At 67.9% G+C, this 448,705-nt stretch carries 406 protein-coding genes, 16 pseudogenes and 1 riboswitch (1 of these 423 cut by a window edge); of the genes and pseudogenes, 186 read left to right on the top strand and 236 right to left on the bottom strand.

Annotated features, from left to right (window positions below; all coding sequences use genetic code 11):
• Window positions 1-168 precede the first annotated feature (168 nt).
• Window positions 169-657, bottom strand: a complete 489-nt coding sequence (locus KO481_RS13125; RefSeq protein ID WP_215917308.1) for a WapI family immunity protein — start codon at window positions 655-657, stop codon at window positions 169-171.
• Window positions 658-799: 142 nt separating this feature from the next.
• Between KO481_RS13125 and KO481_RS13120 the strand changes: the two genes are divergently transcribed.
• Window positions 800-1,258: a hypothetical protein gene (locus KO481_RS13120; RefSeq protein WP_215917307.1), complete on the top strand. Its 459-nt coding sequence runs from the start codon at window positions 800-802 to the stop codon at window positions 1,256-1,258.
• Here the strand turns inward: KO481_RS13120 and KO481_RS13115 are convergent.
• The gene (locus tag KO481_RS13115; protein WP_215917306.1) at window positions 1,232-1,609 is read right to left on the bottom strand and encodes a DUF2255 family protein; all 378 of its coding nucleotides are present in this window, start codon (window positions 1,607-1,609) and stop codon (window positions 1,232-1,234) included. The genes KO481_RS13120 and KO481_RS13115 overlap by 27 nt on opposite strands.
• 396 nt (window positions 1,610-2,005) lie before the next feature.
• On the opposite strand from KO481_RS13115, the gene KO481_RS43910 reads away from it, so the two are divergent.
• The 5 genes from KO481_RS43910 (at window position 2,006) to KO481_RS13095 (ending at window position 5,844) form a co-directional block, all read left to right on the top strand.
• Window positions 2,006-2,134, top strand: coding sequence for a hypothetical protein (locus KO481_RS43910; RefSeq protein ID WP_281066062.1), 129 nt, complete (start codon window positions 2,006-2,008; stop codon window positions 2,132-2,134).
• 204 nt (window positions 2,135-2,338) lie between these two features.
• Window positions 2,339-2,899, top strand: a complete 561-nt coding sequence (locus KO481_RS13110) for an alpha/beta hydrolase (RefSeq protein WP_215917305.1) — start codon at window positions 2,339-2,341, stop codon at window positions 2,897-2,899.
• Window positions 2,889-4,574 carry an FAD-dependent oxidoreductase gene (locus KO481_RS13105; protein ID WP_215917304.1) on the top strand — a complete coding sequence of 562 codons (1,686 nt, stop codon included), beginning with the start codon at window positions 2,889-2,891 and terminating at the stop codon, window positions 4,572-4,574. Before KO481_RS13110 ends, KO481_RS13105 begins: the two co-directional genes overlap by 11 nt.
• Window positions 4,575-4,795: 221 nt before the next feature.
• A complete protein-coding gene (locus tag KO481_RS13100) occupies window positions 4,796-5,236 on the top strand; it encodes an ester cyclase (protein ID WP_215917303.1) in 441 nt (146 codons plus the stop codon).
• Entirely contained in the window at window positions 5,200-5,844 is a 645-nt protein-coding gene (locus tag KO481_RS13095) for a DUF302 domain-containing protein (RefSeq protein ID WP_245400766.1), read from the top strand. The genes KO481_RS13100 and KO481_RS13095 overlap by 37 nt, the downstream gene beginning before the upstream one ends.
• A 75-nt stretch (window positions 5,845-5,919) precedes the next feature.
• On the opposite strand, the gene KO481_RS13090 is transcribed toward KO481_RS13095, so the two are convergent.
• From KO481_RS13090 to KO481_RS13070, 5 genes are all read right to left on the bottom strand, one after another.
• Window positions 5,920-6,231: a hypothetical protein gene (locus KO481_RS13090; protein WP_215917302.1), complete on the bottom strand. Its 312-nt coding sequence runs from the start codon at window positions 6,229-6,231 to the stop codon at window positions 5,920-5,922.
• A protein-coding gene (locus tag KO481_RS13085; protein WP_215917301.1) for an IS5 family transposase occupies window positions 6,228-7,099 on the bottom strand; the annotation gives its coding sequence in 2 pieces (ribosomal slippage) (window positions 6,228-6,701 and window positions 6,704-7,099; 870 coding nt in all). Before KO481_RS13085 ends, KO481_RS13090 begins: the two co-directional genes overlap by 4 nt.
• Window positions 7,100-7,180: 81 nt before the next feature.
• Window positions 7,181-7,762, bottom strand: a complete 582-nt coding sequence (locus KO481_RS13080; protein ID WP_215917300.1) for a hypothetical protein — start codon at window positions 7,760-7,762, stop codon at window positions 7,181-7,183.
• A 169-nt stretch (window positions 7,763-7,931) separates the two neighbouring features.
• Window positions 7,932-9,071: a hypothetical protein gene (locus KO481_RS13075; protein ID WP_215917299.1), complete on the bottom strand. Its 1,140-nt coding sequence runs from the start codon at window positions 9,069-9,071 to the stop codon at window positions 7,932-7,934.
• A gap of 244 nt (window positions 9,072-9,315) precedes the next feature.
• On the bottom strand, window positions 9,316-10,326 hold the full coding sequence (locus KO481_RS13070; protein WP_215917298.1) for a hypothetical protein: 1,011 nt from the start codon (window positions 10,324-10,326) through the stop codon (window positions 9,316-9,318).
• Between the two features lie 160 nt (window positions 10,327-10,486).
• On the opposite strand from KO481_RS13070, the gene KO481_RS13065 reads away from it, so the two are divergent.
• Window positions 10,487-11,346 (top strand): IS5 family transposase gene (locus tag KO481_RS13065; protein ID WP_245400764.1). Its coding sequence is split into 2 segments (ribosomal slippage): window positions 10,487-11,126 and window positions 11,126-11,346, totalling 861 coding nucleotides; the frame shifts between segments, so codons are not numbered across the junction.
• A 313-nt stretch (window positions 11,347-11,659) separates the two neighbouring features.
• On the opposite strand, the gene KO481_RS13060 is transcribed toward KO481_RS13065, so the two are convergent.
• From KO481_RS13060 to KO481_RS13050, 3 genes are all read right to left on the bottom strand, one after another.
• On the bottom strand, window positions 11,660-12,331 hold the full coding sequence (locus KO481_RS13060; RefSeq protein ID WP_504740211.1) for a DUF8020 domain-containing protein: 672 nt from the start codon (window positions 12,329-12,331) through the stop codon (window positions 11,660-11,662).
• A 65-nt stretch (window positions 12,332-12,396) separates the two neighbouring features.
• Window positions 12,397-13,221, bottom strand: coding sequence for a DUF8020 domain-containing protein (locus tag KO481_RS13055; RefSeq protein WP_215917295.1), 825 nt, complete (start codon window positions 13,219-13,221; stop codon window positions 12,397-12,399).
• Between the two features lie 245 nt (window positions 13,222-13,466).
• Window positions 13,467-14,069, bottom strand: a complete 603-nt coding sequence (locus KO481_RS13050) for a TetR/AcrR family transcriptional regulator (RefSeq protein ID WP_215917294.1) — start codon at window positions 14,067-14,069, stop codon at window positions 13,467-13,469.
• Between the two features lie 85 nt (window positions 14,070-14,154).
• Here KO481_RS13050 and KO481_RS13045 point away from each other — a divergent pair, with 85 nt between their 5' ends.
• Both KO481_RS13045 and KO481_RS13040 read left to right on the top strand, forming a co-directional pair.
• A complete protein-coding gene (locus KO481_RS13045; protein ID WP_215917293.1) occupies window positions 14,155-15,789 on the top strand; it encodes a family 20 glycosylhydrolase in 1,635 nt (544 codons plus the stop codon).
• A gap of 8 nt (window positions 15,790-15,797) precedes the next feature.
• A complete protein-coding gene (locus KO481_RS13040; protein WP_308166570.1) occupies window positions 15,798-16,562 on the top strand; it encodes an IclR family transcriptional regulator in 765 nt (254 codons plus the stop codon).
• A gap of 122 nt (window positions 16,563-16,684) precedes the next feature.
• Here the strand turns inward: KO481_RS13040 and KO481_RS13035 are convergent, their stop codons facing one another.
• The 7 genes from KO481_RS13035 to KO481_RS13005 all read right to left on the bottom strand — a co-directional run bounded on the left by KO481_RS13035 (window position 16,685) and on the right by KO481_RS13005 (window position 23,453).
• On the bottom strand, window positions 16,685-17,965 hold the full coding sequence (locus KO481_RS13035; protein ID WP_215917291.1) for an MFS transporter: 1,281 nt from the start codon (window positions 17,963-17,965) through the stop codon (window positions 16,685-16,687).
• Window positions 17,966-18,020: 55 nt separating this feature from the next.
• Window positions 18,021-18,761, bottom strand: coding sequence for an SDR family NAD(P)-dependent oxidoreductase (locus KO481_RS13030; RefSeq protein WP_215917290.1), 741 nt, complete (start codon window positions 18,759-18,761; stop codon window positions 18,021-18,023).
• A gap of 10 nt (window positions 18,762-18,771) precedes the next feature.
• Complete coding sequence (locus KO481_RS13025; RefSeq protein ID WP_215917289.1) at window positions 18,772-19,833, bottom strand: acyl-CoA dehydrogenase family protein; 1,062 nt, start codon at window positions 19,831-19,833, stop codon at window positions 18,772-18,774.
• Window positions 19,833-20,993 carry an acyl-CoA dehydrogenase family protein gene (locus KO481_RS13020; protein WP_215917288.1) on the bottom strand — a complete coding sequence of 387 codons (1,161 nt, stop codon included), beginning with the start codon at window positions 20,991-20,993 and terminating at the stop codon, window positions 19,833-19,835. The genes KO481_RS13025 and KO481_RS13020 overlap by 1 nt, the downstream gene beginning before the upstream one ends.
• A 206-nt stretch (window positions 20,994-21,199) precedes the next feature.
• Complete coding sequence (locus KO481_RS13015; protein ID WP_215917287.1) at window positions 21,200-22,048, bottom strand: SDR family oxidoreductase; 849 nt, start codon at window positions 22,046-22,048, stop codon at window positions 21,200-21,202.
• A 50-nt stretch (window positions 22,049-22,098) separates the two neighbouring features.
• Window positions 22,099-22,575: a nuclear transport factor 2 family protein gene (locus KO481_RS13010; protein WP_215917286.1), complete on the bottom strand. Its 477-nt coding sequence runs from the start codon at window positions 22,573-22,575 to the stop codon at window positions 22,099-22,101.
• Window positions 22,572-23,453: an LLM class F420-dependent oxidoreductase gene (locus KO481_RS13005; RefSeq protein WP_215917285.1), complete on the bottom strand. Its 882-nt coding sequence runs from the start codon at window positions 23,451-23,453 to the stop codon at window positions 22,572-22,574. Before KO481_RS13005 ends, KO481_RS13010 begins: the two co-directional genes overlap by 4 nt.
• A 211-nt stretch (window positions 23,454-23,664) precedes the next feature.
• On the opposite strand from KO481_RS13005, the pseudogene KO481_RS44730 reads away from it, so the two are divergent.
• Together KO481_RS44730 and KO481_RS44320 are read left to right on the top strand one after the other, a co-directional pair.
• Window positions 23,665-24,006 (top strand): annotated as a pseudogene (locus KO481_RS44730) (chromosome condensation regulator); the annotation flags it as partial.
• Window positions 24,007-24,027: 21 nt separating this feature from the next.
• The gene (locus tag KO481_RS44320) at window positions 24,028-24,585 is read left to right on the top strand and encodes an RCC1 domain-containing protein (protein WP_308166568.1); all 558 of its coding nucleotides are present in this window, start codon (window positions 24,028-24,030) and stop codon (window positions 24,583-24,585) included.
• 121 nt (window positions 24,586-24,706) lie between these two features.
• Here the strand turns inward: KO481_RS44320 and KO481_RS12995 are convergent, their stop codons facing one another.
• From KO481_RS12995 to KO481_RS42975, 4 genes and pseudogenes are all read right to left on the bottom strand, one after another.
• Complete coding sequence (locus KO481_RS12995; protein ID WP_215917283.1) at window positions 24,707-25,114, bottom strand: putative type II toxin-antitoxin system PemK/MazF family toxin; 408 nt, start codon at window positions 25,112-25,114, stop codon at window positions 24,707-24,709.
• Window positions 25,115-25,922: 808 nt separating this feature from the next.
• Window positions 25,923-27,425 (bottom strand): UbiD family decarboxylase, encoded by a 1,503-nt coding sequence (locus KO481_RS12990; RefSeq protein ID WP_215917282.1) that lies wholly within the window; start codon window positions 27,423-27,425, stop codon window positions 25,923-25,925.
• Window positions 27,425-28,027 (bottom strand): non-oxidative hydroxyarylic acid decarboxylases subunit B, encoded by a 603-nt coding sequence (locus KO481_RS12985; RefSeq protein ID WP_215917392.1) that lies wholly within the window; start codon window positions 28,025-28,027, stop codon window positions 27,425-27,427. Before KO481_RS12985 ends, KO481_RS12990 begins: the two co-directional genes overlap by 1 nt.
• Before the next feature lie 237 nt (window positions 28,028-28,264).
• Window positions 28,265-28,412 (bottom strand): annotated as a pseudogene (locus KO481_RS42975) (IS5/IS1182 family transposase); the annotation flags it as partial.
• A gap of 649 nt (window positions 28,413-29,061) precedes the next feature.
• Here KO481_RS42975 and KO481_RS12980 point away from each other — a divergent pair.
• The gene (locus KO481_RS12980) at window positions 29,062-30,249 is read left to right on the top strand and encodes a LuxR C-terminal-related transcriptional regulator (RefSeq protein ID WP_215917281.1); all 1,188 of its coding nucleotides are present in this window, start codon (window positions 29,062-29,064) and stop codon (window positions 30,247-30,249) included.
• Window positions 30,250-30,297: 48 nt separating this feature from the next.
• Here the strand turns inward: KO481_RS12980 and KO481_RS12975 are convergent, their stop codons facing one another.
• The 3 genes from KO481_RS12975 to KO481_RS12965 all read right to left on the bottom strand — a co-directional run bounded on the left by KO481_RS12975 (window position 30,298) and on the right by KO481_RS12965 (window position 33,212).
• A complete protein-coding gene (locus KO481_RS12975; protein ID WP_215917280.1) occupies window positions 30,298-30,618 on the bottom strand; it encodes a hypothetical protein in 321 nt (106 codons plus the stop codon).
• Window positions 30,619-30,624: 6 nt separating this feature from the next.
• Complete coding sequence (locus tag KO481_RS12970; protein ID WP_215917279.1) at window positions 30,625-32,871, bottom strand: glycoside hydrolase family 65 protein; 2,247 nt, start codon at window positions 32,869-32,871, stop codon at window positions 30,625-30,627.
• 80 nt (window positions 32,872-32,951) lie between these two features.
• Complete coding sequence (locus KO481_RS12965) at window positions 32,952-33,212, bottom strand: hypothetical protein (protein ID WP_215917278.1); 261 nt, start codon at window positions 33,210-33,212, stop codon at window positions 32,952-32,954.
• Window positions 33,213-33,486: 274 nt separating this feature from the next.
• Here KO481_RS12965 and KO481_RS12960 point away from each other — a divergent pair, with 274 nt between their 5' ends.
• The gene (locus KO481_RS12960; RefSeq protein ID WP_215917277.1) at window positions 33,487-34,731 is read left to right on the top strand and encodes a cytochrome P450 family protein; all 1,245 of its coding nucleotides are present in this window, start codon (window positions 33,487-33,489) and stop codon (window positions 34,729-34,731) included.
• A 3-nt stretch (window positions 34,732-34,734) separates the two neighbouring features.
• Here the strand turns inward: KO481_RS12960 and KO481_RS12955 are convergent, their stop codons facing one another.
• Genes KO481_RS12955 through KO481_RS12945 form a run of 3 tightly spaced genes read right to left on the bottom strand, consistent with a single transcriptional unit; the run spans window position 34,735 to window position 37,855 of the window.
• Complete coding sequence (locus KO481_RS12955) at window positions 34,735-35,337, bottom strand: TetR/AcrR family transcriptional regulator (protein WP_308166567.1); 603 nt, start codon at window positions 35,335-35,337, stop codon at window positions 34,735-34,737.
• Entirely contained in the window at window positions 35,334-36,878 is a 1,545-nt protein-coding gene (locus tag KO481_RS12950) for an AMP-binding protein (RefSeq protein ID WP_308166566.1), read from the bottom strand. The genes KO481_RS12955 and KO481_RS12950 overlap by 4 nt, the downstream gene beginning before the upstream one ends.
• A gap of 59 nt (window positions 36,879-36,937) precedes the next feature.
• Window positions 36,938-37,855, bottom strand: a complete 918-nt coding sequence (locus KO481_RS12945; protein ID WP_215917275.1) for a crotonase/enoyl-CoA hydratase family protein — start codon at window positions 37,853-37,855, stop codon at window positions 36,938-36,940.
• A gap of 216 nt (window positions 37,856-38,071) precedes the next feature.
• Here KO481_RS12945 and KO481_RS12940 point away from each other — a divergent pair, with 216 nt between their 5' ends.
• Entirely contained in the window at window positions 38,072-38,770 is a 699-nt protein-coding gene (locus tag KO481_RS12940) for a phosphoribosylanthranilate isomerase (RefSeq protein ID WP_215917274.1), read from the top strand.
• Here the strand turns inward: KO481_RS12940 and KO481_RS12935 are convergent.
• From KO481_RS12935 to KO481_RS12905, 7 genes and pseudogenes are all read right to left on the bottom strand, one after another.
• Window positions 38,709-39,545, bottom strand: coding sequence for a DMT family transporter (locus KO481_RS12935; RefSeq protein WP_215917273.1), 837 nt, complete (start codon window positions 39,543-39,545; stop codon window positions 38,709-38,711). The two genes, KO481_RS12940 and KO481_RS12935, sit on opposite strands and share 62 nt — an antisense overlap.
• Window positions 39,546-39,617: 72 nt before the next feature.
• Window positions 39,618-40,904 (bottom strand): prenyltransferase/squalene oxidase repeat-containing protein, encoded by a 1,287-nt coding sequence (locus KO481_RS12930; RefSeq protein WP_215917272.1) that lies wholly within the window; start codon window positions 40,902-40,904, stop codon window positions 39,618-39,620.
• A gap of 766 nt (window positions 40,905-41,670) precedes the next feature.
• Window positions 41,671-41,811 (bottom strand): hypothetical protein, encoded by a 141-nt coding sequence (locus KO481_RS12925; RefSeq protein WP_215917271.1) that lies wholly within the window; start codon window positions 41,809-41,811, stop codon window positions 41,671-41,673.
• Window positions 41,795-41,860: a hypothetical protein gene (locus KO481_RS12920; RefSeq protein ID WP_372452012.1), complete on the bottom strand. Its 66-nt coding sequence runs from the start codon at window positions 41,858-41,860 to the stop codon at window positions 41,795-41,797. Before KO481_RS12920 ends, KO481_RS12925 begins: the two co-directional genes overlap by 17 nt.
• Window positions 41,861-42,318: 458 nt before the next feature.
• A pseudogene (locus KO481_RS12915) lies at window positions 42,319-42,816 on the bottom strand (hypothetical protein); the annotation flags it as partial.
• Between the two features lie 3 nt (window positions 42,817-42,819).
• Window positions 42,820-44,079: a molybdopterin-dependent oxidoreductase gene (locus KO481_RS12910; protein WP_215917390.1), complete on the bottom strand. Its 1,260-nt coding sequence runs from the start codon at window positions 44,077-44,079 to the stop codon at window positions 42,820-42,822.
• 540 nt (window positions 44,080-44,619) lie between these two features.
• A complete protein-coding gene (locus tag KO481_RS12905; RefSeq protein ID WP_215917270.1) occupies window positions 44,620-45,543 on the bottom strand; it encodes a LysR family transcriptional regulator in 924 nt (307 codons plus the stop codon).
• 70 nt (window positions 45,544-45,613) lie between these two features.
• Between KO481_RS12905 and KO481_RS12900 the strand changes: the two genes are divergently transcribed.
• Together KO481_RS12900 and KO481_RS12895 are read left to right on the top strand one after the other, a co-directional pair.
• The gene (locus KO481_RS12900) at window positions 45,614-45,907 is read left to right on the top strand and encodes a hypothetical protein (protein ID WP_215917269.1); all 294 of its coding nucleotides are present in this window, start codon (window positions 45,614-45,616) and stop codon (window positions 45,905-45,907) included.
• The gene (locus tag KO481_RS12895; RefSeq protein WP_215917268.1) at window positions 45,904-46,800 is read left to right on the top strand and encodes an SDR family NAD(P)-dependent oxidoreductase; all 897 of its coding nucleotides are present in this window, start codon (window positions 45,904-45,906) and stop codon (window positions 46,798-46,800) included. Before KO481_RS12900 ends, KO481_RS12895 begins: the two co-directional genes overlap by 4 nt.
• Here the strand turns inward: KO481_RS12895 and KO481_RS12890 are convergent.
• Both KO481_RS12890 and KO481_RS12885 read right to left on the bottom strand, forming a co-directional pair.
• Window positions 46,788-47,159: a nuclear transport factor 2 family protein gene (locus KO481_RS12890; protein WP_215917267.1), complete on the bottom strand. Its 372-nt coding sequence runs from the start codon at window positions 47,157-47,159 to the stop codon at window positions 46,788-46,790. The genes KO481_RS12895 and KO481_RS12890 overlap by 13 nt on opposite strands.
• A 104-nt stretch (window positions 47,160-47,263) precedes the next feature.
• Entirely contained in the window at window positions 47,264-47,680 is a 417-nt protein-coding gene (locus tag KO481_RS12885) for a DoxX family protein (protein ID WP_215917266.1), read from the bottom strand.
• A gap of 221 nt (window positions 47,681-47,901) precedes the next feature.
• Between KO481_RS12885 and KO481_RS12880 the strand changes: the two genes are divergently transcribed.
• Window positions 47,902-48,390, top strand: coding sequence for a MarR family winged helix-turn-helix transcriptional regulator (locus KO481_RS12880; protein WP_215917265.1), 489 nt, complete (start codon window positions 47,902-47,904; stop codon window positions 48,388-48,390).
• A gap of 110 nt (window positions 48,391-48,500) precedes the next feature.
• Here the strand turns inward: KO481_RS12880 and KO481_RS12875 are convergent, their stop codons facing one another.
• From KO481_RS12875 to KO481_RS12865, 3 genes are all read right to left on the bottom strand, one after another.
• Window positions 48,501-48,971 (bottom strand): ester cyclase, encoded by a 471-nt coding sequence (locus tag KO481_RS12875; RefSeq protein WP_215917264.1) that lies wholly within the window; start codon window positions 48,969-48,971, stop codon window positions 48,501-48,503.
• Window positions 48,972-49,075: 104 nt separating this feature from the next.
• A complete protein-coding gene (locus tag KO481_RS12870) occupies window positions 49,076-49,717 on the bottom strand; it encodes a TetR/AcrR family transcriptional regulator (RefSeq protein WP_215917263.1) in 642 nt (213 codons plus the stop codon).
• 41 nt (window positions 49,718-49,758) lie between these two features.
• Entirely contained in the window at window positions 49,759-50,730 is a 972-nt protein-coding gene (locus tag KO481_RS12865; RefSeq protein ID WP_215917262.1) for an Lrp/AsnC family transcriptional regulator, read from the bottom strand.
• 167 nt (window positions 50,731-50,897) lie between these two features.
• Here KO481_RS12865 and KO481_RS12860 point away from each other — a divergent pair, with 167 nt between their 5' ends.
• Window positions 50,898-52,520 carry an amidohydrolase gene (locus tag KO481_RS12860; protein WP_215917261.1) on the top strand — a complete coding sequence of 541 codons (1,623 nt, stop codon included), beginning with the start codon at window positions 50,898-50,900 and terminating at the stop codon, window positions 52,518-52,520.
• A 248-nt stretch (window positions 52,521-52,768) separates the two neighbouring features.
• On the opposite strand, the gene KO481_RS12855 is transcribed toward KO481_RS12860, so the two are convergent.
• Both KO481_RS12855 and KO481_RS12850 read right to left on the bottom strand, forming a co-directional pair.
• Window positions 52,769-53,428, bottom strand: a complete 660-nt coding sequence (locus KO481_RS12855) for a cytochrome b (protein ID WP_215917260.1) — start codon at window positions 53,426-53,428, stop codon at window positions 52,769-52,771.
• Entirely contained in the window at window positions 53,418-54,554 is a 1,137-nt protein-coding gene (locus KO481_RS12850; protein WP_372452007.1) for a catalase family peroxidase, read from the bottom strand. Before KO481_RS12850 ends, KO481_RS12855 begins: the two co-directional genes overlap by 11 nt.
• A 278-nt stretch (window positions 54,555-54,832) precedes the next feature.
• Here KO481_RS12850 and KO481_RS12845 point away from each other — a divergent pair, with 278 nt between their 5' ends.
• The gene (locus tag KO481_RS12845) at window positions 54,833-56,263 is read left to right on the top strand and encodes an alpha/beta hydrolase (RefSeq protein ID WP_215917259.1); all 1,431 of its coding nucleotides are present in this window, start codon (window positions 54,833-54,835) and stop codon (window positions 56,261-56,263) included.
• A gap of 113 nt (window positions 56,264-56,376) precedes the next feature.
• On the opposite strand, the gene KO481_RS12840 is transcribed toward KO481_RS12845, so the two are convergent.
• Entirely contained in the window at window positions 56,377-57,054 is a 678-nt protein-coding gene (locus KO481_RS12840) for a TetR/AcrR family transcriptional regulator (protein ID WP_215917258.1), read from the bottom strand.
• 78 nt (window positions 57,055-57,132) lie between these two features.
• On the opposite strand from KO481_RS12840, the gene KO481_RS12835 reads away from it, so the two are divergent.
• From KO481_RS12835 to KO481_RS43905, 6 genes are all read left to right on the top strand, one after another.
• Complete coding sequence (locus tag KO481_RS12835) at window positions 57,133-58,341, top strand: FAD-dependent oxidoreductase (protein WP_215917257.1); 1,209 nt, start codon at window positions 57,133-57,135, stop codon at window positions 58,339-58,341.
• A 524-nt stretch (window positions 58,342-58,865) separates the two neighbouring features.
• Window positions 58,866-59,510, top strand: a complete 645-nt coding sequence (locus tag KO481_RS12830) for a DUF2267 domain-containing protein (protein ID WP_245400763.1) — start codon at window positions 58,866-58,868, stop codon at window positions 59,508-59,510.
• Between the two features lie 4 nt (window positions 59,511-59,514).
• A complete protein-coding gene (locus KO481_RS12825) occupies window positions 59,515-60,174 on the top strand; it encodes an SRPBCC family protein (RefSeq protein ID WP_215917255.1) in 660 nt (219 codons plus the stop codon).
• Window positions 60,175-60,389: 215 nt separating this feature from the next.
• Window positions 60,390-61,310: a universal stress protein gene (locus tag KO481_RS12820; RefSeq protein WP_215917254.1), complete on the top strand. Its 921-nt coding sequence runs from the start codon at window positions 60,390-60,392 to the stop codon at window positions 61,308-61,310.
• A gap of 260 nt (window positions 61,311-61,570) precedes the next feature.
• A complete protein-coding gene (locus KO481_RS12815; protein ID WP_308166563.1) occupies window positions 61,571-64,384 on the top strand; it encodes a cation-translocating P-type ATPase in 2,814 nt (937 codons plus the stop codon).
• Window positions 64,385-64,593: 209 nt separating this feature from the next.
• Window positions 64,594-64,719, top strand: coding sequence for a hypothetical protein (locus KO481_RS43905; RefSeq protein WP_281066061.1), 126 nt, complete (start codon window positions 64,594-64,596; stop codon window positions 64,717-64,719).
• An 11-nt stretch (window positions 64,720-64,730) separates the two neighbouring features.
• Here KO481_RS43905 and KO481_RS12810 read toward each other — a convergent pair whose 3' ends face one another.
• Window positions 64,731-67,052 carry a heavy metal translocating P-type ATPase gene (locus KO481_RS12810; RefSeq protein WP_215917252.1) on the bottom strand — a complete coding sequence of 774 codons (2,322 nt, stop codon included), beginning with the start codon at window positions 67,050-67,052 and terminating at the stop codon, window positions 64,731-64,733.
• 680 nt (window positions 67,053-67,732) lie between these two features.
• Here KO481_RS12810 and KO481_RS44725 point away from each other — a divergent pair.
• A pseudogene (locus tag KO481_RS44725) lies at window positions 67,733-68,032 on the top strand (ATP-dependent metallopeptidase FtsH/Yme1/Tma family protein); the annotation flags it as partial.
• On the opposite strand, the gene KO481_RS42970 reads toward KO481_RS44725, so the two are convergent.
• A complete protein-coding gene (locus KO481_RS42970) occupies window positions 68,008-68,148 on the bottom strand; it encodes a hypothetical protein (protein WP_245400762.1) in 141 nt (46 codons plus the stop codon). The pseudogene KO481_RS44725 and the gene KO481_RS42970 sit on opposite strands and share 25 nt — an antisense overlap.
• 248 nt (window positions 68,149-68,396) lie before the next feature.
• Between KO481_RS42970 and KO481_RS12805 the strand changes: the two genes are divergently transcribed.
• Both KO481_RS12805 and KO481_RS12800 read left to right on the top strand, forming a co-directional pair.
• Complete coding sequence (locus tag KO481_RS12805; RefSeq protein WP_245400761.1) at window positions 68,397-69,788, top strand: ATP-dependent metallopeptidase FtsH/Yme1/Tma family protein; 1,392 nt, start codon at window positions 68,397-68,399, stop codon at window positions 69,786-69,788.
• A 135-nt stretch (window positions 69,789-69,923) separates the two neighbouring features.
• Window positions 69,924-70,415 (top strand): hypothetical protein, encoded by a 492-nt coding sequence (locus KO481_RS12800; protein ID WP_215917251.1) that lies wholly within the window; start codon window positions 69,924-69,926, stop codon window positions 70,413-70,415.
• 92 nt (window positions 70,416-70,507) lie between these two features.
• Here the strand turns inward: KO481_RS12800 and KO481_RS12795 are convergent, their stop codons facing one another.
• From KO481_RS12795 to KO481_RS12780, 4 genes are all read right to left on the bottom strand, one after another.
• On the bottom strand, window positions 70,508-71,869 hold the full coding sequence (locus KO481_RS12795) for a wax ester/triacylglycerol synthase family O-acyltransferase (protein ID WP_215917250.1): 1,362 nt from the start codon (window positions 71,867-71,869) through the stop codon (window positions 70,508-70,510).
• Entirely contained in the window at window positions 71,866-72,747 is an 882-nt protein-coding gene (locus KO481_RS12790) for a universal stress protein (protein ID WP_215917249.1), read from the bottom strand. Before KO481_RS12790 ends, KO481_RS12795 begins: the two co-directional genes overlap by 4 nt.
• 327 nt (window positions 72,748-73,074) lie before the next feature.
• Window positions 73,075-73,980, bottom strand: coding sequence for a universal stress protein (locus KO481_RS12785; RefSeq protein WP_215917248.1), 906 nt, complete (start codon window positions 73,978-73,980; stop codon window positions 73,075-73,077).
• Between the two features lie 88 nt (window positions 73,981-74,068).
• A complete protein-coding gene (locus tag KO481_RS12780) occupies window positions 74,069-74,494 on the bottom strand; it encodes an Hsp20/alpha crystallin family protein (RefSeq protein WP_215917247.1) in 426 nt (141 codons plus the stop codon).
• Between the two features lie 219 nt (window positions 74,495-74,713).
• Between KO481_RS12780 and KO481_RS44315 the strand changes: the two genes are divergently transcribed.
• From KO481_RS44315 to KO481_RS44310, 3 genes are all read left to right on the top strand, one after another.
• Window positions 74,714-75,040 carry a hypothetical protein gene (locus KO481_RS44315; RefSeq protein WP_215917246.1) on the top strand — a complete coding sequence of 109 codons (327 nt, stop codon included), beginning with the start codon at window positions 74,714-74,716 and terminating at the stop codon, window positions 75,038-75,040.
• 26 nt (window positions 75,041-75,066) lie between these two features.
• A complete protein-coding gene (locus tag KO481_RS12770) occupies window positions 75,067-75,570 on the top strand; it encodes a GNAT family N-acetyltransferase (RefSeq protein WP_215917245.1) in 504 nt (167 codons plus the stop codon).
• Between the two features lie 191 nt (window positions 75,571-75,761).
• Window positions 75,762-76,382, top strand: a complete 621-nt coding sequence (locus KO481_RS44310; RefSeq protein WP_215917244.1) for a sigma 54 modulation/S30EA ribosomal C-terminal domain-containing protein — start codon at window positions 75,762-75,764, stop codon at window positions 76,380-76,382.
• Window positions 76,383-76,680: 298 nt separating this feature from the next.
• Here the strand turns inward: KO481_RS44310 and KO481_RS12760 are convergent, their stop codons facing one another.
• Window positions 76,681-77,343: a CBS domain-containing protein gene (locus KO481_RS12760; protein WP_215917243.1), complete on the bottom strand. Its 663-nt coding sequence runs from the start codon at window positions 77,341-77,343 to the stop codon at window positions 76,681-76,683.
• A gap of 282 nt (window positions 77,344-77,625) precedes the next feature.
• Window positions 77,626-81,630 carry a trehalose-phosphatase gene (gene otsB, locus KO481_RS12755; protein WP_308166561.1) on the bottom strand — a complete coding sequence of 1,335 codons (4,005 nt, stop codon included), beginning with the start codon at window positions 81,628-81,630 and terminating at the stop codon, window positions 77,626-77,628.
• A gap of 141 nt (window positions 81,631-81,771) precedes the next feature.
• Here otsB and KO481_RS12750 point away from each other — a divergent pair, with 141 nt between their 5' ends.
• The 5 genes from KO481_RS12750 to KO481_RS12730 all read left to right on the top strand — a co-directional run bounded on the left by KO481_RS12750 (window position 81,772) and on the right by KO481_RS12730 (window position 87,781).
• Entirely contained in the window at window positions 81,772-82,743 is a 972-nt protein-coding gene (locus KO481_RS12750; protein ID WP_215917242.1) for an Acg family FMN-binding oxidoreductase, read from the top strand.
• A 193-nt stretch (window positions 82,744-82,936) separates the two neighbouring features.
• The gene (locus KO481_RS12745; protein ID WP_215917241.1) at window positions 82,937-84,649 is read left to right on the top strand and encodes a GAF domain-containing sensor histidine kinase; all 1,713 of its coding nucleotides are present in this window, start codon (window positions 82,937-82,939) and stop codon (window positions 84,647-84,649) included.
• 396 nt (window positions 84,650-85,045) lie between these two features.
• Window positions 85,046-85,915, top strand: coding sequence for a DUF302 domain-containing protein (locus KO481_RS12740; RefSeq protein ID WP_215917240.1), 870 nt, complete (start codon window positions 85,046-85,048; stop codon window positions 85,913-85,915).
• 77 nt (window positions 85,916-85,992) lie between these two features.
• On the top strand, window positions 85,993-86,985 hold the full coding sequence (locus KO481_RS12735) for an Acg family FMN-binding oxidoreductase (protein ID WP_215917239.1): 993 nt from the start codon (window positions 85,993-85,995) through the stop codon (window positions 86,983-86,985).
• Between the two features lie 154 nt (window positions 86,986-87,139).
• A complete protein-coding gene (locus KO481_RS12730) occupies window positions 87,140-87,781 on the top strand; it encodes a response regulator (protein ID WP_215917387.1) in 642 nt (213 codons plus the stop codon).
• Window positions 87,782-87,799: 18 nt separating this feature from the next.
• Here KO481_RS12730 and KO481_RS12725 read toward each other — a convergent pair whose 3' ends face one another.
• The 9 genes from KO481_RS12725 to KO481_RS12685 form a co-directional block, all read right to left on the bottom strand.
• Complete coding sequence (locus KO481_RS12725; RefSeq protein WP_215917238.1) at window positions 87,800-88,711, bottom strand: universal stress protein; 912 nt, start codon at window positions 88,709-88,711, stop codon at window positions 87,800-87,802.
• Window positions 88,712-88,725: 14 nt separating this feature from the next.
• Window positions 88,726-89,325, bottom strand: a complete 600-nt coding sequence (locus tag KO481_RS12720) for an Rv1733c family protein (protein ID WP_215917237.1) — start codon at window positions 89,323-89,325, stop codon at window positions 88,726-88,728.
• 41 nt (window positions 89,326-89,366) lie between these two features.
• Window positions 89,367-90,335, bottom strand: a complete 969-nt coding sequence (locus KO481_RS12715; RefSeq protein WP_215917236.1) for an Acg family FMN-binding oxidoreductase — start codon at window positions 90,333-90,335, stop codon at window positions 89,367-89,369.
• A gap of 140 nt (window positions 90,336-90,475) precedes the next feature.
• Complete coding sequence (locus KO481_RS12710) at window positions 90,476-91,414, bottom strand: universal stress protein (protein ID WP_215917235.1); 939 nt, start codon at window positions 91,412-91,414, stop codon at window positions 90,476-90,478.
• Complete coding sequence (locus tag KO481_RS12705; protein WP_215917234.1) at window positions 91,411-92,475, bottom strand: zinc-dependent alcohol dehydrogenase family protein; 1,065 nt, start codon at window positions 92,473-92,475, stop codon at window positions 91,411-91,413. Before KO481_RS12705 ends, KO481_RS12710 begins: the two co-directional genes overlap by 4 nt.
• A gap of 173 nt (window positions 92,476-92,648) precedes the next feature.
• Window positions 92,649-93,674, bottom strand: coding sequence for a zinc-dependent alcohol dehydrogenase family protein (locus KO481_RS12700; protein WP_372452006.1), 1,026 nt, complete (start codon window positions 93,672-93,674; stop codon window positions 92,649-92,651).
• Complete coding sequence (locus KO481_RS12695; protein ID WP_215917233.1) at window positions 93,671-94,006, bottom strand: universal stress protein; 336 nt, start codon at window positions 94,004-94,006, stop codon at window positions 93,671-93,673. The genes KO481_RS12700 and KO481_RS12695 overlap by 4 nt, the downstream gene beginning before the upstream one ends.
• A 45-nt stretch (window positions 94,007-94,051) precedes the next feature.
• Window positions 94,052-95,047, bottom strand: coding sequence for an Acg family FMN-binding oxidoreductase (locus tag KO481_RS12690; RefSeq protein WP_215917232.1), 996 nt, complete (start codon window positions 95,045-95,047; stop codon window positions 94,052-94,054).
• Window positions 95,034-95,810 carry an SDR family oxidoreductase gene (locus tag KO481_RS12685; protein ID WP_215917231.1) on the bottom strand — a complete coding sequence of 259 codons (777 nt, stop codon included), beginning with the start codon at window positions 95,808-95,810 and terminating at the stop codon, window positions 95,034-95,036. Before KO481_RS12685 ends, KO481_RS12690 begins: the two co-directional genes overlap by 14 nt.
• A gap of 248 nt (window positions 95,811-96,058) precedes the next feature.
• On the opposite strand from KO481_RS12685, the gene KO481_RS12680 reads away from it, so the two are divergent.
• A complete protein-coding gene (locus tag KO481_RS12680) occupies window positions 96,059-96,979 on the top strand; it encodes a universal stress protein (protein ID WP_308166559.1) in 921 nt (306 codons plus the stop codon).
• Between the two features lie 29 nt (window positions 96,980-97,008).
• Window positions 97,009-97,524, top strand: a complete 516-nt coding sequence (locus KO481_RS12675) for an adenosine-specific kinase (RefSeq protein WP_215917230.1) — start codon at window positions 97,009-97,011, stop codon at window positions 97,522-97,524.
• Window positions 97,525-97,614: 90 nt separating this feature from the next.
• Here KO481_RS12675 and KO481_RS12670 read toward each other — a convergent pair whose 3' ends face one another.
• On the bottom strand, window positions 97,615-97,884 hold the full coding sequence (locus tag KO481_RS12670; protein ID WP_215917229.1) for a DUF1918 domain-containing protein: 270 nt from the start codon (window positions 97,882-97,884) through the stop codon (window positions 97,615-97,617).
• Between the two features lie 29 nt (window positions 97,885-97,913).
• Window positions 97,914-98,204 (bottom strand): universal stress protein, encoded by a 291-nt coding sequence (locus tag KO481_RS12665; RefSeq protein WP_215917228.1) that lies wholly within the window; start codon window positions 98,202-98,204, stop codon window positions 97,914-97,916.
• A gap of 241 nt (window positions 98,205-98,445) precedes the next feature.
• Between KO481_RS12665 and KO481_RS42955 the strand changes: the two are divergent.
• Both KO481_RS42955 and KO481_RS12660 read left to right on the top strand, forming a co-directional pair.
• Window positions 98,446-98,628, top strand: a pseudogene (locus KO481_RS42955) (MaoC/PaaZ C-terminal domain-containing protein); the annotation flags it as partial.
• A gap of 54 nt (window positions 98,629-98,682) precedes the next feature.
• Complete coding sequence (locus KO481_RS12660; protein WP_215917227.1) at window positions 98,683-98,997, top strand: NIPSNAP family protein; 315 nt, start codon at window positions 98,683-98,685, stop codon at window positions 98,995-98,997.
• Between the two features lie 57 nt (window positions 98,998-99,054).
• On the opposite strand, the gene KO481_RS12655 is transcribed toward KO481_RS12660, so the two are convergent.
• From KO481_RS12655 to KO481_RS12645, 3 genes are all read right to left on the bottom strand, one after another.
• Entirely contained in the window at window positions 99,055-99,594 is a 540-nt protein-coding gene (locus tag KO481_RS12655; RefSeq protein WP_308166558.1) for a DUF7144 family membrane protein, read from the bottom strand.
• Window positions 99,595-99,852: 258 nt separating this feature from the next.
• A complete protein-coding gene (locus KO481_RS12650; RefSeq protein WP_215917226.1) occupies window positions 99,853-100,650 on the bottom strand; it encodes an HAD family hydrolase in 798 nt (265 codons plus the stop codon).
• Between the two features lie 353 nt (window positions 100,651-101,003).
• Window positions 101,004-101,489: a hypothetical protein gene (locus KO481_RS12645; RefSeq protein ID WP_215917225.1), complete on the bottom strand. Its 486-nt coding sequence runs from the start codon at window positions 101,487-101,489 to the stop codon at window positions 101,004-101,006.
• A gap of 226 nt (window positions 101,490-101,715) precedes the next feature.
• Here KO481_RS12645 and KO481_RS12640 point away from each other — a divergent pair, with 226 nt between their 5' ends.
• Complete coding sequence (locus KO481_RS12640) at window positions 101,716-102,906, top strand: zinc-binding dehydrogenase (protein WP_215917224.1); 1,191 nt, start codon at window positions 101,716-101,718, stop codon at window positions 102,904-102,906.
• A gap of 284 nt (window positions 102,907-103,190) precedes the next feature.
• On the opposite strand, the pseudogene KO481_RS44720 reads toward KO481_RS12640, so the two are convergent.
• Window positions 103,191-103,346, bottom strand: a pseudogene (locus tag KO481_RS44720) (hypothetical protein); the annotation flags it as partial.
• Window positions 103,347-103,542: 196 nt separating this feature from the next.
• On the opposite strand from KO481_RS44720, the gene KO481_RS12630 reads away from it, so the two are divergent.
• The 4 genes from KO481_RS12630 to KO481_RS12615 all read left to right on the top strand — a co-directional run bounded on the left by KO481_RS12630 (window position 103,543) and on the right by KO481_RS12615 (window position 107,836).
• Window positions 103,543-105,030: a UbiD family decarboxylase gene (locus KO481_RS12630; protein ID WP_215917223.1), complete on the top strand. Its 1,488-nt coding sequence runs from the start codon at window positions 103,543-103,545 to the stop codon at window positions 105,028-105,030.
• Between the two features lie 55 nt (window positions 105,031-105,085).
• Window positions 105,086-105,466, top strand: coding sequence for a tautomerase family protein (locus tag KO481_RS12625; RefSeq protein ID WP_215917222.1), 381 nt, complete (start codon window positions 105,086-105,088; stop codon window positions 105,464-105,466).
• A gap of 286 nt (window positions 105,467-105,752) precedes the next feature.
• Window positions 105,753-107,243, top strand: a complete 1,491-nt coding sequence (locus KO481_RS12620; protein ID WP_308166556.1) for an aldehyde dehydrogenase family protein — start codon at window positions 105,753-105,755, stop codon at window positions 107,241-107,243.
• Window positions 107,243-107,836: an NADPH-dependent F420 reductase gene (locus KO481_RS12615; protein ID WP_215917221.1), complete on the top strand. Its 594-nt coding sequence runs from the start codon at window positions 107,243-107,245 to the stop codon at window positions 107,834-107,836. The genes KO481_RS12620 and KO481_RS12615 overlap by 1 nt, the downstream gene beginning before the upstream one ends.
• A gap of 7 nt (window positions 107,837-107,843) precedes the next feature.
• Here KO481_RS12615 and KO481_RS12610 read toward each other — a convergent pair whose 3' ends face one another.
• The 3 genes from KO481_RS12610 to KO481_RS12595 form a co-directional block, all read right to left on the bottom strand.
• Window positions 107,844-108,761 carry a LysR family transcriptional regulator gene (locus KO481_RS12610; protein ID WP_215917220.1) on the bottom strand — a complete coding sequence of 306 codons (918 nt, stop codon included), beginning with the start codon at window positions 108,759-108,761 and terminating at the stop codon, window positions 107,844-107,846.
• 105 nt (window positions 108,762-108,866) lie between these two features.
• Window positions 108,867-110,603, bottom strand: a complete 1,737-nt coding sequence (locus KO481_RS44715) for an AraC family transcriptional regulator ligand-binding domain-containing protein (protein WP_372452003.1) — start codon at window positions 110,601-110,603, stop codon at window positions 108,867-108,869.
• Window positions 110,600-111,082: an Lrp/AsnC family transcriptional regulator gene (locus KO481_RS12595; protein WP_215917382.1), complete on the bottom strand. Its 483-nt coding sequence runs from the start codon at window positions 111,080-111,082 to the stop codon at window positions 110,600-110,602. Before KO481_RS12595 ends, KO481_RS44715 begins: the two co-directional genes overlap by 4 nt.
• A gap of 141 nt (window positions 111,083-111,223) precedes the next feature.
• Here KO481_RS12595 and KO481_RS12590 point away from each other — a divergent pair, with 141 nt between their 5' ends.
• Together KO481_RS12590 and KO481_RS12585 are read left to right on the top strand one after the other, a co-directional pair.
• On the top strand, window positions 111,224-113,557 hold the full coding sequence (locus KO481_RS12590) for a thiamine pyrophosphate-binding protein (protein WP_215917218.1): 2,334 nt from the start codon (window positions 111,224-111,226) through the stop codon (window positions 113,555-113,557).
• A gap of 606 nt (window positions 113,558-114,163) precedes the next feature.
• Entirely contained in the window at window positions 114,164-115,351 is a 1,188-nt protein-coding gene (locus tag KO481_RS12585) for an FG-GAP repeat domain-containing protein (protein WP_215917217.1), read from the top strand.
• A gap of 177 nt (window positions 115,352-115,528) precedes the next feature.
• Here KO481_RS12585 and KO481_RS12580 read toward each other — a convergent pair whose 3' ends face one another.
• The 6 genes from KO481_RS12580 to KO481_RS12555 all read right to left on the bottom strand — a co-directional run bounded on the left by KO481_RS12580 (window position 115,529) and on the right by KO481_RS12555 (window position 120,565).
• Entirely contained in the window at window positions 115,529-116,377 is an 849-nt protein-coding gene (locus KO481_RS12580) for an iron-containing alcohol dehydrogenase (RefSeq protein ID WP_245400758.1), read from the bottom strand.
• The gene (locus KO481_RS12575) at window positions 116,374-117,243 is read right to left on the bottom strand and encodes a dioxygenase family protein (protein ID WP_215917216.1); all 870 of its coding nucleotides are present in this window, start codon (window positions 117,241-117,243) and stop codon (window positions 116,374-116,376) included. Before KO481_RS12575 ends, KO481_RS12580 begins: the two co-directional genes overlap by 4 nt.
• 8 nt (window positions 117,244-117,251) lie before the next feature.
• Entirely contained in the window at window positions 117,252-117,539 is a 288-nt protein-coding gene (locus KO481_RS12570; RefSeq protein WP_215917215.1) for a serine aminopeptidase domain-containing protein, read from the bottom strand.
• A gap of 181 nt (window positions 117,540-117,720) precedes the next feature.
• The gene (locus KO481_RS12565) at window positions 117,721-118,407 is read right to left on the bottom strand and encodes a hypothetical protein (RefSeq protein ID WP_215917214.1); all 687 of its coding nucleotides are present in this window, start codon (window positions 118,405-118,407) and stop codon (window positions 117,721-117,723) included.
• Between the two features lie 73 nt (window positions 118,408-118,480).
• Window positions 118,481-119,479 (bottom strand): prolyl aminopeptidase, encoded by a 999-nt coding sequence (pip, locus tag KO481_RS12560; protein WP_215917213.1) that lies wholly within the window; start codon window positions 119,477-119,479, stop codon window positions 118,481-118,483.
• Between the two features lie 588 nt (window positions 119,480-120,067).
• Window positions 120,068-120,565: an Lrp/AsnC family transcriptional regulator gene (locus KO481_RS12555; protein ID WP_215917212.1), complete on the bottom strand. Its 498-nt coding sequence runs from the start codon at window positions 120,563-120,565 to the stop codon at window positions 120,068-120,070.
• Between the two features lie 99 nt (window positions 120,566-120,664).
• Here KO481_RS12555 and KO481_RS12550 point away from each other — a divergent pair, with 99 nt between their 5' ends.
• The 3 genes from KO481_RS12550 (at window position 120,665) to KO481_RS12540 (ending at window position 123,973) form a co-directional block, all read left to right on the top strand.
• Window positions 120,665-121,921 (top strand): MFS transporter, encoded by a 1,257-nt coding sequence (locus tag KO481_RS12550; RefSeq protein WP_215917211.1) that lies wholly within the window; start codon window positions 120,665-120,667, stop codon window positions 121,919-121,921.
• Window positions 121,922-122,172: 251 nt separating this feature from the next.
• On the top strand, window positions 122,173-123,168 hold the full coding sequence (locus KO481_RS44305) for a helix-turn-helix domain-containing protein (RefSeq protein ID WP_215917210.1): 996 nt from the start codon (window positions 122,173-122,175) through the stop codon (window positions 123,166-123,168).
• Between the two features lie 121 nt (window positions 123,169-123,289).
• Window positions 123,290-123,973, top strand: coding sequence for an alpha/beta fold hydrolase (locus tag KO481_RS12540; protein WP_245400757.1), 684 nt, complete (start codon window positions 123,290-123,292; stop codon window positions 123,971-123,973).
• A gap of 125 nt (window positions 123,974-124,098) precedes the next feature.
• On the opposite strand, the gene KO481_RS12535 is transcribed toward KO481_RS12540, so the two are convergent.
• Window positions 124,099-124,284 carry a hypothetical protein gene (locus tag KO481_RS12535; protein WP_215917208.1) on the bottom strand — a complete coding sequence of 62 codons (186 nt, stop codon included), beginning with the start codon at window positions 124,282-124,284 and terminating at the stop codon, window positions 124,099-124,101.
• A 303-nt stretch (window positions 124,285-124,587) separates the two neighbouring features.
• Here KO481_RS12535 and KO481_RS12530 point away from each other — a divergent pair, with 303 nt between their 5' ends.
• Window positions 124,588-124,875 (top strand): hypothetical protein, encoded by a 288-nt coding sequence (locus KO481_RS12530; RefSeq protein ID WP_040825353.1) that lies wholly within the window; start codon window positions 124,588-124,590, stop codon window positions 124,873-124,875.
• Between the two features lie 129 nt (window positions 124,876-125,004).
• Here the strand turns inward: KO481_RS12530 and KO481_RS12525 are convergent, their stop codons facing one another.
• Complete coding sequence (locus KO481_RS12525) at window positions 125,005-125,313, bottom strand: hypothetical protein (protein WP_215917207.1); 309 nt, start codon at window positions 125,311-125,313, stop codon at window positions 125,005-125,007.
• Window positions 125,314-125,724: 411 nt separating this feature from the next.
• On the opposite strand from KO481_RS12525, the gene KO481_RS12520 reads away from it, so the two are divergent.
• Complete coding sequence (locus tag KO481_RS12520) at window positions 125,725-125,913, top strand: hypothetical protein (RefSeq protein WP_215917206.1); 189 nt, start codon at window positions 125,725-125,727, stop codon at window positions 125,911-125,913.
• Window positions 125,914-125,949: 36 nt separating this feature from the next.
• Here the strand turns inward: KO481_RS12520 and KO481_RS12515 are convergent, their stop codons facing one another.
• Entirely contained in the window at window positions 125,950-126,990 is a 1,041-nt protein-coding gene (locus KO481_RS12515) for a GlxA family transcriptional regulator (protein ID WP_215917205.1), read from the bottom strand.
• A gap of 95 nt (window positions 126,991-127,085) precedes the next feature.
• Between KO481_RS12515 and KO481_RS43890 the strand changes: the two genes are divergently transcribed.
• Both KO481_RS43890 and KO481_RS12505 read left to right on the top strand, forming a co-directional pair.
• On the top strand, window positions 127,086-127,487 hold the full coding sequence (locus tag KO481_RS43890) for a YybH family protein (protein ID WP_215917204.1): 402 nt from the start codon (window positions 127,086-127,088) through the stop codon (window positions 127,485-127,487).
• Window positions 127,488-127,503: 16 nt separating this feature from the next.
• Window positions 127,504-128,181 (top strand): HD domain-containing protein, encoded by a 678-nt coding sequence (locus KO481_RS12505; protein ID WP_215917203.1) that lies wholly within the window; start codon window positions 127,504-127,506, stop codon window positions 128,179-128,181.
• A 107-nt stretch (window positions 128,182-128,288) separates the two neighbouring features.
• Here KO481_RS12505 and KO481_RS12500 read toward each other — a convergent pair whose 3' ends face one another.
• Window positions 128,289-129,212: a LysR family transcriptional regulator gene (locus KO481_RS12500; protein ID WP_215917202.1), complete on the bottom strand. Its 924-nt coding sequence runs from the start codon at window positions 129,210-129,212 to the stop codon at window positions 128,289-128,291.
• 89 nt (window positions 129,213-129,301) lie between these two features.
• Between KO481_RS12500 and KO481_RS12495 the strand changes: the two genes are divergently transcribed.
• Window positions 129,302-130,036: an SDR family oxidoreductase gene (locus KO481_RS12495; protein WP_215917201.1), complete on the top strand. Its 735-nt coding sequence runs from the start codon at window positions 129,302-129,304 to the stop codon at window positions 130,034-130,036.
• Between the two features lie 46 nt (window positions 130,037-130,082).
• On the opposite strand, the gene KO481_RS12490 is transcribed toward KO481_RS12495, so the two are convergent.
• Window positions 130,083-131,045, bottom strand: a complete 963-nt coding sequence (locus tag KO481_RS12490; protein ID WP_215917200.1) for a zinc-dependent alcohol dehydrogenase family protein — start codon at window positions 131,043-131,045, stop codon at window positions 130,083-130,085.
• Window positions 131,046-131,343: 298 nt separating this feature from the next.
• Here KO481_RS12490 and KO481_RS12485 point away from each other — a divergent pair, with 298 nt between their 5' ends.
• A complete protein-coding gene (locus tag KO481_RS12485; protein ID WP_215917199.1) occupies window positions 131,344-132,231 on the top strand; it encodes a LysR family transcriptional regulator in 888 nt (295 codons plus the stop codon).
• 23 nt (window positions 132,232-132,254) lie between these two features.
• Here KO481_RS12485 and KO481_RS12480 read toward each other — a convergent pair whose 3' ends face one another.
• The 4 genes from KO481_RS12480 to KO481_RS12465 form a co-directional block, all read right to left on the bottom strand.
• Entirely contained in the window at window positions 132,255-132,734 is a 480-nt protein-coding gene (locus KO481_RS12480; protein ID WP_215917198.1) for a YybH family protein, read from the bottom strand.
• Window positions 132,735-132,744: 10 nt separating this feature from the next.
• The gene (locus tag KO481_RS12475; RefSeq protein WP_215917197.1) at window positions 132,745-133,317 is read right to left on the bottom strand and encodes an NADPH-dependent FMN reductase; all 573 of its coding nucleotides are present in this window, start codon (window positions 133,315-133,317) and stop codon (window positions 132,745-132,747) included.
• A 45-nt stretch (window positions 133,318-133,362) separates the two neighbouring features.
• Window positions 133,363-134,529 (bottom strand): NAD(P)/FAD-dependent oxidoreductase, encoded by a 1,167-nt coding sequence (locus KO481_RS12470; RefSeq protein WP_215917196.1) that lies wholly within the window; start codon window positions 134,527-134,529, stop codon window positions 133,363-133,365.
• Window positions 134,530-134,794: 265 nt separating this feature from the next.
• On the bottom strand, window positions 134,795-138,223 hold the full coding sequence (locus tag KO481_RS12465; protein ID WP_215917195.1) for a serine/threonine-protein kinase: 3,429 nt from the start codon (window positions 138,221-138,223) through the stop codon (window positions 134,795-134,797).
• A 511-nt stretch (window positions 138,224-138,734) separates the two neighbouring features.
• Between KO481_RS12465 and KO481_RS12460 the strand changes: the two genes are divergently transcribed.
• Window positions 138,735-139,124, top strand: coding sequence for an RICIN domain-containing protein (locus KO481_RS12460; protein ID WP_215917194.1), 390 nt, complete (start codon window positions 138,735-138,737; stop codon window positions 139,122-139,124).
• A gap of 65 nt (window positions 139,125-139,189) precedes the next feature.
• On the opposite strand, the gene KO481_RS12455 is transcribed toward KO481_RS12460, so the two are convergent.
• A complete protein-coding gene (locus tag KO481_RS12455; protein ID WP_245400860.1) occupies window positions 139,190-139,624 on the bottom strand; it encodes a nuclear transport factor 2 family protein in 435 nt (144 codons plus the stop codon).
• Window positions 139,625-139,744: 120 nt separating this feature from the next.
• Here KO481_RS12455 and KO481_RS12450 point away from each other — a divergent pair, with 120 nt between their 5' ends.
• The 3 genes from KO481_RS12450 (at window position 139,745) to KO481_RS12435 (ending at window position 143,651) form a co-directional block, all read left to right on the top strand.
• A complete protein-coding gene (locus tag KO481_RS12450; RefSeq protein WP_215917192.1) occupies window positions 139,745-140,296 on the top strand; it encodes a TetR/AcrR family transcriptional regulator in 552 nt (183 codons plus the stop codon).
• Window positions 140,297-140,559: 263 nt separating this feature from the next.
• Window positions 140,560-142,491, top strand: coding sequence for an IucA/IucC family protein (locus KO481_RS12440; RefSeq protein ID WP_443677993.1), 1,932 nt, complete (start codon window positions 140,560-140,562; stop codon window positions 142,489-142,491).
• A complete protein-coding gene (locus KO481_RS12435; protein ID WP_215917189.1) occupies window positions 142,488-143,651 on the top strand; it encodes an alanine racemase in 1,164 nt (387 codons plus the stop codon). Before KO481_RS12440 ends, KO481_RS12435 begins: the two co-directional genes overlap by 4 nt.
• A 111-nt stretch (window positions 143,652-143,762) precedes the next feature.
• Here KO481_RS12435 and KO481_RS12430 read toward each other — a convergent pair whose 3' ends face one another.
• Window positions 143,763-144,542 carry an alpha/beta fold hydrolase gene (locus KO481_RS12430; protein ID WP_215917188.1) on the bottom strand — a complete coding sequence of 260 codons (780 nt, stop codon included), beginning with the start codon at window positions 144,540-144,542 and terminating at the stop codon, window positions 143,763-143,765.
• A 302-nt stretch (window positions 144,543-144,844) separates the two neighbouring features.
• Between KO481_RS12430 and KO481_RS12425 the strand changes: the two genes are divergently transcribed.
• Window positions 144,845-145,369 carry a hypothetical protein gene (locus KO481_RS12425; protein ID WP_215917187.1) on the top strand — a complete coding sequence of 175 codons (525 nt, stop codon included), beginning with the start codon at window positions 144,845-144,847 and terminating at the stop codon, window positions 145,367-145,369.
• A gap of 147 nt (window positions 145,370-145,516) precedes the next feature.
• Here the strand turns inward: KO481_RS12425 and KO481_RS12420 are convergent, their stop codons facing one another.
• Window positions 145,517-145,888 (bottom strand): hypothetical protein, encoded by a 372-nt coding sequence (locus KO481_RS12420; RefSeq protein WP_215917186.1) that lies wholly within the window; start codon window positions 145,886-145,888, stop codon window positions 145,517-145,519.
• Window positions 145,889-146,046: 158 nt separating this feature from the next.
• Window positions 146,047-150,771: pseudogene (locus KO481_RS12415) on the bottom strand (cation-translocating P-type ATPase); the annotation flags it as partial.
• A 429-nt stretch (window positions 150,772-151,200) separates the two neighbouring features.
• Between KO481_RS12415 and KO481_RS12410 the strand changes: the two are divergent.
• Window positions 151,201-151,665: a cupin domain-containing protein gene (locus KO481_RS12410; RefSeq protein WP_215917184.1), complete on the top strand. Its 465-nt coding sequence runs from the start codon at window positions 151,201-151,203 to the stop codon at window positions 151,663-151,665.
• Between the two features lie 103 nt (window positions 151,666-151,768).
• Here the strand turns inward: KO481_RS12410 and KO481_RS12405 are convergent, their stop codons facing one another.
• Window positions 151,769-152,242, bottom strand: a complete 474-nt coding sequence (locus tag KO481_RS12405; RefSeq protein ID WP_215917183.1) for a hypothetical protein — start codon at window positions 152,240-152,242, stop codon at window positions 151,769-151,771.
• A 157-nt stretch (window positions 152,243-152,399) separates the two neighbouring features.
• Between KO481_RS12405 and KO481_RS12400 the strand changes: the two are divergent.
• Both KO481_RS12400 and KO481_RS12395 read left to right on the top strand, forming a co-directional pair.
• A pseudogene (locus tag KO481_RS12400) lies at window positions 152,400-152,712 on the top strand (ATP-binding protein); the annotation flags it as partial.
• A gap of 148 nt (window positions 152,713-152,860) precedes the next feature.
• The gene (locus KO481_RS12395) at window positions 152,861-153,988 is read left to right on the top strand and encodes a TolB family protein (RefSeq protein ID WP_215917182.1); all 1,128 of its coding nucleotides are present in this window, start codon (window positions 152,861-152,863) and stop codon (window positions 153,986-153,988) included.
• A gap of 289 nt (window positions 153,989-154,277) precedes the next feature.
• On the opposite strand, the pseudogene KO481_RS42940 reads toward KO481_RS12395, so the two are convergent.
• Window positions 154,278-154,472 (bottom strand): annotated as a pseudogene (locus KO481_RS42940) (IS21 family transposase); the annotation flags it as partial.
• A 133-nt stretch (window positions 154,473-154,605) separates the two neighbouring features.
• On the opposite strand from KO481_RS42940, the pseudogene KO481_RS12390 reads away from it, so the two are divergent.
• From KO481_RS12390 to KO481_RS12380, 3 genes and pseudogenes are all read left to right on the top strand, one after another.
• Window positions 154,606-154,854, top strand: a pseudogene (locus tag KO481_RS12390) (ATP-binding protein); the annotation flags it as partial.
• An 89-nt stretch (window positions 154,855-154,943) separates the two neighbouring features.
• Entirely contained in the window at window positions 154,944-155,177 is a 234-nt protein-coding gene (locus KO481_RS12385; protein WP_215917181.1) for a hypothetical protein, read from the top strand.
• 283 nt (window positions 155,178-155,460) lie between these two features.
• Entirely contained in the window at window positions 155,461-156,528 is a 1,068-nt protein-coding gene (locus KO481_RS12380) for a glycoside hydrolase family 113 protein (protein WP_215917180.1), read from the top strand.
• Between the two features lie 518 nt (window positions 156,529-157,046).
• Here KO481_RS12380 and KO481_RS12375 read toward each other — a convergent pair.
• Both KO481_RS12375 and KO481_RS12370 read right to left on the bottom strand, forming a co-directional pair.
• The gene (locus tag KO481_RS12375) at window positions 157,047-157,619 is read right to left on the bottom strand and encodes an NADPH-dependent FMN reductase (RefSeq protein WP_215917179.1); all 573 of its coding nucleotides are present in this window, start codon (window positions 157,617-157,619) and stop codon (window positions 157,047-157,049) included.
• Between the two features lie 52 nt (window positions 157,620-157,671).
• Complete coding sequence (locus tag KO481_RS12370) at window positions 157,672-158,331, bottom strand: DUF899 family protein (RefSeq protein ID WP_215917178.1); 660 nt, start codon at window positions 158,329-158,331, stop codon at window positions 157,672-157,674.
• Window positions 158,332-158,604: 273 nt separating this feature from the next.
• Between KO481_RS12370 and KO481_RS12365 the strand changes: the two genes are divergently transcribed.
• The 3 genes from KO481_RS12365 (at window position 158,605) to KO481_RS12355 (ending at window position 162,674) form a co-directional block, all read left to right on the top strand.
• Window positions 158,605-160,296 carry an alpha-keto acid decarboxylase family protein gene (locus KO481_RS12365; RefSeq protein WP_215917177.1) on the top strand — a complete coding sequence of 564 codons (1,692 nt, stop codon included), beginning with the start codon at window positions 158,605-158,607 and terminating at the stop codon, window positions 160,294-160,296.
• Between the two features lie 61 nt (window positions 160,297-160,357).
• The gene (locus KO481_RS12360; RefSeq protein ID WP_308166580.1) at window positions 160,358-161,071 is read left to right on the top strand and encodes an SDR family NAD(P)-dependent oxidoreductase; all 714 of its coding nucleotides are present in this window, start codon (window positions 160,358-160,360) and stop codon (window positions 161,069-161,071) included.
• Window positions 161,049-162,674: a mercuric reductase gene (locus KO481_RS12355; protein ID WP_245400756.1), complete on the top strand. Its 1,626-nt coding sequence runs from the start codon at window positions 161,049-161,051 to the stop codon at window positions 162,672-162,674. The genes KO481_RS12360 and KO481_RS12355 overlap by 23 nt, the downstream gene beginning before the upstream one ends.
• A gap of 175 nt (window positions 162,675-162,849) precedes the next feature.
• On the opposite strand, the gene KO481_RS12350 is transcribed toward KO481_RS12355, so the two are convergent.
• Window positions 162,850-163,293, bottom strand: coding sequence for a winged helix-turn-helix transcriptional regulator (locus KO481_RS12350; RefSeq protein ID WP_215917175.1), 444 nt, complete (start codon window positions 163,291-163,293; stop codon window positions 162,850-162,852).
• Window positions 163,294-163,378: 85 nt separating this feature from the next.
• Between KO481_RS12350 and KO481_RS12345 the strand changes: the two genes are divergently transcribed.
• Window positions 163,379-163,867 (top strand): SRPBCC family protein, encoded by a 489-nt coding sequence (locus KO481_RS12345; protein ID WP_215917174.1) that lies wholly within the window; start codon window positions 163,379-163,381, stop codon window positions 163,865-163,867.
• Between the two features lie 311 nt (window positions 163,868-164,178).
• On the opposite strand, the gene KO481_RS12340 is transcribed toward KO481_RS12345, so the two are convergent.
• A complete protein-coding gene (locus tag KO481_RS12340) occupies window positions 164,179-164,577 on the bottom strand; it encodes a VOC family protein (RefSeq protein WP_215917173.1) in 399 nt (132 codons plus the stop codon).
• 105 nt (window positions 164,578-164,682) lie between these two features.
• On the opposite strand from KO481_RS12340, the gene KO481_RS12335 reads away from it, so the two are divergent.
• From KO481_RS12335 to KO481_RS12315, 5 genes and pseudogenes are all read left to right on the top strand, one after another.
• Window positions 164,683-165,666, top strand: a complete 984-nt coding sequence (locus KO481_RS12335) for a helix-turn-helix transcriptional regulator (RefSeq protein ID WP_215917172.1) — start codon at window positions 164,683-164,685, stop codon at window positions 165,664-165,666.
• Between the two features lie 217 nt (window positions 165,667-165,883).
• Window positions 165,884-166,252 (top strand): VOC family protein, encoded by a 369-nt coding sequence (locus tag KO481_RS12330; protein WP_215917171.1) that lies wholly within the window; start codon window positions 165,884-165,886, stop codon window positions 166,250-166,252.
• A gap of 70 nt (window positions 166,253-166,322) precedes the next feature.
• A pseudogene (locus tag KO481_RS12325) lies at window positions 166,323-166,568 on the top strand (D-arabinono-1,4-lactone oxidase); the annotation flags it as partial.
• A gap of 2 nt (window positions 166,569-166,570) precedes the next feature.
• Entirely contained in the window at window positions 166,571-167,560 is a 990-nt protein-coding gene (locus KO481_RS12320) for a 1-aminocyclopropane-1-carboxylate deaminase/D-cysteine desulfhydrase (protein WP_215917170.1), read from the top strand.
• A 767-nt stretch (window positions 167,561-168,327) separates the two neighbouring features.
• Window positions 168,328-169,623: a hypothetical protein gene (locus KO481_RS12315; protein ID WP_215917169.1), complete on the top strand. Its 1,296-nt coding sequence runs from the start codon at window positions 168,328-168,330 to the stop codon at window positions 169,621-169,623.
• A gap of 609 nt (window positions 169,624-170,232) precedes the next feature.
• On the opposite strand, the gene KO481_RS12310 is transcribed toward KO481_RS12315, so the two are convergent.
• Window positions 170,233-171,393, bottom strand: coding sequence for a hypothetical protein (locus KO481_RS12310; RefSeq protein ID WP_215917168.1), 1,161 nt, complete (start codon window positions 171,391-171,393; stop codon window positions 170,233-170,235).
• Window positions 171,393-172,331 carry a metal-dependent hydrolase gene (locus tag KO481_RS12305; RefSeq protein WP_215917167.1) on the bottom strand — a complete coding sequence of 313 codons (939 nt, stop codon included), beginning with the start codon at window positions 172,329-172,331 and terminating at the stop codon, window positions 171,393-171,395. The genes KO481_RS12310 and KO481_RS12305 overlap by 1 nt, the downstream gene beginning before the upstream one ends.
• A 247-nt stretch (window positions 172,332-172,578) precedes the next feature.
• Between KO481_RS12305 and KO481_RS12300 the strand changes: the two genes are divergently transcribed.
• Complete coding sequence (locus tag KO481_RS12300) at window positions 172,579-173,217, top strand: TetR/AcrR family transcriptional regulator (protein WP_215917166.1); 639 nt, start codon at window positions 172,579-172,581, stop codon at window positions 173,215-173,217.
• Window positions 173,218-173,475: 258 nt separating this feature from the next.
• On the opposite strand, the gene KO481_RS12295 is transcribed toward KO481_RS12300, so the two are convergent.
• Window positions 173,476-173,931 (bottom strand): MarR family transcriptional regulator, encoded by a 456-nt coding sequence (locus tag KO481_RS12295; RefSeq protein ID WP_215917165.1) that lies wholly within the window; start codon window positions 173,929-173,931, stop codon window positions 173,476-173,478.
• Window positions 173,932-173,992: 61 nt separating this feature from the next.
• On the opposite strand from KO481_RS12295, the gene KO481_RS12290 reads away from it, so the two are divergent.
• Window positions 173,993-174,616, top strand: coding sequence for a non-oxidative hydroxyarylic acid decarboxylases subunit B (locus KO481_RS12290; RefSeq protein WP_215917164.1), 624 nt, complete (start codon window positions 173,993-173,995; stop codon window positions 174,614-174,616).
• The gene (locus KO481_RS12285; RefSeq protein WP_215917163.1) at window positions 174,613-176,091 is read left to right on the top strand and encodes a UbiD family decarboxylase; all 1,479 of its coding nucleotides are present in this window, start codon (window positions 174,613-174,615) and stop codon (window positions 176,089-176,091) included. The genes KO481_RS12290 and KO481_RS12285 overlap by 4 nt, the downstream gene beginning before the upstream one ends.
• A 31-nt stretch (window positions 176,092-176,122) precedes the next feature.
• Here the strand turns inward: KO481_RS12285 and KO481_RS12280 are convergent, their stop codons facing one another.
• Together KO481_RS12280 and KO481_RS12275 are read right to left on the bottom strand one after the other, a co-directional pair.
• Window positions 176,123-176,296, bottom strand: a complete 174-nt coding sequence (locus KO481_RS12280; protein WP_215917162.1) for a hypothetical protein — start codon at window positions 176,294-176,296, stop codon at window positions 176,123-176,125.
• A gap of 7 nt (window positions 176,297-176,303) precedes the next feature.
• Window positions 176,304-176,930 carry an antibiotic biosynthesis monooxygenase gene (locus tag KO481_RS12275; protein WP_215917380.1) on the bottom strand — a complete coding sequence of 209 codons (627 nt, stop codon included), beginning with the start codon at window positions 176,928-176,930 and terminating at the stop codon, window positions 176,304-176,306.
• 742 nt (window positions 176,931-177,672) lie between these two features.
• Here KO481_RS12275 and KO481_RS12270 point away from each other — a divergent pair.
• A complete protein-coding gene (locus tag KO481_RS12270; RefSeq protein ID WP_215917161.1) occupies window positions 177,673-178,227 on the top strand; it encodes a GNAT family N-acetyltransferase in 555 nt (184 codons plus the stop codon).
• A gap of 66 nt (window positions 178,228-178,293) precedes the next feature.
• Here the strand turns inward: KO481_RS12270 and KO481_RS12265 are convergent, their stop codons facing one another.
• Window positions 178,294-179,013 carry an SDR family oxidoreductase gene (locus KO481_RS12265; RefSeq protein ID WP_215917160.1) on the bottom strand — a complete coding sequence of 240 codons (720 nt, stop codon included), beginning with the start codon at window positions 179,011-179,013 and terminating at the stop codon, window positions 178,294-178,296.
• A gap of 103 nt (window positions 179,014-179,116) precedes the next feature.
• On the opposite strand from KO481_RS12265, the gene KO481_RS12260 reads away from it, so the two are divergent.
• Window positions 179,117-180,007: a LysR family transcriptional regulator gene (locus KO481_RS12260; protein WP_215917159.1), complete on the top strand. Its 891-nt coding sequence runs from the start codon at window positions 179,117-179,119 to the stop codon at window positions 180,005-180,007.
• A gap of 97 nt (window positions 180,008-180,104) precedes the next feature.
• Here the strand turns inward: KO481_RS12260 and ggt are convergent, their stop codons facing one another.
• The 3 genes from ggt to KO481_RS12245 all read right to left on the bottom strand — a co-directional run bounded on the left by ggt (window position 180,105) and on the right by KO481_RS12245 (window position 184,704).
• A complete protein-coding gene (gene ggt / locus KO481_RS12255) occupies window positions 180,105-182,045 on the bottom strand; it encodes a gamma-glutamyltransferase (protein ID WP_215917158.1) in 1,941 nt (646 codons plus the stop codon).
• 300 nt (window positions 182,046-182,345) lie between these two features.
• Window positions 182,346-184,010 carry a sulfatase-like hydrolase/transferase gene (locus tag KO481_RS12250; RefSeq protein WP_215917157.1) on the bottom strand — a complete coding sequence of 555 codons (1,665 nt, stop codon included), beginning with the start codon at window positions 184,008-184,010 and terminating at the stop codon, window positions 182,346-182,348.
• A gap of 91 nt (window positions 184,011-184,101) precedes the next feature.
• The gene (locus KO481_RS12245) at window positions 184,102-184,704 is read right to left on the bottom strand and encodes a TetR/AcrR family transcriptional regulator (protein WP_215917156.1); all 603 of its coding nucleotides are present in this window, start codon (window positions 184,702-184,704) and stop codon (window positions 184,102-184,104) included.
• 76 nt (window positions 184,705-184,780) lie between these two features.
• On the opposite strand from KO481_RS12245, the gene KO481_RS42935 reads away from it, so the two are divergent.
• The 3 genes and pseudogenes from KO481_RS42935 to KO481_RS12230 all read left to right on the top strand — a co-directional run.
• Window positions 184,781-185,173: a TetR/AcrR family transcriptional regulator C-terminal domain-containing protein gene (locus KO481_RS42935; protein ID WP_215917155.1), complete on the top strand. Its 393-nt coding sequence runs from the start codon at window positions 184,781-184,783 to the stop codon at window positions 185,171-185,173.
• Between the two features lie 266 nt (window positions 185,174-185,439).
• Window positions 185,440-185,877 (top strand): hypothetical protein, encoded by a 438-nt coding sequence (locus KO481_RS12235; RefSeq protein ID WP_215917154.1) that lies wholly within the window; start codon window positions 185,440-185,442, stop codon window positions 185,875-185,877.
• A pseudogene (locus KO481_RS12230) lies at window positions 185,862-186,044 on the top strand (VOC family protein); the annotation flags it as partial. The gene KO481_RS12235 and the pseudogene KO481_RS12230, both read left to right, overlap by 16 nt.
• Before the next feature lie 59 nt (window positions 186,045-186,103).
• On the opposite strand, the gene KO481_RS12225 reads toward KO481_RS12230, so the two are convergent.
• From KO481_RS12225 to pdhA, 5 genes are read right to left on the bottom strand one after another with little or no spacing between them, the layout of a single operon-like run.
• A complete protein-coding gene (locus KO481_RS12225) occupies window positions 186,104-187,168 on the bottom strand; it encodes a Glu/Leu/Phe/Val dehydrogenase dimerization domain-containing protein (protein ID WP_215917153.1) in 1,065 nt (354 codons plus the stop codon).
• A gap of 49 nt (window positions 187,169-187,217) precedes the next feature.
• Window positions 187,218-188,600: a dihydrolipoyl dehydrogenase gene (gene lpdA / locus KO481_RS12220; RefSeq protein WP_215917152.1), complete on the bottom strand. Its 1,383-nt coding sequence runs from the start codon at window positions 188,598-188,600 to the stop codon at window positions 187,218-187,220.
• Window positions 188,600-189,928 (bottom strand): dihydrolipoamide acetyltransferase family protein, encoded by a 1,329-nt coding sequence (locus KO481_RS12215; RefSeq protein WP_215917151.1) that lies wholly within the window; start codon window positions 189,926-189,928, stop codon window positions 188,600-188,602. Before KO481_RS12215 ends, lpdA begins: the two co-directional genes overlap by 1 nt.
• Window positions 189,925-190,929: an alpha-ketoacid dehydrogenase subunit beta gene (locus KO481_RS12210; RefSeq protein ID WP_215917150.1), complete on the bottom strand. Its 1,005-nt coding sequence runs from the start codon at window positions 190,927-190,929 to the stop codon at window positions 189,925-189,927. The genes KO481_RS12215 and KO481_RS12210 overlap by 4 nt, the downstream gene beginning before the upstream one ends.
• Before the next feature lie 3 nt (window positions 190,930-190,932).
• Window positions 190,933-192,060 carry a pyruvate dehydrogenase (acetyl-transferring) E1 component subunit alpha gene (pdhA, locus tag KO481_RS12205; protein WP_215917379.1) on the bottom strand — a complete coding sequence of 376 codons (1,128 nt, stop codon included), beginning with the start codon at window positions 192,058-192,060 and terminating at the stop codon, window positions 190,933-190,935.
• Between the two features lie 152 nt (window positions 192,061-192,212).
• Here pdhA and KO481_RS12200 point away from each other — a divergent pair, with 152 nt between their 5' ends.
• Window positions 192,213-192,686, top strand: a complete 474-nt coding sequence (locus KO481_RS12200; RefSeq protein WP_215917149.1) for an Lrp/AsnC family transcriptional regulator — start codon at window positions 192,213-192,215, stop codon at window positions 192,684-192,686.
• A 323-nt stretch (window positions 192,687-193,009) separates the two neighbouring features.
• Here the strand turns inward: KO481_RS12200 and paaK are convergent, their stop codons facing one another.
• The 7 genes from paaK to KO481_RS12165 are packed head-to-tail and all read right to left on the bottom strand — an operon-like array spanning window position 193,010 to window position 198,916.
• Window positions 193,010-194,311, bottom strand: coding sequence for a phenylacetate--CoA ligase PaaK (paaK, locus tag KO481_RS12195; protein WP_215917148.1), 1,302 nt, complete (start codon window positions 194,309-194,311; stop codon window positions 193,010-193,012).
• Window positions 194,312-194,326: 15 nt separating this feature from the next.
• The gene (gene paaE / locus KO481_RS12190; protein WP_215917147.1) at window positions 194,327-195,427 is read right to left on the bottom strand and encodes a 1,2-phenylacetyl-CoA epoxidase subunit PaaE; all 1,101 of its coding nucleotides are present in this window, start codon (window positions 195,425-195,427) and stop codon (window positions 194,327-194,329) included.
• A gap of 1 nt (window position 195,428) precedes the next feature.
• Complete coding sequence (gene paaD / locus KO481_RS12185) at window positions 195,429-195,938, bottom strand: 1,2-phenylacetyl-CoA epoxidase subunit PaaD (protein WP_308166546.1); 510 nt, start codon at window positions 195,936-195,938, stop codon at window positions 195,429-195,431.
• Window positions 195,935-196,852, bottom strand: a complete 918-nt coding sequence (gene paaC, locus KO481_RS12180; protein WP_215917145.1) for a 1,2-phenylacetyl-CoA epoxidase subunit PaaC — start codon at window positions 196,850-196,852, stop codon at window positions 195,935-195,937. Before paaC ends, paaD begins: the two co-directional genes overlap by 4 nt.
• An 11-nt stretch (window positions 196,853-196,863) precedes the next feature.
• Window positions 196,864-197,163, bottom strand: a complete 300-nt coding sequence (paaB, locus tag KO481_RS12175) for a 1,2-phenylacetyl-CoA epoxidase subunit PaaB (protein ID WP_215917144.1) — start codon at window positions 197,161-197,163, stop codon at window positions 196,864-196,866.
• On the bottom strand, window positions 197,160-198,116 hold the full coding sequence (paaA, locus tag KO481_RS12170; RefSeq protein ID WP_215917143.1) for a 1,2-phenylacetyl-CoA epoxidase subunit PaaA: 957 nt from the start codon (window positions 198,114-198,116) through the stop codon (window positions 197,160-197,162). Before paaA ends, paaB begins: the two co-directional genes overlap by 4 nt.
• 5 nt (window positions 198,117-198,121) lie before the next feature.
• Window positions 198,122-198,916: an enoyl-CoA hydratase/isomerase family protein gene (locus KO481_RS12165; protein ID WP_215917142.1), complete on the bottom strand. Its 795-nt coding sequence runs from the start codon at window positions 198,914-198,916 to the stop codon at window positions 198,122-198,124.
• 128 nt (window positions 198,917-199,044) lie between these two features.
• Between KO481_RS12165 and KO481_RS12160 the strand changes: the two genes are divergently transcribed.
• The 4 genes from KO481_RS12160 to paaI all read left to right on the top strand — a co-directional run bounded on the left by KO481_RS12160 (window position 199,045) and on the right by paaI (window position 202,560).
• Window positions 199,045-199,671 carry a TetR/AcrR family transcriptional regulator gene (locus KO481_RS12160; RefSeq protein WP_215917141.1) on the top strand — a complete coding sequence of 209 codons (627 nt, stop codon included), beginning with the start codon at window positions 199,045-199,047 and terminating at the stop codon, window positions 199,669-199,671.
• Between the two features lie 78 nt (window positions 199,672-199,749).
• Window positions 199,750-201,795 (top strand): phenylacetic acid degradation bifunctional protein PaaZ, encoded by a 2,046-nt coding sequence (gene paaZ, locus KO481_RS12155; RefSeq protein ID WP_215917140.1) that lies wholly within the window; start codon window positions 199,750-199,752, stop codon window positions 201,793-201,795.
• Window positions 201,792-202,103 carry an EthD family reductase gene (locus KO481_RS12150; RefSeq protein WP_215917139.1) on the top strand — a complete coding sequence of 104 codons (312 nt, stop codon included), beginning with the start codon at window positions 201,792-201,794 and terminating at the stop codon, window positions 202,101-202,103. Before paaZ ends, KO481_RS12150 begins: the two co-directional genes overlap by 4 nt.
• Window positions 202,104-202,146: 43 nt before the next feature.
• On the top strand, window positions 202,147-202,560 hold the full coding sequence (gene paaI, locus KO481_RS12145) for a hydroxyphenylacetyl-CoA thioesterase PaaI (protein WP_215917138.1): 414 nt from the start codon (window positions 202,147-202,149) through the stop codon (window positions 202,558-202,560).
• Window positions 202,561-202,780: 220 nt separating this feature from the next.
• Here paaI and KO481_RS12140 read toward each other — a convergent pair whose 3' ends face one another.
• Window positions 202,781-203,464: a DUF2848 domain-containing protein gene (locus KO481_RS12140; protein WP_215917137.1), complete on the bottom strand. Its 684-nt coding sequence runs from the start codon at window positions 203,462-203,464 to the stop codon at window positions 202,781-202,783.
• Between the two features lie 156 nt (window positions 203,465-203,620).
• On the opposite strand from KO481_RS12140, the gene KO481_RS12135 reads away from it, so the two are divergent.
• Complete coding sequence (locus KO481_RS12135; RefSeq protein WP_215917136.1) at window positions 203,621-204,964, top strand: MFS transporter; 1,344 nt, start codon at window positions 203,621-203,623, stop codon at window positions 204,962-204,964.
• On the opposite strand, the gene KO481_RS12130 is transcribed toward KO481_RS12135, so the two are convergent.
• Window positions 204,936-205,583, bottom strand: coding sequence for a GntR family transcriptional regulator (locus KO481_RS12130; RefSeq protein WP_215917135.1), 648 nt, complete (start codon window positions 205,581-205,583; stop codon window positions 204,936-204,938). The two genes, KO481_RS12135 and KO481_RS12130, sit on opposite strands and share 29 nt — an antisense overlap.
• 31 nt (window positions 205,584-205,614) lie before the next feature.
• Between KO481_RS12130 and KO481_RS12125 the strand changes: the two genes are divergently transcribed.
• On the top strand, window positions 205,615-206,406 hold the full coding sequence (locus KO481_RS12125) for a carbon-nitrogen hydrolase family protein (RefSeq protein ID WP_215917134.1): 792 nt from the start codon (window positions 205,615-205,617) through the stop codon (window positions 206,404-206,406).
• Between the two features lie 70 nt (window positions 206,407-206,476).
• On the opposite strand, the gene KO481_RS12120 is transcribed toward KO481_RS12125, so the two are convergent.
• Window positions 206,477-207,364 (bottom strand): LysR family transcriptional regulator, encoded by an 888-nt coding sequence (locus KO481_RS12120; RefSeq protein WP_215917133.1) that lies wholly within the window; start codon window positions 207,362-207,364, stop codon window positions 206,477-206,479.
• A 145-nt stretch (window positions 207,365-207,509) separates the two neighbouring features.
• Here KO481_RS12120 and KO481_RS12115 point away from each other — a divergent pair, with 145 nt between their 5' ends.
• From KO481_RS12115 to KO481_RS12105, 3 genes are read left to right on the top strand one after another with little or no spacing between them, the layout of a single operon-like run.
• On the top strand, window positions 207,510-208,682 hold the full coding sequence (locus KO481_RS12115) for a glycine C-acetyltransferase (protein WP_215917132.1): 1,173 nt from the start codon (window positions 207,510-207,512) through the stop codon (window positions 208,680-208,682).
• Window positions 208,679-209,545, top strand: coding sequence for a polysaccharide deacetylase family protein (locus tag KO481_RS12110; protein WP_308166544.1), 867 nt, complete (start codon window positions 208,679-208,681; stop codon window positions 209,543-209,545). The genes KO481_RS12115 and KO481_RS12110 overlap by 4 nt, the downstream gene beginning before the upstream one ends.
• A complete protein-coding gene (locus KO481_RS12105; RefSeq protein ID WP_215917131.1) occupies window positions 209,538-210,488 on the top strand; it encodes an NmrA family NAD(P)-binding protein in 951 nt (316 codons plus the stop codon). The genes KO481_RS12110 and KO481_RS12105 overlap by 8 nt, the downstream gene beginning before the upstream one ends.
• Window positions 210,489-210,557: 69 nt before the next feature.
• On the opposite strand, the pseudogene KO481_RS42930 reads toward KO481_RS12105, so the two are convergent.
• The 3 genes and pseudogenes from KO481_RS42930 to KO481_RS12095 all read right to left on the bottom strand — a co-directional run.
• Window positions 210,558-210,698 (bottom strand): annotated as a pseudogene (locus KO481_RS42930) (nuclear transport factor 2 family protein); the annotation flags it as partial.
• On the bottom strand, window positions 210,695-211,237 hold the full coding sequence (locus KO481_RS12100) for an SRPBCC family protein (RefSeq protein ID WP_215917130.1): 543 nt from the start codon (window positions 211,235-211,237) through the stop codon (window positions 210,695-210,697). The pseudogene KO481_RS42930 and the gene KO481_RS12100, both read right to left, overlap by 4 nt.
• 56 nt (window positions 211,238-211,293) lie before the next feature.
• Window positions 211,294-211,863, bottom strand: a complete 570-nt coding sequence (locus KO481_RS12095) for a TIGR03086 family metal-binding protein (protein WP_215917129.1) — start codon at window positions 211,861-211,863, stop codon at window positions 211,294-211,296.
• Window positions 211,864-211,968: 105 nt separating this feature from the next.
• On the opposite strand from KO481_RS12095, the gene KO481_RS12090 reads away from it, so the two are divergent.
• The 5 genes from KO481_RS12090 (at window position 211,969) to KO481_RS12070 (ending at window position 217,188) form a co-directional block, all read left to right on the top strand.
• Window positions 211,969-212,316, top strand: a complete 348-nt coding sequence (locus KO481_RS12090; protein WP_308166543.1) for a helix-turn-helix domain-containing protein — start codon at window positions 211,969-211,971, stop codon at window positions 212,314-212,316.
• Window positions 212,317-212,572: 256 nt separating this feature from the next.
• On the top strand, window positions 212,573-214,594 hold the full coding sequence (locus tag KO481_RS12085) for a hypothetical protein (protein WP_245400753.1): 2,022 nt from the start codon (window positions 212,573-212,575) through the stop codon (window positions 214,592-214,594).
• Window positions 214,595-214,855: 261 nt separating this feature from the next.
• Window positions 214,856-215,713, top strand: a complete 858-nt coding sequence (locus KO481_RS12080; protein WP_245400851.1) for an SDR family NAD(P)-dependent oxidoreductase — start codon at window positions 214,856-214,858, stop codon at window positions 215,711-215,713.
• A gap of 71 nt (window positions 215,714-215,784) precedes the next feature.
• Complete coding sequence (locus KO481_RS12075; RefSeq protein WP_215917127.1) at window positions 215,785-216,306, top strand: nuclear transport factor 2 family protein; 522 nt, start codon at window positions 215,785-215,787, stop codon at window positions 216,304-216,306.
• Window positions 216,307-216,336: 30 nt separating this feature from the next.
• Complete coding sequence (locus KO481_RS12070; RefSeq protein ID WP_215917126.1) at window positions 216,337-217,188, top strand: LLM class F420-dependent oxidoreductase; 852 nt, start codon at window positions 216,337-216,339, stop codon at window positions 217,186-217,188.
• Here the strand turns inward: KO481_RS12070 and KO481_RS12065 are convergent.
• From KO481_RS12065 to KO481_RS12055, 3 genes are all read right to left on the bottom strand, one after another.
• Entirely contained in the window at window positions 217,185-217,325 is a 141-nt protein-coding gene (locus tag KO481_RS12065) for a hypothetical protein (RefSeq protein ID WP_215917125.1), read from the bottom strand. The two genes, KO481_RS12070 and KO481_RS12065, sit on opposite strands and share 4 nt — an antisense overlap.
• A gap of 36 nt (window positions 217,326-217,361) precedes the next feature.
• Window positions 217,362-218,804: a lipase maturation factor family protein gene (locus KO481_RS12060; protein WP_215917124.1), complete on the bottom strand. Its 1,443-nt coding sequence runs from the start codon at window positions 218,802-218,804 to the stop codon at window positions 217,362-217,364.
• A gap of 301 nt (window positions 218,805-219,105) precedes the next feature.
• Complete coding sequence (locus tag KO481_RS12055; protein ID WP_308166541.1) at window positions 219,106-219,552, bottom strand: nitroreductase family deazaflavin-dependent oxidoreductase; 447 nt, start codon at window positions 219,550-219,552, stop codon at window positions 219,106-219,108.
• Window positions 219,553-219,794: 242 nt separating this feature from the next.
• Here KO481_RS12055 and KO481_RS12050 point away from each other — a divergent pair, with 242 nt between their 5' ends.
• The 3 genes from KO481_RS12050 to KO481_RS12040 all read left to right on the top strand — a co-directional run bounded on the left by KO481_RS12050 (window position 219,795) and on the right by KO481_RS12040 (window position 222,669).
• Complete coding sequence (locus tag KO481_RS12050; protein ID WP_308166540.1) at window positions 219,795-221,060, top strand: NADH:flavin oxidoreductase/NADH oxidase family protein; 1,266 nt, start codon at window positions 219,795-219,797, stop codon at window positions 221,058-221,060.
• A gap of 24 nt (window positions 221,061-221,084) precedes the next feature.
• On the top strand, window positions 221,085-221,720 hold the full coding sequence (locus KO481_RS12045; RefSeq protein WP_215917373.1) for an alpha/beta fold hydrolase: 636 nt from the start codon (window positions 221,085-221,087) through the stop codon (window positions 221,718-221,720).
• Between the two features lie 265 nt (window positions 221,721-221,985).
• Window positions 221,986-222,669: a type 1 glutamine amidotransferase domain-containing protein gene (locus KO481_RS12040; RefSeq protein WP_215917123.1), complete on the top strand. Its 684-nt coding sequence runs from the start codon at window positions 221,986-221,988 to the stop codon at window positions 222,667-222,669.
• 144 nt (window positions 222,670-222,813) lie between these two features.
• Here the strand turns inward: KO481_RS12040 and KO481_RS12035 are convergent, their stop codons facing one another.
• The 3 genes from KO481_RS12035 to KO481_RS12025 form a co-directional block, all read right to left on the bottom strand.
• A complete protein-coding gene (locus KO481_RS12035) occupies window positions 222,814-223,806 on the bottom strand; it encodes an NAD(P)H-quinone oxidoreductase (RefSeq protein WP_215917122.1) in 993 nt (330 codons plus the stop codon).
• Window positions 223,807-223,950: 144 nt separating this feature from the next.
• Entirely contained in the window at window positions 223,951-224,541 is a 591-nt protein-coding gene (locus tag KO481_RS12030) for a TetR/AcrR family transcriptional regulator (protein WP_215917121.1), read from the bottom strand.
• Window positions 224,542-224,915: 374 nt separating this feature from the next.
• The gene (locus KO481_RS12025; protein WP_308166539.1) at window positions 224,916-226,448 is read right to left on the bottom strand and encodes an FAD-dependent monooxygenase; all 1,533 of its coding nucleotides are present in this window, start codon (window positions 226,446-226,448) and stop codon (window positions 224,916-224,918) included.
• Between the two features lie 212 nt (window positions 226,449-226,660).
• Between KO481_RS12025 and KO481_RS42925 the strand changes: the two genes are divergently transcribed.
• Window positions 226,661-227,227: a TetR/AcrR family transcriptional regulator gene (locus tag KO481_RS42925; protein ID WP_215917120.1), complete on the top strand. Its 567-nt coding sequence runs from the start codon at window positions 226,661-226,663 to the stop codon at window positions 227,225-227,227.
• Between the two features lie 206 nt (window positions 227,228-227,433).
• Here the strand turns inward: KO481_RS42925 and KO481_RS12015 are convergent, their stop codons facing one another.
• Window positions 227,434-228,189: a (R)-mandelonitrile lyase gene (locus KO481_RS12015; protein ID WP_215917119.1), complete on the bottom strand. Its 756-nt coding sequence runs from the start codon at window positions 228,187-228,189 to the stop codon at window positions 227,434-227,436.
• A 135-nt stretch (window positions 228,190-228,324) separates the two neighbouring features.
• Window positions 228,325-229,095, bottom strand: a complete 771-nt coding sequence (locus KO481_RS12010) for an alpha/beta fold hydrolase (protein WP_215917118.1) — start codon at window positions 229,093-229,095, stop codon at window positions 228,325-228,327.
• A 142-nt stretch (window positions 229,096-229,237) separates the two neighbouring features.
• Here KO481_RS12010 and KO481_RS12005 point away from each other — a divergent pair, with 142 nt between their 5' ends.
• Window positions 229,238-230,083 (top strand): helix-turn-helix transcriptional regulator, encoded by an 846-nt coding sequence (locus KO481_RS12005; RefSeq protein ID WP_245400751.1) that lies wholly within the window; start codon window positions 229,238-229,240, stop codon window positions 230,081-230,083.
• A gap of 175 nt (window positions 230,084-230,258) precedes the next feature.
• Here the strand turns inward: KO481_RS12005 and KO481_RS12000 are convergent, their stop codons facing one another.
• Window positions 230,259-231,698, bottom strand: coding sequence for a DHA2 family efflux MFS transporter permease subunit (locus KO481_RS12000; RefSeq protein WP_215917116.1), 1,440 nt, complete (start codon window positions 231,696-231,698; stop codon window positions 230,259-230,261).
• Between the two features lie 83 nt (window positions 231,699-231,781).
• Window positions 231,782-232,144, bottom strand: coding sequence for a nuclear transport factor 2 family protein (locus KO481_RS11995; protein WP_215917115.1), 363 nt, complete (start codon window positions 232,142-232,144; stop codon window positions 231,782-231,784).
• Window positions 232,145-232,268: 124 nt separating this feature from the next.
• On the opposite strand from KO481_RS11995, the gene KO481_RS11990 reads away from it, so the two are divergent.
• Window positions 232,269-235,034: a helix-turn-helix transcriptional regulator gene (locus tag KO481_RS11990; protein WP_215917114.1), complete on the top strand. Its 2,766-nt coding sequence runs from the start codon at window positions 232,269-232,271 to the stop codon at window positions 235,032-235,034.
• Window positions 235,035-236,150: 1,116 nt separating this feature from the next.
• Here the strand turns inward: KO481_RS11990 and KO481_RS11985 are convergent.
• Window positions 236,151-236,798, bottom strand: a complete 648-nt coding sequence (locus KO481_RS11985) for a TetR/AcrR family transcriptional regulator (RefSeq protein ID WP_215917113.1) — start codon at window positions 236,796-236,798, stop codon at window positions 236,151-236,153.
• Window positions 236,799-236,874: 76 nt separating this feature from the next.
• Between KO481_RS11985 and KO481_RS11980 the strand changes: the two genes are divergently transcribed.
• The gene (locus KO481_RS11980) at window positions 236,875-237,741 is read left to right on the top strand and encodes an oxidoreductase (protein ID WP_215917112.1); all 867 of its coding nucleotides are present in this window, start codon (window positions 236,875-236,877) and stop codon (window positions 237,739-237,741) included.
• A 481-nt stretch (window positions 237,742-238,222) separates the two neighbouring features.
• The gene (locus KO481_RS11970) at window positions 238,223-238,720 is read left to right on the top strand and encodes an LURP-one-related/scramblase family protein (RefSeq protein WP_215917111.1); all 498 of its coding nucleotides are present in this window, start codon (window positions 238,223-238,225) and stop codon (window positions 238,718-238,720) included.
• Between the two features lie 135 nt (window positions 238,721-238,855).
• On the opposite strand, the gene KO481_RS11965 is transcribed toward KO481_RS11970, so the two are convergent.
• The 4 genes from KO481_RS11965 to KO481_RS11950 form a co-directional block, all read right to left on the bottom strand.
• Entirely contained in the window at window positions 238,856-239,494 is a 639-nt protein-coding gene (locus tag KO481_RS11965) for an HD domain-containing protein (RefSeq protein ID WP_215917110.1), read from the bottom strand.
• A 106-nt stretch (window positions 239,495-239,600) separates the two neighbouring features.
• A complete protein-coding gene (locus KO481_RS11960; RefSeq protein WP_215917109.1) occupies window positions 239,601-240,578 on the bottom strand; it encodes a GlxA family transcriptional regulator in 978 nt (325 codons plus the stop codon).
• A gap of 365 nt (window positions 240,579-240,943) precedes the next feature.
• Window positions 240,944-241,201: a type 2 periplasmic-binding domain-containing protein gene (locus KO481_RS11955; protein ID WP_215917108.1), complete on the bottom strand. Its 258-nt coding sequence runs from the start codon at window positions 241,199-241,201 to the stop codon at window positions 240,944-240,946.
• Window positions 241,179-241,913, bottom strand: coding sequence for an SDR family NAD(P)-dependent oxidoreductase (locus KO481_RS11950; RefSeq protein ID WP_215917107.1), 735 nt, complete (start codon window positions 241,911-241,913; stop codon window positions 241,179-241,181). The genes KO481_RS11955 and KO481_RS11950 overlap by 23 nt, the downstream gene beginning before the upstream one ends.
• 144 nt (window positions 241,914-242,057) lie before the next feature.
• Here KO481_RS11950 and KO481_RS11945 point away from each other — a divergent pair, with 144 nt between their 5' ends.
• The gene (locus KO481_RS11945; protein WP_308166537.1) at window positions 242,058-242,669 is read left to right on the top strand and encodes a TetR/AcrR family transcriptional regulator; all 612 of its coding nucleotides are present in this window, start codon (window positions 242,058-242,060) and stop codon (window positions 242,667-242,669) included.
• 394 nt (window positions 242,670-243,063) lie between these two features.
• Window positions 243,064-243,786 (top strand): hypothetical protein, encoded by a 723-nt coding sequence (locus KO481_RS11940; protein ID WP_215917106.1) that lies wholly within the window; start codon window positions 243,064-243,066, stop codon window positions 243,784-243,786.
• A gap of 23 nt (window positions 243,787-243,809) precedes the next feature.
• Here KO481_RS11940 and KO481_RS11935 read toward each other — a convergent pair whose 3' ends face one another.
• A complete protein-coding gene (locus KO481_RS11935) occupies window positions 243,810-244,631 on the bottom strand; it encodes a COG4705 family protein (protein ID WP_215917105.1) in 822 nt (273 codons plus the stop codon).
• Window positions 244,632-244,833: 202 nt separating this feature from the next.
• Between KO481_RS11935 and KO481_RS11930 the strand changes: the two genes are divergently transcribed.
• Window positions 244,834-245,679, top strand: a complete 846-nt coding sequence (locus KO481_RS11930; protein ID WP_215917104.1) for an AraC-like ligand-binding domain-containing protein — start codon at window positions 244,834-244,836, stop codon at window positions 245,677-245,679.
• A 168-nt stretch (window positions 245,680-245,847) separates the two neighbouring features.
• On the top strand, window positions 245,848-246,432 hold the full coding sequence (locus KO481_RS11925; RefSeq protein ID WP_308166536.1) for a hypothetical protein: 585 nt from the start codon (window positions 245,848-245,850) through the stop codon (window positions 246,430-246,432).
• 79 nt (window positions 246,433-246,511) lie between these two features.
• Here KO481_RS11925 and KO481_RS11920 read toward each other — a convergent pair whose 3' ends face one another.
• Complete coding sequence (locus KO481_RS11920) at window positions 246,512-247,717, bottom strand: FAD-dependent oxidoreductase (protein WP_215917103.1); 1,206 nt, start codon at window positions 247,715-247,717, stop codon at window positions 246,512-246,514.
• Window positions 247,718-247,810: 93 nt separating this feature from the next.
• Here KO481_RS11920 and KO481_RS11915 point away from each other — a divergent pair, with 93 nt between their 5' ends.
• Window positions 247,811-248,443 (top strand): hypothetical protein, encoded by a 633-nt coding sequence (locus KO481_RS11915; protein WP_215917102.1) that lies wholly within the window; start codon window positions 247,811-247,813, stop codon window positions 248,441-248,443.
• Window positions 248,444-248,445: 2 nt separating this feature from the next.
• Window positions 248,446-250,035 (top strand): pyruvate, phosphate dikinase, encoded by a 1,590-nt coding sequence (locus KO481_RS11910; protein ID WP_215917101.1) that lies wholly within the window; start codon window positions 248,446-248,448, stop codon window positions 250,033-250,035.
• Between the two features lie 65 nt (window positions 250,036-250,100).
• Here KO481_RS11910 and KO481_RS11905 read toward each other — a convergent pair whose 3' ends face one another.
• From KO481_RS11905 to KO481_RS44300, 6 genes are all read right to left on the bottom strand, one after another.
• Complete coding sequence (locus KO481_RS11905) at window positions 250,101-252,254, bottom strand: acyl-CoA dehydrogenase family protein (protein WP_215917100.1); 2,154 nt, start codon at window positions 252,252-252,254, stop codon at window positions 250,101-250,103.
• 317 nt (window positions 252,255-252,571) lie between these two features.
• Window positions 252,572-253,000 (bottom strand): VOC family protein, encoded by a 429-nt coding sequence (locus KO481_RS11900; protein ID WP_215917099.1) that lies wholly within the window; start codon window positions 252,998-253,000, stop codon window positions 252,572-252,574.
• Window positions 253,001-253,098: 98 nt separating this feature from the next.
• Window positions 253,099-254,127, bottom strand: a complete 1,029-nt coding sequence (locus tag KO481_RS11895) for a glycoside hydrolase family 18 protein (RefSeq protein ID WP_308166534.1) — start codon at window positions 254,125-254,127, stop codon at window positions 253,099-253,101.
• A gap of 155 nt (window positions 254,128-254,282) precedes the next feature.
• The gene (locus KO481_RS11890; protein WP_308166533.1) at window positions 254,283-254,579 is read right to left on the bottom strand and encodes an MmcQ/YjbR family DNA-binding protein; all 297 of its coding nucleotides are present in this window, start codon (window positions 254,577-254,579) and stop codon (window positions 254,283-254,285) included.
• A gap of 147 nt (window positions 254,580-254,726) precedes the next feature.
• Window positions 254,727-255,668, bottom strand: a complete 942-nt coding sequence (locus KO481_RS11885; RefSeq protein ID WP_215917097.1) for a patatin-like phospholipase family protein — start codon at window positions 255,666-255,668, stop codon at window positions 254,727-254,729.
• 263 nt (window positions 255,669-255,931) lie between these two features.
• The gene (locus KO481_RS44300; RefSeq protein WP_215917096.1) at window positions 255,932-256,798 is read right to left on the bottom strand and encodes a pentapeptide repeat-containing protein; all 867 of its coding nucleotides are present in this window, start codon (window positions 256,796-256,798) and stop codon (window positions 255,932-255,934) included.
• 338 nt (window positions 256,799-257,136) lie between these two features.
• Here KO481_RS44300 and KO481_RS11875 point away from each other — a divergent pair, with 338 nt between their 5' ends.
• The 6 genes from KO481_RS11875 to KO481_RS11850 all read left to right on the top strand — a co-directional run bounded on the left by KO481_RS11875 (window position 257,137) and on the right by KO481_RS11850 (window position 261,576).
• On the top strand, window positions 257,137-258,378 hold the full coding sequence (locus KO481_RS11875; protein ID WP_245400750.1) for a serine hydrolase domain-containing protein: 1,242 nt from the start codon (window positions 257,137-257,139) through the stop codon (window positions 258,376-258,378).
• Between the two features lie 28 nt (window positions 258,379-258,406).
• Window positions 258,407-259,291, top strand: coding sequence for a transcriptional regulator CynR (cynR, locus tag KO481_RS11870; protein ID WP_215917094.1), 885 nt, complete (start codon window positions 258,407-258,409; stop codon window positions 259,289-259,291).
• A gap of 116 nt (window positions 259,292-259,407) precedes the next feature.
• Entirely contained in the window at window positions 259,408-259,983 is a 576-nt protein-coding gene (locus tag KO481_RS11865; RefSeq protein WP_215917093.1) for a carbonic anhydrase, read from the top strand.
• A gap of 64 nt (window positions 259,984-260,047) precedes the next feature.
• The gene (gene cynS / locus KO481_RS11860) at window positions 260,048-260,518 is read left to right on the top strand and encodes a cyanase (protein WP_215917092.1); all 471 of its coding nucleotides are present in this window, start codon (window positions 260,048-260,050) and stop codon (window positions 260,516-260,518) included.
• A 27-nt stretch (window positions 260,519-260,545) separates the two neighbouring features.
• Window positions 260,546-261,046, top strand: coding sequence for a nucleoside deaminase (locus KO481_RS11855; protein WP_215917091.1), 501 nt, complete (start codon window positions 260,546-260,548; stop codon window positions 261,044-261,046).
• Window positions 261,047-261,063: 17 nt separating this feature from the next.
• Window positions 261,064-261,576 carry a DUF4822 domain-containing protein gene (locus KO481_RS11850; protein ID WP_215917090.1) on the top strand — a complete coding sequence of 171 codons (513 nt, stop codon included), beginning with the start codon at window positions 261,064-261,066 and terminating at the stop codon, window positions 261,574-261,576.
• A 43-nt stretch (window positions 261,577-261,619) separates the two neighbouring features.
• Here the strand turns inward: KO481_RS11850 and KO481_RS11845 are convergent, their stop codons facing one another.
• A complete protein-coding gene (locus tag KO481_RS11845) occupies window positions 261,620-262,642 on the bottom strand; it encodes a 4,5-dihydroxyphthalate decarboxylase (RefSeq protein ID WP_215917089.1) in 1,023 nt (340 codons plus the stop codon).
• Window positions 262,643-262,677: 35 nt separating this feature from the next.
• Between KO481_RS11845 and KO481_RS11840 the strand changes: the two genes are divergently transcribed.
• Together KO481_RS11840 and KO481_RS11835 are read left to right on the top strand one after the other, a co-directional pair.
• On the top strand, window positions 262,678-263,214 hold the full coding sequence (locus KO481_RS11840) for a TetR family transcriptional regulator (RefSeq protein ID WP_215917088.1): 537 nt from the start codon (window positions 262,678-262,680) through the stop codon (window positions 263,212-263,214).
• Window positions 263,215-263,289: 75 nt separating this feature from the next.
• Window positions 263,290-264,198: an NAD-dependent epimerase/dehydratase family protein gene (locus KO481_RS11835; protein WP_215917087.1), complete on the top strand. Its 909-nt coding sequence runs from the start codon at window positions 263,290-263,292 to the stop codon at window positions 264,196-264,198.
• On the opposite strand, the gene hutC is transcribed toward KO481_RS11835, so the two are convergent.
• Together hutC and KO481_RS11825 are read right to left on the bottom strand one after the other, a co-directional pair.
• Window positions 264,188-264,943 carry a histidine utilization transcriptional repressor HutC gene (gene hutC, locus KO481_RS11830; protein WP_215917086.1) on the bottom strand — a complete coding sequence of 252 codons (756 nt, stop codon included), beginning with the start codon at window positions 264,941-264,943 and terminating at the stop codon, window positions 264,188-264,190. The two genes, KO481_RS11835 and hutC, sit on opposite strands and share 11 nt — an antisense overlap.
• 71 nt (window positions 264,944-265,014) lie before the next feature.
• Window positions 265,015-268,485 carry an NAD-glutamate dehydrogenase domain-containing protein gene (locus tag KO481_RS11825; protein WP_215917085.1) on the bottom strand — a complete coding sequence of 1,157 codons (3,471 nt, stop codon included), beginning with the start codon at window positions 268,483-268,485 and terminating at the stop codon, window positions 265,015-265,017.
• A gap of 260 nt (window positions 268,486-268,745) precedes the next feature.
• On the opposite strand from KO481_RS11825, the gene hutU reads away from it, so the two are divergent.
• The 3 genes from hutU to hutG are packed head-to-tail and all read left to right on the top strand — an operon-like array spanning window position 268,746 to window position 272,637.
• A complete protein-coding gene (gene hutU / locus KO481_RS11820) occupies window positions 268,746-270,419 on the top strand; it encodes a urocanate hydratase (protein ID WP_215917084.1) in 1,674 nt (557 codons plus the stop codon).
• 1 nt (window position 270,420) lies between these two features.
• Window positions 270,421-271,632 (top strand): imidazolonepropionase, encoded by a 1,212-nt coding sequence (gene hutI / locus KO481_RS11815; protein WP_308166530.1) that lies wholly within the window; start codon window positions 270,421-270,423, stop codon window positions 271,630-271,632.
• A 42-nt stretch (window positions 271,633-271,674) separates the two neighbouring features.
• Window positions 271,675-272,637, top strand: coding sequence for a formimidoylglutamase (hutG, locus tag KO481_RS11810; protein WP_215917083.1), 963 nt, complete (start codon window positions 271,675-271,677; stop codon window positions 272,635-272,637).
• Between the two features lie 133 nt (window positions 272,638-272,770).
• Here the strand turns inward: hutG and KO481_RS11805 are convergent, their stop codons facing one another.
• From KO481_RS11805 to KO481_RS11785, 5 genes are all read right to left on the bottom strand, one after another.
• Window positions 272,771-273,169, bottom strand: coding sequence for a PPOX class F420-dependent oxidoreductase (locus KO481_RS11805; RefSeq protein WP_215917082.1), 399 nt, complete (start codon window positions 273,167-273,169; stop codon window positions 272,771-272,773).
• A 168-nt stretch (window positions 273,170-273,337) separates the two neighbouring features.
• Window positions 273,338-274,921 (bottom strand): histidine ammonia-lyase, encoded by a 1,584-nt coding sequence (gene hutH / locus KO481_RS11800; protein ID WP_215917081.1) that lies wholly within the window; start codon window positions 274,919-274,921, stop codon window positions 273,338-273,340.
• A 40-nt stretch (window positions 274,922-274,961) separates the two neighbouring features.
• Window positions 274,962-276,386, bottom strand: a complete 1,425-nt coding sequence (locus KO481_RS11795) for an amino acid permease (RefSeq protein WP_372451999.1) — start codon at window positions 276,384-276,386, stop codon at window positions 274,962-274,964.
• Window positions 276,387-276,765: 379 nt separating this feature from the next.
• Window positions 276,766-277,731 carry a glycoside hydrolase family 43 protein gene (locus tag KO481_RS11790; RefSeq protein ID WP_215917080.1) on the bottom strand — a complete coding sequence of 322 codons (966 nt, stop codon included), beginning with the start codon at window positions 277,729-277,731 and terminating at the stop codon, window positions 276,766-276,768.
• A 215-nt stretch (window positions 277,732-277,946) separates the two neighbouring features.
• On the bottom strand, window positions 277,947-279,548 hold the full coding sequence (locus tag KO481_RS11785) for a GMC family oxidoreductase (RefSeq protein ID WP_215917079.1): 1,602 nt from the start codon (window positions 279,546-279,548) through the stop codon (window positions 277,947-277,949).
• Between the two features lie 248 nt (window positions 279,549-279,796).
• Between KO481_RS11785 and KO481_RS11780 the strand changes: the two genes are divergently transcribed.
• Window positions 279,797-280,708: a cutinase family protein gene (locus tag KO481_RS11780; protein WP_215917078.1), complete on the top strand. Its 912-nt coding sequence runs from the start codon at window positions 279,797-279,799 to the stop codon at window positions 280,706-280,708.
• Between the two features lie 27 nt (window positions 280,709-280,735).
• Here the strand turns inward: KO481_RS11780 and KO481_RS11775 are convergent, their stop codons facing one another.
• Window positions 280,736-281,437, bottom strand: coding sequence for a cutinase family protein (locus KO481_RS11775; protein WP_215917077.1), 702 nt, complete (start codon window positions 281,435-281,437; stop codon window positions 280,736-280,738).
• Window positions 281,438-281,525: 88 nt separating this feature from the next.
• A pseudogene (locus tag KO481_RS11770) lies at window positions 281,526-282,043 on the bottom strand (cytosine permease); the annotation flags it as partial.
• 1,265 nt (window positions 282,044-283,308) lie between these two features.
• Here KO481_RS11770 and KO481_RS11765 point away from each other — a divergent pair.
• Together KO481_RS11765 and KO481_RS11760 are read left to right on the top strand one after the other, a co-directional pair.
• A complete protein-coding gene (locus KO481_RS11765) occupies window positions 283,309-288,525 on the top strand; it encodes a midas domain-containing protein (RefSeq protein WP_215917076.1) in 5,217 nt (1,738 codons plus the stop codon).
• A gap of 113 nt (window positions 288,526-288,638) precedes the next feature.
• A complete protein-coding gene (locus tag KO481_RS11760; protein ID WP_215917075.1) occupies window positions 288,639-288,947 on the top strand; it encodes a hypothetical protein in 309 nt (102 codons plus the stop codon).
• A gap of 34 nt (window positions 288,948-288,981) precedes the next feature.
• On the opposite strand, the gene KO481_RS11755 is transcribed toward KO481_RS11760, so the two are convergent.
• From KO481_RS11755 to KO481_RS11740, 4 genes are all read right to left on the bottom strand, one after another.
• Window positions 288,982-289,536, bottom strand: a complete 555-nt coding sequence (locus tag KO481_RS11755) for a dihydrofolate reductase family protein (protein WP_215917074.1) — start codon at window positions 289,534-289,536, stop codon at window positions 288,982-288,984.
• A 53-nt stretch (window positions 289,537-289,589) separates the two neighbouring features.
• Window positions 289,590-289,970: a hypothetical protein gene (locus KO481_RS11750; protein ID WP_215917073.1), complete on the bottom strand. Its 381-nt coding sequence runs from the start codon at window positions 289,968-289,970 to the stop codon at window positions 289,590-289,592.
• 235 nt (window positions 289,971-290,205) lie between these two features.
• Window positions 290,206-290,796 (bottom strand): TIGR03086 family metal-binding protein, encoded by a 591-nt coding sequence (locus KO481_RS11745; RefSeq protein WP_215917072.1) that lies wholly within the window; start codon window positions 290,794-290,796, stop codon window positions 290,206-290,208.
• A gap of 243 nt (window positions 290,797-291,039) precedes the next feature.
• Window positions 291,040-291,441 carry a nuclear transport factor 2 family protein gene (locus tag KO481_RS11740; protein ID WP_215917071.1) on the bottom strand — a complete coding sequence of 134 codons (402 nt, stop codon included), beginning with the start codon at window positions 291,439-291,441 and terminating at the stop codon, window positions 291,040-291,042.
• Between the two features lie 62 nt (window positions 291,442-291,503).
• On the opposite strand from KO481_RS11740, the gene KO481_RS11735 reads away from it, so the two are divergent.
• Window positions 291,504-292,076, top strand: a complete 573-nt coding sequence (locus tag KO481_RS11735) for a TetR/AcrR family transcriptional regulator (protein ID WP_215917070.1) — start codon at window positions 291,504-291,506, stop codon at window positions 292,074-292,076.
• Window positions 292,077-292,294: 218 nt separating this feature from the next.
• Here the strand turns inward: KO481_RS11735 and KO481_RS11730 are convergent, their stop codons facing one another.
• The 5 genes from KO481_RS11730 to KO481_RS11710 are packed head-to-tail and all read right to left on the bottom strand — an operon-like array spanning window position 292,295 to window position 301,494.
• Window positions 292,295-293,164 carry a phytanoyl-CoA dioxygenase family protein gene (locus KO481_RS11730; RefSeq protein WP_215917069.1) on the bottom strand — a complete coding sequence of 290 codons (870 nt, stop codon included), beginning with the start codon at window positions 293,162-293,164 and terminating at the stop codon, window positions 292,295-292,297.
• 49 nt (window positions 293,165-293,213) lie between these two features.
• Window positions 293,214-294,125: a phytanoyl-CoA dioxygenase family protein gene (locus tag KO481_RS11725; RefSeq protein ID WP_245400749.1), complete on the bottom strand. Its 912-nt coding sequence runs from the start codon at window positions 294,123-294,125 to the stop codon at window positions 293,214-293,216.
• On the bottom strand, window positions 294,122-295,264 hold the full coding sequence (locus KO481_RS11720; protein WP_215917067.1) for a nucleotide disphospho-sugar-binding domain-containing protein: 1,143 nt from the start codon (window positions 295,262-295,264) through the stop codon (window positions 294,122-294,124). The genes KO481_RS11725 and KO481_RS11720 overlap by 4 nt, the downstream gene beginning before the upstream one ends.
• Window positions 295,252-296,277, bottom strand: coding sequence for a ketoacyl-ACP synthase III family protein (locus KO481_RS11715; RefSeq protein WP_215917066.1), 1,026 nt, complete (start codon window positions 296,275-296,277; stop codon window positions 295,252-295,254). The genes KO481_RS11720 and KO481_RS11715 overlap by 13 nt, the downstream gene beginning before the upstream one ends.
• A 33-nt stretch (window positions 296,278-296,310) precedes the next feature.
• Window positions 296,311-301,494 (bottom strand): type I polyketide synthase, encoded by a 5,184-nt coding sequence (locus KO481_RS11710; RefSeq protein WP_215917065.1) that lies wholly within the window; start codon window positions 301,492-301,494, stop codon window positions 296,311-296,313.
• A gap of 241 nt (window positions 301,495-301,735) precedes the next feature.
• Here KO481_RS11710 and KO481_RS11705 point away from each other — a divergent pair, with 241 nt between their 5' ends.
• A complete protein-coding gene (locus KO481_RS11705; RefSeq protein WP_245400840.1) occupies window positions 301,736-302,677 on the top strand; it encodes an alpha/beta fold hydrolase in 942 nt (313 codons plus the stop codon).
• Between the two features lie 49 nt (window positions 302,678-302,726).
• Here KO481_RS11705 and KO481_RS11700 read toward each other — a convergent pair whose 3' ends face one another.
• From KO481_RS11700 to KO481_RS11680, 5 genes are read right to left on the bottom strand one after another with little or no spacing between them, the layout of a single operon-like run.
• On the bottom strand, window positions 302,727-303,236 hold the full coding sequence (locus KO481_RS11700; RefSeq protein ID WP_215917063.1) for a carboxymuconolactone decarboxylase family protein: 510 nt from the start codon (window positions 303,234-303,236) through the stop codon (window positions 302,727-302,729).
• Between the two features lie 20 nt (window positions 303,237-303,256).
• Window positions 303,257-303,793, bottom strand: coding sequence for a VOC family protein (locus tag KO481_RS11695; protein ID WP_215917062.1), 537 nt, complete (start codon window positions 303,791-303,793; stop codon window positions 303,257-303,259).
• Between the two features lie 48 nt (window positions 303,794-303,841).
• Entirely contained in the window at window positions 303,842-304,648 is an 807-nt protein-coding gene (locus KO481_RS11690; protein WP_215917061.1) for an MBL fold metallo-hydrolase, read from the bottom strand.
• Window positions 304,645-305,643, bottom strand: a complete 999-nt coding sequence (locus KO481_RS11685; RefSeq protein WP_215917060.1) for a quinone oxidoreductase family protein — start codon at window positions 305,641-305,643, stop codon at window positions 304,645-304,647. Before KO481_RS11685 ends, KO481_RS11690 begins: the two co-directional genes overlap by 4 nt.
• Window positions 305,644-305,674: 31 nt before the next feature.
• Window positions 305,675-306,790 carry an MBL fold metallo-hydrolase gene (locus KO481_RS11680; RefSeq protein WP_215917059.1) on the bottom strand — a complete coding sequence of 372 codons (1,116 nt, stop codon included), beginning with the start codon at window positions 306,788-306,790 and terminating at the stop codon, window positions 305,675-305,677.
• A gap of 93 nt (window positions 306,791-306,883) precedes the next feature.
• On the opposite strand from KO481_RS11680, the gene KO481_RS11675 reads away from it, so the two are divergent.
• Complete coding sequence (locus KO481_RS11675) at window positions 306,884-307,567, top strand: TetR/AcrR family transcriptional regulator (RefSeq protein ID WP_215917058.1); 684 nt, start codon at window positions 306,884-306,886, stop codon at window positions 307,565-307,567.
• Window positions 307,568-307,577: 10 nt separating this feature from the next.
• Here the strand turns inward: KO481_RS11675 and KO481_RS11670 are convergent, their stop codons facing one another.
• From KO481_RS11670 to KO481_RS11650, 5 genes are all read right to left on the bottom strand, one after another.
• Window positions 307,578-309,074: an ABC transporter permease gene (locus KO481_RS11670; RefSeq protein ID WP_245400748.1), complete on the bottom strand. Its 1,497-nt coding sequence runs from the start codon at window positions 309,072-309,074 to the stop codon at window positions 307,578-307,580.
• Window positions 309,074-310,204 (bottom strand): ABC transporter permease, encoded by a 1,131-nt coding sequence (locus KO481_RS11665; RefSeq protein ID WP_215917057.1) that lies wholly within the window; start codon window positions 310,202-310,204, stop codon window positions 309,074-309,076. The genes KO481_RS11670 and KO481_RS11665 overlap by 1 nt, the downstream gene beginning before the upstream one ends.
• 97 nt (window positions 310,205-310,301) lie before the next feature.
• A complete protein-coding gene (locus tag KO481_RS11660) occupies window positions 310,302-311,801 on the bottom strand; it encodes an ABC transporter ATP-binding protein (protein WP_245400747.1) in 1,500 nt (499 codons plus the stop codon).
• A 25-nt stretch (window positions 311,802-311,826) separates the two neighbouring features.
• Entirely contained in the window at window positions 311,827-312,918 is a 1,092-nt protein-coding gene (locus tag KO481_RS11655; RefSeq protein ID WP_215917055.1) for a BMP family lipoprotein, read from the bottom strand.
• A gap of 109 nt (window positions 312,919-313,027) precedes the next feature.
• A complete protein-coding gene (locus KO481_RS11650; protein WP_215917054.1) occupies window positions 313,028-314,125 on the bottom strand; it encodes an alpha/beta hydrolase in 1,098 nt (365 codons plus the stop codon).
• 108 nt (window positions 314,126-314,233) lie between these two features.
• Between KO481_RS11650 and KO481_RS11645 the strand changes: the two genes are divergently transcribed.
• The 3 genes from KO481_RS11645 to KO481_RS11635 all read left to right on the top strand — a co-directional run bounded on the left by KO481_RS11645 (window position 314,234) and on the right by KO481_RS11635 (window position 316,752).
• Complete coding sequence (locus KO481_RS11645) at window positions 314,234-315,097, top strand: tryptophan 2,3-dioxygenase (protein WP_215917365.1); 864 nt, start codon at window positions 314,234-314,236, stop codon at window positions 315,095-315,097.
• Window positions 315,098-315,108: 11 nt separating this feature from the next.
• The gene (locus KO481_RS11640; protein WP_308166526.1) at window positions 315,109-315,951 is read left to right on the top strand and encodes a PaaX family transcriptional regulator; all 843 of its coding nucleotides are present in this window, start codon (window positions 315,109-315,111) and stop codon (window positions 315,949-315,951) included.
• Between the two features lie 165 nt (window positions 315,952-316,116).
• A complete protein-coding gene (locus KO481_RS11635) occupies window positions 316,117-316,752 on the top strand; it encodes a TetR/AcrR family transcriptional regulator (RefSeq protein ID WP_215917052.1) in 636 nt (211 codons plus the stop codon).
• A gap of 212 nt (window positions 316,753-316,964) precedes the next feature.
• On the opposite strand, the gene KO481_RS11630 is transcribed toward KO481_RS11635, so the two are convergent.
• Window positions 316,965-317,927, bottom strand: coding sequence for a GlxA family transcriptional regulator (locus KO481_RS11630; protein ID WP_245400745.1), 963 nt, complete (start codon window positions 317,925-317,927; stop codon window positions 316,965-316,967).
• A gap of 52 nt (window positions 317,928-317,979) precedes the next feature.
• Between KO481_RS11630 and KO481_RS11625 the strand changes: the two genes are divergently transcribed.
• Together KO481_RS11625 and KO481_RS11620 are read left to right on the top strand one after the other, a co-directional pair.
• The gene (locus tag KO481_RS11625; protein ID WP_308166524.1) at window positions 317,980-319,308 is read left to right on the top strand and encodes an APC family permease; all 1,329 of its coding nucleotides are present in this window, start codon (window positions 317,980-317,982) and stop codon (window positions 319,306-319,308) included.
• A gap of 229 nt (window positions 319,309-319,537) precedes the next feature.
• Window positions 319,538-320,017 (top strand): GtrA family protein, encoded by a 480-nt coding sequence (locus KO481_RS11620; protein ID WP_215917050.1) that lies wholly within the window; start codon window positions 319,538-319,540, stop codon window positions 320,015-320,017.
• 133 nt (window positions 320,018-320,150) lie between these two features.
• Here the strand turns inward: KO481_RS11620 and KO481_RS11615 are convergent, their stop codons facing one another.
• The 5 genes from KO481_RS11615 to KO481_RS11595 form a co-directional block, all read right to left on the bottom strand.
• Window positions 320,151-320,843, bottom strand: a complete 693-nt coding sequence (locus KO481_RS11615) for a hypothetical protein (RefSeq protein WP_215917049.1) — start codon at window positions 320,841-320,843, stop codon at window positions 320,151-320,153.
• A 191-nt stretch (window positions 320,844-321,034) separates the two neighbouring features.
• Window positions 321,035-321,496 (bottom strand): hypothetical protein, encoded by a 462-nt coding sequence (locus tag KO481_RS11610; RefSeq protein WP_215917048.1) that lies wholly within the window; start codon window positions 321,494-321,496, stop codon window positions 321,035-321,037.
• A gap of 94 nt (window positions 321,497-321,590) precedes the next feature.
• Window positions 321,591-322,553, bottom strand: a complete 963-nt coding sequence (locus KO481_RS11605) for a DNA polymerase domain-containing protein (protein WP_215917047.1) — start codon at window positions 322,551-322,553, stop codon at window positions 321,591-321,593.
• 251 nt (window positions 322,554-322,804) lie between these two features.
• Window positions 322,805-323,260, bottom strand: a complete 456-nt coding sequence (locus tag KO481_RS11600) for a hypothetical protein (RefSeq protein WP_215917046.1) — start codon at window positions 323,258-323,260, stop codon at window positions 322,805-322,807.
• A gap of 244 nt (window positions 323,261-323,504) precedes the next feature.
• Entirely contained in the window at window positions 323,505-324,545 is a 1,041-nt protein-coding gene (locus KO481_RS11595) for a Gfo/Idh/MocA family protein (protein ID WP_215917045.1), read from the bottom strand.
• 222 nt (window positions 324,546-324,767) lie between these two features.
• Here KO481_RS11595 and KO481_RS11590 point away from each other — a divergent pair, with 222 nt between their 5' ends.
• The 4 genes from KO481_RS11590 to KO481_RS11575 all read left to right on the top strand — a co-directional run bounded on the left by KO481_RS11590 (window position 324,768) and on the right by KO481_RS11575 (window position 329,018).
• Window positions 324,768-325,631, top strand: coding sequence for an alkaline phosphatase family protein (locus tag KO481_RS11590; RefSeq protein WP_215917044.1), 864 nt, complete (start codon window positions 324,768-324,770; stop codon window positions 325,629-325,631).
• 414 nt (window positions 325,632-326,045) lie between these two features.
• Entirely contained in the window at window positions 326,046-326,726 is a 681-nt protein-coding gene (locus tag KO481_RS11585) for a PE-PPE domain-containing protein (protein WP_245400744.1), read from the top strand.
• A gap of 217 nt (window positions 326,727-326,943) precedes the next feature.
• Complete coding sequence (gene hmgA, locus KO481_RS11580) at window positions 326,944-328,266, top strand: homogentisate 1,2-dioxygenase (protein ID WP_215917042.1); 1,323 nt, start codon at window positions 326,944-326,946, stop codon at window positions 328,264-328,266.
• Entirely contained in the window at window positions 328,263-329,018 is a 756-nt protein-coding gene (locus KO481_RS11575) for a GntR family transcriptional regulator (protein ID WP_215917041.1), read from the top strand. The genes hmgA and KO481_RS11575 overlap by 4 nt, the downstream gene beginning before the upstream one ends.
• Window positions 329,019-329,035: 17 nt before the next feature.
• Here the strand turns inward: KO481_RS11575 and fahA are convergent, their stop codons facing one another.
• From fahA to KO481_RS11520, 12 genes and pseudogenes are all read right to left on the bottom strand, one after another.
• Window positions 329,036-330,229, bottom strand: a complete 1,194-nt coding sequence (fahA, locus tag KO481_RS11570) for a fumarylacetoacetase (protein WP_215917040.1) — start codon at window positions 330,227-330,229, stop codon at window positions 329,036-329,038.
• A gap of 10 nt (window positions 330,230-330,239) precedes the next feature.
• On the bottom strand, window positions 330,240-331,109 hold the full coding sequence (locus tag KO481_RS11565; protein WP_215917039.1) for a hypothetical protein: 870 nt from the start codon (window positions 331,107-331,109) through the stop codon (window positions 330,240-330,242).
• A gap of 57 nt (window positions 331,110-331,166) precedes the next feature.
• A complete protein-coding gene (locus KO481_RS11560) occupies window positions 331,167-331,388 on the bottom strand; it encodes a hypothetical protein (RefSeq protein ID WP_215917363.1) in 222 nt (73 codons plus the stop codon).
• 92 nt (window positions 331,389-331,480) lie between these two features.
• Window positions 331,481-332,080 (bottom strand): TetR/AcrR family transcriptional regulator, encoded by a 600-nt coding sequence (locus KO481_RS11555; RefSeq protein WP_215917038.1) that lies wholly within the window; start codon window positions 332,078-332,080, stop codon window positions 331,481-331,483.
• 93 nt (window positions 332,081-332,173) lie between these two features.
• A complete protein-coding gene (locus KO481_RS11550; RefSeq protein ID WP_215917037.1) occupies window positions 332,174-333,403 on the bottom strand; it encodes an MFS transporter in 1,230 nt (409 codons plus the stop codon).
• Between the two features lie 89 nt (window positions 333,404-333,492).
• Window positions 333,493-334,848 carry an MFS transporter gene (locus KO481_RS11545; protein WP_308166520.1) on the bottom strand — a complete coding sequence of 452 codons (1,356 nt, stop codon included), beginning with the start codon at window positions 334,846-334,848 and terminating at the stop codon, window positions 333,493-333,495.
• A gap of 55 nt (window positions 334,849-334,903) precedes the next feature.
• Window positions 334,904-335,341: a MarR family winged helix-turn-helix transcriptional regulator gene (locus tag KO481_RS11540; protein WP_215917036.1), complete on the bottom strand. Its 438-nt coding sequence runs from the start codon at window positions 335,339-335,341 to the stop codon at window positions 334,904-334,906.
• Between the two features lie 216 nt (window positions 335,342-335,557).
• Window positions 335,558-335,983: a molybdopterin dinucleotide binding domain-containing protein gene (locus KO481_RS44295; protein ID WP_215917035.1), complete on the bottom strand. Its 426-nt coding sequence runs from the start codon at window positions 335,981-335,983 to the stop codon at window positions 335,558-335,560.
• Between the two features lie 112 nt (window positions 335,984-336,095).
• Window positions 336,096-336,842, bottom strand: a complete 747-nt coding sequence (locus KO481_RS44290) for a molybdopterin-dependent oxidoreductase (protein ID WP_308166518.1) — start codon at window positions 336,840-336,842, stop codon at window positions 336,096-336,098.
• A 19-nt stretch (window positions 336,843-336,861) separates the two neighbouring features.
• Window positions 336,862-338,325: pseudogene (locus KO481_RS42910) on the bottom strand (MFS transporter); the annotation flags it as partial.
• 446 nt (window positions 338,326-338,771) lie between these two features.
• Window positions 338,772-339,470: a tyrosine-type recombinase/integrase gene (locus KO481_RS11525; RefSeq protein ID WP_245400743.1), complete on the bottom strand. Its 699-nt coding sequence runs from the start codon at window positions 339,468-339,470 to the stop codon at window positions 338,772-338,774.
• 478 nt (window positions 339,471-339,948) lie between these two features.
• Window positions 339,949-340,140: pseudogene (locus tag KO481_RS11520) on the bottom strand (molybdopterin-dependent oxidoreductase); the annotation flags it as partial.
• 98 nt (window positions 340,141-340,238) lie between these two features.
• Between KO481_RS11520 and KO481_RS11515 the strand changes: the two are divergent.
• The 5 genes from KO481_RS11515 (at window position 340,239) to KO481_RS11495 (ending at window position 344,420) form a co-directional block, all read left to right on the top strand.
• The gene (locus KO481_RS11515; RefSeq protein ID WP_245400742.1) at window positions 340,239-341,912 is read left to right on the top strand and encodes a glycoside hydrolase family 183 protein; all 1,674 of its coding nucleotides are present in this window, start codon (window positions 340,239-340,241) and stop codon (window positions 341,910-341,912) included.
• 81 nt (window positions 341,913-341,993) lie between these two features.
• Window positions 341,994-342,581, top strand: a complete 588-nt coding sequence (locus KO481_RS11510; RefSeq protein ID WP_215917033.1) for a P-loop NTPase family protein — start codon at window positions 341,994-341,996, stop codon at window positions 342,579-342,581.
• A riboswitch (cobalamin riboswitch) is annotated at window positions 342,574-342,716 on the top strand. (Overlaps the previous gene by 8 nt.)
• 105 nt (window positions 342,717-342,821) lie before the next feature.
• Entirely contained in the window at window positions 342,822-342,974 is a 153-nt protein-coding gene (locus KO481_RS42905; protein WP_245400835.1) for a CbtB domain-containing protein, read from the top strand.
• A gap of 19 nt (window positions 342,975-342,993) precedes the next feature.
• On the top strand, window positions 342,994-343,851 hold the full coding sequence (locus KO481_RS11500; protein WP_215917031.1) for a CbtA family protein: 858 nt from the start codon (window positions 342,994-342,996) through the stop codon (window positions 343,849-343,851).
• On the top strand, window positions 343,848-344,420 hold the full coding sequence (locus KO481_RS11495; RefSeq protein WP_215917030.1) for a histidine phosphatase family protein: 573 nt from the start codon (window positions 343,848-343,850) through the stop codon (window positions 344,418-344,420). The genes KO481_RS11500 and KO481_RS11495 overlap by 4 nt, the downstream gene beginning before the upstream one ends.
• 37 nt (window positions 344,421-344,457) lie before the next feature.
• Here the strand turns inward: KO481_RS11495 and KO481_RS11490 are convergent, their stop codons facing one another.
• The gene (locus KO481_RS11490; protein ID WP_215917029.1) at window positions 344,458-345,912 is read right to left on the bottom strand and encodes an APC family permease; all 1,455 of its coding nucleotides are present in this window, start codon (window positions 345,910-345,912) and stop codon (window positions 344,458-344,460) included.
• Window positions 345,913-346,010: 98 nt separating this feature from the next.
• Between KO481_RS11490 and KO481_RS11485 the strand changes: the two genes are divergently transcribed.
• From KO481_RS11485 to KO481_RS11465, 5 genes are all read left to right on the top strand, one after another.
• On the top strand, window positions 346,011-347,225 hold the full coding sequence (locus tag KO481_RS11485) for an ROK family transcriptional regulator (RefSeq protein WP_215917028.1): 1,215 nt from the start codon (window positions 346,011-346,013) through the stop codon (window positions 347,223-347,225).
• A 160-nt stretch (window positions 347,226-347,385) separates the two neighbouring features.
• On the top strand, window positions 347,386-348,600 hold the full coding sequence (locus KO481_RS11480; RefSeq protein WP_215917027.1) for a cytochrome P450: 1,215 nt from the start codon (window positions 347,386-347,388) through the stop codon (window positions 348,598-348,600).
• Window positions 348,601-348,603: 3 nt separating this feature from the next.
• Window positions 348,604-348,834, top strand: a complete 231-nt coding sequence (locus KO481_RS11475) for a ferredoxin (RefSeq protein WP_215917026.1) — start codon at window positions 348,604-348,606, stop codon at window positions 348,832-348,834.
• 1,500 nt (window positions 348,835-350,334) lie between these two features.
• Entirely contained in the window at window positions 350,335-351,534 is a 1,200-nt protein-coding gene (locus tag KO481_RS11470) for a L,D-transpeptidase (protein WP_443677994.1), read from the top strand.
• Window positions 351,535-351,868: 334 nt separating this feature from the next.
• On the top strand, window positions 351,869-353,977 hold the full coding sequence (locus KO481_RS11465) for an acyltransferase family protein (protein ID WP_215917025.1): 2,109 nt from the start codon (window positions 351,869-351,871) through the stop codon (window positions 353,975-353,977).
• 27 nt (window positions 353,978-354,004) lie between these two features.
• On the opposite strand, the gene KO481_RS11460 is transcribed toward KO481_RS11465, so the two are convergent.
• The 3 genes from KO481_RS11460 to KO481_RS11450 all read right to left on the bottom strand — a co-directional run bounded on the left by KO481_RS11460 (window position 354,005) and on the right by KO481_RS11450 (window position 358,699).
• A complete protein-coding gene (locus KO481_RS11460) occupies window positions 354,005-356,263 on the bottom strand; it encodes a sensor histidine kinase (RefSeq protein WP_215917024.1) in 2,259 nt (752 codons plus the stop codon).
• Window positions 356,264-356,534: 271 nt separating this feature from the next.
• Window positions 356,535-357,284, bottom strand: coding sequence for a 3-hydroxybutyrate dehydrogenase (locus tag KO481_RS11455; RefSeq protein ID WP_215917358.1), 750 nt, complete (start codon window positions 357,282-357,284; stop codon window positions 356,535-356,537).
• Window positions 357,285-357,328: 44 nt separating this feature from the next.
• Window positions 357,329-358,699, bottom strand: coding sequence for an MFS transporter (locus tag KO481_RS11450; protein WP_281066056.1), 1,371 nt, complete (start codon window positions 358,697-358,699; stop codon window positions 357,329-357,331).
• Window positions 358,700-358,835: 136 nt separating this feature from the next.
• Here KO481_RS11450 and KO481_RS11445 point away from each other — a divergent pair, with 136 nt between their 5' ends.
• The 4 genes from KO481_RS11445 (at window position 358,836) to KO481_RS11430 (ending at window position 363,935) form a co-directional block, all read left to right on the top strand.
• Window positions 358,836-359,801, top strand: a complete 966-nt coding sequence (locus tag KO481_RS11445) for a LysR family transcriptional regulator (RefSeq protein WP_245400741.1) — start codon at window positions 358,836-358,838, stop codon at window positions 359,799-359,801.
• 419 nt (window positions 359,802-360,220) lie between these two features.
• Window positions 360,221-361,909, top strand: a complete 1,689-nt coding sequence (locus tag KO481_RS11440) for an enoyl-CoA hydratase-related protein (RefSeq protein WP_308166515.1) — start codon at window positions 360,221-360,223, stop codon at window positions 361,907-361,909.
• Between the two features lie 74 nt (window positions 361,910-361,983).
• Window positions 361,984-362,841: an MHYT domain-containing protein gene (locus KO481_RS11435; RefSeq protein ID WP_308166514.1), complete on the top strand. Its 858-nt coding sequence runs from the start codon at window positions 361,984-361,986 to the stop codon at window positions 362,839-362,841.
• 113 nt (window positions 362,842-362,954) lie between these two features.
• Window positions 362,955-363,935 carry an LLM class F420-dependent oxidoreductase gene (locus tag KO481_RS11430; protein WP_215917023.1) on the top strand — a complete coding sequence of 327 codons (981 nt, stop codon included), beginning with the start codon at window positions 362,955-362,957 and terminating at the stop codon, window positions 363,933-363,935.
• Between the two features lie 196 nt (window positions 363,936-364,131).
• Here KO481_RS11430 and KO481_RS11425 read toward each other — a convergent pair whose 3' ends face one another.
• Window positions 364,132-365,016 carry a hypothetical protein gene (locus tag KO481_RS11425; protein ID WP_215917022.1) on the bottom strand — a complete coding sequence of 295 codons (885 nt, stop codon included), beginning with the start codon at window positions 365,014-365,016 and terminating at the stop codon, window positions 364,132-364,134.
• A 310-nt stretch (window positions 365,017-365,326) separates the two neighbouring features.
• Window positions 365,327-366,130 carry an alpha/beta fold hydrolase gene (locus tag KO481_RS11420; protein ID WP_215917021.1) on the bottom strand — a complete coding sequence of 268 codons (804 nt, stop codon included), beginning with the start codon at window positions 366,128-366,130 and terminating at the stop codon, window positions 365,327-365,329.
• A 102-nt stretch (window positions 366,131-366,232) separates the two neighbouring features.
• Here KO481_RS11420 and KO481_RS11415 point away from each other — a divergent pair, with 102 nt between their 5' ends.
• A complete protein-coding gene (locus tag KO481_RS11415) occupies window positions 366,233-366,430 on the top strand; it encodes a hypothetical protein (protein WP_215917020.1) in 198 nt (65 codons plus the stop codon).
• Between the two features lie 13 nt (window positions 366,431-366,443).
• Here KO481_RS11415 and KO481_RS11410 read toward each other — a convergent pair whose 3' ends face one another.
• The 9 genes from KO481_RS11410 to KO481_RS11370 form a co-directional block, all read right to left on the bottom strand.
• The gene (locus KO481_RS11410; RefSeq protein ID WP_215917019.1) at window positions 366,444-367,184 is read right to left on the bottom strand and encodes an SCO6745 family protein; all 741 of its coding nucleotides are present in this window, start codon (window positions 367,182-367,184) and stop codon (window positions 366,444-366,446) included.
• A gap of 358 nt (window positions 367,185-367,542) precedes the next feature.
• Window positions 367,543-368,430: an NmrA family NAD(P)-binding protein gene (locus tag KO481_RS11405; RefSeq protein ID WP_215917018.1), complete on the bottom strand. Its 888-nt coding sequence runs from the start codon at window positions 368,428-368,430 to the stop codon at window positions 367,543-367,545.
• A gap of 142 nt (window positions 368,431-368,572) precedes the next feature.
• Window positions 368,573-368,803, bottom strand: coding sequence for a hypothetical protein (locus KO481_RS11400; protein WP_215917017.1), 231 nt, complete (start codon window positions 368,801-368,803; stop codon window positions 368,573-368,575).
• A gap of 12 nt (window positions 368,804-368,815) precedes the next feature.
• Window positions 368,816-369,778 (bottom strand): sigma-70 family RNA polymerase sigma factor, encoded by a 963-nt coding sequence (locus KO481_RS11395; RefSeq protein WP_215917016.1) that lies wholly within the window; start codon window positions 369,776-369,778, stop codon window positions 368,816-368,818.
• A gap of 65 nt (window positions 369,779-369,843) precedes the next feature.
• On the bottom strand, window positions 369,844-370,281 hold the full coding sequence (locus KO481_RS11390; protein WP_215917015.1) for an SRPBCC family protein: 438 nt from the start codon (window positions 370,279-370,281) through the stop codon (window positions 369,844-369,846).
• 11 nt (window positions 370,282-370,292) lie between these two features.
• Complete coding sequence (locus KO481_RS11385; RefSeq protein WP_215917014.1) at window positions 370,293-371,003, bottom strand: DUF899 domain-containing protein; 711 nt, start codon at window positions 371,001-371,003, stop codon at window positions 370,293-370,295.
• Window positions 371,004-371,033: 30 nt separating this feature from the next.
• On the bottom strand, window positions 371,034-371,741 hold the full coding sequence (locus tag KO481_RS11380; protein WP_215917013.1) for a hypothetical protein: 708 nt from the start codon (window positions 371,739-371,741) through the stop codon (window positions 371,034-371,036).
• Window positions 371,742-371,801: 60 nt separating this feature from the next.
• The gene (locus KO481_RS11375; protein ID WP_245400740.1) at window positions 371,802-372,641 is read right to left on the bottom strand and encodes an SDR family NAD(P)-dependent oxidoreductase; all 840 of its coding nucleotides are present in this window, start codon (window positions 372,639-372,641) and stop codon (window positions 371,802-371,804) included.
• Complete coding sequence (locus KO481_RS11370) at window positions 372,613-373,371, bottom strand: SDR family oxidoreductase (protein WP_215917012.1); 759 nt, start codon at window positions 373,369-373,371, stop codon at window positions 372,613-372,615. The genes KO481_RS11375 and KO481_RS11370 overlap by 29 nt, the downstream gene beginning before the upstream one ends.
• 291 nt (window positions 373,372-373,662) lie before the next feature.
• On the opposite strand from KO481_RS11370, the gene KO481_RS11365 reads away from it, so the two are divergent.
• Window positions 373,663-373,914: a hypothetical protein gene (locus tag KO481_RS11365; protein ID WP_215917011.1), complete on the top strand. Its 252-nt coding sequence runs from the start codon at window positions 373,663-373,665 to the stop codon at window positions 373,912-373,914.
• A gap of 185 nt (window positions 373,915-374,099) precedes the next feature.
• Window positions 374,100-374,810, top strand: a complete 711-nt coding sequence (locus tag KO481_RS11360; RefSeq protein ID WP_215917010.1) for a metal-dependent hydrolase — start codon at window positions 374,100-374,102, stop codon at window positions 374,808-374,810.
• Here KO481_RS11360 and KO481_RS11355 read toward each other — a convergent pair.
• Window positions 374,748-375,656, bottom strand: coding sequence for a helix-turn-helix transcriptional regulator (locus KO481_RS11355; RefSeq protein ID WP_215917009.1), 909 nt, complete (start codon window positions 375,654-375,656; stop codon window positions 374,748-374,750). The genes KO481_RS11360 and KO481_RS11355 overlap by 63 nt on opposite strands.
• Window positions 375,657-375,807: 151 nt before the next feature.
• Between KO481_RS11355 and KO481_RS11350 the strand changes: the two genes are divergently transcribed.
• Window positions 375,808-376,533 (top strand): SDR family oxidoreductase, encoded by a 726-nt coding sequence (locus KO481_RS11350; protein ID WP_215917008.1) that lies wholly within the window; start codon window positions 375,808-375,810, stop codon window positions 376,531-376,533.
• Window positions 376,534-376,926: 393 nt separating this feature from the next.
• Window positions 376,927-377,421: a phosphoribosyltransferase gene (locus KO481_RS11345; RefSeq protein WP_215917007.1), complete on the top strand. Its 495-nt coding sequence runs from the start codon at window positions 376,927-376,929 to the stop codon at window positions 377,419-377,421.
• Window positions 377,422-377,504: 83 nt separating this feature from the next.
• Here the strand turns inward: KO481_RS11345 and KO481_RS11340 are convergent, their stop codons facing one another.
• On the bottom strand, window positions 377,505-377,996 hold the full coding sequence (locus KO481_RS11340) for a peptidylprolyl isomerase (RefSeq protein ID WP_215917006.1): 492 nt from the start codon (window positions 377,994-377,996) through the stop codon (window positions 377,505-377,507).
• A 37-nt stretch (window positions 377,997-378,033) separates the two neighbouring features.
• Entirely contained in the window at window positions 378,034-378,420 is a 387-nt protein-coding gene (gloA2, locus tag KO481_RS11335) for an SMU1112c/YaeR family gloxylase I-like metalloprotein (protein WP_215917005.1), read from the bottom strand.
• Window positions 378,421-378,548: 128 nt separating this feature from the next.
• Between gloA2 and KO481_RS11330 the strand changes: the two genes are divergently transcribed.
• From KO481_RS11330 to KO481_RS11310, 5 genes are all read left to right on the top strand, one after another.
• Window positions 378,549-378,998, top strand: coding sequence for a helix-turn-helix transcriptional regulator (locus KO481_RS11330; protein ID WP_215917004.1), 450 nt, complete (start codon window positions 378,549-378,551; stop codon window positions 378,996-378,998).
• 5 nt (window positions 378,999-379,003) lie between these two features.
• On the top strand, window positions 379,004-379,414 hold the full coding sequence (locus tag KO481_RS11325) for a VOC family protein (protein ID WP_215917003.1): 411 nt from the start codon (window positions 379,004-379,006) through the stop codon (window positions 379,412-379,414).
• Between the two features lie 4 nt (window positions 379,415-379,418).
• Complete coding sequence (locus KO481_RS11320; protein WP_215917002.1) at window positions 379,419-379,877, top strand: nitroreductase/quinone reductase family protein; 459 nt, start codon at window positions 379,419-379,421, stop codon at window positions 379,875-379,877.
• A 100-nt stretch (window positions 379,878-379,977) separates the two neighbouring features.
• Window positions 379,978-382,368 carry an ATP-binding cassette domain-containing protein gene (locus KO481_RS11315; protein ID WP_215917001.1) on the top strand — a complete coding sequence of 797 codons (2,391 nt, stop codon included), beginning with the start codon at window positions 379,978-379,980 and terminating at the stop codon, window positions 382,366-382,368.
• Window positions 382,369-382,453: 85 nt separating this feature from the next.
• Window positions 382,454-382,963: a GtrA family protein gene (locus KO481_RS11310; protein ID WP_308166511.1), complete on the top strand. Its 510-nt coding sequence runs from the start codon at window positions 382,454-382,456 to the stop codon at window positions 382,961-382,963.
• Here the strand turns inward: KO481_RS11310 and KO481_RS11305 are convergent.
• A complete protein-coding gene (locus tag KO481_RS11305) occupies window positions 382,960-383,112 on the bottom strand; it encodes a hypothetical protein (protein WP_215917000.1) in 153 nt (50 codons plus the stop codon). The genes KO481_RS11310 and KO481_RS11305 overlap by 4 nt on opposite strands.
• A 73-nt stretch (window positions 383,113-383,185) precedes the next feature.
• Here KO481_RS11305 and KO481_RS11300 point away from each other — a divergent pair, with 73 nt between their 5' ends.
• Window positions 383,186-384,028, top strand: coding sequence for an SGNH/GDSL hydrolase family protein (locus KO481_RS11300; RefSeq protein ID WP_215916999.1), 843 nt, complete (start codon window positions 383,186-383,188; stop codon window positions 384,026-384,028).
• Between the two features lie 4 nt (window positions 384,029-384,032).
• Here the strand turns inward: KO481_RS11300 and KO481_RS11295 are convergent, their stop codons facing one another.
• Together KO481_RS11295 and KO481_RS11290 are read right to left on the bottom strand one after the other, a co-directional pair.
• Window positions 384,033-384,692 (bottom strand): hypothetical protein, encoded by a 660-nt coding sequence (locus KO481_RS11295; protein ID WP_215916998.1) that lies wholly within the window; start codon window positions 384,690-384,692, stop codon window positions 384,033-384,035.
• Between the two features lie 157 nt (window positions 384,693-384,849).
• A complete protein-coding gene (locus KO481_RS11290; protein ID WP_215916997.1) occupies window positions 384,850-385,200 on the bottom strand; it encodes a hypothetical protein in 351 nt (116 codons plus the stop codon).
• Window positions 385,201-385,708: 508 nt separating this feature from the next.
• On the opposite strand from KO481_RS11290, the gene KO481_RS11285 reads away from it, so the two are divergent.
• Entirely contained in the window at window positions 385,709-385,933 is a 225-nt protein-coding gene (locus KO481_RS11285) for a hypothetical protein (protein ID WP_215916996.1), read from the top strand.
• A gap of 14 nt (window positions 385,934-385,947) precedes the next feature.
• On the opposite strand, the gene KO481_RS11280 is transcribed toward KO481_RS11285, so the two are convergent.
• Complete coding sequence (locus tag KO481_RS11280) at window positions 385,948-386,361, bottom strand: VOC family protein (RefSeq protein WP_215916995.1); 414 nt, start codon at window positions 386,359-386,361, stop codon at window positions 385,948-385,950.
• A gap of 220 nt (window positions 386,362-386,581) precedes the next feature.
• Between KO481_RS11280 and KO481_RS11275 the strand changes: the two genes are divergently transcribed.
• On the top strand, window positions 386,582-387,568 hold the full coding sequence (locus tag KO481_RS11275; RefSeq protein ID WP_215916994.1) for a glycosyltransferase family 9 protein: 987 nt from the start codon (window positions 386,582-386,584) through the stop codon (window positions 387,566-387,568).
• Window positions 387,569-387,717: 149 nt separating this feature from the next.
• Window positions 387,718-388,749, top strand: coding sequence for a hypothetical protein (locus KO481_RS11270; protein ID WP_245400738.1), 1,032 nt, complete (start codon window positions 387,718-387,720; stop codon window positions 388,747-388,749).
• Between the two features lie 72 nt (window positions 388,750-388,821).
• Here the strand turns inward: KO481_RS11270 and KO481_RS11265 are convergent, their stop codons facing one another.
• Window positions 388,822-389,148, bottom strand: a complete 327-nt coding sequence (locus KO481_RS11265; RefSeq protein ID WP_215916993.1) for a hypothetical protein — start codon at window positions 389,146-389,148, stop codon at window positions 388,822-388,824.
• 262 nt (window positions 389,149-389,410) lie between these two features.
• On the opposite strand from KO481_RS11265, the gene KO481_RS11260 reads away from it, so the two are divergent.
• Complete coding sequence (locus KO481_RS11260; RefSeq protein WP_215916992.1) at window positions 389,411-389,746, top strand: RNA polymerase-binding protein RbpA; 336 nt, start codon at window positions 389,411-389,413, stop codon at window positions 389,744-389,746.
• 133 nt (window positions 389,747-389,879) lie between these two features.
• Here KO481_RS11260 and KO481_RS11255 read toward each other — a convergent pair whose 3' ends face one another.
• The 7 genes from KO481_RS11255 to KO481_RS11225 all read right to left on the bottom strand — a co-directional run bounded on the left by KO481_RS11255 (window position 389,880) and on the right by KO481_RS11225 (window position 411,992).
• Window positions 389,880-390,662: an ABC transporter permease gene (locus tag KO481_RS11255; RefSeq protein ID WP_215917351.1), complete on the bottom strand. Its 783-nt coding sequence runs from the start codon at window positions 390,660-390,662 to the stop codon at window positions 389,880-389,882.
• 110 nt (window positions 390,663-390,772) lie between these two features.
• Complete coding sequence (locus KO481_RS11250; RefSeq protein WP_215916991.1) at window positions 390,773-391,765, bottom strand: ATP-binding cassette domain-containing protein; 993 nt, start codon at window positions 391,763-391,765, stop codon at window positions 390,773-390,775.
• Window positions 391,762-405,450, bottom strand: coding sequence for a non-ribosomal peptide synthetase (locus tag KO481_RS11245; protein WP_215916990.1), 13,689 nt, complete (start codon window positions 405,448-405,450; stop codon window positions 391,762-391,764). Before KO481_RS11245 ends, KO481_RS11250 begins: the two co-directional genes overlap by 4 nt.
• A gap of 371 nt (window positions 405,451-405,821) precedes the next feature.
• Complete coding sequence (gene lnt / locus KO481_RS11240) at window positions 405,822-407,480, bottom strand: apolipoprotein N-acyltransferase (protein WP_308166577.1); 1,659 nt, start codon at window positions 407,478-407,480, stop codon at window positions 405,822-405,824.
• Window positions 407,481-408,135: 655 nt separating this feature from the next.
• Window positions 408,136-409,734, bottom strand: coding sequence for an amidohydrolase (locus KO481_RS11235; RefSeq protein ID WP_215916988.1), 1,599 nt, complete (start codon window positions 409,732-409,734; stop codon window positions 408,136-408,138).
• A gap of 145 nt (window positions 409,735-409,879) precedes the next feature.
• The gene (locus tag KO481_RS11230) at window positions 409,880-410,740 is read right to left on the bottom strand and encodes an alpha/beta fold hydrolase (protein WP_215916987.1); all 861 of its coding nucleotides are present in this window, start codon (window positions 410,738-410,740) and stop codon (window positions 409,880-409,882) included.
• An 82-nt stretch (window positions 410,741-410,822) separates the two neighbouring features.
• Window positions 410,823-411,992 carry an alpha/beta hydrolase family protein gene (locus KO481_RS11225; protein ID WP_215916986.1) on the bottom strand — a complete coding sequence of 390 codons (1,170 nt, stop codon included), beginning with the start codon at window positions 411,990-411,992 and terminating at the stop codon, window positions 410,823-410,825.
• Between the two features lie 110 nt (window positions 411,993-412,102).
• On the opposite strand from KO481_RS11225, the gene KO481_RS11220 reads away from it, so the two are divergent.
• A complete protein-coding gene (locus KO481_RS11220) occupies window positions 412,103-412,705 on the top strand; it encodes a TetR/AcrR family transcriptional regulator (RefSeq protein ID WP_215916985.1) in 603 nt (200 codons plus the stop codon).
• A gap of 21 nt (window positions 412,706-412,726) precedes the next feature.
• Here KO481_RS11220 and KO481_RS11215 read toward each other — a convergent pair whose 3' ends face one another.
• From KO481_RS11215 to KO481_RS11200, 4 genes are all read right to left on the bottom strand, one after another.
• On the bottom strand, window positions 412,727-413,209 hold the full coding sequence (locus KO481_RS11215; protein ID WP_215917350.1) for an FxsA family protein: 483 nt from the start codon (window positions 413,207-413,209) through the stop codon (window positions 412,727-412,729).
• An 85-nt stretch (window positions 413,210-413,294) separates the two neighbouring features.
• Window positions 413,295-413,954 (bottom strand): response regulator, encoded by a 660-nt coding sequence (locus tag KO481_RS11210; RefSeq protein ID WP_215916984.1) that lies wholly within the window; start codon window positions 413,952-413,954, stop codon window positions 413,295-413,297.
• Between the two features lie 54 nt (window positions 413,955-414,008).
• Window positions 414,009-415,235 (bottom strand): sensor histidine kinase, encoded by a 1,227-nt coding sequence (locus KO481_RS11205; RefSeq protein WP_215916983.1) that lies wholly within the window; start codon window positions 415,233-415,235, stop codon window positions 414,009-414,011.
• 158 nt (window positions 415,236-415,393) lie between these two features.
• Window positions 415,394-416,071, bottom strand: coding sequence for a TetR/AcrR family transcriptional regulator (locus KO481_RS11200; RefSeq protein WP_308166508.1), 678 nt, complete (start codon window positions 416,069-416,071; stop codon window positions 415,394-415,396).
• A gap of 267 nt (window positions 416,072-416,338) precedes the next feature.
• On the opposite strand from KO481_RS11200, the gene KO481_RS11195 reads away from it, so the two are divergent.
• The 5 genes from KO481_RS11195 to KO481_RS11175 all read left to right on the top strand — a co-directional run bounded on the left by KO481_RS11195 (window position 416,339) and on the right by KO481_RS11175 (window position 423,323).
• A complete protein-coding gene (locus tag KO481_RS11195) occupies window positions 416,339-417,865 on the top strand; it encodes a TldD/PmbA family protein (protein ID WP_308166507.1) in 1,527 nt (508 codons plus the stop codon).
• Entirely contained in the window at window positions 417,862-419,256 is a 1,395-nt protein-coding gene (locus KO481_RS11190) for a metallopeptidase TldD-related protein (protein ID WP_215916982.1), read from the top strand. The genes KO481_RS11195 and KO481_RS11190 overlap by 4 nt, the downstream gene beginning before the upstream one ends.
• Window positions 419,257-419,440: 184 nt before the next feature.
• The gene (locus KO481_RS11185; RefSeq protein WP_215916981.1) at window positions 419,441-419,866 is read left to right on the top strand and encodes a hypothetical protein; all 426 of its coding nucleotides are present in this window, start codon (window positions 419,441-419,443) and stop codon (window positions 419,864-419,866) included.
• Window positions 419,863-422,541, top strand: coding sequence for a hypothetical protein (locus tag KO481_RS11180; protein ID WP_215916980.1), 2,679 nt, complete (start codon window positions 419,863-419,865; stop codon window positions 422,539-422,541). The genes KO481_RS11185 and KO481_RS11180 overlap by 4 nt, the downstream gene beginning before the upstream one ends.
• Window positions 422,541-423,323 (top strand): ESX secretion-associated protein EspG, encoded by a 783-nt coding sequence (locus KO481_RS11175; RefSeq protein WP_215916979.1) that lies wholly within the window; start codon window positions 422,541-422,543, stop codon window positions 423,321-423,323. The genes KO481_RS11180 and KO481_RS11175 overlap by 1 nt, the downstream gene beginning before the upstream one ends.
• Window positions 423,324-423,524: 201 nt before the next feature.
• On the opposite strand, the gene KO481_RS11170 is transcribed toward KO481_RS11175, so the two are convergent.
• A complete protein-coding gene (locus KO481_RS11170) occupies window positions 423,525-424,286 on the bottom strand; it encodes an SDR family NAD(P)-dependent oxidoreductase (RefSeq protein WP_215916978.1) in 762 nt (253 codons plus the stop codon).
• A 462-nt stretch (window positions 424,287-424,748) separates the two neighbouring features.
• On the opposite strand from KO481_RS11170, the gene KO481_RS11165 reads away from it, so the two are divergent.
• Window positions 424,749-425,708 (top strand): S1C family serine protease, encoded by a 960-nt coding sequence (locus KO481_RS11165; RefSeq protein ID WP_308166506.1) that lies wholly within the window; start codon window positions 424,749-424,751, stop codon window positions 425,706-425,708.
• 102 nt (window positions 425,709-425,810) lie between these two features.
• Here the strand turns inward: KO481_RS11165 and KO481_RS11160 are convergent, their stop codons facing one another.
• Window positions 425,811-426,074: a helix-turn-helix transcriptional regulator gene (locus KO481_RS11160; protein WP_215916977.1), complete on the bottom strand. Its 264-nt coding sequence runs from the start codon at window positions 426,072-426,074 to the stop codon at window positions 425,811-425,813.
• Between the two features lie 98 nt (window positions 426,075-426,172).
• Here KO481_RS11160 and map point away from each other — a divergent pair, with 98 nt between their 5' ends.
• The gene (gene map / locus KO481_RS11155; protein ID WP_215916976.1) at window positions 426,173-426,940 is read left to right on the top strand and encodes a type I methionyl aminopeptidase; all 768 of its coding nucleotides are present in this window, start codon (window positions 426,173-426,175) and stop codon (window positions 426,938-426,940) included.
• 236 nt (window positions 426,941-427,176) lie between these two features.
• Entirely contained in the window at window positions 427,177-427,560 is a 384-nt protein-coding gene (locus tag KO481_RS11150) for a PPOX class F420-dependent oxidoreductase (RefSeq protein WP_215916975.1), read from the top strand.
• Window positions 427,561-427,618: 58 nt separating this feature from the next.
• Here the strand turns inward: KO481_RS11150 and KO481_RS11145 are convergent, their stop codons facing one another.
• Both KO481_RS11145 and cobN read right to left on the bottom strand, forming a co-directional pair.
• Complete coding sequence (locus KO481_RS11145) at window positions 427,619-428,008, bottom strand: PPOX class F420-dependent oxidoreductase (protein WP_215916974.1); 390 nt, start codon at window positions 428,006-428,008, stop codon at window positions 427,619-427,621.
• A gap of 144 nt (window positions 428,009-428,152) precedes the next feature.
• The gene (gene cobN / locus KO481_RS11140) at window positions 428,153-431,791 is read right to left on the bottom strand and encodes a cobaltochelatase subunit CobN (RefSeq protein ID WP_215917346.1); all 3,639 of its coding nucleotides are present in this window, start codon (window positions 431,789-431,791) and stop codon (window positions 428,153-428,155) included.
• Between the two features lie 283 nt (window positions 431,792-432,074).
• Between cobN and KO481_RS11135 the strand changes: the two genes are divergently transcribed.
• From KO481_RS11135 to cobG, 3 genes are all read left to right on the top strand, one after another.
• Window positions 432,075-432,329, top strand: coding sequence for a hypothetical protein (locus tag KO481_RS11135; RefSeq protein WP_215916973.1), 255 nt, complete (start codon window positions 432,075-432,077; stop codon window positions 432,327-432,329).
• Window positions 432,330-432,339: 10 nt separating this feature from the next.
• Complete coding sequence (locus tag KO481_RS11130) at window positions 432,340-432,669, top strand: hypothetical protein (RefSeq protein ID WP_215916972.1); 330 nt, start codon at window positions 432,340-432,342, stop codon at window positions 432,667-432,669.
• Window positions 432,670-432,740: 71 nt separating this feature from the next.
• Window positions 432,741-433,991 carry a precorrin-3B synthase gene (cobG, locus tag KO481_RS11125; protein WP_215916971.1) on the top strand — a complete coding sequence of 417 codons (1,251 nt, stop codon included), beginning with the start codon at window positions 432,741-432,743 and terminating at the stop codon, window positions 433,989-433,991.
• A 91-nt stretch (window positions 433,992-434,082) separates the two neighbouring features.
• Here cobG and ddaH read toward each other — a convergent pair whose 3' ends face one another.
• Entirely contained in the window at window positions 434,083-434,955 is an 873-nt protein-coding gene (gene ddaH, locus KO481_RS11120) for a dimethylargininase (protein ID WP_245400737.1), read from the bottom strand.
• A gap of 139 nt (window positions 434,956-435,094) precedes the next feature.
• Here ddaH and KO481_RS11115 point away from each other — a divergent pair, with 139 nt between their 5' ends.
• The 4 genes from KO481_RS11115 to KO481_RS11100 all read left to right on the top strand — a co-directional run bounded on the left by KO481_RS11115 (window position 435,095) and on the right by KO481_RS11100 (window position 438,500).
• Window positions 435,095-435,532, top strand: a complete 438-nt coding sequence (locus KO481_RS11115) for an Lrp/AsnC family transcriptional regulator (protein WP_215916970.1) — start codon at window positions 435,095-435,097, stop codon at window positions 435,530-435,532.
• A 103-nt stretch (window positions 435,533-435,635) separates the two neighbouring features.
• Window positions 435,636-436,274, top strand: coding sequence for a precorrin-8X methylmutase (locus KO481_RS11110; protein ID WP_215916969.1), 639 nt, complete (start codon window positions 435,636-435,638; stop codon window positions 436,272-436,274).
• Window positions 436,271-437,896 (top strand): precorrin-3B C(17)-methyltransferase, encoded by a 1,626-nt coding sequence (gene cobJ / locus KO481_RS11105; protein WP_215916968.1) that lies wholly within the window; start codon window positions 436,271-436,273, stop codon window positions 437,894-437,896. Before KO481_RS11110 ends, cobJ begins: the two co-directional genes overlap by 4 nt.
• Before the next feature lie 58 nt (window positions 437,897-437,954).
• A complete protein-coding gene (locus tag KO481_RS11100) occupies window positions 437,955-438,500 on the top strand; it encodes a PadR family transcriptional regulator (protein WP_215916967.1) in 546 nt (181 codons plus the stop codon).
• 92 nt (window positions 438,501-438,592) lie between these two features.
• Here KO481_RS11100 and KO481_RS11095 read toward each other — a convergent pair whose 3' ends face one another.
• The 3 genes from KO481_RS11095 to dprE2 are packed head-to-tail and all read right to left on the bottom strand — an operon-like array spanning window position 438,593 to window position 441,379.
• The gene (locus KO481_RS11095; protein ID WP_215916966.1) at window positions 438,593-439,330 is read right to left on the bottom strand and encodes a cobalt-precorrin-6A reductase; all 738 of its coding nucleotides are present in this window, start codon (window positions 439,328-439,330) and stop codon (window positions 438,593-438,595) included.
• Window positions 439,327-440,586 (bottom strand): precorrin-6y C5,15-methyltransferase (decarboxylating) subunit CbiE, encoded by a 1,260-nt coding sequence (gene cbiE, locus KO481_RS11090; RefSeq protein ID WP_215917344.1) that lies wholly within the window; start codon window positions 440,584-440,586, stop codon window positions 439,327-439,329. The genes KO481_RS11095 and cbiE overlap by 4 nt, the downstream gene beginning before the upstream one ends.
• A gap of 40 nt (window positions 440,587-440,626) precedes the next feature.
• On the bottom strand, window positions 440,627-441,379 hold the full coding sequence (gene dprE2 / locus KO481_RS11085) for a decaprenylphospho-beta-D-erythro-pentofuranosid-2-ulose 2-reductase (RefSeq protein ID WP_215916965.1): 753 nt from the start codon (window positions 441,377-441,379) through the stop codon (window positions 440,627-440,629).
• Between the two features lie 256 nt (window positions 441,380-441,635).
• On the opposite strand from dprE2, the gene KO481_RS11080 reads away from it, so the two are divergent.
• Window positions 441,636-442,046, top strand: coding sequence for a PPOX class F420-dependent oxidoreductase (locus KO481_RS11080; protein WP_215916964.1), 411 nt, complete (start codon window positions 441,636-441,638; stop codon window positions 442,044-442,046).
• Window positions 442,047-442,298: 252 nt separating this feature from the next.
• Here the strand turns inward: KO481_RS11080 and KO481_RS11075 are convergent, their stop codons facing one another.
• Window positions 442,299-443,426, bottom strand: coding sequence for a M24 family metallopeptidase (locus KO481_RS11075; protein ID WP_215916963.1), 1,128 nt, complete (start codon window positions 443,424-443,426; stop codon window positions 442,299-442,301).
• Between the two features lie 121 nt (window positions 443,427-443,547).
• Here KO481_RS11075 and KO481_RS11070 point away from each other — a divergent pair, with 121 nt between their 5' ends.
• Window positions 443,548-444,513 carry a 5'-3' exonuclease gene (locus tag KO481_RS11070; RefSeq protein ID WP_215916962.1) on the top strand — a complete coding sequence of 322 codons (966 nt, stop codon included), beginning with the start codon at window positions 443,548-443,550 and terminating at the stop codon, window positions 444,511-444,513.
• A 258-nt stretch (window positions 444,514-444,771) separates the two neighbouring features.
• Here the strand turns inward: KO481_RS11070 and KO481_RS11065 are convergent, their stop codons facing one another.
• From KO481_RS11065 to KO481_RS11055, 3 genes are all read right to left on the bottom strand, one after another.
• Entirely contained in the window at window positions 444,772-444,924 is a 153-nt protein-coding gene (locus KO481_RS11065; RefSeq protein ID WP_215916961.1) for a hypothetical protein, read from the bottom strand.
• Between the two features lie 313 nt (window positions 444,925-445,237).
• Window positions 445,238-445,909, bottom strand: coding sequence for a DUF4333 domain-containing protein (locus KO481_RS11060; RefSeq protein WP_215916960.1), 672 nt, complete (start codon window positions 445,907-445,909; stop codon window positions 445,238-445,240).
• A 170-nt stretch (window positions 445,910-446,079) separates the two neighbouring features.
• Window positions 446,080-448,705, bottom strand: partial view of a DEAD/DEAH box helicase gene (locus KO481_RS11055; protein ID WP_215916959.1) — the 3' portion only. The gene runs 71 nt beyond the window's last position; 2,626 of the gene's 2,697 nt are visible here — the last part of the coding sequence; the start codon falls outside the window, past its right edge; the stop codon is at window positions 446,080-446,082.

Here is a 448,705-nt window from a genome sequence, read left to right as displayed (position 1 = left end):
ACGAACACATCCGGTTTACGAGCCACCGGCACCACCTCCACCGGCAGCATCGCCGGTCACCGGCCGATGATCAACCCGCCACCCCGACTGCGGGTTTCAGCATCAACCTTTCAGGACACGGCACTAGCTTCCGGCGCCGCGCATCTGGACCTTCTCTGCACCAACCGGTCAGGCGGTATCGATCCACGGTCGAGCTGGCAGGGCGTTGAGCTGCCGGGTCAATTCGTCAGCAGCGGCGACGAGTTGGCCTCTGGTTACCGGCAGATCGAGGGTGAACTTCTCACCCGGGGTAGTGCTATGCGACCACGGTGGTGCCCCTTCGGCGGCGAAGTGGACGCGGATTACCGGTTTGGCTGGCTGGGATTCGGCGATAGAGAATCCGAGTAACGGTTCGAGGAACCACAGGTCCGATTCCGCTGGGTCAGCGACGTTGTGCGGGCTGCGGCTACCGTCGGCGGCGATGCGCAGCCAGCTGGCGAGCTCGCGGGCCTCGTTTATCAGTAGGCAAGGATCGGTGAAGCCCCAGTTGTTGTCGCCCAAGTCGATATGCACGGAGATGACGAGCCATCGATCATCCCATTCACCAGTGTTGGCCGGAAACTGCCAGCGCAGTGGGTCCAGATCGATCGTGACGCCACTGTGGCCTGTGATGCGCATCTGGGGATGGTAGACGCTCAGGAGCGCCACCAGCGCCTGAATTTCCCTGCCCTGCTGACTTGTGGAGTTGCCGCATGAGTACCGCGCCGTAGATCGAGTGGACCGAGGTTCTCTGCACTACGCGGAAGTCGGCGGTGGCCTGATGGGTCTGAGATCTTTTGGCGCGCAGGAAGTTCAGGGTGAGTTCGAGTCCTTCGACTTCACCGCGCCATCCCTCCTCGTTCGCGCGGCGCCGGCGGGCGAGGAGGTCTTCTTCGAGTTCGTCGAGCCGGGGCAGCATTTTCGGGTCGACCGACAGCATCGGGCAACGGACGCATGCGAATTCATGAGCGCACCCGGTGCCGTAGGGGCGTCCGCACGAGCCCAGCTCGACGCGGCGCTTGTCGAAATGCTCTTGGAATTCCAACCATTCGTCATCGGTGGGCTTGCGATACTCGTCGGCGGGCCGCTGGGCTCGGCGGCGCTCGACGAACTGCTGGTAGTGGGCGATGACGTCGTCGTCGAAGACCGCGACGTAGCCGCGCGATCACCCGGTATCCGGTGTTCGTCAGGCCCGCCGATCGAGGCAGCGCAATCATGCTGTGGCTGCCTCGAGACGTAGTGTCGACTCGGTGGCCGGCGTGCGGAGAAACCGCTCCAGCCAACGGATCCGGCTGCCGTACTTGGCCGGATATGCGGCATCGATCCGGGAGTTGAGACCGCGATCCCGGACCGGCTCGAGCGTCACATCCGCGGACAATCCATCGGCACGAATATGTGCGAAGTGATGCTCGATGGCATGCCAGTACCATCGCGCATTGAGGCCGTCTGCTGCCCGAATGTACAGGTCGCGGTCGACTCGGACGACCCAGATGGGCGTCAATTTCCGGAGCGATCCATCGGGGCGCGTGGTGCTGATCCGGATTTCTTCGGATTTGGCGATTCGTTCCAGCTGGGCGCCGCGCCACGCCATGTCGTCCTCCTGTCCGTGGTTGGATTCGACGGTGTGTGAGCGAGCGTGGCTGTGACATCACGCGAACAGGTGAGGGAAAAGCTCGGCACGGTGTTCGAGACTGAACTCGATGTCATCACGAGCACTCGGCGCGGCGCCGGGTGAATGGACAGCGAGAATTCGATCGAGGAGGAGCCGCCATGCCCATGATCGATGTGTACGCGGTCGAAAACGCCGGTGCGCTGGACCGGGACGAGGAGTTGGTCGCGGCGGCGCGCGCCCAACTCGCGGAGATCGCAGCCGGCCGGGCCTGACGCCCGACATTACCGCGGCGGCAGCGGACGAGCGGGGCTCCTTGTCCGAAAGTCCCTGCGCTGCAATATGAATCAATTGCGCGAACCCTTTCAGGAGTCAGGCATGGATGCAGTCATCATCGACGCTGTCCGCACACCGATCGGCAGAGGAAAATCCAACGGTGCAGGTCAGTTCTTGCCGGCAGCGGCACGGAGGGGTTCGCCGCCGGAATTCCGTGCGATGGTGATCTGAAGGCAGCAGCGCGGGGTAAAGCCGGCGGTGCCGTGAGTCCAGGAGGAGGTGGCCGTGAACGCCAGGTTCGAGACCAGACCGTCACACCGCAGCCGCGAGTCGGGTGCCGGGTCGTGGCATGTGATTGTGCTACCGGGTGGCGGATACAGCATGCACGCCGCACATGAGGCCGAGCCGATCGTCGACTGGCTCGCTACCTTCGGTGTGTCGGCAAGCGCCTTCCGTTACCCGCTCAACACACGGCATCCAGGGCCCTTACTGGCGCTGCAAGACGAGATCCAGCGCCGCCGCGCTGCGGGCGCGAGTCGGATCGGTGTCATCGGTTTCTCGGCCGGCGGGCATCTTGCCGGGCTCGCCGCGCTCACTCCGACCACCGACATCCGCCAGTCGGTAGAATTCGCTGTTCTCGGTTACCCAATCACCTCGATGGAAACCGAGACCTACAAACCTTCACAGCTCATACTGCTCGGCGAGAATCCGTCACCGGAGCTGCGTCGCGCGACTTCACTCGACAAAATGGTCACGGCATCCGCCCCGCCCTTCTTCCTCTGGCACACCGCGGAGGACGCCTATGTTCCACCCGAGCACACCTACCGCCTGGCCGCCGCGCTGGCCGCGCACCAGGTGCCGCACACAGCCCATGTATTCGCACATGGGCCCCACAGCCTCGGCCTTGCCGAGGGTGCTGGCGACACTGCCGCCTGGACGGCTCTGGCAGCCTCGTGGATCACCGAGCAGATCGGTGTACCCGCCCATGTTCGGTGACCGCTTTCAATTTGGGCGCCAGGGAAACCCGGCGTGGACCGCCGCCACCCCGCTTGCCGACGACCAGCTCGCGAAGCTGGCGGCGCTGGGCGCGGAGCAGACGATCACCGCTGGTGAAGTGTTGTTCGAGGCCGGAGACGACTCCTACGACCTCTTCGTTGTCCTCGAGGGTTCCGCGAGCATCGTGGAGCGACGCGGCGAATCGGAAGAGCACGTCGTCGCAACCTACGGCCCCTCGGAGTTCCTCGGCGAGATCGGCATGTTGACCGGGGAACGGTCACGCTTCGCCGGGGTTTCGACGACAGCGGGCCGAGTCATCCGGGTGCCGCTTCCCCAGGTCCGAGAACTCATAGCGCAAGACCCTCAGCTCAGCGAGATCATTTTGCACACGTTCCTCGAGAGACGGGCGAATCTCCAGCGCAAGGGAGCGGGGCTGACCCTGATCGGCTCTCGTTACGACGAACGGCTCCGTGCGCTGCTCCAGCGGTTTTCACTCAGCCGCGTCGCGGTCCACTGGATCGATCTCGAGGAAGATCCCGATGCCGAGACGGTGTTGCGCGAACTGCAAGTCCCCGTGGCGGACCTGCCCATCGTCCTGATCCCCGGCCGACCGCTGCTGCGCAATCCCCAGCCGGCGGATCTCACCGCCGAGTTCGGTGAACCAGCCGCCGAAGTGGCCGACGAAGACAGTGAAGCCTGCGATCTGCTGGTAGTGGGCGGAGGGCCGGGCGGTTTGGCTGCCGCGGTGTACGGCGCGTCCGAAGGACTCCGGACCGTCCTGCTCGACGCCGCGGCGTTCGGCGGCCAGGCCGGTACATCGTCGAGGATCGAGAACTATCTCGGATTCCCGGCCGGTCTTTCCGGTGCGGAGCTGGCCGCGCGGGGAGCCCTGCAGGCCGACAAGTTCGGCGTGCGACTGCATCGCAACGCTCGAGTCGCAGCTTTCTCCAGTAGCGCCGGAAAGTATTGTGTGACTTGCGATGACGGACGCATGTTCAAGGCTCGCGACGTTATTGTCGCCACTGGCGTCGAATATCGTCGCCTGCGCGTACCGGGTATCGAAGCGTGGGAGGGCAACGGTGTCCACTACGCCGCGACCGTCACCGAGGCTCAGCACTACCTCGGGCGGCCGGTGGCCGTCATCGGCGGCGCGAATTCCGCCGGACAGGCAGCGATGTTCCTCTCGCGAACCTCGGCTGCCGTTCATCTCCTGGTGCGTGGAGAAGACCTGGACCATTCGATGTCGCGCTATCTGATAGACGCGATCACCGCCAACCCCAAAGTTCACGTGCGGACCAGGACCGAGGCCACGGCCCTGCACGCCGACTCGGCCATCACCGGACTCGGCCTGATAGACCGCCGATCGGGCAACCGCTCGACCCTCGACGTCAGTGCCGCCTTCGTGTTCATCGGCGCGACACCGTGCACATCCTGGCTCGATGGTCAGCTGGCGACCGACCGTGACGGCTTCATTCTCACGGGATACGACCTGAAAGCGGCGTGGACGCAGGATCGAGAACCGCTGCCGTTCGAATCAAGCGAGCCGGGTGTGTTCTGCATCGGAGACGTGCGCAGTGGGAGCGTCAAACGTGTGGCGTCCGCCGTCGGCGAGGGCTCTGCGGCGGTGCGGCTGGTCTTCGAGCGACGCCGCATTTCCGGTGCCGATGTTTTCTGACCGCTGCGCAAGGTCACCGCCCGAACGTGACGAGTGCCGTCGAGCTGCAGGTAAGCGCGGGCAACGGCGGGAATGTTTGCGGCACAGCCGGTTTGATTCGGACGAGTGCCGCTGCATCACCCGAACGGGTGATGCACATGCTGTCGCGGACCGGGCAGGCTGATATTTGTCCGGGGCCGTGAGTCCCGAATCAGAAGTTGTTTACGACAAGGAGCTGTTCGATGGTCAAGAGTGATGAATCGGTCATGACGGTCGACCAGGCGCGGCAGATTTCCGCCCCGCTCTATTCGGCTCTGAACAGGCCCTCGGAAAAGGACGTTTCCGCGCTGCTGGCCGCAGCGTGCAACGACGACTACCGGTCCTACCACACGAACCAGGATTTTCTGACTCGTGACCAGTTGGCCGATGTGTTCAAGAGCATGGGCGAGGCCGTTCCCGATCTGGCCTGGGAGGTGGTCGACATACATGTGGTCGACAACATGATGATCGTGCGTGGCGAGGCGACAGGCACGCCGGTGGCGCAGTTCTGGGGTATGGAGCCGACCGGAAAGTCCTTCCGCACAATGGCAATCGACCTGTTCACGGTCCGTGACGGAAAGCTCGCGACCGGCTACCACGTCGAGAATTGGACAACGGCGCTCGAACAGCTGCGCGCCTCCTAGCTCTGCTCCCAGCGCAACTGTTCGGCGCCGAGTCTTCGGATTCAACGCCGCTCAATTCCGTACAGATCACAGAAAGTTCAGACATGGGCACCTCATCTACGACCGAACACCAAACCCGCAGGCTGCTGGTGGCGTTGCCCCAGCCTTACCTCGATACGCTGGAAATATTCGAAAAGCTGGTTCCTCCAGTGGATTCCGCCGCGTACGAAAAGGCGGGATCCTGGGACGAAGTCCTCGAGATCGCGGCGCTCGCCGCTCCCCACGGATTTATGCGCTACTACCGAGGCGATGTCGATTCCGCCATGGCGGGCTCGCCGTCCAAATGGCGGGCCACGCAGTATCTGATGGGAAATCACACGATCGCCGAACGCATGTTCCGGCACGATCCAGCGGTCATGCTGCACGCGCCCCTGCGGATCCTGGTGTTCGTCGGTCCCGACGGCGGAACGACATTGGCTGTCGATCAGCCCAGCCTGTTATTCGCCAGCTTCGACGATCCCGTCATCGATTCGGTTGGTCGTGAACTCGACGGCCTCTTGGCCACCCTCATTCAATTGCTCGGCGGCGAGGCGCCGCCGGAGCTCCTGGCAGCCACTGCGTCGCAGTAGAACGTTCGGTAGGGGTCCTCCGTGACATAGCCGGTAGTCGCCGTTCCCGGCGGGCACCATCGGATCCCTTGGCCCTCAGCCGTCGACGACTTCGATGTCGCTGAGGGACATGCCGATCAGGACTGGCTCGGCGGCACTACCATCGGCGAGGCGCGGCACGATTTCCCGTCGCGTCGGGAAGGGGACGCCGTCGACGGTCTTGTAACCGGACAGCACGTGGGCGAACGCCTTTGGCCGCTCGCCGACCATACGTTTCTCCGGCGCGGTGAATACGTAGAATCCCAGCGGAACGGGCTCGAGCTGACTCGACATGGCTGGTGGTGTCCTTCCGGTGAGTATCGGATCGGCGTCACCACGGGAGGTGATTCCGCTAAGACCGTGTCTCATGTCGTTGATTTCGCCTTCGCCAGCTTCTTGTAGCAGGTGAGTGCGACAGCGAGGGTCAGGAAGGCGCAGAAGTGGATACCTTTGCGCTCGAACCGCAGGTTAAGCCTGTGGTATCCGGTGAGCCACGAAATGGTTCTTTCTATGACCCAGCGGTGGGCTCCGAGGCGCTGGGAGGATTCGACGCCCTTCCGGGCGATCCGGACTGCGATACCGCGGTCTCGGACCCATCGGCGCAGCTCGGCATGGTCGTAAGCCTTGTCCGCGTGCAGCTTTGCGGGCCTGCGGCGACGAGGACCACGGCGGGAACGGGCTGGCGGGATCGCTTTGACCAGCGGCTTGAGGGCTTCGGCGTCATTGGTGTTGGCCGCCGAAACACCCACAGCCACAGGGACTCCTGCACGGTCGGACAGCACATTCAGTTTCGAACCGGATTTGCCGCGATCGACCGGATTCGGTCCGGTCAGATCGCCCCCTTTTTCGCTCGTACCGACGCCGCGTCGATCACTGCTCGCGACCAGTCAATCAAACCTTGATTACCAAGTTCGTCAAGCACGGCCCGGTGTAGTCGCCGCCATACTCCGGCCTGTGTCCAAACGGTGAGTCGGTGGTGGGCAGTCGCCACACTCACGCCGAACGACGGTGGCAGCATCCGCCACGCACACCCGCTGATCAGCACGTACACGACCGCGGTGAACACCGCGCGTCGATCCACCGGCGCACGGCCGCCGCCCTGCCGATGGAACACCGCGCGTTGATCCACCGGCGCACGGCCGCCGCCCTGCCGACGAGGGGTGAACACCGGCAACAGCGGCTCCGTCAGCTCCCACAAACCATCCGGTACAAGATATTTCGACAACTCTCGCGGCACGGCCGCCAATCATCCTGGCCTTCAGCGGGTACGGGCGACGCCGCACCTCCCAGCATCGGCGAGAGCTTGGGATCGCCCTGGTTATCCGTCGTTCAACGACAAGAACGTGACGATGATGCCGGCACCTACACCCATCAAGGCCATGCTCGCGGTGTGTCTGGTCAGCGGATCGTGGGGCCACGCATCAGGCCAGCCGTTCTCCCAGCTCTCGGCGAGGGCGAAGTTGCAGTTGCTCCACCACGACACCCGTGGCCCCAGTAGGTCGATCGCCTGTTCAAGTGCTGCTCCTACGTCCGCCGCACTCCACGTGCCGGCAGGATGGAAGAACTCCATATCGGAAGTGCACATCGCGACGAGCAGTCCCAGCAACCGATCGGAGTCGAGAGCAGCTGGCTTCAGTACCGATGCAAGACCTTCGACGGTATCGGGCCGGGGAGGATCCGGATCATGCCGCGGCGGCAATACTGGAGACCGGGCCGAATCAGCCCGAAGGATCAGCCGATACAACGGCCCGGCGAATGGCTCACCGAAATCGTCATCGACCGACACCAGTGCGACGCCATCTCGACCATCGGCGTCGATCACAGGGCTCAGCAACTCGTTGATCTCAGCAGCACCGACCACCGGCCAGACGATAATCCGGCTATCGTGCTCGCGGGTCATCGCGCTCGCCACCGCTGAGGAGCTCAGTGAACACCGCGAATGCACGAGTCACTCAACGAATCGCAACCATGTGAGACACAGCCTAAGTCATCGACACGAGAACCCGATATTCCCGAAGACCACAAATCTGGGCATGACAATCGGACCCGCACAGATCTTGCTCCAAGAGCTACTCAGATACCCAAGGACTTTCCGAATCGGAACTGTAACGAAACCATGCAATATCGCCAATACTTGGTTTCTCAGCGGGTGGGGTAATCGATATCCCCTGAAGTGCCCTGTGGATCATATAATTAGGATCTTTCATCGATTCAGACAAATCATCTGGCATTGGCCGCAACGAGGGCCAGACATCCTCCCCCCTACCAGTACACAACCCTTTTCCGGAAACTATTTCATCAAAGTGATCAACCATACGCTCCGCCAATGGGTTCATTGAATCCATAAGGATGGAAAGATATTCGTTCAGAAAGCTTTCATGTACGACATCGAAGTACCTTACATCGGTTGAAAATGCTTCACCCTCGTCACCCACTGGCTCCAAGTGAGTGACCCTGAACCAAGGAAAAGATAGGAGATGGGGAACTTCTTCATGTACCGTCACGCCAATCAATGGAGCACGGATTACCGCGAGGCAACAATTTATTTCAAAGCCAGAACGTTTATAACTTCCCCCTTGAGCGATGGACTCCAAGTAGTCCACAGCCTTCAAGAGCGGGAGTGTGATTGCCCGATAAGACTCCTCGCCAGAGAGCTCAAGCTTTGGCTTTCTCATCATTTTCGAAATCGAGATTGCCCATGGCATATCCGCATCAAAGAATGGATAATCGAATACAGAAAAAACATCATGAAGCGGCATACTATATGGGACCGCTTGCCCCTCTTTCTCGTCGACATGCATTAGACTCATGAGCGAATTCTTTGAACACGACATGCGCATCAATCGCAGATTCTGAGGCGGGTCCTCCCTAAGGAAAAACACGTAAGGGAGTTCACTCTGCTTGCACTCAACGACGAGATTCAATCTTGGATATCGCCCGTGTCTATCGTCCCGATCTCCAAGAGGAATCCGCGCTAAGATATCGATTGATCTGGCTTGCCCCGTGTCCGCATCGATGTACGACCACTCTTCTTGAATGGACGGATGATGCGCCTTTTCGGACAGCTTCGAACGTAGACGATCCGCAACTACCGCTTGGAACGGATACCCAGATCGCGAGACCGCACTATGGAGATCTTCCCCCGTTACTCCCGCCCCCAGCAGCGCATAGGGAGGCGTATCATCACCAGCTGACACCATGTTGCTCACCACACCATAATGGCATGCGTAGGGAAAAACCGCATCTTATTTAACCCATACAGCCCACGTCAGATAACCAGGTCTCCCACACCCGCTGGTTGCAGAACTTCAGAGACTCATCAGCAAACACTAAACCTAAGACCATCTCCGGTTGCATAGCGATGCGCGACTCCATGATTCCGGCCTGAAGGCAAGTTGCTTACATTCGTGCGATCAGCGTGCCGATTGGGAGACGATCCACCAGATAGCGCAATTAGGGAACAAATCGAGCATGCGGGAACTTTGCAGCAAGATAGTTTCGCAGGGCTTCCCATTTCGCGGCCCCATGTACCACCAATTGCTTACGCATTAGACAGCCCTCCAACTCCTCCGGAAATCTTCTGGAGTCACTCATTGCGAAGTATCGCGGAAGATATATATGCACTTCACTACAGGTCTCAAAGACCTCACTCGACCGAAGGTTTCCCCAATGAGCACTACATGGAAAGTATTGACTGTCATCCCTGGTAAAATCAACAATATTCCACGTATTTAGGCCACGATCCCAGTGGTGAACCACTTCAAGCCTGCCCGCTTCTTCGTTACGAAATGCTTCCAAGGCTGCCGTACCACCACCATGACACTCGGAGGCTAATAGGTCCGAGATACCGAACCTAGCACCACGAAAACTCAGCTGGATACCGAAGTCTTGCGATTTCAGTTCAACTTTGCGCGCACGCCCGTGTTCAAAAGCATTTATCGTCAACTCATACAGAAGATAGTGAATCTTTTCATCGGTCGCCGGACTCCATGCCCGGGCAATTCCCGTGTCTTCTCGAAATTCCTCGATCTTTTCGTGCAGGGAATCGTAATCACCGTCAAATTGAACCAACAGTGATTTCGGCGGCAGAGCCATCGGGGGCTCGTAACTGTCAGGCACTCCGTGTTCCGATCGAGCACGCGCTTCGGCAAGCGTCTTCCAGCCACGCAACAGGTCAGTCGGGAAACGCTGTAGATCGTCGTCAATCTGTTTGGCGTGAATTTGGCACAACCAGATCCCGTTAGCCAGCGATTTTCGTTCCTTTACAGTGAGCGACGCGTCGTAGCGAGGCCCACCTTCAGCTGCCGCAGTGATGTGCGAAGCTACTCCCAGGTTGCTGGATCCGTCCGGATCAACAGTAGGGCCCGCCGTCGCGGCGCGGCAACTCGGCGCAGAGCACCTATACCCGACGCGACGAGCCATCCGCTCTTTGTCGCCAGGGGAGAAGTCATCCCGTTTGTTCACCACTAGCAGTTTGTACCATCGGTGCAGACTCGTAACCAGTACGCCAACAACGACACCCGCTCGGTCCGTGAGTCCATGGCCAGCGGGATGCTTCAACATCACCAACACATTAGATCGAGCACTTAGACCGCGTCTTACGTGGGTGTGATTCATTTGCGGCATGTCGGGATCGGTTGTGCCGCATGATGTTCAACTTGTGGTTGATGAGTTATCCAAACGCCTTGTCCCGGACGAGTTGTGGGCTCTGGCCGAGCCGCTGCTGCCGGAGTTCACCCCGCGCCCGCAGGGTGGTGGTACCGCACCGGTCGATGTGCGGGCGGTGTTCACCGCGGTGGTGTTCGTGCTGACCAGTGGTTGCGCGTGGCGGATGCTGCCGCCGTCGTTCGGTGTCACCGTGCCTACGGCGCATCGTCGATTCAGTGTGTGGACCGCGGCCGGTCTCTGGCGGCGATTACACCGCGCGGTGCTGGATGAGCTGGGAAGCCAGGGCTTGATCGACTGGTGGTGTGCGGTGATCGACGCGGCGTCGGTGCGAGCGAAAAAAGGGGGATCTATGACCGGGCCGAGCCCGGTCGACCGCGGAAAGTCCGGTTCGAAGATCCACGTGCTGTCCGATCGTGCGGGAATCCCCCTGGCCGTAAGGGTTTCGGCAGCAAATACCAACGATGCCCAAGCGCTGAAACCGCTCGTGCAGGCGATCCCGGCGGTGCGGTCGCGACGCGGGCCGCGTCGCCGCAGACCGGGCAAGCTGCACGCGGAGAAGGCATACGATGCCGCTGAGCTGCGCCGATGGTTCGCGTCCGGGGAATCGGTGTCCGCATTGCCCGCAAGGGCATCGAGTCCGGCGAACGCCTCGGCCGGCACCGATGGGTGATCGACCGGACAATCTCCTGGCTGACCGGATACCACCGGCTCAACATCCGATACGACCGAAAAGCAACACACTTCCTGGCCTTCCTCACACTTGCCGCCACACTCACCTGCTACAAGAAGCTCGTAAAGGCGAAATCGGCGACATGAGACACGGTCTAAGGAAGTGTCGTGCGAATCGTTCAGCCTCGCATTACCCCTCCATCGCAAGCAGTTTCCGCCGGTAGAGCGCGTGGGCGTAGTGGTCGTGTCCCCCTCCGGACACGGTAAGAACCGAACGCCGTTGCACTGCAACGAGTTTCGGTGCTTCCGTGAACTGAGCAACACCGCAGATCTCGCTGCGGTATGACTTTCCGGGACCGAACCCTGACATTCAGCGGGAATGGTTATGCACCAGGCGAACTCGTCCTTCAATCGGACAAATCGCGTGCCGCCGACTCTCATCGGCTGCGACCTGACTCCGCTACTTACTGCTACCTGACGAGGAACCGCTGGGCAGCCACGGGAACCGCAATGGGGAGTCGGGGATTCCGGCGCCGTCGGTGCCCGCGCCGTCCTTGGCGTAACTACTCTGGCCCGGTGGGGCGGTCAGGGTATTGAGGTAATCCCATCCGCTGTACCCGCCTCCGGCCAGTCCGGCCAGGATCGTGCCCACGAGTCCGCCGGCACCGGCGAATACCCCGATAATCGGCAATCCGGTCACCAGGCAGCCCACCGCAAGAACCGCGCACGTCGCCACCGCAAGAACCGCACCGACGATAGCTCCGGCGGCCGCGCCCGCGAGCGGCCCCAGCGCCAGCGCCATGCCGAACTCACCCAGACTGTCGTTGGCAGCGAGCTGATTCTCCAGCGGAGACGCGATCGGCTGCGCGCTCGCCAGATCGGGGGCGAGGTGCAGAGTTCGACCTCCGGCGGAGATGTTGTGCCGGATGTCGTATCGGATTCCGTTGAGGGCAAAGGCAAGTGGCACCTGGCCGACGACCTGCCCGTCATCATCGGAAACGACGATGGATCCGCCATCGGCAGCCGGCATAAAGATGCCCGCGTCGATCGTAGTGATTACCTGCCCTCCGGACACCTCGCTTCGGTACCCGACGACAGCTGGTTTCGCCGAATCGGCCAACGCTGGTTGCATGGCCGCTGTCGATGCCGACAGCAACGAGCCGGCCATCACAGTGACAATGGCAGCCTTACGGATCATCACTGTCCGGCCCCCTGATGCTCGGGGGCTGGCTTCAACCCCGGTAGCTGAGACGCGTACTTGCTCTGCCCGGGAGCGGCCTGCATCGTGGTGTAGTAGTTCCACACGCCCTGCAACAGTCCGGGAGCGCCGCCCAACGCCAGACCGATGACTCCGCCCGCCGCGCCCATCATCGTCATCAGCGGCGCCACCGTCAGCACGCAGCCGATGCTGAGAACCAGGCACGATGCCCCGGCAACAGCGAGTCCGGCACCGACACCGACCACAGCGCCGACGATCGTCCCGACCAATGTGCCGGTGGACAATCCGAAGCCAACCGAGTTGATCAGGTCGTTCATCGCCAGCTGGTTTTCCAGGGGCGAGGCGACCGAGCGCACCGCCGGCCCGCCAGTATTCGCCGGCAGCTGCGGAGTCAGCCGCAACGTGTGGCCATCGTCCGAGATCTGCGTGGCAATCGGATAGCGCTGTCCGTCGAGAACATAGGCCGTGGGCGTCGAGTCCATCGTTACCCCCGACGAGTTGTGCAGCGAGACGGTCTCGGTGTCCGCGTCCCACACGAATTCCCCGTTCCTGACGGTCGCGACAACACTGTCGCCGACGATCGCCCCCTGGTACTGCATCGAATCCGCAGGGGCAGCAGACCCCGGCGACGCGGTGGCGTTACCGGACACGGCGATTGCGGCCGTTGCCATCGCGGCGGCAATCACCACAGGGCTCATTCGCCTGTAGAGCTTCATCTTGATCCTCATCATTCCGATTTGATTAGGCGGTTGATAAAATGGCGCGACTGCAGACAGAAGAAACTGGTCATGCGCAGCGCCCAATCAGCTGCACCTTCAGAGTCGTGCCGATGACCTAGATTACATAGCGGTCGGCGGATCGGGGATTCTAATTCGGCCACAAACACGAATAAGTGCCGACTGACACGCATCTGCCGGCCGACACCAACGGTTGAAAAGTAATGATTATAGGAAGAGCTATTTACCTCCCAGGATCGATGACGCCAGACCGGCAATCGATCCGATGTTGAACAAGATAATTCGTTCTGCGCTCACGCCAGCGCGTCGAATCATGGCGAATCGTGCTCGCCATGTCGGCTGGATCGCGAGGCTGTGTCACCGAGGTGCGCCAAGAGCACCCTGCGCACCGCGTGCCAGTCCGCGAGTCGTTCTTCGAGCGAGATACCGCGAAGAGCTTGGGCCCGAGATCCTTCGAGGATCAGCCGGACGACCCTGAACAAGTCGTCGGGATCGCCGGGCTCATTCGCTGCATACGGTCGAACAGTTTCCACCATTCGGTCGAATCGGGCGGCGAAATATGCGTGCGCGGGGTGAAAGGGATCCTGGGCTTCCGCCTCGAGTGCATCGAAGTTGTTCGACTCCTGAGCGCGCGAGCTGTAGTAGTCGACTCCCGCGTCGAGCAATCCGAGCAACCCCTTGCCGCCGGCTTGGTCGAACACAGCGGCCGAATCCGTCCTGTCGCGCTCATCGAGTACTGCGACCAGCAACGCCTGCATGTCGGGGAAGTAGTGCATCAGTCCGGGTGCGGACATGCCACAGCGGCGCGCGAGCTCGCGGATCGACAAGGCCCGAATCCCCTGTTCGGCGATGGTCTGACGGGCAACAGCCAGAATTTCCAGACGCCGAGCTTCCGGCGTCATACGTCTGGCCACCAGCGCCCTCCTCGTTGCGATCCGGGCCTCGTCGCCCTTATGCTCACACTATCTTACATGTGTTAGATAGCGAAATGGAGCGGCTTTGATCATTCCGAAGACATACGAACACCGGCCGGGCACTGGCCGGTTCGTGTTGGAGGACGGCATGACCGTGGCGGTGGATTCGTCCGAACTCCGCGATGTCGCCGAGGGATTCGCGAACGAGCTTCGGGCCGATACCGGTATCCGGCTGCGCGTAACGAGGGATCCTTCACTCCCAGCGGCGCTGCGTGTGCGGCTCGGCGACCTCGGACTCGACGAACTGCCCCGGTCACGGGGACGCCGCGCCGACAGCTTGGCCTCGGCGGACGAAAGGCACGGACTTCGAGTCGACGATGACGGCGTGGTGGTCTGGGGCCCGGGCCCAGAAGCTGTCTACCGGGGGTTGACATCACTTCGCCAACTGGTGGCAGCAACATTCACCGAAGGGGCGGCCCGCATCCCGACGCTGTCGATCCGCGATGTGCCCGACTACTCGTGGAGGGGACTGGCTCTCGACGTGGCTCGGACGTTCCATGATGTGGACACGGTGAAACGGGTCATCGACATGCTGGCGCTGTACAAGTTCAATGTGCTGCACCTGCACTTGACCGACGACCAGGGTTGGAGGCTCGACATTCCCGGGTGGCCACGACTGCTCACGGTCGGCGCCGTTGGAGCTGCCGATGGCCGTACCGGAGGTTTCTACACGCGAGCTGATATTGCCGAGCTGGTCGAATACGCCGCGGACCGCTTCGTGACCGTGGTGCCGGAGGTCGATATGCCGGGTCACAGCGCAGCCGCAATTCGTTCGTATCCCGAGTTGGGGCCGGCACCGGAAGGTCATAGCGGCGCGGTCTACCTCGACCCGGCGGCTGACCGAACGTGGTCGTTCGTCGAGGACGTGGTGGCGGTGCTGGCCGACCAATTCAAGACCTCGGCCTTCGTGCACATCGGCGGAGACGAAGCGTTCGGCATGCGGGCCGAGGATCACATCGCGTTTCTCGAGCGGGCTGCGGCGATTGTCAGAGAGCGGAGAAAGGATGTCATCGGATGGCAGGAGATGGCTCGCGCCACAATCTCCTCCGGAGAAACCGTGCAATATTGGATGAGCCTGACCGAAGTGGACGAGATGCTGGGGTCGCAACGGCTGGAAGCACTCATTCCCCCGGAATTCGTCGATGTGGTGCGAGAAAACTTGGAGCGCGGCCGGACAGATCTTCAGCGAGCACTCGCGTCGGGCGCAAATATCATTGCATCGCCGACGTCCCGTTTCTACCTGGACCGCCCGTTCGCGGACTCGGCGCTCGACCCGAGCCACGAAGACGCTCGAAGCCGCCTCGGGATGCCCGCGTATACGCCGACCTCAGTCGAGGATGGGGTGAATTGGGAGATCGAAGACGAGCTTCCCGGTGTCGATCCGGACGCCCAGCTGGTTGGATTCGAGGGCGCTGTATGGTGCGAAACAGTCACTGGGCGTGATGATTTGGAGCTCCTTCTCCTTCCACGACTGGCCGGCGTGGGTGAACGATCCTGGCGCGCCCTCGACAGAGCGGACTGGCCCGATTACAGGCAGCGTCTCGCCACTCATTCGAGAGTGTGGAATGCCCGGGGATGGAACTGGTTCACGGCGTCATCGATACCCTGGATCGACGCACCAGGCGGGCCACATCAAGACCTCACACCTGAGAAGAGATGAATCAGCCCGTGACTGCCTCGGTCCTCGAGAACTCGCAGCTCCCGCCCTCGATGATCGAGCGGATGAGCCTGATCCTCGACACGTTTCCCTACCGCACCAGCCGCCTGACACTCGACGACGTCACCCGAGCTACCCGGCTGCCCCGCTCCACCGCCCACCGGATCATCGAACAGATGATCAGGGTCCGGTGGCTCGATCGCACCAGCTTGGGCTACAGCCTGGGACCACGGGCACTGCGGGTCGGCAGCAACGACGACTCCAACGCCCTCAGATCAGCAGCCGCGCCGCTGCTGCACGCATTGATGCTACGCACGGGTATGACAGTGCACCTGGCAACCCTCGACAAAGGGCAGGTGCATTTCCTCGACAAGATGGGTGGCCACTTCGCCACAAGCGTGCCGTCACGTGTCGGTGCAACAGCACCCGCGCACGCGACGGCGCTGGGGAAAGCAATGTTGGCCTGCCTCACGCCGGAAGACGTGGACCGACACGTTGCCGACACGATGACCCGGTCGACTGCGAAAACTATCACCGATATCAACCTGCTCCACAAGCAACTCAGCGCCATACGCGACCGAAACGGCATCGCGTACGCGCACGGAGAATGCTTCGATGACATCTCCTGCACCGCTGTCGCGATCCGCACCCCCCTCGACAGCACGCTCGGTGCAATCTCGTTGACCGGTAAAGACGACGCGCAGCTCGAGCGAGTCGGGCCACTGGTGCTCGACGCTGCCCGGCAGGTGACCGCCGCGATTTTTCACCAACCTTGATTCGCACGCCTTCCGAACTGCGGGAGTAAGTCGATCCCCCGGCTCCGCCCGGCGAAGGACGCTGGGGACCGGGCTATTCGAGGGCGTATTGTAATGCGTTCTGCAACAAGCGTTTACGTGCTCTATCGGGTTTTGACTGGCAGGATAGCGAGGGCACCGAGTCCAGCGACGAATGCCACAGCCGGGTACAGCGCGCCGTATCCGTGGGACGCTGTGACGATCGCTGCGGCCGCCATTGGTGCGAAGGTGCTCGGCAGGGTGGATGCGATATTGATGATGCCGAGATCCTTGGCGGCGCTGTCGGCGTCGGGAAGTACTTGGGTGACCAATGCTTGATCGACGGCGAGGAAGGTGCCGAATCCGATCGTCAGCACCACGGTGGATCCGATCAACCCGCCCACGGTCGGAGCCCATATCGGGAGCAGCGCCGAGACCGCGATGATGATGCCACCGGCGAGAACGATGGGTTTGCGCCGTCCGATTCTGTCCGACAGCGGTCCCGCAATGCCGAGGGCCAGCAGGAATCCAGGCAAGCTCACCAGACTCAATATCGGGGTGAGGTGCGTGGCTTTTTCGAGGGTCAGACCTACGTAGTCCTGGGCGATATACAGCTGGTAGGTCAGCACCATGTAGTAGCCGCCGCAGATCAGAAAGCGGCCGAGAAATACCCAGAAGAAGTCGGGATGGCGTCTGGGGTCGACCCAGAACATCTGCACCACAGTGGTGAACGAAAGCGGGGGTCGGCTGCTGTGCCGGTTGTCGGCGTCGGGGTTCGCTATCAGGAATCCGAGCGAGAAGATGAGGACCATGGTGGCGACGACGGTGTATCCCACGGGGATTCGGGTGGCGAAGGTCGCCCCGATTACCGGAGCGATAGTCGCCGCCATCACGGTTCCTAGACCGGCCAGGGTGGAATAGCGGCCGCGGCGATCCACCGGCACCCGGTCCGGCTGGATTGCGGCGAGGGGGCCACCGAATATGTTGAGGCCCAGATAGGCGATGCTCGCGGTCATCAGCAACATCGCCACCGACGTGGACAATCCGGCCGCGATCAGGCCCGCGAATCCGAGCACCGCGCCGACCAACATCCACGGCGTGCGGGCTCCGAACCGGGTCCGCGTGCGGTCGGACAAGACGCCTACGGCCGGTTGAGTGAGCACCGAGACGGTCGCGACGACGGCGTTGACCAGGGCCAGCTGCTGCACCTTGTGGGCGGCGTCCATCGATTGGACCTGCAGCGCAGCGAAGTACGCGACGGACCCGAAGCACAATTGCGGGCAGACGTGCGCGAACGGTGCGCTGAGGAACAGGCGTCGCTGGGCTCGGTCTGCGATCGGGCGCCCGGCGGCCGAGGGGACCCGGGACGGCGGTGGGCCGGCGGCTTTCGAGGTGGTTGGGGCCATCGGGTGTCCTTGGGGCGCAGGGCGATTCGGGCGGGCGGTTGCGGCGATGCGGCCGCTACGCCATGAAGGCGGCGCCGCCGTCCACACTGAGGGTGGTCCCGGTGACGTAGCTCCCGTCCGGTCCGGCGAGATAGACCACGGCACGGCCGATGTCGTTCTCGGCATGGCCGACGCGGGGGATCGACAGGTTGGTGAGGATGTTGTCGAGCTGTCCCGGGTGTTTCTCGAATTCGGCTGCTGCGGCGTCGGACAGGACGAACGGGCAGATGGCGTTCACGGTGATGCCGGATCGGCCCCATTCGCGCGCGGCGGCGCGAGTGATGCCCGCGATCGCGGATTTGGCCGCGATGTAGGTGACGAAGTTGGGAATCGCGGTCACTTCGGAGCCGGATCGGAGGTTGATGATTCTGCCTCCGTCGACGAGGTGAGGATAGCAGGAGCGCATGAAGTACAGGGTGGCCATCGGGCCGGTACTCATCGCCAATTCGATGTCCTTGTCGCTGGTTTCGATCAGCGGTAGCAGTGCGGATGCCATGGCGTTGTTGACGAGAATGTCGACGGTCCCGAACCTGGCGACGACCTCGTCGACGAAGGCGTTGACCTGGGAACTGTCGCGGATATCGCAGATCTTGGCGAATGCGGTGTCGTCGCCGAGCTGGGCAATGAGGTCGTCGGCCGACTTGATATCGGGAATCGCCACTCGGGCACCGGCATTCGCGAGAGCCAGGGCGATACCGCGACCCACTCCCCCGGCCGCGCCGGTGACGATTGCGACTTTGTCCTTCAGTGTTTGCATAGCTGTCTTCTCATTCCTTGTTGACGTGTGAGTTCTCGGCGACGAGCAGTTCGCCGAGTTCCTGCAGGACGGCTTCGGGTCCACCGAAAGTGGCGGCGAGTTGTTTGCCCCAGAGGAAGTGGCGGTGGACGGGGTAGTCGGTGTCGACTCCGATGCCGCCGTGGACATGCTGGACGCGGTGCGCGACATCGAGTCCGGCCTGCCCGCACCACCAGGCGGCGACCAATGCCGCTCTGTCCGAATGCTTTCCGTCGGTGTCGAAGGTGAGGGCCTGCCACAGGGTCAGGCGCATGGCGTCGACGTCGGTCCAGCAGTCGGCCAGCTGGTGCTGCACCGATTGAAACGAACCGATGGAGCGGCCGAACTGGCGACGGTCGCGGACATAGTCTGCGGCCAGACGCAGCGCGCCGTCGGCGACTCCCACCTGCAGTGCCGCTACCGCCAGCCGCGACCAGCGCACTGCCTCGGTCAACGTCTGCCGACCACCGACCCGCAGCGCCGGTGTCGACTCGAGCACCAGATCCTGCGCGCGGTCGAGATCGGTTGTCGGCGCGGGTTCCCAGGCCAGCTCGTGGTTCTTCACCAGGTACAGGCCCGGCCCGTCGTCGGCGACGGCGGAGACGAGCACGAAGTCGACGCCCTCGGGTGTCGGGACCGCAGCCTTGACACCCGACAGTCGCCATGTGTCACCGCGGTTTTCGGTGGGGGTGGCTCGGCAGGCCGGTGCGGCCGCGGCGGCGCTGCTGTATTCCTCGAGCGCCACCGTCAGTCGGCGTGCGCCGGCGGCCACGCCGGTGAGCACGTCGCCGAATCCGTTGCGGGCCAGCGCCAAGGCGGCGACGATGTGTGGCCAGACCGGAGCGGCCGAAACGGTCCGGCCCTGCTCTTCGAGCAGTTCGCAGGCAGCGTCCATGCCCAATCCGGCTCCGCCGTGCTCCTCGGGAAGAGCCAGCCCGAGCAGTCCGGTACGGCCGAGTTCGGTCCAGATGGTGTCGGAATCGCCGAGCACCGAGAACATGCGTGCGGCCAGCGCTCGGATCTCGAGCAGCTCATCGGTGAGTCGGAAGTCCATCAGCGCGCACCTCGGGGCAGCCCCAGTGCACCGGTGGCGACCATGTCGCGCAGTACATCGTTGACCCCGCCTCCGAAGGTGTTGACGATACCCTGTCGGGACAGCTGCTCGACCTGTCCGTGCAACGCCGCCCGGACCGCCCCGGGGCGGAGCCGGCCGCCGGCGCCGAGCACGAAGCTCATCGACCGCTGCAGGTCGATATGGGTTTCGGTGCCGTATACCTTTGCTGCGGCGGCCTTCTCGGGGCTCAGGGTTCGGTCACCGACCTCGGCGGCGAGTCGGTGGTTCATCAGCCGCATCGCTTCCAGGCGCGCGTGTGTGCGAGCGAATTCGCGCCGCACCCAAGGTTGTTCGGTGGCGCCGGAGTCCTCGGCCCAGGCCAGCGTCTCCTCCCACAGCTGGATCATCCGGCCGCCGAGGGCGGCCAGCGCGACCCGTTCGTGATTGAGCTGGGTGGTGATCAACCGCCAGCCGCCGTTGACCGCACCGACGACGTCGGTCGCGGGGACACGGATGCCGGAGTAATAGGTGGCGGTCACGGTCATGCCACCGACGGTGGTGATCGGGGTCCAGGAGTAGCCGGGGTCATCGCAGGGCACGATCAGGATCGAAATGCCTTGGTGCTTGGGGGCTTCAGGGTCGGTGCGGCAGGCGAGCCACACGTAGTCGGCGGTATTGCCGCCGGTGGTGAAGATCTTGCTGCCGTCGACGACGAACCCGTCACCGTCGGCGACGGCGCGAGTCCGCAGGGACGCGAGGTCTGTTCCTGCCTCGGGTTCGGTGTAGCCGATCGCGAACACGATCTCGCCGCTGAGCATGCCCGGAAGGAACCTGGCCTTTTGTTCCTCGGTGCCGTACTGCATGAGCGCCGGGCCCACGGTATTGATGGTGACCAGGGGGAACGGCACTCCCGCCCGTTGAATTTCGTCGTAGAAGATGAACTGCTCCTCGGCGGTCAACCCGCGGCCTCCGTACTCCGTCGGCCACCCGACGCCGAGCCATCCGTCCCGGCCGAGCATGCGGGTCACCTCGCGGAATCGCGGCCCGCCCGCGCCCGCCTCGGCCACTTCTCGACGTTGCGCCGGGGGCAGGAGCCGTGCGAAGTACTCGCGCAGCTCACTGCGTAGGGCCCGTTGCCGGCTCGTCTCTCGCAGATCCATGGGTCGTGATTCTGCTGTCGGGGCGAAAACGTGCAACCGGCCCTTCTACTCACCGGGACAAGCCTTTTGGGGCCGGTACTCAGGTGGTCAGAGCCGTCGACGGGCGTTCGTGGACCATCGGCGAACAGCAGATGGGGCGGCGTCGTCGATGGGCGATCGATGACGCCGCCCTGGGCGGTCTATGGAGGAATTCGTTGGCGGGGAACCTACTTCGGCGTGTGCGTTGCCATGGATCTGGCGACGCGGGGTGCATTGATCAGAGTTCCCAGCAACGGGTCGGTTTCGGTGTGCGGCGCCGAGGCCAGCCATGCGATCACTCGACCTGACGCGTCCGAGGGCGCCCCGGTGAAGCCACCGGCCGTGATGTCGTCGGTGCCTCCACGGGCGGCGCCCGATTCGGTGATGACGAACCCAGGCTCGATATTGAACGCGCGAATCCCGTCGCCGCGGTGCTCGGCATTGATGGCGCCGGCCAGCCGCCCGAAAGCTGCCTTCGCCGCCGAATAGCCCAGTCCCCAGCCTCCTTCGCCGGGCGGAGCCGGGGGATCGACGACGGCTGAGCCCGAACACAGGTTGACGATCGTGCCGCCGCCGGAGTCGATCATCGCCGGCAGCAGATCCTGGGTCAGGCGGATCTGCTCGATGAGATTGGCTTCCAGCGATTCTCGCAGGTCATCGAGATCCAGTTCGAGGAATCGGGCGTGTGGCTTGTGCCGGATGGCGTTGTTGACCAACAGGTTCGGGGCTCCCCAGCGGTCAAGCAACTCCGCTGCTGCCGTGGTCACCGAGGCCGGATCTGCCAGGTCCATCCGCAGCGGTAACGCACGCGTTCCCAGTCTTTCGATCTCAGCGCGGGTGGTGGCCAGACTGCCCGGTACTCCGAAGCTGATTTCCCCTTCCCGCGTAGTGCGCGCCGGCACGGTCCCTTCGCCTTCCACCACGGTGCGCGCGGTGAATGCGACGTCGAATCCGGAGCCCGCCAGCACCAGCGCTGTGGCGCGGCCGATGCCTCGGCTGGCGCCGGTCACGAGTGCTGTGGGACGAGACGAAGACATGGGTGTGAAGCTCCTCGAAAAGTTCTGCCGCGGCACAGGTTCGGCGACGCCTACCCCGTCGGGCCCGGCGCTCGCATCGCCGCCACCGGCCGGGACTCGATGAATGCCACATGCAGGCTGCGTCGTTCGAGCAACCAGCCTGCCGGGCTGCTGCGGTAGCGGTCGCGATAGATGATGTGCCAGACCAGGTCGGCGTCGTGGTCTTGGCGTCGGGTGAGGTGATGGGCGGTGCACGAGACCCTCCCGATGGCCGTTGCCGCGGTGGGCCCGGGATCGAAGACGGCGCCCACGATCGCATGGAATGTCACCGGCACGGCGGCCACGGCGGCCAGTGCCGCGGTCACCGCGTCGATCCCGTTGTGGGAGACGACGGGGTCGAGAGTGGCCGGCGGATTCGGCAGCTCCAGAATCCCGTCATCGGTGAAAAGTGCTGCGGCCCTGGGAAAATCGCGCTCGTCGACCGCTGCAGCGTAGCGGTGGACGAGGTCCTGCAGGGCGATTCGGTCGTGAATGGTCAGCCCGGTCATGACAGGCCCAGCCGTTGCGCGCAGGCCGACAGCTCGTCCATCGCCTGTTGCAGATCGGCTGTCGGGGTCGGGGCCAGCAAGAGCCGATCGGCGCCCTGTTGGGCAAGGCGGCCGGAGCGGTCGAGGTCGATACGGGAGACCAGGTGGCCCAGCGACAGCTCCAGCTCCGCAGGGTCACGGCCTGCCTGTGCTGCTTCTTCGCGCATCAGTCCGACCAGCGCGGCCAAGTCGTCACCAGTGACTCCCAGTGGTTGCAGCCCCGCGCCGTATCGTCCCGCGCGGCGCGCCGCGGCCTTGGTGTGGCCGCCTACGTGAATCGGCACACCGCCGGCCCGGGCCGGCTTCGGGTAGCACATCGCCGACTGGAAGCTGAAGAATTCACCCTTGTGGTCGACACCTGTCGCACCTGTATCAGCCCACAATTTGGCGAGCACTTCCAGTTGCTCGTCGGCCCGTCGCCCGCGGACCTCGAAGGGGGCTCCGCAGGCCTCGATCTCTTCCTTCATCCATCCCATGCCGATGCCGACCCGCAGCCGGCCGTTCGACAACCGATCGAGGGTGGCCAGCCGCTTGGCCAGCACCACGGGATGGTGATTGGGCAGCACGAGTACGCCCGTCGCCAAGCCGAGCCGCGTGGTCTGCCCCGCCAGAAAAGCCAGAAGTTCGAGGGGATCGGGAATATCACAGTTGTCCGGGAGCTCCATTTTTCCCGACGACGCATAGGGATAGACGCTGGCGTAGCGGCTCATCACGACGGCGTGCTCGACGGCGACCAGAGACTCGAAGCCGCACGCTTCCACGTGCCTGGCGAAGCCGGATATCCAAGCAGGATCGGCGCTGGTGCCCGCGGCAGCGGGAGCGATGATCGCGTATTTCATGGACGGCGATGCTACGGAGCTGCGCAGCACCGCAGGTGGGCGGTTTTGGTGAGTGGGACATCGCCGGCAGACGCGAGGTGCCGCCGACGATGCGCGGTATTGCCGAATACCGGACGTTCGTCCGTTGTAATCCTCTGCCGCACATAGCCATTCGTTCAGGGAAGGCCGAGAGGCTGATCGTCCACTACCCTGAGTTCGTCAGGAGGTCAGGATGCAAGCGCGCACGTCGGCACTGGGGGCCGGAAGGCGACACTCTGTAGCTTGCCGCCGGGACGGGACAGTTGTCGCCGCGGGCGCCAATGCCGCTGGCGAATGCCGCGTCGAATTGTGGAAAGACGTCATAGCCGTTGCTGCGGGCAATGTTCACACGGCGAACAACACGGGCAGGTCTCACACCGTCGGACTTCGATCCGATGGCACCTTGCTGGCGAGCGGATGGAATGGCGACGGCCAATGCGACGTAGCTGCGTGGCGAGAGGTCGTAGCAGTCGCAGCAGGCTGGCGTCGCACGCTCGGAGTCCTTACCGATGGCACCGTGCTCGCAGCCGGCAGGACCTCCGAAGGAGCGTGCGACGTGCAGCGCTGGCGCGAGGTAGTCGCTGTCTCGTGCGGCGACTGGCATTCAGTCGGTGTGAGGTCGGATGGCACGGCTCTGGCAGCGGGGAACAGTCGACGAGGGCAGTGTTCGGTCGGCGGTTGGCGTGACCTGTGCGACATCGCAGCCGGATATCTCCACACCGTCGGCCTCCGGGCCGACGGGCGGGTCATCGCAACCGGAGATCGAACTACCGGAGCGTGCGACGTCGAGCAGTGGGAAGACGTTGTCGCGCTGAGCGCAGGCAGTTATCACACCGTCGGTGTCACGGAGTTCGGCCTGGTCCTTGCGGTCGGAGACAACAGCTTCGGGCAGTGCGAGGTCAGCGCCTGGCGCGACATCGTCGCCGTGGCGGGCGGCTCGACGCACACGCTTGGGCTGCGCGCCGACGGCACGGTCCTCAGCACCGGGAACAACGCCGACGGTCAGTGCGATGTCGACACCTGGTCGGAAGTCCAGGCTTTGCATCCTCCTTTCGCGCCGGCGTCCGGTGATCAACCGGGGCCCGACCGACAAGCTCGAGTCGCGAACCCGTAGCTGGACAGTCGTCGATGTCGACCTCGATGGCGCCGAGCCGAACGCGCCCTATTGCCGAAGATCGGGCCTGCCGTCGGCACTCGGCCGGCAACGTGCGCGCCATGGCCGACAAGAACGCAAATCAGTTCTGAAACTCGCCCCGCCGCAGCGCATCCCTGATCTCGTTGAGCCTGGCCGTCGCCTCAGGGGTCGATTCCTGCGGCTGGGCAGTCAGCCGCAGGGCCTCATCGATCTCGTCGAGCTTGGCCGACGTCAAGACCATCGCCCGTTCACGGAGCGATTCCGCGGTGACGGTGGTCAGCCAGGTACAGAAGGCGAATTCCGGATTCGGGAACCCAAGCCGTAATACACCCTGGTACGGCAGCCCCTCGATGGCACCTATCTGTACCTCGATGCCCAACCCGCTGATGTCGATACCCGACGGCGGCACGATCTGCAACACCTGGAAGCCGGACGACTCGTCGCCGCCGAGCAAAACCACAGGGCGCCGTTCATCGAACTCGGCCCACCAGACTTCTCCGCGTCGCATGCAGTCCCCTTCGAGATCCCGGCTCCAACCCTAACCACCTCCCCGAAGTCATCCAACTGCTCCCCGGGGCATGGACGAAGGGGGCCGGTGGGTCGAAGACGATGGCCGCCTATGGGCGCCATATGGCCCTCCATGGGGAGGGTGCCACGATCGCGGCAGGCGCTTCGCTTGTCCGCCGCTCCCCCGGCACCCCGAATCGCTGTAATCCGTCCATCACCACTACATGGAGCAAGCTGCCGGGCATGCTCGTGATCATTCGAGCGCTGGGGCGTGGGCGACTCCAATAGAGACCTGGTGCGTTGTCGCATTGCAGCGGAGTGTGTTTCGCGGTCGCTTCGGCCGAGCGCAGCCTCGCCAAGCCCCCGATCCGGCACGACTCTGCGTGACTGCTGTGGCGATGGCATCGAAATCCTGTGATACCAGTATTTTTCGTGTGCATTGGTGTCAAAATGCCTCTGGGTCAACAGGTGTAGATACAGCTACCGCCGTCAGGAGCTGGTTGTGTCACGTGAGAGTGACTCTGGTGTGTTTCCGCATCCGTCGACGGATGCGGGCCGTGCCCGTGCGGTTCCCGGGCGCGTGCAGGTTCGTCAAGAATCCTCCGGACGTCGTGGTAGATCTGCTCAGTCGGCTAGGACGAAACAGGACGAGGTCCCGGGAGCGATCGCTCCCGGGACCTCGTCGGTTACCCTGGTGAGCCCGGCTCGGTGTATCGGTGCCGTCTGCGGACGAACACAGGGGGCTCAGCCATCCTCGACATCGGAGATGAGTTTGGTGGACAGGTCGCGAACAAATTGCTGTGGCACACTCACGGGCCTGGGCGATCATAGTTCGGGCGAAGAGCGTTGGACTCGGCCGCGATGATGCGTTCACGGATTTCGGGCGGGTAGAGGTTGTCGAACGTCGCCGCGTACGCTCGTCCGTCTTCTACTGAGGCAAGCAAACCGTCGTGCACGACGATCGGCCCTCGGCCGCTGTGGCGTTCCTCTTCTGTGTAGCACTGATACCACGGCAGGATTGGGACCTCCCAGTGCTGTTGTCGGAGGCTGGGATGGATGCGGGTACCGAGCGCCCACAACACATCGCAGGTGTTGGATGGGTCGATGTCGTCGTCGAGTACATAGGTCACCGGGCACATGTGGCCAACCCGGTTGGTGCTCATCAACTCCCCGATCCGATGCACGAACTTGGTGCTGCTGGTCTCCGCGAGCGCATCGCGCCAATGTTGCGGGACCGTGATTAGCATCCAGTGGCAGGCTGTCTCCACTTGCAGCCACGCGGTGGTGATGGGCAGGCCGGCGTTGCGCAGCAGCGCCAGCACCTCGGCCGATACCCCCACCGCCGGGGCGATCTGGGCGTCATCGGGCGGGCGGCCGGTGGAGGTGACTGGCCAGATCGGGTTGTCGCGGTAGGTGATCGCCTCGATCGTGTATATCGGCTCCGGCGAGGTCTCTGGAAGCGCGTAGCCGTGAAACTCGGCATAAGGGCCTTCGGTGGCGTCACGCGTGATCGAGACGTGTCCTTCGATCACGACTTCCGCAGTCGCGGGCACGTCAAGATCGACCGTCTCACACTTGACGACCTCGAGGGGTTCGCCGTAAAGCGTACCCAGGAACGTTCCTTCATCCATCTCGGCTGGAATGGGCATCCCGCCGATCATCGGCACTCCGGGATCACCACCCTGTACGACGGCGAACGGCATCGGTTTGCCGATCTTTGCCCATTCAGCCCAGATCATCCCGATGTGTTGCTGAGGTAAGAACAAGCCGGTCATGTGGTGGCTATCGAGCACCATGATGCGCGAGATCGACCAGTTCGTCCACCGCCCGTCTGGTGTCTTCGCGACAATGATGCCCCAGGTGTTGAGGTAGGGGCCGCCGTCATCTTGATGCACCTGCGGAATCGGAAACCGATCCAGCGTCGCGTCGGCGCCGAGCAGAATGTTCTGCTTGCACGGGGCCGAATCTGCTGAGATCAGGGTCGGCGGGATGGGATCCTTTCCATGCACTTCCACCAGGTGCTCCACCAATTCCTCGGCGGTCACGTCGTGCGGCAAACCCAGCGAGACCGCCACTCGCGCCATTGGATGGTTTACATCGCTGGACAGCGCACCGGCAGCACCCAGCATCCGGAATCCCGGTGCTACCCCTTCGATCTTGTCGAACAACGGCGCCGGCCGGCGCTGCTCGGTTGAGCGTCGCGTAATCGCCGCGGCCTCGAGCATCGCACTAACAGGGCGTTCGATGTGCTCGACATCGCCCAGCGAGTCCAGCACACGCAAATACTCTCGAAGGTCCTTAATTCTGGCCATCACACATTCACCGCCTTAAGGTTCAACGACTTCTGGGCTGACATACCATTCCACCGTTTCGCGGTAGGTGATTCGATGCCGAACTGGTCCAGAATTCGGGTCACGATGTGACGAACGATGTCGTCGATGGATTTTGGATGCGTGTAGAACGCCGGCATAGGCGGGACGATACTGACGCCCATGCGAGCCAGTGCCAGCATATTCTCTAGATGAACTTCACTCAGCGGACTCTCACGCGGCACCAGCACCAGCCGCCGCCGTTCCTTCAGCGTCACGTCCGCTGCGCGGCCAATCAACCCGTCGGCATAGCCCGTCCGGATCCCTGCCAGCGTCTTCATGCTGCACGGCACGATCACCATGCCCTCCATCTGGTACGAACCCGATGAGATTGCCGCTGCCTGATCATCCCATGAATAGACAACATCGGCTAAGTCAGCAACGTCGCGCGCGGACAATCCTGTCTCCAAATGAATGGTTGCTCGCGCCCACCGCGATAGCACCAAGTGTGTGTGCACATCGCTATATTGCTGCAGTTGACGAAGCAACTCGACGCCAAAGATCGCGCCGGTCGCCCCGGTCATGCCTACTATGATATTTCTCATTCCACAGTCACTCCACTGTTGCATGCGTGCTTGATATGCCCTCGATGTCCGCGCCTAGAAATCACTTTTCGGACGGAGGTGCATCTATCTGGTAGACCCGCCGGAGGAGCGTCCTCCTCCTCGGGTTGCAACCCACGCATCTCATGCAATCACCGCGAGTCAACCTGGGGTAGACCAAAAAGAGGGATCTTCGTCCCTCGAAAGGGGTGATCCGGCCCGCGCTCAGTCGCCCACGCGGGTCCACAGCGGCCATCTGTCGGGTGCGGTGATGACCTGGATGCTGCCGCTGCCATGACGATGCTTGCCCGATCGAGGGTGCCGTCACCGAAACATGCTCGTGCCCAGTAGTTTTCGCTGCCAGCAACGCCGTATTTAGGCCCGGTGCCTGCGAAATCTCGAAATGGGCTGTGCACGAAGCGTTTCGCCGAGTGAAGACGAACAAGGATGCTGCCGGTGGACGGGGCTCTGCCGCTGACGGTGTTCGAGTCTGAGAGGAATAACCTTCACAAGATCGCATTCCTCCACCGCGACCAGGGTCGCACAATCAATCCCGGCCGTACCTCTGTTGCCGACGCCCCCCAGGATGTCACCCCTGTGGATAGGGTCGTACTGGGCGTGGAAACGCCGACGCTCGGACTGCTGGGCCGCAGCCCATAGCGTGCGTTGCAGTCGTCGCACTTTCACCAACTACGCCCAGTGGTTCGTCGCCGGCCACAACGGGCAACTGCCCGCCGGGGTTGTTGGAACGCGTCACCCCCTGGTCCAGCATTCAGGACGCAAGACGATGGCTACCATAATATGCGTGGAGATCGAAGCGTGGTTGGCGCCGATCGGCGTGGTACCGAAGCGCGGTCCCGGCGAGCTTGCGCAGCGGCTGGTATCGACGATTCGGGCCAACGCTGATTCCCCTCGTCCCGCCCCCCTTGTGGTCGCCAGGGGGCGGCGCGTCACACCAGTAGCTAGTCGTCGGATGGGTTGCCCCCGTGCGAAGCGGCCGCTGGCAAGGCCGGTGGCGCTAGCATTGAGGCGCAGCGATGCCGGTTGAATTCTCCTCGGCATCCGACCGGAAGCAGGTACGCGACACCTGGCAGTCCACGTCGGCAGGACTTGTGCGCAGTTACCAACGCGCGTTCGCCAACGCGGCCGACATGCTGCCGGTTCGACGACTCGCCCGCGTCGACGTCGACAAGGACCGATTCCTGACCGAGCTGGGCGCTCGCGCGGACGAACTCCACGACGAACTGCTTCGCGCGATGTGTGACCGTGCCATCACCAGGGACCCGCGAGAACTCGCCGAACTGTGTGAAATCACCCTCGAGCTTCAGGACATCCGGTCCAACCATCGGCAGGCCGTCCGTGAGGAGCGGCTGCGTATGCTCACCGTCGGGCAACAGGTGAGCGCGCGGTTGTCCCCGTTAGTGGGTGTCAAGACCCTTTTTGAACGCGCGGCCACGACGATGTGCGACCTTCCCGGGATCGAGCGGTCGATGGTTTTCCACCATGAGGGCGACCTATTGCGCGCCGTCGCCACCGTTTTCGTCGATCACGACGAGTGGGCGCGGGACTGCCAGGCCCTTTCGGCCAGTACCAGATACGATCTGGTGCCACAACGCCCCGAGGCGCTGATGATTCGGCGCCGCTCCCCGGCGATCGTCACCGATGCACTGAACGACCCCAACGCGTTTCAGCCGATCGTGCAAAAGATGCAAGCCTCAAACTATGTCGGTGCGCCGGTGATCGCTGATGGAGATGTCGTCGCGACGATACACGGCGATGCGTATTTCAGCGATCGGCCGGTAGATGAGGTCGACCGTGACGTCATCGCCTCCTTCGCCGCCTCGCTGGGACAGATCGTGGAGCGAGCGATCCTGATCGAGCAATTGCAGTTTCAGCAAAGGGGCGCCGAACAGCTCGCACGCTCGGCAGGCCGTGTACTGGGCAACCTGGCCGGTGGCATTCCGCTGTTGGGATCCGACGAACCAGCCCCGATAGTGCCGTGGCAAAGTCGCAGCGAAGTCGTCTCCGATCTGACCCGACGGGAGTACGAGGTCCTGCGGCTGATGACCACCGGGGCCACCAACCGGGAGATCGCGACATCGTTTTCCTTGTCCGAGGAGACCGTTAAGTCGCATGTGAAACGCATTCTGCAAAAACTTGGTGTGACCAACCGCGGCCATGCAGTCGCGACGTATTTGGAAAGCCTGGAGCCTGTGTCGAAGTGAGTTGAGGGGTGGCAGCTGCGGTGCCACCCCTCGGTTCGGTACGTGACCCTAGCCGGTGCGGCGGCGTGCGACCTCCTTGAGTGCGGGGCCGAGCTTGTTGCCGATGAGTGCAGTCACGTCGGCGTGTGGCTGATGCCGACACACGGACGATTTCCGCAGTACACGGGAGGTGTTGACCGACTGGTCGGCGACCTCGGTCACGTCCAGCCCGGCCGAGATGCCCTCGGTACCAAGGTGTTTGCGCAAGCGGTGCGGTGTGACCCCTTCGGGCAGTCCGAGCGCGGCGGCCAGCGGTCGCCAGCGTCGGCCCATGCTCTCGAGGTTGCGGGGCCCGCCGTCGTCCAGATCGAAGAACAACAGGGCTTGCAACTGTGGCTAGCAGGCTGATCGGGTGGGTATCCGTAGCGGTCGTGTCGAGGTGACGGTTTTCGGGCCCGCGGGGGTGTCGAAGGTGATCGGGTCACCGGAGGTGAGGGTGAGCGTCGTTGTGTCCGGGGCGATGCGGACGGTGATGGTGCTCGCGCCCACCGAGAGCCCGCGGATGGTCATGCCGTGTGGGAATCCGTTGGGCAGCATGGGGTTCAGTCGCGGACTCGCATCGGTCCAGCGCAGACCGGTCGGGGCGTAGAGCAGTCCCTGCAGGAAACCCGCCGCGCCGGTAACGAAGATCCAGGCCGCCTGGCCGATTGTGTTGGCGCCGGAACGCTCACCGCGGGCCTCGGACTGGAAGCTGTAGGGACCGCGCACGTATGGCTGCACCGACTGGTCCAGGTAGTACTGGGTACGGCAGGGGTCGTATTCGGCGCTGAGGATCGCGCCGACGGCGTTACTCATGTTCGGGCCGCCGGGGTCGGTCCGGTCGAAGTAGTAGTGCAGGGTGTCGACCGGCGAATACCCGGGTGCGGCGTAGGAGAACGGATAGCTGAGCAGGACGGTATCCGCCTGCTTGATCGGCGCGCCCGCGTACCCGAGGTATTCGGCGGGTACGCCAGGGGCGATGTCGGGTGGCATGGCCATGTTGGCAGCGATGTCGGCCCAGCGCGGGTCGACCGGCAGCCCGGCCAACCCGGCGGCGTGGGCGGCGATACGCATCGTGTTCATCACGCCGCCGTTGGTGAGGGCATTGTCGACCGATAGGGGGACGTACTCGTCGGCACCGGCCGCGGGCACGTAATGGTATTTGCCGTCGGGCATTTTCGGGCCGATCCGAGCGGTGAGGTAGTCGGCGATCGCGGTGATCACCGGGGCACCCCTGGTATGCAACCAGTGCCGATCGCCGGTAGCGGTGTAGTACTGCCACTGGGCCAGGGCGATTTCGTTGTGCAGATGCTCCTCGGTAAGCCCGCAGACCGTCGGTGAGGCACACCGCTGGGCGGGGCCGTCGTTCCACGGATACAACGCACCCGGCAGCCCGTAACCGCGAGCGTTGGCCCGCGCGGTGGCCAGGGCGGCGCCACGGAAGTCGACTATCGTGCGCGCCAGGTCCGGATACAGCGCCAGCAGTGTCGGGAAGATCCAGGTGTCGGCATCCCAGAACGTCATGCCGCCGTAGTCGTCGGACGACAGTCCCGCGGGCTGCACTGCCCACCGTTCGCCTGCGCGGACACTGGCCAGCACCGAATACAGGGCCGCGTGGACCCACCGGGTGTAGTCGTCGCGGCCGGGGGTATCGATCCCTTTCTGCCACAGCTGGTCCCACGCGGCGGTATGCGTGCTGTATTCGGCGTCGTAACCCTCCGCACGGCCGGACTCGGCCGCGGTGGTGGCGGCGGCCTGCGGATCGGGACCGTAGTCGGTGGACGAGATCCCCACGTACTTGGTGAAGATGTAACTGCCACTCTCGGTCACCGGCGTGGTGTAGCGGATCCCGCTGGTGCCGGGCAGCGCTGCGGTCGCGGTGCGCTGCGGCGTATCGACGGCCGAAACCACGAACGCGGTGTCCGCCGAGCCGTCCGCGCGCACCCCGGCGACGCTCTGCTTGCGGGCCGGATCGGCGAAGGCGGTCACCGGGGACACCCGTCGCGCGGCGGCGGTGTCGATCAGATCGGTGACTTCGAGATCTCCCGAGAAGTCTGGGGTGAGGGTCAACCGCTGCACTGCCAGATCGGGTCGCGAGCGGGACACGAACGTGTCGTAACGGAGCCGTACCCGATGCTCGCGATCCGGTGCCCAGGTGACTTGCGTTGTCGCCGTGGCGGTCCGGTAATCCAGCGTCTGCCTGTAGCCGTGCACGGCCGCCGGATCCACGTCGGCGTAATATTGATGGCCGGTGACCCCGACGGTGAACCCCGACCAGGCCGGTAACGCCGCGATCACCTGTGTGTACTGAGGTGACGGAGCCGCCTGCGCATAGAAACCCGCCAAGTACGTGCCGGTATACCGAGGCTGCTGCAACGGATACGCCGTGCGTGCGGTGTCACCGTAATCGTGATACCCACCGCCGCTGGGTGGCAGCATCGTGCCGATCCGCCCGTTACCCAGATACGGGGCGGCTCGAAAATCGTTCGGAGCGAACATATCCGAAGTGGCCGACCACTCCGCATCCGCGCCGTGGTTCGCGCCTGCGATACCGGGCACCAGCGTCACCGGGACTACCACACTGGCCTGTACGACCAACGCCATCCACAGCCACCCACCCCGCGCCCGCACTATGCTCCCGATCCAGGTCACGCCGCCCATCCTCAGAGTCGGACGGGCGTCGGTCAATACGACACGCACAGTAGGCGCGAAGCAAACTCGACACCCGCCACGACCTCGATTTCGGTGTGGTCGGTGAGGGTGACCGCCTGGCCGTCGCGGACGCGGATCGATCCGTAGACCCAGATCTTGCCCGGGCCTCGCGAGATATTCCGGCGGCGCCTCGATCCGGTGCCCATCGACCGACCACCCGGTGCGGGTCCGAAGGTGCGGGGTGAGACCAGGCCCAGCTCGTCGGCGCAGACGGCCGTGGCGGAACCGGCCACACCACCACTGAGATCCACAGCCGACACGGATCGGTGAAAGCCATGACGGCGCCAGGCATTCGGACCGTTCGAATATCCGACCTCGCCATCGACGGCGCCCGCCGCCGCGCGCGCCGGACACCTCGGTACTCCAGCATCACTTCACGATCTTGTTGGGCGGCATAGAGTTTCGTGATGAGTCCGGCCGGTCGAGAGCTGTTCCGCCTGCTACGCAACCTGGGCACATCGTTCGCATCTCGGCCGATAACTCCGGTCTACCGCCTAGGATTCGTTCGTGACGACTTCCAGCCATCGATCGGGCCGGCCTCTGCACGGTTCACCGATCGATATCGACGGACCGCGAATTTCCCTGTATGCAAAGGATTTCGCAAAGGACCCGCACAGCGCCTATCAAGCGATGCGTGAACAGTACGGGTCTCTGGTTCCGGTGGAATTGGCGCCTGGCGTGCCTGCCACACTGGTGATCGGGTACTACACGGCGTTGCAGATCTTCAACGATCCGGAGCGGTTTCCGGCCGATCCGCGTGCCTGGCAACAGAACATCGCGACGGATTGCCCGGTGCTTCCGCTCATGCAGTGGCGACCGAACGCGCGGCGTAACGACGGCGCCGTTCACGCCCGGTATCGGCAGGCCATCGTCGCGGGCCTCGCGGATGTCAATCCGTACCGCGTGCACGACACGGTCGAACGGGTCGCTGTCCAGTTGATCAACTCGTTCTGCGAGGACGGATCCGCGGACCTGATCCAGCAGTATGCTTTTCCGCTCACGTTCGGCGTGCTGAATGTTCTGATGGGGTCCCCGACCGAGATCGCGCAGCGCGCCGCTGCCGGGATGGCGGCGATGTTCGAGGGCGTCGATGCCGAGCGCGGAGGCAGGGTTCTCATCGAGTCGTTGCTGGAGTTGATCGATCTCAAGCGCGCCGAGCCCGGCGACGACGTGACGACCCGGATAATTCGGTACTCGACCGACCTGAGCGACTCCGAGATCGTGAACCAGGTGGCCACGCTCTACGGGGCAGGCATCGAACCGCTGCAGAACTTGATAGCCAATGCGCTGCGCGTCATCCTCACCGACGAACAGTTCGGGGGCAGCGTCGTGGGCGGAAGCCTGTCGACCCGTGACGCGCTCGATGAAGTCCTGTTCAACGATCCGCCGATGGCCAACTTCTGTTTCGTTTTCCCGCGGCAGCCGATCCTCATTGATGACTTCTGGTTGCCTGCCAACCAGCCCGTGGTCATCAGTTTGGCGGGCTGCAACACAGATCCGGTGATCGGCACGGACCAGCACATCGGCAATCGTGCTCACCTGGCCTTCGGCGGCGGGCCGCATCGGTGTCCGGCCAATTCGCTGGCCTACCTGATCGCTCAGGACGCCATCGACCAGTTGCTCGACGGCTTGCCCGAGCTGCGTCTCGGAGTGCCGGCCGCCGAGCTGACTTGGCGGACAGGCGCTTTCCATCGTGCACTGACTACGCTACCCGTCCATTTCCCCGCGTCGCCTCCGCTCACGCCGGTGTAGCCGTCATTCTCGGCGCAGCCGGGCGACGTTGCTGAGCCAGTCCTCGATGATCTGGTCGGCCAGGGACTGATCGGTTCGTATGATGCGGGTCAGTTCGAGCCCTCGGATAAGGGCCATCAGCGACTCGAATGCGATACGCGCTGCGCCGGGATCGGGGATGCCCGCGTGGCGGTGGAAAAGCGTGCGAAGGGCGCAGCCCAGTCTCGTCTCCGCGGGCAGCAGCGCGGCGCGCAACTCCCGGTCGGTGCGGGCGGCGGCCCACAGTTCGATAGCGGCCTGAAAGGGAGGGCCCGCCATCGCCGATCGGATCGCGTGCACCAGCTGCTCCAGGGCCTCGGGTCCGTCGCCGAGATCGGTAACGAGTTCACCGACGTGGTGCAGGCGGATATCGGCGATGTGGTGGATCGCAGCGACGAGCAACTCCGATTTCGAGCCGAAATGATGCAGCAGCGCACCCCTCGAGACCCCGGCCGCGTCCTGGATCCGTTGTGTTGTCGTGCCCGCGTAACCATGGTCGACCAGACATCTGATCGTGGCGTCCAGAAGGACCTGACGCGTTCTCGCGTGCTGTTCTCTACGCGTCAGGCCTCCCGGTTTCCGGTTCACAACGGCCTGAGTTCACCGTTGGCGATCTGATCGCGAAGCCGGAATTTCTGGACCTTGCCCAGGGCAGTCACCGGCCAGCTCTCGCCAATGAACCAGGACTTCGGGGTTTTATGCGGCGCGAGGCGTTCTCGCAGGTAGTCGTGCAGTTCGCCCGAGGCGGGAGACTGCTGCGCCGGGTCGAGCCGGACGACGGCTGCCACACTTTCGCCCCACGCAGGGTCGGGCAGACCGAGCACGACCGCGTCGGTGATCGCGGGGTGCGCGGCCAAGACCTCCTCGATCTCGCGCGGATAGATGTTCTCCCCGCCACGAATGATCATGTCCTTCAGCCGTCCCGTGACCCGCACATATCCGCGTTCGTCCATCGTTCCGAGGTCGCCGGTGTGCAGCCGGCCGTCGGCATCGATCGTCTGGGCGGTCTCGGTCGGCATATCGAGATAGCCGATCATCTGCTGGTATCCGCGCGCGCAGATTTCGCCCTCGACCCCGGTGGCCCGCACCGCGCCGGTAACGGGATCGCGGATGGATACTTCGACCTGGGGAAGCGGCTGCCCCGCCGTGAAGAGATTGTCCTCGCGGCTGTCCGTCGGGCGCGTCTGGCAGACGATCGGACCGAGTTCGGTCTGGCCGTAGACCGCGCTGGTCACAGCACCGCAGGCCGTCGCCCAACCATCGACCAGGGCAGGCGGGACCGCATCGCCTCCGGACATCACGACCTTCAGCGAACCGAGATCGAAACTGGCCAGCGCCGGATGCGCGAGCATGGCGTGCAGCATGGCGGGCACGCCACCGAAGATCTCAGCTCGGTAATTCTGTATAGCCGCAAGCATCGTCGCCGGATCGAAGATCTCGCCGAGGACCAGTGTTCCCCGCTGATACACCGATCCCATCCCGGCCAGACCGCAACCCGCGGTGTGGAACAGGGGCAGGGCGGTGGCGAACGTCGCCGCCCGCGCCTCGGTGCAGCGGTCGCGGACGAAGGCAGCATTGGTGACCATCGCCCGGTGCGAGAGCACCGCTGGTTTCGCGCCACCGGTGGTGCCGGAGGTGAACTGGATCTGGGTGGCGGACCGGGGGTCGACAACCGGCAGCTCCGCTCGCTTGGCGGTACTACGCACCTCTCCGAGCCAACCCTCCAAGGCGATTGCCTCGCGCACCGCGGGCACCGCGGGAAGTACGGCTCGGACAAGTGCGGCCATATCGGAACCACGAAAGCTGTCGACGAAGAAGATGCCGACCGCATGCGACCTGTCCAGGGCGTACTCGAGTTCGAGTCCGCGCAGTGCGGGATTGGTGGTCACGAGCACCAGTCCGCTGAGCGCGGCACCGTACTGGAGCACAATCCATTCCGGGACGTTCGGGGCCCATACCGCGACATGTTCGCCCGGCCGGAAACGGTCGAGCAGCCAGGCGGCCGCCCGCTCGGCATCGTCGCACAACTCTGCGTAGGTCCAGGTGCGAGCTTCGCGTTCCGGAGCAACCGATACCAGAGCGAGCCTATCGGGCACCTCGGCTGCGGCCTGCTCCAACAGTTCGCCCACGGAGATATCGAGGACAGGCCGGCTGGTATCCGCCGGCCAGGCGGATTCGGTGAGCGCCCTCATCGGCTCGCCTGTGCCGCGGCCTTCTCGTCGAGTTCTCGCTTCATTCGGGCGATTTCGTCCTCGGTGGGGATGTCACCTCCGCCGTCGGGAATCAAGCGGCCGCTGTCGCGCCACTGGACCGCGGTGCCGAAGCCGTGTTCCTGGGCGAAGTCGACAAACCAGCGACCTTCTGGAGAATGCCGTGTTATGCCGTCGAACAACACGGCGAGATTCTGGGTTGTCTGCAGGCCCATGTTGTCATAGGCCTGGTTGATCATCATCTTCTGCATGACCAGCTGATTGATCGGGATACCTGCCATACGATCGACGAGCTTTTCGACCGCGGCGTCGAGTTCGGCTGCGGGAACAGCGTCGATGACCAGCCCCCACTCCCGGGCCCGGACACCGTCGATGGTGTCGCCGGTGAGCAGCATGCGCTTGGCACGTTCGGCGCCGAGACGATAGACCCACATCGCGGTCGTCGGGCACCCCCACACCCGTGCAGGCATATATCCGATCTGGGCGTCCTCGGCCATCACCACCAGATCGCACGAAAGAGCGATATCGCTGCCACCCGCAACGGCATACCCGTGAACCTTGGCGACAGTCGGCTTCGCCGATCGCCAGAGCGAGAAGAAGTGGTCGGTGTTGCCCTTCATCATCCGGAAGTCCTTGATCGGATCCCACACCGTGCCTTGGTGTTCCACGCCGCCCTCGGCATAGACCTTCAGGTCGTAGCCTGCGCAGAACGCACGCCCCGCTCCCTGGACCACGATGACGCGCACCGAATCGTCGGCATTCGCCTGGGCAACCGCGTCCTCGATCTCTCGGGCCATGTCGGCGGTGATCGCGTTGAGCCTGTCGGGGCGATTCAACGTGAGGTAAGCGCGACGTTCACGCACTTCGTAGTCGACGGTGTCTCCGATGAAAGTCATGTCGGCGTCCCAAACCTCGGCAGCGATGGTGTCGAAACGTTTTCACAGTCCATTTGGACTGTCAATGGATCTGTCCCGGTAGCAATCGGATTCGTGCGGTAGGCCCGGCGTCGGTTCGCACTCGAGCGATCCGGCCCGCGCCGGGGTGATCGGTCAGCTCCGGTGCGCCTCCAACAACCAGGCGGGTAGGCACAGTCTGGGCAGTATCGTGTGTCGATGATCAACGTCCGAGCGAAAATCTGCGGCATCCGGACCGAGTCCGATCTCCGGGCCGTTGTCGCGGCCAATGCCGATGCGGCCGGGTTCATTTCGGGCACGACGCATTTCAGTGAGGATGAACTCGACGTCGAGCGGGCCCTGCGACTGTCGCGACTGGTGCCGTCGTCGATGGAGCGCGTGCTGGTCACCCATCTCACCGATGCGGGCGCCGTACTGCGCCTCGCCGACCGGATCGGCGTGGACTGCATCCAGTTACACGGGCTGATCTCGCTCGACACCGTGCGCGCGGTCCGGCGGGACGCGGCCGGGCGGCGGGTGATCCGCGCGGTCCACGTGACCGGGCCGGACGCGGTCGACGCAGCCATGCGAGCGGCACCGAATTGCGATGGGATAGTGCTCGATTCGCGGTCCGCACACCGGCTCGGCGGAACCGGGCGCACGCACGACTGGTCGATCAGCGCACGCATCGTCGACCTGCTCGCCGAATCGGAATTCCCGGTCATGCTGGCCGGGGGCCTCAACCCGCGCAACCTCACCGCGGCCATCGATGCGGTGAGGCCGTCCTGGGTCGATGTCAACTCCGGCGTCGACGACTCGCGCGGCGACAAGGATCCATCGGATTGCAGCGACTTCGTCAGGGCGGCACACGCCGTCGTGGCGCCGAACGCTGCTCTAGCCCGACCGCGATCAGAATGAGCACGCCCGCTGCGGCAGTCGCGGAGCCGGGCAGACTTCGGGTGCACACCGCCCCCACCAGTGTGGCCACCACCGCCTCGTTGAGCCCGATGACGCTGGCCGTCGCCGCGTCCAGCCACCGCAGCGCCTGCCAATACAGGGCGAATCCGGGCCCGAGGAGCAGGGCGCCGACCGCGGCCAGCTCGGCCGCAACCGGCGCCGACGGTGGATCGAGCGCGAGCAGTGGGCTGCTCGCGGCCCCACCCAGCAACAGTTGCAGTCCCGCGGAGGTGGTCGTGTGGTTCGGCCCCGGCTGCCGCGCTATCACACTGACCAGCATCGCCACGCAAGCCGCGCTGCCGAGTGCCAGTCCACATCCGGCCACGACCGACCCCACCGCCGTACCGCCTGGGTGGCGTCCGCTGACCAGCCAGATCGCCGCCGCGACCAGGAGCAGTTCGAGCAGTACCGGAAGCGTCGGCGCCCGTCGTCCGCGCAGCAGCGCCACGGCGATGATCAATACCGGCGCCGTCAGGTGCAGGGCGACCACCACCGGCAGCGGGCCGACCCGCAGCGCCGCGATGTACAGCGCCAGATTCGCGGCTTCCAGCACGCCCAGCTGGACGTACAGCGCCGGGTGGGCGATGAGCGTTGCCCACGGGTGCTGTCCGCGCAACCGCGCCGACACCAGCAGCGGCACCGCCCCGCCGAGGGCGACCAGACCCGCCGTGGTCGGGGCCGCCAGTGCCGCCAGCAGTGCGCTGGAGGTACCCCACAGGCAGGTCACGGCGATCATGAGAGCAATCGGAGCGGCCGTACCCCGGGCAGTTGGAGTAACCATAGGCAGACCAATCAGAGTAGCCATAGGCTAGGCCAGCAGGTAAGTGACCACAGGCAGCACGAGCGCTGTGAACGCGGCGAACACCGCGCTCGCCACCCGCCCTTTCGGTAGTCGCGGAAAGTACGTGGCCAGCCCGCAGTAGGTGCCGAAGGCGATGAGCACCGTGCCCCACACCACCAGGGCCCGACTGCCGATCGTGCCGTATACGGTGTCGAAGCCCACCGCCAGCGCGAATACCGTGGCACCGGCCGCCGTACCGATCAGCAACAACGCCGCTCCCGCAGTGGAATTCATCAGCATGCGGTGGCCGCGCATCGCGGCGATCGCCTGCGGATCCGTGCGATGGGTGCCGTCGGCCCGGCAGATCTCGTCGTACACCCTCCCCGGGTTCACTCGCTCGTTGATCGCCGGCCGCACCTGCAGCAGGGCTTCCAGCGCCTGAGTGGTGGCGTAGGAGGTGACCGGTCCCTCGTCGGAGATGCGGAAGCCGCCCCGATAGATGGCCAGCGCATCCATCTCCTGCATGTCGAGCAGCACGACGATCGCCGCACGCACCGCGGGATCGAAAATGGTGCGGCTGTCGGCGGAAATCACCGCACCGACCGCCAGATGCAGGGTGAGATGGCGCCAGGTGTCCACGAGATCGTCACGCCGAAAGATCTCGGTCTCGATCTCGCATTCGCCTCGGCGCAGCCCGGTCAGCAGCCGTTTGACCGCCATCGCGCACGCCCGCTCCGCACGCTTGTCACCGATTCGGACGATCTCGGGGCGAGCGAGCACGGCGGCGATGTGCGCCGCCGCGTAGATCGGCAGTGAACGTGGGTCCTGATAGATCGCCGAGACCAGATATCCGATGCCACGCGAGATGGCTTGGTGCCGTTCACCGTCGAAGCCGCTGTCACCGATGAGCGCCTCGACGGCGGCGGAGGTCGCGGTGATCGATACCGGGCCGAGGAAACCCGATATCCGCCAGCCACCGGTTTCGGAGTCCTGTTGATCCAGTAGGGATCGCACAGCTCCGGCCAGATCGGGATCGGACTCCTCGATCTTCAGGCAGCGCAGCGCGCGGATGCGCCACGCGACATCGATCGGGGTACGGAAGTACCATTCGTCGCCATTCGGCCGTTGCACGACCGTTGCCCGCACCAACATGGCGACCTTTGCGGCACGCGGGATTTCGCAACCGGCGCGATGCAGAACGCAGACCACCTCGGCGGTGTTCTGCGGATTGGGTGGCACATCAGGTATCCAGCCCCAGCCCGCACCCCCGCTGATATGCGGTATCTGGCTGCCGCGCAGCCATTCCACAGCCATCCGGATACGCTCGTCGATGTTCGACACGACCCTCCGCCCCCTTAGTACGTTGCCCCAGAGACTTTCGATAGGGCGCTGATAACTGCCAAGTTACCCGGATGGTCCGACAATCCGCCCGTCTCGAAAGCGTCTGAATCGATTGGTAGCAAACGTGTTTCGGGTCCATATCGGGGCTTCGGCCGCGTCCGTCGCCGTGGGAATTGCAAAATCTGCAGGCAGCGAACCGGATTCGCCGACGCCACGCACCCTGGGCCACGCATCTCCGACCGAGGGTTTATCGCGAGGCTATCATGGCGTAACTGGAACTGTTCCGGTCCGAGTTCGAATTGCAACCCATACCCCGGCGGATCCGGCCGCAATCGCCCGCGTCTCGAGCAAATCCCATGACATACCTCAAATTCCAAGACAGTGGACCAGCACCGCGGTACGAGAGTCGACCACAGCCGGGACACGGGACGCCGAATCGAAGCCGCCGGCTACCGCGCCGATCTACCTGAGCGCACAACGTGGTCTGCCTGCGGAGGGCGCCGCCGCCTTCCAGGAGCGGTACCGCGCCCACCGGAGAATCACGACCGGCCGCATTCCTCGCCGGAGCCAGGACACGCTGGCCGGCGCGGGCGGCGACGCCGTCGATGCTGCGTCCGCCGCGTAGCTCGAGGTCACGTTGGCCTTTCCGCCGCCGAATGTCACGCGGTCATCGTTACGGGCATCTAAGCGCCACAGCGTGATTGAGCGTGCACTCCCGTGCACGCTGCCGCCAAGTCGGTCAGAGCACGCGGCGCAGCATGGCGGACTGTCCGACACGCTGTTCCCTACCGTCGAAACTCATCCACTTATCAACTGCAACAACACGTTCGGTCTTCGTGGCGTGTACGTGGCGGTAATAATGCTCATGCTTGTCCGGCATGTCCTACGATCTTCTGAAGCACGTGCAGAGGCACACCGGCATCCGCCATCCATGTCGGTCTCGTGTGCCGCAGATCGTGCCGGCGGAGGTGCCCGGGGGCTGCCGCATGCCGCTCGCGCGGCTACCACTGCCCACTTGTTCAGACTCCTCGGACGCAATTCCGTTACACCCCATTGAAGTTCGAGCCGACGACCAGTTCGAGGCGGGTTCATTTCAGCATTGGGTGCGTTGGACTGGCGCAGTGATCCTTGGGGCTTCCGCGGACGGCCTGGGACTGCTACTCCGGGCTGAGCCGAGCAGGGCCATGCGATCCGCCACCGGTCCGGCCGCGATCTGTCAACGGGGTCGAAAGGCTCGCTGCATCCGTCGCCGCGCGGCCCATGCCAGGTTGCGTGTACCGGCCCGCCAGCGCCGCGCGCTGGTCATGGCCCGGAAGCGTTTCGTCCTGGGCTGGACTGGCCGTCGGCGGCCGCGATGTCTTGCCCACGTTGTTGCATGCGGTTGCTCACGGGATCGCCCTCGCCCGCGGCGCCGCTTGGACGCGATGAATGAGGCGATGGCGTAGGCCAATGCGCTCAGGGCGTACAGGACGGCGGTGATGACGAGCCATCGGGAAAGGAACGGTTGTTGAGTCAGGCCTGTCGCATTGTGGTAGGTGGTCGCGCCTTGTTCGATGATGCCCGGAAAAAAGAGCAGCAACAGCAGTCCGGCAGCGAGGGTGGGGATGCGCAGGTAGTTCGTCGCAGGTATCCGATGGCCGCGGGTCGGTGTGGGCACGAGGCGGTCGGCAAGCGTGTACAGCGGAAAGAGAATCAGGTCGTGGCCGATGATCGCAACGGCAAACCAGACGATGATCGATTGCCACCACACGTTCGGGTTGAACAGCTGGCGCAGGCCGAGGGTGTATACGGCGTACGCACCGAGCGCGAGGGAGGCGAGTAGGACGAGCAGGTGCAGTGGGTGCGCGCCGTAGACGGACTTGCTGAACGCGATCAGGCGTCGCATCAGTCAGCTCCGGAATTCGATTGAGCGCACCCATTTGGTGCAGTGCACGCCGGGCAGCGCGGGGACGATGATTCGGGCCGGATAACCGTGATCGAGGGACAGCTCGGCCCCGTTGACACGAAAAGCGAGCAGTGCATCGGGGTTGAGCACCTGGTTGCGGTGCAGCGCCGCACGACCGAAAGGGCCCCCCTGTTCCAGCGACGACACGATTGCGGAACCGGGTGTGGGGACGCCTGCGTGCTGAGCCAGGTCGGCGAGGCGGATGCCGGTCCAGGTTTGCACGGTCGACCATCCTTCGACGCACGCGATCGGCAGGTCGACAGTGTGCTGGGGCATCGCGGCGAGTGCGGATTTGTCGAGATCGAGTGGGACCGGACCACCGCGCAGTTCCAGGCGCCAGGCGGGGCCGGTGGCCGCCGGGTCGATTCTCGCGACGGCGGCGGTGCGGTTGACCTGAAAGTCGTTGGGCCCATTGCCGTAGGTGCGGCCGCGCGGCACCAGGAGCGCGGCCCGGCGGGTGATGCCGCCCAGGGTCTGTCCGGCGGTGAGGACCGCGACCAGCGCAGAGCCACCCGCGACGAGGGCAAGTGCGCCGCGCCGGCTCAGGGTGGCAGGTATCGGATCCACAGCGACGAGACCGTCGATGTCGCGGGGTTCGGGCTCGGTGTCGGCGCGGGAGGTGGACAGCACGCTGCGCAGGGTGCGCGATCGCAGACTGGAAATCATCTTCGGCAATTTGATCGCGACGTGGGCGACGAACCCGGCGATGAACACCCAGGCCCCGAAGTAGTGTGCGGTGTAGAAGCTGAATCCGAAGATATAGTCGTACTGGATATTTAGTACGCCGGTGACGATTTCGAACAGAATCCCACCGACGAGCATCAGCAGTGAGACTCGTTCGATGACCTGGGCGATCGAGCGCGCGGGCGGCCAGGCGAACAACCGGGGGATCACCGACCACAATTTGGCCAGCACCACCGGGATGATCACCAATCCCAGCCCCACATGCAGACCCTGGGCCAACCTGTACAGCCACGACGGCCGCGATGGCCAGTCGAAGGTGGGAAGTGTCAACCAGCCGACGTGGCCCGGGATGGCCTGTCCCAATCCTGGGCCGTAGGCGATGTAGGACAACAAACCGGTGATAGCGATGACCGGCAGCACCACCAACAACACCAGGCCGAACACCGAGGTCAACCATGGACCGCGCAGCGGGCTGCGCCACCGGATCCGGTCGAATCCCGGCGGCGGATTCTTCGCCATGAACCGCCACGCCGCAGACGGGAATCCGTACGACCCAGACTCCGTTTCCGTAGCCGTGTCCTCGGCCACGGGACCGGTCTCACGCTGAGGTTGTGCCGGTGGCGGGTCGGAGGAGGTCGTCACGGGAAAACACCCCTTCTGCTGGTATGGGCGACCGTTGTCGAAGTCGAGTGTTCCCGGGTACAGCAGCGCGGTCGAGGCCAACTGACGGCAATTCACAAATCCGTGATCACTCGGCCGGCCGGCTGTGTCGATTCCCGGCGGCGCGGCCGATGAGCTGTCCGAACATGATTGTCTGTATGCGGCGTGGGGTGAGGTACTTGCCGATGAAGTCGCTGATTTTGTTCATGCTGCCGGGGATGACCAGGGGTTTGCGTCCCAGGCTGTGCAGGGCGTTGGTGACGACCTTGCCGACGTGGACGGTCCGCTGCCGCTCCGCGGTGGCCGGACCGGTATCCGGGCCGCGCCACCGTGAGAGACACTCATGCCTCGGCCGAAGGCAGCATCACGAACGTGAAACACCCTGGCGGGCAGCTGGATTCAGCCGTCCGAGGGACCGGCGGGGTCGACCGCGACGGCGCGCAGGGTTTCGGCCAGGCGGGCGACCGGCTCCGGTAGCGGGCCGGGCAGCCGGGCCAGCAACATCCGGCGTTGTTCGGCGGGACCGCCGTGGACGGGCAGGATCCGGACCCCGGGCGGCGCGACCGGCACGAGACCGGCCGGCACAGTGGTGATTCCGCAGCCCGCCGCGACGAGGTTCAGTTTCGCGAGCCAGTCACCAACGGTGTGCACGACGGTGGGCCGCTCGTCGAGACCCGGCCAGGTACCCATCCCGCCGTCGCTGCGGGGTCCCGCGATCCACGACTGGCCGCGGAGGTCGGCGGCATCGATGTGGTCGCCCCGGGCGAGCGGGTGCTCGGCCGGGACGGCGATGCGCAGGCCGCGTTCGGTGAGGACCTGCACCTGCAGCGCGGGAGTCTCGGCGTCGAGCGGACGATACGGCGGCGCCGAGGACACCACCGCGAGATCCACGGTGCCCGCGCGTAAGGCGCGGATCAGCGCGGGGGTGCCGCCTTCCCGGCCCAGCACCGTGATACCGGGATGGGTGTGCCGCAGGCGGGCCAGCGCGGTCGGCACCAGGCCGGCCCCGGCGCTGGCGAACCAGCCCAGCCGCACCGTCGCCCGCTCGTCGGGTAGCCCGGCCAATTCTCTTGCCGTGGCGTCGATCTGGTCGACCACGACCGCGGCGCGGCGGGCCACGATCCGGCCGGCAGGGGTCAGGCGGACCCCGTCGTGCCGGCGCTGCACGAGCGGTACACCCGCCGCGCGTTCGAGGGCGGCGATCTGCCGCGACACCGCGGACTGGGTGTAGCCGAGCGCCGCGGCGGCCGCGGTGAGCGTGCCCCGCTCGGCCACCTCCCGGAACACCCGCAACGCGGTCAACGACGCCGCCGTGAAGGTCATGATATTTACGCATACCACAGATGCGTATTTCTCGCTTTCGACATGGCCAGTGGGCTTCTAGCGTCGAGGTATGACCTTGATACGCACACCCTTCGGGTTCGAGTCCACCGCCGCCGACGTCACCGCCGGCCTGGACCTGAGTGGCCGCCGTGCGGTGGTGACGGGCGCCACCTCGGTCCTGCTGGCCACCGCACCGCAGCTGGCCGGTGTCGGCGGTCGGTACTTCGCCGACTGCAATGAGAGCGAGACCGTCGACCGGCGCACCGGCACCCTGCACGGTGTCGCGCGCTACGCGCTGGATCCCGATGGCGCGCAACACTTGTGGGAGCTGTCGGAGAAGACGGTCACCGAGGGGGCGAAATGAGCAGGGTCGCACTGGTCACCGGCGCCACCCAGGGTCTCGGACTCGCGCTCGTCGAACTGCTGGCCCAGCGGATGGCTCCCGCCGACACCATCTACCTCACCGGCCGCGATCACGACCGGGTGGCCGCCGCTGTGGCCGCCATGCCCGTGGGCGGCGCCCAGGTGCGCGGGGAGATCCTCGACGTCACCGATCCGGGTGGCGCCGAACGCCTCGCGGACCTGCTGGTCGCACGGCACGGCGGCGTCGACATCGTGTTCGGCAATGCCGTCATGCGGGTGGGCCCCGACGACGACCCGCGCACGATCGTGCGGGAGTACGCCGAGGTCAACAACTTCGGCACCACCCGGCTGCTGCGCGCCTTCGCGCCGATCCTGCGCGACGACGGCCGGTTGATCGTGGTGGCCAGCTCACTCGGCACACTGCACCAGCTCGCGCCGGTCCTGCACGGCCGGTTCGACGGTGCGGCCACCCTCGACGAGGTCGACATCCAGGTCGGGCGGTGGGTCGAGGCGGTGGCCGACGGGAGCGCGCGGGCGGGAGCGTGGCCCGGCTTCGTCAATATCCCGTCCAAGATCGGTCAGGTCGCGGCCGTCCGCGCGCTCGCCGCGCAGCGCCGCGAAACCGACCGTGCCCGAGGCATTCTGATCGCCGCCGTGTGCCCCGGCATGATCAACACCCCCACCTCCGCCCTGTGGTGGGACGTGTCCGGCGCACCCACCCCCGCCCAGGCCGCGGTCGCACTCGTCGACCTGGCCCTCGAACCGGTGGATCCCGCCCAGTACGGCGAGCTGGTCCGGTACGGCTCGGTGCTCCCGTGGTCACCGTCAGCGGAACGCCGGCCGCTCGATGGCAACGCCCGGCATTCGTTCGCTGCGGTGACCTACGACGGCTGATCGATCTCGGTGACGATGGTGTACAGCTCGATGATCACACCGTTCGCGGTGCGAGCGATGTCCATGCCGCTCACCACCGGCGGCGCGCCGTCCGGCCCGTATCGGAAGGCCAGCTGGCCGATGTCGTCGAGTTCCACCGCGGGACCGGCGGCCCGGAACACCCAGTCCGGGTTCTCGGCGCGCAGTTCCGTGGCACGTCGTTCGAACTCCTTGCGCCCGAGGACCTTCCGGTCGGGCTCGTGCCACACCACATCGTCGGCATAGCTGTCGGCGATCACCGCGGCCCGGCGCCCCGGGTCCGGCTCGTTGAAGACGTCGAGCAGATTGCGCCGCATGAGCTCGGCCGGTGAAGGGGTCACAGCAGATCCTTTCGATCACAGGGAAAACGCTGGTAGCCAGGCGAGCGGATCGGGTGGTGAAGGAATGAAACCAGTGCCACCGCCCGCCGCGACCGGCCTGCGGCTCAGATGTGGAAGAGCGGTCCGGTGAGGGTAAGTCCGAGGTCACCACCGACATGCGAGAAGAACGCGAACAGCATCAGGGCCGCGCCGGCCAGCCCGATGTCCTTGTTGAAGTGGATCATCTCCTGCTGCTTGACCTGCGCATCGGTCTCCGTCCAGAACGGGTGCATGAGCAGAGCGGTCGGGACCAGGAACGCGATCAGCAGCAGCGATCCCAGATCGGCCCAGACGCCCAGCAGCACACTCAGTCCGCCCGCGAGCAGCAGCACGCCGGAGCCGAGCACCGACAATCCCGGAAGCGGAACGCCCTTGTAGCCGGCATACTCGGCCATCTGCTTGCGCTGGGCGAAGTGCCCGAACGCGGAGCCGAGGAAGAGCAGGGCGAACAGGATCCGTCCGACGAGTACCACGACATTCATGATTGTGCTCCTTGATGAGGTTCCGGCTGGTCGGTGAAAACGGTTGTGGCTCAGGTGCCGGCGACTCGGACCGTTGCCTGTCCTAGACAGCAATTGCGGTATGCGAGTTATTCCGGGGATTTCGATCGATTTCGGCCCGACCGTTCACACCGGGCGCACAGCGGCTCCCACCCCGGGCCGACAGCGACTTCGACTGCCTGAACTGGGTTATCGTGGATTCCATGGCCGGTAGCAGAGCAGTACAGCGAGAGGTGGCGGCGTCGACTGCCGCATCAGGTGGCCCGGTCAGCAATGCACTGATCCGGGCGACCCGGCTGCACATGACGCGAGCACGGCAACTGTTCCAGAGCGTTGGCCTGCACCCGGGACACGAGCTGCTGCTGATGTACCTGTGGGACAGCGGGCCCTGCCGGCAGGCCGAACTGGCCGCCGCGTTCGACACCGACTCCGCGTCGATGACCCGCACGGTGCAGCGGCTCGAGCGGTCCGGGTTCGTGCGGCGGCGCCCGGATCCCGACGACCGGCGAGCCACGCTGGTCGAATCCACCCCGGCCGGGAAGGCGCTGCGCAGCCGCGTGGAGCAGTTGTGGACCGAGTTGGAGACCGACACCGTCGGCGGGATGAGCACGGCCGAACAGCGGCGATTACTGGCCGGCCTCGAACGGCTCGGGGCCAATCTGACGGCCGGCCCCGACGACACGCGGCGCTGAGGTCGGCCGCCGGCTCATTCCTGCCTACGACAGCGATCGTCCTGGTGAACCAGTGCCCCTTCCAGGACCCAGGTCGGTCGGGCACCCGCCGCGTGATCAGGGTCGCGGGATCAGCCGACCGTGGTGGCCGATGCGGCTACGGCGGAGGCGAAGTCGGGCTGCACGCCGAGTTGGGCGAGCATGACGCTGACGCCGACGTAGCAGTTGAATTCCTTGATCTTGCCGCCCTCGAGGTACCAGAAGTCGGCGGTCGGAATGTCGAGCTTGGCGCCGGTCGGCTCGATGACCCCCGCGGGGGTCTGGAACGGGCCGGTGAAGGTGCCCTGGATGGACAACTCGACGGCGACGAGGTTGTCGCTCAGGACATGGAAGCGGTGCAGCTCGCGGTGGATGTCGGGCGCCAACTGTCCCATGACGGTGACCAGGTCGCCCAGGTGTTCTCCCCGGTAGACCTCGCCGGCGACAACGTTGTTGAATACGCCGTCCGCGGTGAACAGGTCGGCGAAGCCCTGAACGTCGAGGACGGTGCCCTCGGCCGCGTGGTACGCCGCCCGGACCACTTCTTCTGCGCTGATAGCCATGGTCTTGCTCTCCTCAAGAAACAAATCGAATGCTTGATTGAATTGTTCACCGACACAGGTAAAGATGTCAAGCAATCATTTGAATTGTTGCGCGACAGGCTATATCAGACCTGGTCGGACTGCCTCGAACCGCCGAGAAACGCCCCCGCCACCACCGGGACCAACCAGCGCTCGATCCGCCGCTGCGGCAACGCCGCCAGCTCCGCGCCGATCGGCGCCACCGCGAGCCAGTTCAATAGGCCCGCGGCACACCGCGTCCGGAACACCATCTCCGGCTCGTCGACCTCGGGCAGCCGCACCGACAGCACCCGAAGCACGTCCCGGCGCGACTGTTCGAACTTCGCATTCAGCCGTTCCCATCCCTCGGGAGGATCGATCCCGATCCGCGCCACCGTCCGCAGCACCGCCAGATCCCGGCCGCCCGCGGCGAGCGCCCGAACCATCGGCTGAGCGAACGCCGCAGACAATTCCTCGACGGTCGCCGTGACATCCAGCGACCCGACCGCCTCGATCTGCGCGTCCAGATATCGTTCCAGCGCGTGCTCGATCGCCGCATCGCACAGGCCCCGCAGCGACCCGAAGTGATAACTGACCGCCGACACGTTCGCCTCCGCGGTGTCGGTGATCTCCCTCAGGGTCACCCCCTCCGCCCCACGCTGTGCCAGCAGCTCGAGCGCCGCGGCCAGGAGTCTGTCGCGGGTGCGCCGGCCGGCCTCCCGACGCAGGTCCGTCCGTTCGGTCCCCATACGAGAACTCAAACAGTTGTTTGAGTTCTCTGTCAAGCTCATCAGCTGAGCACCGTGGACCAGGGCCGCGCGAGACCGGTGCGCTTGGCGGTCGCAAGGATCGGGGTGGTGTCGGTGGCGGTGATCGCGCCCAATGCACCGATCGTGGTGACGAGGAAGTCGTAGAGCGCGGCCAGATCGGTGACGGCGACCGCCGCCAGGAGATTCGCCGGACCGGTGGTCGCGGCGACGAACCGGACGTGCGGATTGCCGGACAGCGCCGCCGCGGTCTCCCCCAGCGCGCGGGGCTGCACATCGAGCCACAGCAGCGCTTCACTGTGCGCGCCCAGCAGTGCGGGATCGATCTCGGTGGCCAGGCGAACGACGTTGCCGCGCACCAGCGTATCGAGGCGGCGACGGGCGGCGAGCGCGGTGGTTCCGGCCCGGGCGGCGAGGTCGGTGTAGGTCATTCGGCAGTCCTCGGCGAGGGCCGCGATCAGCGTGCCGTCGATTGCGGCCGGTGCGGGCGCCGCCTGCACCGGTTCCGGGGCCAGCCGCGCGGCCTCCTCGGGGGTGAGCAGGCCCGCGTTCCAGCGCAGGGTCTCGGGGAACACCCGCAGCAGGGTGTGCGCGGTCCAGGAGTCCACGGCATCGGTCGCCGGCAAGTCCTGCAACAGCAGCGAGTTCCGGCGTTGCGGGCTGTCGAGGAAGAACACCGCGGATACCTCGTCACCGCCACCGAGAATGTCGACCCAGATCGTGTCCCGACGGCGGGCGAGTGCGGTCGCTACCTGACGAATTCTGTTGGGACGACACCGGATACGCAGTGCCATCGGAACCGCACCGGGCACCGTTGCCGGATTGCGGACGACGGTGCCCCGCAGCGTCCGGTCGGCGTAGAGCGGAACCGCGCGCCGCACGACGGTTCGCTCGGACAGGCCCAGGCACTCGGCGACGACGCGCCACGAGGCTCGTGGCGAGGCAACCAGCGCGGCCGCGATTCGACGATCGGTCTCATCGAGCTCGTGTCGCATATTACGCACTATAGCGCTCTCTACTGTCGGTAAATCTTGCTATATCGTCGCTTTATGGCGGTCGATTCGCATATCAGGCGTATCACTGTGTCGTGGCGCCGGGGACACCGCACCGAGCGGATGCCGGTCCGCTGGTTACCGATGATCGAGTCGACTTGGGAGACATCATGATTGATCACAGAGCAGATCTGCTGATCCGGGCCGCGGCGGTACACACGCTGGTGCCGGGCCGCCCGCCGCAGCGTGCGGTCGCGGTTCGCGGCGACCGGATCGTCGCGGTGTCCGACGACCCGAAGGGGCTCGACGACCTGGCCGGAACCGGCACCGAGATCCTGGATCTCCCCGGGTCCACGGTCCTGCCCTCGTTCGACGACACCCACACCCACCTGATCTTCGCCGCCCATGGCGCACACGATGTTCCGGTGCACGAAGCCCGCACGATCGCCGAATTCCTGGACCTGATCCGGCAGCGGGCCGCGGTGACGCCCGCGGGCCGGTGGATCCGGACCACGACCAACTGGCAGGAGCTCAACCTCGCGGAACGGCGGATGCCGACCGCCGACGAGCTCGACGGCGCCACCGACCGGCATCCGGTCCTGGTCAAGCGCGGCGGCCACAACGATGTGGTCAACAACGTGGCATTGCGGCTGGCCGGCATCACCACCGACACCCCGGTCCCGCCGGGCGGTGTGATCGGCCGAGAGTCCAACGGCCGCTTGAACGGCCGCCTGATCGACAGCGCGATGCGGCTGGTGGAACAGTTCGTTCCCGAGGAAGACGGCACTCAGCGCATCGACGGGCTACGTCTGGCCAGCCACGCGTACGCCGCGACCGGAATCGGCACCGTCCGCGATTGTGCGGTGTCGTTCGCCGACTACGACCTGCTCCGGGCCACCCGCGACCAGGCCATGCTCGGCACCCGCGTCCGCGCGTTGATCGCGGGTTTCGGACTGACCACGGCGACGTTGCTGGACGAAGCACTCGACCGGATGGAGGAGCTGCGCTACTCCGCGGATCCGTGGCTTCAGGTGTGGGGCATGAAGTTCGGTATCGACGGCGGCCTCGAAGCCGGCGCGACCGAGGAGCCGTACGCTTGCGACCACAGCTACTCCGGCGCTCTGCTGTGGGAACCGGACGGCCTGGTCGACGCGGTGAACACCGTGGTCCGCCGCGGGTGGCGAGTCGGCACTCACGCCTACGGCGATCGTGCGGTACGCATCCTGCTGGACGTGTACGAGCTTGTGCTGCAAGACAATCCGGGCTTGGCCCCGCACAGCCTCGTGATCGAACACGGCGGGCTGGCCGGACCCGAACAACGGGCACGAGCGGTGGCCCTGGGTATCCCGGTGACGATCCAGCAGCCGCTGCTGCACGACACCGCCGAGGTCGAACGCGAGTACTGGGGCCCGGAACGAGTGGCCGACCTGTTTCCGGCCCGCGGCTGGCTCGACCAGGGCGCCCTGGTCACCGGCGGCTCCGACTTCCCGGTCGGACAGTTCGGCGCCATGCGCTCGGTGTGGGGCATGATGACCCGCGAAACGGTCATCGGCGTCCAAGGCCCACACCACTCGATCACCTACGACGAGGCGGTCGCCCTGCACACCACGAACGCCGCGCGGCTGATGCGGGAGGAAAACCTCCGTGGCACAGTGAGTCCCGGCCGCCTCGCCGACCTCACGGTCTGGGACCGCGACCCCGCCGCCGGCCCGGCCGAATCCCTGCGCGACCTCCAACCCAGCCACACCATCCTCGGCGGACACCTGGTGCACAGCCCCGATCGCAACAGCTGACCGGCACGATCTCGCAGATCGGTAGCGTTCGGCAGCAGGCTCCGGATCGGCTGCCGGCCGGTCAGGTGCTCGGGCAAATTCGGCGCGAGGCAGCGGTAACTCAGCTGCGGTCGATCCGGCATCCGATCCCCCAGGCAGTGTGATATCAAGCAATAGGCTACGCCCGCAGCGGCTTCCACGCTGCAGCGATTGCCGCTTTCCGCCGACCAACACCTCCGAGGGCCCGTCGCACTGCCGTGGTGGCTCGATCAGCTGCCATGCTGGTCGGAGGTGATCTTCAGTTGCGGTTGAGGCCGTGCTTGCTCGTGCGGAGCACCCGCTCGAGATGCGCCTCGGCTCGGTCTCCCTCGGAGGTTGGTGTGCACCCGCCCGAACGTCATCCGGGACAGCATTCGGTCACGGACGACGAGGGTGTGCCACAGCACTGCGGCCAGGTGTGCGGCGAAGGTGACGTACAGCAGGTAGGCCGCGACGATGTGCGCGCGCAACAGGACAGCGAACACCGTGGCGTTCCCGGGGGCGATGGACGGCAGGTACCACGATCCGAACAACACGATCGGCTGTCCCGACGCCGACACCATCGCCCACCCGAACAGAGGCTGAAGTATGAACAGCGCGTACATCAATCGCTCGGAGTACTTCGCGACCACTCGTTCGGGCCGCGACATCCCCGCCGGCCACGGCGGCGGGGTATGTCCCAGTCGCCAGCCGATCCGGACCAGCGCGAGTATCAGGATCGCGAAGCCCAGTGGTTCGTGAATGGTGACCAGCAGGTGGAATTCGCTGATCGACCCGACCATGAACACGCCGATGAACAGCATCGCGATGACGGCCGCAGCCATGATCCAGTGCAGGCCGCGGGCGACTGCGGTGAACTTCGTGCCGGTGGTTTCCGCGTCACCGGGCATTGCGGACCTCCGGCACCTCGACCGCGCTGGGCGTATGCGGTTCCCGGGTGCGCCGCTGGTAGGACCTCGCGTAGACCGACGAGCGTGCCTCGAGCAGCGGATCGTCCGAAGGCGCGATCCCGGTCGGCAGCACCGTCGGGTCGAAGTTGACATCGCGCGCATTGCCCGGCGCCTCGGTCGCCAGCGCGTCGATGGTAAGCGTGCCGACCTCGACCTGCCGCCGAGTCGCGGGCCACGCCCGCGTCGCGTCGTTCGTCGGATCGCCGGGCTCGGCGACCGTGACCACCATCCGCCAGCGCACCGGTCCGTGCCCGAGACGTTCGATCAGCGCGTCGAACAGGTAGTCCCGTCCCGCCGCATGCGTACCCGCCACGAACGGATCCTCCGGGAGCAGGCTCCACCGCACCGGCACTGTCGTGCCGGCGGCATTGGTGAACCGAAATGCGTTGAGCCCGTGGAACGGACTGTTGGCGAACCCGTTCGACGGCGTCGTGCGCGCCACGACGGCCATCGCGCGCTCGGACTCGGGATATTTCGCGAGGAACGCCGCGACCTTCACAGGATCGGGCCGGCCGGTCGCGCCCACGGGTTGCGTGGCGAGCATCCGATCGTAGAAACCCCGCGGCACCCGGTCGAGGAACACCGGAATGTTCACCATGGCGGTGCGCCACTGCTCGCGACCATCCAGGTGAAACAGCACCGCGAGCCCGCGCACGGTCCCGTTCTGGTCGCCGGCCAGCGGCATACCGCCCGACAGCGAGAAGCGAGCCGTCACCGGCGTTGTCCCCGCCCGGAACACCGACGCCGTCGACAACGCGGTCCCGGCGCCGTTGCCGACGAACGTCCCCGATGCGCTGACCCCCTTGGCGTGGTTGCGCCGAAATCCGTTGTGCCGGCCGTAAACCCGCTCGAACCGGTCGACGAATGTCCCCGAACGCAGGCTGTCCGGCGTGAACCACCCTGCGGCCCAGGCGAATGCACCGACATTGACCGCCGAGATCCCGCCCACCGCCGCGATACCCGCCAGCGCACCACGGCGGGACAGCCCCGCGCCCGGCGGCTGCGCGTGCTCGGGCGGCGAAGACTCGGGCGGTGGAACCGGATCGGATGGTACGTGTTCGTCCACACTCGCCTCTTCGTGATAGTCGTGTCGAAACCGATACTGTCGCACCGACGTTACGTCGCCCATGCGCTGCGGCGGCCGCGCAAGTGGTGACGAAACAATGACGTACCGGCCCGATGCAGAACTTCGCTGACAGGCGGGAGGGCTACCGTCTGCCGCATGAACACCCGCAGCCATGCTGCGGGACGGAGAAGTGGGACGGTGTCCCGGCAGGCGGGTGAGCGCCACGATCCTCAGCCCATCTTCAGTCCGGTGGACGATACTTTCGCAACAATCGGGGGATGCTCGGCCTACCCTCGATCACCCAGCTGACCCTGACTCCACCGCCGCCGCCCCCGCCCAGTTTCAGCCGGACCGTCGGTAGCTCGCAGCATGCAATCTCGTTGCTGCACGGGTGGTTACCGCCAACGGTAGAAATCGTGGCGCTGGTGCTGGCGGTGCTGACGATCGGATGGCGCACGCGCCGGTGGCGGCTCGTGTGGCTGCCGATATCGGTAGCCGCCGGTGTACTCGGAGCGTTCGGCGCGCATGCGCTGGTCTACAACCAGGGCTGGGCCACCGGGCCCGACAGGGCGCCGTCGCTGCTGTGGGTGTGCGCGGGCGGCGCCGTGGGCGCGGTATGCGTCGCGGTGCTCGGCTGGACCAGCGCAACCTGGTGGCGGCGCGGACTCTCGGCGCTGACCGTCGTGGCGGTCGTATCGAGCCTGGGCATCGTGCTCGACCAGTGGGTCGGCTACTTCCCGACGGTCCAGGTCGCGTGGAATGCGGTCACCGAGGCGCCCCTGCCGCACGAGACGCCGCTGAATTCGCTGCCATCCATGCGCGGACAACCGATCTCCACCGGGCGGATCGTACCGATCCAGACGCCCGATACGGCCAGCGGCATGCACCATCGCACCGAATACGTCTACCTGCCGCCGGCCTGGTTCGCCAGGACCACACCGCCGCGGCTGCCGGTGGTGATGATGATCGGCGGCGAATTCGCCACCCCGGACGACTGGATCCGGATCGGCAACGTGCTGCCCGCGCTCGACCGGTACGCGACCCAGCACGGCGGCTGGGCGCCGATCTTCGTCTTCGTCGATACCGGGGGCACCTTCACCAACGACACCGAATGCGTCGACGGCCCACGCGATCACGCCGCGACCCACCTCACCGCGGACGTACCACCCTATGTCGAAAAGACCTTTGGCACGGCCACATCCGCGAGCGAATGGGCGGTGGCGGGGTGGTCGATGGGTGGCACCTGCGCGATCGATCTGACCGTCATGCACCCGTCACAGTTCGGCACCTTCGTCGACATCGCCGGCGATATCGGCCCCAACGCCGGCAACAAGCAGCAGACCATCGCGCGGCTCTACGGCGGCAGCGCCCAGCAGTGGGCAGCCTTCGATCCGCGCACCGTAATGGCAGCGCACCGGAAATACACCGGAATGACCGGCCTGCTCTACGCCTTCACCCCGACCGGGCCCTTCGGGCGCTGGACCGGCGGGCAACAGCCGGGCACGAGCACCGACGAGCGCACCTTCCTCAGCGGAAAGTCCAGCAACACCATCAAACTCGAATCCGCCGCCGCGCTCTACACCGCCGCGACCAGGGCCGGCATCGACGCCACCCTGTACAGAACCCGGGGAAACCACACCTGGCAGGCCGCCACCGGCGCGTTCGACTCGGCCCTGCCATGGCTGTCCGATCACCTTCGGCCACAGTAGTTTCGCCAGCCCCAACACCTGCGACACCTCCCGCGCCGATCAGCGGCGGTCGCGGGATGTCGCTTCCGCCTGAACCGTGCCACCTGAGTGACGGTTTGTTCGAACCCGGTCGGCTAGCGCAGGGATTCGATACCGGCCAGGATGAGATCGATTCCGGCGCGGAACTGTTCGCGGTCGTCGTGAGCGGACAGTTGTGCGGCGACGCGGTGCACGAATGGGTATCGCGCGGGGTCGTGCTCGGCCCATCGGGCGGCGACCCCCGCGAGGAATTCGGCGCGGTCGGTTTCGCGTGTGAGCCGTGCGCCCGCCGCATACTGGCCCGCGAGACCGAGGATGTAGTTCACCAGCGCGGAAGCGGAATCGAACTGGGCGCGCTCGGGGACGCCGAGCGCCGCGAGTCGCCCGCCGACGCCTTCGAAGATCCGCATGGTCGCGCAACCCCAGGGCGCACTGGAGAGTTGAGCGCCCACCCACGGGTGGGCGTCGATGGCGTCGAATACGCCGAGAGCGACCGCCCGGACCGACTCACGAGGTTCCCCGCCGGGGTTCACCCCGGTCATGACCCGGGCGATGATGTCGTCGGCGGCGGCGGCCAGTAGCTCATCCTTGTTCGCGACGTGCCAGTAGATCGCGCCGCTGCCGGTGGCCAGACGGGCCGCGAGGGCGCGGAAGGTCAGCGCCTTCTCGCCCTCGGTGTCGAGGATCTCGATCGCGATACCGACGATCCGCGCCCTGGAGAGCGAGTTCGGGCGGCGTTCGGGCCGTTGTTTCTCGGTCGTCACGCTGTCCATCTTGACATTTCTGGAACGTTGTTCCAACCTGAAATGTCTGGAACGTCGTTCCAGACTTCTCGCGAAGGGAGCAGCAACATGACGGCATCGGTCACCATCATCGGTGCGGGACTCGGCGGTCTGACCTTGGCCCGCGTCTTGCATGTACACGGCATCGCCGCGACGGTCTACGAGGCCGATGCCTCGCCGGCGGCGCGCACCCAAGGCGGTCAGCTCGACATTCATCAGGACGACGGGCAATTCGCGCTCGCGGCAGCGGGGCTCACCGAGGAATTCCATGCGATCATCCACGCCGGCGCGGAGGCGGCGCGGGTAGTCGACAGGCACGGCACGATATTGCTCGATCTCCCCGACGACGGACTGTCGGGGCGCCCGGAGGTATTGCGCGGAGAGCTGCGGCAAATCCTGCTCGACGCACTGCCCGGCGGGACGATTCGCTGGGGGCACAAGGTCACCGCGGTGCGCCCGCTCGGCGACGGCCGCCACGAGCTCACCTTCGCCCACGGTTCGACCGTGACCACCGACCTGCTCATCGGCGCGGACGGCGCGTGGTCCAAGATCCGGCCGCTGCTCTCCCACGCCCGGCCCGAGTACATCGGGACGACCTTCATCGAGACCTATCTCCACGACGCCGAGGAGCGTCACGCGGCGACTGCCGCGATGGTCGGCGAAGGCGCGATGTATGCGGTGGCACCTGGCAAAGGAATTACCGCGCACCGCGAATCCGGCGGCGTCCTGCACACCTATGTACAGCTGAACCGCTCCGCTGAATGGATCGCGGCCATCGATTTCACCGATGCCGCCGCCGCGACCGCTCGTGTCGCAGCCGAATTCGACGACTGGGCACCCGAACTCACCGCACTCATCACCGATCGCGAATCCGCGCCGGTGCCGCGCATGATCCACACCCTGCCCGACGGACATCGCTGGGACCGCGTGCCCGGGGTGACGCTGCTCGGCGATGCCGCGCACCTGATGCCGCCCTCGGGCGACGGCGCGAACCTGGCGATGCTGGACGGCGCCGAACTCGCCCTCGCGATCGCCGCGCACCCGGGCGATATCGAGGCGGCGCTGACCGCCTACGAGACCGCGATGTTCGCGCGCGGCGCCGCGTTCTACGCCGACGCGTGGGATGTGCTCGACCTCTGCCTCGGTGACCGCGCACCGTTCGGGCTCGTCGAGCTGTTCAGCGGCGTACCGCAGGGCGAACCCGAAGTCGCTCCTGATCTACCGGGCCGCAACAAGATCGAGCCGCCGCCGCTTCTCAGCGATTGTCGTCGAGCATGACGATGGTGAGGGCGCGCGGGCAGTAGCCGCGTGGCGACGGAGCCGAGCTCGGCTGTCACGCTCGTCGCCGGTTTGCCTGTCGCTCATGGCGTGAGCCAGGAGCGCATACCTCGGCTTCGTCGGCCGAATGGGAGTGCGACGACCCCACCGAGCGTCATTGCTCGATCTCGGTCACACCTCGTTGTGCATCCGCAGGGGTTGCATCTGTCAACGGGCACTGCACTCGGCGGTGACATCTTCGGAGCGAGATGCTGTCCGCCGACATCTTCGAGTCTCCTTGGCTGAGCAATCGGCAAGCATCTGTAAAAATACGGGACCACCTACCCGCTTTTCCCCATCGCAGCGACGGGCACCGCACGATGGGTACAGCATGATCACACCCGCCGATCACCCGGTTTCAATGGTTGGACCAGCAGGTTCCATATCCAAGTTCTGGAGGACACGGATCGTGAAGGGCTTGTCACGTCAAGGCCCGGGACCTGTGGCTCTAGGTGGGGACCCGCCTGCGGCCGACGATGGCAGGCATGCCTCACCACAACGACCCCTTCGCACCCGCCCTACATACCGCTCATCAGTGGCTCAACACCGTCGCCGAGAGCATCGGCACCGACGACCGCCGGTTCGCGTATCGCGTGCTGCGTGCCTGGCTGCACGCGGTCCGGGACCGGATCGGCGTGATCGATTCCGCCCATCTCACCGCACAGTTGCCCGAATTTCTGCGGGGCATCTACTACGAGAACTGGTCGCCTGCTCACGTACCCGCCGGTCACCGCACCGCCACGTTCGTCGCACAGTTCGCCCACGACGCCGACGTCGGGCAGGACCAGGTCACAGCGCTGGCAAGCGCCGTCACGGACGCGCTGAACACCCTGTTCTCCCCGGGACAGCTCGACCACGTCTTCACCGTGCTACCCGTTCACCTGCGAGATCTGCTGCGTGGCGACGCCGAATACGTCCCGGAGACGGCGCCACCCATCGAGCCCGCCGACTCGCTGGACCACAAGCTGCGGACACTCGGCGACGCGGTGGCCGCGCTGGCCCGGGGACTCGAGGAGGTTCCGGCCTTCAACACCGCGGCGAACAGGCCAGCGATTGCCGCGCAGTACGCGCACCGCATCCTCCTGGCCGAGGGACTGACGACCTCGCCCGACACCACACCCGCGGGGTGAAGCCATGCGCTCCGAAGCGACGAAGACCCTCGCCGCCGCGGCCGCGGGCACCGCGATACTCCTGGGCGGCCTCGCGGCCGGCTATCGGTGGCTCGGCCGGACGAAATGCCTCACCTGGGGCGCCAGCGGCGAGGAGATCGCCCGGATCATGCCCGGCGACGTTCTCCTGCCGGACCCGGACATCGTCGCCACCCGCTCCGTCACCATCTCCGCCGGGCCCGGCGCAGTCTGGCCGTGGCTGGTGCAGATGGGTCCGGGGCGTGGGGGCGCAACCATCGGAATGGGATCCACCGGACCGCGATTGCGGGTGGCGATCCTCGAACCCGAACGCGCGATGGCACTGGCCTCCGAGGACGGCCAGTGGGTCTGGTCGTTCGGCCTCTACCCCACCACCGGCGGCACCCGGCTGGTCAGCCGCAACCGCATCGCCATGTCGCGCACCGCATGGCCGATGCGGCTGTTCAACCATGTCGTCATGGAGCCCGGCAGCCTGCTCATGGAACGAAAGATGTTGCTGGGCATCAAGCAACGGGCCGAGCGCGGCGCCTGTGTGCCCTCCTCGGGCACCGTCGGTGAACCGGCTCGAGCCACCCAGGACCGGGCCGGCGGAACCCTACGGGACGCGACGAGCTCGGTGCGGTCCTCGCCCAACAGGATTCGCTGATACAGCGCATGTAGTCGCCCACCATCCGCTGCGGCGAGAACGGGTGGCCGCGAGGCAGTCGTCCAGCCGGTGACGCCACTGCGCCGCCGGGAACTCGATGGCACTTCTGCCTTCCGGCCCGTGACGATCGGCAGCATCGCGGCTCGTGCGCAGTGCCTACCGTGGCTTTCGCCGGCCCGTTATCCCGCTGTCCGGTCCACACTTCGGAGGTCACGATGACATCGCAGGACCACGACAAAGATCCGCACCACGTGGCGTCGGCGGCGGTGGTCGTCGGCGTCGACGGCTCGCGCGGCTCGGACATCGCGCTGCACTGGGCCGCCGACTACGCCGCCCACCGCGGCCGCGAACTCCAGATCGTGCACGGGATGGGGCTGGTCGGCACCAGCGGTGTCGCCGGGTATGCGATGACCTTGGAGGCCATCGCCGAAGCGGCCCGCGCCGAAGGCCGGGAGGTGGTCGAGCGCGCCGAAGAGGTCGCGCGCCTCGCCGCACCCGAGCTCCGGGTATCCGGAAAGGTGGGCGCCGACAACCCGGCAAACCTGCTCATCGACCGCAGTGCGACGGCATTCGCAGTCGTCCTGGGTTCGACCGGTTCGGCCGGCACCCTCGCCCATCTGGGCTCGACGCTGCTGGCGGTGACCGCGCACGCGTACGGCGCGGTGATCGTCGTTCCCGACGAACACGCCGTCGCCGACCGCACCGGCGGGCCGGTGGTCGTCGGTATCGACGGGAGCCCGATCAGCGAGCCCGCCATCGCCGCGGCCTTCGCCGAGGCGGCCGAACGCCGCACCGACCTCGTGGCCGTACACGTCTGTTCCGATTGGGATTTCGGTCGCTTCGCCGGTACGAGCACCCTGATTCCCGACGCGGACGCCGAAGTGGCCGAGTCGGCAATTCTCGCCGAACGTCTCGCGGGCTGGCAGGAGAAATACCCCGACGTCCCGGTGACGCGGCAGACATACCTGTCCGCGCCCGCCGCCAAGCTGCAGGAATACTCGAAGACGGCGCAACTGATCGTCGTCGGCAGCCACGGCCGCGGCGGAGTTCGCGGCCTGCTTCTCGGGTCGACATCCAATTACCTTGTGCAGCACGCATATTGCCCCGTGATGGTCGTCCATCAGGAACGAAAGTAATCCACACCGCACCGACCATCCCGATGGATCTGGTTACCGAAGCTGTCGGCGAGTGAGTGCGCGGCGGAACAGATACAGGGCGGCGCCGAGGGCAACGACCGCGGCCCCGGCGACGGCCGAGGCATGGGGCAGGGTGAATGCCAATGCGAGACAACCGATCAGACCGATGGCAGGTATTGCCCCGGTAAGGCATTTGGTCCACCGGTGCAGGTTCGGTTGGTCCCTGTCGCACGACAGGCCGGGACCCGACCATGGAAGTCGTGCGGAGTCAACATGCGGAAAGGGTGCGGCCCACCGGGCTGGATCCCGAGGAGGCAGCCGATCGATTGCTGCGCGATCTGCACAGCGGCCGCTCCGGGCTGACCAGCACCGAAGCCGGGCGGCGCCTGCTGCAGTACGGACCGAATGCGCTGCGCAAGCGGGGCGGCCGACAGTGGCCCGCCGAGCTCGGGCGGCAGTTCACGCATCCGCTGGCGTTGCTGTTGTGGCTGGCCGCCGGTCTGTTGCTGGTCGTGGGTTCGCATGTGGTAGCAGCGGCGGTGTTGCTGATCATCGTCCTGAACGCCGCGTTCTCCTTTGTGCAGGAGGTGCAGGCCGGACGCGCGGTGGAGGCGCTGGCGAAGTATCTGCCGCAGCGGGCGAAGGTGGACCGGGACGGGATCGTCCGCGAGATCGATGCGACGGAGCTGGTGCCCGGCGACATCGTGCTGATCGAGGAGGGCGATCGGATCGCGGCGGACATCCGGCTGCTCGCGGGCGCGATCGAGGTCGACTTGTCGGCCCTGACCGGGGAGTCGGTGCCGGCGCTGCGGTCCGCGGCGATGGCCGATGTGAACGTGCCGCTGCTGAGCGCGCACGATCTGGTGTTCAGCGGCACGAGCTGCACCGGCGGACAGGCGCGCGGCGTCGTCTTCGCCACGGGCATGATGACCGAGATCGGCCGGATCGCGGCGCTGTCCGAGCGGGTGAAACCCGAGCCCAGCCCGCTGGAACGTCAGGTGCGTCGCGTCGCGTGGCTGATCGCCGCGGTGTCGGTGCTGCTGGCGCTGTCGTTCATACCGGTCGCGACCCTGGCCGCGCACCTGACCTTGATCGACTCCCTGGTGTTCGCCGCCGGCCTGCTGGCCGGGATGGTGCCCGAGGGGCTGCTCCCTGTCATCACGCTCGCGCTGGCCGTCGCGGTGCGCAGCCTGGCGGGCCGAGGCGCACTGGTCAAACGCCTGTCCGCGGTCGAGACCCTGGGCTCCACCGATGTGATTTGCACCGACAAGACCGGTACGCTGACCCAGAACCGCATGACGCCCACGGCGGTGTGGACGATCCTCGGGCGGGTCGACATCGACGTCGACGACGCGAGGACAAGACTGAGTTCGTCACCGCTGTACGATTCCCTCGCCCGAATCGCGGCCCGCTGCAACAACTCCCGCCTGGATCAGGAGTCCGGCCCTGTCGGCGACCCAACGGAGGTCGCGGTACTCACAGCCGCGCGGATGTTCGGCGCCGACACCGATATCGCGCACCGAGAAGCGCACCGCCGCTGGCAGTTTCATTTCGATCCCGAGCTCGAGCTGATGTCGACCGTCGACGACCGCGACGACGGGCCCCTGATACTGCACACCAAGGGCGCGCCGGAGGCGGTGCTGCCCCGCTGCACGACGATACTCGACGCGCACGGCCGCCCGGCGCCGCTCGACGGCGAGCAACGCACCCGCACCGAGGACGCGGTGAATGCCTTTGCCGCCGAAGGGCTTCGCGTGCTCGCCCTCGCCCAACGGGAACTATCCGGGCCGCCGCCGCACCGCCGGGACGATGCCGAACGCGATCTGTGCCTCACCGGCCTGATCGCGATGCTCGCCCCGCCCCGGCCCGGCGTCGCCGACGCGGTCGCGCGCTGCCGGGCCGCAGGCATCCGCATCATCGTCATCACCGGCGATCATCCCCTGACCGCGGCCGCGATCGCCGAAAGCGTCGGCATCACCGGGCCGCACCCGGCGGTCGTCACCGGTGAACAGTTCGACCGGCTCGGCGAGAACGAGCTGGCCGCGCTGATGCGCGCGCAGCCGGAGATCATCTTCGCCCGCGCGACCCCCGAGGCCAAGCTGCACATCGCCGAGGCACTGCACCGGGACGGCCACGTAGTCGCCATGACCGGCGACGGAGTGAACGACGCGCCGGCGTTGCATCGCGCCGATATCGGTGTGGCCATGGGGCTTTCGGGCACCGACGTCGCCCGCGAGGCCGCCACCATGGTGCTCACCGACGACGACTTCAGCTCCATCGTCGCAGCCGTGCAGGCCGGCCGGCGCATCTACGACAACGTCCGCAAATTCATCGTCTACATCTTCGCCCACGCCACCCCCGAGACCGTGCCGTTCCTGGTGTTCGCGCTCAGCGGCGGCGCGATCCCGCTCCCGCTGACCATCCTGCAGCTGCTGGCCTTCGACGTGGGCAGCGAGACCCTGCCCGCGCTGGCGCTGAGCCGCGAACCCGCCGAACCTGGCATCATGACCCGCCGTCCCCGCCCTCGCGACGAGGGCGTCATCCGGCGGCCGATGCTGTTGCGCGCCTGGTTGTTCCTCGGGCTGATCGTCACCGTCCTGCAGCTGGCCGGGTTCTTCTACGTCCTGCATGCCGCGGGCTGGCAGCCAGGCCTGCCGACCGGCCCCGGCACACCGCTGCATCACGCGTATCAGCAGGCGACAACGATGACCTTCCTCGGCATGATCGCCGGACAGATCGGCACGGTGTTCGCCGTCCGTACCCAGCACGCCTCACTCCGCGAGGTCGGCGTCTTCAGCAATCGCTACCTGATCGGCGCGATCGCCGCCGAGATCGCGCTCGCGGCCGTATTCGTCTATACGCCCGCGCTCCACACGCTGCTGGGCACCGCGGCCCCGTCGCCGGGTCAGCTGGCTCTGCTGCTGCCCTATCCGATCATCGTCTGGGGCGCCGACGAACTGCGGCGCTACCTCGTGCGACGCCGAGATCATCGAGGCACGGCCGTTCACGCCGGCGAGAGCCCGAGCGGCGCATCGCAATCCGTGGGTGTGACGAGTGTGAGACCGGCCTCGTAGCGGTGGAGCAAAGGAACGGCAATCCGTGTTCGCACACTCGCGCCACCGCGCGGGCTTCCGTCAGCACCGGCGCGGGGCGGGGACCGGCTGCCGCATTCGTGCCGGACGTGCGACCTCCGGGCCTCGCACAGGGTCATCCGCCCCTGTCCGGTCCACCGTGTCCCGGATGAAGCTCGGTAGGGAGATATCGAAACGAGGAGCTGGACGCCATGACCATGCAGTCGCCGATGATGCAGACCATGCACGCGATCATGATGTGGTTGCATCAGATGGGAATCTACCCGCCGATGCCCATGCCCATGCCCATGCCCATGCCCATGCCCATGACGATGTGACCTCACGAGCCTCATCCGGCGAGGGTGAAGTAGTTCTCCTCCTCCTGCAGAAAGTGCAGGCGCAGTAGGGCATACAACCCGTACAGACAGGCCAGCAGGTCCTCAACCTGGTCGGGGCCGATGCGGCCGGCGGAATGCGCGAGGTCGAGGTGCGCGCCGATGCGGGTGGACAGCCGCCGGATCTCGGCATGGGTGCGGCTCATGGCCGCCGTCGCCTCCGTGCTGCCCAGCGGCGTGGCCAGTGCCGGGTACAGGATATTCTCCTCGGCCTGCTCGTGCGGAAGCAGCTCGCTCACCAGGAACCGGTGTGCGTCCTCGACGGCGGCCAGCGCCCCGTCATCGGGCCGTGCGGCGAGCCGATCGGCGGCGGTGCGTAGCAGGCTCAACGTATCGCGCAGGGCATCGTGCTCGCCGGCGAAGCGGTGCAGTAGATCCGCTGTCGCGGTGGGTAATTCGACGCATGCGGCGGGATTGCCGCGCAGTGCCCGCAGGGCGTTCAGAATAACGGCCACGTCGATGCCCTCCTGCAACAGCGCACCGGCGGCGGGCGGCAGCCAGCCGAGGGCGGCGACGATCATGGCCACCAGCGACAGAGCCATTCCGGCCACTGCGCTCTGCACCGCGATGCGACGGGACCAGCGAGCGGTGTCCATCGCGTCGGCGAGGCGATCGAGGCGATCTGTGGTCAGCACGATGTCGGAGGCCTCCGACGATGCCGCCGATCCGCGGGCGCCCATCGCGACGCCGACGGTGGCCGCGGCCAGCGCCGGGGCGTCGTTGACGCCGTCGCCGACCATGACCGTCACGGCGCCCTCGCACTCCCGCCGCACGGCCTCGACCTTGTCCGCCGGACTCTGCCGCGCCATCACCTCGTCCAATCCGAGCACGGTCGCGACCTCGCGGGCGGCTTCGGGCCGATCGCCGGTGAGCATCACCAATCGAGTCAGTCCCGCCCGGCGCAGTCGCCGGACGGTGCGAGGAGCGTCGCGCCGCAACGGATCTCGCAGCAGCACCGCGCCGCCGAGTTCGCCGTCGACCACGATCCACGCGATCGCCGCCGAATCCAGGCTCGCGCGATTGACCACCGCGCGCGCCCAACCGGCGCCGAGGAGAAACTCGGACACCCGGCCGACGCCCACCCGATGATTCCCGACCGTGCCGGTGACCCCGTGGCCCGGCCGTTCGACGACCTCCGTGGGCGGGGTCAGGTCGATGCCGCGGGAGATCGCCTCGGTCACGATCGCCTCGGCCAGCACATGCGCCGAGACCTGGTCCACCGAGGCGGCCAGCCGCAGCATCTCGCCGACGTCCCGACCCGGCGCGACGATCGTCTCCACCACCCGCGGGCGTCCGGCGGTGAGGGTACCGGTCTTGTCCATGACGAGAGTCGTTGCGCGCCCGAGGCTCTCCAGCGCGCCACCGCCGCGGACGACGACGCCCAGCCGCGACGCGCGGGACAGCCCGGACACGATCGCCACCGGCGCGGCGAGCAGCAGCGGGCACGGCGTGGCGACCACCAGCACCGCGACCGCCCGCACCGGCGACCCGCTCAGCTCATATGCGGCGGCCGCGACCAGCAGGGCCAGCGGCAGGAACCAGGCCGCGTAGCGATCGGCGAGGCGCACGACCGGCGCGTTCTCGGCGTTCGCCTGTTCGGCAAGCCGCACGATTCCGGCATAGGTGCTGTCGGCTTCGGTCGCGGTGGCACGCAGCTCGAACACGTCGCCGGCGTTGACGACCCCGCTGCGCACCGGATCGCCGGGCGCCCGCTCCACCTGCAGCGGCTCGCCGGTCAGCACGGATTCGTCCAGCACCGCAACGGTATTCAGGATTCGCCCGTCGACCGGTACGGCCTCACCGGCGGCAACCACGAGTACGTCCCCGACGCGGATCTCGCCGAGGGCAACGACGTTCACCTCGTCACCGGTCCGACGGCGCGCCGAACGCGGTGCGTGCTCGAGCAGCGCACGCAGATCATGGGAGGCTCGGCGCTCAGCGGCGGCGTCGAGCGCGCGCCCGCCTGTCAGCATGACCGCGATCAAGGCGCCGGCCACGTATTCGCCGACCAGCATCGTGCCCGCGAGCGACAGGACCGCGATCAGATCGACCCCCGCGCGTCCCTTCGCCAGGGTCATGATCATCCAGACCACAGCCGGGACGATCGCCACCGCCGTCGTGGCGATCCACGCGGTGTCGGATGCGGACCGTAGCCCGAGCAACCACAGGATCCCGCCGGTCGCCAGCCCCGTCACCGTGAGCAGGACCAGCGCCGGCTCGACGCCCGCCGCCACGCGCTTCGCCCACTGCGGCGCAACCATCCTCGTCCCGGTCATGCTGACGCTCCCTCCGGTCACCGATGCGTGTCGTCCAGCGTCAGTCCATCGAATCGGCGGCTACCCGGGCAGTGCCGTTATCCCTTACCCGCACTGTCGTCGGACACCGAATGCGGACATCGAGAATCAGCGCGCCACGCCGAGGCCGTGCTGACCGGCGCGATCGGCAGGATCCGCTGGTAGGGCATCACATCTGGTCTATGCGATTATCGGACCGGTTGTGGCGCTGCGCTGACGCAGCCGCGCCGACGCGAGAGTCCGGCCGATTGCCATCTCGGCCGGACTCCTTTGTTGCGCCGCACCACCTTTCGGAGATCCGCGCGGCCCTTCCGATGGCCCCGCCGGTGACTCCGGTCACCGCCGCGACCCCCGCGATGAGCTGCCCACCCGGCGCCCATATCGCAGCGTCCGGCACGTAGCGGGCGCCTCCCCGCAGCCCTGGTGACCGGAGGTCAATGCGTCCAGACCCGGAAACCCGCGAACAACGAGTGTCGGCCGTGCTCGAATTCCGGTGACAGGGCACCAAGTCGATGCGAAACGGGTCCTATGGCCGCGCTCACGAGGCCGAAGACCGTTCCGCCCGGGCATGTCCGGCGCCGAGACTCGGGAGTTGACAGGCCCGGGCACACCCGCGCGCCCATACGGAGGAGAAGCGCAATGAGGACGATGGCCGGGTAACCATGAGCAGACAGGCCAGTTCCCCGCCGCCGGGCGATCGCCCGGCAGCGACACCGGAGCCGGATCGTCCAGGCTGGTGGTTCCGGATACTTCCGTTCGCCGCGATCATCGCGGCGCTGGTCGTGTCGGTCTGGTTGTCCGGGGTCCACACCCCGGGTCCGCCCGCGGCCGACCTCGCCTACAGCGCGTTCCTGTCCGACGTCGATTCGCATCAGATCAAGACCATCACGATCCAATCCTCCGGCCGGGCATCCGGGGCCCTGACCAACGGGCACGACTACACCACGGTCATTCCCGCACAAGCCGGTTCGGCGCTGCTGGACCGGCTGGAGAAGGCCGGTGTGTCCGTGACGGCACAGGCGCCGCCCGCCAACACCACCTCGATCTGGTCGCAGGTGCTGACGTGGGCGCTGCTCATCGGGCCGATCGTCTTCCTGTTCTGGTGGCTACGGCGCCTCGGCCGCGGCACCACGGGCCAGCTGCAGGGTGCGATGGGGGTGGGAAAGTCCAAGGCAAAGGTGTTCGACAGCGAACGCCCGACCACCACCTTCGGCGATGTGGCCGGCTACTCCGGCGCCAAGGCCGAGATCACCGAGGTCGTCGACTTCCTGCGCGCCCCGGAGCGATATCGCCGCGCCGGGGCGGTCGCCCCCCCGCGGGGTGCTGATGATCGGCCCGCCCGGCACCGGCAAGACCCTGCTCGCGCGTGCGGTCGCCGGCGAGGCCGACGTGCCGTTCCTGTCGGTGGCCGGGTCCAGCTTCGTGGAGATGTTCGTCGGCGTCGGCGCCGCCCGCGTGCGAGACCTGTTCGGCGAGGCGCGCAAACGGGCCCCGGCGATCGTCTTCGTCGACGAGATCGACGCGATCGGGTCGCGCCGCGGTGGCCGGTCGGCCATGGTGGCCAACGACGAACGCGAGCAGACGCTCAACCAGCTCCTGTCGGAGATGGACGGATTCGATCCCGCCGTGGGCATCGTCGTCCTGGCGGCCACCAACCGACCCGAAGTCCTCGACCCCGCGCTCCTGCGACCGGGGCGGTTCGACCGGCAGGTCACCATCCCGCTGCCGACCCTCGCCGAACGTGCGGCGATCCTGGCGGTGCACTGCCGCGGCAAGCGGCTTGCCCCGGACGTCGACATGGGGGTCATCGCCCGCGGCACGCCCGGTTTCTCCGGCGCGGATCTGGCCAACCTCGCCAACGAGGCCGCGATCTGCGCGGTCCGCGACGACCGCGAGGTGATCCGGGCCGCCGACTTCGATTCCGCCCGCGACCGAATCCTGCTGGGCCGGCGCGAGGGATCCAATGTGCTGCTCCCCGGGGAGAAGTTCGCCGTGGCCGTCCACGAGAGCGGGCATGCCCTGGTGGCCGCGTTGTCCACCCATGCCGATCCGGTCGCCAAGGTCACGATTCTGCCCGCGGGCCAGACCCTCGGCACCACCGAACAGCTGCCGCTCGTCGAGCGTCACCTCTACCGCGAGGACTACCTCACCGACACCCTGGCCGTGCGCCTCGGCGGCCGGGCTGCCGAACTCGTCGTGCTCGGCCAGGGCTCCACCGGGGCGGCCAACGACCTGTCCCAGGCCACCGAACTGGCCACCCGAATGGTCCGCGAATACGGTCTGTCCGGCAGGCTGGGCCCGGTCGGCTACCCGGCGGGCGGGTCGGTATTCCTCGGCGGCGACGGCCCCGAAATGTCCAGCCGCCCGTTCGCCGAGGCCACTCAGGCGCTGATCGACGCGGAGGTTTCCCGCCTGCTGCGCGAGGCCGAGCAGCGCGCACTGGACCTGATCCGATCCCATCGCGACGCGCTGGACCGGCTCGTCGACCTCCTGCTCGAGCACGAAACCGTCGACGGCGCCGGGGTTTACGCACTCGTGGGCATGGCCCTTCCGGACGGCGAGACCGGGACCGCTCCGGCCGCCACGGTCGCGCCCCATCGCTCCGCCCGCACTGCGGCGGCGCGCGCGGCAAACGGCCGAGAGGGCCATCCGCTTCGCGACCGAGACTCGGCAATCGCCGAGGACCCCACGCCCACAGGTCATCACCGGTCGCCGTGAACGCCGATATTGCCGAGTCCGAAACACTGACCGCCGGGAGCAATCGCCGAGCAATACACAGGAAATCGAACCGCAACGAACAGCTGGTTGTCTCTTCTACCAATGGCCGCCACAGCAGGTCTCGGGAGGAATCCGATGTTCGAATCCTGTTACACCCCAACCGATGTCGCGCATCTGATGCGATTCCGATACCACCTGCCCGCGATCCTGGCGGCAGGCCGTCCCGCCGTGCAATGCGATGTCCGGATCGGCGCGGTGGACATGCCCGTGCACCTCGGTGCCCGGGTACTCGGCCTACTCGGCGGGCGGCACAGCATTCCGGTCGTCACCAATCCGCGCGACACAGTGTGGACCTTCCTGGTGGCCTCGCACCCGGACCGCGCCCTCGACGCTCAGCGGGCACACCGCCTCTCCGACTACGGCGTCACCGTGCGGCGCCCCGGACAACGCGTCCTACTGCCGATGTCGGACAACGGATTCGGCGGGCGCTGGGCCTCGAAACCCACCCCGGGCCGCCTCCCCCTCCCGCCCCGCTCGACGGTCCTCGACGCCATCGGCGCCCTCCTGGACGAGGCGGCAGCGGATTCGATGCCGCAGGGCCAAGGGTGCGCCGCCACCGGCTCCTGACGATGCGCCGCCATCATCGTGCGCCGGGAGCGTGCCGTTGGCCCAGATCCACGCCGGCGCCCCGGGCTGCCGGGCGCAGCCATCGGCCCGGCTCAGCCCGGTGTCTCACCCGGGACGCGCCGTCCCCGCGCGTGAGCCAGCAGCACGTCGATCTCCTTCGCGATGCCGGACGCCAGCTCCTCGATGTCCGGGACGCTGTCGTAGTCGCCGGTGATGCCGAACGCCAGCTGTCCGGTATAGCTGAGGATCGCGATCGTGGTGCGCAGGCGCATGGCGATCGGCATGCACGGCCAGATCTCGAGCACCCTCCGGCCGTTCATGGTCAGGGCGTGCGCGGGCCCGGGCACGTTGGTTGCCAACGCGCTGACCGCGCGCTGCGGGAGTGCCGACGCCAGACGGAACACCCACGCCACCACCCCGGACGGCAGCCTGTCGGCGAACGCCAGCAAAGATTCCTCGGCTTCGGCCTCGCCGCGCGCCCGGTGCCGGCCGATCCTGTCGTGCACGGCGCGCAGTCGCTGGACGGGATCGTCGATTTCGACCGGCAAGCGCGGGATCATCGCCGAGACGCGGTTGTCCAGAACGTATTTCGCATCAGCGGCACGCATCGCCACCGGCACCAGGATCCGCAGCCCGTGCGATGCGGGATCCTCGCCGCGGGTCAGCAGCAACCGCCGGTAGGCGGCGGCAACGGCCGCGACCACCACGTCGTTGACCGTGACCTCGTAGGCCGCGCGGATCTCCCGCACCTGCGCCAGCTCGGCCCGCGCGACGGCGTACCGCCGCTGCCGCCCGATCGGACCGTTCAGCGACGTCTGTGCGGCCGGTGCCACGGCCGCATACACCACCGGAGCCAGGGTGCGCGCCGTCGCGGCGGCCCATCCGGGCAGCGCGAACGGCAGCCGCAGCACCTGCGCCAGGACGCCGAAAAGGTCACGACCAGAAGCATTCCCAGGTTGTACGCGGCGGGTTTCCGCCTCGCTGTCGGGTAGATCGCAGAAGCCCTCGAACAGTGTGATGCCAGAGATTCCGTCGACCATGCTGTGGTGCGCCCTGACGATCAACGCCCAGCGACCGCCGTCGAGGCGCTCGACGACGACGATCTCCCAGAGCGGATGATCGCGGTCCAGGCGCCTGGCCAGCTCGGTGGCCACCAGTTCCCGCAACGCCGCCTCGTCCGCGGGCGCGGCCAATGCGACCCACCGAATATGATGTGCCAGATCGAAATTCGGATCGTCCTCCCACGCCGGCGCGACGATGTCCAGCGGCGCCCTGCGCATGCGCTGCCGCAGCCGCGGCTGCCGCGACAGCCCCGCCGCCACCCCCGCACGAAACTCGTCCCGGCCGGGCGCGGTCCCGTCGATGATCGCCACCGCACCGATCGCCAGACTGACGTGCCGATCGGCGTCCTCGATCTCCAGGAATCCCGTATCCAGCGGTCCCAGTTCGGTCATTGCGGATCCCCTCTGCCAGGGGTGCGGTGTGCCGCCGACCGTCCGTCGCGGCAGACCAGCACCGGGCACGAGGAACGGTGCAGGAGCTCCCGGCTCACCGACCCCAGTAGGACCGCGGCGGCACTGCCCCGCGACCTGCTGCCCACGACCAGTAATTGGGCCTCGGCGCTCATCCGCGCCAGGACGGGTACGGTGGCTCCCGCGACGACTCGCTCGGCCACCGGCACGCCGGGGTGCCGCTGCCTCGGACCCGCCAGCGCCGCCGACAGCAACGCTCGCGACTCGGCGTCACTATCCACATGCCGGCCGATGGGCGCGATGCCCGGCGGCCGCACGTGTACAGCGGTCACCGGCACCCCGAACGCCGCCGCCAGCTCGAACGCACAGTCCACCGCCGACTCGCTCACCGGCGTACCGTCCACGGCCACCACAATCGGGAGCCGTCGCGGTATCGGGTGACCGGCCGCTCCACGCCACACCAGGACCGGACAGTGCGCCCGGGTCACCACGTGCATCGTGGTGCGCCCGATCAGACCGGATCCCACCTCGGGATGCATCCCGATGACCATGTACCGCGCCCGGCCGCTCCGCTCGATGAGCGCTGAATCGACTGCGCCACCACCATTTTCATAGTTCAAATCGAGATCACCGACGGCGGTGCGCACCAGGCCGACGGCCTGCTCCGCGACCCCGGACGGATCGACCGGCGTGGTCCGGTCGCCATGCCGCGGCAACGGGTTCTCACCGTCGTGCCGCGGGTCCAAATGCACGACCGACAACGGCACATGCAGTGCGTGAGCGAGATGCGCGGCCCAGCGGGCGGCGTTGAGGGAGCCCGTCGTCCCGTCGACCCCGACCACGACCGACTGCCGATTCATATCCTTCGTCGCCGGCGATTTCATGGCGGAAACGCCACCCCGTCGTTGTGGCGGCCCTCGGCAGCCATTCGCGTCATGATTCGATGATCGACCGGCTGAGAGCTGGATCACAGGATCGAAGGTCGCACTCTCCGCGTCCATCCGCCCTGTCGATGCGGGCCGTTCGCTCCACAGCGGTCCCGCGCCGACGATGACACTCGGCCGCGTGGAAGGGACCTTCGGTGGACATACACGAATTCCGGCCCGAGCATCCGGGCCGTCGCACCGGATGCCAGACCCCGACACCACCCGGCCGGGGAGGTCGGTCCTGACGCATCGGGCAGGTTCCTATCGGCTCGGGGGCGCGGCACCGGGCTCGCGGGCGACGAGGATCGGGCATTCGACCGACTGCACCAGCGCCCGGCTGGTCGATCCGAGCGGCATCTCGGCGAATCCGCCGCGGCCGCGGCCGCCCACCACGACCAGTTGCGCGTTGTCCGATTCGGCCAGCAGGGCGTGCGCGGGCCGGTCGCGCCGGACGAGGCTGCGCACCGGGACATCCGGCCAGCGCTCGCGGTGGACCGCGAGATCCTCCTCCAGCAGCGCCAGCTCCTTGTCCCGCGCCTGTTCCCATGCACCGGCAAGCAGTTCACCGTCGCTCGAATCGCTCCAGCACCGCAGCGCCGTCAGCCCGACGCCCCGCAGTGCCGCCTCCTCGAACGCGATCACGACAGCCGGCGCGTTGCTCTGGCTCCCGTCGACACCGACGAGAACCGGTTCGCGCATCGAGACCGGATCATTGCCGGCCGCGACGCTCACCACAACGACGGGGCAGTGCGCGTGGTGAATCATCGCCCAGCTCACCGAGCCGAGCAGCGCACGCTGCACCGCGCCCCGGCCCCGGCTGCCGACCACCAGCGCCCGTGCGGTGCGCGAGCGCTCGATCAGGACGCCGATGATCGGATTGAAGGTCACCTCCTGGCGGACCTCGACGGGGCTCGAGCCCGTGACAGCCGCCGCGATGCGCGCCGCCTCGGCAACGATCTCCTCACCGCTGTGCTGCAGCTGCTCGACCACCTCCGCGGTCACGTACGGCGCCGGACCGTAAGGCCCTTCGAACGCCATCGACGCGATCACCTCGAGCGGGCAGCCGTGCAGCGCCGCGTCCGCGGCCGCCCACGCCACCGCCCGATACGACCCGGCCGAGCCATCGGTCGCCGTGACGATCGCGACCCCGTGGTCTTGCTGCGTCATGAGCTGCTCCTTTCACCCGATCGGCTGCCATCCAGACGGCGACCGGCTGCGGCGTCCGGACGCCGCAGCCCCGGCCGAGAATCCACCGCTAATCGCCGGACTTCACGTCGACCTTGGTGACCTTCTCCTTGGGCTTGCCCAGGGGAACTCTGACGGTGAGGATCCCCTTGGCGTAGCTGGCATCGATACCCTCGTCCTTCGCGCCCCCGGGCAGCGATACGGTGCGCTCGAACGCACCGTAACTGAATTCCGAACGTCCCTTCTCCTCGGCGGTCTCGCTGCGCTCGGCCTTGATCGTGAGCAGCCCGCTGTGCACGGACACCTCCAGGTCCTTGGCCGGATCTATGCCGGGGATTTCGGCGCGGACCACGTAATGGCCCTCGTCGATGGACTCCTCCACCCGCAGCATGTGACTGCCGAACATGGGCGCCAGGCCCGGCGTGAGCGCACTCCACAGGTCGGTGAAATCGGGTAGTAATGAGCCCGGGCGATGATGGGCAGGAAGCAGGTTCATGGTCACTCCTCAGCTGTGTGGGTACCGGTTCCTACCCCGTCGATTTCATCGTTCCCGCGTTTGAACTCCTAGGGCATCGCGCCTTCACACCGAGGTGACGGAAGTCCCCCGGCACCGGCCGGGCTGCCCCGGCGCGACCGGCCTGCCGGGTCACAAGCCCAGTGGTCAGGGGACTTTCGGCCATCACGGAACGGGCGATGATCGGCCAAGCTGTTGGCCATGGAGTCCACCACCCCCTTCGCGACACTCGCCGAAACCCATTCGGCGGTGGTCGCGCTGTTCGGGGAACTGAACCGCCGCTTCGCACCCGATGTCCATCTCGGCGTCGCGCACCTGAGCGACCCGGCCGGCGGCGCGGACGAGCCGGTGCTGGTCATGCGCCCGCCGCTGCCCGATACCGCGCGCCTGTCGCACCGGCTGGACGACCCTGCCGTCGCTCACGGCGCGCTGTCCGGACTGGTCCGGCAGGTGGCGACCTGGCCCGCTGCGGCCGTGCTGGACACCACCGCGCCACCGGACACCGCCGCCACCGCACTGCGGATCTAGCGGCGAACAACACCGAAAGGATCACCATGACCGCGAATACAGCCATCGACCTGACGGAGGTGACGTATCGCACGCTGATGCCGAGCGATACGGCGACGGTCCGTGATCTACACGCGGGGCTCGGCGAACGCGACCGCTACTACCGGTTTTTCGGACCGCGCCCGAAGAATCTCGACCACGTCGCCACGCAGATCGCCGCGCACGATCCGAAGCATTTCGCGGTGGGCGCCTTCCTGGGCCGCTGGCTTATCGGCGTCGCCAACTACGTCGTGCTCGAGGATCCCCGCTGCGCCGAGGTCACGATGATCGTGGCGCACGAGGACCAGCGCTCGGGCATCGGCACCACGCTGCTCGCCGGTCTCGCGCAGGAGGCCCGCCGGTACGATATCCAGCGCTTCGTGGCCGAGATCCTGTCCACCAACTCGACGACGATGCAGTTGCTGATGGATGCCGACATGCCGATCAACGCGAAGTGCGACAACGGCGTCGTCAGCGTCGTACTGGAACTCGGCCCTGTACAGCGACGGTAACCATGACCAGCGCTCCCGAGGCCGACCCACGGCCGTTCCCGCGCGGAGGCATCCGCGCCGCCGGCCGTCCAGCCGCGCCGGTCGTCGACGTTCGTCTCGATGCTCGAATTCCGCGCATGTTCGGCGATTACGCGCGGCAACGTATCCGCAGAGCAGTCGAGCGCCACCCCTCGCCTATTACGTCGGTACGCGTGCGTGTGACGGACCACCACGACACGGCGGCGGCCGATCCCTTTGTCGCCCAGGTGGACATCGCCACCTCGCGGGCGATCCGCGTGCAGGTGACCGGCGCGAGCGTCCCCGGGGTGGTGGACGCACTGCAGGCGCGCACGCGAACACGACTGCAGGCCCTGGCCCGCTCCGGGCCGATTGCGTGGGAACGCTGTGGACCACAGGCGCCGACGCTGCTCTTCGTGCGGCCCGCGCATCAGCGAACCATAATGCGGACCAAGGCCTTTCGTCTCCACGATCACATGGCGGCCGATGCCGCGGTCTACATAACACTGATGGACTACCCGTTCGAGATGTTCCATGAACCGGGCGCCGAGGCCGAGAGTCTGCTGTACCGGACCGCGCACGGCGACTACCGCCTCACCCGGCTCGATCCGCCGCCACGGGCCGTCATCCCCGGTAATCTGCGGATCACCGTCGACAACGCTCCGGCCCCGGAATTGAACCGGCGGCAAGCACTCCACCGGCTGTCGTTGAGCGGATCACCGTTCCTGTTCTACCGCGACCCAGCACTGGACCGCGGCTGCGTGTTGTATCACCGTTACGACGGGCACTACGGATTGATCGTCTCGCGCCGGTGATTGCGAAACCGGACCCCAAAGCGTAGATCTCGATCTCCTGGGAGTTGCCGACCGACCCGGCCGTACGGCTGGGCGCAGCTTTACGCACCGCCACACTGATCTCCGGACCGTATTCGTCCAGCAGCCGCCGATACCCGTCCAGGGCCTGGCAGAGACCAAAGTCGTTGGCGCGGTACCACAGTGCCCCGCCGACGCGCGCCCGCCAGCGTCGTGCACCGCCAAACCTCCGCCACTGCACGCGGTTTCCGATGTCGCCGGAAAAGACCACGGGCACGGCGCAATCCGTGCTCTCCGGCCGCTACCCGCGCGTCTCCTCCGCCTTGCGTTGCAGCCACTCCGAGAGCGGCGCGGGCGCACCGCCGGAGGAAACCGGCGCTTCGGGCAGGGTCTCCGCCTTGTCGACGCCCGGGACCGTCATGGCCAGACCCGACACCGTGCGCTGCTCGATCGCGTCGGCGAACCGCCCGCGGATGGTCGCGTGACCCTCTGCCACCGTGATGGTCCACTGGCGGCGGCTGCCGGCGTAATTGTCCAGCCGCGCACGGATTTTCGATTCGGTCGCGGCGTCGTCGCGGATCAGGGCGCGCAGCAGGTCGCGGCGAGCGACGATGCCCACGAGCACCCCGGCCTCCACGACCGGCATCGACCGCACGTGCAGCGCCAGCATCCGGGCGGCGATGGCGCCGGTGTCGGCGCCCGGGTCGACGACCTCCGCCGGCACTGCCATCACCGCATCGACGGTGGTCGCGAGCTGCGCAGCGTCGTCGTCGTCGGCGGCGGCGGCGGCGGCGGCGGCGGCGAGGGCATCGGACTCCGACAGCATCCCGATGACGTGATCTGCATCGTCGACCACCGGGAGGGCGGCGAAACCGTGCTCGGTCAGCAGGGCCGCGGCCTCCCGCAGCGGTGTCCGCGGATGCACCGTCACCACTGGGCGACTGAAGATATCGCGGGCGTACATGGCGATCGCCTCCTGTTGTGTGTGATCTGTCGTCCCCTCCGAGCCAACCGGAGGACCGGAAGGCGGCCCCAGGGCCGCAAGTCACCTATCCCGGCGACCTCGGGAACACGGGCGGAAGACAATCAGTCTCACGGTGTTTCGCGCTGCTGCACACGCTGTCGCCCCGGATCCTGACGCCCGTGAGCGTGACCACCCCGTCCTGGACCTCGACCTCCACCTCGGCGGGCGGGACGCACATGGAACGACTTGGCGATGATCACCGTGTCCGCCCGATACCGCCGCCTACTCGGCGCTCTCGGGCGGCGCCGCAATTGTGTCGCCCGCCAGGGCCACTCGAACCACACCGCCCGCCGCGAGCCGATACCGGAGCCCGCCGCATTCGATGTCCACGCCCGGCGCCCGGTCCGGCTCGGAGGCGACCTCCAGGGTCCGTGCGTCGATGCGGACGGTGAGGCGGTGGCCTCGATAGACCATGGGGAAGCTCAGCCGGCCCAGTTCCGGCGGCCAGCACGGGTTGAATATCAGCCTGCCGCCGCGAATTTCGAGCCCGGTGAAGCAGCGCTGCAACAGATCCACGCTTCCGGCCATGGCGGCCATGTGGATTCCCTCGGCCGTGGTGCCGCCCTGAATGTCGTGGACATCTGACTCGAGGACGCTTCGGAAGAACGCTACGGTTTGGTCGCGGTTGGAGCGGGCCAGGACCCAGGCGTGCACGACGGCGCTGAGCGTCGAGCCGTGCGTGGTGCGGGCCACGTAGTAGTCGACGGTGCGCGTGATCATCTCGGGCGGGAGCCGATATCCCATGCGGCCCAGCAGGTCTCGGAGCTCATCCGCGGACAGTAGGTAGAACAGCATGAGGATGTCGGCCTGCTTCGCCACGCGGTAGCGATCGACGGTGTCGCCCTCGGCCTCGAGAATGCGGTCCAGCCTGGCGATGTCGCCATATCGCTCGCGGTAGGCGGGCCAATCGAGTTCGGACAGTTCCTCGTAACGGGCGAACTGGCTGATCACCCCGTCGTGGAACGGGACGTACAAGCGGTCGGCCACCGCGGTCCAGCGTTCGGGGTCCCCCGGCGGAATCCGCAGGGATTCCAGGAGTTCCGCGCGGACCCGTGGGGCGAGCCGGTGCAGCGCATCATGCGCGCGCCGGATCGCCCAGGCGGCCATGATGTTGGTGTACGCGTTGTCATCGATGCCCTGGCCCGGGGCGTCCGGATAGCCGGCGTGGAATTCGTCGGGCCCGATGACCCCGCGAATATGGAATCGGTCGTCGCCCGGATCATGGACGGCGCGGTCGGCCCAGAAGCGGGCGATCTCGATCAGTAATTCCGCGCCGGTCTCCGAGAGGAATTCGCGGTCCCGGGTCGCCTCGTAGTAGTGCCATACGGTGTAGGCCACGGCGATTCCGGCATGATGAGCGCGCGGACTCGGATCGAGGGTCCAACGTCCCGATCGCGGGTTGAGGTGCATGCGCTGGCTCTCCTCCCGGCCGTCGCTGCCGGACTGCCACGGGAACAGCGCACCGGCACAGCCGATGTCGCGGGCCAGGCGGCGCGCCTCGGGCAGGCGGCGATGCCGGTATCCCAGGAGGGATTTCGTGAGCGCCGGGAATCGGAGGGTCAGGACGGGCAGGACGAACAGCTCGTCCCAGAAGATGTGGCCGCGGTACGCCTCCCCAGCCAGGCCGCGCGCCGGGACCCCGGCGTCGACGGCGACGGTGTGCGGCGACAGGGTCTGCATCAGATGCAGCAGGTGCAGCCGCACGGTGCGAAGGGCGACTCCATCTCCGTCGAGGTCGATCCGCAGCCGCGCCCACAGGTGTTCCCATGCGACGATATGCGGCCCGAGCAGGGTATCGATGTCGTCGATCCCCGCGAGTTCCCGCCATGCCTGGTCGCCGGGGCTGGATATCGCGGGGTCGCGGCCGGTGTACAGGGCGCCGATCTTGTCGACCGTGACCGACTCCCGCTCGGCCAGCTCGACCTCGGTGTCGTGTCCGGCCAGTCCTGGCTCACCGAACGGTGAACTGGGGCCGATGTACCGTATCCGGTTCTTACGCATCGTGGTTCGGATCGCGGTGGCGATGGGGATGCGGGACTGAACGGTCGATGTCAGGGCGACCACGCCGTCTTCCCCGGGGCGGATCACCTCCGCCGCGGCGAGATGCTGCCCGGACAGCGCCCGGTAGCGATCGACCAGATCGTTGCGGACGGCGGTGTCGATCGCGGACCGAATCGTCAGGCGGCCGTGCCAGTTCTCGGCGGTGAGGGTCGTGCACAGCGCGCACAGGTGCGGTGCGTGCATCGACACGAACCTGCGCTGGGTGACCGCGGTGATCCTGCCGTCCGGGTCGCGGTACCGCCACCGCCGGGTCAGCACCGCGTACCGGAGATCGAATTCGGTACGGTAGGAGAGCAATTCGACCGCATCCGGATCGAACCAGTCGCCGTCGCCGACGCGCCAGGTCAGCGGCAGCCAGTTCGGCAGATTGACCAGGCTTTCGTTGTCCACCGTGCGCCCGGCGATCTCGTCGTCCAGGCGGTTATAGATACCGGCGACGTAGGTGCCCGGGTAGTGGTGCGTACCGGCCCTCGATTCCGGCGCGGCGGCACGGACGCCGAGATATCCGTTGCCGCCGGCGCACAGCGCCTCCCGCAGCTTCTCGGTGGGCGGGTCGTAGCCGTCGAAGTCCAGCAACCAGTCCCGCGGGACCGCCGAGATGCCCTCGGCGGCAATCAGGTTCGTCAATCGGTCGAGCAGATCGGCCACGCGGGCGGGGTTTTCGACCGTGAACTGGGCCGCGGTGCGGCGGTCACCGTCCTCGCGGTGGCGCACGCAGATCGCGATGCCGTCGGCGGTGACGGCGTCGAACGCGTCCTCGTCGGTGAGGTCGTCGCCGATGTACACCGGGACCGCCGGCGCACCGAACCGCCTGAGCAGCCACTTGACGGCAGAACCCTTGTCCCAGTGCAGATCCGGATGCAGTTCGGTGACCCTGCGACCAGCCGCGACACGCAGCCCGCCCTCGTGCCCGACGCGGTGCACGGCGGCCACCACCTCGGCGACCCGCGCCGGCGCCACGGCGCGGTGGTGCACCGCCACCGCGAATCGCTTGTGCTCCACCACAACCCCGGCAATCCCCCGCAGCTCCCGATCGAGCCGCCGTGCCGCGTCGGCGATGGCCGCCTCGGCCGCCACGCCCGCCGCGTGCGCGTGCGGGATCCCGTCCGGCGCCAGCAGTTCGAAGCCGTGACAGCCCGCGTACCACAGGCCCGGGATGTCGATCCGCTTGCGCAGATCGTCGAGCTCGCGACCGCTGACCACCGCCACCAGGCACCGCTCGGCCAGCCGCGCCAGTGCCCCGGCGATACCCTCGTGCAGGACCGCCGCGGCCGGATCGGGCACGATATCGGACAGCGTGCCGTCGAAATCCAGCAGCACCGCGGGCCTGCCGGCCGCCAGCCGGTCGATGATGCGGGGGTAATAGTCCAGCGCGTCCGGAATCTCCGACATCCGCGGGAATCCGCTTCGCAGCTGCGCCTGCGCCAGATCGGCAACGATCTCGTCGGCCCCGGCCGCCCGCAGCCGATCCGCATGCCCCACCCGGTCCACTCCGATAACCAGACCGAACCCACCGCGACGACCCGCCGCGACGCCGGCCTCAGCGTCCTCCACGACGACCGTGCGCTCCGGCCGCGCACCGAGCCGGCGCGCGGCCTCGAGCAACATCGCCGGATCCGGCTTGCCGGGCAGGCTCAGCTCGTAAGCCACGACGCCGTCGATCCGTACCGCGAACAGGTCCCCGACCCGGGCCGCCGCCAGCACCTCCGCGGCATTGCGGCTGGCCGAGAACACCGCGGTCCCCAGCCCCGCGGCCCGCAGTCCGCGCACCAGCGCCACGGTGGATTCGAACGCCGGCACCCCGTCCCGCGCGACCCGCCGCAGGAACAGCCGATCCTTTCGATTGCTCAGACCGCAGACCGTGACCGCGTCGGCCGGGTCGGACAGCTCTCCGTGCGGCAGCGAGATCCCCCGCGCCGCAAGGAAATCCGCGACGCCGTCGGATCGCGCCTTGCCGTCCACGAAACGCTCGTAGTCCGTCTCGGTGAAGGGCGACAGGTCCTCGCCGCGGCCCGGGGCCCGAGTGGCCAGGAAGGTGTCGAACAGTTCGGTCCAGGCCGCCGCGTGGATCGAGGCGCTGTCGGTGACCACCCCGTCCATATCGAAGATCACCGCGTCGAACGCGCGGGAATCGATGATCGGGCCCTTGACATCTTGGTCGTGCACACTCCGAGCCTCGTCCTGACGCGGCGCCGGGTATAGGGCCGCAGGTCGACGATCGACACACTCGTCCGGGGGGCGCCGGACCGCCGTTCCGGGGACATTCGTCCCTGCCCGAATCGCCTGTGCCGCAATAGCGTGAACACCATGGACCAGATCCCCGTCGATACCGTCCAGGCGGCTGTCCAGACTGCGGGACGCGCGCCGTCCCTGCACAACTCGCAGCCCTGGCGGTGGGTTTTCGGCGGTGACCGGCTGGACCTGTTCGCGGTGCCCGACCGCATGCTGCCCGATACCGATCCCACCGGACGTCAGATGTTCCTGAGCTGCGGCATCGCGCTCGGGCATCTCCGCACCGCCCTGGACGCCGAGGGCTGGCACACCGTCCTGGAGCACTGCCCGGACCCGAATCGGTACACGCATGCCGCCACCGTCCGTTTCGTACCGCATCCGGCGGTCACCGCCGCCGAACGCGAACGCGCCGAGGCCATTCGCCTCCGGCGCACCGATCGGCTGCCCTTGCTGCCGCCGGCCGAGTGGGACGATGTCGAAACGGTGCTGCGCTCGATGTTCGATCCCGCCGACACGATGCTGGACGTGCTGCCCGAGGCCGCGCAACCCGTGCTGGCGCACGCCAGCCGACTCACAGGCGCGCTGCGCCACCGCGATGTCGAGTACCAGGCCGAGCTCGGATGGTGGACAGGAGTATCCGGTCCGGATGTGGGCATCCCCCGCTCAGCACTGGTGACCTCGGCCGAGCGCGCACGGGTACCGATCGGCCGCGATTTTCCGGTCACCCACGAGCAGGCACGCCGGGACACTGTGATCGATCGAGCGACCCTGCTGGTGCTGTCGACCGATTCCGACGATCGCCGCGACGTCCTGCGCTGCGGCGACGCGATGTCGACCATCCTGCTCGAGTGCACCGTCGACCGATTGGCCACCTGCGTCCTGACCCACCTGACCGAATACCCGCGCAGCCGGGCCATCGTCGCTGAACTGATCGGGCGCCGAGGGTGCCCGCAAGCGCTGATCCGGGTCGGCATCGCACCCGAGGGACCCGAGCCGGTCCGCACCCCCAGGCTGCCTTTGCGGGAAATCCTGCGGATCGTGCGTTGACGCAGCGCTCGTCGTGACGGCACGGCGCCCTCCGAATCGAACGCAAACCAGGCCGATCGTGTTGAATACCCAACAATCCACGGTTCAAACGTTCGCGTACCAGCAAGTTCGCGCTACGGATAAACTGGTTTCGTCCGCCCGAGTCCGCCGACACGGCTCAGCGACTACGGGAGCCATGGAGGGAGGCGCAGCAATGGTTCAGCCGTCCGACGCGAGCCAGTATTCGGTCCGCGACACCCTCTCGCAGCTGCGGTTGCGGGAACTCCTGGACGAGGTGCGCGACCGCATCGACCAGATCCGCGACTCCCGGGACCGCATCGACGGGCTGGTCGAGGCCATGCTGACGGTCACCGCCGGGCTCGAACTCGACCAGACGCTGCGCACCATCGTGCACACCGCGATCACCCTCGCCGGCGCCCGTTACGGGGCGCTCGGCGTGCGCGGGCACGACCACGAACTGGTGCAGTTCATCTACGAGGGCATCGACGACGACCAGCGGGCCCTCATCGGCGATCTCCCACAGGGACGCGGCGTGCTGGGCATCCTGATCGACGAACCGAAGACGATCCGCCTGGACCGCATCTCCGATCATCCCGCCTCGGTCGGATTCCCGCCCAACCATCCGCCCATGCGCACCTTCCTGGGCGTGCCGATCCGGATCCGCACCAAGGTGTTCGGCAACCTCTATCTGACCGACAAGGACAACGAGCAGCCGTTCACCGAGGACGACGAGGTGGTCGTGCAGGCCCTCGCCGCCGCGGCCGGCATCGCGATCGACAACGCTCACCTCTACGAGTCCTCCCGCGCCCGCAACGCGTGGATCGCTGCCACCCGCGACTTCACCACCGAATTCCTCGCCGGCGCCGGATCGCACGAGGTACTCGAGCACCTGGTCGAGCACGTCCGGAAGCTGACCGCCTCCGAGCAGGCACTCGTGGCGATCTGTGAGGACCCCGACGTCCCGGCCGAGAACGTCGAATTCCTCGATGTCGCCGCGGCCGTGCCTTCGGCCTCTGCGCCTCGACAGCTTCCGACGACCGATACCGATATCGGCGAGGTGTTCCGGACCGGGACCGCGCGGCGGTTCGCGGCCGGGCACGGCAGCGAATGGGTCGGCGAGGGACCGGTCCTGATGCTTCCCGTCCGCACCGCGGAGGCAGCCCTCGGTGTACTGGTCACCGCGCGGCCAAAGGGCGCACCGCAGTACGCCGACGAAATTCTCGAGTTGGCCACCGCCTTCGCCACGCAGGCGGCGGTGGCCATGCAGCTGGCCGCGAGCCGCGAGCAGGTGCAGCGGTTGAGCGTGCTGGCCGACCGCGATCGCATCGCCCGCGACCTGCACGATCATGTCATTCAGCGGCTCTTCGCGGTGGGGCTCAACCTGCAGGGCACAGTGCCGCGCAGCAACCGGCCCGATGTGCAGGAGCGGATCACCACGTCAGTGGCGGAGTTGCAGGAGGTGGTGCAGGAGATCCGCACCACCATCTTCGACCTGCACGGCGACCATCCCGTACTGAGCGGGCTGCGCCAGCGGCTCGACGAGGTGATCCGCCAGCACACCACCGACGCGCCGATCGCCACTACGGTCCGTATCACCGGCCCGCTCTCGAAGCTGGGGATCACCCTCGCCGACAACGTCGAAGCCGTGGTCCGTGAGGCGATAAGCAATGCGGTGCGGCATTCGGGCGCCGATCACCTCAGCGTGGACGTGCATGTCGGGGACGAGATCACGGTCGTGGTCGAGGACGACGGGCGAGGCATGCCGCTGGATCCGGCCTCGAGCGGCCTGGTGAACCTGGCGGACCGGGCTGAGGAATGCGGTGGCAGCTTCGAGATCCTCCCGGCCGCAACGCCCGGCGCGACCGGCCCCGGCACCCGGCTTCGCTGGACCGCGCCGCTGCCCTGAGGACACGGAGGAGTACCTCCACGATCCGTCCGGGCCACGGTGGGCCAATACATCTCACCTGGACGGTACCGAATCACTGTATCGCACAGCGGTTTCCAACGTTCGATCGACCGATCCCGGAACCATGCACGGCTCACGCCGAGCGATCCATCGGCACGGGACGCCACGCGCGTAGCCGACCCGTGCGCTGTCCCGGCCTTGGGGACTTTTGTCCCTCATGCGATGCCGGTCCTGATCGCGGTGGCTGCCGATCATGGACCGAAGATCCCGGCGAAATCGACGAAAAGCCCTGTGTCGCGGGCGGCATCCGCGCGTTGAATTCCGAGTGAACGGACGTCCGTGCCGCGCTGGTGTGTCCTCGGCGGCGGCGATACACACGCGGAAGAGAGGGTTGCGATGGAGTACCGGGTAGACGTGTGCGAATCGACGCCACTGTCCGTGCTGCGGCTGTGGTGGGAGGTCCGGCCGGATCGGCTCGGCGCCGACATCGCCGCCGGGATGCGGGAATTGACCGCGACGACCGGACGCGCCGGTTTGACCGCTTGCGGCGCGCCGGCCATCACGTATGCGGACGAAGCGGCTCCGGGAGGGGCGCTGAAGATCGAGTTCGAGGTTCCGGTGGATCTCGGCACCTCCCTGGGGCCGGGCTCGGACGCCGAGGTGGTCGTGCGGCCCGGCGGCTTGGTTGCGCGCACCTGTCATCGCGGCGGATACGACCGGCTCGGTTCGGCATACGCGGCCATGCACGAGTGGCTGCGCGCATCGGACTACCGGCAGGTCGGACCGCCGGCCGAGGTCTACCTCATCGGGCCCGACGAAGTGAGCAATCCGAACCTGCTGGTCACTGAGATTCGCATCCCGGTGATACCGGCGCCTGCGATGACCGCGCGGGTGCACGCCCCCTTCGCCGACGTCGTCCGGCACACTCTGCGGGAACTTGCTCAGCGCGAATTCGAGCTGATCTCCGAGGCCGATATGCGGTCGCTGCTCCACACCGTTCCCGCGGGACATCTCGGCGAGTATCTGCTGATCATCGCCTGCCATCCCCGGCTCACCGGCCAGGCCGTCGCGGCGGACCCCCAGGCGGGCTGGCTGGCATCGTCCACGGTGACGGTGCACGGGATCGATTCCGCGGTCACGATCGCGGCGACGGACCCGATGACGCTCGCGCAGTCCTGCGTTCCGGAGGTGCAGGACCGCGCCCGAGAGCTTCGCGAGCTGCTCGCCGACGTGCTCGCCGCGGTGCGCGCCGGGTCCGCCGCGTGACCGGAGAGGACCATCGGCACAGCGCCGAGCCCGAAAGGCCGTTTGCGCGACCGGCTCCGGCGGGCACGCTCGGGTGCATGACAACACACGAGCCCCTGACGACAGTTCCCGACCACCGGACCATTCTGGAGGTCATGCGCCGGGCGAGCCGCGCGCCGTCGGTGCACAACACCCAGCCCTGGCACTGGATCTTCGACGGCGTCCGGCTGTCCCTGCACACCGATCCGGACCGACAGCTGCTCGCCGCGGATCCGCACGGTCGCCAGCGAATCATCAGTTGCGGCGCGGCCCTGCATCACGCGCGCACGATGTTCGCCGCCCACGGCTGGCACACCGATACCGAACATATTCCCGATCCGCACCAGCCGGATCTTCTGGCCGTCATCGACTTCCGGCTCTGGCCGGACCCACCCGAGGGCATCGGGCACCGCGCCGCCGCCATCGACGCGCGCCGCACCGACCGGCTGCCCATGCTGCCACCCGACGGCTGGGAGGAGATGCTGTCCCGGCTGCGGCGGTTGACCGCACCGCACGATGTCACACTCGACGCCGTCGGCGACGAGATCCGGCCGCGACTGGCCGCGGTCTCGGACCAGGCCGACGCGAACCGCCGGGACGACATGTACTATCAGAACGAATTACAGTGGTGGGCAGGGCATTCCGAGATGCCCGAGGGGATCCCCCCGGCGGCGCTGGCCTCCGATGCGGAATTCGCCCGCGTCGATATCGGCCGGTCCTTCCCGCGGCCGCCGCATTCGGATCGCCGGGCCGAACTGCGCGATCGCTCGGCGCTCGTGGTGCTGGGCACCGACGGTGAATCCGCCCTGCAGTGGCTGTATGCGGGCGAGGCCCTATCCGTGGTCCTGCTGGAATGCACGGCGGCCGGTCTGGCCACCTGCCCACTGACCCACATCACCGAGCTGCCCGCAGGCCGCCGGGCCGTCGCCTCGCTGCTGCCGGAACGCACGCTTCCCCAGGTGATCATCCGCATCGGCACCGCCCCCGGCATCGAACAGCCAGACCCGACCCCCCGTAGGCCGCTGACCGAAACGCTCGAGTTCCGGGACTGATCGCGGGCGTACGCTGGGTTGTAGGACACGGCGACCAACGTCGAACCCCGGGGCGCCACCCAGCCCCGTCGCCCGATGACTTTGGGCCCATTCCGGCGTCGGAGTCGCCGGAATATCGTGATCTCACGATCTACTGTGCGGATTGGACACCATCATGACCACGGTCTTCCTGGTCGACGACCACGAAATCGTGCGTCGCGGTCTGGCCGACCTACTCGAGTCGGACCCTGACCTGACCATCGTCGGCGAGGCCTCCGACACCACCCACGCCCTGGCCCGGATCCCCGCCCTGCGCCCGGACGTCGCTGTGCTCGACGTGCGCCTGCCCGACGGCAACGGCATCGAGCTGTGCCGCGAGCTGCTCTCACGCGTCGAGGGCCTGCACTGCCTCATCCTGACCTCCTTCACCGATCAGCAGGCCATGCTCGACGCGATACTCGCCGGGGCCAGCGGCTACTTCGTCAAGGACATCAAGGGCAAGGAGCTCGCCGAGGCCGTCAAAGCGGTCGGGGAGGGCCAGTCCCTGCTGGACAGCCGGGCCACGGCCGCCCTGATGGATCGGCTGCGCCGCAGCACCGAGCCCAACGGCCCGCTGGCCGATCTCACCGCACAGGAGCGCACGCTGCTCGACCTGCTCGGCGAGGGCCTGACCAACCGGCAGATCGCCCAGCGCATGTTCCTGGCCGAGAAGACCGTCAAGAACTACGTCTCCCGGTTGCTGGCCAAGCTCGGGATGGAGCGGCGCACCCAGGCCGCGGTCTTCGTCTCGAAAATCCAAGCGGGCCAGACCAGTTAGACACTGGTAACCCGAGACTCAGTGGCCTGTCCCGTGGCGTACCACCAGAATCGGGCACTCCACCGTATGGACCAGCGCATTGCTGGTGGCGCCGAGCAGCATGCCGGTGAATCCGCCACGGCCGTGGCTGCCCACGACCACCAGCTGCGCACCATGGGCCTCCTCGAGCAGCGCACGAACAGGCCGGTCCCGCACCACTACTCGGCGCACCGGCACCTCCGGGTACCGTTCGGACCAGCCGGCCATGCTCTCGGCCAGCACCATGTCCTCGTTCTCGCGCATCGCGTTCTCCCAGTCCATAGACAGGTAGGAAACTGCCGTATCGGCCCACGCGTGTACCGCGGTGAGCCCGACCTTGCGCAGGGAGGCCTCCTCGAACGCGGCGACCAGCGCGGGCACGCTGTTGGGGCTGCCGTCCACGCCGACGACGACCGGTTGTATCACCTCCATCGGATCGGCGGCCTGCTCGTAGTGGATCACCGCCACCGGACAGTGCGCGTGCCGGACCATTGCGCTGGTCACCGAGCCGACCAGTCCCCGGCGCAGTGCGCCGGCCCCCGAGCTGCCCAGGGCCAGCGTCCGCACCCGCCGGGATCGTTCGATCAGATCCGGGATGTCCGGCGACCAGCTGACCTCGGTGGTGACCGGCGGTTCCGCGCCAGGCATGGCGGCCCGCACGATCCGCGTGGCCTCGGTGACGATCCGCTCTCCCTCGACCTGCAGCCAGTCGGTGTCGGTGCCGGTGAGCATCGCCCCGGGGCCGTACCCGGCAGGCACCGACACCGAGGTGACCAGGTGCAGACCACAGCCGTGCAGCGCGGCGTCGGTGGCCGCCCAGGTCGCGGCCTTATACGAGGCGGCCGAGCCGTCCACGGCCGCGAGTATCGGCGGATTCGGCTCGCGCCGAGTCGAATCGAGGTGTTCGGTCATGATCGTGCTCCTTCTCAACGGTGGTCTCGGCCCATGGGACGCGCCACCAGCAGCCATTCCCTGGCCCAGGCGGCGCTGTGGCATCGGTTCAGCGTCCAGTGCAGGGCGACGAGGACTCCGGCGACGACCGCCCAGATCGCCGCCAGCAGGGTGAATCCGGCGCCGAAGCCGACGAATCCGGCGGTTTGGGAGGGCGTCGGTGCGGGCGTGGGCCGCCCGTCCGGTCCGAGCCAGATCCCGATCGCGCCGCCCCGCACCGCGCTCTCGGGAACCTCGACCGTCGCCTGTGCGGCGCGGCCGTTCCGGACCCAGCGCACCGGCGCCTGCGCCGTCGTGGTGGCACGGCCGCTGTCGGCGGCCGCGCTCGGCGTCTGCGAGCCGGTGACGACCGGGTCGGCCACAAGCGTCGCCTGAACCGCCACCTTGGTCGAGTTTTCCGAGCGGATGTGGTCCGCGGCCGCGGTATAGGACGCGGTTCCCGTCGCGGCCGCGACCGGCACCGCGACCAGCAGCAGCACCACCGCGAGTACCCGGACAACGGCTTCGATCCGGTCGGAGCCCCGCATGAGCGGGCTGCGGCTCCACGGCAGGATCCGCAGCCATCGCACCGGCATCGATGGATAGCGGGTAATTCTGTTCCCGGAGTGACCGATCATTACGGCTTCACCACCTCGTCCAGCGGTCGCCGGGACGTGGCGGGCACCGGATCGGCGCTCGGCGCGGCCCAGCCGAGCCGGATGATCATCTGCGGAAATCCGCTGTCTCCCAGCACATCCGTGCGAATCGCCGCGCGCGCGTCCGCGACCTCCAGCGGCTCGGACAGCGCGCAGGTGGCCAGGCCCATCTCGGTCGCGGTGAGCAGCACCGCGCTCATAGCCTCCCCGGTCCGCAGCCGTGAGGTCCGATCGTCGCCGGAGGTGCTCAACACCAGCATCCGCTCGGCCACGTCGATGTCGCGGACCACCGCCTCCGGCAGACCGGGATTGGAGAACGGGCGCACGGTGTCGTCCATCGACGCGACGGCGCTGCGCGCGGAAACCTCCGCGGGCGCGGCGTGCCGGCCGCTCCACTGGGACAGCTCCACGCCGTAACCGAAGTCGGCCGCGTGCTCGCGGGCCGCCCACTCGAACGCGTGCAGCAGTTCGGTTCGCTCGCCGCCGTGTTCGATGTCGTGCACCTGCACGCCGTACGCACGCCCGACCGCGGTGAGCTTGTCCAGCTGGGTCGGGTGAACCTCGCACGAGGTGAAGCGACGGCCGTCGGTGCGGCGCCGCGTGATAGCCCGCGCCAGTCCCGGCTCCTGCGTATCCGGCGTCGCCGCCCGGAATTCGACGGCCGCCAGGTGCTCGGGGTCGGCCGGGTTCGGCAACCGGTGCACCGTGGTCTCCCAGCCCAGCGCCCGCGCCGCGACGCACAGATGATGCAGTGCCGCACCACAGCTGATCAGCAGGTCGCGCTGGTCGGGGTCGGTGTGCGAGAGCCACCGCGTCGTGTCGGCGTACAGGTGCACGGCGCTGCCCCCGACGCGCCACAGCCACGGCTGTGTGTTGTGCACCGAGGGCGCGCGAATCGCCAGTTCCAGCGCCGCCCGCACGGTCCCGATGTCGGGGTGAATAGTCGACATTGCTCGTCTCCGATCAGGATTCGCCTGGAATCACCAGGAAGAGATTTGTCCCGCCGCCAGATAGTTCGCCGCCCGCCACCACGCGTCCACGTCCGCGATCAGTTCCCCGGTCCCGGCCGGTACCGTGACCGGCGCGCCGGTCACGACTCGCTCCGCTCGTCGGGGTGCACGACCATCACCGGGCAATTCGCGTGCTGGACAAGAGCATTCGATGTCGACCCGAGCAGGGCACCGCGGATCCAGCCGTGGCCGCGGCTGCCCACGACCACCAGCTGCGCGGACCCCGACCACGCCAGCAGCGTCCGCACGGGGTCCGAGGGATACACCCGGCGATTCACCAGCACGTCGGGGTACTTCTCCTGCCACCCCGCCAGCCGCTCGGCCAGCAACGCCTGCTCGGTCACCTCGATCTCGGGCGTGGGGAACACCAGATAGGGGTTGCCGGCGTAGTGCCCGAACTTCGCGTCGTCCCACACGTGCACCGCCACCAGCTCCGCGCACCGCTCGGTCGCCTCCTCGAATGCCGCACCGATGGCGGCCTCGCTCACCGGCCCGCCGTCCACGCCGACCACGACCGGCCCCTCGCGCCGCACCCGCCGGCCGGGGTCGGAGTGCGGTCGCACGACCACCACCACGCCCTCGGCGCGGCAGCTGACCGACAGTACTGTCGAGCCCAGGTGTGCGGCCAGGCCACCGGCGCCCGAGGCGCCCAGCACCATCAGATAGGCCGTCGACCCATACCGCAGCAGCAGTCGCACCGCATCCGCGGCCGATACCTCCGTCTGCACGCGCACTCCGGGCGCCGCCGCGAGCGCCCGCTGCGCGGCCCGCTCCACCAGGGCACCGGCCCGGGCCCGCACCGCCTCGAGTACCGGCGGCTCCAGCAGGTCGTATGGCTCGAGCGTCCGCGTCATGCCCGCGAGGTTCATCCCGTGCACGATGCACAGGGTCCTGCCGCGGCGCTCCGCCGTCTCGGCGGCCCAGGCCACGGCAGCGTCCGCGGCCGCGGACCCGTCCACGCCGACCACGATCGGCGCGGATGCCAGATGACGCACATCGTCGCTGTGGTGGGTGCTCATGATTCGCTCCCGGTCTCCTCGTTCCGGAACAGCACGACCTTCAACGCGCCCGAGTCGCCGGGATGCTCGAAAACCTCGTAGGCGAGTGGGAATTCGCTCATGCCGAAGCGGTGGGTGACCAGCCCCGACGAGTCCAGCCGGCCACTGCGGATCAGCTCGATCAGCATCGGGATCGAATTGGTGTCGACGAGCCCGGTGCTGATCGTGAGATCGCGGATCCAGATCCGCTCCAGGTGCAGCGTCGCGGGCGCGCCGTGTACGCCGATATTGGCCACGTGCCCGCCCGGACGCACCAGATCCACGGCCAGTTCGAAGGTTTCGGGAACGCCGACCGCCTCCATCGTGACATCGGCCCCCAATCCGCCGGTGAGAGCGGCTATTTCGGCGGCGACATCGTCCCGGCCATTGTTGAGCGTCACGTCCGCGCCGAGCTTGCGCGCTGCCTCGAGCCGGCCGTCGACCTTGTCGACGACGACGATGCGGCCCGGCGAGTACAACTGGGCGGTTATCACCGCGGCCAGCCCGATCGGCCCGGCCCCGATGATCACCACCACGTCGCCGGGCCGCACCCGCCCGTTGCGCACCCCCACCTCATGGCTGGTCGGCAGGATGTCGGCCAGCATCAGCATCTGCTCGTCGGACACCCCGGCCGGGATCGGGTACAGCGACAGGTCAGCGAACGGCACCCGCACCCGCTCGGCCTGCGTGCCGTCGATCAGATGCCCGAGAATCCACCCCCCACCGCCCAGGCACCGCCCGTAGCGGCCCTCCCGGCAGAACCGGCAGACGCCGCACGCGCTGACACACGAGATCAGCACGTGCTCCCCGACCCGGCGGGCATGCACTCCACCGCCGGCCTCGACAATCATGCCGACCGCCTCGTGACCGAGGATCCGTCCCGGATTCACCTCCGGCACATCACCTTTGAGGATATGCAGGTCGGTGCCGCAGATCGTCACCGCGTCCACCCGCACGATCGCATCGGTGTCCGCCTGGATCACCGGGTCGGGCACTTGCTCCCACGCCGAGCTGCCGGGCCCGTGATAAACCATCGCATGCATAGTTGCTCCCGAGGAACCGTCACCATCCCACGCACCGGATGACGCTTACGTCCCAGCCTTGTTCGGCCGTTCCCGGCCCCACAGTGCCGAAAGGCCCACCGGCGCGAGCACAGCAGCCGGACCTCGGGAAGGCTTCGGCCCTTTCCGCACCTACCGCGGGCGAGTCGCCGGCCTCACACCGCCCGGTCGTTCACGAGCACGGCGGCGCCGTTGACCCGGTCGCCGGCCAGGTCGGCGAGCGCCTCGTTCGCACGGTCCATCGGATACGGCGTCGCGGAGACTCGTACCGGAATACGAGCGGCGAGCTCCATGAACTCGATCCCGTCCTGCCTGGTGTTCGCGGTCACGCTCCGGACGGTCCGCTCCTGGAAGAGGTGACGCTCGTAGTTGATCGCGGGAATGTCGGTGAGATGGATGCCGGCAATCGCGAGACAGCCCCCGCGATCGAGAGCCTCCAGGGCAGGCGGCACCAAGGTACCGACCGGCGCGAACATGATGGCCGCGTCGAGTCGTTCGGGAGGAGGATCAGCCGCACCACCGACACTGGCCACACCGAGCGTGAGAGCGAGGTCCCGGGCCTCCTGCGAACGGGTGAGAACGTGGACCTCGGCGCCCTCGGCGATAGCGACCTGGGCGGTGATATGGGCGGATCCGCCGAACCCGTAGATCCCGAGCCTGCCCCCCGGCGGAAGCTGTGCACGACGCAGCGCACGGTAGCCGATTATTCCGGCGCACAACAGCGGGGCGGCCTCGTTGTCACAGAAGGCGTCCGGTATCGCGTAACCGAACGCCTCGTCGACGACCACGTACTCGGCGTATCCCCCGTCCAGGTCCCACCCCCGGAACAGCGGGGCGAGACAGAGATTCTCCCTCCCGGCGATACAGAACCGGCAGCGACCGCACGTCCGGGCGAGCCACGGCACCCCGATCCGGTCACCCTCGCCGAACCGGAAGCACCCCTCCCCGACACGATCAACGATGCCCACCACCTCGTGACCAGGAACGACGAGATGGCGCCTGGGCTCGAGGTCCCCTTCCGCGAGGTGAAGATCGGTCCGGCACACCCCGCACACTCGCACGTGCACCCGCACCTGTCCGGGGCCGGGCTGCGGAATCGCCCGCTCGACCCGGATCAGCGGATTCGACCCGATGGGCCCCGGCCGGTCCACGGCCCACGCCCGCAGCATCGCGCCGGTCACGATCGGATCCTCTCGTTCGACTGGACCGCCGACACCGGATCGGTGACCGACCGGTGCACCACGGCAACGGGGCACTGCGCGTGATGGGTGACCGCCTCGCTCACCGAGCCGAGCAGTCCGCGCCGCAGGGCACCCGGCCCGCGGCTGCCGACCACGACCATCCGGGCGGGACGCGACCACGCGATGAGATACGGAATGGCGGGCTCGGGGGTCCATCCATGCCAGATGGCCTCGGCAGCGGCCCAGGCGGCCACGTGGTAGGCCACGATCGAGCCGTCGACCGCGGCGACGATCGGCGCCTTCCGCTCATTCGGTGCGGATTCTTCCGTCATGAGACTCGCCCGCAGCGCCCTCGACGGCGGCGCGCTCACCATCGCTCAGACCTCCTCGCCCTGCTCGTCGGGCAACGGCAGCAGGACCTCCGAGACCGGGCGTCGCGGGGTCGGCAACAGCGGTCCGGCACTCATTGCGGCCCAACCGATCCGGATGATCAATTGCGGAGAACCACTGTCCTGCAACACATCGCGGCGGATCCGCACTCGAGTCTCGGGAACCTCGAGCGGCTCGCTCAGCGGGCAGCCGGCCAGTCCGAGCACCGTCGCCGTCAGTAGCACCGCGCTGGCGCCCTCACCGGCGCGCAACCGCGACAACAGGTCGTCCCCCGTGGTCGTCAGCACCACCAGCCGCTCCGCGGCATCGGTATCGTGCAGCACCTCCTGCGGCAGACCGGGATCGGCGAAGGGCCGCGTGGTCACGTCGGTGGCCACGACCGCGCTGCGGGATGGAACGCCCTGCGGCGCGGCATGGTGCCCGCTCCACCGCGCCAGCTCGGCGCCGTAGGACGAATCGCGCGCGTGAACTCGCGCGGCGTCCTCGAAGGCGCGCATCAACTGCGTTCGGGCGTAACCGGATTCGACGGCGCTCACGAACACCCCGTGTGCTCCCGCCGCGGCCGCGAGGGTCTCCAGATATGCCTGCGGAACCTCCCACGAGGTGAACCGGCGGCGGTCGCTGCACCGCCGGGACATCGCCCGCGCCAGCCGCGCCGCCTCGACCGTCGGTGTGCCGGGGGCGAATTCGATCGCGGCCAGGTGATCGGGATCGCCCGGATTCGGCAGCCGGTGCACCACGGTCTCCCAGCCGGACGCCCGCATCGCGACGCGCAGATGATGCAGGGCCGCACCGCAACTCACGATCAGATCGCGCCCATCGGGATCGGTGTGCGGCAGCTGCCGGCTCCGGTCGGCGTACAGGTGTAGGGTCTCATCGCCCAGGCGCCACAGCCAGGGCTGGGTGTTGTGCACCGAGGGCGCCCGCACGGCCAGCGCCAGGGCGGCGCGGACGGTATCGTGATCGGGCTCATGGCTCGGCATCGCCGGAACTCCCCTCATTCCCGCCGGGCAGGACGAGGAATTGGCCCGCGGTGGCGCCGCCGTCCAGGACGAACTCCGAACCGGTGGAGAACGTCGCCTCGGTGACGATGAACCGCACCATGGCCGCCACCTCCTCCGGTTCGCCGAATCGCGGCAGCGGTTGTGCGGCGGTGACGGATTCGTCCATCTCCGCGGTCATCGCGGTGTGGATGGGCCCGGGATGCACCGAGCACACCCGCACGTTCGCCGCACCCAGCTCGAGCGCCGCGGCCTTGGTCAGCCCGCGCAGCCCCCACTTGGCGGCGACATATCCGCTGATCCCGGCGTAGCCGGTCAGCCCGGCGGTCGAGGAGACATTGACGATCACCCCGCCGCCCGCGACCCGCATGCGGGGCACGGCGTTGTGCATCCCCAGCCATGCGCCGTACAGGTCGACGTCGATCACATGCCGGAACAGTCCGGGCCGTTCGGATTCGATAGTGCCGAAGTCCACGATTCCGGCGTTGTTGACCAGGACCGCCAGCGGCCCGAACTCCGCCTCAGCGGCGTCGATCACCCGCTGCCACTCGTGTTCGTCGGTCACATCCAGATGACGGAAGGCGGCGCGGGGGCCCAGGGCCGCGGCGACCGCCGTCCCGTCGGGCTCGAGCAGGTCCGCGATCATCACGCCCAGCTGTTCCTTGGCCAGCGCGGCCGCCACCGCGGCACCGATGCCTCGCGCGCCTCCGGTGACGATCGCGCTTCTGCCCGCGAATTCACTCACGACACATACCCTTTCGGTGCTCTCGGATGCTCGTGTTCAGAATTGCGCGCCGGGGCACGCAGGCGAGACGGCCGAATGTCACCGGGAACCGGGTCGTCGGGAACCATCGAGTCATCTACCGGCCCGATGGCCGTATTGCCCTGCCCCCCGTGACGATCGGCAGCATCGCAATGCCCGCGGCGGTGCCTACCGTGGCAACCACCGACCGTGCAATCCCTGCGGCCGGGACCACATCTTGGGAGGTCGTGGTGACATCGCAGGACGACGAGACCGATCCCCGCCAATCGGTATCGGCGCAGGTGATCGTAGGCGTCGACGGCTCACGAGGTTCGGACACCGCGGTGCGCTGGGCGGCCGGCTACGCCGCGGGCCACGGCCGTGAACTGCTGATCGTGCACGGAATGGGGCTGGTCGGCGATTCCGCGCTGACCGGTCCGTACGCGGTATGGCAGCAGGACGTCATCGACGCCGCCCGCACCCGCGGCGCCGCCGTCGTCGAGCAGGCCGAGCAGCTGGCCCGTCGCACCGCGCCCGACGTGCGGGTAGCGACCCTGACGGCCGGCGAGAGTCCGGCCACTCTGCTCGTCTACCACAGCGCCGGGGCGTACGCGGTCGTGCTGGGCTCGACCGGCTCCGCCGGCACCCTGGAACATCTGGGCTCGACGCTGCTGGCGGTGACCGCGCACTCGCATGGCGCGGTGATCGTCGTCCCCGACGGCTACTCCGAGGCCGATCGCGCCGGCGGCCCGGTGGTCGTCGGCATCGACGGCAGCCCCGTCAGCGAGCCCGCGATCGCCGCCGCATTCGCCGAGGCGGCCGAACGCGACACCGAGCTCGTGGCCGTCCATGCGTACTCCGACTGGGATTTCGGCCAGTTCGCCGGGATGGTCGCGCCGCTGCCCGACGCCGCCACTGAGGCCGAGACGGCGATACTCGCCGAACGACTGGCGGGCTGGCAGGAGAAATACCCCGACGTCCCGATCGTGCGCCAGACATATCTGTCTGCGCCCGGGCAACGCCTGCGGGAATGGTCGAACACGGCCCAACTGCTGGTCGTCGGCAGTCGTGGTCGCGGCGGCTTCCGCGGACTGCTGTTCGGATCGACCTCGAATTATCTTGTGCAGCACGCTTATTGCCCGGTGATGGTCGTTCACGAGGCCGAGAAATAGGCGGAAGAGTCCAACGCGAGGAGGAGCGAATGAACTCGGCGGAACCAACGGCACGGCCCGATGTCGAACTGACAGCGGTGCGCATCGACAAGGATGACGACCTCAACGTGATCATCGGCCAGGCCCACTTCATCAAGACCATCGAGGACCTGCACGAGGCGCTTGCCGGGGCCGGACCACACCTCCGGTTCGGCGTGGCATTCTGTGAAGCGTCGGGTCCACGACTGGTCCGGCACTCCGGCAACGATGCCGACTTGGTTGCGCTCGCGACGCGAAACGCCATGGCGATCGCGGCAGGCCACGCGTTCGTCGTGTTCCTGCGCGAGGGTTATCCGGTGAACGTGCTCAACGCGATCCGGCACGTGCCCGAGGTCTGCGGGATCTTCTGTGCCACCTCGAATACGGTTCAGGTGCTCATCGCCCAGACTGATTGCGGCCGCGGCATCATCGGGGTGATCGACGGACAGCCACCGCTCGGTGCGGAGACTCTCGAGGACCAGGACGACCGCAAGCGGCTGTTACGCGTTATCGGCTACAAACTCTGAACGATGCACCGAGACTACCCGGCGCCTCGGTTCCGCCGGCCTACCGCGATATCAGCCCGGCGACCGGCGTGACCGCCGGACGACCGGGAATTACTCCGCCGGACCATGCGGCTCCGGGGTGTGCTGCATCGACGAAAACCGTGCCGTCGCAACCTCTTCCTGAGCGCGGAGTGCGTCGGCGGACAAGACATAGCTGTCCGGGCCGGGGAAGGTCAGCGCCCGATGCCCGGTATCGCTCCAATGCACCAGATACGGCGGTGCGCCATCCTGACCGTGGACTTCCTCGATCAGGCCGCGCCGTACGCCCTGGCCGATGGATCGCCCCTCCACCACGAGCCAGTCTCCGGATTCGGCATGCATCATTACCTCCTTCTCGTGCCGGGTGCCGATCACATATAGTCGCCGCGCCGCTCTTCGGCCAGTAGGGCCGCGTGTCGGCCACGTTCGGGTCCTCGGGCCCCGGCCAACGACTGCGATCCGCTGTTATCGTGCACGACCATCACCGGGCACCGGGCATGCTGCAGATCCATACCGTGCACGATCCGCAGCTCCCGGCCGCGGTGCGCCGCGGTTTCCGCCGCCCACGCCACGGCGGCCGCGGCGGGCTCGGAGCCGTCGACACCGACCATGACGGGCGCGGTCGCCAGATGACGTGCATCATCGCGGAATTGGGCACTCATTACCGATACCTCGATCAATTCTTCACCATCCGGCCCACCGGACGATGTCCGTGCTCCCAGCCTCACCCCGGCCCCGCCGCATCCACAGGGCCGAATGACCCGACGCTCCGGGCACACCAGCCCGCGTCGTAGCGGCCGCCCCCCGGTCGCGTCCCCGACCGGCCGTGCTGCTGAGCGATTCTGTTCGCACTCACTCGCCATACAGCGCCGCCGCCTCGGCGGCTCCGGGCAGGCGCCGGCGCCTACTCGCGCCGAGGCGGGCCCGTTCGGCGGCACCATCGCCCACGGCTACCTGACCCTGTCGCTGCTCATTCCACTCTGATCGCAGCTACTCATCATCGAAAACCGCGGCATGGCAGTCAATTACGGCCTGAAGAAGGTCCGCTTCCCGGCCCCCGTCCCCGCTGGATCGAAGGTCCGGCTGTAGCGGCAGACTCAGCGACCTCGGCTGTATTTCCTAGACCCCGGAAGAGTTCACATGATTACCTGCGTCGTCGACTACACCATCGACCCCGGCAAGATCGAAGCGTTCGAGGAGTTCGCTGCGGAATGGATTCGCCTGGTCAACAAACACGGCGGTCGTCACCACGGATACTTCATGCCTTCGGAAGGGGCGAGCGATAAGGCGCTGGCACTGTTCAGCTTTCCCAGCTTCGCAGCGTATGAGCAGTACCGGCAGCTTTTCGGCGTCGACCCCGAATTCATAGCCGCCGACCGCATTCGCGACGAGAGTGGGTGCGTGCTGCGGTACGAGCGCTCGTTCATGCGCCCATTCCTCGAGTCGGATGGATAGAGGGCGGCGCCCGTACGGCCACGGGCACCCCGCGGGCCGGCCGGGGCGCGCCGCTCATCACGGGGTGTGCGCCGCGGCGCCGGGGCCAGGCTGGTGCCAGGTCGCCACGGCCCAGATCAGGAATGCGTCGAGCGCGATGATCAGGACCGACCACCACGGATTGTGGGGCAGCCACAGGAAGTTCGCCACGATCGAGAACGCGGCGAGCACGATCGCGGTGGCCCGGGCCCAGGTCCGTCCGGTGAATAAGGCGGCGGCAACGAGTACGAGCAGAGCCCCGATCACGATGTGGATCACCCCCCAGCCGGTGGCGTTCCACTGATACGTGTACTGGGGGCCGACCACGACGATGGCGTCGGCCTCGACCGCCGAGATGCCCTCCAGGATCTGCACGGCCCCGGCGGCGATCAGCAGCACCGCGGCCGCGATCGTGCCCATTGCCGCAACCTGCTCGCGAGCGGGCCGCGCACCTGCATGACGGCCGCGGGGAGCGGTTTCGGTCTCGGGCGTGGCGTTGCGCGCGGCGTCGGTGTCCGATGCGATATTCGGACCGGCCGGCGGCACCGGACCCGAGGTCCCGGCTGTCGGGTCGGACATGGTTCCTCCTACGGTTCGATGATTCGTCCAGGTGTTCGTTCTCGCACTACCCCGCACGGTCGTTCCGACACAAGAGGCGATCGGCCCACTCCACCGAGACACCAGGCGAAATAGTAGGTCCGCCAGGCCGGGCCTCGAGTGCGACGCGCTCACGCGATCCGGAAATCGCGTTCCAGTTCCGTGCGCAGCACGGCCGCACGGGCTCCACCGGAACGCCCGCACCATCGAACCGAATCTGATCGCCGTATCGAAACCCCGTCATGGCCAACGTAGTTCGGCCAGATCGGAGGTGACTCGGTCGGCGCCGGCCCGCCGCAATTCCGCCGAGCGGACCTCGCTCCGCATGCGATCGACCCCGATGACGAGAGCGAATCCGCCGCCACGACCGGCCGCTATCCCCCCAACGGCGTTCGCGAAAACCGCGCACCGGGAAGGAGCGACGCCCACCGCATCCGCACCCGCCAGATACGCGTCCGGTGCGGGTTCACCGCGCAGTCGGCGCGATTGGACCTCGATCGCATCAATGCAGGCGTCGAGGCAGCCGTCCAGACCGGCGGCGCTCAGTATCGCGCGCGCGGTCGTCGACGGTGCGACCGCCACAACCGCCGATCCGGCCGCCCGGGCCCTTGCCACCAGGCCGGCCGCGTCCGGATAGGCGCGAACACCCTCGCGCTCGATGATCGACAGCAGCAGACGATCCTTGCTCTCGCTGAGCCCGTGCACGGTCGACCGCGTCGCATGGTCCCCGAGCTCGCCCTCGGGTAGCTCGATACCGCGGGAATCCATGAATCCCCGCACCGCGTCCCCCCCGGAACGGCCCTCGACATACCGGCGGAAGTCCGCCTCGGTGAACGCCGCCCCCCGCGGCCCCCCCACGCAGTCGAGATATACATCGAAGACCGCGGCCCATGCCCGGCGGTGCGCGTCGCGCGTATCGGTCAGGACGCCGTCGACTTCGAACAGGCCCGCCGCCACCGCCCCAGAACCCGCCCCGCCCGCCCGTGCCGCATGCGCGCCGGCACCGGCGGAAATCGCGCCATCGTCGAGATGCGTCATCGGTGTCCCCGGCTCTCGGCTACCCCCACTCGTCTTCTCGATCGAACCGCTTCACTACCGTCCTACCACCGCAAACAGCGGGCGAACAGCGGAACGGGCGCCCGGTTTTTCCGGGTTCCGCGGCGGGTACGGCGAGCCCGTGCAGGCACACCCAGCCGCAATCGTCCACCGGCGGCACCTCGACCGCCGCGAACGCCGGGAACTGGCCGTGCACGGGCACGCCCACGCCGTCACCGTATGCGGACGGACACCGGGCGGCGGGCGGGTGCGCGGTTCGACCACCTAGGAGTGCGCGCTCAGAGCTGACGAGCGCGCCCGGCAGAACAGCCGAGCACGCTCGTACGAGTCGTCGGTCAGAGGCCCAGCTGACTCAGCAGCGGGCCGATGATCGGCAGGGAATCGGCGCTGCCGGTGCCACCGCCCGTGGACGGGGTGCAGCTCTGCCCGGCGGGCGCCTGGTCGACCACATTGACCTTCTGGGGGCCGATGACACCGCCCCCACCGGGCTGAATGCCGCGCCACCACAGGGTGTGGGTGCCGCTGGTGGTGGGCGTCCACGATGCCGTGGCGTCCTGGCCGTGCTGGATGGGCTGCTGGCTCCCGATCATGGTCGCGCTGTTGAGGTTCGGGCCGTCCAGGAAGTAGTAAGACGAGATACCGGTCTGAATCTTCGATGCCGACACGGTGAGCGTGTAGGTCTGGTTGACGCACTGCACAGTGCCCGAAACCTGGATCCAGTCGTCAGCTGCGGCCGTGGCTGCCATGGAGACCGTGGTCGCGGCAAGTACCGCGAAGCCTGCGGCATAGGAGCCCAGACGGGTCAGGCGTTGATGCTTCACATCGCACTCCTTGTTCGGGACGTCACACGTAACGTCTTGTTGCACTGGGAGTATCGACCCGCCCTCGACGGTGTTACGGTCCGCGCCGAACAGGAGTCGCGCGGTCACGCTGCGACCGATGAATGCGCGCCGCTTCGCCCAGAGTGCACTCCCTGCGGCCGTATGGCCGTTCGGGCCCAAGAGATTCGGGCAAGCAGGGGGATGCGGAGGCGGTACATTCGGTCGGATGAGCGCAGCGATCTCCGTCGTCGTCATGCCCGGACCCGAAGCGCCCCTGCAGGTGCGCAGCACGCCGCTACCGGAGGTCGAGCCGGGCGGGGTGCTGTTGCGGACGCTGGGCAGCGAGGTGTGCGGCACCGATGTGCACCTGTGGCACGGCCAGTTGTCCGGTGTGCCGTATCCGATCACACCCGGACATGTCAGTGTCGGACAGGTCGCCGCGCTCGGGCCGGGCGAGGCGCCGCGTGATGTGGACGGCATGCCGGTTCGACTGGGTCAGGTCGTTACCTTCTTGGATGTGTACGGCACCTGCGGTCGCTGCTGGTACTGCACCGTCGCGCACGCCAGCACGCGGTGCCCGCAACGCCAGGTGTATGGGGTGACGATGTGCGCCGACGACGGATTGTTCGGTGGCTGGGGCGAATACATCTACCTCGCGCCGGGGGTGCATATCGTGCCGCTGCCGGAGGAACTGGACTGGCGCGCGTTCCTCGCCGGCGGCTGCGGCATGCCCACCGCCCTGCATGCAGTCACCCTCGGCGAGATCGGTTTCGGGGACACCGTCGTGGTGCAGGGCGCGGGGCCGGTCGGGTTGTGCGCGGCGGTGCTGGCGCAACTACGCGGCGCAGGCCGAGTGATCGTCATCGGCGGCCCGCAGGTGCGCCTGGCCGCGGCGCGCCGGTTCGGCGCGGACACCGTCATCGATATCGGCGAGAGCACCGCCGAGGAACGGATCGAGCGGGTCCGTGCACTGACCGGTGGCAGAGGAGCGGATGTGACCATCGAGGCGACCGGCGTACCCGGCGCGGTGCCCGAGGGGATGCGACTGACCCGGGACGCGGGCCGATACATCGTGGTGGGCCAGTACACCGACGCCGGTGACACCTCGCTCAATCCGCACCTGGATCTGAACCGCAAGCACCTGTGCGTGCGGGGGTGCTGGGGCAGCGATGCCGGGCACGTGTGGCGATCGGTCCGGGTGATGGCACGATACGCCGGCCTGTTTCCGTGGACCGAGCTGATCAGCCGGGAGTACTCCCTGGACCAGGCGCAATCCGCGCTCGAAGCCGTCGCCCGGCAAGAAGTCGTCAAGGCGCTCATCGTGCCTGGACGCTCACCGGACGAGAAGCCTTCGCGCCGCCGCGTACCGTGGAACAGACTGTCCGGCGGGCAATTTCGGTCCACGTACGCCCGGTGAAAGGGGTCCGCGCCGACGGCCCATCGCCGAACGCCGGAACCGCCTAGCTGGCCTCCAACGGTTCTCTGGCAGTCCATGGGCACGGCGACCGGACTCGCTATCGCCACGTTCATCGTCTTGGCCCTCGCCGCGCCGCCTGGCAAGCGGGTGGGCGTATACAGCCCAGAAGACTGGGTGCAACCAGACGAAATGGCATCAGCGGTATCCGTACTTCTGCCAGAGACGTCGAGATGGGATCGGGTCGCAAACGCCCAAACCACCTCGTCGAGATTGGTGATGTCGACATCGTCCTCGACGACCAGGGTCTTGGGTGCGTGGACACTAGGCTTGCCATGGAAGATGATCTCGGCGACATGACCACTCTGCAGGCGGCATTCGCCAGCGAGATAGGCGTGCGGACCGCCGCCGACGGTGTCGTACTGCGCGGCTGGTCGACACAACGCAGCATGGCGATCGAACTGGATGTCGTCTGACCGGTTCGTGCCGGCGTGCGACCACGGACCGCAGCCTGTCCGCTGCCATGCAGTCCGAAGACCGGCGTGAATAGTCCCCCGGCGGGCACGAACGGTCCTCTTGTCATCGTCTGCTGCTGGGCCATTCTGATGCAGTGATATCAGTCAACCGAGGTACGGTGTTGTGAAACATCTTCGCAGCTTGCGTGAGTTCATCGTGGAGCTGGACAAGATCGGTGAAGTACAGTCCATCGAGAAGAAGGTGGACTGGAACCTGGAGATCGGGGCGGTATCCCGGCGCTCCTACGAATTGCGCGCGCCCGCACCGCTGTTCAGCTCGATCACTGGGATCGATAAGGGGTTGCGAGTGTTGGCGGCACCGGGCGGCCTGTCCGCGCAACCGGGGCTGACGTTCAGCCGAATCGCGTTGGCGCTCGGCCTTCCCGCCACCGCGCGTGGTGCCGACATCGTGACCGCGCTAGCCGATGCGCGGACCAGGCAGCCGATTCCACCGAAGATCGTCGAGACGGGGCCGTGCAAGGACAACGTCATGCTGGGCGCCGACGTGGACTTGCTGAAGTTTCCCACCCCGCTCATCCATGATGGCGATGGCGGTCGCTATATCCAGACCTGGGGAATGAATATTGCCCGCACACCCGATGGGTCCTGGACGAATTGGTCGATCAATCGAATGATGCTGGTCGACAGGAACCGTTTGGCGTGCCTCATTCCTCCGCTGCAGCACCTGGGGATCATCAAGGCTCGGTGGGAGCAGGCGGGTACGCCCATGCCGATCGCGGTCGCGCTCGGCGTCGAGCCCGGCCTGCCCTACGTGGGCGGTATGCCGCTGCCCGAGGGCGCGGACGAATCCCATTTTCTCGGCGCGTACTTCGGCGAACCTCTGGAGTTGGTGCGTGCCGAGACGGTCGACTTGCTTGTCCCAGCCACGGCCGAGATTGTCATCGAAGGGTATGTGTCACATACGGATACCTTCGAGGAAGGCCCCATGGGTGAGTACCCTGGCTACCTCGATCGCGCCAGTTCCGCACCCCAGCCGGTACTGCACGTCACCGCAGTGACGTATCGCGACGACGCCATTCTTCCGGTGGCGGTGGCCGGGGCGCCGGTGGAGGAGGATCACACCGGGTGGGGTTTGCCGCACGCTGCGGAGATGTTGCACGTGTTGCGCTCGGCCGAGCTTCCGGTCGCAGCCTGCTGGGGTGTATTGGAGTCGGCATGCCACTTGTGGGTCGTCGCGGTCGATCGCGACTGGCATGCGCGCACCGGCCTGTCTTCCAGGGAATTCGCACAGCGGATCGGTGAGGTGGTCTTCGGCGCAGGCAAGTTGGCCTTCGGCGTTCCCAAATTGCTGGTGGTGGAAAACGATATCGACATCTCGGACCCGCTCCAGGTTATCTGGGCCTTTACCAGCAGAGCCCATCCCGAGCACAGTGAGATCCACTTCGACAACGAGCCGCAGAATATCCTTCCAATCTATCTCGAAGCCTACGAACGGCTGAGCTACCACTCGACCAAAGTTGTGTACAACTGCCTGCTCGCCGACCGGTTCGCTGCGGATGAGCAGCCGGTTCCGGCAGACTTCGCCCATAACTGGACACCACAGATGCAGCAACACGTGCTCGACAACTGGCGCGCCTACGGCTACCGCTGACATCTGCCGCCGCACTCTTCCGGCGAATCACTTTCCCACACAAAGGAGTATTGCTATGCCTATCTACACCGTCCAAGTTCCGGCCGGCACCCTCGACACCGCTCAGAAACGTGAGGTGGCCCAGGCAATTACGAGCATCCACGTCAATGTGACCGCCGCGCCACCGCGTTTGGTGAACGTCGTGTTCGAGGAAATTCAGGCGGAGAATCACTATCTTGCCGGTGAGCCCTCGGACAATATCGTCATCACCGGCAGGGTCCGCGAGGGGCGATCCGATCAGGACAAGCAGCGCATCCTGCGCGAGGTTGCCGAAGCCACTGCGAAGATCATCGGTCGTGACGTTGCCGAGGTCGGCACGATCATCCGTGATGTGCCGTCGAAGTACATTTTCGAAGGCGGTCAAATACTGCCCGAGCCCGGGCACGAAACGGACTGAACCGCGTTCGGCACTCGCGTCGCCCGGCAGACACACTGCTCGGGCGACTGAGTTTGCCACGAGATCGGCACGGGTGTAGGAGGTCCTGCTGTCGAGCTCGGCCTGCGTTGTCCGTTTCAAAACGTCGGAGTCAATGCCGAATCGGCATGGCTGGGGGCGATGTGGCTGTAGCAGCACCGAAGTCGATGGCCGCTGAGGCAGCTACCCTCGATAGATAAGCCCCTGTAATGGATTCCGGCTGAAGTGTCCATTGATCAGATACGACCGGGCAGGGACCGTCATTCCCGTGACTGCTCAATCCGATCGTCCTGAGGCGATCGCCATCGAACCGGGCCGCCTGTTCATCGGCGGCCAGTGGCGCGACAGCCTCAGCGGCGCCACCCTGCCCACGGTCAATCCGGCCACCGAGGAGGTGATCACCACCGTCGCCAGCGCGGGCGTCGAGGACGTCCACGCCGCGGTCGACGCCGCGCGCCGGGCCTTCGAGGAGTCCGGCTGGGCGAGCATGCGCGGCTCCGAACGAGCCAAGGTCCTGTTGCGTATCGCGGATCTGATCGACGCCAACGCGCACGAGCTGGCTTATCGCGAATCGGTGGACATGGGCATGCTCTACACCGACGCGCGCTATGTCGCGGTGGCGCACATCGCCAACATGTTTCGCTACTTCAGTGGCTGGACAACCAAATTCGATGGCGCGGTCAGGCCCGCCGAACCGGTTCCCGGACAGCCCGGCGAACTGCTGGCCTATACTCGCCGCGAGCCGCTGGGTGTGATCGCGGCGATCACGCCGTTCAACTTCCCCCTGGTGTTGTCGGTCAGCAAGATCGCCCCCGCGCTGGCCGCAGGCAATTGTGTGATCCACAAGCCGGCATCCGACACCCCGCTGTCGGCACTGACTCTCGCGCGGATCATGCAGGAGGCCGGGGTCCCGGACGGGGTGTACAACACGATCTGCGGTCCCGGCGCAGTGGTCGGTGACGCGCTGGTCCGGTCGCCCGGGATCGACAAAGTGGCTTTCACCGGCTCGACTGCGGTCGGTCGTGGCCTGGCGCAGGGTGCGGCGGAGACATTCAAGCACGTCACACTGGAACTCGGCGGCAAATCCCCGAATATCGTATTCGCCGATGCGGATCTCGATGCGGCGGCACAGACCGCGTTCTTCGCCTGCATGTGGAACAAGGGCGAGGTGTGCGTCGCGGGCACCCGGCTGCTGGTGCAGCGCGACATCCTGGACGACATGCTCGACCAGCTGCGCAAACTGTGCGCCGCAACGGTGCTCGGCGATCCGTTGGATCCGGCAACCACGATGGGTCCCTTGGCTTCCCGCGCCGAATACAACAAGGTGCTCGACTACATCGAGAGCGGCAAGCAGGCAGGGATTCCGCTGGTCGCCAGTGAGGCCAAGGTCCCCGATCGCGGGTTCTTCGTCCCGCCCGCGATTTTCGGGCCCGGCGACAACAGCACACGCATCGCGCGGGAGGAAATCTTCGGCCCGGTGTTGACGGTGATCCCGTTCACCGACTTCGACGAGGCGATCCGGATCGCCAACGACACTCCCTACGGGCTCGCGTCGGGGGTACAGACCACTAACGCCCGCACCGCGATCCGCGCGGCCCACCGGCTGCAAGCGGGCACGGTGTGGGTCAACACCTGGCACCATTACGACCCGTCCGCGCCGTTCGGCGGGTACAAGACGTCCGGGTACGGACGGGAGAACGGCCCCGAGTCGCTCGACGCCTACACCCAGCTCAAGACGATATGGATGGATCTAGCCTGATGACTACCCTTGGTTTTCTCGGCGCAGGCCGCCTCGCCCGCGCCCTCGGCGGCCGACTCGAAAAGGCCGGGCACGCAGTCTCGTATGCCGACCAAGACGGCGGGCACGATCGCGTAGTCGCCGATGCGGACGTGATCGTGCTGGCCGTGCCCTACAGTGCGGTCGGCGCGGCGCTTGCCATGGCGCCGTCGCTGGCGGGCCGGGTGGTGTGGTCGTGCGTGAATGCCCTCACCGACGATCTGTCCGGGCTGGCAGTCGGCTTCGACAGCTCGGCGGCCGAACAGATCGCCGCCCTGATGCCGCAGGCCCGGTTGGTGGCGGCAGTGCCGCCATTCGCCGCGGCGATCGCCCGGACCGGCTTCGACTTCGACGAAGATGTGCCGCCGTCGTCGTTCGTCTGTGGAGACGACGCGGAGGCCAAGGTGATCGTCTCGGGGCTGCTCGCCGATATCGGGGTGCACGCCGTCGATGCCGGTCCGCTGGCCCGGTCCCGCTACGTCGAGCCTGCGATGATGCTGATGGTGCAGCTTGCCTACAGCTCCAGCGCACCTCGGGATCTCGCGCTACGGCTGCTCGAGCGCACAACTAGGTAGCGGCGCCTCAGGCGACGGCGCTGGCCGAGCGGCATGCCCGCTCGGCCAGCGCCGCGAACTCCAGCACCTTCGTGCATGAGTTCCGCTTGTGCCACACCAAAACTGCCTGCACCGGCGGCATGCCGGTGAATGAGACGTAGGCCACTCCGGGATGGGTGAAGTGCGCTGCCATCGCACTCGAGGTCACGTGTACCGCGTCTCCGCGGGCGACCGCACCCAGCGTCTCCGCTTCGGTGTGTACCGAGCCCGCAGCGCGAATCGCGCGACCCGACGGCGTGCGATCCGGCGGCCAATTGGCTTGCACGGTGTGCTGGGGAATGTTGGCCGGTGGCGGCATTACCGCGAGGTCGCCGAGGTCCTCGAGGGTAAGCACCGGGCGCGCGGCGAGTGGATGGTCGCGGGCAATGGCCAGCATCCGGGGATATTCGCCAACGATGGGACCAGTCGTCAGGTCACCCTCGGCAACCGGCCACAGGTACACCTGCATATCGATCTCGCCGCGGCGCAGTGCGTCGAATGCGCCACCCCAGGGCAACTGGACCAGGCGCACGGGAAACTCGGGCTGTTGCCCGCGAAATATCGCGATCGCCCTATCGAGTGTGCTGGCGAATGGCCCGAGAAATCCAATCCGCAAGCTGCGTGCCGAATTCCGGGTCGCCGCCACCACCCGGTCGATCTCGCGCAACGCTGGAGCCGCCCCAAGCAGCAGCTCTCGGCCGAGCGGAGTGAGCTGGACCCGTCGACTGGTCCGGGTAAACAGCGAGCCGTCGATCTGTCGCTCCAGCGACCGAACGACCTGGCTTACGCGTGGCTGTGACATCGAAAGTCGCGCGGCGGTCCGGCCGAAATGCAGCTCTTCGGCCAGGACCACAAACACCCGCAACGCGCCGGGATCGATCGCCGACTCGTTCCACCCAATCTGCACCGGACCAGATCTACCGGTTCGGTCCCGTCTCCAACAGGACCGCATATGCCGATCACGGGACCGAATGCGTCGCGCACTTTATTTTTCGACCGCAGGGCAATTGCGTCAGTTCACTACCGACGGTGCTGGGGCCTGTGCTTGCCAGCGTCGGGTGGCACGGCGAAGGGCCCGAGTGTCGGAGTAGCCCAGGCGTCTGGCCAAGATGGAGCGGTTGTGATGGTCGTGGATCACACGTTCGGCTAGTGCCTGCCGGGCGCGGTCGATCTCGCCTCGCCATGTTGTGTCTGCCTCGGCGAGGCGGCGTTGCAGGGTGCGGGGGCTGACGGCCAGCCGGTGGGCCACCGCCGCTAATGTGATGTCATCGGCGCCCAGCGAATCGACGATAATTTCGTGCACCAGCTCCGGCCAGGCTGGTGAATCCAGTCGGATCCGGGGCAACGAGGCGGCGTGCTCTCGTAGGATGCGAGCGAGCGCCGGGTCGGCGGTGCGCAGGGGACGCGCCAGGTCCGCGCGGCGCAGCGTGATGCTGTCGATCGGGGCGCCGAATTCGAGCCGCTGAGTGCCGAAGGCCTCGACGAACCGGCCATGATGTCGAGGTTGCTTCTGTCGCAACGTGATTCGAGTCGGTGCGAGATCATGACCGGTGGCGTGCCTGATGCGACCGAGCATGCCGCCGACGGCCGCCTGTATCGCCAGTTCGGCGCCACGGCCTTCACCGTGTATCAATTCCAGTGCCATTGTCCGAGTTTCGTCGCAATCATCGTGCGGGTTGGGGCCGAGCCGCTGATTGGTGGTGGCCCCTCCGGCCTGCAGCGCCACGAACCCATCGGCCACAGTTTCGGCGGTGCTGAACAGATAATCAAAAATCCCGAGCATACCGAGCCGGTAGGCAGTGCTGCCTCGCAGGCCCACATCGGGGGCATCGAGCAGGAATTCGGCGTGTTCCCACAGCCGCAGATATCCGTGGGCGGAGACGGTGCCGTGGCAGCCGGTGGCAACGATGTCGGGAAGACCGCTGCTGCGTAACAGCTTTAGGCCATTCGCGCCATCGTCGGCGATCGTCAGCACGCCTTTGGCGAGTGCCACGCTGTAGCTGGGAACTGAATCGAACACTTGATCATGATAGGAACGGCGGCTCGAGGCGTTCGGTTCGCGTGCTCGCATGCTAGTCCATGTGTCATAAGCGGTGAGGGTGGGCAGTCGCCCGCCCTCACCCGTGTCGTAGCCATTGGTTGATGGCTGCGATGTGGATGGTGGCCTGGTAGCGGACGGCGAGTCGTATCGGGTTGCCACGGCCCGGTTTTCCTTCAACTGGCCGATACCGCATTCCACGGCGTGACGCAGCTTGTAATCGTCGGCGTCGAAGGCAGGTGGCCGTCCGCCGGCGGAGCCCTTCTTCTTACGATTGGCGGCTTGGTCGGCCTTGATCGGGGTGGTGGCCTTGATCCCGCGTTCACGCAGGTGCGCGCGGTTGGCGTGTGAGCTGTAGGCCTTGTCGGCACGCACCCTCTCCGGCCGGGTCCGCGCACGACCCTTCCCGGGCCGGGGCACTGCGATACCGTCGAGCACAGCCGTGAACTGCGGGCTGTCGCCACGCTGACCAGCGGTGATCACGATCGAAAGCACCTTGCGGCCCTGCTCGCACGCCAGATGCGTCTTGGTGGTCCAGCCACCGCGGGAACGTCCGAGTCCGTGATCGGCAGGTTCGGTATCGATCCCGCCGGGAGGTTCGGCCTGTGTGTGGCCGTCGTGGCGGGCACCGGCGGCATGGCGGTGCGCGCGGGCGATGGCGGCTCGCCGAACGGTTCGCCTGAAGGACCAGCGGCGGCCGATCGCCGTCATTCCGTGCTTGCGAGCCGCCGCACGAGCGGCCTTACCCGGTACTCCATGAGCTGGCGCATAACGAGCGCGGTGGTGGTCTGTTCGACGCCGTCGATGTCGAGAATGCGGCCCGCGATGCGATAGAGATCGTCGGCGTCGCGGGCCACCACATGCACCAGCAGGTCCGTCACGCCGCTGAGGCCCTGCACCTCGGTCACCTCAGGGATGTCCTCGAGCGCCACGGCGATCGCCGACAGCGCACGCTGGACGACCCGGGTCATGATCACCGCATCGAGCGGATAGCCCAGCGCCGCCGGATCGATGCGCCGTTCGAATGTGCGCAGCACACCCTGCTTGTCGAACTTGGCGAGGCGCGCCTGCACTGTATTGCGGGACAGACCCGTCGACTCGGCGAGCGCGAGCACCGTCGCACGGGGGTCCACGCTCAGCGCGTCGAGAATCCGGGCGTCGAGCGCGTCGACGGTGGATGTCGTGGGCATAATGCCAACCTTCCGAAGCGAGCAATCGCCGTGCGCGTGCATATTGCTGAAATTTCCATCAACAGATTGTCACTATTGTGCGTCTATGGTCAACTCGCTGATCGATATGCACAAATATCGCGGACGGCAAGGACAGAGACGATGAACGACACGGTGACCTTCGACCGCATTCCCGCCGCCACCGACGCGACCGGTGCACTCGTCGAGATCGAGCAACGGGTGCTGTGGCTGTCGACCGCGATGATCCACCACGCCAACAGGATTCGGCCGAACCCCTCGGGCCTCAAGGTCGGCGGCCATCAGGCATCGTGTGCGTCGATGGTGTCGATCATGACGTCGCTGTGGTTCGAGCAACTCCGGCCCGGCGACCGGGTCTCGGTCAAACCCCATGCGTCGCCGGTGCTGCACGCGATCAACTATCTGCTCGGCGAACTGGATCGCGAGTACCTGACGACGCTGCGCGAGTTCGGTGGGCTGCAGTCCTATCCCAGTCGCACCAAGGACCCCGACCCCGTGGACTATTCGACCGGATCGGTGGGTATCGGGGCGACCGCGCCGATCTGGGGCGCCATCGCGCGCCGCTATGTCAACACGCACGCCGGCGGCCGCGCGGGCACCGGCCGGCAGTACTCCCTGGTCGGTGATGCGGAACTCGACGAGGGCGCGGTGTGGGAGGCGGTGCTGGACCCGTCGGTCGGCGAGATCGGCGAGATCGTGTGGATCGTCGATCTCAATCGCCAATCCCTCGACCGCATCGTTCCCCATATCGCCGCGGCCCGGCTCGAATCGATGTTCACCGCGGCGGGTTGGCAGGTGATCACGGTACGGTTCGGCCACCAGCTCGAATCGCTGTTCCAGCTCGACCGCGGCCCCGCCCTGCGCAGCCGGATCCTGGGCATGTCCAATCCGGAATATCAACGCCTGCTGCGGTGCTCGGCCGCCGAGGTCCGCGACCGGCTGCCGGGGACCGGCACCGAAGCCGCGGCGATCACCGCGCTGATCCGCGAGCTCGACGATGCCACGCTACTGCGCGCGATCCGCAACCTGGGTGGACACGATCTCGACGCGCTGCGCGCCGCCTACGCCGAGATCGACGACAACCGGCCGACCGCGATCATCGCCTACACGATCAAGGGCTGGGGCCTGCCGACCCAGGGCCATCCACAGAACCATTCGTCCCTGCTGACCGCCGAGCAGTACCAGCAGCTCGCGACCGAACTCGGCGCCGACCCCGGCGATCCCTGGGCACCGTTCCCCGAGAACAGCACCGCGGCCACGCTCTGCCGCGCGGTGGCGGGGCGGCTCACCCGGCCTCGCACGGAATACGGTGCCCCACCGACGGTTCCGGACGATTTCGGCCGCACACCGTCGGGCCGGGCCACCACCCAGGCCGCCCTGGGCCGGGTGCTGCTCGACATCAGCCGGGCCGCGCCCGATGCCGCCGAGCGCATCGTCACCGTCAGTCCCGACGTGAGTTCCACGACGAATCTGGCGGGATGGCTGAACAAGGTCGGAGTGTGGTCACCACACGAACGCCACGATTGGTTCGCCGACGATGCCGAGACGATCATGCACTGGCGGGAGAAGCCCACCGGGCAGCATATGGAACTCGGGATCGCGGAGACCAATCTGGTCGGGCTGATCGGGGAGCTCGGCGCAACCTGGAGCCGCTGGGGCCACCCGTTGTTCCCCATCGGGGTGCTCTACGATCCGTTCGTCGAGCGTGCGCTGGAACCGTGGTCCTACGGTATCTACGCCGGTGGCCAGTCGATCCTGGTCGGCACTCCGTCCGGGGTCACGCTGGCCGCCGAAGGCGGTGCGCACCAGTCGATCACGACGCCCTCGGTGGGGCTCGAACAGCCGGGATGCGTGAGCTACGAACCGGCCTTCGCCATCGACGTGGAGTGGGCGTTGCTGGCCTGCATCGGACTGCTCGGACGCGAGGACGGCAAGTCCTCGTACCTGCGGCTGTCGACCCGCCCGGTCGACCAGGCGCTGGCCGCGATCCCCGCCGATGCCGCCGCCCGCGAGCGGCGCCGCCGCCAGGTCGTGGCGGGCGCCTATCCACTGCGGCACGCCGAGGCGCCCGAGGTCACCCTGGTCGGGATGGGCGCGATGATGACCGAAATCCTGTGCGCGGCAGATCGTCTCGCCGACCAGGGCATCGCGTCCGACGTCGTCTGTGTGACCTCGCCGGGACTGTTGTTCGAGGCGTTACAGGCGCGCCGTGGACTCGGCGCCGGGCCCTCCTGGATTCTCGACCAGGCGTTTCCGGCGCACCGCGCGGCGCCGATGATCACGGTCCTGGACGGCCATCCGCACACCCTGGCCTTCCTGGCCACCATCAACAGCGTCCGGGCATCCGCCCTGGGCGTCACGACATTCGGTCAGGTCGGCGCCCTCGAGGACGTCTACCGATATCACGGAATCGACGCCGACAGCATCGTGCGCGCCGCCCTCGATCTCGTCGACTGAGTCCGACCCGACACCACAGAAGCCGAATCCATGTGCCCTCAACAGAGCGCACGCGGCCCGCTACCTCACCGCGGTACGCGCCCGACTCGAAGCGGGATTCGAGCCGGCGCAGCTGCGGTGAAACTTTCCTCGTGCGGGACAACGGGTTCCGTGCGTCGCGCAGGTGGGGCCGAGGCGGTCATCGGACCGTGGCGATCGCCTCCAGGCGCGCCACCATGGTGGCCTCGTTGCAGCTTCTTCAGCCGCGGGCGGGCGATGTGCCTTTCCCTACTCGCCCCGGAGACCACGCCACGCCCGGGTCAGCAGGTGCCGCAGTTCTCGTGGCGTGACCGAGATGGGCGCCGAGTACGCGCCACCGCCCTCGTGGACCTGTCCGCGTACGAGCTCGGCGCGCAGCGGCCCGAGGCCCTATGACCGCGCGCTCCCATGGTCAAATATTCACCCTTCCCACCATTGGGCAGCAGCTACGCTAACTGTCGGCTACCGCCAACTCACCTGCGCCCCAGGTGAACACGACATGGTCACGCGGTCGCCGCATTCTTCCAGCCTGCTCAACAGCGGCACCGGTCGTGAAGTCCGGCTGGAGGACGAACCTGAGGAGAAAGAATGTTTCGCTCCAGGCTCGCCGCCATCGCGGCAGCTTCCCTCGCTTTCGTCAGCGTGGCTTTGTGTGGTGGGCCGGCATCGGCCGACGTTCCACCCAAGCTGGTCGATCCGTCAGTGATCAAGCTCGCCGGCAACCTTCCGCCGTTGGCCGCGGTTCCAGCCGTGCTGTCGGTCGCGGATCTGCGGCACATCGGTCGCTCCGATGTCATCGTCGCCGATTATGGTGCCACCGCGACGATCTCGGTGTTCCTGAACAACGCCGACGGCACCTTCGCCCCGGCCAAGCGGTACACCACCGGCATCCAGGCCGACTACGTCGGCGTGGGCGACTTCAACCACGACGGCATCCTCGACCTGGCCGTGACCAATATGACGTCGAGCACCGTGTCCGTCCTGATGGGCAAGGGGGACGGCACCTTCAAGCCGGCGGTCGACTACCCCACCGGCATCGGGCCCGGCGCTTTGGCACTCGGGGACTTCCGGCACACCGGCAACCTCGACATGGTCATTTCCAACCAGGAGCCGACCCTGTCCGTGCTTCGCGGCAACCCCGATGGCACCTTCCAGCCCGCCCAGTCGGTATCGGCCGAAGGAGGCCTGGGTTCCGGGTCGGCCGACGCGGCCGATGTGTACGGGGACGGCAACCTCAGCTTCCTGCGCGGCAACTATGTCAACGACACGGTCCAGGTGTACCGCGGCAACCGAGACGGCAGCTTCCGGCCTCCGGTGTACTACTCGACCGGCGCGCTCACCCCGTGGTACGGCCGGTTCCAGGACCTGCGGCACAACGGCAAGCAGGACATCATCTTCTCCAGCCTCGGTTCCAGCGCGATCTCCGTTCTGCTGAACAACGGCGACGGCACATACGGCCAGCCACGGACCTATCCAACCGGCCTGCTCCCGCAGTGCTTCGAGTTCGCCGATCTGCGGCACATCGGCCGGACCGACATCGTCCAGGCCAACCTCGGCTCGAACACCATCACCGTGTACCTCGGCAACGGGGACGGCACGTTCACCCGTGGTGTCGATGTTCCGGTGGGTGCGTTGCCGTTCTCGGTCGGACTGGCCGACTTCTTCCACGACGGCAAGATCAGCGCCGTGGTCGCGAACGGCGGTGACGGCACGATTTCGGTGCTGCACGGCAATGGCGACGGTACATTCACACCGGTGACCACCCATCCGGCCTGATATCGCCGTCCGCATCATCGGCGGCGCTTCACACCGGCTCGCCCTGAACGCCCTCTCCGGACACTGAACGACGAAAGCCATCGCATTGCGATGGCTTTCATCATTTCTGGCATCTCGTCGTCATCGCCCGCTTGTGCAGGTTCCGCTGCGGTGGGCGGGCGATGTGCCGTACTCGGTCTACTCGACTCGGAGACCGCGCCATGCCCGGGTCAGCAGGTCCCGTAGTTCTCGTGGCGTGGCCGGGATGGGCGCCGAGTACGCGTCGCCGATCGTCTGCTCGACGACGTCGTTCAGGTCGGACTCGCGCAGTCCCAGTGCGGCAAGGGATCCGGGTGCGCCGGACAGTTCGGCGAGGTGTGCGAACGCGCGGGCGGGCGAATCGGTGTTCAGGGCGCGGCGCAGGATCTCGCACGCCCGGGGTGCGCGCGGCAGGGTGAAGGCCGCAACGTACGGGAGCAGGACCGCGTGGGTCTGGGCGTGTGGGAGGTCGAACGTGCGGCGGCGAGGGCGCGCGCGCCCTGCTCGGCCATCACCGACGGTATCGGGGAGGCGTCCGGGGCGTACAGTGCCTCCATCGCGTGTGCCATGGCGTTGAGGGCGCTGGTGCCCGAAATCGCCAGGGGCAGACCGGCGGACAGTTCGGGATCGTAGATTACGCTGCGCGGCAACACGATCGGGTCGCGGCCGGTGCGCTTGCGGCCCGCTTCGGTGAGCCCCCAGATCGGTGTCATCTCCGAGCCGGAATAGGTGGGCCACGCAGCCATCGGCGCCAGCGGCCTGTGCGGCGGCCGCAGCAGCGCGAGCCGTCTCCACGGGAACGTGCATCCGGGCCTGCCCGAAGACGCCGGCCGCCAGATCGCCGAGTTGTTCGGCGGCCCGCTGGGCCAGGGCGTCCTGACTGGGCGTGGACAGCACCAGCGCCCGGCGTAACCGGAGCTGTTCGGCCTCGGCCCGGAGCCGGTCGATGCTGCCCGCGCCGAAGACGACTCGCATCGGAGCTGCCTGGTAGGTGAAGCCGTCCGTCATCGTGTGCCGTCGCTCTCGGCGAGCACGATATCGAACTCGACGTGCCGGAAAGGCGCTGTGGTCCCGAGACTTTCGGCCCGTACGGCGTCATCGGACTCGGCGAATACTCGAATCAGGCTGTCGCGTACCGCGAATACGGTGTCGCCGTCGATGTAGGGACTGTCCGCGACGAAGACGTGCGTGGTGACCGGCCGATGTCCGGGCGCCTCGGCGATGAAGTGAATGTGCGCCGGGCGGTACGGATGCCGGGCGGTGGCGTGCAGCAGCTGCCCGACCGGACCGTCATCGGGGACCGGGTAGTGACTGGGCACCACGGTCCGGAACCAGTAGCGGCCGTCGGCGGCGGTGTGGAAAAGGCCGCGGCCGTTACCCGCGGGCTGGCGATCCGGCTGTTGCACATCGTAGAAGCCGTTCTTGTCGCACTGCCACACGTCGATGACGGCGGCGCCCAGCGGGGTGCCGTCGACGCCGAGCACCCGGCCGGTCACCACGCACGGGGTGCCTTCGCCGAGCATGTCGATGGTGTCGCCCAGTGCCCGCGGCGGGGACACCGTCGCATGGAACGGCCCGAGCACGGTGTTCTCCGTCGCGCCGGCCTCGTCACCGTTGATCGTCTCCACCAGTGCCGATACGCCGAGCACATCCGACAGCAGCACGAACTCCTGCCGGGTGTCGGTGCAGGTGTGCCCGACCTCGGTGAGGAATTCGATCGCCTGTTCCCATTCCTCGTGGGTCGGGCGGACGTCGCGGACGAACGCGTGCAGATGCGCGGTCAGTGCGGTCATGACGGTGCGCAGCCGGTCGTCCGGCGTGGCGGCGAAGCTGGCCTGAACCGCGGCGGTGGTGGTGTGTTCGGTGAGTTCCATCGGGCGCCTCACTTTCTGACGGAGAACCGGGCGGCGAACCAGTCGGCGACGACGGCGGTGCGCTCGGCGGAATGGTTGTAGATAGTGTGCTCGCCGTCGTCCCACACCTGCAGCGTGGCATCGCCGGTGTCGGCGGCGTCGACGAACGGCCGCTGGTCGGCGAGCTCGACGATGGGATCGCGACCACCGTGCAGGACCAGCAGCGGGCAGCGCAGCCGTCCCGTAGGTGTCGAGCAGGCGGTCGTCGGCGAGCAGAATTCGGCTGCGCCGCCACAACTATCGGCTGCCTGATTCATACAAACGAAACCCACTCTTCCGGGGACGGCGATGAGCGGAGCCAGGCCGCCACGCCAGTTGCACAGCCCGCGGGTGGACGTAGGCGGAGTGCTCGACGCTGGCGATGCGCGGTATTGCCGAATGGCGCTTATTGGCTTCGGCCGGCTATCGACAACAACCGCGACGATGAGCCTCCGCAGCTCAGCTCAGCTCTCGGGTCGGCGCCGCCACCTTGTGCTGCTGCACGCCGGCGTCACCAACGAGACCGCACTCCGGGCCCCCGCCGACCGAGCCGAGAGCCTCCACCCGCGCTTGACGCAGCCTGTCCAGCCGACCGTCCAGATCAGCGAGAGAGCCCGCGGTCCCGAGATCTTCACGCAGCACCTCTCGCAACAACCAGATCGCCTCGGAACCGGGTCCGTCCAGCCATCGGTGCGACACCTCCATCCGTCGATCGGTGCCGGCGTCGACCACATTGGTCAATGTCCGGAAACAGTTCCCCAGGCCAAGATCTATTTCAGAAACAACGATCAGCACTCGTTCCGGCACGATCATCTGGGCCCGCGCATACATCTCGCGATAGCGCGCTCGCGCATCATCCACGCGTTTCAGCCGAACAGAATGTCCACGGCCGGGCTCCAATACGCAGTCGTGCAAGGCCATCCGGTAGTCCCGCACCGCCGCGTTGAGATCGGAATACACCGACCGCTTCTCGTCCAGCTCGTTCTTACGGGCAGACTCCGCTCGATCCTCTGCCTGCCGAATCCGCGTGTTCTCGGCATCGAACCGTCTACCCCGCAGCGCCGCAATCTGCGTAACGACCGTCGCACCGAGAGTGCCCGCGACCCCGACCGCTGCGACTGCGAAGGTGGCGAAATCCGAACCCACACAACACATTATCGACTAGAACCATTCCAGCTCGGTAACGATCACCCCCGAACTCGCCATCGCCACCATCGCCCTACGGCTCAGATGATTTACAAGACCGAACCTCGCCGATCCGACAGTCATCAGGCTGCGCGAAGCGGGCGATGGCACGGGCAAGTGCCTCGCCCATAGCGGGACTGCCGGTGTGGCCGGAGTCGTCGATGACGTGCAAGCGGGCGTCGGGCCAGACATTTGCGAGTTCCCAGGCGGTTTCGAGAGGTGCGCTGAGATCGAGGCGGCCGTGGATCAGTTCGCCGGGGATCCCGGCCAGCCGTCCAGCCTCGCGCAGCAGCACGCCTTCGTCGAGCCACGCCGCGTGCGCGAAGTAGTGCGTGCAGATTCGGACGAAGGCGAGCATGGCGGTGTCCGGCTTGGCGCTGTACTGCCCTGGGCTGCCCAGGGATTCGTGCGCGATCACCGCGTCCTCCCAGCGACACCACTCGATCGCGGCGCTGCGGCGCACCACCGCGTCTGGGTGTTCCAGCTGCTGCCGATAGCCCTCGACCAGGTCACCGCCGCTGGGAAGCGCGGCCCGGAACCGCTCCCACTCGGCGGGTAGCAGCCGTGCGACGCCCCGGTACAGCCAGTCGATCTCGCGCCGCCGGGTGGTGGTGACGCCGACCAGCACAATCCCGGTGACCCGCTCTGGGTACCGCTCGGCATAGGCGAGGACGAGCGTCGAACCCCAGGACCCGCCGTACAGCAGCCAGCGGTCGATGCCGAGGTGGGCACGCAGCCGCTCCATATCCGCGATCAGGTGCTCAGTGGTGTTCACCGCCATGTCGGTGCCCGGGTCGGCGGCGCTCGGAATGCTCCGCCCACAACCGCGCTGATCGAACTGCACGATCCGGAAGACATTCGGATCGAACAACTTCCGCGGCCCCGGACTGCTCCCGCTGCCAGGCCCCCCGTGCACCACCAGAGCCGGTCGGCCCGCAGGGTTGCCGCTGGTACACCAGTACACCTGGTTCTCCTCGCCGACATCGAGCAGACCGTCGGCGTACGGGTCTATCGGGGGAAGTGACGTCGGCACGGTTGCCGAGGTTAGCGGAGGAGGCACGCGGCGTCGACGACGGCGCGAGCGTGCCCCGGCCGCGCTGCACCACGACAACACCCTGTTACGCGAAGAACTGGACCACGCAGGGATCGTGGTCGCACTCGACTCTCGATGCACCGGGCCTTCGCGTGTGCACCTGTCAGAGTGAGGGTGGGCCGGCGCGGAGTGAAGCGCTGCCTGATGGCGCCCGCCGGGGACACTGTGAACACGGGAACGGATTCCCCCGGAAGATCAATGGGTGGAACGACTCACGGCTGCCGGGCAACGCTCGCTGATCGCGATCGGACGCTCGGCGTTGGCCGCTTTGGGCACAGCTCACCGATCGACGTCTGGTCTCGACGTCCGCCGAAGCAGCTCGAGCAGTGCCTACTCACGACACCGCCGAACCCTCGTTGCGCCGCGCTGAGTAGCCCATCCGCGCTGAGTAGCCCATCTCGGAAGCATGGTGCAGCGCAGGATGTTCGAGTCGCCAGACTCGGGAATCACAGTGCTGCGGCTCGCCGTCTCGATTGCGGTCGCGTAATCGGCTGGGCGCGGGCAATGTTGCGGCGCATGCTATCTCGGTTACGGGCGCGTCCAACCGGCCGGGCTGGTGACGGGGCGGTCGGCGGCCGTCTGGACGATCGAGCGGGCCTCGTACTGCGTGGACAGGACGATGTGGGTCTCGATCGGGCCATGTTCGCCGATGCGTTCGCATAGGCCCTCGAAATGGTGCAGGGATGCCGCGCGGACCTTGAGCAGGGTGCAGTGGCTGCCGCTGAGTTTGTGTACCTCGACGACTTCCGGATAGTTCTCGGCCGCACTGGTTTTCAGCAGGCAGCGGCCCATCGCGCACTGCAGCTGGATGAACGCCAGGATCGGTAGGCCGGTGCGGGCCGGGTCGACGCGGGCCTGGTAGCCGGTGATCACGCCTGCACCCTCGAGTCGCCGCACCCGTTCGGCGACGGCGGGCGAGGACAGGTGGACCCGCCGGGCGAGCTCGTTGTAGGACAGGCGCCCGTCCGCCTGGAGCTCGGCGAGGATCTGCCAATCGGTGTCATCGAGGGGTTTGTTCGACTGCAAAGCGATACCTCCCGAATGCGTTTCGATCGGCAGCCGTTGCGACCGAATCTCCATGCATAGCTTATTCTTTGCAGCTCAGCAGGTAAATAGCGTTGTCGCATGACCGTAATCGAGACCGCACCGATGCTGCGGAACCGCCGATGGCTGGCCGCGCTGTTCACCGGCGCGGCGGCGATGAGCCTGGCGATGGTGAGCGCCAGCACGATGGGCACGCTGACCGCCGCCGACGAGCTCGGTCCGAGCTGGGCCGGGTTGCCGAGTGCCGCCGGTGTGGTGGGCACGGCGGCCGGTGCCGCGGCGCTGACCGCCCTCATGGCACGGCGGGGACGGCGCACGGGACTGGTAGCCGGGTACACCGTCGGCATGGCCGGGGGCGTCCTGGCGGTCGCGTCGGCCACGTCGGTGTGGCTGCTGATCGCGGGCATGGTGCTACTCGGCGTGGGCAATTCGGCCGCACAGCTGTCCCGCTACGTCGCCACCGACCTGCGCCCGGAGCGGCCCGGCGGCGCCCTGGCGATCGTGGTGTGGGCGGGAACCCTTGGGGCCGTGGGCGGTCCGCTGCTGCTGGCGCCGGTATCGACGGCCCTGCGGATCGGCCACTCGGGGGCCACGGGTGTGTTCCTGCTCAGCGCGATCGCGGTGACGACCGCCGCGCTCGCCGCGACCACACTGCCGCGCGGCCTACGCGTCGTCGAGGGACCGCGGACCTCGCCGCGCCTACCACCGATGCGGCTGTCGCTGACCACGATGCTGGCCGCGCAGATCGTGATGACGACGATCATGACCGCGGCCCCGGTCGCCATCCATCAGCACAGCCACAGCGTATCGATGGTCGGTGCAATGATTTCCGCGCACACCTTCGGGATGTTCGCCCTGGCGCCGCTGTCGGGCCTGCTGTGTGACCGCTTCGGCGGACGCGCCCTGATCGCCATCGGCCTTGCGCTGCTGGCGATCTCGTCGGTCTCGGCCGTAACCTCTTCCGGTGGCATGACCTTCGCGATCGTGCTGTTCCTGCTCGGCTACGGCTGGAATCTCGCCTACATCGGCGCGAGCAGTCTGATCGCGGGCAACCTGCCCGCGGTGGATCGAATGCGGTTGCAGGGCGCGGTGGAATCGCGGGTGTGGGGCGGATCGGCCGTGGCCACAGCGGCTTCCACCGCGGGCTTTGCGGCTGGTGGTTACGGTCTGCTCGCCGTGCTGTCGCTGGCCTTACTGGCCGTACCCGCCATGCTCCTGCTCCGCACGTCGGGTAGCCGAGGCGACCCCCAGTCTGGGCTGCGACCTGCCGGTGATTTGGACCGAACCCCGCCGTCATCACCGCCGCCGCCGAAACCAACACGACGGCAAAGTGATTGATTCGCACGGCGGCCCCGATGGCCGATTCGTACAGGCGAAACCCATTCCGCTATAGGTCACTGTATTGGATTCGGCTACTCGAGCTCGACGGCCTGAGTGTCAGCATCCCCCGAGGAGCCATGGCGTGGTAATGCCGATTCCAGGGCGCGAAATGGATCGAGTCGTTGATGGCGAGTGCCCGTCGAGGGCGTCATGGATTCGTCACTTCCAAACCCGACATCATCGCGCAGCGGTGAGGAAGATGGGGAGCTGTGCCCGATATTGTTGCATCGACCGATGAGGTCAATCCTCCTGAGCGGGAGGACTATTGGCATCATGTGTTAGGCGACACCTTCGCACCGGTGAATCTGGAGGGCTGGGATCGTTCCCCCGATCCGGTGGCGCGGCTGGAAGGAACGGTCCGCGGGCGATTGCTGTTCGCCGAGCTGACCGCGAGCTCGCACATACATCGGCGGACTCCGCGCTGCATCCAGCAGTCGGATGCGGCGTTCTTCCAGATCGCGGTCCTCACCGACGGTTCGGCGTCACTGGAGCAGGACAGTCGGATCGCCGAGCTCACGCCGGGCGACTTCGTCGTCTACGAGAACTCACGGCCGTTCACCTGGACGTTCACCCGCCCGTGGTCGGTATCGGTGCTCTCGGTGCCCTCGGATGCGGTGCCGCTCAGCGATAGAGAGCGCCGCACCGTCAGCGGGCGCGTGTTGTCGGGACAGCACGGACTATCCGGAGTCGTCGGCAGATTCGTACTCGACCTGATTCGTCATGGTGCCGATGTGGCGGAGTCCCAGTCCGAGGAGATACTGGCTCGCACCACCGATCTGGCAGTGTGCTTGCTCGCCGAACCCGACGAGGTCAGGCATGCCGATGCCGCGCAGCGGAGCCTGATGACGCGCATCAAAGCCTACATCGAGCAGCACCTTCAGGATTCGGCGTTGACTCCGACCGAAATCGCTGCGGCAGCCAACATTTCGACCCGCTATCTGCACAAGCTGTTCCAGGCGGAGAACGAGTCGGTCGCGCTCTATATCCGCCGTCGTCGTTTGGCGCGTGTCCGCGAGGAACTACTCGATCGCCGACTTGCCCATCTGAACATCACAACGCTGGCGCACCGCAGCGGATTCGGCGACATCAGCGGTTTCAACCGGGCCTTCCGCGCTACCTACGGAATCAGCCCCGGCGAGATGCGGCGAGGCCACTCCGAGCCCGGCTCAACCCCGGGCGTACCCACGCCGCCGACGAGACAGTGATGCGCTCTCGTCCGCATCAAGTGCACGGTCGTCCGCGTCAGAACGATCCTCGGTCACCGACGATGTGACCGGCAGTTCCGGGGTGTGCGATCGCGCCACCCCGCCAATGAGGGAGGTTGCCATGAGCAAACCGACAATCGTGCTGGTCCACGGCGGATTCGTCGACGGAGCCGGATGGCGCAACGTCTATAACGAACTCACCCGCGACGGCTTCATCGTGCGCGTGGTCCAGAACGCGACCAAATCCCTGGCCGATGACGCTGCGGCGACCCGCCAGATCCTCGACGGCGTCGACGGCGACGCGGTCCTGGTCGGACATTCCTACGGCGGCGCGGTCATCACCGAGGCCGGCACCCACGACAAGGTGACCGGCTTGGTCTACATCACCGCATTCGCCCCCGACAAGGACGAATCGGTGAACAGCCTCATCACCAGCTTCCCGCAGGACGGCCCGCAGCCACCGATCCTGCCGCCGGTCGACAACTACCTGTTCCTGGACCGGGCCAAGTTCCATGACTCCTTCGCCGGAGATCTCCCCGCGCAGGATGCCGCGTTCCTGGCCGACTCCCAGGTCCCCTGGGGGCTGGACGCTCTCGGCGGAGCGATCAGCGAACCCGCCTGGCGCAGCAAGCCCAGCTGGTACCTGCACGTCACCGAAGACAAGATGATCCCGCCCGCCGCACAGCTGTCGATGGCGGAACGGATCGGCGCCACCGTCGCCGACACTCCCGGCAGCCATGCCATCTACGTCTCCCGACCGGAAGTCGTCGCAAACCTCATCCGCACCGCCGCCGACGCGGTCTAGCCGCACACCGCACAGGTGGCCTGCCCGTCGGCAGGCCACCTGCCGATTCGACAGGCAAGTCACCGGTTCGCGATACCCCGAATGCAACGCACGGTATTGCCGCTTGTCAAGCGGTTTTCCGCCGTTCACAGCCTGCGCGAGAATTCGGCCGGACGGTTGACCACCTCGCCACAGGCGACCGGGTCGACGACCCCGGTGTCGCTTGTCCCGATCGGATCGGAGGCCGATTTCGCGAGGATCTCGGCGGGGGCCAGCCCACAGACATCGCAGTACTGATCCCCGAATGACGCCGGGGCAATCCGGCTGTACACAGCGTGTCCTAGCCGCCCATCGAAACCCGTTCCACTTTATGGAGCCAGTGTGGAACTCACCCCCACCCGGTTACGCACGTCTGCCAGCACAAGCCGTAACAAGCTGCAGGGATTTGCCCGCCGTTCGACGCGCAGGGAAGGCGTCGGATCGGGCGTGTCTGTCCGCGCAGTGGGCGGCAAATGCGGTTCAATAGCAGCGATCGACGAGTTCTACCTGCATGTTCCCGCCGGTTCTGAGTGTCATTCGGGCCGGTGATCGCGCCGACATCACCTCAGCATCCCGAGAGGACAACGAACGTGAGCATGGTTCTCGCCGCACACGAGATGTACACGACTGTGCTTGCCCAGATCGGCAACCCTACCCCGGAGACCCCGCCGGTGGCGGACAAGCTGCTCAAGATGGTCCATTACTTCACCTGGTTCACTCTGCTGTCCGGGGTCAGCGCCGTCACCTACGGCGGCGGCCGGTTCGCCTGGGAGAAGTGGAACGGCGGCAGCCTCGAGTCGCCGAAGATGGTGGCGGGCGCGATGATCGGCGGCGCCACCGTCACCAGCGCCGGAACCATCATGAACTCCGTCATCGGCAGCTGAGCCGATCCGCTCGTGCTCGGTTGATCGAGCACGAGCGGGGACGAGGCCGCGGAGCTTCCCGGTGGTTCGTTGTGGACCGGTGCCGGTCTGTGGCCAGGCATCTGCCGTGCTGCTGGTGGCCAGGGTGGGTCAGGGGATGGAGACGGTGATCGCGCTGTGGATGACGGTGACGATGAGATCCGGCATATGCCGAGCGATCATCGCGGCGATCGGCTGAATATGGCGGTCACGGCTGGCCACGACCGCGACCGTGCGCACATCGATGACGTGGATGGAAGCCATGTCGCCCACGGTGGCGGCGCGGACGGTGTCCCCCGGGGGGAGCGGGGCAGGCAGTGCGCGCACCGCATCCTGCACCCGAGCGATCACACCGACCTCGCGCGGTTGGGTCCCGGCGGACCGATGGATGGCGGGCGGGCGGAGAGTAGCTGTGGTCATCGCATTCCTAGCAATCACTGAAGAGAACTTCGAAAATCGCCCTGAAGGCGACTTCGAAACCTGGCAGATGTCTCAACTGACACCCAAAATGCGGAGCCTCACCGGGACACCGATTCAGCTACCACACATAGCGTGTCCGGCGGCATACGCGCAGGCCAGGGCAATCCGGCCCACATCGCAGGGGACCTATGTCAGCCCAAATCCAAGCCCCGCATAGATCCGATCCAGGGAGGAACCGCCCACCGGGTCGACTACCTTGGGATGTGAGGAGGGGGTGCGACCTGCCGGGCTGAATCCCGGTGCGCGCTTTTCCGCGGTTCATTCCTGAAGGAGCGGGGCCGGTCAACTGCCTAAGACCGTGTCTCGCATGAATGTAATTCGTGCAGTATGCGCTGAATGTGGTTGTGTTGCATGACGTTCGGTCGTGGTGGATGCGTTGTCGCAGCGGGCCAATTCGATCCGCAGGACATGATCGACAAGATGATCGAGGTCATCGGCGCGGACAAGGGCAACTATCGCAACGTGTGGCCCCCGGCGACCGAGGAGCTCATCAAGCAGGTCCAGCAGGACGCGTGGACTCGCCAGGTCATCTCGGAGTAACGAGAACGGACAGATTGCCCAGGGCCGCAACGCATGTCATCGCTTTCCCGGGGGGCTGGCTCGCCGAGTCCAGGTAGGTTCCGCGGTGATCGGGGGTTCCGGTGCTGACGTCGGAGCGGGCGGATGCGCGGCCCGAAAACTTGCTCGATAGCTCAGCGGTGGCACGCCGGTCTGGCGTACGAAATGGGGGCGCATGGCGGTGGCATTGGCGAATCCCGCATGGCGAGCGACGATTTCGACGGTCGTATCCGTGGTTTCCAGCAGCTCGCGGGCATAGCGCACGCGCGCGTTGAGCAGCCACTGCAGTGGGGTGGTCCCGCAGTGGGATCGAAAGTGCCGGTTGAGGCTTCGCACGCTGAGTGACGCGTGGTCGGCGATGTCGGCGAGGGTCAGGGGACGGTGCAGGTTGGCGTTCATCCATTGCAGCGTGTCGCCGAGCAGAATGTCGGTGTCGGCCGGGGCGGGGTGGGCGATGAACTGCGCCTGCCCGCCTTGGCGCTGCGGTGGCATCACGGTGTGGCGTGCGGTATCGGTGGCGGCCGCGGCACCGAGATCGCGGCGTACCAGCTGCAGGCACAGGTCGAGTCCGGCGGCCACGCCCGCGGATGTACACACCGTGCCGTCTTCGACATAGAGCACCGCGGGATCGACATCGACCTGGGGATATCGCTGCGCCAAGGTGTCGGCGTGTTCCCAATGTGTGGTTGCACGGCGGCCGTCGAGCAAACCGGCGGCGGCCAAGATGAATGCGCCGGTACACACCGACGCGATGCGTGCGCCGCGCGCGTGCGCAGCGCGCAGCGCGTCGAGCACCCTCAGCGGCGGATCGGCGTGTGTGGGCGCGCGGCCGGGAACGACGATGGTGTGTGCCTCGGTGAGCGCGTCCAAGTCCCAGTCCGTGCGCAAATCGACTGCGCCGAAAAGGGAATCGGTGCGTGCCCGGCGTCCGGGAGCGACGATGCGGACTTCGTAGGTGGGTACTGCGGCGAGGAGATTGGCGGCGCCGAACACCTGGCCGGGGACAGCGAGCTCGAAGCCGACCACCTCGTCGAGCGCGAGAACCGCCACGATCTTCATGGCCAGATTATAGCGATATCCGTCTTTCTGGCCACTGTCGAGACACGGTCGATCCCACCAGAATCGAGGGTGCCGAACAGAAAAGGAGTCTTCACGTGACAGGTCAACACACCGCGAACAGTGCACCGACCGCGAAGTTCGCCGAAACGCCGCAACAGCTCGCGGAACTTTTCGTCGAACGTCTGGCCGCCGGTGACCTCGACGGATTGATCGAGCTCTACGAAGCGGGGGCACTGTTCGCGCCGAACCCGGCGACCGAGGTCAGCGGCAGCGCCGCGATCCGTGAGCAGCTGGCCGGCTACGTCGGTGCCGGTGCTCGGATCACCCTCGACCTGCGCAGGATCGCGGTGATCGAGGACATCGCGCTGATGTCGAGCAATGCCACGGTGGTCGGTTTCGGTGACCAGCCGCTGGTCACGACGACCACGGAGGTCGCACGCCGCCAGCCCGACGGTCGATGGCTCTACGCGGTCGACCACCCGTTCTTCAACCACTGACATCGGAGGAAAAATCATGACCATCGACGCTGACGCGCGATCGGAATTCAGCGTGCCGACAACGGAATTGGCAGTCGCCGCCGACGAACTGGCCCGATCGGTGTCACCGGAGTTCATCTACAACCACGCGATGCGCGGCTACTTGTTCGGGCGCGAGATCGCGGCCGCGCTGGGAATGCGGGCCGGTACCGACTACGACGACGAACTCGTCTTCCTCGCCTCCATCCTGCACGACCTGGGCGCGACCGAGCATGCCAACGGCGACCAGCGCTTCGAAGTGGACGGCGCCGACGCCGCCGCGGAGTTCCTCACCAGCCGAGGACTGGACCCAAACCGTGTGAAGCCCGTGTGGAATGCCATCGCGCTGCACACCAGCGACGGTCTATGCCACCGCTTCGGGCCCACCGAAGCAGTGACCCAGATTGGTATCGGAGCCGACATCATCGGCCGCTTCCGCGACAAGCTCTCACCGGAATACGCCGATCGTGTGCACGCGGCATATCCCCGCTACAACCTGGGATACGCCCTCTCCGAGACGATCGCCGACCAGATCCACGCGAACCCCGCGAAGATGGCCTCCCCGATGAGCTTCCCCGCGCACGTGTACCAGCTGCAATACCCCGACCACTCCCCCAAGCTCACCTGGCACGACATACTGGACGCCTCAGGGTGGGCCGACAAACCGAGGACATGAACGAAGAAAGACTTCGAGGTTCGGGTCGCGCGTACAGCGCCTTCGGGCAACTACTCGAGCTCACTCTTGTTGAAAGCTGTTCGGCACCAACCTGTTCGGTCCCGCACCTAGCGGGTGCGCACCCTGCTCGATGACGCCGGGGACGGGGCGTCGGATGGCCAGGCGTTGCGGAGGTCGTCGATGAGAGGATTGGCATCGGTCGCGCGAGTTGCCAGGACGACGCGGACCGAGTCGATGCCCTCGATGGGCACGGTGGTCAAGCCGGGGCGCAGTTGGGGGCGCCGGTCGCCTGCGGCCAGAATCAATACCATCCGTTCCTCGGCGACGAGGTCGAGCTTGTCCTCGAACGATTCGTAGTCGATCGGTGCGCTGCGAGCCGGAACGCCATCCGGGCGCGGCTCCAGGCGGGCGAACTCGCTCCACTGCGGGACCGCGCTCGGGCATTGCGGGAGAACTTCGTCGCCGAGGTCGTCGACGGTCACCGACTCCTTCCCTGCCAGGCGGTGAGTCGTCGGGACGACAAGGACCCGTGGCTCGGCCCACAGCTCGGTGAGGTGCAAGCGATCGACGGGGAAAGGCAGTGGCGCGCGGGCAACCAGGGCGTCCACGCGGCGATCGGGGAGCGCGTGGGCGTCGTTCCAGGCCAGATGGCGGGTGCGAATGCGGGCCGTGGGGTGCCGGTGGCGCAGTTGGCGTACGGCATGAGTGATCACCAAGTCCTCGACGTACCCGATGGTGAACTCGCGTGGGGTTGCGGCGTCGCGGGCGGTGAGCTCGGCCTGATGGGCGGCGTCGAGCAGCGCCTGAGCCTGCGGCAGAAAGGCGTGACCGGCTTGCGTAAGCCTGCTGCCCTGTGGTGTGCGGTCGAACAGGCGCACGCCCAGATGCTGCTCGAGGCGCTGGATCTGCCGGCTCAGGGATGGCTGCGCGACATGCAGTACCGCGGCGGCGCGGCCGAAATTGGCGTGCTGCGCAACGACCGTGAAATAGCCGACAAGCCGGAGATCGAGGTTCGAGCCGGGAACGCGCACGTTTCGAGCGTACCGGCATGCAGTGCGTGCATGACGGGTTGCCGATCAGGTCTTGGACGCCGTCCACTGTCCGGGATTTGAATCGAGACATGGGAAAATACGACGGAAAGCGCGCCCTGGTCACCGGCGGCAGCAATGGAATCGGCCTGGCGATCGCACGCCTGCTGGCCGCGCAGGGCACTCAGGTGATGGTCACCGGGCGCACGGAAGCCGCGCTCGAATCGGCGAGCAAGCAGGGACTGATCGCAGTTCGCAGCGACGCCACCGCACAAGCAGACATCGACGCCCTGGCGGACAAGGTCGAGCAGACGTTCGGTCACCTGGACGCGGTATTCCTGAATGCGGGCATCACCGAAATGGAGCCGTTCGCGGCGATGACCGAGCAGCTGTACGACGCCATTTTCGCGGCCAACACTAAAGGGCCCTACTTCACCATGCAGCGGCTGCTTCCGCTGCTTGCCGAGGGTAGCGGCGTGGTGCTGACCACCTCGGTCTCGAACGTGCTGGGGCAGCTGAACCACAGCGTCTACCCGGCGAGCAAAGCGGCCCTGCGGTCGATGACACGAACCTGGGCCCGCGAACTACTGCCGCGCGGCGTCCGGGTCAATGCGGTCAGCCCGGGGCCGATAGACACGGGCATTCTCCACAAGAAACTTCCCGCCGAGGTGGCTGACGACATGGTAGCGGGTTTCGCCGCCCGGATTCCGATGCAGCGCATAGGAACCCCGGAGGAGGTCGCGCGCGCCGCCGTTTTCCTCGCCTTCGAGGCGACCTACACCACCGGCGCCGAGCTCGCGGTGGACGGCGGCGGCACCCAGTTGTGACGCCGAAACCTACAGGCGAACCCATTCCGCTGTAGGTCGTTGTACATCACCCCGCCACTTTCAGCAGGATCTTGCCGCCGCGGAGGAGATGTTGCACCGCGTCCTGGATATGCTCGAGGGGGTACACGCCCGCCACGGGGACAACAAGGGAGCCGTCGGCCACCAGCGGTGCCGCCTCACGAATGACAGGCACCACCTTGTCGCGGTAGTCGAAGTCGCCGACAAAGAATCCGCGGACGGTGAGGTGCTTGCCGACCAGTGTCGAGGTGTCGACCCACATGGGCTCGTCCCTGGCCCAGGAATAGCTGACCAACCATCCACCGTCGGACAGCAATTCGAGCAGCCGCGCCACCACCGGACCACCCACGGAGTCCACTGCCAGCGCCACTCGCGCGTCACCGATCACTGCTCGAACATCGCCGACCGCATCGGGGTCATCGCCGTGGACCACGTCGGCCCCGACCTCTGTGAGCTCGGCGAACGTTGCGTCGTCACGGGCCAGGTTGATCGTCTTCAGTCCACGAAGTTTGGCTAGTGCGATCAATGACCGCCCCACACCGGAGTTCGCGGCGTTCTGAACCACCCAGTCACCGGGCTGCAGGGGGGTGCATTCACTGAGCATCAACCCTGCCGTCGGGGGGTTGCTGCCCAGCATCGAGTACTGCTCGATGTCGCCGGCGGGGAGTGCGAACAGGCCCTCGGCGGCCACGACGAGCCGCTCACGCCACGCACCGGCATACAGGGGTAGCACGACCAGATCGCCGACCTGAAGTCCATCAACCTCGGGGCCAGTGGCAAGCACGCGGGCGACCCCCTCTGCGCCTGGTATGTGGGGCAGGGATGGTTGCGTCAGCACACCCCTGACAACCAGCAGGTCGTGTTTGTTCAACGGCGAGACCTCAACGCTCACCAAAACCTCATGCGGACCCGGTGGCGGCGGCTCCTCGATGTCGACGACGCGGAGCACCTGTGCGGGGTCGCCGAACTGTTCAATCTGGATGGCGCGCATATCAGTACCTCTCCCTCGAAGGTGAGGCCGTTGTGAGAGCGGCTGCCTACCGAGCCTAATGATCAGCGGCTCCTACCTCTAGTTGCATGGCTGCCCACGCAACGAACCGTCGAAACCGCGTTCCCGAGGCCACGATGGGCGCTGGCCGGTTGGCCGAGCTGGCCGCGTCAGCGATATCGACCACGCATCCCACTCGAGCCCCGATCGCCTTGTCCCCGTTGGCGGATTCAGCGTCGCGGCAGACCGGCGACGAAACACGGTAAGCTTCGCGCACCTATCAATAACGCTGGAGTTATCAGTGGAGCTGCGGGACATCGAGATCTTTCTGACCCTGGCCGAGGAGCTGCATTTCGGCCGCACGGCCGAGCGGCTGCATGTGTCCCAGGCTCGGGTCAGCCAGGCCATCAGCAAGCAGGAACGGCGAATCGGCACGGCCTTGTTCGAGCGCACCAGTCGCCGTGTGCGCCTGACCCCGGTGGGTCGCCGGCTCTGCGAGGACCTGAAGCAGGTTCGCGACCTGCTCGAGCAGTCCCTCGCCCGGGCCGAGGGAGCCGGGCTCGGGTCGGGAAGAACGTTGAAGGTGGGCGTTTTCGGTCATGCGGGACACGAACTACGGTCCTTGGTCGAGGCTTTCCGCACACGCTATCCGGGTAATGACGTCCAGTTCGGCGAGATCACGAGCGATGCCTTCACATCGCTGCGCTCGGGCGACTTCGACGTCAACGTGCTCTGGTTGCCGGTCAACGAACCCGATTTCATCGTCGGTCCCACCGTGCTCACCGGGCGTCGCGTGCTGGCCGTGTCCGCGGAGCATCCCCTGGTCGAGCAAGGCTTCGCCGGCCTGGAGGATCTTGCCGACAATCAGGTGGTCGATCCCGGCCTGGACGCGCCCGAATACTGGTTCTCCGCCATGATCCCGACCCGGACGCCGACTGGGCGCCGAGTCCCCCGCGGACCGGCCGCGCGTACCTTCCACGAGCTGTTGGCTCTGGTGGCCTCCGGACAGTGCGTCCATCCGCTCGGTGAGATCGCCGCCCGCTATCACAATCCGCCCGGCATCGTCTTTCTTCCCATGCCCGACGCGCCAGTGCTGCACTGGGCCTTGACCTGGCGCAGCACTGCGGACAGTCCGGCCATCCGGGCGCTGGCCCGCACGGCCGCCGACCTCGGCGCCATCCAGCTGTAGCGGCGGCCGGCGCGCACGGCGCGCTAGGTTCTCGCGGCCGGTGCGAGGTCGACCACTCCTGTGCCGCTGTGGACGTCCAGCGGCACCGACACCTGGTCATGCGTGATCAGCCAGACGCCGTCGATCTTTCGCAGGCCGTATGTGACCCGCACCCACATGCCGCCGATCTCCGCTCCGGTCTCTTGTGTGCCGCTCAGCCGACCGAAGGCATGCCCGAACGCTACGTCGTCACCGATGGTGAGCGTCAGGTCGCGAACCTCGTAGGTCACTGTCTGGAAGAACTGGAATACGGCGGCCCAGTTCTGGATTTTCGCCGCTATCCCGACGTGCTGGAGCGGCGGATCGATATCGAACGACACGACATCGGTCGCATACACCTGCCGCAGGGCATCGAGGTCCTTGGCACGCAGTCCTTCGATGATCTTGTCGATCTGGCGGCGAATCTCGGCATCGTCCGCCTCGAGGCGGACGGTGGGTGAGCGGAAATCGTTGGGTGTGAACATGATCGGCTCCTCAAGAATTGACGGGGATGGTCCGCAACGGCGCAAGCGCAGTGCTCCAGGCGGTGACCTGATCCAGGGTCTTGTTCAGGGCGGCAACATGGCTCTCGCGGGGGGTGAAGATGGTGTGGTTCTCGAAATCGGAAAGGAGTGAGATCGCAACCGAATAGCTCACGTCGGCCATGCCCAACGTGCCGCAGACCGTGCGCAGCTGCACGACTGCTCGCGTGCCTCCGCCCGCGCCGTACGAGACGAATCCGACTGCCTTGTCGACCCATTGTGCGAACAGGTGGTCGATGGCGTTCTTCAACACTCCGGGAACGCCGCCGTTGTATTCCGGGGTCACGATGATGAAGCCGTCGAACGCGGCGATCCGTTCCGCCCAGGCCCGTGTGTGTGGATGCGCCGACGGGCCGAACATCGGCGGTACGGGCTCGTCCAGATGCGGGAGCGGGTGATCGCAGAGGTCGATGAGTTCGTACTCGGCATCGCCACGCTGCGATGCCGTGTCCACCACCCATCGCGCGACCTGCGGGCCCTTACGATTGGGGCGAGTACTGCCGAGGATGACGCCGATTCTGTTCATTTCCGAAACTCCTGATTTGCTGTAGTTCTCACGCGGGCGGTGCCGTTACCGGGATTCGATGAGGGTCAGAGCTGGATCGGGTGCCTGCCCGCGCTTCCAGCTGAACGATCCGGGTTTGGCTGCCTCGCTTGCGAGTTGGCTGACGGTGTGCGAGCAGACGAATTCCTTGACCTTCGCGCCGATTCCGCCGCGCAGGTGCAGTCGCTTGGCGCTGTCGTCGGGGTTCGCGAACTGGAACACTCCCGCGTGTCGTCCCAGGCTCAGGCACAATCCGTTGAAGCCCAGGCTCATCGGCTCGGCCGGGGTACCTGCGATCCGGTGCAGGACGGTGTCGGCGGCGTGCGCGCCGAGCGGACCCGCGGCCTGGCAACTCATGCGCAGGTTCAGGCCGATCGGCGCCGCCGCGTCGCCGGCGGCGAGGATGCGGTCGTCGTCGAGGCTGGTCAATGTGGCGTCGGTGATCAACCGGCCCGCGGTGTCGGTGCGCAGGCCGCTGCGTGCGGCCAGGCCCGCCGCATCGAAGCCCGCCGTCCAGACGGTGACTGTGGTGGGCAGGACACGATCGTCGCGCAGCCGCACGGTGTCTCGGGTCACCTCGGTCACGGCGGCGTCCGGGCCGATGAGCATCGTGACACCCAAGCGGGCGAGTCGGCGCGTCACCGTGCGGCGGCCGCTCGGGTGCAGGTACGGGCCGAGGGTTCGCCCACAGACCAGGGTCACGGTGTGGCCGGCCTCTGCCAGTTCGGCAGCGGTCTCGATTCCGGTCGCGCCTCCGCCAACCACGGTGACTGTGGTTGCGGGTGTTTCGGTCAGGGCGGCGCGCAGTCGTTGCGCGTCGGCCAAACTGGCGAGGGGATAAGCGAATTCATTCGCACCTGGTACATCCGGGGTACCGCTGACGCTGCCGGCCGCGTAGATCAGGTAGTCGTAGTCGAGTTCGCCGCCGCGGGCGGTCAGCACGGTGCGGCCACTCGCGTCGATTCGGGTGGCGTCATCAGTCACCAACCGGACACGCTCGTTGAGGACTTCGCGGTAGTCGCGGACCGCGTCGTGGGTGCCTGCGGCCAGTTGGTGCAGCCGGATACGCTCCACGAATTCGGGCTGGGAGTTGACGAGGGTGACCGACACGCCGGGGTGTTGGGTGAGGCGGTTGGCCGCCATGACTCCCGCGTAGCCCCCGCCGATGACGACAACCTGAGTGTGCTTGTTCATGCTGGTACTGCTTTCGTCATTGCTTGTGGATCTTGGTGATGGATTCAGCATCGCTGCAGGTCGGCGCCGAAACAACGCGAAGTTTGCACAGTAATTGATAACCCTGGGGTTATCTCTGGAGCTACGCGCCGCCCGCGCGGATCGACTCGATGAAACTGGCTGTCGACGACAGTCGACTTCATCCACACTGCGGCAATATCCATGCTGCTGCACTCCCACCCGCATCACACCGAAGCAACGACTACAACGTCATGACCCGCAACATCTAGTCGCCGAGCTCAGCTATTTCGTTCATGACCTGCCGTAGGAAGGGGCGGGGTGGCCGCTCGAGATCCTCCGGGGCATCGAACAGGGTCTCCACGACCGGCCCGATCGCCAGGCAGCTGTCCACGGCCATTCGGACGAGCCCGAGTTCGGCGCACCGAGACAGTGCCGGAGCCAGGCACGCGATCGCCTCATCGGCTCGTCCGGCGGCGCGAAGGCAACTGCCGTACAGCAATTGAGCCTGCAATAAAGCGCGGGGGCGAGGTTGTGCATGGATTTCGGCGACGATCCGTTCGGCATCAGCGGCGGCCTGCTCGGCAGCGTCCGGTGACCCTTGCGACAGCAGTAGGCGAATGGCCGAGTCGTGGGTGAGTTCGGCTGTGACCGCGAGTGACTGGTTCGGTTGCCGGTGATACGCGGGCAGGTGCTCGAGCATGTGCCGGTCTTCATCGGTGATCGGGAGCGCCAGTCGTACCTGCTCGTTCACAATGCGAGCGGTCAGCCGTGGCAGGCCGATGTGCTGGGCCACCGTCATCCCCTCGTCCAACCGTTGTCGTGCGGCCTCGAGGTCGCCGCGCACTGCCGTCAGCCTGGCACCGGTCCCGTAGGTGGCGATCAGGAATTCCACGGCGCCTGACGCGACGCCGGGACCCGGCGCAAGCAGCTCGATGGCTTCGGTGTATTGACCTTTCTGGTAGAGCAATTCGCCGAGCAGGCCGCTGGCCAGCCACGTCGCGTGGGATTGACTGCCGGAATTCCGGGCGAGGGTGAGTGCGGAGCGGAAGAGCGCCTCGGCTCCGGCAATGTCGAGTTGTTCGGCGGCGGCTTGGCCTGCAATGCTGGCGCCGTAAACCACGCCGGCCGCGCCGTTGATGCAGGTCCGGTAGGGCTCGGCCCACGCATGCCAGCGGCGGGCCCCGGCGAAGTCGAAACGATAGAACGCGGCCGCGGCCGCGGTGGTGGCCGCGACGCTGGCGAAGAACGGTCGAACCGGCTGCTGCAGCCATGCCTCGGCGGCATCCGGGAAATCCTTGAACCGGTCCGTCACAAGGTATTCCGCGGCTCGCGTGATATCAGCCTGGATGCGCAGGTCTGCGGTCACGGGATCGTCCGGTGCTGCGGTGGTCAGTGCCGCGTCCGCGCGATCCAGCGCGGTCCGGGTGGCGGCGGGGCGCTGCAGCGAAATGTTGGCCCAGGCCACCGACAGTTGCAGCCGTGGATCGGCAACCGTGATCTCGGCGGGCAGCTTCTTCACCAGACCGAGGAAGGTTGCCATACGGGAATCTTCGATCAGCGCGTCGGCGTGTTCTTGAACCAGTTGTTTTGCCCGATCAGCGGCGCCGGCCGCGAGTGCATGATCCACGGCTTCGGTGAGCATTCCGTGCTCGGCAAACCAGGTCGACGCGGTCAGATGAAGTTGTTCGAGCAACCCGGGATGCTGCAGGATCAGTCTGCGGCGTAGGAAGTCCGCGAAGAGCGCGTGATACCGGAACCACTGTAGCTCGTCATCGAGGCTGCGCAGGAACAGGTCTCGGCGCCGCACCTCCTCGAGGTGTTCCTGCCCCGACTGCACTCCGGTCAGTGCCTGGGCGAGATCTCCGCAGACCGTGTCGGTGACCGCGGTCCGAATGACGAAGTCGAGCATCGTGGGCTCGAGAGCGCCGACAACGTTTTCCATCAGGTATTCGCCGATGGCGTAGTGCTGCCCCGAGATCTGATCGAGGTAGTCCCCGGGATTCTCCTTGCCGCGCAGCGACAGTGAGGCGAGCTGCAGCGCCGCCACCCAGCCCTCCGTGGACTCTCGTAGCCGGTCGATATCGCCGCCGGAAAGGTGCAGTTTGTTGACACCGACCAGGAAATCCGCCGCTTCCCCGGAATCGAAGCGCAGTGCGCTCTCGTCGATTTCCACCAACTCGTCCTGAACACTTATGCGCCCCAACGGAAGACCGGTGCGGGTGCGACTGGTGACGATCAATCGGAGGTGATGACACCCGTTGTCGAGCAGGAACTCCATCGCAGCGAGGGTCGCCGGACTGGTCACATGGTGCCAGTCGTCGATCACGACAGCGACGGTTTCCCCGCTGTCGTGGATCTCGTTGATCAGGGTCGTCATCACCTGCACCGCCGCGGCGCTGGAACGCTCCTCGAGAATCTGCGTCAGTTCGATCGCCAGTGCCGGACGAGCCTGCCGAATCGCCTCCACCAAGTGGCTCAAGAACCACACGACATTGTTGTCGTCCTCGGCGGTCACCAGCCAGGCGACGCGGATACCATCCGTCTCGAGGGCGTGCGCCCACTGTGCAGCCAGGGTGCTCTTGCCGAAACCGGCCGGGCCGTGAATGAGGACCAGCCGCCTGGATCGTCCGTCCCGCAAGGTCTCCAGCAATCGCGGGCGATCGACCAGGCGGCGCAGCATCGTCGGTGGACGGTATCGGGTCGACGGCGTCGACGGCGGGCGCAGCACGGCCACAGTCGATGTACCCGCGGGGCTCGGCTGGCCGTCGGACACCGTATCGACAGATCCGTCAGGCGCCGGGGCGGCCATCACATCCACGGGCAGCCCGCAGGAGAACTGCACGATGCGCAACCGCCCGCCGAAATCCCGGGCAGTGGCCGGCCGGTCAGCGGGGTCGGTGGCCATCGCGGCCTCGAGGACGGTGCACACCGTAGGCGGTACACCGGCCGATCGCAGATCCGGGACAGGTTCTGTCGTCATGCGCGCGAACTGCTCCACCATGGATTCACCAGCGCGGCGCTCGAACGCGGCGTGACCGGCGAGAGCAGCGAAAAGCGTCGCCCCCAACCCGTAGATATCCGAGGAAGCCGTCGGAGGCCGCCCACGCAGCACCTCAGGAGCGATATAGGCCGGGGTCCCCGCAATGAGGCCGGTCGCTGTCTCGAATACACCACCGAAGCACGCGATACCGAAGTCCGCCAGCTGCGGTTCACCATAGTCGGTGATCAGGACGTTGGCCGGATTTACGTCGCGGTGGATGACGCCGCAGGCGTGCGCGGTGGCCATCGCTCCCGCCAGCTTCACGCCCACCGACAGCACCTCCTGCCAGGGCAGTGGTCCGTCGGTGCGAATCCGTGCGGCAAGCGAGCCCCGCGCGTGGAGCGGCATCACCAGAAACGGCCGTCCCGTCGCGGTGATGTCGGTCGTCAGCACCTGCACGATGTTCGGATGAGTCGAGAACTTCCCGAGCGCACGTTGTTCGCGCAGGAATCTGGCTCGGTCCTGATCGTCGACCGCGGGGCCGAGAACCTTGACCGCAACGGCACGATCGAGTGCAGATTCGATACACCGATACACGATGCCGAAGGCACCTCGGCCAATCTCCTGAGCGTCGTTATACCCGACCGCAGCCAGCTCCGCCGCGATGCCTAACGTCAGGTCGCGTTGCGTCCCTTCGTCATTTCCCTCGGACACCGATCGCCAGTTTAATCACCGGCGCAGAGCACTTCGCGTCAGTGTCTCGGTCGGTGTGACTGCAATGACCAGCCACTGCACGGCGAGCCGCTACCCCCGTCCGACGAATTCGAGCATGAGCGCACCGAATCGGACGCTGAGATTGCGAATTTTCTCGACTACGGTGCGTCTACCGGTGAAGGCGCCAGGAAAACATCAGGTGCTGGCCGCGGTCACGGCAATGGAGCGCAAACTCCTCGCCGGCCGGCGCCGAACTGGCTGCTTCGAGGGCGGCTGAGCCACGCGCTCACCGAGGCCGGGCCGGCGCGGCCCGACTCCGACGAAGAAGAACCGGGGACGGACTGCCCCGCGCGGCGCGTGAGATGGCTATCGGATTGTCCAGCCACGTAAAGCGATCCGTCGTACAGCCCCTGGTGATCATGGTTTACTCGATTACGGGAGATCAGCTCTGCTGTCGTTCGACCGAGCGCTTGGAGGTGGGGAAGTGCCAGCGTCAGATTGGGTCTTGTCGGTGAGTTCCGGTGGTTTCGTTCATATCAGGCAGTACGACGGCACCCAGGATCAGAGCTTCGACATCGTCGCGCAGGCAGACGGATCCAAGGGCATCCGCCACAAGTACTACGGTGTCGCGCTGAGCGCTACCGCCGCAGGCGGGGTGAGTGTCAGGCCGTATAGCGGCCTGGCGGATCAGAGTTTTTCCTTCAATACCGCGCGCGACGGCCGGTTCATCCGCCTCTTCTACGACACGAGACACGGAGTGATGAAAGGCGGGATGCAATACACGCCGCCTCCTGTGCATCGCACGGTCGAGATCGTGCCGACACAGAGCATCATGGCTGAGGCCTGGGTCTTCGTCGATCAGGCTGATGGATCGACGGGCCTGCGCGTGTGGGAGTCCTAGCGGCAAAAGCGACGCGCACCGATTGTCACAGCTATCGGCACGTGCTCAGCGTGATTTTCCGCTGATCATGCGTCTGTCAGCTGCGCACAGAGGGCGTCGACGGTGTTGGTGGCACGGGCGAGCCCGAGATGATCGATATAGTCCCGCGACTCGACGATCAGCCCATCGCGGATCCGGAAGACGATGATGCCCGGCGCGGCCCAGCCGGCATCGCCGCGGTAAGTGAACTCGCCGACGACCACCTCGGGGTCGGCAGTCTGGTGGACGCGTACGTCCTCGACCCGGAAGCCCGCCAGGCCAGCCGACCCTGCCGTGGCGAAGTGCTGCCGGAGCGCTTCGCGGCTGAGCAACGGGGTGTCGCCGAGCGGGGCTAGCGGGTGTCGTACGTCGGTTTCTTCGGCGTAGAACTCGGCCAGCTTGTCGACCTGGCTGCGGTCACCGTTCTGCAGCCGGCAGGCGCCGTCGAGCATGGCGCGGAACGTCTCTTCGGGGGTTCGCATGGTGGTCACCCTTCTAATCGGAGTCTTCACTCCGGAGAATATACGGAGTCAATACTCCGGTTGCAAGAGTGGGTCACAGGTCCCACCGGAGCCAGGGATCCGGAAAGAGACAATGGCTGGATGCGAAGCGACGCGCAGGCGAATCGGGACCGGGTGCTGGCCGCAGCCGAAGAGGTCTTCGGCGAGTCCGGCAAAGCCGGTTCGACCGAGGAGGTCGCTCGCAGGGCCGGCGTCGGGATCGGCACCGTGTTCCGGCACTTCCCAACCAAGCAACTGCTGATCGAGGCCACGATTGTGCGGCACCTCATCCTGCTCACCGACACAGCGCGGGCGCGAGGCGAGGACAGTGACGCAGGGGCTGCTTTCCGGACGACGTTCCGGGAGATGGTCTCAGGCGCACCGGCGAAGCTCGCACTCATCGCGCTGCTGGAGGAGTCCGCTGATCCGGCGAGCGCCACTGATGAGGTGGAAGCTGCAGCCTCTGCGTTGCAGGACGCCGTCGAGGTGCTGCTGTCCCGGGGCCAGAAAGCCGGCGAGGTGCGCGCGGACGCAACGGCGGACGAGATCTACGTACTGATCAGGGCGCTGGCCAGCGCCCGGGGCGACCGGGCTGTCGTAGACAGGGCGGTCGACATGGTGCTGGACGGACTGTCGTCGCGGCGTTGCGTGTAGCCACCCTCTGCGGAGATGATCGCCCTACCGGCCTACCTTGACTGCCCCGGCAGTCCCTCGGAAGTGCCTACTGCCGGTGAGCGCCTCGACGAGGGACGGGACGCAGCGGGGTCGGCTCATGTTGGAGACGTCGGAACAGCGCGGGGTCGACGACGCCGAACTCCCCCGCGCGGCTGGCGCGCACGATACCGACCAGGAACCGGGCCTACTCCTCGGGTACGCCGTAGGAACCCATCATCACGACCTACTCCTCGCCGCCGACCGTGACCGCTCGTCCCCTACTCGCGGAACCTCTAAGTGCGGCCGCTGCCGTGGCCGCACTGTTGAACAATCGCCATGATGTGCAGGACCCGGTTGATTTTGCGGTTCCCGGTGCGAGAGAGCCGGTGCCGCTTGTGATCTCCCGAGGACACGTCCAAGGGCGCGGCGCCGTTCCGCGAGGCGAACCGATCGGGGGTGGCGCGCAGGCCTCCTCCGCGTCACGGCACTTCGAGGTTCGTCATTTTCGGGTGGCCGTGCACGGGTTGTGGGAACCTAGCCTGATGAACGTGCCGACGGATGCGTCCCAACAATCCGTGGCATCGAATTCCGTTGCACCGGTGGAGATCCAGGTGACCGAATCGGAGGTTCGAGGCGCTGAGGCCGCCGTCTTGGCGCGTTTGTGGGGTGCTGTGACCCGTGAGCCCATTCCAGGGATCGGCCGCCGTCACCAGGTTGGCGGGATGACCCGGGTGCGACTCGACGACGGACGGTGGCTTCATGGGCCGGCGGGGGCCGCCGCACCGCATGCGAAGGGGATCGCGGGTCTCGCGGTGTTCGTGGGGGAAGAACGTCTCGACCGCGCCGCTGACCTGCTGCGAGAGTTGCGATTACCGGTTCCGTTGGACCGAATCACGCGGTTGGCGTCCGAATTGGAGAACAGTGCGGCCAACCTGGCGTCCGCGCGGGCTGTTTCGAGGACGTCACCGCATCGCGGGGGCGCGCTGTCGTGGGTGTCTGCACGGTGCGCTGCCGATCCCGGGTTCGACGGTTCCGCCTATCTGGAACAGACTGTGGTGGAGGGCCATCCGACTCACCCGTGCTGTCGTAGCCGGAGCGGATTTTCTGCCTCCGACGTACGTGCCTACGCCCCGGAGCACCGTCCGATCGTCGATCTGGTCGTGGTCGAAGTCCCCGCGCCGCGTTGGCATACGGTGGGTGAGTGGCCCCGCCACCTCCGTGCAGGCGATCGGATTCTGGTGCCCATGCACCCGTGGCAGGTCGCCCGGCTCGATCTCACCGATTACGGGCTGCGTGCTCGTGCCGTCGGCATGCCCGCACGGCCGCTGATGTCGGTGCGCACGCTCGCGCCGATTGGCGGCGAGCTCCACGTCAAGACGGCGCTCACCGCCCAATTGACCAGTGCCATAAGGAATATCACGGCCGAGAACGTCCACAACGGGCCGCCCCTGAGCCGGTGGTTGTCGTGCCTGGATCTGCCCGGGATGACAGTGCTCTCCGAGCCCGCCGCGGGCGCACTGCGATCGGATACCGGACTCAGTGCGGATATCGCTGTGCTGTTGCGACGGCCGCCGCGCACCGGGCCGGGTGAGCTGGCTATCCCGGTCGGCGCGCTCGCGGCGGTCGATCCGCGCACCGGTATGCCCGTGCTGGCCGAAGCGCTTACCCTCGGATACGCCGACGACCCCACCGCGGCAGCACAATTTGTCACTACGGTGGCAGCCCTGGCCGCTCGTTGCCTGGGGGCGATGCTCGCCCGCTACGGCATCGCGCTGGAAGCACACGGCCAGAACCTGCTGGTCGTACTTCGGGACGGACGGCCCGTGCGCCTTATCTACCGCGATCTCGGCGGCATCCGGGTCGATACAGCAGTGGCCGCCCGCAACGGCGTACCCCGAACGCAGGGGTCCGTGCGATCTTCCGATCCGGATGAAACGCGTGCGACGTTGCTGTCGGCGTTCGTCGGCGGCACACTGGCCACGCTCATCACAGCCTGCGAGGACTGCGGGTTCGCATCGGATCGGCTGTGGGCCGCGGCAGCCGAGGTGCTGCGCAACACCTGGCCCGCAGGCCCAGAACACCAGGCGCTTTTCGCCGACAGGCTCCCGATGAAGGCGACCACGGCCATGCGACTGGCGGCGGATCCGGACGAATTCCTGTGGTGCAGCGTACGAAACCCGCTCGCGGATATATGAACGCTCTTCCCTCCCACGTCGTGCGGGCACTGCAATCACTTGACCACCCGGTGTGTGCGTATGTCTATGACACCGCACGGCTGCGGCAGCGGGTCGCCGAGATCCGTGCCGCCCTGCCCGCCGGTGCCGAGCTGTACTACGCCGTCAAGGCCAACAGTCACCCGGCCGTGCTCCAGACGCTGGCGCCGGTGACCGACGGCATGGACATCGCTTCCGGGGGTGAGATTCGCAAGGCCGCTGCAGCCGGGGCCCATCGGCTGGTGTTCTCCGGTCCCGGGAAGACCGATGCCGAACTCGCCGCCGCGGTCGCGGCCGGGGCGATGATAAACGTCGAGAGCCGACTCGAACTGCTGCGCCTCGCCGAACGAACGAACCCGAACACCGGGGACCCGGTACCGATCACGCTGCGCGTCAATCGCGCCGGCCCGCCACCACCGGGTACTCATCACATGACCGGTGCCCCTACGGCTTTCGGGATCGACGAGGAGTTGCTGCCACAGGTGGTTGCCACCGTGCGGCAACTGCCCGGCATCCGACTCGTCGGATTCCATCTGCATGCGGTCAGCAACAACCTCGACGCCGCAGCGCACGCGGAATTCGTCGCCACGGCGCTGGATTGGTCGAACGCCACTGCCACCCGCCTCGGGATCGATCTGGGGGTGGTGAACGTCGGCGGCGGCATGGGTATCGACTATCACGGCGGCGCCGACCTGGACCTGTCCGAGTTCGCCGCCCGGGTGCCACCGTTGCCCCCCGGTATCCGTGTGCTGTTCGAACTCGGACGCATGATCGCCGCCGATGCGGGCTGGTATGCCGCCGAGGTACTCGACCTCAAACGCACCCGCGGTCACTGGTACGCGATACTGCGCGGCGGAACACACCATTTCCGGCTCCCCGCAGCCTGGGGATACAGCCATCCGTTCACTGTGCTTCCGGTCCAGGAGTGGCCATACCTGTTCGCCAGGCCGGGCGTCATCGACGACATCATCACCGTCGCGGGCGAATTATGCACGCCTAGAGACATTCTGGCTCGCGACGCCTACGTTCGCCGACTGCGAGTGGGTGACATTCTCGTCTTCCCACGCGCAGGCGCATATGCCTGGGAGATCTCGCATCACGACTTCCTCAGCCATGATCAGCCGGACATGATCGTGTTCTAGGATCACGAAGTCGTTGGGAGTCGTTGCAGAGTTGGCCAGCCAATGGCTCGGAAACTCATGGATCAGCCTGGAGTCTCGTTCATGGCCGGGCAGAACCGCTCATGCATGGTGTCAGCTGAAAAATTCGGACAATGCCGCAGCCAGGGGTACAGGATCATCCGGATGGTGCCCCTGTCCGGCCAGCGTCACCAGGTGGGCATTCGGAAGCGTCGCGTGCAGCAGGTCGACGCTTTTCCTGCCATAGGAGTCGGTGTTTTCGCCGACGAGTAGCAGGGTTTGGGTATCGAGGCTCGACCAGCGACTCATATCGGGCTCCATCGCCGTTATGCATTCGAGGTCTGCGACCAGACCGGTGGCGCGGTAAGCGAGCATAGCGGCGATCGGTTCGAGTGTGCCGGGCTGAGGAGCCGAATCGCTGATCGCGCTGAAGAATTCGATGATCGCTTCCTCCGGCCGATTGCTGATCATCAGGTCTTGGATCTTGGCCAGTGGCGGTGCCAACACCGGCCCGGCAAGGGCCACAGGGGGTTCATAGAGCGCCAAACGTCGTACAACCGAAGAAGTTTCGCGCATCGCGTGCAATGCGACAAGACCGCCAATCGAGTGCCCGAAGATGAAAGCCGGCTCATCCAACACGGTGAGCACTGCGGCGAGGTCTGCTGCCTGCCTGGAGAATCCGGCCGGACGTGGGCCGGTTCCGCTAGGACCGTAATCCCGGCGTTCGACCAATACGACTCGGTACCGCGAGGCCAGCATATCGGCCAGGTCCTGATACATGTCCGTGGTGACCAGGGTGCCGTGGAGAACCACGAGTGGCGGCCCGTCCCCCTGCAGGTGAAAGACGATGCGGGTGCCATCCGCCGACTCGACGCTGTCCGTGGCTCTCAACATGCTATGACCATGTCAGAGCCCGCTTGCGCGCCTCTTGCACGCGTCGAGCAGTGTGGACACCACGCACCGTGCGGCACAACCGGGACCACGAGGAATCCACCTCTACCTGATCTGCGCTGTGGGCCTGTGATCACCGGCAGGTGCCGGGTGTTCCGCAGCGTTGTGCAGGGCGCACCAGTACCAACGACCAGGACTTTCGGCCCTCACGGTGCACCTGCACACGGAACGACACTAGAGGCCTCCTGCCGACGCAAGGCAGCACACGAGGCAACCAGCTCGCCACCAGAATCCGGGTGAAGATCATGAACGACCCGATGCTCACCTACTCCCTCGTCGCCTCCCCCCTTACGGGCTCCGGAACCGGCGGGCCGAAGAAGCTGGCCCTGACCGTCGAACCCGGCAAATCCAGCGCTGAGCAGCAGATCGCCTGCGAGGCAATCATGATCGCCGTTCCCATCGGGACCAGTGAACACGACCTCACCGATCACCCCGAAACCATAAAGATGAACCAGGCGGGTGGACTCGAGCCCCGGCATGGCGGCGGTTGGCTGCCCCAGGCACAGATGAACGACGCAAGCACCTACATGATCTATACCTGGAAGCCTCAGTTTCAGACAGGTCTGCTCGACGCCACCTGGAACCTCCGCCTCGAACTGAATCACATTCAAGTCAACGTCACCAGCACCGCTGTCGAGATCTTCATCGCGGAAGAAACCACTGCGAAATCATCCGGCGATGAGGCGACCTACAAGGTCACCCGAGGCGACCTGCAAACCGGCACCTTCCATCCGTCCGACATGCTATCGGTCTTCCAACCGTTGCCGTGACACTCGCCTCGATCCGCAATCCCCCGCAATCCGTCGCCGGGCGCGGTCAAGCGCGACTGTGTCGCACATTTTGGCAGCGGACTCGAATACCTTGGCCGGGTGCGTCCGGATGCAGTTGATGCGGCGCGGCGGACAGCAGCTGCTGTTCTATCGGTGGGATGGCTTCTTCTGCGCTCCGACTCGGGCGGTGTCGGGCGGTTCGGCGGCGGCGGGTTTGCGTATGCGGCTGATGATGAGCCCTGTCGCGGCGAGTGCACCGGTGATAGGCCAATCGACGGCACCGGCGATCGTGAGTGCGCCCAATCCGCCGTAGTAGAGGTAGCGGGTGGGGATGGCAAGGTTGACCGGGCCTGCCTTGACCCGGATGCCAGGGCCGGGAATCGCTACCTCGGCGCTGAGGTACGGCAGGTTGATCGTCGCGGCGGGCGCGGCGGGACGATCGGCCGATGCAGGAACGGATTCGGGTTCAGGCGCCGAGGCGGGCCGGTCGTTGCTGGTCGTTCTACTGCGGGAAGGCATGGTCGTGGTCCTGTCCGTGAGAACTACCGGATCATGTCACCACCGGTATGAACCGGATCCGGTGGTGCGAAACGAGTGGTTTGTTCATGGTCGCGCACGGGTGAGATGGCCGGCAAGCGTTCGGCTCGTTCGATCAACGCGTCGGTTCGTCGAGTGAACCAGGACGGTGCGAAGACCACTACAGCGGTGGTGGCGGTGACGGAGGCGAGCACTCCGCCCCAGGCCAATGGTCCCAGCGGGGTGCAGCCGAAGAAATGGCTGACTCCGGGAGTCTCGACGATCGCCACGAGCACCGCGGCGCTGCCGACGGCGGTGGCCATCACGAGCGGGTTTTCCTGTCGCAAGACCAGGGTCTGGGCAAGTTGAGCGCCGACCAGTGCGGTCAATCCCATTGTGGCAGAGCGCCGCCGAGTGCCCGGGGTCCACTGCCCGATCGCCCAGGCTGCGGTGGCCGCGGCCGCGGTGGCGGCTCCTCGACGGGCGATGGCCTGGATCAGTGGTCGTTCGAGTGAGGGAGCCGGGGCAGACAGCACCGACACCGCAGCAGTGGAGGCGCAGTCGGCTGCGGTCGGGTTCGAGTCATCGGCGCGCCCTGGTGGCGAGACCGCGATGGCGAGCGCGGGGAACATGTCGGTGAGCAGGTTGACCAGCAGGAGTTGGCGGGTGCTGATCGGAGCACCACCGCGACCGAGTGCGGTGCCGACAATGGTGAACGCGACCTCGCCCGCATTCCCGCCGAGCAGCAGTGTGAGGGCATCACGGACGCTGGCCCACATGTTCCGGCCTTCGACGAGGGCATCCAACAGGACAGTGAGGTTTTCGCCGGTCACCACGAGATCGGCGGCCTCCCGTGCGGGCGAGGACCCGCGCCCGGTCACTCCGACCCCGACATCGGCCATGCGGATGGCCGCAGCATCGTTGGCTCCGTCGCCGACCATGGCGACGACGCGGCCGGACCGTTGCAGCGCCGAGACCACCTGCACCTTCTGTTCAGGGCTGACCCGAGCGAAAACCTGGGCCGAGCCGGCGAGTGTCGAGCGTGCCTCCTCGTCGGCATCCGCGAGTTCGGCGCCGGTGACCACGCGCGCGTCGGCGGGAAAGCCGAGCTGGCGAGCGATTGCCCGAGCGGTGACCGGATGGTCGCCGGTGATCAGCGCAGTGGCGCGGCGCGCGGCCACCAGCTGTTCCAGGAGAGGGCGCGCCGAATCGCGGATGGTGTCGGCAAGTCCGACATAGCCGACAAGGGTCAGGTCGGTAGCCAGTGCATCGATCAGATCCGGATCGTCCACCTCCTCGTCGTGAACAACATCGGTCGTGCGCTGTGCGACAGCGAGCACTCGCAGGCCCTGATCGGCCAAGTGATGCACAAGGTCTTCGGCTGCGGCACGGTCGGGGCCGCCGATGTCGAACTTGCAGCGCGGCAACACCACCTCGGGCGCGCCTTTGAGGACCAGCTGCGCATGCGAAGCCGACTCGGTGCCGGCAGAAGCGATGATCGAGGCGGAGTAACCGCGGCTGGATTCGAAGGGAACCTCCGCGACGGTGATCGGTTCGGGACCTTCTTCGCCGACGCGTGCGGCGGCAGTGAGGATCGCCTCGTCAGTGGCATGGGCGTGCCCCTCACCGTGCTCCGGACGCGGACACGCCCGTGCCGCACAGCGCACCACCGCGGCGGCTCGCGGGTCGGTGATCTCCAGGTAGGGGCGATCAGCGGTGAAGCCGGGTGAGACCGCGGTCACGACCGCGAGCCGATTCAGTGTCAATGTTCCGGTCTTGTCGAAGCAGACCGTGTCGACTCGTCCGACGGCTTCGAGTGTGCGTGGGGTGCGGACGAGCACACCGAGGCGGGACAGGCGACGGGCGGCGGCCAGCTGCGCGAGGGTGGCCACCAGCGGCAGCCCCTCCGGGACCGCCGCCACCGCGATCGCGACCCCGTCGGCCACTGCCTGACGCAGCGTCCCCCGACGCGCGAGCGACAAACCACTCACCGCGGCACCCCCCGCCAAAGTCAGCGGCAGGACCTTGGCGGTGAGCTCGCGCAGCCGGTTCTGCACCCCCACGGCCACGGCCGCATCGGAGACCGCGGAGATGGCGCGGTGCGCGGCGGTGGCCGGCCCGGTAGCCACGACAATGGCGCGAGCGTGCCCGGCAATGATCGTGCTGCCTTCGAAAAGCATGCTCGCTCGGTCGGTAGCGTCGTTGGCCACCGCTTCGACCTGTTTGATCACCGGAACCGACTCCCCGGTCAGCGACGACTCGTCGACCTCCAGATCGTCGGCGACCAGCAACCGAGCATCGGCCGGGATCACTTCCGGTGCACGCAGATCGAGGACGTCGCCGGGGTGCAATCGGGTAGCCGGAACCACCGCGACACGACCCGAGTTACGCGCCGCGTGCAGCCGACGTGCCGCGGTCGCCACCGTGGGGACCACCACCCGCCGCACGGCCTGTTCTTGTTCGGCGAACAGCGCCTCGGTGGCCTTCTCGGCGCGCAGACGCTGGAGGCCCCCCACCGTCGCGTTCACGCTCATCACCCCGGCAACCAGCACCGCATCGATATTGCTGCCCAAGATCGCGGCCGCCGCCGCACCGACAGCCAGGATCGGAGTCAACGGATCGCTCAATTCACGACGGGTGGCATCGGCCAGCCTGACCAACAGTGCGGCAGGATGTCGAAGAGACTCTCCGGCACCGGTTTTCGACAGTTCGGACAGCACCCGGTACCACTGCGAGCTCACCGACGGCCGCGACGAGGGCATGGCGCCGGAAACTCGCGAATACACGATCTCGGGGTCGAGGGCATGCCACGCGGTCAGTGGTTGGGGTGGCGGGTCCGGCAGCCTCATGACCCGGTGAGCGGCCCACACGCCGGAAATCCAGGCGCTCGCGCCCGCAGCGTTGACCGGGCTGAGCCATTGCCCCAGACCGAGCCGACCGCGTCGACCGGTTTCTCCCGTGACCAGCAGTAATCCCGCCAGGGTGCTACCCGCCTTGGCCAACCGCACCGCGGATTCGGTGGCTCGGTGCGCAGCCGACAGAGCCGTGAGTACCCGCACCGCCGCGACCAGATCGATGCCGGCGATGATGTCGGCGGTCCAGGGCGTCGCCGCCGCGGGATCGTCCAACGCCAGCCCGATATCGGCGACAGCGAGCGCGGCCAGCGTGTCGATGGATATGAAGTCCGGGTGCAGCGCGGAGATCAACATGACCGGGCCGCGGTCGTCTCGCAAATCCCGCACGATGTCCAGCAGAGGAGTGCCCGGCTCGTATGCGGCCGCTACCGATGCGGCCAATTCTTCGGTGCCGCCTACGTGCCGCAACACCACTCGCGCGCCGCTGCGACGAGCCGTCTCCACCAACGGAATCGAATAGGGGTCCGGTTCCCAGCCGACCGCGAGGGTGGCCACCACCTGCCCGTCGACCAGCAGGTCGGCATGCTCGACTCCCGGAGCCGGTGTCGTGATGTCCGGTGGCTGATGCCAGTTCAAACTGGCACCCTCGGCGGGCAACTCGTCAGGGTCCGGCGGTGGAGCCTTCTCACCGTGCAGCAGCGCATCGGCAACCTCGTAGACCCGCTCGGCGTCCCACCCCGGTACGCGAACCTGGACATCGAGCACCGTGCGGGTGTCGCCACGCAACGCGGCACCATCGATGACGACCACCCGAACACGGTCGAGGCGCCGTAATGCGCCCGGGTCGAGGACCAGGAGCCCCGCCTTGGCCAGCCCCCGGCCCAGGGCCGCCGCGAACGCTTCCCTGCCCATATACGCCGCCTTGGGAACCCCGGCCAGCACCGCATCAGCGATATCGTCGACCGTGCCACCCGCCAGGAGAGCCCCCGCAGCCGCCACGAGCGAACCGTTGGCGGACTGGTCGGCGTAGTCCTCGACGACGCCGACCACTGCCGAGGCGGCGGCATCGACCGACACGTCAACGGTCGAGTCGACGACCACATGCGAGGCCTCTCCGGCCGCAGCGACCGCCCAACTGTGTCGCGGGCCGTCAGAGTCCTGCGCCGCCGAGATCACCGCCATCGCCGGGCACTGCGGCCGCTCGGCATTGGCAAGGCCCGGCTCACGCGTTCGCCAGGTCTGCCGATGAGCCAGCGCCTCGGAAATCTGCCCTGTGCGCTGCATCAGATCCAACAATGGGCTGCCCGGTGCCTGAGCGAGCCCATGAGTTGCCGCCGAGATCGCGTTCAACAGCAGATCGGTACCCACGCGCCCGAGCCGAGCCTCCAGCACAGCAACCACCCGGGGCTGATGCTTGATCACCGCCGCAGCGGCCTGCGCGGCACGCGGCGCACGAGGAAGTCTGCCCAGCCATCCGGCAACCGCCCCCGTCACCGCCATCACGTCCATCAGCGCCGCCACCGCCGGAACGATCAACGCCAGCGGATCCCCTGGATCAGCCGCCGGCACCACCGCCCTCATCGGCCGATTGCCCGCGCTCGCAACGGTCTCGGGTACGGCCGCGGCGACACGGAGGATCGCCCGGTGGATCTCATCGATGCCGGTGGTCTCCTCCCGCTCGATCACCAACCGACCGAGAACCCCTTCCACATGGGCCGAGACCACCCCCGGAACAGCCTCGACCGCACGCTCCAACTCCGCGGACCACTGCACCCACGCCGGAAACGGCAATACCGGATCGAGATCGATGTGCAGCCTACGTCCCGCCACCCACGCCACCAACGAGCCCGCCTCGGCCTCCCCGCCACCTGGCGAACCGCCGAAGACGATGCGCGCCGCCGTACGAATCGGACCGGACACCGGACCCACCAGCGCCTGCGCAGCCACCGCCGTCTCGGCTCCCGTGCGCGCAACCCGCGACACTACCGATACAGCGTGTCCAGCAAACTCACCGAAACCAATGCTCCGCATGCCTCGGGCTTCCCGGGTAATCGGTCGATGGATTTGCCTCAGTCTAGGCGGGCGACGAAAAAAGTCGCTCAGGCACCCATCATTGCGCGCGCCCCGCAACGACCACGCCGATCCGGAATGCACCATCCGAACAGCCCCGCACCGCACGCATTCACCAAGCTCAACACCGGAAAACATGCAGGCAGACTGCATTTTTTCGCAACTGGGCCACACTGTGGCCCTCGCCGTCCACACAACTCCCGTAACGGGATGAATGCGCACATAATGATGTGACAACCACCGAGAGGGCACACGAGCGAAGGGAGACGAACAGCGGTGACCGAAGCTTCGCATGCACGGCCCACTTGGCCGTGAGCACACCCGCTGCGAAGGTTGCGGGCACGTTGCCGTACCGCATGGTGACCACGTTGACTCGGCCACACGAGGTAGATGAAAGACCGGGCGGGGCAGGAAAGGATTGTAATGAGCGGTGATTTTGTGCCTCAAACGGACAATTCTCGGCAGATCTTCGATGTATTCGCTGAGATCGGCAAGCTGCCCGAGACGTCCGAGTCGATGCTGACCGACGTTTATTTCAGCGACTTTCCCGAGGCCAGCAGCCGGATCTTCCGGATCTACCGCACCCTTCCGTTGCATTACCACAACGACTGCGATGAACACCTGTACGTGGTCAGCGGCGAAGGGATATTTCATCTCGCCGGTACGGAAAGCCGCGCCGGTCCCGGGATGTTTCTTCGCTTCGCACGCACGCAGATCCACGGATTCCCGAGAATCACCACACATCCCTTCGTCGTGTTGTCCGTCGACGTGCCTCGGCGTCGCCCCGACGACATCGTGTTCGCCGATCCCGAATCCGGTGACGCCCGGAGTTTCATGGCGCGAAACAACGTGTAGGACAGAAGAAGACGCCGCCGGATCCGTGCAAATTCCGGTGCGGTGGAGCGGCCACCAGGACGTACTGAGCGACCTGCATGACGTGCCGCTCTCACACCTGGGCCTACGACCTCGCGCCAACGCCAACTGTCCAAACACGCACAACCACGTGCTCTGGCTGTGTCACATCAGCGCTTTGTTCTACCGGTTCCAAGTCTTCCCACAGAACGAGTCCCGGACTTACGTCCTTCAGGAACTCTTCCACGATCACCGCCAGCGACACAGCAGCTTCCACTGGTGCTCGGAATGGCAGCTGATCCGGTGGCAACGACGTGGTCGAACACCGCAGCTGCCCAGCCTGAGCGTCGTGCCACACATAGAACGTCGCTGGCCCCTCATATCCAAGAGAGCGGATCCGCTCACGCAGGACCGACGCACACTCCTCGAATGCGGCGACAACGTCGTGAACCGACAACGAGCCGCGTTCGTCGACCGAAGTCGACAACGACCACGTGTTCTCCCGAACTTCCGCGTCGCCGGCGGTCGGGTCGATGAGCAACGGCTCGTCTGCGACCTCGCGGATCCATGTCAGCAGCACGACGTCAGCATGTCAGAGCAGACCGTGCGAAGCGCACACCGTTTACCGGCACTCCCGAACGATCGTGACCAGTGAAGGCATTCCGACAGTTCAAATATCCGACGTCACCATCCCAGTTGTTGCGTCACCCTTACCCACCCAGGGAAGAGACCAGTTCATGACTACTCCCAGTGCGCCGCGGCGGCGCGGCATGACCGAGCAGGCCGCGACCGCGTCCATCGATCAGGCGTGTCGGATGTTGCGGCTGCCCACGATTCGTCAGCAGTTCGGCGAGATCGCCGGTACCGCCGAACGCGAGCCAGATGTCGTATCGGGCGTTCGTCGCCGAGCTGCTGCTGGCCGAGTGCGACGATCGTGCCCGCCGCCGATCCGAGCGCCGGATCCGCGCGGCCGGGTTCCCGCGCGATAAGTCGTTGCGCGCGTTCGATTTCGACGCCAACCCCAGCATCGACGCCGCGCTCATCCACACCTATGGCCCTCGACAGGCGTGGCGCTGGCTGTGTCAACCTGATTTGGCTCCGGGTGACGGCTTGTGTTGGCCCCGCTTTCGAGAAGTTCAGTCGCTGGATCCCCAGTATTGGTAAGGCTTGCGGGGCGAGTCCGGGGACGATGCTGGACATGTCGAGCATCCTCACTCCCACGCGCTGGGCTGGCATCGTCGGCCGGACGGGCATGTTGATCGGTCGCACGGTGAAGACGGGCGGAAATGGGCAGGACCGGGAAGAACATGGGTCTCCGTCCACACATGCGCATGGTGCGGGTCGGGTGGGCGATCTGGTCGGGACAAGAGGCCGATTGGTGCAGGCCTTCGCCATCAGCATTGCGCTGTCGGGGCTGATCGTCGGCTGCGGGGCGGATGCTGACCGGTCGCCGCGTCCGGCGCAGATCGTGTTCGCTGGCGACGGGTACTCGATCTTCGTGATGAATCCCGACGGCACCGGGGTCACCCGGATCGGCGACGGCGCCTGTCCGAGCTTTGCCCGTGACGGCTCGAAAATCGTCGTCGGTGGGTACACGGTCACGGCCATGGATCCCGACGGCAGCAACGTCAGGAAACTCAACGACGGGGGGTACACGTGGTACACCTACCCGACGTTCTCTCCCGACGGCACCAAGATCGCGTTCACGCGTGGTCGTGCCGTCTCCGTGATGAACGCCGATGGCAGCGAGCTGAAGCAACTCGGCGTGATCCCCGATCCCGTCCCGACTGACCTCCCCGTCATCGTCCTTCCCGGCGTTAGCGTCCCTGTTCCGTCCGGTCGCGTCGAGGACCCTGACAGCGAGGGCTCGACGGATCGTCCCGCATTCTCACCGGACGGTTCGAAGATCCTGGTCGCCAGATCCGGAGCTATCTGGGTGATGGCATCGGATGGAACCGGTGCGAGGCAACTGCTGCCGGGCGATCCGAATGACAATTCCGATCCGGTCTTCACCCCGGACGGAGCCGGGATCGTCTTCGCCAGCGACCGCGCTCACAATGGCCGGTCCGGGATCTACGTGATGGATATCGATGGTCACAACATCCGGCTGCTCAACGACGACGGCTGGGGCCCGTCGTTCTCGCCGGGAGGCACGAAGATCCTCTACACCCGCGCCGCCCGCGATCCGGAGTCCACACAAGGAGTCGAGTTCCGGGAGCTCTGGGTGATGAACAGCGACGGCAGCAACCCACACCGTCTCACCGATCCGAAACAATCTGTGCAGCGGGCTGGTTGCGGCAGTTGGGGCAAAGGACCCGATGTGTGATCGAGGGACCGAAATCCACCGACCGGTGGTTACAGACCGACATCGCAACCGGGCCACCGAAGCCGTGGTGGCGAGGACGTTTTCGGCGTTCGTCGGTTCCGATGGTTATTCGCTCGAGGGTTTGCGTGCTGATTTGGATCGGTTCGTGGGGGTGTTGGGGGTCGGTGCCGGTGGTCGTGGGGAGGGGGTTGTGGTCGAGGAGTTTTGACTCGGTCGCGTTTTGGCGTGTTGTGTTTTGGAGTGGGCGAGTCGGTAGCTGTCGGTGTCGGTTTGGATGATGGTTCTCCTCGATCGCCGGTTTGAACGCATCCAGCTTCGGAGCCTGCCGCACCGGCACCTTCCGCGCTGGAGGTTCCGCTGTCGCCAACGCTTGGCGCACCGTGCGCCGATGCACCTGATGTCGGCGAGCCAGCTCACGAATAGAAAGACCCTCGACACGCGCATCACGCCGAGTGGCAGCAAACAGCTCCACCCGAGGCTCCATCCCGGACCCCTTCCACCAGCTCGAAAACGACCATGTCGAAAACGAGCTTGGGGTGGGGCCAAATCAAACCGTCACAACCCACCCGGCGCTCCGCAAAAGGGGCCACATCAGGCCGTCACAGTCATGGCGCCGAGAGCTGCTGTTCCAGGTTCTGACCGAGAGGGAGGAAAAGAGCAGCGTCGCCATCGCATCCAACGAGTCGTTCGGCGGCTGGACGAAAACCTTCACCGACCCGCTGTCGTGCTCGGCCATTGTCGATCGATTGACCTTCGGCGGGCAGATCATCGAGACCGGCACCCAAAGCTACCGCCTGATCCGCACCGCGCAAGTCACCGGGCACACCAAACCAGCGAAGGGCACCGCGCAGCAGCCGACGCACTAACCCAAGCCCTGATCACCCGCCACGATGTCCAGGTGACGCCAATATTCGTCTGGACTTACCTGCTCACACCATGATTCGGGGTCATCCGGATGTCCCAGGACAGCAGCATCCGAATCGGTGATGCCACCGAACTCGCCGAACTGCTCCCGTTCATCAACGAGCGGCTCGCCACCGACCAAGACGCCCGCATCTGCCTGGACCGCTTCGCCGGGCGCGTCTACGCCGCGCAATCCCTGCGCGCTGACCTCTACCGCTTCACGGCCGTCATGCTCACCAATGCCACCGAAACCGGCCGGGAACCCTACTCTGGCGTCGAGTACTGACCGGCACCGCCCCCGGCGGGCCGACAGGTCAGCTATCCAGTCTCGCTGATTCCTCTCACATGCTCGAGGCATCGTCGTTACTAGTTGCCGCACAAGCTGATTAATCCCGCACGGCAACGACGCCTCGAAATCAACGAGATTGACCGCCCTGACCGTCTCACAACGTTGAGGCACCGCAGCTCACTTCCCAGCGCTGCCTCATGATCAACGAGGACAGCAAGCTCAGCACCTTCATTGTCAATTCATGTTGACATCGACTGGATGTCAACATAAATTGACATGTGTGCTCGATGCGAAGGAGATAGTCATGAAGTGGCGGGGTGTCAACTACGACGTCGGTATCGAGTTCGGAGATCGCTACCACTCACGGCCGGTGTTCGATCCCGATATCGCCCGACGAGAGCTGGAGATCATCCACAACGACCTGCACTGCAATGCCGTCCGTATCTCGGGCACCGACCCCGACCGATTGACGGTGGCGGCCCAACATGCCCTCGATTTGGGGCTGGAGGTCTGGCTGTCGCCTCATCTGATCGATCGCCCCCCGCAGCAGACTCTGGACTACATCGTGCGGTGCGCCCGCGTCGCCCAGAGCTTGCGACAACGCCGCGACGCTGTGGTGTTCGTTCTCGCTTGCGAGCTGACGCTATTCATGAAGGGGATCATCAAGGGCAGCACCGTGATGGATCGGACCCGCAACCCGGTCACGCTGGGCTTGAGGCTCAAGATCCTCAAAACGCACAACAAGCCGCTCAATGCGTTCCTCACCCGGACGTGCGCGGCGGTCCGGGAAGTCTTCGACGGCCCGATCACCTACGCGGCGATCCCCATCGAGGCAGTCGACTGGACTCTGTTCGACATCATCGGCGTCGACTATTACCGGGCCAAACGCAATCGAGCGACCTACGGCGAGTCGCTCACCCCCTTGTTCTCCTACGACAAGCCGGTCGTGATCACCGAGGTCGGTCTCTGCGCCTACCGGGGAGCCGAGGACAAAGGCCCGCACGGTTTCATGATTGTCGAAGACACGCCGAGCCCGCCAGGGCTACAACTGAACGGCGACTATGTCCGCGACGAATCGCTGCAAGCACGCGAACTGACCGACATGCTGGCCATCCTCGACAAAGCCGGAGCCCATGGCACGTTCGTGTTCACCTTCGTCACACCCGCCCTGCCGCACAGCCTCCAACCGCGCGGGGACCTCGACCTGGCCGGCTACGGCCTCGTGACAAGCTACTCCGACCACAACGGTGACAGCTATCCCGGCCTCCCCTGGGAACCGAAGGAATCGTTCCACGCCGTCGCAGACTTCTACCGAACGCTCGACGACGAAGCACCCGGGAATCACTGACCGGGCTCGGGAGTCGAATAAACCGGGCCTGACCCGCGCGAGCAAGATCCACTGTCATAAAGCAAGATTCGCTCTGCACAAATCGCCACCCGGGACGCCGAATGACGCCCAAATTCACCTGGAATCGCTGCCGGAATTCACCCGCCTAGCCACTCGTCACGACAAGTTCCCCTGCCGGGCTCATGCGAAGCAACTTGCCCGGACCGAATCATCCACGGACGCAAGGGACTCGAGCGCCGTGCCGCAGAGTTACGTGCCGAGAAGCCGGACTGGGTCTTCCGGCCCGCAGGCACAGCGTCGGAGCTCGATGACATCGGTCACCTCGGATTCGGGTACGGCCCTGCCGGCCAACCACCGGTCATCAGTGGCATGGATATCGCCCGGACCAGGGACGGCGTCATCATCGAGCTCTACACCATCGTCACCGAGATCCGTCAGTTGTCCTAGCCTGTACACCGGGCAGGTGTACAGGCTGACCGACCGGCGGCCGGACCGGCCAGGTGCGAGCAGAGGGCCGGTCAGCCGGGCGAGGGGACCGTGCTGTGGACGCGGGCGATGAAGGTGGCGAAATCGGCCATGAACCCGGTGAGGAACCGCTTCGTCGAGTCGTCGAGGACATCGCCGTCCGGAGTGAAGACGTCGGGGTGGAACTGGATGTAGGCCTCCGGGGAGGTCATCTGCGGGGAGTTGCAGTAACCGAGGACGCTGCGCAGACTGAGCTGAGCAATCGCGGTGCCGAGCTTGCCCGGAGAGGCTCCGATGACCGCGGACGGCTTGAGCGTGAACGAGTTGTCGCCCCACGGGCGGCTGCCCCAGTCGATGGCGTTCTTGAGCACCCCCGGGATCGAGCGGTTGGATTCCGGCGTCACGAAGAGCACGGCGTCGACGGCGGTGATGGCCGCCTTGAGTGCCCGGCCCTGCGGCGGGTAGTCGACATCGTAGTCTCGGTTGTACAGCGGCAGATCCTTGATCGGAATCTCGGTGAACGTCAATTGCGGTGGCGCCAGCCGGATCAGGGCCTTGGACAGGGTCCGGTTGATGGATTCCTTGGACAGACTGCCGACGATGTAGCCGACCGTGTAGGTTCTCACGCGTTGCCTCCTCACCAGAGGTTTCCTGTGCTGTACGGGCCGCTTGGCGTCGTCACCAGTTCGCCGGCAGGTGTCCGATCCGCCATCGCCGGAACCGCGGCATTGTGGCCAAATCGAACAGTGTCCAGAGCGGCTCGGCTATGTCGAGGTGCCCCCAGTCCTGCCCCGGAGCATCCGTTGGCGCGAAAAGAAGTTCGCTTGCCCAGTGCAGCCGTATCGGGCCATCGGGCGAGCGTTTGAAGACGGTCAGCAACGGCACAGGCTGGCCGTCGGCGCCGTCGCCGCCGATGGCCAAATTGCCACCCGAACCGTCGAAATGGGGTGTCGTCGCGTCCCACATGTCGATCAGCGCAGTGCACGATGGACACGGACCTTCGTCGGCGGGTAATTCCGAGAAGATACCCACTGTCGGTTTCGGCCGATCATCCCTCGGATGGCGCGGGAACATGTAGTGATAAAGCATCAATGTGTCGCTGTCGCCGAACAGTTCGGACATACGCACCGTCGTGGCATTGCCGTCGTCGCCGATTCGATCGAACACATAATCTTCGGGGACCTCGCCGCCGGGCGGTAGTGTTGTCCGTTGCGCCGCGACGGCCTCCATCAGCCGCTGCAGATCGAACTCCCGTTGCAGCAGCACGTCACGCGCTTCGCGATACTCCAACGACTCGTTCGGAAAAGCTGTCGACATACGGACCTCCTCGATCGGCATGTCATCGACCTCACCCTGTGTTGGATATTACTCGGTCGTGCCGGGTGGCATTTTCGAAGCGCACACGGTCGGCCACTGGGCGGTAGGCGTCGCGTCCGTCGCCGAGGCTGCCAAGTCGAGTTTGCCCCGGATCGACGGCTCCCAGCCACTGCGGCATTGCATCAGCTGCGAACAGTTGGTTGCCTTGTTGTTGCTGGCGGGTGATCCTAGTAGGTGGCAATTGCCACATTCGCCATTGTCGGTCGTGGAGGAGTACCCAACCGAGGAGAGCATATGGCAGCACAGACACGATCTCACTCCGCACAGACGCCCACGGTCGCCGAATACGTGGTCCGCCGACTCGCGGCCCTTGGGATCGAGCACGCGTTCGGGGTGCCAGGCGACTACGCATTCTCCTTCGACGACGCGATCGAGGCCAGCCCCGACGTCAGGTGGATCGGCAACGCAAACGAACTCAACGCCGCCTATGCCGCGGACGGCTACGCGCGGGTGCGCGGCGCGGCTATCTTGTCCACCACCTACGCGGTCGGCGAGCTGAGCGCCCTCAACGGGGTGATGGGCTCCAAGGCCGAACGAGTGCCGGTTTTCCATCTCGTCGGCCTGCCCAGCACCAAACTCCAACGCGCCGGCGCGATCACCCATCACACCTTCGGCGACGGCGTATTCGGTCAGTTCGAACAGCTGTCGGCGTTCGCTGCATGCGCCTCGACAAACCTGACTCCGCAGAACGCCGTCGCAGAGATGGAGCGCGTCATCGATGCGGCCCTCGCACAGCGCAGGCCCGCCTACATCTGCCTCGCCCAGGACCTCGGCCTACTTCCGGTGAGCGGCGCCCCGGTGGCCGGGTTGCCGCTGGCGCAGGTGCCGCAGCCGGCCAGCGACCCGAGTGTGCTCGACGCGGCGATGAACGCGATCCTCAAGCGTTTCTCCGCTGCGGGCTCGCAGGTTGTGCTGCCCGCATACACGATCGCCCGATACGGCCTGCAAGCCCGATTGTCGGCGATGCTGGCCGAGACGGGACTGCGGTATGCCACCACCGTGATGGACAAGGCTGTCATCTCCGAGTCGACGCCCGGATTCCTCGGTATCTACAGTGGCGTCACCTCCGGGCCCGGAGTACGCGAGGCCGTCGAAGGCGCCGACCTCGTGCTCGACCTCGGCGGAACTGTCTTGTCCGACTTCAACACCGGAGGGTGGACCGACGAACTCGACCCGGCAAAGGTTGTCATCGTCGACACCGACCACGTCCGGATTGGCACTCAAACCTACGGCCCGGTCAGCCTGGCCGACGTCATCACCCGACTCACCACGGCCCTCCCGCACCGGGACCTCGGTCCCGTCCCCCCGCCACGCCCTGTCGAGGTGCGCGGCGCCGTCTCCGACCACATCTCGTCCGAGACGCTGTACCCACGCCTGCAACAGTTCCTGCGCGAAGACGACATCGTGATCGCCGAAACAGGCCTATGCGTCCCCGGCGTCGCCGCGCTGCGCTTCCCCGACGGCGCCGTCTACCACAACCAGACGCTGTGGGGGTCGATCGGCTGGGCTACACCCGCCGCGTTCGGCGCCGCCCTCGCTGCCCCCGACCGCCGAACCATCCTCATCACCGGCGACGGCTCCCACCAGCTCACCGCCAACGATATTGGATCAATGGGCCGCTACGGCGCCCAACCCATCATCATCGTGCTGAACAACACCAAGTTCGGCGTCGAGGAAGTCCTCTCCGCCCAACCCGGCCACGAATTCAACGATCTTGCCGCGTGGAACTACCACCAACTCCCCGCCGCGTTCGGCTGTGACACGTGGTACACCGCCCGAGTCGCCACGGTCGGCGACCTGGACAACGCCCTGAAAAGGGCTGCAGCACACAACGATGCCAGCTACATCGAGGTGGCCCTGGGTGCAGGCGACATCCCGCCACCAGTGCCCGCCGAAGAGCTCACACGGCTCTATCACATGCACTAGACGCGCATTCGCGACAGGGAGGCGAGGAATGGCGAGTGAATTGTCCGGTGTCTCTGCGTTGGTGACCGGCGGCACAAGTGGGATCGGTCGGGCAGCAGCGATGGAACTGGCTCGGCTCGGCGCGCGTGTGGCCGTGTCCGGCCGTGATCAGCAACGCGGCAACGACGTGGTCGAGGCGATCGGCGCCGCGGGCGGGAGCGCGGAGTTCATCGGTGCGGACCTGCGCGATGCGGCGTCAGCGCGCACGCTCGCCGGACGCGCCGTCGAACAGCTCGGCCGGGTCGACGTCCTGGTCAACAACGCCGGGATCTTCCCCTACGGCCCTACCGAGCAGACCACGGAAGCAGATTTCGACACGGTGTTCGGGCTCAATGTCAAGGTGCCGTACTTCTTGGTCGCCGAGCTGGCGCCGAGAATGGCCGAACGCGGCGGTGGCGCGATCATCAATATCACCACGATGGTCGCCGAACTCGGGACCGTCGACGAAGGCCTCTATGGTGCCAGCAAGGCGGCCCTGGTGTTGCTGACCAAGTCCTGGGCAGCCGAATACGGTCCGCGTGGGGTGCGGGTCAACGCCGTCAGCCCTGGACCGACCCGCACCGAGGGCACCGCAGAATGGGGCGAGGCCCTCGACCAACTGGCCGCACAGGGGCCGGCGGGACGTACCGGAACCCCTGAAGAGATCGCCGAAGCCATCGCTTTTCTGGCAGGCGACCGCGCCGGCTTCATACACGGCGCCGTACTACCAGTGGATGGCGGGCGAACCGCCGTGTGAGCACCGGGCGGATCCCGAACCCACCGCCTTGGGTATCGAGATGCGGCTCAGCTGTCCCTTTAGCCCCAGACCGACGAAACCGATTGTCGCCATACGCATTTCCTTTCCTTACCGGATTTCGGTGCGATCCACCGCGTCCCAGGTGATCGCCCGGTCGCAGCCAGGTGAATCCGACTGCCGGTGCCACATGCCGAAGACGGAACGAGGAGAAAACGCAATGGCCGACGAGGAATACGACGCGATCGTGATCGGAACTAGCCAGGGCGGCCGGTTCCTTCCCCTCGAGCTGGCCGCGGCGAACCGGAAAGTGGCGCTCGTCGAGCGCGGTCACTTCGGCGGCGTCTGCGTCAATTCCGGGTGCACCCCGACCAAGACGATGGTCGCCAGCGCGCGCGTGGCCTACCAGGCTCGGCGCGCCGGCGAGTACGGCGTGCACATCGACGCGGTGTCGGTGGATATGGCCGCGGTGCGCGAACGCAAACGAGCCATGGTCGCCGGCGCGCGGCAGAACTATGCGAGCCGCCTGACACCGCAAGGACCCGAGGTGATCACGGGCGAGGCGCATTTCACCGGACCCGGGACAATCGAGATCGCCTTGTCCGACGGCGGAATACGGCAACTCCGCGCGCCGGTCGTCGTGGTGGACACCGGAACCCGGCCCCGACCGCTCACGATCCCCGGCGCGAACGAGGCGCCCGTGCTCGACTCCACATCGATCATGGAGCTGGACGAGCTCCCGGAACATCTGATCATCCTCGGCGGAGGCTATATCGGACTGGAATTCGGGCAGATGTTCCGGCGATTCGGCAGCGAGGTCACCATCGTCCAGCGGGCGGATCGACTGCTGACGATCGAGGACGAGGACGTCTCCGACGAAGTCGCCGCAATCCTGCGTGAGGACGGCATCACCGTCTCGACCTCCTCGACACCGGTACAGGTCGAGCAGACCTCCCGGGGCGTTCGGCTGACCGTTCGCACAGCGGACGGTGAACGACAGATCGACGGCTCACACCTGCTAGCGGCAATCGGCCGAATACCGAACACCGAAGCGCTCGCCCCTGAAGCAGCCGGCATCCGGCTCGACGATCGCGGCTTCATCGAGGTGGACGAGTACCTGCAGACCAGTGCTCCCGGCATCTACGCCATGGGCGATGTCACCGGCCCCCCGGCCTTCACCCACTCGTCCTACGACGACTACCGCATCCTGCACGCCAACCTCATCGAGAACGAAAAGGCAAGCACGCGAGACCGTCTCGTCCCGTACACGGTGTTCATCGACCCCCAGCTCGGCCGCGTCGGCATGACCGAACGCGAAGCCAGAACACACGGGCGCGCGATCCGCGTCGCGAAACTCCCGATGAACGCCGTCATCCGAGCCATCGAGACCGGAGAGACCCGCGGCTTCATGAAGGTCCTCGTCGACGCGGACGACGGACAGATCCTGGGCTGCGCAATCCTCGGCAGCGAGGGGGGCGAGGTCATGACCGCGATCCAGGTCGCCATGCTGGGCAAACTCACGCACACCGCCATGGCCCACGCGATCTTCACCCACCCTCTCCTGGCCGAAGGCCTCAACACCCTCTTCGCGACATTCGACACCTGACGTGCGGCGCGGAGCAAACGATCGGACGCGATGTTTCGAACGAAAGGATGAAACGCCATGGCCCCAAGGGAAGTCCATGTGACATGAACCAGTGATGGGACGCTTCGACCGCTTCATGGCATGACCTCACCTGCAAGATCGTGGTGCTGCATGACCCGAAACTTCGCAGGGTGACTCAGGCTTTCCGCACCGGGCTGTCGTGGGACTGCGCCTGCTTCTGGTCGTAACGCTGCCGTGCGGCCGCGACCTGTGGCGAGAATTCGATGATCGTGGACAACAACTCGCCGAGTGAGTCGAGGACCGCCACGCCTGTCGGGGTGAGGCTGTATTCGACGTGGGATGGGATGGAACGCACCAGGTTCCGATCCACCACCCCGTCACGCTCGAGCATCTTCAGTGTCTGCGACAACCTGCGCTCGCTGACCCCGCCCACGGTGCGTTTGAGTTCGTTGTAGCGCAGCGTGCCATCGCGCAGCGCGATCAGGATCAGCAGCGACCAGGTGTTGGCGATGGTGTCGAATGCCTCCCGCACCACGCCCGCCCGCTCGAGCACCTCGGTAACCGACACTCGATGCCCCGGCCGTACCTGGTCACTCGTGACTTCCCGCACTTCTCCCATCAATTAACCATACATCTTGCTTGTACGTTCATAACGTGTGTACTCTCGCCTTGAGAGCGCAATTCCCTTCCGAGGAGGTTCCGACATGACAACCGAGTTCAACGACTGGACCGAGGGCGACAGCAACACCGTCACCTTCAACGCCCCCGCCGGCTTCGTCTTCGATCTCGTCACCCAGGCCCGCTTCTGGCCCGAATGGCACGTCGCCAGCCACGGCGTGGGCGGCGTCACCGAACGTCCCTACCGCGTCGGCGACGTGATCTACGAATACGGCCGCCTCGAGGACGGCAGCGAACAGCACCTCTACTGGCGCGTCGTCGACCAGGAGTACGCCAAGTCCTCCCTCATCGTCGACCGCAACCTCGGCGCTGGCCTGCAGTACCTGCTCACCGAGGACGGCGAGGGCACCACCACCTTCACCCGCCGCACCCTCTACAGCCCCGACTCCCCCTTCACCCCCGCCCAGCGCGCCATCGTCGCCGAAGCCAGCGCCGAAAGCGTCCGCGGCCTGCACCGCCACATCAGCGCCCTACTGGACAAAGAACACAGCAGCATCCCGCCGGTCTCCGCGTAGAACGAAACTCCACAGGACGGCCGGCGGACTGTCCACAGCCACCGCGTCCGTCCGCTGGCCGACGGCGCTTCCGCCACGTCTTCCGGACGCACTGCAATGCCGCCTATCGAGCGGTTTTCGGCCGTTCACAGCCTTCGCAGCAGATTCCAGCCAGGGCTTCTGAGACCGTCAGTCAGCGTTCCCCAGGGAAATCGCTGACCAGCACAGGCCCCATCCCAATAGCGCCCCGGCGGGGGGCACTGTGAACACGGGAACGGATTCCCAGGGTCACTGTGTAACTATTGGCTGACCGTGCCGGGTGGGCGGTGGCGTCAAACGGCGAATTTTGCGACGGCTTGCGCGGTGACCGGGGTGAAGAGGTTGATCAGGTTGCCGTCCGGATCACGGAACAGCAACGACCGGTTCCCCCACGGCATCGTCGTGGGCTCGTTGACGAAATCGGTGACCGTATCCCGCAAGCGCCGGTAATCGGCGTCGACGTCGGGGACCAGGAATTCGATGATCGCGGTGTGGTTGTCGGCCGGGCGTGCGCTGCCCGCCGCGAACAGCGCCACGGTGCGGGTGCTGCCGATCGCCAGGGTGCCGGCAGGTGTGACGATTTCGGCGAAATCCGGTGTAGCCCAGGTTGCTTCGATGCCGGTCACGTGCTGATAGAAACCGGCCAGCCGTTGAATGTCGTCGGTGATCAGACGGATCGAGACGAGTTTCATAGCGTGCTCCTTCTTCTCGGATGAGGCGGAGGTTCCGCCGACGCATGCCACGGTAGAGTTGATACCGGACAGTTTCCGCCCGGTATAGATGCGAGAATTTCCGAGATGACGCGCCCCACTGCCCGAGTGCTGGCCCTGCTCGAGCTGTTGCAGGCCGGCGGCACCCATACCGTCGGCGAACTCGCCCGGCGGCTCGGCGTCGATGAACGCACCGTCAGGCGATACGTCACCCACCTCACCGACCTGGATATCCCGATCCGATCGGTGCGGGGCCGCTACGGCGGCTACCGGCTCGCCCCCGGATACCGCATGCCACCGCTGATGCTGACCGACGACGAAGCGGTGGCCGTATTGCTCGGACTCCTCACCAGCCGGTCGATAACTGCCACCTTCACGGCCGACAGCGCGACGGCCAAACTCCGCCGCGTCCTGCCCGCACGTCTGACCGCCCGCCTGGACGCACTGATCAACACCGCCGAATTCACCGCCGACGCCCGCCCGGACGTCGCTGTCGAGAGCTCCGTCCTGCTCCTGCTCGCCGAAGCGACCCGCGAACACCGACCGGTCGCAATCGATTACACCGACCGCAACGGGCGGCCCAGTGAGCGCATCGTGCACCCGTACGGGCTCGTCGAGCACTCCGGCCGCTGGTACCTGACGGGACAGGACAGCAGCAGTGACGAACTACGCCAGTTCCGGCTCGACCGCATCACCGCGGTGACCACACGGCCCGGAACATTCACTCCGCCCGCCGGATTCGAGCCGGCCGCACATCTGCTGTCCGCACTTGCCACGGCACCCTATCGGCACGATGTGTCGGTCCGAGTTCAGGGAACGCTCACCGAGATCCGCCCGCTGCTGCCCGCCGCGATCGCGACCGTGCACGAGATCGACCCGTCGCACGCTGACACCAGTCCATGGGTCCGCGTCCGAATCCGGGCCGTACAACTCGACTGGATTCCGCCCCTTCTCGCCGGCCTGAACCGCCCGTTCGTCATCGAGCACCCCGACATCCTCAACGACGGCGTCCGCGCCCTGGCTCGCCGACTTACCGCGGCCGCCGACGGCCGATACCCAACGCGCGGGTAGAAGCGCAGCGAAAACGTCCGGTAGCCGATCAGCGAGTATCTGTGTTCACGGCGCGAGGCGAGGCCGGGCGGGTCGGGCTCTACCCGGCTGCATCGGCGAACCGCTTGCGGCCGCCGCCGATCTCGGGCGCGGGCCGATGTCGCGTTTTTGCAATCGCGTGCGGCGTCGGTGTTGCAGGCTGGGCCGACAGTAATTTTGTTTGCGGAGAGGAAATCCCATGGCAGTTGCCACGTTGAAGATGCTCACTCTGGACAGTGCCGACGCGCGGCGAGACGCGGAGTTCTGGGCGGCGGCGCTCGGTTGGAAGATCGCACACGCGCAGGACGAGTACGCCATGCTCACCGGTCCGGATCACGCACTCGGGTTCGGCACGATCCCGGACTATCAGGCGCCGGCCTGGCCGAACGAGAATGGCACCAAGCAGTTCCATCTGGATTTGGCGGTCGAAGACCTCGAGATGGCCAGTGAGCAACTGGTCGAACTGGGCGCTACGGTGCCGGAGTTTCAGCCCGGTGAGAGCTGGCGGGTGCTGCTCGATCCGAGCGGCCACCCGTTCTGCCTCACCCTCGCTGCCAACTGGAGCTAACTGGCTACATCGGCACGCTGATCACCCTGGAACGGATGAACCGGGTCCTCGCCATCGACCGCTCGGAGACCGGGCCAGCTGCTATATCGCAGTGCATCAGTTCGAGCGGATGGCTTGGGAGCCGTATTTCCGTGCCGTGGAACAGATCCTGCGCGGGGTCGGCGGGCGGCCGCACTGGGGCGAACGGCACTTCCGCTCCGCCGCCGACCTGGCCCCGGAGTACCCTGACTGGGATCGGTTCGCCGCGGTCCGGGACCGACTGGATCCGGGCCGCCGCTTCACCAACGCCTACGTCGCGCGTGTATTGAGGGATTGAGCATGCCTCTGCTGTACGACCGTTTCCCCGAGCTCCGCGATACCGTGCCGCACCTGTCGCTGGGCGCGGCACCGACCCCTCTGCGCCGGCTGCCACCGTTTCCCGGCACCGAGACCGAGATCTGGCTCGCGGACGAGGGCGCCTTCGGTGACGGTGGCTGGGGTGGCAACAAGGTCCGCAAACTGGAGTGGTTACTGCCCGACGTCGTCCGCCGAGGCCGGCGCACCATCCTCACGGTCGGCGGACTGGGTACCAACTGGGGGCTGGCCACCGCGCTCTACGCGCGCGAGCAGGGGCTCGCCACCGTGCTGGCCCTGGTCGACCAACCGGTGGACGAGCATGTGCGCGCCCAGCTCGAGCGCATCCGGAACTCCGGCGCCACCGTGTACTTCACGCACACCGTGGCGCGCACCGCACTCACCGTGCCGTGGCTGCTGGCCCGGCACCGCACCGGGTCGATCCCGCCGTATCTGCTGCCTGCCGGTGGGTCGTCGCCGCTGGGCCTGCTCGGCTACGTCGAGGTCGGGCTGGAACTCGCGGCCCAGGTAGCAGCCGGTGTCATGCCCGAACCGACACATGTCGTCACCGCCGTCGGCTCCGGCGGCACGGCCGCCGGGCTGGCGCTGGGGCTCACCCTCGCCGGACTGCGCACCCGGGTGGTGGGCGTCGTGGTCAACGACAAGCTCCGGCTCAACCTGCACGGCCTGCTGCGTGCGGCCGGGCGTACCGAACGGCTGCTGCGGGCCCGCGGCGCGCATCTACCGAACGTGACACTGACGGCAGATCGGCTGTTGCTGGTGCGTGACCAGCTCGGTCCCGGCTACGGCCATGCGACCGACTCCGGCCGAGCCGCACAGATATCAGCCCGCGAGAACGCCGGACTACAACTCGAACCCGTCTACACCGCCAAAGCGATGGCCGCGATCCTGGACCCGCGGCGGGGATTCGATGCCGGACCCATCGTCTATCTGCACACCGACGGCACTCGGTGATCACACGGGACCGCGGCTCGAAACGAGCGTAAAAGGGCCGCCGCGATCAGCCGAGATCATCGAGGACTCGGCCGCCAGGATGAGAGGGCAGCTCGCCAAGGCCGCACGAGAGTACCTATCCCCTGGCTCTCAGCCGCCCAGCTGAGCACTAAACTTTTGCGCCGGTAAAAAACGAGGAGCCGTCAAGTGCCCGTGCACATCTCGGCACGAGATCGCATAGTTCGTGCCAGATCCAGTATTCAGCCGGATGCGACACCGTCTCGATGAACTGGACTGTCGACGACAGTCGACTTCATCCACACTGCGGCAATATCCAGGCACTGAACGCATTCCTACCGCTCGCGCCCGTTATACCCGCACGCACCGCCGAACCACCGCACCATCACCTCCGGCTGTGAAAGGGTTGACCGAGGTTCATGTCCGAACACCCGGCGGCTGATCACTCGCCACGAGCAGCGAAGCGCCAATCACGTTGCACCACACCATCAACCACGCAACACCGCCTGACCAGCGGTGACGCGAACGTCGACACTCTCTGCACTGGAACTGTGCCGGTCGGGCGAGGGATGGTGTTGGCGAATCGCCCTGTTTCCCGGGGTCGGATGGCTCACAATAATGGGGTGTTCTGGTGGGGGGCAAGCGGTTTCGGATGCGTTGCCGAGGTCGCCGCTTGTCCTGTGCAGCCCCGCTGCCGTCGTCGTCACGGAGGCTATCTATCGGGCGTGGGCTCTCGGCCTGCGCAGGCTCAACCTGAAGGATTCGTGGCCATGACCATGTTGACCTATACCGTGCTCACCGACCCCACGGCGTTGGAGGCCTCACGAACCGGGCAGCCCAGTTCCTTCGGGACGGTGTACCTGGTGGTCACCAACACCGGCAGCGCCGCGGCGTACTGGTTCAAGAATCAGGTGAGGGTGCCCGTCGGCAACGGCGCGGAGCACCTGACGCCGGATATCAGCACGGTCACGGCCATCGGCGAGTTCCACGGCCTGCAGTCGGGTGTGCAGACTTTGGACGTGCAGACCCAGGTCGCCGCGAACTCCTTCGCGGTCTCCGACCCGTCCGGCGGCAAAGTCCGTTTCGCTCCCGGCGACTACCTGGTACTGAAACTCGAGGACGTTCGGGTCGCCGAAACTGCCGGACTGGCTGTGCTGAGCGTGTCCGAGTCCGCCAGCCGAACACCGAATGCGAAGCCGAGCAGCAGCCTCGCGGCAGTCCCGCTGGTGAAGACCGCCGCAAAACAGGTCGCGCCCAGCAACTTCCGTCCCGAACAGGCCATGATCGACGACGGCGACACCCTCGTGCTGCGCTGGGACGGGCCCGGCGATCTGGCCTACACGATCGGGTTGCCGGACGGCACCCTGGCGTCGGTCACCACCCCGGGCCAGTGGACACCGGACCCCGCGACCGGCCCGAAACGCGACGTCACCTACACCCTCATCGCCACCGACCCCAACACCGCCCAGCAATACTTCCTCACCACCACCGTCCAACTCGGCACCCCGGTCTTCGAGACCGGCATCCGCGCCGCCCGGGTCCAGGGGACCGCAGCCACCAGCGGGAGCCTCGGCTTCACTGCCGACGGGGTGGAGGTCTCGAACAGCTCCGGTGGTCAGGGAACGCTGCGGGCCGAGAAGGTCACCACCAGGCGGGTTGCGGGGACCGACGCCAACGCTACGGGCTTCGACTTCAGCGGCACCGAGGTACGGGTCACCAACAACAACGGTAGCGAGATGGCCATCGTGGCGGACAGGATCGCGGTCAGATTGGTGAACGCCTACCGGGTCCAGGGGCGCAGCGAGAAAGACGGGTCGATCGTCTTTCCCGAGCTGGGCATCCAGGTATGCAATGGCAGGTTCGACAACACCCCGAAATACGGTTACGTGTTCGCCGATTCGGGCATCTACCAGAACCCATCCTTCTACGGCAGGGGCGTGGAGAACCGGGGGATCGATCTGAAGGATGCCGACGAGGTATCGGTGAAACACCTGCACGCGGACGGGACGACGACCTACGGGACCCTGAATGTGTCCAGGGTGAACACCAATCCCCACCGCTGGTGAACCGATGATCGGCAGCCCGCCGCAGCACAGGCAGCGTGACCCTGCGCCCGGGGGGGACACCCAGGATGCAGCCCACAAGGACCGATCGGCCGCCACCGTCACGGTTTATGGCCGTAACACCGAGGTCCACATCTTGTACCCGACAGACGTGCGCGCGCTGACGACCCGAACCGAAAGTGAAACACCTTGCCCGCCACATGTTTTGCGCCGCAGACGTAACGAGCGCCGCATCTGTCGATCGCCACCACGCTGGCAAGCGGCAGCATCTCCCGTCGCTCGCGCCCGGCGGAACGTTCGAGAACATGTCTGCCGTATTGGCTCGCCGCGCGGATCCAAGGTTCGCGGCGCGCGGATCCGTGCCGAGGTCCCTCAGGCTCTTTCCGCTCTTCCGGAACCAGCCGCACCGCCAGAACCCGCAGTGGCACAGCAGGATCCGCCATCAGCGACCGCGGACGCACCCGCCGCAGCATCGACTTCGGGTGGACGAGGGTTGTGCCACACTCGCGGTTATCCGTGACGGATGAGGGATGACCTCCTGTGTTTCAGCCTGGGTTCCAGAGAGGGGTCTGCCAACAGCGACTCAGCCAAGCGCCGTTCGAGCCAGGTCGGCTATGCCGGGTCGGCTGCTATGTGTTCAACGGCGGCAGGACTGTTGCTCTCCTCGACTTTTCTGTGCGGCACAGTGAATGTGGCGATCATGCAGAGTATTGCGACAGTGAAGCAGGCAAGGGTGTACCAGAGATTCCCCACGGGGTCTCCCTTGTGTGTCACACCGTGGACGGCGCCGAAGAAGTCGGGCAACGCAGTGACCCAGAGCAACGCCATAACGCACAGGTACACCACGCTGTAGGAGCGGATGGGGCCGTTGGTGTACCGGGGAACATCGGATGCTTCCCGGCGCAGCCGCGACCATTGCCGGACCAGAATCGCAATCGCGACAAGCGTGAGGACGACCAGTTCCGCCGCGTAGAGGAATCCCCTGACCGTGGTGCTTTCCATACCGAAAACTGTGGCCGGGAGCGGGAGGATGAACGTGCCCAGCGATGCCAGGACACCGATCACCATTGTGCGCCACACCAATTGGAGACCGGAGAAGTGCCGGCCTCCGTCGGCAGCGCGACCTACGAACCACTGGACGCAGAATGCCAGCGACATCGGCCACAACGCGGCGAATACGACCACGCTCGGCAGCGGAACCGAATCGAACATGGGTTGGTTGAGTGGGTTCGCGGTCGACCACTCCCACCATCGCAACTGTGGTCCGAGTTGGTCGAAGATCTCGTATAAGGCGTGGTGAACGAAGCCGACGCAGACAGCGCCCACGAGGATGCCGTATTGGCGGAAAACACCGAGCATTCTGACGATTTCGTATGCCAGTGTGGCCATGAACGGATAGATCGCGACGATGTACAGCGGAAGCCGGCCCCACAGGAAGTCCACCGTGAACACGTTGTGCGCGAACATCGTGTCGACGTGTTTTCCGATACCGAAGGCTGCCGGAAAATACAGCGGCGGTTCGATGATGAACAGGTACGCGGTGGCGCCGAACCACAGCACCAGGTTCGTGGGATCGCCGTGTCGGCGCAGGCGAACGATTGCGAGCACCAGGGCGAGCACCGCGCCCAGAACAACGGTCAACTCGAGCACCGGCAGGGTCCAGTTCTCCAACGCCAGCGGGTTACGGACCTCGACGAGTCCACCGGCGCGCTGACATGAGAACCCCAGCGCCGTCGCCAAATGGTCGAAGGTGGGTGGGCAATGATCGGTCATCAGTTCACCTCCGGCGATGCGACAGTCTCAGCGGTGTACCAGTGCGAGACGTCGTAGCCGGCGTCGTAGCGCTCGAACCACACATCGGCGAGTGCGGGAAGTTTCTCGTGGGCCGGGTTGTGCTTAGGCAATTGGCTACGCACAATGCCCCGCAACGCGGTGAGTTGTTCGCCGAGCGGTAGATGATCGAACGCGCGCGTCATCGGCCCGTTGTTCTGTGCGCTGAGTCGTGGTAGCCACTTTCGCAGGTGCTGCTGGTAGCGGTAGGAGGCGAACATCGCCATCGCATCGGTCTTGCGGTCCGCTACCGGGACATGCTCGTTGAAACCTTCGCAAGCCAACCTGACGACTTTCATCACGTGCCGGAAGATCGACGGTGCCATCCGCATCCGGTAGATGTCGCTACCCACCACGGAATCGAAGATGATGAGAGCCGAACTTCGATGCTCGACTTCCTCGACGAAGTGCCAGATGAACAGTGACGCGACCCGGTCGTCTCCGGACCGGAACAGGGTCGAGTCGTTGTCGAGCATCAGCTTGAACACCGAGGTGAAGGTCGCTTCCAGGTCGGCGGTGTAGGCCAGCCGGTAGTTCAGCGAGGTCTCCGCGGTGAGCCGGTCGAATGCCCCGACCACGTCGTCGAAAGTCTGCTGAAGTCCCGGGTACCGCCTGATCAGGGCCTTGACATGTTGGCGATGAGCGGCCGAGTGCTGGCCTTCCTGACGCATGAACGCGTCGGCCTCCTCCGCGACTGCGGGATCGGTGATCAGCGGCTTGGTCTGCAGAATCATCTTCACGATCATCTTTTCGAAGCCGATCGCCAGGAACGAGACGGCGTTGGCCATGCTCGAGAAGGCTGGATTTTCTTCGTTCCACAGGAAGGGAACGTCGTAGTCCTCGAACGCGAAACTCATCCTTCGCACATGCAGATCCGTCATTTTGGCGATACCTCGTCTTTCGGGAGTGGCTGCTCCGGTGACCTCGCACGGATGCTCCGAAGCCACAGTGAACATACACCAACTCGTCCGTGTGTATGATAGGTATCGGCGCTGCCGTTCCGGATCCCACCGACGGGGCGACCGGGCGTCACTGTGGTAGCCTCGGCCGTTAATCCGGATAGTCGGTCGACTTTGGACGCGGGAGTTTCGTGCGCGACCGACATGGTTCGAGCCGAGGTGACAGGCAGTGGCACGCAGGCGCGGGTGGGGTGGGAGTCCGCCGGGCAGCGATGAAGAGGCGTCCAGCCGGATTGTCTCTGCCGCAGTCGATCTGATCGGACGAACGGGGTCGGAGATCAGCATCGCCGACGTCGCGGAGTCGCTGGGTGTCATCCGCCAAACGGTGTACCGATACTTCCCCAGTGCGGATGCTCTGATGAGGGCTGCGGCGATCGCCTCGGTTGACGGATTTCTCGATCGACTGACACAGCAGGTAAGCGGCATCGAAGACCCGGTCGAGGCGATGACCGAGGGGGTGGTGTACACGCTGGCCGAGGTACGCCGAATTCCGCACCTCGGCATTCTGCTCACCGCCACCTACTCGAACGTCGACCACGAGGCACTCACATCCCACGAGGCACGCGCCTTCGGAATGACGATGATCAAACGCTTCGACGTTGATTGGGAGCGCTACGGGTACGACGAAGCATCTCTCCACGAGCTCGTCGAATATCTCCTGCGAACGATGCAGTCGTTCTTCGTTTCCCCCGGCAATCCACCACGCAGCGACGATGACCTCCGGCGATATCTGCGACGCTGGATGGGAGCTGCCATCATTGCCCAAATGGAACCTGGCCGTGACGTGAAAGCCGGCCACTCCAGCTAGAGAACGGGATGAAACCGCGGTCGTCTGTAGGTGCGGCGGATCGTGTCATCGATATCCAGATACGCCAGCCGATCAGCGCCGGGCAGCAGCGGCGCATGAGAAGTCAACGCCGGCAACATTTTCCGACACACTGACCCCAGCTGCTGCACGTGCCCGTGGGTGAACGCCCGCCCATCGCCCCGGCTGAGGCGAACGGCTACCCGGCCTGGTCGCAACGAAGGCCCGCAGAAGCTTCTGCGGGCCTTTCGCGTGTGCCGGTCAGGAGTCGAGCCGCAGCGAAGGCACGTCTCCGAGCCTCCGCAGGAGGAGCACGAGACGGCGCATGTCGTCCGGGCCGAACAGCTGCTCGAGGTCTTCGATGAGCTGAGCCATCTTGGGGGTCGCCTCGTTCAGGCGTACCCGCCCGGCGTCGGTCAGCGTGACGATACGGCGCCGGCGGTTGGTCGACTCGATGGCCTTGGTGACGAGTTTCTGGCTCTCCAGCCGGTCGAGCAGCGTACTCAGGGTCGAGCGGTCCATGGCGGCGAGGGCGCCGAGCGCGGACTGGTCGAGCGAGCCGTGTCCGTCGAGCAGGGCCAGCACCGCGTACTGCGGCGTGGTCAGGTCTTGGAACTGCTGCTGCCACATCGCGGCCCACGCCTGCATGCCCCGCCGCAGCTGATGCGGTAGGGCGTCGGTCACTTTCATCCTGTTCGGGGTTGTCTCCATAGCCATGGATTGATTATATTCAGTACACAGACGTTCAGTACACTGAAGGTTGCGGAAGGAGACTATTATGCGGCTTATCGTCGGGATGACAGGGGCGACGGGCGCCGTGTTGGGCGTGCGACTGCTCGAGGAGTTGCGCCACCAGGCCCATGTGGAGACGCACCTGGTGCTGTCTCGTTGGGCACGGGCCACCATCGAGCTGGAGACGGGCTCGAGCGCCCGCGACGTGGCGGAACTGGCCGACGTCGTTCACGGCCCGGACGACCAGGGGGCGTCCATCTCGTCCGGCTCGTTCCGCACGGACGGGATGGTGATCGTCCCGTGCAGCATGAAGACGCTCGCCGGGATCCGCACCGGATACGCGGACGGCCTGGTCGCCCGCGCCGCGGACGTCACGCTCAAGGAACGCCGCAAGCTCGTCCTCGTACCCCGTGAGACCCCCCTCAGCGAGATCCACCTGGACAACATGCTCGCGCTCGCCCGCATGGGCGCCTCGATCGTGCCGCCCATGCCCGCCTTCTACAACCACCCCGCCACCGTGGACGACATCGTCGACCACATCGTCGCGCGCATCTGCGATCAATTCGGAATCGAAGCTTCCCGAGCCCGCCGCTGGGAGGGCATGCGCTCGGCAGCCACCCACCGGCCCACCACGCCCGGGAAAACCGTCAGAAAGGAAGTTTTACTGTGAACCGCCACAAGGATCTCCGCGAGTACATCGCGGCACTCGAAGCCATCGGGGACCTCACGCGCGTGCGACGTGAGGTCAGCTGGGACCTGGAGGCCGCCGCCATCACCCGCCTGGGATGCGAGCGCACCGCCCCCGCCCCGCTCTTCGAGAACGTCACCGGCGTCGAGCCGGGCTTCCGCCTGATGGGCGCGCCCGCGGCGCTCAGCTCCGTCCCCGGAAAGCCGCTGGCACGAGTCGCCCTCTCCCTGGGCCTGTCCCCGGAGCTGAGCCCCGCACAGCTGGTGGACCACCTCGTCGAGACCCGCGACCGGCCGCCGGTACCGCCGAAGCTGGTCTCGCGCGACGAGGCCCTATGCAAGCAGAACGTCCTGACCGGCGACGACGCCACGCTGGATCGCTTCCCCGTGCCCCGCGTGCACGAGCAGGACGGCGGCCGCTACACCAATACCTGGGGCGTCATCGTCGCGCGCACTCCCGACGGCACGTGGACCAATTGGTCCATCGCCCGCGTCATGATGATCGACGGCAAGCGCATGACCGGCATGATCACGGTGCCCCAGCACATCGCCCTCGTCTGGCAGCAATGGGTCGAGATCGGCAAGCCCATGCCGTACGCGCTCGTCCAGGGCGGCGACCCGGCGGTCCCCTTCGTGGGTGGCATCTCGATCCCGGAAGGCATCGACGAAGCCGGCTACATCGGCGCCCTCTACGGCGAGCCCCTCGAAGTCGTCAAGTGCGAGCTGTCCGACCTGGAGGTCCCCGCCAGCGCGGAAATCGTCATCGAGGGCCACCTGTCCGTCGAACGGACCGCCGTCGAGGGCCCCTTCGGGGAGTTCGCCGGCTACATCCCCCTGGAAACCTCCCTCCAGCCCGTCTACACCGTGGAGTGCATCACCCACCGCGACGACCCCATCTGGCCGATCGTCCCCGAGGGCCGCCCGGTCGACGAGTTCCACACCGTCACCGGCACCGGCATCGCCGCCGAGGTCCTCCACGACCTGCGCGGCGCCGGCCTTCCGATCACCACCGCCTGGTCCCCGCTGCGCGCGGCAACCCACTGGCTCGTCGTCACCGTCCCCGAAAACTGGCGAGAGCTGCTCCCCGGCGTCGACTCCCAGGAGTTCGCCCACCGCATCGGTAAGGTCATCAACGAGGAGGCACGCACCGGAAGACTCAGCTCGCGGGTATTCGTCCTCGACGACGACATCGACCCTGCCGACGACGCCGACCTGCTGTGGGCCCTGGCCACCCGCATCCACCCCACCCAGCGAGCCGAGACCTGGAACGGCTTCATCTTCCCCCTGCTGCACTGCTACCTCGACAGCGAACGAGAGTCCGCGACCGGCCCCGTCGTCGTCCACGACGGACTCGAACCCGCCCCCGGACAAGGACGCATGCCGCAAAGCTCCTTCGCCCAGGCATACCCCACCCACATCCGCCAGCGCGTCCTCGATCACTGGGACGCCAACAAGTAGGGGAAGACTGGTAGGACCGCGTATTCAACTGTCACGGATTGTCGACGTTTTCCAGCCAGCGGATGACCGGAGTCGCGGTGACGTAGCGGCTCCGGGTCGCCGCGGCCTCGGAGGCGAGCTCGGCCGTGGTGACGAAGATTCCAGCCAGGGCTGCTGAGACACGGCTGCCCGCCGAACGACGGGCAGCCGTTGGTCGCGGCGCCATCCGCCTCTCAGACCAGTTCGGGGACGCGCAGATGGGCGAGCGCGATCTCGAAATCGCCGACTTCGAGCACGTTGACACCAGTTTGGCGGGTATCTTCGCGGCGTAGGGCCTCGAGTTGTTTGCGGTTGCGTTTGATCGCGTCGGAGCTGTCGAACGTCTCGCATGCGACGCCGCGTCCGGTTGCACGGTCGATCAGCAGGCTCGTACTGCAGAACCCCGGCATCTGTTCCAGCTGCGACGCCACCATGGACTTGTAGGTCTCGACCGCTGCGTCGAACCGGCCCAGATCGTCGGCCTTGGCCCAAGTGACCTGGGCACATGCACCCTCGCGTATGCGATGGTCGCGGTGCATGGCCCCGACCTCCCACTGCTCGACCCGCGCCGAATCGGCACCGAACAGCTGGACGGCGCGGTCACGGAGCGGGTGCACCTGATCGGCGCTCTTGCGCATCGCCTCTTCGGACTCCCACGATGTCGTCGCGATGCAGCGACCGGACGCCCGGTCGACCAGCAACGACATCCCGATACAGCCGGATATGTCCTCCAGGGCCGGCATCACCTTGTCGCGCATATGCGCGATCCCGGCGTCTAACGCGGAGGGCTTCGCTTGAATTGTCGTAGAACGCGCGTACACGACCACTCCCTCTGTGCTCGGGACAGCGCCCCGGTGGCGCCACCGATGCTCCCCACACTGCTCCGGTGCCACGGCCCAAGCAATAGCTTTGAAATAACCGATATCGATCCCGCCAAAAGCGCCCCCTAATGCGCCTGAGGGCCTCTCCAGCCGACCGACTTCCGGCACAACAAGTCTCGATAGATCCCGCTCGACATCCTCATCACGCACGGCACGGAAAGCTCTCAGAAAATTGCGTTGACCTGCAACGATGCAGCAGTAAGTTCAGTTAAATACCAGCGGTCGCCAGCAATATTGATCGTATCGGGAGTTGCGGTAGTAATCCTGCGAGAAACAACAAAGTTGCCTTGAACAGCGGTGCTGGCGGGTGTCAGTAATTAGCGCACCCCTACACCGACTACCTGAATACCGGCTCCTGCCAGTCCAACCCCCTCCTTGGACGAGCGCCGCCCCTGGAAGACACTGGGGCGCTGCCTATTCGGACGGGAACGGGGTCCCGGGCCGGTGGCCCTGCTTCAGGTGATGGGCGGCCACGTCACTCTCAGCCAGCCGGAGGGTCGGCTGCCACGAACCGAGCCATCCGCACCCACAGATCGCCCGCGCCGCACTGTCCGGGACCAGCCTCCCGGAACCGCCGGAAGATTCGGATCTGAGCTCCTGGCCGGGATCAGCCACGGAAATGTCGATTTCCGTGCATTGGGAACGACTCGCGGATGGTCTCGGTCATCGATAATGGATGCCCGTGACGATCGTGTTGGCCGTGCCGCAGACCACCTCTGCCGCCGCGTTGCGGTTGCGGCCGTGGCGGTCCCAGGATCTACTGTCCTTGCTTGCGGCGCATCGTGACCCGAGTTTGCGACGATGGCTGACCACTCCGCTGGTCGAGGACGCCGATGCCCGTGACTGGCTGGACGCACAGGCCGCCGGCTGGGCGGCCGGCACCCGATTCAGCTTCGCGATCGTCGCCGACGACGGGGCTGGTGCGCTGCTCGGCCATGTGATGGTCAGGATCCTCGACGCGGGCGTGGGCACGGTCGGCTATTGGACCGTGGCCCACGCGCGAGGTCGAGGCATCGCTGCCCGGGCCTTGGCGACGCTGTCGTGGTGGGCCCTGGAGGACCAGGACATGACCGATCTGACCAGGCTGGATCTGGTACACGCCGAGGACAACCATGCCTCGTGCCGCGTGGCCGAGAAGTGCGGCTTCGCCCTGCGCGAGTTGCTGCCCGCCGCACCGCCGGCCCACCCCGGCGCCGCACATCGCCATATCCGCACCGGCGCCGAGGGATACCGATAGGCAGAGGGTTTGCGGAGGCGTCAGCGCCATATCCGATCACGATGCGCCCGACGAGATGCCTGTTGTTCAGGTGAGTATTGCGCCGCCGTCGAGGGTCAGCACACTGCCGGTGGCGTGGGCCTGGGTGAGCAGGAACAGGTACGCCTCAGAGATGTCGTCGACCTCGCCGACGCGGTGCAGCGGGGTGGTGGCGGCGGTGCCGTCGTAGAGCTGCCGGCGTGCCTCGGCAGGAAGGGAATCCCACAGGGGTGAGCGGACGACGCCGGGCATGACCGCGTTGACCCTGATCGGTGCGAGCTCGATGGCCAGGGCCCGTGTCAGCGCCTCGATGGCGCCGCAGACACTGGAGGCGATCGCGGATCCCGGCATGGGGCGCGGACCCGCAGTGCCAGTGGTCAGGGTGATGGAGCCGCCCGACCGCAACCGGGGCGCGGCGGCCTGGACCGCGGTGAGCGCGCCGAAGTAGCGGAGTTCGAAGAACTTTCGCGCATCCGCAGGGTTCAGCTCGGCCAGCGGGGACAGTAACAGTGCGTCACCGGCGGTGTAGATCACATGGTCGAGGACGGCGATCTCATCGAACAGTTCATGTACTCGGTTGCTGTCGGCGAGGTCGGCGACGAGGCCGGTGGTACCAGCGGGCAGGGTGGCTAGCGCCTGATCGACGCTGCTGCGCCGGCTGGACACGACGGTGACGGTTGCTCCCCGCTTCGCCGCGGCCGTGGCGACGGCCAACCCGATACCCGAAGTGCCACCCAGTACGGCGACGTGTTGTCCGGACAATCCCATCGGTTCTTTCCTCCTTGTTCGGGAATCTGCCCTTCCACCTTCGGTTCCGGTGACCGTTGCCGTCCAAGACCTATCGCCGCCGCTGTAATACCCTGAAGGCATCATGTCCGATGTCGATCTCCGCAAGCTGCGCTACTTCGTCGCCGTGGCCGAAGAACTGCATTACGGCCGGGCCGCGCAGCGGCTGTATATCGCGCAGCCGGTGCTGTCGCGGCAGATCCGAGCGTTGGAAGACGAACTCGGCGCGCAACTGTTCATGCGCAACCGGCGCTCGACGGCACTCACACCCGCCGGCGAACAGCTACTGGCCGATGCCCGCCCACTGCTCTCCGGCGCACAAGCGTTGCGCCGACGGGTGGTTCGCGCGGCGCACGGCACCGATGCGTTCACCGTCGGTTTCATGCCCGGCCTGATCGTGACCGCCCCGGTCCGCGCCCTGGCCGAGCGGTACCCGGAACTCACCCTCGAGTTGGTGCGCACCACCTGGGACGACCAGACAGCAGTCGTGCGCGACGGCCGGGTCGATGTCAGCTTCGTCCGCCTCCCCGTCGACCCGCACGGCCTGCACCTGCAGCACCTGTACACCGAACCGCGGGTCGTGGTGCTGGCCACCAACCACCCTCTCGCGGAAAAACATTCGGTGTTCGTCGCCGACCTCGCCGACGAACACCTGCTACAGGATCCCGACCTCGCCCCTGAGTGGCGCGACATCGCCACCGAGCTGCGCGCCACACGTCCCCCGATCCCGGCCTTCCGCAGCGTCGAGGAAAAACTCGAACACGTCGCCGCCGGTCGCGGCATCATCTTCTTGCCACTGTCGGTGGCGACCTTCTACACCCGCCCGGACATCACCTACCTCGAGGTGCCCGGCATCGCACCCAACCATGTGAGTCTCGCCTGGGCCGCGGAGCGAACCAGCCCGCTGATCGACGAATTCACCGAACTCGCCACAACACTCAGCACCGAACATGTTAACGGCAGCCTCACGTCGTGAAGTCGACACATGCAGTGGTCTGAACCCGGTTCGCCCGCGCGACGCTGTAGTACGGATTTCCCTGCCCACCCGGTTGGGGGTGAGCAGGGAAATCGTGTCAGTAGGTGTCGCCCATGACCACACCTTCGCGGCGCGGGTCCGCACCGCCGATCCAGCCGCCGGGTTCGCGCTTCAGCGCGCTGAGCCCGCTGGACTGCTGCACGACCGAGACCTGGTGTCCCATCGCGCGCAGCTGCTGGACGAGGGCGTTGTGATCACCGTTGTCGGCGGTGTCGATGTCCGGGTCCTCGCCTCCGATGCCGGTGACCGGCGTGTTCTGGGCGCCGAAGTCGGCCAGTGAGACCGCCTGCTGCGGGTCCAGGTTCCAGTCCAGCAGCGCGACAAGGGTTTTGACGACGAACTCGGGGATCATCCCACCGCCCGGAGAGCCGGTGACGTAGGCGAGCGGGCCGCGGGTGCCGTCGGGGTTGTGGTCGAAGACCAGGGTCGGGCTCATCGAGCTACGCGGACGTTTGCCGGCCTGGACCCGGTTGGCGACCGGGGTACCGTCGGGCGCGGTCGGGCTGGCGCTGAAGTCGGTGAGCTGGTTGTTCAGGATGAATCCGTCGACCATGTGGAACGAGCCGAACGACGATTCGACGGTCGTGGTCATGGTGGCGGCGTTGCCGTACTTGTCGACGACGGAGATGTGGCTGGTGCCGTGCTCGGGCTGCTGGGGTCCGGCGGCGACGGGCACCGCGCCGAAGTCACCGGGCTGAGCGGTGCCCATGGTGTGTGCCGGATTGATCAGGGCCGCACGCTGTTTCAGGTAGGGCTTGTTCAGCAGCGTGTCCGGGGTGCCGCCGGGCAGCGGGACGAAGTCCGGGTCGGCGACGTACTTGTCGCGGTCCGCGTAGGCGAGTCGTTCGGCCTCGGAGATCAGGTGCACCGCTTGGGCTTTGGGCACGCCGCCGTTGCGATCGAGACGGTCGGGCCCCAGCTGCGACAGGTCGAAGTTCTCCAGGATGCCGAGGGCCGAGGCGACGGTGATGCCGCCCGAGGACGGCCCGGGCATGCCGCAGATGGTGTGGGTGCGATAGTCGGTGCAGACCGCGGTGCGCTTCTTGGCCTGGTAGGCGGCCAGGTCCGCGAGGGTGATCTGGCTGGCGGTGCGCCCATTGGAGGTAGTGCCCGCGGCGTCGACGATGTCGTGGGCGAGGGGGCCGGTGTAGAAGGCGTTCGCGCCGCCGGCCGCGATGGTGCTCAGGGCCTTGCCGAACGCCGGGTCGGTGATCGTGGTGCCGATGGGCTTGGGTGAGCCGTCGGGATGCAGAAAATAGGCCTTGGCATTGTCGTCGCCCGCGAGATCTTTTGCCGTTGCGGCGATTTCGGCACCCATGCGGGGACTGATCGCGAATCCGTTGTCGGCCATGTCGATCGCCGGGGTGAACAGGTCGTGCCATGGCTGCTTGCCGTGATCATTGTGCGCGGCCTCGAGCAGGCGCAGCACGCCGGGCACGCCGATGGAGCGGCCGCTGGCGCGGGTGCTCGGGTGCGGGGTGGTCTGATCGGTGTCGCTGACCCAGCGCAGGTAGTTCTCGGTTGCCGAGGCCGGTGCGGTCTCGCGCCCGTCGTACGCGTCGATGGTCTTGTTCGCGGCGTTGTAGTACAGCATGAACGCGCCGCCGCCGATGCCCGTGGCCTGCGGTTCGACCAGCCCGAGCACCATCTGCGCAGCGACCAGCGCATCGGCGGCGGTCCCACCGGACGCGAGCACCCGGCAGGCCGCCTGGGTGGACAGCGGATTGGCGGTCGACACCGCGTAGGTGTGGGTGCGCACCGAGGTCATGTCGGTGCGGTACCCGGTGCCGATCTCGGGATTATTCGCGATATCGCCCGAGGCAGGCGGCGCGGCCACGCTGACGTGCGTGCCGTTCGGCGTGATCGGACAGCCGCCGTTGGACGCGTCGGAATGGCTGGAGGAGCATCCCGCCAGCAGTCCTGAGACCAACAGCAGCGCCGACGCGGCCCCTGTATAGAGAGGTCTATATCGCTTCATGGGAGAGCACTGTAGCTGTAATCCCGGTCACCGGGATAGTTCTGATGTTCCCTCTTCTGCCGAGAGTTCGATAGTCGCGCTGTTGCCAGTGGCGGGGACGCGGGTCGGTCTCGCTGAGCGGCGCGAGAGTGCGCGCCGATGCGAGCGTCGACGACCACCTCATCGCCCTGACCCAAAACCGCGCTGCGCACAGGATCAGCGACCCTCCACGTCGGAGAGCCCGTGCTGACGGAGTGCCCTCGCAGGCGCGCCGACACCGCGACCGGCCGTGGACAGCGTCGCGGCACAACCGATGACCAGCTAGCGGATCCCGAGGCCGTCGTGGAGGAAGTCGCCGAGTTGTTCTCCGAACGGCTTGGCGGTCTCGGCGTTGTAGTTGGCCCAGCCTTGTTCCTGCGCCGCGTGCAGGTACCGGGGCAGAGGCTGGTGCAGTTCGGTCGTGACGACGTGGTTGAGCAACCGGCTCATCGACTCCCGCAGCCGCCCGCCGCCTTTGGCGGTGTTGTCCAGTTCCAGCCGTCCGGCAGGGGTGGAGTAGTCGTAGAGTTCGTACTCTTGGTCCTGGGTGGTGTCGATCTGGGGGCGTCCGGGATACCAATGCGAGTAGGTGGCGAATTTGGCGTCGGCGGTGCGCACGGCCGTGACGTGGCCCGGCGCGTCGTGGTTGAAGTTCACGGCGGCTTCCTCGAGGGAGTGTTCGTCGGTGGCGTAGGCGATCCACGGCCGCCCCGGCGCGCTCGGGTCGCGGCTGATGGCCGCGATGTCGTGGCGCCCGGCCAGATGCGCATAGCGGCCGTCGCTGCGCCAAGCGTTTCCGCCGGTCCCGATGGTCAGCACGAGCGGGGCCAAATCGGCGTGGGAGGTCAACTGCTGCCGGATCCCACCGCCACCACCGGCGGGGCTGAAATAGCCGCGCGGATCATGGACATACAAGGGGATGCGGATGGCTTCGTCGTAGGCGGCGGCGCCCTTGCCGTGCAGGCCGTGCGAGCCGGCGTAGTCGCCATGGTCGGAGGTGAACACGATCACGGTGTTGTCAGCGACCTCGGGGCGGGTGGCCAATTCGTCGAGCACCCGGCCGATCTGGATGTCGACCTGCTGCTGGAACCAGATGTAGAGGTTGCGCATGTCGATCCACTGCTGATCGGCATCGGGGGTGCGGTAAGGGGCCAGCCCGAACACCGCGGCCGAAACCTGGACCAGCGCCGTCTGCAGGCGGGGCTTGTTGGCAAGTTGGTCGAGGGTTTCGTGGTTGCCGGGCAGGTCGTTGACCCAACGGGGAATGTTGTTCTGCGCCTGGGTGCGTCGCGTCCAACGCGGCCACCACTGGGTGTCGTGCGGGTTGACCAGCGACACCGTGGTACACCACGGGCCCTTGCCCGCGTCGGTGTGATACCAGTTCAGGAACTGGTCGACGATGCGGCTGTCCATCTGCAGCCCCTGCTCGGGCGCCCCATTCGGTGAGGGGTAGGTGCCGCCGTCGAACCCATACACCGACAACCCGCCCGGCGTGTTGTCGGGAGTATGACCCAGATGCCACTTGCCCCACCACGACGTCTGATACCCGTTCTCGCGCAGCATCGACCCCCACGTCGGGAATCCCGGCGCGAGTTCGGACTGTGAGGTGGCCAGGCACCCGGTCTGATGCGAATACAGCCCGGTCAACATCACCCCGCGCGAGGGCGTGCAGTCGTTGGAGGCGGTGTAGTGCTGCTCGAAGGACACCGATTTGCGGCGCAGCCGAGCGATATTCGGCAGGATCGTATCCAGGATCGACTGGTGCGGGAACCACATCGGGCTGCGCATCTCGTCGACGATCACGACCAGAATGTTCGGCTTGTCCGGATCGGCATCCCGGCGCGTGCCGGCGGTGCGGGCCGACGCCGACCCGGTCGAGGCCACCGCTGTCGCCGCGGTGGCCGCCACCGCGCCCGTCCCGAGAAAACCACGCCTACTCAACGACATAACGACTCATCCTTCTCCCGGCGAGCGAACGCCGGCTAGCAAACAGCGAATTCCGAACCAACGACCACCGCGACCTGCGCGACATACCCATTCACCTCTCCCGCGCCCCACCGCCGGCGCCCGGCGGCGCCGACGGTGCCACTGCGAGTAGCGATTTCAGCGCCGCGACAACAGCGGCAACCGCCGCGTCCACGGACAGTCCCTGATCCCGGCGCAGGACCTGCCAGGTCTCCCACGAGGCGGCCGCACATGCCGCTTCCCGCGACGGCGGCTCCAGCCCACCCAACTCCGGCACGATCATCGACAGGTGTGCGCGCAACGCGGCGCGGCTTCGGGTCAACCGCTCGGCAAACACCGGCGACTCGTGTTCCAGCAGCAGTGCCGCGCGACGGGTTCCGCCGATCCGCTCGAACAACCGCGCCCGCAACGCCACCACCTGCTCCACCCGTTCGGCCAGCTCTCCGGTCACCGGCTGCGTCAACAGGCTCCAATGCCGTTGCGCCTGGGTCTCGGCAGCGTCGGTGTGCAGCGTCTCGACATCGGCGAAGTAATGGAACACCGACCGGATGGCCACACCCGCGCGTTCGGCCACCGCCTGCGCGGTCGGTCGCAGCACCCCCTCTTCCATCAGCGCCAACGTGGCATCGATCACCGCCTGCCGGTTGCGGGCCGCCCGCGCCGTACGTCCATCCACGACGGCCAGCCTAAACAAGTTGCATGGAGTATGCAAGATGTTTGGGTAACGAGCGCCCCGCACACTCCCGCCGCTCGTGGAATACCGAGATGCCCTCACGGTGGCACCGACCCAGCCCGCGCGCCAAGTGCTCTTCGCGCTGGCCCGCGGGCTCTACATCCGATTGACCGAGCGCATCGACCTGCTGCGGGTGGTGTTCACCCGAGCACAAACCCATCCCGAGATGCGCGCGCGGCTCGACGAGCTGACCACCGAAGCCCAAACACTGATCACCGGATACCTGCGTGCCCGAATCGACGCAGGAGAACTGCGCGAGGCGCCGGTCGACGCCGCCGCGCGCACCCTGCTGTTCACAGTCGTCATGTCCCGGCTGACCGACACCCCCCTCTCCGAACTCGACCAATCCGTGGACCTGCTGCTGCACGGACTGCTCAACCCGAACACCCAACCGGAATCAGGGCACCCATGACATCACCACAATCGGCACCCGCAACCCATGCGCGCCGCACCAAGCCGCTCGTGGTCGCCGCGACAGTGGCCACCGGACTGTTCGGACCCATTTAGCCCGGACGCACGGGCGCCGGACGGACCTTGTAGCCGCTGTTGATGACGCAGAACCGTCCGCGGTGTCCATCCCCCGGTGGGAACCCGGAATCCCCGGAGTGGACCGCATCCGATACTCTCCGGCATAGTCGTACGGCAACGAATGTCGTTACGCGGGAAGGATATCGACTGATGACGGCGCGGCGCATGGCAGCGATGGTTGCGACAGCGGCGGGAATCGCCGCGGCAGTATGTAGCACGGAACCGGCCCAGGCCGCTCCGCTGCCGCAGGTGACGCCGTTCGGCACCACGCTGTTCACCTTCGGTGACGCGAATTTCTGTGGCGGAGCGATCAGTGTCGGGCTGGAGGCCGCACCGCACGCGCCCGGCCACGTGCTCGCACACGTGACGCCGACCGGATATCTGCACGGCCCCTGTGGAAATCACGTGGCGCTCGGCTGGCTCGGTTCGCAGGGGCTGCGTTCCACGGACGTGTACGTCCACTCCGATACAAGGCCTGGCCACACCGTCACCACGGATCTGTGGGTAGGCAGCGGCGTCGCCAAGGTCATGGCCGACAGCTGGCCGATTCAGGGTTCCTTCGCGGAGTGGTATCTGTACGTGCCGTAGGGAACGAACTGGGGCTGCGGAACGTCGCCTTCGAGGTGCGGGACCTGCGGGCCGCGGTCGACCATGCCGGGGGCGAAGGTTGCGGGCTGGTCGGGGGTATCGGCGAGTACGAGGGCGTGTGGCGGATGGCCTGTGTCCGCGGGCCCGTGACCGACTCCGAGAGTTGACTTTCCGGCTATCCGGTCAGCATTCGGCGCCGGACCCGGGCCGGTCGGGTGCCCGAATCTCAGCTGCTCATGGCGGGAACGGCTTCGAGGTTGCGGTGGGCCAGCAGTTTGGCGGCTGCGTCGGGGGTGATGTTTTCCGTCCGGCTGATCGCGAAGACCTCGCCCAGGGTGTCGCCGATGCCGCGGGTGTGTTCGGTGACCGCGTCCGAGCTCCAGCCGAGTACCTCGTGTCCGATCAGGTGGAAGGCGCCGCCGGCGTTGGCCACGAAGTCGGGTGCGTAGAGGATTCCGCGTTGCTGCAGGACCGCGCCGGCCTCGTCGTCGGCGAGGATGTTGTTGGCGGCGCCTGCCACGGCCCGGGTGTTCAGTTGCCGTGCGACCCGGGCGTCGATGATTCCGCCCATCGCACAGGGCGCGAAGAGGTCCGAGGCGGTCAACAGGACCGCGTCGGTCTCGACGATCGTGTATCCCTGGGCCCGGGCCCTGTCGAGGCGATCCGGATCGGTGTCGGCGACGAGTACGTGCGCGCCCGCCTGCCGGGCGTGGGCGGCGACGCCGGATCCCACGGCCCCGATGCCCTGCACGAGCACCGCGCGCCCGGACAGCTCGCCCAGCCCTGCGTGCCGGGCCGTGGCCTTCATCGCCTCGAAGACGCCCAGCGCGGTGTTGTCGGCGCTGGAGCCGGCGCCACCGCGTTCGACGGAGCGGCCGAAGGCGAATTTCGTTGTGTCGCTGAGGATGTCCATATCGGCGGAGTTGGTGTTCATATCGGGGCCGGTCCAGTAGTTGCCGTCCAGCTTCTGGATGTTCTCCGCGTGCAGGCGCAGGATCCGCTGCCAGGTCGCGTCGTCGAGATCCCGGCGCGGTGCGGGCAACGCGATCACCGACTTCCCGCCGCCCATCGGCAGGCCGCTGACCGCCATCTTGAGCGTCATCGCACCGGCGAGCCGGCCGACGTCGGCGAAGGCGTCGGCCAGGTCCGCGTACTGCACGGCCCGGGTGCCGCCCGTCGCGGGTCCCAGGCGGGTCGAGTCGAGCCGGATGATGAAGAACGCGCCGGTTTCCGCGTCGTGCCGGGTGAGCGTGAGTTCGCCGTCCCACCGCAGGGCGTTGTGGAGATCCATCGTTCGAACCTTTCGATGTGTGTGGACCGGTCCGCACCGGACCGGGGAGTCACCAATGGGCGTGCAACGGTTTGCCGGCCAGCGCGAGCATTGCCTCGCCGAGGGCCTCGTGCTGGCTGGGGTGGGCATGCAGGAAGGGGGCGACGTCGGATGCCAGCGCTTCCCAGCCGACGGTGAGCTGGGCCTCGCCGATGAGTTCGCCGACGCGGTCGCCGACCATGTGGACCCCCACGACCGGACCGTCCTGATCCGGGCCGCCGGCGCGGACCACCTTGATTGCGCCGGTGGTCTTCAGGATCTGACTCTTGGCGTTGCCGGCCAGGTCGTAGGTGACTGTTGTTGCGGCACCGTACCGTTCGTGTGCGGCGGCCTCGGTCAGGCCCACCGAAGCGACCTCCGGATGCGAATATGTCACCCGGGGGACGAGGTGATCGGCCGTGGGGGTGGGAGTCAGGCCCGCGATTGTTTCGGCGGCGACGATGCCGTGCTGAAAACCCCGGTGCGCCAGCTGCGGTCCGGGCACGATATCCCCGACCGCGTACACGCCGTCGACCGATGTCCGCTGGTGCGGATCGGTGACGACGAAGCCGCGATCGAGCTCGATGCCGTTGTCTTCCAGTCCGATTCCGTCGGTGCGCGGGGCGCGGCCGACGGCCACCAGCAGCAGATCGGCGGCGATGCTCCGGCCGTCGGCGAGGTCCACCGTCACACCGGTATCGGTGGGTTTGGCCTCGGCGAGTTCGGCGGCGGTCAGTATGGTGATGCCGCGGCGGCGGAAAGCCCGCGTGAGTTGTTCGGAGCACCAGGGGTCTTCCGTGGCCAGGATGTGTGGGAGTGCCTCGACCACAGTGACCTGAGCGCCCATCGAGGCCCAGGCGCTGGCGAATTCGATGCCGATGACGCCGCCGCCGAGGACAACGGCCGTGCCGGGTACGAAGTCGAGGTTCAATGCTTCGTCGCTGGTAATGATTCTGGACCCCAAGGGAATTCCCGGGATCGATCGCGCGCGGGATCCGGTTGCCAGCACCACCGCTGTGCCTGTCAGATGAGTACCGGCGACTTCGATAGTGTGCGCGTCGACCAGACGTCCGTGTCCGGAGACGACCTCGATGCCGTGGCCGCCGACCAGGCCGGTCAGCCCCGTATACAGGCGGTCGATCACGGAGTTCTTGTACTCGTGCAATGCGGCGACATCGACGCCGGAGAACTGTGAGAGAACACCGAATGCCGCACCGGCGCGGACATTTTCGACTATCTCCGCGGTGTGCAGGATCGCCTTGGCCGGCACGCAGCCCCGGTGCAGGCAGGTGCCGCCGAGCTTCTCGGCCTCCACGATCGTGACCGACAGGCCCAGTTGCGCCGCGCGCAGCGCGCACGCGTACCCGCCGGGCCCGCCGCCCAGAATCAGCACGTCGCTGTGCGAGCCCGGCATCACAGCCTCCCCAGCGCGGCGATCGGGTGCTCGAGATAGTCCGCGAACAGGCGCAGGAATCCGCCGGCACTGCCGCCGTCGCACACCCGGTGATCGAAACTCAGCGACACCTGGCCGACCGTGCGGATCGCGAGCTGCCCGTCCACGACCCAGGGTTTGTCGATGAAACGTCCGACGCCCAGGATCGCGGCCTCGGGGTAGTTGATGATCGGTGTCGACCCGTCCACCCCGAAGACGCCGTAGTTGTTGAGGGTGAACGTACTTCCGCTCAGCCGGGCGGGGGGTAGTTTGCCCTCGCGCGCCAGCGTGGTCGTCTCGGCGAGCTGCCGCGCGAGTTCGGCCGTGGAGAGGCGGTCGGCGTACTCGATCACCGGCACCACCAGGCCCCTGGGGGTTTGCGCCGCGATGCCTAGGTGGACGTGCCCGAAGCGGACGATCTCTTCGCGCCCGAGGTCCACGGTCGCGTTCAGCTCGGGGAATTGCGCGAGGGCGGCCAGGGCCAGCCGCGCGAGGAGCGCGAACACGCTCACCTGCTCGTCGGCGGGAAGCGCCGCGTTGATCGCGCGGCGGGCGGTGAAGAATTCGGTGGCGTCCACGTCCACCCAGGTGGTGGCGTCCGGGATTTCGCGGCGGCTGGCCGTGAGTTTGTCGGCGACCGTCTTGCGCAGTCCCCGCAACGGAATCCGGGCGTCCTCGCGGTGGTCGCCGCTCGGTCGCGGCGGCACGGTATCTCGTTGTGAGATGGCCGCATCGATGTCGGCGCGAGTGATCACCCCGCCCGGGCCGGAACCGTGCAGGCGGGCGACCTCGATCCCGTTGCACCTGGCCAGATTGCGCACGATGGGTGAAACAACCCGTGGCGCAGTGTCATTCGATGCGATCCGGGTGGGTGTCGGTGCGGGCAGCGATGTGGGCGACGAAGCGGACGGTGCGCCGGATCCACCCCCCGCTACGGCCGGTGTCACGCGCCGGCGGCGTCGAGGACTGTGGCCGGTCCCATATCCGATGAGCACGTTTCCCGACCCGGCCTGCTCCTCGACGCGATGCCGTTCGTGCGTCATGTCGTCCCCTCCGTCCAGGCCCGCGGTCGTGTCCTCGACGGTGATCAGCGGCGTGCCCACCTGCCGGACTTCCCCTGGCGCTCCGTGCAATTCGACGACGACACCACCGATCGGGCAGGGCACCTCCACCGCGGCCTTGGCGGTCTCGACCTCGACGATCGCCTGATCGACCGCGACGGTGTCGCCGACTTTCACCTTCCACTCCAGGATCTCGGCCTCCTGGAGTCCCTCACCGAGGTCGGGAAGCCGGAATATGCGGCCGCTCATGCGCTCACCGCCCACCGGGTATCGATGTCGCCCCGCCACTGCAGGCGATCGATCGCGTCCAGGATGCGGTCGACATCGGGCAGATGCAGATGTTCCAGCTTCGGCGCCGGGTACGGAATGTCGAAGCCGCTGACCCGCAACACCGGCGCGTGCAGCGAATGGAAGCAGCGCTCCTGCACGCGGGCGGCGATCTCGGCCCCGACCCCCGCGAAACCCTGCGCCTCCTGAACCACCAGGCAGCGGCCCGTCTTTCGCACCGACGCCGCGACCGTCGCGTCGTCGAACGGCACGATCGACCGCAGGTCGATCACCTCGACCTCACACCCCTCCCCCGCGGCGGCCTCGGCCGCCTCCAGCGCGACCGCGACCGAGGGGCCGTAGGCGACGACCGTCACGTCACTACCGGTGCGCCGCACCGCGGCCTCGCCGAGGGGCCGTCCCGTCGACAGGTCGACCTCCGCTCGGGAGAAGTACAGGCGCTTGGGCTCCAGGAAGATCACCGGGTCCGGATCGTCGATCGCGTGCCGCAGCAGGGTGTAGGCGTCGCCGACGGTGGCCGGAGTCACCACCTTCAGTCCGGGAGTGTGGGCGTAGTAGCCCTCGCTCGAATCACAGTGGTGCTCAACGCCTCCGATGCCGCCGGCGAACGGGACGCGGATCACCATCGGCGCGGACAACGTCCCGCGGGTTCGGTTGCGGATCTTGGCGACGTGCGAGACGACCTGTTCGAACGCCGGATAGGCGAAGGCGTCGAACTGCATCTCCACCACCGGCCGGAACCCGGACATCGCCATGCCCAGGGCGAATCCGACGATGCCGGACTCGGCCAACGGTGTGTCGTAGCACCGATTCTCGCCGAATTCCCGGGTCAGTCCGTCCGTGACGCGGAAGACGCCGCCCAGGGCGCCGACGTCCTCGCCGAAGACGACCACGCGGTCGTCGGCGGCCAGCGCATCCCGCAGCGCGGCGTTCAGCGCCTGAGCCATGCTGATCTGGGGCATCGGTCAGTCCTCCGGGGTTTGCGCGGCCTGTTCAGCCCGCATCTGGGTGAGCTGCTCGCGCAGTTGTGGAGTCGGTTCGGCGAATACGTGCCGGAACAGCTCGTCGGGGTCGGCGGGCCGGTCCACGTTCATCCGCCGCCGCAACGTGGCGGCCTCGTCCTCCGCCGTGGCGGCCACCGCGCTGACGAAGTCGTCATCGATCGCACCGAGCTCGCGCAGGTAGGTTTCCAACCGCGACAACGGATCCCGGGCCAGCCACTCCCGCACCTCGTCCTCGGCGCGGTATCGCGTCGCGTCATCGGCGTTGGTGTGCGCGTCGATCCGATAGGTGTGGGCCTCGATCAGATACGGCCCGCGGCCCGCGCGCGCGTACCGGACCGCCTCGTCCAGCACCGCCAGCATCGCAATCGGATCATTGCCGTCGACCTGCTCGCCGGCGATGCCGTATCCGATCCCCTTGTGCGCCAACGACGGCGCGACCGACTGCCGGGCGAGCGGAACACTGATGGCAAACCCGTTGTTCTGCACCAGAAACACCACCGGAGCGCCGAAGACCGCCGCGAAATTCAGCGCCTCGTGGAAATCGCCCTCGCTGGTGGCGCCGTCACCACACAGCGCCAGCGCGACGGTGTCCCGGCCCTGCCGCGCCTCCCCGTAAGCCAGGCCCGCCGCGTGCAGTAACTGGGTGGCCAGCGGCGTGCACTGCGGCGCACACCGGGTGGCGACCGGATCGTAACCGCAGTGCCAGTCCCCGGCCAGCAATGTCAGCACCTCCACCGGATCGACACCACGAGCGGTGAGCGCGACGGCATCGCGATACGTCGGGAACAACCAATCCGACGACCGCAGGCACAGCGCCGCCGCGATCTGGCACGCCTCCTGACCGCGGGAGGACGGATACACCGCCAACCGGCCCTGCTTGGTCAGCGCGGTCGCCTGCCGATCGAACCTTCTGCCCAGCACCATCCCGCGATACATGTCGACGAGCCGGTCCCTGTCCGGCAGCGAATATCGGTCCGCGCCATCGCAACTCTCGCTTGGCTTGCCGTCCGGTTCCAGAAATCGCACCGGACGCTCGCCGGGCAGCAACCGCTCATATCGCCGGATATTCGGCGGATCGACGACCGTCACCTCTACCTCCACATCAATTTGTATAGATGTTCGCGACTGCGGCGGCGATGTGCCAAGCGATTGATTGAAGGAGCAGACGATTTGCCATACAATCACTCTCGTCTGAACACAATGACCACGAATGGTCGCATCGGTACTCTCTGGATGGTCACATGGCACACGAACCGGAAGCCGGTCATGACCTCGACGTCATCGATCGGCGCATCATCCACGAGTTGGTGAACGACGGTCGGATTTCGGTTCGAGAGCTGGCCGAGCGCGTGCATATATCGCGGGCACACGCCTATACGAGGCTGGACCGGCTACAGCACGAGGGGATCCTGGGCGGGTTCACCATCCGGATCGCGCACGAGCGGGCGGGGCTGGGCGCGTCGGCCTACGTCGGGCTGTCGATCGATCAGGGCGCCTGGAAGCGCATCTCGGCGCGGCTGCGCACGCTGCCCTTCGTCGAGCATTTCTCGCTGCTGGGCGGCGATTTCGACGTTCTGGTGCTGGTGCGCGCCCCGAACAACCATATCCTGCGAGACCTGGTGCTGGACACGCTGCACACACTGGAGGGCGTGCGGTCGACGAAGACCTGGCTGATCTACGAGGAGGACAACGGGCCCGGCCCGGCGTGGGTGTGAACAGTGCGGCGACCACATTCGCCGTGCTCGTCCGAGACACCGTGTCACCGGCAACGACGGCGGACTCCCTCCGCCTCGAATATCCCGCTGCCCGTGATTCGCGTCGGAGATTAATAGCAAATACGCACAAGTAATACCGCCCGCATCGGGCGAACCGGGCGGTTGCCGGAGCACACGAAAGACCGACCGAGCGCACGGCGGCGCACCATTCGAACGGCGCGCCGGAAGGTCCGGACGCGGGCTCCGGAAATGTATTCAATTGGCGGGAAGAATTATGGGTGTCCCACAGCTCCCGGCATTGAGCGAATGGGCGAGCGGGCTCTTCAGGCGCCGCGGTGGTCGATCAGGCGGCGCGCCTTTCCCGTCGACCTTTCCAGCGCACCGGGTTCGACCAGGTCGATCTCGACAGTGACGCCGATGCGGGCCTTGATCTGCCGGGCCAGATCGGTTGCGGCGGCGGCACGTTGGTCCGGGTGGACGCCGTAGGCCGCCTCGACTCTGACCGTCAGCGCGTCCATGCGCTCGCGGCGGTGTAGGACGCATTCGAACTGCGGGGCCAGGGCGGGGACGGTCAGGATGATCTCCTCGATCTGGGTGGGAAAGAGGTTGACCCCGCGCAGGATGATCATGTCGTCGCTGCGGCCGGTGATCTTCTTCATCCGGCGCATGGTGCGCGCGGTGCCGGGCAGCAGTCCGGTCAGATCCCTGGTGCGATAACGGATCACCGGCATCGCCTCCTTGGTCAGCGAGGTGAAGACCAGCTCGCCGTCCGCGCCGTCGGGCAGCACCTCGCCGGTGGCCGGATCGATGATCTCGGGATAGAAGTGGTCCTCCCAGACGTGCAGGCCGTCTTTGGTTTCCACGCATTCCATCGCCACTCCGGGACCGATGACCTCGGACAGGCCGTAGATGTCCACGGCGTCGATATTCAGCCGGTTTTCGAGCTCGGTGCGCATCTGCTCGGTCCACGGCTCGGCCCCGAACACCCCGACGCGCAGCGAGGTGGCCCGCGGGTCGATGCCCTGCGCGGTCATCGCGTCGAGGATGGTGAGCATGTAGGACGGTGTCACCATGATGGCGTCGGGCCGGAAGTCCTCGATGAGCCGAACCTGGCGTTCGGTCATGCCGCCGGACATCGGAATCACGGTGCAGCCCAGTCGTTCCGCCCCGTAGTGGGCGCCGAGGCCGCCGGTGAACAGGCCGTAGCCGTAGGCGATGTGCACGGTGTCGGTGGGCCGTACGCCGCCCGCGCGCAGGCTGCGGGCGATCAGGTCCGCCCAGTTGCTCAGGTCGTTCGCGGTGTAGCCGACCACGGTCGGCTGCCCGGTCGTGCCCGAGGAGGCGTGGATGCGCGAAACCTGGTGGCGGGGAACGGCGAACATGCCGAACGGATAGTTCGCGCGCAGGTCGGCCTTGGTGGTGAAGGGGAACTTCGCCAGATCCGGCAGGTCCCTCAGGTCGGTGGGATGCACGCCCGCGGCGTCGAACGCCGCGCGATAGTGCGGGACATTGTCGTAGGCGTGGCGCAGCGACCATCGCAATCGTTCCAGCTGCAGCGTCGAAATGCGGTCGCGAGAGGCGAATTCGATGCCCGATTCGGACGAGGAAGCAAGGGTGCTGGTCATGATATGGCTCCGGGGTCAGGCATCGAAGTCGACGGTGATCGACTCGCCGACGGGATAGGTCTGGCAGGTCAGGACGAATCCGGCCGCCACCTCGTCGTCCTCGAGGGCGTAGTTGCGGCGCAGGTCCACCTCGCCCGCGGTGACCCGGGCGCGGCAGGTGCCGCAGACCCCGCCCTTACAGGCGAAGGGCAGATCGGAGCGGATCCGCTCGGCCGCGTCCAGGATGGTAGCGTCGCGGGGCAGCTGCCCGGTGGTGCTGCGGCCGTCCAGCACGAGCGTCACCGTGCTGACGGGGCCCGCGGCGCCGGTCTCGCGGTGTTCGTGCTGCGGGGGCGGCGCGTCCTCGACGTAGAACAGTTCGCTGTGCACGCGATCGCGGCCGATCTCGAACTCGGCCAGCACATCCCGGGCGTCGGTGACCATCCCGTGCGGCCCGCACAGCCACACGTGGTCGATATCGGCGATCGGCACGACGGCGTTCACGATGGCGCGCAGCCGGTCGGCATCCAGTCGGCCGCTGAACAATTCGACATCCCGCGGCTCGCGCGACAGCACGTGCACGACCTCGAACCGGGCGTGGTGACGATCCTTGAGGTCGGCGATCTCCTCGGCGAACATGACCGAGCCCACGCGCCGATTGCCGTACAGGAGAGTGACTTCGGTGTCCGGATTCTCCAGCATCGAGCTCGCGATCGACAGCATCGGGGTGATGCCCGATCCGGCGGCGATCAGCAGGTGGCGCCCGCCCGCGGCGGGATCGGCGGCGAAGGCGCCACCGGGCGGCTGCACGTCGATGCGGTCGCCGGCCGCGACCTCGCGCACCAGCCAGGTCGAGAACAATCCGCCCGGCACCTCCCGGACCCCGACCCGCGGCGCCGCACCGACCGGCGCGCAGATCGAATACGAGCGGCGGTGTTCGACGCCGTCCACGGTGCGGCGCAGGGTCAGCGACTGCCCCGCGCGAAAGCTGAACTCCCGGGCCAGTTTCGGGGGAATGTCGAAGGTGACCGCCACCGCGTCGTCGCACAGCCGTTCCACATCGGCGACGCGCAACGAGTGAAACCTCCGGTCGCGGGCAGGGCCCGGGGACGGCGTGAGGCGGGCTGGTGCGGTCATCTCAGATTTCCTTGATGTGATCGAAGGGCTCCCCGCAGGCCCGGCAGCGATAGTGGGCCTTGCACAGGGTGGACCCGAATTCGGAGACCAGGTGGGTGTCCCGGGCGCCGCACTGCGGGCAGACCAGCTCTCGCGGCGGGGAGGTCAGGGTCAGCGGCACGGGGCCCGAACCGCGGCGCGGCGCGGGTCCCGGCGCGGAGTAGCCGTACTCGCGGAGTTTGCGCCGCCCGTCGGCGGTGATCCAGTCGCTGCTCCAGGCCGGAGACAGCGCCGTGTCGACGCGGACGTCGCCGAAACCGTTGCGGCGCAGCGCCGCGGCGATATCCGCACGCATCGCGGCGATCGCCGGGCAGCCCGAATACGTGGGCGTGATCGTCACGAGAACCGCTCCCCCGCCGGCGATCTCGACGCCGCGCACGATCCCCAGATCGGCGAGGGTCAGCATCGGCATCTCCGGATCGAGGACCGATTCGACCAGCTCGCGAGCCCTGGCCGCGGCGGCGATGCTCACCACCTCCCGTCGGGATGCGCCCGTGCCACACATTGCATCTCGGCCAGCAGCGGACCCAGCGCCTCGGTGTGCACCCCGTCCCGGCCCGCCCGGCCGGCCAGGGTCCCGGCGGCCGCGCCTTCGGGGGCATCGAGTTCGGCCGCGTGCAGGACCTGCCGCAGGATATCGTCGAATTCGGTGCGGACCGCGCTCGGATCGACCGCGATGCCGGCGGCGGCGAGGGTCCGCTCGACGGCGGCCGGGACGAACAACTCGGACACGTAGGGCCAGACGAATTCGAGCGCCTCGCGCATGCGTCGCCGCGATTCGGTTGTCCCGCAACCGAGGGTCACCGTCCACCGGGCCGCGTGGTCACGGTGATACGTGAGCTCCTTCGCGCCCTTGTCCGCGACGGCGGCAAGCACCGGGTCGCGCGAATCACGCAGGCGCTCCAGGACGGCCAGCCGCCAGGTCGAGAAGATCAGCGACCGGACGATGGTGCGGGCGAAATCGCCGTTGCCGATCTCCACCAGCCGCACGCACCGGAATTCGCGCTCGGCGCGGAAGAAGGCCAGCGCGTCCTCGGCGGGCACGGGCGAGGACGCGGGAAGCGCCGGGACGCATCCGGGGTCGGCGGCGGCCGCGCGGGCCAGCAGCAGGCGGGCCTGACCGAGCAGGTCGAGCCCGATGTTCAGCAGGGCCACCTCCTGCTCCAATTCCGGTGCGCGCGCGGCCCACTGGGCGAATCGCTGCGCCGCGATCAGGGCGTCGTCGCCGAGCATCAGGCAGTACCGTGCCAGGGCCACCGGGTCGGCATCGGCGGGGACGGTGGTGTCCACACCGGCCAGGGGGTCCTCGAAGTCGGTCCCGAACGCCCAGCGGCCGTGCTCGTCGGCGTCGACGAGGCCGCCGTAGGCGTTGTCGTGGTCGATCATGCTGGCGCCCTTCACATGTGGGGGACGTGGTCGGGAATGTCGTAGAAGGTCGGGTGCCGGTAGACCTTGTCGCCGCTGGGCGCGAAGTACGGATCCTTCTCCGACGGGCTGGTGGCCACGATCGAATTCGACGGCACCACCCAGATGCTCACGCCCTCGTTGCGGCGGGTGTAGACGTCGCGGGCGTGCCGCAGCGCCATCTCGTCGTCCGCGGCGTGCAGCGAGCCCACGTGCACGTGGTTCAGGCCGCGCTTGCCGCGCACGAACACCTCGTACAGCGGCCACCGCGCCTCGACGGGGTGCTCGGTCATTGTGTGGGTTCCTTTCGCTCCCGCGCCGCGAAGGCCACGGCAGCCTCCCGCACCCAGGCGCCCTCCTCATGGGCGGTGCGGCGGTTGGTGATTCGTTCCACGTTGCAGGGACCGTTGCCCTTCAGCACGGCCCCGAATTCGGCCCAGTCCGGCACACCGAAGTCGTAGGCCTCGCGTTCGGCGTTCCAGGCCAGGTCCGGGTCGGGCAGTGTGACGCCCAGCGCCTGCGCCTGCGGCACGGTCATGTCGACGAATCGCTGGCGCAGTTCGTCATTGGTGTTGCGCTTGACGCGCCAGGCCATGGATCGCGCGGTGTTGGGCGAGTCGGCATCGGGTGGGCCGAACATCATCAGCGACGGCCACCACCAGCGGTCCACCGACTCCTGCACCATCGCCCGCTGCTCGTCGGTGCCGCGCATCATCGTCATCAGCAGCTCGTAGCCCTGGCGCTGATGGAACGACTCCTCCTTGCAGATCCGGATCATGGCCCGCGCGTACGGCCCGAAACTGCTGCGGCACAACGGAACCTGATTACAGATCGCGGCGCCGTCGACGAGCCAGCCGATCACGCCGACATCAGCGTAGGTCAGGGTCGGGTAGTTGAAGATCGAGGAGTACTTCTGGGTGCCCGCGATCAGCCGCCGGGTCAGCTCCGCCCGATCCGCGCCGAGGGTCTCCGCCGCCGAATACAGGTAGAGTCCGTGCCCGGCCTCGTCCTGCACCTTGGCCATCAGAATGGCCTTGCGCCGCAACGAGGGTGCGCGGGTGAGCCAGTTGCCCTCCGGCTGCATGCCGATGATCTCCGAGTGGGCGTGCTGGGCGATCTGGCGGATCAGCGTCGCACGGTAGCCCTCGGGCATCCAGTCGCGCGGTTCGATGCGCTGCTCGCGGGCGATCGTGGCGTCGAACTCGTGTTCCAGGTCGGTCTCGGAACAGGCGGGGGCTGCTGACATCCTGCTCACCGGCCTTCGAAGACCGGTCGCGTCTTGGACAGGAACGCCTCGACTGCCGCGGCGTGATCGCGGGTGGCCCCCAGCGCCTCCTGCGCCAGGCGTTCGCGTTCCAGCGCCTCGTCCAGGCCCGGCGCGGCGGCCCGCACCAGCCGCTTCACCTGCCGGTATGCCGCGGTGGGGCCGGTGGCCAGGGTGCTCGCGAGCTGCTCGGCGGCGGTCTCGACCTCGGTGTCGTCGACCACGCGGTGGACCAGACCCCACGCCGCCGCCTCGGCGGCGGTGAACCGGTCGCCGAGCAGCATCAGCCCGGTGGCGCGGCTGACGCCCAGCGCCTGGACCAGCGCGTGACTGAGCCCGGAGTCGCTGGCCAGGCCGATCCCGGTGAAGGCGGTGGCGAACTTCGCTCCGGCGCCGGCGACCCGGATATCCCCGGCCAGCGCCAGGCCGAGTCCCGCGCCGACGCAGGCGCCGCGGATGGCCACCACGACCGGGACGGTGAGCGCACTCAGCGCCGCGATCACCGGGTTGTAGTGCTCGCCCACGGTGCGCATGGCCGTGGCGGGGTCCGCCCGCAGCCCCTCGACGTGCTCGGCCAGGTCCTGGCCGACGCAGAAGTTCCGGCCCGCCGCGGTGAGCAGCACGGCCCGTACATCCTCGTCCGCGGCCACGTCCCGCAGGGCCGCCAGCAGCGCCTGCTTGGCCGGGACATCCAGGGCGTTCGATGCCTCGGCGCGGGCGAGGGTGATCCTGGCCAGTCCGCTGTCGATGTGCAGCCCGATGGTGCCGGTATTCGACGTCACCGCGGTCCTCCTAACGATGGGTCCGGGCCGATCGCCCGCTCCGCGTACTCTCGAATTATTAACCGAACATTCGGTCAGTATCAAGCCCAATGCACATCGATCGCACGCCGATGGGTCAAGATAGACCCATGACAACGGAGCGCGCGGTCAACCGCACTGGACGTCCCGGCCGGCCCGGATACGACCTGGACTCCCTGCTGTCGGTGGCCGTGAAGGTGTTCAACGACAAGGGCTACGACGCCACCAGCATGGAGACGCTCGCCGGGCGCCTGGGCATCGCCAAATCCGCGATCTACCACCATGTTTCGGGTAAGGCGGAGCTGCTGGAGCTGGCGCTGTCGCGGGCGCTGAACGGCCTGTTCGCGGCCACGGTCGAGGAGCGCGCGGTCACCGGCCGCTCCATCGACCGGCTGGAGTACGTGGTGCGGCGCAGCGTGGAAATCCTGGTCGCCGAACTGCCCTACGTCACGCTGCTGCTGCGAGTGCGGGGCAATACCGCGGTCGAGAAGCGGGCGCTGGCCCGCCGCCGGGAGTTCGACACCTTCGTCGCGGGCCTGGTCGAGGCCGCCGCCGCGGAGGGCGATCTGGCGCAGGACCTCGATCCCGCCCTGGTCAGCCGGCTCGTCTGGGGCATGATCAATTCCCTGGTCGAGTGGTATCGCCCCCGCGGCGACAACTCCGCGGACGAAATCGCCGACGCCATCGTGACAATGGTGTTCCACGGCCTGCGGCGCCCCGCGACCGGCGCCTGCTGATTCCCGCCGCCCTTGACAGGGGAAGGCCTCCTCACCGATCGTAATTACCGACCGAATGTTCAGTTGATCGGAGATGTGATGACCCCATTGCTGCACAGCTACGCGGCCGGCCGCTGGTACACCGCGCCCGACGAGGGCACGCCGCTGCACAGCGCCGTGGACGGCAGCGTCGTGGCCCGCATCTCCGCCACCGGCCTGGATGTCGCGGGCATGGTCGAGCACGCGCGCGCCGTCGGCGGTCCGGCGCTGGCCGCGCTGACCTTCCACGGGCGGGCCGCGGCGCTCAAGGCCCTGGCCCTGCGGCTGCTGGAGCACAAAGACGAGTTCTACGCGCTGTCCACCGCGACCGGCGCGACGTCGCGCGATTCGGCCGTCGACATCGACGGCGGCATCGGCACCCTGCTCAGCTACGCGAGCAAGGCGCGCCGCGAGCTGCCCAACGACACCGTCTACCTGGACGGCCCGGCCGAGCAGCTGGGTAAGCGGGGAACCTTTGCCGGACAGCACATCTACACCTCGCGGCGCGGAGTCGCGGTGCAGATCAACGCGTTCAACTTCCCGGTGTGGGGGTTTCTCGAGAAGCTGGCCCCGGCGTTCATCGCCGGGGTGCCCTCGATCGTCAAGCCCGCCAGCCAGACCGCGTATCTCACCGAGCTCGTCGTCCGGCGGATCATCGAATCCGGCCTGCTGCCCGAGGGTTCCCTGCAGCTGGTGTGCGGCGGCACCGGGGACCTGCTGGACCACCTGGGCGGCCAGGACTCGGTCGCGTTCACCGGCTCCGCCGACACCGCCGCCCTGCTGCGCGCCCACCCCGCGGTACTGCACAACGGGGTGTCCTTCAACGCCGAGGCCGACTCGCTCAACGCCTCGATTCTGGGCGCCGACGTGACCCCCGAGAGCCCCGAATTCGCCTTGTTCGTCAAGCAACTCGTGACCGAGATGACCGTCAAGGCCGGTCAGAAGTGCACCGCCATCCGCCGCGCCCTGGTCCCCGAGGCGCTCGTCGACGCCGTCATCGCGGCCGCCTCCGAGCGGCTCGCCAAGGTGGTCGTCGGCGCACCCGACGCCGACGGCGTGACGATGGGCGCGCTGGCGAGCCTCGACCAGCGCGAGGAGGTCCGCAAGTCCGTGCGCGCCCTGGCCAAGACCTCGCAGATCGTCTTCGGCGACCCGGATGCCGTGGCGGTCACCGGCGCCGACCAGAACACCGGCGCGTTCATCTCGCCGATCCTGTTGCGCTGCACCGACCACGACGCGATCGAACCCCACGAGGTCGAGGCGTTCGGCCCCGTCAGCACGATCATCGGCTACCGCGACACCGCCGACGTCATCGAGCTGGCCGCCCGCGGCAAGGGCAGCCTCGTCGCATCGATCGTCACCGCCGACACCGGCATGGCCCGCGAGATCGTCCTCGGGCTCGCGCCCTACCATGGCCGAATCCTGGTGCTGGACACCGAGGATGCCAAGGAGTCCACCGGGCACGGCTCGCCGCTGCCGGTGCTCGTGCACGGCGGACCGGGCCGCGCCGGAGGCGGGGAGGAACTCGGCGGCATCCGGGGCGTGCTGCATCACATGCAGCGCACCGCGATCCAGGGCACCCCCGCCGTGCTCACCGCGGTCGGCCGCCGCTGGGTCACCGGCGCCGAGCGGGTGTCGGGCCAGGTGCATCCGTTCCGCAAGAACCTGGCCGAACTGCGCCTGGGCGACACCATCGTCAACGGGCCCCGCCCGGTCACCCTGGCCGATATCGAACACTTCGCCGAATTCACCGGCGACACCTTCTACGCACACACGGATCCCGTTGCCGCGGCGGCCAATCCGCTCTTCGGCGGCATCGTCGCACACGGCTACCTCGTCGTCTCCCTGGCCGCGGGGCTGTTCGTCGACCCCGCGCCCGGTCCCGTGCTGGCCAACTTCGGCGTCGACAACCTGCGCTTCCTGACTCCCGTCAAGGCCGAGGACGCGCTCACGGTCACCCTGACCGCCAAGCAGATCACCCCGCGCGCGGGCGCGAACTACGGCGAGGTGCGCTGGGACGCCACCGTCACCAACCAGCACGACCAGCCCGTGGCCACCTATGACGTCCTCACCCTCGTCGCCAAGCCCGAAGGAGATGCCCAGTGACATACCAGATTTCGGTCTGCTACGGACACCCCGACGATCCCGCCGCATTCGAGGAGCACTACCGCTCGACCCATCTCCCCCTGCTGGCGAAGGTGCCCGCGGTCGCCGCGGCCACCTACGGCCGCTGCCGATCCCTGGACGGCTCGGCCACCGAGTTCTACGCCGTCGCCCACATCGTCTTCGACACCGAGGAGGACCTGCAGCGGGCGCTCGCCTCGCCGGAGATGCGGGCCACCGGCAAGGATGTCCGCAACTTCGCCACCGGCGGAGCCACCATGTATCTGCAGGAACTGGAGACCACCCGATGATGCCCCGCAGGGGCACGCGGGCGAACGCGGCCCGGGGGGCACGATGACGACGGTGGACGATCCGGCCTGCGAGCATGCCCGGCGAATGTTCGCCGCCGACAACGCATCCCGGGCACTGGGGATCGAGATCACCGAAATGCGCCCGGGCTACGCCGCCACCACCATGACCGTCACGGACCACATGGTCAACGGCTACGCAATCACCCACGGCGGCTACGTATTCCTACTCGCGGACACCACCTTCGCCCTGGCCTGCAACAGCTTCGGGCAGACCGCGGTCGCCGCCCACGCCGACATCCGATTCCTGCGCCCCACCCGCGCCGGCGACACCCTCACCGCCGTCGCGAACATGCGCAACCGGCACGGCCGCAACGGAATCTACGACGTGACGGTCACCGGCCCGGACGGCGCCATCGCCGAATTCCGCGGCGACAGCAGAGTAGTACGGGCCGGCTGACCACGGGCCGCCGTCACAACCTGCGGGATGCTTTCGCTGGCTAGGGCGGGGTTATGGCGCTGGCGCTGATGGATGGCGGGCCAGATCGATTTCTACGATGATCCCGTCTGATCGAATCGGCAGCGGACGCGGCAGCCACCCTATTCAACGCTGCGGCGCCGGGGCGCAATGCGTATGGCTCCGCCGGCTGAACGCGAGACCCGCAGTGCACCAACGAGTTCTACTCGACCGGAGGCGGCATCGGCACGGTGCGGTAGCCGCAGGTGAGTACTTCGGAGGTGATGGGATCGGCCAATTCGACGCGCCAGGAGTCACCGAACTGGTCGACTCCGGGCAGCATCGAGATGGTGCCCGAAATCAGCACCGTGCCAGGGGTGTTCGCGCCGCGGTCGGCCAGAAACGACAGCCAGTGAGTGGGTGAGAGCAGGTCGGCGAGGGTGCCGGTCTGGATCAGCTCCTCGGTGTCGCCGCGGCCGACCCAGGCCCGCAGCGTCAGCTCGTCGAGATGGTCCGCGACCTCCGAAAGGCGCCAAGCGCGGGCGCCGAGCACGTCGGGCGCGGCGTTCTTGCTCCAGGCCACGCCGTGGGCCTCCAGGGCGCGGTCGGTATGGTCGCAGGCGACGGTGAGCAGGGTGTCGCGCTCGGTGACGACAAGCGCCCATTCGGCCTCGCCGGAGGTGCGGCCGTGCTGCACGAACACCTCGCCGGTCTGCTGCGCCAGGTAGGGGGCGATCGGATAGAGCGTCGGGGTGGTCTGCGGCGCCGGGACGCCTAGTTCGGCCAGTTCCGCGATGTGCGCGGCGACCTCATCCTGCCGGCGGCCGGCGTATCCCGCGTTGTAGAGCGAGGTGACCGTGACGTGGTCGGTGGTGCCGTCGGGCAGGGCGAAGGCGAGCTGGGACATTCGGGCGGTGCTCCTTCCGGGGTGCGGCGCGAGCCCTCGAGCAGCGAGTTTCGACTAGGGGCTTGCGCATATGTCTTGTATACAGCAAGTATATTCTGCGTACAACGGCCGTGACCCGGGGCACACCCGGCGCGGTGCACATCCGTAAGGAGCGTCATGACGGCAGATTCACCCGCGGCGGCGGACCGGATACCCGCTGCGCCCGGGCCCAGCGCACTCGCGCGCGCGTTCGCGGCCAGCCTGACGGGCACCGCGCTGGAGTGGTACGACTTCGCGATCTACTCCGCCGCCTCGGCGCTGGTGTTTCCGCAGGTGTTCTTTCCGAGCGAGGATCCGCTCACCGGCACGCTGCTGGCCTTCTCCACCTATGCGGTCGGCTATCTGGCGCGACCGGTCGGCGGGTTCGTCTTCGGGCGCCTGGGCGACACGCTGGGCCGCAAGCAGCTGCTGGTGATCACACTGCTGCTGATCGGCGTCACCACGTGCGCCATCGGCCTGGTTCCCGGCTACGCCACACTGGGCATCACGGCGGGAATCGTGCTGGTGCTGCTGCGATTCGCGCAGGGCGTCGCGGTCGGCGGCGAATGGGGTGGGGCGGTGCTGCTGTCGAGCGAATACGGCGATCCGCGCCATCGTGGGTTCTGGGCCTCGGCCGCCCAGATCGGGCCGCCCGCAGGCAATCTGCTCGCCAACGGCGTCCTCGCGCTGCTCACCGCAGCCCTGAGCAAATCCCAATTCGACAGCTGGGGTTGGCGTCTGGCCTTCCTGGCCTCGGCGATCCTGGTCGGGTTCGGGTTGTGGATCCGGCTGCGGCTCGAGGACACCCCGGTGTTCCAGGCGATGCAGGAGTCGGGCGAGCGCGCCGCCGCGCCGATCACCGAGGTGCTGCGCACCCAGCCCCGCCGCCTGCTGGCGGCGATCCTGTCCCGGTTGGCGCCCGATGTGGTCTATTCGCTGTTCACGGTCTTCACCATCACCTATTGCACGCAGCGGCTGCACGTCGCGCGCGGCGCGGTGCTCGTGGCCATCCTGATCGGATCGGCGCTGCAGCTGGCGACGATCCCGCTGGCCGGGGCGGTCTCCGACCGGATCAATCGCCGCCTGGTCTATGCCGTCGCCGCGGCCGGCGGACTGGTGTGGACCGTGGTGTTCTTTCCGCTCATCGACGGCGGCGGCAGGCTGTGGCTGATCGCCGGCGTAGCGATCGGGCTGGGATTCCACTCGTTCATGTACGGCCCGCAGGCGGCCTTCATCACCGATCAGTTTCCCGTGCACCTGCGTTCGACGGGCTGCTCGCTGGCCTACACCATCGCCGGCGTCTTCGGCGGAGCCCTGGCGCCGCTGCTGTTCACCACCCTGCTGAGCCGGTTCGGCAGCTGGATCCCGCTGGCGCTCTACATCGCCGTCGTCACCGCGCTCACTCTGCTGGGGCTGGCGCTCGGCCGCGACCCCGACCCGGCCGACGAAACACTCACGCCCGCAACAGAATCCCTAGTGTGATCTCGAGATGCTCGTCGATCTTGCGATGTGCCTGCGCCTCGTCGCCGCGCTCGAGCGCCTCGACGATGGCCAGGTGCTCCCCGCACACGTGCCGCTGCCTATCGGTGGTCGCGAACAGCGCCGCCAGGCCCACCCGCAGCTGGCGCGCCCGCAGGCCCGAATAGGTGCGCGAGAGCAGCTCGCTGCCGGCCGCGTCGATCAGGATCTGATGAAATCGGCTGTCCCAGTCGATGAATTCGCGCGCCCGCTCCGGATCGGTGGCATCGGCGAGCCGCTCCTGCTCGGCCAGCGCCTCCCGCATCGCGGCCAGCGGCACGGCGCCGGCGGCCACCGTGCGCGAGGCCGCGTGCTTCTCCAGGACGCCGCGCAGGTCCATGAGCTCGGCAATCTGGCGCCCGCTCAGTGCCGGCACGTGGGCGCCGCGCTTGGGGACCATCTCGACCAGCCCCTCGGCCTGCAACATCAGCAGCGCCTCCCGCACCGGGGTGCGCGACACCCCGATCCGGGTCGCCAGCTCCTGCTCGTTGAGGAACACGCCAGTCGCCGGCAGCGAGGTGAGCACCTGCTCCTTGACGTACCGGTAGGCGCGGTCCCGACCCGATATGGCCCCGTTCTGCATACACAATGTATACACCAGGAGGAATCCGATCATGCCCATCAGAATCGCGTTGGCTCAGGTGAACAGCACCACAGACCTCGGCGAGAACCTCGCGATCATCGACACCCTGACCGCCCGCGCCGCGGCGGCCGGCGCGCGACTCGTCGCGTTCCCCGAGGCGACGATGCACCCCTTCGGCGCGCCGCTGCACCCGATCGCCCAGCCGCTGGACGGACCGTGGGCCCGGGGCGTTCGTGAAATCGCCGAACGGGCCGGAATCACCGTGGTCGCCGGGATGTTCACCCCGTGCGACGACGGTCGCGTCCACAACACCCTACTGGTCGCGGGCGAGATCACCGCGCACTACGACAAGATTCACCTCTACGACGCATTCGGCTACGCCGAGTCCGCGACCGTGGCCCCCGGCGAGAAGCCGCTGACGGCCGAGATCGCGGGCACCACAATAGGTTTCGCCACTTGCTACGACCTGCGCTTCCCCGGCCTGTTCCAGACCATGGCCGCCGCGGGCGCCACCTGCGTGGTCGTCGCGGCATCGTGGGGCGACGGCCCCGGCAAGGTCGAGCAGTGGCAGCTGCTCACCCGCGCCCGCGCCCTGGACGCCACCAGCTACATCGCCGCCTGCGGCCAGGCGCGCCCGGCCGACCGCGCCGGCGAAAACAGCACGGCCCCACTGGGAGTGGGCCACAGCTGTGTCGTCGCCCCCGACGGCAAGGTACTCGCCGCCCTCGGCCCCGACCCGGACCTGCTCATCACCGACATCGACCCGGAGACCGTCGCCCCACTACGGCAGACTCTCCCCGTCCTGGTGAACCGTCGATACTGAGCCCGCCCCGGCGACGGTGCACAACTCACCGGCCCGTGTGACGCCGCCGGAGGTAATCGTCACGGGCCGCTCAGGCCGTGAGATGTGCTCTGGCACACCGCCGGAAGTCCGCGACGAGGGCGGAATCCTCGGCCCGCGTTGCCAGGACGACCCGGCTCGGCGCGACACCGCGCAGCGGGATCAGCGCCAGGTCCGTTCGGGTGGCGTTGACGTGGCTGCGCGTGGCGACCGCGAGTGTGTCGCCGGAGGCCACGAACTCCCAGGTGTCGTCCAGCGTGTTCATGACGGGGCCGGTGGGTGCGGGACGGCCGTCGGGCCTCGGTTCCAGGCGCCAGAAGGCATTGCAATCGGGATCGAGACCTGGAACCCACTGCAGGGGTTCGTCGGCAATGTCCGCGAGGTGGGCGAATGGCCGCCCGGCCAGGCGATGATTGCGGGGGACGATGACGACGCGCTCTTCCTCGTAGAGCCGGGTGACGCGCAGCCCATCGGCTGGAAATGGCAGGCGGGCGACGACCGCGTCCACCTGGTGGTCCAGTAGCGCCTCGGCGGGTCGACGCCACCCCAGATACATCGTCCGCACGGTGGCGTCCCGATGTCGGCGGCGTAGTTCCCGGGTCGCCCCGGTGACCGTCAAGCCTGCGGTGTATCCGATCGAAATGCCGTCGGGACCGGCGGTTTTCCGCGCCGCGGCGGCGGCCTCCGCCGCGGCGCGCAGCAATATCCTGGCCTTGGGCGCGAAGGCCTCCCCCGCTTCGCTCAGACGGGCGCCCTGGGGTGTCCGATGGAACAGCCGCACCCCCAATTGCCGTTCCAGGCCGCGGATCTGACGACTGAGCGACGGCTGTCCCACGTGCACAGCGGCCGCGGCCCGGCCGAAATTCGCATGGTCCGCGACGGCCAGGAAATAGCGGACCACCCGCAGGTCCAGATCCAGCGGCGGCACGGCATCGGTCATGGCTCCACGGTAGCCGCACCGTCGGACGATGCCTACCGGGCATGTCCGATTCCGGCCTGGGCATTGGACGCCCGCGCGGATCGGTCACAGGCTGAAAACATCGCCGCGACGGCGACGACGGGATCGAGTGAAGGAGTCCACCGAAGTGTTCACGATCCGCGACGAACTCCGCACCGTGCTGCGGGATGTCGCCCCCGAGCGGCCGATCGAAACGCCGCAGTCGACACGGATTTCGGTGGCCGGACACGAGCTGCTGAACTTCTGCGCCAACGACTATCTCGGGCTGGCCAACCACCCGCGGGTGCTCGCGGCGGCGAAGTCGGCGCTGGACACCCACGGATTCGACATGGCCAGTGTGCGTTTCGTCTGCGGGACCCAGCCGCTGCACATCGAACTCGAGCGCGCGATCTCCGGTCTGCTGCGCACCGAGGCGGCCCTGCTGCAGGGTTCGTGTTTCGACGCCAACGGCGGGATTTTCCAGGCACTGCTCGACAATCGGGACGCGGTGATCAGCGATGCGCTCAATCACGCCTCCATCATCGACGGCATCCGTCTCTGCCAGGCGGCCCGGTTTCGGTATCGCACAAGGGATATCGATGACCTCGAGGCGCAGCTGCGACAGGCCGCCGGATACCGCCGCCGCCTCGTCGTCACCGACGGGGTGTTCTCCATGGACGGCTCCCGGGCACCCCTGGCCGCGATCTGCGATCTCGCCGAGCGTCACGACGCGATGGTGATGGTCGACGACTCGCACGGCGTGGGAGTCCTGGGCGTCACGGGGGCAGGCACCGCCGAGGCGGCCGGAGTGCAGGATCGAGTCGACATCGTCACCGGCACGCTCGGGAAGGCCCTGGGCGGTGCGTCCGGCGGATTTGTCGCCGGCAGGTCGGAAATCGTCGAATTGCTCCGCCGCCACTCCCGACCGTACGTCTTCTCCAATGCGGTGCCACCGGTCGTTGCGGCCGGGTCACTCGCCGCGATCGAATTGGTGAAAACCGGTGCGGCCGACCGGCATCGGCTCCGGGAGAATACGGAGTCGTTCCGCCGCTCGATGATCGAGGCCGGTTTCGAGCTGTTGCCCGGCGATCATCCGATCGTCCCGGTCATGTTCGGCGATTCCGCCCTCGCCGATCGGATGTCCGCGGCCCTGTCCGCGCATGGCGTCCACGCGGTCGCCTTCGCCCACCCGGTCGTGGCGCGGGGTGCGGCGCGCATCAGGGTCCAGTTGTCGGCCGCGCACACGGATGCGGAGATCGCCTACTGTGTCGACGCTTTCGTCCGGGCCCGGAACGACGTGGCGGCCGGCGGCAACGCGTGAACGAGGATGCGTTCGAGATGCCCGATGCGCCGATGCGGTGGCCGGGCGGTAAGAAGGCCGCGGTCATGATCACTGTGGCCGTGGAGCTGTGGTCACCGGGCCACTGGCCGGTCTATGCCCCGATGGCCCGGGCGTGGCCGCTGCCGGGAGTGCCCGATACGCACAGCGTCTCCTGGTCCGAATACGGCGCCACCACCGGGGTGTGGCGGTTGCTCGATATCCTGCGATCTCACGGCCTGCCCGCCACCTTCGGCATCAACGGCCTTGTCGCCGAACGATTTCCGCAGGCGGTGCGCGCTGTACACGATGCCGGGCACGAGATCGCGGCGCACTCCTACGCGCAGGATGTCATTCCGGCGCTGCTGGACCCCGGCGCGGAACGCGAGAACATCCGCCGATGCACCGCGCTCCTCGAGAATCTCACCGGCGTGCGGCCGATCGGGTGGATGAGTCCCCGGGCCTCGGGCACGGCGCACACCCCCGAACTGCTGACCGAGGCCGGTTACCGGTGGTCGGGTGATTACAACGACTACGAGCTGCCCCGGGTGCTGGCGACCCCGGCGGGTCCGCTCGTCGCGATCATGCACAGCGAACTGTCCGATATCCGCGGCGCCGCCGGGCCTCGGGAGTATCTGGACAGTCATCTCGACCTGCTCGGGCAGGTGCTCGACGCACCGGGGCCGGGGGTATTCAACCTGACCGTGCACGCGCACGTCGGCGCCAGGCCGCTGCTGTCCGGCATGTTCGACCGGATCCTCGAGCGCATCGAGGCGGTGCGCGCCGACGTGTGGATCGCCACGCATCGGCAGGTCACCGAACACGTTCTTACCCACCAGTATTCGCAAGGGAGTTCGCATGGTTGAGACGCTCGTCATCGGTGGCACGGGCGCGATGGGCAGCAGAGTCGTCCACCGCCTGCTTCGGTCGGCCGACGCCGCCGTCACGGTACTCACCCGGAATCCCCACTCGGACAAGGCCGCCGAGCTGCTGGCGCGCGGCGGTGGCCGGGTTCGCGTTCGCCAGGGCGATCTGGACAATCCCGAGAGTATCCGCGCGGCCGTCGCCAATTCCGAACAGGTGTTCTGCAATACCGACTTCTGGTCCGGCGCAAGCGTTCTCGGTGAGTACCGCAAGGGGATCACCGCACTGGAGGCGGCCCGATCGGCACGGGTCGAACGATTCGTCTGGTCCAGTCTCGACAGCGCCGTGACCCTCACCAGCGGATCCATCCCGGTACCGCACTTCGACGCGAAGGCCGCGGTCGCGGCGCACATCAACATGCTCCGATCCGACGAGACGATGCGCGAGGCCGACGACGGCTGGTACAGCACGCACGTGTCGATCCTGACGACCTCGCCCTACTTCGAGAACCTGCGAGAACGGCTCGCGCCCCGGCGCGGCCCGCTCCCCGACGGACGCTCCGGGCTGACGTTCTCCCTTCCACTGGGAACGGGCAGATATCCGCTGATCGGCCTGGACGACATCGCCTGGTTCGCCGATTTCATGTTCCGGAACTGGCAGAGTTGGGGCGCCCGCGATCTCGCCGTCACCGCCGACAGCCTGACCGGCGACGAGATAGCCGCCACGGTCGAGCGGGTCACGGGGACACCGTGCCGATACCACGCGATGCCCCCGGACACGTTGCGGACGACGATGCCGGGCGTCGGCCACGACTACGCGGCAATGTTCCGGTTCTTCCAGGCACGCGACATCCTCACCCTCGACCGGAACCTCGCGCACCTGCGCGCGCTCCATCCCGAGATGATGACCTTCGAGGACTGGCTGCGCGCCGAGAAAACCGCCTGAGGTCAGGCGGGTCTCATGGTGCGCATGGTCCGCCCGGTCTTCCAGAAGGCGCGCAGGGCCACTATCTCGCCGGCCGCGGTGCCCCGCGCCCTCCGGATCGAAAGCCGAAGGGCCGACCGGGTCTTCGACGATGGCGTCCACGGCGAACCGATCCAGCCAGGCAGCTTTGTCGTCGATCTCCCGCAGCCGGATTCTCGCAGGCCCGCTCAGGCTGTGGCGCGGCGGCGGACGGTGCGCTCGAGGATGCCGAGGGTCGCCTTGAGCGCGGACTCGGGGACGACCGGGAAGGTGAGCCGCTCCTTCCAGGTCTCGTCGAGCTCGGACCAGTCGTAGTAGGAGGTGACACGGGTACCGTCCGCGGCCGGCTCGAGCCGATAACCGTAGATGTGCCGGACGGGCGGGCGGATCTGCCCCTCGACCGTCCACGCGATCTCCCGGCCGGGCACCAGCTTGGTGATGACGACCTCGACGTCGTACTTGCCCAGCGGAAAATCGCCGAGGGCCTCCCGATCCATATGAACCACGAAGCGATCACCGGCCTGCTCGACCGGCTTCCCCTCGGCATCCATGAGCATGCCCGACGCGTCGATGTCCACGTGGCCCTGCGGGTCGGTCAGCACCGCGAAGATGGCCTCGGCGGACGCCGGGACGAGTCGCGAAACCTCAATTCGCTCAATGTCTTCGCCGCCGCTGGGCGTTCCCGCGCTCACGGCGGCCGAGTCGGGCCGCTGGGGTTCGTTCGTGCTCATCGCGTCATGCCTTTCACGCCGTGCCGGATCCAGTACTCGTCCGTCCACGTCGGAGACTACGCCCAGGCGGGATCACGGCCGGTCCGGCCGAGGATGCGGGCCAAGGTGGGTGCATCGGCCGGCACCGCGATCTCCGGTCCGTACATGCCCATCTGCCGCCCCTGCTCGACGCCGGCGAACACCCTGTCGTGCAGATGCGCCAGCAGGTCGGCGGGCAGTTCCAGCCGCTGCCCGGTCGCGACCGCCAGATCCCAGCCGTGCACGGCCAGTTCGCCGATGATCATGTCGCCCATGACGGGCGCGGGCAGCATTTGGGGCGTGCCCATGGTCGTCTCGCCCTCCCAGGCGCTCGGCGGCGCCCATGACGACGTGATGTCGTCCAGCAGGGCGAGCAGTCGGCTGCGCCAGTCGGAGGCCGCCAGGTCCACATCGGACTCGGAGCCCGCGGGCTGCGGAACGAATTCCTTGCGGCCGGCGCCGGCGAGCGAGGGGCCCCAGAACAGGAGGTGGTTAACCAGTGCCCGCACGTCGTACTCCGTGCACGAAGTCTTGTTGGCGAGCTGGTCGTCGGTGATGTTGCGGGCGACCGCGGCCATGGCCTCGGCCGCGTTGGACAGGTGTGACATGGCAGTGACGCTAGGCGGCGCGGACCAGGTATCAGCGCCACGCGTTCCACCGCCCGTCGCCGGTGCTCGCGCCATGGGTGGCGCAGTACTGGGAGGCTCGCGTTCGTGCTCGACCACCTGCCGGACGACGACCCCCGGGTGCGCCAGGCGGTGGCCGCGGTCGAGCTGATCGCCGAGGACACGGCCGTGACCAGAGTCGAACATCTCTCCGGCGAGCTGGGGCTGAGCATGCGGGGGCTGCAACGGCTGTTCGCGGAGTACGTCGGCATCGGGCCCAAGTGGGTGATCCGCCGCTACCGGCTGCACGAGGTGACCGACCGCATGGCCACCGGCGGGGCGATCGACTGGGCCGCGCTGGCGGCGGATCTCGGCTACGCCGACCAGGCCCACTTCATCCGCGACTTCAAGAGCATGTTCGGCGAGCCGCCGACCTGGTATGCGCAGCGGTATTAGGCCGTGGCGCGCTGCGGATCGCCACCTATCAGCTCGCGACCGCCGTGCGGTCGGCACAGTACCGACCGGCGCTACCCGCCCAGCCGCCCGGGCCCCTGCCGCGACCGGCTCGCCAGTGCTCCCGGCCGCGACGGCACTGTAGGACGCCGGGTGCGCGCGGATGCCGGGCGGTCCGGGCCGGAGGATAGGACCGCGGCCCGCGACGCGCGGCCGGAGATGTCCGGGAAACGAGGTGCCGTCCGGCCAGGATGGGACCATGACGAACCTCCGCACGGGTGTGCTGGCCGCGGGGATCGCACTGGTGCTGGCGATCACGGCGGGATGCGCACGGGAATCAGGGACCGTGGGGCTGCGGTTCGCGGTTGCCGAGGGGTTGAACACCAACGACTTTGTGCAGCAGGGGCCGGTGGCGGCGCATCTGGTGCTGCGCTCGGGCCACGAACCGCGGCTGGTGGTGGCATTCCCGGCCGGCGACAGCGGCGTCGGAGTGTGGTTCGCGCCGCTGTCCGCCCCGGCCGCCTGGACCGTCACCGATACTCCGCAGCCCCACCGGGAGAACGATTCTCGCGGGCGGCCGCAGTACGGCATCGCGTTCGATGCCACGATCGCGACGCCGGAGCTGGTACCGCGGCAGGCGATCCTGTCCAGCGTCCGGGTCCTGCGCGATTTCGATCAGAACAGCACTGTTCCGCCGGAAGTCCTTGTCGCGCCTACTGTTTCGGGCTCCACGCTCAGCTGGGCGCGGGACCGTCTCGACGGTGCGCCCGGCTACCACCTCACCATCACCGTGACCGACGGCAGCGTGCGACCGGACGGCGCGGCCCTCGCGGCGGGCGCCGACGGGCGCATCGGCCTGCGAATCACCTCCTCGACCGGTGACACACCGCTGACGCCCTTGTCGGGGAACGATCTGCTCAACGGCACACAGCGCCGTCTCGGCCCGGCGGAGAACACGCTCGCCTACCTGAGCTACCGGGAGAAATTCCTCGCCGGCTCATGGCATTTCGACACCTACTTCGGACGGGACACGCTCATCTCGCTGATGCTGCTCATGCCCGCGCTCGCACCTGCCGCGGTGGACGCCGGACTGGACTCTGTCCTGACCCGGCTGAGCCCGGACGGCCGGGTCGCCCACGAGGAGTCGATAGCGGAATACGCCGTCCTCGAGCATCGGCGCCAGGACGGAACCTCCAGCTCCGCACCGATCTACGACTACACGATGATCGACGAGACCTATCTGCTGGCGCCGGTGATCGCCGCCTACCTGCTCGACGACCGTGCCGGTTCGACGCATGCGCGCGACTACTTCCGAGCCGATCCCCGTCGCGCGAGCGAGCTGGTCTCGAACCTGCGACGCGTCGTGGCCACGGCGAACGCGTTCGCGCGGGATCCGCTATACACCAATCTGATCGGGCTGCCTCCCGGCCAGGCGGCCGGACAGTGGCGCGACAGCCCCTACGGTCTCGCTGGCGGGCGGTACCCGTACGACGTGAACTGCGTACTGGTACCGGCCGCGCTCGAGGCCGCCGCACGGTTGACCGCGAGCGGGCTGCTCGATCCCGCGCTCGGAGCCGCGGACCGAGTGGCATTGGCCCCGGCCGCCGCCGACGCGACCATCTGGCGCGCCGCGGCCGCCAGCCTGTTCTCGGTGACCGTGAGCAACGCTGCAGCCGCTCGCGCCATCCCGGCCTACGCCGCCGAGATCGGCGTCCGGCCCGGCGACGCACTGCGAGCACTCGGCTCGAATCCCTTCTCCTTCAACGCCATCGCCCTGGACGCCGACGGCCACGCGATACCCGTCGTCCATACGGACGAGGTCTTCGACCTGCTGTTCGGCTCCCCCACCCCCGAGGCGCTCGCCCGCGACGTCACGATCCTGGCCACGCCGTTTCCGCTGGGACTGACGACCGGCGCGGGCCTGCTCGTAGCGAACCCTGCCTTCGCCGATCCTACTGTGCGGCAAGGTATCACGACACACGACTACCACGGGACCGTCGCCTGGTCCTGGGTGCAGGCCGCCTTCGCCACGGGCCTGAACCGCCAGCTCGCCCGCACCGACCTGCCCGCCACGGTCCGCGATCAGCTGATCACCGCACGAAAAGCCCTGTGGCACACCATCGATGCCGTAGCACCCATGCGGAATTCCGAACTGTGGAGCTGGGCCTACCGCGACGGCGCCTACCATCCGGTGGCCTTCGGCGCGGCGACCGCCGACGCGACCGAATCCGACGCCGCCCAGCTGTGGAGCACGGCCTACCTCGCCATCACCCCACCATGAGCCACCGCCCGTGCCATTGGACTGTACGAGAACACCCATTCGGTTGCCCGACGACCGCCCCCACGAAAGTACCGATGGCCCTGGCATGATCGGCGCGGCGAGCAAGCTTCCCGATCCCACCGGAAACCGGGCACGCGAGCTGATTGGTTCTCTCCCACTCAGCGGAATTCGTAGCGGCGGTTCCCCGGCCGACACAGTCCAATCAGACGTGGGTCACAGCCGACGCGGGTCGGCGGATGACGAACGGAGTGTGCGGTGGGTCTGAGCTCGGATCGGGTCGTGGTGGTTACCGGCGCGAGTCGCGGTGCGGGGAAGGGAATCGCCCTGGCACTGGGGGCGACGGGGGCGAAGGTGTACGTCACCGGGAGAACGAAATCCGAGGGTGATTCGCCACTGCCCGGAACGGTGTTCGCGACAGCCGAGGAGATCACCCGGCGCGGCGGCGTCGGCATGCCCGTGGTGGTCGACCACGGCGACGACGCGCAGGTGCGGGCGTTGTTCGAGCAGGTGCGCGCGGAGAACGGCCGCCTCGACATCCTGGTCAACAATGCGCTGGTGGTCCCGGACGCGCTGACCATGAAGGGCCCGTTCTGGGACAAGCCGCTGTCACTGCTGGACCTGTTCGACGTCGGCATGCGGTCCAGCTATGTCTCCACCTACTACGCCGCGCCGCTCCTGGTCGCGAATGGTGCTGGCCTGGTGGTGAATACGTCGTCGTTCGGCGGCGCCTGCTATATGCACGGCCCGGCGTACGGTGCGGGTAAAGCCGCGGTCGACAAGATGGCCCACGATATGGCCGTCGACTTCCGGCCGTTCGGGGTCGCGGTCGTCTCGATCTGGATGGGCCTGCTCAAAACCGAACGCACACTTGCGGCTTTCGCGGCGAACCCGGGCGCATACGAGGGGCTGGCGGCCACGGCCGAGTCCCCGGAGTTCACCGGACGCGTGATCGACGCTCTGGCCCGCGACCCGGAAATGATGCAGCGCAGCGGCCGCGTGCTGATCGGCGCCGAGATCGGGGCGGAGCTCGGGGTCCGCGATATCGACGATCGGCAGCCGCCGTCACATCGCCCGTTCCTCGGGAATCCGCCGGACTTCGCCGACGCCGTCGTCGACTGATCCGCCGACCCGGAAAACCTTGTCCGGCAGTCACTTTGCCCCACACATCCCAACACAGACGGGACGAGCCCATGGATCTCGCGCAACGCATCGACGCCCTGGAACAGATCGAGGCGATCAAGCACCTCAAATACCGGTACTGGCGGGCCTGTGACGGCAAGGACCCCAAGACCTTCCGCGACTGTTTCATTCGCAAGGGCGCGAGCATCGACTACGGCCGGCTCGGCGCCTTCGAGGACGCCGACCCGATGACCGAGATCTTCACCTGGGTGGCGCTGCACACCGTCGACGGTAAGCACGTCATCTACGACATGCATCACGGCATGCACCCGGAGATCACGCTGACGGGCGAGCTGACCGCGGTCGGGAAATGGACGCTGCGGTTCCGCCAGATCAACCTGCTCGACCGCACCGAAACCCTGTCCACCGGCGAGTACGACGACGCGTACCTGCTCGAGGACGGCGAGTGGCGGATGTCCAAGTGCCACTTCACCGAGACCTGGTCGATCACCCGCCCGCTGCCCGACGGCGCGGTGGTGAACGAGGGGACCTTCGCGGGCCCGGCGACGTCCTCGGCGCCTGCCGGGTCCTGAGCATCTCATCGTGAAATCTGTAGGAGCATAGTGAAATTCGGTCTTTCCCTCTTCACCAGCGACCGCGGAATCGGTCCCGCCGACGCGGCGCGCGCCGCCGAGGACAGCGGGTTCGACACCTTCTACGTCCCCGAGCACACCCATATTCCGGTGGCGCGGACCTCCGATCACCCGGCCACGGGCGATGAAACACTGCCGGACGATCGCTACATGCGCACCCTGGACCCGTGGGTGGCGCTCGGTGCGGCCGCCGCGGTCACCACGCGAATCGGGCTCGGCACCTCGGTCGCCCTCCCCCTCGAGCACGACCCCATCACCCTCGCCAAGACCATCGCCACCCTCGACCACATGTCCGGCGGGCGGGTCGTATTCGGCGTCGGATACGGCTGGAACCTCGAAGAGCTCGCCGATCACGGTGTGCCGCCGGCCAAGCGCCGCACCGTGCTGCGCGAGTACCTCGAGGCCATGGGTGCACTGTGGACCCAGGACGAGGCCGCCTACGAGGGCGAATACGTCCGATTCGCGGCGAGCTGGGCGTGGCCCAAGCCGGTGCAGCGCCCGCGCCCGCCGATCCTGGTCGGCGCGGGCGGCTCGGAGAAGACCTTCGCCTGGATCGTGCGCTCGGCCGACGGCTGGATCACCACACCGATCGAGCAGCAGATCGACTCCGGAGTCCAACTGCTCCAGAAGATGTGGACCGACGCCGGACGCACCGGCAGCCCGCACGTCAGCGTGCTCGCCGCCGAACCCGACCCCGACGCCCTGCGGCACTGGCGCGACACCGGGGTGGCCGAGGTGGTGTTCTCCATCCCGGACACGACCGCCGACGAGGCACGCGCCTACATCACTCGACTCGCCGAGCAGCTGAAAGGGCAGCGCTAGACCCACACAGCCGTTATATCCCTGCCGCGGGCGAACCCACGCAATACCGTCGCGATCGCATGCGAGGTGGCGGCCTCGCGTTCGGCCGCCTCGACCTCGGCCAGCGGGCCGTCGACGACCCGCTCCGGTGTACCCACGTCGGGTGCGCCGGAGCCCTCGTCCCGGCGCAGCGGTCACGACGCGGACCGAAGATCCTCGAGTGTGATGGGCGGAAGATACTCCCCCACGAGGGTGCGGTGCCACCACGCTCGCTCGCGCACCAGTTCGCCCGGAGTAGTGAAGCGATAGAGGTAGAGCTGTACTCGTAGACACCCCGGCCGGGAATCGGGGAACGGATTGTGGCGCAGCAATCGCAACGTCGCCCGATCGTTCCGCAACAGCCGAATCAGCAAGGGCCCCAACCACGGCCGCGCATAGTCCGGCGAGAGAGCCGCGAACCACAGGAGCCAATCCAGGCGCAGATGGTACGGCGCCCACTGTCTCGGCAACCGGCGCGGATCGCCGGGCTTGCCCTTGAACCCGTATTCCTTCCAGACCGTCTCGTCCGTGATGGGCGGCCCGTCGGCGCCCTCGATGACGAGCTCGAAGCGGGTGCGTCCGATGCGGCCGAAGGCCCCGTAGGTATTGACCAGGCGATACGGATTGAACGACATGTTCATGCGCTGCCGGTGGGACAGCAGATTGCGCGCCGGCCAATAGCTCAGCACCGCCACCAGCGCGGTGAACGCGATAACCAGGGCCACGAACCACGGCGGGGCCGCCGGTAGCGCCGGTGCGTGCGGGATCGGCAGCACCGTGCCCGCGCCGGAGTCGGTGATCGCGCTGGCGGCCAGCACGATGGTCAGCCAATTCAGCCAGGCGAAATTACCCGACAGCACCAACCACAGCTGGGTCGCGACGACGATCGCGCCGGCGACCTCGGCGACCGGCTGCGGTGCGAACAATCCGAACGGAACGACCAGCTGCGCAACGTGATTCGCCGCCACCTCGACGCGATGCAACGGTTTGGGCAGGTGATGGAAGAACCAGCTCAGCGGCCCCGGCATCGGCTGGGTTTCGTGGTGGTAGTACAGGCAGGTCAGATCGCGCCAGCAGGGATCGCCGCGCAGCTTGATGAGTCCGGCGCCGAACTCGACCCGGAACAGCAGCCACCGCGCCAGCCACAGCACCAGCACCGGCGGCGCCACCCGATCGTTGCCCAGGAAGATCGCCAGAAAGCCGGTCTCGAGCAGCAAGGTCTCCCACCCGAACGAGTACCACACCTGTCCGACATTGACGATCGACAAATACAGCACCCACAGCGCCAACCAGATCGCCATCGCCGCCCCCAACGGCAGCAGATCGGCGAGGCCGCCGCACACCGCCGCCGCCAGCGCCGCCCCGCACCAGGCCACGACGGCGAAGAACCGGTCCGAATAGTGCAGCTGAAAAATGCTCGGAACCTGCCCGAACGAGCGCCGAGCCACGAATCGCGGCACCGGCAGCATCCCCTCTGAGCCGATCAGCGCCCGGAACTGTCTGGCGGCCGCCACGAAGGCAAGCACGTAGACGGCCGCGGTACCCCGCTCGAGTACCTGCCGGCCCAACCAGTATTCGGGTGCGTCGAACCATCCCATGCCCGCGACTCCTCGCACGCCGGACGTTCGATCCCATTGTCGCACCCGCGCCATAGCTAGGGCCCTGCTACTCGCGGCCGCCGCGCTCCCGGGCTACGCTGCTCGCGCCCGCCCCACTGCCCAGCTTCCGGGACCAGCCGACACAGCAGCTCGGCCCTAGATCAACAGAGCGGCTCGCGCTGCGCCATGGCGGACAGCTGCCGCACTCTCTTCCGCATCCCACCAGGTGACAATTCGGTCGATCCTGCAGACCCAGCCTATGCGCTCGTTGCTCGCTTACTCTCAGGATGCGGCTGCGCGCTCACCGCTGGGGATTCAGGTCGCAGATCACCACCGGGATCTCGCGGGTGGTTCGCGTTTGATAGTTCGCGTAGCCCTGGTAGGCCTTGGTGATCTGCGGCCACAGCCGCGCACGCTCCTGCGGACTCGCGGTGCGGGCGTGCGCCTGTCGCCGGCGGCCGGCGATCACCAGTTCGACGTCGGGATGCGCCTGAACGTTGCGGTACCAGTCGGGATGGCGGTCGTCACCGCCCTTCGACGCGACCAGCACGACCCGATCCGCGTCGTGAACCGGAGAGGTCAGGTAGCAGGATCGCGGCTGCCCCGACTTGCGTCCGGTGGTGTGCAGTTCGACCACCGGCATGCCGAACGGGTTGGCCAGCAATCGGTTTCCGCTCACCGTGAGGACCAGCCGGTGGGCGAGGTTCATGAGTTTGGCCCCGCCGTCTTTCACCGTGTTCTTGTTCACCGCGCACCCCTTGTCCGGATCTTCTTCGCCGCGTCGTGATCGGTCGGCCGACCGCCATCGCAAGTCAACGGCGCACACATTAGCAGAAATGTGATCGGCGTCAACATATGATCGCCGGCGCCCCAGCGACGCCTTGGATGCCCAACCCTCACAAGTGTTGACGCCGCTTACATCCTTCATTAATGTTAGCGGCGCACACGCAATGTGTACACCAATAACATTACGAGGGAAGGGAGGCTTCCGTGCCCAGCGCCTCAACACGAGACACGTTGTTTTCACCGGTCGAACTGCGGTCCGGGCAGGTACTGCGCAATCGCATCGCGAAGGCCGCCATGGAGGAGGGGATGGCCGGCCAGGCCCAGCTGCCCGACGAGCGGCTGATCGCGCTGTACCGGCGGTGGGGCGCCGGCGGTGCGGGACTGCTGATCACCGGCAATGTGATGGTGCACGCCGAGGCACTCACCGGGCCCGGTGGCATCGTGCTGAACTCCGAGTCCCCGCTCGAACAGTTCGTGGCCTGGGCGCAAGCTGGAAAGGCCGCCGGGGCGGCGATGTGGATGCAGATCAGTCACCCCGGACGCCAGATGCAGGCGAATATGCCCGGAGTCGTGTGGGGTCCCTCCGACATCGCCGTCGACCTGGGCCGCCACTCCAAGCGATTCGGCCGGCCCGCCGCGATGACCGGCGAACAGATCCGCGACACCATCACGCGCTTCGCCACCACCGCCGCGCGAGCCGAACTCGCCGGCTTCGACGGCGTGGAAATCCATGCGGCACACGGCTATCTGCTGTCTCAGTTCCTGTCCCCGCTGGTGAACAACCGCACCGACGAATGGGGCGGATCCCTCGAGAACCGCGCGCGGATCCTGCTGAAGATCGTGCGGGCCACGCGTGCGGCGGTGTCCCCGGAATTCGCCGTCGCGGTGAAGCTGAACTCCGCCGACTTCCAGCGCGGCGGCTTCGACGCCGACGACGCGCATAAGGTCATCGGCATGCTCGCCGTTCTGGGCGTGGATCTCGTCGAAGTGTCGGGCGGCAGCTATGAGAGTCCCGCCATGTCGGGCCGGCCCACCGACGGACGCACCGCCGCGCGCGAGGCCTACTTCCTGGAGCTGGCCGCGGACCTGGCCAGGACCAGCCCGATCCCGCTCATGCTGACCGGCGGCATCACCCGCAGCGAGACCGCCGAGGCCGTGCTCGCCGAGAATGTCGCGGTCATCGGCATGGGCACCGCCCTTGCGGTCACCCCCGATCTGCCCAACCGGTGGCGCGAAGGGCTCGGCGCCGCAGGCGCTTTGCGGCCGGTGACCTGGTCGGACAAACCCCTCGCCTCGCTGGCCCAGATGGCACAGGTGCGTTACCAGATGCGCCGGATGGCGGTCGGGAAGGAACCCGCCCTCGGCATCCGGCCCGCACTCGCCCTCGTCGCCGACCAACGCGCCAAGAGCCGCGCACTGCGCCGATACTCCCGATGGCTGGCGTCGGCCCGGCGGGCACGAACCGCATAGACCGGGCCCGATGTCGCAAAACACCTGTGCCCCTGCTCATCTCGACGAGCCCGGCTCGTCGCCGACACCTCGAACGACGCCGCCGACACCCTGCGCACGATCGACTCCCCCGCGATCGTGGTGGACCACTCGCGCGGCGCGCTGGTCGCGACCGCCCTCGCCGAGCGCCGCCCCGACCTCGTCACGGCGTTGGTCATACTCTGCCCGCCCTGGTCCCTGGCGAGCCGCGCGACCGCCCGCGGGCCGATCGAGCGCGCCCTCACCCAGCCCGGCCTCGGAGATCTGTTGTGGGCCTTGGCTTCCGGGGAACGCCAGCGGGCCGCACAACGCAGCGCCTTCGCCCCGGGCACCCCGGTGCCGGACCAGTTCGTCGCTGACCTGCGCACCCGCGGGCGCCGCAACTTCGCCGCCGGCACCCGCGCCATCGACACCTACCTCGCCGTCCGCGCCCTCCCCGACCGGCTGGCCCGGCTGACACGACCGATCGCACTGGCCTTCGGCGAACTCGACGCGCGAGTGCGTTCCCCCACAGTGGAATTCGCCACCCTGCCCAACGCCACGACAACGACGCTGCGCGGCGTCGGGCACACCCCAGCGCGGGAGGCCCCGCAGGCGGTCGCGGATCTGATCACCCAAGCAATGCCGGCCACGTCGCCGTAACGGTGACGCGCCGCGCCGCCTTCCTCGAGATCACCGACATCGCGATCACCGCGCGCTACTATGCGCGCAATACCGGCTACTGAAATACACCGAGCCCCAGACCATCGTGCAGCAGCGATCGCAGGGCTTCACCCCGGAGCGCGGCTCGGCCACGACCAGTGGTCCCGGATCCTCACCGTCGCGCTCGAGACGCTGCGCCGAGTGGGCGCCCATTGAGCCGCACCCACGACCCGCGAATCATCGCACACAGTAAGGAGTTTCAGACATGACCAAGCGAATCCTGAACGTCGTCACCAACGTCGGCCATTACGACGACCCGTCGCATCCCACCGGCCTGTGGTTGTCCGAGCTCACCCACACCTGGAAGGTGTTCCAGGACCACGGATTCGAGCAGACCCTCGTCAGCCCCGCGGGCGGTCCATCGCCGCTCGAGCCGAGATCGCTGAAGTTCCCCAACTACGACAAGACCGCCAAGGAGTGGCGGGCCGACCCGGCACGCATGGACCTGCTCGAGAAGACGGCCAGTCCCGATGACATCGACTCGGCGGACTACGACGCGATCTATTTCACCGGCGGCCACGCGGTGATGTACGACTTCCCGGACAGCGCCGGCCTGCAGCGCATCACACGGGAGATCTTCGAGCGCGGCGGCATCGTCGCGTCGGTCTGCCACGGGTACTGCGGCCTGCTGAACACGAAGCTGTCCGACGGCTCCTACCTGGTCGCCGGCCGCAAGCTCACCGGGTTCGCCTGGCAGGAGGAAGTACTTGCCGGCGCGTCCAAGCTCGTGCCCTACAACGCCGAAGCCGAGGTGAAGAACCGCGGCGCGCGCTACGAGAAGGCGCTGCTGCCGTTCGTCTCCTACGCGGTCGTCGACGGCAACCTCGTCACCGGGCAGAACCCCGGATCGGCCAAGGAGACCGCGAAGAAGGTTGCCGCCCTTCTGTAATCCCGCGTCACTGCTGCTGATGCGTGGTCGCGGGTTGGTTGATCTCAGCCTTGGTCACCAAACCGTGTCTCCCGCAACGCCGCCGGACTCCGTCCACGCGCGCCGAGTATGGCACGGCCGACTACTGCCCCCACTCACCGCTGCTCACGGTTCACGAACAGTGAGCAGCACTTTGCCGACCGTCTCGGCCGAATCGAGCAACAGGTGCGCCTCGGCGACGTCGGTGATCGGCACCTGCGCGGAAACGACGGGACGCACGGCACCGGCGGCGATCATCGGCCACAGTTCCCGGCGCAGTGCGGCGACGATCTCGGCCTTGGAACCGGGCCCCTGCTCCGGCCGGCGGCGCAGGTTCGTCGCGTGAATCGAGCCGCGCTTGCCCAGCAGCACACCGAGATTCACCTCCGCGACGGCGCCGTCCTGCATTCCGATGATCGTCAGGTTGCCGCCCTCGGCCAGCGCATCCACATTGCGGCCGAGATATCCGGCGCCCATGATGTCCAGAATCACGTCGGCGCCACCGTATTCCGCGGTCACGACCGATACGAAATCCTGCTCTCGATAGTTGATCAGCGTGTCCGCCCCGAGGTCGCGGCAGCGATCGAGCTTGAACTGCGATCCGGCGGTCACCGCGACGCGTGCGTTGAGCGCGCGGCCCACCTGGATGGCGTGCGTGCCGATGCCGCTGCCGCCCCCATGCACCAGCAGCGTCTGCCCCGCGCGCAGCCCACCGGCCATCACCACATTCGACCAGACCGTCGCGGCGGCCTCGGGCAGTGCCGCGGCGGCGGTCAGGCTCACCCCGTCAGGCACCGGCAGCACGCGGGTGACCGGCACACTCACCCGCTCGGCATAGCCGCCGCCGGGCAGCAGCGCGCAGACCGCGTCGCCGGGCTGCCACTCCTGCACGCCTGCGCCGACCTCGGCGATCACACCGGAAACCTCGAGCCCCAGGATTTCACTGGCGCCCGGCGGCGGCGGGTAGACGCCCCACCGCTGTGCGATGTCGGCGCGATTGACACCGGCCGCGACCACGTCCACCGCCACTTCCCCGGGACCGGGCGCCGGCAGGTCGTCGACCTTCTCCCACTTCATGACCTCGGGTCCTCCGAAGCCGTCGAGCGTCACCGCGAACATGTCATCTCCTCGTCGATCGACAGTATGTACACAGCGCTAACATTACTCCGAATCAGGGCCGCTGACATTCCGATGTCGATCGCGTTCGGTGAACCCGATCACCGCATGGTCCGCACCACACGGCGCCACCCGTCCGGCTCGGCCTCAGCGCCCGCCGGACCTCGAGACGGCGAGGATAGCCGAAATCGCCGCGCGCACCTGATCGGCGACGACCTTGTCGGAGGAGGCGTCGAGCTTTCCGTCCAGGTGCAGGAAGGCCAGACCGTGCACCAGCGCCCACATCGCCGTCGCGGTCGGCTCCGGGTCCGCGGCCGGAAAGGCCTCCCGCACCAGGGATTCCAGATACTCGTGGATCGCCTCCACCGCCGCAACCCGCTCCGTGCTGCTCGTGTCGCAGGACTCGGTGAACATCACCCGGAACATGCCGGGCCGCCGCAGCGCGAACCGCACGTATTCGATCGCGACATCGGCGAGCCCCGCGGGCGTCACCGGCTGGGGGTGCACCGCGGCCAGCTGCTGCGCCAAATCGCGGTACCCCACCGCAGCGACGGCGGACAGCAACGCATCGCGATCCGCGAAATGCCGGTAGGGCGCCGCGGTGGACACCCCGGCGCGCCGGGCCGCCCCACGCAGCGACAACTCCGCCGCGCCGCCCTCCTCGAGCAGCTCGACAGCCGCCCGCACCAGCGCATTGGGCAGATCACCATGGTGATACGGCGTCGCCGACGTTGCCATAAGAATTGACCCCAACAAGTTCTCTCACCGATTACATCGTCCTGCCACGTTACCGCCACCCACCGCACAGCCCGCGGACACCAATGCTTACGACCGGTTCGTGTCGAACTGTGTTGGTTCTCATCCGTTCTGTCGTGTGTCGCGCCGTCTGAACTGGGATTCTCCACTGCCCGCGGGCCTTGATGGTTGTACCTGTAATGCAGTGCCCCACACACAGCCTCGCGTAGCGTCCCATATCGTGGAATATGTCTTCCTGGCGATACCGTTGCCGCCGGAGGGCACTGGTCAGGCTCAACGACATTGAAACCGACCTTGAACAACGTCGCCAACGGGCACACGACGAAGGGTGGCTCGGTGCGAGTCGTTGCTCCAGATCAGTGAGGCTGCGGTGAAGAATCTCGACGAGTCGGCCCACCGAACCACCGGTGCAGGGCGACCGACAGGGCGGACATATCCGGGTTCTCGTCGGCGGCCCAAGCGACGTACCCGTCGGGCCGGACGAGCAGCGCGGACCACGCCACCTGCTGCGCGGGTTTGATCGACACCACCCGTACCCGAGCTGCCCAGCCATCGACTGCATCCCGCACTGTCGCGTTATCGGCCAGATCCACTAGCAGCGCACGTCCGTCCGCGCAATGGTCGCCAACCCGTGTGCCGTCGGCCAACTCGATGTCCGGGGCGGGCGCTCCGACCAGGTCGTGGTCCCCGGACTCGTACCGGTGCAGTACGCCGGATAGCTTGGTCAGCACATAGGTCGCGCCGTCGGGCGTGGAGATAAGGTCGCTGAGCACGTTGCGCAGTGCCAGGCTGCGCGCATCGGTTCGCATGGCGGCGACTTGTGCGCGCGTCCACTCCAACACCCACTTGCCGACCGGATGCCGCTCGGCGGTGTAGGTGTCGAGCAAATCCTCTGGCGCCGTACCCTTCACAACGGCGGCGAGTTTCCAACCCAGGTTCACCGCGTCACCGATGCCGAGGTTCTGCCCTTGCCCGCCCAATGGCGAATGCACGTGTGCCGCATCGCCGGCCAGCAGCACCCGACCCAGTCGATACGTGTTCGCCTGTCGCGTGTGGTCGGTGAAGCGAGTAGCCGAGTGGATCGCGGTGACTTCGACGTCGACACCTGCCACCTTCCGTAGCGTCGCCTCCAACTCCGCCGGCGTGATGGGTGCTTCACGATCTTCCGGTGGACCGTCGAACTCGACGGTGACCACCCGCCCCGGGTATGGCCCGTGCAGATAAACGCCGCCATCGGTGCGATTCCACCCCGCTCGCAGTTTCTCGTGACCGATCATGTCGACAACGAACTGGCGCGCCGTGACTTCCGGGTCTACACCGGGGAATTCGAATCCGGCGAGCTTGCGCACGACACTGCGCCCGCCGTCGGCGCCCACCAGCCATTCGCCTCGAACCGTGCGCCCGTCGCCCAATCCGACTGTGACACCGTCACCGTCGGCGGTGAATCCGGTGACTTCGGCGCCGCGCAACACCGTGACGCCGAGGTCGGCCGCACGCTCATTCAGCAGCGCCTCGATCTCCTGCTGCGACACCAGGATCACGCCCGCCGCCGGTCCGGCATGCGTGAACATCGGACCAGTGAAATCAACCAGACTGGTGTCGAGCACAATACCCGCGAAGTGAGCTCCTACCGGACCGCCGCCGACAGCGTTCTCGATTCCCTTGGACGCCAGAAACTTCTGCGTCCGCTCCACTGCGGCGTCGTGCCGCTCCTGCAGTTGCGGCAACATGCCACGCCGGTAAAAGGCTTGAGCCGTCGCTAAGTTCACGTACCCGGCTTTCATCGTCGGGTCGATACTCGTGAGCCGCTCGATCACCAGCACGTCGATGCCGGCCAACCCCAGCTCGCATGCCAACATCAGGCCCACTGGGCCACCTCCGGCAATCACCACGGAGTAGTCGGCGGCCCCGCTTGATCGACTACCTACGGACTCTTCCGATGGAGCCAAAGGGAATTCCTCTCAATCGTTGGTTGCGCTGGCCAAGGCTGACGCGGATAGCGTTTCCGCCCTGGCGCGCTAAAGCAGTCTTTGACTGCGTTAGAGGACTGTAAAGGTGTTGCCGCACAAACGCAAGTACCAACTGCGTTAAGGTGTGTGGCGTGAACGAGCGACAGCCAGTCCGACGGCCCGGCGGGCGCGCCGCCCGCGTCGGCGCGGCGGTCCACCGGGCCGTCACCGACCTGATCAGCGAACGCGGCTACGGCAACTTCACCGTCGGCGAGGTCGCAGCCCGCGCGGGCATAGCCGACAGCAGCATCTACCGCCGGTGGGGCAATCTGGAAAGCCTGCTCACCGAGGTGGCGCTCACCCGCCTCAACGCGGTGTCACCGATGCCTGACACCGGGAGCCTGGACGGCGACCTGCGCACTTACGCGGCCCAAGTGGCCCGTGAGATCACCGGACCCGACGGCCCGGCGGTGCTACACCTGGCCGTCGCCCTGTCGAGCAACGGTCAGCAGGGCATGCGGGCCGGTGACAACCTCCGCGCCGAACGCATGCGGCAACTGCAGTCCATGCTCGATCGCGCACACGACCGCGGCGAGCACGCACCCGACGCGTTCGACGTGCTGGATCACATCCTGGCCCCGATGTACATCCGCGTCTTATTCAACATGGGCCCGCTCACCGCGGACTACATCGACAGGCTCGTCGACCGATTGCTGTGATCCCCGGTTCCCGCGATCACCCCTCGGACGTGGCGCCGGGCCCGGTGAGGTGCTCGGCCGACACGCGGCCAGCTCGAGCATCCAACCCTTCGCTGGCTCACACGGCCCCGGCTGAATCCACCGGTGGGCGGGCCATCGACGCGGATCGATCGGCCCACATCTGGCCTCCCGACTCCCCACTCACGACAAGCACCTCGCGGAGTGGGCTATCGGACTTCGGGGAAGACCAGTTCGGCGTTCACGCCATCGGCGAGCGGGAAGTACCCGAGGAACGTGACGCCATCCGCTTGGGCGTCGAAGCGTGCGATGCGCATACCCTCGGGCTCGTAGAACACGTCGCCGGCCTCGAGCCTGGTCTCGGGCTCACCCTCGATCTGGTAGATCGCCGAACCCGACTCGATGTTGCCGAAGACCGGCCCGTTGTGGATATGCAGCCCTGCTGCGTGCCCGGGAGCGATAGTGATCCGCCGAATCTCGACGCGCTCGGTGGCCAAGACCGCGGGCAGCTTCTGATCCATGACGATCACACGGCTCGTTCGGGGTGTCGGTTCGGCCTGTTCTGCACCTTCATCGCCGTATTCGGCGTCCGTCACGACCTGAGCGAACTCCGCCGTCCGCCCATCCGCCGGCAGCTCTTCTACGGCCACATGGGTCATCGCGCTGTCGGGTGTTGCACCGTGCCAATGCCACTCGCCGGGCTCGATCCGTACGGTGTCACCGGCGCAGATGGTCTCGACCTGTCCTCCGCGGCGCTGCACGAGCCCCGTGCCGTCGGTCACTACGAGCACCTGCCCGACCGGGTGACGGTGCCAGCGTGTGCGGGCACCCGGCGCGAAGTGAACGCTGTCGACCTGCGTCCGTGACGGCGCGGCGGGGGCGGCGAGTTCTTCGATGCGGGCGTCACCAGTGATCCACTCGGATGATGCAGACACGCTGGTGTGCGGTGCGCGGTATATACGCATGCTTTCGGGCTTCCTTCGCAATTTCTGTGTTGTTCGATGTTCAGCGGACGGTATGGCTGTCGAGCAGCGCGAGCTGTGAACTCGGTCAAGACACTCGAGAGGCCGACCCGCGGAAGGACCTACGGACAGCAACGCTCAGTCGATGAAGTCGCGCAGGAGCTTCGCGAACTCGGTCGGCCGCTCGGCCATCACGATGTGCCCGCCGTCGATTTCCGCATATGTAGCACCCGGGATAACGGCCGTCAGCTCGCGGGAATACTCCGCGGAGACCAGTACGTCGCGACGGCACCCGATCACCAGTGCTGGTGCCTGGATCTGCGGCAGCAGGTCGCGGACGTCCAGCTGCAGGGCGAGATCGATCTGCCGGAGCCTGCCGGGCTCGGGCCGGTAGGACGTTGCGAGCTCTGCCACGGCCGCCGGGTCGAGCGATTCCAGATACGCACGACTGAAGGCGATCAGCATCGTGTATCGGGCGAAAGCCGCCGCGTCATCGGCGAGATCGCGCCAGAGGGACAACGCCTGGCGGATGTATTCGTCACCCTGCCCGGTCCATCCCGAGACCAGCACCAGGCGGCGGACCAAGTCGGGCCGGACTGCAGCGAGCCTGGCGACCACCGCGCCGCCCATGGAATGCCCGACCACGTCGGCGGGCCCCTGCCCGAGATCGGAAATCACGGCGGCGACCTGCTCGGCGAGCAACTCGACGGTCAGTGCGCCCCCGTCGTCGCGCGCCGCATCGCTGCCCGAAAGATCCGGCAGCACTATCGTTCTGGTTTCCGTGAACGTCTCGGCCACGCGATCCCAGCCCTGCGAGCCTCGGCTGCCCCCATGTACCAGGACCAGCGGTCGGCCCGCGCCCAGCACGCGGTACGGCACCCGCGCGGCACCCACTGTGATCTCCCGCATGACTGTCTCCCTTCGTAGAACTGATAGTCACAGACGTTGCCAGGATCCGATGGCGATGAGCAGAGGAGCGGATTCCCTAGGATCGGCACTCTCAGTCGACGCGCCGCGAACCGCCCGGTGCGCTGTAGATGGAGGAATGACAATGGACAGGGCCAAACTGGCGGACTTCCTCCGCCGTTCCCGCGAGCGGCTCCAGCCTGAGCAGGTCGGCCTCGCCGCCGGGCCGCGGCGCCGCACACCGGGCCTGCGCCGCGAGGAGCTGGCCCAGCTGGCCGGAGTATCGGCGGACTACGTGATCCGGCTCGAGCAGGCGCGTAGCTCCCAGCCCTCGACCCAGCTCCTGGCCGCGCTCGCGCGAGCGCTGCGGTTGACCGAGGACGAACGAGATCACCTTTACCTGCTGGCAGGCCACCGCCCGCCTGAAGGACCGCGCGCCGGATATCAAGTCCGCCCCGCGCTGCTCTACCTGCTCGACCGGCTGGGCAATACCCCGGCCCAGATCATCACCGACCTCGGTGATCTGCTCGCACAGAACGCCCTTGCAGAGGCGCTGTTCGGGTGCGTCTGCAACATCGACGAGCAGGACCGCAATATCGTGTGGCGCTGGTTCACCGACCCACACGTACGCGAGGCGTACCCCGCACAGGACCACGACCACCTGAGCCGCGTGCGTGTCGCGGACCTGCGTGCCGCCGCGACACATCGCGGCTACGATCGCCCCGCGACCGCGCTGATCGAGCGGCTCGAGGCGGCCAGCGAGGAGTTCACCGCCATCTGGCACCAGCATGAGGTTGCCAGGCGCCGCAACCACCACGTGCGCGTCGTGCATCCTGCCGTCGGGACCGTCGAATTCGACTTCGAGATGCTGCAGACGCAAGCCACCGACCAGCGCCTTCGCCTCTTCACACCGCCGCCCGGATCCACCTCCGTCGAAGCTCTCGAACTCCTGCGTGTCGTCGGCCCGGAGACCGCCCACCGCAGTCACTGATCGGGAGCCCCGCACGGCCCACAGCACTCGCTGCGGGTCGGCGAAGACCGACAGCCGCCCCCCTCCACTGCGCCTGCCACCTCGACGCCGCACCATGCCGGCGAAGTACGACGAAGCGACCGAGCCGAGACTGTCCGGCTGGTCGCTTCGCGAAGTTCCCGATCTGGGGACTCTGTCATTCGGCGGTTCTCGGTAGCAGCTGGACCAGGGCGACGACCAGGACTCCGAGGCCGATCAGCAGCTCGAGGCCGAGGCCGAAGGCGTGCGGAAAACCACCTGCGGCCCGGTGGGCGTCGAGGGCGTTGTAGAAGACGACTCCGATGATCGCGACACCGATCGCACCGCCCGCCTGCTGCGAGGTGGACAGCACCCCGGAGGCCGCGGCCGCCGCCTCTGGCTCCACGCCGGCCAGCACGATCGCGGGCAGCGGGGCCATCACGAAGCCCATACCCGCGCCGGAGATCAGCAGACCAGGGATCAGCCAGCCGACGCTGCCGTGGGCGCCGATCTCGTCTGCGGTCACCGCGAGCAGGGCGTAGCCGAGGGCGACAACCGCGGCGCCGAGAGCGAGCACCTGACGTCCCAGCAGTTGAGCGACCTTGCCCGACGTGGCCGAAGCGACGAAGTAGCCGATGCCCAGCGGCAGAAAGATGAGGCCGGAGTTCAGCGCTGTCAGTCCGCGACCATTCTGCAGATACAGGGCGAGGACCAGGAAGAACGAGGCCATCATCATCGAGTAGACCAGGCTGGTGGCCATCCCCGCGCTGAATGCCCGCTGACGGAACAGGCTCAGCTGGATCAGCGGCGAGCCGCCGCGGACACCGAGCCGGTGCTGGGAGTAGATGAATCCGCCGAGCAGTGGCACGGCCGCGGCCAGGCAGAGCCAGGTCCACTCGGGCCAACCCTGCTGTCTCCCCTGCACCAGCGGCAGCACGATCGCGACCAGGCCCAATGCCACCAGCACGGTGCCCACCAGGTCGAGCCGGGCGCCGGCCGCGGCCTTCGACTCCGGGATCAGACGCGGCGTCAGCAGCACCGCGACCGCGCCGACCGGCACGTTGATCAAGAAGATGGATCGCCAACCCATCCCGGCGATGTCGGCGTCGATCAGCACACCGCCGATCAGCTGCCCGAACACGCCACCGAACCCGATCGCCAGCCCGAAGGCATTGAAGGCCTTGGCCTGTAGCTCGCCGGTGTACACAGTGTTGATGATGGCGAGCACCTGCGGCATCAGCAGTGCCGCCGCGAGCCCCTGCACAACTCGGGCGCCGACCAGGATTCCGGCGTTGGGCGCAATGCCACAGGCCAGCGACGCGAGGGTGAACAACGCCATTCCGGCGCCGAACAGTCGGCGACGGCCGTAGAGGTCGCCGAGTCGTCCCGCCGTGATCAGTCCGGCGGCCAGCGCCAATCCGTATCCGGCCACGATGAATTGGATCTGCGACGAGCTGGCGTGCAGGTCGGCCTGGGTGGCGGGCAGCGCGACGTTGACGATGAAGAAGTCGAGGGTGGTGATGAAGATCCCGGCGAGCAGGACGGCCAAGGCAGCCCACGACGGGCGGCCGACCTCCCGCTCCTGCGGCCCCGCGGTGGGGGCGACGGTGGTGCTCATGTCTGCTGTGTTCCTCTCGTGCTGAATGAGATCGGACCGCCGCCCCGGCCGTAACGGCCGGGGCCGGTCCATGGGGTCGACCGTCAGGCGGGGACCTTGTCGAGGAAGCCGTGCACCTTGCTGATCTGGCCGTGCTCGTCCAGCACCGCTACGTCGAAGCCGACGACCAGGGCCTCGCCGCCCGCCGGGCCGAGGTTCCAGGTGAAGCGGACGATGTTGTGGTGGGCATCGACCGGACCACCGAGGCTGAACTCCAGCCCGGCGAACTGGCCCTGCACCGCGGCGATGGTCGCGTCGATCGCGTCGCGGCCCTCGGCGACCCCGATCGGGTCGGTGTAGGTGCAGTCCGCCGCCCACAGCTCGTCGATCGCGGCGCGGCGGACAACAGCGTCCGTCTCGTTCCAGGTCTGCAGGTACTCGGTGACGAGGTTGTCGTGCTCGGTCATGTCGTTCTCCTTGTTCGGTGCGTTCTTGCTGATCAGAACGCTACGGAGACTGCGAGATCCGGGAATCGGGCATGCTTAGGTATTTGGTTCGATCGGAATCGAAGGACATAGGTAACGTTCGTTGGTGCTACAAGGACGCGAGACGGAACTGTCGGTCGTAACGGGATTGATCGAGCGAGCCCGCAACGGCGCCAGCGGCACACTGGTGTTGCGGGGCGAACCGGGGATCGGCAAGACCGCCCTGCTGGCCGAGGCGGTGGCCAGAGCGGACGGCTTTCGCGTCATCCGGGTGACCGGCGTCGAGACCGAGGCCGAGCTGACGTTCGCGGGCCTGCACCTGCTGCTGCGATCCGGACTCGACCGCCTCGACGCGCTACCGCAGGTCCAGGCCGACGCGTTGGGCAGTGCCCTGGGCCTGACCGCCTCAGCGGTGCCACCGGACCGCTTCCTGATCGGACTGGCCGTGCTGTCGTTGCTGTCCGAGCTGGCGTCCGAACAGCCGCTGCTCTGCGTGGTCGACGATGCCCAATGGCTGGACAAGAGTTCGGCCGACGCGCTGCTGTTCGCGGCCCGCAGACTCGACTCCGAGGCCATCGTCGCGCTGTTCGCCACCAGGACCGAGGGCGACTTCCGAGCCGACGGGCTCGCGGAACTGCCGCTGACCGGGCTGACAACGTCCGCTGCGGTGAGCCTGCTCGACGACTGCGACCTGCCCCAGCAGGTGCGCTACCGCATTCTCGCCGAGGCGGCGGGAAATCCACTCGCGCTGCTGGAACTGCCCCGCGCCGTCGCAGCCGACGCCGCCGGTCTGCGCGGCGTCGACGCGGATCCGCTGCCGCTGACCGAACGACTCCGCCGCGCCTTCGAAGGACGGCTCACCGTCCTGCCCGCAAGCGCTCGCACCGCGCTGCTGATCGCGGCGGTGGAGGGCGCGGGCGACCTGGAGGTGATTCTGCGGGCCGCGGCCGGGTGCGGCGCGTCGAGCGACGACCTCGACGCCGCCCGCGAAGCCGGACTCGTCGAACTTTCCGGCGGCACACTGACATTCCGGCATCCCCTCGTGCGGGCCGCCGTCCATCGCGCCGCCGCGCTGTCCGCGCGTCGTGCCGCGCATCGTGCGGTAGCCGCCGCCCTCGACGGCCCCGAGGTCGCCGATCGTCGCGCCTGGCACCTCGCCGCCGCCACCGAAGGCCAGTCCGAAGAGGTAGCAGCCGAGCTGGAACGGACCGCGGCGCGCGCGCAAGAGCGCAACGGTGCCGCGGGCGTCTGGTACGCGCGCGCCGCCGACCTGTCCGCCGACCCCACCGGCCGGGCCCGGCGTCTGACCCTCGCCGCCGAGGCCATGGCCCAGTCCGGCGAGCCGGATCAGGCCGTCGAGCTGGCCGAACGCGCCCTCCTCCTGCTCGATGGCACCGAATCCGCCTTCGCCGATCCGGCCGAGGCGGACACGCTCGCCACCAGGCTCGCCCACGTGCGGGCGACCACCGATTTCCTGAGCGGCGATCCCGCGTCCGCTCATCGACGCATGACCGACGCCGCTGCCCGGGTCGCCGCGACGGATCCGGCGCTGGCTGCCACACTGCTGATCGAGGCGATACACGCCGCCTGGTACACCGGCCCCGACGAACTCGCCGACGCAGTCGCACGGCTGGAAGAGCTACCGTTGGACCCCGACCAGCGCCCCGCGGCACTGGCCAAGCTGTTGATCCGGGCCGTGTCCCCGGTCATCGGCAGACCTGCCGGCGAGGCGGCCGAGACCGATCGGGCCCTTGCGGCCGCGGTGGCCGCCGCGCAGGATGACGCCGCCGACCTCAGCCCGGTGGTGATCGCGGGTGTGGCGCTGCTCCTGGGACGGGACCGGATCGCCCAGCGCCTCGCGGTCGACCTCGCCGCGCGGCTCCGTCGCCGCGGACTCATCGGATCCCTGCCCGGCACACTGTTCTACGCGGCGACCGCACAGCTCTACGGCGGGCGGGTCACCGAGGCCCGCCAGACCGTCGCAGAGGCCGTGGACCTCGCCTCGGCAACCGGCCAGCAGCACTGGCTGGCGCAGTTCGCCGAGGCGCAAGCCATGCTGGCGGCCATAGAAGGCGACGAGACGAGGGTGGCGGATCTGATCGCCACAACCAGAGCGCACCGCAGCGATATGGCGTGGCGGGCGCCATGGGCCATCTGGGCGGCCGGGCTGGTCGACCTGGGATCGGGGCGCGCCGAATCGGCACTGAACCGGCTGGTCGAGCTGGACGGCGGGCGGCGCGGTTTCCATATTCCGGCCACACGCTCAACCCCCGATCTCATGGAGGCCGCAGTTCGAGTGGGCCACACCGAGCATGCGGCGGAAGGACTGGCGCTGCTCGAGAAGTGGGCCACCCACACCGGACAGCCCTGGACGGCGGCCTTGGTGCATCGCGGCCGGGCCCTGCTGTCCACCGACGACAAGGCCGAGTACCACTTCCGGACGGCCCTGACACTGAGCGCCCCGGAAGACCGGCCATTCGAGCACGCCAGAACCCAGCTACTGTTCGGCGAGTGGCTCCGCCGTGCAAAACGCAAGGCCGAGGCCCGAATTCACCTGACCGCCGCGCGGGAAACCTTCGACCGACTGGGCGCGGTGCCGTGGGCGAGGCGCGCGGACAACGAACTCACCGCCACCGGAACCTCGGCCACCCGGTCCGGCCCCGCCGACGATCGCGCCGTCAGTCCCGCCGCCGCCGTCCTGACCCCGCAGGAACTGCAGATCGTGCGCCTAGCCGCGCAAGGCCTGTCCAACAAGGACATCGCCGCCCAACTGTTCCTGAGCCCCCGCACCATCGGCGCACACCTCTACAAGGCCTACCCCAAGCTCGGCATCCTCTCCCGCACCGAACTCCCCCAAATCCCCCTCCACTGAACCCAGGCCCGGGCGACCCCGAGTCGTGTCCTCGGCGAAGCGCTGGAACGCTTCGGGTGAGCGGTCGACGAGTAGTCGGAACAGATCTGTCGACCCATCTGGGTCGGCATCGTCCAGGGGGAACTCGATCGTGCCGTGGTGCCACTGATCATCCGACGTCTCCCGCCACATGCAGGCGGTGACGGCAGGCACGCCGTCGTGGGTGAACGCCGGCTTCTCCAGGCAACTCGTGGCGATCCTTCGCCAGCACCGAAAGCGGCAGTTGGAGGAGAAGTTCAAGGCCGGAAAGGACTGGAAGAAAACGGATCTGGTATTCACGACCGAACTGGGTCGCCCGATCGAACCCCGGAGCATGAATCGGATATTCGCCGCATTGTGCAAGAAGGCTGGGGTGCTGGCGGTTCGAGAGGATCGGTCGCTGCAAGTTGCGTTGCGTCGGTTCGTGTTGCCGGTTCCAGGGCCCAGCCGGAGGACCGCCGAGCGGTTCGTCACAGCTGCGCAATGCGGAAGTGCAAGGCGACCACCCCGTCCGCCGGTCGATGACGCTTCTTCGTGGAGCAACCACCGAAGACCTTACTCAGTTCGTTGACGATCTCGGTCTTCTAGTCGGCCGCGCGCTTCACCTCGTGCTGAGCGACTGTCGCGCCCGCAGCGGCAGCCGACGTAGTCCGATGACGGTGCAGCCGCGGGATTGCCAGGTGCCGCAGGCCCGGCGCAGTCCGAGTTTCTGATCCACTTCTGCGGGCGGCCGAGTTCTGCAGCTATGACGGAATGAGCGAATGGTCTGCGCCGCAGTCGTTCTCGCTGCGCGAATGCGCGACATGCGACAGATGCGGGCATTCGACAGGCAGAATGGCCCCCATGAGCACACACGCAGGCCTGCTCCTGGCGATCGCGATCCCCGCCGGCGGCAACGACTTCTCCAGCCCCGCCATGTGAGACCCCGAGCGGCCCCGGAATCCTGAAGCTCGGCCCGAACCAAGTACCCACCTTCTGACCGGCGAAAATATGCCAAGTCCTTGACGCAAGACAATCACAGCTTGCGCACACTCATCGGCAGAAGCGGACGTTCGCCGACCGACCGTCCAGCGGCATGACAGTGCGTTTGCGGAGGCGTCATGCTGAGCGAGGTGGCGTGGTCGGCTGGGGGTCCGGTGTCACGTTCAGGGTGTTGATCCACAGATGTGTGAGGGTTGCTGCGGTGTCGTCGAGCGAGGTTCCGGTCTTCGAGGCCTGATAGAACGCGCGCTCGGTCATCCATACCAGTGCGGTCGTCACGGCGCGCGCGCCGGTCGGGCCGTCGTCATCGGAAAGCCCGGCGCGTCCGGCGATGGCCCGGGTGATGTCGCGGATGGCGGTGACGGCTGAATGCCAGCTCTCACCGATCGCCGCGACGGTAGGGGCGAGCTCGACGGCGGCGCGCATGACGCTGCCGTGGTCACGCCACATGTCGCGGGTCCGGTCGATGCTGCGGCGCAGGACGAGCGCTGGTTCTCCGGAGGCGTCGGCGGCCTCGATTTCCGTGCGCAGCGTGGCCACGGTTCGTTCGACCAGCGCGGCCAGGGCAGCGTTCTTGGACGCGAAATAGAAGTAGAACGCTCCCCGGGTGATGCCCACCGCCGTGGCGATCGTCTCGATCGTCATCTGGTCGAATCCGATCGTGTCCAGCTGTTCTTCGGCGGCGTCGAGGATGGCTCGCTCGCGCTGGTCGCCTTTGGTGGGCGTGGTGCGGCGGCGTCCGCGGGTGGTTCCGGTCTCGGGCACGGATCTCACCCTACCCGGAGATGATTAATTTCTACGCTATGTCGATTATTGCCGACTTAGTGTAGATTTTGTCCGCATGACCGATCGAACCACCGGCAAGACCCTCTTCATCACCGGCGTGAGCTCCGGTTTCGGACTGGCAATCGCGCGCAAGGCGATTCATGACGGCCACCTCGTGGTGGGCACGGTGCGGCGCGACGCCGACGCCGAGCAGTTCCGAGCACTGCATCCCCGCCGCGCCGTCGCGCGCATTCTCGATGTCACCGACGACGAGGCGGTCCTGGCCACGGTGAACGACATCGAATCGACCGTCGCCTCGATCGATGTCGTCATCGCCAACGCCGGGTACGGCCACGAAGGAGTGTTCGAGGAATCGCCACTGGCCGAACTACGAAACCAGTTCGCGGTCAACGTCTTCGGTGCGGTGGCTACCATCCAGGCGGTGCTACCGCACCTGCGGGCCCGGCGATCGGGCCACATCCTGGGCATCACCTCCATGGGCGGGCTCATGACGGTGCCCGGCCTGGCGTACTACCACGGCAGCAAGTACGCCCTGGAAGGAATCCTCGAGACCCTCGGCAAGGAGGTTGCCGGGTTCGGCATCCACGTCACGGCCGTCGCACCCGGCTCGTTCCGCACCGACTGGGCCGGGCGATCCATGATCCGCACCGAACGCTCGATCCCGGACTACGACGCGCTGATGGACCCGGTACGCGCACACCGCCGCGCCGCCGACGGCAATCAGCTTGGAAATCCCGAAAAGGCCGCAGCCGCAATACTTTCGGTAACCGAGGCCGCCGACCCCCCGGCACACCTGCTGCTCGGCTCCGACGCCCTGCGACTGGTACGAGCCGGCCGGGAGGCCGTCGACGCCGAGATCGAGAAATGGGCCGACCTCTCATGCACCACGGACTTCGCCGAAGGAGCCCAACTGCCGGGCTGACCCGCCAGACAGCCGAACCAGCGCGGTTCCGGCGCCGTAGCGGGCAACGCCAGTCGATCCTGACCGATATCCGCTATACGGCTACTTGAGAGTGCGTTGCTAACCGCGCCGAGCTGGCGCTGCGTGCGGCTGTGGGCGCTGCGGCCGATTCGGTGGAGCTGCAAATGCCCGCGTGCCTTGATCGCTCGCCGGTAGCGAGCGTTCAAGGACTCGATCGCAGCAGTCGCACGGATGGTCCGCAGTTGCCGCGTCGCAGGTGCGGGTAGGGCTGGACAGCAACTGCCACGCGCCAGGTGTTGATTCCATCCCTGACGACGATGACAGCGATGGTCAGGGCGGCGAAGGGGCGCACATGGAATCTCATTGCGGCAGAAGGGAATTAGATCCAATTCCCGATGTCGAAAGCCGCCCCCACCGGACCGCCATGGTGTCGAACGGTATTGATAGTCCACCTGTTTCGAGCTTCGGGCAGACTGAGGCTGTGCGATATGTGATGCGGCAGCGCGTACTGAGCCTGGGCCAGGACTACTGGGTGACCGACGAATCCGGGAACCGGGCCTTCCTCATCGACGGCCGGGTGCTGGCGTTGCGCCGGACCTTCGATCTGAAGGGGCCGGGCGGCGAGGTCTACGCCGTCGCCCGCAAAAAGGCTCTGGCCCTTCGCGATACCATGACCGTCCGGATCGGTGGCTCGCATGCGGCCACCGTACGCAAGAAGCTGTTCAGCCCCCTGCGACACAGCTTCACGATCGCACTCGCCTCCGGCGAGCACTGGACCGCACGCGGCGACCTCATCGAAAAGAACTACACCCTCGAGGGCCCCCGGGGCGTTGTCGCTCAGACCTCACGCAAATGGTTCCGGATCCGCGACACCTACGGCGTGGAGGTCTACCACCCCGACGTCCCGCTGACCCTGGCCATCGTGGTGTGCATCGACGAGCTCGTCGCCGCCGAAAGGAAACAGCGCCGCGACGCGTAACCGCTTCGAACCCCGCACCCGCTCGGTGCGGCCAGCGCCGGGGGCGCCACCGATCTCCCGCCCGAACCGCTCGATTCCGCCACCATGTTCGCCCCGGTCGGCACACTGGTAGCGCCCCCGCCCGTCTGCCCCTCGCTACTCCGGCCAGGCGCTGTGGCGGATGATGTCGACGAAGTCCCGGCGGACGAAGGCCGGATCGAAGTGCGCCAGCACGTCGTCGTTCATGGTGCCGAAGGTCGTGTCGGGGCGATCGGCCATGCCTTCGTTGAAGGCCCGCAGAATCCTGTTCTTGAAGTCCGGTCGCGGATGGGCCGCCAAGACTTCGGCGCGCTGCGCGGCGGTGATCTCGTCGAGATCGAGTCCGAGAACATCGGTTTCGACCCCCAGCGTTACCACGGCCACCTCGGGCGGAAGGTGGTGCGGCACTTCGGGTGTGGTGTGCAGCGCGATGGCCAGCCAGACATCGCGGGCCTCGCGCTCCGAACGGCCGTGGCGCAGTAGGAAACTCCGCGCCGCCTCCGCGCCGTCGAGCTCGAATCGGCGGGTCTTGTCGGCGTAAGCGCGCACCAGTCCGAGGTCGTGGAAAAGTCCTCCCACATACGCCAATTCGGGATCGACATCGAGTCCGCGCGCCGCGGCCTTCAGCGAACCCCACAGATACACCCGGCGCGAATGATGGTAGAGCGTCTCGTCGGCGGCCTGCCGGACGATCTCGGTGGCCTCGTGAACGAGGTCGGTATCGGGGACAACCACCCCGGCGATGAGTTCTGGCATCGGCAACTCCTGGTTATCGGTCGTATTGACAGCTCCCATTGTTGCCGCCGTATTCGCCGGTGGACACCGCGCGGAGCGACCGGTACCCCACAGATCCGGACGTGGGTCAGTCGGCGTCGCGGCGACGCCCGCCGGCGGCCGTGCCGAACCGCGCCCGGTACTGGCTGGGTGAAATTCCGAAGCGCGCCACGAAGATTCGGCGCATCGTCTCCGAGCTACCGAATCCTGCCGAGCGGGCGGCCGCGGCCACGGTGTGCCCGGCATCGAGCAGCACCTTGGCATGGTCGAGGCGCACCTGCTCGACATACCTCGCCGGGGTGGTGTCCAGCTCCCCGGCGAACAGTCGCGCCAGGTGCCGGGGCCCGACGCCCACCCGGTCGGCCAGCGAATTGACGCTGTGGTCGAGCGCCGGCTGCGCGGAGATCAGATCGACCACGGTCCGCAGCGCCGGCGTCCGCGGCGGCCGCACCCGCAGCGGCGCGGAGAACTGGGACTGCCCGCCGGGCCGCTGCATGAACATGACCAGGCCGCGCGCGACCTCCCGCGCGAGGTCGACGCCGTGATCGCGTTCGACCAGCGCGAGCGCGAGATCCATCCCAGCGGTGACGCCGGCCGAGGTGAACACGCCGTCGTCCTCGACGAACAGCGCATCGGGCTGCACCCGGACATCCGGGTAGCTGCGCGCCAGCAGCTCCGCGTGCCGCCAGTGCGTGGTCGCCCGGCGACCCGACAGCACGCCCGCCGCGGCCAGCGCGAACGACCCGGTACAGATCGACACCATGCGACGGGTGCGGGGCCGCAGCTGCTCGATCGCGGCGATCAGTCCGGCGGGAACGGGACGGCCGACTAGACAGTCGCCGCCGGCGATCACCACGCTGTCGGCCTCCCCACAGTCGGCGACCTCGGCGGCGGCGAGCTCCATCCCGTTCGACGCGACCACCGGACCGCCCGAGACGGACACATAGGCCAGGCCGTAGGCGCCGCCGAGCAGATTCGCCTCCGCGAAGACCTCCGCTGGCCCGGTCACATCCAGCATCTTCATGCCGTCGAACATCACGAACACCACCCGCCGACCACCCACCATGAATCCACCTCCGCCTCGTCCTCGGACTCTCTCGCGAGCATAGGTCCGCACCCGAACCTCGTCCGGGCGGTACGCAGCCCGTCCGGATCGATCACCAACCCGCAGCAAGCCGATGCGCAGGGCATTCTCGTCGCGTCGATCGCCATCTTTCAGCCCGGACCACACGGCTGGCCGGTAGGAAACCTCCGAGCCGCCGGTGACGAGGAAAGAACACGGTTTTCCGGGTGGGCCCCTCTCGATCGAAGACCCCCGGTCAAGGTGAAATATACTGGCGTACAGCTGGATTCAGGATCGAAGCCGGCCGACGGAGTCGGTAGCGACGATGCGCCGAGTTTCGGCCCGGCGGGCAAGTGGAACAGCCCGATTCAGGCCTCCGGCCGAGCCGCGAAGTCGACGGCGGCCGCGCGCAGGGTTTCGGCCAGGCGGGCGACGGGTTCGGGGAGCGGGCCCGGCATCCTGGCCAGCAGTATGCGACGTTGCTCGGCGGGCCCGCCGTGGACCGGCAGCATCCGCATGCCGGGCGGCTCGACCGGTGCGAGACCGGCTGGGACGGTGGTGATTCCGCAACCCGCGGCGACGAGGTGGAGTTTCGCGAGCCAATCAGATCGCGGAGGTGCCGCCATCGACGGCCAGTTCCATACCGTTGACGAAGGACGAGTCGTTCGAGGCGAGGAACAGTGCGACCGTGGCGATCTCCTCGGGCCGGCCCATCTTCCCCCGCGGGATCAAGGCTTCGAACTGCGCCTTGGTCTCCGCGTCGAACAACTGCTCCTGAATCGGCGTCGCGATCTGGCCCGGGCTCAGCACATTGACCCGGATCCGCCGCTCCCTCAGCTCGTACAACCACACGCGGGCCAATGCGTGCAGCGCGGCCTTGCTCGCCGCGTAGACGCTGTAATCCGGCCAACCCTTGACCGAGGCGATCGACCCGGTCATGAAGATCGACCCACCGTTGTTGAACAAACGCAGCGCTTTCTGCACGGTGAATAACGTGCCGCGGGTGTTCAGCCCGAAAGTATTGTCGAATTGCGTTTCGGTAATGTCGCCGAGTTTGGCCGCCTCGGCCGTCCCGGCACTCGCGAACAGCACGTCGATAGCGCCGTGCTCCCGTTCGACCGTCTCGAACAGCCGGTCCAAGTCGGCCAGGTCGGAAGCATCACCCTGCACGCCGGTCACATTGCGCCCGATAAGCTCGACGGCCTCGTCCAGCGCCGCTTTCCGCCGACCAGTGATGTAGACGTACGCACCCTCCTGGACAAACAGTTCGGCGCTCGCCAGCGCCATACCGCTGGATCCGCCCGTGATTACCGCGACCTTGCCATCGAGCTTTCCCATGATCACTCCCTCTTTCGTCACTTAATCGGCTCCCACCTGCACGAATCGCGTTATGTGAACGATTCGGTGTACTTAAGCTAACAGCCGGCAGGACGACGCGCAAGCTAAGTACACCTACCGTTACCCGCGCGGTAGCATGACACCGTGACCGAGTTGGAGAAGGGCCCCCGGGGTCAACGTCGCGGCAGGGGCGCGCGCGAACGGATCCTCGAGGCGTCACGGCAGCTGTTCGGTGAGCAGGGCATCAGCAATACCGGCATGGACCAGCTCTGCGCGGTGGCCCAGGTGTCGAAGCGCACCGCATACCAGCACTTCAGCGGCAAAGACGAGCTCGTAGCCGAGTATCTGCGCCGGCACGATCCCGACACCATGCCCGAAGTATTCGACCGCACCGATCTCACCCCCCGGCAGAAGCTGCTCGCCGCCTTCGACAAGCCACAGTCGGTACCACCGCAGGAGGTGACACCGCTGTGCCCCTTTATCGCGGCCGCTGTCGAGATCACCGACCCCCACCACCCAGCCCGCCGCCGCGCACACGACTACAAGGCCTCCGTCGCCACCCGCTTCACCGAAACTGCCCGCCAGGCCGGCGCCACCGACCCCCAGCAGCTCGGCGAACAACTGGCCCTGCTCCTCGACGGCGCCTCGGCCCGCACCCGAGCACTCGGCATCGAGACCCTCCCGACCGCCGCCGCCATCGCCGCGATACTCATCAACAGCGCCCTCCCCGCCGCGCCGGGAGCGGCCGAGAACTGAGCACGACGCCGTCCCGAACCGCGGCGCGCTACCGTTCGACCGTTCCCAGCCGAAAAATCCGGCCTACCCGCTCGGCCAGCTCGTTTTCCGATATGGCGGCGCGGGTCACCCACCTGACTACACCGTCCGGGAGCGGTAACGACCCGAGTTCGCCTCCTTCGCGAGAGGTGGGTAGCTGCGCCCGGAGCCGTAACCTCGGGCCCAATCGAGACTTGCCTGGACTGGGAATACGTATTGCGACGTAGTCCGGCGTTCGCGCGTCGGCGGATGTGGTGGTGATCGGAATTCGGCCACACTGAGTGTGCCGTGCGGTTGCCCCGTGTTATCGAAACGTCCTGTGGCTGAACCATTCCGAGCCGCACAGCGCAATCCCCTTCGACGATAAGGAATTCTCATGTCCGGTGCCGAGTTCACGCTCGACCCACGACGTCAGCGCATCGGCGCGATGGCCGCCATCTGCTATGTGGTGTTCTTCGTCGTCTCCTTGGTTCTACCCGGCCGGCTGAACGGCAATGCGCCGATTTTCACGCCCTATTCGCCCGATGAGACCGTATCGCGGTACCTGGCGGAGACCACCCGTGGCGCCATTGCCTACGGTGCCTTCTTCCAGGCATTGAGCGCACTGGCGCTGCTGGTATTCGTCCCGTACGCAACCGATTACGCGCGACGGCTCGCACCCGAGGGCGGATATGCCGGTGTGATTCGCGCCGGTGGCACGGTATCGGCGGCATTGCTACTGGTCTCCTCCTCTGTGCAGTGGGTGTCGAACCGGCCCAGTACCGGTGGCGATCTGCGTGTGTTCCGAGCAATATCGGACATCACCTTCGTCACCGGAGCCGCGCCGCATGTCGCGACGCTCGGTCTGCTGGTCGGAGCGGTCGCGGGTGTCGGCCTGAAGACCCGGGCGCTGCCGCGGTGGTTGTGCTGGTTCGGATTCGTCATCGCCGCGGCGTCACTGCTGTCGATGTTGTCACTGCTTTTCGAGGCCGCCACCATTTTCATCCCGGCGGGACGCTATATCGGAATGGTCTGGTTCCTCGCCCTCGCGGTGGTCCTGCTTGTCCGGCGCACGACCGGCGCGCCCTCGATACAGACCGGCCCGGGCGTCGGCCGGTAGCCCGATCGCGGCGGCAGGACCGGCTATCCGGCGCTGCCCAGTTTCACGGCGGTCTTCTCCGGGACAGCCGCCTTGTTGCGGACCCTGTTGTGGCCGTAGGTGATTCCGGCGACCAGGAGGGCGAGCAGGGCCGCGGAGGTACCCCAGGTGCCGAGCGCAAGGCCGCCGGAGTGGTGGGGTTTGGACAGCAGATCGCCAACCGTGGCGCCGAGCGGGCGGGTGAGAATGAATGCCAGCCAGAACAACAGCACGCCGGACACGCGGGTCAGGTAATGGGCGGCCAGCAGGACCGCCATCGCCGCGCCGATGAGCGCGGCGCTGCCCCCATAGCCGAGACCGGAGCTGTCGGACAGATAGTCGCCGAGGGAGGTGCCGAGCGTATTGGACAGCAGAATGGCTGTCCAATAGAGGATTTCGGCGCGACGGTTGGTGATGTTGGTGACGTCGTAGGTCTGGCCGCTGAGTTTCCAGATCACGAACACGACGGCCAGTCCGGTGACGAGGATGGCGGCGCCGGTCCCGTACCCCAGCCCGCCGGCGGTGGAGGTGCCCGAGCCGGGCCCGCGGTTGAGGAAGTCGGAAATGGTGGTACCGGCGGTGCTGGTGGCGGCGATGACGGTCCAGTAGAGCGCGGGGTGGAAGCCGCGAACCCCGAGCTGAGCGAACAGGCTGACCGCGAAGATCGCCAGGAACAGGAGCGAGGCGGTGGCGTAGCCGAGGTGCAGGGTTTGCGCCAGCAGGTCGCCGCCTGTCTCACCGAGCGTCGTCGCGGCGATTTTCAGAACCCAGAACAGGACGGTGACCTGGGGGAGCTTGTAGTCGGTGCGGATGCGCGCCGAGTCCATGCTGGAGACTTCCCTTCTCGATCGAGGTGTCGGAGTGGATCGTAGTGGAGTTTGCCAGCCCGCCGCTGAGAGAACACTGAGATCATTCTCAGACCGTGGACCATCCGTGAATTCGCGGAGAGGGGCGCGCTATAGCGAATTTCGAGTTATCCTATTCGCGGAGAATTCTTTTCGCGAAGAACCTGATGCTGCGGAGTGCTTGATGAAACAACAAGCGATTTTACGGACGCGGCGGGTCACGCGGGGGCCCGTTCGGGTGGAGCTGACATCCTCGGTGACCGGGATGCACGTGCACACGCCGGACGAGCACGGATATCTGGTCGAAATCCCCATCCACAACCTGATGCGGGTGGTCGATCGCCTGCACGAGGTGGAGGTGACGCCCGGTCGCGCGGTGGTCGTCGGGCCGTCGGTGGACGCCTACGTGGACACACCGGAACGCGGGCAGGTGGTAGCCGTCGATGTCGGTCAACGAGCATTGACCGACATGCTCGAGGCGCTGCTGGGCCACCCGGTCCGGCATCCCGTCCGCCCCGCCGAGGCGCCCCAGGTACCGGATCGGGCGTGGCTGTCGACTGTGCGGCGGGTCGCCGGCGATGGTCCCGAGGTTACTCCGATCGGACGGCCCGCTCTCGAGCAGAAGCTACTCGCACAACTGCTCTTGTCGCTGGACCATCCGGACCGAGAGGCGCTGGATGCCGCGGTGCCGAGCTGGGGTCCGCACGTGATCCGCCGGTGCATGGATTTTCTCGAGGCCTACCCCGGCGAGCCGCTGACCGTCACCCGGCTGGCGGCCGAGGCCGGGTTGAGTGTGCGTGCGTTGGAGGAGTGCTGGATCCGGCACCGTGAGATGCCCCTGATCGCGGACGTCGTCCGGGTGCGATTGGCCGGGGCGCATGCCGATCTCGAGTTCTACCGCCCGGAGGAAACCACCATCGAGGCGGTGGCCAGCGCGTGGGGATTCCTGCCGCGCCTCTTCCCCGTTGTCTACGAACTCCACTACGGCCGGCCACCCGAGCAAACGCTGCGCGGCCCCGCATTCGCATAGGGTTCCCGTTCTGGGGCGCGATCCTGCGCGCGACTCGGCGAGTTCCGCAGCGCTAGCGCCGGTTTCTGAGAGCGGTGAGCGCAAATCTTTGCGGCACAGGTGGATTGCCGATCGGTTGCCAGGGTACGCTACGGCCGGAATTGATCGGCTCGAAAGTTGGAGTGTGGCGTGACTCGTCTTATGCGGATACTGGTTCTGTTGATGATTCCGGTAATAGTGCTGGTCGGCGGCTGTAAGAGCTCGTCGACGACCGCGAGCAGCGGTGCGGATCAGTCGATTCCGGCGGATCCGACCGGGACCGCCGCCGATGCGCAGGCGGAGGACACCAGCTGCCCGACCACGAACACCACCTCGTTCGCGAAGACGAAGTTCGTTGCGCACACGGGTCTGGCGTTCGGCACCTTCCATCGGTGGCTGTACAAGCCGATGCAGGCCGGCACCTTCAAGAAGGGAGCGAAGGGCCGGATCACGGCATTCGTGAAGGGCGGCCTGGCCGCGTTGTTCATCAAGCGTGAGGTTCGCCTCGCGCTGGCCGACGCGAAGGCGAATCCCACACTGTGCAAGACGATCTCGGCTCCGCTGGGCAAACTCGGCGACACCGTGCAATCGGCCTTCGACAAGCTCAAGGGTGGTGATGATTCCGGGATCACCGGGCTGAACACCCTGATCGGCCAGACCGAGACCAGCTCCAAGGGCCAGGGCGTGGATATCACCGAGAACGAGAACGGCGATCTGACCAAGTCGCCGAGCTAGGTTCGGTCTCGAAACGGTGAGGGCGGTTCCGAGGACCGCCCTCACCGTTGTTCTCGAGCAGCGGGATCCGTTGCGGCGCCTAATTGTTCGCGCGTTGGATGGCGCGTTGCACGAGGTGGCGAATGCCGGGCAGCTGGATGGCGCGGAGCATGAGTTCACCGGCCACGACGTGCACGCGCGACGGCGGGGCGAAGCGGCTGATTCCCTTGCGGGCCAAGGCTTGTCGCTTGCGAACCTCCGGGCGCAGCGATGCCTCCCAGACCTCCAGGGCCGCGGGAATATCACACTCTTCCGCGAGGGCGGCGCCGAGCCTGTCCGCGCCGTCGAGGGCGAGCGCGGCGCCGTAGCCGGCGAATACCGTGACGCACCACGCCGCGTCGCCGAGCAGGACCACGCGGCCGCGGCTCCAGCGGTCCATGACGATCTGGCCGACGGTGTCGAAATACGCCGCGGCGGGGTCGGCCGCAAGTTGGTCCAGGGCGTCGGCGACGCCTCCCCCGAGATCGCCGAACGCCCGGGCGAGCGCGGGCGCGGCGCCGAGAGTCAGTTCGGCGCCGGGATCGACGCAGCGATAGGTGAAGAACGCCGAGGACCGATCCGCACCCAGATTCATCACCGCCGCCGTGCGCCGGGGACCGAGGAAGGTGGTGCCGGCCCCTTCCGGAACGTGCTCGGGCGCCTTCCCGAGCGGAAAGGCTCCCACCATGTGTCCCAGGTCCACCAGATGGTCCGCCTCGGGACCGAAGACAAGTTCGCGGATTCGCGAGTGCACGCCGTCGGCGCCGATGAGCAGCTCGGCCTGAAGGTGGGCGCCGTCGCTGAGGGTGACGCCGACATCACCGTCGTTGCGGGTGACCGCCTGCACGGTGGTACCGAAATGGATATCGGCAATGTCGGCGACCGCGTCGTACAGCGCCGATTCCAGGTCACCCCGGAACAGACTCAGCGCCCGGTTCCCGACCGCCGCCTGCGCGACGGCGGCGGGGATCGCGAACTTCTCGCGGCCGTCGGCGTGGACCAGGATCGAGGTGAAGAATCCGATGTCCTTCGGGGCCAGCGTGGGCAGCAGCCCGAGCCGTTCGGCTGCGTCGTAGCCGGGGCCGTGCAGGTTGACCAGGTAACCTTCGCTGCGCCGGGCCGGAGCGCGCTCGATGACGACGACGTCCCAGCCCGCCTGATGCATCCGCAGCGCGGCGGCCAGCCCGGCGATACCGGCGCCCACCACGATCACCCGTTTCCGTTGTGCCCCGCTGCCATGATGCGACGTATTCCCGGTAGCCGTCATTGCACTCTCCTGTCGTCCACGAAGCGGGTCAGCCCCGCCACTATCGTCAACCAATAGTTGACGTTGATGACTACGTCAACCTAAGATTGACGAATGGATGAAGTGCCTTCGCGAAGCCCGGTCGGCACCGGTTCGCTTGTGCTGCATACCCTTCGCTGCATCGGATACGTCGATACGGCTCGAATGGCGGCGGCGGCCGGGATGCCCGAGGCTGTGGTCGAGTCCGATCTGATCGACCTGGCAGCGAGCGGGTATGTCACGTATACGCGCGGCGATTTCGGCGGGTGGGGCCTCACCGACGCCGGGCGGGTGCTGGATTCGGCGCAGATCGCGGCTGAGCTGGAGATGGCGGGCGCCGGGGCGGCAATTGCCCAGGCGTACCAGCGTTTCCTGACGCTCAACCCGGAGATGCTCGACCTGTGCACGGCGTGGCAGATACGATCCGCCCACGGGGTCATGGCCCCGAACGACCACACCGATCCGGGTTACGACGCCCGGATTCTCGATCGGATCGCGAACCTGGATGCTCGCGTTCAGCCCATCTGCACGCAGCTGTCGGAGGCCCTGCCGAGATTCCAGCGATACGGCCTGCGCCTCGCCGACGCGCTCACGCGGGCCCGGGCCGGCGAGTTGGAGTACGTGGCAACCAGCACCTCGTCGTATCACACGGTCTGGTTCCAGCTGCACGAAGATCTCCTGGTCACGCTCGGCATCCCGAGATTCTGACGATGCGATACATTCAGCCGCTGTCGGCGGTGACCGAACCGGCGCCGGAAGTACTGGGCGCCAAGGCATCCGGGCTCATCGAGCTGTGCCGCCTCGGTCTTCCCGTGCCCGCCGGGTTCGTCATCGGTACCGAGGTCTGCCGCGCCTTCCTGCGTGACGGTCGATTTCCCGACGGCTTTGTCCCCCAGCTGCTTTCCGCCGTCGGCGACCTCGAGGTCGTGACACACCGCAGCTTCGGCGGCGCCGAGAAGCCGCTGACGGTGTCCGTTCGCTCCGGGGCGGCGGTGTCGATGCCCGGCATGATGGACACGGTTCTCAATCTCGGGCTCACCCCCTCGACCGCACGGGGATTGGCGGCCGAGACGGGCAGCCCGCAATTCGCCCTGGCCACTCGGATGCGTTTCCTGTCGAGTTTCTCGGCTGCTGTGGTCGATCCCGGTGAAGTCGACAATCTCGATGCGCCGGAGGACATTCACCGCGCGATCCGAGCTACCGAGGACCTCATCTCACGGCAGGCCGGGCCGCAAGTTCTGAATGCCCCTTTCCAGCAGTTGGAGCTCGCGATCACCGCGATCTGCTCGTCCTGGGATACACCGCGTGCGCGCACGTTTCGCGCAATTCACGATATCCCGCCCGACCTCGGGACGGCCGTGACCGTGCAGGCGATGGTCTACGGGCATCGCGACGACCACAGCGGCACCGGGGTCGCCTTCAGCCGCAACCCCAACACCGGCGAACCGGTCCCCTTCGGCGACATACTGTTCGGCGGTCAGGGCGACGATGTCGTGTCCGGTAGATCGCGCACGCTGCCGCTGCACGATCTGGCCGCTCGGGAGCCGGTCGTGTGGGACGGCCTGGTCGCGGCCCTGGCCCGGATCGAAGCGCACTATCGCGACTCGTGCTGCGTCGAGTTCACTTTCGAGGCGGGCGAGCTCTGGATCCTGCAGGTTCACCGCGGCAAAATGGCCCCCTCCGCCGCGGTCCGTGTCGCCGTCGACCTCGCCGACGAGGGCATGATCGAGCCCCGAGAAGCGCTGTTGCGCATCACATCACAGCACCTCGAGCGGGCCCGCACACCGCGCATGGCGCTCGATGGCCCGCACGACCTGCTCGCGCGAGGGCAGGGCGCCTGCCCCGGCGTCGCGGTCGGCGCAATCGCGACCACCTCCGATTCGGCGGTCCGCATGGCCGCGTCCGGTCCGGTCATCCTGGTGCGGCCGGATACCTCGCCGCTCGACATGCACGGTCTCGCCGCCGCCGCCGGAGTTCTCACCGCCCACGGCGGGCCGACCTGCCACGCCGCCGTTGTCGCGCGAGCGCTCGGCAAACCCGCGGTAGTGGGGGTCGCCGATCTCACCGTCGACGCCGCCTCGATCCGTACTCCGTTGGGCGCGTTCCCCGCAGGCACCCTCATCGCCATCGACGGAACCACCGGGGAGGTCGCTTTGGGAAGCCCCTCCGTCCGGACCCCTGCCACCGATCCCCACACGAACCGACTACTCGAATGGGCCGATCAGGTGTCCGGCGATCACACCCAGCGCGGTGACGCAGATCGCTTGACCGCCGCACACTCCGCGCTCGCCGGGCGCTGAGAGCCGTTGGCGCATAACCGTTCCCAACCCAGGCCCGGACCGCCGACCGCGCGACTGCCGTCCCACTATCGCAGCAGCGGGTCCCGGGGCAGGCCGAGAATGCGCTCGCCGATCTGATTGCGTTTGATCTCCGAGGTGCCCCCGGCGATCGACATGCCGCGATGCATCAGCACCATCAGGTTGCCCGTGGCCGCAAATCCGTCCATGAACAATGCGTCCTCGCCGAGGAGTTCGCCGACGACGGCGGCCGATTCGTGGCCCAGCTCCGACACGATGAGCTTGGCCATCGCGCCCTCGGGACCGGGCCCGGCGCCCGCGACGGCGCGCCCGGCCGCCCGCAGATTGAGGAGTTCGACTGCCTGCTGATCGGCGATGTAGCGACCGATGCGCGGCGCGCCGCCGGCGAGACGTTCGGGGGCCGCGGCGAACAGCGGAACCAGCGCGGCGCCCGGAAAAGTCAGCACCCCGGCGCCGCCGCTGCCGATGCTCACGCTCTCGTTGCCGAGCGTGGCGCGCGCGACCGCCCAGCCGCCGTCGACCGGGCCCACGACGTCCTCATCGGGCACGAAGACGTCGGTGAGGAACACCTCGTTGAATTCCGAATCCCCCGTGGTCATTCGGAGCGGGCGCACCTCGACTCCCTTGGCGTGCATATCGATCGCCATCATCGTGATGCCCTGGTGCTTGGGCACATCGGGATCGGTGCGCACGGTGGCGAAGCCCATCCCGGCCACGTGGGCACCGGAGGTCCACACCTTCTGGCCGTTCACCAACCAGCCGCCGTCGACGCGCGTCGCGCGGGTCTTGATGCCCGCGGCGTCCGACCCCGCCTCGGGCTCGCTGAACAGCTGGCACCACACGACCTCCTGGTCGAGCGCGGGCCGCACCCAGCGCTCGAGCTGGTCCGGGTTGCCGTGCTGGATGATGGTGAGCACATTCCACGCGGTGATGCCGTAGGACGGGCGCGCCACCCCGGCCGCCTCGAACTCCTGCTCGATCACCAACTGCTCGATTGCCCCCGCGCCGCGGCCGAAGGGCTCGGGCCAGTGCGGCATCACGTATCCGGACTCGATCAGCCTGGTGCGCTGTTCGGCGACGGGGAGATCGGCTGTCTCACGGGCGAATTCCCGCACCTGCGCACGGACGGCCGCGGCCTCGGGCGGCAGCTCGATCGCCTTGGCGCGCGAAATCCCCTGGCGGGTCAGGTCGACCAGATCCGCGGCCGCGCGGTCCGGCGCGAGGAGATGCCGCAGCGCCGTCGCGCGCCGCATGAACAGGTGCGCGTCGTGCTCCCAGGTGATGGCGATGCCGCCGTGCACCTGGGTCATGTGATTGGCACAGAAGTCCGCCGCGGGACCGGCGATCGAGGCGGCCACGGCCGCGGCGTAGGACAGCTGATCGCCGCCCGTACGGGCGGCCCGCGCGGCATCCCAGACCGCCGAAGCGCCCATCTCGGTGACCACGGCCATGTTGGCACAATGATGCTTCACCGCCTGGTACATGCCGATCGGACGACCGAATTGGATACGGCTCCCGGCATATTCGGCGGCCAGCCGCGTGGCCTCGGCGGCGACACCGGCAGCCTCGGCCGACAGGATCACCCGCTGCAGATCCAGCAGCGTGCGCGCCGCGCCCGGCACCACGATCGCCGGCACGGCGTCGAGCGTGATGCGAGCGGCGCGCCGGGTCGGATCGAGGTTCTTCGGCATCGTGATCCGCACGCCGTCACCGGGTTCGACGATGGCAACATCGTCTCCGGCGGTCAGCACCAGCAGCCGGGCCAGCCCGCCCCCGAGCACCACGACCGAACCGCTCACCCTGTCGCCGTCGAGGCTCAGCCCCGGCGTCGTGGCCACGGCCGCCGCGGTCGAGCCGTCGGCCAGGCCCGGCAGCAGCTTCTCCCGCGTAACCTGTTCGCCCGCAACGGCGATGAACGCGCTCGCGATCACCGTCGGCACGAACGGCCCCGGGGCGACCGCGCTCCCCCACTCCGCCACGACGAGCACGAGTTCCTCGAGCGTGTACCCCGACCCGCCGAACTCCTCCGGGAGATGTAGTCCCAGCCAGCCCAGCCCGGCGATCTCGTCCCAGAACGGCGGTGGCGTCTCGGCCTCCGCCTCCAGCAACGCCCGCCCCGCCCCGCGCGCATCGCGCCTACGCAACAGTTGGGCGGCCGTATCAGCAAGCGCCACATGGTCTTCGGTGATAGCGATCGACATCGAGCTGCTCCCTCCCGGGTTCGACACACCTGCCGCCCCCGGACTGTCTCCGGTGAACCATCGGCCCCGACCCGCACCCGGCCGATACCGTGCCGCCCGCCGAGGAACAACCCACTGCGGGAGACAAGCACCATCATGCCCGTACGCGGCTAACGGGCTTGTAGTTCCGCTCGATCGGACGCCGCCTTCGATGCCCGGTACCCGAGCTCGGTAATGGCCGGGAACGAGCCCTAACTCGAGTGTTAACTAGCCGATGTGCGGATGCGGGTCGATCCGGCGTCAGGGCCGGGGCTGGGCGCTCGTGCCGGTTAGGAGGCTCAGTAGGTCGGCCAGTTGCCCGGTGTCATGAGTTCGAGGAGGTGCTCGTCGGGATCCCGGAAGTAGATGCTGCGGCCGCCACGTGCCCAGTTGGTCCTGCCTTCGATCGGGATGTCGTGTGCGTTCAGGTGAGCCTCCCACTCGACCAGCTCGACCTCGGATACGGCGAAGCACACATGGAGTCGGCCGCTGCCGTCGTGGGGTGGGATCACGCCGTTCGGCAGACCCGGTCCGGGCAGTACCTTCGGTTCGAGCGATCCGCCGCGGCGGAACAGCAGCAACACGTTGTTTCTCCCGATGTCGAACGCGCACAACGGATCCGCGTCGAGAATCGGATTCAATTGCAGCACATCAGTGTAGAACTCGCGGGCACGACCCAGGTCGTCGACATACAACGCGGACTCGATGATCCGGTCGAGTTTCGGCATAATTCGCTTCTCCCTCTCGATTACGGTGTCGAAATGATCCTGCAACCTCGAGCCCACTCGAGGTCTAGGGTTGCGTGCCGCACAAATCGACGAGGAGTTCAACTGCGCGCGACGCGCGACCAGCCGGATCGGTATGCCGCCCAGTCCGCAGGTGTGGCGGTGTAGTCGACGAACAGCGCCATCCCGAAATCGGCCCGCCCCGGATCCGTCCGGCCCAACCCCAGCCGAATCCCGCGCACAGCCGCGCCGACTGTCTCCGCCGAGCTGTGATGGGCGATATTCTCGATCCGGTAGGCAGGCAGCCCCATCATCAGGTCGACGCGTGGCGGCGTGACTTGCAGGGCGAGCGTGGTCTGCTGGGCGACGTACCCGCCGTACATGAACTGGTACGGCATCGACGTGTCGTAGGACATCACCGCGATCTGGTCCACCCGGCGCGCCGCCTCTGCGAAATACGCCTGCGACCACCATTTTTCGTGCCCGGCCAGCGCAAGGTAGAACGTGTGCAATCCCGGCAGCGGGTCGATCTGCGGAGCCGCGATCGACAATAGCGCCCGACGGCCCGTCGTCACGGCATGCGCTTGATCCAGCAGCTGTAGAAAACCGGCCGAACCGGAGCGGACTGGTTCGAAATCGAAATGCACGCCGTCGAACCCGAGATCGAGCAGCTCTCCGGTCGAGGCGATTATGCGGTTGCGCACGGCGGAGTCGTCCAGGTGCAACTCGTGCGGGTACTCCGGCGCGACGAAATTTCCCAACCAGGCCTGCACCCGGACGCCGGGAAGCTCGCGATGGACTGCGTCGACGAACCACCGGGCGTTCGGATGCCGCGCGGCGGGCAGGCTTCCATCCGCGACGAGCGGACCGGAGAAAACGTAGAGATCCTTGATGCCGGTGTCGGCCAACTGCCTCTTCAACCCGGCGACGTCGACCTCATTCTTGCGACCGTCGATCCACGGGTGCCCGAGCCAGAGCGCGTCCCGACCCCTGGTGTGCGCCGCCGCCGACGGTGTCCCCGCGTATTCCAGCCGCAGCGCGGCCGTCGCCCCGCCGACCAAGGCTATGACAAGCCCAAGCACCGCCAGCCCGGCGATCCAGATCCGTCGCCACCACAACGACCACCGCACGTGCCCCCCATTCGTTACCGAACACCCAGGATACTGTGCGGGCGAACCGGAACCTCCCTCGGGCACATGACATATCAACCGCACACTACTGTGCCTATTACCGCGCTTTCAGCCCGGCATTGCCCAATCCGTGGCGTCGGGATGCGGCAGCGGTGTCATTCGGCACCATCGAATAGATGCCGGGGTGCGGCCTGCCGCCACGAGTCACGAACGATGGTTTCCAGTTCGTCTCGGTCGTCGATGGCGGCGAGGCGCACTCGAACCCAAGCATTGTTCGCCTCGTGCGCGGCGATCCAGAATTTCTCCGGCTCGGCGGCCACCAGTTCGTCGCGCTCGATGATCGGGCAGCGGACCGCCGCCGATGTTTCGGACTCCGGGAGGGTGAGGAATAGTTTGCCGGCCACCCGGAACGTTGGCATACCCCACGTGAACTGCTCAGACGTCTCGGGCAACGACAAAGCAAAAGCGCGGACGTCGTCCCCAGCGGCACTCATACGCCAAATCTTTCCAGATCGGACACAGGCCCGCGGGCGCGTGCGCCGGTAACAGCCCTGCGCTGCTCCTGATCGAGCGGGCGCAGGGCTGCGTAGCGCTGAACGCTAACGCCAGAATTCGGCGAGCGTCTCGGCGAGGGCTCGGCCCTGGTCGTATCCTCCACGCGCGGCCTGCAGACGGGTCGAGGGATCCAATGCGTTGGCGTCGAACACCTTTCCCGCACCGCTGTCGGGAAAGACGGTCTCGACCCTGCTGCCCGCGGCGCGCAGCTCGTCGACCTGGGTGGCGAGGTCCATGCCCCACTCCCGCGGCGTCCGCGACTCGCCGCTGAACGGTGACATCACCACGATCCGCCCGTATCCGGCTGCCAGGTCGGCGTTTTCGCTGCGTCGGTAGCCGCCGTTGAGGTATCGGCGCTCGCCGATGCGATAGGGCGGGAAGGGACCGAAGCCGTTGCTCGTGCTGGCGGCCACCGCGTCGACCAGATCGACACCGCTGTGGCGGTCGAACGCGACCGGTTCCCCGGTGTGCGCGTCGACGGCCGCGATGCGGACGTCCTGCCATTGCGGCCAGTCCCGGGTGGGGAGGCGGGACGCGACGATGTCGCGCCAGCGCGTCTGGCCGGAGCCGTCGGAGGTGTCCATCTCCAGCGCCGCGGCGCCCATCCGGCGGCGCATGTCGGACGCGTCGGTCGCGGCGGCGATGATGCCGCCCGACCATTCCATGTAGGTCTGCCCCGAGAATGCCGGAGCGCGTCCGCCCCGGTCCGATCCGGCGTATGGGGCCCGCGGCTGGGGCCCTGCCTCGAGGATGGCGGCATACAGTTCGGCGGGACGTGTCCCGCTGGTGATCTGCACGGCCGCCGTCGATCCGCCCGAGGTCCCGATGACGAGGTCGGCCTCGGTGAGATCGACCCCGGCCTCGGCCAGGCCCGCGATGAGACCGAGTTCCCAGGCATTGCCTGCCGCTCCGGCCCCGCCGAGCACCAGGGCTCGCTTATTCGAGTTGTCCGCTTGTTTCGTGGCATCGACCTGTTGGTCGGCCATCGGCCAATTCCCGTACCGCGGCGCGACAGCGCCGTCAGAAGTGGCGGGAATCGAAGAAGGTGTTGTGTTCATGGGAGTCGCCTTTCGCGATGTGCGTTTCGGGCGCTCCCAGTGCGACTACCTCAGTCGTGTGACCGTGACGGGAGGGGAGCCCCCACTACGAATGCTGCGTACATGGGTCTCACCTCCTACTGTCGGATCACGATCGCGGAGATCATCGCATACCGGCAACGCGATACGCAACCGGTGTGAATGTGTCCGGCCTACTTCCTGGGACGACCGGGCGGCGGCGCGAAGCCGTTGGGCCATTTGGTCGTGCTGTCGTAATACGGCGACGATGCCCGAGTACCGCGCCCCGCCGGAGTCCAGCGCGGTACGTCCCAATCGACGTTCGACAGATCAGAGTCCGTGAAGTCGGCGCCCGTGAGGTTCGAGTTAGCCAATGAAACATTTATCATCTTCGAATACTCGAAGTTCGAGTTCGAGACATCCGCGTCTTCCAGGTATACCCCGGTAAGATCCGCATCAGTGAACTGGGCGTTTTCACAGTTAAAGTTCCCGAGAAGTCCTCCGACTAGGTCTGCACCTGCGAAGCTCGGATTGTCACCATGCGCCTCGGTCAGCCACGCATAGGAGAGATTCGCGCGCTCGAAATTCACGTGATGGAGATCGGCCCGAAACAGGTCCGCACCCGACAAACAGGTCCGCGACAGATCGATGTTATCATTCCGTCCGAGTTTCCCCTCGTCGCGACGCCCGATAACATTGAGCGCCGTTTGTATATCCGCGGGAACGACATTATCCATCGAATCCTTGGCGGGACACGATGACATCGGAGCATGCGTCCGAACAAAGGCAGCCAATACGGCATAAACCGTATTGGCGATCGACTCGTCCGATTCCGGATCGGACGGCGAGTCCCTCACCAGCCGCTCGAGGAGATAGATTCCCCCGATTCGGACATCAATCTTGTCCGAGCTGTCGAGCTCCTCCACCGCCTTGGCGTACCGGTCGGTGATGGCGCTCTGCTGCGAGAGCTTGTACTCCTCGTTGGTGGCGCGCAGATTCTGACTGGTGAACCACAGTGCGGAGATAGCGGTGATCGCCGTGGCAAAGCTCGCAAGCTTCACCCATCCGGACCACCCGAAGAAACTCCCCAAGGCTCGAGCTATCCGTCCGCGGTGAGGCGGCTCGACTCTCCGCCCGGCGGGCATCGTGCGACGGCGTAGCGATGTCGTCGGCAGGCGCGGCCGCCGCCTTCCCCCAGTAGTCATGATGCCAATCATGCAGCCTGGCAACCGATCACGCACATCGCGCAGGTGAGGTACGTTTGCCGTTGATTCGGGACCTTTGGCCGTCGCGTAACCGGCTCGGGGCGGCGATATTCTGGCAAACGCCCAGATAGCCACATGCCAGTGCATCCGGACGGTTTGCCATGAAATGCAGGCGGAAAATCGGGGCGGTCGTCATGGCCGTGGGGCTGGGGTTCGCGGTGGGGTGCGGCTCCTCGCACGGATCGGGCGGGCCGAGCGAACCCGCGTACGCCGCGACGTTGCGCCCGATCATCACAAAGTTGATGAAGGACAACGTCATTCCAGGCGCGGTCGTCGAGGTCCAATCGCCGAAGCAGGGGAATTGGACCGCGACATTCGGCACCGGGACGATCGGCGAGAACGTCGCGCTCTCGGTGGACGACCATTTCCGGATCGGCAGCAATACCAAGACGATGACGGTCACGGTCATCATGCAACTCGCGCAGGAGGGCAAGCTCTCCCTCGACGATCCGATCGCCAAGTACGAGCCGGGCGTGCCGAACGGTGACCGGATCACCCTCGCGCAACTGGCGGAGATGCGCAGCGGGCTCTACAGCTACTCGTTCGATCCGCAGTTCAGCGCCGCTATCGACAACGATCCGCAGCAGGTCTGGACGCCCCAGCAGCTGCTGGCCATCGCGTTCGCACACCCCGTGAATTTCCAGCCCGGTGCGAAATTCGAATACTGCAATACCAACACCATATTGCTCGGTCTGGTCATCGAGAAGGTCACGAATATGCCGGTGGCCGAGAACTTCCAGCGGCGCATCTTCACTCCGCTCGGGCTGTCGCACACCTCCTTCCCCGCGGCATCGGACTCCTCGATGCCGAATCCGCATCCGCAGGGCTATGCCTTCGGCACCATGATCTCCACGACCGATACCTTCGCGCTGCCGCCCGATCAGGAGGCGCAAGCCCTCGCCGGAGCCTTGAAACCGGAGAATCATACGACCTCGAGCCCGTCCTGGACCTGGACCGCCGGCGCGGCGATCTCGACGGTCGGCGACATGACGACCTATGTGAAGGCACTCGTTTCCGGCAATCTGCTCGACCCGAAATGGCAGCGGATCCGAATGAACAGCATCATGCCGACCGATCCGGCAAACCCCGAGCTGGCCTACGGCCTCGGCATTGTGCGCTTCGGCGCGCACATGTTCGGCCACGACGGTCTGCTCCCGGGATTCATGACGTTCATGGGCCACGACCCGGACTCGGGCCTCACGATCACGGTCGGCACGAATCTGGCGACGGTCCCCTCGGGCGAGAGGTCGGCGCTGGTCCTTGTGAAGGGAATGCTGCCGGTCTTCTATGGCCCCGACGCCGTCACGGGCGTCGACCCGGCCGCGAACAGCACGCCCGCACCCACCGGCCCGCCGACGGCAACGACACCGAGGTGACACGGGCGCTCGAGCATATGGTTGTCCGATGGAACTGCGCCACATCCGATATCTGCTCGCCGTGGCCGACCACCGCAACTTCACCCGGGCGGCCGAATCGCTGCACATTTCGCAGCCGACGCTCTCGCAGCAGATCAAACAGCTCGAGCGGGCGCTCGGGGTGGCGCTGCTGGACCGGTCGGGCCGCATGGTCCGGCTGACCGACGCGGGCGAGGTGTACGCGCAGCACGCGCGCCTGGCGCTGCGGGATCTGGACGCCGGTGAGCGCGCGGTGCACGATGTGCAGGACCTGACCCGCGGGCACCTGCGGGTGGCCATGACCCCGACGTTCACCGCCTATTTCATCGGGCCGCTGGTGCACCGGTTCCGCTCCGAGTATCCGGGCATCACGGTCGCCGTCCGGGAGACGACCCAGGATCGGATCGAGGCGGAGCTCATCGCCAACCGCCTCGACCTGGGCATCGCGTTCACCGGCACGCACGCCGCGGGCATCGAGGCCACCGCGCTGTTCGTCGAAACGCTCAGCCTGGTCGTCGGCCCGGACCATCCGCTCGCCGCGACCGCCGGTCCGCTGCCGGCCGACCGCCTCGCCCGCGAGCCGCTGGGCCTGCTCAGCGCCGACTTCGCGACGCGGGCGCACATCGACCGCTATTTCGCCGAGTGTGGGGTCGACCCGCAGATCGCGGTCGAGGCGAACTCGATCGCCGCGCTGCTCGAGTTCGTCCGGCGCGGTTCCCTGGCCACCGTGCTGCCCGACGCGATCACGCACGTCCACGCCGACCTGCATCCGGTGCCGCTGACCCCGCCCCTGCCCAGCCGGACCGTGAGCCTGTTGCGGCGGAGTTCGGCGTACCACTCGGCCGCGGCCCGCGCGTTCGCGGCGATCGTCTACGAAAGCGTGCCCGACGCCTGATCATTGATGCCATCTATCGCTATGATGGAATACAAGTATTGGACGCTATAGCACCAGGTGGGCCACTCTAGATGGGTCAGGGCCGTCAGGCCGGCACACACCGACGGGAGCGTTCCATGCTCGACCTCGCCACCGGAGTCACCACCTTCCGCGACACCGTGTTCCCCGCCAAGGCGGGACTGTTCACTCGCCTGGCTAGCACCCATGCCCCGCACACGCTGTTCGTCGGCTGCTCCGACGCGCGAGTGGTGCCCGAGCTGATCACCAGTAGCGAACCGGGCGAGCTGTTCGTCATCCGCACCGCGGGCAACCTCGTTCCCGCCTATCGCGCTGACGGCGACGGCGTCACCGCCAGTGTCGAATACGCGGTCGAGGTGCTGGGGGTGCGCCGCATCGTCGTGTGCGGGCATTCGAGCTGCGGTGCGATGACCGCGCTCGCCGAACGCCGGGACCTGACCGCGACGCCGACGGTGGCGGGATGGCTGCGCCACGCCGATGCCGCGGTGGTCCGCTGCACCGGCCCCGACGCCGTGGCCGCGATGGTGCGGGCGAATGTCCGTGCGCAGCTTGCCAATCTGACCACGCACCCCGCCGTCGCCCGCGCCCTGGCCGACGACCGCGTCGCCCTCGAGGGCTGGGTGTTCGACATCGGCTCCGGCTCGATCGCGTCCGTCGATTCCTCCGGCGACTGAAATCCCCTCTCCCCCATCGGATGCCGCCGAACGGTACGGCGGTGCAACGAAAGGAATGCACACCATGGTGCACGCACAGTTCGATCCCGCGGCGCGGCAGGCCCTGGCCGTGACCGCCGTCGAGGCCAAGATCGCCAAGGACCTGACCTGGGAGCAGATCGCCGACGCCGCAGGCTATTCGACGGCGTTCGTCACCGCCGCGGTGCTCGGCCAGCACCCGCTGCCGGAATCGGCGGCCGTGGCCGTGGCCGAGCTGCTCGGTCTCGGCGACGACGCCGCGAGCCTGTTGCAGACCATCCCGAGCCGCGGCTCGATTCCCGGCGGAATCCCCACCGACCCAACCATTTACCGCTTCTACGAGATGCTGCAGGTCTACGGCACCACGCTCAAGGCCCTGGTGCACGAGCAGTTCGGCGACGGCATCATCAGCGCCATCAATTTCAAGCTCGACGTGCGCAAGGTGGCCGACCCCGAGGGCGGTGAGCGCGCCGTGATCACCCTGGACGGCAAGTACCTGCCCACCAAGCCCTTCTGACCGAACCATCGAATCATAAGGATCACAATGGATTTCGCACAGCACACCATCGATATCGCGCGCCGGAACGTCGAGGAGGGCGGGCGACCTTTCGCCACCGTCATCGTCAAGGACGGCGAGATTCTCGCCGAGAGCCCGAACCGGGTCGCCCAGACCAGCGATCCGACCGCGCACGCGGAGATCCTCGCCATCCGCGAGGCCTGCACCAAGCTGGGGACCGAGCATCTGACCGGCGCCACCATCTACATCCTGGCCCTGCCCTGCCCGATGTGCCTGGGCGCGCTCTACTACTGCTCGCCCGACGAGGTCGTATTCCTGACCACCCGTGACGCGTACGAGCCGCACTACGTCGACGACCGGAAGTACTTCGAGTTCGACACCTTCTACGGCGAGTTCGCCAAGCCGTGGGACGAGCGCCGCCTGCCCATGCGCCACGAGTCCCGCGACGATGCGGTCGAGGTCTACCGCCGCTGGCAGGAGCGCAACAACGGCGAACGGCGCGTGGCCGGCGTCCCCACCGCGTCCTGATCGAAAGGAAGAATCCCATGAAGAAACTCGTCTCCGCGCTCGTCGCCCTCGCCGCGGTCGGCGCACTCGCCGCCTGCAGCAGCAACAGCACCTCCACCGCCGCCCCGAGTTCCGCGGCCGCCGCGACGTCGGTTGCGGTAGCGCCGGGTTCGCCGTCGGCGGTGCTGGCCTCCACCCCGTGGGAGACCACCTCCGCGCAGGACTCGCACGGCGGGTCCGTCGCACTGACCGACAGCAACGTCAAGAACTACGTCGGCTTCGCCTACTTCGAGCCCAACGGCACCTTCACGATGTTCAATCTCGACAACTCGCCCAAGATGCACGGCGACTGGACGGTCTCCCCCGACGGCAAGACTCGCACGATCGTCTCGAAAAATGCTGCGGGACAGGAACAATCCCGCCGCGTGGTCGACATCGTCACGCTCACCGACAAGCAGTTCACCTACCGCGTGTACCCCAACGCCGGCGACAAGTCCGTCTACTTCGACATCATCCACACCCCGACGAACCACCCGGAGCCGGGCGCGTAGATCCGTACCGGACCCGGACACCCGAGTGCCGGGAACGGCGCGCTCAGGTGTCCAGGAATGCGGGGACGACGATGTCCTCGCTGGTGAGCAGGTGCCCGGACAGGCCCTGTTCGTAGTGGTAGCGCAGGAACGTGTCGAGCGCCGCGCGATTCGCACGCAGCCCGTAGGGCCACCAGTCGTGGCCGAGCAGCGCCTCGTTCTCGTCGAAGTGACTGCTGAACCACGGGGTGAGCAGGCTCATGTGCTGCTTGCCGGCGTCGTGGCGATACGCCTCCTGGACGAGTTCCTTGGCCTCGACGAACGCGCGGTACACCGATCTCAGCATCTCGGTGTGCTCCACCAGTTCCCGGCGGACCGCGACAATGTGCATCGGCGGGAAGATCCCGGTGCGCTGGTAGTACTCGCGCTCGACGCGCTCGTAGTCCGGGAAGAGCCGAGCGATCGTCGTCGAGCCGTCGCGCAGGGCCCGGGGGACGTCGACCGAGACGAGCGCGTCGATCTCGCCGGACTCCAGCATCGCACCCAGGGTCTGTCCCGCCGCCGCGTGCCGCACCTGCACCCCGTCCGGCACGGGCTGGGCCACCCAATCGAACGCCGGAATCGGATGGTCGGTCCCGCCGATGACCCACCGGCTGCGATCGGGGGTCAGGCCGTACTCGTCGGCGAGAATGCCCTTGATCCACACCCCCACGTCGTGGCCGAACAGCGCGAACTCACCGATCGTCCGGCCCGCCAGGTCCCGCGGCGTCGCGATCCCCGCCGCGGTGTTCACGAAGATCGCCGAGTGCCGGAAGTTGCGGTTCGGGAAGATCGGCAGCGCCAGGAACGGCGCGGTCGCGGGGTCGAAATCCGGGCGATCGGGATTCGTCGGGTCCACGCACCGCAGGAAGTAGGTCAGGCCGAACTCCGCCACGTCGTAGCGGCCCTCGACCATGCCGCGGAAGATGTCCGAGACCAGCGGCGCGGTGTCCAGGACGGCGTCCACACCGTCGATCCCGACGCGGCCGTCGAACAATGCTGCGGTGTGCTCGTAGGTGTAGGTGGCGATACGCAGTCTCGCGTTCATCGCGAATCCTTCGCTTCCGTGAATGACCTTTCACTATGCCCGACATCGCGGCCGCGGCCGGCGTCTCGGCCGGGGCGCCCTACCGCTACTTCGCAAGCAAAGAGGAAATCATCCTGACGATCGCCGGCGACGCGTTCCGGCTGATCTTCGAACCGGTCCAGCGGCTGGCCGCCGGCGCCGCCGCCGCGTCGGTCGCCGATCTGGTGGCGGCGGCGCTCGAGGCATTACATGCCGACACCGTTACCGATACCGCGGGACGTCCGGTGCCGGTCGAGGAACTGCTGCGCTGCGCCGTGCAGACCTGGTCGGAGTTGCTGCGCGACGATGCCGTGCGCGCCGGCGCTGTCGCGGGCTTCGAGTCCGTGCGGCGCGACATCGCCGACGCGCTGCGCCGCGGCCAGGCCGCGGGCACGGTTGCCCCCGCTGTCGAGCCGGAGCACGGCGCGCGGGTGGTGATGGGCCTGCTGCATGGATTCCTGCTGCAGCGGGTGGCCTTCGGTCTGACGGACACCGCGGCGTTCGCCCGCGATGTCCAGGCACTGTTCGCGGGCACGGACCCGGGTCGGCCCTAGGCCCGGTGTCTCGGCCACCGGCACAGGATGCGCAAATATGGTTGGGGCCGACCGGCATTCGCCTACCATCGGCGCATGCATGGCTCCAAGATCTTGATCACCGGTCCGACCGGACAGGTCGCTGCTCCCATAGCCCGCGCGCTCGCGGCCGACAACGAAGTCTGGGGCATCGCCCGATTCAGCAACCCCGCGGCCCGTACGGCACTCGAGGGTGCCGGTGTGCGGTGCGAGACCGTCGACCTCGCCGCCGGAGACTTCACCGCGCTTCCGTCCGATTTCGACTACGTACTGAACCTGGCCGTGGCCAAGAGCGGGAACTGGGACAAGGATCTGGGCGCGAACGCGGAGTCCGTCGGCCTGCTGATGGCCCACTGCCGCACCGCGAAGGCGTTTCTGCACTGTTCGTCGGCGGCCGTGTACGACCCGCCGGGCGACGAACCCCGCACCGAGCACGCCGCCCTCGGCGACAACCACAAGCCCCTGTTCCCGACCTATTCCATCTCCAAGATCGCCGGCGAGGTCGTCGCCCGCACGATGGCGCGCACCCTGGACCTGCCCACCATCATCGCCCGGCTCAATGTCCCGTACGGCAACAACGGCGGGTGGCCGTTCTACCACATGGAGATGATCCTGGCCAGCATCCCGATCCCGGTCCCGGCCGGCGGACCGGCCCGCTACAACCCGATCCACGAGGACGACATCGTCGCCTCGATCCCGAGGCTGCTGGCCGCGGCCTCGACACCGGCGACGACGGTCAACTGGTGCGGTGGGGAGATCGTCAGCCTGCAGGAGTGGTGCGGCTACCTCGGCTCGCTGATCGGCAAGGAACCGGTCTTCGAGGACAGCGCCGAGGCCCTGCGCGGCAATCCGACCGACTCGACGCGGATGCGCGAACTCATCGGAGGCACCACGGTCGACTGGCGCGAGGGGCTGCGGCGGATGGTGGCCACGTTCCATCCGGAGCTGGTCGCACTCAGCGAGTGAACGCGCCCTCGAGGCGGCTGCGCGAGCCCGGATGGATGAGCCGCGCGGTGCTCACCAGTCCGCGTTCGGACCATGTCCGGCGCCGGATGAGCAGGCACGGTTCGCCGCGGTCGATGCGCAGCAGGCGGCACTCCTGCGCGCCGGCCAGCACCGCCTCGACCACGTGCTCGCCCCGGGTGAGGGGTGCGACGCGGCTCAGGTAGTCGTTCGGGGTGAGCTTCGTGAAGTCCTGCGCGAGGTAGTCGGGCGCCTCGGCGGGGTTCACGAAGCGGTCCTCCACCTGGATCGGCGTGTCGTCCTCGAAGTGCACCAGCACCGAGTGGAACACGGTGGCACCGAAGGTCTCGGGCAGGAACGCGTGCTCCTCGTCCGCCTGCTCCTCGCGTACGGTGATCACCTCGGTGCGATGCCGGTGCCCGCGCTGCTGGATCTCATCGGCGATGTTCTTCACCTCGAACAGCGGCGAGGCCGCCTTCGTCCGGGCGACGAAGGTGCCCACGCCCATCATCCGGACGATCAGCCCGTCGCTGGTCAGCTCGCGCAGTGCGCGGTTGATCGTCATCCGGGACAGGCCCAGCGCGTTGACGAACTGGCTCTCGGACGGCAACCGGTCGCCCTCGGACCAGCGGCTCGCGCGAATCTGCTCGGCCACAAGCTGTTTCACCCGCTCGTAGGCCGGCACGGACTCGTCCCCCGTGTCGGCGAACAACACGGCGAGTTCCGCATCCACGTCCGTCACCGCCATCGGCTGCCCCTGTCCTCGAGAGTGTCCGCCGCGACGTTCGCCGAGTCGGCCCATGAAGTCTACCGATCGGTTCATCCGGCCAGCCGCCGCAGCTGGCGCGAGGCCACCGACAGGGCGGCCAGGTCGTCGCGGCCGGACTTGGAGATCTCGGCCAAGGTAGCGCGCGCCCGCGCCAGCCGAGACTCGTTGCGCCGCTCCCATTCCGCGATCATCCGGTCGGTGTCCTCGCCGGCAACCGCATGCGCCAGCACGTCCAGTGTCAGCGCACGCACGCTGTCGTACAGCTCGTCACGCAACGACAGCCGCGCCAGCGCGTCCCACCGGGTCTCCTTGCCCAGCGCCGAGACCGCGTTCAGCAGCCGGACCAGCCCGAGCCGCTCGCACAGGCGGAAGTACAGCTCACCGGCCACCGTCGTCTCGCATTCGGCCAGGTCCGCGATCTCGATGACGTCGAGCAGGGCGAATCGGTCCAGGACCAGTTCGACCTCGCGCACCAGCTCCTCCGGCGCGCCGCGCTGGGCCACCGCACGAGTGCGCTCGCTGAGGTTGGTCCGGTCGGCGCCGACGAGCCATTCGTCCAGCCGCGCCGAGGCCCCCGCGATCCGGTCCCGGAAGCGCGCGATCTCGGCCCCGACCGCCAGCGGCTGCGGGCGCCGGTGCAGCATCCAGCGCGAGGCCCGGTCGAGCAGCCGGCGGGTCAGGATGATCAGTTCGTCGGCGACCGCGCTGGGTACCGGGGCCGCGGCGATCCGCGACCACAGCGCGGGCAGCCCGAACACCTCGGTGACGACGGCGAACGCCCGGACCGCGTCGTCCGGGGTCGCGCCCACCTCCTCCCCCAGCCGGAACACATAGCTGATGCCGCCGCCGTCGACGACGCGGTTGGTCAGCGCCGTGGCCACGATCTCGCGGCGCAGCGGGTGCCGATCGATGGCGTCGGCGTGCGCGTCGCGCAGCGCCGGGGGGAAGTAGGCGCGCAGGGTCGGCAGGAACACATCGTTGTCGACGAGGTCTCCGGCCAGCAGCACACGCTGCAGCTCCAGTTTGACGTGCGCCATGAGGGTGGCCAGCTCGGGAGCCGAGAGCCCCTCGCCCGCGCGGCGCCGGGTGGCGATCTCCTTCGCGTCGGGCAGCACCTCGAGCGCGCGATCCAGGGCGCCGGCCCCCTCGAGCGCCGTGATCTGGCGCCCGTGCGCGACGAGCATCGCGGGCCCGTCGGCCAGGGCCGCGCCGACCGCGTCGGTCTGGGATCCGTTGTCCGCCAGCACGAGTGCGGCCACATCGTCGGTCATCTCGGCCAGCAGCCGGGTGCGCCCCGGGCCGTCCAGGGCGCCCGCGCCGACCAGGTCGTCGAGCAGGATCTTGATGTTGACCTCGTGGTCGGAGCAGTCCACCCCGGCCGAGTTGTCCAGGGCGTCGGTGCCGACTCGCCCACCGGCACGGGCGAATTCGATGCGCGCCTGCTGGGTCAGGCCGAGGTTGCCGCCCTCGCCGATCACTCGGGCCCGGACCTCGCTCGCGTCCACGCGCACACCGTCGTTGGCCTTGTCGCCGGCGTCGGCATGCGATTGCGCGGCGGCCTTGACGTAGGTTCCGATGCCGCCGTTCCACAGCAGGTCGACCGGCGCGCGCAGGATCGCCCGGATCAGTTCCGGCGGAGTGAGTTCGGTGACGGTGCCGGGCAAGCCGAGGGCGCGGCGGACCGCGTCACCGATCGGCACGCTCTTGGCGGTGCGGTCCCACACGCCGCCGCCGGCGCTGATCGCGGATCGGTCGTAGTCGGCCCACGAGGAGCGCGGCAGCGCGAACAACCGCTCGCGCTCGGCGTAGGACCGGGCGTCGGGCTCGGGATCGAGGAACACGTGCCGGTGGTCGAAGGCTGCCACCAGGCGAATGTGCTTGCTGCACAACATCCCGTTGCCGAAGACGTCGCCGCTCATGTCGCCGATCCCGGCGACGGTGATGTCCTCGCGCTGGCAGTCGACGCCGAGTTCGGCGAACCGACGCCGCACGCTGACCCACGCTCCGCGCGCGGTGATGCCGATCGCCTTGTGGTCGTAACCCACCGAGCCGCCCGAGGCGAACGCGTCACCGAGCCAGAAATCGTATTCTGCCGCAACGCCGTTCGCGATATCGGAGAAGGTCGCCGTGCCCTTGTCCGCGGCCACCACCAGATAGGTGTCGTCGGCGTCGTAGCGGACGCCGGGCGCGGGGAGCACCGACCCGGTGCCGCGCTCGATGTTGTCCGTCAGATCGAGCAGGCTGCGAATGAACGTGCGGTAACCCGCGACGCCCGCCTCCCACAGCGCCGCCCGATCGCGGTCGGCGTCGCCCGTCGGGGCCGGGGGCCGGCGCAGCACGAAACCGCCCTTCGCACCGACCGGCACGATGACCGCGTTCTTGACCGCCTGGGCCTTCACCAGACCCAGCACCTCGGTGCGGAAGTCCTCGCGGCGATCCGACCAGCGCAGCCCGCCCCGCGCCACCGCCCCGAAGCGCATGTGCACGCCCGCGACACTCGGTGAGTAGACGAAGATTTCGTGGCGCGGCCGGGGCTCGGGGAGCTCACCGATGGCGCGCGGGTCGAGCTTGATCGCCAGCGCCGCCCGCTCGGTCGCCGCGAAGTGGTTGGTGCGCAAGGTGTTCCGGACGACTCCCAGCAGCGCGCGGAAGATCCGGTCCTCGTCGAGCCCGACCACCCGCTCGATCAGCTCCGACACTCGCGCTGCGGCCGCGGCGCCCCCGTCGGACTCCGGCGCCGCGGGATCGAAACGCGCGGTGAAGCATTCGACCAGGCCTGCGGCGATCTCGGGGTAGCGGCACAGCGCATCGGCGACATACGCACTGCTGTAAGGAAATCCGGCCTGGCGCAGGTACTCGGCATAGCCGCGCAGCACGGTGACCGCCCGCCAGTGCAGTCCAGCCCGCCCGATCAACTCGTTGAGCCGGTCGGACTCGGCGGCGCCGCGCCACAGCGCCGCGACGGCCGCGCCGAAGCGGGCGGCGAACTCGTCGAAGCCGTCGACGGGCGCGATCGGATACCGGACGGTGAACGCGTAGATCCAGCACGGCATCCCCGTCGGGGACACCAGCGCGTACGGCCGCTCGTCGAGGACCTCGACGCCGAGGCTCTGCAGCAGCGGCATGAGATCCCCGAGCGAGGCCGGGCGCCCGCCGACATACAGCGAGAGCCGGTGGGTGCCGCGCGCGGACAGGCCGGGCGCCGGGGCCTCCGCTCCGCCGCGCCGGGCCGGGGTCCCAGCGGCATCCGCTCCCGCTTCCGCCACCGGTTCCAGGCGCACATCGATGGCCTCGTCGGCGAGTCCGGAGAGGATGTCGAGATCGATCCGCGCCCGCTCCGGGCCGATATCCTGCTTGTATCCCGAGGGCAGCCCCGAGGCGAACTCGGCGAGGTGGTCACGAGTGCGGGAGTCGGCGTCGGCGAGCAGCTGCTCCTCCCACCGTCGGAAGACTCCGGCGAGCGCGTCGTCGATCATGGTGGAGTTCGGCGTCGGATCGGTCTGGGTCGGGACGGTATTCATCGCGGGCCTTCCGTCGGTCTCGAGCTGCCCTCGGCCGGTCGTCGCGTCCGGATGAGGGCGGACGATCAGCCCCGCTTCCGGGTGGTGCGGGAGGCACAGCTTGACAGCAACTTGTATATACAGGACTATACAACTCATACTTACAGAATGTGAGCCCACGCACAACAGCTGCGGGACCGGACGCGGACGACAACCCGCTCGCGCCGCTTTCCGGATGACGCAGCAGTGCTCCCCCACCGTCCGATCACGAGGAGAACAAGATGGACATCACTTCCCCCGGCCATGAGGCCCGCCCGGTCAGCGCCCCGCGCGGCACCGAGCTGAACACCCTCGGGTGGCAGCAGGAGGGTGCGCTGCGGATGCTGATGAACAATCTCGATCCCGAGGTCGCCGAGCACCCCGACAACCTGGTCGTCTACGGCGGCACCGGCCGCGCCGCCCGCAGCTGGGCCGCGTTCGACGCCATCGTCGATACCCTCAAGACCCTCGCGAACGACGAGACCCTGCTGGTGCAGTCCGGCAAGCCGGTCGGCGTGTTCCGGACCAGCGAATGGGCGCCGCGCGTGCTGCTGGCCAACTCCAACCTCGTCGGCGACTGGGCGAACTGGGAGCAGTTCCGCAAGCTCGAGGCCGAGGGCCTGATGATGTACGGCCAGATGACGGCCGGTTCCTGGATCTACATCGGCACCCAGGGCATCCTGCAGGGCACCTACGAGACCTTCGGCGCGGTGGCCCGCAAGCGCTTCAACGGCACCCTCGCCGGCACCATCACCCTGACCGCGGGCCTGGGCGGCATGGGCGGCGCGCAGCCGCTCGCGGTCACCATGAACGACGGCGTCGCGATCTGTGTCGACTGCGACGTCACCCGCATCGACCGCCGCATCGCGCACAAGTACCTCGACGTCAAGGCCGACAACCTCGAGCACGCCCTGCAGCTGGCGGTCGAGGCGCGAGATGCCAAGCGCCCGTTGTCGATCGGCGTCGAGGGCAATGCCGCGGAGATCTTCCCGACACTGCTGGAGATGGACGCCCCGATCGACATCGTCACCGACCAGACCTCGGCGCACGACCCGCTGTCCTACCTGCCGCTGGGCATCGCGTTTGCCGACATGAAGGCGGCCGCGGACAAGGATCCGGCCCACTTCACCGAGCAGTCCCGCCTCTCGATGGCCAAGCACGTGGAGGCCATGGTCGGGTTCATGGACAAGGGCGCCGAGGTCTTCGACTACGGCAACTCCATCCGCGACGAGGCCCGCAAGGCCGGCTACACAAGGGCCTTCGAGTTCCCCGGCTTCGTCCCGGCCTACATCCGCCCGCTGTTCGAGGAGGGCCTGGGCCCGTTCCGCTGGGCCGCGCTCTCGGGTGACCCGAAGGACATCGAGGCCACCGACCGCGCCATCCTCGAGCTGTTCCCCGAGAACGAGCACCTCGCGCGCTGGATCAAGATGGCCGGGGAGAAGGTCGCCTTCGAGGGCCTGCCCGCGCGCATCTGCTGGCTCGGCTACGGCGAGCGTCACCGCGCCGGGCTGAAGTTCAACGAAATGGTCGCCAGCGGTGAGCTTTCCGCGCCCGTGGCCATCGGCCGCGACCACCTGGACTCGGGCTCGGTCGCCTCGCCGTACCGCGAGACCGAGGCGATGGCGGACGGCTCGGATGCCATCGCCGACTGGCCGCTGCTCAACGCCCTGGTCAACACCTCCTCGGGCGCGTCGTGGGTGTCGATCCACCACGGCGGCGGCGTCGGCATGGGCCGCTCCATCCACGCCGGCCAGGTGTGCATCGCCGACGGCACCGAGCTGGCCGCGCAGAAGCTCGAGCGCGTGCTGACCAACGACCCCGGCATGGGCGTCATCCGGCACGTCGACGCCGGCTACCAGCACGCCGCCGACGTCGCGCGCGAGCGTGGCGTGCGGATCCCCATGTGGGAGAAGTGAAGTGAGCTCGCCGGCCGATGACGGCTCGGTCCTGATCGACGGCATCGGCACGCTGGTCACCAACGACCCGACCGTGGGCGAGGGCCCGCTCGGGCTGTTGCGCGATGCCGCACTCGTCCTTCGTGAGGGGAAGGTCGCGTGGGCCGGGCCGTCGTCCCGGGTGCCCGAGGGCGCCGCGCACCGGCGGGTCGACGTCGCGGGCCGGTCCGTGCTGCCCGGCTTCGTCGACAGCCACGCCCACCTGGTGTTCGGCGGCGACCGCGCCGCCGACTTCGAGGCCCGGATGACCGGCCGGCCGTATTCGGCCGGCGGGATCCGGACCACCATCGCCGCCACCCGCGGCGCGACGGACGACGACCTGGCCGCCAACATGGGCAGGCTCGTGGCCGAGGCATTGCGATCGGGCACCACCACGATCGAGTGCAAGTCCGGATACGGCCAGACCGTGGACCACGAGTCCCGCAGCCTGGCCGTCGCCGGGCGGTTCACCGCCGAGACCACGCTGCTGGCCGCACACGTGACGCCGCCCGAATTCGCCGGGCGCACCGACGATTACGTGGATCTGGTGCTCTCACGGATGATCCCGGAGTGCGCGTCGTCGGCGAAGTGGATCGATGTGTTCTGCGAGGAGGGCGCCTTCGATCGCGACCAGTCCAAGGCCGTGCTCGAGGCGGGCATGGCCGCGGGGCTGACGCCCCGGGTGCACGGCAACCAGCTCACCTACGGGGATGGTGTGCGCCTGGCGGTCGAGCTGGGCGCGGCCTCGGTCGACCACGTCACCTACACCACCGACGCCGATATCGAGGCGCTGGCCGGTGGCACGACCGTCGCCACGGTGCTGCCGGGCGCCGACTTCAGCACGCGCAACAGGTATCCCGAGGCGCGCCGCATGATCGATGCGGGCGTGACCGTGGCGCTGGCCGCGGACTGCAACCCGGGCACCAGCTACACCACAAGCATCCCGTGGTGCATCGCGGTCGCGGTGCGGGACATGCACATGAGCCCGGACGAGGCGGTGTGGGCGGCCACGGCCGGCGGCGCGGCGGCGTTGCGGCGCAACGATATCGGCCGTCTCGCGGTCGGCTCCCGGGCCGATGCGATCGTGCTCGACGCGCCCTCGCACATCCATCTCGCCTACCGGCCCGGCGTGCAGCTGGTGAGCCAGGTGTGGCGGGACGGCCGCCCGGCCTACCGGGCCGACTGGGCGAGCTGATCGCGTCCCGGCCCTCCACCAGCTACGACAAGTGAGGAAAACATGTCGACGACCGAACTCGTGGACTCCACACCCGAATCGTGGACGGGCCGGGACGACGGGCCCGGGCCGCAGCACCTGCGCTGGCATCACGTGGTGCGGCCGCTGACCGCGGACGCCGAGCCCGGCGCCTGCGCGTTCCTCGGGTTCCGCAGCGACGAGGGCGTGCGACGCAACAAGGGCCGCCGGGGCGCCGCGGAGGGCCCCGGTGCGCTGCGAAAGGCGTTGGCGCCCATGGCACTCGCGGCGCCGCTCAGCGCGTACGACGCCGGGGATGTGGCCGTCGTGGACGAGGCGCTCGAGGCCGGGCAGGAGCGTCTCGGGCGCGCGGTGAGCGAGTTGCTCGACCGTCGGCACTTCCCGGTCGTGCTCGGTGGCGGGCACGAGATCGCCTTCGGAAGCTATCTCGGCCTTGCCCATTCGCGGGCCGCGCGGGACGGCGCCCGGCTGGGTGTGCTGAACCTGGACGCGCATTTCGATCTGCGGCCGGACCCGGTCCCCAGCTCGGGCACTCCGTTCCGTCAGATCGCCGAGTCCGAACGCGCCCGCGGCGCCGAATTCCGTTATGCGGTAATCGGAATCAGCCAGCCCAGCAACACCAGTGTGCTGTTCGACACCGCGGATTCGCTCGGCGTGCGCTACCTGCTCGACGACGACTGCGGGGTGACGAACGCCGCGGCGGTGGATGCCTTTGTCGAGAGCTTCCTCGCCGAGGTGGACATGCTCTACCTGACCATCGATCTCGACGTGCTGCCCGCGGCGGTGGCGCCCGGGGTCAGCGCCCCCGCCGCCTATGGCGTGCCGGTGGAGACGATTCAGCGAGTCGCCGAAAAGGTCGCGCGCAGCGGCAAACTCGCCCTGGTCGACGTCGCGGAACTGAATCCGTCCCTCGATGTCGACAACCGCACGGCCCGCACGGCGGCGCGCCTGATCCACCGAATCGTCACCGGACGTCCCCACAACTGACAAACGACAACAGGTCCGGCGATCACCACTCGAACGAGTTGGTGATCGCCGGACCTGTTTCACAGTCGTTCCCGCCCGACGACTACACCCAGTCGGTCCCCGACCGCCGGAACCCGGCTGGTCGGCGACCGCCTCAGCTGGGCTTACGGCTGGTGAACTCGAACGACCCGCCGTCGATACCCCACGAGATGATCCGCTCGGGATGAATCCGGATGATGGAGCGCTCCTGCGGCGGGAACGGCGGATCCTGGTCCTCCAGCGCCTCGGCCGTACCCCGCACCTCGATCCCGCGAATAACGTAGGGATCCACCGAAACCTGCTGGTCGACGACGAACGAGACCCGGCCACCCGCCTCGACATTCTTATACTTGCGACTGCTCTGCATCCGCATCCCACCGATATCGATGGTGCCGTCGGCATTCACCCGGTAGCTGGTCGGGTTGTTCTGCACAACCCCGTCGGGCGAGACCGTAGCCAGCCGGCCGATCCCGGCCTCGGCAAGAAACTGCTGCTCATTTGGAGTGAAAGTCACCAGCGAAGCGTAGCTGGATTCCCACCACACCGGCTGCCTCGGCCCGTCAGCCATTGCTCCCGCACCCTCCCACTGGCGAACAACGTTGCAGCCCAACCGCTCTCACGCACAACGCAGCGCGCCCCGCCGCGGATGATTCCCGGGCGGGGCGAGCTGAGAGTGGAACGATCAGCCGAGCGGCCCGACGACGGCCTCCGCGGCCTCGGCGAGACGACCGGTCGCGGCCAGTTCGACGACGGCCTCGATCTCGGGGGCGAGCCAGCGGTCGGTGCCGGGGCCCTCGACGCGGGTGCGGATCGTCTCGCGCACCGCGGCGGTGGCCGGGGCCGGCTGCAGCGGGGCGCGCAGGTCCAGGCCGCGAGCCGCGGTGAGGGCCTCGATGGCCAGCACGCGGGTGAGGCCGTCGATGGCGCGGCGCAGCTTGCGGGCCGCGGACCACCCCATCGACACGTGGTCCTCCTGCATCGCCGAGGACGGGATCGAGTCGACGCTGGCCGGGGCCGCGAGCCGCTTGAGCTCGGACACGATCGCCGCCTGGGTGTACTGGGCGATCATGTGGCCGCTGTCGACGCCCGGGTCGTCGGCCAGGAACGGCGGCAGGCCGTGGTTGCGGGCCACGTCCAGGAAGCGGTCGGTGCGCCGCTCGCTCATCGAGGCCACGTCGGCCACGACGATCGCCAGGAAGTCCAGCACGTAGGCCACCGGGGCGCCGTGGAAGTTGCCGTTCGACTCGACGCGGCCGTCCAGCGTCACCACCGGATTGTCCACGGCCGCAGCGAGTTCCCACGCCGCGACCTGCTCGGCGTGCGCCACGGTATCGCGGGCGCCGCCGGCCACCGTGGGCGCGCAGCGCAGCGAGTACGCATCCTGCACGATCGGGCAGGTCGGGTCGTTGTGGCTGGCCACGATGGGCGAATCGGCCAGCAGGCGAGTCATGTTCGCCGCGGCGGCCGCCTGGCCCGGGTGCGGCCGCAGCGCCTGCAGATCGGCGGCGAAGACCCGGTCGGTACCAAGCAGCGCCTCGACGCTCATCGCGGCGGTGACATCGGCCAGCCGCAGCAGCTTGCGCAGGTCGTGGATCGCCAGCACCAGCTGCCCCAGCATGCCGTCGGTGCCGTTGATCAGCGCCAGGCCCTCCTTCTCCTCCAGCACCACCGGGGTGATGCCGGCGGCGGCGAGCGCCTCGGCGGTGGTCCGCAGCTCACCGGCGGCGTCGCGCACGGCGCCCTCGCCCATCACGGCCAGCGCGCAGTGCGCCAGCGGGGCCAGATCACCCGAGCAGCCCAGGCTGCCGTACTCGTACACCACCGGGGTGATGCCCGCATTGAGCAGTGCCGCATAGGTTTCCACGACCACGGGCCGCACGCCGGTGCGACCGGTCGCCAGCGTGGACAGGCGCAGCAGCATCAGCGCCCGCACGACCTCCCGCTCGACCTCGGGCCCGGATCCCGCGGCGTGCGAGCGGACCAGGCTGCGTTGCAGCTGGGCGCGCAGCTCCTGCGGAATGTGGCGGGTGGCCAGCGCGCCGAAGCCCGTCGACACCCCGTACACCGGTTTCGGATCGGCGGCCAGCGCCTCGATCCGCGTGCGGGTCGTGGCGACCGCGGCCAGCGCGTCGTCCGAGATCCGGACGGCGGCGCCGTCACGGGCGACCGCGACGACCTCATCGAAGCCGACCGCACCGATACCGACGACGACGTCGGCGGGGGCGGTGGACTCGGATGCTGCGGTGGTCGATGCGGGGGATGTCATGAACTCTCCAATCAGGGTTGAACGGGTGGAAGGGTGGCGCCTAGGCCGAGACCGACACCGGTTCGGCGGCCGGGGCGAGCTGCGGACGCACCCAGATGCGGTATCCGACCGCGAGCAGCGCCAGCCAGGCGACGCCGACGACGATGGCGACGCGGGTATCGGGGAACCAGGCCAGCACGCCGAAGATGAAGACCATGAACACGATCGCCGCGATCGGGCCGTAGGGCCACAGCGGGACCGGGAACTTCAGCGCCGCCTGCTGTTCGGCGGTCATCTTCCGGCGGGAGGCGACCTGGGCGACCAGGATCATCAGCCACACCCAGATCGTGGCGAAGGTGGCGATGGCGGCGATGATCTCGAAGATCCGGTCGGGGATCAGGTAGTTGAGCAGCACGCCCACCAGCAGCGCGGCGGTGATGACCGCGACGGTGACCCACGGGACGCCGTTGCGGGTGGTCTTGAGCATCGAGGCCGGGGCCTGGCGCTGCTCGGCCATTCCGAACAGCATCCGGCCGGCGCCGAAGATGTCGCTGTTGATCGCGGACAGCGCCGCGGTGATCAGCACCAGGTTGAGAATCGTTGCCGCGAAATGCAATCCGAGCTTCTGGAAGATCTCCACGAACGGGCTGGAGTTCGAGTCGATGGTGGTCCAGGGATTGATGGCCATGATCACCGCGAGGGTCAGGACGTAGAACAGGATCACGCGGACCGGCACGGTGTTGACCGCGCGCGGGATGGTCTTGGCCGGGTCCTCGGCCTCACCGGCGGTGACGCCGATGATCTCGGTGCCGCCGTAGGCGAACATCACCACGGCCAGGGAGGCGACGACGCCGCCCATGCCGTGCGGGGCGAAGCCGTGGTTCCACAGGTTGCTGACACCGGTGCTCGCGTTGTGCGCACCGAAACCGAAGATCAGGATGGCCACGCCGCCGACGATCATCGCGATGATCGCGACGACCTTGACCAGCGAGAACCAGAACTCGAGTTCGCCGTAGACCTTCACGCTGATCAGGTTCACCGCGCCCACGACGAGCACCACCGACAGCACCCAGATCCAGCGCGGTACACCGGGGAACCACAGCCCCATGTACACGCCGAACGCGGTCACGTCGGCCAGGCAGACGATCACCATCTCGAAGACGTAGGTCCAGCCGGTCGTGAAGCCTGCCAGCGGCCCGAGGTGCTCGCGGGCGTACTCGCCGAACGACCCGGCCACCGGGTTGCTCACCGCCATCTCCCCCAGCGCGCGCAGCACGAGGAATACCGCGGCGCCACCGATCATGTAGGCGATCAGCACCGCGGGGCCGGCGGCCTGGATCGAGTCGGAGGACCCGTAGAAGAGTCCGGTGCCGATGGCTGAGCCGAGTGCGATGAAGCGGATGTGCCGGGGCGAAAGCCCGCGGCGCAGCGCGCCACCTTTCGACGCCCTGGTCGTTCCTGATGCGCTGGGAACGGCATCGTTCACGGGCGCTACCTCCTGGACTTGCCGGTTCTCGGGGAACCGATCGATGGTGATTCTCGCGTCGGTCCCCGCTACCGCGGTGACGCGCCTCACAAGTTGTCTATGCCTGTATATACAACCATGTCCTCGACAGTCAAACCGGCCGGGCGGCTGCTGGCCGGTGGGTCGCGACGATTCCGTCGACTTGCTGCGGGTGAACCGCACGATCACGGCGTGCGAGACGTGTCAACGGGGGTATCGTCGAGTCCCGCGCGGAGACTCCGACATGCGCGCGCACGCGACGGATTTGCCGGCGCGGCTCGCCGACGCCATCGGCGTCGGCGGTAACATCCTACACCTGCGGTTTTAGGTGATATGCCCGGCGTACGCCGAAGCGCGCTGCTCAGGCCCGATCGGCGGTGGCGGTGGCGCCCTTCGGGTCACCCGAGGGCAGGGCGATGGCGGTGTCCAGGGACAGCGGGCGGCCGAAATCGGGGGTGCCGTCGGCGTTCCAGGTGAACTTCTGCGCCCGCGTGGTGCGGCCTTCGTACGTGTACGCGCTGGTGGTCTTGCCGTGGTAGACGATCCAGTCCTCGGTGCCGTCGGGGCTCCGGAAGAATCCGTTCGAGCCGGGACCGAAGACGTCGGCCGGGTCGTTGCGGGTGAACACGGCGCTGGGGTACTGGGCCCAGTTGCCCGGGACCAGCGGGTCCGCACCGGACGGGAGCGTGTGCATCCACAGCTGATAGTCCGGCTTGCCGGTGTCGCAGGTGGAGTACACCAGGTACGTGACGCCGTTGCGCTGGATCGTCGCGGGAGCCTCGCGCACCTCCGGGCATCCGCCCGCCGAGGGCAGGTACACCGCGTCGCCGGACATCGTCACCGGGTCGCTCATCGGGGCGATCTGCAACAGGTTGTTCGGGCCGCTCCAGATCAGGTAGTACTTGCCGTCGAGCTGCAACAGCTCCGGGTCGATCGCCCAGGTGTCCGCGGCCCCCAGCTGACCGGCGAACGTGTAGGGGCCCAGCGGATCGGTGCCCGCGGACTTCAGTACATAGATGCGATGACCGTCGTTGCTGCCGTCACTGGCGGTGTAGTAGAAGTACCAATTCCCTTCCAGCAGACGGAAACACGGCGCCCACATGTCCTGATTGCGGGACGGGGTGGTGTCGGTCCACACCGTATTCGGTTGCGCGGCCGCCAGATCGCCGAGCGAGGCGGCCTTCCAGATCTGCAGGGAGCCGCCCTGGCTGGTGGACAGATAGTAGTTCCCGTCGTAGTACGTCAGGAACGGATCCGGCCCCTGGTTCAGCGGATTGCGAAACGTGCCAGCGGATCCCGCGCCATCGGCGGCTGCATTGTCGGCCATCGCGTTGCCCATCGTCGCGGATCATGTTGTCGGCTCCCGCGCTGGACTCTAGGGCATCGCGCCGCACGGCGACCATCGAAAACGCGAATCCGATGCCCGCCGAGTGTGTCGGCGGAACCCGCCCTGCCCGATGGCAACCCGCGCCCGCCGAATGGGCGGCGTCGGCGAAGCCGTCGATAGTCCGCGCATGGCCGGAGCGAATGCGGAGGTACGCCTTAGCCCAGGAGCATCGCGGCGGCGTGCTCGCCGATCATCATCGTCGTGGCGTTGGTGTTGCCGCCGACGATGCTCGGCATGATCGACGCGTCCGCCACCCGGAGCCCCTCGACGCCGCGCACGCGCAGCGTCGGGTCCACGACAGCCCGCTCGTCCACGCCCATGCGGCAGGTGCCGACGGGGTGATACACGGTGGTGGCGCGGTTGGGCACCTCTTTTGCCAGGTCGGCGCGGGTTCGATGCTGCGCACCCGGCTGCACCTCGGTGTCCACGGCGCCCGCGATGGGGCCGGCGGCCATGATCTCCCGGATCAGTTCCATGCCCTCGACGAGGGTGTCCACATCGACCTGCTCGTCCAGGTAGTTGGGGTCGATCGCGGGGGCGGCGGCCGGGTCGGCCGAGAGCAGGCGCACGGTGCCGCGGCTGCGCGGGTAGATCAGGGTGGACATGACCGTCAGCGCGCACCGCGGGTCCGGGACATGGCGGATCGGCGCGTCCTGATTCGGTCCGGGATAGCTCCACGGCAGCACGTGCAACTGGAGATCCGGGATGTCCTTCGCCTGGGACGTGCGCAGGAACGAAACGACCTCGAACACGCTGCGCGCGAGCCAGGTGCTGTTGTTGCGCAACGTCTCCCGGACCAGCGCGCTCGCGAAGTGTCCCGGCGAGGACCGATGCAGCGCGGTCGGCATAGCGAAGCTCATCGGCACGAACAGATGGTCGTGCAGGTTGTCCCCGACCGGCAGATCCGCCACGACGTCGATATCGAACGCGCGCAGGTGATCCGCCGGACCGATGCCCGAAAGCTGCAGCAGCTGAGGCGAACCGAACGCCCCCGCGCTGACGATCACCTCCCGCGCCGCGCGCAGCACCTCCCGGCCCCGCACGGTCAGGATCTCCACCCCGACGGCCCGGCCGTTCTCGATCACGACCCGCGCGACCTGGGTCTTGGGCAGGACGGTCAGGTTGGCGGGCCGGTCGTCGAGGTATCCGACCGCGGTACTCGACCGCAGCCCATTGCTGTTGCTCTGCTGGAAGATCGAGACCCCCTCCTGCTCGGCGCCGTTGTAGTCCGGGTTGCGCCGCGCCCCCGTGGCCTGCACCAGCGCCTCGATGAACGACTCCGATGCGGGGGTGAGATCGCGGGCACGGATGACCTTGATCGGGCCGTCGCCGCCGCGCCATTCGTTGCCGCCGTCCTCGAACGACTCGAACTTCTTGAAGCTGGGCAGGACGTCCTCGTACGACCAGCCGGTGTTGCCCTCGGCGGCCCAGTCGTCGAAATTCTTGCGGTTGCCGCGCACGAACACCATGCCGTTGATCGAGCTGGAGCCGCCGACGACCTTGCCGTGCGTCATCGGAACCTTGCGCGCGAGCGCATGCTTCTGCTCGACGGTGTAATGACCCCAGTCCACTATCTGCTTCAACTGCGGCACACTGTGCAACGGGCCGATCATTCCCGGCTTGCGGACCAGGCGGGTGTTGTCCCGCCGCCCCGCCTCGAGCAGCGTCACCGCGGCACCGGCATCGGCCAGCCGGCGGGCGATGATGGCCCCGGCGCTGCCGGAGCCGACGACGATGTAGTCCGCGACCTCAGTCATGACCATCCTCGAGGGTTACACATGAAGTAGAACGTGTTATAAACCATTTCGTGGCACGCCGGGCGGGATTCCGCGATAGTGGTCCGGAATCGACTCCGGCTCCGGGATCACGAGCACCGCGGTGGCGATGAGCTGCGGAGTTATCGGCTAACACTGCGCTACTCCGGCGCGCCATTTACACTCCGTAGACTCGCACCGTAGCTGCACGCGGGCCGGGCGACCCTCGGCCGTGAACACCCGGAGTACCCATGCTTTTTCGATGGAGGACCACCGTCGCCAGTGCGGCGGCCGTAGTGATGGCCGCACTGCCGGTCGGCGTCAGATCCGCCGCACACGCCGCCCCACCCGAGTGCCCCAGCCTGGATGTCATTGCGATTCCAGGCACCTGGGAGACCTCGGACAAGGATCCGGGCAAGGGAATGCTCGGCAGCATCACCAACAATCTGCCGGGCAACGTGCGGACGGACTACGTCGCCTACGCGGCCACCGCGTTCCCGTGGGAGGGTGACGTCTACGGGCGCTCCAAGCAGGAGGCCGTCGACCACGCCCGCGGCATCATCGGCGCAATGGCTCAGCGTTGCGGCGCAACGCGATTCGCGCTGCTGGGTTACAGCCAGGGCGCGGACGCCGCCGGTGATGTGGCATCCTCCATCGGCACCGGCCTCGGCGTCGTCCCCGCGAATCGCGTGGCGCTGGTCGGCCTGATCGCCGATCCCCGCCGCTCCCCCACCGATCAGCTGATCGGCCCGCCGGTGGCGGGCGCCGGAGCCAGCGGTCCGCGCGTGGGTGGTTTCGGCTGGGTCGGCCCCCGGACCTACACCTTCTGCGCCATCGGAGATCTGTACTGCTCGATGCCCAACGGCGACTTCGCCGGCCGCATCGGCGGGCTGCTCGTCCAGCTCTCGAATCCCGACCCGGCCAAGCTCGGCATCTACCAGCAGGAGGTGGGCACGCTGGTCAACGACGCGCTCGCCGCGGGCGGTGTCGGCCTGCTGGACAACCAGATCACCTCCCAGGAGTACAACCAGCGCAAGAAGCAGGTCGACGACTTCCTGAAGTCGGGTATCCACCAGAGCTACCCGCGCTACGCGGTCGACCCCGGCGGCAACACCGCTCTGACCTGGCTGCACCAGCGGCTGATCGACGAGGCGCACGGCTGAGCTGCCACGCCCGGCCGCCGCGGGTGGTCAGAGGTGGCGGATCGCGAATCCTGCTCCGTCGACGGTCATTCCGTTGACGGCGTAGAGGCTGTGCAGGGCGTTGGGCCCACCGAGGGGTGCGCCGTCGCAGATCGTGTCGCCGGGAATGCAGTAGTTGACTGTCTTCCCGGCGTACAGCGGTCCGATGGTGATGGGCGGCGCGCCCGCGTCGCGCATCCATCGATCCGAGGGCTTGCCGAACAGGACCACCGCCGCGACGTGAGCGGCCACCCAGGGCGGCATCGGCGCGGGCACACCCGCTGCATACGCCGGGGGCACACCGGCCGGGGCGCCATCCAGGGTCGCGAAGCCCGCGACCACCGCACCCTGCGAATATCCACCGAGCACGATCCGGGTGCCCGGGCAGCTCGCCGCCACCGCCTCGATGTGCGCCTGGGTATCCCGGATGCCGTCGACGACCGTCCGCAGCACCAGCACACGATTGTTGAAATCACTGCTCGCGGCGTAGTGCACCGCATACATTCCGACCGATCTGGTACCGGCCTGTAGGCGCAACGCCGCGAGGAACGACATTCCGGTGACACCGAACCCCGGCGGCTCCGCCGTACCGCGGGCGAAGACCACCTCCACGTCCGAGCACTGGGGCGCGGCCCACGCGGGCGTACCGACCGGGAGTGCGGACACCACGGCCGCAACACATACCAGACGCGCCAGGTAGCGTGCGATCATCGTGTCAATACTATAGCCGGACCGCATGGTCGGCGGCAGTCGCAGCTCGGGGCGGGCGCGGATCCATTCTCGACCGCGCCCGGATCAGTCAGTGAACGCTCTCGACCGCGATCGATTCGCCCGAAACGTCTACGAACGTCGCGCCGCGATCCGCCAGTGCGTAATGGATGATCGCTCCCAGGCCGGCGCCGATGAACCACGCGAACGCGGACACATCGCGCAGCGCCGGCAGGAACGCGAACAACAGGGAGAGCGCGGCGGCCGGGACGAACGCCGCTATGGCGCGCGGGTTCACTCCGTGGCGATAGTGGTAGGCGGCGTCGGTATACAGCTTTAGATCACCACGCCGATGACAGCACTGACCAGACCCGCGCGGGCGAAGTTCAGCCTTTCAGGAAAGAGGTTGGTCAGCGCGTAGATCGGGGCGACGAAGTTGGCCATCAGATTCACCGCGATGGTCAGGATCAGCAATGCCAGCGACGCGGCGACCAGCAGTGCGGTATTCGGGATGGCGTGCACGATATCGGCGGGGCTGCTCACGATCTTGCCGTTGATTTTGAACTGACCGCCGGCCATGACGACCACGATGGCACCGAAAAAGAGCACACGGTCCGCTGCGTGGCCGTGGCTGGGTCGTCGTCGGGGCCATCGGCCGTCGGCCCGAGAGGACCATCCCGGAGTCATGTCGACATCCGCGCGCACATTCCCGGATCCCTCGAAGCGTAGCAATGCGTCATCGACGCTCCTCTCGGCTAGGACGATCAACGAAGTCGGCGGGCTCGGCAGCCGAGCACCCCTCATCGAATTTCACGCCGCGGGCGCGCACCCGGCTATATGAATCCGAGTTCCGCGATTCGGATCGCGCTCGGCGGAACGAATCGAACGAAGCTCGGCGGAACGAATCGGGTGGAGTTCGACCGGACGAGCTGACGGCTGTCGCGGGATCGGCCGGGACCCGCCGCCCGAAATCCGATCGACCGGCGATGCGCCCTGCGATCCAGAGATCCCGCTGTGGACGATGCCGAAATTCCGGGCACCGTGTACGAGCCCGGAGTGATATGAGCGTGATGATCGAAATAGCCGATGGCACAACGGAATTAGATTTAACGTCGTGATCCGCCCGTGATTGGCACCATGAAGCGCCTCGCCTCGCGCCGGCGGTGCGCCGGTCGTCCCGCGCGCCGATTTCGGGGAGCGAGGCATGGTGGGCGTCCCGTCCGTACGCGCTTCGACCGAGCCTCGGATCGGCCCTTGTCACCCGCCCTAAAGGCATTGCAGTCCAGGACCTTTCCTGAGATGAGCGCAGTTTGGTTGCTGGCCGGATGGTCGAGAGGCCCCACGCCGCCCATGCCGACCTCGGCCACGATCGTCGAGAATTCCGGCGCCGTGACACCGGGGACACCGACTCCGGCGTGCCGGACCGGAAACGAGGTACCCGCCACAGTTGTTGGGCACCAGTCCATTTCACCGCGCAGCCGTGCTGTCAGTTGGTCGTCGGAGCTATCGTCGTCGGCGCTGCCGGAGTGGGCACGGTCCGCCGAATCACGTGCGCCGGAGGCCGGATCTACCCACCCACGGGCCTCGTGCAAGTGTCACCAATAACGAATTCAGTGACGTGCAGCAAACTTTCAGCGTAGCCGGAACCCGCAGGCGGCCCACACGTCCGGTCCGCACCGGACACGACTCGCTCGAGGCGCGAGCCCCGACGTCATCAAGGCCATTGATCACAGAATGGTCTCCCTCGGGCGAGTCCGCTCAATTGCGTACCAGCACCGCCTGATTCGCGCGCAGCAACCTCGATCTCGTGCGAGGCTGTAGGCCTCCGGACCTCGAGCCGGAGATTCAGCACGCTTTCGAGAGGGTGGAAAGATATGACAACTCCCGACGACCGGACGATGACCAACGACGACACGGCCGCCGCCGAGGAGACAACGACAGCTACCGAGGGCGAGGAGGCGGTGGCCGCAACCGAGACGGCCGCCACCGCCACCCCCGCCGCGGCGAACGGAGCGGCGCCCACCGAGGGTGAACCGAAAGTCGAGGGTGAGGCTGGGGTTGCTGAAGATGCAGGGGCACAGGAGGTTACAGAAGAGTTGACGAAAGATGACGCGGCGGTGGTCGAGGTGGAACCCGCCGCGGATGATGCCGCCACCGAGGGCGCGGAAGCCGAGGCCGAAGGATCGACCGAAGCTCCAGCACAGGCGGCTGCCGATACGACGCCGGAACCGTCGGCCGAAGATGAAGCGCCGCAAGGCAGCCCGGAAACCGAGACGGCGGACGCCGCCGAGGAATCGGAGCCGGTAGCGACCGACGACGAGGCGACCGCCACCGACGAGGCGCCCGCCGAGAACGAGCCGGAAGCAGCCACCGCGGTCACGCCCGAGCCGGAGACGATCACCGAAGACGAAGCACCGCAGAACGACCCGGCAACCACCACCGAGGCTGCGAGCACCCCCGAGAACTCGAAGGCCGCTGAGAACGAAGCCACCGCGACCGAGGAAGTCACCGACCACGAGCCCAGCGCCGAGAACCAGCCACCCGCCGAACCGGAGCCCGCTACCGATAAGGAAGCGCCGGAACCCGATTCCCCGGAACATACCCCGGACACATCCACGGCAGCCGACGAGGAAGTAGCCGAAGCCGCCACGGCAGAGGCAGCTGAGTCGACAGAGGCCGCCACCACTGAATCGCCTGAACCGGCCGACGCCGGGGTGGAGATCGGCGGGGAGGCGGTCGCCGAGGCGTCGGCAGATGCCGAAGAGGCGACGACCGATGGGGACGCGCCCGCCGACAGCGACCAGGTCGACGAGGCCGAAGTAGAGGCAGCGGAGCGGGAAGGGGAGGAAGTCGCTTCCTCGGCGGATTCGCCCGGTGAGTCGGAGGCCGAGGCTGAGTCCCCTGCGGCCGAGGACATCGTAGAGGCCGAGCCGGTAGTTGAGGACGGACAAGCTGAGACGGCGGAGTCGGCCACCGAGACAGTCACGGACAGTGTGGAAGTGACGGAATCGGAAGCGACCGTAACAGAGGCCGACAACTCCGAGACGGACGAGCCGGCCGGAACCGAGCCCGCGACTGAGGATGTCGCGGTGGCGGAGTCGGCGGACAGTGTCGAGGCCGAACCGGTCGCTGAGGTCGTGGCTGTCGCAGACGAGGCGGTCGCTCAGGATGGAGCCGAGGCCGGTGTAGTCGAGGCCGGAGTAGTGGACGCCGAGGTACCCGAGCAGGAGGGTGAACCGGAATCGCCTGCTGCTGAGGAGAACACTGCCGCCGAAGCCGCGTCGGCAATCGACGGCGAGGAAGAAGAGACCGCCGAGGCGTCTGCGAACGCGGAGGCAGCCGCAGACGCCGAAGCAGCCGCAGACGCCGAGGCAACCGCAGACGGCGAGGCAACCGCAGACGGCGAGGAAGTGGCCGTCGCCGAACCGGAGTCGACGGAGGACAGTGGCATCTCCGAAGTTGAGGATTCGGCAGAAGCTGAGGCCGAGGCGGAATCCGGAGCGGAGTCCGGGGCGGTGGCCGGCGCTGCGACCGCTACCGAATCGGAGGGCGACGCGACAGCGGATGCTCAGCCCGAGCCGGAGGCCGAACTGCAGCCGGAGCCCGAAGCCGCGGCCGGACCGGACGCAGATACTCCGGTGGAACCCGTGTCGGAGCCCGAGTCCGTGGCACTCGACGAATCGGCACAGCCGGAGGCGGTGACCCCCGAGAGCGAGGAAGCGGTCGACGCCGAGCTCGCCGAGGAAGCGGTTGAGACCGAGGATGATACGCCCGAGGAGATCGCCGAGACCAACGCCGTCGCACCGGACCAGCCCGAGTCGAACACCGAAGACGAAGCAGAGGTGGAAGCCACCGCCGAGGACAACCCGGAGCCGGTCACTTCAGCGGAGCCGACGACCGAAGCCGCGGCCGCCGGAACTACACCTGAGGTCGAGGAACAAGCTTCCGGTGAGGGTGATTCGGTAGCCGAAGCGACCGCGGAGGACTCGTCCGAAGCGGATCCCGAGCCGGACGACACGGGCGCGGTCCAGGAAACGGCCGAGCCCGAGGTCGATTCGACCGAGGAGGTCGCGGAGGCCCGGACCGTCGCCGAGGGGAGCTCCGAATCGGACGCCGAAGCAGAGCCCATAGCCGAGGTAGGAGCTGCAGAGACAGCGCACACGGTCGCGGAAATGGTTGAGGGTGACGGTGATTCGGTAGCGGACACTACGTCAGATACCGAGGTCGAGGACACCGAAGCGCAACCGCAGCCGGACGCCGAGGTTGCGGCTGAGTCCGAACCTACGGATGCACAGGAGGAACAGGGATTGGTGGCAGAGGCCGATGCCGAGCCCGTCGCGAATGAGGAGTCTACCGCCGCGGAGGCGGAAGTCACCAATGGCGAGGAAACGGGAGACACCGAGCCGGGTGCGGAAGACGCCCCCGAAATCCTCGTGGAGCCGGTCACCGACGACGATTCCGCCGAAACTGTCGAGGAAACAGCTGGGGCCGTGGACGGTTCGATCGAGGTACCCGGACAAGCCGAAGTCATCGCGGAGGCACAGCCCCCCGCAGAGGACCGACCGGAGACCGACACCGAAGCGGACGCAGATGTAGAAGCCGCCGCCGCCGAAACCGTGGCCGAGGACGAGGCAGTGGCCGAGCCCGCCGACACCGCCGAGGAAGCCGTTGACACCGAGGGCGATTCGTCCGAGGCGATCGTCGAGCCCCACGCCGTCGACGAGGACCAGCCGAAGTCGGAGTCCTCGGCAGATGCGAACGCGGTAACCGTCGCGGAGGATGCGGTTGCCGAGCCCACTGCCGACACAGAGCCGGGCGTGGAAGACGCCCCCGAAATCCTCGTGCAGGAGGTCACCGACGACAACTCCACCGTCGCACCGGACGCGGAGGTCGAACCCGAGGCGCCCGTCGAGGCGGAAGCCGACGACAACTCGGCCGAAACGATCGGCGAAGCTGTTGAAACCGAGGCCGACTCGACCGAGCAAATCGACGACACGCAGGCCGTCACCGCGGACGAGCCGGACTCGGAGGCGGATACGGAAGCCGAACCCGCCGCCGAGGCTGCGACCGAGACCGGACCCGATGCCGAGGCGGAAGCAGAACTCGGAACCGCCCCCGAGCCGGCTACTGCGGCCGATCCCGAGGCTGCAGACGCGACCGACGCAGACCCTGCAGAGACGGCCGACGCAGTGGGAGTGCCCGCGCAGAAGACAGCACCGGATGCGAAGGTAGAAGCCGCCGAGCCCATTGCCGAGGCTACCCTCGAGAACAAGCCGGTTACCGAAGCCGAGCCCGAACTCGTCGTCGACGAGGTCACCGACGGCGACCGCGTTGAGGTTGTCGCGGAAGCGGTTGCGACCGAGGATGATTCGGTCGAAGCGTCCACGGAAGCCGAAGCCACTGCGCAGCCCGAACCGGTTACCGATCCAGAACCGGCAACCGAGCAGGATGCCGAGGCCGGAACCGAGTCGGACACCAACGCTGAGCCGCCGGCCGACGCTGACGAGTCAGCAGTCACCGCCGAGGAAACCGCTGCAGCCAAGGACGATTCGGCCGAGGCATCCACGGAAGCCGAAGCCACCGCGCAGCCCGAACCGGTTACCGATCCAGAACCGGCAGCCCAGCAGGACGCCGAGACCGGAACAGAGTCGGACACCAACGCTGAGCCGCCGGCCGACGCTGACGAGTCAGCAGTCACCGCCGCGGAAACCGTTGCAGCCAAGGAAGACTCCACCGAAGCACCCACGGAAACCGCCGCCATCGCGGAGGCTCAGCCGGTAACCGATCCAGGACCGGTGGCCGAGCAGGACGTTGAGGCCGGGGCGGACTCGGGTACTGACGCCGAGCCCTCGGCCGTGGCGCCTGCCGCCGGGACTGCGGACAACGCTGCGGAAGCGGTGGAAGGTGAGAGTAATTCGGTAGGCGAGACAACGGAGACCCAGGCCGAAGCCGAGGTCGCGCCGGACTCGGAGGTCGACCCCGCGCCTCTCGCCGAGGAGGTCACCGACGACAACTCCGCCGAAACCGTCAGCGAAGCTGTTGAGACGGATGCTGATTCGACCGAGCGGGCCGAGGAGGCGCAGGCCGACATCGCGGACGAGCCGGACTCGGAAGCGGAAACGGAAGGCAAGGTCGCGCCGGACTCGGCGCTCGTCGAGGCGGACGCCGACGACAACTCCGCCCAGACGATCAGCGAAGTTGCTGAGACCGAGGCTGATTCGATCGAACAGGTCGAAGAGGTGCAAGCCGTCACCGCGGACGAGCCGGACTCGGAGGCGGATACGGAAGCCGAACCCGCCGCCGAGGCTGTGACCGAAGCGGGGCCCGATGCCGAAGTGGAAGCAGAGCTCGAAACCGCGCCGGAGCCGGTCGCTGCGGCCGATCCGGAGCCTGCAGAAGCGGCCGTGGCGGTAGGAGCGCCCGCACCGGACTCCGAAGCCGATCATCCCGTTCACGAGGTGACCGCCAACGGGTCCGGCGGTTTGGTCGCGCCGGGCGTTGGGGCTGGGGTGGCTGCGGCCGCTGTGGCAGTGGTTGTGGGCGAGGTGGAAGCCACGCCCGTTGCGGTGGTCGAGCCCGAATCAGAGGTCGGCGCGGAAACCGTGCACGTGACCGAGGCGGAGACCGTGCATACGGCCGACGCGGAAGTCGTGCACACCGCCGAAGCGGAGACCGAAGTGCCGCAGGCGGATCGGAGTTCGTCCGGCGAGCATGAGGTCGCTGCGGTGGCGGAGTCCACGGGTGCTGCGGACGTCGAGCACGAGGCGGAACTCGAACCCGAGGCCGATGTCGAGCACGTGGCGGACGCTGCGGCCGTGGCGGTCGGGACGCGGGATCTGGTGGCCTACTCGAGTTCGGTGGTGCTGGCCGAGAAGCCGGCGGCGGCGAGCGACGGCGCCGGGGCGATCATCAGTGAGCAGGCGGCCACGATCAGTGATCAGGCCAGGATGATCGCGAAGCTGGAGCGTCGGGTGCAGGCCCTGGAGACCATTATCAAGGCCCAGGAGGCACAATCCAGTTCGATGGCCGGGCTCGTGGCGGCCTATCGGAATGAATTGACCAGTCTCACCACCGATCTCATGGATCTGTAAACCACGCCCGAACACTGGGAGGCGCCGTGTGCGCATGGCGCCTCCCAGCTCGACACGGCTCGTACCAGCGCCCCGGAATCGGCGAGGGGCGGCACTATCATGATCACCGACCGATGGACGTCTTCGTCGCGAAGGAGCACGCCATGGACCGGCGCATCAGTATCGAGCCCGTCATCGACCACGAGTACCTGGTCCGCGTGGAGAACGGCGCCGACGCTGCCGAATCCCAATTCGTGGTCGCCCCGGACGTTCTCGCCGAGCTCGGATTCGGCGCCGCGGACGAGCGGCGCGTCGTCGAGCAGACCGCCGCGTTCCTCCTCGAGCACCAACCGGTCATCGACTTCCCCCAGCTGGTCTACCTCGACGAGGTCTCGGCCGCCTACGACGCCTACGCCACCGAACTACGGCGTCGACTGAGCTGATCAGGAATGGCCGGACCGCATCCGGGTCGAGGGGTCATCGGCGAGCCGAATCCTCCCGAACAATCTCGAAACGCAGATCGGTGATCTGACCGGAATCATCGCCTCGCACCTTCCGAAGCCGCACCGGCCCAACGCCGTCGAACAGCCGAACCCCGCCGCCGAGCAGGATCGGCACCAGATGCACGACAATCTCGTCCAGCAGACCGAGCTCGATACATTGGCGAGCCAGATCCGCGCCGAAGATTCCGACCGCACCGGCGCCGGCCGCGGCCTGCGCAGTGGCGACCGCATCGGCAACGCCACCGGACAGAAAGCGAACGCGCGGATCCTCCGGCACCTCGCCAGGCCGGTGGGTCAGCACGAACATCGGGCCGCTCCACATTCCGCCGTAGAGTTTCCGGTTCCCCTCACCCAGCCGGTTCCCGAGGTCGTAACCGCGCCGGCCCGACAGCACCGCCCCGGTACGTTCAACTGTCTCCATCCCGAGCGGCCCCGCCGAACCATGGCCGAACATCCACTCGACGGAGTCGTCCGCCGGTGCGATGAAGCCGTCTAGCGACATGGTGATGTGCCAAAGAACTTTCGTCATAGGGAGGCAGACGGACCACACCGCGCAGAATCATCGGTCCGCCGGCAGCAACGCTAGTACTCCAGCCGGACTCCGTGATCACGGTGTGAATCGGATCGGCGCTGGTAGTGGCTGGTGCGGGCGCGGTGTTGGTGTCGGCGACGCCAGGTGGACCACCGCAGTCGGTGTCTGATCGTGTGGGCTGGCTGGATCAACACGGCATAGCGGTGCCGAATCTCGTTGCGGGTGAACGCGATCAACCCGTCGGTGGATGTTTCCAGCTCGCGTTGACCGGCGGCGAGGATGGACAGGAAGGCGTGGGCGAGCAGGAAATTCTCTTCGGTCGACCAGAGGTCTACGACAACGCTCCGCACGGACTGCACCTGCCCCACGGCGACCGGCTCACCGCGGACCTGCTCGCCGTTGACCGTCGAAGTTACTCCAATGCCTCCCATCCCGTCCACGGTCCCTCGCTGAGTGTCTGCACCCCGACATGTCAGGGGCGGACCGCAGCCTGCAACAGCAACTGAACGCCGCTCGGGACCAGATACGTTGTTGACCCGACGAGGCCCGGTCCTAGTCACTCTGTGTCCGGCTGCTGTCCGACCTCGCGTACCCATAGCCACTCGGTGAGGTGTGCGACCGTGCAGGCAGCCCACCTGACCGGTGTCACTCATCCAAGCCGGAACCTTAGTTGGGTGACTTCCAGTCCGGTTCGCGACCGAACCAGCCGGCGAGGCGGTCGTAGGCGGGGGCATCCGGGGTGACAGCGACCTCGAGTCCGAAAGCTTTGTCCGGACCGCGAAATTCGGAACGCAGCAGCCGCCGCGACCAGGTCAGGCTGTACTCGGCGAGTTCCGGGTCCAAGGTGGTGCGCTGGTCGGTGGCACGGGTGAGATCCCAAGCGTGCACGGCCAGTTCAGCGATCTGCTGGTCCAGCCGACCGCGCAGAGGAGCTTCGCCGTCGCCGGCCGGGACCAGCTGGTCGAGGTCGGCACCGCGCCATATCTCGAGCAATGCGGCGGCGCCGGTGCGGAACTGCCCAGCCCAATCGCTGTGGAGCTCGTCGGCCGGTGCCTGCCAGTCCACCATCTCGCCGCGGGCCGACACCGCGAAGTCTCGGAGATTCTGGCCGACGATGTGCCGAACCAGGGCGTGGACGTCCCAGCCTTCGCATGGGGTCGGTAGCCCCGATCGACCGGCCCCGATCGTCGCGATAGCCTCGGCCATCTGCGTCAACGCCCGCTCCAGGCGCTCAACGGTCGCGTCATAGTCGTTCATGGGTGTCGATTCTCCTCAGCTGATCGCCCAGGTCTTGGAAAAACCCGTCACGCCGGGACCGGATGACCCGAATGTTCCAGTGCCGCGCCGGTCAGGTCCGGGGAAACGGAGCAGGAGCAGTCCCACCTCTGCGTTCCGGGTCCACTCAGCGATTCGCCGAGCGGAGTCACCTGTCCCTATCGTTCCTGGACCGGTGCGAGCCGGGGATGCCCCCGGCTCGGCCTGGACCGGGTGGGTGAGTTGTCATGCGCCGGTGAGTGCTTCGTGCCAGCGGGCGGTGTCGGTGTATTGATGCAGCCAGCGGATACGGCCGTCGGTCACCCGCCACAGATGGGCGAACTCGGCTTCGTAGTGGCGGCCGGTCGCCCGCGCGGTGCCGCGGTAGTGGCCGGTGACCACGATGGTTGCGGTGCCGGATTCATGCCACTCCTCGTCGTAGGGCGCGGTGTCGAAGTCCCGGAAGACCGCACCCCAGATCCGGGTCAGCGCCTGCTGCGGACCGTGAAAGCTGCCCCCGGCCGCACACGGCATGCCCGGTGCGACGTGGGCCTCGAAGTCGGGATGGAGCACGGCGAGGATCGCGGCGGCGTCGTGCTGTTGTGCCGCACGGTAGAACGCCTTGACCACATCGGTGGAGTTGGGCATCTACACTCCTTTTTAGAATTTATGTTCTAGAATGAAGGCACTATAACCGACGAGGAGATGAGATGGGAAGACCCGCGAAGTTCACCCGAGACCGGATCCTCGACGCGGCGGCGGCGCTGGCCGCTGAGGGCGGTGCGGCCTCGATCACCATCGCGTCGATCGCAGCGCGGCTCGGGGGACCGGTGGGCTCGGTGTATCACCGGTTCGCGTCGCGGGATCTGCTGCTGTCGGCGTTGTGGCTGCGAACGGTGGAGCGGTTCCAGGAGGGCCTGATAGCAGCGTTGGCGGCCGACGATCTCGAGCGGGCCGCCCTGCACACCCCGCGCTGGTGCCGCGAAAATCCCGTTGATGCAACACTTCTGGTGCTGCACCGACCGGAGGATCTGGTACCTCACTGGCCCGACGAGCTGGCCGGCGCACGAGCCGAGGTGAACACACGCCTGATCGATGCGCTGCGAGCCTTCGTCGAGCGCAACCGTGGAATAGATGACACGAGTGTGTTGTTCGCGGTCGTCGATGTCCCGTACGGCGCGGTACGGCGGCATCTGCTCGGCCGCGAAACGATTCCCGCACGGCTCGACGAACTCGTCATCACCACCTGCCGCGCCGTGACGGGCACCCAGCAGATTCGTTGAGCGTGGCTTGCAGGGCTGGATTGGTACTCGACGAACATGATCGCGTTCACCCGCAACGAGATTCGGCACCGCTATGCCGTGTTGATCCAGCCAGCCCACACGATCAGACACCGACTACGGTGGTCCACCTGGCGTCGCCGACACCAACACCGCGCCCGCACCAGCCACCACCAGCGCCGATCCGATTCACACCGTGATCACGAAGTCCGGCCGGAGTACTAGGCTTCTCCGGCAGCTTCGTGCAGCCCGGCATTCACATACCTCGACGCCGACCGGTCGACCTCGAGCAAGTTGTCCGACCTCATCCCGCGGGCCCAGCCGTACATCGGAGAAGCTTGATACCCGAGCAGACGCTGGGCTTTTTCCGGCAATTTTCGTGCCGCTTCGGGTGGAATCGTGATCAGCTGATTTTCTTGCTGGACCAGCCAGTCGACTCCCAGGGCGCAGATGAATCCGGTTCTGGGACTCCGGGTTTTATTGGCTGCGCCGGCGTGCAACGTCGTGCCCAACCACATCGCTACCGACCCACTGGGCATCTCCGCACGGACGATTTCGTGTTCCTGCGCCGACCGTTGTTCATCCCATAGATGACTTCCGGGTACCATCCGCGTCGCGCCGTTCTCGAGCGTGAAGTCGGTACCTGCCCACATTGCGAACAATACATACTCCGCCTGCACCGTGTCGTACGGCAGGAACGGCCGGTAGATGTCCATTTCCCGGTGGAGAAACTGGTTCACACCCCCGGCCGGTATACGCATGCCGGTACTCACCTGGACTCGATAATTGTGGCAGCGTGGAGCGAGTATGCGATCCGCGACACCCAAGAACATCGAATTGAGTAGAAGCGTCTCGGCATAAATCGGATCGATGCCCAGCAATCCGGGGACCGCCTGGACCGTATACTTCTCGCCGCCATCCGAGGGACCGGAATCGTCGGCGCTGAATTCCGGCTCTATCGTATTCATAAGTTTCGACACCGTGTCGCTGTCCAACACGTTGGCCACAATCGCCAGCCCGTGCATCTTCAGAGCCGACGCAATATCGTCGACTCCAGCGTCGTCGACAGGGTACGAAAATCGATAATTCATAGCGGATACCTCACGGCTCGACGGGGTCGTTGTGGGCGCTCTGGGGCACCTACCGGGCTGTCGTCCTGTCCTCGAGCCGGGAGACCATGTGGAGGGCCGCCTCGACCGGATCCTCGCTCGGAGGCTCATTCGAGCCGGCGCCACTCGCCTCGTTGAGAGCGTTGATCTTCTGATTCCAGTCGTCCCAACCGGCGAATTCGATGGTCTTATCGGGGCGATACTCGGGAATTGGTCGGTACGTGTTTATATTCGATGCGCCACTGCCGCGAGCCAGCAGTGGGTTCAGATACAGACCGTCGCTGGCGAGACGGGTATTCGCGGGCATGTAGCCGATGTCGAGGCCGCAACGCCGCTTGTCGGATGTATTCGCCGCCGAGGAGTGCAGAATGTTGGGATGGTGGATCGAGACATCCCCCGGCTGGAGTTCGATATCGACGATGCCGTGGCGATCGATCATTTCCTCCACCACGCGTTGGTCGCACGAGGAGAACAACAGGTTGGGCACGTCACGTCGCTCCGAGATATCCTGCAGAGGCAGGGTGTGCGTGCCCGGAATGATGCGGAGACAGCCGTTCTCGACTGTGCTGGCATCCACCGCGAGCCATACTGTCAGCGCCTGCATCGGATCGAGATTCCAATACGCACCGTCCTGATGCCACAGCACGGCGTGACCGTCGACAGGGGGTTTGCACACGTAGTGCGCCGTAAAGCAAGCAATATTCGGCCCCAACACCGCTTCGGCTATGTCGAGCAATGCAGGCTCGAGGATCATCCTGCACCAGAATGCGTCATCGCGAATCAATGGGTGATGGAGATGCTCGGGCCGCAGCTCGGGATACTTCGCCACGAGCCAATCGACATGTTCCCGTACCTCGCCGATCAGGTCGGGAGGAACCACGTTCCGCAGGATGGCGTATCCGTCGGTCTCGTACGCCAGGGCGGCCTGTTCTACCTTGTTCATCGGTTCGCTCCGTCAAGAGAAGCCAGCAGCTCGGGCAGTTCGGCGGCGACCTGCGCGGGGCTGGGACGCGTTGTGTTGTGTTCCGCCAGGTTCTCGGCCGCGGCCTGCCAGCGCGGTTCGGTGAGCAGTTCGTGCACTTGCGCGGTGACGGTCTCGAGATCTGCGATCGCTCCCCCGCCGGCCGCGGCGAGTCGTGTGGCGTTGAACCGCTGATCGACCACGGCCGGCAGGATCAACTGGGGCACCCCGGCGGCGAGTGCGGTCATGGTCGTTCCCGCGCCCCCTTGATGCACGACGGCCCGGCAGCTCGGCAGCACCACGTGCAGCGCGAGCGCATCCGCGAACCGCGCGTTATCCGGCAGCGAACCGAATCGCGGACGGGACCGGGGATCAACGGCGATCACGACCTCGACGTCCAGCTCGGCCAGCGCCTCGACCACCCCCGGCGCGAGAAACAGGTCCTCGCGATCTACTTCGGACATCAGGGTTCCCCACGTGACGCACACCCGTGGCCGGGCAGGCGGATACCGTAGCCACAGTGGGTGTTCCGCGACGCCGTTGTAGGGCACGAACCGGATGGGCCGGCGTGGCGAGCGGCCCGGCGGCAGCTGCATCGCGGGCGGGCACGGGTCCAGCACCAGGTCCGAGTCCTCGCGGAGCCGGTCGATTCCGAACCGCCGGACCAGATCTCCGGTCGCGACCGCATCCTGGACCGGAGTCATTTCGGTGAAGTCGGCTCCCCACAGGTGCTTGACCACGGGGACAGCCAATACCTGCGCGGCCACTGCCGCGGCCAGGTTGAACGGGTCGTGCACCACCAGGTCCGGCCGCCAGAACCGGCCGAATGCCACGAGATCATTCACCGCTTCCTCGGCGTAGCGCGCGACCACGCCGTCCGAAGTGATCGCTTCACTGCCTTCCGCGTGGTCGCCGCCGATTGCGCTGGCGGAAAACAACTCTGCGAAATCGAGGTCGGGGCCGACGGCGACCGCGGGCACTCCGGAGCCGGTGATGGCCGGTAACAGATTCGGCTGGCCCGCGACCCGCACCTCGTGCCCGGCGGCCAGCAAGCCCCACGCCAAGGGAACCATCGGATAATAATGGGAGCGCCATCCCCACGTGCTGATCAGTACTCGCATGTCAGCACCTCGACCACCGCAGCCGACAGCACCACTCCCGGTGCCTGCGCGAGCAACAGCACATGATCTCCCGGCCCCACCTCGCCGCTGGCGATCAGGTGTTCGAGGGCCAGGAACTGGTCGCTGGCGCCGCAGTGCCCGATGCGCCTGCCGAAGTCCCATGTCGACTTCCCCATGTCCAAGCCGAGCGAGGCCATGATCCGATGTTCGATCACCTCACCGGAGTGGGCTTCATGGGCGACCTTGGCCAGATCCTCGATCCCGATGCCGGCCTCCGAAACCGCCTTCTCCACCAATTCGCGCATGAGAACCGGCAGCTGCGTCAGTGGATGGATACCGTCCGCCCCGTTGGCGCGGGTATACCTCAAACGCGCGGTGAAGTCCTGCGCGAGACCGAGGGTGACGGTGGGCGGGAACATCGGTTCCCCGCGGCGATGTATCTCCTCGCCCTCGGGCACACCGAGCGTGCACACCGAAAGTACCCGCGCGATACCACGTTCGGTCGACAGTGCGACGGCGACGGCGGCATCTCCGGCGATCACGCCCGGGTTGATCCGCCACCGGTCGATCAGCGGCGTGCCGTAGTTGTCGGCTGCCACCAGCAGGGCGCTGTGCCGTGCCGGCTCGGCGCGCAGGTAGCAGCAGGCCAGTTCGAGCGCGTCGAACATGCCGGCGCACCCTTGATGGACCGCCATAGCGGGCACTGCGCCGCCGACGAGATGTCGTCGCAGATACGACTGGGGCAGCCAGCCGTCCGGCCCCTGGTGCCACGTATTGGTGTAGAGCAGAAGGGCGAGTTCGGTCGGCTCCAGGTCGGCACGCTTCACAGCCGCCTGAGCCGCTTCCAGTGCCATATCCGGCGCAGGGCGGTCACCCGCGATCGCCACGCCCAGGTACCCGTGCGCCTCGGCTTCCACAGCGGGATAGAGGCCGTCCGCGACTGCGCGTTCCACCGTCATGGTGGGCGGAACGACCGAGCCGACTCCCGCGATGTAGACGTCCGCGATTCGCATAACAATTCTCCAATTCTCGAAAGGGTCCCGGACCTAGACGGCCGGCACGACCGCATCGGATCGCGGATTCGCCTCGCGCGCAGACGAAGACAACAGCTCTGCCACATGCTCCGCGATGGCGACCACGGTCGGCGTGTGCCAGAGCAACGTGGCCGGAAGCCGGCACTCGAACCGCTTCTCCAAGCGCCGGCGCACCATGACGGTCAGAATCGAATCCAGCCCCTGCTCCGCGAGCGACCGTGTGGGAGAAAGGTCGGCGGGGGCCAGCCGCATCTCCTTGGCGATATGTGCCCGAACCTCCGCGGTGAGCTTGTCCAGCAACTCCTTCGGATCGAGTGTGGCCAGCTCGTCCGCCTCTTCCGCGGAGTCGGCCGGATCCTCTTGCAAGGCAACAAGTTCGGTCAGCACTGACAGCCCGCGTTCCAGCAATTCCGGACTGGCGCTCCGGAACACCAGGCAGGCGCCGAGCCCTCGTCCATCGGCAGCATCCCAGGCCGCTACCGCGTCAGCCGGGCCGATTTCCTGGTCGGCCAGGACGCCCACGCTCAACGCACGCTCGCCCTGCCCGGCGCGGTGCACCGCGAGAGCGTCGACCAGGGCGCATGCGGCGCCGTCCGCCGGTAGCGCGGGCACACCGAGCGCTTGCTCACCCGACGTGAAGAAGGTGAGAAAGTCCAGGGTCTCAACGGGGAAAAGCTCATGGAGCAACCACGGGCCGTAGGCGCGCGACCGCAAGGCCGGCACCTCCTGCGCATCGCGGTCGGTGATCGGCGGTTCGCCGGCGGGCGCTGTGACACAGACGATTCCACGGATGGCCGGCAACCCGTACCAGTCAGGATCTGCGAGCTCGGCAACCTGGGCCGGATCGGCGATGTCCAGATCGACGACACGGACCGTGACACCCCGGGCTTCCAGTGCGCGCACACCGTCGACCTGGCTTCGCACCCGTTCATCGACAGCGGACTCCCACTGCGCACGCGCGGGGAACTGCTCGGGCATCGCGAACAGAATTCGCCTCGCGCCCAACTCGACCAGTCGATCGGCCGCTGCCAGGCCGAGCGGAGTCGGCCCGCCGACGACCAGGTAGGTGGCCTCGGGACGACACCGCGCGGGCGGGTCGGCGGGCTGAGCAACCACGCCCGCCACCCTGGGCACGTGCGGCTGTCCCTGCCGCACCGCGACCACGGCCTCGTCGAGCGCCGAACCGATCAGGTCGAGCACGATTCTCGCGGTGCCCGACGGCTCGGCGGCAGCGAGTCCGTCCAGGTCGATCAAGCCTCCCCGCAACCCCCGGCCCGTGCCCGTAACCGTCCGGCTGAACCCGGCTGCCACCGCACCCGCCGGAGCGAACTCGGGCTCGGCAACTCCTCCCGTCCGCACGGCGCCGGTGGTGAGACACCACAGCCGAGCCGAGGAGGTCTCGGCCAGCCGCTGAGTGGCACCGACGAGCGAACTGAGCTGTGCCTCGGCGGCATCCCAGGTCGCCGCCACCGGAAGTATCAGCAGAACGTCCGTTTCGGCGAGGTCGCCCGCCTGGTCGAGGTCGGCGACCAGACGAGCGGTCCGCCCCACCGCGTCCGCCCGCGCGATCACGTGGTCGGTCATCGTGTCTCGACGGCCCACGAGGAGCAGCGGTCGGTCCGAGCGCGAACCATCCGCGTGATCCCATGGGCGCCATACGAGTTCGTGCACGAGCGCCCGCTTGTCGGAGACGCCGGCGTGCTCGGCGCCGATGACCGCGTACCGCAGGCCGGTGATCCTGGCCGACACCGTGTCATCGGGCCCGATGACGGTGACGTCCACCGCATCCGGGCGGTCCGCCCGTACCGCGATGTCGATCACGGCGGACTTCGGTGGCTCGCCCAGCACGGCGATCTCGTCCGCCTCGACGACCATGCGAAGCACCGGCGCACCCGGGTAGGCGACGGGCGCCAGGCTCATCACCGCATCCAGCAGGGGCGCCCAGGTGGACAGATCTTCCCGTTCGAAGGTCACCGTGCCGCGCAACGCACCACGGCCGCGCAGGAGTTCCACGACCGTCCAGTCGAAACCGGTCGATGGGACACCGACCGCACTGAGCCGATCGTGCACCATGGTGACCGGAACCTTTTCCAGCGAGACGGCAGGCAGCGGCCCGCTCGACAGCTCACCGGATGGTGCTGCGGCCGTCGCCTCGACATGCGTCACCCAGCCATGCCGCGGGTCGGCATTCTCGGCGCGGGAGGCCAACCGGACGGAGTCTCCGTCCAGCACCACCTGAATATGCCTGTGCTCGGCGGTCATCAGTGGGCTGTGCATCGCGATCCCCCGCAGTGCGGGTGGGGGCGAGTCCGGCGCGGCAGCCTCGAAGAAGGAGCTGAGAAACACCGCGGCGGGCACGATCTCGACACCGTTGATGCTGTGGCTTCCGGGGTACGGGCGGGTGCTGTCGTCGAGGCTGCTCTGCCACACCCGGATCGGACTGCCCACGACGGTCGTCTCCGCGCCCAGCAGAGTGCGGCTGTCCGGGTCGTGCTGCGCGGCCGTGCCGACGCTGAGCTGCGGGCGCCACCACAGGGACCGGTGTCGCCACGGGTTCACCGGGGCCTCTATCAGGGTGCCGGTCGGATACAACCGGGACCAGTCGATCGGGAAACCGTGGCAGTGCAGCGCGCCCAGGGTGGAAAGCAGTCGCTGCCGTTCGGACCGGTCGCGTCGCAGCGTGCCATCGACGAAAGCGCATTCGGTCCCGAGCTCGGACAACGTTTCACTGATCGAATGCGTCACCACCGGGTGCGGCGAGATTTCCAGGAACGCGCGGTACCCGTCGCCGGCCGCCGCGGTCACCGCGTCGACAAGTCGCACCGGATTCCGCAGGTTGGCGGCCCAGTACGCACCGTCGAAGAGCGGGACGCTTCGTGAATCGGGTAATGCGGTGGTATAGAACGGTATTCGCGGCGACGCGGGACGTAACTCGGATACCGCCTCGGCCAGTTCGGCCGCAAGTGGGTCCATCCGCGGGCTGTGAAACGCCACGTCCGAGGCCACCCGCCGGATCACCACGCCCTGCGCCCGCCACTCCTCCAGCACGACATCGAGCGCGTCCGGGTCACCCGAGACCACAGTGGAGGTGGGCGAGGAGTGGATCGCGGCGCACAGCCCCGGGCGGTCGGTCAGACGGCTCTCGACCTCGGCGAAGGGCAGGCCGACCATGGCCATCGAGCCCGACCCCGCCTCCCGGCGCAAGAGCGTGGAGCGACGGCAACTCAACCGGGCTCCGGCCGTCAGGTCGAGCGCACCTGCGGCCACCGCGGCGGCGATCTCACCGACCGAATGCCCGATCACCGCGGCCGGGGTGACCCCGTAACTTCGCAATACCTCGGCCAGGCCGACCTGCATCGCGAAGATCATCGCTTGAATCCGGCTCACGTCATCGAGGTCGCCGCTCGCCAGGGCCTCCCGCGGTGTGAAACCGATCTCCTCGGCGAACACCGGCGCCAATTCGTCCAGCACCGCCGCGAAGGCGGGCTCGGTGGCCAGCAGCTCTCGGCCCATTCCGGCCCACTGCGAGCCGTGTCCCGAAAACACCCACACCAGACCGTCGTCGCGGCCCGGAAGAGGCACGCCGGTCGCCGCGTCGTCCACCGGCTCGTCCTTGGCGAGGGCGCCCAGCTTCTCGATCAAATCCGCCTCGCCCGAGGCGATTACGGCCGCGCGATGCTCGAGGTGGGATCGCCGAATCGCCAGGGTGTGTGCGAGCGAGTCGAGCGGGATCTCCCCCGGCCGCATCGACAACCAGCCCGCTAGATCGTCGGCTCGACGGCGCAACGCCTCCTCGGAGGCGGCGGACAGGACGAACATCCGGCGGCCCGGGGACTCGGATGATCGCGGCGGCAACGACTCGGTCGGGGCCTGTTCGAGGACGATGTGCGCGATGGTGCCGCCGTAACCGAATCCGGACACGCTCGCCCGACGCGGCTGCGCGGCCTCCGGCCACGCCATGTGTGCTGTCGCAATCCGTAAACCGTTGTCCTGCCATGGAATTGCGGGGTTCGGCACGGAAACCAATGGGCTGGCGGGGATTTCGGCATGCCAGAGGGCGAGCACGGCCTTGATGACGCTGGCCACGCCCGCGGCCCCCTCCAGGTGGCCGATGTTGGTCTTCACCGAGCCGATGAAGCAGCCGTCGTCGGCACGGTCGACGCCGTACACGGCGCTGAGTGCGGCCGCCTCCTGCGGGTCGCCCAGCAGAGTTCCGGTTCCGTGCGCCTCGACGAACCCGACGGTCCGCGGATCGACACCGGCGTTCCGGCACGCCAGTGCCATCACGTCTTCCTGCGCGGCGCGGTTGGGCGCCATGATGCCGTTGGTGTATCCGTCCTGGCTCACCGCGCTACCACGGACGACCGCCAGCACTCGGTCGCCGTCGCGCTGGGCGTCGGCCAGCAATTTGAGCACGACCACCCCGCAGCCTTCGCCGCGCCCATAGCCGTCGGCAGTGGCGTCGAACGCCTTGGAGCGTCCGTCGGAGGCGAGCGCGCCGGCGAGATCCAGGGTGATGGTTTCTCCCGGGGAGAGCAGCAGATTCACCCCCGCCACGAGCGCGAGACCGCTTTCCGACGAGCGCAGACTCTGGCACGCCAGATGCAGTGCGACCAGGGACGCCGAGCACGCCGTGTCGACAGCGAGGCTCGGCCCACGCAGGTCCAGCGCGTGCGATATCCGGTTGGCCACCGCACACCGAGCCGCACCGATGCCGGTCCAGGCGTCCATGTGGACCACATCCTCCAGCAACCGGCGGCGGTAGTCGTCGGTACACGCACCGACGAACACGCTGGTGTCGCTGCCGGCGAGGGAACGTGGCGGAATACCGGCGTGTTCCAACGCCTCCCAGGCCACCTCGAGCAGAATTCGCTGCTGCGGGTCCATCAGCTCGGCCTCGCGCGGCGACACCCCGAAGAAGTCCGCGTCGAATCCGTCGATCCCACTCAGGAAACTGCCCCGGCGCACGGTGCTCCGCAGTACCGAGGCGTGCCGCGCGCCGAGCTCCGCATAAGAGCGCCAGCGATCCTCCGGAATGTCGGACGTGGTGTTGCCGCCACTACGCAGCAACTCCCAAAAAGCGACCGGATTATCGGCATCCCCCGGCAGTCGACAGCCGATCCCGACCACAGCAATCGGCACCGCGCTCGATTCGGTAGCAGTGAACGATCCGTGCATATTCAGCCCTTCCGACATCGGCGGCAGAAAATCTCATCGGTCCATCCGACCGGCAACTCGGCAGACGGATTACATAACTCGATGGGCCATAACTCCATGGCACATACCATGTGTTGATGTAATATATCTTCCCAGAGGTGGCCGGTCAAGGCTTAGCGGCCAATCATGTTGGGGGTTAGCGGATTTCGGCTGAGCGGCGCGAGAGACGTTCGCAGTCCGGGGAATCCGCCAGCCGCAGGAAGGATCTGGAGTGGCTGACATGCTGGGAAGATCGAGTGGCGTTGCGGCGCGGGAGCCCGACGACCGGTACACCCTGGACGTACCCGGAGCGCGCCTGAGCTACCACGTGCGCGGCAGCGGCCCCCTACTGCTGCTGATCCCGGGCGGGCCGGCGGGCACGTCGGTCTACGACGACATCGCGCCGGTGCTCGCCGAGCACTACACGGTGCTCACCTACGACCCGCGCGGCCTGTCCGCGTCCACTGTCGAGGATCCGCGGCGGGACATCACGGTCGAGACGCAGGCCGACGACGCACACCGGCTGTTACGCGCGCTGACCGGCGAGCCCGCGTACGTGTTCGCCAGCAGCGGAGGGTCCAACACCGGCCTGGCACTGGCGGCGACGCACCCCGAGCAGGTGCACACACTGATCGTGCACGAGCCGCCGATCACCGAACTGCTGCCCGACCCCGAGGCGCAGCGCGCGCACAACGCCGACATCTACCGGACCGCGCACACCATCGGCATCAGTGCGGCAGTGCGAAAGTTCCTGCCGGACGCCGGTTTCAACGTCCCCGACGATCCGGACCCGGCGGCGTCGGTCGCGATCGCCGCGATGCGGGAGCACTTCGAGGCCTTCTTCGGCTCGGCAAACCTGGAGGTCTTCTTCGGCCCGATGTGGCACTCGCTCGCCGGATACACACCGGATCTCGACGCGCTGCGCGCCATACCGGCGCGGGTCGTGATCGGGATCGGCACCACGTCGGAAGGCCAGTTCGCCTACCGGACGGCGGTACTGCTCGCCGAGCGACTGGGCCTGCGGCCCGTGGTGTTCCCCGGTGATCACGGCGGAATGTTCGGCGCGCCATGGGAATTCACTGAACGGTTGCTGGACGTGCTCGCCGGGCAGACGGACGAGCACCGCGAGCCGCGGCGGTCCACAGATGTCCGGCTCGTGGGCCGCGAATCACGGGCCGGGTAGCCGCTGGATCAATTCGATCATCGGGGCCGGCAGGCGTCGGGCAGCAGCGCTAGGCTTCTCCGGCAGTGTCGATCTCGAAGGTGTTGAGGAAGTTGCAGACGAGTTGGTAGAAGCCGACGGTGAGAACGAAATCGGCGAACCCGGTCACCGACAACATCTCCACGGCGTGATCGCGGTCGGCGCCGTCGAGCGTGTGTTCCGCGAGCAGCCGGTCCGTCCAACGGATCACGGCCACCTCCCGCTCCGACAGCCCGCAGGTGACGCCGGTGCCCGCGGCCTCGATCGCGGTGTCCCCCAGTCCGACCGCACGCGCGAAACGCTCGTGGTGGTGCAGTTCGTAACGGGATCCGTAGGCGTGCCCGACGCGCAGGATGGCCAACTCCCGCAGCGCCATCGGCATCGAATTCGTCTGCAGCATCGCATCGGCCATCGAAAGGAAGCTCACGGCCATTCCCCTCGAATGCGCGACCATTCGATACACGTTGGCCTGGTGGGTGGCCAGGGCCTTGCGCAGATCCTCGGGCAGGGTGGCGGTGTCGGGGTATTCGAGGGCGGGCATCGTTGTCGTTCCCTTCGTGCTCAGCGGAGTTTGTCGACTTCGCCGCGGATGGGGTCGCTGCCGTCCCAGTCGGCCGCGACCTCTCGGATGTATTGGAAGAAAAGGCCTTTGGGGCCGCTGATGTCGGATATTTCGATGACGTGCCCGAAAGTCTGCTCGGTGTCGAGGTAGGCGAAGCGACCGAGCTCGCCTCCGATGGATCCCTCGTGGCCGACCTCGTATCCGAGGCCGATCGCCCTGTCGTACAAGGCCTGGTAGTCCTCGGTCCAATACGCGATGTGCTGCAGGCCTTCCCGGCCGGAGTCGAGGAATTCCTTGTACAGCGACGGGGCGTCGTCGCGGGGCTGGATCAACTCGATCTGCATGTCGCCCGAATTAGCAAGGGCCACACCGAACTTCGCGGGCGAGTCGACACCTCGATATCGAAAGAAGTCGGTCTGTACCTCGTGAACATAGAACCACGGGCCGATGCCCTGATTTATCCACCGGCTCATTTCGGTGTCGATATCGCGGACGACATAGCCCATTTGGGCGATCTTCCCGAAGATGCGGCTCATCGATTCGATTCCTTCTCTGTGCGAATGATTCCCGGCGAACCCGGTGATTCACCGATCGGTGCGGACGCCCAGCTGAGCACGGCGCAGCAGCTCCGGGTCGTGGGCGTTGACCAGCAGTAGCTCCGATGCCTGCGCCGCCTGCAGTTCGGCGAGACGTTCGTGATTGGCTCGGACCCGCGGCATGTCGTGGGCGACAAGCCTCTCCATCGCGGTCAGGGTGCGGGGCACATGCCCGGTCCCGTCGATCTGACCGTGGTGATAGAAGGCATCGCCCGCGTGCACGATCCACCGCTCGCCGGTGTCGACGGCGACAGCGGCGTGTCCACGACTGTGACCCGGCAGCGAGATCATGACCACGCCCGGTGCGATTCCGGAGAGCTCCTCGGCCGCGGCGAAGCCGCGCCAGGCCTCTCCGGCGCCTGGCGTGTGCCGCACGTACACCGGGCCGTGGTCTCGCTGCGAGGCCAGGTAGCGGTTCCTCTCCACCAGACTCCGCGGATGCAGTGCCGCATCTGCCTCGTCGTCCGTGAGATGGATTCTGGCCCAGGGAAAGTCCGCCAGGCCGCCGACATGGTCCGCATCGAAGTGAGTAAGCACGATATCGCGCACATCGCGCGGGTCGAACCCCAGGCGCTCGACCTGCCGGACGGCGGCCTCGTTCTCATCGAATCGCGGGCGGACGTAGAAGCGAGCGGGCCCGAACCGGGCTCCGGGGTCGGCGGCGTCGCGCAGACCCAGCCCGCTGTCGACGAGAGCCAGGCCGCGGCCCGTTTCGAGCAGCAGGACGTGGCAGACCAGGCCTCCGGGGGTGCGCGGTGGGCGCATGGTGCCGCAGTTGAGGTGGTGGACCTTCATCGGATCGCACCGGCGTGGGCGTCGGCGAAGGACAGGACCAGCTTGCCGGTGGCCGCGTTCTCGCGCAGACGGCGGGCGGCGTCGCCGGCGTCCCACACCGGGTGGACACTGTCCAGCCGCGGCGAGATCGTTCCCTCGGCCACGGCGGGCAGGACGCGATCGGCAAGGGCCGCAACGACATCGCCCAGCTCGTCGGGTGTGCGGACGCTGAAGGTGGTGCCGAGCAGTCGTTGCCGCCGAAATGCGATGGCGTCGAGATCGAGTTCTGTTGTCGCACCGGCAAGTCGGCCGATGCTGAGGATCGTGCCCCCGACGGCGGTGGCGGCGGGCAGCCGGGCGAAGAGTTCTCCGCCGATGTGATCGAGGGTGATGCGGGCGCCCTTGCCGTCGGTGGCGGCGAGCACGGCCGCCGGAACATCCTCGCGGGAGGTGTCGATCGCGACGTCGGCTCCCGCCTCCCACAGGGCCCGGCGCTTGCTGTCATTGGTGGTCGTGGCGATGACCGTGCCGGCGCCCAGGGCCTTCGCGAGCTGAATGCCGATCAGACCGATCGAACTGGTGCCGCCGACGATGAGAACCGCATCACCGGAATCGAATCCGGCCTGGGTGACCAACGCGTCGTGCTCGGTGATCAGCCCGACAGGCAGGGTGGCAGCGGCCTCGAAATCCATGCCCTCGGGAATCGGAACGACCAGGCGCGGATGGCACAGCGCGTAGTCGGCGAAGGCGCCGATGGTGATCCCCATGACCCGGGTACCGACCGGCAGATGGGGCGCGAGCGGGCTGGGCTGATCGACCACGCCCGCCAATTCCATGCCGGCGACGAAGGGGCCCGTTCCCTGCGAGTTCGCGGTGTAGCTGCCCTCCAGGGCGTAGAGGTCGGCGCGATTGAGACCGGCCGCCATGACCCGAACGCGCAGGGCGCCGGGCTGTTCGGGAACCTCGCGGTCTTCGAGGATCCAGTCGGCTCCCTTCCCACCGATGAGTGCACGCATGTGTTCCTCCTGAAATTCGTCGTATCGAGGGTCAGTCGCCGGACGCGGATCCGTGGGTGATGTGGCCGTGACTGAACGTCGGGTGCGTACCCGGGTTGGTCCACATGCCGGTGAGCTCGCTGGACGGGAAGAACTGCAGAAATCGCGAGTCGGCCTGGCTGCGGTCGGCAAGAGTCTTCTCGAGGACGATCGAGTTGTACTGATCGGCTGTGGTCTCGATCGTGTTGGCGTTGAGGACGACCTCCTGGTCCCACTGCCGGGCCCAGCGCGCCAGCCCCGGCAGCCGGGAGTGCTCTGGTGTCAACGCCTCCGCCGCGATCACGTTCTCACTGCTCACCCAGATTCCCGTCGAGGTGTTCAGCACCAGGCTCTGATTGCCGAACACGTGGCCCGGCGTCTTCACCACGGCGACACCGGGGCCCAGCAGCACCGAGCCCTCGATGGGCGCGAATGCCTCGGCGGGCACATCGTGGTAGGTCGCGGGTTGATACCACGGCTTCTGCAGGGGATGCAGCTCTGCCATTCCCGCCAATTCATCCTGCTGCACAATCACTTTCGCGTTGGGAAAGATCGCGGACGGCGTGGCGTCGAGGTCGTCCTGATGCGCGGTGGCGCCGATCCAGCGGCGCAGGTCCTGGGTGTGGAGGTGGTCGAACATCAGGTAGTCGACCTCCTCCCGCCCGATTCCCAAGCGCGCCAGATGGTTCAGGACCGTGCCGTGCTCGCGGACCATGCGCCGTTCGATCAGGTCCGGGGTGTGCCGGGAGAGATTGTCGAAATACGGTGTGTAGCGGCCGAGTTCGACATCGGAGGGCTCGAACAGCAGGGTGCGGCGGCGGCCGCCAGAGTCGCGCCAGCGGATCACGAGCATCCGGTTGGTGATCGACAGGAAGGGCGCGATCGCCCTCGACGCCCGGAACAGGCCGAACCGCGTCGGATACGGCAGCGTCACCAGATCGCAGGTGACGACGCTGTCCGGCGTGCCCGTGGCGGGGAATTCACGGCGAAACGCGAGCGCCTGTTCGCGTACGACGCGCAGGCGGGCGCCGGGGCCGCCCTCGCCCCGAGCCGGATCGGTGAGGGCGTCGATGTGGTCTCCGACGGTCGGCAGATCTGCGACGTCGGATGTGCCCCAGGGGAAACGCATGTCGGACTCCAATATCCACAGCGTGGGTTTCTTGTTCGCCCTCACTATACCCACAGTGTGGATTTAATCAAGGGGGTAGTGCAGAATGGCCGCATGCCAACTCACGCTTCCCCGACTCGTCGCGGACGACCGCCGAAAGGCGCTGGTCAGCTTTCCCGGGCGACGATCGTGGCGGCGACCCTCGAGGTCATCGACCGCGAGGGCGTCGACGCCGTGGGCATGCGGGCGGTCGCCCGGGTGCTAGGGGTCGATGCCAAGAGCCTGTACAACCACGTCGAGGGCAAGGACGGGCTGCTCGACGCGGTCGCCGAACACATCCTGGGCTCCATCGAGTTCCCTTCGCGCCGCGGCGATCTCCGCGGCGACCTGCGCGCCATCGCCGATGCGTTCCGCGCTCGCGCCCTGGAGCATCCCGCGGCGTCGGCATTGATCCTCACGCGGCAACTGGCATCGGTGGAGGGTCTGGCGCCGATCCAGTCCGTCCTCGAGATTCTGCGCGCCGCCGGTTGTCCCGCCGAACAGGCGGTTCATCTCTTGCGAACGCTGCTGGCCGCCCTCATCGGCACCCTTCTCCGCGAGGTCAACGCGGGCCCCACCTATGGCACCAGAGACATCGCCGGCATCGCCGCGCGCCGCGCGGCACTCGAACAGTCGGGGCTGCCCGCCGTCGTCGAGGCCGCCGCGCACCTCGCCAGGTTCGACAGCCAGGCGGAATTCGACTTCACAATGGACTTCGCGATCGATGCGGTCCTCGCCCGTATCGGCCAGGTCGAATAGTCCGTCGGCGCTACTCCGGCACGTACGGCTCGCCATCCGCGCGGGGCGGGCGGACCTGGCCGACGGCGCCCGCCACGGCGATGACCGTCAGCAGGTAGGGAGTCATCTGCAGGACCTCGGTGGGTATGGGTGTCGCCAGTACCTGGAGCTGGCCCTGAAGGGCCTTGGTGAATCCGAAAAACAATGCGGCGCAGGTTGATCCGATGGGGTGCCAGCGGCCCATGATTACCGCGGCCAGGGCGATGAACCCGTTTCCGGCGGCCATTTCCTTGGTGAATCCACCGGTCGAGCCGATGGTGAAGTAGGCGCCGCCCAGGCCCGCCACCGCCCCGCCGAGCAGTACCGCCTGGTAGCGGATTCGAACGACGCCGATCCCGACGGTGGCCGCCGCGCGGGGATGTTCGCCGACCGCCCGCACGCGCAGGCCCCACCGGGTGCGGTAGAGCGCGACGGTGATCACCGCGACGAGCACCACCATCGCGTACACCAGCGCGGTCTGATCGAAGATCGTCGGGCCCAGCACGGGAATCGACGAGAGCACCGGCACCGCGATCGGCTGCAGCGTGCCGGGATTGTTGAACCGCGCCGAGCCGTTGGCCAGGGCCGTCAGCTGATCGAACAGGTATCCGGTGATGCCGGTGGCGAAGACGACCAGCACCACGCCGAGCACGATCTGGTTGACCAGATAGCGAATCGAGAACACCGCCAGCAGCCACGCGATGAACACACCGGCGACGATCGCCGCCAGCGCACCGACGACGAAACTGCCACTGACCGTGGCGACGACGGCCGCGGCAAGGGCGCCGGAAAGCAGTTGCCCCTCGATGGCGATATTGATGACGCCCGCGCGTTCGCACAGCACGCCCGCGAGCGCACCCAGAATCAGCGGCGTCGACAGTGCCAGGGTGCCCTGAATCTGATTGGTGAGCGGGAAGGTCTTCCCCGCCGCGGCCCAGCAGATGAACGTCACCACGAACGCGATGCCGAATACGGCGAATAGCGCCCCCGCCCACCGGCCCAGACCGCGCCAGAGGTGGACGGCGGCGATGAACAGTGCGACCACCGCCAGCACCCACGCGGTCGGGGCCGCGGGCAGCCGGATCGGCGACGGGCCCGACGACCCGGGCGTGGCCAATCCGAAGGCGACGTCACCGGATCCGGTGATCGCCGCGAGCACGACCGCTATCACCGCGAGCACCGCCAGTAGCACGCCCAGCCGTATTCTGCGGCGGCGCAATTCCGGGGATTCCAGCCCCCGCGCGGTCCCGCCAGCCCCTCCGCCCGGGCCGATCTCGGTGCTCGTGTACGCGCTGGCCGTCGTCCCTGTACTCAAACCTGTTGCGCTCGCGGCAGTCCCCGCACGTTCGTCCTGCGCGATCGCAGCCGTCCCCGCACGTTCGTCCTCCTCGGGTGAGGCGGCCCCCGCGCCCACCGTCGGCCGATTCTCCCCCTCATTCGCACCCTTCGGTCGCCGGGCGCCTTCCCCGCCGCCGATATCCGCCGCCATCAGCTCCACCCCTTCGCGAGTACGGCCTCGGCGCCCTCGGCGCGAATCCGGAAGACGGTGCGCACCAACGCCGGTGCCGCGACCAGCACGACTATCACCGCTTGCAGCACGGTCACCAGTGTCAGGGGCGTGCCGGTCGCGGCCTGCATCTCGTTGCCGCCCGCATCGAGCGCACCGAAAAGCAATGCCGCACAGACGGTTCCGATCGGGCTGCCGCGCCCGAGCAGCGCCACGGTGATACCGTCGAAGCCGAACGAGCCCGCGATCCCGTTGGTCAGTGGCAGATCGGTGCCCAGCACCTGCTGGGCGCCCGCCAGACCGGCCAGCGCGCCCGCGAGCAGCATCGCCAGTATGTAGGCGCGGCCGACGCCGATTCCCGCGGTGCGCGCGGCGTCCGGATTCGCGCCGACCGCCCGGAGCCGGAAGCCCAGCGTCGAGCGGGAAAGCAACCACCACACCAGGATTGCCGCCAGTATCGCGACGGCCAGACCCAGGTGCAGCCGAGTGCCGCCGAATCGGGGCAGTTGCGCGCTCGGGTCGACCACCGGGCTGATCGGCTCGTTGCGGCCCGGGCGCTGCAATGGTTTCGTGGTCAGCAGCCAGGTGAGGGCGTACAGGGCAACATAATTGCCCATGATGGTGGAGATGACCTCGTGAGCTCCGGTGCGAGCCTTGAGAATTCCGGCGAGCCCGCCCCACACCGCGCCACCGGCCAGCCCCGCCGCGATGGCGACCACCACGTGGATCACCGGCGGCAGATGCACCGCGAATCCCACCCAGCCCGCGGCCAGCGCACCCGCGATGAGCTGGCCCTGCGCGCCGATATTGAACAGCCCGGTGCGGAAAGCCAGCGTCACCGACAGACCCGTGCAGATCAGCGGCGTCGCCGCGACCAGTGTTTCGGCGAGCTGCTGCCAGCCGCCGAAGGCGCCCAGGAACAGCGCCTTGTAGGTGTCGCGCACCGCCGCCCAAGCCGCGGTCACCGAATCCAGCGGGCGGGCAGCGAAATACCCGAGGTCCGCGGTCACGGTCGGACTGCTGACAATGATAAGCACCGCGCCCACGACGAGGGCCAGCACCACCGCCAGCGCGCTGACCGCCAACTCCCGCAGCCATTTCCGGTTCAGCATCGCCTGCCTCCGCTCGGCATCGTATGCTCGGCCACGACCGTGCATCGCCCGATCCCCGGTCCAACCGGGCGCCTACCCCCGCACATCGCACACCCCGTCATCGCACACTTCCAGATGGGCCCGAATCCGCGCCTGCCATCATCAACCCCAGCCGATCGCGCGGGGTCTGCGGCCCCACGACGCCGACGATGCGCCCGCGGAACATGACGATGATCCGGTCCGACAGCGCGTAGATCTCGTCCAGTTCGGACGAGACGATCAGCACGGCGGTGCCTCGATCCCTTTCGCGCACAATGCGGTTGTGCACGAACTCGATCGAGCCGACGTCGAGTCCGCGGGTCGGCTGACCGGCGATGAGCACCTCGAGCGGCCGCGACAGCTCGCGCGCCAGCACCACCTTCTGCTGGTTGCCTCCCGAGAGGGAATCCACCGGATCCGAGGCCGAGCGGACACGGATATCGAACTCCTCGATGCGCCGGGCGGCGTTGCGCTGCACGGCATTCGGCGATATCACCCCGCGGCGGGAGAATTCGGGCCGGTCGACGAGATCCAGGATCAGATTCTCCGAGACGCTGAAGGACCCCACGAATCCATCGTGGTGCCGATCCTCGGGCACGTAGCCGATTCCCGCGTCGAGATGCTCGCGCGGCGTGCGGCCCGCCAGTTCCCGGCCGCCCGCGGTGATCGATCCCCGGACCGGAATCGCCAGTCCGAGCAGCGCATTGATCAGCTCCGACTGCCCGTTCCCGACGACGCCCGCGATACCGACGATCTCACCAGCCTCGACCTGGAAGGACACGTCGTCGACGACCGTCGCGCCCGCCGCGTCGACGACGGTGAGGCCGTCCACGACCAGTTTCGGCCCGCTCGGCCGCGCCTCGGACTTGGTGACCACGAGCTCCACGGACCGGCCGACCATCAGCTCGGCGAGTTCCGCCTCGGGAGTGGTGGGTGCGGCGGTGGCGACGACCGCGCCACGGCGGATCACCGTGATGCGGTCCGCGAGCCGAATGACCTCCTTGAGCTTGTGCGAGATGAAGATGATCGAGGTGCCACCCGCGGCGATCGCGCGCAGCACCTCGATCAGCTCGCCGATCTCCTGCGGGGTGAGCACGGCGGTCGGCTCGTCCAGAATCAGCACCTCGACGTCGTTGGCCAGCGCCTTGAGGATCTCCACGCGCTGCTGCTCGCCCACCGACAGGTCCGACACCCGCGCGTCGGCGTGCACGGCCAGCCCGTACCGCCGCGACAACTCCGCCACGCGCCGCCGGGCCGCGGAGCGGTCGAGCAGGCCGAGGCGGTCGGCCGGCTCGCGACCGAGCATGATGTTCTCGGCGACGGTGAATACCGGAACGAGCATGAAATGCTGGTGCACCATGCCGATTCCGGCGGCGATCGAATCCCGGGGCGATCGACACTCCCACGGTTCGCCGTCGAGCAGGATCTGCCCCTCGTCCGGCTGGAGCAGCCCGTAGAGCATATTCATCAGGGTGCTCTTGCCGGCGCCGTTTTCGCCCAGCAGGCAGTGGATCTCGCCCGGCTCCACGGTCAGGTCGATATGATCGTTCGCCACCAGGGTGCCGAATCGTTTTGTCAAACCCCGCAATTCGAGCCGCATGACATCAGCTCGTCGGCTGGGCCTTGGATTTGATCGTCACCTTCCCGCTGGCAATATCCGCTGCCAGCGCGGTGATTTCGGACTTCAGGTCGGCCGGGATGGTGGCATCGAACGTGTGATACGGGGCCAGGCTCACCCCCTTGTTCGCGAGCGTCCCCACGTAGGCGGTATTGCTGAACTGCTTGTGGTACGCGTCGGTCACCGTCTTGGTGACCGCGACGTCCATGGCCTTCTCCACGCTGCTGAGCAACACCGGACAGTACTCCGCCGCGCTCACGCAACCGTCGGTGTCGACCCAGACCCCGGTTACCTTGCCGCCCGAGGACTTCGCGGCCTCGAGCGCGCCGAGCCCGGCCGGGCCGGCGACGGGCATCAGCACGTCGGCGCCCTGGCTGATCAGATCGTCGGCCTTGGTCTTCGCGGTGTTCTTGTCCGAGAAGTCGTTCGTGATCACGCCCTGCTGCGTGGCCTCGTCCCAGCCCAGCAGCTGTACCTGCTTGCCCTTCTGCTGGTTGTAATAGGCGACGCCCTCGGAGAATCCGTCCATGAAGATCGCCACGGTCGGAATGTTGATGCCGCCGAAGGTGCCCACCTTGCCGGTCTTGGACATGCCCGCGGCCAGATAGCCCGCCAGGAACGCGGGCTGGGCGGAATTGAAGGTCAGGCCCTGCAGATTCGGCAGCGGCGGATTCTTCACCGTATCGGTGTACGCGTTGTCGACGATGGCGAAGTCGATATTCGGATTCGCCTTGGCCGCGGCGTATGTCGCATCGCCCAGCTTGAAGCCCACCGTCACGATGATGTTGCACTTCTGCCGGACCATGGTGTCGATATTGCTCGGATAGTCGTTGTCGGACTTGGATTCCAGCTGCGATTTCGAAATGCCCAGCGCGGTCACGGCGTCGTTGAGGCCCTTGAACGAGGTTTGGTTGAACGACTTGTCGTCGAACCCACCGGAATCGGAGACCATGCACGCCTTGAAGTTCTTGGCGCCCGGATCGGCGGCGGTGTTCTGCTGGGCCGGTGGGCTGCCGCACGCCCCGACGGTCAGCGCGAGAATTCCCGCGGTGGTGACAGTGCGCAGCCAGCTACCCATGAGAGCCTCCTGAAAAGGGGTATCCGGCAACATAACTCACCGACGCCGACCTCGCACCGAAATCGCGGGCACTGGCGGTCTCGTCCGGGCAATACGGGTTCGCGCCCGGTCACCGCCGGTGCAACGACGCCGTCATCGCCTCGATTGTGCGACGCCATGATTCGCTGCGAGGGTCGATGACAGCGAAGTGGTCTCCCGGGGGCTGCACGAGTTCGACCCGGTCCCCCGCCGCCGTGGCCCGGCGGGCGTAATGGCGGGTGATCTCGCGCAGATCCGGGACATCCGCGTCACCACAGACCGCCACCTGCGGTATTCCGATCGGGACTCGCTCCAGCGGCGAGGAGCTCCGGTACACCTCCGAGGCGGGGTGGTATCGGTGGCCGAGCGCGGCCTGCACCGCGCCGTCGCCGAGCCCGCGCTCGTCGGCGGTGCGCAGATCCAGCACCCCCGCCAGGCTCACCAGCAGCGCGGGCCGGACGGGGGCTCCGGACGCAACCGCGTCCGCACCCGCCCGCAGGGCCAGCTGCCCGCCCGCCGAATGCCCGAGAACGACCACACGATCCCGATCGAAAGACGCGGGCGCCGAGTCGATCGCGGCCAGGGCGGCGGCCGCGTCCGCGGTGGTCGCGTCCCAGCCGTGCGCGCCCGGGCGGCGATATTCGATGTTCCACGTCGCGAATCCGCGCGCGGTCAGGTCGACGGCGGCGGCATCCATCAGGTCCCGGTCCCACCACGGTTTCCAGTAGCCGCCGTGGATCAGCACGGCAACGGGGTGCGGCCCCGGACCCACCGGGGTACGCACGTCGACGACCTGCTCCGCCCGCTCGCCGTACGAGACGAGGGTCGCGGGCCGCAGCCTGTGAAAGTACCAGGCGTCCACGGCATAACGAAGCCCGTCGAGTCCGCGGCCGCGAATGTATGTGCGCACTCCCCCGGCATCGATGCGATCACGGGCAACGAGGTCGACGTGAACGAACTCGGCGCCGGGGATCTCGGCGAGCCGCGCGACACCGGGAACAACCACGGAATCCGGTGCGGCACTGCGAATCAACAAGTCGAATCCATGCGCATCCCCGGCGAATCGCACGTCGCCGGCCAGCCCGCGCTGCGCGAACGCGGACCCGAGCACCTCGCGCGCGGTGTCCGGATCGGTGACGGCGTCCGGACCGAAGATCACCGTGGGGCCGGGCTCTGGGACTGTGCTCATATTACGCAATCCTAGCGCTCGACACGATTAAGTAATATGGTCGTTGCCGACGACGCGCCGGCCTGGCCGTGCGGGTTGTCACCCACGAGGATCTACGAGGGAATCACCATGACGGTCGAAGGCAATGTCCGCGCGATCGAGGAGCGGATCGTCACCGACTTCCGCGCGGAGATGAGTTACGGGGCCTACCTGGACCTGGACACGCTGCTCAGTGCGCAGCACCCCGTCAGCCGGCCCGAGCACCACGACGAGTTGCTCTTCATCATCCAGCATCAAACCACCGAACTGTGGCTGAAGCTGATCCTGCACGAAACACGCGCCGCCCGTGCGGCATTCGACAACGACGACATCGGCGTCGCGCTCAAGTGCATCGCCCGGGTCAAACACATCCAGAAGACGCTCACCGAGCAGTGGTCCACGCTGGCGACCCTCACCCCCACCGAGTACGCGCAGTTCCGCGACTTCCTCGGCCATTCCTCGGGCTTCCAATCCCATCAGTACCGGGCCGTGGAGTTCATCCTCGGCAACAAGAACGCGGGCATGCTCGCGGTGTTCGAGTCCGACCCCGCCGCGCATCGCGAGCTCGAGACGCTGCTGTACGAGCCGAGCCTGTACGACGCGTTCTGGCACCATCTGGCCCGCAGCGGACTCGACGTGCCGCGCTCGACCCTCGATCGGGATGTCAGCCGGGCCTACGTCTTCGACCCGAACCTGATGCCGCTGGTCAAGTCCGTGTACGAGCACGCGGACGAGCATTGGTCGGTCTACGAGGCATTCGAGGAGCTCGTCGACCTCGAGGAGAACTTCCAGCTGTGGCGGTTCCGGCACCTGCGCACCGTGCTGCGGACCATCGGCATGAAATCCGGCACCGGCGGTTCCAGCGGGGTCGGCTTCCTGCAGCGCGCCCTCGATCTCACCTTCTTTCCCGAATTATTCGCCGTGCGAACCGAAATAGGGCGTTCCACGACGTGATGCCGGGCACCGTGCCACATTCCTCCGCCATCCTCGACGACCTGGATGCACGGCCCGGCAGCGTCACCTCACTGGCCCGCACCGTGCTCGGGGCGTACGCCCGCCACCTCGGCGGCTGGATCGCGATCGCCGACCTCGCCGAGCTGATGTCGGTACTCGGCGTGCCGCCGCAGAGCACCCGCACGGCCGTCGCCCGCCTGAAGAGCAAGGGCATCCTCGACGCCGAAATCCGTGGCGGCCGTAGCGGATACGCGGTCACCGCCGCCGCGGAGGGCATGTTCGCGCGCGGCGACGCACGGATCTTCGGATTCCGCCGGATGCGGCCGGGAGATCCGTGGCGGCTCATATCGTTCGGCATCCCCGAGTCCGAACGCGCTGCGCGGCACCAGCTTCGGCGCCGACTGTCCTCGATCGGCTGCGGCACCGTCTCGGCCGGGCTGTGGATCTGCCCCGACTACCTGTCGGCCGAGGTCACCGCGATCGTGACCGCCCTGAACCTGAGCGAGTACGTGACCTCGTTCCGGGTCACCGATCTGGACACGCCCGGCACCGCCCCCGCCACCGCCGCGCGCTGGTGGGACCTCGACGAGCTCGCGCGCCGGCACCGCGAATTCCTCACGCACACAGAGGAACCCGGGCAACCCGACGACACCACCGGCCGCGCCGCATTCGGCCGCTTCGTCCCGATCCTGGACCGATGGCGCACCATTCCCTATCTCGACCCCGGCCTCCCCGAGGACATGCTGCCCCCGGACTGGCCCGGCCCGGCCAGCGTGGACCGGTTCGCCGCCGCATATCAGCGCTACCTCGACAGCAGCAGACGATGGGCGGCCTCCATCGCCGCGCATCCGTAAACTGCAGGAGCACCAAGTCGCCCAGAAACCCGCCGACATGGGCGTGGTGAGCACGGCCGTATACGACGACACCTGCGGCAACCTGATCCAGATTCAGTCCGTCAACGGCCGGTGAAACCCGCCGGTCCGAACGCGATGAAGCAACAGGATTGGTATCTTTGATACATGGCCGCAGCACGGGACGACATGGAAGAACGGCTCCTCGACGCCACCCTGCAGCGCGTGCTCCAGGTCGGCATCCGCCGCGCCAGCCTCGACGATATCGCCCGTCGCGCGGGGGTCAACCGCGTCACGATCTATCGCCGCTTCTCCACCAAGGAGAACCTGATCGAGGCGATGCTGACCCGGGAGATCCAGCGGACGCTGGCCGAGGTCACCGCGATCGCCACCGCCACCGCGGGCACCGATCACCAAATCGAGGAAACCGTCGTCCACGTGCTGCGCCAGACGCACGCCCATCCGCTGGTCACCAAGCTGCTGGATGTCGCTCCCGAGGAGATCCTGGACTTCTTCACCGTGCGCGGCCAGCAGGGCGTGGCGCTGGGCATCGGCTATATCGTCCAGATCCTGCAAAGCTCCCAGCAGTCCGGCGTCATCGATACCTACGACCCGCATCCGGTCGCGGAACTCCTTGCCCGCCTGGCCCATTCGGTGCTACTGACCCCGACCGGCGGCCTGGACTTCCGCGACGACGCCCAGGTTCGTGCCTTCGTCGCCGCCGGCATCGTGCCCCTGGTCCAGCACGGACTGCCGACGCGCTCGGAAACCACTTCGCGACAACAGGATCGGGCGCGGTTGTAATCAGGCGTGCGTTCAGACTGTAATCGGCGGTACGCCGGGCGCCCGCGGCGTTCCGGCCGCTTGGGGGCTTGCCGATCTATTGCGACCTGGGCAGCCGCGTCGATGAGGTCGAGCAGGCGATACCAAAGCACGGTCTTCCTGCGCCCGGTACATGCCGGGTGCACACAGTGCCGAGCCCGCACCGGGCATGCGCGTGCCGCGGCGCGCAGTTCTCATGCGGTGCGCCAGGTGTTGCGGTAGTCGCTGGGGGCGGTGTGGAGGTGCTTGGCGAAGGCCGCGCGCAGACCCGCGGCGGTTCCGAAACCGCTGCGGCCGGCGATGGTCTCGATCGTGAGGTCGGTCTGCTCGAGGAGTTCCTGGGCGCGGCGCAGTCGTTCGCGAACGAGCCAGTCGCCGGGCGTGCGGCCGAACGCCTCGAGGAAGCGGCGGGTGAGTTGGCGCTCGCTGAGGTGCGCGCGGGCGGCGAGGTCGCGGAGGCGGACCGGTCGGTCGAGGTGGGCGATCGCCCAGGCGGTGATCTCGGCCAGCGGTGGGGTGTTCGTCGCGGGGAGTGGGGCGAGGATGTATTGCGCCTGGTCCCCGTCGCGGTGGGGTGGGGTGACCATGCGCCGGGCGAGGCCGTTCGCGACGGCGGTGCCGTGGTCCTGGCGGACCAGTTCGATGCACAGGTCGATCCCGGCGGCGGTGCCCGCCGAGGTGTGGATCGGGCCGTCCTGCGCATAGATCACCGTCTCGTCGACCTCGATTCGCGGGAAGCGGCGGCGCAGTTCGTCGGCGTGCATCCAGTGTGTGGTGACGCGGCGCCCGTCCAGTAGCCCGGTCCGGGCGAGAACGAATGCGCCGGAACAGATTGCGGCGATCCGCGCCCCGCGTTCGTGCGCTTCGACAAGGGACGCAACGAGATCGGCTGGTTGGTCGGAGTTAACGTTCGCGCAGGCGGGCACGATGACGGTGTCGGCTCCGGCGAGATCGTCGAGCCCGAACGGGGTCGTGGCGACGAACCCACCGGCGATCGCGGCGCCGGGTTCGGTTGCGCAGAGCTGGAATTCGTACCAGGGGTCGACGAGTTCGGGACGAGGTATGCCGAACACCTCGCACGGCACGGCCAGTTCGAAGATGGGCGCCCCCGGCAGCACCGCGACCGCCACGCGATGGGTGTCTGATTTTTTGCGCATGACGTCGATCATGACACTCGCCCGGCAGGGCGAGAACCGCTGAGATCGAGGGGTGAGCACTCGTACCCGCGCGGCGGCCCCGGCCCAGACGATCGGGCTGAGACAGGGCATCGCCCTCTACATCTGCGCGATCCTTGGGGCCGGGGTGCTGGTGCTGCCCGGCCAGGCCGCCTCGCTGGCCGGTCCCGCCGCGCTGATCGCGTGGGGCTTCAGCGCCCTGCTCGGCCTGCCGCTGGCCTTCACGTTCGCGGCGCTGGCCACCCGGTTCCCGGACGCGGGCGGCGTCGCCACCTTCGCCGCGCGGGCGTTCGGGCCCTCGGTGGGCGGGATCGCCGGATGGTGGTACTTCATCGCCGGGTCTATCGGGCAGACCATCGTCCCGCTGACCGCCGGCTACTACGTCGCCGCTGCGCTCGGGCTCGGACAGAAGTGGGCGCCGGCGGTCGCGGCGATCGTGCTGGCCAGCGCGGTCCTGGCCAATCTGGCCGGTCTGCGACTGGGAGCCCGCGTGCAGATCGGCCTGGCCGCCGGCGTCGCAGCGATTCTGCTCACCGTCGTCCTGGTCGCGCTTGCGCAGGTTCGCCTCGACCACCTCGCCCCGTTCGCGCCGCACGGCATCGCCGGTATCGGCAGGACGGTCGTGGTCCTGTTCTTCGCCTTCGCCGGATGGGAGGCAATCGCACACCTGTCCGCGGAGTTCCGCGACGTCGGACGCACCCTGCCCCGCGCCACGCTGCTGACGATCCTGATCGTCACCGTGCTCTACCTGGGCGTCGCGTTCGCCGTCGTCGGCACCGGGTCCTACGGTGACCGCGCCCTGGACCGGATCTCGCTCGGCGTGATCATCCAGCGCGGGCTCGGGCTGTCGGCCGTCGGCGTCGTCGCCGTCGCCGCCGTCGTAATATGCCTCGGCACGGCCAATGCCTTCGTCGCCTCGGTGTCCCGCCTGGGCTACGCGCTCGCCCGCGACGGCTGGGCGCCCGGGTTTCTTACCCGCACGAATCGGCAAGGGGCTCCGCACTTTTCGATCCTGGCCGTAGCCGGAATCGGTGGCGCCGGCCTGCTCGCCGCGGCGGTGTTCGGGTGGGGCACCGATGACATCGTGTTCATTCCCTCGGTGCTGGTGCTGGCCACGTATCTGCTCGGCACGGCCGCGGCGGCGCGACTGTTCGACCGCGGCCGCCGCGTCCTGGCGCTCACCGCCGTCGCACTGTTGCTGACGACCGTGCCTTTCGCGGGCTGGCATCTGCTGATCCCGCCCGCGATCGCCGCCGTCGCGGTGCCGGCGCGCTTGCTGGCCGATCGTTCACGCACGAGGCTCAGCGAACACCGAAGAACCGGTCCCACCACGTCGGGTCCGCGGAACCGGAGAAGGGCATGAGGGTGGGGCCGTCATAGCGGTGCGCGAGATAGCCGCCCGGCCATTCCGGTGCCTCGGGATCGTCCAAACCGCGCAGAATTTCCATCAGCTTCGCATCGTTCTCCATGCACCCTCCCATCACCGGATACGCAAGCTCCCGCGGTCGGCCCCCCGAGTGTAGGGGGCGTCGTTCGGGCGCCGTTCGGAGAATGATCACCTGGGCATAACCTCGCGCTGGCACCTTGGCGGCGTGCACGATGTGGCGAGGACCGGAGCGGCACGACCTGCCGAGCGATTCCACCGAGCCTGCGAGGCGGTGGTCGCGCGGCTGCCGTTCGGGTTGAATACCGTTGTCGCACCGACCTTTCTGGGCTTCGCGGTGATCAACAGCGGCACCTTCGGTGTCGACCTGCTGCTGCTGACCCTGCTGCACGGCGGGCTTCGATGGCCGGTGCCGATTGCGGTGACTCTGGCGTATGTGTGCGCCTTCGCACTGAGCTATGTGCTGAACCGGACGCTGAACTTTCGGTCCCACTCGGCGGTGGGGCCGCAGATCGCGGTGTATGTCGGCGTCGTGGTGGTGAACTACCTGGCATTCATCCTCGGGGTTTCCGCGGTGCTGGCCGCGCTCGGTGTGGAATACCACCTGGCCCGCCTCGCCGCGGGCGCCTGCGAGGCGGTGTACATGTACTGCGCGATGCGGTGGGTGGTGTTCCGCCGCGCAGGCTGAGGTCCGCCATCCCGTGCGTCCCGATGTCAGCCACTTTTGAGCCGGCCGAGGCTGTGCCCAGCCTCGGCTGCAGCGTGGGCTCGTTCAGCGGCTGTGCAAACCTTCAGATGTGCAGCCGCGGCGCCCGATCGCCCTACTCTCCTTCCGGGAAGTCGTACCGCGACGGTACGGCCGCCGCACCGTTCGCGGATCCATAGGTGACGGCGATCTCGTCATGGGCTCCGAGAGCAATATCGGCCGGGTTCCCTTCTCGCGGAACACCGTTGACATACACGCGCACGGTCTTGCCGTTTCCGGCGTGCAGCGCGCCGACATTATTGGACGACAGGCTCACGCCCCACTCCCTGAAAAACTCACCCAGGGTGAATGTGTGCTGTGTGGGCGACTCGATATGAATCACGCCGCTGGTGTCGTGGGTGTGCACCGGGCTGATCGTGCCGCGGTTCAGGTCGATGCCGACCAGTGCGGGCACCGGGACCGGCTTGCCGTCGACGACCACATCCAGATGCGAGTGGATATGCAGCACGGTGCCCTCGGCATCGAGCATCGGCAGTCCAGCGGCCCGGACCGCCGCCGTCGCGTCGGCGGGCGCGGGCCATGGCGGCGGCGTATCGGCCCCGACCGCGACGGTGGCGGGGACATCGCCGCGCGCTGCCGGGCCGGCGCCGCCGTGCTGCCTGACCAGGGCGAAGGCGATCACGGCCGCGAGCGCGATGACGACAACCGCGGCGGCCACGGCCAGGAGACCGCCGGTCCGCCGCCCGCGGGCGCGTGCCACCGCATTGCCCGCAGAGGTGCTGGGACGAGAGATTTTCTTGTGTACCACGGGTTTTCCATTCTCAATCGGTCTGTCGGGATCGGGTGCGGGCGCCGTCCGGGCATCAGTTCCGACGGCCCTGCTGCACGCGGGGCCGGTTCCGACACACACATCGGACGCCACGGCAACGACGGGCGCCGGGCAGGGAAGAAGCCCGAACCAAGGCATCGTCGTCGGCGCGGGAGCGCGGATCGCGCGATCTATGTCCGCAGCACGCAGAGTTGCGAAAGGGTGAGCGCGCGTGGCAACACGCAGGTCGGCCGACGGACGTTCACCGGTCCGCAGGGACGAACCCGCGGCATCGACCGGATCGGGGACAGCATCGCCACAGCGGTCAGCAAGGCCAGGAATACCGCCAGGCAGGCCATCGTGACCTGGCCCGCCGGATGGGTCCGATCGCCACCGCCGTGCGAAACCATCGCCACGGCAGCGACGTTCCCCTCGCCGGGCGCGGGCACGGGTGTCGCATCGTCCCCGATATGCGACATCGCGACACAGTCACCGTCGCTGTTGATCAGGATCCGGACTGCCGGAACGGTCGGACCGCCACCATCGGCTGCGCAGTGCGCGTTCTGCAGCAGGAACATGCCCAGCAGCACGGCCGCGACGACGAGCAGCCGGCCCGCGCCGACGCGCCGCAGGGCAGACCGCACAACCGTCACGCCCGCCGATCCTACCGGCCCGGCGTTGCCTTCATCGGGCCTCGGGGTCGAGCGCCAGCACCGAACGGCCGCCGTCGACCGGCACGGTGGGGGATTACGATTCGCGGCGGGCGCGGGCGCGGCGCTTGCCCTCGTGCATCGCCTGCACGCGCGCCACCGGGATGGTGTGTCCCTCCGCGACGAGATCGGCAGGCAGCGGCTGCGGGGCGGGCATGTACTCGGTCCAGGGGTCGCGATCGCCGAGTTCGGTTGCGACGGTGCGGATCGTGAAGTCGCGCGGGTCGACGTCGGGCAGGTCGGCCCAGCTGACCGGGAAGGACACGGTCGTCCCGGGCCGCACCCGCGGACTGTATGCCGCCACGACCGTCGCGCCGCCCGCGCGGGTGGAGTCGAGAAAAACCTTGCCGCCCCGATCCTCTCGGATGAAGGCCGTGGTCGCGAGGGCGGGGTCCAGGCGTTCGGCGCGCGCGGCGACAGCGCGGGTGGCGGCCGCGGCGTCCTCGATACTCACCCCGGGCGCGATCGGGACGAAGATGTGCACGCCCTTGGAGCCGCTGGTTTTCACCGCTCCGGCGAGCCCGTCGGCTTCCAGTGCCCGGCGGATCAGTTCGGCGGCATCCACCACCTGCCGGAACGGACTGCCGGGTGCGGGATCGATATCGAGCACGAGATGCGTTGGGCTGCCGGAATAGTCGGCCAGGCCCGCCGCGGCCAGCAGCGTCACGTGGTACTCGACGGCACGCTGATTGCCGAACCACAGCAGCGTCCGGACGTCGTCGCATAACGCGTACGACACTTCGCGTTTCGAGCTCTCCGCCCACACCGTCACCCGGTGCACCCAGTCGGGTGTGTATTTCGGCAGATTCTTCTGCATGAACTGCTCCTGCCCCGGCCGCACCCGCACCACCGACAGCGGCCGCTCCCGCAGCCGCCGGACCAGCCGCTCCCCGACGGCCTCCAGGTAGTCCAGGAGATCCCCCTTGGTCGCGTCGCTGCCGTCGAACAGCGGACTGTCGAGACTGGTCAGCTTCAATCCCTCACGGGCACCCTGACTCATGGCCGGATTCCACCTCCGCACTCGATCCGCCGAGACCGCCCGGCCCGTCGACGCGACTGGGCCCCGCACTCGGCATGGTGCGGCCGGCCGACGCTGTCATGCACCGGACCGATCGTTCGCTCGTAGGCTGGCACCGGCCTACCTTGCGCCCGATCGACGGGCACGTCAATCACCGTCGAGGCCCGCATTCGTCCGGGGCGGGCAGGCAGAGCGAGAACCGGCCCGGCCCCCGGCTCGCGAACCGCGCGGCATCAGCCCTCAGGAACATCCACTCCCGCCGAGCCGCACACCGCGCGCCACGCGGACTCCAGCCGGGGCCCCTCGACCCGTGACGGACGCCGGAATCCGTAGACGGTCAGGGCCAATGCCGCACTGTTCCGACCGACGAACACGGTCACTCCGGATGCCAGCCACATCGCCATCAGAAATGCGGCGAGCTGCCAGTCGAGCAGCAGTCCCGGCGCCCCGACGAGCGCACCGCCGATGGCCATCGTAGGCAGTGAGACACACAGCGCCGCAGGCGGATACACATATCGCTCGAGACGCTCGCGCCACCGCGCGCCACCGAGCAGCCGCTGCCCTCGAGACTCCGGCGCCTCCCAGTAGGCGCTGTACGCCGTGTCCCAGGACGGTCGCGTGAGGGCGGGCTGCCGCGTGCGTGACCAGCCGCGGCGCGTGCGGCGGCCCTTCGGTTGGCATACGGACATCGCGCCCTCCCCTTTCCGCGCGGAGATGGGCGCCCGGCAGTCTGGCACCCGGCCTTTCCCACGGTACCTCATGTGTCCAGCGAAGAACCCTGCCCGACAATCGATTACGCGGCCTGCTGCCCGCCCCTGTCCGTGCCTCGATCGTGGCGCATCACAGCCCCTCGACCAGCAGATTCATAGCCGCCCGGACGACGCGTCATCGCCCTCGCGGTGTGGAGTGGGCACACGTCGACGAACGTTTCGATCAGGCGCGGCGGCCCGCGGACTCGGCCGCTTTTTCCAGGACCAGCAGGGTCCCGAGGGCGTCCCGGGGATCGACGGGGACCGGTGTGCCGTCGAGGAGCGCGTCGGCCATGCCGCGATAGAACGCGGGATAGTCGCCGGGCTCGGTCGGGATCCGGCGCGTATCCCCGTCCGTCCCGAGCCGACCCCAGCTCTCGGGATCAACTGCGCCCCAGGGCTTTCCATCGCCCGGACGGCGACCCTCGCGCAGGTCCGCCTCCTGGGGATCGAGACCGTCCACGACGTAGGCGCTTTCGGATCCCAGGACGCGAAATCGCGGGCCCGCCTGGCCGGTGACGGCGCTCATCCACAGATGCGACCGGACGCCGGACGCGTGGGTGAGGGCTACGAAGGCGTCGTCGTCGGCCAGCACTCCGGCCCGGCGGCGATCCAGTTCGCAGTACACGTCGCTGACCGGGCCGAACAGCGTCAGCGCCTGGTCCACCAGATGGCTGCCGAGGTCGTACAGGTACCCGGCGCCCTCGGCGGCCCCGCCCACCTCGCGCCACCCGCCCTTGACCGCCGGCCGCCACCGCTCGAACCGGGATTCGAACCGATGCACCTCGCCCAGACGACCACCGTCGACCAGACCGCGGACGGTGCGAAAATCGCTGTCCCAGCGCCGATTCTGGAAGACCGACACCATCACCCCGCGCCGGTCGGCCGCGGCGATCACCTCCCTGGCCTCGGCGGAGGTCACGGTGAACGGCTTGTCCACCACGACCGGAATCCCGGCCTCGATCGACCGCAACGCGATCGAGGCGTGACTGCGATTGGGCGTGGCGACCACGATCAGATCGATTCCGGACGGATCTGCGAACAGCTCGTCCACGCCTGCGAGCACCCGAACGCCCGGATGTTCCCCGCGGGCCTGCTCGGCCCGCTCGGGCGAGGACGTCACCACGACGGCCACCCGCATCCGGGGCTCCGCGGCGATCAGCGGCGCGTGGAACACCGCCCCGGCCAGCCCATAACCCACCACTGCGACGCGCAGCTGCGACATCTCAACCCTCTCCTCGAACGACCGTTGCCGGCCGAGCGGCCCGTCTCGGAACCCATACCGCCGCCCCGTCGATCCCCACCGGCAGCCCCGGCCTGGTGAGTACATACGATCGGACCGCCCCACGGCAAGCACATCGGTCGTGCGGACCGGGCGGCCACCCGGGTGCGCTATGGTTCCGATGTCTCGTCGTGACCGCCGGAACAACCGTCCTCAGGAGTGCCCATGCCCGGGATCTCCGGAATTGCCCGCGTCCTCGGCGTCCTGACCGGGGTCGCCGCCCTGGCCCTGGCCGCCGTGTCGGCGCCGCCCGCAGCGTCCGCCGCGCCGATTCCCCGGTTCGCTCACATCGTGCTGGTGATGTTCGAGAACCGCGGGTACGACAGCATCATCGGCGGGTCCCAGGCTCCCTACTTCAACCAGCTCGCCGCCACGGGCGCACTGTTCACCGACTCACATGCCCTCACCCACCCCAGCCAGCCGAACTACATCGGGCTGTTCTCCGGAAATACGCAGGGCGTCACGAACGACAGCTGTCCGCACACCTTCAACGGAGTGGACAACCTTGGCGCCCAGCTGAATTCGTCCGGCCACTCCTTCATCGGATACGCCGAATCGATGCCCGGCCCCGGGTACACCGGGTGCACGGGCAGCAACGGCCGATACGCCCGAAAACACAACGGCTGGGTGAATTTCGGCACCGTCCCCCCGGGTGCCAATCAGCCCTTCTCGGCCTTTCCGGCGGATTACTCACGACTTCCGACGGTCGCATTCGTCAGCCCCGACATGTGCAACGACATGCACGACTGCCCAGTACCCACCGGCGATACGTGGTTGCGAAACGCCATGGGCCGCTATGCCGATTGGGCGCGGGCGAACAACAGCCTGCTGGTGGTGACCTTCGACGAGGACGAGGGCACCGGTGCCAATCACATCCCGACCATCGTCGCCGGCGCCGGTGTCATCCCCGGCCGGTACGCCGAACACATCGACCACTACTCGGTACTGCGCACCATCGAGGATGCCTACGGCCTGCCGCCGCTCGGCGGGGCGGCACGCGCGACCCCGATCACGGACATCTGGCGTTAGCCCGGGGCGAGCGCCGGGCTGAACCACGTACAGCGCAACAACTTTCAGCGCCCCGTGACCGGGTATCGCAGGTGCAGCGCGCGCCGCCCCTGGACGACCACCGATCGCCGAGGAGCTGCTGGGACTTCAGGTTCGCGAAGTACGGGATCCCCTCGGCGAACAGTACCGGTACCAGGCTCACGCAACCGCCCGGCGGCGTTCTCCGTCCGGGAGCCCCGAATTCATCGCCTGACCGGGAAACGGTCACGAAATCGAGACCCGGCGGTGCAATCGCCGTCGCCGACCGGCGAATACAATGTGCTGTACAGTAGCCCCTCTCTCATTGGTGAGACATATGCGCTTCGATGAGCCGGTGACAGCGTGATCACCGTACTGACCTGTCGCGGAGCGGCCGAACCGCTCGCAAGTCCCAACATGCTCACGAACGTCACCGATCAGTTGGACACCTCGTTGTACGTTGTCGGGCAGGACATTCCATACCCGGCATCGGTGGGCCCCTTCAATGCCGACCACAACCCGGCGGGACCGTCCGAGGAGCAATCGATCGCCACGGGGCTACCGCTGGTGGCCGCGGCGATCCGCGCGACCCCGAATCTGGTCGGGCTGCTGGGCTACAGCCTGGGCGCGGAACTGGTCAGCCGGTTCCTCGAGCTGAAAGCGCAAGGGCAGTACCAGGATTGCGAGCTCGCCTGGGCCGCGGTGGTGGCGAATCCGAACCGCGCTCCGGGCGAATCGATCGACGCGGATTCCACCGGCGAGGGCATCAACGGCCCACATGCCGCCTGGCCCACGGGCATTCCCGTCTTCACCGCGGCCAACCCCATGGACGGCATCACCAGTTGCCCCCCGAGGTCTCCCCTGCGCGATCTGGCTACGGGCGTCTCGCCCTTCACCTTCGCGACCCTGGACTGGACCCCCGAGCTGGCGGCGAGCCTGCTCGAAGGCGAGTGGCCCACGGCCGATTACTCCCCCGGACAGCTGATCGAGGCCGGAAGACTGGTCTACGGCTACCTTTTCGGCGGGCAACACACCACCGCCTACATCGACGGCGGCTACCTCGACCGGCTTGCCACCATACTCAACCAGCAAGCCTGAAAGACCGAGGCGGCCGCCCGGCAGATCGACATGATCGACGCGGGGTCGTGCCGGTGCGGGGCGACGTCGCCGACTCGACGCCGGTTCAGCCCCGAGTGCGGTCATCACTTCCCCTCGATTGTCCGGCGTCGCCGAAAACGCCTGGTGGATCCTGTTGACCCAGCACGGCCCCATTCCTATTATATTCAATAGGAATGGGAGCTGGCAGGAGGCCGATATGACCGGCACGATCGAGACGCACACCCCCGCCGTCACCGAATTCGCCTACTCGGCCGGTTTCGGCAACGAGCACAGCACCGAAGCGGTGCCCGGCGCCCTGCCGGTGGGCCGCAACTCGCCGCAGCGCGCCCCGCTGGGGCTCTACGCGGAGCAGCACTCCGCGACGGCCTTCACCGAACCCCGCGCGCACAACCGCCGCAGCTGGGTCTACCGGATCCGCCCGTCCGCGGCGCATCCGCCATTCGTACCGATCGACTCCGGCTCGCTGCGCAGCGCGCCGTTGCGCGACGCGGTGGCCGACCCGAACCGGTTGCGGTGGGGCCCGCTGCCGCTGCCGCAGGCGCCGACCGACTTCATCGACGGTCTCTACACCATGGGCGCCAACGGAAATGTGCTCGAGCGCACCGGGATCGGCATTCACCTGTACGCAGCCTCGAAGTCCATGACCGACCGCTACTTCGTCGACGCGGACGGCGAGCTGCTGCTCGTCCCCGAAATCGGCGCACTGGTCCTGCATACGGAATACGGTCGGCTGCACGTGATTCCGGGCGAGATCGCGGTGATCGGCCGGGGCGTGCGATTCCGGGTGGAGCTGCTCGACGAGGTGGCACGCGGCTACGTGTGCGAGAACTACGGCCACCACTTCGTCCTGCCCGAGCTCGGCCCGATCGGAGCGAACGGCCTGGCCAACGCGCGCGACTTCCTGTATCCCATTGCGGCGTACGAGGATCGGGAGGAGACCGTGCAGGTGGTGCAGAAGTTCGGCGGGCGCCTGTGGGCCGCCGACTACGACCACTCCCCCCTGGACGTCGTCGCCTGGCACGGCAATCACGCTGTCTACAAGTACAATACGGCCCGGTTCAACGTCATGGGCACGGTCACCTACGACCATCCCGATCCCTCCATCTACACCGTGCTCACCTCCCCCTCGGACACCCCGGGGCAGGCCAACGCCGACTTCGTGATCTTCGCGCCGCGCTGGCTGGTCGGCGAGGACACCTTCCGGCCACCGTGGTACCACCGCAACGTGATGTCCGAATTCATGGGCCTGGTCCACGGCGTGTACGACGCCAAGGCCGAGGGCTTCCTGCCGGGCGGGGCGAGCCTGCACAACATGTGGTCCGCGCACGGCCCCGACGCGGACACGTACGCCAAGGCCAGCACCCAGGAGCTGACACCCCAGAGGATCACCGACACACTGGCTTTCATGTTCGAGACCCGCTGGCCCGTGGTCGTCACCGATTTCGCCCGCACCGCAACGCATCTGCAGCCCGGCTACGACGCGGTCTGGCAGGGCGTGCGCCGGGGCTTCATCGAATGACCGGTCCCACCCTCACGCCCGCCGCCGCGAGTCTCGATCGGGAGCTGCCGCTGTGGTATCAGGTCGCCCAGCACCTGCGCACCACGATCTTCGGCCGCGGGCCCGGCGATCCCGACCGCCTGCCCACCGAGGACGAGCTCGCGGCGCACTACGGCGTCAGCGTGGTGACCGTGCGCCGGGCGCTCAAGGCGCTCGACGAGGAGGGCATCATCGAGCGCCGGCGCCGCCACGGGACCTTCGTCACGGACCGGGCCCGCTCACCCCGGCCGCCGCTCACCGTGCTCGGCACCGTGGATACCGTTGTGGCGCAGCAGGTCTCACTGGAGGTGGAAGTGGTCACGCGGGAGGAAGTGGCGGTGCCGCCCGAGCTGGCCGCCCACTTCCCGGGGGCCGATCGGCTGGTGCACTTCCGGCGGTTACGGAGCGAACACGGCGAACCGATCAGCTGCGCGGACAACTGGATCCTGCCCGAGCACGCGGCCCCGATCACCGACGAGGACCTGCGCGCAGTCCCGATGACGCAGGCGCTGCGCGAGCGGGCGGGGGTGCGGATCGAGCGGATCGAGAACGACGTCGAGGCCCGCCTTGCCACCCCGGAGCTGGCCGGGCTGCTCGGTGTCGCGCTGCTGAGCCCGATCCTGTTGTGCGCCTGCGTCGTTCATGATGAGAACGGCCGGGTGGTGGACACCGCCCGCATCCATTATCGCGGCGATCGGTTCAAATATTCGGTCATCATCCGGGCCGACCACTGAATTCCGGAACGAATGACCTACAGCGGGATTGTTCCCAGAATGCGTCCCGCGACCTCGCCGAACCCGATCCTGGAGTCCCCCGGCCCCGGCGCCGTCGCGGTGATGACGACCTCGTCGCCGTCCTCGAGGAAGGTGCGAATCGTCCCGTCGGACAGGGTGATCGGCTCCTTGCCGCCCCACGACAGCTCCAGCAGCGAGCCGCGCTGCTCCCGCTCCGGACCACTCACGGTGCCCGAGGCATAGAAGTCACCGGTGCGCACCGACGCGCCGTTGATCGTCATGTGGGCGAGCATCTGCGCCGGGGTCCAGTACATGCTCGAAAAGGGTGGCCGCGATACCGATTCCCCGTTGAGCCGCACCTCCAGGCTCAGGTCCAGGCCCCAATTCTCCGAATCCTGTAGGTACGGGAGCAATTCGCGGTCCCGGGGCGGCGGCGCGACCCGGGCATGTTCGAGGGCCTCGAGGGGGACGATCCACGGGGAGACCGACGTGGCAAAGGATTTCGCCAGGAACGGACCCAGCGGGACATACTCCCAGGCCTGCAGATCGCGCGCGGACCAGTCGCTCACCAGGCACACCCCGAAGACGTGCTCGGCGAAATCCCGCTGTGCCACCGGAGTTCCCCACCGTGAGGGGGTGCCGACCACGAAGCCCACCTCGGCCTCGATGTCCAGGCGCTGGGACGGACCGAAGACAGGTTCCGGATCGGCGGGCGTCTTGCGCTGCCCCTGTGGCCGCGCGATCGGCGTCTGCGACACCACGATAGTGCCGGAGCGGCCGTGGTAGCCGATCGGAAGATGCTTCCAGTTCGGGGTCAGCGGCTCGGTGTCCGGGCGGAAGATCCTCCCGACATTGGACGCATGGTGTTCGCTGGCATAGAAATCGACGTAGTCGCCCACGGCGATGGGCAGCAGCAACCGCACGTCGGCCAGGCGATGCAGCGCGGGCCGCACGACGCCGGCGTGCCGCACATCGGTGAGCAGTTCGACGATCCGGGAGCGCACCTCGTGCCAGCGGGTGCGTCCCTGCGCGAGAAACGCGTTCAGGGTCGGTTCGGCAAACACCTTGTCGCCCAGGACCGTGGCGAGGTCCACGACCGCATCGCCGATCCGCACGCCTGCGCGGGGTTCTCCCCCGGCCGGAGCAAACACACCGTAGGGCAGGTTGGCGACGCCGAACGGTGAGTCGCTCGGCACGTCCAGCCAGGTCATTCAGCCTCCTTCACAGCGGCCGCGCGGAGCTCGCCCGCGGCGCCGGTTCGTCATCCCCGTGGGGCCTGTCGATCAATCCGAGCTCGACCAGGTCGGCGACCGGATCGGCGATACTGCATGTTCCGAACGATACGAACGACGAGCGCGCGGCCAGGAGCCGTTGTTCACCGGCCTCGCGCAGCCACCGCACCAGCGCATCGCCCGAGCGCTCGCCGAGAATGCCGGTGAGCTCATCGATGTCCCCGCCGGAGCGAGCGGCGTCGGTGGCCAGCAGCACATTGACGAAGCCGTGCTGTTCCAGCTCCCCGTCGCGATGCCGGACGGCATGATGCAGCCCGGCGGTGCATTTGAAGGGCACCCGGCGTCGCACCGCGCCGTGAATCGCCTCGGCCAGTTCGCGTTCGCTCGGATGCGCCTCCGGAACGACACCTCCGGTTCGGAATTTGGCGCGGAATCCGCTACCCGGCAAGGCATTCAGGATGGCCTCCCGGCGCTCGTCGCGGGGGACCTCGAGGTATCGCGCGACCTGCGACCCCAGTCCCGCTGCGGCCGTGGCGAGTTCGGCGAACGTGCACCCCTGCGGCAGTGCGACCTCGACGGATTCCAGTCCGATACCGGGTAATTCGGAGAGCGCCGCGATGGCCGGTTCCAGCCCCGCGGGCCCCTGCGGCAGGGTCAGGCTGATGGCCAGCCGCTCGTGGGGCACTCCGGGCAGCCCGCCGATATGGGCGGCCGAGAGTACGAACGAGCCCACCAGCGCCGAGTACCACGCGCGGTGGTGTGTGGGATGCGCGGCGAGCGCTTCGGCCAGGGGCAGGTTGCCGGGTGGGAAGATCGCGGCATCGTCGCATATCGAGTCGAAGACTGCCTCGCACGGCATCTGTCCACCTCCTTACTCACGTGCGGAGATTTCACACCGGAACGCTTCCCGGTCACCTTACTGGCTCGGCTGCGGCAGATTCTTGGGATGCGGCAGGGTGCAGTTGGACATCTTGGGATCGACGCCGGTGTAGTTGAGCGGACCGGCAATCACGTTCAACGCGATGGTGCCGAAATCGGCGCAGTTCTCGGTCATGTGGGTGAAGTATCCGCGCTGCCCCGCCGCGAACGTACCGATGATCAGCCAGGCGAAGACCAGCAGGGAGAACAATCGAGAGATCACAACGGCTCCTGTTCCGCATTGTAGAAGCAGTCGGTCACCTCTGAATCATACGTGGCGCCAGGCCGATACGGCGGTACGCGCCGAAATGCTCAGCGGCCCTCGCCAGCGGCGAGGGCCGCATCGAGCAGGGCCCGCGCCGCGTCCTGGGCGTCGGCGCAGCAGGCGCCGTCGGCGTCGATCTGGGCGATCATCGTCGCGCCCTCGACCAGCAGCAGCAACTGCCGGGCCAAGGGGGCGGGCGCCGGCGCGCCCGCCTCGGCGAGCAGCCGCTCGAGCAGGTCCCGATATCGCTGCAGATGCCCCCGGGTGACCTCGCGCGCGGAGTGGCCGCCCCGGCTGTCCACGGCGTAATTGCCCACCGGGCACCCACCGTAGCGCTGGGTGGCAAACGACCGCGTCAGCAGATCGAACAGCGCGAAGACGCGCGCCCGCCCGGCCGGAATCGCCGCCAGCTCCTGCTCGAGCCACGCGTGCGTGCGATCGCTGCGCTCGCGCACGACCGCCGCGGCCAGGCCCTCCTTGGACTCGAAATGCCGGTAGATCGTGAGCTGCGAGGCGTTCGCGGCCGTCGCGATCTCGCGCATGCCGACCGCGGCGACGCTGCGCTCGTAGAACAGCCGCGAGGCCACCTCGAGGACGCGGGCGCGGGTGGCCTCGGGATCGATGGTTTCCCCGGCACGGACCGGCATGATGTCACCTCACTTCCACGGGGCCCGTTCGAGACTACGGGCTGCCCCATAGTTGAACGATAGCGTCCGGCGGCGACAGCATGCTCGAACCGCTCAGCGTGCGGCCGTCGCCTCGCCGATTTCGGAGGCGGTCCGCTCCCGCCGGTCTTCGCCCGGCCTGCCGGTCCACCAGGCCAGCAGGCACGCCGTGAGCGCCAGGGCCGCGGCGATCGGCAGCACGTATACCGCACCGGCGGCGGCGATGACGATCGCGCCGAGCACGCTGGCGGCGAAGTTGCCGAGGTAGGCCACGGACCCGTTGAGCGAGATCACCAGCGGCGCACCACCCTTCGGTGCATGGGCGATGATGCGATGCGCCTGCGGCCCGATCACCGAGTAACTTACCACCCCGCTCAGCGCGTGCATGATCGCCACTGCCACAAAGCTTTCCCGCACGACCAGCATCACCAGGAAGACGACCGCGATGCCGAGGGTGGCGCCGATGACGACGAGCCGCGGGTCGTACCGGTCCGCCAGCCGCCCGGCGGTGAGATTGCCTGCGGTGGCGGCGATTCCGAAGATCATCAGCAACAGCGCGAGCCTGCCCTGGTCGCCGCCGGTCGCGTGCGCGAAGACCGCGCTCATATAGGTGAAGGGCAGGAAGATGCCAACGAATGCCAGCAGCGTGACGACGAGGATCTTCAGCACCCGCCGATCGGTCAGCGGCGTCAGCCGCTCGCGCAGCGTCGCACTCTGTTCGAGCCGGATGACCGGCAGCAACGCGCCGATCGCGATCGCGATGACCCCCGCGACGGCGGTGATGAACCAGATCGCCGCATGCCACCCCCAGGCCCTGCCCACGAGCGTGCCCAGCGGCGCACCCAGCACCAGCGAGAGCGTCGACCCGGCGGTCACCATCGCGATGGCGCTCCCGCGACGCTGCTCGGGCGCCAGGTGCGCGGCCGTCGCCACCGCACTCGCGGCGAACATCGCCGCTCCCGCGGCCGCCACCACCCGCGACGCGAGCACCAGCCCGTACTCCCCCGCCAACGCCGTCACCGCGTTACCGGCGCCGAGCAGCACCAACCCCGTAACGAGCACCCGCCGCCGCGGCCACCGCCCGGTGACGGTGGCCAGCATCGGCGAGGACACCGCATACACCAGCGCGAACACACTCACCAGCTGCCCGGCCGCCGACACCCCCACATGCAACGTCCGCCCTATCTCCGGCAACAGCCCCACAATGACGAACCCGTCGGTCCCGACCGCAAACGCCCCCAGCGTCAGCAACGCCGTCCGCGCCCGCCACCCCTGCCCCGGGGCCCCGATCTCCCTGTTGTCCATTCAGCTTCCGTCCGTAGAGCTCACGAACCGGCCCTCGCGGCCGGGCAGATCAGATGGTATCGACCGTTACCATCTAGGTCAATCGCGAGCTATACGGCCACGGCCACCTGCTCACGCGGGATGAACGCAACTCCCCGACGCGAAATTCGTATGCGTAATCCACTGGAGCGGGCCAGAATTCGGGCGACCACCAGTGCGGCCAGCGCCGATACCGCGCCGCAGGCGAACAAACCCGTTCGGGGGCCGTATCTTTCGGTGACCCAGCCGACTATCGGGCCGCCGATGGGGGTGCCGCCGGTGAAGACCATCATGTAGAGAGACATCACGCGGCCACGCATCATCGGCTCGGTGGCCAGCTGGACCATCGAATTACTCGAGGTGTTGAAGGTGAGGCCGAGCAGGCCGACGATGGTGAGCATCGCGGCGAACAGCCAGTACTCGGAGGCGAAGGCGGTCACCGCCTCGAGTACGCCGAAGGCGACCGCGGCGAGTACCAGCATCCGCAGGCGCACCCGGCTGCGGCGCGAGGCCAGTAGCGCGCCCACCAGCGAGCCCGCGGCCAGTGCGGTGTTCAGCAGTCCGTATCGCCCGGCGTCGACACGGAAGACGTGGTAGGCGAATCCCGACAGCACCGTGGCGAAGTTGAATCCGAAGGTACCGATGAAGCCGACGAGCACGATCGGCCAGATCAGTTGCGGGCGTTCGCTCACGTAGCGCAGTCCCTCGCGCAGCTGCCCTTTCTCCCTGGGCACGCGCGGCAGCGGCTTCAGCTCCGCGGGGCGCATCGCCAGCAGCCCGCCGATCACGGCCACGAAGGAGAGGGCGTTGATCGCGAACGCCCAGCCCGAACCGACCGCGGCGATCACCGCACCGGCCACCGCGGGCCCGATCAGCCGGGCGGTCTGGAAGCTCGCCGAGTTCAGGCTGACCGCGTTGCGCAGCTGCGCGTGGCCCACCACCTCCGCGACGAACGTCTGCCGGGTCGGATTGTCCACCACCGTAACCATTCCCAGCAGCAGGGCCAGCAGGCATACCTGCCACACCTGGGCGTGCCCGGTGAGCGCGAGCACCGCGAGCACGGCGGCGAGCACACCCATCGTCGCCTGGGTGATGATCAGCAGCTGCCGCTTGGGGAATCGATCCGCGATGAGCCCGCCGTACAGGCCGAACAGCAGCATCGGCAGGAACTGCATGGCGGTGGTGATGCCGACCGCGAAGGCGCTACCGGTGAGGGTCAGTACCAGCCAGTCCTGGGCGATGCGCTGCATCCAGGTGCCGGTATTGGAAATCACTTGGCCCGCAAAGTAATAGCGATAGTTGCGGACGCGGAGCGAGGCGAACATGGCGATCCGGTCGGAGGACGGCGGCACTCGCTCGGTGCTGGTTTCGGTCAGATCGTGGTCGTCGGTCAGGTCCTTCTCGTCGTGGGTTGTCGTCACCGTCACTGCGTGCCTCTCCGGACACGGCGTGCTCCACGTGCGGCGCGGAAGACTCGTCAGCTCATAGCCGTGCAAGCCTTTCCAGCACCGGCGCGGCGGAACGTAGCCGCGCCCACTCCTCCTCGGTCAGCCCCCGGGCCAGGTCCGCCAGCCAGGCGTCCCGCAGCCGCCGGCTCTCCGCCAGAATCCGCGCCGCCGGTTCGGTGGCCGTAACGATCACCTGCCGGCGGTCCTGTGGGTGTGGTTCGCGCCGGACCAGGCCCTTCTCCTCCAGCAGCACGATGATCCTGGTCATCGACGGCGGCTGGACCTGCTCCTTACGGGCCAGCTCCCCGGGGGTAGCCGGACCGGTGCGCGCGAGTATCCCGAGTACCTGCATCTCCGCCGAACTCAGCGACCGCTCCACCTGCTGATGCCGCAGGCGGCGTGCGAGCCGCATGACCGCCCCGCGAAGCGCGGTCACGGCGGCGAGATCGTCCTCGGAGGTCAACTCAACCACGATTGTTTAGTTTACCTTATTATGCTGGCTAAGTAAATTTCGGGCAGGACCGCGCCGCGACTGCCGAAGGGCCGATGACCGGCCGATCTACGCGGTCGGCGTCGATGCGCGGGTGGCCGCCGGTTCCACCACGCCGGCCGACGCCCGGTTCTCGATGCCCCCAGCCGTGCGGCACGGCCACCACCCCGGGGCGGATATCGGCGCTCACCTCGAGGGTCACCACGATCGCCCGGTCCGCGAGGCCACCGTCACCTGTTCGCCGTCGGCGAGGCCCCGCCGGGCCGCGTCGTCGGGATGCATGAGCGCGGTGCAGCGGTCCCGGCCCTTCACCATGGCCGGGACGTTGTGCAGCCAGGAGTTGATGCTGCGCAGGTGACGTCGACCGATAAGGTGCAGGTCGTACTCGCCCGAACCCGCGTCGGCAGCCTCTCGCGGCAGTGCGCGAACCGCGTCGAGGAATTCGGGCGGCGCGAGATGCACTGTGCGGTCCCGTGTTCCGATCAGCTGCGCAAGCCTGGGCTGCAGGGGTCCGAGGTCCGCGCCCCCGCGCATCGCACGAACCTTGCGGACCGTCAACCCCTTCCGAACCCGCATCAGCATGCCGTAGGGTCCCGCGGCCAGGCTCAGCGCAGTCAGTCGCATCGGGCTCAGCTGCGCGAATACTGCATCGAGAACACGTGCGGTGAAATTCCGTGCGGGCAGCGGCAGTACCTGGGTGATCAGCCGGGCCAGGATCTGCCAGTCCTCCAGTCCGTCAGCCCGGAGGATCGAAAACCCTTGCGTCGTACCGCAGGTTGTTGCGCACGCTGAACACCGGGAACAGGATGTTGAGGTCCTCGCGCTCGAGCTGGGACACCGGCGGCAGGATGATATCCGCGTGCCGGGAGGTTTCGGTGACGTACATGTCCACGGCCACAAAGAAATCCAGCGAATCCAGTGCCGCGTCGAGGCGCCCGCGCTGCGGCGTCGACAGCACCGGATTCCCGGAGTAGGTGATCATCGCGCGCATTCGCCCGGCGCCCTCGGTGAGCATCTCCTGGGCCAGCGCCGCCACCGGCAGCTCCGAGCGAAACGACCGGTACCGGCCCGAGCTGTCGGTCCACGCCTCGTGACCCATCGGCAGGTATTTCACGAACCGCGCCGCATCCACCGGCGGGGTGGCGAACATCTGCCCGCCCGCGCGATCCAGATTCCCCGTGACCGCATTGACGGTGTTCACCAGCCAGTGCGTCAGCGTGCCGGTGACCTGCTGGCAGACGCCGATCCGCGCATACAGCACCGCCGCCCTCGCGGCCGCGTGCTCGCGCGCCAGCGTGCGGATCGTGTCCGCGTCGACGCCCGCGTACGAGGCCGCCAGCTCGGGGGTGAATTCGGCTGCGAGGGAGGATAATTCGTCCCAGCCCGAGCAGCGTGCGCGAATCGCGTGGACGTTGCAGAGGTTTTCGCCGATCAGCACGTGCAGCATCGCTAGCAGCAGATACACATCGCCGCCGGCAGTCACCGCGACGTGTTCGTCGGACGGCGTCTTGTGCTGCTTGTCCTTCGGCGACGTCTTGCGGGGTGAACCGCATCATCAGCACGATGACCCCGGCGGCGACCGCGATCGCGGCGCAGCAGGTGAACGCCAGTCCGTACCCGCTGGCCAACGCGTGGGTCTGGGGCTCGGACATGTTCGGGATTGCTGTTGTCGGGCCGCCCATCGACAGGGCCCGGGAGCTGGCTACCGCGCCGACGATGACCAATCCTGCGGCGCCGCCGAGGTTCTGGGCAACCTGCGCGAGCGCGGTGAGCGGGCCGATCTCGGAGGTGGTCGCGCCCGCGATCACCGAAAGGGTCAAGGGGATGACCGCGAGCCCGACACCGAACCCGACCATGGTCACGGCTGCGGCGATCGCCGGAAAATAGGCTGGCTGTTCAGTGGCGACAGCAGATGCGTAGAGGCAGCCGATGAGGATGATCGTCCCGCCGAGGATCACGAGCCATCGTGGTTGCCAGTGCAGGGCGAGTTTGGATGCGATCGCTGCGGCGACACCGAGTCCGGCCGCGAACGGGGCAACAGCCAACCCGCTCTCGAGAGGTGAATACCGCAGGATCCCTTGCAGGTACAGGGAAATGAACACGGCCAGGCACATGACGATCGCACCGGCCAGCACGATCGCCCCCAAGGCCGCTACCCGGCTGGGGTTGGCGAACACCGTGAACGGCAGGATCGGGTTGGCGGCTCGCTGTTCCACGATCACGAACGCCACCAGCAGTACCGCCGCGGCGACGGCCGGGATGATGACGATCGGGCGGCCCCAGCCGCTTGGGCCCTCGTTGACGGCGAACACTGCCGCGGTGACCCCGAATGTGGCCAGCATCGCGCCGGGCACATCCAGTCCCGACCGTGGCCCGTCCGATTCTCGCAGGCACACCACCGCGCCGACTGCGACCAGCATCCCGATCGGCACGTTGATCAGAAAGACCAGCCGCCACGACAGTTCGGTGAGCACACCGCCGGCGACGAGCCCGGCCACCGACCCCACTCCGCTGAGGGCGGCGTAGATGGCGAATGCCTGGCTGCGGGGCTTGCCGGGGGCGTACGTGGTGGCGATCAACGCCATCGCGGTCGGCGCGGCGGCCGCCGCCGACATTCCCTGCAGAGTACGCCCCACGATCAGGCTGGTCTGGTCCCACGCCAGCCCGCACAGCAACGAGGTAAGCGTGAATACCGTTACCCCGGTGGCGAATACCCGTTTGCGGCCGAAGCTGTCGCCCAGCCGCCCGCCCAGCAACATCAGACCACCGAATGCCAGCACATACGCGGTGATGATCCAGTTGCCCGCCGACTCGGTCAGTCCGAGTGCGTCACGAATCTTCGGCAGTGCCAGCGCGACCACCGTGCCGTCCAGCACGACCAGCAGCTGCAACCCACCGAGCACGAAGATCGGCACACCCCACACCCGACGATGTCCACCGCCGGTGCCCGCGCCCCAGGAAGTCATGCCCAGCGACGCTACCGGGCACCGGGCGCGAAGCTACCGCTGCCGTGCGGTCGCCGAGCTCATCTCGATCGATCGGGTTGCCTTGTTCCCTAGTCCGACAAGGCGGTCCGGGCGTCGTCCTCGCCGAACAGCACAAGCTGGCGCGGATGGGTGAGGGGTGCTCCGATTCGACGTAAGCATCGGGCACAGGTGATTTCTGCTCGTGTGGGCGCTAAGGCTGATGGAAGCCATCCGGCCACGCCAGTCCTACAGAGGAGCTCCGGAACGAATTCCTCGCCGACCCACTGTCCGAGCGCGACTGCGTGTACCGCGCGCCCGGCCCGGACGACGGCGTGAACGCCCGGATCGCCGAAGGCTGCCCGCGTCGAGGCGGCGAGCGGGGCGATATCGGTCATGTGATGACGATACGACTGGGCACCGACAAGGACCGGACATTGCGGACGTGGTCAGGACGAGGGGTGTCTCTGGACGACAGGCAAACCGAGGTTGGTCCGGTCCGCGGTCACGGTCGATCGCTGGTGCGTCCGATCGAGGCTGGCGAGCTTTGCGGCCGCAGCGTTCAGGCTGACCGTGAGGCTGTCGACTTCGCCTGCCCAGCCGTTGATTCGGGCCTCGGTGATGCGGTCGCGGAGATTGGCGATGATCTCTACCAGGCGGCTGCGGGCCGCGATGTCGAGCCGCAGGCTCGGGCATCGCAGGCACGCGAATTCATGGTTGCATCGGCTGCCGTACGGGCGTCCGCAGGTGCCCAGCTCCAGCTTGCGTTTCTCGAAGTGTTCCTGGAAGTCCTCCCATTCCTGTTCGGTCGGCTCGCGATACTCCGCTTCCGGTCGCAGTGAGCGGCGGGAGTCGAGGAAGCGTCTGTAGGAGCGGATCAGGTGCTCGTCGAACACCGCCGCATAGACCTGCGTCGTGCTCAACTGCTTGTGCCCCAAGATCTTCGCCGCGATATGAACCGGTAGCCCGTTGCTGACCGCGTCCGTGGCCCACAAACGGCGAAAGTCGTGGGGCGTGTAGCGCACCGGTTTGCCTGTGGGGTCGGTTATTGCGGCACGGTCCGATGCGCCGCGGATGAGCCTGTCGATGTAGGTGGTGCCGATCGGCTGCCACTTCCAGCCGATTCGATACTGGAACAGGTGCGGCAACGCCGGCCCGGTAACCCGCTCATACGTGTTGACCGTCCCCGCGGTCTCCCGTGACGCCGTACGTGGCGAATTCCGTGGCTTCACATGCCATCCCAGCCACAACACCAGGTCCCGGCCCTCGGCCGAGGTTGCCCTGTCCCACTCCACGCCCACCGCGCGCAGCCACCGCCACCACCGCAGCAGTGCGTAGGCGTAACTGCGTACCGACCGTGGACTGTTGCCCTGTGCAACGAAATCGATCAGGAAACGACGGATCGGCACCACCGGAACACCGGAATCGTCAACGACGACCCAGCCGACTGGTTCATCAACACATTGGACCCGTCCCCACCGCGGCAGCCGGATCACCCGGACATCACGGTCATCGTCGAACACCTTCATGCCATCCTCTCCAGTCGTTCCAGAGAGGACTACCGGTCACCGAGACGGCATCGACTCAACTACCCCAGCGTGTTGTCCGTTAGTCCGGTCAATAGGAATACATCCCGATCGCGCTGGGGCCGTGCTCGCGCCGGATCCGCCGCAGTCGCCGCCCGATCTCGGCCAACGCCTCGTCCCACCCGATCAGCTCGAACGTGTCACCGACCCGCCGCACCGGCGTCCGCAGCCGATCCGGATCATGGTGCAGCCCACCCATTGCCGTGACCTTGGGGCAGAGGATGACGATGATGCTACCGCCGGGCCGTCGCGCGGCCCAGGTTCGTGGCGCGAGGCCCCGCATCGAATGCGTCTGCGTTCGCGTGTCGTTGGCTGTCGGATAAGGTCTGGTTGTCAATTCGCACGGATGCCGAGGAGCGCGAGCGGGTGCTGCGACAGGTTGCGGTAGGTGCCGCGGTGGCCATGGTCGCGGTGGCCACGGCGCAGACGGGCCGGGCCGATGTCCTGCCGTGGGAGCCGGCCCCGGTGAACGCGTGCGGCGAGGCGGGCTTCGACCCGCTGATGCGGATGCCGAATCCGAAGGCCCCGGTCCCCCCGCCGGCCCCGGCGCAGCCGCCGACGGTGCAGGTGCAGGTGTTACAGCCGAAGATCACCCCGTTCAAGGTCCCCAAGCAGATCAACCGCACCCGGATCCCATCGGCCGCGCTCCCGGCGGATCAGTGCGCCAATCCGTGCCCGCAGCTGACGGGCGGGAATCCGCGCACGGCGCTTCCGATTCCACCGGGCACCCCCACCTGGCCGGAGGGTCCGCCGAAGCCGGCCCCGGCATCGACCACCACGACCACCACCCCCGCGCCGCCGACCTCGACGGCGACGGTCGTCCAGCCGACCCCGTGGCAGCTGCCGAAGCTGCAGTTCGTACCGGACCCCGAGACGATCCCGCTGCCTATCATGGTGCTCGGCCCGGACGTGACGGGCCCACGCCCGCAAGCGATTCCGCCGGTCGAACATCCGCCGCTGCAGCCCGCGCCCGTCACCCGGCCGGTCCCCCCGCCCCGGGTGCACGACGTGTACCCGATCAGCCAGCTGACGGGTCCGGGATCGCAGAACCGCACCGATGCGCGCTGGCAGGTCGACGACACCGACCTCGGGCTCATGTGGGAGTCGGCGCCGGGCCGCATCGCGATCGCCTTCGGCGACACCTTCGGCACGGGATTCCACGACGGCGGTCCCAGCGGCGGCGACTGGCGCAGCAACGTGCTCGGATTCAGCTCCGATCACGATCTCGCGCACGGCATGTCGATCGACAGCATGGTCTCCGACCGGCCCTGTCACGCCACCGAGCTGCTGGGCAGCTACAAAGTGAACAACTTCGAGATCACCGTGATCCCGACATCGGGTTTCGCGCTCGGCAATCGGCAGTACCTCAGCTATATGTCGGTGGCGCGCTGGTCGAAACGGCCGAGCCGCTGGTGGACCAACTACGGCGGGCTGGCCTACTCGGACGACGGCGGGCAGAACTGGGTCGACGACGAGAATGCGCGCTGGGACAACATCTTCGGGCAGGGCCAGTTCCAGGTGGTGGCGATGACGCCGCACGAGGGCTACGTCTACATGTTCGGCACACCCAACGGGCGCTTCGGCACGATCGCGCTGGCGCGGGTCCCGCAGGACCAGGTGCTGAACAAGACCGCCTACCAGTATTGGGTCGACGGTTTCTGGCGGCCGACCCTCGAGGCCCCGACGCCGGGCGGCAACGGCGCCGAATTGTCCGCCACCCCCATCATGTCCAGCGTCGCCGGGGAACTCTCGGTACGCTACGACACCGGCGCGCACCGGTGGGAGATGACCTACCTGGACGCGGTGCACAACGTCATCGTGCTGCGCAGATCCGCTACGCCGCAGGGCCTTTGGTCCGCGCCGGCCACACTTCTGAGCACCCAGGACTACCCCTCGGGCTACGGCGGCTTCATCCATCCGTGGTCCACCGCGCACGAGCTGTATTTCACGCTGTCGGAATATCGCCACTACAACGTGTATCTCATGCACGCGTCCCTGGACTGAACGTGTCCCGCCCGCGCCCTGTTGACGACGCGAACCCGCGAAAGGTGACAGGCGGCCACACCGGCCCGTAAGAATGGTGGTGTGAGGACCATGCGGCGCATCTCGGTGGTGGGTACCTCGGGATCGGGGAAGACGACGCTGGCGCAGGGGGTTTCGCGGCGACTGGGCGTCCCGCACGTCGAACTGGACGCCATCCACCACCTGCCCGGGTGGACGCCGATCGGCGACGAGGAATTCCGGGCGGTCGTGGCCGAGCGCATCGCCCGTGAGACCTGGGTGATCGACGGCAACTACCGCGGCAAACTCGGCGATCTGGTGTGGAGCCGGGCGGACACCGTGCTGTGGCTGGACCTGCCGCGGCCGCTGATCATGGCGCAGCTGATCCGGCGCACCGCGGCCCGTGTGCTGACCGGGCGCGAGCTGTGGAACGGCAATCGGGAGCACTGGCGCAACATGGTGTCCCGGGATCCGCAGCGCTCGATCATCGTCTTCGCCTGGCAGTCGCACCCCCGGAACCGCGCCCGATATCTCGCGGCGCAGTCCGACCCCGCCTACCGGGACATCACGTTCATCCGATTGCGCACCCACCGTGATATCGCCGCGTTTCTGGCCCGGCTCGGCGGGGCGGACGGCCGCGGGGGAAGAACCGGGCGCCGACGCACCATTTGACCGTTTCGGCGGTCGTTTCGTATCGTCATGTGATCGGCGATTCGAGGAATCCGGTGTAACTCCGGGACGGTCGCGCCACTGTGAGCATCGGTCACCCGATGCGAGTCAGACCCCGGACGCCGAGACATGTATCGGCCGAGGGGACGCGAGATCCCCTCCCGCACAAGGAGAGTCACCGTGGCTACGTCCTACGCTCCCCGTTCCGGCCTCGGCGCCGTCCCGCTGTCCGTCCCCACCACCATGCTCTGGCTGGCAGGCACCACCGTGCTGGCGCTGCTGGCGTACTACTTCATCGGCATCGATCAGGGCGCCGTCTCGATCTTCGGCAGCGACATGCACGTGCACGAGTTCGTGCACGATGCGCGCCATTTCCTCGGTTTCCCCTGCCACTGATCGCAGGAGACGACCCACAATGGAAAAGCGGATCATCGGCCGGGGCGTGCTCGTGGGCGCCCTGGCCGGTTTACTGGCATTCATCTTCGCCCGGCTGCTGGCCGAGCCGGTCATCGGGCGCGCCATCGACTACGAGAGCGGGCGTGACGATGCGCGCGCGGCGCTGGACAAGGCCGCCGGGCTCCCGATGCCCGATATGGGCCCGGACATTTTCAGCCGGACGGTGCAGTCGAACATCGGCATCGGATTCGGCATGATCGTGTTCGGCATGGCCATGGGCGCGCTGTTCGCGGTCGTGTACTGCCTCTGCGTGGGCCGCGTCGGCTCGATCACGCCACGGAATCTGGCGTTGCTGGTGGCCGGGGGCATGTTCCTGGCGACGTACGGGGTGCCCTTCCTGAAGTATCCGGCCAATCCGCCCTCGATCGGCCACCCGGAGACGCTCGAGGAACGCACCTTCCTGTTCGTGACGATGATCGTCCTGTCCACGGTGGCGCTGATCGGCGCGATCTGGCTGGGCCGCAGGCTCCAGGCCCGCCTGGGCAACTGGAATACCGTGCTGATCTCGGCGCTGGCATTCATCGTGGTGATGACCGTGGTGATCCTGCTGCTGCCCTCGCTCGGGCACCTGTCGGAGAACCACGCGTACGGCAACTTCGCGACCGAGACGCCGCAGCCGCTCACCGATCCCGCGGGCCACATCGTGTACCCGGGCTTCCCCGCCGACACACTGTGGCAGTTCCGGCTGTATTCCTTTGCCGCACAGGTGATCCTGTGGATGGTGATCGGAGTCGGATTCGGCACCCTGGCGCCGCGGCTGTTCGGCCGTGCGAGCACCGCAACGCCGGACGCCCCGGCCGTCGCGCCGATCGTATGAGTCCGGTCACCCGGCTCACACTGGTGACGCACGCGCTCACCGATGCGGTGCAGGCCGCCCGCTTTCCCGCCGACGAGCCGCTCAACGCCCTGGGCGAGCGGTCGGTCGAGAAGGCGGGCGGCCTGCCCGGACCGGAGCCGTCGGCGGTTTATCACGCACCGGAGCTGCGGGCCGCACAGACCACACGGTCGCTGAGCCTGGACGGAACTCCCGAACCGGCGCTGCGCGAGTTGGAATCCGGCGAATGGTCCGGGCGGCCGATGGACTCCCTGGCGCCCGAACGGCTGATGGGCTGGCTGACCGATCCCGAATTCCGTGGGCACGGCGGCGAGTCCATCACCGATCTGATCGAACGCGTGCGCGCCTGGCTCGGCGATATCGCCGGCCGCGGCGAGCGGATCGTCGCGGTCACCCACCCCGCCGTCGTCCGCGCAGCGATCCTGTGCACCCTGTCGGCTCCCCCGGAATCGTTCTGGCGCATCGACATTCTCCCACTCAGCGCCACCACCCTGCATTACCGCGCGCCCGCGTGGACGCTGCGCGCGACCGCGCACGAACTCGCCGACTGACCCGGCCGTCTCAGCGCCCGGGTCCGGCCGAGCCCGCTCAGCCGATCGCCGCCGCATCCTGCTGGGACAGATACCGCTCCTGAATCTCCCTGGGCCCGAACGGCCATACCCGTTCCACGCGCGCCCAGACCAGGAAGGCGATGAGCCCCAGCACGACCCACGCCAGCGACAGCTCGATGGGATGCACGCCGGGGTTGGCCTTGTCTGCGTAGCCGTAGATGACCAGCCACCCAATCGCGGCCACGATGCTCGGTAGCGGATACAGCAGCATCTTGTACGGCCGCAGCAGGCCGGGCTGGCGGCGCCGCAGCACGGTGACCGCGGCGATCTGGGCGAAGGACTGCACGATCACCATCACGGTGGTCAGCAGCGCGATGAGCGTGGCGAGCGGCGGATGCGCCGCGCTGGCGCCCACGTGCCGGGCCAGCAGGAATCCTGCGGCGGTGATCACACCCATCGCGGCCAGCCCCAGCATCGGGAACTGGTGCCGCGCATGCAGTCTGGCGAAGGACCGGAAGAAGACCCGGTCGTGCGCGGCGTCGAAGGGCACCCGCGAGCCGCCGAGCAGCCCGGTGAACACCGAGGCGAACGCGGTGATCAGGATCAGCACGGTGACCACGTCCGCGGCGCCCTTGCCCATGGTGTGCTCCAGCACCGCCGAGGCAACAGATTGGGAGGCAACGTTTTTCGGGTCCAGCATATCGGGCCAGTGGATCACGCCCAGCACCCCGATCTGCAGCAGCAGATAGACCACCATCACCGCGACGATCGCGTAGATGATCGAGCGCGGCAGCACCCGCCCCGGATTCTTGATCTCCGCGCCGAGATACGCGGTGGTGTTGTAGCCCAGGTAGTCGTAGATGCCGATGGTCAGGCCCGAGGCGAAGCCCAGCCAGAAGCTGCCGTGGGTCAGCGCGATCGCGTGCGCGGGCCAGGTGAACGCCAGCGCGGGATGGAAATGGGTGAAGGCCGCGAGAATCACCGCGAGCACCGACACGATCATCACCGACCACAGCACCACCGACAGGCGCCCGATGCTCTCCACCCGCCGCCACAGCAGCACCAGCACGAGCGCGACCACCGCGACGCCGACCAGATCGCCCTGCCCGGTGGTCATGGACGGCCAGAGGTAGGCCAGATACTGCACCAGCCCCTGCACCCCGGTGGACATGATCAGCGGAATGAAAAGCATTGCGGTCCAGACGAACAGGAACGGCATCAAGCGACCGGTGCGGTACTGGAACGCCTCACGCAGATAGATGTAGGTGCCCCCGGCGCCGGGCTGCGCGGCGCCGAGTTCCGCCCAGACCAGGCCGTCCGCCAGGGCCAGTACGGCGCCGGCGATCCAGCCGATCACCGCCTGCGGACCACCGAACGCGCCGACCATCAGCGGGATCGTGACGAAGGGCCCGATGCCCACCATCTGGCTCATATTGATGGCGGTGGCCTGCAGCAGGCCGATCTTGCGGGGAAGGTGACGAGCGTCCGGCATGACGGGCCTCCGGAGTGGGAGCTGATTTCAAATAAAGTTAAATTCCTTTACTATTGCCGTCAAGAGTTCGTGAGGATTCGACGACTTACTGTGGGTTCGTGGACGGGACACCAGCACCGATGGCGACGGACGAGCAGCCGTGGAACCGGCAACGCCTGCGCAGCAACAACGAACGGCTGCTGCTCGAACAGTTGCGCACCGCCGGATCCTCCACCCGCGCCCAACTCGCCCGCGACACCGGCCTGTCCAAGCCGACCGTGTCCAGTGCCCTTGCGGCACTGCAGGCACACGGACTGGTCCGGGTGGTCGGCACCCTCGCGCCGGATCGCGGCCGCACCGCGGTGCTGTACGAGCCCGACCCCACCGCCGGATACGTACTGGGCATCGATATCGGCCGGGCGCGGCTGCGCGCCGCGGTCGCCGACCTGGCCGGAACGGTGCTGTCCCGCGCCGACATTCCCAATCGGGCACGCACCGCCACCGCCGTCGCCGAGCTGGCCGGCCGGGCCGCCGAGCAGGTGCTGGCCAGGGCGGGGGTGAGCATGGCGGAGGTGGTGCACACCAGCCTCGGGAGCCCTGGCGTCTTCGACGCCCAGGACGAGCGGGTGCATTTCGCGGCCAATCTGCCGGGCTGGGGCCGCGCGGGCCTGCTGGAGGGCCTGCGCGAGCGCTTGGGCGCCTCCGAGCTCTCGATGCACAACGACGCCAATCTCGCGGCCCTGGGCGAATATTCGTTCGGTGTCGGGCGCGGCAGCCGGCTGTTCGTCTACGTCCTGATCGGCACCGGCCTCGGCGTCGGCATCGTCTCGCACGGTGAGCTGTTCACCGGCGCACACGGGGCGGCGGGTGAAATCGGTTACCTCCCGGCCGCCTTCGGGGCCGCCACCGCACCCGCGGCACGGCGCGGGGCACTGGAGACGGCCGTCTCCGCGGATGCGGTCGTGCGCGCGGCCCGCGCCCGCGGCATGCCCGGACGCCTGAGCGCCAAGGCTGTCTTCGCCGCCGCCCGTGCCGGGGATCCGATTGCGGCACAGGTGGTACGCGAGGAGGGCGAGCGCCTGGCGCTGGTGGTCGCCGCGGTGACCGCGGTGCTCGATCCGGATCTGATCGTGCTCGGCGGCGGTCTGGGCCACAGCGCCGATCTGCTGCTGGATCAGATCCGCTCCACCCTGGCACATTCCACGCCGCTGCGCCCAACGGTCGCCCCAAGCACCCTGGGCGACGACGCTGTCCTGCTCGGCGCCATCGCCACCGCGCTGCGCATCGCCCGGCCCCAGGTCTTCGACCGCCGCACCGATCCACGGCCCGCGTGAGGCGGCCGACGCCGCAATTCATGGATGTGAATCCCGCACCCGCGTAATGGGATTCGTCCATTGACGGCGTATAGCAGCGTCCCTACGATGGGGCTTTGTAAGCAATCGATAACATCGCTGACACCCCGTCACGAGCGGGGAGGGGGAATAGGGAGATGTCATGACGATCGACTCCGAGGTGCGCCGCTACCCCTTCAATCCGCCGTTCCGGCTCGATATCGATCCGGCACTCGTGGCACTGCGCCGCGAGGAACCCATCGTCCGCGTCCGGATGCCCTACGGCGGCGACGGGTGGCTCGTAACCCGGTACGAGGATGTCAAATTCGTGCTGGCCGATCCGCGCTTCAGCCGCGCGGCCACCGTCGACCGCGAGGACATCCCCCGGGTGCTGGCCCAGCCGAGCCGCCCCAACACGCTCCTGAGCATGGACCCGCCGGATCACACCCGGCTGCGCCGGCTCGTCGCCAAGGCGTTCACCGGGCGTCGCGTCGAGCAGCTGCGCCCGCGCGCCCAGCAGATCGTCGACGAGCGCCTGGACGCGCTCGAAAAGCACGGCGCTCCCGCGGATCTCGTGGCCGAGCTGGCACTTCCACTGCCGGTCACCATCATCTGCGAGATGCTCGGCGTGCCCCCGAGCGATCAGCACCGGTTCCGGGACTTCTCCGACGCCGCACTGTCCACCACCGCCTACACCGCCGACGAGATCGCCGCCGCCCGAGCCGGATTGGAGGCGTATCTGGCCGAGGTGGTCGCCGCGCGCCGCGCCGATCCCACCGGCGGCGGCGACGATCTGCTGGGTGCGCTGGTCACCGCCCGCGACGAGGACGACCGCCTCACCGAGGCCGAGCTGGTCCAGCTCGGCATCACCCTGCTCATCGCCGGGCACGAGACCACCGCCAGCCAGATCGCCAACTTCGCCTACACCCTGCTCACCATGCCCGGACAGTGGGAGCGGCTGCGCCGGGAACCCGAACTGATGCCCGGCGCGATCGAGGAACTGCTGCGCTATGTGCAGCTGGGGTCGGGCGGCGCCGCCTTCGGCCGGGTGGCCACCGAGGATCTCGAGCTGCGCGGTGTCACCGTGCGGGCCGGTGAGACGGTGTTCGTGAACACCCAGTCCGCCAACCGCGACGAATCCGTCTTCGACGCGGCCGCCGAGCTCGACCTCGCCCGCAGCCACAATCCCCACATCGCCTTCGGGCACGGCGTGCACCACTGCCTCGGCGCCCAGCTCGCGCGCGTCGAGCTGCAGGTCACCTTCGAATCATTGCTACGCCGTTTCCCGGGCCTCACCCTCGCGGTGGCCCCGGAGGAGGTGCCGTTCAAGACGGGCCTGCTGGTGCGGGGCCCCAAGGCACTGCCGGTGAGCTGGTAGGCCATGACCGAACAGCAATGGCGCGTCACCGTCGACAAGGGCACCTGCATCGGCTCGGGAGTCTGCACCGGGACCGCCGCGGGGCGCTTCTCGCTCGTCGGCGAACGGTCGCAGCCGGCCGCCGAACTCATCGATCCGGACGAGGCGGTGCTGGACGCCGCCGAGTCCTGCCCGGTCGAGGCGATCCTCGTCCGGGCGGCCGAGACCGGTGAAGTGCTGGCCCCGGAGCCGTAAGACTCACCCGAAGCGGGTCTGTGCGCGGACGGCTGTGGCCGGTAACCGCTAGGGGGAACGTGAAATTCGTCATGTCCCAGTCGTCAGCGCGACACCAGGAACGCCCCGAGCCGAGCTGCCCGCTGCTGGCCTCGCACCGCTCCACCTGAACGGAACCTGGTCGACCCGGGCGATGCGGCCGGGTCCGTCCGGGGCTTTTCGCGAGGGATTTCTTTCCGATTGCGAAGATCGCGCCCGCCGACCGTTTCGGCGATCCCCGGCGGCATCGGTGTATACAGGAATGCGGTAGCGACCTGGCCGCCGCCCGGAGGGCCGGGGCGCGTGGACGCAGGGGCCCACCGCCGGACATGGAATACTGACCGGTGTGGGGGAATGATGAGCCAGACGAATGAACCCGATGATCTCGGTGCCGCGCGCGCCGGGAAGAACCAGGCGAGCATCGATATATCGGTCGGCGCTAACGCCCCGACCGGTAAGGACGAACAGAACACCGTGACCGCACCGACCTCCGGCGACCCCCGCGACACCGGCAACTCCGCCCCGCCGTCCGGCAGCCCCGCCCCGCAGTCCGGCAACACCCCGCCGCAGCCCCGCGGCAACGTTCCTCCGCAGCCCCGCGGCAACATTCCTCCGCAGCCCCGCGGCAACATTCCTCCGCAGCCTGGCGGCAACATTCCTCCGCAGCCTGGCGGCAACGTTCCTCCGCAGCCTGGCGGCAACGTCCCTCGCCCCGGCAACACGCCTCCACAGTCCGGTAGTGGCGCTCCGCGACCCGCCAATGCCTCCCCGCAGCCCGGCAGCACGCCCCCGCGACCGGGCGGCGTTCCCCCGCGCCCCGGCAACGCGGTACCGCAGGGCAACGTGCCACCTCAGATCAGCACCCCAGCCCCCGGCGTCGGCAATATGCCGCCGCGACCGGGCAATTCGTCGCCCGCGCCCGGCAATGTCGGACCGCGCCCCGGCAACCCCACGGGCCGGCCAGATCCTTCCGCCGCTGCCACGCAAGCCATTCCCGTTGGGCCGCAGTCGAATACCGGTAAGGCGGCCAATCCGGGCGCTCCCGTCGCTCCGGGTGGCGGCAAGCCGCCCGCCCCGCGGACCGTGGCGCCGTCCGGTGCGCCCCAGCCTCCGGCCGTCACCGAGGACGCCACGAAACCGTTTTCCGCACAGTCGAATACGGCCGACAAGACGGTCTTCATCGAGCAGCGCGCGGCGTCCGGTCGCCCGGGCGAGGAGTCGCGGGCGCAGCCGCCGTCGGACAAGACCGTCGTGATCGACAAGGCGGCCGCGGGCATGGCCGCCGGCATCGAGTCCCGACCCGGCCCGCAGGGCACTCCCCCGGGTTCCGCGGCGCCCGAGTCCGGTTCCCCCGACCAGACCACCAAGGTCATCCCTGCCCCTGCTCCCGCCGCCGCGGTCCCGCCGCCGACGCGCATCCCGCCGGCCACCCCCGAGACCGGCGGCCCCGGCGGATCCGAGCCCCGCCGCAGCCGCCGCGGGCTGTGGATCGCCCTGGCCGCCGCGGTGGTCGTGATCATCGCCGTCGCCGCGGTCGTGCTCGGTACCTCCGGCCACGGCCCCGGCAGCCTGGTCGCGGGCCCGACCACCTCGCCCGCGCCGCCCCCGGCGATGATCAGCGTGCCGGCCTCCGCAGGCGCTCCGATCAACCCGAGCGCCCCGATCGCGGTGTCGGTCACCGGTGGTCACCTGGCCTCGGTCAACGCCACGTTCACCGCCTCGGACGGCAGCACCAAGCCGGTCGCGGGCACGATTGCACCCGATCAGCTCAGCTGGGCCAATACCGACTCGCTGGCCTTCGGCACCGCGTACACCGTCGTCGTCGACGCGGTGAACAAGGAGGGCACGCACAACCAGAAGACCTTCACGGTGCACACCATGGCCGCCGGGCGCACCGCCTACGCCAACGTCGTGCCCGCGCCGGATGTGGTCGCCAACACCGGAATCGGTGTCGGCCAGCCGATGGTGTTCCAGTTCACCAAGCCGGTCTCCAACAAGGCCGAGGTGCAGAAGCATCTGCACGTCACGGTCACCCCGGCGCAGCCCGGCGCCTGGTACTGGGTCGACGACAAGGACGTGCACTATCGCGGCCCGAGCTACTGGCAGCCGGGCACCAAGATCCACATCGAGGCCGACGTCGTCGGCGTCGACCTGGGCAACGGGGTGCTGGGCGCGGAGAACAACAGCGCCGACTACACCGTGCACGACTCCATGGTCGCCAAGGCCGACGGCAGCACCGATCAGCTCACCATCTTCCAGAACGGCAAGCAGATCAACCAGCTGCCGATGAGCCTGGGCTCACCCGGATTCCCCTCGCACGAGGGACCGCACGTCATCTCCGACAAGCAGCCCTCGATCGTGATGGACTCCTGCACCTACGGCACCTGCCAGGGCCAGCCCGGGTACTACAAGGAAACCGTGGCGCTGGACGAACGCATCTCCAACGACGGTGAATTCGTCCATTCGGCGCCCTGGTCGGTCGGCCAGCAGGGCAGCAGCAACGTCTCGCACGGCTGCGTGAACCTCTCCCCCGCCAACGCCCAGTGGTTCTTCGACCACTTCGGCATCGGCGACGTCGTCGAGATCACCAACTCCGGCGGCCCGGCGCTGCCGGTCTGGGACACCTACGGCGACTGGGAAGTCCCGTGGTCCACATGGCAGGCGGGCAACGCCAACAGCTGACGCGCTGTGCGCGGCGGGGCGGGTCTGTGGACCTGCCCCGCCGCGCACCCGCACGACGAACCCAGACGATCGGCCATGGCGGTGGGTCCTGCGCCGATACCGCACTGCCGCCGGATCATTCGAAGTAATCGACCGGGCATGCTCTGGTAGCTGGGAATGTGCGGCGTGTCTCAGCGCCGCGTGTGGCGCTTTGGATCAGCGGCCATTTGCGTGATAAGAGAATTGCCGTGCCGGTTCCCCCAATGATGTGCGCCGTCCTGCTCCGCCGACCGTCCGCCCTGGCGGCGGTACCGTCACACCCGCTCTGCCAGCGGCGATCAGGCGTTCGAGGTCGATGAACGGGTCTGGTAGGGCGGATGCCGCGGCTCGCGACGGCGGGAGTGCCGCACCTGCCTACCGGCTGGATCTGGACGGTTTGCGGGGTGTTGCCATCGCGCTGGTCGTGGCATTCCATGTCTGGTTCGGGCGCGTGTCCGGCGGCGTGGATGTCTTCCTGGTGCTGTCGGGATTCTTCTTCACCGGGCTGCTGTTGCGCCAGGCCGAATCCGGTGGCCGGGTGCGGGTCGCACACACGGTGCGCCGCACGCTGCGGCGGCTGCTGCCCGCGCTCATGGTCGTGCTCGCGGCCGTGGTCGTTGCCGCGGTGGTGTTGCGGCCGATCACTCAGTGGTCCGATATCGCCGACCAGACCGTGGCCTCGGCGTTCTACTACCAGAACTGGCATCTGGCGCTGGCCTCGGCGGACTACCTGGCCGCCGATCCGTCGGTGAGCCCGCTGCAGCACCTGTGGTCGATGTCGGTGCAGGGCCAGTTCTATCTGGCGATCACCGCGCTGCTGGCTCTCCTCGCGTGGGCCTGCCGCAGGGCGGGGCGCCCGGGTGTGCTGCGCCCGGTACTGCTGGTGCTGCTCGGCGTGCTCGCCGGGGCGTCGTTCGTGTACGCGATGCACGGGACCCGAGCGCATCAGGGGTGGAACTACTACGACTCGTTCGCGCGGGCCTGGGAGCTGCTCGCCGGAGCGCTGCTGGCGCTCGCCGCACCGTGGCTCTCCCCGCCGCGCCGGCTGCGGGCCGCGCTGGCCGTGGCCGGGCTGGCGATCGTCGCGGTGTGCGGCAAGCTCGTCTACGGCGCGGCGGTCTTTCCCGGACCCGCCGCGCTCATCCCGGTCGGGGCGGCGGCCGCACTCGTCCTGGCGGGCAACAACCTCGAGCCGTCCGCGCGTCCGTGGCTGCTGCGGTGTCTCGCGACCCGCCCCGTCGTCGAGCTGGGCGCGCTGGCCTACGCGCTGTACCTGTGGCACTGGCCGATCCTGATCTACTACCTGGCCGAGCGGCACGAGCCGGACGCCGGACCGGTCGCGGGCCTCACCGTCATCGCGGTCTCGCTACTGCTGGCCTACGCGACCCGCCACCTGGTCGAGGAACCGCTGCGGTTGCGCCGCCGCACCGCCGCGCCGCATCCCGCGATCGGCGCGCAGACCCGCACCCCCGCCCACTACCGCCGCCGGATCGGCGTGGCCGTGTCGGTCCTCGGCGCGATCGCGATCGGCCTGAGCACGAGCTGGCACGTCGCGATGGGTGCGAGTGCCCCGCGGCCCCCGGCCGCCCTCGACCCGCACCTGTATCCCGGTGCGGAGGCTTTGGCCTCGGGTGCGACGGTGCCGCATGTGCGGATGCGCCCGACCGTTCTCGAGGCGCCCTCGGACGCACCCCAATCCACCGCCGATGGCTGCATCTCCGACTTCTCGACCACCACGCTCATCACCTGCGACTACGGCGACGTGGACGCGAAGCGCACCATCGCGGTGGTTGGCAGCTCCCATGCCGAGCACTGGCTCCCGGCCCTGCAGATTCTCGCGCGGGAGCACGGTTTCCGGATTCGGGTGATGCTGAAGATGGGGTGCCCGCTGACGGTCTCGGACGATGTGTCCTACAAGGGCGAGGCGATTCCGGACTGCCGCAACTGGTCCCGGCAGGTGATCGACCGGCTCGGCCGGGAGCGCCCGGAGTGGGTGTTCACCACCGGGACCCGCCCCCGCGCCGGCGCGGGCGACGAGACCCCGCAGGACTATCTGGACGTGTGGTCGCAGCTCACGGGCCGGGGACTGAATGTGCTGGCCATGCGCGACACTCCGTGGCTGCGCCACAACGGGGTGCGCTACCGCGCGACCGACTGCCTCGCGAGCGGCGGCACCAGCAGGTCCTGCGGCCTGCCCCGCGACTTCGCCCTGGACCCGGTCAACCCCGAGGCCGCGCCGGCGGCTCGATTCCCCACGGTATTCCCGATCGACCTCACCAACGCGGTCTGCGCGGCCGACGTCTGCCCGGTATCGGCGGGCAACATCCTGATCTATCACGACGAGCATCACCTGACCGCGGCCTATTCGCGGTCGCTGGCACCCGCGCTGAGCCGCGCCCTGCAGCCGATCCTGGGCTGGTGGTAAGCGCAACGCCCACAAGTAGACCGGGCCTCAGCCCGCGGCGGCCGGTTCCGAGATCGCCGAGGGCACACCCGCGGCATCGATCTCGATGCGGCGGTAGGTATCCGGCTCGACCGAGACGATGGTGGCGATGCTGCCGCGACCGGGCGGCAGCACTCGCACCGTCACTCGCCCCTCGGTGACCGAATCCAGTTCGGCCACGGCGGTTTTCACGATGGTCTCGCGCACTCGCGGTGCGACCGAGCCCATTCCGCCGTCGTCGAGCAGGGTCAGCGCCACGCCCCGGGCCCGCGCCTCGCGCGCCGCGCGCACCAGCGCCGGAACGGCCAGGCCCGGCGCCCGCAGCCGATCACGTATCTCGGCCTCGAGTAAACGGCATTCGCGCACCTGATCGGCCGTGGGCGCGCCGCCCGCGGCGAGGAATTCGAGCACGGGACGGGCGGTGCGGTCCAGATAGGCCAGCTGACTACGCCTTTCGAGGCTGCGGGCCGCCGCGCGGGCCTCCACCCCTGCGTGGCGGGCGATCTCGGCCCGGGCGCTGTGGTACGAGCGCAGCAGCGGGCGCATGGACGCGGTGAACGCGATACCCCCGAACGCCGCCGCGGCGGCGACCACCGTGCCGTCGATCGCGGGATCGAGGGACCCGTTGGCGAGGGTGAACGTGATCCCGGCACCCGCGAGGCCGGCCAGCGTGGCCGCGACCCGGCCCCGAACGGCCAGCAACGCAAGCACATACGAGTAGGCGACCACCACCCACACCGCATGGTGCGCCCGGTGCGGGCCGAGATTGATGATCGCCGCGGACAGCGGCCCCGCCAGCACCACCGCCCACGTCCGGGCCATGGGCAGCGGATCGTCGCGAGGTATCAGCACCACGGCACCGGCGACTATCACCGTCCCGAAGGCGGCGATGCCCGCGGGCAGACTGCCATTGCCCTTGGTGTAGCCCATCATCAGCATCCCCGCGGACAGCACGATCAGCGCCATCATCACGATGCCCGACAGTCCCCGCACCCCGATCAGCGCCGGTTGGCTCGGCGCGCCGCCGGATTCGGCATGGGTCCACCGCAGGGTCACCGTCGTGCCGCGCCCGGGCGCGGACTCCACGCTCGCATCGCCGCCACGCGTGCACCGCATCCGCCACAGGATGCTCTGGCGCACGCCCAGCCGCTCGACGCTCACGGCGGTGAGATCGAATCCGGCGCCGTCGTCGACGATCTGCACGATCACGCCGCCCTCGTCGACCGCCAGCCGCACCGCCCGTGTCACCGTGCGCCCGCCGGATCCCGCATGCCGCAGGCTGTTTCGCGCCGCCTCACCCAGCGCGCCCGCCACCGCGATCATCACCTCGCGGGGTATGCGCGGCACGGCGTGCTCGCCGACGTGCGCCTCGAAGGGCACGCCGTATTCGGCGGCCTCGGTGCGGCACATCTCGATCGCCTCGGGCGTCGGCGCGTCGTCGTCGGCGGTGTAGTCGTGCGGGCTGAGGTCCAGCTGCCGCAGGGTTCGTGCCGAGGCGCGGCGCAGCGGCTCCCCCGTCCCCCCGCGGGCGACGTCGAGCAGCGTGGCGAGCACGTTGTCGTGGATCAGACCGGCGAACCGGGTGCGTTCACGCTCGGTGGCCTCGGCGCCCGCGGCCACACTGGCGTGCCGCACCGCGTTGGCGGTCATCATGTCCAGCTCGATCGCCGCGTGCAGCAGCCGCGACGAGGTCCAGGCCAGGAATCCCGCAACAACCCAGGTGCGCACGAGATCCTCGGCGACGGAATGGATTCCGGTGCCGCCGGAGGTGTAGGCGTCCACTCCCGCGGCGAGCGCACCGCAGATCAGCAGATTCACCGGCCACCAGCGCCGCCACACCAGCACCCCCGCGACCGCCGCGGCCGAGGACAGCGGAGGAATCCAGGTGCCGTTGATGCCGAAACAGTTGTAGTCCCCGGCCAGCGGGAGGGTCCCCAGCCCCGCCAGCAGCATCGCGGCCAGCCACCCGGCGGCCGCGCCCACCCCGCTACCGCTGCCCTTCGCCGATGCGGCCAGGAGGCGGATGCCACACACCAGCAGCCCCGCGACGACGACCGGGGTCCACCAGGCCTGCACGTCGTGATCCTGATCGATGATCAACGGCAGGTGCGCCAGCACCCAGAGCACCGTCCCGGTCCCCACCGCGAATCCCAGCGAGCGCCGCGCCCGCGCCTGCGCCCGCCCGATCGGCGCGTCCCCACGGACGTCGCGCCCGCGAGCCGCACCCGTCCTCCCGTGAGTCCAGCGCACGTTCTCATCATCGCGCATCGCGCGGGAAACCGCGCAATCCCGTCCGATGGTGGGAGCCGCGCGATCCCAGTGTGATTCGGATCGACAACACCCGATTCCTACCGGCACCACCGACTTCGGAGCTGCTCGATCCATTCCTGTTGGGCACCAGAAGATCTCGCCCGCTCACATCCGAACTCGCCGGAACTCGCGCGACTCCCGTCCGACCGCGGCCCGACTCGCCGGAGCCGCCCATGCCGACGGCGTGATCCCGACCGATGCCGCCGTGCCGCGGACGATACGCCCACCCTCAGCGGGCGCTCCACCCGCCGTCCATCACATACGACGCTCCGGTCACCATGCCCGCGGTATCGGAGGAGAGCCAGGCGACCAGCGAGGCCACCTCGGCGGGCTCGATGAGTCGTTTGATCGCGCTCTCGGTGAGCAGTACCTTCTCGAGTACCTCCTGCTCGCCAATGCCGTGCGCGGCCGCCTGGTCGGCGATCTGCTTGTCCACCAACGCGGTTCGCACGTAGCCGGGATTGACGCAGTTGCTGGTCACCCCGTGCGGGCCGCCCTCGAGCGCGGTCACCTTGGACAGGCCCTCGAGCGCATGCTTGGCGGTGACGTACGCGGACTTGTACGGCGAGGCCCGGATCCCGTGTACCGACGAAATATTCACGATCCGCCCGAAGCCCCGCTCGTACATGCCCGGCAGCGCCGCGCGCACCAGCAGGAACGGCGCCTCCACCATCAGCGCGAGCATCCGGCGGAACCGGGCGGGCGCGAAATCCTCGATGGGACTAATGGTTTGGACTCCGGCATTGTTGACCAGGATGTCGGTCTCGAGCCGCAGCTCCTCGAGCGCGCCGACCTCGAGCAGGTCGACCACCCACGCCGCGCCGCCGATCTCGTCGGCCAGGGCGCCCGCCGCGTCGCCGTCGACATCGGCGACGGTCACGAATGCACCCCGGGTGGCGAGCTCGCGCGCGCACGCGGCCCCGATTCCCGCGCCGCCACCGGTCACCAGGGCCGTCCGGCCGGAGAGCTCGCCCCTCATCGACGATCCGTCCGCACCCTCGGCCGCGCCGTTCGATCGCTCCGTCACGCGGCAACCCTATCGGTCCGCGCGGCGTCGGCCCGGTCCACGGCCTCGAGGTCGATGCCGTGTGTCTCGCGTGTGAACAGCACCGCGACCACGGTGATCGCCGCCGAACCGGCCAGGTACCACGCGATCGGCACCGAGCTGCCGAACGACTTCAACAGCCGCACCGCGATGATCGGTGCGAGCGATCCGGCCACGATCGAGGTCACCTGATAGCCCAGGGACACACCGGAATACCGCATCCGGGTCGGGAACATCTCGGCCATGATCGCGGGCTGCCCGGCATACATCAACGCGTGGAAGACCAGCCCGAGGATGAGCGCGGCCATGATGACCGCGTTGTGCCTACTGTCCATCATCGGGAAGGCGAAGAAGCCCCACGTGGCCGTGGCCAGCGCGCCCACCAGATACACCGGCCGCCGCCCGATCCGGTCGCCGAGGCGCCCGACGGCCGGGATCACGAAGAAGTGCACGGCGTGTCCGGCCAGCAGCCACCACAGGATGACCTGCGTTTTCATGTGCAGATGCACCGAGAGGTAGGTGATGCTGAAGGTGACCACCAGGTAATACATCACGTTCTCACCGAAGCGCAGGCCCATCGCGGTGAACACTCCGCGCGGATACCGCCGCAGCACCTCGAACACGCCCTCGGAGCGTGCCCTGCTCTCCTCCAGCTCCCGTTGCGCGGCAACGAAAATCGGCGCGTCACTGACCTTCGTGCGCACGTAGTATCCGATGAACACGATCACCGCCGACAGCCAGAACGCCACGCGCCAGCCCCAGCTCAGGAATGCCGCGTCCGACAGCGTGTTGGTCAGGATCAGCAGCACGACGGTCGCGATCATGTTTCCGGCGGGCACCCCGGACTGCGGCCAGCTCGCCCAAAAGCCGCGGGTGCGACTGGGCGCGTGCTCGGCCACCAGCAGCACCGCCCCGCCCCATTCGCCGCCGACCGCGAAGCCCTGCAGGAATCGCAGTAGCACCAGCAGCACCGGGGCCCAGTAGCCGACCTGATGGAAGGTGGGCAGGCAGCCCATCAGGAAGGTCGAGGCGCCGACCAGCAGCAGACTGAACTGCAGCAACGTCTTGCGCCCGTACCGGTCGCCGAAATAGCCGAAGACGATCCCGCCGAGCGGCCGCGCGGCGAATCCGACCGCGTACGTGAGGAATGCGTCCAGGACGCCGTCCAATTCGTTGCCGCCCTTGGCAAAGAACACCTTGCTGAACACCAGCGTGGCCGCGGTGCCGTAGAGGAAGAATTCGTACCATTCCACGACCGTGCCGGCCATCGAGGCCAGCACCACTCGCCGCAATCCGGCCAGCATTCCGCCCGAATCTCCGCCCGGCCGTGTCGGATTGGACACTCTCATCGCATTTCTCCTTCGTGACTGCGACCACATTCACCAGCAGGATGTGATGGCCGACACATCAATGGTCCGAGTATTGGTGCAGATATCCGCGCCCGCAATGCCCAGATCCGCACCTGGTATCTGCAAAACTGCAGATATGAAGGCGATGACCCCAGAACCGCTCCGCCGCCCCAGCGCGGACGATCTACTGGTGCTGCTCGCGGTCGGCCGGACGGGCCGATTCGTGTCGGCCGCAGACGAACTCGGCATCGATCACACCACCGTCTCGCGGCGCATCGCCGCACTCGAGCGCGCGCTGGGCGGGCGGGTGCTGGCCCGCGCCAGCGGCGGCTGGGAGCTCACCGATCTGGGCCGCGGGGCGCTGGCCGCGGCCGAGGCGGTGGAGGCCGCCGTCCGCTCCCTGGGCGCCGACGGCGGCCGGACCCTCGAGGGGGTGGTGCGGATCTCGGCGACCGACGGGTTCAGTGCCTACGTCGCCGCCCCCGCCGCGGTCCGGGTGCAGCGGCGGCACCCCCGGATAGCGGTCGAACTGGTGGCCGCCACCCGCCGGGCCTCGACACAGCGCTCGGGCCTGGACCTCGAGGTGGTGGTCGGGCGGCCACGGGTGCTGCGCGCGCAGGCGCGCCGCCTCGGCGACTACTGCCTGGGCCTGTATGCCTCGCGCGGCTATCTGGCCGAGCACGGCGCCCCGGACACCGTCGGGGAACTCCACCGCCATCCGCTGGTCTACTTCATCGAGGCGATGCTGCAGGTCGACGATCTGGATCTGGCCTCGAGTTTCGCGCCCGCGATGCGCGAATCAGTCTCCTCCACCAACGTTTTCGTGCACGTGGAGGCCACCCGCGCGGCGGCCGGACTGGGGCTGCTGCCGTGCTTCATGGCCGATCGGCACCCCGACCTCGTCCGGGTTCTGCCCGACAAGGTGGCCGTGCGGCTGAGCTATTGGCTCGTGGCCCGCGCGGAGACCCTGCGCCGCCCGGAGGTGAGCGCCGTGGTCGACGCGATCGATGAACTGGTCACCGAACAGCGGCACGCCATGCTCGGCGCCACGGCCGAATTTCCCTATCGCACGGCCGAATTTCCCGATTCCCCAACGGAATAACGCGCATACGACAATGACGTATATGTGACATGACATCAACACGCTACGGGGGGCATTCGAACACCCGGAGCATCCACGAAAACGCCCGCCGCAAATGGCCATTCAAGTGCCGCACCCCGGGTCGAGTCCCTCATGTGACGAGGTCACAGACGCGCAAGAGTCTTGCCTACTCACATATCCGATGCCCATGCCGCCCCATTGCCGATTGCCGCGCGGTAGCCTGCCCTTCGAGTGCATGCCCCGGCCAGCTCGGAAATCTTGTCGGCCAATCGAACTCACCGCCCCGACCGGGCCTTGTGCGGACGCCATATCGCGTTCGCAAAGATGCGTCCGAGCCCTCATTTGGCTAGCTTTTTCGACTGAACCAGCACCCGGCACCGAGTGCGCGTTTCCGAACACCTGCCTGATGGAGGAACACCGTGCGCATCCTGCTGGTCGCCAGCGCGTTCAACAGCCTTACCCAACGCGTCCACACCGAGCTGCGCGACCAGCACGACATCGGCGTGGAACTGGCCCTGGGCGGGGATCTGCTACGTGCGCGGGTGGAGACCTTCGATCCCGATCTGATCGTGGCGCCCATGCTGACCACCGCGATCCCCGAGGACGTCTGGAGCCGGATCCCGGTGCTGATCGTGCATCCCGGGCCGATGGGTGACCGCGGGCCGTCCTCCCTGGACTGGGCGATCTCCGAGGGCGCCACCGAATGGGGCGTCACCGTGCTGCAGGCCGTCGCCGAGATGGACGCGGGTCCCATCTGGGCCACCGAGACCTTCGCGGTCCCGGAGTGCGGGAAGAGCGAGCTGTACCGCAACGAGGTCGCCGACGCCGCCGTGCGCGCCGTGCTGCTGGCGGTGGACCGGTTCGCCGCCGGCACCTACGTCCCCGAACCCCTGGACTACACGCGCCCCGACGTACGTGGCCGGCTGCGGCCCTACCACGCCCAGGAGTTCCGCCACATCGACTGGTCGATCGACACCACCGCCACGGTGCTGCGCAAGCTCCGCGCCGCCGACTCCCAGCCCGGCGTGCTGGATGTGCTGTTCGGGCGCGAATACTTCGTTCCCGGAGCACATTACGAGGATCGGCTGCACGGCATCCCGGGCACCGTCATCGCCACCCGCGACGGGGCCATCTGTCGCGCCACCGTCGACGGGGCGGTGTGGATCCCGCAGCTACGCCCGCGCCGGACCCCCGGCGGGCCTGCCACATTCAAGCGCCCCGCCACCGATGTGCTGGGAGCCGCCCTCGACGGCGTCCCCGTGGAGCCGCTCACCCCAGCCGCGGCCGCCGGGCGCGATACCTGGTCCGAGCTGCGCTATCGGGAGCAGGGCACGGTTGGCTATCTGGAATTCGCCTTCCCCGGCGGCGCGATGGACACCCGCCGGTGCCGCCGCCTGCTCGAGGCGTACCGGGACGCGTGCCGCCGCCCGATCGACGTGCTCGTGCTGGGCCCGGCGCGCGACTTCTTCTCCAACGGTATCCATCTCAACGTCATCGAGGCCGCGGCCGATCCGGCGCAGGAGTCCTGGCAGAACATCAATGCCATGGACGATCTGGTCGAGGCGATCCTGACCACCACGGACAAGCTCGTGATCTCCGCGCTGGCGGGCAACGCCGCCGCCGGTGGGGTGATGCTGGCCCTGGCCGCCGACGAGGTCTGGTGCCGCGAATCGGTCGTGCTCAACCCGCACTACACCCTGATGGGCCTCTACGGGTCGGAGTACTGGACCTACACCCTGCCCCGGCGCGTCGGCGCGGCCGAGGCACAGCGCCTCACCGGCACCCCCCTTCCGGTGGGCGCCCGCGAGGGCGCGATCATGGGCCTGGTCGACCGCGTCGCCGCGGGCAGCGCCGCGGAATTCTGGGCCTGGGCGCGCGGCGAGGCCGCGGCCCTGGCCTCCTCCCCCCAACTGGGCGAGCGCCTGCTGGGCAAGAAGCGGCGCCGCGTGGCCGACGAGGCCGCCAAACCCCTTGCCGCATATCGGGAAGAAGAATTGGCGCATATGCGCCGCAACTTCTTCGAGCCCGACGAGCCATACCACGAATTGCGCCGGGATTTCGTCTACGGCACCAAGCCGAAGGTCACCCCGGCATACCTACTCCGGTAAACGATCAGCTTCACATACCCGGCGAATTCGACTATGGTCCCGGCATCGCTTTTTCCGGAACAACGGAGTATCACGTGTTAGAAATCGATCACTTCAGCTACGGCTGGGTGACACCCGTTCTGGCCTACATCATGTCCGTCATCGGCTCCGTGCTCGGACTGCGGTGCGCATTCCACGCCCGGACCGCGAAATGGCCGGGCGGCTGGCTCGCGGCCGCCGCGATCGCCCTCGGCGGCGCCGGTATCTGGGTCATGCATTTCACCGCCATGCTCGGTTTCTCCATCCACGGCGCCAACATTCGCTACGACGTGCCGCTCACCCTCGCCAGCGCCGTGGTCGCGATTGTGGTGGTGTGGGCCGGGCTCTCGATCGTGGTGCGGTGGCGGCGCGAGATCCTCGCGCTGCCGATCGGCGGGCTCATTACGGGCCTCGGCGTCGCGGCGATGCACTACATGGGCATGTTCGCGATGAGGTCCGATGCCGACATGCACTACGGCGCGGGGACCGTGGCGCTGTCGGTGCTCATCGCGGTCGTCGCCGCGACCGCGGCCTTCTGGTTCATGCTGCACGTCAAGGGATTTCCCGCCACCATCGGCGCCGCCCTGATCATGGGTATCGCGGTGACCGGCATGCACTACACCGGCATGGCCTCGATGTCGGTGGCCAAGCACTCCGGTTCGGACATGACCATGTCCTCCGGCGGTGTGGACCCGGTGCAGTTGCTCACCCCGCTGATCATGTCCGTCACCCTGGTGACGATGATGCTGATCGTCCTGGTCGGCGTCGCCGAGCTCGACGAGCGCGGCACCGCCGAGGCCACGGCGGCGGTGGCCGATCCGATACCGAGCAGGTCCCGGGTGCTGACCACCGATCCCTCCGCACTGCCCAGCAGCGGGCGGGCCTGGCCGCGGGCGATGCCCAGCGACGACTGAGCGGCATGCGTCAGCGCGTGGAGTTGCTGCCCCGGTAGCGATCCGCAAGAGTGGACCGGGTGCCGCGGCGCGATCCGCCGCGGGCCACTCGTCTACGCGAAGGAGTTGTCCCGGTGCGCTTCGGCATCTTCATTCCCCAGGGTTGGCGCCTGGATCTGGTCGGCATCGATCCGGCCGAGCAGTGGGCGGTGATGCGGGAGCTGGCCCGGCGCGCCGACGCGAATCCGGACTGGGAGTCGCTGTGGGTGTTCGACCACTTCCACACCGTGCCGGTCCCCACCGACGAGGCCACCCACGAGGCCTGGACGCTGATGTCGGCGTTCGCCGCCAGCACCGACCGCATCCGGCTGGGCCAGATGTGCACCGCGATGAGCTATCGCAATCCGGCGTATCTGGCGAAGGTCGCGGCCACGGTGGACCTGATCTCCGGCGGCCGCGTCGAGATGGGCATCGGCGGCGGCTGGTACGAACACGAGTGGCGCGCCTACGGATACGGATTCCCTTCCGCCGGTGAGCGTCTGGGCCGCCTGGACGAGGGCGTGCAGATCTTCCGGCAGGCCTGGACCACCGGCCGGGCCACGCTGGAGGGCAAGCACTATCAGGTGAACGACGCGATCGTGCGCCCGCTTCCGTTGCAGGACGGCGGAATTCCGCTCTGGATCGCGGGCGGCGGGGAGAAGGTCACGCTGCGGATCGCCGCGCGGTACGCCCAGTACACCAACTTCAGCCCCGTGCCCGAGGAGTTCGCCCGCAAGTCCGAACTGCTGCGCGAGCACTGCGTAAGCGTGGGAACCGATTTCGACGCGATCGTGCGCAGCGGCAACTTCACGGTGGTGGTCGGTGCGACCGAGGCCGAGGTCGCCGACCGGCTGGCCGCCGTCGCGGATCGGGTCGCCCCGGTCCTCGGCGCGGAGGAGGCCACGGCCCGGGTCTCGCAGACTGTGGTCGGCGGCACCCCCGAGCAGCTGATCGAGCGCATCGCCCGCATGCGCGACCTGGGGCTGGGCTACGCGATCCTGAACTTCCCCGAGGCGGCGTACGACACCTCGGGGATCGAACTCTTCGAGCGTGAGGTCATCCCGGCCCTGCGCTGAGCGCGAGGTCAACCCGGCGCGGCGCTGAGCGCGAGGTCAACCCGGCCATGCGCTGAGCGCGAGTTCATCCGTGTCCGGCGCTGAGCGGACGCGAATCCCCCACGCGCACAACGGCCCCGACCGCGCGCCGGTGTGAGGCCGGCCCGCGGACCGCGCGGTTCCTGGTCCATCGGCACCGTTCTCGGCGTTCGGGCCGTCAGCTGCCCAGGCTTCGCAGCAGGTCGATGGCGACCTGGGGCCGGGCCTGTCCGCACCGCGGGCAGGCTGTGCCCGCGGCGGGGATGTTGAGCCAGTAGCCGTCGACGAGGGTGTGCGTCGCGGTGATCGCGGCCTTCAACTGGTCGGCGGTCACCTGGCTTCCGCTCGGGTTGGTGCTCAGCCCGGCCAGCACCGTGACGTGCGGATTCGCCTGCCGAGCCTGGGCGGCGGCCTGGCGGACGAAGTCGGTGAAGGTGGCGGTGTCGGCCTCCGCGCCCTGGGACTGGATGTCGATGACGTCGGCGACCTTGGCCGCCGCGGCGGCGATGCCGAGCGACAGATAGGCCGGGTACCCGCGCTGCCCGGGCGCGAGCACGCGCGTGAGGGTGGTCGCCGGAGTCGCGATCAGCAGCAGGTGGTGGGCGTGTGCGAGGTCCGCGGCCTGGGCCTCGGCGGCGGCCGGATCGCGCTGCTCGGCGGGCGGTGTCAGGGACCAGTCCTCGTTGTCGTAGACGATCGCCCGGACCTGCGGGCCGACGCGACCGGCATCGAGGGCTTGGCGCAGGGCCGCCACACTGGTGAACGTCTGCGCCCGCATCGCGTGCGCGAGCCCTGTGACCGCCTCGCCGGTATCGCCGGTCAGATACGTGCCGGGGTTATCGAATGCCGCCGCCTCGTCCGCGGCGCTCATGCCCGCGCCCCTGAGGCGCTGTATCGCCGTCGCGGTGATCAGCCAGTGCCCGACCTCCGATGCAGGGCGGGCGGCCGTCGCGGGGGCGGATGGCTGGGTTGTCGCCACGGCGGAATGCGTCCCGCAGCCCGCCGCGAACAGCAGCGCCGTGGCCAGCATCGCCACCGCCGCAGTACGCGGGCCGCGCGTCACCGCGCGCCACGGCGCGAGGGCGGCCCGGGTGAGTTCGAATACCGCAGCACGCCATCGACTCCCGGTCGCACCAACTCTGCAGTCCCGCCGCACCGGCACCTCCCATCGTTCGGCACTGTCACCACGATTCAATCGCCGGATCGCACCCTAGGACAGCGTGGCGGCCGATTCGTCAGCCGATCCTCAGCACCGGGCCGGCCAGGGCCAGGGTCAGGGGCGCGTCGGCGTCGGCGTCGGCCGAGTTAGCCTGCCTCCGAAGCAGATACGCGAACGCCCGGCCCGCACAGGGGCCGGGCGACTCGCAATGCGCTCAGGCGGTGAGGAATTCGCGCAGCGTCGGCACGAAGAGCTTCGCCTTGACCATGTGCGTCTGCCCCGGCAGCACCGTCAGGCTTGCGCCCGGGATCGACTCCGCGAGTGCGGCATTGGCGTTGCGCATCCAGGCCGGGCTCTTGCTGCCCGCGTAGACGGCGGTCGGCACGCCCACCCAGTCGTAGCGCCCGGCCGGGATCGGATTGCCGTCCAGCGCATCGCCCATGAAGTGCATATCGTAGGCCAGGGTGTGGCCGACCTGCTTCAGCTTCGACCAGTCCGGCATGATCGGGAACAGCGCGACCAGCGCAGCAGGCAGCCGCACGCCGCGGCGCATGAAGTACTTCACCGCGTCGCCGGGCTTGCCGGCATCGATCATCTCGTTGATCGTGCGCTGGTACTTCGGCGGCGCCGGCGGCCGCGAATCGTCGACGACCATCGGGAATTCGTACAGCGCAAGCCTTTTCACGGCCAGGCCCGCCTTCACCGCGGCCAGGGTGAGCGGCACGCCGGAGGAGAATGCGCAGATCGTCACCGGCTCACCGGCTTCGGCCACGATCGCCTCCAGATCCTCGATCTCCCGCTCGGGCGCGTAGGGTGCGGTGTCGCCGCTCTCACCGCGCCCGCGGCGATCGTAGAAGTAGACGGTGTGGTCGGACGAAAGTTCCTGCGCCACGGCGCGGCACGGGCCCAGTTCGCGATTGGCCATCGCGCCGTCGACCAGGACCACCGCGGGTCCGCTGCCGATACGCTCGTAGGCGATCGTGGTGCCGTCCTTGGACACGACGGTGGCTGTACTCATGATGTCTTCCTCGATGATGGGGTGGGAGAGGCGATGTCATAGGTAAGACGGGCCTCGGACACCACAATCATCGGTACCGACACGGCGAGAAGGAGGGATTTCGTGCCAGACGATCCCGTGGATGTGTTGCGGCGCTGGGCCGATTCCGGCGGCATCTGGCGTGTCGCGGGTCGGCGCGCCGGGAGCATCGCCGTGAGCCTGTACGAGTGCACCGGCGGGGCGGAGGCGGACCGGATCACCTGCCCCGCCACCCCCGCCCTGCTGGACTATCTCGCCGGCCGGACCAGCAGCGAGGACTGAGCGCGCGCCCGGGTCAGCGCGGCCAGACGACCGCGTCCGCGGCGGTCAGCAGCTCGGTGAGCTCCCGGCCCTGCTGCTCGTCCAGCACCGCGAACGCCGGGGCGATCAGCTCGTCGGTCAGCGCCTCCGCGGCCTCCCAACGCCGCCGCAGCTCGGGGGTGGTCTCCTCGTACGGCTCGGGCCAGCCGAATTCCTGCGCCTGATGGGTGCCGTCGTGCCGCCACGAGCCGCCGGTCAGGACCGATTCGCGCGGGGTCAGCCCGCTCGCCCGCGTGGCCAGCAGATGCAGGCCGCCCCGCAGTTCGCGCAGCACCTGAATCAGCTGCAGTGCCCGCGCCGGATCGTCGGCGGCCAGCGGCAGCGCCCGCCAGCCCGCGAACAGCGCGACACCGGCCGGATCAGCCGCCGCGGCGACCGGGGCCAGCAGCTCGGCGATCCGGCCCGCCCCCGCGAACTCGCCGAGCTTGCGCCGGCCGAAATCCTGGCACACACCCAGGTAGCCCGCGGCCGCCTTCTCCGCGGGCATCTGCACCGATTCCCACGCGGCGCGGATCGTTTCGGCGGGGAAGAACCCGAAGGCCGAGGTCACCACGTCCGCATCCACCTCGCCCAGCACGCCGCCGCGACCGCGGGTGTAGGGACCGAGGAAGCCCGGGACGCCGGTGGTGGCGCCGAACGCCTTGGCCTCCCGGGAGAACATGAAACCGGCGCCGATCTTCTGAATCGGCAGTTTGACTGCGGCGGCTAGCGACACATCCGGGCCTTTCCCTCGTCGAGTACTCGCCCGAACCCTATCTCAGGATCAAACCCACACCGCAGCAATACAGTTGACCGTCCCAGTGTGCCTGCGGCTGGAGGAGATCGTGTCTCCTTGTCCGACCTGGCTTGTGGGGGGACCGCGCCATCGCAGCCCCAATGGCCCTGCGGGACGGGGTGGGCAGCTTCTCCTGTGGCACGATCACGTCGATCTGCCAGAAGGCGGTCGGGTCTCCGATCGTGATCGGCGCGTACCAGTTCTCGCGGTTCAGTTCGATGTACTGCACCCATGAGGTTTGTTGGTGGCGTTCGGAGTTCACGTGGTTCCGGCGATTGCGGCGATGAGCCGGCAAGGCTCACGGCGTGAAGACCGCGCGGTGGGCGGCAATAAACTCCTCGATGGTTGTCGGAATTGTCTTGCCCACGCTGCGGACGACATCGTTGGTACCCGAAAATATTCCGTTCCGGTAGTCGATCGAGACACTGCTCAGATGCTGGACGAGGTGCGCGGAATATCCTGCCCCAGTGAGGAACTGGGCGAAGCGGTCGATATCGATGGGCTCGTAGGCGATGGTTCTGCCCAGAACTTTGGAGAACGATTCGGCGATTTCGTCATGGTTCATTTCGACCGGACCGTGCAGCGGGTAGGTCTTACCAGCGTGGGGCTCAGGGTCCGCCATGACGGCGGCGATGACGTGAGCCTGGTCTTCGGCAACGATGGGCGCGTGCCGGCCGTCGCCGAACGGGTAGCGGAATACGCCTTCCTGCGCGATGGAACGGCTGGAGAAGAGGAAATTGTCGGCGAAGAACGTTGGGCGTAAATGGGTTACGGCGAACGGTGCTCGATCCAACAACCGTTCGCCGATCCAGTGCTGTTGGGCGGCATTGCTCGCAGCTTCTCGGCGCGCCGAGATTTGCGACATGTTCACCACTGCCCGGACCCCGGTGTCCGCGCCGGCCTGCGCGAAGACCGCGGTGGCCTCCAACAGGCCCGGGGCGATCGGGTACACGAAATATGCCGAGCACACGCCTTCCAACGCCCGGCTGAGGTCGTCGAGCCGGAACATGTCGCCCACGACGACCTCTGCTCCCGCGTCCGCGAGTGCCCGTGCGCGGTCATCGTCGACTCGCACGAACGCCCGCACCGCGTACCCGCGCTCGAGCAGCAGTCGCGTGGCCCGTCGTCCGGTCGACCCAGCCGCTCCGGTTACCAGAAACGTCGGCCGATCTGTCGTGGGTTGCATGTGTCACGTCCTTGGTTGATCGTTTCGGAGCTCATCGCCGTGAGCGCACGGAATTTCGGCTGTCCCGCAATCCGGCAACTCTGCGTCGAGACCGAACCGCGGAAGCAGCGGCGCTGGTAACGCTATGTACGTAGCGCTCTTGTCAGTGCGATGAACAATTGCGGACCCCGCAAAGGTCGGCGGCGATGCTGAACAGTCGGAGACGTTCTGATCGTTGATCCTGTTGGTCGTCTTGATGATCGAGTGCGTGACGGTAGATCCGTCGCATCATGCGGTCGGTGGCGTCGGCCGAGCCGAGCATGAGATAGCAAAACAGCCGCAGCTGCCTGTCGAGTGCCGCACTGCCTGCGGCCGTCCCTTCCCGCTCGGACATCGCGTTGCTGTGTCAGAGTCCGAACAGCGGAAACAACCCTGTGCCGTGGTACGCGACGATCCGGCCGACGCCCTCGCTCGTCAGCGTCAGGACGTGCAGCGCGTGAGGGTGATATTCACCGTCTCGGCCGCGCGCGTAGACCGCGAAGGCAGGCTGTCCGTTGGCGGAGGTGGCGACCAGCCGGGTCGGCCCGATCATTCGCATCTGTTTGGCGAGGAAGGCGAGTACGGTATCGCGGCCTGCGAACCAGGTCGCGATCGGCGGCATTTCCCATCTGGCGTCCTCGGTCAATACCGCGATGAGTTGGTCGACATCCGCGGTCTCGAAGGCGCTGACGTAGCGGTCGAGCAGGGCCCGCTGCTGTGGCTCGGCGGGTTCGGTCAGGTCGTCTGGGCTGATCGGGGCCAGGGTTCGGGCGCGTTGGATTGCGCTGTTGACGGCTGCCGTGGTCATTTCCAGAAGTTGCGCGACCTCGGCGGTCCGCCATTGCAGCACGTCGCGGAGAATCAGCACCGCTCGCTGTCGGGGTGGCAGTTGTTGGAGCGCTCCCACCAGTGCGAGCCGCATTGTCTGTCGTTCCACCACGACCGCCGCCGGGTCGGCCGGTGCGGTGGTGAATAGGAAGTCGGGTATCGGTTGCAGCCAAGGTATTTCCGGGGATCTCTCGACCCGGCTGATGTCCAGGTTTGTCTCGGGGCCATGGAGATCAGCGGGCAGTGGCCTGCGTCTACTTTTCTCCAGTGCTTTGAAGCACGCCCTGGTCGCGATGCGGTACAGCCAGGTCCGCAACGACGATCGGCCCTCGAACCGGTCGTATGCACGCCAGGCGTCGAGATAGACGTCTTGAACCACTTCCTCGGCGTCATCGACCGAGCCGAGCATGCGGTAGCAGTAGGCGAGCAGCTCGCGTCGGAACGGTTCACTCAACCGTCCGAAGTCCTCGTTACCGGCCTTGGTCTCGGTCACAGTGTGCATGATCCGCCGATCCTGTTGTGGGTGTCGCGTCGGGTCGCCGGAAGCCGGCAATCGAGGCTTTCGAGTCAATTGTTTCGTGCGAGGTATTGGTTGAGATTGTCGAGAACCATCCGCCACAACTTCTCCGACTCGGCGGCCTCGCCCTCGCTGCGGTTGCGGCTCTGCCGAATGGTCAGCGTGGTGCCATCCGCGGTGGGCTCCACGGCATAAGTGACGGTGTGATAGTTCTCTGGCAAATCGGGCAAACCTGTGAGCGGGCTGTAATGTGTCACGCTGAAGCGCTGCAATGGCTCGAATTCGAGCACCTTCCCGTGGTCCTCGAAGGACTTGCCCTGCCATTCTCCGCGCCAGACGATCGGTTGGCCGATCTGCCAGTCGGTGACGACTTCAGTGCCGAAGAAGTACTGCTTGATATCAGCGGGGTCGGTGATCGCCGCCCAAACCCTGGCGGGGGCGTGGGAAATGGTGAGTGTCGCAACCGCATCTGGGAAGCCGCTGTTCATCGGGGTACCGCCTATCTGTCGACAGTGCTGGGCCGGCCTGCGGGCTCGGTCGGGCCGTATTCGTCATGTCGCTTCAGCCACGAGAATCGCGGCACCCGGGGGTAGCCTTCGGGTAAGTCCTCCCAGTCCTCTTGGCGTCCGAGTGCGGTGAAGTCGAGGGAACTCAACGTTGCGCCCATCGGCTCATGCTCACGGTCGTTGATGAAATAGGTGCGGTAGACAGTGTCGCCGTCGCGAATGAAGGCGTTCGTGCCGTACCAGTCGGCCACGCCGAAGTCGGCGTCGAAACCGTCGGTGATCGTGTACCAGGGCATGGACCAGCCCGTGCGCGCTTTCACCCGCTCGATGTCGGGTTGCGATGCACGGGAGGCGAAGGCGAGTGTGGTGTCGCGGGCATGGAGATGCGCTTGATGGGCGATCTGGTCGGCCATCAGGGAGCAGCCGACGCACGCGTGGTCGGGCCAGCCGTCCACCCCCGGCTCGAAGAAGGCTCGGTAGAGCAGCAGTTGGCGGCGGCCCTCGAACAGGTCGGGCAAGCGCACGGTTCCACTGGGCCCGTCGAAGACATATTCCTGGTCGATCTTCAACCACGGCATCCGCCTGCGGTCCGCGGCCAGGGCGTCGCGAGCGCAAGTCAGCTCTTTCTCCTTCGCCAGCAGCCGCACACGCGCGGCCTCCCATTCCGCCTGCGTGACGACCGGGGCTCGGTGGGTGTTGCTCATCGTGATGTCCTCGTCTCGGGAGATTTGGGATCAACGGATGGTGATGTCGGCCATGTCGATGGCGACGAAGACGATCTGGTCGTCGCCCATCGGGGCGTAGGCCCGGCGGGTGGCCGGGATGATGATGCCGTCGATATCGCGGTAGTCGGCGGCATAGAGGTGTGATTCGGTGGTCGGGTCGACGATGTCGATGGTGAAGTCGTGGCGGCGCAGCAGCCCGTCCGGGCCGAAGCAGAACACCTGCTTGCGGGTGTGGCTCTTGACGTGATCGGGGAAGGCCACACTCAAACGCCGCCACGTTTCACCATCGACCTCGACGGGCGCGATCTCTTCGCAAACGAACCCAGGCCAGGTCAACAGAAACGGCCCATTCAAGTACGTCCATAGTGCTTCTCCGGTGAAGTATGCGAGATGCAGGTCGTCCCACGGGCTTTGGAACTCGTGGCCGTCGAACGAGCGTTCCGGGTCCTCGCGCGTGTCGACGACTGTGCCGTCGGGTCGTTGCAGGACGACGCGGTCGGGTTGGAACACCGAGCGTCGGTCCTGAGTGAGGTAGTCCATGGTCAGCTGTTGCCGTGTGGTGTCCACCTCGAAGCGGACGTTGCTCATCGCATCTGCTTTTTCCTTCATCTGCCAGAAGGCCCCGCTGATAGCGGCGTCGACTCGGATCGTCTTGATCCGGTTCCACCGGTCCAGACCGCCGTGCGCGGCGACCGCGGTCGCAAGTAGATCGTTCATTGCTTTGCTCCTTGAATTGACGGTGCCCCGGCCACCGGCACGATGGTCGGGGCACCGTGGTCAGTCGACGATGAGTCCGCCGGTCAAGTTGGCGACAGTGCCGGTCATCGCCGATGCCCGGTCGGAGGCGAGCAACACTGCCGCCTGCGCCAGTTCATCCAGTGCGGTCAACCGCTTGCGGTGGGTCATCGCACCCTCCATCTCGAGCAATTGATCCTTCGCCATACCGATCGCATCCGCGTGTAGCCCGAACACGGTGTGGATGGTCGGTGTCTCCGCCATGCCGGTGGTGCGCAGGCAAATCGTGCGGACGCCGTGCTGTGCCCATTCGGTCGACAGCGCCCGGTTGAGACCTTCCATGGCCGCCCAGCCGACGCTCATGCCGCCCACCAGAGGCATCGGCAGGCGGGCCGGTTCGGGTGTGTTCATCATGATCACCCCCGACCGCTGGGCGATCATGTGTCGTGCAGCAGATTTCGCGGTGACGAAATGAGCCTGGGTGTAGGTCGTGATCGGGCGCATGAAATTCTCGACCGGCAATTCGGTGAACGGGATTCCCTGCAGTCCTCGCGGTGAGATTCCGATCGCGTTGAACGACACGTCGATGCTGCCCGCGTCGGCGACGACCGCAGCTAGATGGTCGGTCACCGCTTTCTCGTCGCCGGCATCGACCACGGCGCTTTCGGCCGCGCCGCCCGCCGCCGTGATCTCCTTCGCGACAGTCTCCACTGTGTCCAGATTGCGGCCCGTCAGAAATACCTTGGCGCCTTCGTGCGCGAATGCGCGGGCCACCGCACTACCAATCGCGCCTGCTGCGCCGTAGACAACGACGTTCTTGCTTTCAAGCAACATAACCTTCTCTTTCTGTTGTTCACGCCAGCGCGTGAAGACCGCGGCCATTGAGCTGATACACGCGGTGTTCGTCCGGGGTGTCCGTGTCCTGACAGAGACGCGCGATCTCGGATCCGACCAGATCAGGGGTGAGCAGCGGTTCGAAAGCCGCCGCGAAGGTGACGGTGTCGACTCCCTGACGGTCTGCGTACGCGGCTACCCCGGCAGCGCCGAGCGCGGTGGCGGGGGTCAGTTGTGGCAGCACGGTGGCAAAGCCGATGCCGAGTCCGGCGCGACGGGATTCCTCGGCGGCGTACCCGGCGAGAAATCGGATCATCGCCTTCGCGCCGGAGTATCCGCCGCTGAGCGGTGAGCCGCCCACGGCGGCGCCGCTGGAGATCGCCACCACCAGGCTTCCCGGTGGCAGGGGGTGCCGCAGAGCAGCGCCGATCCAGTGGAAGGCGTGCTGCGTGTCGACCTGCCAGTTGCGGCTGAACGATTCCCACGTTTGTTCGTGCACCGGGCCGATACCGGGACTCGCGCCCGCGTTGAGCACCAGCAGCGTCGGCTGGTATTCCTCGATCAGCGACGCGGCGGTCTCCGCAACGGTCGCGTCAGCGACTATCGGGACAAATTCCGAACCCAGCTCCCGCTGCACATCCGCCAGGTCGTCGGCGGTACGCGCCACACCGACGACCCTGTGCCCTTGCCCGATCAGCGCAGCCGCGATCCCAGCTCCGAAGCCCCGGCCGGCACCGGTGACCACTGCGGTGGTGCCTGGTCGGTCCGCCGGGCTCATTCCGGCTCTCCCGCGAGAAGCCGCTCACGCCTCTGGTAATGGCTGCGTGCTTGATACTGAATCACGACCGTTGCGGTCATGCCGATCACCTCCTACACATACAGAGGCGAGCTCACCGCGAAAGTCATCGGTCCCGATTCGGGCACACCTCGAGCCCGCTGTGGCGCGTCTCAATGTCCGAGACACCGCACGGAGCCCTCGGCTGGACGCGAATCGGTGATGCCCTGGCATGCCGTTCGGGGTTAGCCGCTCGCATCAACCCGATCACGTGACCGGGCGACGGCGGTTGCGGTGGTGTACACCTACTTTCCGGTCACCTTCTTCGTATTGCGCTGGTCTACCCGAGTCTGGTCGCCGCCGGCCACCCGACCCGCGCCGACCCGCGCCGACGCGCACCGCCTGCACCGGCTCGTTCACCGCGGCCGGACCTACCTGGGCCTTGCCGCGTCGGCACCGCTGATCGGCGTGCCCGCAGGGCTGATCTTCCTGGTTCCGGCGCGGCAGCTGCTCGTCATCGGCCCGAACTCCCACCGCCACACCTGAACTCGGACACGGCATCGGCGGCACCACCCATGCACACACCGCTTCGGCAGCAGCCCTGCGTAATTCCCGTTCGCTATCACCGCGTCCATGCCGATCCGCCCGCGGCGCAACGTTGCTCACACTCCGGGGCGACTCAGCGCTCGAGTGTTCGAACGGTATGTCCGGTATCGGCTAGTGTCGACGCGGTGCTAGGACATTCACACGCGACCAGCGGCGCGCTCGCCTGGGCGGGAGCCGCTGCGGCGCTACCCCTTTCGATACTCACCTTCCCGGTCGTCACCGCGGGTCACATCAGCACCGTCGACCTCGTCATGGGCACCTTCCTGACCGCGGGCGCGGCGCTGCTGCCCGACGCCGACCACCCCAACGGCACGATCGCCCATGTGCTGGGCCCGGTCTCGCACGCCGCGTGCAAGGTGATCTCACAGGTATCGGGCGGGCACCGGCACGCCACCCACTCGTTCGCGTTCGTCGCGCTCGTCACGATCGGCACCTGGGCCGGTGAGCACTGGCTACACCGTTGGTTCACCCTCGGCCTGGTCTTCTTCCTGCTCGCGCTCGCCGTGCGCGCGCTCAATCTGTGCCCGCCCGGACACGGAATATCCGCCTACGGCACCGTCGTCGTCCTCGCCGCCGCGGGGACCTTCGCGATGGATCAGTGGATCTCCGACAAGCCCACCTGGCTGCCGTTCTCGGTGGGCCTGGGCGCCCTGGCCCACCTGGCCGGGGACTGTCTCACCGACCGCGGGTGCCGCCTGTTCTGGCCGTTCCAGCTGCGCACCTGCGTGCCGGTCATCGAACGCACCGGCAACAAGGTCGAAACCTGGGTGCTGTCACCGCTTTTCGTGCTCGGCACCCTCGCCCTGCTCTGGTACACCCTCGTCCACCACCCGTGACGGGCGCTGCGGCACACCGCCACCCACCATCCCCAACAACGTCAGCGCATCATGGTCCGGGGTGCCCGGGGCGGCCTGGAACGCGACAAAGCGCTGGCCGTCCGGGGCGGTGAGGATTTCCGAGGTGAGCGTGAAGCGGCCGACCGCGGGATGGTGCAGCTTGCGCATCGCACCGCGTTTGGTCTTCACATCGTAGTGGGCCCACAGGTCCGCGAATTCCGGGCTCTCCCGGCACAATTGCGACACCACCGCGGCCAGGGCGGGGGAATCGGGTTCGCGGCCCTGCACCGTCCGCAGGTGCGCCACGCAGTCCCGGGTGACCCCCTCCCAATCCACCCACGTCGAGCGCGCCGCCGGATGGGTGAACACGTAACGCACCAGATTCCGTTCCGGCGCAGGATAATCCGCCATGCCGTCGAACAGGCGCAACGCCTCCGTATTCGCGGCCAGCACGTTGCTGGGCTGGTCCAGGATCAACGCGGGCGTGGGCCGCACCGATTCCAGTAGAAGCAGCAGCCCCGGCCGCGGCTCCTGCCGCACACTCGCCGGGGCCGGGCGGCGAGACATCACCGCGCGCGCCAGGTCGTACAGGTGCGCGCGCTCGTCCTCGTCGAGCCGCAGCGCCGACGCCAGCGCATCCAGTACCGCCAGGCTGGGATTGGTGTCTCGCCCCTGTTCGAGCCGGATGTAGTAGTCCACACTCAGGCCCGCCAGCGTAGCCACCTCCTCACGGCGCAGCCCCGGCGTCTGCCGCCGCCCGGCGCCTCGTGGCAACCCGAGGTGCTCGGGGTTCAACCGCGCCCGGCGTGCACGCAGAAAATCCCCCAGAACGCGACGATCACTCACGACAGCACCTCATCACTCGACTCCTCCGCTGTGCGACACGTGGCAACACTCCCGCCAGTCTCCCTGTTCCCCGCGCCGACGGGGTGGCCCTGCCGGGACCAGGCCCGGCACGGTCTCCCCGCGACCCGCATCGGCGGCCACAGTGGTTCCCATGACCGATATCTCGCACACCCTCATCATCGGCGGCAGCTCCGGGATGGGCCTGGCCCTGGCCCGTGACCTCCTGCGCGACGGCCACGAGGTCACCATCGCCGGCCGGTCCCGCGACCGGCTCGACGCCGCCGCCGCCGATCTCGCCTCCGACCGCCTCCACACCGTCCGGGCCGACATCACCGACGAGGAATCGGTGCGAACCCTGTTCGGCGACACACTGTCCGGGCCGATCGAGCACATCATCGTCACCGCCGCGGACATGGCCGCCGGCTACGGACCGCTCGCGGAACTCCCCCTCGCCGACGCCCGGTCGATCATCGACGCCAAGGTGCTCGGACCGTGGCTGGTGGCCAAGTACGCGGCGCCGCTGCTGACCGGATCGCTCACCGTGACCTCCGGCATCGCCGCCTACCGTCCGGCCGCCGTCGGCAGCACCGTCGTCGCCACCGCCAACGCCGCCCTCGAGGGGCTGGTGCGAGCGCTGGCACTGGAACTGGCGCCGGTCCGGGTCAACGCCGTATCCCCTGGCTGGGTCGACACCCCGATCTGGAACGCCTTCGCCGGCGACAGCAAGGACGAGCGGCTGGCCGCCATGGCCGCGCGCCTGCCGGTCGAGCGGATCGGCCGCCCCGAGGACATCGCCGCCGCCTTCCGGGCCGTCATCGACAACGGCTTCATGACCGGCACGGTCCTGCACGTCGAGGGCGGACATCTGCTCGTCTAGCCCGATCGCCGGTCGTGGCCGGGGAGGGGTACGGAGCGTGAATCGCATCCACCGATCGGCCGAAAGCGCATTCTCCGGGCCATACCGGTGGCGTCGTCTCGATTCATCGCCGAATCATGGGGACGAACAATTCCGATCTCTCTCGGATGCGATCATCCTGCTGTTCAGAAGAATGATCGAGCGGATTCGAAATGCCGAACTGTTCGACGATCGCATTCACTATTCCAGGGGATGAGCGCGACGATCGGATCCGGGATTCACCACCGGTTCGGCAACGCCGCGGTGATCTTCGGATCCGCCGCCGGCTATCGGGCGGTACTCGTCGAGGACCGGATCCGAGTTCGATACTCTACCTGCAGGAACGCCTCGGGCCGCCGCGAAGATGGAGTGTTGATGAGCGATCGCGAAGAACTCAGCTGGGAATTGTTCGGCTCGGCGAGCCGGGACCTGGCCGAGCAGGTGGCCGACGACGACTTCGAGCCCGACCTGATTCTCTCGATCGCCCGTGGCGGGCTGTTCGTCGCCGGAGCCCTCGGCTACGCGCTGGATGTGAAGAATCTGCACGTGATGAACGTGGAGTTCTACACCGGCGTGGATCAGCGCCTGGATCTGCCGGTCATGCTGCCGCCGGTGCCGTCCGCGGTGGATCTGGCCGGAGCCCGGGTGCTGGTGGCCGACGACGTCGCCGATACCGGGGCCACCCTCAAACTCGTGCGGGACTTCTGCGCCGACAAGGTCGCCGAGGTCCGCTGCGCGGTGATCTATCAGAAGCCGCGCTCCGAGGTGGACTGCGAATACGTCTGGCGGCACACCGACCGGTGGATCAACTTCCCGTGGTCCGTGCTCCCGCCGGTGGTCACGCGCGAGCCGCGCGTGGTCGACGCTTAGCCGCACCTCATCGCGGCCGGTGCCGCGCCGTCGTCATGCCATGAGCGGCGACGGCGCGGCATCCGCCGCGGATGGACTGTGGCTCAGACCAGTTCGGCGGAAACGATGGTGATCGGTTCCACCGGCACGTCCTGATGCCCGGACTTGGAACCCGTGCGCACACCCTCGATCTTGTCCACCACATCGGTACCGGCGGTGACCTTGCCGAATACCGCGTACCCGAAGCCATCCTGGCCGGGGTAGTTCAGGAAGCCGTTGTTGGAGGTGTTGATGAAGAACTGCGCGCTGGCCGAATGCGGATCCGAGGTGCGGGCCATCGCGACGGTGTACTTATCGTTCTTGAGGCCGTTGCTGGCCTCGTTCTCCACCTTGTTCGGGGTGGGCTTCTGCTGCATGTCGGCGGTCAGCCCGCCGCCCTGCACCATGAACCCGGGAATCACCCGATGGAAGATGGTGCCGGAAAAATGGCCCGCCTTGACGTAGTCCACAAAGTTCGCGACCGTCTTGGGCGCCTTGGTCTCGTCGAGTTCCAGGGTGATATCCCCTGCTGAGGTATTCAACAGCACTGTGGTCATCGGGCTATCGTATGGCAGCGGCCACACCGCGCTGCGATCACACCTGATACAGCTCGATCGGCAGCCCGTCGGGGTCGGCGAAAAACGCGAAACGCTTCCCCGTGTACTCGTCCACCCGGATCTCCTCGGTCGCCACTCCCCGCCCGCGCAACTCACGAATCGCGTCCTGGATATCCGGCACCGCGAACGCCAGATGCCGCAGCCCACACGCCTCCGGCCGCGACGGCCGTGCCGGCGGATCCGGAAACGAGAACAGCTCGAGCTGAGCACCGTCCGGCAGCGCCAAATCCAGCTTGTACGACTCGCGCTCGGCCCGATAGTTCTCCGCCACCACGCGCAGTCCCAGCACCTGTGTATAGAAGGCCTTCGACGCCGCATAGTCCGAGGCGATGATCGCCACGTGGTGGATTCGCTGGAGTTCCATGCCCCGACGCTAGACTCTCGCGCTTAAATTCGTAGATGCGCATATTTCCATGAAGGTATTTTTCACACCGAGACTCTCCGCCGTCCGTTCGCGCTGACGTGTCATCCCCACGACGTACGATTTGCCCTATGCCCAGCAGACCCGCCACGGAGCAGTACCTTCGCGATCTTGCGCGCCTGCGCCGCGTCCGCGATCGGATCGACCGGGAGTATGCGCAGCCGCTGGATGTCGAGGCCCTGGCCCGCGACGCGCACATGTCCGCGGGGCATCTGTCCCGCCAATTCCGTGCCGCATACGGGGAATCGCCCTACGCCTACCTCATGACCAGGCGCATCGAGCGCGCGATGGCGCTGCTGCGCCGGGGCGATCTCAGCGTTACCGAAGTCTGCTTCACGGTCGGCTGCTCCTCACTGGGCACCTTCAGTACGCGCTTCACCGAACTGGTCGGCGTGCCGCCCAGCGTCTACCGGCGCGAACATGCCGACGCGACCGAGGGAATGCCGTCCTGCGTCGCCCGGGAGGTCACCAGACCGGTCAGGAATCGAGAAGCGCCGGTAACCGAGCCGCAACTAGCGTGAACCTCATGGACATCAACATTTTCTCGAGCTTCCTGCCTCACACGGATCGAGACGCCGCGGTCGCCTTCTACCGCGACGCGCTCGGCTTCGAACTCCGAAAGGATGTCGGCTACAACGGAATGCACTGGCTGACGGTCGGCCCGCCCGACCAGCCGGATACCGCCATCGTGCTGTACCCACCCGAGGCCACCCAGGGCATGACCGACGATGAGCGCCGCACCGTCTCGGAGATGATGGCCAAGGGCACCTACGCCAGCATCGTGCTGGCATCCAAGGACGTCGACGGCGCCTTCGAGAAGCTGCAGGCCACCGACGCCGAGGTCGTCCAGGAGCCCACCGATCAGCCGTACGGCGTGCGCGACTGCGCATTCCGCGACCCCTCCGGCAACATGGTCCGGATCCAGCAGGTGAACTGAAGTCATGGCACAGAGCACCGACAAGACCCGCAGCGGCGGGCCGAGCCCACTGTCCCGGTGGATGCAGCTGAAGATGAACGCTCGCGCGATCCGACGCTTCCGCCGCACGGGCCGCCAGTTCATGGGCATGGATCTGCTGATCCTGCACACCGTGGGCAAGAGCAGCGGCACGCCGCGGCAGTCGCCGCTGGCCTGGTTCGCCGATGGCGACGACTCCTGGCTGATCGTCGCCTCGGGCGGCGGCAAGCGCAACCCGGACTGGTACGCCAACATGGTGGCCCATCCCGAAGGCACCTCCGTCGAACTGCACGGCGGCGATCCCGTGCCGGTCACCCCGCACACGCTCGACGGGGAGGCGCGCGCCGAGGCCTGGAAGCGCATCACCGCCGACCAGCCCCGGTACGGGAAGTACCAGAAGAAGTCCGAGCGGCAGTACCCGGTGGTCCGGCTCACCCGCCGCTGATCGCGGGCGCCCGCGATCACCCCGATCGCGGGCCGCCGCGCCCAATTTCGCAGGAACCCCCACAGACCGCGCCCGCGGTCCGCACCACTATGGAGAGACGATGACCAAGGCCACGCGCAAGGACACGCGGGCGGCTGCACCGCTGGGTGCGGACAGCCACGAGCTGATCCGCGTGCAGGGCGCGCGCGAGAACAACCTGAAGGACATCGACATCGAGCTGCCCAAGCGCCGCCTGACGGTGTTCACCGGTGTCTCCGGTTCGGGCAAGAGCTCGCTGGTCTTCGACACGATCGCGGCCGAATCCCAGCGCCTCATCAACGAGACCTACAGCGCCTTCGTCCAGGGCTTCATGCCGACGCTCGCCCGTCCCGACGTCGATGTGCTCGAGGGGCTCACCACCGCGATCATCGTCGATCAGCAGCGCATGGGCGGCGATCCGCGCTCGACGGTCGGCACCGCGACCGACGCCAACGCGATGCTGCGGATCCTGTTCAGCCGCCTCGGCAAGCCGTACATCGGCTCGCCGAAGGCGTTCTCCTTCAACGTCGCCTCGATCAGCGGAGCGGGCGCGGTGACGATCGAGAAGGGCGGCAAGGCCGTCCGGGAGCGCCGCAGTTTCTCCATCATCGGCGGCATGTGCCCGCGCTGCGAGGGCCGCGGCTCGGTCAACGACATCGACCTGTCCCAGCTGTACGACGACACCAAATCCCTGCGCGAGGGCCCCTTCACCATCCCCGGCTACAGCATGGACGGCTGGTTCGGCCGGATCTTCATGGGCAGCGGCTTCTTCGATCCGGACAAGCCCCTCGAGAAGTACACCAAGCGTGAGCTGAACGATCTGCTCTACAAGGAGCCGACCAAGATCAAGGTCGAGGGCATCAACCTGACCTACGAGGGCCTGATCCCGAAGATCCAGAAGTCGATGCTGTCCAAGGATGTCGACTCCATGCAGCCGCACATCCGCGCCTTCGTCGAGCGCGCGGTCACCTTCCAGACCTGTCCCGAGTGCGAGGGCACCCGGCTGAGCGAGCTGGCCCGCTCCAGCAAGATCAAGGGCATCAGCATCGCCGACGCCTGTGCGATGCAGATCAGCGATCTGGCCGAATGGGTCCGCGGCCTGACCGAGCCCTCGGTGGCGCCGCTGCTGGGCTCGCTGCGGCACGCGCTGGACGGATTCGTGGAGATCGGCCTGGGATACCTGTCACTGAACCGGCAATCGGGCACGCTGTCCGGCGGTGAGGCGCAGCGCGTCAAGATGATTCGCCATCTCGGATCCGCGCTCACCGATGTCACCTACGTCTTCGACGAGCCGACCGCCGGCCTGCATCCGCACGACATCCAGCGCATGAACGAACTGCTGCTCCGGTTGCGCGACAAGGGAAATACCGTGCTCGTGGTCGAGCACAAGCCGGAGACGATCGCGATCGCCGATCACGTGGTCGATCTGGGGCCGGGCGCGGGATCCGGCGGCGGCACAGTCTGTTTCGAGGGCACCCTGGACGGGCTGCGGACCAGCGGCACCATCACCGGACGTCACTTCGACGACCGCGCCACACTGAAGAAGTCCGAGCGCAAACCCACCGGCGCCCTGCAGATCCGCGGCGCGACCGCCAACAACCTGCGCAATGTGGACGTCGACATCCCCCTCGGGGTGCTGGTCGCCGTCACCGGCGTCGCGGGCTCGGGCAAGAGTTCGCTGGTGCACGGCTCGATCTCGGCCGACGAAGGCGTGGTGTCCGTCGACCAGGGCGCGATCAAGGGCTCGCGGCGCAGCAACCCCGCCACCTACACCGGCCTGCTCGAGCCGATCCGCAAGGCGTTCGCCAAGGCCAACGGCGTCAAACCGGCCCTGTTCAGCGCGAATTCCGAGGGTGCCTGCCCCGGCTGCAACGGCGCCGGTGTCATCTACACCGACCTGGCCATGATGGCGGGCGTCGCCACCACCTGCGAGGAGTGCGACGGCAAGCGGTATCAGGCCTCGGTGCTGGAGTATCACCTCGGCGGCCGCGATATCAGCGAGGTGCTCGCGATGCCGGTGGCCGAGGCACTGGAGTTCTTCGGATCCGGCGAGGCGAAAATTCCGGCCGCGCACAAGATCCTGGGACATCTGGCCGATGTCGGCCTCGGCTATCTGAGCCTGGGCCAGCCCCTGACCACGCTGTCCGGCGGCGAGCGGCAGCGGCTCAAGCTGGCCACCCACATGTCCGACAAGGGTGGCATCTACGTGCTGGACGAGCCGACCACCGGACTGCACCTCGCGGATGTCGAGCAGTTGCTCGGGCTGCTGGACCGGCTCGTCGACGCGGGCAAGTCGGTGATCGTCATCGAGCATCATCAGGCGGTCATGGCGCACGCCGACTGGATCATCGACCTGGGTCCCGGCGCGGGCCACGACGGCGGCGCCATCGTCTTCGAGGGCACCCCTGCCGATCTCGTCGCCGCCCGCTCCACCCTTACCGGAGAGCACCTGGCGGCCTACGTCGGCGCCTGAGCCGTAGCCCGGGGCCGGGCACGGGGAACACGCGGTGTGGCGTGCGCCACGCGCCCGATGCCGACTTGACCGCTAAGGTTGCAGCGTGTCGCTGCTGAATGCCGCTCTCGATCGGGTCCCGGACCGATACCTCGCCCCCCTTCATCGCTATCAGGAGCTGATGAAGTTCGCGGTGGTCGGCGCCATCACCTGGTTCATCGACACCGGCGTCGTCTATTCGCTGAAATTGACGGTGCTGCAGGACAAACCGCTCACCGCGCGCCTCATCGGTGTACTCATCGCCACGATCGCCTCCTACGTCCTCAATCGCGAGTGGTCGTTCAGCACCCGCGGCGGGCGGCAGCGCGCTCACGAGGCGGCGCTGTTCTTCGGGGTCAGCGCGCTGGCCGTGGTCGTCACGCTGATCCCGCAGGCGGTCGCGCTGTACGTCTTCGGTATCCATGTCCCGAACGTCAGCTCGACGACGCAGGCCCTGTCGAACTTCCTCACCGGTCAGATCCTGGGCGTCCTGCTGGCGATGGCATTCCGCTACTGGGCCCTGCGGCGCTTCGTGTTCCCCGAGGATCTGAGCCAGGCCGAGCTGGAGAGGCTCTAGACCCCGATTCCGGCAAAGCTCGCGGCGACGCTGCCGGGATTCTCGAGCACCGCTTGAAACTCTCCCGACACTAGGTCAAGATGCCTCGCGAAGAGGGTGCGGGTCTGCAGGTGCGACGTGAAGGCGACGCTGCCGGGATTCTCGAGCACCGCTTGAAACTCTCCCGACACTAGGTCAAGATGCCTTGCGAAGGGGGTGCGGGTTTGCAGGTGTGACGTGGAGGTGAGCGGGATTCTCGAGCACAACCAGTCCGCGGGCGAGTCGGCATCGGCTCGGTGGCGGGGCAAAACGTATGTGGCACTCGGTAGTTCGTTCGCATCGGGGCCCGGTATCGCGCCCCGGGTGCGGTCGGCGCCGCGCCTGGCGGGCCGCTCGCACAACAACTATCCCCACCTGGTCGCGGCGCGGGCGGGACTGCGCCTGACCGATGTCACCAGCAGCGGGGCGACCTGCGATCACATCCTGCGCCAGGCCCAGTACGGCCAGCCACCGCAGGTGCACGCGGTCGGCGCGGGCACGGATCTGGTGACGCTCACCGTCGGCGGCAACGATGTCGGCCTCATCCAATACCGGCTCGCGCGCCGATTACCCCTGCCGGCGCGGTTGCTGCCGCCCATCGCCCGCCTCGGCGACGAGACCGGAGTCAACCACCGGCTGCACACGATCGAACAACGGCTGATCGAGGTGCTGGAGGCGATCGCCGATCGCGCGCCCAGGGCCAAGGTGCTGGTGGTGAACTACCCGTCGATCGTCGGGCCCGGCTCCCCCGCCGACACCCCCGTCGACCGCAACTTCCGGCATTTCTCCGAAGCCCTTGCCGCGCACACCGCCTCGGCCGCCGCCCGGGCGGGCGCGGACCTCATCGACGCGCGCACGCCCAGCCTCGACCATCCCGCCGGGAGCCCGTCGGCCTGGACGGTCGACGCCTACGTGCCGCTGCCGGGCCGCCCGCATCCGGCCTTCCCCTGTCACCCCACCGCGGCGGGAATGGCCGCGGTCGCCGAACTCGTCCTGGCCCGGCTGGCAACGACGCCGCCACCAGGCGAATCCGCGGACGAGGCCTAGCGCACTACTCCCCCAGACCCGCGGTGCGATAAACGGCGGGGTGAGTCACCATCGCCTGCGCGGCGGCCGTCGCTGCGGACAACGCCCAGCGCCGCAACGAATTCACCAGCGGCCCAGACAATTTTGCGGATTCGACCAGATCCTCGCGGGTGGCTGCCAGGTGCCGGACCCCGGTCAGTAGCCGCAGCGCCGACGTCGGCGGCCGGCCCGCTTCCCGCGCCCGTAATGCCGTGTACTCCTCCAGCAACGGCCGCATCCGGCGGTGCGCTCGCCCCGCGGGCAGCCAGCTCGCCAGACGCGCCGCCAGCCGGACCCACACCGGAATCCGGTACGGCCGCAGGCCCGTCGCGACGATCAGGCGGGCGAACAGCACGGAATTGGCGTCCGCCTCGGTGACCGATACCAGCGTGGCGCGCGTGAGATCGTCGACCTCCGAACCCGACTCGATCACCTCGCACAGCCACAGCAGCGACAGTATCGACTGCGCGCACATGCCCATGCCGAGCAGGAGCAGGAGTTCGCGGCGGCTGAGTCCGCGCCGCTGGGCAGGATCCAGACGGCGCCACAACCAGCACCCGTACGGCCATATGCGCTGCCGCGCAAGACGATCCAGGCCCAGCACGGCCTGAGAGTACCGATCGAAATCGTAGTCGCCGCCGGACATCGTTGTCCCTCACGAGCTTTGGCCGAACTGTGGGCCGATACCGGCGGCCCCCGACGAACCGCCCGTTCGGCATCTATCGACGAGTGTGAGCGCCAACAGTCCGGCTGTCAACGCGCGAGCGGCGAGTTGGTCGCTCGGCCTCCGGCCAGGACTCGGGTCAGTTCCAGAGCACCGCGACGCACACGTTCGCGATCGCCAGCCAGCCCGCGGCGTGCGGCATCCACGCAATCGTCTTGCCCCGCTTGGCATCCGCGCGCGCGACCTCGGCCAGCCCGGCGACCACGACCGCGATCGCGAGCTTGACGATGATCTTCGCCACGTCCAGGTGCTTGTCCAGCGAATGGATGCCGTCGGCCATGCCGACCAGCACCAGCCCGGTGACGATCTGCGCCCGCGCGCCCCACACCATGACCTCGGACACCTGCGACCGCGAGGCGGCGTATCCGCCGATGATCGCCGCCAGGCCCAGCAGGTGCGTGACGAGCACCAGGTTGAAGACGAATGTCATATCTGCAGAGCGTACTTCATCACGGGTATCGTCAACGACACACGGTAGTAGAAATGTCCGGCGACATCCGGACACACAGGAGATGCACACCCGATACGCAGATCGATCCCACGCTGAGCTCGTAGCATTCGGTTGCGAAGTCGGAAGTTTTCCGGACTACCGAGGCAGGCAGATGACACACGAGGACAGCGCCGAGCACGGTGGCCCGGCGCCGGACATCCCTCCCTCCGGGGCGCCCGCAGCACCGGGTGCCACGACCCCAATCCCCGCGGCTCCGCACCCGGACGCGGCGACGGCGCAGTTGCACGAGCCGACCGAGTCACCGACGCCACCCAGCCCTTGGCCCGCTCCGCCGGAGCCCGTGGGTGCGGCCCCTATCCCCCCGCCACCGGCTGCGGCGAATACGACGGCCGAGTCATCCGGATCGGCGCGGGGCATATCCCGTCGCGCGCGACTCGGGGCACGATGGCGCCACTCACTGCCGTTACGCATCGCCACCGCGGTGGTGGTGGCGCTGCTGATAGGCGGCATCGGATTCGCGGCGGGCACCGCGTTCTCCGGCGGTGACGGCGGGCACCATGCCCACCACGACGTCAACGCGAACCACCCGTTCTGGCAGAACCACGAGGGCTGGATCCACCGCGGCGAACACCTCCGCCACCGCCTGCGCCTGACCCCGGCCGCGCCGTCGGCCAACCCGGCCCCGGCCTCCGTTCCGGCGCACCCGAACTGAACCGGGCGCCGGGCCTATTTGCTCGCGGCGGCGATGTTCACCATCCAGCCGATGCCGAACTTGTCCTGGCACATCCCGAATTCGTCGCCCCACATCTGCTTCTCCAGCGGCAGGCTCACCGTCCCGCCCGCGGCGAGGCGGTCCCACCAGCCGCGCAACGCACCGGCGTCGTCGCCGCTGAGGCTGATGGTGATGCTGCTGCCCGGTCGGTACTCCATGCCCGGCGGGGTGTCCGCGGCCATCAGCGTGAACCCGTCCGAGGTCTCCAGCATGCCGTGCATGATCAGTTCCGCGCCCGGGGCCTGCTTGTCGCCGAGGTCGCCGAAGGTGGACAGGGTCAGGGTGCCGCCGAACACCTCCCGATAGAACTCCATCGCCGGGCGGGCCGTGTCCGCGAAGTTGATATAAGGGTTGAGACGTGAAGCCATGGGAATCCTCCTCGAGTCGGGTCACAAGGGGACGTCGAGCAGTCGCCCCTGCAGGCTAATCCCCGCCCGCTCCGCCCGGACCGATATCGGCTCGAATATGCGTTTCGCGGTATTGCACCCCGGGTAACCATCGCGAAGTGGCTCTCTTCGTCCGTGCGCTGCTGCAACTTGTGCGGGGGCGGGCGGGGCGGATGTCTGGTTGGACGGCTAGGAGAAGAGGGTGGCGGTTGTACTCGTGCTGCGCGCACGTGGACTGGGTGACCTACTCACCGCGGTCCCGGCACTTCGCGCGCTACGCCGAGCCAGGCCACACGACCACATCGTGCTGGCGGCTCCGCACCGGCTCAAGCCGATCGTCGACCTGATCACCTCGGTCGACGACATGGTGCCGGCCGCGGATCCGGAGAGCATGCGCTGGGACGGCGAGCCGCCCGCACTCGCGGTCAACCTGCACGGATCCGGGGCCGAGGGCATCGTCGAGCTGGCCAAGACCCAACCCACCCGCATCCTCACCTATCGCAATCCGGCATTCCCGGACCTGGAAGGCCCCGAGTGGCAGTCCGATATGCACGAGGTCGAGCGCTGGTGCCATCTGCTCGAGTCGGCCGGGATCAGCGCCGACAGCCGCAACCTCGGCCTGGTGCCACCGGTCGCGACCACCTACCACCGCGACTGTGTCGTGGTGCACATCGGCGCGGGCGCGGCGGCGCGGCGCTGGCCGCCCGAGCGGTTCGCCGCGGTGGTACGGCATCTGCTGGTGCAGGGCCGGGAGGTGGTACTGACCGCCGACGAATTCGAACGCGATACCGCGCTGTCCATCGCCGCGCGCGCCGGGCTGGCCCTGGGGCAGGTGCTGGCCGGGCAGCAGAATCTCATCGAACTCTCCGCCACCGTGGCCGAGGCAGCGCTGGTGGTGTGCGGCGACACCGGGGTCGCCCATCTGGCCACCGCCTTCGGCACCCGCACGGTGCTGCTGTTCGGGCCCACCTCGCCCAGCCGCAACGGGCCGCCGCCGCATCTGCTGGGCAGGCACGTGGTGCTGTGGGCGGGCCACACCGGCGATCACGACGGGGACTCCCCCGATCCCGGCCTGCTCGAGATCACGGTGCCCGATGTCGTCGAGGCGATCGACCGGCAGCTACGCAAGCGGTCCTGGCCGGGCACCGGCATCAACGGCCGGCGCACCACGTATCGTCGCGTCGGTTGACCCCGCCGCCCGCGAAACCGCGCGGCGCCCCGGAGACCGGCATGTGGTGCGGCATAGCACCATCGAAACACCCTTAGTACCAGAGTATTACGTGCGGACCCCACCCGCGGGGGACGTGCGGGCCGACCGCCCGGCCATAGCGTCGGCCCATGACCACAACCGCCGTCCCCACCACCACCGCGCGGCGCATGCATCGGCCGCTGCTCGTCACCGCCGGCGCGATGGCCGCACTCGTGCTGTGCTGCCTCTTCGCAGCGCTCGTCGACCATCGACAGCTCGAGCACGAATCCGTCTGGCTCAAACCGGCGAAGTTCGGGCTCGCCTTCGCCCTCTACACTCTCACGCTCGCCTGGCTGTTGTCGTTCCCGCACAAGGGATCCCGCATCACCTGGTGGCTGGGCTGCGCGTTCGCCACCACCGCGTTCGTCGATGTCGGCTTCATCGTGCTGCAGGCCGCACGCGGCACGTACAGCCACTTCAGCCACGAGGCCGACCCGGTGAACTCGATCGGCCAGATCGTCTTCACCTCCGGCGTTCCCGGGCTGTTCCTGGCGAATCTCGGTATCGCCCTGATCCTTTCGTGGCAGCGGATCACGGATCGCCCCACCACCAGGGCGATTCACGCCGGGCTGGCGATCGCCGTCCTCGGAATGGCGCTGGGGTATCTGATGGGATTCACCGGCGGCCAGACCGAGCGCGACGCCGCCGGGCACGTCGTTCCGCTCGCGGCCGGACACACCGTGCTGCACCACCCCGCCGCCACCCGCGACGGCGTCGGCGACATGCCGGTCGTGCACTGGAGCACGATCGGCGGAGATCTGCGCATCCCGCACTTCGTCGGCCTGCACGGAATACAGGTGCTGATCGTGACCGCCCTCGCACTCGGCGCGGTGGCGCGCCGCCATCCGTGGCTTACCGAACGGGTGCGCGCCCGGCTGATCGGCATCCTGGCCCTCGGGTACGCGGGGCTGGTCGCGCTGCTGCTGTGGCAGGCGCTGCGGGCCCAGCCGCTGATTCATCCGGATGCGCGGACGCTGCTTGCCCTCGCGGGTCTGGTGACGGTCAGCGCGGTCAGCGCGGCGGCGGTCGTGCTCACCGCGCGGCGGTCGGCCGGGAGCCCCGCGATCGCACCCGATCCTGCTCTCGCGCACCCGCGGCCGGCCGCTACCCGCTCGGCGTGAGGCGACGCTCGGGCATTGCGGCGATCGCCGCCCCTCGTGCCGCCGGTGCACCCGCATCGGCGGCACGATCCGTCACCGGAAGCGCTCGGCGTCCTTGGTCAGCCGGACGAGGGTGGTCGTGAGCTCGACCAGCTCGGCCTGGTCCGCCCCCTCGGCGACGGCCGTCGCCACATCCTCGGCGGCGCAGCGCGCGGCGAACCAGCGATCGGCCAGATCCGTGGCCTCCTGCGCGCTGAGCACCACCGAATCGTCCGGAATCCCGGTGCCCTCGAGCCCCTTGCGGTGCTCGTAGGCCCGCTGGCGGCAGGACTGGCGGCAATACCGGCGGCGGCGCCCCACCTCGGAATCGGCAATCTCCCGTCCGCACCAGGAACAGGACGACAGCACACGTCGCGACATGACCCGACACCCTAACGGGCGCGGCGGGAGCGCCGCGCGGGGCACGCCAGAATTCCCCGCTCGAGGCGCGGAAAATCACTTCGCGGTCTCCTGCGTAGCGCCCACCCGGGTGGGTAATCCTGTTCCGAAGCCGACGCATTTCCGGTGATCAATGCCACCGGAGTAATATGACGGGGTTGACCGTCGCCGGGAACCGATTCGGGACATGGCGCGTTTACATGTCAGTAGGACGTTGCCGACAGGCTAGAGAGGACCGCACACCATGGCAGATCGCGTACTCCGAGGCAGCCGACTCGGAGCGGTGAGCTACGAGACCGACCGGGACCACGATTTGGCGCCGCGTCGGGTGGCGCGGTACCGGACCGACAACGGCGAGGAATTCGATGTTCCGTTCGCCGACGATGCCGAGATTCCGCCCACGTGGCTGTGCCGCAACGGTCAGGAGGGCATCCTGATCGAGGGCACCAGCCAGGAGCCCAAGAAGGTCAAGCCGCCGCGCACACACTGGGACATGCTGCTCGAACGCCGCTCCAAGGAGGAGCTCGAGGAGCTGCTGACCGAGCGGCTGGAGCTGCTGAAGACCCGCCGCGGGCGGTAGCCGAACGGTCGAAAAGCCGCATTCACCTCGGGGTGAATGCGGCTTTTTCGTGCGCCGCCCATACGACCGAGCCGTATTCACCGCCACGGGTGAATACGGCTCGGTCGGATGTGGATGCGGGCGGACCGGGTTCTCAGTGGCTGGCGACCTTGCGGTACTGCATGAGCGCCAACGGGACCGCGACGGCGAGGATCGCGACCGAGCACAGGATTGCGTATTCCACGCAGTGGTCGGCGGGCCAGCCGTGCGGGGTGCCGAAGGACGGCGGCGCGCCGTTACGGAACAGCTTGCGGCCCGCCGCCGACACCGCGGTGATCGGATTCCACTCCGCGACGGTGCGCAGCGGACCGGGCAGGGTCTCCGCGGAGATGAAGGCGGAGGAGATGAAGGTCAGCGGAAACATCCAGATCAGACCCGCGCTCTGGGCCACCTCCACGCTGGGCGAGACCAGCCCGGTCAGCGCGCCGACCCACGACATGGCGAAGGCGAACAGCAGAATCACCCCGAAAGCCATTGCTGCGCGGGCAATTCCGCCGTTGATATGCCAGCCGACCAGGTAACCGCAGGCGACCATCACCCCCAGCGAGAGCACGTTGACCGCCAGATCCGACAGCGTGCGGCCCATCAACACCGCCAGCCGCGACATCGGCAGGGTGCGCATCCGGTCGATGATGCCCTTCTGCAGATCGTTGGCCAGCCCGACGGTGGTGAAGGCGGCGTTGAAGGCCACCGTCTGGGTGAAGATTCCGGCCAGCAGGAATTCCCGGTACTGACTCCCGCCCAGCGAGGCGCCGAAAATGTAGGCGAACAGGGACACGAACATCAGCGGCTGGATCGTCGCGGTGACCAGCAGGGTCGGCACCCGCAGAATGGTGAGCAGATTCCGGTACGCGACGATGGCGCTGTCCCGGAACACCCGCACCGGCGCCGGGATCGACCGCCCGCGGGCAGCCGGATTCTCCGGCGCCGCAGCCGATTTCTCCGATTCCTCCGCGGACTCCGCCGGGGGCGCAAGCTCGGCCGAACTCACGACATGATCTCCTCTGCAACTTCGTCGTTTACGGGTTCGGCGGTGGCTGGGGTGCCCGGCTTGCCGGTCAGCGACAGGAATACGTCGTCGAGGCTGGGCCGGTGCACCTCGGCGTCGACCACGCAGAGACCGGCGTCGTCGAGGCGGCGCAGGGCCTCGACCATGGTGCGCGATCCGTCGCCCACCACCACCGACACCTGCTCGGTGCCCGGCTCGTGCGCGGGCTCGCCGACGCCCACCTCCGCCAGTACCTTCTTCGCCCGTTGCGGATCCTGTCCGGGGGCCAGCGTCACCGTCAGCCGGTCGCCGCCGATGGAGGTCTTCAGTTCCTCGGCGGACCCGCGGGCGATAACCCGGCCGCGATCGATCACCGTGATCCGATCGGCGAGCAGATCGGCCTCCTCGAGGTACTGGGTGGTGAGCAGGACGGTGGTGCCATCGTCGACCAGATCGCCGATCACGCCCCACATGTCCAGGCGGCCGCGGGGATCCAAACCCGTTGTCGGCTCGTCCAATACGACCACCTCGGGGCGCGCCACCAACGCGCCCGCAAGGTCCAGCCGGCGTGCCATGCCGCCGGAATACGTGCCCGCGCGCCGGCCCGCGGCGTACTCGAGCCCCAGCGCGGCGAGCAACTCCTCCGCCCGGGCCGCGGACTGCCGATGCGACAGCCCGTACAGCCGCGCGACCATCCGCAGATTCTCGAATCCGGATAGATTCGCATCGACCGCCGCGTACTGCCCGGACAGCCCGATGCGGGTGCGCGCCCGCGACGGATCGTGCAGTACGTCCACCCCCGCCACGTGCACCGTGCCCGCGGTCGGCCGCAGCAGCGTGGTCACGATGCGCACGGTCGTGGTCTTACCGGCGCCGTTCGGGCCCAGTAGCCCCATCACCGTGCCGCACGGGATCTCCATATCGATTCCGTCCAGGACGCGGACCCGGCCGTACTGCTTGACCAGCCCGGCGACCTCCACCGCCAGCGTCACCGTGTTTCCTTCCTGTCGAGGACGCGAACCCGGCCGCTGGGCCCGGCCACGCCGGCGGTCTCCAGCCGCTCCCGCAGCACCGGGCCGATCACGGCCAGCGCCTCCGGCGTCGTCATGCCCGAATGCCTGCAGCGCACTTTCTGATCGTGGATCGCGCCGGTCACGTACGGCTCCCACGCCTGCGCGCAGCGGGTCGGGTCGGCCCGGTTGATCTCGTCCTCGGCGGCGGTGAAGAAGGTCAGGTCACCGTCGAAGACGCGGGGCCGGAAGCCGTGCGCGAGCACCGCGCCGTGGGCGTAGCCGGTGTAGAGCCGTTGCAGATGTTCCACCGTCAGTGCCGCGAACGGGCCGGGCCGGTTGCGCAGCAGCTCCGCGGCATCCTGGAGGGTCAGGCGCGGATCCACCGCATTGTCTCCGCCGAGCAGGTCGCTGCCGAATTCTCCGATGATCTCGGCGACGCCGGGGATAGCGTGCTCGAGCCACTCGTCCGAGAGGCGATAGCTGTCCATCATCGCCAGCAGCGCCACCTGCTCGCCCGCCTCCTGCAGCTGCACCGCCATCTCGTGCGCGATCAGCCCGCCCAGCGACCAGCCCAGCAGATGGTACGGCCCCTCCGGCTGCACCGATTTGATCTGTGCCACATAGTTCTTCGCCGCGGCGACGAGGGTTCCGTGCTCGTCCGCGCCCGTCACGTGCGGCGCCTGCAGCCCGTACACCGGCCGATCGCCCGGCAACTGCGCCAGCAGCCCGGCATAGCACCAGGACAGCCCGATCGCCGGGTGGACGCAGAACAGCGGCGGCGGGGTGTCACCCCGCCCGGCGCCCGGCTTCCGGATCGCCAGCAGCGGTTCCAGCGCCGCGGTCAGCGCCTCCCCCGCGTCGGCGTCCAGGCGCCGCGCGATGGCCGCGGGCGTGGAGTCGCCGAACATCAGCTGCACCGGCATCTCGATGCCCGCGGAACGCAACTGCGACACCACCTTGGTGGCCAGCAGCGAATTGCCGCCGAGCTCGAAGAATCCGTCGTCTACACCCACCTGCTCGACCCCGAGGGCCTCGGCGAAGGCCGCGCACAGCGCGCGTTCGGCCGGGGTGGACGGCGCTCGGTAGTCGTGCTCGGCGCCGAACAACGGTTTCGGCAACAACCGCCGATCCAGCTTGCCGACGGGTGTGAGGGGCAGCCGGTCCAGCAGCATGATCGACTGCGGCACCATGTAATTCGGTACCAGGTCGCCCAGGTGCGCGGCCAGCTCCGCGGCGGTCGGGGTCGTGCCCTCGACCGGCTTCACATACGACACCAGCGCCGTGGCCCCGGCGGGGGTCGGCAGGCCCATCGTGCACGAGAACTCCACCGCCGCATGCCGTGCCAGCGCGGAGTCGATCTCGCCGAGCTCGATGCGGAACCCGCGGATCTTCACCTGGTGATCGCTGCGGCCCACGTACTCCAGTTCGTGCCGCCGCTCGCGCTCACACCAGCGCACCAGATCGCCCGTTCGGTACATCCGCTCACCGGGCTTGCCGAACGGGCTCGCCACGAATCGCTGCGCGGTCAGCCCGGGCCGGTGCAGATAGCCTCGGGCCAGCGCCGGCCCGGCCAGGTGCAGCTCACCGGTGACCCCGACCGGGGAGGGGTGCAGGCGCGCGTCCAGCGCGACCGCGCCCACCCCGCGGATGGGACTGCCGATCGCGATCGGCCCGCCGGGCGACAGGGACTTGGAGATGATCGTGACGATGGTGGTCTCGGTGGGGCCGTATACGTTGTAGAGCTTGCGCGAGGCCGCGTCCGCCGTCCAGCGGTTCACCAGGTCGGGCGGGAGAGCCTCGCCGCCGACCATGATGTGCCGCAGGTCGGTGTTCCCGGACGGATCCACCGTGCCCAGGGCCGAGGTGGTGATGAAGGCGTGGGTGATGCGCTCCTCGATCAGCACCCGCGCCAGCTCCGCCCCGCCGTACACCCCGGGCGGTGTGATGACCAGGGTGCCGGCGCCGCCCAGGGCCAGCAGCAGATCCAGCATCGCCGCGTCGAAACTCGGTGTGGCGAAATGCAGTACGCGGGCGCCGGGCCCGACCTCGAAGCGCTGCGCGGTCTCGGCTGCGAAGTTCGACAGGCCGCCGTGGCTGACCACCACTCCCTTTGGGGTACCGGTCGATCCGGAGGTGTAGATCACGTAGGCCGGATTGTCCATCCGCAGCTCGCGCACGCGCTCGTCCGGGGTGATCGGCGCGTCCGAGGTGTTCAGCACCCGCCGCCGGAACGAGGGCGCGTCCAGCACCGTCCAATTCGCCCCGTCCGGCATCCGTTCGCGATAGGACGCCAGCGTAATGCCCACGGCCGCACCGGAATCGATCAGCATGTGGGTGATGCGGTGCTCGGGGTAGCCGGGATCGACCGGCACGAAGGCCGCGCCCGCCTTGGCCACGGCGAGGGTCACCGCGACCGATTCCGCCGATCGCGGAATTCCCAGTGCCACCAGTGTTTCCGGTCCGACACCGGAACCGATCAGCACCCGCGCCAGCCGATTGGTCCAGCGGTCCAGGGCGTCGTAGGTGATCTGGGTGCCGCCACCGCGCAGCGCCACTGCCTTCGGATTCACGGCCACCGCCGCGGCGAACACCTCCGGGAAGGTCAGCGGCCGGCCCGGATTCGCGCCGCGGACCGGCGCCAGCGAGGACCACTCCACCGGCTCGAGCCACTCCAGATCGCCCACGGGCGTGATCGGGCTCGCCGCCGCCGCGGTCATCAGCCGCGCCAGGCGGTTGCCCAGCCGGGCCGCGGTGGGCGCGTCGAACAGGTCCCGGGCGTAGTTCACCGCGACGGCGATGCCGTTCGGGACCCGATCGCCGTCCTCGGATACAGCCCAGGATTCGGTGATCGTGAACTGCAGGTCGAACTTCGCGATGCCCGGATCGGCGCCGCACGCCTCGATGCTCAGGTCCGGCAGCTCGAGCACCCGGATGGGCTCGTTGCGCACCGACAGCATCACCTGGAACAGCGGGTGATGCGACTGCGAGCGGGCCGGATTGAGCACCTCGACCAGGCGCTCGAACGGCACGTCGGCGTGCGCGAACGCCTCCAGGTCGGTCTCGCGGACCGCGCGCACCAGTTCGGCGAACGAGGCGCCCGGATCGATCCTGTTGCGCAGCACCAGGGTTCCGACGAACATGCCGACCAGCCCGTCCAGCGCCGGATCCCCGCGCCCGGCGATCGGCGTGCCGACCGGGATGTCGTCGACGCCGGTGATCCGATGCAGCAGCGTGGCCAGCGCGGCGTGCAGCACCATGAACATGGTGACACCGTGCTGCGCGGCCAGGGCCCGCAGCTCGCGGTGGGTCAGCGCGTCGATGGTGCACTCGACCGTGCCGCCGCGGTAACTGGGCACCGGCGGGCGCGGGCGGTCCGCGGGCACGGCCAGCAGTTCCGGCAGGCCGTCCAGCGCGATGCGCCAGTAGTCCAGCTGCCGGCTGATCGTCGAGTCCGGGTCGTCCTCGCTGCCGAGCGTATCCGCCTGCCACAGCGTGTAATCCGCGTACTGAACGGGCAGCTCGGACCACTGCGGGGCCTGTCCGTCCAGGTGGGCGCTGTAGGCCACCGCAACATCCGCCGCCAGCGGCTCGAGGGACCAGCCGTCCATGGCGATGTGGTGCACCACCAGAACCAGCACGTGATCATCGCCGGCCGGAGCCTCGGCAGTCGAGGCAACGACGGCATCGGTGATCCGCAGTAGGTGGGCGCGCAGCGGAACGGTCGTCGCGAGATCGAAACCCGGTGCCGCGACGCGGTGTATCCACTCCTCGATCTCGGATTCGGCGATATCATTCGCCCCGAGCGTGATCGCCGCGGCGTCCGGCTCGAGCACCCGCTGGAACGGCACGCCCTCGAGTTCGCCGAAGACGGTGCGCAGGGTCTCGTGCCGGGACTGCACCGCGTGCAGGGCCGCGCGCAATGCGTCGACATCCAGCGCACCGCGCAGCCGCAGCGCGACCGGCACGTTGTACACCCCGTCGACCTCGCCCGCCCCGGATGCGTTGAACCGGTTCAGGAACCACAGCCTGCGCTGCGCCGCCGACAGCGGCACCCGGTGCGGCCGGCGGCGCCGTTCCAGCCGCGGCGCATCGTCGTCCGCCGGACCGCCACGGCCCTCGAGCCGCGCGGCCAATTCGGCGACCGTGGGCTCGGCGAAGACCGTGCGCACCTCCAGCCGGATCCCGGTCGCCGCTGCCAGTCGGGACACCAATTGCGTTGCCAGCAGCGAATTTCCACCGATCTCGAAGAAGCTGTCGGCGGCACCCACCGTGTCGGCGCCGATCAGTTCGGCCATCACCTCCGCGACCAGTCGTTCGGCCTCGGTCTGCGGCGCCCGCGCCACGGTCACCACCGGCTCGGGCTCCGGCAGGGCGGCGCGGTCCAGCTTGCCGACCGGGGTGAGCGGGATGCGATCGAGCACCGTCAGGCTGCTCGGAACCATGTGCGCCGGAAGACGTTCGGCGACATGGGCGCGCACCGCGGCGGTGTCCACCGCACCCTCCCTGGCGCCGGCCTCCGGTCCCGCGTGGGGCAGCACGTACGACACGATGCGCTGCGCCCCAGCGATCTCCCGAACCTCGGTGTGCGCGAAGCGGATCGCCGGATGCGCGGTGAGCGCCTCGGTGATCTCGCCCAGCTCGATCCGGAAGCCGCGCAGCTTCACCTGGTCGTCGCCGCGGCCCAGGTAGACGATCTCGCCGCGGTCGTTCCAGCGCACCACATCGCCGGTGCGGTACAGCCGCGCGCCCTCGGGCCCGAACGGATCGGCCACGAAACGGGCCGCGGTGAGCCCGAAGCGGTCGAGGTAGCCGCGCGCGACCCCCTGGCCGCCCAGGTACAGCTCGCCGGGCACCCCGACCGGCACCGGGCGCAGCCGGTCGTCGAGGATCAGCGCCCGCGCGCCCCGCACCAGCGTCCCGATGGTCACCGCCGCGCCCGGCCGCAGCGGGCCCGCAAGCGTGATGACCACCGTCGTCTCGGTCGGGCCGTAGCCGTTGAACAGCATCCGGTCCGCGCCCCAGCGCGCGACCAGTTCGGGGCCCAGCGCCTCGCCGCCGAGGGTCAGCGCGGTGAGATGCGGCAGCGGCCAGCGATCGCGATCGATGGTCGCCAGCGCCGCCGGGGTGAGGAAGGTATGGCTGATCCGTTCCCGGTCCATCAGCGCGGCCAGTTCGTCGCCGCCGTAGATATCGGGCGGGCAGATGACCATCGTGGCGCCCGCACCGATGGCCAGCAGCAGATCGTAGATCGCCGCATCGAAGCTCGGCGTCGCGAAATGCAGTGTGCGCGAACCGCGCTCGACGCACATCCGGTCGCGGATCTCGTCGCCGAGGTTGGACAGCCCGCCGTGGGTCACGGCCACGCCCTTCGGCTTTCCGGTGGACCCCGAGGTGTAGATGATGTAGGCCAGATTCGTGGTCCACACCGTGCGCACCCGGTCGGCGTCGGTGACGGTGCCGGCGTCGCTCGCCTCTATCTCGGCCAGCACGTCCTCGTCGTCCAGCAGGATCCAGTCGGTGTGGTGACCGCCGATTCCGGCCTGCCGCAACCGTTCCGCGTGCACACCGAGGGTGACACCGGCCCAGCAGCCGGAGTCGGTGAGCATGTGCCGCACTCGATCGACCGGGTAGTTCGGATCGACCGGCACGAATGCGGCACCGGTCTTGGTGACCGCCAGCATGGTCAGCACCGACTCGATCGACCGCGTCAGGCCCAGTGCCACGCGGTCGCCCGCGCCCAGGCCGCGCCGGATGAGTGTGCGCGCCAACCGGTTCGAATACTCGTCCAGCTCGGCGTAGCTGAGCTCGGTCTCACCCGAGCGCACGGCGGTGCGGTCGGGATGCAGGTGGGCGGTGGCGGTGAAATAGTTGGCCAGGCTGCACTGCGGGGTGGGCACCGGGCCGCGCGCGGGCGTCAACCGGGTCCGCTCGGATTCGGTGCGGGCGTCGATGTCGCGGATGCGGATCTGCGGATCCGCGGTGACCGCGGTCAGCACCAGCACCAGTCGCTCGGCCAGCGTCCGCACCGTGCCTTCATCGAAAAGTTCAGCGGCGTAAAGGAATTCGAAATCACCCGGGACGTCCCCGCCCAGCGCGACCCGCAGTTCCAGATCGAACTTGGCCAGCGCGATATCCAGTTCCTCCGCGTGCAGCGCCAGGCCCGGCAGCCGCAGCACGGGCACCGGCCCGTCCTGCACGGTCAGCGCGACCTGCAGCGGCGGGCGGATCCGCGCGTCCTTGCCCCGGTGCACCTCGGCCACCACCGCCTCGAATGGCAGATCAGCGTGCGCCATCGCGGCGAGCTCGCCGTCCCGGTCCGCCAGCAGTTGCTCGGCGAACGCGCGGTCCGGGTCGACATCCGAGCGCAACGCCAGGGTGTTGACGAACATGCCGACGAGTTCGTCGAGTTGGGTGTCCGTGCGGCCGGCCACCGGCGTGCCCACCACGACGTCCCGGCCGCCGGTGATCGCGCGCAGCAGCACCGCCAGGGCCGAGCGCAGCACCATGAACGCGCTCACACCGTGTGCGCGGGCCGCCTCGTCCAGGCGCCGCCGTACCTCCTCGGGCACCGCGAATCGCACCGAACCGGCGTGCTGGGACGGACTTTCCGGCCGCGGCCGGTCGTACGGCAGCGGCAGTTCCTCGGGCAGATCGGCGAGGGCATCGCGCCAGAAGCGCAACTGGGCGGCCGCGACGCTGGCCGGATCGTCCTGATCACCGATCCAATCCCGTTGCCACAGACTGAAATCCGCGTACTGCACCGGCAGCGGCGCCCAGGTCGGCGCGGCGCCGCCGCAACGGGCAGCATAGGCCACCGCGAGATCGCGGGTCAGCGGGATCAGCGACCACCCGTCCGCGGCAATGTGATGCAGCACGATGCCCAGCGCGTACCGCTCGGGGCCGGTGCGCAGCAACATCATCCGGACGGGGATCTCACGGGCCAGGTCGAATCCGCGCCGGGCCAGGTCCCGCAGCGCCAGCGCGGCGCCCTCCTCGTCGGTGGCGACGGGCTCGAGCACCGGCATGCACCGGTGCGCATCGAGCACGACCTGATAGGCCCCGCTGCGATCCTCCGGGAAGATCGTGCGCAACACCTCGTGCCGCGTGATGAGGTCCGCGATGCCCGACCGCAGCGCCGCGATGTCCGGATCGCCGTCGATTCGTATCACGAATGCGATGTTGTAGGCACTGGATTCGGGAGAATAGCGGTTGAGGAACCAGACCCGCTGCTGCGGCAGCGACAAGGGGATGCGTCCCGGACGCGGGGTGTGTGCAGCCAGCGCCGCCCGCTGCGTCCGGGGCGCTTCCGTCAGGCGTACCGCAACCCCGGCCACGGTCGGCGCCTCGAAGATCGCGCGCACCGGCAGGTCGACACCGAATTCGGCGTGCAGCGCCACGGTGAGCCGGGTAGCCAGCAGTGAGTTGCCACCGGCCTCGAAGAAGCTGTCCTCCACGCCCGGCATCGGATGCCCCAGCACCGTGCCGAAGACCTGCGCGACCTGCCGCTCCAGTGCGGTGCCCGGGGCGCGCGAGGCGCTCCCGGACGCGAAGACGGGCTCCGGCAACGCCTTTCGGTCCAGTTTGCCCGAGGGCGTCATCGGCACCTCGTCGATGACGGTGATCGCGGCCGGAACCATGTAGGCGGGCAGCTGCTGCCGAGCGGCCTCGAGCACCGCGCCGGTGTCGATCTTGCCCTCGGCGGCGAGATACGAAGCCAGGCGCTGGTTTCCGTGCTCGCCGGTGTGCACCACGGTCAGCGCGAATCGCACGCCCGGCTGCGCGCGCAGTACGTGGTCGATCTCGCGCAGTTCGATGCGGAACCCGCGGATCTTCACCTGATCGTCCGCGCGGCCCAGGAACCGAAGCTGCCCCGAGGAGTCGGCGACCACGAGATCGCCCGTGCGGTACATCCTTTCGCCGCGGCGGCCGTGCGGGTTAGCCGGGAAGCGCTGTGCGGTCATGCCCTGCCGGCCCAGATAACCGCGCGCCAGCCCCGGCCCGGAGAGGTACAGCTCCCCCGGTACCCCGGGCGGTACCGGATGCAGCCGGGCGTCCAGCACGAACAGCCGCATACCACGGATCGGCAGGCCGATCGGCACGGCGCTGCCGGCGACCATCGGGCCGGTCGCGGTCGCGGCGACGGTCGCCTCCGAGGGGCCGTACATGTTGTGCATGCGATGCGCGGCGGTCCACGTGGTGACCAGTTCCTCGGGGCACGCGTCGCCGCCGACGATAACGGCCTCGAGCTCGTCCAGGCCCTCCGGCGGCACCGTGGCCAGCGCGGCCGGGGTGATGAACGCATGGGTCACCCGCTCGGTGCGCAGCAGCCGCGCCAGTTCCGCGCCACCGTAAAGCCCCGCCGGGGCGACCACGATGGTGGCGCCCGCCGCGAAGCCCAGCAGCAGCTCCAGCACCGAGGCATCGAAGGACGGCGACGAGAAGTGCAGCGTGCGTGCGGAATCGGTGACGCCGAACAGATGCATCTGCTCGTGCGCCAGCGAGGCCAGACCGGCGTGGGTGACCACCACGGCCTTGGGCGTGCCGGTCGAGCCGGAGGTGTAGATCAGATAGGCCGGATGGCATACGCGCATCGGATAATGGCGGTCGGCGTCGGTCACCGGGGTGGACGGCCGGCGCCCGGTCTCGGCGGCCAGTTCCGGGGAGCCGACCAGCAGCCAGTCCACGTAGCGCTTGCGGTGCCGCCCCCCGCGCACCGGCCAATCCGGCAGTGCCGCATGGGATTGCGCGTCCGTCAGCCCCAGCATCGCGCCGGAGTCGATGAGCATGTGCGCGATCCGATCGGCCGGATAGCCCGGATCCACCGGCACGTAGGCGGCGCCGGTCTTGGCGACGGCCCACACCGCGGTGATCGAGTCCAGCCCGCGCGGCAGCGCCACCGCGACGACCACCTCGGGCCCCGCGCCGTGCCCGATCAGCACGCGCGCGAGCCGGTTCGAGGCCTCGTCGAGCTCGCGGTAGGTGGTGTCGTGGCCGAGGTAGCGCACCGCGACCGCCTCGGGCAGCCGCTCCGCGGTCTCGGTCAGCAGGCGCGCGAGGGTGATCGCCGGTTCGCCCGGGGCCCCCGTGATCGGCACCAGCCTGCCGGTCTCGCGGGCATCCAGGATGCTCAGGTCGCCGACGGGCACGCTCGGCGCGGCCGCCGCGGCGGTGACCAGCCGCACGAAGCGCTGCGCGATGGCCGTTACCGTCGCCTCGTCGAAAACATCCGTCGCGTAACCGAATTCGGCCGCCAGCGGGCCGTCGGTGGCGTCGTCGGCCTCCTGCACGGTCAGCTGCAGATCGAACTTGGCGATGCCCGTGTCCATCGGCGCCACCCGAGCCTCGGTGCCGGGCACGGTGATTCGCAACTCGGGGGTGTTCTCGTAGGACAGCATCACCTGGAACAGCGGATGCCGCCCGGCGTCGCGCGTGGGATTGACCGCCTCGACCAGGCGCTCGAACGGCACATCGGCATTGGCGAAGGCGTCCAGGTCGGTCTCGCGCACCCGGTCGAGCAGCGCGGCGAATCCGGCGGCCGGATCGACCTCGGTGCGCAGCACCAGCGTATTGACGAACATGCCGACCAGATCGTCCAGAGCCGGATCCGACCGTCCGGCGATCGGGGTGCCGATCGCGATGTCGGTGGTGTTGCACAACCGCGACAGCAGCACCACCAGGCACGCATGCAGCACCATGAAGGTGCTCACGCCGCGCTCGGCCGCCAGCGCGGCCACCGCGCGACGGGTGGCGGCCGGGATCGTGAAGCCCACGCGGGCGCCCTCGGCAGCGCGCTGCAGCGGGCGCGGGCGATCCAGCGGCAGATCCAGCTGATCGGGCAGATCGGCCAGCGCAGCGCGCCAGTAGCTCAGTTGCTGCCCCAGCGCGCTGGCCGGATCGTCCTCGTCGCCCAGCAGTTCGCGCTGCCAGAGCGCGAAATCGGCGTACTGCACCGGCAGCGGGGCCCATCGCGGCGCCTGTCCGGCGGCACGCGCGGCAATCGCGGTCATCAGGTCGCGGGCCAGCGGCGCGATCGACCAGCCGTCGCCGCAGATGTGGTGCAGCACAACGAGAAAGACATAGCTGTCCGGACCGGTAGCGTACAGCGCGACCCGGATCGGCGCCTGGGTGCGCAGGTCGAAACCGTATCCGGCGTACTCGGCGGCCAGCGCCATCGCATCGGCGCCGGTGGCGTCGATGGGATCGGTGCTCAGCGGGATCTCCGCGGCCGGATGCACCACCTGCGTCGGCCCCTCGACCGAATCCGGGAAGGTGGTGCGCAAGCTCTCGTGCCGCTCGAGCACGTCCAGCAGCCCGGCGCGCAGCACCTGGGGATCCACCGTGCCGGTCAGCTCGACGGCCAGCGGCATGTTGTATGCGCCGGCGTGTTCGGCGAACCGGTTCAGGATCCACAGCCGCTGCTGTGCCAGCGACAGCGGAATGCGGTCCGGCCGCGGTCCGGCAACAAGTTTGGGCTGATCGGAGACGGCGTACCGAGAATCCAGACGAGTGGCGAGAGTGGCCACCGTGGCGGACTCGAACAGATCCCGGATGGACAGATCCGTGCCCAGCGAGCCGTTGATCCGTGCGACCGCCCTGGCCGCGGACAACGAGTTGCCCCCCAGGTCGAAGAAGCTCTCCTCCACGCCGATCTCGGTGTGGCCCAGGACCTCGATGAAGATCGCGGCCAGGCCGCGTTCCACCTCGGTGCGTGGCGCGGTGAGCGGCTGCCCGGAACGGTACGCACCGGCGGCGGGGGCGGGCAGGGCGCGGCGGTCGACCTTACCGTTGGAGCTCAGCGGTAGTTCGTCGAGCACGATCAGGTGCGCGGGGACCATATACCCGGGCAGGCTGTGGCGCAGTCCGTCGGCCACCTCCGCGGCGTCCAGCTCGGCGCCCGGGGTCGCCACCAGGTATCCGACGAGCTCATCGCCGCCGTGCGTGCTGTGCGCGACGCAGACCGCCCGTGCCACGCGCGGCTGCGCCAGCAGCGCCGCCTCGATCTCGCCGAGCTCGATGCGCAACCCTCGGATCTTCACCTGAAAGTCGCTGCGGCCCAGGTATTCCAGCACACCGGCGGCGGATGCGCGCCAGCGGACCAGATCTCCGGTGCGGTACATGCGGGCGCCGGGCGCGAACGGGCTGGCCACGAACCGGTCCGCACTCAGCCCCGCGCGGCCCAGATATCCGCGCGCCAGCTGCACACCCGCCAGATACAGCTCGCCCACCACACCGGGCGGGGCCGGACACAGGCGCTCATCGAGCACGTACACCTGGGTGTTCCAGATCGGCGCGCCGATCGGCACGGTGTCCTGTCCCGGGGCGCAGCGCCAGGACGTGACGTCGACCGCGGCCTCGGTGGGACCGTACAGGTTGTGCAACTCCACCGTCGAATGCGCAAGGGCGGCGTGGAATTCGCGTACCGTGGCGGCGGGCAGCGCCTCGCCGCTGCAGAACACCCGGCGCAGGCTCGTGCAGCCCCGGATATCGGTGTCGGTGACGAACACCGACAGCATCGACGGGACGAAATGCACCGTGGTGACCCCCTTCTCGGCGATCACCGCGGCGAGATAGGAGGGATCGCGATGGCCCTCGGGGGCGGCGACCACCAGCCGGGCCCCGATCTGCAAGGGCCAGAAGAACTCCCACACCGATACGTCGAAGGTGGCGGGGGTCTTCTGCAGTACCACATCACCCTCGTCGAGCGGATATTCGTGCTGCATCCAGCACAGCCGGTTCACGATCGCCGCATGCGAGACCCCGACGCCCTTGGGGCGGCCGGTGGAACCCGAGGTGAAGATCACGTACGCCAGATGATCCGGGCGCAGCGCGGCGCGGCGCTCGGCATCGGCGATCGGGCCGCCGCCGAAGCCGGACAGCTCGGCGGTATCGATGTCCATGCGCGCGGTGGCGGCGGGCAGCTCGATGTCCTCGTCATGCAGGGTCAGCACGCACAGGGGCCGCGCCTGCTCGAGAATGTGCGCCGTCCGCTCGACGGGATGGTCCGGATCGATCGGCAGGTACGCCGCGCCCGCCTGCACGATCGCATACATGCCGATCAGCAGCTCCAGCCCGCGGCGCAGCGCCAGCCCCACGACCGAATCCGGTCCGGCACCGCGCGCGATCAGCGCCCGGGCCAGGCGATTGGCACGCTCGGACAGCTCGGCGTATGTCATTGTCTCGTCGCCGAATTCGAGCGCGATCGCCTGCGGGGACGCCGCGGCCCGCGCGGCGAACAGGCCCGCGAGCGTGCCCTGCCGGCGACCGGCATACGTCGCATTCCAGCGCCGCACCACCAGATCGCGTTCGGCGTCGGTGGTGACCGGCACCGCCGCGACGGCCGCGTCCGGTCCGGCGGTCAGGAACCGCGCCAGAAAGTCCACGTACCGGCCGTGATGGACGGACAGCTCGGGCGTGTCGTAGAGGTTGGGATTGCCCTCGAAATCGACGTGGATGCGGTTTCCGGCGCCGTTGTAGAGATTGATCGACAGATCCTCCACCGGACCGGTGGACAGCACGTTGAGCGAGCCGACGAGGCTGCCGAAGTGCAGCTCGCTGTGGAACAGCATGATGTTGACCATCGGCCCGAAGAATCCGCGCGAATCCCGGGAATACCCGCAATCGCGCCGGATGTCGTCGCAGCGGTAGCGCTGATGCCGCAGCGCGCCGGTGATCTGCAGCTCGGTCGCCTTCACCACATCGCGCAGCGTGGTCGCGGCGTCGAAACGCAGCCGGATCGGCACCACGTTGGACACCACGCCCGCCGAGCGCCGCAGCGCGACCGTCGTGCGCGCGGAGACCGGCAGGCTCAGCACCACGTCCTGGTTGCCGGTGACGGCGCGGACGTAGCAGGCCAGCGCCGCCACGAACAGCGTCGAGTTCTGGGTGTCGAAAACACCTGCGGCATTGGCCAATTCAGCCTCGACCTCGGGACCGAGCACCGCGGCCGCGTGGGTGCGGCCCGCATCGGAGTCCGCGGCCATCGCGACGGTGGACAGGCTCATGACCTCCCCGACGCCGGCCAGCTGCTCGAGCCAGTACTCCCGATCGGAGCGGAAGCGGCTGGAATCACGGTAACTCGACTCCCCCGCGTAGATCTCGGCCAGCGGCGTCGCGCGCGAGGCGACCGGTTCGGTGTGGTTCTCCAGGGCGGTATATATCTCAGCGGTGCGGGTGAGCGCGTTCATCGCGCCGTAGCCGTCGATGACGATGTGATGACCGCGGCAGTACCAGATGTAGTCGCGATCGCCGGTGCGCAACACGGCATTGATCGTCAGGGGGTCGCGCTCGAGATCGATCGGGCTGCTGGCATGCGCGTTCATCCAGCGCAGTGCCGCCGCGCGGGGATCGGCCTCGTGCCGCAGATCCACCCGTGCCCAGCCCGGACGACGGGTGGGATCCACCACCTGGTGCGGGATGCCATCGATCTCCAGTATCCGCACGTGGCCGACCTGAGCCTCGGCGCCGAACCGCTCGATCGCGTAGAGCAGGCGACCCGCATCCAGGTCACCGTGTATCTCGACGTACTGGGCAATAGTGAGCGGAACATCGGGGCGGATCCGCTGGGCATACCAGAGGGCGACCTGCGCGGGAGACAGAGCGAACGGTTGTGCTGAGAATTCGCCAGAAGAGCATTGGTCTACGCGATCGGTGGCCAATGAACTCATCAATCACTCCGTTCTGCCGCTGGTTACGCATAGCGCCGAGCACCGCCACCGCAGGCGCGCAGGCGCCAGCCGTGGGACGTGATCCACGCCCTATGATTCGGAGCATCGGGACGAGCGGATCGGTAGCGATCTCGGAATGTTTCACTTCGAACCACGTTGCCGGAGTGCAGCTTAGCAAGCTAACTCTCCGCAAACTCCATTATTAAACCGAAATTCGCACGAAAAACGGGTACTTCAGACAGCCAGAATTGAAACAGGGGCACCTCGCTACAACCCCGCGAACATGTTGTCGCTACGCCGGCCTACGCGCCCTCAACGCGCCGGTCCGATCGTGCGCAGTGTGTTCGAAACCTGGGAGACCGCGTTCGCCGCTATCGATTCGCCCGCGCGGCGATGGGCTGGCAGTCCACCGTCTGCGGCGGCAGCGAGGTTCGCCGCCGAATAGCCGAAGCCACAACAGCGATCGCGGACACAATACACAGCATCCATTCCGGCCACGGGCCCGAGGCAGTCGCGGGTGTCGTGGTGTGGCGTAGCGGCAGGCTCGCCTCGAGCCAGGCAGGGACGAATTTGCTCGTCTGCGCCCGCACCGAGCCGTCGGCGGTGATGATCGCGCTGACCCCGGTGGTGGCGGCGACGACCACCGCGCGGCCGTGCTCGACCGCCCGGATCCGCGACATGGCCAGCTGCTGGTACGTCATCTCGCTGTCGCCGAAGGTGGCGTTGTTGGTCGGAACGGTCAGCAGCTGCGCACCGGCGTGCATCGAATCCTCGAAGGCGCGATCGAAGGCGACCTCGTAGCAGGTCGCCACGCCGATCGCCACCGGCGGACCACCGCGGCCCGGCTCGGCGTGCACGACGCCGTTGCCGTGACCGGGGACGAAGTAGCCCGCCTTGTCGGCGTACTTCGAGAAGTGCTTGAAGAAACTGCGATAGGGCAGGTACTCGCCGAAGGGCTGGATGATCTTCTTGTCGTGCCGCTCCCCCGGCCCGTCCGCGCCGTTCCAGACGAGCACCGAATTGGTGGTCGTATCGTCGTCGTTGAGCAGCACCGCACCGACCAGGATCGGGGCGTGGATCCGCTGGGAGACCGCGGTGATCTCGGCGGACGCGTCGTCGTTGCGCAGCGGATCGATATCCGAGGAGTTCTCCGGCCAGATCACCACGTCCGGCTGCGGAGCCCGCCCCGCCGCGACGGCATCCGCCAGTGCGGCGGTCTCGCGGACGTGATTGTCCAGCACCGCCCGGCGCTGGGCATTGAAGTCCAGTCCCAGGCGCGGCACGCTGCCCTGGATCGCGGCCACCGTGATCGACCGGTCGCCCGCGTCCGGGGCGGGCAGCGCGGCCCGCAGGAGCAGCCCGGCGACGGGCAGGACGACCACACCCGCCGCGGCGGCGCCGATCGCCCTGCGCCGACCGGCGGTTCGGACCGCGCTCGGCAGCACGGTCTCCGAGCGCCCCGCGCCGCCTCGCGCGCCGCGCACCGCAATCACCAAGGCCGCTATCGCCGTTCCGGTCAGCGCCACGGCAAAGCTCACTCCGGGCGCGCCGCCGAGCCACGCCAGCGGCAGATACCACCCGTCACCCTGCCCGAACGCCAGCCGCCCCCACGGGAACCCACCGAACGGAAAGCTCGACCTCCCCCATTCGGTCAGCGACCACACCGCCGCCACCCACAGCGGCCACCCCGGCAGCGCACCCACCAGCCGCGCCAGCAACCCGAACAACCCCACATAGATCGCACACGCCAGCGACAACGCCAGCCACGGCACCGGCCCCACATAGATCCCGGTCCACGGCAACAGTGGCAGGAAAAACGCCAGCCCCGCCAGCAGTCCGTACCCGAACCCCCCGCGCAGCCGCCCGCTCCCGCGCACCACCAGGGTCAACACCGCAATCCCGAGCGGCGCGAGATACCAGCAGGTCCGCGGCGGAAAACTCGCATAAATGAGCAGCCCCGCGACAATCGCCCCCACCAGCCGCACCAGCCCCGGGTGCCGCGTCACCCACGCCCGAGCCCGCCCGGCCACACCGCCATCCCCGGCCGCCGCTGCGTTTGCACCGGGCCGCTCAGCCCCGGACTCCCCCAGCGCAGCATCACCATGCCCGGTATTGCGCGATGCAGCACCGTTCTCCGACGCGACGCCGTCGCCCTGCTGGCCGCTGCCTCGCACAACGTTTCCCTGCACGACACCGTCGTCACCCACAGCCGCATCCCCTGGCTTCACAATCGTCTCCAGCTCAGCCGCATCGGCTCGGACAGTGACATCCTCACGCACGACCGCATAATCTCGCGCGACCGCATCCTCACGCACGACCGCATCCTCACGCGCGGCGGAATCCAGCTGTGCAGTGACATCGCCACGCACAGCGACATCCTCGCGCGCAGCATCGCCTCGCCCGGCGGCATCGTGCCCTGCGGCGGCATCGCCTTGCGGGGCATCATCGCCCTGCGCGCGATTCTCTCGTGCAGCGGCATCACCTGGAGCGACAGCATCCTCACGCGCGGCGTTACCGTCACACGTGGCGTCTGCCGGTTCGGCCGGGTTACTCGTCATGGCCGCCGCTCCATTTCACCGCGCGTTGTCTTCACTCTGTTGCCGGACCGAATGCCTCTCGGCACCAACCCGATTCGGGAGGCACCGTGGTCGGTACACACTGTGCGGGTCCATGGTCTTGCCGTGACTACACCGCATGGATGGTGGTCCCCCGGTGCACGGTACGCAGGCAGCGCGGTAGGGGTGCGCCCGGGTCGAGCGGGGGCAGGCCGGGGACGCGGGAGCGGGGGTCGGTGGACCAGCGCTGCACTGTGTCCGAGGCCGCGGCCACCACAAGGTCCGCGGCGTCCCAGACGGCGTAGGAGGCCGGTGCGCCGGGCACGAGGGTGCCGGCCACGCCGTCGCGCACACCCCCGGCCCGCCACGCGCCGCGGGTGGCGGCGGCGAAGGCGGCGCGGGGGGAGATCTGATGTCCCGGCGTGCGATGGTGTGCGGCCGCGCGGACGGCGGCCCACGGTTCCAGCGCCGTGACCGGGGCATCCGAGCCGATGGCCAATCCGATTCCGGCGGCGGCCATGGCGGAGAACGGATTCAGGGCCGCGGCGCGCTCGGCGCCCAGCCGCGCGGCATACATGCCGTCCGGGCCGCCCCACACGGCGTCGAAGCCGGGCTGCACACTCGCCAGGACCCCGTACCGGGCGAAGACGGCGATGGCGTCGGCATCGAGCAGCTCGGCATGTTCGATTCGATGTCCGCGCGCGGCCACGGCCGGTCCGCCGAGCTCGGCCGCGACCCGCGAGACACCCTCGGCTACCGCCGATACCGCGGCATCGCCGATAGCGTGGAATCCGGCCTGGATCCCCGCCTCGGTGCACGCCCGCAGATGCGCGGTGATGGCATCGACGTCGAGATAGGACGTGCCGGTACCCGCACCGTCCGCATACGGCTCCCGCAACCACGCGGTGTGCGAACCCAGGGAGCCGTCGACGAACAGGTCACCCGCCAGGCCGTGCACGCCGAGTTCCTTCGCCAGCGTGCGGGCCTCGTCGGCGGTGCGCACCGCCACACCCCAGTACGCGCGGACCTCCACGCCGTGCTCGAAGTCCAGCAGTTCGGCGAGGTCGGCCCGGCCCGAAATCTCCGGCCCGGCGCATTCGTGCACGGCGACGATGCCCCGGGCGGCCGCGTGATCGAGGGCGGCGCGGCGGGCACGATCACGCTGGGCTCGGTCCAGCCGATCCAGCACCGCCGTGCGCGCGAGGTGATGTGCCTGCGCGCGCAGCGGTTCCCCGCGGGTGTAGCCCTCGGCGGCAACGATATTCGGCACCGCATCCAGCACCGCGGTCGACACCACCGCCGAATGTGCGTCCACCCGAACGAGATACGCCGACCGCCCCGGCCCGGCCGCGGCGTCCACCTGCTCCGGTGACGGCGGCCGCCCCTCGGCCCACCGCGTCTCGTCCCAGCCCTCGCCGATGATCACCCCGTCCGGGTGCGCCCGCGCATACTCCCCGACCAGCGACAGGCACTCCGCCAGCGACCCCGCCCCCGACAGATCCAGTCCCGTCAGCTGCAGCCCCAGCGCCGTGACGTGCACGTGCGGATCCACGAACCCGGGCGCCACGAAAGCCCCGTCCAGATCGATGATCTCCGCATCCGGATACAGCGCCCGCCCCGGCCGCTCGGCCCCGAGCCACACCACGGTCCCGCCCGTCACCGCCATCGAGGTGGCATCGGGCGAACTCGGACTGTGGATGCGACCGCCGATCAGCAACTGGGTACTCACGACACCCCAGTCTGCCGGAGCCGCCGGCCCCGCTCGCCGCCGCCCCGTCCACGATGACCGCCTCCGGTCTCCGCATCCGCAACGCCGCCGGATACTCCCGCACCTTCTCGCGGCCCTGAGTTCCCTCCCGCCTTGCCGAGTCCGTTCAGCGCAGGAATTCGGTCAGCGCGGCGGCGACCGCTTCCGGATTCTCCACCTGCGGGTAGTGCCCCGTCGCGGGAGGCTCGTCGAGGACCACGAGCCGCGCGCCCGGCAGCCGCTCGCGCAGGCGAGGCAGTACATGGGCGCCGCTCACCGGGTCCGCGGGACCCCAGACGAACAGCATCGGGCCTCCATAGTTTTCGAGTGCCGATTGCCAGCGGCCGCCGTGCACCCGCCGGTCGTCGATGTAACGCAGCAGCCGATGCTGCACGCGCCTGCCGCCGTTCATCGAGGTCGCTCGCCACATGTCGTGCAGTTCGTCGCCGGAGACCGGACGCCCGAGTATTTCCCGTATCGACCTGCGATACATCGGCTCGGTCGACAGGTACTGCAGGACCGCGCCCGCGGGGCCGTGCAGCAACTTCTGCACGCGGACGGGCCGGTGCAGGTCCGGGTACAGGCCGCCGTTGAGGAACGCGGCGGCGGTGATACGCGCGGCGTCGCGATGCAGTAGCTCCTGGGCGACCGAGACGCCGTAGTCGTGCGCGACCAGAGCCGTCCGGCCGATACCGAGATGGTCCCACACCGCCTCGACGATCGATGCCTGCTCATCGATCGTGTACTCGTGACCGCTCGGCTTCGCGCTCGCACCGAAGCCGAGCAGGTCGAGAGTCGTGACCCGGCAACCGGATTCGGTGAGCGCGGGCATGATCGCAGCCCAGTCATGCGAGGACGTGGGGAAGCCGTGCACCAGGGTCACCGGACGCCCGGCACCGGGACCGTCCTGCCGGTGGAAGATCTCGCGCCCGCCCACCCGGAGGCGTTCGCCGCCCGCGAGCCACTCGTCGAGACTCGGTGATCCCATCGCTGCTCCCTCCGGACTATCACGGTGGCGGCGGCCCGCGGGCGCCATCTTCGTCGAATCGTAAACGCCGGGAGCGCGACCGTCAGGCCGCAAGCAGCTCGTCCAGCCAATCGAAGGTGCGCTGATGCCACAGAGCGACCGCACCCTCGTGGCAGTGCTCGCCACCGCCCTCGTCCTCGCGGAACGCGATGAGGTCCTTGCGGCAGGTCAGCGCGTCGTAGATGCGCTGCGGCTGGCCCTCGAAGAACTGGTCGTTCTCGGCCTCCAGAACCAGTGTCGGACACACGATTCGGTCGGCCAGCCCCGCCATCGTGTACGGCCGGGTCACCTCGACGAGCTCCTGCGCGGTCGACACCCCGAAGGTCCACCGGCCGTTGCGAACGGCCCAGCGCGCCTGCGTGTTCTGCGCCAGCACCGCCTCGAGCCCACCGGGCGCCCGGGCCGCGAGCTCCAGGGTCGTCGCGAACGGTTCATGCATGTCGTAGACGCCGTCGTGCAGCACGCATGCGGCGAGACGGTGCTCGAACGCGGCCGCCCGGGCCGCGAGATAGCCGCCCATGCTCGTGCCGACCAGAACGAGCCGGGCGGGGTCCGCCTCGGGCAGGGCGAGGGCGAAATCGACGACGGGGGTGACGACGGCCTCCCAGTCGGGCCGGAAGTGCAGGCCCTGTTCGCGCACGGTGCTGCCCTGGCCAGGACCGTCGAAGGCCAGGACGTGGTAGCCGCGCCGCAACGCACCGGCGGCGAGCCCGAGGTAGTCCTCCTCGAGGGTGGAGTCGAATCCGCCGTGGTAGAGCACCGTCGGGCGCGGCTGTCCCGAATCGTCCGCGAGGAACAGGTAACCCGGAAGCGTCGTGTCCTCGTAGGGGATCCGCACGGCGCGGGCCGGGGTATCGAGCAGGGCCGCGGCGTCGGCGAAGGTCCGCTGCGACGCCGTGGCCAGCCGTGCGGACTCGGCGTCGTTCGCCGGATCCTCGCGGCGGTAGAAGTCGGCGGTCCGGTAGTAGTTCGACGCGCGCAGCAGCGCCTCGCGCGCGCTCACCCGGTGCCCGGCGGCCAGTGCGTCCCGCCCGATGCCCTCGACCCGGGCGGCCGTCGCGGCCCACTCGGACGACCAGGCGGCCTCGTCGCCCTCGGGGATCCGCCCGCAGGTCACCAGCACCTCGCCGAGTTCGGCGCCGGCATAGGTGGCATATCCGGCCGCGCGCAGCGCCTCGAAGGAAAAGGACTCGTCGTCGTAGAGGAATTTCATCGCCGCTCTCCGCTCATTTTCGGAACGATACGGTGCCGTTCCGTTTCATGAACGACCGTACCGCCGAATCAAATGGAACGCAACCGTTCCGTCTCGGCTATCCTCGGTACATGGCAACCGAGCGAACGGCAACCGGAGGCGCCGCCCTGCGACAGCAGGTGACCGACGCGATCACCGCGGCGACCTTCACCGAACTCGCCGAGGCCGGCTACGCGCGACTGTCCATGGAGGCGATCGCCCGGCGCGCCGGCGTGGGCAAGGCGGCCCTGTATCGGCGCTGGTCGTCCAAGGAGGACATGCTCACCGAGCTGATCCGCGACGCGGTCACCGGGGCGCTGCCCCCGCCCCCTGCCACCGGCGCCCTGCACAGCGACCTACGCGAACTGCTGGACAGCATCCGTGGTCAGTTGGCCAATCCGCTGGTCAGCCGGATCGGCCTCGGACTGCTCTCCGACGCGGGCCGCTCGAGCGCGCTCGAGGAGGTGCTGTACACCGGGGTCGCGGTGCCGCGCCGGGCCGCGGCGCGGGCCGTGCTGGAGGCGGCGATCGACCGCGGCGAGCTGCCGGACCGGCTGGATCTGGAACTCGGCATGGATCTGCTGATCGCGCCGCTGGGCTTCCGGATGCTGATCATGCGCGGCGACATCGACGACGCGTACCTGGAGACGCTGACCTGTGCGGTCGAGGCCGCGTTGCGCGCCGCCGTGCGGTGACCGGCGCGCCGGCGGATCCGGCTACTTACCGTCGATCATCGGACGAGCGGCGCCCTGTCCGTCGTCGTAGTACTCGTGCACGACCGTGCCGTCGACCACATCACCCGACGGGTCGACGACCACACCGCGATATCCGCCCGCCATCGACAGGCGATCGATGCGGCGGTTGGCAAAGGCGGAGACGAAGGGCCGCAACAGGGCTCGGGTGGGCAGCAGCAGGAGCAGGCCCAGCACGGAGGTGACCAGGCCGGGGACGAACATCGCGACCGCGCCGAGGGTGACCAGCGCGCCGTCGGCGACCGCCGCGCCCGGGGTGATCTCCCCGCGCCCGGCACGCCGGAACTGATCGAACACCCGGCGGCCCTGCGAGCGCACCACGATCAGGCCCAGGCCCGAACACGCGATGAGCAGCAGAATCGTCAGGGCGGCACCGATGAAATGGCCGACCACGACGAGGGCGGCGATCTCGACAACCAGGTACAGGGCGAACAGTACGGCGGGCATGACGGTCCTTTCCGAATCCATCTACCCCATTCAACGACCGCGCGACCGGATTTTCTCCCGCCGAGACTGAACCCTTACTGAGAATTCACGCCCCCGGCCGGACCAGCCCCGTCTCATAGGCCAGGACCACCGCCTGCACTCGATCGCGCAGGCCCAGCTTGGTGAGCACGCGGCCCACGTGGGTCTTGACCGTGGCCTCGGACAGGTACAGCTCCCCGGCGATCTCGGCGTTGGAGCGGCCCGCGGCGATCTGCTCGAGCACCTCCCGCTCGCGGGCGGTGAGCACATCCAGCACCGCGCTGTCGCGCATGCCGCCGGGGTCGTCGGCAATCAACCGATCCAGCAGGCGCTTGGTCACCTTCGGGGAGACCACGGCGTCACCCGCGGCCACGCTGCGAATCGCCGAGATCAGGTCCTCCGGCGGGGTGTCCTTGAGCAGAAAGCCGCTCGCGCCCGCCCGCAGCGCGCCGAGGGCGTGTTCGTCCAGGTCGAAGGTGGTCATGACGAGAACCTTGCTGCCGCAGCCGGATTCGAGGATCCGACTCGTCGCGGTGACGCCGTCGACCACCGGCATGCGGACGTCCATCAGCACCACGTCGGGCGCCAGCTCCCGGGCCTGCTGCACGGCCGCGGCGCCGTTGCCGGCCTCCCCCACCACCGTGAGATCGGGGTGCGCCCCCAGCACCATCCGCAGCCCGGCTCGCATCAACTCCTGGTCGTCGACGACGAGTACGGTGATCGGCACCCGTCCAATCTACTTGTCCGCCGGGGCGATCCGTGCGGGCGACCCGACCGGCGACTACTCGGAGCCATCCCGGGTGAGCGGGATGATCGCCCGGACGCGCCAGCCGCCCTCGGGGCGCCGCCCGGCCTCGAGCGAACCACCCAGGACCGCGACGCGCTCGCGCATGCCCACCAGGCCGAGGCCGCTGCCGGTGAGGCCGTTGCGGGCCATCGCGCCGGACGGACGGGCGGACGTGCCCGGCGGCGGATCGGCGGCCGGTTCCTGTGCTACCCACTGATGGCCGATATCGACGACCTCCACCAGCACATCCTCGTCCCGGCGATGCACCCGCACCCACGCCTTCGGGGCGGGGCCCGCATGGCGGAAGGTGTTGGTCAGCGACTCCTGCACGATGCGGTGCACACCCAGGCTCACCTCGGGGGCGATGCTGTCGAGTTCACCGGCCAGCTCCAGTTCGACCGCGAGGCCGGCACTGCGCATCATCCCCACCACCCGCGCCAGGCCGGCGGTGCCGTGCTGTGGCAGCTGTTCGGGGGACTGCTCGGTGCGCAGCAGCGCGACCGTGCGCCGCAGCTCGCGCAGCGCCTCGCGCCCGGTGGCCGCGATGGTGCCCAGCGCCCGATCGGCCGCATCCGGATCGGTGCGCAGCGCGTAGCGGGCGCCGTCGGCATGCACGACGATCACGCTCACCGCATGCGCGACGATATCGTGCAGCTCGCGCGCGACCCGGGTGCGTTCGACCGAAACCGCCTCGTGCGCAGCGCGTTCCCGGTCGTCGTCGGCCACCGCCAGCCGCGCGGCCACCTCGGCGTCGTAGGCGTGGCGGGCGCCGAGGAATTCCGCGAGGGTCCAGCACAGCGCGTAGTACAGCGTCAGGATCGCGATCGTCATCGGGATCGATTCGTGGTTCAGCGCATCGGCCAGGGCCGCGTCGAGGGTCAGTCCGCCGAGATAGATCAGCCCGTCCCGCCGCCCCACGTACGCGACCAGGGTGTACAGCGCGATGCCCAGCGCACCCAGCGCCGGATTCTGCAGGTTTTCGCCGATCGCGCCGCTCACCAGACTGTTGAGAATCGACACGCCCAGCAGCGCAGTCGCACTTGCGCGTGGATACCTGCGCCGCACGATCACCGGCAGCGGAACCAGCACCGCGAATACGAGATAGAGCGCCAGATGCCGCTTGTGAACGGCCGAGGCGAGATCGGCAGCGAGCAGCAGTGCGGCCAGCATCGCATCGGCGACCATGGGCTTGCCGCGGAGCCACAGGCTGAATCGACGCACGTCCTCAGCCTAGAACGCGCGCCCGGGTGCCCGGCCGGACGTGCGGCGCCGCCGCGCACACACGTATCGGGCCCCGGCCATCACATCCACTCGCCGCGACCGATGTCGAGCTGCCTCCGGCACGAATGTCCAGCACCGGCCAGGGGTGTCCGCCGCGCTCAGCAGCGCACCTCGGCGGGCAACGGCCGGGCCCCGGACGCGGCATGGGTCGAATGCCCGGCCAGCCAGGGCGCGAGCACGCGCGAGGTGGTCTCGCGGATCTTGCGCTGCAGGCGTTCGCCGTCCTCGATGGCGTGGCGACCGGAGAACAGGACGGTCAGCGCCCCGGAGACCGCGCCGATCACCGCGCCGACCAGGGCCGCCGCGCCGACGTCGTCCAGCTCGTCCGGAAAGGCCGCGCGCAGCTGACGGGCGATCTCCTGCTGCGCCGCCAGTTGCGCGTGCGCCGCGCGACCGCTGACCGCGGGCACCGTGCGCGAGACCTGAGCCCGCAGGACCGCGATCCTGGCGGCCAGGTCGTCCCCGAGGTGCTCGCCCGGATTGTCGCCGGCCGCACGTAGCGCGCGCAGAAGCACCTCGACCGGCCGCTCGTCCGGGCGGCGGGTCGCGATGGCGTGGACGGCCGCGCGCACGCGCTCGTCGGGCTCGGGGAAGAGCAGTTCTTCCTTGCTCTCGAAGTAATTGAAGAAGGTGCGGGTGCCCACCTCGGCGGCCGCGGCGATGTCGGCGACCGTAGTCGCCTCGTAGCCACGGGATTCGAACATGTCGACGGCGGCCTCGAGCAGGGCGCGGCGGGTGCGTTCTCGCTTGCGGTCACGGAGGGCGGATGGCGGCACGCGGGCAGACAGTACGGCATACGAGATCAAATACCCGGCAGGCTGCGTGTCACCGCGCGTTACACCTCGCGCGCACACGCACAGCCTGCGACATTGCACTCACTGCCAGTTTGCGCGGCGTGTCGCACTGGGCCGCAACGCATTCACCGCGCCGCCCGCCACCGACGCGCCCGCACGCGCGCGGCTCGCCACGGATTCGCCGTCCGCACCCGCACGCTCGGCTTTTGTTCTTGAAGAGGCAGCTCCCGAGCAATTACGGTGTGCTGCGTGAGCATTGCATCCCGTGCCGTGGACGAGGAGTTCCGCGCGCTGCCGCTGGCCGCATTAGCCGAGGCCGCGCTCAGCGCCGCGCGCGCCGCGGGGGCCGGCTACGCCGATCTGCGCGTCCACCGCCAGGTCCGGCAGTCGATCCGGCTGCGGGACGGCCGCGTGGAGGCGGTCACCGACTCCATCGACCTGGGCTTCGCGGTCCGCGTAATCGTCGATGGCACCTGGGGTTTCGCCTCCCACGCCGACCTGTCCCCCGCCACCGCCGTGCAGGTCGCGCGCCGCGCGGTGACGGTGGCGACCACGCTGCGCGCGTTGAACCGCGAGCGCGTGGAGCTGGCGGACGAGCCCGTCTACGGCGACGCGCAGTGGGTCTCGGACTACGCGATCGACCCGTTCGAGGTGCCGACGCCGGAAAAAGTAGCACTGCTGCAGGACTATTCGGAGCGCCTGTCCGCCGCCGACGGCGTCGATCACGTCGAGGCGCACGTGCTACAGGTCAAGGAGCAGACCTACTACACCGACACCGCCGGATCAGCGATCACCCAGCAGCGGGTGCGATTGCATCCGCACCTGGAGGCGATCACGGTGGACGCCGGTGCGGGTGCGTTCGAGACGATGCGCACCCTGGCCGCGCCGGCCGGGCGCGGCTGGGAGTACGTCACCGGCGCCGACGGCGTCTGGGACTGGACAGGAGAACTCGCCCGGATCCCGCAGTGGCTGGCCGAGAAGGTGAAGGCGCCCACGGTTACTCCGGGCCCTACCGATCTGGTTGTCGACCCGACCAATCTGTGGCTCACCATCCACGAATCCATCGGCCACGCCACCGAATACGACCGTGCGATCGGCTATGAGGCGGCCTATGCCGGAACCTCGTTCGCCACACCCGATCAGCTGGGCACGCTGCGGTACGGCACCCCGATCATGCACGTCACGGGCGACCGCGTCGAGCGGCACGGCCTGGCTTCGGTCGGCTACGACGACGAGGGCGTGGCCGGCCAGCGCTGGGATCTGGTGCGCGAGGGCGTGCTCGTGGGCTACCAGCTGGACCGAGTCTTCGCGCCGCGGCTGGGCCTGGACCGCTCCAACGGCTGCTCGTACGCGGATTCGGCCCACCATGTGCCGATTCAGCGGATGGCCAACGTCTCACTGCAGCCGGATCCGGTGCGCGACACCAGCACCGAGGAGCTGATCTCCCGCATCGAGAACGGCATCTACATCGTCGGCGACAAGTCGTGGTCGATCGACATGCAGCGCTACAACTTCCAGTTCACCGGTCAGCGGTTCTTCCGGATCCGCAACGGGCGCTTGGCCGGCCAGCTGCGCGATGTCGCCTATCAGGCCACCACCACCGATTTCTGGGGCTCGATGGAGGCGGTCGGCGGACCCTCCACCTGGGTGCTGGGCGGCGCGTTCAACTGCGGCAAGGCCCAGCCCGGCCAGGTGGCCGCGGTCAGCCACGGTTGCCCGTCGGTCCTGGTGCGCGGGGTCAACATTCTCAATACTCGATCGGAGGCGGGGCGATGAGCGTCCTACACGGCGGCGAGGTCGTCGAGCGGGCCCTGGCCGCCTCGCGGGCCGACGAGGCGATCGTCATCGTCACCGACCGGTCCGAGGCCTCGCTACGCTGGGCCGGAAACTCCATGACCACCAACGGATCCTCGACCTCGCGCGAGTGGGCGGTGGTCTCGATCCTGCGCGAGGGGCCGAATGCCGCCCGGGTCGGCAGCGTGAGCTCGACGAGCGTGGCCGCCGCCGACATCGAATCGGTGGTGCGCGCCAGCGACGAGGCCGCGCGCTCCGCCACGCCCGCGCGCGATGCGATGCCGCTGCTGGACCCCGAGGCGGTGGGCCTGCATCTGGACCCGGGCTGGTCGGGCGAGCCCGCGGCGACGGGCATCGAGGTCTTCACCGGCCTGGCGCGCGAGCTGGCCACCGGTTTCGACGGCGCGGACATGCTGTACGGCTTCGCCGAGCATCAGCTGCACACCACCTGGCTGGGCACCTCGACCGGGATCCGCCGCCGCTGGACCCAGCCGACCGGATCGGTCGAAATCAACGGAAAGCGCGGCGCAGGAGCCGATCTCGCCAGCGCCTGGGTCGGCGCGGGCACCCTCGACTTCGCCGATGTCGACGCCTCCGCACTGCTGACCGAGCTCGCGCGGCGGCTGGACTGGAGCGCCCGCCGCGTCGAGCTCCCCGCCGGACGGTACGAGACGCTGCTGCCCCCATCGGCGGTCGCGGATCTGCTGATCTACATGAACTGGGAGATGCAGGGCCGCGGCGCCAACGAGGGGCACACGGCCTTCTCGCGGGCGGGCGGCACCCGCGTCGGGGAGCGGCTCACCGATCTCGGGTTGACCCTCTACTCGGATCCGAGCGCGACCGGCCTGGAGTACCGCCCGTTCGTGGCCACGGCGGCCTCCTCACCCGCGCTCTCGGTCTTCGACAACGGCCTTCCGGCCCGGCGCGTGGACTGGATCCGCGAGGGCGTCATCGAGAATCTGGTGTATCCGCGGGCCACCGCAACGGAATTCGACGCACCGATCACGGTTCCGGGCGAGAACCTGCTGATGACGGGCGGCTCGGGCGCGACGCTGCCGGAGATGATCGCCCGCACCGAGCGCGGGCTGCTGTTGACCTGCCTCTGGTACATCCGCGAGGTTGATGCTGCCACCCTGCTGCTCACCGGGCTCACCCGCGACGGCGTCTACCTCGTCGAGGACGGCGAGGTCACCGCCGCGGTGAACAACTTCCGCTTCAACGAGAGCCCGCTGGATCTGCTGCGCCGCACGACCGAGGCGGGGGCCACCGAGGTCACGCTGCCACGCGAGTGGAAGGACTGGTTCACCCGCACGGCGATGCCGCCGCTGCGGATTCCCGATTTCCACATGTCCTCGGTCAGCCGCGCGACCTGATCCCAGCCATCTCACCCGGTCCGCCACTGTGCGGGGGCCGCTCGTCCGGACCGGACGTTCGGTCCCCGACCGCACCCGTGTCCCGCACCCATGTGGCAGAATCGCTGGCCAGGACAGCGATGCTCTGCCGCATCGAAACCACTCGGCTCGGGGGCAGGCGCGCACAAGTCGAGGTGGGGACTCAATGACACAGGACACCGGAGCCCCGGTCTTCGGTCCGCTCATCGAGCAGGCCAAGACCGGATCGGTCTCGCTGAATGTGGAGCCGCAGGCGTTCCTGGCGCTGGACAAGGCACTGCAGCAGCGCAAGACGGAGATCCAGTCGATCCAGCAGCTGGTGCAGAAGGTGCACAACCAGGACTCGTGGGGTGTGGGCGAGCAGTCGCCGATCCTGACCTCCGCCCACACGATCGTGCAGCGCCTGCGAGACAAGGGCAGCGGCGGGGCCAACAACGCCTACGACACCCTGCAGGATCATTGGAAGACCGCCGACGAACTGCAGACCCTGTTCCGCACGATCCGTGATCGCCTGCAGCAGACCGACAGCGAGTTCGCCGCCAAACTCCGCGCGGCCCAGGCGGCACTCCCGGAGGCCGGGGGCACCGCGTGACAACCTATGACGCACCCGGAATCACCGATCCGGAGAATGTGGACGCCCTGACCCATCAGCAGATCTACGACGCCTTCCAAACGGTCGGTGATCACTGCGCGGATATCGTCACGGCCTGGCAGCAAGCCGGCGACCAGTGGCGCACCTCCACCACCGGCCTGGTGCAGGCCGTGCGCACCGCCGTGGACGGCCACTGGACCGGCTCCGCCGCCGAGGCCGCGGTGCAGGCGGTGACCGGATACGGCACCCGGGCCACCGATCTGGCCGACCTGTTCGACCAGACCGGGCAGGTCGTGGCGAATACCGCCCAGGCCGCGCAGACCACGAAGGCGTACATATCGAAGCCGGTTCCGGTCACCGCCGACCAGACCAAGGATCCGACCGAATTCGACACCCAGACGCGCAACGCCAGCAAGGCCCAGGACGACGCCCGGCAGACCATGCAGCAGCGCTACGTGGTCCCGTTCACCACCGAAGACGCCCGCATACCGACCTTTCCGCCGGCGAATTCGACCGGAGCCGGCGACAATCCCCTCACCGCGCTGGCGTCGGCGACGACCAACGGTGTGCGGGTGTCGATTCCGGGCGTGGCCAGCATCGATATCCCCGGCCTCGGCACGCGGCCGGACAGCACCGTGCCCGCCGGTGTGCACACCAGCCTTTTCGGTACGCCGGTAACGAATCCCGACGCGAGCGTCACCGCGCTCACGGACAATTCCGTAACGTCGCGCCCGACCGCCAACGACGTGCTCTATCGCCCGCAGGACCGGACCGTACTCACCGGCGACCCGCAGGTTCCGGCCGCTACCCGCCCGGCGAGCACCGCGCCGGTCACCGCTCCGACGACCCCGGCCAGTACATCGCCGCACGATGCCCCGACCGATACGACCTCCCGTGACGGCACACACGACACGCCGCAGCACTCGGATTCGGATACACCCCGCTCGGAGCACGGGACGCACACCACGCCCGCCGACAACGGTTCCCGGTCCGACGGCCGGACTCCCGCCGAAACCCACTCAGCGGCAAACGATTCCGCGGCAAGCCAAGCCGCGGCGAGCCAGACCGCATCGAACCAAGCCGCGGCGAACGAGACGACGTCGAACCAAGCCGCGGCGAGCCAGGCGACCTCGAACCAGGTCACGGCGAACCAAGCGACCTCGAACCAACCCGCGCCGACTACGCACACCGACACCGGCTCGACGGCCGCACCGAGCGCCGGTTCCTCCGGCGGCGCGCAGAATGCCACGGCCACGCCCGGTTCCACAGATTCCGGCGCGGGCGGGTCCTCCGACAGTGGGCGCGGCGGAGCAAATGTCACACAGAACACGCCGCGGCTGCCGACGACGGTGCCGGGTACGGCTCTGCCCGGCGCGCTGGCCGCCTCGAGCGCCGCCGGATCCGCACTGGGCGCGGCGGCCAGTATCGCCGCACCCGCTCTCGGCGCGGGATCGATGATCCCGAATCCCCCATCGACACCGAACATTCCGCCCGCTCCCACCGCTCCGGCGCCAGGCCCTTCGGCCCCTCCGCCGAGCCCCGGCGCCCCCGCACCCGGATCCTCGGCACCCGGGCCGAACCTCCATTCCGGTCCGATCGGCCAGGGACCGAATTCCCCAGCACCGGTACCGAGTTCCCCGACCCCCGGTACGAATCCCCCGAGCCCCGCGCCGAATACCCAGACGCCCAGGCCGATCGCGCCCACCCCGACCGGTGGAACCCCCGCGACTCCGCCGCTCGGGTCGGCCGCCGCGACGAACTCGATTCCCCCCGACGCGCTGACCGAGCCCGCGGCGACCGCGATCACCGGCGCGGCCGCGGCCGAACTCAGCGACGACCCACACCAGCACCACGATCCGCGGATGCCGCGCATGCGGGTCAAATACGAGGGCGACCGCGACCGAATCGGCAAGACCGTCGACCTCGGCAACGAGTCGACAACGGCCGAGATGGCGCGCACCGAGGACTACGTCCAGGCCACCATCGGCGACCACACGCGTCGAGACAACCGGGAACGAGCGGCGACCGAGGACGAACTCAACCCCGCCGCAGCCGAAACAGCGGGCGCCGAACCGCCTGTCGAGCCGGTCATCGGCGAATACGGATCCGCGGTCGACCAGGACCCCGCCAGTCCGATATTCGACCGCGGTGTCGGGTCCACCCCGCACACCGATCAGAACGTTCAACCACAGATCGGTGACCACACCGCCCGAGGCGACCACGAGAGGCCCGATACCGGTACCACGCGGGGCAACGAGCCCACCGTCGCCGAAACACCATCCACGGCGCACCTCGTTCAGCCGGCGATCGGTAACCCCGGCATCGGATCCGCCGCCGCCGAGACGATACGCGCGAACGATGTACGACCGTCCATGGCCGGAACAGAGTTCGCCGGACCGCATGTCGAGCCCGTAATCGGCGAATACGGATCCGCGGACGACGTCGGTGACCACACCCCCGAAAGCGCCCGCAGCGGGCTCGATTCCGGGGCAGCCCCGGGCAACGAGCCCCGCACCGCCCCAACACCACCCACCGAAAGCTACGTCCAGCCCACGATCGGCGAATACCCGTCCCCGGACGATCCGAACCGGGAAGGCGCCGATCCCCGCGGCGAATCCCTTACCGCCGGAACGACACTCAGCGGGCAGTACGTTCAGCCCACGATAGGTGAATAATGACCACTTGGTCGTTCGACGAGGAGGAATTCGCAGCCCTGTGGTTCGGGCCGGCGAACGACCGCATGCTCTATCCGCTCACCTATCTGTCTCGCTTCGCCCATGTGAACGAGCGTGACCGCTACTGGGAGCACATCCGCCACGAGTATTCCGACCAGGGCAGGCTGACCTGGAACGAGGCAGACCTGCTGCGGCGCGCGTTCCGTGTGCTCACCGAGCCGGAGGTGTGGGCCGAGATTCACGGCGTCTCCGACCAGGCGGGCCCGATCCGGGTCACCGCCGCCCGCCACGACCGGCACGCCGCTCTCGCAATACAATTCACTCGCCGCCCGCGCATCGAGGTCAGCATCATCTCCGCGGACCGGCTGTCCACTCAGCTGGGTGGCCTGCTGCCGCGGGTCGCGCCGGGCAGTCATCCACCCCAGGCGTTCGCGGTGGCCGACCTGTACCCCGAGCGCCAACCGGAACTGCACTACACCGGGGAATCCACGCCGCTGCAACGCTATCGGCGACTGGTTCGCCGCCCGGCCGGTGGCGCCGGCGTGATCACCGTATTCCGCGGCCCCCGGAACCTCGGCGGCAAGCAGCCACGCAAGGTCGGCACGGTCCGCTGGTACGACATTCACGACGACGGCCGATACCTGGAGACGGGCAACCGCACCATCACCGTCCAGCCGGCCGACGCCGGCGCGGTGCAGGGCGCAGTCGCCCGCCTGCTCGACCTCGCCCTGTTCGAATACCGCGACTTCGTCGACGATATAGGCGAATTCGTTACGCACTAGCCGACATCCACCTCGGGTGGAGTGCGCACACCATCTCGGCCGCGGCCGATGCGAGCGTCCCCATCGCCGTCCGGCCCCCGGAAGCGATCGACGCGAGCCACCCAGCACAGACCCCGGGCCGAGACCCGCCTCACCGCGGTCACGGAGGACGCCGAGAAGTGCTCGACATCGCTCGCGCCCTCCGCTGAACCGACCGCTGGACTACTGCGCGGTGAAGCCGCCGTCGATCGCCAGCGCCGCGCCGGTGACGAAGCTCGCCTCGTCGCTGAGCAGATAGGCGCACAGCGAGGCGATCTCGCCGGGCCGGGAGATGCGGCCCAGCGGATGCAGGGCGGCCACCGCGGCCGCGCCCTCCGGTGTCGCACCCATCGAGCCGCGAAACGCCGGAGTGTCGACCGCGCCGGACACCAGCGCGTTCACCCGGACGCCCTGCGCGGCCGTTTCGAGAGCAACGGCCTTGGTCAGGCCGACGACGCCATGTTTGGCGGCCACATACGGCGCCACCGAGCCCATGCCCACCACGCCCAGGTTCGACGCATTGTTCAGAATCGCGCCGCCGCCCGAGGCGATGATCGCCGGAATCTGCTGGCGCAGGCCGTAATACACCCCGGTGAGGTTCAGTTCCAGATCGGCGCGCCAGCTCGCCTCGTCGATGTCCTGGATCGGGCCGAACGCCTTGACGGCGCCAGCATTGTTGAACGCCGCGTCCAGCCTGCCGAATTCCTCGATCGCGGTGCCGGTCAGGCGCTCCTGGTCGGCGGGGTCGGTGACATCGGCCGAGACGAACACGGCGCGGCCGCCCGCCGCCCGGATCTCGGCGGTCACCCGGTCGCCGTCCGTCTTTCCCCTCGCACCCAGCACAACCGCGGCGCCCTCGGCCGCGACGCGCCGCGCGACCGCCTCGCCCACACCCGAGGTTGCGCCGGTGATCAGCACAACCTTGGACTCGAAGCGAGAATTCATCACAGACTCCATTTCTGTCGCACCATTCGCGATCTCGTCGCATCGACAAGTCAAGCCCGGGCGACAGGCGGAAGCTGGCGAGAATCGGACCGCGCGCTCAGCCTGCGCGGGGTGGCCGATTCGATTCCCATGTGCCGCCCTGCCGGTGAGCGGGGGCGGCGTGATGCGGTTGAGGGGACCCGGGACCGCCACTGAACACGCCGACCTGCACGGCCTCCCGCCGCCCCTGCATCCGCACCAGCGCCGGCGCCCGCGGAAGAAGCGCTCGATCAGCCGCGCGATGTCGGCCTCGGGCACTCCGGTCCAGTTCTCGGTGACGCGGTCGATACGGCAAGTCCCACGCGTGAACAACCGACGCGATCGCGGACCATCGATTCGGCCCGCGGCGAACGGGGGCACCGACGGCCCACAGGCGAGCGCATGCTGGTGGGAAGGTTGTAATGATGTAAGCAGGTGATCGCGGTGGACGACGAAACGATCCGGTCCCGTGAGTCCGGCACTTCGGACGACGCGGCCGAGTTGGATGCCTACTCGCGCACGGTGATCTCGGTGGCACGGGCGGTGACCCCGCACGTGGCGAGCGTGCAGACGCCGCGCGGCGGCGGGTCGGCGGTGGTGTTCACCGACGACGGATTCCTGCTCACCAATGCGCATGTGGTGGGGTCGGCGGGCAGCGGCGATGTCGTCTTCGCCGATGGCACCGAATCGCGGTTCGACGTGGTCGGGGTCGATCCGCTCTCGGATCTGGCGATACTGCGTGCCCGCGGCGGCGCGCCGGCCGCCGCTGTCCTCGGCGATGCCGACTCCCTGGTCGTCGGGCGGCTGGTGGTGGCGGTCGGCAGCCCGCTCGGCTTGGCCGGATCGGTCACCGCGGGCGTGGTCAGCGCCCTGGGGCGCGCGGTTCCCGTCGGGGATCGCCGCATCGCCCGCGTGATCGAGGATGTCATCCAGACCGACGCCGCACTCAATCCTGGCAACTCCGGTGGCGCACTGGCCGATTCGTCCGGACGGGTGGTCGGGGTCAATACCGCCGTCGCGGGAATCGGCCTGGGACTGGCGATTCCGATCAATTCGACCACCCGCCGGATCATCAGCACGCTGCTCACCGACGGCCGGGTGCGGCGCGCCTATCTCGGCGTGGTGGGCGTGCCCGCACCGCTACCCGAGGCGGTGGCCACCCGCACCGGCCAGCGCGCGGCGCTGCGGATCATGGAAGTGGTGCGCGACGGCCCCGCCGCCCGCGCCGGCCTGCGCCGCGGCGATCTGGTGCTCAGCGTCGATCGCACGAAAATCCATGACGCCCAGGGTATTCAACGCCACCTGTTCGCGGACGCCATCGGCCGCTCGCTGCCGGTCACCGTCCTGCGCAACGGGGCGATGGTCGACGTCATCGCTGTACCGACCGAACTGACCGTCGGCTGATCGGCACCGGCGGCCATCGCACGCAATCCGGCCGCCCCTAGGCGTACCTCCGCATTCGCTCCGGCCATGCGCGGCTTCGGACGGCTTCGCCGACGGCGCCCATTATGCGGATTCGGCCAGTGCCGCGGCCTGCCAGACGTCCGCGAGGTCCTGCAGCGGGATGTGCAGGGCGCGGCTCAGGCCGACGACCGTGCCGAAGGCCGGGCTGGGAAGGCGGCCGGATTCGATCTTCCGGAGGGTCTCCGGTGAGATCCCGGCCGAGGCCGCGACCTCACCGAGGTCCCGACCGGCACGGGCCGAGCGCAGGCAGGCGCCCAGGCGGCGACCGGCCTCGATCTGGGCTGGGGTGAGCGGCAGTCGGACCATGCGGCCAGCGTACGGCCGGTATTAAAATAACGCAAAGTGGTATACAAATACCGGCTGCGCTACAGTGGTATTTAAATACCATTACAGGAGAGGTCATCGTGGTCGAGCTGAAGACGCCCGCCGAGATCGAGAAGATGCGCGTGACAGGGCAATTCGTCGCCGAGACGCTGGCGGCGCTGCGCGAGCGCGCCCGCGTGGGCGTGAATCTGCTGGAACTCGAGCGGTTCGTGCGCGAGCGCATCCGGGAGCGCGGTGCGGTCTCGTGCTACTGGGATTACGCGCCCTCCTTCGGCCGCGGCCCGTTCCGCAACACCGTCTGCCTTTCGGTGAACGATGCTGTGCTGCACGGACTTCCGTTCGATTACACGCTACGCGACGGCGACATGCTGACCGCGGATCTGGCGGTCGGGATCGATGGCTGGGTCGCCGACGCCGCGACCACCGTCATCGTCGGCACACCCGCCGAGCCCGACGTGCGCCTGGCCACCGCCACCGAGGAGGCCCTCGCGGCGGCCATCGCGGTCGCGGTGCCCGGCAACCGGATCGGCGACCTCTCCGCCGCGATCTCCGCGGTGGCCCGCGCACACGGATATCCGGTGAACACCGAATTCGGCGGCCACGGCCTGGGCCGCACCATGCACGAGGATCCGCACGTCGCCAACGACGGCCGTCCGGGCCGCGGCCTGCGCCTGCGGCCAGGCCTGACCATCGCCATCGAGCCGTGGTTCGCGGCCACCACCGACAAGATCGTCGTCGACCCCGACGGCTGGACGCTGCGCTCGGCCGACGGCTCACGCACCGCCCACAGCGAGCACACGATCGCCGTCACCGCCGACGGGCCGCAGATCCTCACCCTCGCGGCCTGAAACGGCCGCCGCTCTCACGGCAACTCGGCCCGGATCGGCTGCTCTGGAATGCGTATCGACCAGCGAGATCGGCGCTGCACACCGGCGAGGCCACGGGGAATGACGTCGGTCGGGATCCGCCGGCCGCCTGTGCCGTGCGGAATCCGCATCGACGGGCCCGGGATCGGCGACGCATCGGCGGGCCGAACCGCCAGGCATGTCTGCCGTCCCGCCTCCGAACCAACTAGGCTGTGGCCGTGGACAATCCCTTCGGCGCGATCGGCACCGCGAATTACGTTCTGCTGACCACGTTCCGCAAGAACGGCACACCGGTGGGCACGCCGCTCTGGGCGGCCCTGGACGACGGCAAGCTCTACGTCTGGACGGTCACCGACAGCTGGAAGGTCAAGCGGATCCGCAACAATCCCGCGGTGACCCTGCAGCCGTGCAGCGCCGGCGGCAAGACTCGCGGCGCGGTGGTGAACGGCAACGCGCGGATCCTGGACGAGGCCGGCAGCGACCGGGTCCGCGGCCTGATCAAGCGGAAGTATTCGCTGCAGGGCTGGCTGATCGTGACCGGCAGCCAATGGCGGCGCGGGCGCGGCGGCACCGTAGGCATCGAAATCACGGCCGACGCATAAATTCGGGACGGTAGGGCCAGCGCCTCGGGCCCGACTCGGCCGTAGGCACTGCCCGCGACTACCCCGCGGCGGCCCGTTCGGTGATTGCGATGCCGATCGAGCGGTCGCTCCCGAGGAACAGCTTGTGCGCCCGGATCAACACGGTGCCGAGCGCCCCGTACTTGTGCCCGACCAGCCCGCGCACCCGCTCGGTCCCGGGCGCGTCGAGGAGTTCGGCGGTGCCGTTCAGCACCTCACCCCCGGCCGGCTGCCCGCGGCGATCGCATTCCTGCAGGGTGACCTCGGGATTGCGGCGGATCCGCTTGACCTTCCATGCCTTGGGATTGGTCCACACCACAATCCGGTCGCCGTCGGGTGCGACCCACACGGGAGCCCCGACCGGTGTGCCGTCCTTTTTATAGGTCGTCAGCACCGCGTATTTGCTCTGTGCCAGCTCGTTCCAGGTCATGCGACAACGCTATGCCTCGAGCGCTCCCGGTACATCCGTTCCCGGACGCACCCGCGCATACGACCACGGTCGTAGGCGGCCACGCCATCACGCACTCCGGTTACGCGTGCGAGGCTTCGGGCCGCTCACGAGGTGCGCGGACCCCTACTCCAACTCACCCTCGGTCTCGAGATACACCTGCCGCAGCCGATCCAGCGTCTCCCGCTCCGGCGCTTCCCACAGCCCGCGCTCGGCGGCCTCCAGCAGTCGCTCGGCGATGCCGTGCAGCGCCCACGGATTCGACTGCTCCATGAACTTGCGGTTGGTCTCGTCGAATACGTAACTCTCGGAAAGCTTTTCGTACATCCAGTCGGCCACGACATTGGTCGTCGCGTCGTAGCCGAACAGATAGTCGACGGTGGCGGCCATCTCGAACGCGCCCTTGTAGCCGTGCCGGCGCATGGCCTCGAGCCAGCGGGGATTCACCACCCGGGCGCGGAATACCCGGGTGGTCTCCTCCGACAGCGTGCGGGTGCGCACCGCATCGGGCCGGGTGCTGTCGCCGATGTAGGCCTCCGGATTCGTGCCGGTCAGCGCCCGGACCGCGGCGACCATGCCACCGTGATACTGGAAGTAGTCGTCGGAGTCGGCGATGTCGTGCTCGCGGGTGTCGGTGTTCTTGGCCGCGACCGCGATGCGGCGATAGGCGCTGCGCATATCGTCCGCCGCGGGCGCGCCGTCCAGGTCGCGGCCGTAGGCGAAGCCGCCCCACGCGGTGTAGACCTGTGCGAGGTCGTCGTCGGTGCGCCAACTCTTGGAGTCGATCAGCTGCAGCAGACCCGCGCCGTAGGTGCCCGGCTTGGAGCCGAATATGCGTGTGGTGGAACGCCGTTCGTCGCCGTGCTCGGCCAGGTCGGCCCGACTGTGGGCGCGGACGTAATTCGACTCGGCGGGCTCGTCCAGGGCCGCGACAAGGCGCACCGCATCGTCGAGCATCGCGAGCACGTGCGGGAAGGCGTCGCGGAAGAACCCGCTGATCCGGACCGTCACATCGATGCGCGGGCGGCCGAGTTCCGCCGGCGAGATCGGTTCCAGGGTGGTGACCCGTCGGCTGGCCTCGTCCCAGACCGGCCGGACGCCCAGCAGCGCCAGCACCTCGGCGATATCGTCGCCCGAGGTCCGCATCGCCGAGGTGCCCCACACCGACAGGCCCACCGAGCGCGGATACCCGCCGTGATCGGCGAGGTACCGCTCCAGCAGCGAGTCAGCCATGGCCTGGCCGGTCTCCCAGGCCAGGCGCGAGGGCACGGCCTTGGGATCCACCGAGTAGAAGTTGCGACCGGTCGGCAGCACGTTGATCAGGCCCCGCAGCGGTGACCCGCTCGGCCCGGCCGGGATGAATCCGCCGTTCAACGCGTGCAGGATGCGTGAGATCTCGACCCCGGTCCGGCGCAACCGCGGCACCACCTCCGTCGCGGCGAAACCGAGGACTCGGCGAACCGCGGCCCGCCGTTCATCCTGGCCTTCCGGCGAATTCGCCCCTGCCGGGACGGCGGCGTTCACGAACAGGCTCTCGGTGAGCGCGTCGATGGCATCGACGTCCCAGTCGGACTCCTGCATCGCCGAGACGAGTTCGCGCGCCAGCTTCTCGAACGCGTCCACCCGCTCGCGCGACTCGTCACCGGATTCGCTCAGCCCCAACGCCTCTCGCAGGCCGGGCACATGATCCTCACCGCTCCACAGCTGCCGGGCGCGCAGCATGGCCAGGACCAGGTCCACCTCGGCCTCGCCGGTGGGCGCCTGGCCCAGCACGTGCAACCCGTCGCGGATCTGCACATCCTTGATCTCACACAGCCAGCCGTCGACGTGCAGCAGCATGTCGTCGAAGGACTCCTCGTCCGGGCGCTCGGCCAGTCCCAGATCGTGGTCCATCTTGGCCGCGCGCATCAGAGTCCAGATCTGCTGGCGGATGGCGGGCAGTTTGGCCGGGTCCAGGGCGGAGATGTTGGCGTGCTCGTCGAGCAGCTGCTCGAGCCGGGAGATGTCGCCGTAGGTCTCCGCGCGCGCCATCGGCGGGATCAGGTGGTCCACCAGGGTGGCGTGGGCGCGGCGCTTGGCCTGGGTGCCCTCGCCCGGATCGTTCACCAGGAACGGGTAGATCAGCGGCAGATCGCCCAGCGCGGCGTCGGTGCCGCAGGACGCGGACATGCCCAGCGTCTTACCCGGCAGCCACTCCAGATTGCCGTGCTTGCCCAGGTGTACCACCGCGTCGGCGGCGAAGCCGTCGGCGTCGGCCAGCCAGCGGTAGGCGGCCAGGTAGTGGTGGCTCGGCGGCAGGTCCGGATCGTGATAGATCGCGACCGGGTTCTCACCGAATCCGCGCGGCGGCTGCACTATCAGCACCACATTGCCGAATCGCAGTGCGGCGATGACGATCTCACCCTTGGGGTCCGCCGAACGGTCGACGTACATCTCGCCCGGCGGCGGGCCCCACGCCTCGACCACCGCGGCCCGGAAATCCGCGGGAAGCGTGCTGAACCAGGCGGCGTACGCGTCCGCACCGATCCGAATCGGGTTGCCCTCCAACTGTTCCGCGGTGAGCCAGTCCGGATCCTGGCCGCCGGCGGCGATGAGGGCGTGAATCAGTGCGTCGCCGTCGCCCTGTTCGAGTCCGGGAATCTCCCCGTGAGCCCCCAGATCGTAACCGGCGGACCGCATCTCGGACAGCAGCGCGATCGCGCTGGCCGGGGTGTCCAGGCCGACGGCGTTGCCGATCCGGGCGTGCTTGGTGGGATAGGCGGACAGCATGAGCGCGATCTTCTTGTCCTCCACCGGAATATGACGCAGCCGCGCGTGCCGCACCGCGATGCCGGCCACCCGGGCGGCCCGCTCGGGATCGGGGACGTAGGTGGACAGCCCGTCCTGGTCGAACTCCTTGAACGAGAAAGGAACCGTGATGATGCGGCCGTCGAATTCGGGCACCGCCACCTGGGTGGCCACGTCCAGCGGGGACAGCCCCTCGTCGGCGGCCGCCCACTGCTCGCGCCCCGAGGTCAGGCACAGGCCCTGCAGGATGGGCACATCCAGGTCGGCCAGCGCGCCGATGTCCCAGGCCTCGTCGTCGCCGCCCGCCGAGGCGGTGGCGGGCCGGGTGCCACCCGCGGCGAGCACTGTCACCACGAGGGCATCCGCGGCGCGCAGGGTGTCGATCAGTTCCGGCTCGGCGGTGCGCAGCGAGGCACAGTACAGCGGCAGCGGGCGGGCGCCCGCGCCTTCGATCGCCGCGCACAGCGCCTCGATGTAGGCGGTGTTCCCGGCCAGGTGCTGGGCGCGGTAGTAGAGCACCGCCACCGTCGGGCCGGTGATCCCGGCGCGCGGCGTGCGCTCCAGTTCACCCCAGTTCGGCAGCTGGACGGCCGGCTCGAAGCCGTGACCGGTGAGCAGCACCGTGTCCGACAGGAAGTTGTGCAGCTGAAGCAGATTCCCCGCACCGCCCGCGGCCAGATAGTTGTGCGCGTCGGCCGCGACACCGCCGGGCACGGTGGAGCACTCCATCAGCTCGGCATCGGGCGCCATTTCGCCGCCGAGCGCCACCACCGGAGCTCCGCTGGCACGCACCGCCTCGAGCCCCTCCTCCCAGGCGCGGCGACCGCCCAGGATGCGCACCACCACCAGATCCGCGCCCTCGAGCAGGGCGGGCAGATCCTCGAGTAGCAGCCGGGCCGGATTGGCCAGCCGGTAGCCCGCCCCGCTGGCCCGCGCGGACAGCAGGTCGGTGTCGGAGGTGGACAGCAACAGGATCACGATTCGGACCTTTCCTCGGGGTAACGCGCCCATCAGGGTGTACGCCCGCCGGGAGGGTCTGACTGTCACAGTGGCGCGACCGTACCGGAATTGCACCGGATTCCTCGTGTGGGGCAGGCATCGGGGATGCTACAGCCGACCCCCGACACGGGCCGCGAGGACCCTTCCCGACCTGCGAATTCCGCTCCCGGACCGGACATCACCGGCGTACGCTCGACATATGCCGAACTCACCAGGATGGGCCAGGCGAAATCGCTTCGCTGCCTGGTCAGGAATTATTTGCATGATGGTTGCCGTTGCATTGCTCGCAATGACGCTCGCGTCCGCCGCCGAACATCGCAACACCCTGGCAGTCATCGCTGGCTGCGCCTGCGCGACGATCGCCCTGACGGGTCTGCTGGTCTTCGAATCCACGGCCCACCGAGACCGGATCCACCGTCACGAGAAACCACATCTGTTGTCCGAGAGCTACGCTCCACCCCCGCGGTGGGCGCGGCGCGTCCGGCTGCGCCTGTTGATCGGGGAGAGAGGACGCTGAGAATATGCCGATGCCCCCTAACTGGGTCCGCCGCAATCACTTTGCCGCATGGTCCGGCTACTTCTGCGCACTGGTAACTTTCGCGACGCTGGCGATGACACTCACGGCCGCGGGCAGCGGCCACACCGAGTGGGCGGTGATCTGCGGGACCCTGTGCGCGCTGACCCTCCTGTACGGCCTCACCGTCATCGCGACCACGGTCCACCGCGACCACGCCGACCATCACGCCACCCCGAATCTGCTCGCCGACGAGTGGGACCAGACGCCGCGGGCGCTGCGCACGCGCGCGATGCTCACCCCGGTGCGGGCGCGCGCCCGGCGTCGCCACATCGGGGCCTGAGTACATCGCCCAACGGACCGCGCAAGGGTTGTGAGCGGCCCGAACAGGCCGCGCCGTAGGCTGATCCCATCATGACTCGTTCCGCACCCGATTCGTGCCCCGGCGTGCTGCGCCTGCACGAGGCCGCCGACGGGCCACTGGCCCGGATCCGCCTGCCCGGCGGCCGCCTGCGCCCGGATCAGCTGCAGGCCCTGGCCGAGGCCGCCCGCACGCTGGGCGACGGCGCGATCGAGCTGACCTCGCGCGGCAATGTGCAATTGCGCCGGATCCACGATGCCGCCGCACTGGCCGAGCGGCTCGCGGCCGCGGATCTGCTACCCAGCCCCACCCACGAACGGGTCCGCAACATCATCGCTTCGCCGCTCTCGGGCCGCGTCGGCGGCCTGACCGATGTGCGTGATGTGGTGCCGCGCCTGGACGAGGCGCTGCGCGCGGCCCCCGCGCTGGCCGAACTGCCGGGCCGGGTCCTGTTCACCCTCGACGACGGGCGCGGCGACATCAGCGGCCTCGGCGGCGATTTCGGCGTCCATGCGACCGGCGAGAGCACCTACGCGCTGCTGCTGGGCGGACGCGACAGCGGCATCCGGATACCGGCCGACGACGCCGTCGCGGTCCTGCTCGCCGCCGCGCACGAATTCCAGGGGCTGCGCGGTGAGCGGTGGCGGGTGCACGAGGTGGACGACGGCCCCGCCCGCATCGCCGCGGCCCTGGGCCGCCCGGCCACCGCCGAGTCGCTGGAATTCGCTGCGCCCCACGATATTCCGATCGGCTGGCACGATCAGCGCGACGGCCTGGTGAGCCTGGGTGCCGGTGTTCCGCTGGGCAGTCTGCCCGCCCGGACCGCGGAATTCCTTGCCGCCGTGGACCGCCCGATCGTGCTGACCCCCTGGCGCAGCCTGGTGCTGGCGGACCTCGACGAGTGGGCCGCCGAGCAGGTGGTGCGGGTGCTCGCGCCGATGGGCCTGATCTTCGACGCCGCATCACCCTGGTTGCTGGTGACGGCCTGCGCGGGGCAGCCCGGCTGCGCCAAGTCCCGCACCGACGTGCGTGCCGACGCCGCGGCGGCGGTCGCCGGCGGACGGGTGCTGCATCACACCGCGGAGCTCGATGCGCCGGAAGACATCACGGCGGGTGAGCACGGGCCGTCCGATTCCCCGGAGGCCGAACTCCGCGGCCTGGATGCGACCGAGATCGTCGGGGCGGGCCGCCAGCACTGGTCCGGCTGCGAACGCCGCTGCGGCCGCCCGCGCGGTGCTGTCACCGATGTCGTCGCCGAACAGGATGGCTACCGCATCACCCCGCCTGGTCGACCGCGCGACTGACGCTCGCAGCACCAGCCCCCACAACGATCCGCGCCGACGCTTCCCGACGGCGAGCCCGAGGCCACGCGCGAAGCAGGGATGACCAGGGCAATTATTCGATGGCGGCCGGTTCGGTTGCACGGTGGTGCATTTCGAGCGTGCAGCATTTCACGCCGCCGCCGGCCTTCAGCAACTCGGACAGGTCGATGCCGATCGGGTCGTAACCGCGGGCCCGCAGTTCGTCCGCCAGTACGGTGACGCGGTCGCTGAGGAAGACGTGGTAGCCGTCGCAGATTCCGTTCAGGCCCAGCACATCCGCGTCCCGCGCGGTGGCCACGATCGCATCGGGGTACAGGCTCGCCAGCAGTTCCGCGCTGGCCGGACTGAACGCGGGTGGGTAGTACGCGATGGTGTCACCGAGCACCATCAGCGCCGTGTCGAGGTGGTAGAACCGCGGATCCACCAGTTCCAGCGAGACCACCGGCAACCCGAAGAATCGCTCGACTTCCCGATGCGCGGCGGGTGAGCTCCGGAATCCCGTGCCCGCCAGGATGCGTCCGGGCGCGGGCGCGAAATCGCCCTCCCCCTCGTTGATCTCGACCGCGGCCGCGACCCGGTGCAATCCGCGCCCGGTCAGCCAGCGGTGATAGGCGGGTCCCTCGGCCGCTCGCTCGGGGCTGGCGAACCGCGCCGACAGGGCGCGGTCACCGATCACCAGGCCGCCGTTGGCCGCGAAAACCATATCGGGCAGCCCGGGTTCACCGGCGATCGTCTCGACGAGGTGACCGTGCCGTTCGAAGGTGTCGCGCAACGTATCCCACTGCGCGAGCGCGCGGACGCGATCGACCGGGGCGGTGGCGTCCATCCAGGGATTGATCGCGTAGCGGACGTCGAAATGGTCGGGGCGGCACATCAGGAACCGGCGCGGCACCGGCCGGCGAGCGCCGGACGGTTCGGGGGCGCGCAGCGTGGCGACAGACGTCAACGGGACTCCCTGTGATCGGCGTTCTCGAGGCTAGAAATGACGGTAAGCGGCGTACTATTGCGCGAGAAATACGGATTCGTTGCACAAAGACGGCTCGAAACGGCGATTCATTGCAGGCGCGGCGAACGGAGGCCCGGTCGTGGACGACATCGATCGCGATATCCTCGCCCACCTGCTCAAGAGTGCGCGCGCATCGTTCCAGGACATCGGGGCGCGGGTCGGGTTGTCCGCGCCCGCGGTCAAGCGCCGGGTCGACAGGATGGTCACCGGCGGGCAGATCACCGGCTTCACCGCGCAGGTCAATCCGGCCGCGCTGGGCTGGCGGACCGAGGCGTACGTCGAGGTGTACTACCGCGACAACATCTCCCCCGCCGAGCTGCGCCGCAGCCTCGAGCCGATCCCGCAGATCGTCGGCGTCTGGACCATCGCCGGCGAGGCGGACGCGCTCGTCCACGTCATGGCGAGCGATATGGCCGAGATCGAATCCACCGTCGAGCGCATCCGGGAGAACGCCCGAGTCGGACGCACCCGCAGCAGCATCGTGATGTCCAGAATCCTCGAGCGCCCCCGCACCTGAGGCTCCGGAGTCGGCCACAATCGTGGCCTCCGCGCCGTGCCCTCGCGGCGTCAGCCCAGGCCCGGGGCCGACCACGCACAACCGCACTTCTAGTGTGGACGGCATGTCCGATGTGCGCACCAGCTACCTCACCGACGGGGCCGAGATCTATCGGCGGTCGTTCGCGACCATCCGGTCCGAGGCCGACCTGGCCCGGTTCCCGGCCGATGTCGCGCAGGTCGTGGTCCGGATGATCCACGCCTGCGGGCAGGTCGATCTGGCCGCCGACGTGGACTACTCCGAGGGCGTCGTCGCCCGGGCCCGCGCCGCGCTGCGGGCCGGTGCCCCGATCCTGTGCGATGCCACCATGGTCGCCTCCGGGGTGACGCGACGGCGGCTGCCCGCGGACAACGAGGTGCTGTGCCTGCTGGGCGATCCCCGGGTGCCGGAGCTGGCACGAACCATGGACAACACGAGATCGGTTGCGGCGCTGGAACTCCTGCGCGACCGCCTGGACGGCGCGGTGGTCGCGATCGGCAACGCCCCGACCGCGCTGTTCCACCTGCTGGACATGCTCGACGCGGGTGCGCCCCGGCCGGCGGCGGTGCTGGGCATCCCGGTCGGATTCGTCGGAGCCGTCGAGTCCAAGCAGGCGCTGGCCGAATTCGGCGGCGGCATCGACTATCTCACCGTCCGCGGCCGGCGCGGCGGCAGCGCCATCACCGCGGCGGCGCTGAATGCGATTGCGAGCGAACAGGAATGAGCCGAGGAAAGCTCTGGGGCATCGGCCTCGGACCGGGCGATCCGGAACTCGTCACGGTCAAGGCGGCGCGGATCATCGGCGCGGCCGATGTGATCGCCTTTCACAGCGCCCGCCACGGACGCAGCATCTCGCGCGGCATCGCCGCGGCATACATGCGCCCCGGGCAGCTGGAGGAACACCTGATCTATCCGGTGACGACCGAGACGACGGACCATCCGGGCGGTTATCAGGGCGCCATCGACGAGTTCTACGAGCGGGCGGCCGCGACGCTGGCCGGTCATCTCGAGGCCGGGCGGACCGTGGCGCTGCTGGCCGCGGGGGATCCGCTGTTCTACAGCTCGTACATGCACATGCACCGCCGCCTCGCCGGCCGGTTCGACGCCGAGATCATCCCCGGCATCACGTCGGTGAGCGCGGCGTCGGCGGCCCTGGGCACGCCGCTGGTGGAGGGCGATCAGGTGCTGACGGTGCTGCCCGGCACCCTGCCCGCCGATGAGCTCGCCCGCCGGCTCGCCGCCGCCGACGCCGCCGTCATCATGAAACTGGGGCGCACCTATCCCGGTGTGCGGCAGGCGCTTTCCGATGCGGGACGGATCGACGACGCCTATTATGTCGAGCGCGCGAGCACCGGCCGACAGCGTGTGCTACGCGCGGCCGATGTCGCCGACGACGAGGTGCCGTACTTCGCGATCACCGTCGTCCCGGGACCCGAGGTCACCACCGAGATCCCGCTCACGGCCGCCAATTCCGAGGCCGCCGCACGAGCGCGGCGATCCGCAGCTGACCCGCACGATCCCGACCGCCCGTCCGCGGCCGACGACAATGTCGCACCGCCGGTGATGGATTCCCTTGCAGTGCATAGCAGTTCGCCAGAACCAGGCGAGGTGGTCGTCGTCGGTCTCGGCCCGGGCTCCCCGGACTGGACGACTCCCGAGGTCACCGAGGCCCTCGCCGCGGCAACCGATCTGGTCGGCTATACCACCTATATCGACCGGGTTCCGCTGCGCACGGGGCAGCGGCGGCACGCCAGCGACAACCGGGTGGAGTCCGAACGTGCCGCCATGGCACTGGATCTGGCCAAGCAGGGCGCCCGGGTGGTGGTGGTCTCGTCCGGCGACCCCGGCGTGTTCGCGATGGCCGCGGCGGTGATCGAGGAGTCCGCCGATCCGCAGTGGCGAGACGTCCCGGTGCGCGTGCTGCCCGGCATGACCGCGGCCGGGGCGGTCGCCAGCCGCGTCGGCGCCCCGCTCGGCCACGACTTCGCCATGATTTCGCTGTCCGACCGGCTCAAGCCGTGGGAGACGGTGACACAGCGCATTTCGGCCGTGGCCGCCGCCGACATGGCCATCGCCGTGTACAACCCGGCCTCTTCGCAGCGCACCTGGCAGGTCGCCGCGTTGCGCGAGCTGGTGCTCGAACACCGCAAGCCCGATACGCCGGTGATCCTGGGTCGCGATGTCGGCGGGCCGGGCGAATCGGTGCGGGTGCTCACCCTCGCCGAGCTGGATCCCGCCGAGGTGGACATGCGCACCCTGCTTATCATCGGCGCCTCCACTACCACCGCGTTCGACACCCCGTCCGGCACCCGCGTCTACACCTCACGCCGGTACGTGGCCCGATGATGCGGTACGACTGTCCCAGCGGTTAATATTCCTATGTGGAACATTGAAGGAGGGTGGCATGTCCGGGGACGAACCGAAGCGGGGACTGAACTCGACCGCCGCCTCACTGCTGGGCTTCCTGCACGAGGGCCCGATGGCCGGGTGGGATCTGGTCAGCGTCGCTCAGGACCGGATCGGGGACTTCTGGACGATCACCCAGAGCCAGGTGTATCGCGAGCTGGCGACGATGTCCCGGATCGGGCTGGTGGAGAAGGGGGAGACCGGCGCGCGCGAGCGGACGCCGTATCGAATCACCGAGGCGGGCCGCGAGGCGTTCGCGCAGTGGATCGCCCGCGACCCGGGCGCGGAGACCATCCGGGTACCGCTGCTGCTGACCCTGGCATTCGGCGAATTCGTCGAACCCAAGCGGCTGCATCGAATCATCGCGGCGAACCGCGTGATCCACGAACAACGCCTAGAACGCTATCTGGGCGATACCGACGAGTCGATGTCCCGCTACGAGCGAGCGACCCTGGACTTCGGCATCGGATACGAACGGGCCGTGCTGGATTGGTTCGACCGGCTGCCGACACTGCTGGCGCCCGCATCCGCCGACCCCTCCTGAAAGCCTGGCCGCCCGTTCGCCGCGCCGGGGAGTTCGAGCGTCCATCCCAACGGCGTGCCACCTCCGCGGCCGACAACCGCCGCGCACGCGGCTCAACGCAGCACCCGCAGCCAATCCCATACCGCGGCGGCCGATTCCACGGTCGCCGCGCCCGCGGGTAACGCCGGGCGATCGACCATGACGACGGGGATACCGAGGGCGCGGGCGGCGCCGAGTTTGGCCGCGGTCGACTCTCCCCCGCTGTCCTTGGTGACGAGCGCATCTATCCGGTGCGCACTCAGCAGCCGCACCTCGTCTTCGACGTCGAAAGGCCCACGGGCCAGCAGAAGTTCGTGCTCGCGCGGCAGCGCGGCGGTCGGCGGGTCGATCGCGCGGATCAGGAACCACTGCCCTCGCAGGCCCTCGAACGCGCCGACCTCCTGACGACCGATCGTCAGGAAGATCCGTTCCCCCAGCCCCGCCACGAGATCCGCGGCCGCGGCCACATCGGGCACGCGGAGCCAACGATCGCCCGGCCGCTCCCGCCAGCCGGGACGCCGCACGTGCAGGACCGGCAGCTCCAGTGCGGCAGCGGCCGCCGCCGCGTGCGCCGAGATCCGGCCCGCGAATGGATGCGTCGCATCGACGACCGCATCGATATCGTTGGCGGCCAGCCACTCCCGCAGTCCATCGACTCCGCCGAAACCTCCCACCCGCACCGGCCCCGCGGGCAGCACCGGATCTCGGACCCGTCCGGCGAGCGAGGAGACGAGCTCGAATTCTCGCTCATCCGTACCGGTTTCGGCGATCTCGCGGGCCTCACGAGTACCGCCCAGCAGCAGGATTCTCACCGCTGCCCGTCCGGGTTCGGGTCCACCTCGGCCTGCTTGATCACGCTCCACTGCGTGACGGGCAGCTGGGGGCGCCACGCGGTGAAACCGCCGAGCGGCTCGGCCCGGTGAATCTGGAATCGCCGTAGCGCACCACCGAATTCGGCCGCCCAGGCGACCAGGCGCGTCTCCGATTCCGCGGTCACCGCGTTGGCGACCAGGCGTCCGCCGGGTCGCAGGCGTGCCCAGCAGCTCTCGAATACACCGGGCTGGGTGAGCCCGCCCCCCAGGAAGATGGCGTCGGGTTCTGCGAGTCCGCCGTCCGCCAGCTCCGCGATCACCTCGCCGACGATCGCCACTCCCGGCACCCCGAGGGCCGCGGCGTTGCCCGCAATCTGCTCGCGTCGCGCGCCGGATCGCTCGAAAGCGATTGCGCTGCACTCCGGATGGGTACGGCACCATTCGATGGCGATCGTGCCCGACCCGCCGCCGACGTCCCACAGCAGCTCCCCCGGCGCGGGGGCCAGCGCGGCGAGAGACAGCGCGCGCACCTCCGCCTTGGTGAGCTGCCCGTCACCGGCGTACACGCCGTCCGGCAGGCCCGGGAGCCGGGTCAGCCGCGGTGCGCCCGGATCAGCCAGGCAGTCCACGGCGACGATATTGAGCGGGTCGCCCGGCGGTGCGTCCCACACCGCCGCCTCACCCGACACGACGCGCTCGGCCGGGCCGCCGAGCTGTTCCAGCACCGTCAGCAGCGACGACCCGAAACCGTTGCACGACAGGAGCTTCGCCAACTCGCCCGGGGTGCGCTCGTCGGAGCTCAGCAGCAGGATCCGGCGCCGGTCGGCCAGCTCCGGCAGCACCGTCTCCAACCTGCGCCCCACGGCACTGACCACAGGAGTCTGCGCCAGCCCCCAGCCCAGCCGCGCACAGGCCAGCGCTGCCGACGAGGGCTGCGGCAGCACCCGAAGCGCTTGCGGCCCCACGAGTTTCGCCAGCGACACCCCGATTCCGTAGAACATCGGGTCCCCGCTCGCGAGCACACACACTCGCGAACCGCGGTGCGCGCGGAAGAGATCCGGTAGCGCCGGAAGCAGCGGAACGGGCCACCGCACCCGTTCGGGGCCGGAGACGGCCGCGGGCACCAGCGCCAGCTGCCGCCCCGAACCGAACACCACGTCCGCCAGCTCCACGGCCTCGCGCGCCGCCGACCCCAACCCGTCCCAGCCGTCGGCCCCGATGCCCACCACCGCGATCGGGGCGCCGGACCACTGCATCATCACCATCGGGTCTCCCCCGCCGAACGGGACATGCCGGTCATCGGGGCAGCCGCCGCCAGATCGCGCGCGGGACGAAGCGGGATACGAAGTAGATCGGGCGCATCATGGCCGGGGCCCAGGCGATCTCGCGGCGGGCGCGCAACCCCGCGAGCACCGCGTCGGCGACCTGGCCGGGACGCACCGAGAACGGCGCGGGGTCCATCCCCTCGGTCATGCGGCCGATCACGAATCCGGAACGCACCAGCAGCAGGTGAACTCCGGTGCCGTGCAACGCATCCGCCAGTCCGGTGGCGAATCCGTCCAGTCCCGCCTTCCCCGAGCCGTACACGTAATTGGCCCGCCGCACCCGGAATCCGGCCACCGAGCTGAACACCACCAGGTGCCCGCTGCCCTGGGCCCGCAGCATGTTCGCCAGAATCGTCAGCAGGCCGACCTGCGCCACGAAATCGGTCTGCAGTACCGCGACCGCCGCCGCCGGATCCTGTTCGGCGCGAGCCTGGTCACCCAGCACGCCGAACGCGAGCACCGCCGCGCCGATCCGGCCGTGTTCGGCGGCGATCTTCTCCAGCAACGGCTGGTGCGCGGCCAGATCGTCGGCATCGAACTCGACGCAGTGCACCGCGGCCGCACCCGCATCCTCGGCCGCGGCCCGCTCCCGCGCCAGCTCGTCGCTGCGACGCGCGGCCAGAATCACCACCCGGCCCGCCGCACACCGCCGCACGATCTCGAGCCCGATCTCGCTGCGCCCACCCAGCAGCACGATCGCACCCTCGTCCACCCGCACACCCATGCCGACAGTGTGCCATCGTCGAACGCCACACAGCCCGTGGCCCTGCCGCCAACCCCACCGGTACGCGCCCGGTGAACATCGGGAGCACCTCCGCCGGATGTGCTCACGAACGACCGCATCCGCGCACCGTCCAGGGCACACGGCACACGGCAATTGCATCCAGGCCCAGCGGACAATTCCGCTGCTCAGCCGACCCGCCGGGTCGTTCTGAGCACGGGCGCGACGACGGAAATTCGCCGATTGTTAGCCTGGCTGCATGGCAGCCACCGATACCCGCATCGAAATGGCCCCGGCCGCGCTCGCGTTCGTCATCGAACGGCATCTGGCGACACTCACCACGTTGCGCGGCGACGGCACACCCCACGTCGTTCCGATCGGATTCGCGTGGGACGACGAGGCCGGGATCGTCCGCATTATCACCTCGGGCGATTCAACGAAGGCGCGCAATGTGCGGCACACCGGGTATGCCGCGGTGAGCCAGGTCGACGGGGCCCGCTGGCTCACCCTCGAGGGTCCCGCCGACGTGCTCACCGACCCGGCCGAGGTCGCCGAGGCCGAACGGCGCTACGCCGTCCGGTACCGGACTCCGCGCGAGAACCCGGCCCGCGTCGTCATCGCCATCCGCCCCACCCGCCTGCTGTCGAGCGCGGCCCTGCGCTGCGTCTGATCGCCTCGGCTTCGTACCCGGAGTCGTTTCGTCCGGGCCACAGTGTGCCCGTGCGGATGGTGCACGTTCCCGTACGGCACCAAGCCCGTGGCGGTCAGGTCCACCGCGTTCTCGAGGTCGTCCCACGGATCGTTGTGCCCGCCGGAGAACTGACGCAGGCACCCTCGCACTCCTGTTGTGCAGCAATGGATTCTGCGGTGCGGCCGAGCTGCACCGCCGTCAGGACGCCGGAGATCTCTGCGGAGCGAGGGTTCACACGGACGTCAGCCCATGGGGGCGCTGATTCACCGATTCGCAGCCGTCGTCGGTGACCACCACGATGTCCTCGATGCGGGCGCCCCACTCGCCGGGGAAGTAGATGCCCGGCTCGATACTGAAGGCCATACCGGGCTCGAGCACGATGTCGTTGCCGCCCACGATGTAGGGCTCCTCGTGCACGGACAGGCCGATGCCGTGGCCGGTGCGATGGATGAAGGCCTCGCCGAAACCGGCCTCCGTCAGCACATTTCGCGCCGCGGCGTCGACGGATTCGGCGGTGACGCCGGGCCGGGCCGCGGCCACCGCGGCGGCCTGGGCCCGCTCGAGCACCGCGATGCGCTCGGCGATCTCCGCATCGGGCTCGCCGACGACATAGGTGCGGGTGGAATCGGAATAGTAGCCGGGCTCGACCGGGCCGCCGATGTCCACGACCACGATGTCGCCGGATTCGATGCGGCGGTCGGACTGCTCGTGATGCGGAATCGCGCCGTTCGGACCGCTGCCGACGATCACGAAGGCGGCCGCGGTATGCCCCTCCGCGACGATCGCCTCGGCGATGTCGGCGGCCACCTCGGCCTCGGTGCGCCCGGCGCGCAGCCATTCGCCCACCCGGGCGTGCACCCGATCGATCGCCGCGCCGGCGCGGCGCAGTGCCTCGATCTCGCTGTCGTCCTTGCGCATTCGCAGCTGTCGCAGCACCGGCGTCGCCGACGCGGGCAGCACGCCGAACACATCGGCGATCGGCAGCAGATGCAGCGCGGGCATCGCGTCGTCGACCGCGACCCGGGCGCCGGCGTTCAGCGCGGACTTGACGATGTGGTACGGATCCACGCCGTCGACCCAGTCCAGCAGCTGCAGGCCCAGCTCACCGGCCGCCGAACCCGCCAGCCCCGCCAGTTCCAGCTTCGGGACGACCACCGACGGCGTCGCGCCGCTGGCGGGGACGACCAGGCAGGTCAGCCGTTCGAACGATTGCGCGCGCGACCCGATCAGATACCGCAGATCCGGGCCCGGCGTAATGAGTAGCGCATCCAGATGAGCGGCCCGCAGCAGCTCCGCCGCCCGCTCCAACCGCTTCCCGTAGACCTCTGCACCGAACCGTGAATCCGACTGGTCGCTCATGCCGCCTCACGTTACCCGCTTGGCAATAGGCGCCGCCCGGACATCGTCGTCCCGGCAGGAGCGCCCGCCTCACCTCGCCTTCCGGGCTGGTTTGTCAGCCCGAGCAGGTACCGTCTGCGCTATGAGCTCACCTGCCGCCGGACCGCTGTTGCTGCTGGACGGGGCCAGCCTGTGGTTCCGGGCCTTCTACGCCGTGCCGGAGAAGATCACCGCGCCCAGCGGGCAGCCGGTGAACGCGCTGCGCGGATTCACCGACATGGTGGCGGCGCTGATCGCCCGGCACTCACCGGGGCGGCTGGTGGTGTGCCTGGATCTGAACTGGCGGCCGCAATTCCGGGTCGAGCTGCTGCCCTCCTACAAGGCGCACCGGCTCGACGATTCGGCCGGAGCCGCGCCGGGCGCCGAGGAGGTACCCGACACGCTCACCCCCCAGGTGGACATGATTCTCGAGGTGCTCGAGGCGGCGGGCATCGCCACCGCGGGCGCCGAGGGCCTCGAGGCCGACGACGTCATCGGCACCCTGGCCACCCGGGAGCGCACCGACGAGGTGATCGTCGTCAGCGGCGACCGCGATCTGCTCCAGCTGGTGCGCGACGACCCGGCCCCGCCGGTGCGGGTGTTCTACGTCGGCCGCGGCCTGGCCAAGGCCGAGCTGTTCGGCCCCGCCGAGGTCGCCTCGAAATATGGTGTGCCCCAGGAGAATGCCGGGCCCGCCTACGCCGACATGGCCACCCTGCGCGGCGACGCCTCCGACGGCCTGCCCGGCGTCGCGGGCATCGGAGACAAATCCGCGGCCACCCTGATCTCCCGCTTCGGCACCCTGGAGGCGCTGGTCGCCGCCGTCTCGGATCCGGACGCCGAGCTGGCACAGGGCGTGCGCGCCAAACTCACTGCGGCACAGGACTATTTGAAGGTGGCAGCCCCCGTCGTCCGCGTGGTCCGCGACGCCGAGGTGCACCTCTCCCGCCCGGACGCGCTCCCCGAAACCCCCGCCGACCCAGACGGCCTGAACGCCCTGGCAGCCGCCTACAACGCGGAGAGCCCGGTCAAACGCCTCATCGCCGCTATAGCCAACCGCGGAGCCTGAGCCGGGAACCTATGCCTCGCCCGGGTTGCGGCACGAGGGCCGCCGGCTGCCCTGCGCGCACCCTCCTGTGCGAAAGCCCGTCGCAGCCGGGCCCATCGAACACCGCGTAACCGCCATGGCCACCGATTCGCGCTCGCGTCGTGTGCGCCTCAAAGCTCAACTCGCGGCGTCGATTTCACACCCATGGCGGCCCGTACCTGCGCGCGAGCGGCCTCGACGCCCGATCGACATTCGGCCGATCGTGTCGACGCGCAAAGCTCAACTCGCGGCGTCGATTTCGCGCTGGGCGGCCGCGAGCATCGGGCGCTCGTGCCGCTGCAGGGTATTGCCCTCGGAGATCGCCTGTCTGCGCTCGCGCACCAGGATCTCGAGCAGATCCGGCACACCACGGCCGGTCAGTTTTTCGATCAATCTCCAGGCCGCGCCGCTTCACGGGAAGTCCCGATCGAAGTACTTGCAATTCGATCCAGACACTGTCTCTGACTAAACATGCCATTATCCGCCGCGGGGTCCACCGCAATCACCCGAAGCCGCCGTACCGCCTCTTCCCGGTCGCCCGCGCGGTACAGGCATTTCGCCGCCTCCCCTCGCTCCCACATCACGTTCGACTGATCGGCGGACCGATCGGCGATCCGGTGGTAAAGCTGCGCCGCACGGCGAAGCACGGCGGGCACCACGTCCGGCGGTTCGCACCCCCGCGATTCGGCCGCGCGGTGCGGAACCCTCAGCTCGGGCGGCCGACCTCATAGGTGCCGTCGGACTTGGTGACCTTGATGGTGACCTTTTTCTTCTCGCCGCCGACCTTCAGGCTGCAATCGAAGCTGTTGTTGACCTTCACCTCTTCGCCCGACGGGCAGCTGACGTCCTGGACGTCATCGATGCCGTAGGAATCCTTGAGCACCTTCTGCACGCCGGTCTGCACGGCGGAGTTGTCGAGCTGGTCGCTGCCCAGGAAGACGAAGCCCAGCACCACGGCCACGATGACGACCACCAGCGCGCCGATCCCGCCGAAGAGCAGGCCCTTGCGCGACTTCTTCTTGCCTTCGCCGTCGACCGGCGACGACGGCTGCGCGGGCGACCCAGGCTGCTGGGACCAGTCGGACTGGGTCCACTGCTGCCCCTGCTGCCCCGGCTGGCCCCACTGCTGCTGAGTGGGCTCCCACGCCGAGGGCTGCGCAGGCTGCTGCTGCGGCCACGACGGCGAGCTCTGCTGCCCCCACTGCTGCTGGGACTGGCCGCTCCATTGCTGGGTCGGATCGGCGCTGCCGGCGCCCTGCTGCGGCCAGGACGCCTGGCCCGGCTGACCCCACTGCTGCTGGCCGCCCCACTGAGTCGGGTCGCTGGGACTCCCCGACCCGGCACCAGGGGTGTCGTTCGGACCGTACGGGCCGCTCATTTGCCTGCCTCCACTTGCACTCGTCGTACCCACGCTTCCCCCCGTGTGAGGTCCTGAGATCTCTCACCACGGTCGGTGCTCGAAAGCATCAAATCACAGTCCGGCACGCAGCGTTCGTATTGACCGCTCCACCGCCGGACCGTGCTCCCCCCTCCGCCGACCACCGCCGCCTACGCGGCATCCACCGCCACGACACCTCGCCGGATCGCCCGCACCGCCTTGGCCGCCGTCCCGGCGACCTCGACGTCGTCGGCCGTGTTGTGGATCTGGTCGAGCAGATCGATCACCTGCCGGCACCAGCGCACGAAATCGCCTGCCGACAGCGCATTGCCCTGATCCCCGCTGGCCAGCAGCGATTCGCCCAGGCCGTCACCGCGGGCCCATTTGTGCACCCCGGTGACGAACCCCAGATCCGGTTCGCGGGTGGGCTCCAGCTTGTGCGCGGCCTCGTCGGTGCGCAGCTCGCCCCAGATGCCCAGGGTGGCCCCGACCGCGCGCCGGATCGGCGCGGTCGGACCGGACGGTCCCAGATATCCACTCTCCTGACGCGATTCGTATACCAGGATCGACACCACCGCGGCCAGCTCGGCCGGGCCCAGCCCGCGCCAGACCCCCTGCCGAAGGCATTCGGCGACAACGAGATCCGCCTCGGTGTAGATGCGCGCGAGTCTGCGGCCGTCGGCGGTCACCTCCCCCTGGGCGTCGACGTAGCCGCGCTCGGTCAGCAGTTGGACGATGCGATCGAACGTGCGGGCCAGCGAATTCGTCGTCGCCGCGACCTTCTGCCGCATGGACTCGGTCTCGCGCTGCACCCGGTTGTAGCGCTCGCCGACGCGCGCAAGCTGCTCCCGGTCGGGCCGGGTGTGCGCGGGATGCGAGCGCAGCGCACGGCGCAGCGTGTCCAGCTCGCGGTCCTCGCCACCCTTGGCGCGGGTTCCGCGGCGCTGCCGCCCGGGCGGGGTGATCCCGGTGCTGCGCAGGGCCGAGGCCAGGTCGCGACGGGTGCGGGCGGTGTGGTGATCCACGTGCCGCGGCAGCCGCATTCGCCCCAAAGGCTGTGCGGGCGTGGGGAAGTCGGCCGCGGAGATGCGTCCGGCCCATTTGTCCTCGGTGAGCACCAGCGGGCGCGGATCGCCGGGTGATTGATCGGGTTCCAGGATTACCGCGAGGCCCTGGCGCCGGCCGCTCGGAATCGCCACGACATCGCCTCGCCGCAGCGAGGTCAGCGCGGCGACGGCGGCCCCGCGGCGATCGGCGCGGCCCTGCCGCTCGATATCGCGCTCGCGCTGGCTGATCCGCTCGCGCAGCGACAGGTAGTCCATGAAGCCGTCGTCGTCGATCTGCGAGCGCAGCTTGCGCAGCTGCCCCTCGTTGCGCTCGATGCCGCGCACGAGGCCCACGACCGACCGGTCGGCCTGGAACTGGGCGAAGGACCGCTCCAGCAGCGCCCGGGACTCCTGGGCGCCCATCCGGTCGATCAGGTTGATCGACATGTTGTATCCGGGCCGGAACGAGCTGCGCAGCGGATAGGTGCGAGTCGAGGCCAGGCCTGCGACGGCGCTGGTGTCCACGTTCGGATGCCACACCACCACCGCGTGCCCCTCGACATCGATGCCGCGCCGCCCCGCGCGGCCCGTGAGCTGGGTGTACTCTCCCGGCGTCAGTTCGGCGTGCGATTCGCCGTTGAACTTCACCAGGCGCTCGAGCACCACGGTGCGGGCGGGCATGTTGATGCCCAAAGCCAGTGTCTCCGTGGCGAATACCGCGCGCACCAGCCCGCGCACGAACAGTTCTTCGACGGTGTGCCGGAACGCGGGCAGCATGCCGGCATGATGTGCGGCCAGCCCCCGGAAAAGGCCCTCACGCCAATTCCAGTACCCCAGCACGTCGAGATCCGCGCGCGGCAGATCGCCGGTGTGCTTCTCGATGATGGCGGTGATCTCCGCCTGCTCGTCGTCGCGGCTCAGGTCCAGCCGCGAGCGCAGGCACTGCGCCAGGGCGCCGTCGCAGCCCGCGCGGCTGAAGATGAACGTGATCGCCGGGAGCAGGCCCTCGTCGTCGAGCCTGGCCAGCACTTCCGGGCGCGGCACCGGACGGTAGTCGCGGCGCGGACCGCCGCCGCGATGCCGGGGACCATCCCAGCCGTTCATCCGGTCCTCGGCCTCGCGGTGCTTGATGTAGCGCACCAGATCCTCGTCGACCAGGACCTTCTGATCGCTGGACTTCTGATCGAACAGATCGAACATCCGCCGCCCCACCAGCACGTGCTGCCACAGCGGGACCGGCCTGGTCTCGTCGACGATAACGGCGGTATCGCCGCGCACCGTCTCCATCCACGCGCCGAACTCCTCCGCGTTCGACACTGTCGCGGACAGGCTCACCAGCCGCACGTCCGGCGGCAGGTGCAGGATGACCTCCTCCCACACCGCCCCGCGGAACCGGTCGGCCAGGTAGTGCACCTCGTCCATGACCACGTACGACAGGCCCTGCAGCGCATCGGATCCCGCATACAGCATGTTGCGCAGCACCTCGGTGGTCATCACCACCACCGGCGCGTTCGGATGCAGCGACTGATCGCCGGTCAGCAGGCCCACCTGACCGCGGCCGTAGCGCTCGACGAGGTCGGCGTATTTCTGATTCGACAGCGCCTTGATCGGGGTGGTGTAGAAGCATTTGCCGCCCGCGGCCCGGGCCAGATGCACCGCGAACTCGCCGACGACCGTCTTACCGGCCCCGGTCGGGGCGCAGACGAGCACACTGTGACCGTGCTCGAGGGCTTCGCATGCCTGGAGCTGG

The sequence above is a fragment of the Nocardia albiluteola genome (assembly GCF_018860155.1).
GTDB classification, from domain to species: domain Bacteria; phylum Actinomycetota; class Actinomycetes; order Mycobacteriales; family Mycobacteriaceae; genus Nocardia; species Nocardia albiluteola.
The sequence above is the reverse complement of the archived record's forward strand: the minus strand, read 5'-3'. Positions and strand labels throughout refer to the sequence as shown.

Excerpts from the sequence above, each read along its gene's own strand:
- KO481_RS13125 (WP_215917308.1), bottom strand. The coding sequence starts at position 657 with ATGCGCATCACAGGCCACAGTGGCGTCACGATCGATCTGGACCCACTG.
- KO481_RS13120 (WP_215917307.1), top strand. The coding sequence starts at position 800 with ATGGGTCTGAGATCTTTTGGCGCGCAGGAAGTTCAGGGTGAGTTCGAG.
- KO481_RS13115 (WP_215917306.1), bottom strand. The coding sequence starts at position 1,609 with ATGGCGTGGCGCGGCGCCCAGCTGGAACGAATCGCCAAATCCGAAGAA.
- KO481_RS43910 (WP_281066062.1), top strand. The coding sequence starts at position 2,006 with ATGGATGCAGTCATCATCGACGCTGTCCGCACACCGATCGGCAGAGGA.
- KO481_RS13105 (WP_215917304.1), top strand. The coding sequence starts at position 2,889 with ATGTTCGGTGACCGCTTTCAATTTGGGCGCCAGGGAAACCCGGCGTGG.
- KO481_RS13100 (WP_215917303.1), top strand. The coding sequence starts at position 4,796 with ATGGTCAAGAGTGATGAATCGGTCATGACGGTCGACCAGGCGCGGCAG.
- KO481_RS13090 (WP_215917302.1), bottom strand. The coding sequence starts at position 6,231 with ATGAGACACGGTCTTAGCGGAATCACCTCCCGTGGTGACGCCGATCCG.
- KO481_RS13080 (WP_215917300.1), bottom strand. The coding sequence starts at position 7,762 with ATGACCCGCGAGCACGATAGCCGGATTATCGTCTGGCCGGTGGTCGGT.
- KO481_RS13060 (WP_504740211.1), bottom strand. The coding sequence starts at position 12,331 with ATGCAACCAGCGTTGGCCGATTCGGCGAAACCAGCTGTCGTCGGGTAC.
- KO481_RS13035 (WP_215917291.1), bottom strand. The coding sequence starts at position 17,965 with ATGGCCCCAACCACCTCGAAAGCCGCCGGCCCACCGCCGTCCCGGGTC.
- KO481_RS13030 (WP_215917290.1), bottom strand. The coding sequence starts at position 18,761 with ATGCAAACACTGAAGGACAAAGTCGCAATCGTCACCGGCGCGGCCGGG.
- KO481_RS13025 (WP_215917289.1), bottom strand. The coding sequence starts at position 19,833 with ATGGACTTCCGACTCACCGATGAGCTGCTCGAGATCCGAGCGCTGGCC.
- KO481_RS13020 (WP_215917288.1), bottom strand. The coding sequence starts at position 20,993 with ATGGATCTGCGAGAGACGAGCCGGCAACGGGCCCTACGCAGTGAGCTG.
- KO481_RS13015 (WP_215917287.1), bottom strand. The coding sequence starts at position 22,048 with ATGTCTTCGTCTCGTCCCACAGCACTCGTGACCGGCGCCAGCCGAGGC.
- KO481_RS13010 (WP_215917286.1), bottom strand. The coding sequence starts at position 22,575 with ATGACCGGGCTGACCATTCACGACCGAATCGCCCTGCAGGACCTCGTC.
- KO481_RS13005 (WP_215917285.1), bottom strand. The coding sequence starts at position 23,453 with ATGAAATACGCGATCATCGCTCCCGCTGCCGCGGGCACCAGCGCCGAT.
- KO481_RS12995 (WP_215917283.1), bottom strand. The coding sequence starts at position 25,114 with ATGCGACGCGGAGAAGTCTGGTGGGCCGAGTTCGATGAACGGCGCCCT.
- KO481_RS12990 (WP_215917282.1), bottom strand. The coding sequence starts at position 27,425 with ATGGCCAGAATTAAGGACCTTCGAGAGTATTTGCGTGTGCTGGACTCG.
- KO481_RS12985 (WP_215917392.1), bottom strand. The coding sequence starts at position 28,027 with ATGAGAAATATCATAGTAGGCATGACCGGGGCGACCGGCGCGATCTTT.
- KO481_RS12980 (WP_215917281.1), top strand. The coding sequence starts at position 29,062 with ATGCCGGTTGAATTCTCCTCGGCATCCGACCGGAAGCAGGTACGCGAC.
- KO481_RS12970 (WP_215917279.1), bottom strand. The coding sequence starts at position 32,871 with ATGGCGTTGGTCGTACAGGCCAGTGTGGTAGTCCCGGTGACGCTGGTG.
- KO481_RS12945 (WP_215917275.1), bottom strand. The coding sequence starts at position 37,855 with ATGACTTTCATCGGAGACACCGTCGACTACGAAGTGCGTGAACGTCGC.
- KO481_RS12940 (WP_215917274.1), top strand. The coding sequence starts at position 38,072 with ATGATCAACGTCCGAGCGAAAATCTGCGGCATCCGGACCGAGTCCGAT.
- KO481_RS12935 (WP_215917273.1), bottom strand. The coding sequence starts at position 39,545 with ATGATCGCCGTGACCTGCCTGTGGGGTACCTCCAGCGCACTGCTGGCG.
- KO481_RS12930 (WP_215917272.1), bottom strand. The coding sequence starts at position 40,904 with ATGGCTGTGGAATGGCTGCGCGGCAGCCAGATACCGCATATCAGCGGG.
- KO481_RS12925 (WP_215917271.1), bottom strand. The coding sequence starts at position 41,811 with ATGCCGGACAAGCATGAGCATTATTACCGCCACGTACACGCCACGAAG.
- KO481_RS12910 (WP_215917390.1), bottom strand. The coding sequence starts at position 44,079 with ATGGCGAAGAATCCGCCGCCGGGATTCGACCGGATCCGGTGGCGCAGC.
- KO481_RS12905 (WP_215917270.1), bottom strand. The coding sequence starts at position 45,543 with ATGACCTTCACGGCGGCGTCGTTGACCGCGTTGCGGGTGTTCCGGGAG.
- KO481_RS12900 (WP_215917269.1), top strand. The coding sequence starts at position 45,614 with ATGACCTTGATACGCACACCCTTCGGGTTCGAGTCCACCGCCGCCGAC.
- KO481_RS12895 (WP_215917268.1), top strand. The coding sequence starts at position 45,904 with ATGAGCAGGGTCGCACTGGTCACCGGCGCCACCCAGGGTCTCGGACTC.
- KO481_RS12885 (WP_215917266.1), bottom strand. The coding sequence starts at position 47,680 with ATGAATGTCGTGGTACTCGTCGGACGGATCCTGTTCGCCCTGCTCTTC.
- KO481_RS12880 (WP_215917265.1), top strand. The coding sequence starts at position 47,902 with ATGGCCGGTAGCAGAGCAGTACAGCGAGAGGTGGCGGCGTCGACTGCC.
- KO481_RS12875 (WP_215917264.1), bottom strand. The coding sequence starts at position 48,971 with ATGGCTATCAGCGCAGAAGAAGTGGTCCGGGCGGCGTACCACGCGGCC.
- KO481_RS12870 (WP_215917263.1), bottom strand. The coding sequence starts at position 49,717 with ATGGGGACCGAACGGACGGACCTGCGTCGGGAGGCCGGCCGGCGCACC.
- KO481_RS12865 (WP_215917262.1), bottom strand. The coding sequence starts at position 50,730 with ATGCGACACGAGCTCGATGAGACCGATCGTCGAATCGCGGCCGCGCTG.
- KO481_RS12860 (WP_215917261.1), top strand. The coding sequence starts at position 50,898 with ATGATTGATCACAGAGCAGATCTGCTGATCCGGGCCGCGGCGGTACAC.
- KO481_RS12855 (WP_215917260.1), bottom strand. The coding sequence starts at position 53,428 with ATGCCCGGTGACGCGGAAACCACCGGCACGAAGTTCACCGCAGTCGCC.
- KO481_RS12845 (WP_215917259.1), top strand. The coding sequence starts at position 54,833 with ATGCTCGGCCTACCCTCGATCACCCAGCTGACCCTGACTCCACCGCCG.
- KO481_RS12840 (WP_215917258.1), bottom strand. The coding sequence starts at position 57,054 with ATGGACAGCGTGACGACCGAGAAACAACGGCCCGAACGCCGCCCGAAC.
- KO481_RS12835 (WP_215917257.1), top strand. The coding sequence starts at position 57,133 with ATGACGGCATCGGTCACCATCATCGGTGCGGGACTCGGCGGTCTGACC.
- KO481_RS12830 (WP_245400763.1), top strand. The coding sequence starts at position 58,866 with ATGCCTCACCACAACGACCCCTTCGCACCCGCCCTACATACCGCTCAT.
- KO481_RS12825 (WP_215917255.1), top strand. The coding sequence starts at position 59,515 with ATGCGCTCCGAAGCGACGAAGACCCTCGCCGCCGCGGCCGCGGGCACC.
- KO481_RS12820 (WP_215917254.1), top strand. The coding sequence starts at position 60,390 with ATGACATCGCAGGACCACGACAAAGATCCGCACCACGTGGCGTCGGCG.
- KO481_RS43905 (WP_281066061.1), top strand. The coding sequence starts at position 64,594 with ATGACCATGCAGTCGCCGATGATGCAGACCATGCACGCGATCATGATG.
- KO481_RS12810 (WP_215917252.1), bottom strand. The coding sequence starts at position 67,052 with ATGACCGGGACGAGGATGGTTGCGCCGCAGTGGGCGAAGCGCGTGGCG.
- KO481_RS42970 (WP_245400762.1), bottom strand. The coding sequence starts at position 68,148 with ATGAGCAGCGCCCACGTCAGCACCTGCGACCAGATCGAGGTGGTGTTG.
- KO481_RS12805 (WP_245400761.1), top strand. The coding sequence starts at position 68,397 with ATGATCGGCCCGCCCGGCACCGGCAAGACCCTGCTCGCGCGTGCGGTC.
- KO481_RS12800 (WP_215917251.1), top strand. The coding sequence starts at position 69,924 with ATGTTCGAATCCTGTTACACCCCAACCGATGTCGCGCATCTGATGCGA.
- KO481_RS12795 (WP_215917250.1), bottom strand. The coding sequence starts at position 71,869 with ATGACCGAACTGGGACCGCTGGATACGGGATTCCTGGAGATCGAGGAC.
- KO481_RS12790 (WP_215917249.1), bottom strand. The coding sequence starts at position 72,747 with ATGAATCGGCAGTCGGTCGTGGTCGGGGTCGACGGGACGACGGGCTCC.
- KO481_RS12785 (WP_215917248.1), bottom strand. The coding sequence starts at position 73,980 with ATGACGCAGCAAGACCACGGGGTCGCGATCGTCACGGCGACCGATGGC.
- KO481_RS12780 (WP_215917247.1), bottom strand. The coding sequence starts at position 74,494 with ATGAACCTGCTTCCTGCCCATCATCGCCCGGGCTCATTACTACCCGAT.
- KO481_RS44315 (WP_215917246.1), top strand. The coding sequence starts at position 74,714 with ATGGAGTCCACCACCCCCTTCGCGACACTCGCCGAAACCCATTCGGCG.
- KO481_RS12770 (WP_215917245.1), top strand. The coding sequence starts at position 75,067 with ATGACCGCGAATACAGCCATCGACCTGACGGAGGTGACGTATCGCACG.
- KO481_RS12760 (WP_215917243.1), bottom strand. The coding sequence starts at position 77,343 with ATGTACGCCCGCGATATCTTCAGTCGCCCAGTGGTGACGGTGCATCCG.
- KO481_RS12750 (WP_215917242.1), top strand. The coding sequence starts at position 81,772 with ATGGACCAGATCCCCGTCGATACCGTCCAGGCGGCTGTCCAGACTGCG.
- KO481_RS12745 (WP_215917241.1), top strand. The coding sequence starts at position 82,937 with ATGGTTCAGCCGTCCGACGCGAGCCAGTATTCGGTCCGCGACACCCTC.
- KO481_RS12740 (WP_215917240.1), top strand. The coding sequence starts at position 85,046 with ATGGAGTACCGGGTAGACGTGTGCGAATCGACGCCACTGTCCGTGCTG.
- KO481_RS12735 (WP_215917239.1), top strand. The coding sequence starts at position 85,993 with ATGACAACACACGAGCCCCTGACGACAGTTCCCGACCACCGGACCATT.
- KO481_RS12730 (WP_215917387.1), top strand. The coding sequence starts at position 87,140 with ATGACCACGGTCTTCCTGGTCGACGACCACGAAATCGTGCGTCGCGGT.
- KO481_RS12725 (WP_215917238.1), bottom strand. The coding sequence starts at position 88,711 with ATGACCGAACACCTCGATTCGACTCGGCGCGAGCCGAATCCGCCGATA.
- KO481_RS12720 (WP_215917237.1), bottom strand. The coding sequence starts at position 89,325 with ATGCCGGTGCGATGGCTGCGGATCCTGCCGTGGAGCCGCAGCCCGCTC.
- KO481_RS12715 (WP_215917236.1), bottom strand. The coding sequence starts at position 90,335 with ATGTCGACTATTCACCCCGACATCGGGACCGTGCGGGCGGCGCTGGAA.
- KO481_RS12710 (WP_215917235.1), bottom strand. The coding sequence starts at position 91,414 with ATGAGCACCCACCACAGCGACGATGTGCGTCATCTGGCATCCGCGCCG.
- KO481_RS12705 (WP_215917234.1), bottom strand. The coding sequence starts at position 92,475 with ATGCATGCGATGGTTTATCACGGGCCCGGCAGCTCGGCGTGGGAGCAA.
- KO481_RS12695 (WP_215917233.1), bottom strand. The coding sequence starts at position 94,006 with ATGACGGAAGAATCCGCACCGAATGAGCGGAAGGCGCCGATCGTCGCC.
- KO481_RS12690 (WP_215917232.1), bottom strand. The coding sequence starts at position 95,047 with ATGCCGAGCCATGAGCCCGATCACGATACCGTCCGCGCCGCCCTGGCG.
- KO481_RS12675 (WP_215917230.1), top strand. The coding sequence starts at position 97,009 with ATGAACTCGGCGGAACCAACGGCACGGCCCGATGTCGAACTGACAGCG.
- KO481_RS12670 (WP_215917229.1), bottom strand. The coding sequence starts at position 97,884 with ATGCATGCCGAATCCGGAGACTGGCTCGTGGTGGAGGGGCGATCCATC.
- KO481_RS12665 (WP_215917228.1), bottom strand. The coding sequence starts at position 98,204 with ATGAGTGCCCAATTCCGCGATGATGCACGTCATCTGGCGACCGCGCCC.
- KO481_RS12660 (WP_215917227.1), top strand. The coding sequence starts at position 98,683 with ATGATTACCTGCGTCGTCGACTACACCATCGACCCCGGCAAGATCGAA.
- KO481_RS12655 (WP_308166558.1), bottom strand. The coding sequence starts at position 99,594 with ATGTCCGACCCGACAGCCGGGACCTCGGGTCCGGTGCCGCCGGCCGGT.
- KO481_RS12650 (WP_215917226.1), bottom strand. The coding sequence starts at position 100,650 with ATGACGCATCTCGACGATGGCGCGATTTCCGCCGGTGCCGGCGCGCAT.
- KO481_RS12640 (WP_215917224.1), top strand. The coding sequence starts at position 101,716 with ATGAGCGCAGCGATCTCCGTCGTCGTCATGCCCGGACCCGAAGCGCCC.
- KO481_RS12625 (WP_215917222.1), top strand. The coding sequence starts at position 105,086 with ATGCCTATCTACACCGTCCAAGTTCCGGCCGGCACCCTCGACACCGCT.
- KO481_RS12615 (WP_215917221.1), top strand. The coding sequence starts at position 107,243 with ATGACTACCCTTGGTTTTCTCGGCGCAGGCCGCCTCGCCCGCGCCCTC.
- KO481_RS44715 (WP_372452003.1), bottom strand. The coding sequence starts at position 110,603 with ATGACGGCGATCGGCCGCCGCTGGTCCTTCAGGCGAACCGTTCGGCGA.
- KO481_RS12595 (WP_215917382.1), bottom strand. The coding sequence starts at position 111,082 with ATGCCCACGACATCCACCGTCGACGCGCTCGACGCCCGGATTCTCGAC.
- KO481_RS12590 (WP_215917218.1), top strand. The coding sequence starts at position 111,224 with ATGAACGACACGGTGACCTTCGACCGCATTCCCGCCGCCACCGACGCG.
- KO481_RS12585 (WP_215917217.1), top strand. The coding sequence starts at position 114,164 with ATGTTTCGCTCCAGGCTCGCCGCCATCGCGGCAGCTTCCCTCGCTTTC.
- KO481_RS12580 (WP_245400758.1), bottom strand. The coding sequence starts at position 116,377 with ATGACGGACGGCTTCACCTACCAGGCAGCTCCGATGCGAGTCGTCTTC.
- KO481_RS12575 (WP_215917216.1), bottom strand. The coding sequence starts at position 117,243 with ATGGAACTCACCGAACACACCACCACCGCCGCGGTTCAGGCCAGCTTC.
- KO481_RS12570 (WP_215917215.1), bottom strand. The coding sequence starts at position 117,539 with ATGAATCAGGCAGCCGATAGTTGTGGCGGCGCAGCCGAATTCTGCTCG.
- KO481_RS12550 (WP_215917211.1), top strand. The coding sequence starts at position 120,665 with ATGACCGTAATCGAGACCGCACCGATGCTGCGGAACCGCCGATGGCTG.
- KO481_RS12540 (WP_245400757.1), top strand. The coding sequence starts at position 123,290 with ATGAGCAAACCGACAATCGTGCTGGTCCACGGCGGATTCGTCGACGGA.
- KO481_RS12530 (WP_040825353.1), top strand. The coding sequence starts at position 124,588 with ATGGTTCTCGCCGCACACGAGATGTACACGACTGTGCTTGCCCAGATC.
- KO481_RS12525 (WP_215917207.1), bottom strand. The coding sequence starts at position 125,313 with ATGACCACAGCTACTCTCCGCCCGCCCGCCATCCATCGGTCCGCCGGG.
- KO481_RS12520 (WP_215917206.1), top strand. The coding sequence starts at position 125,725 with ATGACGTTCGGTCGTGGTGGATGCGTTGTCGCAGCGGGCCAATTCGAT.
- KO481_RS12515 (WP_215917205.1), bottom strand. The coding sequence starts at position 126,990 with ATGAAGATCGTGGCGGTTCTCGCGCTCGACGAGGTGGTCGGCTTCGAG.
- KO481_RS12505 (WP_215917203.1), top strand. The coding sequence starts at position 127,504 with ATGACCATCGACGCTGACGCGCGATCGGAATTCAGCGTGCCGACAACG.
- KO481_RS12495 (WP_215917201.1), top strand. The coding sequence starts at position 129,302 with ATGGGAAAATACGACGGAAAGCGCGCCCTGGTCACCGGCGGCAGCAAT.
- KO481_RS12490 (WP_215917200.1), bottom strand. The coding sequence starts at position 131,045 with ATGCGCGCCATCCAGATTGAACAGTTCGGCGACCCCGCACAGGTGCTC.
- KO481_RS12480 (WP_215917198.1), bottom strand. The coding sequence starts at position 132,734 with ATGTTCACACCCAACGATTTCCGCTCACCCACCGTCCGCCTCGAGGCG.
- KO481_RS12475 (WP_215917197.1), bottom strand. The coding sequence starts at position 133,317 with ATGAACAGAATCGGCGTCATCCTCGGCAGTACTCGCCCCAATCGTAAG.
- KO481_RS12470 (WP_215917196.1), bottom strand. The coding sequence starts at position 134,529 with ATGAACAAGCACACTCAGGTTGTCGTCATCGGCGGGGGCTACGCGGGA.
- KO481_RS12455 (WP_245400860.1), bottom strand. The coding sequence starts at position 139,624 with ATGCGAACCCCCGAAGAGACGTTCCGCGCCATGCTCGACGGCGCCTGC.
- KO481_RS12450 (WP_215917192.1), top strand. The coding sequence starts at position 139,745 with ATGCGAAGCGACGCGCAGGCGAATCGGGACCGGGTGCTGGCCGCAGCC.
- KO481_RS12435 (WP_215917189.1), top strand. The coding sequence starts at position 142,488 with ATGAACGCTCTTCCCTCCCACGTCGTGCGGGCACTGCAATCACTTGAC.
- KO481_RS12430 (WP_215917188.1), bottom strand. The coding sequence starts at position 144,542 with ATGTTGAGAGCCACGGACAGCGTCGAGTCGGCGGATGGCACCCGCATC.
- KO481_RS12425 (WP_215917187.1), top strand. The coding sequence starts at position 144,845 with ATGAACGACCCGATGCTCACCTACTCCCTCGTCGCCTCCCCCCTTACG.
- KO481_RS12420 (WP_215917186.1), bottom strand. The coding sequence starts at position 145,888 with ATGCCTTCCCGCAGTAGAACGACCAGCAACGACCGGCCCGCCTCGGCG.
- KO481_RS12410 (WP_215917184.1), top strand. The coding sequence starts at position 151,201 with ATGAAAGACCGGGCGGGGCAGGAAAGGATTGTAATGAGCGGTGATTTT.
- KO481_RS12395 (WP_215917182.1), top strand. The coding sequence starts at position 152,861 with ATGTCGAGCATCCTCACTCCCACGCGCTGGGCTGGCATCGTCGGCCGG.
- KO481_RS12385 (WP_215917181.1), top strand. The coding sequence starts at position 154,944 with ATGTCCCAGGACAGCAGCATCCGAATCGGTGATGCCACCGAACTCGCC.
- KO481_RS12370 (WP_215917178.1), bottom strand. The coding sequence starts at position 158,331 with ATGCCGATCGAGGAGGTCCGTATGTCGACAGCTTTTCCGAACGAGTCG.
- KO481_RS12365 (WP_215917177.1), top strand. The coding sequence starts at position 158,605 with ATGGCAGCACAGACACGATCTCACTCCGCACAGACGCCCACGGTCGCC.
- KO481_RS12355 (WP_245400756.1), top strand. The coding sequence starts at position 161,049 with ATGGCGGGCGAACCGCCGTGTGAGCACCGGGCGGATCCCGAACCCACC.
- KO481_RS12350 (WP_215917175.1), bottom strand. The coding sequence starts at position 163,293 with ATGGGAGAAGTGCGGGAAGTCACGAGTGACCAGGTACGGCCGGGGCAT.
- KO481_RS12345 (WP_215917174.1), top strand. The coding sequence starts at position 163,379 with ATGACAACCGAGTTCAACGACTGGACCGAGGGCGACAGCAACACCGTC.
- KO481_RS12340 (WP_215917173.1), bottom strand. The coding sequence starts at position 164,577 with ATGAAACTCGTCTCGATCCGTCTGATCACCGACGACATTCAACGGCTG.
- KO481_RS12335 (WP_215917172.1), top strand. The coding sequence starts at position 164,683 with ATGACGCGCCCCACTGCCCGAGTGCTGGCCCTGCTCGAGCTGTTGCAG.
- KO481_RS12330 (WP_215917171.1), top strand. The coding sequence starts at position 165,884 with ATGGCAGTTGCCACGTTGAAGATGCTCACTCTGGACAGTGCCGACGCG.
- KO481_RS12320 (WP_215917170.1), top strand. The coding sequence starts at position 166,571 with ATGCCTCTGCTGTACGACCGTTTCCCCGAGCTCCGCGATACCGTGCCG.
- KO481_RS12315 (WP_215917169.1), top strand. The coding sequence starts at position 168,328 with ATGACCATGTTGACCTATACCGTGCTCACCGACCCCACGGCGTTGGAG.
- KO481_RS12310 (WP_215917168.1), bottom strand. The coding sequence starts at position 171,393 with ATGACCGATCATTGCCCACCCACCTTCGACCATTTGGCGACGGCGCTG.
- KO481_RS12305 (WP_215917167.1), bottom strand. The coding sequence starts at position 172,331 with ATGACGGATCTGCATGTGCGAAGGATGAGTTTCGCGTTCGAGGACTAC.
- KO481_RS12295 (WP_215917165.1), bottom strand. The coding sequence starts at position 173,931 with ATGGCTATGGAGACAACCCCGAACAGGATGAAAGTGACCGACGCCCTA.
- KO481_RS12290 (WP_215917164.1), top strand. The coding sequence starts at position 173,993 with ATGCGGCTTATCGTCGGGATGACAGGGGCGACGGGCGCCGTGTTGGGC.
- KO481_RS12280 (WP_215917162.1), bottom strand. The coding sequence starts at position 176,296 with ATGGCGCCGCGACCAACGGCTGCCCGTCGTTCGGCGGGCAGCCGTGTC.
- KO481_RS12265 (WP_215917160.1), bottom strand. The coding sequence starts at position 179,013 with ATGGGATTGTCCGGACAACACGTCGCCGTACTGGGTGGCACTTCGGGT.
- KO481_RS12260 (WP_215917159.1), top strand. The coding sequence starts at position 179,117 with ATGTCCGATGTCGATCTCCGCAAGCTGCGCTACTTCGTCGCCGTGGCC.
- ggt (WP_215917158.1), bottom strand. The coding sequence starts at position 182,045 with ATGAAGCGATATAGACCTCTCTATACAGGGGCCGCGTCGGCGCTGCTG.
- KO481_RS12250 (WP_215917157.1), bottom strand. The coding sequence starts at position 184,010 with ATGTCGTTGAGTAGGCGTGGTTTTCTCGGGACGGGCGCGGTGGCGGCC.
- KO481_RS12235 (WP_215917154.1), top strand. The coding sequence starts at position 185,440 with ATGACGGCGCGGCGCATGGCAGCGATGGTTGCGACAGCGGCGGGAATC.
- KO481_RS12225 (WP_215917153.1), bottom strand. The coding sequence starts at position 187,168 with ATGGATCTCCACAACGCCCTGCGGTGGGACGGCGAACTCACGCTCACC.
- lpdA (WP_215917152.1), bottom strand. The coding sequence starts at position 188,600 with ATGCCGGGCTCGCACAGCGACGTGCTGATTCTGGGCGGCGGGCCCGGC.
- KO481_RS12215 (WP_215917151.1), bottom strand. The coding sequence starts at position 189,928 with ATGAGCGGCCGCATATTCCGGCTTCCCGACCTCGGTGAGGGACTCCAG.
- KO481_RS12210 (WP_215917150.1), bottom strand. The coding sequence starts at position 190,929 with ATGCCCCAGATCAGCATGGCTCAGGCGCTGAACGCCGCGCTGCGGGAT.
- KO481_RS12200 (WP_215917149.1), top strand. The coding sequence starts at position 192,213 with ATGGCACACGAACCGGAAGCCGGTCATGACCTCGACGTCATCGATCGG.
- paaK (WP_215917148.1), bottom strand. The coding sequence starts at position 194,311 with ATGACCAGCACCCTTGCTTCCTCGTCCGAATCGGGCATCGAATTCGCC.
- paaE (WP_215917147.1), bottom strand. The coding sequence starts at position 195,427 with ATGACCGCACCAGCCCGCCTCACGCCGTCCCCGGGCCCTGCCCGCGAC.
- paaC (WP_215917145.1), bottom strand. The coding sequence starts at position 196,852 with ATGATCGACCACGACAACGCCTACGGCGGCCTCGTCGACGCCGACGAG.
- paaB (WP_215917144.1), bottom strand. The coding sequence starts at position 197,163 with ATGACCGAGCACCCCGTCGAGGCGCGGTGGCCGCTGTACGAGGTGTTC.
- paaA (WP_215917143.1), bottom strand. The coding sequence starts at position 198,116 with ATGTCAGCAGCCCCCGCCTGTTCCGAGACCGACCTGGAACACGAGTTC.
- KO481_RS12160 (WP_215917141.1), top strand. The coding sequence starts at position 199,045 with ATGACAACGGAGCGCGCGGTCAACCGCACTGGACGTCCCGGCCGGCCC.
- paaZ (WP_215917140.1), top strand. The coding sequence starts at position 199,750 with ATGACCCCATTGCTGCACAGCTACGCGGCCGGCCGCTGGTACACCGCG.
- paaI (WP_215917138.1), top strand. The coding sequence starts at position 202,147 with ATGACGACGGTGGACGATCCGGCCTGCGAGCATGCCCGGCGAATGTTC.
- KO481_RS12140 (WP_215917137.1), bottom strand. The coding sequence starts at position 203,464 with ATGTCCCAGCTCGCCTTCGCCCTGCCCGACGGCACCACCGACCACGTC.
- KO481_RS12135 (WP_215917136.1), top strand. The coding sequence starts at position 203,621 with ATGACGGCAGATTCACCCGCGGCGGCGGACCGGATACCCGCTGCGCCC.
- KO481_RS12130 (WP_215917135.1), bottom strand. The coding sequence starts at position 205,583 with ATGCAGAACGGGGCCATATCGGGTCGGGACCGCGCCTACCGGTACGTC.
- KO481_RS12125 (WP_215917134.1), top strand. The coding sequence starts at position 205,615 with ATGCCCATCAGAATCGCGTTGGCTCAGGTGAACAGCACCACAGACCTC.
- KO481_RS12120 (WP_215917133.1), bottom strand. The coding sequence starts at position 207,364 with ATGACCGATGCCGTGCCGCCGCTGGATCTGGACCTGCGGGTGGTCCGC.
- KO481_RS12105 (WP_215917131.1), top strand. The coding sequence starts at position 209,538 with ATGGTTGAGACGCTCGTCATCGGTGGCACGGGCGCGATGGGCAGCAGA.
- KO481_RS12100 (WP_215917130.1), bottom strand. The coding sequence starts at position 211,237 with ATGAGCACGAACGAACCCCAGCGGCCCGACTCGGCCGCCGTGAGCGCG.
- KO481_RS12095 (WP_215917129.1), bottom strand. The coding sequence starts at position 211,863 with ATGTCACACCTGTCCAACGCGGCCGAGGCCATGGCCGCGGTCGCCCGC.
- KO481_RS12085 (WP_245400753.1), top strand. The coding sequence starts at position 212,573 with ATGACGAACCTCCGCACGGGTGTGCTGGCCGCGGGGATCGCACTGGTG.
- KO481_RS12075 (WP_215917127.1), top strand. The coding sequence starts at position 215,785 with ATGGATCTCGCGCAACGCATCGACGCCCTGGAACAGATCGAGGCGATC.
- KO481_RS12060 (WP_215917124.1), bottom strand. The coding sequence starts at position 218,804 with ATGGGATGGTTCGACGCACCCGAATACTGGTTGGGCCGGCAGGTACTC.
- KO481_RS12040 (WP_215917123.1), top strand. The coding sequence starts at position 221,986 with ATGACCAAGCGAATCCTGAACGTCGTCACCAACGTCGGCCATTACGAC.
- KO481_RS12035 (WP_215917122.1), bottom strand. The coding sequence starts at position 223,806 with ATGTTCGCGGTGACGCTCGACGGCTTCGGAGGACCCGAGGTCATGAAG.
- KO481_RS12030 (WP_215917121.1), bottom strand. The coding sequence starts at position 224,541 with ATGGCAACGTCGGCGACGCCGTATCACCATGGTGATCTGCCCAATGCG.
- KO481_RS12015 (WP_215917119.1), bottom strand. The coding sequence starts at position 228,189 with ATGCGTATATACCGCGCACCGCACACCAGCGTGTCTGCATCATCCGAG.
- KO481_RS12010 (WP_215917118.1), bottom strand. The coding sequence starts at position 229,095 with ATGCGGGAGATCACAGTGGGTGCCGCGCGGGTGCCGTACCGCGTGCTG.
- KO481_RS12005 (WP_245400751.1), top strand. The coding sequence starts at position 229,238 with ATGGACAGGGCCAAACTGGCGGACTTCCTCCGCCGTTCCCGCGAGCGG.
- KO481_RS12000 (WP_215917116.1), bottom strand. The coding sequence starts at position 231,698 with ATGAGCACCACCGTCGCCCCCACCGCGGGGCCGCAGGAGCGGGAGGTC.
- KO481_RS11995 (WP_215917115.1), bottom strand. The coding sequence starts at position 232,144 with ATGACCGAGCACGACAACCTCGTCACCGAGTACCTGCAGACCTGGAAC.
- KO481_RS11980 (WP_215917112.1), top strand. The coding sequence starts at position 236,875 with ATGACCGATCGAACCACCGGCAAGACCCTCTTCATCACCGGCGTGAGC.
- KO481_RS11965 (WP_215917110.1), bottom strand. The coding sequence starts at position 239,494 with ATGCCAGAACTCATCGCCGGGGTGGTTGTCCCCGATACCGACCTCGTT.
- KO481_RS11960 (WP_215917109.1), bottom strand. The coding sequence starts at position 240,578 with ATGGTGGGTGGTCGGCGGGTGGTGTTCGTGATGTTCGACGGCATGAAG.
- KO481_RS11955 (WP_215917108.1), bottom strand. The coding sequence starts at position 241,201 with ATGGCGGCACCTCCGCGATCTGATTGGCTCGCGAAACTCCACCTCGTC.
- KO481_RS11950 (WP_215917107.1), bottom strand. The coding sequence starts at position 241,913 with ATGGGAAAGCTCGATGGCAAGGTCGCGGTAATCACGGGCGGATCCAGC.
- KO481_RS11940 (WP_215917106.1), top strand. The coding sequence starts at position 243,064 with ATGTCCGGTGCCGAGTTCACGCTCGACCCACGACGTCAGCGCATCGGC.
- KO481_RS11935 (WP_215917105.1), bottom strand. The coding sequence starts at position 244,631 with ATGGACTCGGCGCGCATCCGCACCGACTACAAGCTCCCCCAGGTCACC.
- KO481_RS11930 (WP_215917104.1), top strand. The coding sequence starts at position 244,834 with ATGAAACAACAAGCGATTTTACGGACGCGGCGGGTCACGCGGGGGCCC.
- KO481_RS11920 (WP_215917103.1), bottom strand. The coding sequence starts at position 247,717 with ATGACGGCTACCGGGAATACGTCGCATCATGGCAGCGGGGCACAACGG.
- KO481_RS11915 (WP_215917102.1), top strand. The coding sequence starts at position 247,811 with ATGGATGAAGTGCCTTCGCGAAGCCCGGTCGGCACCGGTTCGCTTGTG.
- KO481_RS11910 (WP_215917101.1), top strand. The coding sequence starts at position 248,446 with ATGCGATACATTCAGCCGCTGTCGGCGGTGACCGAACCGGCGCCGGAA.
- KO481_RS11905 (WP_215917100.1), bottom strand. The coding sequence starts at position 252,254 with ATGTCGATCGCTATCACCGAAGACCATGTGGCGCTTGCTGATACGGCC.
- KO481_RS11900 (WP_215917099.1), bottom strand. The coding sequence starts at position 253,000 with ATGCCGAAACTCGACCGGATCATCGAGTCCGCGTTGTATGTCGACGAC.
- KO481_RS11885 (WP_215917097.1), bottom strand. The coding sequence starts at position 255,668 with ATGGCCGACCAACAGGTCGATGCCACGAAACAAGCGGACAACTCGAAT.
- KO481_RS11875 (WP_245400750.1), top strand. The coding sequence starts at position 257,137 with ATGGCCGTGGGGCTGGGGTTCGCGGTGGGGTGCGGCTCCTCGCACGGA.
- cynR (WP_215917094.1), top strand. The coding sequence starts at position 258,407 with ATGGAACTGCGCCACATCCGATATCTGCTCGCCGTGGCCGACCACCGC.
- KO481_RS11865 (WP_215917093.1), top strand. The coding sequence starts at position 259,408 with ATGCTCGACCTCGCCACCGGAGTCACCACCTTCCGCGACACCGTGTTC.
- cynS (WP_215917092.1), top strand. The coding sequence starts at position 260,048 with ATGGTGCACGCACAGTTCGATCCCGCGGCGCGGCAGGCCCTGGCCGTG.
- KO481_RS11855 (WP_215917091.1), top strand. The coding sequence starts at position 260,546 with ATGGATTTCGCACAGCACACCATCGATATCGCGCGCCGGAACGTCGAG.
- KO481_RS11850 (WP_215917090.1), top strand. The coding sequence starts at position 261,064 with ATGAAGAAACTCGTCTCCGCGCTCGTCGCCCTCGCCGCGGTCGGCGCA.
- KO481_RS11845 (WP_215917089.1), bottom strand. The coding sequence starts at position 262,642 with ATGAACGCGAGACTGCGTATCGCCACCTACACCTACGAGCACACCGCA.
- KO481_RS11840 (WP_215917088.1), top strand. The coding sequence starts at position 262,678 with ATGCCCGACATCGCGGCCGCGGCCGGCGTCTCGGCCGGGGCGCCCTAC.
- KO481_RS11835 (WP_215917087.1), top strand. The coding sequence starts at position 263,290 with ATGCATGGCTCCAAGATCTTGATCACCGGTCCGACCGGACAGGTCGCT.
- hutC (WP_215917086.1), bottom strand. The coding sequence starts at position 264,943 with ATGGCGGTGACGGACGTGGATGCGGAACTCGCCGTGTTGTTCGCCGAC.
- KO481_RS11825 (WP_215917085.1), bottom strand. The coding sequence starts at position 268,485 with ATGAATACCGTCCCGACCCAGACCGATCCGACGCCGAACTCCACCATG.
- hutU (WP_215917084.1), top strand. The coding sequence starts at position 268,746 with ATGGACATCACTTCCCCCGGCCATGAGGCCCGCCCGGTCAGCGCCCCG.
- hutG (WP_215917083.1), top strand. The coding sequence starts at position 271,675 with ATGTCGACGACCGAACTCGTGGACTCCACACCCGAATCGTGGACGGGC.
- hutH (WP_215917081.1), bottom strand. The coding sequence starts at position 274,921 with ATGACATCCCCCGCATCGACCACCGCAGCATCCGAGTCCACCGCCCCC.
- KO481_RS11790 (WP_215917080.1), bottom strand. The coding sequence starts at position 277,731 with ATGGCCGACAATGCAGCCGCCGATGGCGCGGGATCCGCTGGCACGTTT.
- KO481_RS11785 (WP_215917079.1), bottom strand. The coding sequence starts at position 279,548 with ATGACTGAGGTCGCGGACTACATCGTCGTCGGCTCCGGCAGCGCCGGG.
- KO481_RS11780 (WP_215917078.1), top strand. The coding sequence starts at position 279,797 with ATGCTTTTTCGATGGAGGACCACCGTCGCCAGTGCGGCGGCCGTAGTG.
- KO481_RS11775 (WP_215917077.1), bottom strand. The coding sequence starts at position 281,437 with ATGATCGCACGCTACCTGGCGCGTCTGGTATGTGTTGCGGCCGTGGTG.
- KO481_RS11765 (WP_215917076.1), top strand. The coding sequence starts at position 283,309 with ATGACAACTCCCGACGACCGGACGATGACCAACGACGACACGGCCGCC.
- KO481_RS11760 (WP_215917075.1), top strand. The coding sequence starts at position 288,639 with ATGGACGTCTTCGTCGCGAAGGAGCACGCCATGGACCGGCGCATCAGT.
- KO481_RS11755 (WP_215917074.1), bottom strand. The coding sequence starts at position 289,536 with ATGACGAAAGTTCTTTGGCACATCACCATGTCGCTAGACGGCTTCATC.
- KO481_RS11750 (WP_215917073.1), bottom strand. The coding sequence starts at position 289,970 with ATGGGAGGCATTGGAGTAACTTCGACGGTCAACGGCGAGCAGGTCCGC.
- KO481_RS11745 (WP_215917072.1), bottom strand. The coding sequence starts at position 290,796 with ATGAACGACTATGACGCGACCGTTGAGCGCCTGGAGCGGGCGTTGACG.
- KO481_RS11740 (WP_215917071.1), bottom strand. The coding sequence starts at position 291,441 with ATGCCCAACTCCACCGATGTGGTCAAGGCGTTCTACCGTGCGGCACAA.
- KO481_RS11735 (WP_215917070.1), top strand. The coding sequence starts at position 291,504 with ATGGGAAGACCCGCGAAGTTCACCCGAGACCGGATCCTCGACGCGGCG.
- KO481_RS11730 (WP_215917069.1), bottom strand. The coding sequence starts at position 293,164 with ATGAATTATCGATTTTCGTACCCTGTCGACGACGCTGGAGTCGACGAT.
- KO481_RS11725 (WP_245400749.1), bottom strand. The coding sequence starts at position 294,125 with ATGAACAAGGTAGAACAGGCCGCCCTGGCGTACGAGACCGACGGATAC.
- KO481_RS11720 (WP_215917067.1), bottom strand. The coding sequence starts at position 295,264 with ATGCGAGTACTGATCAGCACGTGGGGATGGCGCTCCCATTATTATCCG.
- KO481_RS11715 (WP_215917066.1), bottom strand. The coding sequence starts at position 296,277 with ATGCGAATCGCGGACGTCTACATCGCGGGAGTCGGCTCGGTCGTTCCG.
- KO481_RS11710 (WP_215917065.1), bottom strand. The coding sequence starts at position 301,494 with ATGTCGGAAGGGCTGAATATGCACGGATCGTTCACTGCTACCGAATCG.
- KO481_RS11705 (WP_245400840.1), top strand. The coding sequence starts at position 301,736 with ATGCTGGGAAGATCGAGTGGCGTTGCGGCGCGGGAGCCCGACGACCGG.
- KO481_RS11700 (WP_215917063.1), bottom strand. The coding sequence starts at position 303,236 with ATGCCCGCCCTCGAATACCCCGACACCGCCACCCTGCCCGAGGATCTG.
- KO481_RS11695 (WP_215917062.1), bottom strand. The coding sequence starts at position 303,793 with ATGAGCCGCATCTTCGGGAAGATCGCCCAAATGGGCTATGTCGTCCGC.
- KO481_RS11690 (WP_215917061.1), bottom strand. The coding sequence starts at position 304,648 with ATGAAGGTCCACCACCTCAACTGCGGCACCATGCGCCCACCGCGCACC.
- KO481_RS11685 (WP_215917060.1), bottom strand. The coding sequence starts at position 305,643 with ATGCGTGCACTCATCGGTGGGAAGGGAGCCGACTGGATCCTCGAAGAC.
- KO481_RS11680 (WP_215917059.1), bottom strand. The coding sequence starts at position 306,790 with ATGCGTTTCCCCTGGGGCACATCCGACGTCGCAGATCTGCCGACCGTC.
- KO481_RS11675 (WP_215917058.1), top strand. The coding sequence starts at position 306,884 with ATGCCAACTCACGCTTCCCCGACTCGTCGCGGACGACCGCCGAAAGGC.
- KO481_RS11670 (WP_245400748.1), bottom strand. The coding sequence starts at position 309,074 with ATGGCGGCGGATATCGGCGGCGGGGAAGGCGCCCGGCGACCGAAGGGT.
- KO481_RS11665 (WP_215917057.1), bottom strand. The coding sequence starts at position 310,204 with ATGCTGAACCGGAAATGGCTGCGGGAGTTGGCGGTCAGCGCGCTGGCG.
- KO481_RS11655 (WP_215917055.1), bottom strand. The coding sequence starts at position 312,918 with ATGGGTAGCTGGCTGCGCACTGTCACCACCGCGGGAATTCTCGCGCTG.
- KO481_RS11650 (WP_215917054.1), bottom strand. The coding sequence starts at position 314,125 with ATGAGCACAGTCCCAGAGCCCGGCCCCACGGTGATCTTCGGTCCGGAC.
- KO481_RS11645 (WP_215917365.1), top strand. The coding sequence starts at position 314,234 with ATGACGGTCGAAGGCAATGTCCGCGCGATCGAGGAGCGGATCGTCACC.
- KO481_RS11635 (WP_215917052.1), top strand. The coding sequence starts at position 316,117 with ATGGCCGCAGCACGGGACGACATGGAAGAACGGCTCCTCGACGCCACC.
- KO481_RS11630 (WP_245400745.1), bottom strand. The coding sequence starts at position 317,927 with ATGCGCAAAAAATCAGACACCCATCGCGTGGCGGTCGCGGTGCTGCCG.
- KO481_RS11605 (WP_215917047.1), bottom strand. The coding sequence starts at position 322,553 with ATGAGTCAGGGTGCCCGTGAGGGATTGAAGCTGACCAGTCTCGACAGT.
- KO481_RS11600 (WP_215917046.1), bottom strand. The coding sequence starts at position 323,260 with ATGTCCGTATGCCAACCGAAGGGCCGCCGCACGCGCCGCGGCTGGTCA.
- KO481_RS11595 (WP_215917045.1), bottom strand. The coding sequence starts at position 324,545 with ATGTCGCAGCTGCGCGTCGCAGTGGTGGGTTATGGGCTGGCCGGGGCG.
- KO481_RS11590 (WP_215917044.1), top strand. The coding sequence starts at position 324,768 with ATGCCCGGGATCTCCGGAATTGCCCGCGTCCTCGGCGTCCTGACCGGG.
- KO481_RS11585 (WP_245400744.1), top strand. The coding sequence starts at position 326,046 with ATGCTCACGAACGTCACCGATCAGTTGGACACCTCGTTGTACGTTGTC.
- hmgA (WP_215917042.1), top strand. The coding sequence starts at position 326,944 with ATGACCGGCACGATCGAGACGCACACCCCCGCCGTCACCGAATTCGCC.
- KO481_RS11575 (WP_215917041.1), top strand. The coding sequence starts at position 328,263 with ATGACCGGTCCCACCCTCACGCCCGCCGCCGCGAGTCTCGATCGGGAG.
- fahA (WP_215917040.1), bottom strand. The coding sequence starts at position 330,229 with ATGACCTGGCTGGACGTGCCGAGCGACTCACCGTTCGGCGTCGCCAAC.
- KO481_RS11565 (WP_215917039.1), bottom strand. The coding sequence starts at position 331,109 with ATGCCGTGCGAGGCAGTCTTCGACTCGATATGCGACGATGCCGCGATC.
- KO481_RS11555 (WP_215917038.1), bottom strand. The coding sequence starts at position 332,080 with ATGCCGGTCCGTGCCGGGGAAACCATCGATCCCGAGGCCACCCGCGCC.
- KO481_RS11550 (WP_215917037.1), bottom strand. The coding sequence starts at position 333,403 with ATGGACAACAGGGAGATCGGGGCCCCGGGGCAGGGGTGGCGGGCGCGG.
- KO481_RS44295 (WP_215917035.1), bottom strand. The coding sequence starts at position 335,983 with ATGCGACTGACTGCGCTGAGCCTGGCCGCGGGACCCTACGGCATGCTG.
- KO481_RS42905 (WP_245400835.1), top strand. The coding sequence starts at position 342,822 with ATGCTCTGGCTGGCAGGCACCACCGTGCTGGCGCTGCTGGCGTACTAC.
- KO481_RS11500 (WP_215917031.1), top strand. The coding sequence starts at position 342,994 with ATGGAAAAGCGGATCATCGGCCGGGGCGTGCTCGTGGGCGCCCTGGCC.
- KO481_RS11495 (WP_215917030.1), top strand. The coding sequence starts at position 343,848 with ATGAGTCCGGTCACCCGGCTCACACTGGTGACGCACGCGCTCACCGAT.
- KO481_RS11490 (WP_215917029.1), bottom strand. The coding sequence starts at position 345,912 with ATGCCGGACGCTCGTCACCTTCCCCGCAAGATCGGCCTGCTGCAGGCC.
- KO481_RS11480 (WP_215917027.1), top strand. The coding sequence starts at position 347,386 with ATGACGATCGACTCCGAGGTGCGCCGCTACCCCTTCAATCCGCCGTTC.
- KO481_RS11475 (WP_215917026.1), top strand. The coding sequence starts at position 348,604 with ATGACCGAACAGCAATGGCGCGTCACCGTCGACAAGGGCACCTGCATC.
- KO481_RS11465 (WP_215917025.1), top strand. The coding sequence starts at position 351,869 with ATGAACGGGTCTGGTAGGGCGGATGCCGCGGCTCGCGACGGCGGGAGT.
- KO481_RS11460 (WP_215917024.1), bottom strand. The coding sequence starts at position 356,263 with ATGCGCGATGATGAGAACGTGCGCTGGACTCACGGGAGGACGGGTGCG.
- KO481_RS11455 (WP_215917358.1), bottom strand. The coding sequence starts at position 357,284 with ATGAGGGGCGAGCTCTCCGGCCGGACGGCCCTGGTGACCGGTGGCGGC.
- KO481_RS11450 (WP_281066056.1), bottom strand. The coding sequence starts at position 358,699 with ATGAGAGTGTCCAATCCGACACGGCCGGGCGGAGATTCGGGCGGAATG.
- KO481_RS11445 (WP_245400741.1), top strand. The coding sequence starts at position 358,836 with ATGAAGGCGATGACCCCAGAACCGCTCCGCCGCCCCAGCGCGGACGAT.
- KO481_RS11420 (WP_215917021.1), bottom strand. The coding sequence starts at position 366,130 with ATGAGTACAGCCACCGTCGTGTCCAAGGACGGCACCACGATCGCCTAC.
- KO481_RS11405 (WP_215917018.1), bottom strand. The coding sequence starts at position 368,430 with ATGCAACCCACGACAGATCGGCCGACGTTTCTGGTAACCGGAGCGGCT.
- KO481_RS11400 (WP_215917017.1), bottom strand. The coding sequence starts at position 368,803 with ATGTCCGAGCGGGAAGGGACGGCCGCAGGCAGTGCGGCACTCGACAGG.
- KO481_RS11395 (WP_215917016.1), bottom strand. The coding sequence starts at position 369,778 with ATGCACACTGTGACCGAGACCAAGGCCGGTAACGAGGACTTCGGACGG.
- KO481_RS11390 (WP_215917015.1), bottom strand. The coding sequence starts at position 370,281 with ATGAACAGCGGCTTCCCAGATGCGGTTGCGACACTCACCATTTCCCAC.
- KO481_RS11385 (WP_215917014.1), bottom strand. The coding sequence starts at position 371,003 with ATGAGCAACACCCACCGAGCCCCGGTCGTCACGCAGGCGGAATGGGAG.
- KO481_RS11380 (WP_215917013.1), bottom strand. The coding sequence starts at position 371,741 with ATGAACGATCTACTTGCGACCGCGGTCGCCGCGCACGGCGGTCTGGAC.
- KO481_RS11375 (WP_245400740.1), bottom strand. The coding sequence starts at position 372,641 with ATGGCCGCGGTCTTCACGCGCTGGCGTGAACAACAGAAAGAGAAGGTT.
- KO481_RS11370 (WP_215917012.1), bottom strand. The coding sequence starts at position 373,371 with ATGAGCCCGGCGGACCGACCAGGCACCACCGCAGTGGTCACCGGTGCC.
- KO481_RS11350 (WP_215917008.1), top strand. The coding sequence starts at position 375,808 with ATGACCGATATCTCGCACACCCTCATCATCGGCGGCAGCTCCGGGATG.
- KO481_RS11345 (WP_215917007.1), top strand. The coding sequence starts at position 376,927 with ATGAGCGATCGCGAAGAACTCAGCTGGGAATTGTTCGGCTCGGCGAGC.
- KO481_RS11340 (WP_215917006.1), bottom strand. The coding sequence starts at position 377,996 with ATGACCACAGTGCTGTTGAATACCTCAGCAGGGGATATCACCCTGGAA.
- gloA2 (WP_215917005.1), bottom strand. The coding sequence starts at position 378,420 with ATGGAACTCCAGCGAATCCACCACGTGGCGATCATCGCCTCGGACTAT.
- KO481_RS11330 (WP_215917004.1), top strand. The coding sequence starts at position 378,549 with ATGCCCAGCAGACCCGCCACGGAGCAGTACCTTCGCGATCTTGCGCGC.
- KO481_RS11325 (WP_215917003.1), top strand. The coding sequence starts at position 379,004 with ATGGACATCAACATTTTCTCGAGCTTCCTGCCTCACACGGATCGAGAC.
- KO481_RS11320 (WP_215917002.1), top strand. The coding sequence starts at position 379,419 with ATGGCACAGAGCACCGACAAGACCCGCAGCGGCGGGCCGAGCCCACTG.
- KO481_RS11315 (WP_215917001.1), top strand. The coding sequence starts at position 379,978 with ATGACCAAGGCCACGCGCAAGGACACGCGGGCGGCTGCACCGCTGGGT.
- KO481_RS11295 (WP_215916998.1), bottom strand. The coding sequence starts at position 384,692 with ATGTCCGGCGGCGACTACGATTTCGATCGGTACTCTCAGGCCGTGCTG.
- KO481_RS11290 (WP_215916997.1), bottom strand. The coding sequence starts at position 385,200 with ATGACATTCGTCTTCAACCTGGTGCTCGTCACGCACCTGCTGGGCCTG.
- KO481_RS11280 (WP_215916995.1), bottom strand. The coding sequence starts at position 386,361 with ATGGCTTCACGTCTCAACCCTTATATCAACTTCGCGGACACGGCCCGC.
- KO481_RS11270 (WP_245400738.1), top strand. The coding sequence starts at position 387,718 with ATGACCACAACCGCCGTCCCCACCACCACCGCGCGGCGCATGCATCGG.
- KO481_RS11265 (WP_215916993.1), bottom strand. The coding sequence starts at position 389,148 with ATGTCGCGACGTGTGCTGTCGTCCTGTTCCTGGTGCGGACGGGAGATT.
- KO481_RS11260 (WP_215916992.1), top strand. The coding sequence starts at position 389,411 with ATGGCAGATCGCGTACTCCGAGGCAGCCGACTCGGAGCGGTGAGCTAC.
- KO481_RS11245 (WP_215916990.1), bottom strand. The coding sequence starts at position 405,450 with ATGAGTTCATTGGCCACCGATCGCGTAGACCAATGCTCTTCTGGCGAA.
- KO481_RS11230 (WP_215916987.1), bottom strand. The coding sequence starts at position 410,740 with ATGGGATCACCGAGTCTCGACGAGTGGCTCGCGGGCGGCGAACGCCTC.
- KO481_RS11225 (WP_215916986.1), bottom strand. The coding sequence starts at position 411,992 with ATGAAATTCCTCTACGACGACGAGTCCTTTTCCTTCGAGGCGCTGCGC.
- KO481_RS11220 (WP_215916985.1), top strand. The coding sequence starts at position 412,103 with ATGGCAACCGAGCGAACGGCAACCGGAGGCGCCGCCCTGCGACAGCAG.
- KO481_RS11215 (WP_215917350.1), bottom strand. The coding sequence starts at position 413,209 with ATGCCCGCCGTACTGTTCGCCCTGTACCTGGTTGTCGAGATCGCCGCC.
- KO481_RS11190 (WP_215916982.1), top strand. The coding sequence starts at position 417,862 with ATGAGCGTCCTACACGGCGGCGAGGTCGTCGAGCGGGCCCTGGCCGCC.
- KO481_RS11185 (WP_215916981.1), top strand. The coding sequence starts at position 419,441 with ATGACACAGGACACCGGAGCCCCGGTCTTCGGTCCGCTCATCGAGCAG.
- KO481_RS11175 (WP_215916979.1), top strand. The coding sequence starts at position 422,541 with ATGACCACTTGGTCGTTCGACGAGGAGGAATTCGCAGCCCTGTGGTTC.
- KO481_RS11170 (WP_215916978.1), bottom strand. The coding sequence starts at position 424,286 with ATGAATTCTCGCTTCGAGTCCAAGGTTGTGCTGATCACCGGCGCAACC.
- KO481_RS11160 (WP_215916977.1), bottom strand. The coding sequence starts at position 426,074 with ATGGTCCGACTGCCGCTCACCCCAGCCCAGATCGAGGCCGGTCGCCGC.
- KO481_RS11145 (WP_215916974.1), bottom strand. The coding sequence starts at position 428,008 with ATGACCTGGAACGAGCTGGCACAGAGCAAATACGCGGTGCTGACGACC.
- KO481_RS11135 (WP_215916973.1), top strand. The coding sequence starts at position 432,075 with ATGATGGTTGCCGTTGCATTGCTCGCAATGACGCTCGCGTCCGCCGCC.
- KO481_RS11130 (WP_215916972.1), top strand. The coding sequence starts at position 432,340 with ATGCCCCCTAACTGGGTCCGCCGCAATCACTTTGCCGCATGGTCCGGC.
- cobG (WP_215916971.1), top strand. The coding sequence starts at position 432,741 with ATGACTCGTTCCGCACCCGATTCGTGCCCCGGCGTGCTGCGCCTGCAC.
- KO481_RS11110 (WP_215916969.1), top strand. The coding sequence starts at position 435,636 with ATGTCCGATGTGCGCACCAGCTACCTCACCGACGGGGCCGAGATCTAT.
- cobJ (WP_215916968.1), top strand. The coding sequence starts at position 436,271 with ATGAGCCGAGGAAAGCTCTGGGGCATCGGCCTCGGACCGGGCGATCCG.
- KO481_RS11100 (WP_215916967.1), top strand. The coding sequence starts at position 437,955 with ATGTCCGGGGACGAACCGAAGCGGGGACTGAACTCGACCGCCGCCTCA.
- cbiE (WP_215917344.1), bottom strand. The coding sequence starts at position 440,586 with ATGCAGTGGTCCGGCGCCCCGATCGCGGTGGTGGGCATCGGGGCCGAC.
- dprE2 (WP_215916965.1), bottom strand. The coding sequence starts at position 441,379 with ATGGGTGTGCGGGTGGACGAGGGTGCGATCGTGCTGCTGGGTGGGCGC.
- KO481_RS11080 (WP_215916964.1), top strand. The coding sequence starts at position 441,636 with ATGGCAGCCACCGATACCCGCATCGAAATGGCCCCGGCCGCGCTCGCG.
- KO481_RS11075 (WP_215916963.1), bottom strand. The coding sequence starts at position 443,426 with ATGAGCGACCAGTCGGATTCACGGTTCGGTGCAGAGGTCTACGGGAAG.
- KO481_RS11070 (WP_215916962.1), top strand. The coding sequence starts at position 443,548 with ATGAGCTCACCTGCCGCCGGACCGCTGTTGCTGCTGGACGGGGCCAGC.
- KO481_RS11060 (WP_215916960.1), bottom strand. The coding sequence starts at position 445,909 with ATGAGCGGCCCGTACGGTCCGAACGACACCCCTGGTGCCGGGTCGGGG.